A 454,852-nucleotide genomic window follows, 5' to 3' on the forward strand; every position below is an offset into this window, starting at 1 on the left:
CGCCAAGCGCCAGATAGACCCGGCGCCCTTCCCGCTCTGCCGAAACGACTGCTGCGAAACCGCTGCCTTCCGCAAAACCAAGCCCGAGACCGTCTATGCCGTTACCCAGCAGTGAGTTCTTGTTACGCTGGAAAATCCGGTTCCATTCGAAATCCGGCTTGGTGAAAAGCCCATAGCGATCGGGATAGGTATCGCGCAGATGCTGGGCGAGAAGCACCATATCCTTCGCGGTCGTCTGGTTGCCCGGATCGGGAAGACCCGTCGAATTGGCAAAGACACTGCGGTTCATGCCGAGTTCGCCGGCTCTCACCGTCATGCGCTTGGCGAAAGCGGAGTCGGACCCTGCCATGCCTTCGGCGACAATGATGCAGCCATCATTGGCGTTCTGCACGATAATTCCCGTCAGAAGATCGTTGACGCTGACGGAAGATTTCAGCGCTGCGAACATGGTCGAGGTCCGCGACGGCGCGCCACCCGTGCGCCAGGCATATTCAGAAACCGGATAAGCTGTCTCGGGCGTTACCTGCCCTTTGGCCAGCGCATCCAGCATCACCTCCACAGTCATCAGCTTGGCAAGCGAAGCGGGCGGAAAGGATTGATTTTCATTCTGGGAAAGCAGCACCGTGCCGGTTTCGGCATCGATCATATAGGCCTGTTCGGCCTTGGCGATGAAAGGTGCTGTTTGCGTTTGCGCTTGCGCCGGACCGTTACCGAAAAACGCAAATGCGAGCGCTGCCGCGACCGGGAGAAAAGAACGATGAATGGCCTTGTGCATGAAACCGCCCAGCTTTCCCTGCCGCAACCCGCCGCTCGCGACGAAAACGCAAGTCAGCCATAAACTCTTCAACCCGTCAGCGCGTCTTCGCCTGCTGACGCTTCACATGGGCAAGTATGGAATCCTCGTTGAGCGCTCCGCGATCGACGAGCACGCTGTCGAACGCACGTGAGGTTCTCGAAACCGCAGAGGATTCCTCGGAATAAGCCGCTGCATATTTGGACGACGGCGTTGGCACGCGCAGATAGTTGCCGCCAGGTGCTGCCGGCTCACGCGTAAAATTGCCTTCCGGGCGTTCCGCCAGGAACGGACCGATTTCCGGCAGGATTGCAAATTGTTCGAAAGCCGGTGCGGGGCCGTTGACCAGCGGCATGGCCTGGAGCGCTGCATTCTTTTTGGTACCAACCAGCGCCGTCTGCGTCGAAGCACCGTAATTCGGGTTTGATGTCGGGGCCGGCACGAAATTCGGCGAAGCCGAAGCCACCATGACACCAGTCGCGATCTGCCCTTCCGGCGCAACACCCGGAGAACGAGAGCCCTTCGGAACATAGGACGCCATCAGATAAGGCATGTCGTGCCCATCAAGCGGCGCTCGGCCTGCATATTGCACCCGCACATTCGCCGTTCCAGTGCCCTTCATGTCGAGAAGATCTGCGGTCTTGCTGGAAACGTCGATCAGGCGACCTTCATGGAAGGGGCCGCGATCGTTGACGCGCACCAGAACCGATGCACCGTTTTCCATATTGGTAATGCGCGCATAGCTCGGCAGGGGAAATGTCGGATGCGCAGCGGAAAGATGTTCCTTGTCATAGACCTCGCCATTTGCCGTCAGGCGGCCGTGGAAGGCGGAACCATACCAGGAGGCAAGACCGGTCTTGTTGTAACCCGGCTCTTCCTTCGGAAAATAACGTCGGCCCTTGACGGTATAGGCATTGCCGAGAAGCTCACGCCCGCCGCCCTTGGGAATGTTCTGGCCGTCGGCCACGCGCGGGCTGGCTTTGACGCCATATTCCGATTCGGAGAAATATTCCTTGCTGCGCTTCTGCTTCGGTTTGGTCTCAGAGGTGGTGGAACACGAGGCTGTCGCGGCGCAAAGCACGGAAATTGCAAGCCACTTCACGCCCGATCTGGCGTTGATGCCGAGTTTCTTGACCGTAGATTTCAAATCGTCTGCCCCACGCTGCTTGCAGGCTCGAAGAACCGCACCCTCATTTGCCTCGATGCATGCCCCTGCCATCGAAGCACCTAACAGTCGCTTAATCTTGTGCATAACGTGGCAAAAATGCGAACGACTTCTGCAAATTCGATAAAATTGTAACGAACGTGGTTAACGATTTATGTCTTTTCCGCAGCGCGGGAAGCCTGATGCGCCTGTAAACGCGCCGTCTTGAGATGTCTCCTGCTCAAGGAACAAACGAAGCCCGACCGCGTTTCCTCCTCGCAAACACACGAGCTTCCGCCGGTTTTCGGCTGAGTGAGGGAACATGATCAAGTCAATAAAAACCGCCGGCCTGGCACTCGGCATCGCGTTGGTGTCCATTGCCGCGCCTATTCACGCAAGTGCGCAGGACATGGAGCTGCGGATCGGCCCAGACGGCGTTCGCCCGGTTATACGTGATCGCGACCGCGACATGGACCGACGAGGACCTCCGCGCATGCGTGGCTGCGGCGAACGCGAAGCCCGCGCCGCCGCCCGCGAGGCAGGCCTGCGCGACCCCGAAATCGTGCGCGTCACACCTGGTCGCGTAGTCGTCCAGGGCTTCACCCGCCGAGGACCGGAGCGCATCACATTCGCGAACGAACGCGGCTGTCCAGAACTCTAATACATTAATCAACGAAACCCGCCGACAGGCGGGTTTCTTCATTTCCGTGATACAAGAAATTTCCAAGCTAAAGTACACCGCATCGCTAACGCTGCCGGTCCTGTTGATTTCAAACTGTCTGTTTGGAATTTTATGGCAGATGGGGTGGGATTCGAACCCACGGTACGCTCTCACGCACGCCGGTTTTCAAGACCGGTTCCTTAAACCACTCGGACACCCATCCATCGGTGGTGAGGCTTTATAGCGTTTTGAAAAAGGCCGTCAATCCCGATGGCGCACGCGAGCACAGCCTCTTCGCATCCGTCAGCACCTCATTGTCCTTGTGTTGTTGCAGGCGGCAGCAGAGACCCCTCGCCCGAAGGAAGTGCCGGACTTTGCTGAGGTGAGTGGAATAGCGCCAGACTCAGCACGATCGCCACAAGCACCAATAAAAGCGCCACGAAGAAGATTCCGGATTTATCCATGCGTCTGCTCATGTCCCGTTATGTTAGGCGCGAATATGTGCAATTCGAGGCAATCGAAGAATAAAACGACCTCCTGTCAAGTTGCCTGACAGATTTGTCCAGTTGATATTCCTAAATTCTTCCTACTTGAGCAAATTTTATGCGTCGGCGTACTGTTTGGGACGGAAGTGGCCTATCGCGTCAGTAATATTGTCATTTATATAGCCGCATCGCTCCCGGGCATTGCCCAACTTTCCCCGAGCGATCAACCTGCCCCGCCCGTTTGCGGGGCTTTTTTCTTTTATACTACCGAAAAACTGCGACCGGCGGATAAAGGCTGGGGGTGCGTTACCTGCTTTATGGTTTAGACACCGATGCTCGGTCCGCCATCGCCGTGCCGAAAACCGCCCCGGAAAATATCCTCGAGAAGGTTCAGCAGCGCCGGCGGTAACGTGTCGGACAGCTCTAGTATGATCTCGTTGGCGCGATTGTAGGAATAGATGGCGCAAAGTGTCAGCACCAGCAGCACGATCCACGGCCAGATTGGCTTGCGCTTAGGCGGCGCCCCATTGGGTTGTTGCGGTACAGTCATCCCGGCACCTTCCGTTCAGGCCTTGACGCGCGGTTCGCCTCCCGGCGCATAGGCGGTTTTTTGCAGGAAACGGAATATGTTGCCGCACTGACCGCAGCGGATCATGAATTCCGTTGGATCGACCGAGGCACGCTCGGTGCGGAAGCCACGCGGCATTTCATCAACGCGAAAATCGAGGTTACGGCGGTCTTTCTCATCCGATTCCGACACCTCGGCAAAACCCTGATGACCGCATTTGGAACATTCGAGTTTCCGGGAATATCTGTCGCGCGCTGCCATATGCCGTCCTTTGCTTGCACCCTATCAGGTAGCAGCGGCAAAACAGCATTTCAATGGCGATCGCCGCAGGTTAAAGCTTTGCCCGTCTGTTTTCAGCGTGGAAAACGCGTCCAGTGGCAAGAACAAGTCGGAAGCTCATGCACAACGAAGCCCCCCTGCTTTCATCCTCCCTGATACGGCGAGCAATCATCATTGCCGTCATTATTATATGCTTTGTTGCTGCCCTTAATATCGGCGTTAAGTGGTACGGCGAGCGGATCCTTCAGGCGGGCCATACAACAGCAACCGATGCGGTGGAGATCACAATCGGCAATGACCGGCTGAAACTTGCGAAAAACACGCTGCGTGTACCTTCCGACCGCCATGATGGAGAGCGTGAGCGGGCCGATCTTTACCTCACCTGGCCGGATCTCAAGGGATATGAAGACTCCAATCGCGCTGTTTTCGATGATCCGGCGCAGGCAGCAGGGCTTATTTTCATCCAGCTATCGCAAAGCACGATGTCTGAGGACATGTCCGGCCGTTTCGGGCCGATCTATGCCCGGTTGACGGAAGGAGAGCCTGTGCCGCTGAAACACGGCCTCACACTGCACCGCCTGCGTGCCGACGCAGGTTACGGCAAGGAAGTCATATTGACCGGGCAGCGAGAGGGCGAAAGCGACTATGTCGTGCGCTGCCTTCTGCCGCAAACCCAGCAGGAGTCGGCGGGCAGCGACTGCCAGAGGGACATCCACGCCGGCCAGGACCTCAGCCTGTTCTACCGATTCTCCGCAACCTTGCTGCCGCAATGGAAAGAACTCGACGCAGGCGTGAAACGCTACATCGAGCAGCGCCTCGTAAAAGACTGAAATCCGTGAAAAGGCGTGAGACAGATTGCGCCCGAAAAGTCGCATTTTATGGAGCGTGGATACCTTTCATAAACCACTTGGTAACGCCATCCCGATAAAGTTTCTTCCCGGAGCACTCGGGCGGGGCGCGTCCGAGCGGAACAGAAATATGCGATTGAAGAGTTCAGCAGTGTTGAAAAGTCTATTTGGGGCAGATTCGCGCAAAGCGGGTGCGACGTCTTTGGTAAGGTTCGTTGCGTTGACCCTTGCTGCGGCGTTCATAGCCGCGACATCCGTTGGCACCGCACAGGCGGACCCGAAATATGCGGGCATCGTCATTGATGCCAAGACCGGCAAGGTTCTCTATGGCGAAGATCCGGATGGCCTGCGCTATCCTGCCTCGCTGACGAAGATGATGACGCTTTATCTTACGTTCGAGGCGCTCAATTCCGGGCGCATTTCGCTCGATTCCAAGGTGCCGGTTTCGGCCAACGCCGCCAAGGAGCCTCCTTCCAAGCTCGGCGTGCGCGCCGGTGGCAGCATCACGGTCGAGCAGGCAATTCTTGCGCTCGTCACCCGTTCCGCCAACGACATGGCCACCGCACTCGGTGAATATATCGGCGGCTCCGAAGACCGTTTTGCCAGAATGATGACCGCCAAGGCCCGTGCGCTCGGCATGACGCGCACGACCTATCGTAACGCCAACGGCTTGCCAAACACGGCGCAGATGACGACGGCGCGTGACCAGGCCCGCCTTGGCATCGCCCTTCGCCAGCATTTCCCGCAATATTACGGCTACTTCTCCACGCGCACCTTCAATTTCGGCAAGCAGGTCATCGGCAACCACAATCGTCTCGTGGGAACCGTGCGCGGCGTAGATGGCATCAAGACCGGTTATACCCGTGCTGCCGGAAGCAATCTTGCAACATCGGCACAGCTAGACGGTCGCTCCATCGTCGCCGTCGTTCTTGGCGGCCGCTCGAGCGCTGCCCGTGACGCCACCATGCGCAAGCTTGTTGCGACCTACCTGCCGCAGGCCTCCCGCAGCGGCAACAGCAACCTGATTGCGCAGACGAGATCGGCACCTGTCGAAGAGCCAGTCGCTGTGGCTGTTGCTGCTCCACCTGTGGCAGTCGCGGCTCCGTCCGCAGCTGTCGCTGCGACAGATTCCGGCCTGCCCCATGCCGGCCCCGTACCGCAGACCCGTTACGAGGACGCGCCGGTTACTGCCTTTGCAGGCTCCTCGTCCAATGCGGCCGTAAAGGCCATGGAAGCCGCCACCTGGCAGAAGGGCAAGGATCCTATTTCTCAGGTGGCCGTCGCGCCTGACCGCAAGTTGATTACCAACTCGACCAAGGTGGACAATATCGTCACCGCGTCCACACCGGCATCTGTGCCCTCCACCCCTTCCGTTTCGGCAAAGGCTGAAGCTCCGCAGGGCGGCTGGGTGATCCAGATTGGCGCATCGCCGGATGAAAACTCGGCACGTGGCCTGTTGCAGAATGCGCAGGAAAAAGGCGGCGCCGCCCTTCGGTCCGCAAAACCCTTCACGGTGGCCTTCAGCAGAGAAGGCTCCCAGGTATACCGCGCCCGCTTCGGCGGCTTCGACGGCCAAGCCGCCGCGGTAAATGCATGCAATGCATTGAAAAAGAAAGGCGTCAGCTGCTGGGCGTCACTCCAGTAATCGACGTTCGCGCAGGCGGTGGCTTATTTGTTGAAACATCGCCTGTCTCCTCGAATTGTGTAATGTGTAGCGAGGCTTTCCAAGATGGCAGTTAACGAGAACTATTCGGACATTGCGTCTGGCAACGGGCAAGGCAGTCTGTCGGTTCTGCATCCCATTCACGAGGCGGCAATGCGCATTGCCGATCTCGGTCTTAACCGCTCCAAGGCAAAGACGCGTGATCTCGTCAGCCTGCTTCTGTCGCACGGCGCCCGCGCCTGGCGTGCCAATCAGCCGGAAGCAAATATCCACCTTCATGTCGGCCGCCGCTCCGGGCGTGCACCGGTCCATATCCGGATCCGCTGACAAACCGAACATAATCGGACGAGACAAAGAAAAACCCCGCGGAGCCTGTGCACCGCGGGGTTTTTGTTGATTGACAATGAAGAAACGAGGCGACTTACGCCTCGCTCTCCGGTGCCTCTGGCGTATCCGGCAGAGTGTCTGCCACATCTTCGCCATTACCGTTTTCCGCCTCTTCGTCGCCTTCAGGCTCGTTGATACGTTCCACGGAAACCACCTTCTCATCCTTGGCGGTGGAGAAGATCGTCACGCCCTTGGTGGCGCGGCTTGCGATACGGATGCCGTTTACCGGCACACGGATCAGCTGGCCGCCATCGGAAACCAGCATGATCTGGTCGCCTTCGTCCACCGGGAAGGCCGCAACGAGTTCGCCGATTTCCGTCGTCTTCGAGGTATCGGTGGCGCGGATGCCCTTGCCGCCACGACCCGATGTGCGGAAGTCGTAAGACGAAGAACGCTTGCCGTAGCCTTTTTCAGAGACGGTCAGCACGAATTCTTCGCGTGCCTTCAGTTCCTGATAACGCTCTTCGCTGAGTTCGCCTTCTTCCGCGACTTCCTCGCCAACCAGTGCGATATCTTCCTCATCGACCCCGGCGGCACGCCGCTCGGTGGCCGAACGCTTGAGGTAGGCCGCACGCTCCCACGGTTCAGCTTCCACATGGCCCACAATGGTCATGGAGATAATGCGGTCGCCATCCGCCATGTTGATACCGCGCACGCCAACCGAGTTGCGGCCGGCGAAGACGCGGACATCGTCGACGGGGAAGCGGATGCACTGGCCGAGTGCCGTCGTCAGCAATACGTCATCCTGGTCGGTACAGGTTTCGACGGAGAGGATTTCATCGCCCTCCTCCTCCAGCTTCATGGCGATCTTGCCGTTGCGGTTGACCTGCACGAAATCGCCGAGCTTGTTGCGGCGAACCGTACCGCGCGTCGTCGAGAACATCACATCGAGCGTTTCCCAGGTCGTTTCGTCCTCGGGCAACGGCATGATGGTGGTGATGCGCTCGCCTGGTTCCAGCGGCAGCATGTTGATGAGGGCCTTGCCCTTCGACTGCGGCGTACCGATCGGAAGGCGCCAGACCTTTTCCTTGTACACGATGCCGCGCGAGGAGAAGAACAGCACCGGCGTATGAGTATTGGCGACAAAGAGACGGTTGACGAAATCTTCGTCGCGCGTCGCCATGCCGGAACGGCCCTTGCCGCCGCGACGCTGTGCCCGGTAGGTGGTCAGCGGCACGCGCTTGATGTAGCCGAGATGTGAAACGGTGACGACCATATCTTCGCGGGAGATGAGGTCTTCATCATCCATGTCAGGACCGCCTTCGACGATCTCGGACCGGCGTGGCGTGCCGAACTCGTCGCGGATGGCAATAAGCTCATCCTTGACGATCTGCATGATGCGCAGCCGTGAAGACAGGATTTCGAGATATTCGCTGATTTCCGCACCGATCTTGTTCAGCTCGTCGCCGATTTCGTCGCGGCCAAGCGCCGTCAGGCGGGCAAGGCGCAATTCGAGAATGGCGCGTGCCTGCTCTTCGGAGAGATTGTAGGTGCCGTCTTCATTGATGCGGTGGCGCGGATCGTCGATGAGACGGATCAGGCTTTCCACATCCTGCGCCGGCCAGCGCCGCGTCATCAGCTCCTCACGGGCCGAAGCCGGATCGGGAGCATGACGAATGACGCGGATGACTTCGTCGATATTGGCAACCGAGATCGCCAGACCGACCAACACATGCGCGCGGTCGCGCGCCTTGCGCAGCAGATACTTCGTGCGGCGGCTGACGACATCCTCACGGAAGGACACGAAGGCGCGCAGCATGTCCAGCAGCGTCATCTGTTCCGGCTTGCCGCCGTTCAGCGCCACCATGTTGCAGCCGAAGGAGGTCTGCAACGGCGTGTAGCGATAGATCTGGTTCAGGATGACTTCGGCATTGGCGTCGCGCTTCAGCTCGACGACGACGCGATAACCCTGGCGGTCGGACTCGTCGCGCAGATCGGAAATACCCTCGATGCGCTTTTCCTTGACCAGTTCGGCCATCTTCTCGATCATCGTCGCCTTGTTCACCTGATAGGGAACCTCGGTGATGATGATCTGCTCGCGGTCGCCGCGCATCGGCTCGATGGTCGCACGGCCGCGCATGATGACCGATCCGCGACCCGTCTCATAAGCAGAGCGAATGCCGGAACGGCCCATGATGAGCGCGCCGGTCGGGAAGTCCGGGCCGGGAATGATCTGCATCAGTTCAAGCAGCTCAATCGCCGGATTGTCGATGAGGGCGATACAGCCGTCGATGACTTCGGAAAGATTGTGCGGCGGAATATTCGTCGCCATGCCGACGGCGATGCCGCCCGCCCCGTTGACCAGAAGGTTCGGGAATTTCGCGGGAATGACGACCGGCTCATGCAAGGTGCCGTCATAGTTGTCGCGGAAATCCACCGTTTCCTTGTCGAGATCGTCGAGAAGCGAATGCGCTGCCTTTTCGAGACGGCACTCGGTGTAACGTTCGGCCGCCGGCGGATCGCCGTCGATGGAGCCGAAGTTGCCCTGTCCGTCGATCAGCGGCAGGCGCAGAGACCAGTCCTGCGCCATGCGCGCCAGCGCATCGTAAATCGCCGCATTGCCGTGCGGATGGAATTTACCCATCACGTCACCGGTGACGCGGGCGCATTTAACGTATTTCTTGTTCCAGTCGATGCCGAGTTCGGACATGCCGTAAAGAATACGGCGATGAACCGGCTTCAGACCGTCACGGACATCGGGAAGCGCGCGGGAAACGATAACGCTCATGGCGTAATCGAGATAGGACCGCTGCATTTCCTCAATGATGGAAATCGGTTCAATGCCTGGCGGAAGTTTTCCGCCGCCGGGGGGGCTCTGGTCAGTCAAAACGGATCACATTCTCTGTTAAGAATCGGATGGATTTTTATAGCGGAAACAGCCACGTTAAGCCAATTTCCCGGCGAGTTTTGAACAGTCTTTTGCGTCATTTGCAAGACATACCCCGCTTTTCGCCATTTAGGTTGGCAAAAGCGACGCCGCTCCCTTTCAAAGCGAGTACGACTTGCGTAGGCTCCGGCCTAAAAACAGAACAGGTGGGGAAAGAATGGCCAGCAGCGAAACGCTCATCAACGCGCTTACAACACTTCTGGTCACGCTCGATCCGCCCGGTCTCGCGCCCGTATTTCTCGCACTCACGGTTGGAATGACGCGCGACCAGCGCGCCCAGGTGGCCCTGCGCGGTTCGATCATCGCCTTCGGCATTCTCGCCATCTTCGCCCTGTTCGGTCTCACCATCCTCAACCTTCTCGGCATTTCGCTGGGTGCCTTTCGCATCGCCGGTGGCCTGCTGCTGTTCTGGATTTCCTTCGAGATGATTTTCGAGAAACGCCAGGAGCGCAAGGAAAAGACCTCGGAGATCGCCATCACCAAGGACCATCTGCATAATCTGGCGGTCTTTCCGCTCGCCTTGCCGTTGATCGCCGGGCCTGGCGCCATTTCCGCGACCGTGCTCCTGGCGGGAACGATGAAGACGACGCTCGAAATGGTCGTGCTTATTCTCATCCTCGCCTTCGCCATGGCCCTCGTCTACGCCACCCTGATCGTCTCGGAACGCATGGACCGTTTTCTCGGCAATACCGGCCGCGCGATCCTGACAAGGCTGCTCGGCGTCCTTCTTGCCGCGCTTTCCGTGCAGTTCGTAGTGGACGGCATAAAATCGGCCTTCGCATTCTGACGACCATCGGTTCACAACAAAATGCCGCAACCGGCCGGATTTGCGAAAAATCCGCCCTTTGAATACGGCTCCTGCCTCGGGTAAAAGACGCGCATCTTTTTTCCGCATCAGAAAGCTCTCTCCATGCGATCCACGCTGCGCCGCCTCATCCCGGATGCCGCTCCCGTCAGTAACCGGGAAAGGCTGCGCGCTGCGGCGGGCGCCTTCGTCGGCATTTCGCTGACGGGACTTCTGGGCAGCCTTGCTTTCCGCCTAGACCCTACCCTGCCAGCCATGATCGCGCCGATGGGCGCCTCGGCGGTGCTTTTATTCGCCGTGCCATCCAGCCCCCTTGCGCAGCCCTGGTCGATCCTCTGCGGCAACATCGTGTCGGCTTTCGTGGGCGTGACGGTGGCTTTACTCGTTCCGGATATTTTTCTTGCCAGCGCGCTTGCCATAAGCCTTGCCATTGCTGCCATGATGGCGCTGCGCTGCCTGCACCCGCCAAGCGGCGCGGTGGCGCTGACGGCCGTTCTCGGCGGTCCCGCCGTGCATAGTCTCGGCTATGGATTTATTCTCTGGCCGGTCGCCGGAAACTCGCTCATCCTTCTCATCCTCGCGCTCGTTTATAACAATGCCACCGGCCGCGCCTATCCGCACGGCCTGAGGTTGGGAAAGGCCAGCCACGGCACGGCAGACCCGACGCCGATACAGAAAATCGGCTTTTCCTCAGCCGATCTGGACGAGGTGCTGAAGGAATATGACGAGGTTCTCGATATTGATCGCGATGTGCTGGAGATGATTTTGCGCAAGACAGGAATTGCGCTCTTGGCGCCGCCGCGCCCTCCACCTCGATTGCGCCAGCGTCATGTCGCGCGATGTGGTCGGCGTCGCCCCGGATGATAGCCTGCGCCACGCCCATTCACTGATGCGCAACCGCCATTTCAAGGCTCTGCCCGTGACCAACGACAGGGCCGAAATCCTTGGCATCGTCACTCAGACGGATTTTCTTGAAAAGGCTAGCTGGAGAAACGGCCGCCCTTCCATCGGTTTCCTGCAGCGCCTGCGCCTTATTCTCTCAGGCACAAGCGCACCCAACGATACCGTCAAGGATATCATGACATCGCCTGTTAGAACCGTGCAGCCGGAAACGGCGATCGAGGAAGCAATCATCCGCTTTGCGGAGGAAGGGCTGCATTACCTGCCGGTGATCGACGCCAACGGCAAGATGGTGGGTATTCTTTCGCAGTCCGATGTCATGGTTGCAATGCTGGCGGACAAAGCCGCGGCATAGGTCGTCGCGACCTTGAAGCGGGCAACCGGTTTCGACCGGCCCCCGCCCCGTCAATCACGGTCCCGATCAGAACGGGATATCGTCGTCCATGTCACTTGAGAAGCCGCCGGAAGGCTGGCTGCCGCCACGCGACGCACCGCCGCGAGCCGCCGGCTGCTGGTCGTAACCGCCGCCGTAGTTACCGCCGCCGCTGCCATAATCTCCACCGCCGATGTCGCCACCGCTGCGGCTGCCGCCGCCACCTTCGCCGCGACCGTCGAGCATCGTCAGCGTGGAGTTGAAGCCCTGCAGTACCACTTCGGTGGAGTAACGGTCGTTACCGGTCTGGTCCTGCCACTTGCGCGTCTGCAGCTGGCCTTCAATATAGAGCTTGGCGCCCTTTTTCACATATTGTTCGACAACCTTGCACAGCCCTTCGTTGAAAACGACGACCGTGTGCCATTCTGTCTTTTCCTTGCGCTCGCCGCTGTTGCGGTCCCGCCACGTCTCTGAGGTGGCGATACGCAGATTGGCGATCGGACGGCCGTCCTGCGTCCGGCGAATTTCGGGATCGGCGCCAACGTTCCCAATCAGAATTACCTTGTTTACGCTACCAGCCATCTCGTCATCCTGTCCGCCAGCCATCGTCACCGGCAATTGCATTTCAAAAAATCCCGCACACAATAACCATCGCCGCCCGCAAAGGGCACCGCAACGGGGAACAATCCACAGCGAATAATCCTGACTTTTTCAGATAGTATATTCGCACTTGCAATTTGTTCCTTTTTTGTTCTATTAAATCACGAAATTCGAGTCAAGTGAGCCGAAAAGCCATCGATCGATAGGGAATAAACCTCGACACGTCCGGTTGCGTCACTACATAAGGACGCGCCGCCATCAGGCCTGTTAATTTTGTCCGAGCTTTATCATGAGTGAACTGAAGACGATTTCCATCCGTGGTGCCCGTGAGCATAATCTCAAGGGTATCGATCTGGATCTACCGCGCAATAAGCTGATCGTCATGACCGGGCTCTCCGGCTCGGGCAAGTCGTCGCTCGCCTTCGACACAATCTATGCCGAGGGCCAGCGCCGTTATGTCGAGAGTCTCTCGGCCTATGCGCGCCAGTTCCTCGAAATGATGCAGAAGCCGGATGTAGACCGCATCGAGGGTCTTTCTCCAGCGATTTCCATCGAGCAGAAAACCACCTCGAAGAACCCGCGCTCCACGGTCGGCACGGTCACGGAAATCTACGACTATATGCGCCTGCTGTTTGCGCGTGTCGGCGTGCCATACTCGCCGGCGACGGGCCTGCCGATCGAGAGCCAGACGGTCAGCCAGATGGTCGACCGTATCCTTGCCTTCGAGGAAGGCACGCGCCTTTATATTCTCGCGCCGATCGTGCGCGGCCGCAAAGGCGAATATAAAAAGGAACTCGCCGAGCTGATGAAGAAGGGCTTCCAGCGCGTCAAGGTGGATGGCCAGTTCTACGAGATCGCTGACGTTCCCGTCCTCGACAAGAAGTACAAACACGATATCGATGTGGTGGTGGACCGCGCCGTCGTGCGCCCGGATATGGCAGCACGCCTTGCCGACAGTCTCGAGACCTGCCTCAAGCTTGCCGACGGGTTGGCAGTGGCCGAATTTGCCGACAAGCCCTTGCCGCCGGAAGAAACCTCGGCTGGCGGCTCCGCAAACAAATCGCTCAATGAGACTCACGAGCGTATGCTGTTTTCGGAAAAATTCGCCTGCCCGGTCTCCGGCTTCACCATCCCGGAAATCGAGCCCCGGCTTTTCTCCTTCAACAATCCCTTCGGCGCCTGCCCCACCTGTGACGGTCTCGGCTCGCAGCAGAAGGTGGACGAAAACCTGATCGTGCCCGAACCTGCACGCACCCTGCGGGATGGCGCGATCGCCCCCTGGGCCAAGTCGTCTTCCCCCTATTACAACCAGACGCTGGAGGCGCTGGGCAAGGCCTTCGGTTTCAAGCTGTCGAGCAAATGGACGGACCTTTCGAAAGAGGCGCAGCACGCCATTCTCAAGGGCACTGACGACAAGATCGAGTTCAACTATCAGGACGGCGCGCGCTCCTACAAGACGGTGAAGAATTTCGAAGGCATCGTTCCCAATCTGGAGCGTCGCTGGAAAGAAACCGACAGCGCCTGGGCGCGCGAGGAAATCGAGCGTTATATGTCGGCGGCCCCCTGCCCGGCCTGCGCCGGCTATCGCCTGAAGCCGGAAGCGCTCGCCGTCAAGATCAACAGAATGCACATCGGCGAAGTCACCCAGATGTCGATCCGTATGGCACGCGACTGGTTCGAGACGCTGCCGGAAAATCTGAACGCCAAACAGAACGAGATCGCGGTTCGCATTCTCAAGGAAATCCGCGAACGTCTGCGATTCCTCAACGATGTCGGGCTGGATTATCTCAGCCTGTCACGCAATTCCGGCACGCTTTCCGGCGGAGAAAGCCAGCGCATCCGGCTTGCTTCGCAGATCGGCTCCGGCCTCACCGGCGTTCTCTATGTTCTGGATGAGCCGTCCATCGGCCTGCATCAGCGTGATAATGCCCGTCTGCTTGATACGCTGAAACATCTGCGTGATATCGGCAATACAGTGATCGTGGTCGAACACGACGAGGATGCCATTCTGACGGCGGATTATGTCGTTGATATCGGCCCGGCCGCCGGCATTCACGGCGGTCAGGTCATCGCCGAAGGCACGCCGCAGGAGGTGATGGCCAATCCGAAATCGCTGACCGGCAAATATCTATCCGGCGAACTCGGCGTCGCCGTGCCGGCAGAACGCCGCAAGCCGAAAAAGGGCCGCGAAATCAAGGTTTTTGGCGCACGCGGCAACAACCTGAAGAATGTGACTGCGGCCGTTCCCCTTGGCGTTTTCACCGCCGTTACCGGCGTGTCGGGTGGTGGCAAATCCACCTTCCTGATCGAGACGCTCTATAAGTCGGCAGCACGCCGGGTGATGGGCGCGCGCGAAATTCCGGCCGAGCATGACCGCATCGATGGTTTCGAATTCATCGACAAGGTGATCGATATCGACCAGTCGCCAATCGGCCGCACACCACGATCAAACCCCGCCACCTACACCGGCGCATTCACGCCGATCCGTGACTGGTTCGCCGGTCTGCCAGAGGCGAAGGCCCGCGGTTATGCACCTGGCCGTTTCTCCTTCAACGTCAAGGGCGGCCGCTGCGAAGCCTGCCAGGGCGACGGCGTCATCAAGATCGAGATGCACTTCCTGCCGGATGTTTATGTCACCTGCGACGTCTGCCACGGCAAGCGTTATAATCGCGAGACGCTGGATGTGACCTTCAAGGGCAAGTCCATTGCTGACGTGCTGGATATGACGGTGGAAGAAGGTGTGGAATTCTTCGCCGCCGTTCCGGCCGTGCGTGACAAGCTGCAAGCGCTGTTCGATGTCGGCCTCGGTTACATCAAGGTCGGCCAGCAGGCCAATACGCTCTCCGGCGGCGAGGCGCAGCGCGTCAAGCTCGCCAAGGAACTGTCGAAACGCTCCACCGGCCGCACGCTCTACATTCTCGATGAGCCGACGACGGGTCTCCATTTCCACGACGTCAACAAGCTTCTGGAAATGCTGCAGGCGCTGGTGGATCAGGGCAATTCCGTCGTGGTAATCGAGCACAATCTCGAAGTCATCAAGACGGCCGACTGGATCATCGATATTGGCCCCGAAGGCGGCACGGGCGGCGGCGAAGTGGTGGCAACCGGCACGCCGGAAGACATCGTCAAGAACGAGCGCTCCTATACCGGTCATTTCCTGAAGGAACTTCTAGAACGCCGGCCAGCCGGAAAACGCGAGGCTGCGGAGTAATCCGCACCTTTCGCAGCAAGGGTACGTAAGGCCGATAGCCCGAGGAGGAACAGTATATGTCGACATCAGGCACGATCCGCACCGGTATCGGCGGCTGGACTTTCGAGCCGTGGGAAGGCACGTTTTATCCGGAAAAACTGCCGAAGAAACGCCAGCTGGAACATGCCAGCCGGCAATTGACGGCGATCGAGGTGAACGGCACCTATTATAGCAGCCAGAAACCCGAGACCTTCGCCAAATGGGCGGCGGACGTGCCTGAGGATTTCGTTTTCTCCCTGAAGGCAAGCCGCTTCGTCACCAACCGCAAGGTCCTGGCCGAGGCGGGTGAATCCATGACGAAGTTCCTGACGCAGGGACTGACGGAGCTAGGCCACCATCTCGGTCCGATCCTGTGGCAATTCGCGCCGACTAAAAAATTCGACGCCGAGGATTTCGGCGCGTTTCTGGCATTGCTGCCCGAAAAACAGGACGGCATCAGCCTTCGCCACGTGGTCGAAGTGCGAAACCCGACATTTCAGGTGCCGGAATTCATCGATCTTCTCGCCAAACACAAAGTCGCGGTCGTCTGCGCCGACCATCACGATTATCCGATGCTGCCTGACGTAACTGCCGATTTCGTCTATTGCCGCCTGCAAAAGGGAGAAGATGATATCGAGACCTGTTATCCGAAGGCCGAGATTGACCATTGGGCAAAACGGGTCAAGACCTATGCGGCGGGCGGTGTTCCGGATGACCTGCCGCTGATCGCTCCCGATAGAAAAGTCGAGAAGACCCCTCGCGATGTCTTCGCTTTCTTCATCACTGGCGGCAAGGTCAATGCACCAAACGGCGCACAGGTATTGCAGAAATTGGTCTGACTGGCTCAGCCAGCCATTTCTTTCGCCGGGTTGAAATCGACTGCCGCGAACGCCGCCTCGATCACCTCGGTTCCAGCGCCCGGCCGTGTGGCGTCGCTGGAAAGGATCTGCCGGAAACGGCGCGCGCCAGGCATGCCCTGAAACAGGCCGACCATGTGGCGGGTAACGTGGTTGAGACGCCCGCCGGCGGCGATGTAGTCGGTGGCGTAGGCCATCATCGCATCACGCAGCCCCATCCAGTCAGCTTGCCGGGCCTCTTCGCCATAAATGCGATGGTCGACATCAGCAAGGATGGACGTATTGTGATAGGCCGCACGGCCAAGCATCACGCCGTCCATATGCTGCAGATGGAGGCTTGCCTGATCGAGATCGGAGATACCGCCGTTGATACCGATGAAGATGTCAGGATTTTCCCGCTTCATGCGATAGACGAGATCGTAATCGAGCGGCGGCACTTCACGGTTTTCCTTCGGCGAAAGACCTTGCAACCAAGCCTTGCGCGCATGGATCCAGACCGCATCCGCGCCCGCCGCCACAACCCGCGAAAGAAAATCCGGCAGCACGGCTTCCGGCTCCTGATCGTCCACGCCAATGCGGCATTTGACCGTGACCGGCACCTTCGCAACGGCCTTCATCGCCGTCACGCATTGCGCGACAATCTCGGGCTCGCGCATCAGACATGCGCCGAAAGTGCCGGATTGCACCCGGTCCGAAGGACAGCCGACATTAAGGTTGATCTCGTCATAGCCATAATCGCTGGCGATCCGCACCGCCTCCGAGAGCTTTACCGGATCCGACCCACCGAGTTGCAGTGCAACCGGATGTTCCTGAGTATGATAGTTGAGCAACCTGTCGCGCTGGCCATGGATGATGGCGTCGGCAACGATCATTTCGGTATAAAGCAGCGCACGCTTCGACAATTGCCGGTGCAGAAATCTGCACCTCGTGTCCGTCCAATCGATCATCGGGGCCACGGCAAAGATTTTTTCGCCGTTTGCAAGCGCTTGTCTGTACATGAATTACCTCTTTGCGGCGGCTTCTACAGCAAAGGACCGCAAAAAGCCAGTTTTGCGGCTGCGGTCATTTTGAACTGGAAATCACCCAGGAATCGCGGGACAAGACTTGCAGTTCTAAAAAAGACGACAGGAAATCCCATGGCCGCCACCGTCATTCCAGTTCCAGAACCCGTTCTTCTGCCCGTAGAGGGCACAAACGAGATGTTCCCCGTGCGGCGGGTCTATTGTGTCGGCCGCAATTATGCCGATCACGCCATCGAGATGGGCCACGATCCTTCAAGGGAACCGCCGTTTTATTTCCAGAAAAATCCGGACAACCTTCTGCCTGCGGGTCAGGATTTCCCTTACCCTTCGCTGTCGTCGAACGTGCATTACGAAGTCGAATGCGTCGTGGTGTTGAAAAGCGGCGGTGCGGATATTCTGGCAAGCGATGCGCTGGGCCACGTCTGGGGTTACGCGGTTGGCATCGATATGACACGCCGCGACCTTCAGGATGGTTTGAAGAAGATGGGACGCTCGTGGGAGGGCGCAAAAGCGTTCGAATATTCCGCGCCGGTCTCCGCCATCGTTCCCGCAGACAAGATCGGCCATTCGTCGACCGGTGCGATCTGGCTCAATGTCAATGGTGAGCGCAAGCAGACAGGCGATCTGGCGCAGATGATCTGGAAAGTGCCGGAAGTGATTGCCGAGCTTTCCAAGCTGTTCACGCTTGCCGCTGGCGATGTCATCATGACCGGCACGCCCGCGGGCGTCGGCCCTATCGTGCGCGGCGATCGGATCGAGTGTGGTGTAGACGGTGTCGGCACTCTGTCCGTTACGGTCGCCTGATCGCTATCGGCGCATAATCCAAAGGGAGAGAACCGCCATGCCGCTTTATCGCCTCGCAGATCGGGTGCCGCAGCCCCCCGCCACGGATCGCTACTGGGTCGCACCCGATGCGAATGTCATTGGCTCGGTGATACTTGCCGAGGATGTCGGCATCTGGTTCGGCGCGACGCTGCGCGGCGATAATGATCCAATCAGCATCGGTCGCGGCACCAATATTCAGGACGGCGTGATGGTGCACAGCGATCTCGGTTTTGCCGCCACGATCGGCGAAATGTGCACTATCGGCCACCACGCCATCATCCACGGCTGCACCATCGGCGACAATTCGCTCGTCGGCATGGGCGCAACGATCCTCAACGGCGCAAAGATCGGCCGCAACTGCCTGGTCGGCGCCAATGCGCTGGTGACGGAGGGCAAGGAGTTTCCCGACAATTCCCTGATCGTCGGATCGCCGGCGCGTGCCGTCCGAACGCTGGATGACGAGGCCGTCGCCAGCATCCGCCGCTCGGCGGAAAATTACATCGAAAACTGGAAGCGCTTTTCGAAGGATCTGGAAGTCATCGAAGAATGACGGATGGCGGGCAAGAACGCCCGCTGTCGCCAAACGGTGTTACCCCGCGCAGGCGGCACACAGACCACGAATTTCGATAGTGGTCTTTTCCGCCTTGAACTTGCTGTCCTTGACCCAGCGCTCGAGGCGATGGTCAATCTCGTGATCGTGGAACTCATTCACCTGGCCGCAGGATTCGCAAATGGCAAAGGCGACGGTGCCATGATGATGCGAGCAGCATTCGGCTTGCGTATGGGTGCACGCAACAAAGGCGTTGAGACTTTCAAGCCGGTGCACGAGACCATATTCCACCAGCTTTTCCAACGCCCGGTAGACCTGCAGCGGCGCGCGAAAACCATCGTCGCGCAGCTTGTCGAGGATCACATAGGCGCTGAGAGGCGCATGCGCATTCGACAAGGCATTCATGACCAGCGACTGGTTTTTGGTAAGGTTCTGCGCATTCATGACTTGCCTCCTTCATCTGCGGAGCGGGAAAAACCCGGTGCCGGCAACAGGCTTATAACGAACAGGATCACGGCGGCAACCACGATGGACGGTCCTGATGGCGTGTCGTAACTCAGCGATCCGAACAGGCCGCCAACGACGGCAACCGCTCCAATCACAGACGCGACCACAGCCATCACCTCAGGCGTGGAAGAAAAACGTCTGGCTGTCGCCGCCGGTATGATGAGCAGCGATGTGATCAACATGATGCCGACCACCTTCATGGCGATGGCGATCACCAGCGCCATCAACAGCGTGAAGATGAGCTTGGCGCGTTCCGGGTTCAACCCCTCGGCCTCGGCCAACTCGGTATTGACTGTGGAGGCCAGCAGAGATCGCCACAGGAACACCATGGAAACCAGCACCACCAGCCCGCCGCCCCAGATCAGCGCGATATCGCTGCGGGTAACGGCCAGAATATCCCCGAACAGGAAGGAGACGAGATCGATGCGCACCCAGCTCATGAAGGCAACGATGACGAGGCCGATCGCCAGCGCCGAATGAGAGAGTATGCCGAGGAGCGCATCGGCGGAAAGCGCCTGCCGCCGTTGCAGAAAAATCAGCAGGATCGAAACCGCCGAGGCTACAAGAAAGACGCTGACGATGAGGTTGATCTGCAACAGCAGCGACAGCGCAACGCCAAGCAGTGCCGAATGGGCCATCGTATCGCCGAAATAGGCCATGCGCCGCCACACAACGAAGCAGCCAAGGGGACCGGCGGTGAGCGCAACACCGATGCCGGCGATCATGGCGCGAACGAAGAAATCGTCAAACATGCCGCTCTCCCTGCTGGTGGCTTGAAGTGGCATGTCCGTCATGCTCGTGGCCGCAGCCGCAGTCCCCGTGGTCATGATTATGGTCGTGATGCTGCTCATGCGCATGATGATGGCCATCATCGGGGTGGCAATGTTCGGTCACCGAACCATCCGCGTGCTGCACCCGGCCATCGGGCAGATGGGTGTGGTCGTGATGGTGGCTGTAAACAGCAAGCGCCTTGGCGGCCGACCCACCAAAAAGCCGCATATACTCCGGGCTCTGGCTCACCGCCTGCGGCGTTCCCCGGCAGCAGACATGGCCGTTCAGGCATATTACGGTATCGGTTTCCGCCATTACCACATGCAAGTCATGCGAGATTAACAGAATTCCGCAATTGTTTGAATTCCTGATATTTTTTATCAAATCATAAAGCGCGATCTCCCCGGAGAAATCAACGCCCTGCACGGGCTCGTCGAGAACCAGCAGATCGGGCTTGCGCGCAATGGCGCGGGCAAGAAGCGCCCGCTGGAACTCTCCGCCAGAAAGATGCTGCACCTCCGCGTTTGCCAGATGCGCGATACCCGTGGCGTTCAGCGCCGCGTCGATTTCGCGCGCGGGAAGCGGCCCGGTCAGCGTCATCAACCGGCGCACAGAAAGCGGCATGGTCCAGTCGACCGAAAGCTTCTGCGGCACATACCCGACCCTCAGACCGGCAATGCGCGATACCGCGCCTTCGCTCGGCTTCAAGACACCGATCGCCATTTTCGCGCTGGTTGATTTGCCCGAACCGTTCGGCCCGATCAACGTGACGATCTCACCCTTGCTGACGGAAAACTCCACGCCGCGCACGAGCCAGCGACCGTTGCGCTGCACGCCGGCATTGGAAAGTGACACCAGTATCTCTTTGCCCGCATGGGCGGAATGAAGCATGGGATTGTCCGATCGGCGATGTTGCTTACCGCTATCGCATACGTTATAGAGTTACGCAATAAATGTAATAACATAACTATACTTCTTCAAGTGGAGTGCATTTCATGAGATCGTTCGTGATCCCGCTCATGGCATCGGTAGCAATAGCGGCGGCCGCCTCCGGCGCCACCGCCGCCCCAAATGTCGTGGTCTCGATCAAGCCTGTCCATTCCCTCGTCGCGGCAATCATGCGTGGCGTGGGCGAACCGCAACTCATTGTCGACGGCGCCGCCTCACCGCATACCTATAATCTGCGGCCTTCCAATGCCCGCACGCTGGAAAAGGCCGATCTGGTCTTCTGGGTCGGGCCTGGACTGGAGGCATTTCTGCAGAAGCCGCTGGAGGCGTTGACCAGCAAGGCAACAGTGGTCGAACTGGAAGACGCCAAGGGGCTGGAAAAGCTTCCCTTCCGCGAAGGCGGCCCTTTCGAGGCGCATGACGATGGCGAAGAGGCCCATGGAGAACATGCCGGCCATTCGGACAGCGAAGACGCTCATGATCATGATCATGCGCACGATGACGGCGACCATGAACACGGCGCGTACGACACTCATCTGTGGCTCGATCCGGCCAACGCCAAGGCCATGGCCCAGACGATAGAAACCGCGCTGATTGCCGCCGATGCCGGCAATGCGGAAACCTATCAGGCCAATACGAAGAAACTGATCGACGATCTCGATGCGCTCGACAGCGAAATTGCCGAAACGGTCAAGCCTGTGAAGGACAAGCCCTTCATCGTCTTCCACGATGCCTATCAATATTTCGAGCATCGCTACGGCGTAAAAACGGCGGGATCGATCACCGTCAGCCCCGAAACCCTGCCCGGTGCCGATCGCGTCAGGGAGATGCAGGAAAAGGTTCGCCAACTTGGCGCGACCTGCGTTTTTGCCGAACCGCAATTCGAGCCGAAACTGATCTCCGTCATAACCGAAGGCACGGCGGCAAAGTCTGCGACGCTCGATCCCGAAGCGGCCACGCTTGAACCGGGTCCTGATCTCTACTTCAAGATGATGCGCGGCATCGCCGGCTCGCTGAAGGATTGCCTGTCCTGATCCGCACAGGCGTTCCTTCTATCAAGGCTTCGGCGCCATTGAGGACCAGACCGGGCGGCTGATGCTTTGCAGCGTTTCTGGCGGCGCACCGTTGATGCGTGCCAGCAGAGCCTTGGCAAGCTCCCTGCCCGCAAGTTTTATGTCCTCGTTGACTGTGTGGATTTGCGGCTGGATCCAGTTCAGGAATTCGGCGGACTGTTTCGACACGATATCGATATCCTTGCCGATCCTGACACCGGCTGCCTCAAACCCCGCCACAAGCGCAATCGTGCTGCTGCCGCTGATGGAGACAATGCCGTCAGGGCCATCGTCTGATTGCATCAGGCGCTTGCCGAAATCGCGGATCTTGTCGAGCGGCGTCTCGATGGTGATGGCATCCAACGGGAATTCGGAAACGCCGAAATCCCTGATACCGCGGGTGAACCCCTTGCGGGCGTGGTCGTGGAACGCAAACCGCGATGGCGGCACGATGATGGCGATCCTCTTTCGCCCACATTGCGCCAGCCGCTCCACGGCCTCATAGGCATAAGCCTCGTTATCGAAATCGTGATAGGCGTGCTCAATGCCCATGTCGGACCGCCCATGGGTAACGAAGGGCATTTTGCGCTCCGTCATGAAACGGACGCGCGGATCGTTCGGCTCGATTTTGGAGATAATGACCCCGTCCGCCGAACCGGTTTCGAGAATGTAGCGGATCGGCACCATGGAATCCTTGGCGTGGGTGTGAGGGGTAACGACGAGGTGATATTGCGTCGTCGCAAGAACCTCGGTGATGCCGAATACCATCTGGCTGGTGAAGCCCATCAATTCCTCGTCGACGCTCAGCACCAGCGCGATCACATTGGTCTTGCCGGTGCGAAGGCGCACACCAGCTCGGTTCGGCTGGTAACCGATCTGCTGGGCAATCAGCCGCACGCGCTCCTTGGTTTCCGCGCCGATGTCAGGCGCATCCTTCAGCGCGCGTGACACGGTGGTGATGCCAAGACCCGTCATGTAGGCGATGGTCTTCAAGGTCGGGCGCTCGCCCGTTGTCGCCTTCGCTTCGTCCCTGCCGGAATTACCAGTATCGTTCATGTCATTTCGCCACGCTTTGCAGAACAATAATCATAGATAGCTTTTTGTTTCTTGCAAAGGCAAACGTCGCCGGTCGCCGTCACACCCGATCCGGTCTTCGGGCCTTTGGCTATAACGATGTAGGTCGTGAAAAATATCGAACAGACTTATCCCGGATTACCGACCTTACGCGCTCTCGAAAATTCTGCTCGAGAGAGAAACAATGCCAATAAACTAGATTAATTAGTATCAATAATTAATTGATATTTATAAATAAAAGTCAATAGATATCAAGGCATCCGTACCCGTGGTTTTCCAATAGTACCAACGGGCATTTTTCGCGCATGAAGTTTCACTCCGAAGACATGACGGAACGATTGTTTTACGGTAACGTTGCCGGAGGGAGGAGATTGCCGAGCTGAGCGAGCTGGATAACGGCTGGCTGGCGGGCATGCATCTTCCCCAGATTCCGACACAAGCCTGCGTCATAATGGCCAGCTTATCCTATTTGAATTCGTCCATGCAGGGTCCCATCATGATTTCTTCCTCCACGCCCGAAACCGTCATCGATCTGGCCGGGCTCTGGCGCCTGACCTCGCTGGAAGGAGACCATACGACCGACCTTACCGTGCCGGGAGACGTTCACAGCGCACTCAAAAACGCGGGCATCATTCCAGACCCCTATCACGGTGCCAATGAAAATGCGGTGCAATGGGTCGCGCATCGGGACTGGATCATAGAGCGGACCTTCATCCTCGATGACGCCGATGCCAGCTGGTATCTCGATATAGATTATCTCGACACCGTCGCGATCGTCTTCGTCAACGATGTCCCGGTCTTGAGTTCGGACAATTGCTTCCGACGTTACCGTCCCGATGTGTCTCGCGCCGTGCGGCCCGGTGAAAACACCATTCGTATCCATTTCCACTCCAACATCGCAGCCGGGGCGGAACGGCAGGCGCGACAACCTTTTTACATTCCCTATCATGAGGGCAACTCGCCGATTGCCAACGGCAACATGTTGCGCAAGCCACAGTGCCATTTCGGCTGGGACTGGAATATCGCGATTGCTCCGCTCGGCCTTTACGGCAAAATCCTGCTGAAGCGCCTCGATACGGCACGGGTCGAACACGTCGTCACCTCACAACATCATGTCGACGGCGGCGTCGAGCTGCATGTGGCAATCACGCTGTTTGCCGAAGGTCAGGCGAGCCTTCCGCTCTATCTTTCCCTCAACGATGAAAGGCTGCGGCTTGATTGCGGCGTGGGTGCGGGTGAGACGGTGGTGCGCCACGTCTTCTTCGTGGAAGACCCCGCGCTCTGGTGGCCGGCGGGCAGCGGCGAACAGACGCTCTACACGTTGGCGGTGGAGTTACCGGATGAAACCGTCACCCGCAGGATCGGCTTCAGGACCATTGAACTTCTGACGGACAAGGATGAGGCCGGTAGCCGATTTGCCTTCCGCATCAACGGCCGGGAAATCTTCTGCCGTGGCGCGAACTGGATTCCATCCGATGCGCTTTATTCGCTGACCAGCCGCGAAAAAACCGAAGACCTTCTGTGTTCGGCCGTCGAGGCCAATATGAACATGATCCGCGTCTGGGGCGGCGGGTTTTACGAGGAAGACTGGTTCTACGATCTCTGTGACCGTCTCGGTCTTCTGGTCTGGCAGGATTTCATGTTCGCCTGCAACCTTTACCCCTGCAGCGAAGACTTTCTCGACAATGTCGAACACGAGGTCGACTATCAGGTAAAACGCCTGTCCTCCCATCCGTCCATCGCGCTCTGGTGCGGCGACAACGAATTGGTGGGTGCCCTCACCTGGTTCGAGGAGCCCCGCAACAACCGCGACCGTTATCTCGTGGCTTACGACCGCCTCAACCGCACTATCGAAAAGGCGCTGAAAAAAGCCGCCCCCGAAGCACTCTGGTGGCCCTCCAGCCCGGCTTCAGGCTACCTCGATTATGGTGATGCCTGGCATGCGGATGGTTCCGGCGACATGCATTACTGGTCCGTCTGGCACGAAAACAAATCGTTCGACAATTACCGCTCGGTCAAACCGCGCTTCTGCTCCGAATTCGGTTTTCAGTCCTACACTTCCATGCCTGTCATCCGCACCTATGCGGAAGAGAAAGACATGAACATCGCCTCCCCGGTGATCGAACTGCACCAGAAGAATGTCGGCGGCAATGAGCGCATCGCTGGCACCATGTTCCGCTATTTCCGCTTTCCGAAGGATTTCGAAAATTTCGTGTATCTGAGCCAAGTGCAGCAGGCGCTGGCCATCCGAACCGCGGTCGACTACTGGCGCTCGCTGAAACCCCATTGCATGGGAACGCTCTATTGGCAGCTCAACGATACTTGGCCGGTTGCCTCATGGTCGAGCCTGGATTACGGCGGCGGCTGGAAGGCGCTGCATTATGCTGCCCGCCGTTTCTTCCAACCGGTCTCGGTTTCCGCCATTCCCTCGGAAGACGGGCGCCGGTTAAGTTTCTCCATGGTCAACGACACGGCGGAAGATGTCGAGATCGACATGAATATTGTCGCCCTCACCATGGAGGGTAACCGCGTGCCGCTGAAATCTGCCAACGGCACGTGCGGTACGGACAAGGCGGCGACGCTGACCGAAATCGACATGGACAGCCTGCCTGATGGTTCCATTCTTGCCTGGAACTTCATAGCATCCAACGGCATGACAGGCGAAGGCCATCATGTGCGCGACACCTACAAGTCTCTGGAGCTACAGCCCGCTGGACTGACGTTCTCCACCGGCACATTGAAAAACGGCCAGCTCGAAATCGATGTCACCGCAGCGGGTCTTGCCCTCTTCGTCATGCTGGAGGCCGATCAGCCCGGGCGTTATTCCGACAATCTGTTCGATCTCGCAGCGGGCGAAACACGCCGGATCATCTTCACCCCGAAGGCGGGCAGCGGGCAGCCGCAGTTCCGTATCTTCGATCTTTATACCTGCCAATCCTCGCATTGAAACCACGCGGCGAAAGGCTTAACCATCCTTAGCGGAACGGCAGGCAACGTTGCGCCTGCCCTCATCTTTCAAAGGTTTGCCGGCTTCTCCGGCAACCATTCATCAGCAAGTGGAGGAAGACCCATGGTTTGGCAACCGGCCGAAAACCGATATACATCCATGAAATACAATCATTGCGGAAAGACTGGCCTGAAGCTGCCGGCGATCTCGCTCGGGCTGTGGCACAATTTCGGCAACGACACACCGCACCAGACCAAACAGGCCATTTGCCGCCGCGCCTTTGACCTCGGCATTACCCATTTCGATCTGGCCAATAATTACGGCCCACCACCCGGCAGCGCCGAAACTGCCTTCGGCGAAATCCTGAAGACGGATTTTAGAGGCTACCGCGATGAAATGATCATCTCGTCCAAGGCGGGCTACAACATGTGGCCCGGTCCCTACGGTGAGTGGGGCAGCCGCAAATATCTGATATCGTCCTGCGACCAGAGCCTGAAGCGCATGGGGCTGGACTACGTTGATATCTTCTACTCCCACCGTTTCGATCCCAACACGCCGCTTGAGGAAACCTGCGGCGCGCTGGACCAGATCGTGCGCTCGGGCAAGGCGCTCTATGTCGGCATCTCGTCCTACAACTCGAAACGCACCCGTGAGGCCGCCGCGATCCTGAAAGATCTCGGCACGCCCTGCATCATCCACCAGCCGAGCTACTCCATGATCAATCGCTGGATCGAGGAAGACGGTCTGGTCGATACGCTGGAAGATCTTGGCATTGGCTCCATCGTCTTTTCGCCGCTGGCGCAGGGCATGCTGACGACGAAATATCTGGGTGGCGTGCCTGATGGCAGCCGTGCATCGCAGAGCAAGTCACTCAACCCCGCCTTCCTCAACGAGCGCAATGTCGAAAACATCCGCGCGCTCAATCGCATTGCCGAGCGGCGTGGCCAGACGCTCGCGCAGATGGCAATCGCCTGGGTGCTGCGCGGTGGTCGCATCACGTCGGCGCTCATCGGTGCGAGCCGTGTCGAACAGGTCGAGGATTGCGTCAAGGCGCTCGACAATGCCGATTTCTCCACAGAGGAGCTTGCGGAAATCGACGGTTACGCGAAGGACGCGGATATCAACCTCTGGGCAAAATCCGCTGAACGCGTTTAATACTTGAAACAGGGTGCCCGGTTTCCACCGGGCAGCCTGATCGACGCAAAAGCTGGACTGAAATCTCCAACAGAAAGATTAACGTCCCCGTCTAACCATTAACAACCATTACATAAATGTAATTTTAAATTCAGTTTCCGTTCATTCGTTTATTCGTAAGTTCTCCTTATCGAAACACGAGAGGAAACATTCATGAAAAAGTTCGTCACCATTCTTCTGGCCGCAACTGTTCTTGCTGCTCCAATGGCCCAGGCACAAAGCCGCCACGACGATCGTCATCGCGGTGTAACCGTCGAGCGTCACACGACCACCAAAAAGGTCATCGTCAAGAAGCACCGTTGGGATCGCGGTCAGCGCCTCTCGCCAGCAGAGCGTCGTCATTTCGTCGACCGCCGCGACTATCGCCGTTACCGCCTGGCAGAGCCGCGTCGCGACCAGCGCTGGGTACGCGTCGACAACCAGTTCCTGCTCATCAACGCCGTCACCGGCCTGATCGTTGGCCTTTCTGCGGCACGCTAAGTAAATCGACGGATGAAACGAAAAAGGCCCGCTTGCGCGGGCCTTTTGTTGTTTATCGTTATAGCCGATCAGAAAATGTCGGCGCCGCTGCCCCATGGGCCATGCGACTTGTCGACACCGTCGGTGCGTTCGAAGCCATGCGCCCCGAAGAAATCGCGCTGCGCCTGAATAAGGTTCGCGCTGCCGCGGGCGCGACGATAGGCGTCGAAATAACCAAGCGCGGAAGCGAGTGCCGAAACCGGCAGACCGGAGAGAACCGCGTAGGAAACGACACGGCGCAGGGCGGCGTCGGTGTCCTTGACGATGCCGGAGAAGGCAGGCGTCACGATGAGGTTGGCCACATGCGGATCCTTGGTGAAGGCCGAGGTGATCTCATCGAGGAATTCCGAGCGGATGATGCAGCCGGCGCGCCAGATGCGGGCGATCGTCGGCATCGGCAGGTTCCAGTTGAACTCCTTCGATGCGGCCGACATGACGGCAAAGCCCTGTGCGTAAGCACCGACCTTGGCGGCCAGAAGCGCGCTTTCCAGATCGGCGATAAAGGCCTTTTTGTCAGCGGGTGCAGCTGCAACGGTCGGCAGGCCGAAGATCTTCTCGGCAGCTTCGCGCTCGTCCTTCTGCGACGACAGGATACGGGCAGCCACGGCGGCCTCAATGGCAGTTGCGGCGACGCCCATGTTCTGCGCCTCGATAACCGACCACTTGCCTGTACCCTTCTGGCCGGCCTTGTCGAGGATCAGATCGACCATCGGCTTGCTGGTGATCGGATCGGCAGCGCGCAGAACCTTCTCGGTGATTTCGATCAGGTAGGAGTTGAGACGGCCCTTGTTCCATTCACCGAATACATCGGCGATTTCAGACGCACTCATCTTCAGGCCGTCACGCAGGATGCCGTAGATTTCGGCGATCATCTGCATGTCGGCATATTCGATGCCGTTATGGATCGTCTTGACGAAATGACCGGCACCGTCGTTGCCGAGCCATGCCACGCACGGATCGTCATTATACTTGGCGGAAATGGAGGTCAGAACCTTCTCGACGCGCTTCCAGCTATCTTCGGTACCGCCGACCATGATCGACGGTCCGTGACGCGCACCTTCTTCACCGCCGGAAACGCCCATGCCGATAAAGGTCAGGCCGCTATCCTTCAGATTGTCGAAACGGCGGATCGTATCGCGGAAATTCGCATTGCCGGCGTCGATCATGATGTCGCCGTTCGAGAGATGCGGCTTCAGGATTTCCATCTGCTGGTCAACTGGATCGCCGGCCTTGATCATGATGATGATCGGGCGCGGAGGACGAATGGCGGCGACGAATTCCTCGATGGTTTCGCAAGGGATCAACTGCCCCTGCAAGTCCCCAGCCTCGGCGTAGAATTTTTTCGTCGCTTCAGGGGTTCGGTTGAATACGGCAATCTTGTTGCCCTTTTCCGCGATGTTCAACGCCAGGTTCGAGCCCATGACGCCGAGACCGATCAAACCGATTTCTGCCTGTTCCACGGATGTGCCTCCATCTTGCTTTTAGGTGGTCGTGTTGTGGCACTGTAATGAACAAACGGCAAGGCTAGGGGCGACTGAAACGATTAAATTTTGATGACGCAAATCAGCTTTGCATATTTGCGACAGGTCGGGGGAAGGTCGTAACCAATGCGCCTCCCCTAGGAAGGTCGTGGCCGGTCGTCGCCATCGTCCAGCGCTCGCCAGGCAGCGCCGTCCATATCCTCATATTGCCCTGATCGCACCGACCAGAGGAAGGCGAAAAGCCCGAGCGCTCCGAGAAACAAGGCGACGGGGATGAGATAGATCAACATGTTCATGCCGGTTGCGCCCCCTCGCCCGCAAATCCGGTCGGCACGCTCTGTTGCGCAGAAACGGCTTCAGCCGTTCCGGCAAGACGCAGCGCATTTGCAACAACGATGAGCGACGATGTCGACATGGCGATGGCCGCGATCATCGGCGTCGCATAACCGGCAATCGCAATCGGCACGGCAATGACATTGTAGCCGATGGCAAGCGCGAAGTTCTGCCGGATAAGCTGTCCGGCCCGCCGCGATGTCTCGATGGCGACAGGAACGGCATCCAGATTCTCGTGCATGAACACGAAGTCGGCGGCTTGCCGGCCGATATCGGCGGCGGTTGCCGGTGCCATGGAAACATGTGCTGCAGCCAGCGCCGGCGCATCATTGATGCCGTCGCCCACCATCAGAACCTTGCGTCCCTCGCCTGCCAGCGCCGCACAGCGCCCCGCCTTGTCTTTCGGCGACAGGTCGGCGTTCCATTTCGCAATGCCCAGACGCTGCGCCATGGCCTTCACGGCCGGCACCCGGTCCCCGGACACGATTTCCAGCACCAGTCCTCGCGCAGAAAGGCTGCGCAGTGCCTGTACGGCGCCAGGACGCGGATTGTCCTCGAAACCGAAACTCGCCAGATACCCGCCGTCAAGCGAAAGCACCACTTCCGATCGCGCGTCGCCGTTTTCCAGTTGCGATTCATCCGGGCAGGCAAAACGGCGGTTGCCAAGCCGGTAGGTTCCCGCCGGCGTGAGAGCCTCAACACCGGAGCCGGGAATTTCACGCACCGCGTCGTAGACCGGTAAAATTCCGCCATAGGCTGCATGCAGGGCTTTGGACAGCGGATGGCGTGAATGGGCGGCAAGGCCAGCCGCGATCGCCATCGTGGCGGGGTTCACATCGCCGGTTTCCACCAGTCGCGGCTTCCCGACCGTCAGGGTGCCTGTCTTGTCGAACAGAACGGTGTCGATTTCGGCCAGTCGCTCCATCGCCGAGCCTTCCTTGACCATGATGCCATGCCGAAAGAGCCGGCCTGCCGCCACCACCTGCACCACCGGAACAGCAAGGCCAAGCGCACAGGGGCAGGTGATGATGAGAACCGCAATCGCGATCAGCATCGCCTGCTTCCAGTCACCGCCCAAAACGCCCCAACCGAGAAAGGTCATGAGAGCAAGAAGATGTACGACGGGCGAATAATAGCTCGCGGCACGGTCGGCAATCCGCCGATAGCGCGCCCGCCCCCCTTCCGCCGCCTCCATCAGCCCGATCACTTCCGACAGAAACGAATCCTTTGCCGATGCGGTCACCCGCGCGGCGAGCGAACCGGTGAGATTGAGCGTGCCTGCCTGAAGCAGATCACCCGCCTCCACCCGACGCGGCGCGCTTTCGCCGTTGACAATGGACATGTCGAGATCGCTGCTTCCGCTGGTGACGATCGCATCCACCGCCACGCGGTCACCGGCAGCAATCGCAATCGTCATACCGGGTAGCACATCGCCAAGCGGGCGATATTCCCGCGTTCCGTCCTCACCGATAACGGTTGCGCCGCGTGGTGAAAGCCGGGCCAGGCCCGCAATGGCCGAGCGCGCCCTGTCACGCATGATATGGTCAAGCGTGCGGCCGATCAGCAGGAAGAACAGCAGCGACACGGTCGCGTCAAACCACGCGTGTTCGCCATGATGAATCGTCTCCCACAGCGAGATTGCGTAGGATAGCGTGATGGCGAGCGCGATCGGCACATCCATATTGGTGCGCCCGTGCTTCAGCGCATTCCAGGCCGACTGATAGAAGAACCGGCCGCCATAGATCAGCGCCGGCGCGGCAATCATCGCCGAAATCCAGTGGAACATGTCACGCGTCGCGGCATCGGCCCCGGACCAGACGGACACGGATAGAAGCATGATATTGGCGGAAGCAAAGCCGCAGAGCGCCACCGCCCTGATCAGTTGCGAGCGCAACACGTCCGAAGCATCCTGTCCGCTCGCGAAAAGATGCGTCCGGTATCCGGTTGCAAGGATTGCGCGGGCAAGTTCGGCGGGATCTGTCCTGATGCCATCGACATACTCTTTCCAGACAATCGCCACCCGTTTTGAGGACAGGTTCACGCGCGCCTGCTCCACCTGGCGGAGACGGCGCAGCGCCGTTTCGATGGTGGTGATGCAGGTGCCGCAATAAACGCCGGGCACGCTGAGATCTGTCTGGCGCAGCCCCTGCCCCAGATCGCGGCTTGCCAGCATCAGCTCCTCTGATGATGGTGGGTTGACCGGTTCTCCGAGTTGAAGCGACCCTTCCGTTCCCGGTGCACAGCAGCTCATTGACGCCCCCTGATCACCGCGATCCGCGTGCCTTCATGCACGATGATCCTGCCGTCTTTTACGGCAGTGACCTCGACGATCCATTGGCCGGGCAGCATGTCATGCGGGCCGGTGAAGACCCCGGTAGACACCGGGGTCAGCTCCATGTCGAAATTCTGGTGCTCGCCGACCGGCCGGCGAAAACGCGCCGTTACCGTATCCGTATCCACAGGGCCGGTATCTGGATGAAAAACTTCGTAGCGCACGGTCTTATCATCCACCACGAGCCTGCCCTTGATGCCGGTCGCGGCCCTTGCCTTGGCGGCCTCGGCCTTGGCGTTGAACTGCTGGCTGGCAACATAGGTATTGGGCACCACCAGCCCGCTCCAGCTGGTGACAGCGTTCCAGGCCATCACCATGTTGACTGTGATGACGATGCCGAAAAACATCACCATAACACCCAGCATATGCCAGCCGGTGAAAATGAAACCGGACGTCTGGCGATTGGTCGTTGTCATTTTTTCACTCCCGGAGCGTTGAAGACGGCGTCGTAACGGGCCGTCTCATGGCCGCCCGTATCGCTGACGATGAATTCGAAATTTTCAGCAGCCCGCGCGACGTGACTGCCCGGCAGGGTGACGAACACCTTCAGCGTTGTCGCCTCGTCAGGTTCCACCATCACCTCGAAGCTGCGAGAGGCTGCATCCGGCACGCCGTTTATCTTCATCACCGCACTTGGAATGCCCTCTATCGTCAGGCTCATTAGGCGCGGTTGCGGCACCATGTTGAGGATGCGAACGGTATAGCCGTTACGGATGGACCCGTTCGATTCGAGCACATATTGCGGATTGCGGTCGTGCAGCACATTCAGAGCCAGCCGCTCGCGCGTCACCAGAGCCAACAGCAAGCCGATGCCGACTGCACCCCATATTGCCGTGTAAAGAAGCGTGCGCGGGCGAAAGACGATGCGCCAGTCGAAATGGCGAATGCTGTTTTTGAACCCGCCGTCCTCGTTGCGCACATTCGCAGGCCGGATTGCGTGCTGGCCGTTGCCGGTCGCAAGCGCCATGTTGGACTGGTATTCGGACAGCGTCGCATAGGCGATCAGCCCGCGTGGCTTACCAATCTTGTCCATCACCCCATCGCAGGCATCGATACAGAGCGCGCAGGTGATACATTCCAGCTGCTGCCCGTCCCTGATGTCGATGCCCATGGGACAGACTGCGACACAAGCATTGCAATCGACGCAATCGCCGACGCTCTCCCCTGTGGCCGCAGCCTTTTTGGCGTGCCTCGTGCGAGGTTCACCGCGCCAGTCATTATAGGTCACGACCAGCGAGTTCTCATCCAGCATCGCCGCCTGAATGCGCGGCCAAGGACACATATAGGTACAGACCTGCTCCCGCATCAGCCCGCCGAAAACATAGGTCGTGGCGGTGAGTATCGCGACGGTCGTATAGGCGATCATCGGTGCCTGCCCCGTCATGAACTCTCTCGCCAGCGTCGGTGCATCGGCAAAATAGAAGATCCATGCGCCGCCGGTCAAAACGCCGATCACCAGCCAGATTGCATGTTTCATCACCCGCTTGCGCAGCTTGCCGAACGTGAAAGGTGCTGCATCGAGCTTCATGCGGGCATTCCTGTCGCCCTCTATCGCCCGCTCGACGACCAGAAACAGGTCCACCCAGACGGTCTGCGGACAGGTATAACCACACCACGCGCGTCCCACGGCGGAGGTGATGAGAAACAACCCCAGACCCGCCATGACCAGCAATCCCGCGACGAAAAAGAACTCCTGCGGCCAGATTTCGATGAAGAAGAAATAAAAGCGCCGGTTGGCAATATCGATCAGCACCGCCTGGTCGGGCGCATAGGGACCGCGATCCCAGCGCAGAAACGGCGTCAAATAATAAATGCCGAGCGTGACCAGCATAACTAGCCACTTGAACCGCCGGAACCGGCCCTCCGCGCGCTTCGGGAAAATTTTCTTGCGCGCTTCATAAAGGGGTTTACGCGTTTTTGCGGAATTGACGGCCTCCGCCTCCAGCCTTTCGACGGGCTGTTGCAGGCGGTCCTGTCCGACGGGATAGATGTTCATGATTGCAGTCCGTTTTTATCTCCTTGCTTTCTCCCATCTCACCGGCGAAACATCCTTGACTTACATCAAGCGCGGACAAAGTGGCGCAGCCTGCGGCCTGCATTAAACAGGGAGGATGAGATGCCAGTCATGCAGTCAAAAATCATTCATCTGTCGATGGAAAAACCATGGAGCCATGTCTTTGATTTCGCCTCCAACCCGCAAAACATGCCGCACTGGGCCGCCGGTCTAGCAGGCGGTCTTAAACCAGACGGCGAGGACTGGATCGCCGATGGCGGCCCGCTGGGTGAGGTCCGCGTCAATTTCGCGCCCTTAAACGAATTCGGCGTGATAGACCACGTCGTGACATTGCCGGATGGCATGAAGGTGTATAACGCGCTGCGGGTAACACCGAATGGCAGCGGTGCCGAAGTCAGCTTTACCCTGCTTCGCCTGCCGGACATGACTGATGAGGATTTCGAACGGGATGCGGAGATGGTCCGGGTCGATCTGGAAACACTGAAGTCGCTGCTCGAAACGGATTGAAGGATAAAACGATGACCACGAATACGAATGACCGGCGCATCGACTATGTCGAATTCAACGTCGCCGATATCGAGCGCAGCAAGGAATTTTACGGCGGCGCTTTCGGCTGGTCCTTTAAGGATTACGGCCCGCAATATTGCGAGTTTTCCGACGGCCGGCTGACCGGCGGTTTCACCACCACGGCACCCGTGTCAGCCAAGGGTGGACCGCTTGTCATTCTTTACGCCGCCGATATCGAGAATGCGCACCGGCGTGTCGAGGCAGCCGGTGGCCAGATCAGCGTCGCCATATTCGCCTTTCCCGGCGGACGCCGTTTTCATTTCACCGATCCGGATGGATACGAACTGGCCGTCTGGTCTGATCGATAAGAAAAAGGGCCGCATCGAGCGGCCCTTTCCATTTGTTGGCTGTGACGTTCACTCGCCACCGCCCAGCGAGTGCACGAAGATCGCAAGCTGCTTGACCGTGGTATCACCAAGCCGTTCACCCCAGGCGGGCATGACCCCGTGTTTTGGCGACCGTATCTGCGCAACGATCCCCTGCTCGCCACTGGCCTTCAGCCAGATCGCGTCGGCCAGGTTGGGCGCGCCGAACTCGCGGTTGCCCTTGGCGTTCTCACCGTGGCACGAGGCGCAATTGTCGGCGAAAATCTGTTTACCGGGTTCTACGAGTGCCGGGTTGGAAGGCGTTCCTGTCAGGCTGACGACATAGGCGGCGACCTCGCGGATTTCCTCGGACTTGAGGATATCGCCGAAGGCCGGCATTTCCGACAGGCGCGTATCGGGATCGTCGGCAAAACGAATGCCGTGCTTTACCGTCGTATAGATATCCTCGACGCTGCCTCCCCACATCCAGTCATCGTCGTTGAGGTTGGGGTATCCCTGCCCGCCTTCCGCACCCGAACCGTGACACTGGATGCAATTGACCTTGAAGGCGGCGGCACCGCCGGAAAGGGCAAATTGCCTTAGCGTCGGATCGGCCTCAATCTCGGCGAGCGAGGAACTGGCGATTCTGTCGGAATAGACGCTCTGCGCCTGTTTGGCGTCCGCCATATCGGCGGCGATCTCGGAACGGCTGCTCCAGCCGAGCAACCCTTGCGTTGCGCCATTGATCAGCGGCCATGCCGGATAGGCGATGGTATAGCCGATGGCCCAGAGGATCGTGAAGTAGAAGGTCCAGACCCACCAGCGCGGCATCGGATTGTTAAGCTCGCGAATACCGTCCCATTCATGGCCGGTGGTTTCGACGCCGCTGATGTCATCAATGTGTTTTTCGGACATATCCTAGTCCTCCTTAAGCGGAATGCTGGCGGCGTCGTCCGCAGCTTTTTTCGATCCGGGACGAAGGGTGAAAACGACGACGCCGGCGAAGAACAGGGTCATGGCAAGCAGGCCCCAGCTATCGGCGAAGTGGCGCATGGCCGTGTAGGTTTCCATCGTGTCGCCTCCTCACCGATATCCGGCGGCATCGTCATAGGTCGAGAAATCGACCAGCGTGCCGAGCATCTGCAGATAGGCAACCAGCGCATCCATTTCGGTAAGCTTGGCTGGATCGCCATCGAAATCGCCGACTTTCGCCTTCGGATAGCGCGCCAGAAGCTCGGTCGTATCGGCGTTCGGATCGGCCTGCGCGTGAAGATCAGCCGCTGATTTCTCGATCATCTCGTCGCTATAGGGCACGCCAACGGCGCGGTTAGCCTTCAGCTCCATCGAGATATCCGTAATCTTCAACGGCGTGGTTTTAAGGAACGCGTAGGACGGCATGATCGATTCCGGCACGACGGAGCGCGGATCGGCCAGATGCTGCACGTGCCATTCATTCGAATAGCGGTCGCCCACGCGTGCGAGGTCCGGCCCCGTGCGCTTGGAACCCCACTGGAACGGGTGGTCGTACATGGATTCCGCCGCCAGGCTGTAATGCCCGTAACGCTCCACCTCGTCGCGGAACGGCCGGATCATCTGGCTGTGGCAGACATAACATCCCTCGCGGATGTAGATGTTGCGCCCGGCCAGTTCCAGCGGCGAGTAGGGCCGCATGCCCTCCACCTTCTCGATAGTGTTTTCGAGATAGAAAAGCGGCGCGATTTCCACGATACCGCCGATTGAGACGACGAGCAGCGAGCCGACCAAAAGCAGAGTGGCGTTGCGTTCGATGACGCCGTGTTTGTCGAGTATGGACATCGGCCTCTCCTTATTCAGCGGGCTGCAGCGAAGGTGCGGCGTCATTGCGGACGCCCTCCTCGCGTTGATGACCGAGGATGGTCATCGTGACGTTGTAGGCCATGATCAGCGCGCCACTGAGGAACATCAGGCCACCCAGCGCACGCATCACGTAATAGGGGAACAGCGCTGCGACCGATTCCGCGAAGGAATAGACGAGGAAGCCCTGCGTATCGTATTCGCGCCACATCAAGGCTTGCTGGATGCCGGCCACCCACATCACGGCGGCGTAGATGACAATGCCGATCGTGGCGAGCCAGAAGTGCCAGTTGACCAGTTGCAGGCTGTAGAGACGATCCCTGCCCCACAGTTTCGGCGTCAGATAATAGATGGCACCGAAGGTGATCATGCCGTTCCAGCCGAGAGCGCCGGAATGCACGTGGCCGATGGTCCAGTCGGTATAGTGACTGAGCGAGTTGACGGCCTTGATCGACATCATCGGACCCTCGAAGGTCGCCATGCCGTAGAAGGCCACCGCCATTACCATCATACGCACGATGGGATCGGTGCGGATCTTGTCCCAGGCGCCCGAAAGCGTCATCAGGCCGTTGATCATGCCGCCCCACGAGGGCATCCACAGCATGATCGAGAACACCATACCGAGCGTCTGCGCCCAGTCCGGCAACGCCGTATAGTGCAGATGGTGCGGACCGGCCCAGATATACATGAAGATCAAAGCCCAGAAGTGGATGATCGACAGGCGGTAGGAATAGACCGGGCGGTTCACCTGCTTGGGAATGAAATAATACATCATGCCGAGGAAGCCGGCGGTAAGGAAAAAGCCGACGGCGTTATGGCCGTACCACCATTGCGTCAGCGCATCCTGCACGCCCGAGAAAGCGGAGTAGCTCTTGACGCCGAGGAACGACACCGGAATGGCGAGGTTGTTGACGATATGCAGCATGGCGATCGTCACGATGAAGCTCAGATAGAACCAGTTTGCCACATAGATATGCGGCTCCTTGCGCGTCAGGATCGTGCCGAGAAATGCGAGGAGATAGGCGACCCAGACGATCGTCAGCCAGATATCGACATACCATTCCGGCTCGGCATATTCACGGCCCTGCGTGATACCAAGCAGATAGCCAGTGGCAGCCATGACGATGAAGAGGTTGTAGCCCCAGAAGACGAACCAGCCGAGATTGCCGCCGAACAGGCGTGCGCGACAGGTTCTCTGCACCACGTAAAATGACGTGGCAATCAGCGCATTTCCCCCGAAAGCGAAGATCACCGCGGAGGTGTGCAGCGGCCGCATCCGGCCGAAATTGAAATAGGGCGCGATGTTGAGATCGGGAAAGGCAAGCTGAAGCGCCACCACGACCCCGACCAGAAACCCGACCACGCCCCAGAACACGGTAGCGACGACGCCGTATTTCACGACCTCATCGAAATATTCGGATTTCAGCCGGGCGCGCGCGGCCTGATCGACAGGCGCGAAAGAAACACGGCGCAGCAGAAGCACCGTGCTGACCAGAAGCGTAAAGAACAGCACCCACATATGGGCGGCGAAAAGACTGTCGTGAGCGAAAGCAGCCCCGAGCAGCGCGAGAAAAGCCCCAAGGGCCACGATCGCGGTTTCTAACGTGTAATTCATTGTTGGTTTCCCCCAACGTGCAAGCAGACCGACGAAAGGCTTGGCGCGCGCTTTACGAAGCGGAAACGGGCCTTTGCGTCGGTTGGAGCATTGCCACCGGCGTGGGGAAGCCACCTTGATCCAGATCAAGAAAGAGAAGCTGTCGCAGCACCGGCAAAACCGAGCCGGGATTTGGCGATAAAAAGTACATAGAAACTGAAAGAACGGACGCCGACGCGCGACACCGGCTTTATAGGGCTTGCGTCAGCCCTTCATTTTCAGCGGCAGCCCGGCTGCGACGAAATAGACTTCATCGACGATGGCCGCGACGCGCTGGTGTAACCTTCCGGCGTGATCGCGAAATTCGCGCGCCATGCGGTTTTCCGGCACGATGCCAAGGCCGACCTCGTTAGAGACGAGAATCAGTTTCGCCTTGGTGGACGCGATTGCCGCTGCCAGCGTGGCGAACGCCGTCTCGATATCGGCGTTCTCCATCATCAGATTGGTGAGCCACAATGTCAGGCAGTCGATCAGGATAACATTGTCCGGCGCATCCAGCCGCGCGAGCACGGCAGCGATATCAACGGGCGCCTCGTGTGTCGTCCACTCCTCGCCGCGTCGGGCCTGATGATGGTCGATGCGATCGCGCATCTCGTCATCCCATGCCCGGCCGGTGGCCAGATAATGCAGGCGCCCGTCGGCTTTGCCCGCAAGGTCCTCGGCAAAACGGGACTTGCCGGAGCGCGCGCCGCCTAGAATGAAAACGGAGCGGTTTTTATCTGTCATGAAGAACCTGGAAGAAAAGAATAAGACGGACCGGCATCATTGCGGTGTCGCAAGCCAGAGACAGCCGTACATGAAGGGAACGATTCGTAGAAAAAGGCGTCCCCCGGTTACTCATGCCGGACTGCCGATGATACCGGGTCGGAGACGACAAAACCTGTCCGCACGATGCGGGACATATGACAGCCTTGGCAACTCCGGATGCCGGAAACACCGGTCCTGACAAAAAGCTAGGTGCGAACGGTCATTCTGTCAATCGGCGAGCGGTGTCTACGAAAAATCAAGCGGAACCGGTACGCAAAACCTTAACCCGGAACCGGCAGACCTTTCCGTCCGCGACGGGATTGATAAAGCCACTTGGTTACCGGAACGTTAGCAGAAAACGAAATTACGAAGCTGCAACGCGGCGGGAGAATGTTCGCCCATGGAGGCCGCTGCCATTGCCTTGCCATGGCCTTCAAATCAATATGGCCGCGAAGATTCGCAAACAGCAAGGTGACCTGCCCGTGATGACCGTCATGGACTATATCTCGATCGTCGTTTTTATCGTGTTATGGGCCACCTATACCCACCTCACGACGGGAACGACGCTGTTTTCGCGAACCAGCCTCAATCAGGCGATGGCGGAGCGCCGGCGCGACTGGATTTACAATTCTCTCAAACGCGACTTGAAGATGATCGACACGCAGATCATGGCGGGTTTGCAGAATGGTACCGCTTTTTTCGCGTCTACCTCGATCTTTGCCATCGGCGGCTGCTTTGCTCTTCTGGGGGCGACAGATCGGGTCGAAACCGTGTTTCGCGACCTGCCCTTCGTGCAGTATGCCGGGCGCACGGCCTTCGAACTGAAGGTCATGGGGCTAACCTGCCTTTTCGGCTACTCGTTTTTCAAGTTCGGCTGGTCCTACCGCCTGTTCAATTATTGCACGATCCTGTTCGGTGCCATACCCATGGTCCATGATGTCAACGCGGATCGCGACGCTGCCGAGCGTGCCGCTGAAAACGTCATAAAGATGAACATCATCGCTGCTAAGAACTTCAATGATGGGCTGCGGACGATCTTCCTGTCGATCGGTTATCTCGGCTGGTTCATCAGCCCCTATGTCTTCATCGCAAGCACGGTCATCATCATAGTGGCGCTGTTGCGCCGCCAGTTCTTCTCCGAGGCACGCCGCGCCATCATGGACAGGCCCGGGCCTTGAAATAGCCTTACTTCACGGGCCAAGCCCTTGAGTAGACAACGGCTTCAGACAGCTGAAACAGCGGGAATTATGGAAACAGAAACAGCTGCAATCGACACCCGCCGCAAAGGCCGCATGGGCGGTCTCGATACACTGCGCGGCCTGGCGCTCATCGCCATGGCGTCTTACCACTTCACATGGAATCTGGAGTATTTCGGCTATCTGGAGCCGGGTACGGCAACCACCGGCCTGTGGAAGCTTTATGCGCGCGCCATTGCCAGCTCGTTCCTGTTCCTCGCCGGTTTCAGCCTGTTTCTCGCCCATGGCAAAGCCATAAACTGGCCGTCCTTCGGCAAGCGTTTTGCAATGGTGGCGGGCTCGGCGCTGCTCATCACCATCGCTACCTATGTCGCCTTTCCGGATAGCTTCATCTTTTTCGGAATCCTGCACAACATAGCCGCTGCAAGCCTTGTCGGGCTGCTGTTCCTGCGGCCCCCCCCGCTGGTGACGCTGCTTTTCGCGGCTCTTGCCTTTGCGCTGCCGCAATACGTCCAGTCGGATTTTTTCAACAGCAAATGGCTGGCATGGGTCGGTTTCTCCACCATGCCGCCGCGCTCGAACGATTATGTGCCGCTCTTGCCGTGGCTCGCGCCCTTTCTTGCCGGACTTGCGGTTTCGCAATTCGTCACACCGCGCAGCTGGCTGGACCGTTTTCGCAACCCAAGCTCCCCCCGCAATCTGATAGCAACAGCGGGCCGTCACAGCCTTGCCTTTTACCTCATTCATCAGCCGGCGCTGATTGGCCTCGTCTACGCGGTATCACTTGTGTCACCGCCTCCTCCTGTCGACCAGGTGGAGCTTTACAAATCGAGCTGTGAAAAAAGCTGCGTCCAGCAGGCTAACGGGCAGGAATTGTGCCAACGTTTCTGCGGCTGCACGCTTGAAAAGCTGCAAGCGGAAAGCCTGTTTGACATCATGATGGAAGGCAAGCTCAGTGCGGAGCAGCAGACGAAGGTCAGCGACGTGGCGCAACAGTGCACGGTTGAGGCGCAGTAAAGAACGACACACGCCCAATCTACGCTCGGCGTCATTCTCGGGCTTGACCCGAGTATCTATCCACGTCGCGTAAAATCAAAAGCATGACGGAGTGAGAGGTTTTCCTCTCCGCGGGAAATCCAGGGCCATCACGTCAAGCGCGACGGCGGGAAACCTGCATCAGGTCCCTACGCCGATTTCGGCAAGGCGCGTGAGGCAGGCCTCTTCGACATTGTCGAGTTCAGCCAGCGTCTCTTCGATGTCCTTGCGCTTTTGCCTGAGATCGGCGCGCTTCTCATCAACCTTCTTCATCAGAAGCACAAGCTGGCCTGATTCGCCCGGCGGCTCCTTGTAGACGTGAATGATCTCGCGAATTTCTGCGATCGTGAAACCGATACGGCGGCCGCGCAGGATTTCCTGAATGAGACGCCGATCCGCAGACCTGAAAAGCCTCGTACGCCCGCGTCGCTCAGGGTGAATGAGGCCCTCATCCTCGTAAAATCGCAAGGTGCGGGTGGAAACACCGAATTCGCGCGTCAGTTCGGTTATGCTATAATACTTGTCCAAGGGCCTATCCGATTCATAACCGGACAATTATTATTTGACCTTCACGTAAAAGTCAATTTTTCCTGCCGCTTTCGCCTGTTCTGGCCTATCCCGAAATACCGTACCACCAGGTCGCGATGCCCAGAAACGAAAAAAAGCCGACAATGTCCGTTACCGCCGTCACGAAGACAGCAGAGGAAACGGCGGGGTCTGCCCCGAACCTGTCGAGAACCAGCGGAATGAGAATGCCTGCCAGCGCCGCCGCCAGCATGTTGAGACACATGGCGGCAGCAATGATTCCACCGATATGGACATCCTGGAACCACACGCCTGCAACGATGCCGATGGCACAGCCGAACAACAACCCGTTCAGGATGCCAACGCCCGCTTCACGCCTGATAATGCGGGCAGCGTTGTGAATATCTAGGCTTTTGGTAGCCAGCGCCCGCACGGACACGGTCATGGTCTGCGATCCGGCATTGCCGCCCATCCCGGCAACCGTCGGCATCAAAATCGCCAGCGCAATGATCTGCTGGATCGTCGCATCGAAAAGGCTGATGACGGAGGCAGACAGAAAGGCGGTAAGGAGGTTGACCGCAAGCCATGGCACACGCGAGCGCGAGGTGCTGGTGATGCTGTCAGACAGTTCTTCGTCGCCCACACCGCCAAGGCGCAGCAGATCCTCTTCGGCTTCTTCCTGAATGACGTCGACTACGTCATCGATGGTGAGCACGCCAACCAGACGGCCGTTATTGTCCACCACGGCTGCGGATAGAAGGTCGTATTGTTCGAAAAGCTGCGCCGCTTCTTCCTGGTCCATTTCGGCCGGAATGGAGTGGTTGGTCTCGTGCATGATCGTTTCGATCTTCACCTGACGCTTGGCGCGCAGCACCTTGTCGAGATCGAGAGCGCCGACAAGCTTGAACGTGGGGTCGATGACGAAGATCTGCGTGAAGGAATCCGGTAACTCCTCCTCCTCACGCAGATAATCAATGGTCTGTCCCACGGTCCAGAACGGCGGCACGGCAACGAATTCCGTCTGCATGCGACGGCCGGCAGAGCTTTCCGGATAATCCAGCGCCCGCATCAGCCGCACCCGTTCGGTGAACGGGAGTTGCGAGAGGATGTCCTCGCGGTCCTCGTCGTCGAGATCCTCGAGAATGTAGACGGCGTCGTCCGAATCCAGTTCGCCGATACCGGCAGCGATCTGCTCATTCGACATCTGGTCGACGATATCGAGACGGATGCCTTCATCCACCTCGGTCAGCGCCGTCATGTCAAAATCGGAACCCAGCAACCGCACGAGCGCGTGGCGCTGCTCCGGCATGATCGACTCCAGCACGTCGCCGAGTTCAGACTCATGCAGCCGCGCCACATTCTTGCGCAGGAAAAGCAGATCGCGGTCGGCAATCGCCGCCCCCACCATCGCCAGAAAGTCGGATCGGACAGAGCCGTCCTCGGCGTAGATATCGGAGGGTGCCTCTGTCGGTTTCAACTCTTCGGGCGCGAGAAGATCGTCGTCACGGTCTGTCATCTGGCGTCCCCTTCTTTAAATGCCGCAGTGCACGAATTTGCAGGCAGAATGGCGTTAAAAAGTATATTGTCAACAACCGGATAGGTGAAAAACAACGGGCTTCGGAACTGCGACGAAAATGGCATGGAGCGCCCTTTCGCAAGACCATGATCGAAGAGCGCAGCACTCCATGATGATGCAGCGGCAGACACTGCACCTCAATCCGCACAACGTCCGGAAAGCCCTTGCCGTTCCGTCGGAACCGATAAGATAGAGATTGACATATGTCGTCCATAGACGATTCTGAAAGAGCTTTTTTATATATGATTGGCCGTTGCCAAACGGTAAGTATCCTTGGGCGGCCAGGAAAATTTCAGGAAAATCACGACAATGAGCAAGACAGATTTCATCGGCAAGGCTTCCGCCGCCGCAGGTGGCTGGGGCGCGCTTAAAAGCGTTGGCAAACGGCTGATGGAATCCGGCGCGCCGATTTCCGGCGCACGCACGCTGCTGAAGGCAAACCAGCCGGATGGATTCGATTGCCCGGGCTGCGCATGGGGCGATCCGGAGCATGGCTCTTCCTTCGAATTCTGCGAAAACGGCGTCAAGGCGGTCGCTTGGGAAGCGACGGAAGCCCGGGTGCCGCCGGATTTTTTCGCCACCCGCACCGTCTCCGAACTGCGCGGCTGGTCTGACTACGATCTGGAAAAGCAGGGCCGCCTCACCCACCCGATGCGTTACGACCGGGCGAGCGACAAATATCTGCCGGTCTCCTGGGACGACGCCTTTGCCGAAATCGGCGGCGTTCTCAATAGCCTCGACAGCCCGGACCGGGCGGAATTCTACACATCCGGCCGCGCCTCCAACGAGGCAGCCTTCATCTATCAATTAATGGTTCGGCTTTACGGCACGAACAATTTTCCCGACTGCTCCAACATGTGCCACGAGGCAAGCGGTGTCGGCCTGAAAGCCTCGATCGGCGTCGGCAAGGGCACAGTGCTCCTGGAAGACTTCGAGCAGGCAGACGCGATCTTCGTAATTGGCCAAAATCCCGGCACGAACCACCCGCGCATGCTGGGCGACCTGCGCCGGGCAGCGCTTCGAGGCGCGAAAATCGTCGTCCTAAATCCGATCAAGGAAAAGGGGCTGGAGCGCTTCGCCGATCCGCAGGACAAGATCGAGATGATCACCGGCGGCAACACCAAGATCGCCACCAACTATTACCAGCCCCGGCAAGGCGGCGACATGGCGGTGGTGCGCGGCATGAGCAAGGCGATCTTTGCAGCCGACGACGCCGCAAGGACTGCCGAAGAATCTGCCATCATCGATTACGACTTCATCGCCGAACATGCGGTCGAGTTCGAGGCTTATCGTGATGCCGTCGAGGCGACCAGCTGGGAAAGCATTCTCGACCAGTCCGGCCTCACCCGCGCAGAAATCGAAGAAGCCGCCCGCATCTACATGAATGCCGGCTCCGTCATCGCCACCTGGGCCATGGGCGTCACCCAGCATCGCCACTCCGTCATCATGGTTCGCGAAATCACCAACTTCATGTTGCTGCGCGGCAATATCGGCCGCCCCGGTGCCGGTCTTTGCCCGGTACGCGGCCATTCCAACGTTCAGGGTGACCGCACCGTCGGTATCGATGAAAAAGCGCCGCCGGCGCTGCTAGACGCACTGGAAAAAGAACTCGGCGTCGCCATGCCGCGCAAACCCGGCCACAACACCGTGGAGGCCGTAGCCGCCATGCTGGATGGCAAGGCGCAAACCTTCATCGCGCTCGGCGGCAACTTCATGCGGGCAACGCCCGACAGTCCGCTGATCGTCAAGGCTTTTGAAAATCAGAAACTGACGGTCAACATCGCCACCAAGCTCAACCATTCGCATCTGGTGCCGGGCGAAATCTCCTTCGTGCTGCCCTGCCTTGGCCGAACGGAAATCGACCGTAATTCTGCGGGCAAGCCGCAGATCGTCACGGTCGAGGATTCCATGAGCATGGTGCATGGTTCCGGCGGCATCAATCCGCCAGCCTCGGAAGAACTACGCTCCGAAGTCGCCATCGTTGCCGGCATTGCGCAAGCGACCCTTGGCAATGCGCAGGTCGACTGGAAAGCGCTTGCCGAGGATTACGATCTCATCCGAGACATGATCGAGCGGGTCATCCCGGGTTTCGACAATTTCAACGAACGCGTCCGCGTGCCGCGCGGTTTTCGCCTGCGCAACACGGCCTCCGAACGGGAATGGAACACACCGGCAAAAAAGGCCGTCTTTTATAGCGGCCCGCTTCCCGAACAGACCGAGCATCAGCAGGCGCTCACGGGCGACAATCTTTTCGTGCTGCAGACATTCCGCAGCCACGACCAATACAACACCACGATTTACGGCATGGACGACCGTTATCGCGGCGTTTATGGCGAACGCCAGGTCATCTTCATGAATCCTGCGGATATGGAAGCGCTGGGCGCCCACTCCCGCCAGCGCGTCGATGTCATCGGCGAATATGGCGATGGCGTGGAGCGGATCGCCCAAAATTTCCGGTTGGTCCCCTACAATATTCCGCGCGGCAGTGTCGGCGGATATTATCCCGAACTGAACGTGCTGGTGCCGCTGTCAAGCTATGGCGAAGGCAGCTTCACGCCAACGTCGAAATCGGTACTCGTCTCCTTCCGCCTGCTTGCCGATTCCGCCTCTTGAACAGGATGGCTTGATGGGTGAGGAACAATCTGCAGCGGCTTTTATGGCAGCGGTGGAGCAGATCGTGCAAGGATCGTCGCAGGCGCTTTCGGCCACGGGCGCGGCGATCCTTCTGGCCATCAATATGGATATCGCCACCGACAGCCGCAGCATCGCCAATCGGCTGGGACTTGCGCATGCCCTCGTCCTGCGCGAAATCTCCGCCCTGTCACCGCGCTTTGTGCGGGTGGCGAAACGCGACGCCCGCACCCAGCGCAGTTGGCTGGAGGTCACAGCGGAGGGACAGGCGCTCGCCGCGCTATCCTCTCAAAACTGAAACGAACGGAGCATTCCTTGGCAATCAGGCCGATCCTGTCCTACCCCCATGCCGGCCTTTCAGAGATTTGCGCGCCGGTCACTGTTTTTGACGACCACCTGCAAAATCTGGTCACGGACCTGATCGACACCATGCGCGCCGCCCCCGGCGTCGGCATCACAGCGGCTCACATCGGTGTAAAACAGCGCGTCTTCGTGCTTGAGCTGACACCGGGAACCGTGCTGACATACATCAATCCCGAAATCGTCAGTCACTCCGGGCAGACCATGCGGCATGTGGAAGGCAGCGTCTCAATGCCGGGCTTCACCGAAGAGGTGGAACGTCCGTCTGAGGTCGAGGTGAGGTTTCAGGACGTAGCGGGCGTGGAACATCGAGAGAGCGCCAAGGGATTTCACGCCATCTGCATCCAGCACGAGATCGACCAGCTGGATGGTGTGTTCTGGCTGAAGCGCCTGTCGAAGCTGAAACGCGACCGGCTTGTGAAGAAATGGGAAAAATCCCGAAAGCCGTGACGATCAGCTAGCGATCGAAACAGCAAAGTCCGCGTCGCCCTTCAAAGTGTTGCTGACGGTGCAGATATCTTCGGCCGCATGGGCAATTGCGGCGCGCGTCGCCTCGTCGAAACTCCCGGCAATCTCCATCCTGATATCGAAACGGATGATGCGATAGGGCTCCTGCGCCGATTTCTCACCGGAAACGTCAACGAGCACGCTCTCGAAGCCGTCCAGTAACCCCATTCGGCTCGCCGCAATCCGGGCGCTGAGCGCCAGGCATGCCGCAAGCGACGAATAAAGGAGGTCGATCGGATTGAAGCCCGGTTCAGAGACACCCGTCACAATTTCCAGGGCGCCGCCGGTCACTGTCGAAATCAGTGGGCGACCAAGCCGCCCGACCTTGGCGGTGGCGCCAACCGGCCTTAACTTCACCTTTCCACCATCTATCATTCTAATATTCCTAATTTAATCGCGTGCAACCAATCGCATGGAACCAAAACCTGTCTGGCGCTTTTTACTCACACAACGGTGAACGACCGTTGAACCTTTATTATACAGGGAGCTGGGACCTATGGTTACATCTACGCTCGTCAGCATTCTGATCACCTTCCTGGTGATCGTGCTCGTCTTGTGGCTCATCGCACGACTGCCCGTCGGCGGCGGCGCGAAACAGATCGCGCAAGTCATCGTCATCATCATCGGCATTATTTCGCTGCTGAAATATCTCGCCGTCTTCTGATATCCCGGTAGCGTGCGAACAGAAAAAGGCGGCGAAAGCCGCCTCTTTTTTGCGCCATTTTTCATGACACTCGATAGCTATTGGCGCGGCTCGAACTGGTAGGTTTTTTTCAGAGTGATATCGCGAACGCTGCCGAGACCAAGAAACGGCGTATTTTCAGCATCGAAAATCGCCCTGCCCTTCGCCACGATCCAGCGGATGGAACCATCTGGCAGATGCACCTTGTAACGCTGGTCGAAAAACACGCCGGTAGTAATGCTTTCGAAAATTGCCCGCGCCACCTGATCGCGCATTTCCATATCTATTCTTTCGAGAATATCCTCAATCGACACACCTCGCGATGCCACCGCTTCGGAAAAGCCATGACACTCCGCGGTGACGGTGTCCATGATCAACCTATTGTCGGAAATGCTCCACATATAATAGCCGAGCGCATTGTCTGAATCCGCCTTGTCCCCCTGCACGAAAACCTCCAGACCTTTTTTTCTGACAAACGCTAACATCAGACCTCTAATATTCCACCCCTTGTTTTGAGGGGGTATTTAACCGGCTACTACAACGTGTATCGATATCCACCGAAATTTAATGGCGCCTGATCCGGATGCCGGTTTCGAAAGCACGATAATTTCAAAAAAAGCGTCGCAAAGCCAACCGCTTGCACCTACATGACTGCAAGATGAAATGTCGAAGGATGCTCATATGCTGCGAACCGCTCTTACTTTTGGGTTGCTGTCGGCAACTGTCTTTCTAGCTGGATGCCAGACGTGGCAAAGCCCTTATCGCGGAAACGAATGGCGGATGGACCAGGTCATGGATGGCGACCCCTACCGGGTCGGTGACGGCAATCGCGCGGGGAGACGCTAAGCCGCAAACATCTCATCCGAATGGCGGCAAGATCGATAATCTGACGCCCTGAAATTTTACAGCCCGGGCTGCCGAGACGAAACAAGTCGAAGTCGCCCGAGGCGTATTTAATCGACGTAACTGCTTCTTTTTTTTTGGGAGGAGCAAAGCCAAACGATTGGCAGAAAAAGAAAAAACCCGCCGAAGCGGGTTTCTTTGGTGCGGTCGAGAAGACTCGAACTTCCACGGGTTGCCCCACAGCGACCTCAACGCTGCGCGTCTACCAATTCCGCCACGACCGCATCGTGGTAGGCGTCGACTTGCGCCGACGGGGGTGCATGTAGCAAAAGGATTTTGGGTGCACAAGAGCGTCGTGACAGTTTTTTGAAATTAAAAATCGGCCCGACCCACCCTATATGCAGGAAGCCCGGAAATGCTGGGGTTGCAGCCTTCTCATCATTTTGCGAGAAGGCTGTGGAAAGGACTTTTTCATGCTCACACGCACGGATATCGAGACAAATATGCTGCCCGTTCCCGGCTCGCCGCCTGTTCGCTGGCGAATCTCGGAAGGTCTCGTGCCTTACGAACTGGCTATAGAAGAGATGGAACGCGAAGTTGCCGCCATAGCCAATGGCGAGGCCGACGAACTCGTGTGGCTTCTGGAGCACCCGCCACTCTACACGGCAGGCACCAGTGCCGATGTTGCCGACCTGATCGAGCCGGAGCGTTTTCCGGTCTTCGCCACCGGTCGCGGTGGCGAATATACCTATCACGGGCCGGGACAGCGCGTCGTTTACGTCATGCTCGACCTGAAACGCCGGCGCCAGGATGTCCGCGCCTATGTCGCCGCGCTGGAGAATGTCATCATCCGCACGCTCGACAAGATGAATGTCCGTGGCGAACGGCGCGAAGACCGGGTTGGCGTCTGGGTCAGGCGTCCGGAAAAACCCCTGCTTCCCGATGGTAGCATGGCCGAGGACAAGATCGCCGCGCTCGGCATCCGGTTGCGCAAATGGGTGAGCTTTCACGGGCTGTCGATCAATGTCGATCCCGACCTCGCGCATTTTTCCGGCATCGTTCCCTGCGGCATCAGCGCCTATGGCGTCACCAGCCTTGTCGATCTTGGATTGCCGGTTATGATCGGCGATGTCGATGTTCTGCTGCGAGAGGCCTTTGAGGAGGTCTTTGGCCCGGCAGTGCCCGAAGCCGGCTCCGGCGGCTGAAACCCGCCGCAACTTTTTTGTCGCCTGCAAGTGCATGCAATATCGATCACCACAAGAGGAGGAACGACCATGTTCACAACGTCAGCCTATGCCTGCGATGACGGTTCTTCGCCGATGAAGCTCGCGACCATCAAGCGTCGCGATCCCGGCCCGCGCGATGTCGAAATCGAAATCGAGTTCTGTGGCGTCTGCCACTCCGATATCCATACGGCCCGCAGCGAATGGCCGGGTTCTCTCTACCCCTGCGTCCCCGGCCACGAAATCATCGGCCGCGTCGGTCGGGTGGGCGCGCAGGTCACGAAATTCAAGGCGGGTGACCGCGTCGGCGTCGGCTGTATCGTCGACAGCTGCCGTGAATGCGCAAGCTGCGCCGAAGGGCTGGAGCAATATTGCGAAAACGGCATGACCGGCACCTATAACTCGCCTGACAAGGCCATGGGCGGCGGCGCACATACGCTTGGTGGTTATTCTGCCCATGTGGTCGTCGATGATCGCTATGTGCTGCGGATCCCCGAAGGGCTCGATCCAGCAGCCGCAGCACCCCTGCTCTGCGCCGGCATAACCACCTATTCGCCGCTGCGGCACTGGAATGCAGGTCCCGGCAAGCGCATCGGCGTCGTCGGTCTCGGTGGCCTCGGCCATATGGCAGTCAAGATCGCCAATGCCATGGGCGCCACGGTCGTGATGATCACCACCTCCCCCGGCAAGGCAGAAGACGCGAAAAAGCTCGGTGCCCATGAGGTGATCGTTTCACGCGATGCCGACCAGATGAAGAAAGCGGCTTCCAGCCTCGATCTTATCATCGACGCGGTTGCCGCCGACCACGACATCAACGCCTATCTTGCGTTGCTGAAGCGGGATGGCGCACTGGTGCAGGTCGGAGCGCCTGAGAAGCCGCTATCGGTGCACGCATTCAGCCTCATCCCCGGCCGCAAGACCTTCGCCGGCTCGATGATTGGCGGCATTCCTGAAACCCAGGAAATGCTGGATTTCTGCGCCGAAAAAGGCATCGCCGCCGAAATCGAGATGATCAATATCGATCAGATCAATGAGGCTTATGAACGCATGATAAAAAGCGATGTGCGTTATCGCTTCGTCATTGATATGAAGAGCCTGCCACGCCAGAAGGCCGCCTGACCTCGTCGAGGGGGAGCGCCCTCTGGCGCTCCCGTTTCCTCGTCAGACCTTTTGGTTGAAAGCGCAGCCCTACCCATGACCAGCCAGACCGGTTTGAACGATGTCGCCAAGGGCATGATGATCATGGCGGGCTGCATGTTCGTGCTGCCCGTCATGGATGCCATCGCCAAATACATGGCGGTGAGCGGCGGAATGTCACCGGCGCAGGTCACCTTCTACCGCTTCTTTTTCCAGCTTCTGTGCACCCTGCCCCTGCTGCTGCTGGTCTCACCCAAAGCGCTGTTCAGCGCCAGACGACCGTGGATGAACTGCCTGCGCGGCGTGCTGCATGCCAGTGCCAGCCTGATGTTCTTCGCCGCCGTCAAATACATGCCACTCGCCGATGTCTTTGCCATCTATTTCGTCGAGCCATTTATGCTGACGATGATGTCGGCCCTCTTCCTCGGCGACAGGGTCGGCTGGAAACGCTGGACAGCGATTGCGGTGGGTTTCGGCGGCGCTCTGATCGTCATTCAGCCGAGTTTTGAGATCTTCGGCTGGACATCGCTCCTGCCGGTCGCCTGCGCATTTCTCTACACGCTCTACCTGTTCCTTAACCGCGCTATCGGCGATGCCGACAGTCCGCTTGTCATGCAGACCATGTCCGGCATTGCCGGCACGGTGTTCATGGCGGCAGCCCTTCTGGTCGGCGACGCCTACGGTGACAAGGATTTCGCGATCTCGCTTCCGCAATCCGGCTTCACCCTCACCCTACTCATCGTGTTAGGGTCGATATCCGGCTATATGCATCTCCTGATCGTCAGGGCCTTCAGGCTGGCGCCGCTGTCGCTTCTGGCACCATTCCAGTATTTCGAAATCATCTCGGCGACGGTTCTCGGTTATGCGCTGTTTTCGGATTTTCCGACGCCATCGAAATGGCTCGGCATCCTCATCATCGTCGCATCCGGCCTTTTCATCATCTGGCGCGAGCGTGTGCAGACGCACAAGAACCCGCCGCTCGACGGACAATGACGCCCAGAACGCTTTCAGGCGCCCGAGGGCTGCGGTCCTTCGTCGTGATGGTCCTGCGCCTCCACAAGGCTACCGAGCAGCCACAGCGAAACCTCGGCGGCCTCTCCGGCGGATTTGAAGCGGTATGAGCCGCTATATTTTGGCGTATCGAAAAACGTAACGACGAAACCGTCACCGCTTTCCAGACTTTCGACCCTTATCCGCTCGGGATCGATCATCAGGCACACATAATGGGATCCCATATTGCGCATGAAGCCGGCCTTGTTGTCGTGCAGCCGCACGAAGGCTGCGCCGCCATCCACCGTCATATGCAGGCTTCTGATCGCCTCGGTGGGAAACGCGCGGGCAAAATCCATGATCGCCTGCCCCACATCGTGGTTATTGTCCTCATCCGTTGCCCGTGTCATGCGCCAGGCATAAACAGCGAAGACCGCAAGCAGCACGAAAACGATTATCCAGACCGCCATATTCATGCGGGAAGGCTCCCTCAGCACCGAAACATCGCGATTCGCGAATCGAAACGATGCGAACCCGGCTCAAGCTCTTAAACACCGAGGCTTGCGTGAAGTGTGGCTCTTCGGCCTCGACGCGAAAATTGCTCCGATCTGTCTGCGCGATGTGCAGGTCGAGCGATCAGAAACGCTTGAGGAAAGACGCCTTTGCCAGCAGCCATTGCCGGCGAAGCTGCGACAGTTGCACTTCGCCTTCAAACACGCCCACTCCCGCCTTTCTGGCAGCAGCGATGACCGGGCCGGACAAGGCAACGGGAAGATAGGCCGCAAAGACATTCCGGGACATCTTGGCGCGTCTCGCCTTCTCGATGTGATCAAGCGCGTGCGTTGCAAAAATCTCGATGGCGATGCCGATGCGTTGTTTGTCGTCGCCTTCCAGAAACGTCTCGCGATCAAGCCCGGCAGCCGCGAGCATATCCGCGGGGATATAGACCTGCCCACGACGACGGTGCAGCGGCATCAGCATTAGAATGCCGGCCATGGCCTGCGCAACCCCCGCATGTCCCGCAGCTTCCGCGCTTGCTGGAGTGTCTTCCGGCGAAAGCACAAGGCTCGCCAGCTGGATCAGTGCCGAGGCGGTCTCCCCCGCATAGCCTTCGAGCGCGTTACGATCCACGAACAGATCGTCATAAAGATCGAAGATGCGCGCCTCGATCATATTGGCAAGAACCGGTCGCGGCAGGCGATATTGCTCGATCGCCAACAAAAGAGCGGCAGCAACGGGGTGAGACTGGCTGTCCCCATGCGCATTGCCATCAAGGAGATCGCGCCACCATTGCATACGAACTTCGCCAGGCAGCGCCTCGCGCACGGAATCGCGGATTCGGGCAATTTCGGCATTGAAGGCATAAAGCGCGGCAAGCGCTGCGCGCTTGTCGGCCGGAGACAGAAGGCACGCGAGATAGCGGTCGCGATCGGTGTCGCGCAGCGTCGCGAGGCAGACGTCTAGATTCTCTGTGGGTGCCATGTTTCCCCGCGCGAAACGTCCTGTCAGCCTTCGACGGCAATCAGCGCCGCAGCCACGGCGCGCGATTCCGAAAGCATGATATTATAGGTGCGCACGGCAGCACCCGTGCTCATCGGATCGACCGAAATGCCCGCTTGCCTGAAGGCTTCGCGCAATTCCTTCGGCAAGACCCGCATGCCATCACCCGTGCCGATCAAAAGCACCTCGATATCCTGCGCATCAGCCAGAACCTTGTCGAAATGCTCAAGCGTCAATTCTTTCGCATCAACCGGGCTCCAGCCGTGAATGCCGGAAGGCAACAACAGGAGAGAGCCGCGGTGCGACATGTCGGCGAAACGGAAACCGCCATTGCCATAGGCATCGATGGGCGCCCGGCCGGGAAAATGGGCCGGGCGTATTTCAATCCCGCCGGCCATCAGACGGCAGGCTTGCCGCCGATGGCATTGCCGGACTTCTCATCCTTCTCGTCTTCCGCATCCTTGCTGTCGGGACGCAGCTTGAAGGCGATCAGCACCGGAGCCGCGATATAGACCGAGGAGAACACGCCGATGCCGACGCCGAACAACATTGCGAAGGTGAAGGAACGAATGACCTCGCCACCGAACAGATACAGTGCCAGCAGTGCCAGAAGCACGGTCAGACCGGTAAGGATCGTGCGCGAAAGGGTCTGGTTCAGCGATACGTCGATGATCATCGAAAGTGGCATCTTCTTGTATCGCCGGAGGTTTTCACGGACACGGTCGTAGATGACCACCGTATCGTTCAGCGAATAACCGATGATCGTCAGGATCGCCGCGATACTGGTCAGGTTGAACTCTATACCCAGGAAGACGAACAGGCCGATGGTGAAGACCACGTCGTGCACCATCGAGATGACCGCACCCAGTGCAAACTGCCACTCGAAGCGAACCCAGATGTAGATCATGATCGCCGCCATGGCGAGCACAACGCCGATCGTGGAGGTCACGGTCAGGTCACCGGACACAGCCGGACCAACGACTTCCACGCGACGGAAATCATACTTGTCCTGCAACTCGCCGCGCACCAGGGTGATTGCCGACTGCTCGGCGTTTTCGCCGCCGTCCTGCGCCTGAATGCGGATGAGAACGTCCTGCGGCGTGCCGAAATTCTGTGCCTGGATTTCACCGAGGTTCAGCTGGTTCAGACGCTCGCGAATATCTGCGAGATCGGCCTCACCCTGCTTGGCGCGCACTTCGATAACCGAGCCGCCCTGGAAATCGATGCCGAGGTTCAGGCCCTTGGCCACGAAGCCGCCGACGCAGGCGAGCATGATCACACCGGTGATCATGAAAACCACACGGCGATAACGCATGAACGGAATGTCGCGACCGTCGAACATGGCGGTGCGTACACCCTTCGGCAGATGTTTCGGACGGCTGCGGCGAACCCAGTAGCCAAACATCCAGGCCGTCAGCGTATAGGCCGTGAAGACGGTGGTGATGATACCGACTGCAAGCGTCACGGCAAAGCCCTTGACCGGACCCGTGCCCATGTAGAACAGCACGCTTGCAACGATCAGCGTCGTCAGGTTGGCGTCGATAATGGTCGCAAAGGCGCGTGTGAAACCGTTATCCAGTGACTGGATCAGCGGTTTTCCGCTCTTCACCTCTTCGCGTATTCGCTCGTAGATCAGAACGTTGGAATCCACCGCCATACCGATCGTCAAGACGATACCCGCAATACCGGGCAAGGTGAGCGTAGATCCGATCACACTGAGGACGGCGATCAGCATGACCACGTTGACGATGAGGGCGATGTTCGCAAGCAGGCCGAAGAAGCCATAAAAGACGAACATGAAGATGAGGACGCCGACGGCGCCGATGGCGCTTGCCGTGAGGCCGGCGGTGATGGAGTCGTTACCAAGGCTCGGACCGACGGTGCGTTCCTCAACCACGGTCAGCGTGGCCGGAAGTGCGCCCGCACGCAACAGGACTGCAAGGTCGTTGGCGCCTTGAACCGAGAAACTGCCGGAAATCTGTCCCGAACCGCCGATGATCGGCTCACGGATGACAGGTGCAGAAATGACCTGATTGTCGAGCACGATGGCGAAAGGCTTGCCGACATTCTGCTGCGTCGCCTGCGCAAAGCGCTGCGCACCGCGGCTGTCGAAACGGAAGGTGACGACGGGTTCGTTGGTCTGCTGGTTGAAGCTTGCCTGCGCATCGACGAGGTTGTCGCCGGAAACGAGCGCGCGGCGTTCCACCAGATAGGGAACCGGCGGATCGTCCTGCGAATAAAGAACCTCTGAGGTCGCGGGCGGACGGCCATTCATCGCTTCCTGCACCGGCATGGTGGTATCGACCATGCGGAAGGACAGCTTTGCCGTCTGGTTGAGAAGCGATTTCAGGCGCTGCGGATCCTGGAGGCCCGGGACCTGTACGATGATGCGGTCGGAACCCTGACGCTGGATGAGAGGTTCGGTGGTGCCGACTTCGTCAACGCGGCGGCGCACGACTTCGATGGACTGCGACACGGCCGAGGACAGGCGATAATCCACGCCTTCATCGGTCAGGTTGAGCCGCAGCAGATTGTCGCCGCCGTCGTTCATCGTCACTTCTGTGATGGAACCGCCGACCAGCGTTCCGGCGGACACCGGCTGCGTCAGGTCGCGAAGCGCGGTTTTCGCCGCTTCATATTGAGCGGGATCGCTGATCCGAACCTGGATCTGCTGGCCGTTGCCCGTAAGCCCCGAATAGCGGATGTTGGCGTCGCGAAGCTGCGTGCGCACGTCACCCACGATCGTTTCAAGCCGTTCCTTGACGATGTCGGAACGCTCGATCTTGAGCATGATGTGCGAGCCGCCCTGAAGGTCGAGACCGAGCGTTACCTTGTTGTCCTTGTACCAGGCAGGCATGCCCTCCAGCTGTTTGTCCGAAAACAGGTTGGGAGATGCGATGAAGACGCTTGCCAGCACAAGCAACCAGATAAAGACTGTTTTCCAACGGGAAAAATGAAGCATTTCGATCTCGGTCAGGGTTGGGGTTGCGCGATGCGCAACCCGTCAAATTCGGAAGCGGACGTTCAATTATCCGGCAGGATCAGGAAGCGGCTTCCGTCTTGACCACTTCGCCCTTCACGCGCACTTCGGCAATGTAAGCACGAGCGGCACGGATTTTCACGCCTTCGGCGATTTCGACTTCGAGTTCATTGTCGTCGATGACCTTGGTCACCTTGCCAACGATGCCGCCACCAAGAACGACCTGATCGCCACGGCGAATATTGGTCAACGTTTCCTGACGCTTCTTCATCTGCGCGCGCTGCGGGCGAATGAGGAAAAAGTACCAGACCACCATAAGCGGTGCAAACAGGAAAAGCATCTCAAGGCCGGAACCGAATGCAGACGCGCCGCCCGCCGTGTCCTGGGCAAAAGCTTGACTAATGAACATATAAAACTCCTCAACGATTACAGCACGACCTCGTATGCCGCCCCAGCTTTCAAGCCGCCGGAATATAGTGGGGAACGCCGGGAATGCAACAGATGCAGAAGCCACGCCGTACCGATTCCGGACCTCTTAACCTTTATGGGCCTGAAACGCCATGCTAGGCCGGGTTGAAAACATCGTTATGAACATCGGATAAGCGGAAGAAACACCATGATTCGAGAAGAGACGGCCACCCTGCTTCTTGCCGAACTGCGCCGGCTTAACGTCGCCATGGAACGGTTGGCAGGCCCGGCACCTGCCGTGAACGACTGGAATGCGGCGGATTGCTTTGTCTGGACGCCGGTCAATTCCTTTCTGCAGCCGGTCTCGCGTCCGAACCGCATTGCGCTGAAACTCATTCGCGGCGTCGATCATGTGCGCGATATCCTGCACGAGAACACGCTGCGTTTTGCCGATGGTTTTCCCGCCAACAACGTGCTGCTCTGGGGCGCACGCGGCATGGGCAAATCCTCGCTGGTCAAGGCCGTTCACGAAGATGTGCGCGCCGCAAGCGGCGTTCCGTTGAAGCTGGTCGAGGTGCATCGCGAAGATATCCACACCCTGCCCGCCTTGCTGGATATATTGAAAGCTTCCGGCGAACGCGTCATCGTCTTCTGCGACGACCTCTCCTTCGATCACGACGACACGGCCTACAAGTCGCTGAAGGCAGCACTCGATGGCGGAATAGAGGGGCGTCCGGACAATGTGCTGTTCTATGCCACGTCCAACCGCCGTCATCTTCTGCCGCGCCACATGATGGAGAACGAGCAATCGACCGCCATCAACCCTTCGGAAGCTGTTGAGGAAAAGGTCTCGCTCTCGGACCGCTTCGGCCTGTGGCTCGGCTTCCACAAATGCGGCCAGGAAGACTATCTGACAATGATTGACAGCTATGCCGAACATTTCGATCTCGGCCTTGATCGCGAAACCCTGCATCACGAGGCGCTGGAATGGGCGACCACGCGCGGCGGCCGCTCCGGTCGCGTCGCCTGGCAATATATTCAGGATGCCGCCGGGAGCCTGAGAAAATCGATCGACAGATAACGCCACCGTGACATCTGGCGGGAGCCGGTGTCGTTGCGGCTATAGGCGTTGTCGTATTCCCGACCGCCACATCGCCCGCCAAATGATTTGCTGCACATATCCGGCGTAATGCCGGGTATCTGCGGCGGGCGGTGATCAAGAGGCAGGCGACGTTTGTCCAAACGCGCCGATTGTTCTTCTTTCCATCCCTTCGCCGATTGAGATTCCACGCGAGCCGCATACGGGTCCGCGCATGAGTTTTGACGATATCATGTCCGCGGAGGAGCGGGCCGATATTGGTGTTCAACCCAAGGAGGAGATGGATATGAGCAAAAACAGAGGCGTCGTCTATTTGCGCCCCGGCCAGGTCGAGGTCCGCGACATCGATGATCCGAAGCTGGAGGCGCCGGATGGCCGCCGTATCGAGCACGGTGTCATTCTCAAGGTTATTTCCACGAATATCTGCGGTTCGGATCAGCATATGGTGCGCGGCCGCACCTCGGCGATGCCCGGCCTCGTCCTTGGCCATGAGATCACCGGCGAAGTCATTGAAAAAGGCGTCGACGTCGAGATGCTTGATATCGGCGATATCGTCTCGGTGCCGTTCAACGTCGCCTGCGGTCGCTGCCGCTGCTGCAAGTCGCAGGATACCGGTGTGTGCCTGACGGTGAACCCCGCCCGTGCCGGCGGCGCCTACGGTTATGTTGACATGGGCGGCTGGATCGGCGGACAGGCCAGATACGTCACCATTCCCTATGCCGACTTCAACCTTCTGAAATTTCCCGACCGCGACAGGGCGATGTCCAAGATCCGCGACCTTACCATGCTCTCGGACATCCTGCCGACCGGCTTTCATGGCGCGGTCAAGGCCGGCGTCGGTGTCGGCTCCACGGTCTATGTCGCGGGCGCCGGTCCGGTCGGTCTGGCGGCTGCCGCGTCTGCCCGTATTCTCGGTGCCGCCGTCGTCATGATCGGTGATTTCAACAAGGATCGCCTCGCGCACGCCGCCAAGGTCGGCTTCGAGCCCGTCGATCTTTCCAAGGGTGACCGGCTGGGCGACATGATTGCCGAGATCGTCGGCACCAACGAGGTCGATAGCGCCATCGATGCCGTCGGTTTCGAAGCGCGTGGCCATTCGGGCGGCGAACAGCCGGCCATCGTTCTTAACCAGATGATGGAAATCACCCGTGCCGCCGGCTCGATCGGCATTCCCGGCCTTTACGTCACCGAAGACCCAGGTGCGGTCGATGCCGCAGCAAAACAGGGCAGCCTGTCGCTTCGCTTCGGTCTCGGTTGGGCCAAGGCACAATCTTTCCATACCGGCCAGACGCCGGTGCTGAAATACAATCGCCAGCTCATGCAGTCGATCCTGCACGACCGCCTGCCCATTGCCGACATCGTCAATGCCAAGATCATCGCACTCGACGACGCCGTACAGGGATATGAAAGCTTCGACCAGGGTGCCGCAACCAAGTTCGTGCTCGATCCGCACGGCGATCTGCTGAAGTCGGCCTGATATCGGCGGCTTAAGACCCCCGAGATGGGAAACGCCCGCGACAGATATTGTCGCGGGCGTTTTTGCCCGCATCCACATTATCACCATCAGGTGAAATCATGGATCAACTTCAAGCATCGCCTCCAGCTCGGAGGTGGCCAATGGTGAGAGATAGGGTCGAAACAGGCTGGACACCTGCCGAAGTCCCCAGTCCAGTTGCTGCGGCCCGAATTCGGTGACCCCTTCCTGAAGGTTGAGATAAGCCGCCCAATAGGTCGAGACGATCCAGAGATTTGTAAGCAGCGCCGCCCGCTCGGTTTCTGGAATCTCTGCAAGCCCTGCCCTCTCCATCCGGCTGACGATATCATCAACGGCAAGTCGCATTGCCGCGCTTATGCCGCGAACCGGCTCCACCAGCGCAGGCGCGGAGGAAAGAAGGCCCACAAAATCACGAAACAGAAAGCGGTAGTTCCACACCAGCGAAAACCAGAGCCGCAGAACGCCAGCATATGTCGATGCGGCAACTTCGTCCTCTTCGTCAATCTTTGCGACAACCGCCAGCGCGTCGGTCTCGAACAGGGCAAACAGCGCCAGCACCAATGCCTCCTTGGTGCGGAAATGATAATAAAGATTACCCTCGTTGATATTCACTGCCCTTGCGATCTCGGCTGTGGTTACGTGATCAGGCCCCCTCTCGTTAAATAGTTGGAGTGCGGCAGCGATTATTCTCTGTCGTGTGGGGGAAGGACGCCCCGTCGATCGTCCGGCCTCGCTTTTCTTCATTGATGTCGGACCCCGCTATTGAAACCTAAGGTGCACACCTTAAATGAATAAAATAAGGTACACACCTTAACAAATAAATTTGAGTGTTCAACGCGAATAAAGGACCTGTCCATGCCCGGAACCGACCTTCGCACCCCGCTCCCGGATACATCCGCTGCGGCACCCGTATCGAAATTCGCCACAGCACGTTTGGCCCTCTCACTCATCCGCAATCCGCTGAACGCATTGCCACCGGAGATTTTCAACGAACCGGCGGTGTTTATCCGTGTCGGCGGTACGATGCGCGTCCATCTTGCCGATCCTGCACTTATTCATGAGGCCCTCGTCAAGAACGCCCATCTGCTCGGCAAGGGTGAGGACGTGCGCCGCGCGCTTGGCCCCGCTCTCGGACAGGGCCTTCTGACCGCCGATGGCGATCACTGGAAATGGCAACGGCAATCCGTTGCCGCCGCCTTCCGGCACGAAAAACTGCTGGAACTGCTGCCTGTCATGATCGAGGCGGCGGAGCGAACCGGCAGGCGCTGGCGCGCATCTCCTTTCGGTGACATCGATATCGGCCATGAAATGATGCGGACCACCTTCGACATCATCGTTGAGACCATGATGTCCGGCGGCCACGGGATCGATATCGGGCGCGTGGAGCAAAGCATTACCGACTATCTGAAACCGACAGGCTGGACCTTCGCGCTCGCCATGCTGGGCGCACCGGAATGGCTCCCTCACCCCGGTCGGCGCAAGGCCCGGGCCGCTGTCGGTTATCTGCGCTCCAGCCTGTCGACGGTGATTGCGGACCGGCGGCAGAACCCTGTCGAGAGAAACGATCTGGTGTCCATGCTACTTCAGGCGAAGGACCCCGAGACGGGACGCATGATGAGCGACAAGGAAATCATCGACAATCTGCTCACCTTCATCACCGCCGGTCACGAAACGACCGCGCTCGGTCTGGCATGGACGTTCAATCTGCTGTCGCAACACAGCGACGTGGAGCGGAAAGTCGTCGAGGAAATCGCAGCCGTCACGGGTGGAAATCCCGTCGCCGCAGAGCACATCGCCCAACTGACCTATACCAGACAGGTATTTTCCGAGGCGATGCGGCTTTACCCACCTGCCCCGGTGGTTACCCGCACGGCGTTGCAGGATTTCAAGCTCGGCGACCATGATATTCCTGCCGGAACCGTTCTTTATGTGCCGATCTACGCTGTCCACCGGCACACGGCGCTGTGGGACGAACCGGAACGTTTCGACCCTTCCCGCTTCGAGCCGGAAAAGACCAAGGCGCGTCACCGTTACGCCTACATGCCCTTCGGTGCAGGTCCGCGTGTCTGCATCGGCAATGCATTTGCGATGATGGAGGCCGTGTCGATCCTGGCGGTGCTGTTGCAGAACGTCCATCTCGAAAACAGATCGGCAAGTCCGGCAGAGCCACTGATGAGGGTGACGTTGCGGCCGCAAAGCCGCTTGATGATGCGTATCACCGACCGCAAAAACAAATCGCCCGCGGCGTGAACCACCGCGGGCGACTATTAATCCGGGAAAACACCCGTCACCGGGCAGTGACGATCAAAGATCGACGTCGAGGATTGCCATGGAGAAGTTGTACGAGCGGTCGCCGTCCTCGTCATCGATGTAGACAACGCCAAGGAACTCTTCGCCAAGATACACTTCGGCGGAATCGTCCTTACGGGGACGCGCCTTCACAACCATCTTTTCATTGAAGGTGCGCTTGAAATAGGCGTCGAGTTTTTTGATTTCGTCGGCTTTCACCACTATTCTCCTGTGCGGTTCGGGTTGCGCCGCTTTTGGCATGGGACAAAGGCGAAAGTAAAGTGAAAGCGGCACATCGCCAATGTCTTTCACAGGCCATGTCTTTCACGCGGAGCCTTCCACACGGACGATTGAGAGAATATCGGACCCGTCAGATATCGGCTCCGATGACCTGATCCATCAGGCGCGAGGGTTCGGAACACCCTGCCTCTCCCACCACCCGCGCCGGCACACCGGCAACGGTGGTCTTGGGCGGGACCGGCTTCAGCACCACAGAACCGGCGGCGATGCGCGAGCAACTGCCGATCTCGATATTACCGAGGATTTTCGCGCCCGCTCCAATCATCACGCCATTGGCGATTTTCGGATGACGGTCCGCCCCCTCCTTGCCGGTGCCGCCAAGCGTCACGCCATGCAGGATGGAAACGTTGTCGCCGATAACCGCCGTCTCGCCGACCACAAGCCCGGTGGCATGATCGAGGAAGATACCCTTGCCGATGCGTGCTGCCGGATTGATATCCGTCTGGAAAATGCTGGACGAGCGGCTTTGCAGATAAAGCGCCAGATCCCTGCGGCCCTTTTGCAGCAGCCAATGGGCAAGGCGATGCGTCTGGATGGCCTGAAACCCCTTGAAATAAAGGAGCGGCTCCATGAAGCGCGTGCAGGCCGGATCGCGATCGTAAACCGCCTGGATATCGACGCGCAGCACGCTGCCCCATTCGGGCCAGTCATCCAGCATGTCCTGAAAGGTCTGGCGCAGAAGAACGGCCTGCATATCGGGATGATCGAGGAGTTCACAGATGCGATAAATCACGCATTCTTCCAGAGACCGGTGATTGAGGATTGTCGAATAAAGGAAAGCCGAAAGCAGCGGGTCCTGCGCCACGGCGCTTCGTGCCTCATGCAGCAGGCTGCCCCAGATCGGATCGACGATCGCCAGCTGTTCCGGCTGACGGGCCTCGGTACGTGCGACCATGAATGGTCTCCTCGTTTGCAGTAGTCGTTCTTTATACAGAAAAAGACGTGCATAAGAAATGGGATTCGAATGACGACTTTAAAGGCGGCAAGGCTTCAGTTTTTCTTCATGCAGCATGAAAAACCGTTTCTTGCCGCCACCCATCAAAGGCTGCGGTAAAATTCCAGAACCGCCGCCTTGAACACCCGGTCGCCAACGGCCAGCATGTGGTCACGGCCGGGAATGTCGATAGCGCGCGCATGCGGCATGATCGCCGCAAGTTCGGCACCCGATCCGGCGATATCGTCATTGGTTCCGACCGCGATCAGCGTCGGTGCATCGATCTTTGCGGCCTGTTCCCGACTGACGAGGACACGCGACGTCTCGATACAGGCGGCGAGTGCCAGCCGGTCGCTTTTCGTCTGGTCGGCAAAGGCGCGGAACATACGGCCGCGCTCATGCGTGACGACATCGAGCGAGGGGGCCAGCAGCGCTTCGGCGATCGGATCCCAGTCGCCCACACCTTCCACCATGCCGATGCCAAGTCCGCCGAAAACCAGTGAGCGGACACGCTCCGGATGTGCCATCGCCAGAAAGGCCGAAATGCGTGCGCCCATGGAATAGCCCATCACATGAGCCTCCGCGATGCCGAGATGATTAAGCAGCGCCACCGCATCGCCGGCCATGACGGGCGGATAATAGGCTTGCGGATCATGCGGCTTGTCGCTTGCGCCATGGCCGCGATTGTCGATGGCAATCACCCGGTAACCGGCGTCACCAAGCGTTTTCAGCCAGCCTGGATGCACCCAGTTGACGTTGGCGCTGGAGGCAAAGCCGTGAATCAACAGAACCGGATCGCCCGCCGGATCACCTTCATCGAAATAGGCAAAGCGAAGGCCGTCATGGGAAAAATCGGAAAATTGCGGCATGTTGAGATTCATCAAGGACATCCTTTTTGCCGGACCATATGGCAGGAAATCGCAATTTTGAACATGTTTTCCTGACGATTTTTATGGAGATGCAATGCGTTTGAGGCTACATATCCGCAGCAATAAGCCCATGCTCGATGACGACCTGCGGCTTAACCACGATATTGCATTTGGAGACGAACATGGCCGGGCATTCCATTCCCCACTTCCAGAACGATGGCGGACACAGCGTGATCGAGATCGGCGTAAAGGAATTCATGTGCACCGGCGCTTCGGTGCCTTTCGATCATCCCCACATCTTCATCGACATGGGCGACGACAACGAGAAGGTCTGTTCCTATTGCTCCACCCTTTACCGCTACAATCCGTCGCTGAAGGCCGAGCAGACCAATCCTCCAGGCTGCGTCTTCCATGTGAAGGCCGCCTGACCTTCCACCTTTCCTGATCGGGGCGCGACATGCCCATCAAATCCGTAGCCATCGTCGGTGCCGGCATCGCCGGTCTCACCGCAGCGCTTTCTTTTGCCCGCCAGGGCATCAGCTCTGACATCGTTGAACAGGCCGGCGAACTGACGGAAGTCGGTGCGGGCCTGCAAGTATCGCCCAATGCCGCCCGCATCCTTGCCGAACTCGGCGTGATGGCTGAGATAGAGGCGCGCTGGACCGAGCCGGTCAGTGTCGATCTGGCCGATGGCAAATCGCTTGCCACGTTGCTGTCTTTGCCCGTGGGTGCGACGGCCCGCACACGCTGGGGCGCACCTTACGGCGTGCTGCATCGCTCGACGTTGCAAAACGCGCTTCTCAATGCGGTAACGCGCAATCCGCTCTGCCGCCTGCATCTTGGCAAACGTATCGAAAACGCGACGACAGACGTCATCGCTGCAACCACGTTCCGCGATCACGACCTGATCGTCGGCGCAGACGGTGTCTGGTCCGCGGCCCGTTTCGCTGTCCCCTCCGCCCCCACTGCCACTTTCTCCGGCAATATTGCCTGGCGCTTCACGGTCGCGGCAAAAGATGTGCCGTCAGCTATCAACAAAAGCGCCGTCACCGCCTATCTCGGTTCGGGTGGCCATGTCGTCGCCTACCCGCTGAAGGAAGTCGGCGGCTTCAACATTGTGGCCATCGCACTCGGCGCCGATCCCGGCGCAACATGGCGGGCGGAATCGAGCGGCCAACAGAAAGCCATGCTGCTCGCGCAGTTTCGCGGCTGGAGCCCGGATATCGTTCGGCTGCTGGCATCGTCGGAAAATCCGACCTTCTGGCCACTTTATCAGGCCGGTCCCGGACGCTGGCACAATGGTCGCGATACGGTGCTGATCGGCGACGCTGCCCACGCGATGATGCCCTTTGCGGCACAGGGGGCGGCGATGGCCATCGAGGATGCTTTTGAACTGGCGGGCACATTGACCGGAGCATCCCTGCCCGTACCACAGGCCCTTGCCGCCTTCGAAGCCCTGCGTCTGCCGCGCATAGAAAAGGCCCGCAAGCGGGCCTCTCTCAATCGTTTCGCCTATCACGCCACAGGCCCGGTTCGGCTTGCCCGGGACTTCGTCTTTTCGACACGTCCGAGGGAAGCCTTCCTGAAGGACTTCGACTGGCTATACGGCTACCGCGCCAAAGGCTGAGGTCAAACCCCGGCTGCCGCCGCAAACCCGGCCTCGAGATCCTTCTTGAGGTCGGCGATATCTTCAAGCCCTATCTGCAGACGGATGACCGGACCTTCCGACGGGCCTTTGGCAATCGTCCTGTCGACAAGCGACACCGACACGGCAAGCGATTCGTATCCACCCCAGGAATAGCCGAGCCCGAAGAAGGTCAGCGCATTCAGGAATGCCGCCGCAGTCTGCTTGTATTTGCCCTCTTCGGCCTTCAGCACGAAGGAAAATACGCCGCTCGCGCCCTTGAAATCGCGCTTCCAGAGTTCATGCCCGGCAAAGCTCGGCAGGGCCGGATGCAGAACGCTCACGACGTCGTCGCGGCTTTCCAGCCAGGTGGCGATGTCGAGGGCGCTTTTCTGGTGGTGCGCAAGTCGAATGCCCATGGAGCGCATGCCGCGCAGTATCTGATAGGCGTCATCAGGCGTCACGCAGATGCCAAGATTGGTGTTCGCCTGATAAAGCGTCTTCCAGTGCTTTTCATTGGCGGAAACAAAGCCCATCAGGACATCGGAATGACCTGACGGATATTTGGTGGCGGCATGGATGGAAACATCGACACCGAAATCGAGCGGCTTGAAATAAAGCGGTGTCGCCCAGGTATTGTCCATCGTCACGACGCAATCGTGCCTATGGGCAATCTCGGTGATCAGCCGAACGTCCTGAATCTCGAAGGTATTGGAACCCGGCGCTTCAAGATGCACCAGCTTGGTATTCGGGCGGATCAGCGCTTCGATACCCGTCCCGATCGCCGGGTCGTAATACTCCACCTCCACACCAAGCTTCTTCAGCATCGTGTTGCAAAAGCGGCGTGTGGGAAAATAAACCGAATCGACGATCAGCGCATGATCGCCGGCGCCAAGATAGGCGAGGAACGGCACGGTGATCGCCGCAAGGCCCGATGGCACGAGAATGGTTCCGAAAGAACCCTCCAGCTCATTGACGAGATTGCATAGCGCATCGGTCGTCGGCGTGCCGTGGGTGCCATAGGTGTATTTCTGGTTTTCGGTCGAAAGCGTCTCGGCATCGGGGAAAAGCACGGTAGAACCGCGCACGATGGGCGGATTGACGAAACCGAAACAGTCGGCGGGATCGTTGCCGCCATGGGTCAGGCGCGTATTCATACCTGCGGTGGAAAGCAGGTCATTGGTCTTGGTCATTTCAGATCAGCTTTCGAAGGGATATTGACGCGAGCGACAATGCGGAGAGCCGGAGGCAAGGTCAAGTCCCGCAGAACATTCGTAGATGAGAGGATTGATCCACCCGTCAACAGCATACAAGAAGTATACAAAATTCGTGCAAGTGTATTTTTCCGCAAAAATATGCTTATATTTTCACCCTTTGCACACTTCCCGACCAAAATTTGGAAAATTCCGTTTTATAGGCACAATTATTGTCAGCATGTCTTGACCCCGCTGCCAATTACGATTGTGATAGAAAAAGCGGATCGAAAAGATCTGCTGAAGGGGGGAGCTGGGGCAAAAACAATATGCCGGTCCTCTTCCGATTGACGATAACAAACAAAGGTTGGGAAAAATGAAAAAGGCAATTCTGTCGGCCGTTATCGGCGCAGCAGTTTTGGGAGGAGCCTCGGTCGCTTCGGCTGCGACGCTTCAGGACGTGAAGTCGAAAGGTTTCGTCACCTGCGGCGTGAGCGCTGGCATTCCGGGATTTTCCAATCCCGATGACAAGGGCGAATGGTCCGGCATCGACGTGGACTATTGCCGCGGTATTGCCACTGCGGTTTTCGGCGATCCTACAAAGGCTAAATTTGTCGCTCTTTCGAGCAAGGACCGTTTTCCGGCTCTCCAGTCTGGCGAGGTCGACGTTCTGACCCGTAACACCACCTGGACGATCAGCCGCGACACATCGCTCGGCTTCAACTTCCGTACCGTCAACTATTATGACGGCCAGGGCTTCATCGCCAAGAAAGGCCTCAACGTGAAGTCCGCGCTTGAGCTTTCCGGCGCCGCCGTCTGCGTTCAGACCGGCACGACCACCGAGCTCAACCTTGCCGACTACTTCAAGACCAACAACCTGCAGTACAACCCGGTTGTTTTCGAAAAGGAATCCGATGCGACTTCGGCTTATGATTCCGGCCGTTGCGACGTTTACACCACCGACCAGTCCGGTCTGTACGCTATCCGTCTCAAGCTGAAGAACCCCGACGACAACATCGTTCTGCCTGAAGTGATCTCCAAGGAGCCGCTTGGACCGGCCGTTCGCCAGGGCGACGACCAGTGGTTCGACATCGTGACGTGGGTTCACTACGCAATGGTCAACGCCGAAGAGCTGGGCATCACGTCGAAAAACGTCGACGAGCAGAAGAACAGCGCCAACCCTGATATCAAGCGTCTGCTTGGCACTGAAGAAGGCACCAAGATCGGTACCGATCTCGGCGTGACGAACGACTGGGCCTACAACATCGTCAAGAAGGTCGGCAACTACGGCGAAGTCTTCGACCGTAACGTTGGCGCCGGCTCGCCGCTGAAGATCGAGCGTGGCCAGAACGCGCTTTGGACCAAGGGCGGCCTGCAATACGCACCGCCGGTTCGTTGATCGGCACTATCGTTGGCTAAGGACTGAAGGGAGGCTGGGCAATGCCCGGCCTCCACTTGAAATTATAGAATAAGCTCGCAAAGAGCATATAAAAGGGAAAGGTGCCTATGGCAGGCAACGCGGTCAGTTCGCAACGATCGCGCGCGCAAAGCGCGTCGTCACTCATTTACGATCCACGCATACGCGGAATTTTTTATCAGGTTCTGACAGTCGTCATCCTGACCGCCTTCGTCTGGATCATCGTGACGAATACGATCACAAATCTTCAACGGTCAAACATTTCGTCCGGCTTCGGCTTCCTCAATGGAAGAGCCGGCTTCGATATCGGCCAGTCGCTGATCGCTTACACCAGCGATGCGACCTATGGCCGGGCATTGCTCGTTGGTATTCTCAACACAATTCAGGTCGCATTTTTCGGCATCATCGCCGCGTCGATCATCGGTTTCATCGTCGGTATCGCCCGGCTGTCCAACAACTGGCTAATCTCGAAGCTGGCGCAGGCCTATGTGGAAATCTTCCGCAACATCCCGCCCCTGCTCGTCATCTTCTTCTGGTACAAGGGCGTCATCTCCGTTCTGCCGCAGGCCCGCGATTCGCTGCAGCTTCCACTTGGAACCTACCTCAACAATCGCGGCTTCTTCTTTCCAAAGCCTCTCTGGGGCGAAGGGACGTGGCTGATACCGCTCGCTTTCGTGGTCGCCATCGTCATCAGCGTCTTCATTTATCGCTGGGCGAAGGCCAGGCAGGAAAGAACCGGCGAGCAGTTCCGCACCGGCATCACCGCAACACTTCTCATCATCGGCCTTCCGGCTGCGACATTCCTCGCGCTCGGCTCACCCCTGACATTCGATTACCCGATTGCCGGGCGGTTCAACCTTGCGGGCGGTTCGGTCGTCGCACCTGAATTCATGTCGCTGTTTCTGGCGCTCTCCTTCTACACCGCTTCCTTTATCGCCGAGATCGTTCGCGGCGGCATCAAGGCCGTGGCAAAAGGGCAGACCGAGGCAGCGGAGGCATTGGGTCTTCGCGCCAGCACGACGACACGTCTGATCGTCGTTCCTCAGGCGATGCGCATCATCATCCCGCCGCTGACAAGCCAGTATCTCAACCTGACCAAGAACTCATCGCTCGCGGTCGCGGTCGGTTTCGCCGACATCGTCTCCGTTGGCGGCACGATCCTGAACCAGACGGGACAGGCGGTCGAAGTTGTCGCTATCTGGCTCGTTCTCTATCTCTCGCTGTCCATTCTCACGGCCGTGGTCATGAACTGGTTGAACGCGAAAATGGCCCTGGTGGAGAGATAATAGATGACGATCAGCAATCACGCGTTCGTGCGCCACACCATTGAAGAAGCCAAACCCGCGCCTTCAAGCGCGGTTGGCATCAGCCATTGGCTGCGCACTAAACTTTTCGCCACGCCGAAGGACACCGTCCTTACGGTTCTTGCCATCGCGTTCCTCGCCTATCTTCTGCCACCAATCTTCAAGTGGCTGTTCGTAGACGCGGTATGGACCGGTACGGATCGCATCGCCTGCCTCACCGCCTCCCAGGGCGGTGCGCTGGCCGATGGCCAGTCCGGCGCATGCTGGGCCTTCGTTTCGGCGAAGTTCGGCCAGATCATGTTCGGCCGTTACCCGATCGATGAACGCTGGCGTCCTATCCTTGTGATGGTCATGTTCACCATCCTCCTGGTGCCAATGCTCATTCCGAAAGCGCCGTTCAAGCGGCTCAATGCGCTGGCGCTTTTCATCATCCTGCCAGTCATTGCGTTTTTCCTCCTCATCGGCGGCGTCTTCGGCCTGCCGGTGGTGGAAACGCAGCTCTGGGGCGGCCTGATGGTCACCCTGATCCTGTCTTTCTTCGGAATTGCAGTGTCCCTGCCCTTCGGTATTCTTCTGGCGCTTGGCCGCCGGTCGAACCTGCCGGTAATCAAAATGCTGTGCGTGCTTTTCATCGAAGTTATCAGAGGTATTCCTCTGATCACCGTCCTGTTCTTCGCCAGCATCATGCTGCCGCTGTTCCTTCCCGACGGCTGGACCTTCGACAAGTTCCTGCGCGCTCTGGTCGGCGTGTCGCTCTTCTCGTCCGCCTATATGGCGGAGGTGATCCGTGGCGGCTTGCAGGCCATCCCGAAGGGGCAATATGAAGGGGCAGACTCGCTCGGCCTGAACTATTGGCAGAAAACCCGGCTGATCGTGCTGCCGCAGGCGCTGAAGCTCGTCATTCCGGGCATCGTCAACACGTTCATCGGTCTTTTCAAGGACACGTCGCTGGTCTCGATCATCGGCATGTTCGACCTGCTTGGCATTGTCACACTCAACCAATCGGATGCGAACTGGGCGACACCTGTCACCGCAATGACGGGCTATATTTTCGCCGGGTTCATATTCTGGATATTCTGCTTCGGCATGTCGCGTTATTCGCTGTTCATGGAACGGCACCTCGACACCGGGCATAAACGATAAGGGACGCTCAAAATGGCAGAAACCCAAACAAAAAAACTGGCCGTTTCGACAACGGACGTGGCAATCGAACTCGTCGGCATGAACAAGTGGTATGGCGACTTCCACGTCCTGCGCGACATCAACCTGAAGGTGATGAAGGGCGAGCGTATCGTCATCGCCGGCCCTTCGGGATCGGGCAAATCGACCATGATCCGCTGCATCAACCGGCTGGAAGAACATCAGTCGGGCACGATCAACGTCGACGGTATCGAACTCACCAACGATCTGAAGAAGATCGATGAGGTGCGTCGTGAAGTCGGCATGGTGTTCCAGCACTTCAACCTCTTCCCGCATCTGACGATTCTCGAGAACTGCACGCTGGCGCCAATCTGGGTTCGCAAGATGCCCAAGAAGGAAGCCGAAGAAGTGGCGATGCACTATCTGAAGCGCGTCAAGATCCCCGAACAGGCGCATAAATACCCTGGCCAGCTCTCCGGCGGTCAGCAGCAGCGCGTGGCGATCGCCCGCTCGCTGTGCATGAAGCCGAAGATCATGCTGTTCGACGAGCCGACCTCGGCGCTTGACCCGGAAATGGTCAAGGAAGTGCTTGATACCATGGTCAGCCTTGCCGAAGACGGCATGACGATGCTGTGCGTGACCCACGAAATGGGCTTTGCCCGCCAGGTCGCAAACCGCGTCATCTTCATGGACCAGGGCCAGATCGTCGAACAGAATTCGCCCGCCGAATTCTTCGACAATCCCCAGCACGAGCGCACAAGGCTGTTCCTCAGCCAGATCCTGCACTGAGACACTGCAATCAGCTAGCATCACGAAACGGGGCCATTTCGGCCCCGTTTTCATTTGACGACAGCCTCTCCACGCTCGACCTCATCCATGGGCTTGTCCTAAATATCTAAGTCAACAAAATCGAGCGGTTGCGGATCTCGGGAAAAACCCAAGGGTGACGCCGGAATGTTTGGCAAGGTTCGCCATTCATTTTGATGGCTTCTTTCGCACCAGAAGCCCCGCTGAGTGAATCACCGGCCCCTGCAAATCGTCGTCTCACATCGTTCTTCATCCGCGAGAAGCACTGAAACTGCCAAGCCGACCTCGGTTTAACCATTTGTTACGAAACGGAAATCCTTGTTTTCCAAGGGTTCTGACAGCCAATGTCATTTTTTTGTCAAATCATGCATTTTTCCGCTTGCGGACCACGGGGAGCCTGACTATAAGGGCGCCACACCACAAGCGCACGCGCCCTTCGTCTATCGGTTAGGACGTCAGATTTTCATTCTGAAAAGAGGGGTTCGACTCCCCTAGGGCGTGCCACTTGCCTTCGTGTTTCCCCCTTCGAAAATATAAAGCAGCTTCGCAGATAGCGAATTCGTCACGCCTGATCGATGCGCCGGAACCGATTCCCGGGCGATACGTTAGAGTGGTGTCCCCCCCGATGGAAGGCGAGCCGGATGAATCGCCAGCGGGCAAATCGACCGGCTTGCCTTTCCCCTTCCAGCCAAATCACATCGTCGGTTATTTCTGGCGGGCAGCAGGTGTCAGCTAAGGGTTGGAAAACCACGCCCCGAGGCCTTCCACGAGTCATGAAGGCATTGCCGGCGCGCAGTGATAGCGGCGAAATTTCAAGGCCTTGGCCAGTCCCGGCGCAGTTTTCCACAGCCGGTCCGGCCTCCATAAAAAAACTCGTCACGAAGCGGAAAAAATCAATTTTTCCGCTTGCGGAGCAACGGGAGCCTGACTATAAGGGCGCCACACCACAAGCGCACGCGCCCTTCGTCTATCGGTTAGGACGTCAGATTTTCATTCTGAAAAGAGGGGTTCGACTCCCCTAGGGCGTGCCACTTGCTTTTCCTTGAAAATCAGTATTATGCGTTCAAATCTTCACGTGATGTGTGAGATATAGGATGCATGCCGTTTCCGGCCTTCCTTCAGCTTTTCCCGTAAAATCAAGTCTCGATCTGTGCCGACTGTCAGGGCGCGAAAGCCGCGTCCAGAACACGCAGCTGCACACGCCTCTGGCCCTGCCAGAGATCGGCACCCACTGTGCCTGCCACGTGGATGGACCTGCCACGCGCATTCAGCAGCATCTGCCCCAGAGGGGCCTCTGCGGCGCGGAATGCGATGCCATCCAGCCGTGAACCATCCATGGCCTCCAGCGTGATCTTGACGTGTGAGGTGCCGACCAGACGCACATCGCGCAGCCGGTGGGCAGGCACGGCAAAAATGGGCTGAGAATGGCCGGAGCCATAAGGACCTGCCTGTTCCAGCTGATCGACAAGCTGCAGGGTCGCGCCAGACGCGCCGATTGCGCCGTCGATCTTCAGCACGCTGCTTTCCACCAGCTCGCTCACCGTCTTTGCGGCGGCTTCCTCGAAGAAGGTCCGGAGTTTGCCGAGATTGGCGCGTTCCACCGTCAGGCCCGCGGCCATGGCGTGACCGCCACCCTTGACCAACAGGCCGGCATCCACAGCGGCGCGGACCATTCTGCCCATATCGAAACCATTGATCGAGCGGCCGGAGCCTGTGCCCTTGCCAGAGGGATCGAAAGCGATGGCAAAGGCCGGGCGGCGGAAACGGTCCTTGAGGCGTGAGGCGAGCAGTCCGACGATGCCAGGATGCCAGTTTTCCCGTGCGGTAACGATGACGCCAGCGCCAGACCCGTCGCCATACTCATAAAGCGCTTCCGCTTCGGCTTCCGCCAGCATCACGGCTTCCATCGCCTGTCGCTCGCGGTTCAGCTCATCCAGCTTTTCGGCAATCACGTCCGCCTGTGACGAGTCGTCGAGTGTAAGCAGACGGCTACCCAGTGCGGCATCGCCAATACGGCCACCGGCATTGATGCGTGGCCCGATCAGGAAACCGAAATGATACGGTGTCACCGGCCCACCCAACCCCGCCTTTCTGAACAGCGCCGCCAGCCCGGCATTGTTCATATGGCGCGCGGCAATCAACCCCTTCACGACATAGGCGCGGTTCAGCCCCTTCAAGGGCACCACGTCGCATACGGTTGCGAGTGCGACTATATCCAGCAGCGCCAGCAGATCGATCGTGAACGCCTGTCTGTTGCGCCTGTCCTTCAATAGCCTGAGGGTGGCGACCAGAACCAGGAACACCACGCCTGCGGCGCAGAGATGCCCCTGCCCCGAAAGATCGTCTTCGCGGTTGGGATTGACCAGCGCCACCGCCGGCGGCAGTTCCGAACCGACCTGGTGGTGATCGATCACCACCACATCTGTTCCCGCATCCTTTGCGGCATTCAGAGATTCATGGCTGGTGGAGCCGCAATCGACCGTCAAGATCAGGGTCGCGCCATTGGCGGCAAGCTGCTGCATCGCCGCCGGGTTCGGCCCATAACCCTCGAAAATACGATCTGGAATATAGATTTCCGGCGTCAGCCCGAAATGCGCGAGAAAACGATACATCAGCGCGGAAGACGCGGCGCCATCAACGTCATAATCGCCGAAGATCGCCACCTTCTCACCGGTCTCGATGGCGCGGACCAGCCTTTCGGCAGCCTTTTCGCAATCTGTCAGCATATGCGGGTCGGGCATCAATGAGCGAATGGTCGGATCGAGGAAAGCGAGAGCCTCATCCACACCCACCCCTCGCCCGGCCAGCACCCGGGCAATCAGTTCGGGAATGGCGTGGATCTGGGACATGGCCAGCGCACGGTTCTGTGCGGCCTGATCCAGCCGCGAAACCCAACGTTGCTCTGTCGCCGACCGCTCCACGCTTAGAAATGCGCGGGCCACCGTATCGGCCGGCTCCATCATTGCCATCCTGTCAATCGTCCTGTCATGCGAATGCGTATCCGCGCCTTGTCATGACAACGGGCTAAATGGCGATGGCGCCTTTTTCAAGCAAAAACGCCCGTATGAGGTTTCACACCGAGAAAATCGAGAAAAACGGGCTGACGATCGACACCGCGCCGACCAGCAGCAACAGGGAAAACACCGCAAGTGAACACCAGTTGCGCTCATATTCGGCAATATCGAATTCCATGCCTCGAATATTGTCGTTGGCATTGTGAGGTCGCGCCCGATGATGGGCGGCCAGAACGCTTTCGCGCTTACTGTCCTTGAAAAGGATAATCGATGTCACAGCCACGCCTCCCTCGCTTGGTAACATGATTAACCATAGAGCCGAATCGCGTTGTTTTCCAGCGGTTCTGAGGCGATACCCTCAAATTTTACGGCGGTTTTATCCTGTGGCCGCCAAAACGGATATCGGGAGAAAAAAGACCGCACCTCCATGTGGTGGCGCGGCCCTCAAATTCAGAAAAATTGTAAAGCGTCTCAGGTCCGCTCAATGCGGATGACCTGCGGTTCGCTGACCAGATATTTCTCGTTCTTGATCGCCTTGACGGCCTTGCGGATCGCATCTTCCATCGTCGCGTGGGTCACGAGGATAATCGTCTGCGGCGCGCCTTCCACATGCACGCGCTGGCGCTGCACGATGGATTCCAGCGAGATGTTGTTATCCGCCATGCGGGTAGCGATGGAGGCGAAGACGCCCGCCTGGTCCTTCACCGTCAGCCGGATGAAATAGCCGCCTTCATGGCTCTTCATCTTGGCGCGACGATAATCGGTCAGCGACTTCGCCGGACGGCCGAGCACCGGAACCTGCTGGGCACCGGGACGGCTCTTGGCGATATCGGCGATGTCACCGAGCACGGCAGAGGCCGTGGCATTGCCGCCCGCCCCTGGGCCAACCATCAGAAGTTCGCCAAGAATATCGGACTCGATCGCCACCGCATTGGTAACGCCATCAACCTGCGCGATAACGGAATCGAGCGGCACCATGGTCGGATGCACCCGCTGCTCGATACCGGATTCGGTCACCTGCGCCACGCCGAGAAGCTTGATGCGATAACCGAGCTCGGCGGCCGCCTGAATGTCCTCGCTGGAGATGTTGGTGATGCCTTCGAGATAGATGTCGTCGGCCGAAATCTTGTTGCCGAAGGCAAGCGTCGTCAGAATGGCGAGCTTGTGGGCGGTGTCGTTACCCTCGATATCGAAGGCCGGATCGGCTTCGGCATAACCCAGCCGCTGCGCTTCTTTCAAACAGACCTCGAACGACAGCCCTTCCTTCTCCATCTTGGTCAGGATGTAGTTGCAGGTGCCGTTCATGATACCGTAGATGCGCGACACATTGTTGCCGGTGAGGGATTCACGCAGCGCCTTGATGACGGGAATACCGCCGGCCACAGCCGCTTCGAAATTGAGAAGCGCACCCTTGTCTTCGGCAATCGTGGCCAGCTCGACGCCGTGCTTGGCGAGCAGCGCCTTGTTGGCTGTCACCACATGGAGACCGCGCGAAAGTGCTGCGCGCACAGCTTTTTCCGCCTGGCCGGAAGCACCGCCGACCAGTTCCACCAACACGTCGATATCGGCTTCATTCGCAAGCTGCTCCGGCGTATCGAACCAGGTAATACCCTTGAGATCGATGCCGCGGTCACGCGAACGGTCGCGCGCGCTCACTGCAATAATCTCAATCGCGCGTCCGCAGGTAATCGCAAGTTCGTTGCTTCTCTGCTGGAGGATGCGCACGAGCGAAGCGCCGACAGTGCCGAGCCCCGCTATGCCGATTCTCAATGAATCTGCCATGGGTATGTTCCTGATTTGCTGGTGATGGTGACGGCCGTGGCCCGGCCGCCTTCGGTTGCCCTTATCTGTGGGCATTGAGCGAAACGACATTGTGCATCGTTTCGTCAGCACTCGACAGGAAACGCTTCAGATTGCGCGCTGCCTGACGAATTCGATGCTCGTTTTCAACGAGCGCGAGGCGGACGTAATCATCCCCCATTTCGCCGAAGCCGATGCCGGGAGCAACGGCAATGTCTGCCTTCTCGACCAGAAGCTTGGAAAACTCCAGGCTGCCGAGATGGCGGAACTTTTCCGGGATCTTCGCCCAGGCGAACATCGTCGCCGCCGGCGGTGGAACTTCGAAGCCCGCCTTGCCGAAAGTATCGACCATGACGTCGCGACGGCGGCGATACACGCTGCGTACCTCCGCGATGTCGGAGCCGTCGCCGTTCAGCGCGTGCGTCGCCGCAACCTGGATCGGCGTGAAGGCACCGTAATCGAGATAGGACTTCACGCGGGTCAGCGCCGCGATCAGCCGCTCGTTGCCAACGGCAAAGCCCATGCGCCAGCCCGGCATGGAGAAGGTCTTCGACATGGAGGTGAATTCCACCGCAACGTCGATTGCACCGGGAACTTCGAGAACCGAAGGCGGCGGATTGTTGTCGTCGAAATAGATTTCCGAATAGGCAAGGTCGGAAAGCACGATGATTTCGTGCTTCTTCGCAAATGCGATCACGTCCTTGTAGAAATCGAGCGAGGCAACATGCGCCGTCGGGTTCGACGGATAGTTGACGATCAGCGCCAGCGGCTTCGGAATGGAGTGGCGCACCGCCCGCTCCAGAGGCCCGAAGAAGCTCTCGTCCGGCTCCACATTCATGGAACGGATAACGCCGCCCGCCATCAGGAAGCCGAAAGCGTGGATCGGATAGGTGGGGTTCGGACACAGGATCACGTCACCAGGCGCGGTGATGGCCTGCGCCATATTGGCGAAACCTTCCTTGGAACCAAGGGTCGCGACGACCTGCGTATCGGGGTTCAGCTTCACGCCGAACCGGCGGGCATAATAACCAGCCTGCGCGCGGCGAAGGCCGGGAATGCCCTTGGACGAGGAATAGCGATGGGTGCGAGGGTCCTGAACGACTTCGCACAGCTTGTCGACGATCGCCTTGGGGGTCGGAAGGTCGGGATTGCCCATGCCGAGATCGATGATATCGGCCCCGGCCGCTCGCGCGCTCGCTTTCAAACGGTTGACCTGTTCGAAGACGTATTGCGGCAGACGCCGGACCTTGTGAAACTCTTCCATCACTTTCCTCATGGAAATGGACCGGTTCTGCCGGCCCATAACGAAGTTCGTTCTTGTTGTTAAACGCCGCCGACACGAACCGATCCGGCGGGCGCTATTCATTGTACCGCAAAGCACAAGAAAACCTACAGCGGTTTTCTCGGTCCACGCGGCATCGCGATCATCCGCCTTGTGGCTCCGGCGCGGCCTTTTCAGACCACAGGCAAGGCGAATTGCGCAATGTAATCAGGAAACCTGCATAACGCCAGATTCTTGGAAATTGCAAGGCAGACCATGCTCAAGAAAGGCCATTCCGGCCGTTCAGTCGCGCTCGCCCTTCACAATTGCCGCGCGGATGACGGAAAGCACCTGCTCCGGCTTGATATCGGTGCAGATGAGCTGGCTCGGATGCCCGTCCCAGTCGCCCGGCGGAAAGGCGCGGCCATCCGGCTTCTGAATGGTCTGGCCATCGGCAAGCCCGCCGCAGACGACGCGTATAGGGCCGCTGCGGGTCTCGAACAGTTCGGGCGCGACAAGGTAAACGCAGGCGCAGCTGTCATGCACCACCATACCGTCGCCGGTGCGGGTCTTGTAGAAATCGATGTAGAATTGCGACAAATCGGAAAGCAGCTGCACCGGCTTGCCGCCCGCCTCTGCCATCTCGGCCATGAAGGCGCTCGTCATCACCGTTTTCGTCGTCACGTCCAGGCCGACGACAACCACGCGCCAGGGCGCGGTAAAGACGAGATCGGCCGCTTCCGGATCGCCGTGAATATTGGCCTCAGCCGCCGGCGACACATTGCCGTTGATATCGAAGGCGCCGCCCATGACGATCACCTGCTTCACCAATGCCGCAAAATCCGGCTCTTCGCGCAGCGCCAAGGCCAGATTGGTCATGCGACCAACAGCGATCAGCGTCACCTCGCCGGGATTGGCCTTGACCGTCTCGATAATAAAGCGATGCGCGGGACGCGGATCGAGCGGCAGATCGATGGTCTCTGGAATATCGATATCGCCGAGACCGTTTTCGCCATGGATGAAAGTCGGCCAGTGGCCTTCCTTGCGGGCCGGATCGAAGGTCACGCCCGCACCTTTCGCGACCGGCGCCGTCATCTGCCATTCCCGTTTCAGGAAGAGCGCATTGCGAGTGGTGATATCGATGGGCGCGTTGCCGAAGACGGTGGTGACGCCGATCAGATCGATATCGGGGTGACGGTGCAGGAAAAGAAGCGCCATGGCATCATCTACACCGGGGTCCGTATCGAATATCACTTTATGCATAATGCCCTCATCCTGATGTCTCGTCATCGCCGCGTCTGGCGGTGCGCCACGGAAACATAACCATAAGCGGCAACACCGCAATCCCCCTGCCCGTCCTGGATCGGAGAGAAAAATATTGCGTGGCGATCTTTTCGGTGAAAGAAGAGGCCCTCTCCCTTAAGCCCGCCTGGACATGCCAAGTGCAAGACATCGCCCTCAACGTTTTCCTCGTTCTTTTCTGCGTCGCCATCTTTGCCGGATTTATCGATTCCATCGCCGGCGGCGGTGGTCTCATCACTATCCCGGCCATGCTGATAATGGGAATTCCGCCGCTCGATACGCTCGGCACCAACAAGCTGCAATCGCAGTTCGGCTCGGCGTCGGCCACCATTGCCTATGCCCGCCGCGGCCATGTCAATCTGAGGGAACAATTGCCGATGGCGATCATGGCGATGATCGGCGGCGGGCTCGGTGCTTTCACCGCCGCCTTCGTGCCGTCAGACCTCCTGCGCACCATCATGCCCTTTCTGCTGATCGCGATTGCCCTCTATTTCGCCTTCAAGCCGCAGCTCAGCGATATCGACAGCCATCGCCGCATCACGCCTTTCGTGTTCGGCCTCACCGCCGCACCGCTCGTGGGTTTCTATGATGGCGTTTTCGGCCCCGGCGCGGGTTCCTTCTACATGCTTGCCTTCGTGGGCCTTGCCGGCTTCGGCATGCTGAAGGCAACCGCCCATACCAAGCTTCTGAACCTGGGTTCGAATTTCGGCGGCTTTGTTGTTTTTGCGGCTGGAGGCGCGGTTCTCTGGAAGCTTGGCATCGCCATGGGCATCGGCCAGTTCGTCGGCGCGCAGATCGGATCGCGTTTCGCGATGAAAAACGGCGCGAAGATCATCCGCCCGCTTTTGGTTCTTTCCTGTCTGGCAATGGCGACGAAGCTTCTTGCGGATGCATCATCCGCATGGTCAATCGCCACGATCTGGGAAACCATCTTCCCGAAATGACAGGAAAAGGACACGGCTCGACGCTTGCGTTCGGACCGTGAATTTATGCCGTGGCGCGACGGCGCCTACGATCGGCGATTTCGCGGATGACCACCATTGCGCCAACCAGCTTGTAGTTGGAGGAATAGCAGGGCGACATTTCCAGCGATTTTACGATCGTATGGCCGTCATGATCTTCGGCATAGGTGTATTTCGACGTACCGCCCTTGAAGCAATTGTCGAGCCTCTCCCGCAGATCGTTCTGAAAACGGTGCACTCCGACAAGCTCGGCGATATGACATCCCAAAGGCCCTTCCGGCGTATTGCGCGGAAACGCATCGATGCCATTGGAGAATGACACTCGATAACCGGGAGAAACGACGACCACCGGCTCGTCAAGATCGTTCAGCATATCCTCATCGAGAATGAGATGGCGGTGGTGCCACTCCAGGATGTCCTCGTCCTCGTCGCCGATCACCTTTGCCTTGAGCGGCATGCCGACATAGCGGTCGACCAGCGTTCTCAAAAGATCGGAATTGCGCTGCACGCAGCCGAGATCTTCCGCCTCGTGATTGAGGAGGTCGATGGCGAAACGGAATTGCTCACGAATGTCCTCGGAACTGCCGGTCTTACGCCCGATGACCCGATCAAGCAGCAGCTCCAGTTCACGCTCCAGCACTGCGATCTTGTCGGCCTCGTTCTTACCAACCGCTGATTGCAGTTCCGTATAACGCAGCCAGAACAGCTCAATCAAATCTTTCAACCCAACTCTCCCTGAACGGGCAGACAGCCCGCTCCCAATCCGAATGGATAGACACTTATCCCCTCATTGTAGCGTCTGTGCATTAAAAAATGACGTAACGACACGCAGGACCGCCGCAGGGATTAATCTCTAAAATATCATAGCTACTGCTATTTTTTCAATTTCGATAATCCATGAACGAAAAATAAGGTTCCACTAATAAGTAAAAATACTTAAAAACGCAATTTTACGGCCGAATTCTGTAAAAAATCACTAGAAATTCGGCCGCGCTGCAAATAATCAGATCTGGTGTTTAACGTCCCAACGGTCGTGATACCACAGCCATTGTTCTGGATATTCGCGGACCCAGCTTTCCACCTTGTCATTCAAAAGCTGCGCCGTCGCCTGAATATCGACATTTCCTTTTTCATCGCGCGGAATTTCAACCCTCGGCTCTATTTCCAGCCGGTAGCGGTTATCAGGCAGACGCACGCAGCGGGCGGGATAGACATCGCAATTGAACTGCCGCACCAGCTTGGCAAGAAGCGGGTTGGTGCGCACCTCATGGCCGAAGAACTTCGTCGTCAAGCCTTTGCCGAACTTCTGGTCGACGAGCACGCCGACACCGCCGCCCCTTTCCAGCTGCCGCGCAAGCGCGAAGGAAGAGCCGGCATGCGACGGCACGAGATTGCCCATGCGTTCCTTGCGGAACTTGAACACCTTGTCGGCCACGAAAGGATTATTCGGCGGCCGGAACAGCACCGTCACATCCAGACCGAAGGCAGAACTGGCCACCGGCAACAATTCGAAATTGCCGCTATGGGCAGTAAATACGATGAAGGGCCGCGGGTTATCGCGAAGCTCGATAAAGGTCGAAATACCCTCGACCCGGATACGGCCCGGCTCGCTATTTTCCGGATCGAAATCGAACAGCCTGTCGAGAAAGACATATTCCGCCGCAAGCCGCCCCATGCTGCCCCAGCTGTCCATTGCGATGGTAAGCCGCTCCTCTTCGGATTTCTCCGGAAAGGCGCGCGCCAGATTGTAGAGCATCAGCTTGTGGCGGCCGGTTTTCGGCCCCACGAAACGCGCCAGCCTGTCGGCAGCGCGAATTCCCGCGTCAGCTGGAAATATCTTCAGCAGATTGAGAAGGCCGAAGGCAAACGTCGCAATCAGCCATTGCCGGAAATGGTCCAGCTTCAGGACGATCCGCGTAATGAACAGTTTCAAGGCGTCAATCCATCCGCAGAACGATTTTGCCGAATACCTGGCGCGTTTCCATGCGCTCTAGCGCCCGGTCGATATCCTCGAAGGTGACTTCTGTGTCGATAACAGGATGAACGATGCCGCGCGCCATCTTCTGCATGGCGTTGGCCATGTTTTCCATGCGGCAACCGAAGGAGCCGAGCAGCTTCAGCTGCTGCTGGAACAGCATCATCAGGTTGATATCGGTCGATACGCCTGACGTGGAGCCGCAGGTGACGAGACGGCCGCCACGCTTCAGCGAGAACATCGATCCCGCCCAGGTGTCTTTGCCGACATGCTCGAACACCACGTCTACACCCTTCTTTTTCGTCAGCTTGCGCACGACGCCTTCGAAACGGTCGGTCCGGTAGTTGATGACGTGATCGGCACCCAGAGCCTTCGCCCGTTCGATCTTGTCGTCGGAGCCGACCGTGGTGATGACGGTGCAGCCCATCTTCTTTGCAAGCTGGATCGCCGCCGTGCCGATGCCGGAACCGCCGGCATGCACGAGGATCGTTTCGCCCGATTCCAGCTTGGCATTGTCAAACAGCATGTGTTCGACCGTGCCGAAGGTCACAGGCGCCAGAGCCGCGCCGATGGCATCGACGCCATGCGGCGCCGGAACGAGCTGGCGGGCGGGAATATTGATCTTTTCCTGCGCAAAGCCGTCAAGATGGAAACCGTGTACACCCTGAACATGTTCACAAAGATTGTCACGGCCTTCACGGCACGGCTTGCAGATCCCGCAGGTGCGCGCGCCGTAGATCGCGACGAGCTGGCCAGGCAGCACATTCGAAACGCCCGGGCCAATGGCCTCCACCACGCCGGAAGCCTCAGCACCGATGGTCAGCGGCATCTTGCGCTTGGCAAAAGCCATGCCGCGCCAGCCCCAGACGTCGATGTGGTTCAGCGCCACGGCCTTGACGCGCAGCGTCACCTCGCCCGGACCTGGTGCATCGGGTTCAGGCAGGTCCACTTTTTCGAGCTTCCGGTCGTCCACAAGTTGAAGAGCGCGCATGTTTTTAGTCCTTCGCCCGGAGGCGTCTATCTCAAGAGTAATTCCAGCAAAACTCTGTAACGGTTTTGCGGTCGGAATGTGTAGTCACACCAGCGAGAGCGTTCCCGGGCTTCGTTCAGGCCGGAAACGCCCCTGTCTTCTGGCGGAACCGGTTAAGCCGGTTCACGCGTCATGACAAGGCTGGCATTCTGCCCGCCGAACCCAAAGGAGTTGGAAAGCACGGCATTGACTGTCGCGTCCCGCTTCACATTCGGCACCACATCGAGCGAAATGGTCGGATCAGGGTTGTTGTAGTTGATCGTCGGCGGCAGGGTGCCGGTCAGCATGGTCTGTAACGAGAACACCGCCTCCACAGCACCGGCCGCCGTCAGCGTATGGCCGATCATCGACTTGTTGGATGACAGCGGAATGTCTTTCAGGCCTTCGCCGAAGACGGCAAGCATCGAGCCATATTCCATCTTGTCGTTTTCCGGCGTCGAGGTGCCGTGGGCGTTGATGTAGCCGATATCGCTTTCAGCAACGCCCGCATCCGCAAGTGCGGCGCGGATCGTCGCGATCGCCGGGCCGCCATCTGGCGAGGAACGCGTGCGGTGGAAGCTATCCGCCTTTTCACCGGCGCCCTTGATGATGCCGAGAACCTTCGCGCCGCGCGCAATCGCCGATTCCAGCGATTCCAGCACCAGCGTTGCCGCACCTTCGGCGATCACGAAACCGTCGCGGTCCTTGCTGAACGGCTTGGATGCCTTTTCCGGCGGCTCATTCTGGGTCGACAGCGCCGAAAGAAGCGAAAAGCGGATCAGCGCTTCGGCGCTGACCGAACCGTCTGTAGCAACCGTCAGCGCGCGCTCGGTGCGGCCCTGGCGGATAGCCTCGACACCAAGCTGGATTGCGGTCGCGCCGGATGCACAGGCCGTCGAGAGCGTGACCGGCAGGCCGCGTGTACCAAAGCGGTCCGAAAGACGCTCCGAAATCGCGCCGAAAAGAGCCGCTTCCTGAAACGCCGGGTCCGGACGTTGACGGAAAGCCGTCAGGAACCGTTCATAGGCATCACCCGGCTGGGCGGCCGGCGGAGACCGGTCGGCAAGCTCGAAACGGGCGCTCCATTCCGGCTCGATCGGTGGTGCAGCCAGAAACAGCGGGCCATCGAAATCGCCCGAGATGCCGGCCTGCGCCAAAGCCTCAATGGTTGTCTCGCGTGCAAAGGCATAAGAGCGCTCGACGGAATTCGGAACCGGGATGTCGATGAAATCGACGGTGCCGCTGATCCTTGTGGAAAGCCCCTCCGTCGGGAAACGGGTGATCTTGTGGATGCCCGACTTGCCCGCAGTCAGAGCCGCCCAGTTATCGGCAAGACCCTGCCCGAGCGATGTGATGATGCCCATACCGGTGACTGCAACGATCGGGCGACCGAGATGATCCTTGAAGTTGGAAGTCATGGTCTTTTCTCCTCACACGTCACGGGACAGAACGGCAACACCTTCGCCGCGAACATGGCCGACGGTGGTGACGACCGCTTCGCTGGCCGCCTCGCCCATAGGCTTTTCCGCGGCGCCATCGAAAGTAGGAACCTTCGCGCCGCTTTCAAGCGTCAGGGCAGCAAGCGCCAGCCCAAGCGGGAACTGTGCTTCAAGTCCATGGCCGGTGATACCGCCGAAACCGCGAATGACGGCCTGCGGCAAAGCTTTTTCGAGAATATTCTTTTCACGCTGCGTCACGGCGTCGTAACCGCTCGCACCGGAAAACACGACGGTCGCAGCACTGTCCTTTGCAGGGGCAAGCAGCCGTTCCATGCGCTTTTCCATCTTGCCGTCATCACGGCTACCGCGATCGCCCTCGATGGCGTCGATACGGGCATAGATGCGTGCGCCGCGTTCACTGGCGTGCTTGCGCGATTCCAGCACCAGGAAGGCTCCCAGCGAACCGGAAATCATGCCGCCGCCGTCCTGGCCGCCACGCGACCAAAGCGGCTGCCAATCGCCCTGCGCATGCGCGCCGATCGCTTCAAACAGCAGGATCATGTCCGGGCGCTCGGCCGAGAAGGCGCCGCCCACCAGGGCGTGGCTGGATTCGCCGGAACGGATACGGTGAAACGCAGTCTCGACTGCGGAAATGCCGGCTGCTTCCTCGCCCATGAAGGTACGGGAGGACCCTGTGACCTTGTGAACGATGGAAATGTTACCGGCCATCAGATTGGAAAGCTGGGCGAGAAACAGGGTCGGACGCAATTCCGTCGTTAGCTTCTCGTTGAGCAGCACTTCGCGGTCGTTGCGCTTCAGCGCCTCATCGACAATCAGCGTATCGACATTGATGTCGCGCTCGCCACCGCCCGCAGCCACGATCATGTCCATGGTAGCGCAGGCTTCCGCGTTTTCCTTCAGCCCTGCATCATCAAGCGCGAGGCCGGCGGCAAAAACGCCGAGACGCTGCCAGTTTTCCATCTGGCGCTGGTCGCCGCGCTTGGCAATCTGCGTGGACCAGTCGATCTCCGGCATGGGATGAACCGGATAGGGTTTGAACTTTTCGGTCTCGATCACCGTTGCCGGCGCCGCAGTTCCCGAAAGAAGCGCAAGATGCGCCTGGCTGCCGACGCCGTGACAGGTCACGATGCCGACCCCGGTTATCACCACATCATTGTCAGATTTCATCGTCTGTCATCCTTTGCAGCCTGACCCATTGAAGCGGTCACGGCTATCCAACAGCGGTCGAAAACGACCACTCCATGCGTTGCGGAATAAAGCGCGCGATGCGGATTGGCAATGGTGAAGGCCCGATCCGCCAGCACAAGCCCACGATTTTCGTGAATCAAAACCGGGTCTAGGGGAAAAATGCCGTCTCCCGGCATCAGCGGAAGCGCTTATTTTTGCGCATCCGCGGCAATCGCCGCCATCAGGCCGACTTCCTCGGCCCGCTTCCTGACGATAGGCGCGAGCGGAATTTCGCTGAAAGGCATTGTCCTGAGCTTCAGCTGTGCATCGCAGACCTTCTTGCCTTCGCAAGTGATCTTCGCTTTGGTGACTGCAAAACCCGAACCGTCATGTTCCAGCACCGCCTCGATATCGAGAACCGCGCCCGGCTCCACGAAGGTGCGCATCTTGGCGCCGTCAACCGACATCAGGAAGGGCATGGCGGAAAAATCGCTGAACGCCAGAACCATCATGCCGGAAGCCTGCGCCATGGTCTCGATCAGAAGCACGCCCGGAACTAGCGGCATGCCGGGGAAATGTCCCTCGAAAACCGGGCTTTTGTCGGGAACGACAGACCGCGCCTTCAATGTGCGCGTCGCCATATCCACGGCTTCGACCTTGTCGATCATCTGAAAATATTCAAGCAGCATCCGTCCGGCCCGTTTCTGGTCGGTTACGACCCGTCCCTGAAGGTCAGGTCCAGAAAAAGAAATGCCCGCTCGAAGCGGGCATTATCGCCTCAGCCCTTGGCTGCGCGCAATTCGTCGATCTTGGCACAGAGGTTCTTCAGCACGAAATATTCTTCGGTGGTAACCTTGCCTTCGTTGACTTCCTGCGTCCACTGCTCGAGCGGAATCTTGATACCGAATTCCTTGTCGATGGCGAAAACGATATCCAGAAAGTCGAGGCTGTCGATGCCCAGATCGTCGATCGTGTGGCTTTCCGGCGTAATGGTTTCGCGGTCGATTTCGCTGGTTTCGGCGATAATGTCGGCAACCTTGTCGAATGTAGCTGTCACGCCCATAATCCTTATTGTCGTTCGTATTAAATATCCTGTCTGACGCACCACATAGGCAAGTCGCACAAAAAAGCCAATGGTTTCGTGACGTAACTTTGAAATTTGCCTTAAAACTGTTGCCTAAACAGCAACCGAATGACGGCCGCGTCCGCTGCCGAGATAGGCGTCGAAGGTTGCCGCAATATGACGGACAAAGGGTTTTCCCGCCTCCGTCACGGCAAAAACATCGCCATCCATCCGCACCACACCGTCCCTGTCACCGCCAGCGAAAAGTTGCGCCTCCATGCTGACGGAATGGCTGGCCTTGCCGAAACGCCGCTTCAAATCGCCCAGATCGAGCGAAAAATCGCACATCAGCCGCTCGATGACATAGGAGCGCAGGTGATCGTCCTCGGACAATTCTATTCCCTTTAGTACCGCGAAACCACCCTCGCCCACCATCCGCTGATATTCCCCCGTCGCCACCATGTTCTGCACGTAGCCCTGGGGCATCCGGCCGATTGCGGATGCACCAAGCCCGATCAGGGCATCGGCCGTGTCAGTGGTGTAGCCCTGAAAATTCCGCCGCAGCTCCCCCGTCTCGACCGCCCGGCTCAGAGTGTCGGCGGGCTTGGCAAAATGATCGATCCCGACTGCCCGGTAACCCGCCTTGCCGAGCATCTCCGCCGCCATAGTCATCTGGCGGTAGCGCTCGGCAATATCTGGCAATGCCTGCTCAGGGATCAGCGACTGGTGTTTTTTCATCCACGGAACATGCGCATAACCGAACAGCGCGATCCGGTCGGGGTCGAGTGAGATGATCTGGTCAACCGTCTGTTGCAATGTCTCGCAGGTCTGGAACGGCAGGCCATAGAGAATGTCGCAATTGACCGAGTGAACGCCCCTTGCCCGCACGGCATCTACCACCGATTCCGTCTGCTCGAAGGTCTGAATCCGGTTGATGGTTTTTTGCACTTTGTCATCAAAGTCCTGCACACCGAGGCTCGCGCGCGTCATGCCAATGACGGCAAGCGCGTCATAGCGACTTTCGTCAAGATCGTTCGGGTCCATTTCCACGCTGATTTCGGGCGCCAGACCAAAGGTGAAATGGCGTCTTAGACAGTCCATCAGGCCCACCATGTCTTCAGGCCTCAGCATAGTGGGAGAACCGCCGCCAAAATGCACCGCGCTGACCACTGCATCGGGGGAAACAAGCGAGCCGACGGCTTCTATCTCCCGCCTAAGTGCCTCAAGATAAACGGCAATCGGCTCGTATTTCAGCGTGTGCTTGGTGTGGCAGGCACAGAACCAGCACAGCCGGTCGCAATAGGGAATATGCAGGTAAAGCGATATCCGGTTCCGGTGGCCAAGCTCACCGAGCCAGCGGCGATAGGTGCCATTATCGATTCCCTCGTGAAAGTGCGGCGCGGTAGGATAGCTTGTGTAACGCGGCACGGCGCCCGAATATTTGCGAAGAAGTTCGGTTTTCATCCCCGGATTTGCCTTTTATCAAGAAAATGTCGATTTCCTCCCCTTCAGTAACGGCTGCGACAGTTTGCAACTTTGACTTCAATCAAATTGCACCTTAAGTTCTTGCTAAAGTAGACGCGGGGGCGACGACTACGCGGCGCAAGCCTTCGAAAAGACCGGATTTTACACCTGCGGTCGCATTCGTCCCTTAAAGCCAGCATCGGAAAAGGCTGATGGACACGCTACAGAAGACCATCCACAATTCGGAATATCCCGTCGTATGCCGCTCCTGCGAGGCGCGTCACGGTGGTCTTTGCAGCACGTTGACGCCGCAGCAGCTCTGCGACCTCAACCGTCATTCCAGCCGTAAGAAGCTGGAAGCGGGCAACGAGCTGCTTGCCCAGGGGGAGCTCGTCAGCTCCTACGGCAACATTCTCAACGGCGTGGTGAAGCTCTCGAAGATGATGTCGGATGGCCGCCAGCAGATCGTCGGCCTGCAATTTGCACCGGATTTTCTCGGCCGCCCGTTCATGGCGGAAAGCAAGATGACAGCGGAAGCCGCAACCGATGTGGAAATCTGCCTGTTCCCGCGCCGCATCGTCGACCGCATGGTTTCCGAAGTGCCGGATATGGAACGTAAGCTTCACAGCCAGTCTCTGAAGGAACTGGATGAGGCGCGCGACTGGATGCTGACACTTGGCCGAAAATCGGCACAGGAAAAGGTTGCCAGCTTCCTTTATATGATCGCCACGCATATCGATCCGGAAAAGGACGATAAATCAACGTTCGACCTGCCGTTATCGCGCGCAGACATAGCTGACTTCCTTGGTCTCACCATCGAAACAGTTAGCCGGCAAATGACTAAGCTGCGCAAGGAAGGCACGATCAGCATCGAGAACAACCGTCATATTACAGTGCCGGACCTCGATATGCTCAGCGAAGCCGCCGGAAACGACTGACCGGCGTTTTTCAACTTTCATCGTCCCTGAGGCGCTGACATTCCGATGTTGATGTACGGCGCCCGCGCCTGCGCGGGTGCGAGCGCAAAACCGGCAAGAACCAGCAAAGCAGCGATGCATCTCATGATATTTCACCCTGTCTACCGCTTTTTCAGCGGCCTGTTTGTTATGACCGCATCATAAGCGGCAAAGCGCATCCATCCGCTTAACATCTTCAGTAAGCATATGGTTCAAAGGCAGGGTAAATAAGGGGTTATGAGAGCTGCTTGGTAATAGAATGAAGCACAAGGATTGCCGTTATCCTCGGCCTTGTGCCGAGCGAATCTCGAGATCCACAGGTTGTCGATTCTCGGTAAAGGCCCCGGAACGACGAACGGAAGAACCTTACTGCGTAACAGGCGTCGCAACCGGCTTCTGGTTTTCGCCAAGCGCCCGCAATTCCGCGACTCGGCGTTTGTATTCAGCTTCCGAAATCTGGCCGTTGCGGCGTGCAGCACCGAGGCGCGACAGGTTCGATTCCATTTTGGACGCCTCGTCATCCCCCATCTGGCTGCCGGCAGCCGTAATCGGTGCTGAAAAGCTTGGATAGGTGCCGGTATCGCGTCTCTGGCTCACCACATTGTCGCTGACGGGACGCGGGCCGACGATTTGGGCTTGCGGGTGGGGCATATGGGCCGGTGCGACGATCGGTGCCGGGGTCTTGCAGGCGGCAAGTACTGTAACGAGCATGGCGCCGGAAAGCGAAAGAAGGGCGATCCTTCCAGCATTTTCCGCAAATCTTCCCCATGTACCCATGTGCTTGCCCATCGTCATGTTCCGCCTGTAAGGATATCGCCGATATCGAATTCGACTGCGGTTCGGCTCTTCGTGGCCTCCCCTTGCTGGTGGAACTTGTATTCGTTTTCATGCAGAATGTGCAAACACAAATTTGGTGGAGGACAGCGCATGGCAGGTGTTGACGGCGGGGCAGAGAAAAAGGGTGGCAAAACGCCCGGTTTCGACGCCACATCCGCCGAGGCTTACCTGATCCGCGACCCGGAAGCCTTTGCGGTCAACATCGCCCGCGCGCTGGAAAACCTCGGCAAAGCCGCGTCCGAATGGCTGGCGCCCCGCGAACGCGGTGAAATTCCGCAGACCAGCGCCGATCCGATGACCGACATCGTCAAGACGCTCTCCGATGTCGCCGAATACTGGATGGCAGAACCGAAGCGTTCACTCGAAGCGCAGACCCACCTGCTTTCCAGCTATTTCGATCTGTGGACAAAATCCGTGGCGCAGTTTTCGGAAGATGCCGATTCCCGCTCGGAAAAGGCCACGGAGACCGGCCCGGCAGAGCGAAAGAACAGGCGTTTTGCCGACGCGGACTGGCAGGCCAATCCGTTTTTCGATTTTCTCCTCAAAGCCTATCAGACCACCGTCGGTTTTGCCGACCGGATGGTTATGGAAGCCGAAGGGCTGGACGAGCACACCCGCACCAAGGCGTTGTTTTACATGCGCCAGGTGACGGAAGCCCTCTCGCCGGCCAACTTCGTCTTCACCAATCCGCAGGTCTTCCGCGAGACGGTCGCGTCCAGCGGGGCCAATCTCGTCAAGGGCATGGCACAGCTTGCCGAAGATGTCGCGGCCGGCCACGGCCATCTGAAACTGCGCCAGACCGATTACAGCAAATTCGTCATCGGCCAGAACATCGCCATCACACCAGGCAAGGTGGTTGCCAAAAGCCCGCTCTGCGAGATCATCCATTACGCGCCGACGACGAAAAAGGCCCTCAAACGGCCGCTGCTCATCGTGCCGCCATGGATCAACAAATTTTATATCCTCGATCTCAACCCACAGAAATCCTTCGTTAAATGGTGTCTCGATCAGGGTCACAGCGTGTTCATGGTCTCGTGGATCAACCCGGACGCCAGGCTGGCCGACAAGGGCTGGGAGGACTATATCCGCGAAGGTATCGATTTCGCCCTCGACACGATCGAGGAGCAAACCGACGAAAAGGACATCAATGCCATCGGCTATTGCGTCGGCGGCACGCTTTTGTCTTCGGCCCTGGCATTGCATGCGCAGGAAGGCAATGAGCGCATTCGCAGCGCCACACTTCTCGCCGCCCAGACGGATTTCATCCATGCGGGCGACCTCAAGGTCTTCATCGACGAAGGCCAGCTCGCCGCGCTCGACAGGCACATGCAGGCCGTCGGTTATCTCGATGGCTCGATCATGGCCACAGTCTTTAACATGCTGCGCGCCTCCGATCTCATCTGGCCCTATATGGTCGATAATTATCTGCGCGGCACGGAACCCCTGCCCTTCGATCTCCTCTACTGGAATTCAGATTCTACCCGGGTGACCGCTGCCTGCCATTCCTTCTATCTGCGCAATTGTTATCTCGACAACAATCTCGCCCGCGGGCTGATGCGCGTGGCGGACAAGCGGATCAACCTCGGCGACATAAAAATCCCCGTCTATGATCTAGCCACCCGCGACGACCATATCGCGCCAGCGAAATCGGTCTTCACGGGGGCGGCACTGTTCGGCGGCCCCGTGGAATTCGTGCTCGGCGCTTCCGGCCACATAGCCGGTGTGGTCAATCCGCCGCAATCCGAAAAATACCAATATTGGACAGGCGCATCACCATCCGGAGACTTCGATGCCTGGCAGGCCGCAGCCCACGGCCCACAAGGGATCATGGTGGGTGCACTGGCAAAACTGGATCGAAAGCCAGAATGGCGAGAAGGTAAAGGCAAGGGCGCCGGGAGACGGCAAGCGACCAGTGCTCGGTGATGCACCCGGAACCTACGTCCTGTCCTGACCAGCCCCCACCTCTCACCTTTCAGGCCACATGCTCTTCACGCCCCCACTCGTTCCCGCCACGCTGATCGCCCGCTACAAGCGTTTCCTCTTCGACGCCGTTCTGGAGGACGGCACGGCGATTACAGGCTCCTGCCCCAATACCGGCTCCATGCGCGGATTGACCACGCCCGGCTCGCGTATCTGGATGTCCGAGCATGACAGCCCAACCCGCAAGTACCGGCATATGCTGGAAATGGTCGAGGCCGATGGCACCGTGGTCGGCATCAATACCGGCATGCCGAACCGGCTGGCGGAAGAAGCGATTCTCAATGGCCGTATCCCGCAGCTTGCCGGCTATTCGACGATCCGGCGCGAGCAGAAATACGGCCGCAATTCCCGCATCGATTTCCTGCTTTCCGAAATTGGGCGGCCGGATGCCTATGTGGAAGTAAAGAACGTTCATTTCATGCGCGAAAAAGGTCTGGCCGAATTCCCTGATACCGCCACCAAACGCGGCGCCAAACATCTGGAGGAGCTGGGCGACGCAGCGGAGGCCGGTCACCGCGCGGTGATGCTCTATCTCATTCAGCGCAACGATTGCGACCGGATGCGCATCTGCGATGATCTGGATCCGGTCTATGCGCTGGCGTTTCAGCGGGCCATGTCGCGCGGCGTGGAGGCCTATGCGGTGAAATGCGACGTTTCCCCGGCACAAATTTCAGTCACGGGAACGGTTAAGATGGACGAATGGCGTCCGGCTGTTTTATGAACAGGGACGTAAAGAGACAGAAAGCACTATGATGGTCACCTATATCGACGCAGCCTCCGCCCCCCTCAAGAATACCGGCGTCATCCGCCTTTATACCCCTGAGGATTTCGACGGGATGCGCAAGGCGTGCCAGCTGACGGCGCGTTGCCTCGACGAACTGGCGGCAATCGTCAAGCCGGGTGTGACGACTGATGCCATCGACCGTTTCGTCTTCGAGTTCGGCGCCGACCATGGCGCTTTGCCGGCAACACTGAATTACCGCGGTTATACGAAATCCGTCTGCACCTCTATCAACCATGTGGTCTGCCACGGCATTCCGGACGCAAAGCCGCTGCGTGAAGGCGAAATCGTCAATATCGACGTGACCTATATTCTGGACGGCTGGCACGGCGATTCGAGCCGCATGTATCCGGTTGGCACGATCAAGCGCGCGGCTGAACGTCTGATGGAAGTGACCTATGAATGCCTGATGCTCGGAATCGCGGCAGTGAAACCGGGTGTGCGCACCGGCGCGATCGGCGCGGCTATTCAGGCCTATGCCGAGGCGGAACGTTGCTCGGTGGTGCGTGATTTCTGCGGCCACGGCGTTGGACGTCTGTTCCACGACACCCCCAATATCCTGCACTACGGCCGCCCGGACGAAGGCCCGGAGATTCGCGAGGGCATGATCTTCACCATCGAGCCGATGATCAACCTCGGCAAGCCGCATGTGAAGGTGCTCTCCGATGGCTGGACGGCAGTAACGCGCGACCGCTCCCTTTCCGCGCAATACGAACATGCGGTCGGCGTAACCGCGACCGGTTGCGAAATCTTCACACTGTCGCCGGGCGGCTTTGACCGTCCGGGCCTGCCGCCACTCGCATAAGGCCAGACCGCCATGGCAAAACGCCCTGCCCCGCCTTCCGCCGATCTTCCATCGACCTCCGGCTTTCAGGCGGGAAACGGCGATCTGTTCGACGGAACGGATGAGCGCGGCTTCTTTGCCGAACCGCGAAGTGCGGTGAAGAAGACCTCGGAACACCCCGCAGCCGTTGCGGAGCCGGAAGCGGAGATCGCACACTATCACGGCCATAGGGACAGGCTGCGGGCGCGTTATCGCGACGGCGGCGATACCGCCCTTGCCGATTACGAACTGCTGGAGCTTCTGCTTTTCCGGCTGATCCCGAGGCGTGATACCAAACCCATCGCCAAAGCGTTGATCGCCCGCTTTGGTACTCTTGGCGGGGTGCTTGGCGCGCCGCTGCCGCTGTTGCAGGAGGTGAAGGGCGTGGGTGAGGCCGTGGCGCTCGATCTGAAGCTCGTCGCCTCCGTTTCCCAGCGCATGCTGAAGGGCGAACTCCGCAACAAGCAGATTCTCGGCTCCTGGTCTTCGGTCATCGACTATTGCCATGCCGCCATGGCCCATGAAACCCGTGAGCAATTCCGCATCCTGTTCCTCGACAAGCGCAACGTCCTGATCGCCGACGAGGTGCAGGGTCAGGGAACCGTGGACCACACGCCGGTTTACCCGCGCGAAGTGGTGCGCCGCGCCCTCGAACTTTCCTCTACAGCTCTGATTTTAATACATAATCATCCGAGTGGAGACCCTACCCCCTCGCGTGCCGATATCGAGATGACCAAAACCATCATCGATACGGCAAAGCCGCTGGGGATAGCGGTGCACGACCACATCATCATCGGCAAAGACGGCCACGCCAGCTTCAAAGGGCTTCGGCTGATCTGAAATCCATGGGTATTAACGCGAAGGGCTTTCCCGGCTTGCAACCCATAAGAGCGACATCAATACAAAATTAACACCTATAAATTAGCATTTCCGAAAATAAGAATAAAGGCATCTGACTTTGGTGCCTGAAGAAACGGGGGTGCTTTATGCGTAATGGAGTGCATTTCCTTCGTGATCGATCCGGCTCGTCCGCTGTCGAGTTCGCCATCGTCGCGCCGATTTTCTTTCTCGTCCTGCTGACCATGATTGCCTACGGTATCTACCTGATGGCCGCCTATTCTGTGCAGCAGATCGCCGCCGACGCGGCAAGGACGGCTGTTGCCGGACTGAATACGACCGAGCGCCAGCAGTTGGCCCGTGATTTCGTCACCAAAAGTGACCTCAGCTACGCCTTCATGGACAAGACGCGTTTCACGGTCAATGTCGCCACCGATCCCGCCAATGCCAACCAGTTCACGGTCAAGGTGGAATATGACGCCCGTGATCTGCCGATCTGGAGCCTCTACAGCTACACCCTGCCCGAGCCGGTCATCCGGCGTTTTTCCACAATCCGGATCGGAGGAGCATGACATGCAAAATATCTCTTCTTTGCTTCCCCGTTTCCTGAAGGATCGCACAGGCAACATCGCCATCTCGGCCGGGCTTACCGCACCGCTTTTCATCGGCATATTGGCGCTTGGCGTCGATTATGGCTATCTGACCCTGCAGAAGCGGCAATTGCAGCAGACCGCCGATCTTGCGGCCATATCAGCGGCGGCCAATGCCGCTGATCCCGAAAAGGCGGTCCAGCAATATTTCGCCCTCAACGGCATGAATCTCGGGGTCAAGACACCGAATGGCCTCTTGACCGTGGACGGTCTTCAACCTTTCGACCCCTTGAACGAATTTGCCAAGAGCAACGGTTATGCCGAAGTCGTCAAAGGTCACTATGAGCCGGACGCGACCCTGCCTATCGGCCAGCGTTTCGTCGAAAATGCACTTCCCACCAATGCGATGAAAGTGAATATCGTCGAAAAGGGCCAGATATTCTTTGCCTCCGCCTTCACCACGCCGCCCAAGATTTCCGCGGCCGGAACGGCCTCATCCCAAAAGATCGCGGCATTTTCGGTGGGCTCGCGACTGGCGAGCCTCGATGAAGGCGTTTTGAACAGCCTGCTCGGCGGCCTGCTCGGCACCACGGTCTCGCTCAAGGTTATGGATTACCAGGCGCTTGTGGCTGCTGATGTCAACGCGCTGCATGTCGTCGAAGCGCTGGCTGTCGATCTCAACCTGACAGCCGGCACCTACAAGGATGTCCTGAAGACGGAAATCACCTACGGCAAATTCCTGGACGCGCTGACGAAGACCACCGGCCTGCAGCCGGCTGTGGCCAACATTCTGAAGACGCTGGCAAAAACCGCTAACAAGAGCAACATCAAGCTCAAGCTTGAAGAAATCCTCAATCTCGGCCCGTTCTCGGACAAGCTGATCGGTAGCGGCGAAAACCTCAAGGTCACCGCAGGCGTCTTCGATCTTCTCAACGCCGCCGCCGTGGCAGGCAATGGCGGCAACCAGCTGGCGCTCAACCTCAACGCCAATCTCCTCGGTCTCGCCTCGGTCAAGACGACGCTCGCCATCGGTGAGCCACCCGTCGAAACGCCGTCGCTTGCCGTCGGCGGCCAGGGCACCGTGGTGCGCACCGCACAAACCCGGCTGGCGGTCAGTGTCGTGGTTGACGGGCTTCAGGCGATTGCCGGTCTGAAGGTCAATATTCCGCTCTATGTGGAAGTCGCCCATGCCGAAGCGCGGCTCGCCGACATTCGCTGCACGGGCGGCGGACAGGGTACGGTCGATGTCGAAGTCGTTCCCGGCGTCGCAGAAATCGCGCTTGGCAATGTCGATACCACGGCCTTTGCCAATTTCGGCAAGGATCCGCGCGTCACCAAGACGGCGATCGTGGATTCGGCCCTGCTCGCCATCAATGGCAGCGCCCTCATCAATGCCACGAACATGACGAAGACCAAGCTGACCTTTACCCAGTCGGATATCACCCAGGCCAAGATCAAGAGTGTTTCCACGAAGGATACCGTTACCACTCTTGTCAGTTCACTGCTGAAGAACCTCAATCTGGATATCAGGCTTCTCTTCCTTAATATCGATCTGGGAGGTCTGGCGGGCATCCAGTCAGCGCTTGCCAACACGCTCGCGGCAGTCACGGCGCCCGTGGATCAGCTGCTCTACAACGTGCTGCTGGTACTCGGCGTCAAGATCGGCGAAGCCGATGTGCGCGTCACCGACGTTCGCTGCCAGCAGCCGGCACTCGTCCAGTAATCAGGCCGACAACCATAAAAAAAGCCGCCGGCAGTATCCGGCGGCTTTTTTGTTTGATCTGCCTCTGTCAGGCAGTAGCAATTGCCAGACGCTTCTCGTCCCGGCCGCTCTTCATGCGCTCGGACAGAAGGAAAGCCAGCTCCAGTGCCTGATCGGCGTTGAGACGCGGATCGCAATGGGTGTGGTAACGATCCGACAGCGAATCCGCCGTCACGGCGCGGGCGCCGCCGGTGCACTCGGTCACGTCCTTGCCGGTCATCTCGATGTGGATGCCGCCCGGATGTGTGCCTTCGGCGCGGTGGATCTGGAAGAAGCTTTCGACTTCCGACAGGATGCGCTCGAACGGACGCGTCTTGTAGTGGTTGAGCGTGATGGTGTTGCCATGCATCGGATCGCACGACCAGACGACCTTGCGGCCCTCTTTCTCCACGGCACGGATGAGCTTCGGCAGGCTGTCCGCCACCTTGTCGTGGCCGAAACGGCAGATCAGCGTCAGACGGCCGGCCTCGTTTGCCGGGTTCAGCGCGTCGATCAGCTCGATCAGATTATCAGGCGTCAGCGACGGTCCGCACTTCAGGCCAATCGGGTTCTTGATGCCGCGGAAATATTCCACATGCGCATGGTCGAGCTGACGCGTGCGGTCGCCGATCCAGATCATGTGGCCCGACGTGGCATACCAGTCACCGGAGGTCGAATCGACGCGGGTCAGCGCCTCTTCGTAACCGAGCAGCAGAGCCTCGTGGCTGGTGAAGAAATCGGTTTCGCGCAGGCTAGGATTGTTTTCTGCGCTGATGCCGATTGCCTGCATGAAGTTCATGGTCTCGGAAATCCGGTCAGCCAGCTTGCGGTAACGATCCGCCTGCGGGCTGTCCTTGATGAAGCCGAGCATCCACTGGTGAACGTTTTCAAGGTTGGCGTAGCCGCCCATTGCGAAAGCGCGCAGCAGGTTAAGCGTCGCCGCCGACTGGCGGTACGCGTCGAGCTGACGCTCGGGGTTCGGCACGCGCGAGGTCTCATTGAACTCGATGCCGTTGATGATGTCGCCGCGGTAGGACGGCAGCGTCACGCCATCGAGCACTTCCACGTTCGAAGAGCGGGGCTTGGCGAACTGACCGGCAATACGACCGACCTTTACCACCGGCAGCTGCGCACCATAGGTCAGGACGACAGCCATCTGCAGGAAAGCGCGGAAGAAGTCGCGGATATTATCCGCGCCATGCTCGAGGAAGCTTTCGGCGCAATCGCCACCCTGCAACAGAAAGGCGTTGCCGTCTGCCACATTGGCAAGCTGCTTTTTCAGGCGGCGGGCTTCACCGGCAAAAACGAGCGGCGGATAGGTCGCAAGCGTGGCTTCCGTCGCCGCAAGCGCTGCCGCGTCAGGATATTCGGGAACCTGCTGGATCGGTTTCTGCCGCCAACTGCCGGGTGTCCAATTCTGTGCCATGTCCTTACCCTTTTCTCGCCCGCGCATTTGTGCACGACCGCCTCGAAAAATTGAGCGGCTTATAGCTCCAAGCACAGGCTTTGCATAGCCGATGTCAGGGCCATCGGGCCCATTCCGCCCGTTTTGGGCGTTTAACGTGCATAAAAGTCAATTCAAACGATTTAATAAACCCGCCACCACCCGGAAAACAACGGTTTTCAAGTGGTGGCGAGCAAGGCGGAGACGTGATCAGGTCGCGCAAGCGACGGCGTTACACGCGCTCGCCGTTCACCACGCGGTAGCTTGGCGAATACATCGTCACCAGTTCCTCGGCCGCTGTCGGATGAACCGCCATGGTGCGATCGAAATCGTCCTTGGTGCATCCGGCCTTCAGCGTGATGCCGAGGAGCTGCGCCATTTCGCCCGCCTCGTGGCCGAGAATATGCGCGCCGACGACCCTACGGTCGGCGGCATTGACGATCAGCTTCATGATCGTCTTTTCCTGACGCCCGGACAGCGTTGCCTTCATCGGACGGAACTGCGCGCGATAGACTTCCAGCTCCGGGTATTTCTTGCCCGCTTCCTCTTCAGAAAGTCCAACCGTGCCGATTTCCGGCTGCGAGAACACCGCAGTGGCAATAAGCTCGTGGTCCCCCGGCTTGGTCGGGTTGTTCTTGTACTCGGTTTCGATGAAGCACATGGCCTCGTGGATCGCCACCGGCGTCAGCTGTACCCGGTCGGTGACGTCGCCCAGTGCGAAGATACTGGGAACGTTCGTGCGCGAATACTCATCGACGATGATCGCGCCGCGCGCATCCACCTTCACACCGGCATTTTCAAGGCCTAGACCATGCGTATTCGGATCGCGACCGAGCGCCAGCATCACCAGGCCGACATGCAGCGAGTTGCCCTGCTTCGTGCGTGCCACAAAGCCGCCCGCACCGTCCTTGCTCACTTCCTGAATGACGTCTTCAAGAATGATGCGAATGCCCTTGGCTTCCATCGCTTCATGAAGGCCCTTGCGCATATCGTGATCGAAGCGCGAAAGGATTTCCTTGCCGCGATAGATCAGCGTCGTTTCGACACCGAGTCCGTGGAAGATATTGGCGAATTCCACGGCGATGTAACCACCGCCAGCGATCAGGATCGATTTCGGCAGTTCTTCCAGGTCGAAAGCCTCGTTGGAGGAGATCGTCAGCTCGTGGCCGGGCAGCGCCTTGTGTTCGTTCGGCGTACCGCCAACGGCAATCACGATACGCTCGGCCGTGAAGGTCTCACCAGTCTTCGTCAGCTTCACGGTATGCGCATCGACAAGCTCTGCACGGCTGTCGAAAATATCGGCCTTGGCGTTATCCAGACCCTTGCGGTACAGCCCTTCGAGACGGGTGATTTCCCTGTCTTTCGCTTCGATCAGTTTTTTCCAGTCGAAACGACGCTCGCCAACGCTCCAGCCGAAACCTTCGGCATCCTCGAAATGCTCAGGAAATTGCGAGGCATAAACGAACAGCTTCTTCGGCACGCAACCACGGATGACGCAGGTTCCGCCGTAACGGTATTCCTCGGCAATTCCCACACGCTTGCCGAGTGAGGCGGCAACGCGGGCGCTGCGCACCCCGCCCGAGCCGCCACCGATAACGAAAAGATCGTAGTCATAAGCTGTCATAGTCAAAACCCCTGATCAAAACCACGTGCCATCGGCCTCAAGGCGGGCTGTGGCGTATTCATGGCACATATAGGTGCTGCGACGCACAAATGAAAAGCCCGACCTTGCGGCCGGGCTTTGAATATTTCTGAACGTGAGCTTTGGGACCCGACGCTTTATCTATTTCACTCAGGGCTTGTGAGCCGGTGCGCCACCGGTGTTGCCCTGATCGGCCGGAAGCGGCTTCAGATCAGCGCCGGCCACCTTCTGCAATTCGGTCATGCTGGAGGTGTTCAGATCGCGGTTGATGCCCGCGGCCCAGATGTCGGCAGCCTTCATCAGTTCGCGCGTGGCGATAGGGCCGTCCTTCAGAAGCTTCTTGCCGGCTTCGCTGCTGTAGAAGGTGGAGATGGCGTTCAGCTCTTCGACGGAGAAGGCGCGCGCGTAGGTGAGTGCTGCCTCGCGTTCCAGATCGGCGCGGCGCGGCGCAAGCTCAAGTGCCTTGGCGTCGACAGTCGCGGTGATCACGTCCTGCACATTCGGCGATGCCTGAATGAGTTCGGCCTTCAGACGTTCCGCCAGACCCGGCAGGATATCGTCGAAACGGTCAGTAACGCCAAGAGAGGCGATCGCCTGCCGTGCGGCAGCGATATGCGCTTCCGAAATTTCCTGAGCGCGTGCGGCAGTACCGAACACGATGCCGGAAATGAGGATCGAAGCAGCGGCAGCTTTGCCCAGTCCCGCTAGTTTGATCATGAAAATCTCGCTCCTGTTATACTGCCTGCATCACGCGGGCGCCTTCAGGACCCGCAATGATGGCAAGCGATGCCAAATTTATGAAAAGTCCGTGCTCGACAACACCGGGGATAGTGTTCAGCTCGCGTGCAAGCGCTTCTGCATCAGGAATACGGCCAAAAGATGCGTCGAGAATGAGGTGTCCACCATCCGTCATGAAGGCGCCGTCGCCCGACGAACGCATCGTCAGGTTGCCCGAGAGGCCGGACCGCGCCGCCAGTTTCTCGATGGCTATCTGTGTCGCCACCTGACCGAACGGATTGATTTCGATGGGAAGCGGAAAAGCGCCAAGCGTCTCCACAACCTTGCTCTGGTCGGCGATGACGATCATGCGGGCGGATGCCGCCGCCACGATCTTTTCGCGCAGAAGCGCACCGCCACCACCCTTGACGAGTCGCAGGCCGTGATCCACTTCGTCCGCGCCATCGATGGTAAGGTCCAGTTCCGGCAATTCATCGAGGGATTTCAGCGGCACACCAAGCTCCACGCAAAGGCGCGCGGTACGCTCGGATGTCGGCACGCCTTCGACCTTCAGGCCTGCAGCAACCTTTTCCGCCAGAAGCCTGACGAATTCCTCAGCTGTAGAGCCCGTGCCGATACCAAGTCGCATCCCGTCTTGCACATGGGACAATGCGGCCTCGGCGGCCTTGATCTTCATCTGGCGGGCATCCATGTGCCTGAAACTCCGGTAGCTTTGTCGTCGCCGTGCTGTTTACACGGGTCGAAAGCCAAACGAAAGCATTTTTGCAGGCAACGAACAGAACGTTGTGGTGCGGTTGCAAAGACAAAGCCGTTTGCCTAGGCTTGGCCACAATGAACGCATCGATATCATCGCCAAAAGCATTCTCTCAAGAGGCCAGTTCCCGTGACATCCCGCCCGCTCTCCCCGCTCGCCATCTTCGACCTCGATGGTACGCTCGTCGACACCGCCGCCGATCTCGTTTCCAGCCTCAACCACACCATCGCCGCAGCCGGTCTTGCCCCCGTTACCTATGACGACCTGACGCATCTCGTCGGCCAGGGCGCGCGCGTGATGATCAAGCGGGCCTTCGCGCTGCGTCAGGTAGAATTGCCGGAAGCCGAACTGGAGCCGCTGTACGAGCGTTTCATTGACCATTATCGCGAGGAAATGCCCGGCGACAGCCGCCCCTACCCCGGCATCGTCAGCGTACTGGATGCGCTTTCGTCAGCTGGCATCACGCTCGCGGTCTGCACCAACAAGACCGAAATCCTTGCGATTCCACTGCTCGAAAAACTGGATCTCACCAGATATTTCGCCGCCATCACCTGTGGCGACACCTTCCCCTTCCGCAAGCCTGATGCGCGCCATATTCTCGGCACCATCGAAAAGGCTGGCGGCGACCCGCAGCGCTCGGTCATGGTGGGTGACAGCATCAACGACATTCTCGCCGCCAAAAATGCGGCCGTCCCATCAATCGGCGTCACCTTCGGTTATTCGGATGTGCCGATGGCCGAACTCGAACCAGATGTCGTGATAGATGATTTTGCAACGCTAACGCCAGATCTAGTGGGAAGGCTGCTGACAGAACGCAACGCCGCTGCATAAATCGGAACACTCTCAGGCTCGCCATGGTCGATCGCAATTTCCTTTTCCCTCGCACCGCCGTCGGCATTGTCGCCGTCGGCGATTCTGGCGAGGCCCTGCTTTTGAGGGCAATGCTGGAAAGCCTAGGCGCATCGGTAAGGCTTTATCTCCCCGGCACGCCGGAAGACATTCTGGTCTGCCTGAAACAGCCCGATAACCCGCCGCCCTACCTCATCATCAGCGGTCATGGCGATGAAAACGGCCTAGTCGTCGGCGAGTGCGACCCGGAGATAACCCGAACAGAACTGAAAGACGGCAGCATGCACGCCGACATTCTTTCTGGTAACATCGACCTGCGGGACACAGTGGTGTTCAGCACCGCCTGCTGCACGGGTTCGCAGGGTTTCGCCAAAGTATTCATCGAAGGTCGAGCACACGCCTACATAGCCTCACACGGCTATCCCGATGGTGCGGCAACGCCGCTTTTCGTTCATCTATTCTTTTACCAACTCCTCATCCGCAAATCATCGCTGGAAGATGCGCTGTTGAGCGCAAACATGCTCGACGGCGATGGCGAACTGGCATTCACGCTTTTTACGGCATCGTCGCTACGATAGTAACTGGCAGTCGCAGAAACAAAAAAAGCGCCGTTTCCGGCGCTTTCTTTTTCTCAATGAGATTTCTATCAAATCGACGCGGCCCGCGCCTTCGTCGTTACCGCAAACGCCTTCTGGACGTAGCTGTCACGGTCGTAGACGTCGTCGAAGAACTGCACCTTGCCGGCCTTGTCCGGCCAGGCGGTAAAATAGGCCACGTAGACCGGTATCTTCACCGGCACCTGCACGGCGCGGTTCTTGCCCGCTGCAATCTGCTCGTTGACCTTGTCGACGCTGGTGCCAAGAACAGCGGCCGCCATGCGGCGCGGGTCGACCAGACGGATACAGCCGTGGCTCAGCGCCCGCATATCGCGGTTGAAGAAGCTCTTGGCAGGCGTATCATGCATGTAAATGGCATGCGCATTCGGGAACAGGATTTTCAGGTCGCCCAGCGCATTGTCGCTGCTTGGCGGCTGACGCACCGAAATGGCGTTGGTGGAGCCGAACCAGTTGACGCTGGTGGAAGAAACCGCACGGCCACCCACCTGTACCTCATAACCCAGACGGTCGAGATAGGACGGATCGCGGCGCAGCTTCGGCAGCATCTCGTTGACGATGATCGACTGCGGAACGCCCCAATAGGGGTTGAATTCGACGGTCTGGATTTCGTCCTGGAAGAAGTAGGTCTGGTTGGCCTTGGAGCCGACTACCACCTTCATGCCGAACTGTTCCTGTCCGTCATTGTGGTAATAGGCCATGAAGGCGGGCTGGTTGATCAAGACGTAGCGCTGGCCGAGATCGGCCGGCAGCCAGCGGATCTGCTCCATCGCCACCTGCACCTTGGCAATCCGGGCGTCGTTGCTTTCGCCGACCATGGCACGCACGGTCGCGCGGCCGATGACGCCGTCGGCCTTCAGGCCGTTTTCGCTCTGGAATGCCTTCACCAGATCAACGAGATCAGGCGTATAACCCGGCGTCTGCTGGTAGCCGGAAATGATCGCCGCATGTTCCGCCTTGAAGGCAGGCGAAGCGCGATGTTCGATTGCCTTGACGACGCTCGCCATGTCGCCGCTGCTGTTGCCGGGTTTCAGCACCAGATCGGCGGGAACCTTGACCGTGTTGGCCGCATCACCCTCGCTGCGCAACCGGGCCAGTTCGGCCTTCAGCGCCAGATATTCGGCGTTCGAAGGTTCACGGCTGCGCAGATAGGCTGCGATATCGGGGCTGAGGCCTGCAAGCTTCAGCACGGGCGCAAGGTTCACCGTCTTGCGCTTGAAATCGTGGTAACCGGACAGCCGGTTCGGATCGACACGGCCACGCGTCGTATCCTGCACATAGGCCAGAACCTTGGCGGAAAGCGCAAGCTCGAACTGCATCTGCGCGCGCTGATAGGCGTCGGAGGTCGATGCGGAAGCCACTTCCACCGGCGTGCCGGATGCGTTCGCGCCTGCGCTGATGCTGGCGGTTACGTCCTTTGCGGGTACTGAAATGCTGTAATCGGCCGGATCGAGGCCGCTTTCGCCAACAGTCTCCAAAAACGCCATGACGGCGTTCGCGCGGGCAGTCAGCTCGCCTTCCGAAACCCAGAGCGCCTTGCCGCCGGCACCGTAATAGGCTTCCAGAGCCTTGCCAATTTCGGGGGTGGCGCTGAACTTCACATTGGCAAGACCATCGCCGAAATTGGCGGTGTTCACAGCGCGTGCGGTATCGGCCTTGTAATCGTAATAACGTGGACCGGAAACACGCGGCAGAGGCTCGGGATCGGATGCATCGGCGCTCGGTCCGACCGTCGGCGGCGAGGTGACGATACCGGCTGGCGGCATTTCACCGCGATCGCGCGCAACCTTGCCAGGCCCGCCACGCAAAAGGTCCATCAGCGTTACCGCGCCGGCGCTGCCGGGAAGAGCGGTGGAAACGGAAAGACCGAGAGCCAGCACCAGCGCTGCCGATGTTTTTCCAGATGTGACTTGCAATTTGATCCTCGTAGCACCCAGCGCCGCCAACGAAGACGGAGCATCCAGTTTCATGCTTGTCTAGCCGATAGACGGCCCGTTGAAAAGAAAACGCCGAAGTCCAGAACGCACCCGAAATGAACCTCATATTACGGCCAAAACCGTAAAAACGTAATTTCCAGAATTGGCGAGAATGGTTAAATTTCTATTTATTTCATTCACTTTGCGGTGGTTGGCCAAGCCGTTCCAAGCCGATGAAACCCCGGTTTTCCGGGCTTTTATCGACGTAGTAAAAATGACACGCCAAGGTCTTTTTCTTAACCGGGCAGGATGAGCGCCAAAATCGCCCTGTCCCAAGGGAAATATCTGCCAGGCATGCCTCGCAACGCTTTCATTGCCAGCGCGATGATTCTATATATCGGCGCGCGCAAGGCGGGCGAAGTGCCGTTTTGGCGGAGGAAAACGAGTAAAAAGGCAAGATTGATGACAGCCACACGGACGGAAACCGATACATTTGGACCCATTGAAGTTCAGGCCGATCGCTATTGGGGCGCGCAGGCGCAGCGCTCGCTCGGCAACTTCAAGATCGGCTGGGAAAAGCAGCCCGCCTCTGTCGTTCGCGCCGCTCGGCATCGTCAAGCAGGCCGCCGCCCGTGCGAACATGGCGCTTGCAGGCCTCGACCCCAAGGTAGGCGACGCCATCATCGCAGCTGCACAGGAAGTCATCGACGGCAAGCTGACCGAGCATTTCCCGCTGGTCGTCTGGCAGACCGGCTCCGGCACGCAATCCAACATGAATGCCAATGAGGTGATTTCCAACCGCGCAATCGAGATGCTCGGCGGCGAAATGGGCACCAAGAAGCCGGTTCACCCCAACGACCACGTCAATATGAGCCAGTCCTCGAACGACACCTATCCGACGGCGATGCACATCGCCTGCGTGGAAGAAATCGTTCACCACCTGCTGCCGGCCCTCAAGCACCTGCACACGGCGCTGGAAGCCAAGGTCAAGCAGTTCGAAAAGATCATCAAGATCGGCCGCACCCACACGCAGGATGCCACGCCGCTGACGCTCGGCCAGGAGTTTTCCGGTTATGCCGCGCAGGTCGCCTCGGCGATTGCCAATATCGAACTCACCCTGCCTGCACTTTCCAAGCTTGCCCAGGGCGGCACGGCGGTCGGCACGGGCCTGAACGCCCCCGTCGGTTTCGCTGAAAAGGTTGCCGAAGAGATTTCCAAGATCACCGGCCTGCCGTTCGTGACGGCGCCGAACAAGTTCGAAGCGCTTGCCTCGCACGATTCCATGGTGTTCTCGCATGGCGCGATCAATGCCGCAGCAGCAGCCCTGTTCAAGATCGCCAACGACATCCGCTTCCTCGGCTCCGGCCCGCGCGCCGGTCTTGGCGAATTGTCGCTGCCGGAAAACGAACCCGGCTCATCGATCATGCCGGGCAAGGTCAACCCGACGCAGTCGGAAGCGCTGACGCAGGTTTGCGCCCACATCTTCGGCAACAATGCAGCGCTCTCCTTCGCAGGCTCGCAGGGGCACTTCGAACTGAACGTCTATAATCCGATGATGGCCTACAATTTCCTGCAGTCGGTCCAGCTTCTGGGCGATGCCGCCGTCTCCTTCACCGACAACTGCGTCGTCGGCATCGAAGCCCGCGAAGACAACATCAGGAAGGGCGTCGAGAACTCGCTGATGCTCGTCACGGCTCTCAACAGCAAGCTCGGCTACGACATCTGCGCCAAGATCGCCAAGACCGCGCACAAGAACGGCACGACACTGCGCGACGAGGCCGTCGGCGGCGGATACCTCACGAACGAGGAATTCGACCAGTATGTGCGCCCGGAAAACATGATCGGCCCGAAGTAAGCCGGTCGGGATTATCGCTGACATAGAGAACGGGCCTTCGGGCCCGTTTTTTGTTTGTTCGATTGACGGATGAGCGATGAGACCGTGGTGTAGGGCCAAAGCATCGGGATGTCCCGGTACTGACCACTCTTGGTGTTTTTAAATCGCCCCCGTAAGCTGTTCTTCCGCAGAGAATGCCGAAACCAGATGCGCGATTGAGGATGACATCATGATCTGCCGCCGCAGCCTGCTTCTTGGTGGTGCCTTCCTCGCCACGGCCATGAAAGTCCCAAGTCTGTTTGCGCAAGGCAATAGGCAATCGATTTCACTTTGGCCCGGCCCGCCTCCGGGTGGCGGTGGTCCGAACGGCGTCCCGGATATAAGCAAAAAAGGCGCTGTCACCAACATTGCCGTACCGAGCCTGGAGGTGTTCGCTCCCGCAAAGCCAAATGGTTCCGCAATGATCATTGCAGGTGGCGGTGGATATAAACGCATCGAGGAAGGCAAGGAGTCCTATCCCGCTGCACGCTGGCTCGCGGACAGAGGCATTTATGCTTTTGTCCTCACCTACCGTCTGCCGATTGAAGGATGGGCTGCTGGACCGCTGGCACCGATTCAGGATGCGCAGCGCGCATTTCGTCTGGTGCGTGCACGCGCTTCGGACCGGCAGATCGATCCGCACAGGATCGGCGCACTTGGTTTTTCTGCGGGCGGGCACTTGATGGGGTTGGCCGCCGCCCGCTCGGCTTTTGCGTCTTACGAAGCAGTCGATGACATCGACAGGCAATCAGCCCGGCCGGATGTTGCGGCCCTGATCTATCCGGTCATCACGCTTGCAGCGCCCTATGACCATACATCGACCCGGAGGTCACTTATCGGCAGGCACCCGACAGACGAGGCAACACGAGAGTGGTCAGTGGAAAGCCATGTGAGCAAAGATTGCCCTCCGGTCTTCCTCACGCAGGCGGATGACGACCGGATTTCCAATCCCGCCAATAGCCGTATCATGCAGCAGGCGTGCGAGAAGGCGGATGTGGATGTCGAATTTCACCCAATCATTTCTGGCGGCCACGGCTTCGGCATGGGCAAGCCCGGAACCACCACGCAAGAATGGCCTGGATGGTATGAGGCATGGCTGAGGAAGCACAACCTTCTGGCCTGATGCATTCTGTGCGCAGCCCAATAAAAAAGGGCCGCAAAAGCGGCCCTCTCCGTATCATTCAAACCATCAAACCAGCCGGCTCTGCTCCACCGCCGCTTCAACGAAGCTGGCAAACAGCGGATGCGGGTCGAGCGGGCGGCTCTTGAGTTCCGGGTGGTATTGCACACCGATGAACCAGGGATGGTCAGGATATTCCACCGTTTCCGGCAGCACACCATCAGGAGACATGCCCGAGAAGACGAGGCCGCATTCTTCCAGCCGGTCCTTATAGTCCACATTCACCTCGTAACGGTGGCGGTGGCGCTCGGAAATATCCGTGGAACCGTAGATTTCGGCGATCTTGGTGTCTTTCTTCAGCGCTGCCTTGTAAGCGCCGAGACGCATGGTGCCGCCGAGATCGCCCTTGGTGGAGCGCTTCTCCAGCTCGTTGCCCTTTACCCACTCGGTCATCAGGCCAACGACGGGCTCAGCCGTCGGACCGAATTCGGTGGAGGAGGCATTCTCGATGCCGGCCAGATGACGCGCCGCTTCCACGACTGCCATCTGCATGCCAAAGCAGATCCCGAAATAGGGCACGTTGCGCTCACGGGCGAACTGCGCCGCCATGATCTTGCCTTCCGAACCGCGCTCGCCGAAACCGCCCGGCACCAGAATGCCGTTGACCTTTTCGAGATAGGGCGTCGGATCTTCCTTTTCGAAGACTTCCGACTCGATCCACTCCAGCTTGACCTTGACGCGGTTGGCAAAACCACCGTGATGCAGCGCCTCGATCAGCGACTTGTAGGCGTCCTTGAGGCCGGTATATTTGCCGACGATCGCAATCGTTACCTCGCCTTCCGGCGTGCGGATACGGTTGCAGACCTCTTCCCACTGTTCCAGACGCGGCTTCGGCGCCGGTTCGATACCGAAAGCGGCCAGCACTTCCGAATCGAGACCTTCATTGTGGTAGGCGATCGGAACGTCATAGATGTTGGCAACATCCAGCGCCTGAATGACGGCGGAAGGACGCACGTTGCAGAACAGCGAAAGCTTGCGGCGTTCCGCTTCCGGGATTTCCCGGTCGGCGCGCACCAGCAGAATGTCGGGATGAATGCCAAGCGCCTGCAGCTCCTTCACGGAATGCTGGGTCGGCTTGGTCTTCAATTCGCCGGCTGCCGGAATGTAAGGCATCAGCGTCAGGTGAACATAGATTGCGGTGCCGCGCGGCAGATCGTTGCCGAGCTGGCGGATCGCCTCCATGAACGGCATCGCCTCGATATCACCCACGGTGCCGCCGATTTCGCAGATGACGAAGTCGTACTCGTCATTACCTTCGGTCACGAAATCCTTGATCTCGTTGGTGACATGCGGAATGACCTGAACGGTCGCGCCGAGATAGTCGCCGCGGCGTTCCTTGTCGATGATGTTCTTGTAGATGCGGCCAGTGGTGATGTTGTCGGTCTTGGTCGCCGAACGCCCCGTAAAGCGTTCATAGTGGCCAAGGTCGAGGTCCGTCTCGGCACCGTCGTCCGTCACAAACACTTCGCCGTGCTGTGTCGGGCTCATCGTGCCGGGATCGACGTTCAAATAGGGGTCAAGTTTGCGAAGCCGCACCCGATAACCACGGGATTGCAGCAATGCTCCGAGTGCCGCAGCTGCGATGCCCTTACCGAGAGAGGAGACCACGCCGCCTGTGATGAATACATATCGCGCCATGGGATTCACCGGATACCTTTTTACCTCTGATTCCGCCAGCCCAAATTTCATGCTGTTGCAAATTCGCTGTTGACGAATTGGCAATGGGATGTGGCGAAATGCGAACAAAAGAAAACCGGCAGGCTTTTGGCCTGCCGGAGCGTTAAATCATAACCGGGCTTATTGACCGGTCGGAACTGCGTTCGGATCGGCGGGCTTGGCCGGCGCCGGAGCGGCTTCACCAGCAGTGGCCGGTGCAGGCGTGGTCTGCGCAGGTGCTGCAGCGCCGCTGTTGGTCGGAACGCCATTCTCAGCCGGAGCCGGCGTTGCCGGCGTCTGTGCCGGACCGAGCGTGTCGAGAATGCCGTTGCCCTGACCCTGCGTGGCCGGAATACGGTTCAGAATATCCGTCGGGCGCGATTCGTACCGGGTCAGAAGACCAAGTCCGAGCGACGTCACGAAGAACAGCGCGGCAAGGATGCCCGTCGTGCGGGTCAGCGCATTGGCCGTTCCGCGCGCGGACATGAAGCCCGAACCGCCGCCGATGCCGAGGCCGCCGCCTTCGGAACGCTGGATCAGAACCACGCCGACAAGCGCCAGCACGATCATGAGGTGAATAACAATCAAAACGGTCTGCATGACAATCCATTCCATGCCCCGCGCGGAGCACTACAAAGAAGGTTTCGCGGCTCTTTACATGAGGCGAAGGCTTATTCCAAGCCCCTTTCCCGCCACTGTGGCAGGAAAGAGTGTCTCAAGCCGTCAGTTGCTCGTATGCCGCATAGATGGAAAGGAAGTCGGAGGCTTTCAAGCTCGCGCCGCCGATCAGTGCGCCGTCGACATTCTCGACACCCATCAGTTCCAGCGCATTGGCAGGCTTCACCGAGCCGCCGTAGAGAATCCGCATGGTCTTGCCTTCATCACCAAAGCGCTTGACCAGCTCGTCGCGCATGAAGGCGTGGGCCTCGCGCACGTCCTGCGTGGTCGGCGTCAGACCCGTGCCGATGGCCCAGACCGGCTCATAAGCGATGACGGTGTTTTCGGCGGTTGCCTCGTCCGGAAGCGATCCGGCGAGCTGGCGCTTGAGGATATCGAGCGTCTGGCCCGCCTTGCGCTCATCCGCCGTCTCGCCAATGCAGACGATGGCGATAAGATCGGCCTGATGGGCGGCAACGGCCTTGGCACGGACCAGATGATCCGTCTCGGCATGGTCGGTGCGACGCTCGGAGTGGCCGACGATGACATGGGTGCCGAAGCAATCGGCAATCATCTCGGCGGAAATGTCACCCGTATGCGCGCCGGAAACATTCTGGTGGCAATCCTGTCCGCCAATCATCAGCGGGCTGTCGTCGCAGAGCGCGGTTGCCACATAAAGAAGCGTCGATGGCGGGCAGATCAGCGCATCCACCTTTTCGGAAAGCGCGCCCTTGACGCCCTCTGCCATGGCCTTGATCTGATCGAGCGACGAACGGGTGCCGTTCATCTTCCAGTTTCCGGCTACAAGCGGTCGAACATTCGGCGTCATGCGTATCCCATTCCCTTTGTCTCGGAGAGCCGCTTGCGCGAACACCCCTTACCTCAGCCGCCAGGCGGCCCCTAATCGCGACAGAAACCCTGCCGGAAATCCCGGAATATTTCCTTAAACGCAGCTGATGACAATTGGTACAAAAAAGCAGTCATAAGCTTCAAAACGTCGGTCAATTTGCCGAAATTCGCGCCTGTCGAACCAAAACTGGACCTCATCGGCTCAAAATCCAGTTCAGAACCGCCCGCCAGTCGGTCATGCGCACCGGCGTTCCATGCGTGCCTGTCTCAAAAAGCGTAAAGCGCGCCGGCTCTCCCGCCTTCAGCAAGGTGCGGAAGATGGTCGCCTGGCTGTCGGCGGAATAGACCTTGTCGGCGCTGCCATGGGTGAACCACACCGGCTTTTTGGCTTTCGCAAAGGCGCTCTTCGGAAAATCGGGATCGACCGCGCCGCCAAGGATCGCCATGCCCTTGAGATTGCCGACCGTCGCCTTGTCGCGGCTGATGCCGTAGCAGATGAAGCTGCCCATGGAGGCGCAGGCCAACACCACCGGCTTGCCGCCGGATTTGCTAGCCGCATAGGCGATCAGCGCGGAAACGTCGGCAACGCCATTGGCATCGAAGGATCGTACGCTCGGCACATAATAGGTGCCGCCATTGGCGATAGCCAGATTTTTCAGCCGGTTGAAATTGCCACCGAACGTATAGTCGTTCATGCCAAGCCGCCGGTCGCCGCCGCGCCCGTGAATGAAGATCACGGTGAAGGCCTGCCCGGATGATGGCCCGACGCGGCCCACCTCAAGCGCCCTGCCCTCAACCGCCACGGATTCCATCGCCTGCGCTGTCTTGGGCGCCATATCCACATATTGCCGCTTCACCCGGCGTTCCGGTACCTCGTCGCGGCCGTTGATATCGCGCATCTCCTGATAATCGATCACCTCAGATGCGCCGCCATCGGCCGTGGAAAGCACTGTCTGGCTGGAAAACAGCTCGTCCTTGAACGGCCGCAGCGGCCCGTCCGCCGCCCCGGCACCGCCCGGCATCGCCGCAACAGTCAGGCAGAAAAGAGTACAAAACGTGAAATGAGCTGTGGACATGACTTGGTTAACCGTTCATTCGTGGCTGCGAGACTTGCCATTGCCAGGGCGGCAGCGCAATCCTCCTGTTGCGAAACCCTGACATAGTCGTGGCATAGGGTGCGCCGCGTTAGGCCACACGCCCTGCACGTTTGGCGCTATACTCGCCCCTATTGGCATACTGATTCGCTTGGCGAAATTCTGACGACACGCTTTTTTGAACCTTGGACATGATGGACGATAGCAACGATCTCTTCTCCGGTCTTCCGGTGGCACCAAACAGCGAAACGGAAAAGAACGAGGACACGGCAAAACCCGTGAAGGCCCCGGTGTCCGCAGCCGCGAACGTGAACGTGCAGCCGAAACCAGCAGCCGTTGCGGCCGTCACGACGCCCCCACCCCCAGCGCCCGTGTCCCCCTCCGGTGACGACTACGGTGCCTCGTCGATCCGCGTGCTCGAAGGGCTGGAACCGGTGCGCATGCGACCCGGTATGTATATTGGCGGCACCGACGAGAAGGCGCTGCACCACCTCTTTGCCGAAGTCATCGACAACTCCATGGACGAGGCCGTCGCAGGCCACGCCAATTTCATCGAGGTCCATCTCGATACCGAGGGTTTCCTGACCGTCACCGATAACGGACGCGGCATTCCCGTGGAAAACCATCCGCAGGTTCCGGGCAAGTCGACGCTCGAAGTCATCATGACCAAGCTGCATGCCGGCGGCAAGTTCGATGGCAAGGCCTATGAAACCTCCGGCGGCCTGCACGGCGTCGGCGTTTCCGTGGTCAATGCGCTGTCCGATCTTCTGGAAGTGGAAGTCGCCCGTAACCGCAAGCTTTACCGCCAGCGCTTTTCGCGCGGCGCGCCCATCGGCGGTCTCGAAGAACTGGGTGACGTGCACAACCGTCGTGGCACCCGCGTGCGTTTCCATCCGGACCCGCAGATCTTCGGCGATCACGCAAAATTCGAACCGGCCCGTATTTTCCGCATGGCCCGCTCCAAGGCTTATCTCTTCGGCGGCGTCGAGATCCGCTGGAGCTGCGATCCCGGCATGGTGCCCGCCGGTGGCGAAATCCCCGAAAAGGCCGTGTTCCATTTCCCCGGTGGTCTGAAGGACTATCTGGCCGCCACGCTCGGCAAGGAATTCACTGTCACCCGCGAGATTTTCTCCGGCCGCACCGAAAAGACCGGTGGCCACGGCGCGCTGGAATGGGCTGTGACCTGGTATGGCGGCGACACGCAGATCCATTCCTATTGCAACACCATCCCGACGCCTGAAGGCGGTACGCATGAGGCCGGTTTCCGCATCGCACTCACCAAGGGCCTGAAGAACTATGCGGAGCTGACCCAGAACAAGCGAGCCAGGGAAATCACCACCGATGACGTGATGATCTCGGCAGCGGGCATGCTCTCCGTCTTCATCCGCGAGCCGGAATTCGTCGGCCAGACCAAGGACAAGCTCGCGACCGTCGAGGCCCAGCGCATCGTCGAAAACGCGCTACGCGACCCCTTCGACCATTATCTCACCGGCAATCCGGGCGAAGCGGCGAAGCTGCTGGACTGGGTGATCGAGCGCGCCGAAGAACGCCTGCGCCGCCGCAAGGAAAAGGAAGTCAACCGCAAGACCGCGGTGCGCAAGCTGCGCCTGCCCGGTAAGCTGGCGGACTGCTCGCAGAACACGGCTGAGAATGCCGAGCTTTTCATCGTCGAGGGTGACTCGGCTGGCGGCTCGGCCAAGCAGGCGCGCAACCGCGCCAATCAGGCCATCCTGCCGCTGCGCGGCAAGATCCTCAACGTCGGCAGCGCCAGCCGTGAAAAACTCTCCGCCAACCAGCAGATCGCCGATCTCATCCAGGCGCTGGGCTGCGGCACGCGCACCAAGTACCGCGAAGAGGATCTGCGTTACGAACGCATCATCATCATGACGGATGCCGACGTCGATGGTGCTCACATCGCCTCGCTGCTCATCACCTTCTTCTATCAGGAAATGCCGGAACTCATTCGTGGCAACCACCTCTATCTCGCAGTGCCGCCGCTCTACGTCATCCGTCAGGGTGCCAAGAGCGCCTATGCCCGTGACGACGCCCACCGCGCCGAATTGATGGAAACTGTCTTCAAGGGCAAGAAGGTCGAAATCGGCCGCTTCAAAGGCCTTGGCGAAATGATGGCGGCACAGTTGAAGGAAACCACCATGGATCCCGAAAAGCGCACCCTGCTGCGCGTCGAGATCGACGATGTGGATTTCGAAGGTACCCGCGAGGCGGTCGACAATCTGATGGGCACCAAGGCGGATGCCCGCTTCCGCTTCATTCAGGAACGCGCTGCCTTCGCGGATAATCTGGATATCTGATCAACCGTCCCGGCCAGCCATGCGCCAACCGGGACGATTTGAGTCATGCCGCCGCCACATCTTCGCGAACGTCCAGAACGCGGTCGATCAAACCCCACTCCAGTGCCTCTTCCACCGTCATGAAACGGTCGCGATCCATTGCCGCTTCAAACTCGTCATAGCTGCGTTTGCAATGCTCGGCATAAAGCCGCGTCATTCGGTGCTTTGTCTGCCTGATTTCTTCAGCATGGATGAGCATATCCGACGCCTGCCCCTGAAACCCGCCGGACGGCTGGTGAATGAGGATGCTGGCGTTGGGCAATGCCGCCCGCGCGCCCGGTTCGCCCGCCATAAGCAGGAACGAGCCCATCGAACGGGCGGTCCCCATGCATAGAGTATGAACCGGCGCGCGGATGTAGCGCATGGTGTCATACATTGCGAGACCGCTGGTCACGACGCCGCCTGGAGAATTGATGTAGAGATGGATCGGCTTCTTCGGGTTTTCCGCCTCCAGAAACAGCAGTTGCGCGCAGACAAGTGCGGAAACAGCGTCGTTGACCTCACCGTTGAGAAAGATGATCCTTTCCCGCAACAGCCGGGAATAGATGTCGAAGGACCTTTCTCCCCTAGCGGATTGTTCAACTACCATAGGGACGAGTTGCATCGCTTCGCGCATCGGCGAACTCCTGTCGTTTGAAAATGTAAGGAAATGTGGTGGATCAGGCGGCGAGCTTGATGGGCGAACGGTTGTGGTTTGCGGCGGCCTTTGTCATCCGACCGGAACCGGTGATGGGCAACTCATGAATGACCCGCAGGCTGGTGCCGCCGCTCGCGTTGGGTGCAATACTGAAGGTGACGGTGTTTTCCAAAAATGGCGGAACGTCATCCCGTATCCTGTAGCAGACCTCCTTCCCCGGGGTGATCCTGATCGCCTCGGGTTCAGCCAAAGCCTCCTTCGGCAACCAGTGTTCACGGAAGGCCGGAATGCTGATCGCACGCCAGACTTTTTGCGGCGGCTCATCGAGATCATATTCCAGCTCGACAACGGGTTTGGGTGCTGCGGGCAGTTCCCTGTTCATTGATCCATATCCTTCAGCAAGAGCTTCAGTGCTTCTACGCGCTGCGGCCAGTAGGCGCGGTATTTGCCAAGCCATGTCGCAATCCGTGTCAGCCCATCCGGATCGACCTCGTAATTGACGAAACGACCCTGCCGCCGTTCGACGACCAGCCCCGCCCCCCGCAGCACAGCAAGATGCTGCGACATGGCCGGCTGGCTGATATCGAAACCCTCACGCAAGGCGGAAGCGTTCTGGGCACCATCCGCGAGCTTTTCGAAAATAGCGCGGCGTGTCGGATCGGCCAGCGCCCGGAAAATATCATTCTCTGTCATGACAACAGATAAGCATACACTTATGTGATTCACAAGTCCCGCCTCCTGCATTCGCTTCGCAAGGCAGGCTTTTCGCTCCCGCACCCTCTTCTGCCGTGAACGCTTTATGTGCTCGCGCGTTTTCACCCGGCCTGATAATCTTCAGGCCGGGAGTGATCAAAACAAGTGACTGCATTTACGGTCTTTATCGCCATGGTGCTGCTGGTCGTCGGACCAGCCCTGTTTGTTGTCATCAGCAAGCAGCGGGAAAAGGCCATTCCCAAACGCCCCTCAACTGCCCTGCCCGTTGCCGAGGATGCGACCGGGCTCGACCGCCACTGGCAGTCGATAAGGAACGGCTGGAACGAGAAAAACGCGCTCTGCCTGCTGCATTCCAATCTGGATGCCTTTGCAGTGCGCATGGCGGCGGCGCGGGCGGCCGGACGCAGCCTTGATCTGATGTATTACATGTGGAACGCCGATCTGACCGGTCGGCTGATGATGCGCGAGGTCATTGCCGCGGCAGATCGCGGCGTGCGCGTGAGGCTGCTTCTGGACGATCTCGGCGTCTCGATGTCCGACCGCATCTTCCACGCCATCGACAGCCATCCCAATATCGAGTTGCGGCTCTTCAACCCAACCAGGGCGCGGGAAAACATCCTGTATCGAAGCCTGGAACTGGTCCTCCGGTTCCGAAGCGTCAACCGGCGCATGCACAACAAGGCGTGGATTGCCGACGGACGCGCCGCGATCGTTGGCGGCCGTAATATTGGCGACGCCTATTTCGATGCCGCCGAACGGGCCAATTTCCACGATTTCGACATTCTCGGTTTCGGCAGGATCGTTGCGGATGCCACCGAAATCTTCGACGACTACTGGAACAGCGCCGTTTCCGTTCCCGTGCGCTCGCTTCTGGCGCGCAGGCCGAGCAAGCTTGCCAGGTTAAGGCGCGAGCTTGCTGCGCTGCCGAAAAGCGAGGCTGCCAAACCCTATCTCGAGCGCGTAGAAAACCAATATGGCAGCGGTCATTTCCTGATGTCGGACCGCCTGCACTGGGTCGATGAAGCCGACGTGCTTGCCGACCCGCCGGAAAAAGCAGCGGGAAAACGCCGCAACGGCCACAACTTCCTGATGGAGAGCCTGCTGCCGCTGATGCAGGAGGCAAATGACAGCCTGCACATCACCTCCCCTTATTTCATTCCCGGCAAACAGGGCTTGGACATTTTTGCAAACCTTGCCGAGCGCGGCGTCTCGGTTGCCATCCTCACCAACTCGCTGGCTGCAACAGATGTTGCCGCCGTTCACGCCGGTTACGCACGGTATCGAAAGCCGCTTCTGCTGGGCGGGGTGCGACTGCATGAACTGCGTGCACAGGCGGACCAGCCAAGCTTTACGCTTCGCGGTTCAGGACAGGCGAGCCTCCACACCAAGGCTTTCTCCCGCGACGGCAAGACCGGCTATATTGGCTCGCTCAATTTCGATCCACGCTCCGCGTCTCTTAACACGGAAATGGGCGTCGTTTTCACCTCAGCCCCGCTGGTTGCGCGCATGGACGAGATATTCAGCGAAGAGATCCGCCGCTCAATGAGCTTCGAGCTGGATATAGACAACGGCAATCGCATCGTCTGGATGACCGAAGAACACGGCCAGCCGAAGACATACAGGCGTGAACCGGACGCTGCCATCAGCCGCCGGATCGTCGCGGGCATCATGCGTTTCCTGCCACTCGAGTCTCAGCTTTGACTTATCGCGGCTTTGATAACGAAAAGTCCGGTCAGGCCGCCGGTCTCACGCCAGCCTTGGCCAGCTGTATCTGCACCAGCGTGTCGAGGTTCTGGTTGACGCGGCAATAAAATTCCTCGTCGATGAAGGGCCGCAGCATGAAATCGTTGCCACCCGCCTTCAGGAACCGCGCCGACAAAAGCCGGTTGGTGGAAGAGGAAACGCCGATGATGCGCAACTCGTGCGAACCGCGTACGGTGCGGATGCGCCGTGTCAGTTCGAAACCGTCAATATCGGGCATATTGTAGTCGGTCACCACCAGCCCGATATCGGGATTGGCCTTCAGGATTTCGAGCGCCTTCGCACCGCTATCGGCAAGGCTGACGCGGAAATTATAACGCTTGAGGCGGCTGGAAAGCAGCGCCCGCGCCGTTGGGCTGTCATCCACGATCAGCACATGGTGGCGGTGGTTGGTGAGGAACCGACAGATGGATTCCGTCAGCATGTCCACGGCAAAGATATTGTCTTTCAGAATGTAGTCGACCACATTCTTGGCGATCAGCGTCTCGCGGGTCGCCTCATGAAACGTGCTGGTGAAAACGATGGTAGGGATCGAAAGATCGATCAGATATTCCAGCGCCTCGCCATTTTCCGCCCCCGGAAGATTGATGTTGGAAATCGCAAGCGTCACGGGTTCGGCCGAGTGTTCGTAGCACGCCTGCAACTCCTCGAAGTTACGGCACACCTCCACGGAAACGCCCAGCAATTCCTTCAGCCGCATGCTCACCATCTGGGTGAACACATTGGTATCTTCCGCAAGCAAAATGCGGCAATTGGTAAATGGCACACCCGAATATTGCATGCCCGTAATGCCCAGAAAATTCATTTTGTCCCAGTCCCCCGTCGTCTTTCACGGGAAATTAGCAGGCGTATTTTTCAGAATGATTAATAACACTTTTGCCCAAAAACAGTCGGCATACATGCTTACCCAAAAGAAAACACGGCCCCCGAGGGAGGGCCGTGTTTCGAATGCTTCCAGGAAAATCCCTCAGGCGCGCAGCAGCGCGTTTTCCGTATCGAAGGGGCTTTCTTCCACCACCTCGGCATCATAAAGCGTGCCGAGAATGCGGATTTTCAGCTTCGTGCCAATCGTGGCATATTCGGGTTTCAGCATGGCAAGCGCAATCGACTTGCCGATACGCCAGCCAAAGCCGCCGCTCGTCACACGGCCAGCAAGTGCGCCATCTGCATCGAAGATAGCTTCAGAACCACGGGCATCGACATCCGTATTGCCCGAAACGGTTAGCGTCGAGAATACCGATTTCAAGCCGGCTTCCTTGTATGCCACCAGCGCGTCGCGGCCGATGAAGTTTTTCTCCGGACGCAGGAAACGGTCGAGACCGGATTCATAGGCGTTATATTCGACCGAAAGCTCGCGGCCCATGTTGCGATACGACTTTTCAAGCGACATCGACACCATCGCACGAATACCGAATGGCTTGATGCCAAATTCGGCGCCCGCTTCCATCAGCCGGTCGAAGATGTAGTTCTGCATTTCGATAGGATGGTGCAATTCCCAGCCCAGTTCACCGACGAAGTTGACGCGCAGCGCATGCGCCGTCGCCACACCCACGGAGATCTGCTTCGCCGTCAGCCACGGGAAATCCTTGTTCTCGAGGCTGGTACGGGTCAGCTTCTTCAGGAGATCGCGCGACTTCGGACCGGCAAGCACCAGCACGCCGTATTTCTGGGTGATGGGCTGCAGCACGACGGAACCGTCGGTGGGCGCAAGCCGCTGGAGCACGTCATGATCGTGCGCCTCAAGACCACCGGCGGACACCAGATAGAACCGACCCGGCGCCCATTCATAGACGGTGAACTCCACCTTCACGCCGCCATTTGGAGTCAGAAGATGCGTCAGCGCAATACGGCCGCGCTTCTTCGGCACGATATTGGCGAGAATGCTGTCCAGCCAGGCGCGCGCGCCGGGACCTGAGACTTCCATCTTGGCGAAGGCCGACATGTCAAGCACGCCGACATTCTGGGTGACGTTCTTCACCTCGTTGCCGACATGTTCGAAATAGTTCGAGCGGCGGAACGACCACTTCTCAACGATACGGCCATCATCCAGTGGCGGCGCATAGTTGTGGCTGGTGATGACATCCGCACCGACGCCGAGGTCCTCTTCGCGCAGCGCATAACCTTCCGGAGCATACCAGTTGGCACGTTCCCAGCCGTAAACGGAACCGAACACACCGCCGAGCTTCTTCAGACGGTCGTAAACCGGCGTCGTCTTCAGCGGACGGGCAGCGGAACGTTCTTCATCAGGGTAATGCATGGTGAAGACGTTGGCATAGGCTTCCTCATTCTTGGCAATGAGGTAACCTTCCGTTGCGTGAGGGCCGAAACGGCGCGGATCGACACCCATCAGATCGAGTGTAGGCTCACCATCGACGATCCATTCGGCAAGCTGCCAGCCAGCACCACCGGCAGCGGTGATGCCGAACGAGTGGCCTTCATTCAGCCAGAAATTCTTCAGGCCCGGTGCCGGACCGACGATCGGGTTGCCATCAGGCGTATAGGCGATAGCGCCGTTATAGACCTTCTTGATACCGACTTCACCGAAAGCCGGAACGCGCACCATCGCCGTTTCGATATGCGGCATAAGGCGGTCGAGTTCCTCCTGGAACAGCTCATATTCGCTATCGTCAGAGGGACCGTCGACATAACAGACCGGAGCGCCGACTTCGTAAGGGCCGAGGATCAGACCGCCGGCCTCCTCGCGCATGTACCAGGCCGAATCCGATTCACGCAGAACGCCCATTTCCGGCAGACCCTGACGGCGGCGCTCCAGAATGGCCGGATGCGGCTCGGTGACGATATATTGGTGCTCAACCGGGATGACCGGAATATTGATGCCGACCATCTCGCCGGTCTTGCGGGCAAAGGAGCCGGTGCAGGAGATGATATGTTCGGCGACGATCTCGCCCTTATCCGTCGTCACCTTCCAGTGACCGTCTTCCAGCTGCTCGATGGCGGTGACGGTGGTGTTGCGATAGATGGTGGCGCCACGGTCGCGCGCGCCCTTCGCCAGCGCCTGCGTCAGGTCGGCGGGCTGGATATAACCATCATCGGGGTGCTGGATGGCGCCCAGCAGGCCGTCCGTCTCGCAAAGCGGCCAGATTTCCTTCACCTGCTCCGGCGTCAGCATGTTGACCCGCACACCGATGGTCTCGGCAATGCCGGCATAATACATATATTCGTCCCAGCGATCCTTGGTGCGGGCGAGACGAATGTTCGAGACCTTGGAGAAACCGACATTCATGCCGGTCTCTTCCTGAAGCTCCTCGTAGAACTTCACCGAATACTTGTGGATCTGGCCGACCGAGTAGCTCATGTTGAACAGCGGCAAAAGACCGGCTGCGTGCCAGGTGGAACCGGAGGTCAGTTCCTTGCGCTCGATAAGGACGCTGTCGCTCCAGCCCTTCTTGGCAAGATGATAAAGCGTCGAAACGCCGACGACGCCGCCACCGATCACCACCGCCCGTGCATGTGTCTTCATTTACAGAACCCCTAAAAAGCGCCGGCATTGCCTGTCGTGCTGCCAAATCGATGGGATGGAATATGAAGCGCCCGGCGGCCGTTCAGCCGCCTGATTGCGACATGGCCATAGGGTGCTGCGACAGGGGAGAAAATGCCGTCGCTGGAGGCGGGTTTCAAACCACCGTCGCCTTTTGAAGACGACGGTGGCGCACATATCCTGCGCATTTGCCAGAAACGGAAAAAACATACAGAAGAGAAAAATAGCCAGTCTCATTTCGCAACCTCCTGCGAAGATGCACAAATCTTGGCGCGGTCTTTTACGTCCTTGCCAGCGGCAGTTTTTGCCGCCGCGTCCAGCCATGCGGGCGTGCTGTACCGATGGAAACGCTGTTGAAGCCTATGACGAGCGACCTCGCAAACTGGCTATCGGAAAAAAGGCCGGAACTGTTCGTGCTGCGAATGGTGTTGTCATTGCCGGCCATGTTTTCGGCCGCCGGTTGCTGGCCCTGCGGGCCTGTGGTCGCGGCAACGTCCGCACCATCCACAGTCTTCTGGACGTCGCGTTTGTTTCCCCCGGGCGTCTCATCCGCCACTATGCAAATAGTGCGCGAGGATAACTCCCCGCGCCCGTCAACGCCCGTATCGGCTGCGTCGCCGCAGCCGCGGTAGCCGCAGATTAACTGTCCTTGCCGGCCGCCTTCAACGTCGCCTTCGGCTCCACCACGGTTTTGTCACCCGCCTTGCCCGCGTCCTTTTCCGGTGCAGTTGCCGCGGCAGGCGCCGCCGCGCCCGTATGCGCCGCCACCGCCTTGTCACCCTCTTCCGAAAGCAGCGCCGCCAGCATTTGCGGATTTGCATCGCCTTCCACGTGGATGTTGAGGTTACGCTGCGGGAACGGGATGGCGATCCCCTCTTCGCGGAAGCGTTTCAGGATCGCGATCCTCAGCGCGTTTTTCACGCCAAGCCCGTTCGAAAGATCGGCGAGGTGGAAACGCAATTCGAAATCCAGCGAGAAGTCGCCGAAACGGAGGAATTCCACGTGCGGTTCGGGGTTGCGCAGTACGGGCGGCTGGGTGCGCACCAGTTCCAGCAGAATATCCATCACCTGCTGCGGATCGGATTCATAGGCAACGGAGACCGGAATTTCCGCACGCATAATACGGTTGCGGTGTGTCCAGTTGCCGACCGAGGAATTGATGAATTCCGAGTTCGGTACGATGATCGACTGGCCGCGGAAGGTTTCAATCTCGGTCGCGCGCACCGAAAGCCGTTTGACGGTGCCTTCAGTCGTGCCTGTCACCACCCAGTCACCCACCTTGAAGGGACGCTCGACCAGCAGGATGAGGCCGGAGACGAAGTTCGAGACGATGTTCTGAAGGCCGAAACCGATACCGACCGAAAGGGCAGACGCCACCAGCGCCAGGCTGGAGAGGTTAAGACCGGCGGAAGAGACGCCGAAAATGGCCGCAACCGCGATGCCGAGATAACCGATGCCGGTCTTGACAGAGTTGCGCACGCCAGCATCCACCTGCCCGCGCGCCATGACGTTGTTGTCCAGCCACTTCTGGAACCAGCGTGTGATGATGTAGCCGATGGCAAAGACAAGGACGCCGCCGAACAGGCCGATCAGCGAGATGGAGGCATTGCCGACGGTGATGCCGGTCAGCAGACGATAGGCCCAGCTTTCGATATCGCCCGGCTGGAACCCCCAGGAAAACAGGATGAGCGGCACGCCGAAGGCGAGTGCGATGACATAGATTCCGAGCCCCGCCGCAAGACCGGCCTGATCCAGCGCAACCGGGCCGAGACCGTAGCGCCGCCCGAGATAACGACCGGCCAGGGATTCGGAAAAGGCGCCCTGTCGCGAAATCGCCTTGCCGGAAAGAATGCCGATATACATCGTTGCGAGCACCGCACCGGTGGCGACGATCTGCGTGGCAAGGAACCTCGCCAGCCCCACATAACCCGTCAGGCAGGCACCGATGAGAACAAGCCCGCCGACCCTGAGCAGAATGACCAGCCAGCGCGGCAGGCGTTGATTGCCGGTCTCGTAGTCCTGCCCCTCACCGATCACCGGGCGCAGGAACGACACGGTGAGCAGGATGATACCAATGATGATGGAGGCAATGAAGCTCTTGGCAACGGTGACGATCAGCGGCGAATAGAGCGTCTCGCTGATCGTGCCGAACAGATAATCGAGACCGTTGACGAGCGCCATCAAAAGCACGGCCGAGGACAGCGTGTGCGCTCCGCGATTGGAAACCTGCAACAGGCGCCATTCCGGCTGCGTCGGCGCAAAGATAGCGTAGCTCAGCCGCGACACGAAATAGACGAAGCCCGTAACTGCCATGGCCCCGAACAGGATCGGCGCGATATCGGAACGAAGCACGTTGAAATTATCGAGGAAAAACGCCGAGGTTACCAGAAACAGGAAAAGCGACAGCGACTGCACCATGGTTGACCAGAAGGCTACGGAAAGCCGCCGCAGATAGGAAGGCTCGCCGGTAAAGGCCCGCCTTTCCATGCGGCTGCCGAAAAAGCGATAACCGCCCACCAGAAACAGCAGCGCCGCCATGATCGACAGCATCACCGCCCCGAACATCGGCAGGCGTTTGTAGTTCCAGACGAAACCCGCCCAGCTGCTGAAGGCGTTGTTGAGATTGGTCAGCTCGCTCACGAAGGCGGAAGAGGCGTCGCCCAGCGTCTGGGAAGAGACTTCGGTGCGCTTGAACAGGGTCGCGGCAAAAAGCGCCCGCCGAACCGCCGTAATGTTGTTGGAAATCTGCGCGGCGTTGGTGGCAGTGCTCTCCACCTCGCCGGCAATGGCATTTACCTCGGCACGCTCCGCCGTCAGCCGGGAGCGCTCCTCCGTCACCATGCTCGCTTCGGGTGGCTGTCCTTCCGCCGGAGCAGCGCCAAGCGCGTCGAGACGCGTCTTGATCTGGTCCAGGCGGGTCCGCAACTTGGTGTTGGCGGCGGCAGCATCGGCTGCAATGGTATCGGCGCGTCCCTTCAGGTCCACCAGTTGCACGTCATCGCTGCCGCCCGCCTCAACCTGTTTGGCGATTGCCGAAATATCGGCCTTCCATTTTTCCAGATCCGTGCGTGCCTGCTCGACGATGGAAGCCTGGATAGCGACTGGTGCGGCCGCTGGCGAATCCTGTGCCGACGCCAAGGTTGCGGACGACAGAAAGCTGCCAAGGAGGGTGAATACCGCGATCATTATTGCAGCCAGGGCGGCCTTTCGCCGCCGGCCGGATAAAGGCCCGCCAAACATCCGCCTACCGTCAATCATTCCGCCAAACATCAACCGCACATCCATGCCTTTCATATCTTCACCCAGCATCAGGCTATTTATCGCCTGCCGCGCGGAAAACCACCCGCAAAAAGCGAGGTTTTCGGGAGTTTACCTTGCTTTTCACCCGGAGAATCATCACCTTCAATAGTGCAGCAATCATGGGAGGAAATCATGGAATCTGCTGGTATTGGCTGGATCGCAGCTATCATCATCGGTGGTGTCGCCGGGTGGCTCGCCGAACAATTCATGAAAAGCAATATGGGTGTTTTCATGAACATCCTACTTGGAATCGTCGGCGCCATCGTCGCCAACGCCATTCTCTCGGTATTCGGAATCGTTTTGACCGGATGGATCGGTTATCTCATCGCCGGCTTCATCGGCGCCTGCATCCTCATCGTTATCGGAAGAGCCTTCCGGCGAGGATAGCAAAAGACAAAAATCCGTAAAATCCCGGATTTCCAGCCTTTTCCAGCGCGACTGAAATTTTTTCGTCACAAAAATCGAAGAAATTTCATTTCCGCGCTGGACAAGCCGAAACTTCCCCTTTATAGCCCCCCTCACACCGCCACACGGTGTCGGTCGGGTGATTAGCTCAGTTGGTAGAGCAGCTGACTCTTAATCAGCGGGTCGTAGGTTCGAGCCCTACATCACCCACCAAATTCTTCAAAAATGACAAGACGTTGCGGTGCTAAGTTAAAGCATCGCCTTCGGCGCCGGGCACTGAAAAAATAGTTCGCATTCGGCGCCCCTGAACATGCGGCCGCGACAGCGGACCTAGCTCCCAAGAAAACCTACAACTTCGTTTCGGGTATGATTTTTGTCCCGATAAAACGTGGCCCCAAGGGCCGCCCGGCAATACGTCTTGCGAATTCCTCGGTGAAAGGAACAGGCGCTGCCCGCTTCACCGCGTCGATGGCGGAATCGATAAAGGCTTGCCGTATTGGACTGTCTTCCTGCGGGCGCGCGGCTGTGACCACCACCTTGCCCCTTATCTGCCCATCCTTATGCAGAATGAACTGAAGCGTCACGACAAGCCCCTCCGTGTCTTCCGGCGGCACCCAGCATGCGTAATATCGCATCGAACATTTCTTTGAGGTTGCTGACCGGAGCAGGATCGTTGCAGACCCGCGACTGGCCCAAAGCCTGCGTCAGAAAACCCGCGTACAGGGTGGCCAGTGCCACGATACCCGGCAGCTTGAGGCCGCAGAAGAATAAAAACGAGCGCTTGATCAAATCCATTATCCTCTGTCGGAAAGCGATCAGCCTGGCCCATCCACCAATTAACGCCATTTTTGAAAAAATATTTTTGTCAGTAAAAACTCTTCGCTGATTCAGCAATCGATATATACAAAATAATAAAATCCACGATACACACAGAAAAATCATAAATACATCAAAATAAACCTCAAAATAAATGACAAAACAATTGAAAATAAAAAAACAGTTTCGGAATATAAAAATAATATATTGGTTTCATAAAAATAAAATTACAAATAAAGGAAAAAATTGGAAATATTTATTTATATATATTTGTAATATTTAAAATAGACTGGATATCTCGAAAAATTACCCATAACGAACCCTTCGCAATTTAACCAAAACCCGCAGTTTGCATTGCAAGCCACTGGTTTGGTTGTATGCATTGCCCAGCCAGAACGATGGCGCAAAAGGGGGATATCATGACATCAAAATGGGTAACGGCGGTGTTTTTCGCGGCTACGTTGACGGTTGCGGGTGCGGGTGCGGCGCAGGCGGACGACCTCGTCTTTTCGCTGAAGAACGGAACGAACTCCGTTCTCAATGCCTTCTACACCTCGCCGGTCGGCGTCGATGACTGGGAAGACGACGTTTTCGGAAAGAAGGCGCTTGGTCCGGGCGAAACGATGGAGATCACCATCGCCGATGGCCGCCGCGTGTGCAAATACGACATGCGTTTCGAATTCCAGGGCGATGAGCTGGAAGACCTCGAGGATACGCAGAACCTGTGCGAACTCGGCGAATATACCATCACCGAGTAAGAATCCGTCAATAACGGCCCTGCCCGATCATGGCGGGGCCTGCACCAACAAGCGGCCTTCAAAAAAAATCAGCCGCTCCGGCAACGCCGGTTTTGCAACACAGCTACTGAAACGACGAAATATCAGCGCGGCAATGCCACCCGCTCCGCAAAGCGGTCTTAATCATGCCTATGATTGGCGTGATGAGATTGATGGTCAACATATTGCTTTTCGCCCTCGGCGCAGTCGGAAGCGGCGTATGTGCGTTTCTATTGTCGGGTACGCTTGCCGATTCCGGATTTCTCGGTTCCTGTTTCGAGGGAAGTTGTGCCTATGCGGCGCTTTTCATGGTGCTGCCCGTCACATGGTTCGTGCTTTTTGCGCTTTATGTCATGGCATTGCTGGTCTGGAGACGAAAACCTTTCCGGAACGGAAGGCTCTGAAATAGGTAAGACAGCGCCGTCGCTACCGGACGTTCGTTGACAGCCATCGAGACTTGCCGTTAACGTCCCGCCTGCTGGGGGATTCGCTGCCATTGATATACGGGCCTGCCCGATATCATAGGCCTCTGAATGTGCATGTTTCCGATTTGCGCGTCGCTTAACGACGTGCATGGCGGAAAACAGGGAGACCAAACGATGCGGGCCGCAATTAATTCTCCATCGCTTTCTATCGATACCATGGACTATCAGGCCGAGTGCCAGTTCGCGCTGGAGCCCTCCATTCAAGGGCTGATCGAAAAAGCGGAAGACGCTGGCTGGAACCGTCAGCAGGCCGCGCTTGCCATCGTCGCGCTCGCCAGTGAACATCTGAGTGACCTGCTTCCAGGCCTCACCGTACCCGATCAACGCCCCCTGTCCTGACAGCCTCCCGCCCGCCGGAGCTGATCAGCACCCGGCATGATTGCCAAAGCATCCCGAAAATTGATTGAGCAGGCCGGAGTATCCCCCGTCGCGCCCGCAAGGGCGTTCGATGCTCCGTCGCAAGCGCTTGGGGAGAAAACGCTCCACGCGAAGCCCTGCCCCCTCAACGCAGCCCGTAGTGTCCCCGTCACAGACCATCTCCAGGGCATTTCAGCTGCCCTTTAACTATCGCTGCCACAGTGTTGACATAAGCGACCGATAATGAGAACATAAAGTGAACATTATGGAGGTCAGCGATGAACGCAGCAGACGCAACCATAGAAAATGCCCTGTCCGTGGTCGCCCGCTCCCGCGATATGCGCGAGCGCGCGCTCGAGAGACGACGGGAATTGCAGCGGCGAACGGAAGTAATCATCGCCCGGCCGCTCTACGTGCTGAAAAAGAATGAAGGCCCGAAGCAATTGTCGCTAAAACTCGACAGCTAGATCGCAAAAAGCAAATCCCGTGCGGATTACCTCACACACGGGATTTTCAGAATGAAACGATCATTGTCTTGTCTTATTGCATGCGTTGCATTGCGGCTTCGGGTTCGCCAGTCGTCGCAACCGTTGCCGCCGGAAGGCGATCGGTCTTTTTCAGTATGACGATGGGCTTGTCCACCGGATCCGTCGGCGGAACGATGCTTGCAGTTTTGAATTCACGGTCGACAGCAGGAACGGAAGCGTTGATCTTTTCATGACCTGCGCACTCCGCCAACGCTGCACTGGCGGAAAAACCAAGTACAGCGGCGATAATGAGAACTGATTTCATGTCATTCTCCCTTCGCTTTCGTGGCGATCTCCCAATCTAAGGGGAGACGGTCCGGATTGAAAATCACACTTTAGAGACATCTAAAGCTCTCTGTCATTGCGGCAGTCGTCATCGGTCGGCCATGGGGCAATGGGTCAGGCGTGCCGCTTTATTTTTTCCGCAAATCCAGCGGATTTTGGCAAAGCGGCCTGCGGAATATCATCGCCACATAACTTCCCTTCAGGGAAATGAGGCTAGGCTTGTAAGTCGTGGCCTGTGCCGCGTTGGCGGCCTTTATCGTTCGTCCATCTGGAGAATTATGCTGCATGGCACGCCTCCTTCCATGAGCGATAACGAAAAAACACCGGTCTTGTTCCGCAGCGGCGAAACGGCGGACAATTGAAAAGATAAGGTGCCGCCGCGTGCTTCGTCTCCACGCCGGTGAGATGGTGGCACCAATAGTCGGATGGAGGCGAAGTCTCGCCGCATAACTCCGGCCTCGCCGCCTCATCCCGCTCCCGCTGAGAAGAGCGCTCCCAAACCCAACCATGACCCAAGGCTTGAAATTTTGCCCGAAACCGCTATATGGCTTTGCGAGAGGACGACCTCGGCCATTATGGCGACAGCATGCGGGACGGCCCGGTCACATACCGGAGAATAAATTGCGTTCCCTGCCTGATCGTATCCGCCACGCTCTCAGCTTCGAAATCATCGGCCTTCTGCTGGTCGTGCCGCTGGGTGCATTCGTATTTCACATGCCCATGGAAGATATCGGCATTGTCGGTCTGGTCAGCGCCACGCTCGCCACCGCCTGGAACTATCTTTACAATCTCGGCTTCGACCATGCCATGCAGCGCCTGAAAGGCACGACGCTGAAGACGCCCGCTATCCGCGTCGCCCATGCCCTGCTGTTCGAACTGGGTCTGCTGATCGTGCTGATGCCCTTCATCGCCTGGTATCTCAGCATCAGCCTTGCCCAGGCGCTGGTGATGGATATCTCGTTTGCGCTGTTCTACGTTGTCTATGCCTTCGTCTTCAACTGGGGCTACGACCGGCTTTTCCCGCTGCCGGAATGGCAGTCGCAGGACGCCGTCTGATCGACGGCGGCACCGGCGTGTGCGTCAGCGTAGCGAAGCCGTGAAAAAGCGGATGACTTCGCTGTTCAGCCGACGATGAAACTCCGCCCGGTCAAACCCCGGAATATCGCCGCATATCTCGGCCAGGGCTTTTTCCATCTCGGCGGGGCAAGGTGTTATGAACGAAAAATGCCCTGCCCCTTTCACCGTCTGATAGTCCGGTTTTGCCGGCAGGTCGTCGCGCAGCCCTAAAATATCCTCCGGCGCCACACCGTCGCCGCCGCGCTCTGAACTCCAGAGCTGAACGGGGATTTTGATATCTCGCAGATCGGCCCGCCCTGGAAAGGCGTTGAGGGGGTCTGCAACAACCACAGCCTTCACTCGCGCATCGTAGACCCGGTCCTCAGGCGAAGCAGACCTTTCCAGCATCTGAGCACACACTGCCGCCTGCCCATCAGGGCACGGCAATCCGGTATTTGGAAAATCCGGAACGCCGCCGGCAAGTACCAGCGCCGTATAACCGCCGCGCGAAAATCCGAACACCCCGATCCTTCCGGCATCGATAAAACGGGCATCTTTCCAGTTCGCCAGCATATGGTCGAGCAGACGGACGATATCGGCCGGTCGTTCGGTCAGCGCGGAAAGATCGCCTGCCCGCTTCATGTCGATGGCGTTATCGCCGGGATGATTGATCGCCGCGACGATGAAGCCGGCATCCGCCAGCGCCGCCGCGGTATCCCGATGGCTGAAATACGTACCGCCGAAACCGTGGGAGATGATGACGAGCGGATATTGCCCATCGACAACAGGGCAATCACGCACCGCTTGCAGAGCGAAGGGGCCGATGCGGGTCTCCACCGGAGTCGCCGCGCAGGGCGACCACACCGCCGCCCTCATGGAAGGCTTGCCGCCTGCCGAGGGAATCTCGATCAACCGAAGACCGGCTGCCAGAACGGTGCCTGTTCCGCACATGGCGAAAACAAGGGAAAGGCAAAGCAACACCAGAAATCGCATGACGGACCCGCGGATCGGAAACATTGAATGCAAGGCCGTCACCAACAGGCCTCACCCGCAACATAGAGCAATCTCTTGTAGCGGAAATGACCGTCGTCAGGACTTAGAGCGACTTCAGCGTCCAGGCCACGATTTCGCGGGTGGCGGCGGCGAAAGCCTGATCCAGCGCTTTGACGAAATTGGCATTTCCGGAACCGCTGACGCGTGCGCTGGCGCGGAATACTTCCTGCGCCTTTACCGTGCCGTTGCGATCGTTCAAGAGCTTCACCGAAATCTCGATATCGGCGGTGTTTTTTGCCGTATCGATTTCGAAGATGCGAATATCGCTGACCACCTGGTAATCGATCGCCAGCCCCTGCCCCGGCCGGCCGACGCCACCGAGCTTGCCGGTATCCTCGAATGCTTGCACCAGCTTGGATTGCACCATGCGCGGCAGGCGGTCGCTCCATTGCGAATTGCCGAGATATTGCACTTCCGAGCCGGAAAGGCGCACCACGATGTTTTCGCTATCAAGCGCTTTCAGCGCCGTCGGATCGGCGATCAGCAATTGCCGGCCTTTGAGCGACGGCCCCTGCGTCACAGTCGCCGAAGAGACGGAAAGGTCGAACGTATCGTTCGATGGGGTTCCCGCACAGCCCGCCATCGCAACCGCAAGCAGCGGAGCCAGAAGCAGGGCACGGCGCTTATGGCCGTTCATCAATCGTGTCATTGGCCCATACCCCTTTTAGCGCCTTGTTCTGCCGTCATATTGTTTCACGGTTTCGCCGCCGAAAATCAACCGCTGCGGATCGCGGTCGATATTGGTGATCGCATTGTTGAGATTGTCGACCGTCTGCCGCGTGCTGCCGATAAGCGCCTGGAAATCCTTCAGGCCCGAACTGGAGAAGCGCGTTAGATTGTCTGCAATCGGCCCGATTCGGGCATTGAGATTGTCGGCTACGGCCTTGAACGAGGTCAAAGTCTCGCGCGCCTTTGCAAACAGCGAATTGGCATCGTCGGTTCCAAGCATCCCGTCCACCTTGGCAAGAATGCCATCGACACGGCTTGAGGCAAGGTTCAGCTTGCGGCCCATGTCGGTGAAATCGGAGACCGCCTGGTCGATATCGGCCCGGCGCGCGCCGACATCGTCGGCAATTCGCTTGAAGTTCGCCACGGCATCACGCGCATCGGCAGTCGCTGCGGAAACATCACCCACCACGGTGCTGACCTTTGCGGGATCGACCGACGCCAAAAGCTCATCCGCGCGCTTCACCACCGTCTGCACTTCCGTGCTCGCCGCCTCGAAGTTGCGCGCCGTGCTCTGCACCGTTTCCATGATGCCCTGAATATCGCTCGAAGCGGAAGCGACGTCCTTCGTCACCTTGTCGACATTAGACAGGATGGAATCGATCTTGCCGGCATCCACCGCCTTCACCAGATCTTCGACAGCAGTCAGCGTGCCGTCCAGGCGCACCGAGACCGATTGAACGGTGGTGGAAAGCGAACTGAGGCTGGCGATGAAACTCTTGATACCATCGGAATTTGCGGCCAGCGCATCGGAGAATTTCTCGGCGTTACGCACCGTCTGCGTCAGCGGCCCGCGGGCATCCTGCACGAAGCCCTGCAATTCGCCGATGGCGCCATCGGCGCGTTTCAGGATCTTGTCGGCGGTGGCAAGAAGGTTGGTGACGCTGGAAAGATCGGCCGTCAGCTCGGCGGGAACGCCGCTTTCGACGGATTTCTGCAGAATGCGCTCACCATCCTTGTTGCCGCCGGAGAGCTCGATATAGGCAGCGCCCGTCAGGCCCTGAATTTCAAGCACGGCGCGGGTGGACGGGAAAACCGGCGCGTCCGCCTGCACTTCGGTAAAGGCGATGGAATAGGCCGGATCGTCACGGTCGATCGCAAGACCGCGCACCGTGCCGACAGGAATGCCGTTGAAGCGTACCGGAGAGCCGACGGAAAGGCCGTTTGCCGATCCGGGAATACGCACCACGAGCTGGGCCGTCGGTCCACCCCGGCCGAATTCCGCCATCCAGTAAACGAAGCCGAATGCGGCGGCGATCACGATCAGCGTGAAAATTCCGACTATGGTGTAGTTCGCCTTGGTTTCCATGCTTCTTGTTACTCCACCGGATTTTCGTGTCTGTCGTCCGGAAGAACGACAGAGCGCGCCCGTTTGCCACGGAAATAGGACTGCACCCAGGGGTCGTCACAGGCGAACATGTCCTGCAAGGTCCCTTCCACCAGCACCTTCTTCTGCCCGAGCACCGCAATGCGGTCGCAGACGGAGAACAGGCTGTCGAGGTCGTGCGTCACCATATACACGGTCAAACCGAGCGAATCGCGCAAGCGCGCGATCAGCATATCAAATTCCGCCGCCCCGATGGGATCGAGGCCGGATGTCGGCTCATCGAGGAAGACAAGGTCGGGATCGAGCGACAGCGCGCGCGCAAGCGCGGCACGCTTGATCATGCCGCCGGAAAGCTCCGACGGGTATTTGTCGCCCGCATCGGGCTTCAGGCCCACCATCTCGATCTTGAGATAGGCAAGCTCGTCCATCAGCTTTTTCGGCAGGTCCAGATATTCCCGCATGGGCAGCTGGATGTTTTCCTTCACCGTCAGGCCGGAAAACAGCGCCCCCTGCTGGAACAGCACGCCGAGCCGCTGGTCGAGCATCATGCGGTCGTCTTCGCTGGCCTTGTCGTAATCGGTGCCGAGAATGCGGATTGCACCCGCCTGGCGTGGCAGAAGCCTCAAGATCGCACGCATCAGGACGGATTTACCCGCGCCGGATGGGCCGATGAAGCCAAGGATTTCACCGCGATAGACATCCAGATCGAGATTCTCAAGCACGTTCCTGCCGTTGAAACCGACAGTCACACCCTCGACGGAAAGAACCGTCTCACGGCCGTCCTTTGCAGTTTTTGTCTCTTGCGGCTTCTGGTCCAAAGTTTCCAACGCGCCCTCCTTAAAAATCGATGGCTGCGTAGAAGATGGCAAAAAGGCCATCCACCAGAATGACGACGAAGATCGATTTGACCACCGACGACGTGACGTGTTTGCCGAGCGATTCCGCCGAACCGCCGACCTTCATACCCTCAACCGCCGCGACGATGCCGATGATCAGCGCCATGAACGGCGCCTTGATCATGCCGGCGGCGATTGTCGATTCCTCGACCGCGCCGTGCAGACGCGACAGAAACACTTCGAAGGTGATGCCGGAATAGAGAAGCGTGACGATGGCGGCGCCGAAAAGTGCGGCGAAATTGGCAAGGATGGTCAGAAGCGGCAGTGCGATTGTCAGCGCCACGAGACGCGGAAACACCAGCACGCCAACGGGGTTGAGACCGATCACCTTCAGCGCGTCGATTTCTTCGCGCATCTTCATCGAGCCGATTTCCGCCGTGATCGCACTGCCGGAGCGACCGGCGATCATGATTGCGGTCAGAAGCACGCCGATTTCACGCAATTGCAGAATGCCGACGAGATCGACGACGAAAACTTCCGCGCCGAAATACCGCAGCTGGAAGGCGCCCTGCTGGGCGATGATGGCGCCGATCAAAAACGACATCAGCATGATGATCGGCACGGCGCGCACGCCCATATGGTCGATCTGGTTGACAATGGCCGCCGGCGAGACGCCACGGCCGCGCCCGAGCTTCATCTGCGCGCCGCGCACGGCAGAACCCAGAATATACATGCCCGCGAGGAAATCCGCACCATTCTGGACGACAGCCTGGCCGATCGGCGAGAAGAAGCGTTCGGCAAGTCCCACCTTGGCGGCAGGCTCGCCCTCCATCGCCGCTTTATCCGGCAATTGGCCGATCAGATCCTCGATTCGCTCGTTTCCGGTAAGCGTGACGGTAACGCCCTTCGCTTCCATATCTTCGCGCAATCGCCGGATGACCCAGGCGCCGGTCGTGTCGATTGCCTCCACCGAGGAAAGATCGATCTCCACCGGACCGGCAGGGCCGCTTTTCTCGATGTTTTCGAGGCTTGCAAAAATGCCGGAAAGATTGCTGTTGCGCCAGGAACCGCTCAAGGCATACCGCTGGCCGCCGCCGGAGACGGCGCCGTCTTCGGTGATTGCGGCCGGGTTCGCCTGTTGCCGTATATCCTGTTCTTGCATAATGCTCCGAGCGAGTGCAGCCGTCACGAGATTCTTAAAGGTTTCATAACGGTTTGGCCTTCGGCAAGCCACAGTGACAGCCGACAATTCGCGATAAATTTGGCGTCATGTGTCTTTTAACGCCTGTCAGGAAGTGAAAAAACATGCCCCGTTACCTTCAAGCCACAACAGAACGTTTCGCCGTTGCTGGCAGCTTCACTATTTCACGCGGCACTCGCACACATGCGGATGTCGTAACGTGCACCATCCGCGATGGTTCCTTTACCGGCAGAGGTGAATGTGTGCCCTACCCGCGTTATGGCGAAAGCATCGAAGGCGTTATCGCCGATATCGAAGCGATGGCTGAGCAGATTGCCGGCGGCCTGACACGGCATGAATTGCAGCAGGTGATGAAACTCGGCGCCGCCCGCAATGCAGTGGATTGCGCACTATGGGACCTCGAAGCCAAGACGAGTGGCAAAAGTGCTGCCAAACATAGTCTCGGACACGCGGCAAAACCGCTCGTTACCGCCTACACTATCTCGCTTGCCGATCCCGAGACCATGGCGGCGAAAACGGCGGAAAACGCTGGCCGCCCGCTGCTGAAGATCAAGACAGGAACGGCGGATGACGAGGCGCGCCTGCGGGCCGTGCGCACCGCAGCACCTGACGCGCGCATCATCATCGACGCCAATGAGGGCTGGAACGACGATAATATCGAATATTATCTGAAACTCGCAGCGGAACTGAACATCGCGCTCATCGAACAGCCGCTTCCCGCCGGCAAGGACGCCATCCTGGCCCGCATCGACCACCCGGTCCCCATCTGCGCCGATGAAAGCGTGCATTCCACCAAGGACCTCGCCGACCTGCGCGACCGTTACGATGCGATCAACATCAAGCTGGACAAGACTGGCGGTCTCACGGAAGCACTTGTCATGAAGGCAGAGGCGGAGCGGCTAGGCTTCATCATCATGGTCGGCTGCATGCTCGGCACCTCGCTCGGCATGGCCCCCGCCGTTCTGGCCGCCCAGGGAGCCGCCTTCTCCGATCTCGACGGCCCGCTGATTCTCAGGCAGGACCGACAGCCGGGCCTCGTTTACGAGGGTTCGCTGGTTTATCCGCCGCAGCCGGAGTTGTGGGGATAAGAGCCGTCGTTCGGGTTTCGTGTGAAAGCACTCCGCCGCACATCGCAATAGTCTTTGCAGTATCACGTAAACTGTATGACCAGCCTTGCCTCACACTCGACGTCATCCTCGGGCTTGTCCCGAGGATCTATCCACGTCGCGCGAAATCAATCGGTTGCAGATCCTTGGGACAAGCCCAAGGATGACGACAGAGAGCTGAACCATCCCGCGCTTAGGGATCGGCCTGCCTGTTGAACAAACCCCAATCAGGCCGCGTGCTTGCCAATCAGACCTGGAATATCCACCGGCTCCATCTCGTCCGATGTCTGCGAAGGGACATCGGATGTCTGCATCCAGGTGATCAGCTCGAAAGTGCCATCGGCATTTTCGGCAATCGCCGTGCAGCTTTCCACCCAGTCGCCGGTGTTGATGTAGCGGATGCCGTCCATGTCTTCCATCACGGCGTGGTGGATATGGCCACAGATCACACCATCCACATTGTTGCGGCGCGCCTCGTCGGCCACTACGCGCTGGAACTCGCCGATGAAGTTGACGGCGTGTTTGACCTGCAATTTCGCCCAGGCCGAGAACGACCAGTAAGGCAGGCCGATGCGGCGGCGCACCGCAGCAAGGACGATGTTGATCGCAATCGCCGCGTCATAGGCCCAGTCACCGAGATAGGCGAGCAGGCGGGCATTGCGCACCACCACATCGAACTCGTCGCCATGGATGATGAGATATTTCTTGCCGTCTGCCGCCTCGTGGATCATGCGCTCGGCCACTTCGATACCGCCGAAATGCATGCCCGGAAACTCGCGCAGAAATTCATCGTGGTTGCCGGGAATATAAACGATGCGTGTTCCCTTGCGGGCCTTGCGCAACAACTTCTGCACCACGTCGTTGCAGCCCTGCGGCCAGTACCAGCTGCGGCGCAGGCGCCAGCCGTCGATGATGTCACCGACCAGGATGATCGTATCGGCCTCGTGATGTTTCAGGAAGTCGAGCAAAAAATCCGTCTTGGCCGCCTTGGAACCGAGATGGACATCCGAAATGAAAAGCGTTCTGAACTGTCTGGTTTCAATTTGACCGGCCACGGATTTAATCCCCTTGTTCGGTTGCGTCCCTGCGGCTTTCTTCCCTCTCAGAACCAGACTCGTGTTGCAGCAACATGACAATGGCCGGTTTTTGTATGGAATATGACCGTTGGCATCACGAAAACGCGAATAAGCCATGCCCGCATTTGCATAAGGGGGCGGCAAATAACGGCTGTACCACGGGAAAGTTTGTTGTATTCAGAGGGCCGGAATTGAACCAGACATGACGGTGGAAGACATGACCTCTCACGATAAGAACAACACGCCCGCCAACACGGCAAAGGCCGACATCGAGGAACAGGCGCTCTTTTTCCACCGCTACCCGCGCCCCGGCAAGCTGGAAATCCAGGCCACCAAGCCCCTTGGCAACCAGCGCGATCTGGCGCTTGCCTACTCGCCGGGTGTCGCCGCCCCCTGCCTCGCCATCCATGAAAATCCGGAAATGGCGGCGGAATATACCGCCCGCGCCAATCTCGTTGCAGTGATTTCCAACGGTACGGCAGTGCTTGGCCTTGGCAATATCGGCCCGCTTGCGTCCAAGCCTGTTATGGAGGGCAAGGCCGTCCTCTTCAAGAAATTCGCCGGCATCGACGTTTTCGATATCGAGATCGATGCGCCCGGCATCAACGACATGGTCTCCACCATCGCAGCGCTGGAACCCACCTTCGGCGGCATCAACCTTGAAGACATCAAGGCGCCCGAATGTTTCGAGGTGGAGCGCCAGCTGCGCGAGAAGATGAACATCCCCGTCTTCCACGACGACCAGCACGGCACGGCGATCATCGTCGCCGCCGCCGTCACCAACGCGCTGGAACTGGCCGGAAAATCGCTTTCGAGCGTCAAGATTGTTGCCTCCGGCGCCGGTGCGGCGGCCCTCGCCTGCCTCAACCTGCTTGTCGCCATGGGCGCAAAGAAAGAAAACATCTGGGTCCACGATATCGAGGGCCTCGTTTATGACGGCCGCAACTCGCTGATGGACGAGTGGAAGGAAGTCTACGCGCAGAAGACCGACAAGCGGGTTCTGGCCGACTCGATCGACGGCGCGGATGTCTTCCTCGGTCTTTCGGCGGCAGGCGTGCTGAAGCCGGAACTTCTGGAGCGCATGGCGGAAAATCCGCTGATCCTGGCACTTGCCAACCCCAATCCGGAAATCATGCCGGAAGTGGCCCGTGCTGCCCGCCCGGATGCGATGATCTGCACCGGCCGTTCGGATTTCCCGAACCAGGTCAACAACGTGCTCTGCTTCCCCTATATCTTCCGCGGCGCGCTGGATTGCGGCGCAACCACGATCAACGAGGAAATGAAGATGGCCGCCGTGCAGGCCATCGCCGAGCTTGCCCGCGAGGAAGTCTCGGAAGTCGCCGCCAAGGCCTATAGCGGCGAAACGCCGATCTTCGGCCCGAACTACCTCATTCCCTCGCCTTTCGATCCGCGTCTCATCCTGCGCATCGCGCCGGCCGTTGCCCGTGCTGCCGCCGCAAGCGGCGTCGCCGCCCGGCCAATCAGCGATTTCGAAGCCTATCTCGACCAGCTCAACCGCTTCGTCTGGCGTTCCGGCTTCATCATGAAACCGGTCTTCAACGCCGCCAAGGTTGCCGAAAAGAAGCGCATCATCTTTGCTGAAGGCGAAGACGAGCGCGTGCTGCGCGCCGCACAGGTGCTTCTGGAAGAAGGGACCGGCATCCCGATCCTCATCGGCCGCCCGCAGATCATCGAAACGCGCCTGAAGCGCTTCGGCCTGCGCATCCGTCCGAATACCGATTTTGCGGTGGTCAATCCGGAAGACGATCCGCGTTACCGCGATTACGTCGATGATTATTTCGCCCTGGTCGGCCGCGCTGGCATCAACCCGGAGGCGGCCCGCACCATCGTGCGCACCAACTCCACGGTCATCGGCGCGCTGTCGGTGAAGCGTGGTGAGGCGGATGCGCTGATCTGCGGTCTGGAAGGCCGTTACGACCGGCACCTGCGCGACGTGAACCAGATCATCGGCAAGCAGGAAAGCGTTCGCTCTTTCGCAGGCCTCAGCCTGCTCATCACCCAGCAGGGCGCGCTGTTCCTCACCGACACCTTCGTCAACAACGATCCGACCTCCGAAGAAGTGGCTGAAATGGCCATTCTCGCGGCAAAGGAAATCCGCCGCTTCGGAATCACGCCGAAGATCGCGCTCGCCAGCCACTCCAATTTCGGGTCGCGCGATTCGGAAAGCGCCCGCAAGATGCGCCGCGCCCTGAAGATCGTGCAGGCAGCGGCACCCGAACTGGAAGTGGACGGCGAAATGCAGGGCGGCTCAGCACTTTCGGAAGCGCTGCGCAAGCGCGCCATGCCCAACAGCGTGCTGACCGGCGAAGCAAACCTGCTGGTCTTCCCGAACCTCGATGCCGCAAACATCACGCTCGGCGTCACCCGCACGCTGACGGAGGGCCTGCATGTCGGCCCCATCCTGCTTGGCACGGCTCTTCCCGCCCATATCCTGTCGCCCAGCGTCACCTCGCGCGGCGTTGTCAACATGGCGGCCTTTGCCGTCGTGCAGGCATCGCACCCTTCGGTGTGATGAAGGCGTATTAACGCAGTTTTGAACATGCTGTTGCCGCATTGCGGCAACAGCTTATGTTATCTTCCTGAAACACGGATTTCCCGAAGCATAACACCCTCGCCACCGGCCGGGGACATCGAACGGATCGCACCATTGACCCGGCGCCGCAGCATTATCGGCCTCCTGCTTCCCCTTGTTTTCATCGCCCCGGCCGCTGCTTTCGCGGATCAGGTCTGCGATACGCTTTATGCGCAGCTGCGCGAACCGCCGCGTGTCATCGGCAACACCGCCGAGGTACGGCGTTACGCCAATGCGCTCACCCGCCAGAACATCGAGATCCGCAGGATCAGGAACGATCTGCGCCGTTACGGCTGTTCATCCGCAAGCGTCACCGTTTATGGCAGCCCGAATGCCGAACTCTGCGCGGAGATCAGCGACGCGATGGCGGATGCGCAGAGCGAACGCGATGCCATCATCCGTGACCGCGACTATGCCATGGCGGCCCAGGGCAGCGATGATGGCGACATCAGACGCCAGCGCATTCTCGCCGCACTCGACGCCAATGGCTGCAGCGCCATTCCGGAAACGGAAGCGCGCCAGCCGACGGCACCCGATGTGACACGTTACCCCGACGCCTTCGGCGAACAGGGCAACCCGCCGGGACAGGCAGGGCTTTCGACCTACCCCAATGCCGCTGCGGAGGGCGGGCTCAGGACGCTGTGCGTGCGCACCTGCGACGGCTCGTTTTTCCCCATCGCTTCCAATGCCTCGCCGCTCGATTTCCGTGCGCAGGCCGAACAATGCCAGAAAATGTGTCCGGGTACGCAGACGGAGCTTTATTTCCACTCCATGACGGAGCAGGAAACGGCTGACATGGTCTCGGCTGAAACAGGAAAGCCCTATAAGGACCTGCCGACCGCCTTTGCTTATCGAAATGCCTCAACGAAAGCCCCAGGCTGCGCCTGCAACATGGCCGCCTATCACGAGGAGATGAAGCAGCAGGAGGCTGCGCGGCCGGAAGCTGAGAAACCCTATTCCAGCATCACGACCATTCCACCACCGCAAGGTGACACCCCCAAAAAACCCACCGAACTGCAGCAGGCCGCAAAGCCGCCGGAACAACCGGTTCCGGAACGCGACTATGACCCGAACAACAGCAGGGTCCGCGTCATCGGCCCTAAATTCCTGCCCGACCAGACAGGCCGGATCGACCTGAAGAACCCGGCGCTGAAGGGCATTCAGCCGCAGCAATAGCTCCCATCAAGCACGCGGTATGGAGTTGGCAACGCTCTATCTCACTCACAAGGCGGTCGCGTGTTCTCTTTACCGCCCGCCCCAGCGATTGCGAAACACCAGCTCCTCCAGCGGCACGCGCTGGCGCCAACCCTTCACCGCCAGTTCCGGCTCGGTATAAAGTGTATCGACGCGGCCGAGGCATAGCCAGGCGACGATCTCGATGTGGTCCGGGATTTCCAGAATGGTCCGAATGTCGCTATCGTGGAAAATGCTGACCCAGCCGACGCCGATGCCTTCGGCGCGCGCTGCAAGCCAGAGGTTCTGGATGGCGCAGACGGTGGAATAGACATCGGTGCGCGGATTGTGGGTACGGCCCAGCACCACCTTGCCGCCACGCGTCGGATCGCAGGTGACGCAGATGCTGAGCGGCGCCTTGCGGATGCCCTCAAGCTTGAGGCTGCGGTAAAGCGCCTGCTGCTCCCCCTCGAACATCGCCGTCGCCTCGCCATTGGCGCGGCTGAAGGCAACCCAGGCTGCCTGCCTGACCGCACCGTCAGTGACGAGCGTGAAATTCCACGGCTGCATGAAACCGACCGAGGGCGCGGAATGCGCCGCCTTCAGCAAGCGCTCGACCACATCTTCCGGCAATGGATCCGGAAGGAACTGGTCGCGCACATCACGGCGGGTTTCGATGGCACGGTAGATCGCCTCTCGCTCCCCCTCGGAAAACGGGTAGGCGGGCGAAAGCGCGTGATCGAATGCATTTGCGTCGAGCGAACTGGTCGCGAGTGGATCGGTCGGCATCGTCTATCCCCAACAATGCTGGCGCGCCGCCACGAAAACCGGCTCCGGTTTTCGCCTGCACGACGCGCTGCTGCAACAACCTGCCGCCGTCCACGCGGTCTGGTCTATCCTGTCAGGCCGGTCTTCTGACTCGGCTTCATCCGCCCACTTTCGCCTTCCCGAATGGATTCAGTGGCATCAAGAAAAAGGGCATCCGCCTCACAGCGCTGGGCACGTTCCGGTCTTGCACCGGATTCCCGATTCTCCCGCCCTAAAGGGCAGGCACCTGACGAAGAAGCTTATGAGCAACAAAGATTGCAAATACAAGTATCTTGCGCAGCGATGCGGCAATGTGACCGTGGCCACCTCACCGGCGTATTGCGGCCTTCAGCCGCCGCGCAGACGCGCGCCAGCTGAAGCACCCCTACCGCATCACCCAACGGGAAAATACCGCACATAAGCGAACTCATCCCCGTCCGGTGACCAGTTGGGGGAATTCATCGTTCCCTGCCCGCCGAAAAGGTCAAACAGCGTTTCGGCATTGCCGCCATCCATATCCATCAGCCGCACGCGCACGTTGAGGTCGCGCGGATGGTCGAAGACATCGGCGTCGTAGGAGACGAAGACGACCTTGTCACCGCTGGGGGACGGATGCGGGAACCAGTCGCCATAGGCGCTGTCGGTGATACGCTCGACGGCCGAGCCATCCACCCGCACGCGCCAGATCTGCATCTGGCCGGTGCGGCTGGAGTTGAAATAGATCCATTCTCCATCCGGCGAATAATCCGGCCCGTCATTGCGGCCCTCACCATGGGTAAGGCGTGTCTCAACACCGCTGTCTATGTCCATGGAATAAATATCGAAAACCTGATCGCGAATGCCGCAATAGGCGAAACCTTTCCCGTCCGGCGACCAGCCGTGCCAGTAGGACGGAAGGTTCTTAGTCATCAGACGCGGCGTTCCGCCCGTCGAAGGCAGCAGATAGATGGCACTCTTGCCGAACTCCACCTTGTCGGAAATGGCATAAAGCGAACCGTCAGGCGAAATGCCGTGGTCATTGTTGCAGATTGTCGCAAAGCCGGTATCGACCTTTTCCGGCGAAGGGTCGCCGGCAAGTGACAGGCGATAAAGCAGACCGTCGCAGTTCAGAAGCAGGTATTTCCCGTCCGGCGACCAGTTCGGAGCCTCGAACAGCTCCGGCGTCTGCCAGACCACCCGCATCTGCCGAGTGCGGATGTTGAAGATTTCGATGGAACTGCGCATGCTGCCTCCCGGGCCTGTCGATCGTCTGGCGTGGAGCGTTGAATGGCACAAACATTCCGTTTGCATCCGCCACCGCCGTGATTATGATCCTATTGCCGCAGGCACCGCCCTGCAAATTCAAATAGGAAAAAACAGCAGCGTTCCGGCACCGCCCGCTCCCCTGCCCGTTTCTCCCAGATCCGAGGTTCCGCGATGAACACCATCGCCGTTCACGGCATCCGCTTCGGTCGGATCGCCGCAATGCTTCCTGTCAAGAATATCGAGAAGGCCCATGACTTTTATGTCCGTGTGCTGGGCTTCGAAAAGACCTTCGAAAACGGCAACCCTGTCGGTTTCATGATCCTGAAACAAGGTAATGCCGAGTTGCACCTGACATTGCAGTCGACGCACAAACCGGCCCCCTTCAATGTGGCGCATATGCTGGTCAGCGACGCCGGCGCGCTGCACGCGCTTTGCAAAAGCCACGGGCTTCGCATCATCAAAAGTCTGCAGGACAAGGATTATGGCCTGCGGGCCTTCGTTTTCGAAGACCCGGATGGTAACCGCATCGATGTGGGGCAGGTTATTTAACGAGATAGGGAGACGGCGCGGCGTGTCCGCGCCGTTGGAGGAAAAGGATGCTTCTTCGCCATCGATATATGGCGAAGCCGCAGCATCCGCACTCCGTCACCCCGAACTAGATTCGGGGTCCAGCAAGCTCCCCCATGCCCTCCTTCGACTACCTGTCCCTGAAACGGTTGGTAATCGGATAACGGCGATCGCGGCCGAAGTTCTTCTTGGTGATCTTCACCCCGGGCGCGGATTGGCGGCGTTTGTATTCGGCGAGATAGAGCAGATGCTCGATCCGGTGCACCGTCGCGATATCATGGCCACGCGCGAGGATTTCCTCGACCGACATTTCCTTTTCCACCAGGCACTCCAGAATATCGTCCAGCACCGGATAGGGCGGCAGCGAATCCTGGTCTGTCTGGTTGGGTCGCAATTCGGCGGATGGCGCCTTGGAGATGATATTGGCGGGGATCACTTCGCCGGATGGCCCGAGCGCGCCCGGCGGCACATGGGAATTGCGCCAGCTGGAGATGGCGTAGACCTGCATCTTGTAGAGGTCCTTGATGGGATTGAAACCGCCATTCATGTCGCCATAAAGCGTCGCATACCCCACCGACATTTCCGACTTGTTGCCTGTTGTCACCACCATCGAGCCGAACTTGTTGGAAACGGCCATGAGAATGGTGCCGCGTGTACGGCTCTGCAGGTTTTCTTCGGTAATGCCTTCTTCCGTGCCTTCGAACATTTCCGAAAGCGCCGAAAGGAACCCATCCACCGGTTCGGCAATGGGCACGATATCGTAACGGCAGCCGAGCGCCCTGGCGCAATCGGCTGCGTCCTTCAGCGAATCCTCGGAGGTGTAACGATAGGGCAGCATGATGCAGCGCACCCGCTCTTCGCCCAGCGCATCAACAGCAAGCGCAGCGCAGATCGCCGAATCGATACCGCCGGAAAGGCCGAGAACCACGCTCTTGAAGCCGTTCTTGTTGACGTAATCGCGAAAGCCCAGCATGCAGGCGCGGTAATCCGCCTCCTCGCCTTCAGGGATTTTCGAGAAAGGACCGCTCTCACAGCGCCAGCCTTCTGCGGTGCGTTTCCAATCGGTAACGGCAAGGGTCGCCTCGAACTGGCTCATCTGGAAGGCAAGGGTCTTGTCGGCATTGAAACCGAAGCTCGCGCCGTCGAAAACCAGCTCGTCCTGCCCGCCAAGCTGATTGGCGAAGACCAGCGGCAAGCCGCTTTCGATTACCTGCTTCAGCGCCACCTGATGGCGCACATCCAGCTTGCCGCGATAATAGGGCGAACCATTCGGCACCAGCAGGATTTCCGCCCCGCTTTCGGCAAGCGTTTCGCACACACCCATATCGTTCCAGATTTCCTCGCAGATCGGAATGCCGATCCTGACACCGCGGAAATTATAGGGACCGGAGATCGAACCTTCGGCGAAAACACGTTTTTCATCGAACTCGCCGTAATTCGGCAGGTCAATCTTGTCACGCAGCGCGATGATCCTGCCGCCATCCAGAAGCGCAACCGAATTGTGCCGGCCCGTTTCACCCTGACGCGGAAAACCGATGACGACGCCCGGCCCGCCATCGGCGGTTTCCGCCGCCAGTTCTTCCACGGCCTTCAGGCACGCTTTCAGAAAAGCCGGCTTCAATACCAGGTCTTCCGGCGGATAGCCGGATATGAACAGCTCGGTCAGAAGCAGGAGATCGGCACCCTGCGTCGCCGCATCGGCCCGTGCTTCACGCGCCATGGCGAGATTGCCCGCCACGTCGCCAACAGTCGGATTGAACTGCCCGACGGCAATTCGAAGATGGTTTTTGATGTCGTGTCTGTCGCTCATGGCTTTTCAATACCGCGCCCGTGCCCGCTCCGCAACGCGGCAATTGCATGCCGCACCACCTTGATAGGATGAAGCCGCAACCGGCATTCACGCTAAGGTTATCACCGCACCGGCCACACTCCGCAAAGTTCATGTCGCGTTCATCGCGCTTATGTGACAGTTACATGACAGTTTTGCGACGCCCCGATTCACCTCCCCGAATTGCGCGGTGTCGCCTCGTAATACCGGAGTATGAGTTTGAGAAATTCGGCGCCAAAAACAACGGCTTCCGAAAAGGCTGATTTTGTCTTTTCGCCTGCATGGACGCGGAGCCTTTCCAAGCTTTCGGGTAAGGCCTACACGCTTGCCAATCTGACATTTTCGTCGGTCGTGCTTGTCGTCGCGCTGGAATGGATCGCCCGCGGTTCGCTAGTTGATGTCGGCACCTTCCTCACCTCATCCGCCCGCCCCGGCATGACGACCATCGCCGCCGTGCTGCTGCTGCTCGTAGCGCTGGATTCCATCCTCGGCCGCCGTTACCTGTCGCTCATCGCCGTTGCGCCGCTTTGCGCGCTGACAGGGCTTATTTCCGCGCAGAAACAGACCTATCTCTCCGATCCGCTTTATCCCTCCGACCTGCTGTTCGGCCGGCAGATCCTCGAGCTTCTGCCCACCATGCTGAAAGCCCAGCCGGTGACGGCCGTGCTGGTCGGCCTTGGCCTTTGCGCCACGGTTGCGGCCCTTTCCACCCTGTGGCTGCTGGCGCGGCGTTATTCGCCGGGCTTGAGCTGGCGCGAACGCGCCGCAGGTCTTGTGCTGGCGCTGCCGCTTCTGGCCGGCCTCGCCTCGCTCATGGACTATTCGCATTATTCGTGGGTGCGCGATCGTCTCAACATCATCCCCATGATGTGGGATCAACAGGAGAATTACCGCCATAACGGTTTCCTGATGGCCTTTGCCTTCAATATTCCCATGGCCAACGTCTCGGCGCCGCAGGGTTACGGCGAAAACAGCATCGCAGACCTGACCTCGGAACCCGCCGCCTTTGCCGCCAACACGGGCGATTACCCTGATGTCATCATGTTGATGAGCGAATCGCTGTGGGATCCGACACGGCTTGAAAACGTGAAGCTCTCTGCCGATCCGATGCCCAACATCCGCGCCAAGCAATCCGGCAACGTGTTCTCGCCGGAATTCGGCGGCATGACGGCGAATGTGGAATTCGAGGCGCTGACCGGCTTTTCCAACGCCTTCCTGCCCTATGGCAGCATTCCTTATCAGCAATATATCCGCCGCCCGGTGCCCTCGCTTGCCAGCTTCTTCCGTGGCGAAGGATATTCGGCCATCGCCATGCATCCGTTTCAGGAATGGTTCTGGAACCGCAAGGAAGTCTACAGGAATTTCGGCTTCGAGGAGTTCCGCTCGGAAGAGACATTGCCGCCCATGGAAAAGCGCGGCAACTTCGCCTCCGACGACGCGCTGATGGACCAGATCATGGTGGCCGCGGACGATGCGCGCAACCCGCTCTTCCTCTTCGCCGTCACCCTGCAGGGACACGGACCTTACGAGGCGGGCCGTTATGCCGGCGACACCATCGGCGTAGAGGGCGATCTTTCCGCTTCCGCATCGCAGGCGCTTGGTACCTATGCGCAGGGCGTGGCGGAGGCCGACGACGCCCTTCTGAAGCTGATGCGCTGGGCAAAAAAGCGCGAGCGCGAAACCATCATCGTGCTCTTCGGCGATCACCTGCCGCCGCTTGGCCAGACATTCGTGGAAAGCGGCTACATGCCGGGCATGGTGGCCAGCCGCCGCGCGCCGCTGGAAGTCATGAAAAAGGAACACGAGACGCCGCTCGTCGTCTGGTCCTCGAAGACGGGGGTGCGCAAGAATATCGGCACCATCAGCCCGGCGCTGTTGCCCTATCACGTACTGAAAACAGCCGGTTTCTCAGACCCCTTCTATACGGGGACTTTGGGTGAAGTGCAGGATGCGTTTTCCGTCGTCGACCGGCATATGCTGGTGGCAACGGATGGCAAGGCGCTGCCCGACTGGTCGATTTCACCCAATTCCATTCCGGACGTGGTGCGCAATTATCGCCTGCTGCAATTCGACATGATGTTCGGCGAGCAATATGGCCGAGAGCGCTTCTTCCCCGGCTTCAACTGGGTAAATGACGCTACACCCTCCGTCTGATGGGGCTGGATGTCTAAACGGCATGGCAGCGGAAATCGTTTGAATTCCATTGCCATGCGGGTTTATCTCGACAGGGCCGTAACGAACCATCAGCACCACGAGAAGCACCGTGTCAGACATCTCCGACTATATCGTTTCGCACTTCAAGCGCTCCTCCCGGGAAATCGGCGAGGTCGAGCGTCGTATTCTGGAGCTGTCGCACCAGAAAAAGCTGGTCTCGACCGACACCAATGCGGAATTTTCCGCCGGGGCAAACCTGGGCGACAGGCTGGCCGACAGCATTGCAAGGGTTGGCGGCTCCTGGGGATTTATCCTCAGCTTCTGCTTTTTCCTGGTGTTCTGGGCAATCATCAACACCATCGTGCTGACGACGCGGGCCTTCGACCCCTACCCCTTCATCTTCCTCAATCTTCTGCTCTCCATGCTCGCGGCCATTCAGGCGCCGATCATCATGATGTCGCAGAACCGGCAGGCCGCTCGTGACCGTTTCGAGGCCGCCAAGGATTATGAGGTGAACCTGAAAGCCGAGCTTGAGGTGCTGTCTCTGCACGAAAAGATCGACGTGAAGGTACTGGCCGAACTGGCAGCACTCAGGCAGGACCTCGCTGCCCTTCACCGCCATGTGACCCGGAAAGAAGACTGACGAAAAAGAACCGGCGCGCGAAAATCCATCCCCGCTTTTCCCCGCCCCGCCTTACCCTGTTATCTTGAATGCAGTCCTGCCGGGTAGACGCCAGACGTGGCGTAAACCGAAGGACGGTCCTGGTGGTGGGAACGGTGGCACGTTCATGGTGACAGGACCATTTCGCAAAAGGCCGTGCACTGCCTCTTGCGAAATACGGCTTTCTGGAATGCCCGGTTGCGCAAGCATCCGTACAATCCAACCCCAATCAGCGCGTGACCGGGCACAACCCGTCTGAAACTACGAAAACCCGACGGCGAAGGCCGTGCCGGGCGCAAAGGCGCATCTTTGCGTCGCAAAACGACAAGCGGGCAAAACGGTTACGAATCCGTCAGATTATTGCGCTACAGATTGACGCAGGCGTTTGTTGCATTGCACTCTTGTGTGCAAGGCTGACAAGGGAATCACTTCCCCTGGTCAAAATGGCATCACGACCATTTCGCGGCAGCGCCATCCCGGATGCGACATCCGGTCATTGCAATACATTCTGTTCCGGGGTTTTCATGTACCAGTTCGATCTGATTGTTATCGGCAGCGGTCCGGCGGGAAGACGCGCCGCCATCCAGGCCGCCAAGCTCGAAAAGAGGGTTCTGGTCATCGAGAAGGGCAGCCGCGTCGGCGGCGTTTCGGTGCACACAGGTACCATCCCTTCCAAAACATTGCGCGAAACCGCGCTCAATCTCACCGGCTGGCGCGAACGCGGTTTTTATGGCCGCTCCTACCGCGTCAAGCAGGAAATCGACGCGGACGATCTGCGCCGCCGCCTGCTGATCACGCTCGACCACGAGGTCGAGGTGCTGGAACACCAGTTCGCCCGCAACCGCGTGCAGCACATTCGCGGCACGGCAAGCTTCGTCGATGCCAACACGGTGAAGGTGGTGAAGAACGACGGTGAAGTCATGAACGTCACCGGCGCTTCCATTCTGCTCGCCATCGGCACGCGGCCCTACCGGCCACCGCATATTCCCTTCGACGGCGCGGCAGTGCTCGATTCGGACGAGATACTCGAGATCAAGGAACTGCCGCGCTCCATGGTCGTTGTTGGCGCGGGCGTCATCGGCATCGAATATGCCACGATCTTCAGTGCGCTCGACACGCAGGTAACGGTGGTGGAACCGCGCGAAACCATGCTGGAATTCATCGACAAGGAAATCGTCGAGGACTTCACCTATCAGTTGCGCGACCGTAACATGAAGCTGATCTTCGGCCAGAAAGCGGAAAAGGTGGAGCGCGACGACAGCGGCAAATGCCTCGTTTCGCTCAGCAACGGCCGCGTCCTTAAAGCCGAGACGGTGTTGTTCGCCGCCGGACGCGTCGGCGCAACCGATACGCTCAACCTTTCCGCCTGTGGGCTGGAAGCCGACAGCCGCGGCCGCCTGAAGGTCAATCCCGAGACCTTCCAGACAACAGTGCCGAACATTTACGCCGCCGGCGATATCATCGGTTTCCCGAGCCTCGCCTCCACCTCGATGGAACAGGGCCGTATCGCCGCCCGCCACGCGGTCGGTGCACCGGCCGGTGAACCGCCGCAGTTCTTCCCTTACGGCATCTATGCCGTTCCAGAAATCTCCACCTGCGGCCTGACGGAAGAAGAAGTCACTGAACGCCACATTCCCTATGAATGCGGCATCGCCCATTTCCGCGAAACCTCACGCGGCCATATCATGGGTCTCGACAGCGGGTTGCTGAAGATGATCTTCTCGCTGAAAACCCGCCGTCTGCTCGGCGTCCACATCGTCGGCGAAGGTGCCACCGAACTGGTGCATATCGGCCAGGCGGTGCTGAACCTGAAGGGTACGGTGGAATATTTTGTCGAGAACACCTTCAACTACCCCACGCTTGCCGAGGCCTACAAGATTGCCGGTCTCGACGCGTGGAACCGCATGGGTGAGCTGAAGAAGGATTGAGGTTGGCTGTTGCGGGGTGGAGATCGTTTGCAATGTGCGCAAACCTCTCCTCCGTCATGCTCGGGCCTGTCCCGAGCCTCTGCAACGTCGCGACTTTATGCGACGTGATTAGACCATGGGACTAGCCCAAGGATGACGCCGAATGCGACGCAAGAACGTCTATCACCTTCTGCTCATCCATACGATAACCGGTGACGCCCCTCACCACCGAATACTATACCGCGCACTCACACCCGGCCGAAAATGATCCGCATATCCCTGATCGAGCGTTCCGCGCACTGTCAGGTGATCGCCGATCTTCTGCTCCACGGCGACGCCGCTGCTGAACTCGTTGAAGCTGTTGCGGCTTGCCCCCGTCAGCACGAAGGCCGTGCCGGTTTCCGAGCGGGAAAGGCGCAGCGACTGCGATACGTCCAGCCCGTTCCATTGCTGCGCCGTGCCGTCATAACGCACCGTGAAATTGCGGTTGGCCTCGATATCCAGTTCCGGCGTAACGATGCGTTTCTGTCGCGACGTCATGGAAACGCTGCTCGACCCCGTCAACGCGTTGAAGAGGACACCGACATCACGGGCAAGCGACACGCCGGGCAACTGTTCCGCCAGCAGCGTGACATTGCCCCACAACCTTACTGGCGTATCCACCACCTGCCCCGTCCTGGAGGCATTCATGCCCATTTCCAGCCCCGCCCGGATCGGCGTCTCGACCGGCAGCTTCGCACCGATACGCGCCGTATAGGAACGATCGGAATTCTTGACCGGCTTCCAGATCAACTCCGGCTCATCGGCACGGGCGTTGGTGCCAATCGCGGCGAACAGAGAAAACAACAGGGCGAAGCCCGTTCGTGGCGACATATCTTGTCCCCTGGCAAATTAAGGGCGCACCGGGTGAACCCGGCAGGCACGGTAAAAGCTTAAGGCCAAAGGTTTTGGCAGCGATGACAGCCGCGCGTTGGCGGCCATGTTTCCTTGACGGCTGCACCGGCAGCCAAGGCAAATCATGCTGCGCAGGGTGCCAGATGAACGGGAGATGAACAAGAGCAGATGCAGCAAAAAATCATGCTGCACTGCATTGTGATCAAAACGAAGGTAACGGGAAGCGCAGCGTGTTAATTTCCTGCCTTCGGAACAACGCAACGAGCCAGAATATCATCCACCACCACCCCCAAAGACCTCGATGAATCAATGGCAGATGCACCGACTGGAAGGTCTTCTTTCGTTGCGTGGAGTTGCAGGACAAACTGTCTTTCGGCCAGATTGCCACCGAACTCATCCTCGGGCCTGGCAGCCAGCCGTCTTAGTAAGGTCGCTGCATCGATATCCAGAATGAAGACCTCATCGAACAGATCTATAAAGCGTCGAAAATTTCTCGATCCGCCACAGAAGAAGGTGACGGCGTGCTCTTGATCAGCCACAAGCTGCCGAACTTTTTCGACATTCCAGATATGATGTCGGTGACGGAAGGCGATTTTTATGTCGTCGTCCTGAAACAGCGCGACATCCATGGGTTCGCCCGTTTCGGGGTCGCCTTTGTAAGCCAGTTCACGGTCGCCGTGAATCACATGAAGGCCGCGTTGCTGAAGTTCCGTTGCAACCGAGGTTTTACCAGCCCCGGAGACATCCTCAATCAAATAATTTCTTCTGCCCATCGCCGCGACTGCCCAACGCCCTGTCATGCCTTCTGAAGATAATAGTCGAGAAAGACTTGAAGATGTCGGAGTGTCGAATTCTCCGGTTCATGTAATGCGAAATTGCGGTCGCTTGACGACTCAACGTTTTCCCACTGATAGTGACAAAAAGGCGAAGCCTGCGCCTAACCTCCCAGACCTTCCCCAGCATGGTCTTGAACGGAGGCAAAGGGACTGTCGTTGTCTCAGGCTACTGTCTTGGTCCGATCGTTTCGGGCGGGTTGCTGGGGAATCGCGTCCGGGACGTGAAAGGCCTGATCATGACGCAAAATAATAATTTCAAACGCCGCGTAAGAGCTCGTGCAGCGAAAACCGGCGAGTCCTATACGGCGGCGCTCAAGCATATCCGCCGAACTCCCGACATGCCAGTTAGCCCTTCTTTACGAATGGCTGTCGCGCAAACGTCGCTGGTCGACGACCCTCGTATGGTTTCGGCACTGAAAGCAGCCGGGCAAGAAATACGTCGCCTCATGTGCGATGCCCATAAGGCCGGCGCCCGTCTCATCCATTTCCCGGAAGGGGCAACGTGCTGGCCCAATAAACGCATCATGTCCGAAACTGGGCCGAGAGAAATCGGGCCTTCCGACTGGACGCGCTTTGAATGGGAAACTCTGCGCAGAGAACTGGAAGCGAGCAGAAAACTGGCGCGAAGGCTGAAGCTTTGGACGATTCTTGGGTCCGTCCATCAGCTTACTCCGCCACATCGACCGTATAACAGCCTGTACGTCATCTCCGATCGCGGGAAGCTTATAACTCGCTACGATGAGCGCCTGCTGTCGAACACCAAAATCTCGTTCATGTACTCGCCGGGAACTGTACCGGTGACGTTTGAAATCGATGGCTTCCGTTTTGGTTGCGCGCTCGGCATGGAGGCGCACTACCCAGAAATATTCATGGAATACGAGAAGCTGAACGTCGATTGCGTGCTGTTTTCCACCGCAGGTGATGGCCCGTCCAATGCCCCGGCATTTGCAGCCGAAATATTGGGGCATGCGGTGAGCAACACCTATTGGGCCAGCTATTCCACCCTGGCGGCTCAGAGTACAGCCGCTCCCTCGGGAATCGCCGCACCGGATGGCCGTTGGGTGGCGCAATGCCCGATGAACGGTTTACCGGCTATCGCAATAGCAGACATTGCTATCGATCGTGAAAATCCCGCACGACCATGGCGGCGAAAAGCCCGCAGCGATCTATATGCGCCTCATCAGGTGAATAATGATCCCAGAAGCGATAGGCGGGAGCAGTTTTAACAGGCGAGATCGGTCAGCGGCGCGGTTTGGGCCCGCTGACCACCGCGCAAGGCGGATGGACCGCATCGCCCAGATGAAACAAAAAAGGCCGTAGCTTTCGCCACGGCCCTTCCATTCATTCAGCTTTCGCCAGCCAAGATTATTCGGCGTCGGCCTCAGTGGCCTTCTTCTTGGCCGGAGCCTTCTTCTTCGGAGCGGCTTCTTCGCCTTCAGCGGCGTCGTCAGCCTTGGCAGCAGCCTTTTTCTTGGCAGGCGCCTTCTTCTTGGTTTCCGTTGTTTCTTCGCCGTCGTCAGCCAGAAGCTCTTCCTTGGAAACGGTCTTGTCCGTTACCGAGATTTCCGTGAGCAGCTTGTCGATGACCTTTTCTTCGAAGATCGGAGCGCGCAGCGAAGCGGAAGCGCCGGGGGTGTTGCGGAAGAAATCGAGGATTTCCTTCTGCTGGCCGGGGAACTGCTGCAGCTGCTGGAACAGCGCGCGCTGCATTTCTTCTTCGGTCACTTCGACGCCGGCCTTTTCGCCGATTTCGGAGAGAACGAGACCGAGACGAACGCGGCGTTCAGCGAGCTTGCGATATTCTTCGCGGGCTTCTTCTTCCGTGGTGTCTTCGTCAGCGAAGGTCTTGCCGGACTGGGCAAGATCGGTGTTGATCTGGCGCCAGATGTTGTCGAATTCGGCATCGACGAGGCCAGCAGGCGTGTCGAACTTGTACATTTCGTCGAGCTGGTCGAGAATCTGACGCTTGACCTTCTGGCGGGTTACGTTGCCGTACTGGCTTTCGATCTGGCCGCGAACGATTTCCTTCAGCTTTTCAGCCGATTCGAGACCGAGCTTTTCCGCCAGTTCGTCGTTGATTTCAACAGCAGCGGCAGCAGCAACTTCCTTGACGGTGATGTCGAAGTTGGCTTCCTTGCCTGCGAGGTTCGCAGCCGGGTAGTCAGCCGGGAAAGTCACGGTGATGGTCTTTTCGTCGCCGGCCTTGACGCCAACGAGCTGGTCTTCGAAGCCGGGGATGAAGCGGCCAGAACCGAGAACCAGTTCAGCGTCTTCAGCAGCGCCGCCATCGAAGGCTTCGCCATCAACCTTGCCGAGATAGTTCATGGTGACGCGGTCGCCTTCGGCGGCCTTGCCCTTCTTGGCTTCAAAGGTACGGGCGCTCTCAGCGATCTTGAGGATCTGCTCGTTGATTTCGTCTTCGGAGACTTCAACAACTTCGCGGGTAACCTTGATGCCGTCATTGGCCTTCAGTTCGATGGCCGGAATGATTTCGTAGGCAACGGTGAATTCGAAATCGGTTTCAGCCGAAAGGATCTTTTCGGCTTCCTGCTCGTCTTCGGTCATGGAGATGGCCGGCTGCGTTGCAGACTTCTCACCGCGGCTGGAAAGGATTTCGGAAGGCTTTTCACGAACCAGCTCGTTGACGAGGTCGGCCATGATGGACTTGCCATACATCTTCTTCAGATGGCCCATCGGCACCTTGCCGGGACGGAAACCGTTGATGCGAACCTTGTCCTTGGCGTCAACCAGGCGCTCGTCCAGACGGGCCTTCATGTCGGCAACCGGGATAACGACCTTGAGTTCGCGCTTCAGGCCTTCAGCCAGCGTTTCGATAACCTGCATTTTCTCAAACCTTCACATCATGGCGGCGGTGCTCAGACAGCCGTTGGTTTACTTTCGAGCACTGCGCCGGAAACGTCGTTCCCCGGCCGTGGCTTCCATTATTTCTTCACACAAGCGCCTGCCGGACAAAATTGAGCTCGCGCCGGAGACAAGGGCGCGAAGGGGATGATGAACCCCAAAGCTCCCTGCATCACTAAGGATGCACTCTGGCACAAGCGTGGCACAGCCATGCTTTACTTGTGGTGCGGGTAGAGAGACTCGAACTCCCACGCCGAAGCGTTGGTACCTAAAACCAATGCGTCTACCAATTCCGCCATACCCGCACGTTGGGCGGCGGTATGTCACAATGTTCTGGAAGGGTCAAGCACGCCTTATCGCCGCGTCCCGTTTCGCCCGGACTTTTCTTGGGTCCCCGCCCCAGCCGCAAAAGCCGGCCGGTACGTTCTTGTCGTTTCGTGCCCGCACGAAAGGGAACGGCGCGCACGCAGACGATGACACGAGGGGCCGCAAAGCTGCGCACGCCGTCTCACTCTTTCCCGTCCGGCTTCACATGTTCCGACAGGAAAAACGCGCAACATTTATGCGGCTACAGGACATTATATATAGGACACGCCGCCCGTCATTTTACGAGAATGCGCGCCTCCAGCCGAATCCCTTATACGGACGACCTTTACATCCCCATCCTTGCCTCTGCCCTGCCCGACCCCTCGTATTCAGCCGAACCGCACGGCTTGGCAGCGACAGATGCCGCCAAGTTCACTAAAAGCACACAAATTGGTCACAAATTATGCAGTAGCCGCCGCAATTGGGGTCATTTACCGGCTTGCTTTGCGTTACATGCATAGGTGGCATCTTGCTTTGTCTGTTTTTGTTTTTATTAAACCGATTATATTCATGGTCATACAGAGATCGAGTTCAGCCCCGAGCCTAATCCTCCCAAGACGGGCCGGAAATGCTGGACAGCACGAAGAGGAAGATGACAATGAACATTACACGCTCGCTCACCAACTGGCGCAAGTATCGTCAGACCGTAACCGAACTCGGCCGCATGACCGACCGCGAACTGAGTGACCTCGGCATTGGCCGTCAGGACATCCGTCGCGTCGCACGCACCGCCGTCGGCATCTAATACGCTCCGCCGCTTGAAGCGGCGGATGCGAGACGACCCTCCCAAAAGGCCAGAGGCTCCCGCCTCCGGCCTTTTTTTCGTTCTGGCACCTTCTCGGAATCGAGCCGCGCCGCCCCACCGGCATGTGCGCGTGACAAACAGATGAAAAATGCATCGATTAGGCGGCTGCATCCGGCATGTCTGGAGAGCCCGAACGCCCTTCAAGCACCGCTGAGGGGAGCAAAAAGCCGGTCTAACACCGCCAATGGCCGCAAACCCCTTCAAAACCGCCCGAAAGACAGGCATTTCCGCTCATATTTTGCTCATGCGGTAGTCAAAGCCGCAAATTTAGCCGACATAGTGCACAAATGCATGGCAGTCGCCTAAATTCTGCACTGCACAACATGGCTCAATGTCTATATATAAAACCTCAACAGCCGAGAGCACAGAAACACTGAGCCGGCCGACGAAATCAAAGAAAGATTGAGGAAACGATCATGAACCCTATCCGCATCGCAAAGAACTGGATCTCCTACCGTCGCACGATCAACGAACTTGGCAGCCTGTCCAACCAGGCCCTGAGCGACATCGGCCTGACACGTTACGACATCCGTAACGTAGCTTCCCGTTCGTTCCGCTAAGGCGTAAAAGATCGTCCCGCTGCCCGACCTCCAGGGCGCGACGATTGAGCGACAGGTAAAAGAAAGCGGCGCCTCTGGCGCCGTTTTTGATTCTGGCGGTATTCGCCGGAGATTTTTGGCTTATAAGCATAGAGACCACATTCCCTCCGCCCCAATCGTCCCACCCGCAAAAACATTTGGCTGTCGCAGCCATGCATGGTAGTGCATCGCCCTGAAAAACGCGTCCTTCGGGACCCGCGCGGAACAATCACTCGAAAGACAGCCGCCGGAGGGGAGCTTTTGCCCCCACGCGGCCTATGGGCGCCAGCATGCAAGACAAGACCTATTCTCCCATTCACGTCGTGGGCGGCGGACTGGCCGGTTCGGAAGCCGCCTGGCAGATCGCTGAAAGCGGCGTTCCAGTCATCCTGCACGAAATGCGCGGCGTGCGCGGCACGGAAGCGCACAAGGGCGATACGCTGGCGGAACTGGTCTGTTCCAACTCCTTCCGCTCCGACGATGCGACCGCCAATGCAGTGGGCGTCATCCATGCGGAAATGCGGCTTGCCGGCTCGTTGATCATGGCCTGCGCCGACAGGCATCAGGTACCTGCCGGCGGCGCGCTTGCCGTCGATCGCGACGGATTTTCTCAGGCCGTCACGGACCGGCTCAAAAGTCACCCACTGGTGACGATCCTGCGCGAAGAGGTTTCCGGCCTGCCGCCGAAGGAATGGGGCAGCAGCATCATCGCCACCGGCCCGCTCACCTCGCCGGATCTGGCGGCGGCGGTTCAGGCCGAGACGGGTGAGGATGCCCTGGCATTCTTTGACGCCATTGCCCCCATCGTGCACCGCGACAGCATCAACATGGATATCTGCTGGTACCAGTCGCGTTACGACAAGGTTGGCCCCGGCGGCACGGGCAAGGACTACATCAACTGCCCGATGAACGAGGAGCAGTACAACGCCTTCATCGACGCGCTGATCGCCGGCGACACGGTGGGTTTCAAGGAATGGGAAGGCACACCCTATTTCGACGGCTGCCTGCCAATCGAGATCATGGCTGAACGCGGCCGCCAGACGCTGCGCCACGGGCCTATGAAACCGATGGGCCTGACCAACGCCCACAACCCCACCGTCAAGGCCTATGCCGTGGTCCAGCTTCGCCAGGACAATGCGCTCGGCACGCTTTACAACATGGTGGGTTTCCAGACCAAACTGAAATACGGCGCGCAGGCGGATGTATTTCGCATGATCCCGGGTCTCGAAAATGCGGAATTCGCCCGTTTGGGCGGCCTGCACCGCAATACCTATATCGATTCCCCCGTCCTGCTCGATCCATCGCTGAAGCTGAAATCCCGGCCTGACATGCGTTTTGCAGGCCAGATCACCGGCTGCGAAGGGTATGTGGAAAGCGCCTCCGTCGGACTTCTGGCCGGCCGTTTCGCTGCCGCCGAACGGAAAGGCGAGACCCCGAGCCTGCCGCCCGCAACGACAGCCCTCGGCTCACTTCTCAACCACATCACCGGCGGGCATCTTTCCTCGAATGATGAGCCGGGCAAACGTTCCTTCCAGCCGATGAACATCAATTTCGGCCTCTTCCCAGAACTGGAGCCAGGCTCCATCGTCAAGCCGGAAGGCGTGAAACGTTTTCGCGGCAAGGACAAGACAATCATGAAACGCCAGCTCGTTGCAGCGCGGGCGTTGAGGGATTGTGCGACGTGGTTGAACGGGGGCGAGGTCACCCTAGAAACCGTCACCGATCATTATCGCTGAAAGGCCACGGCATTGGCTAGGGTGAAGACCCTGACCAATGCCGTCAGCGAACATTCCAGAAAAGCCAGTCCGACTTTCCCTTCTGATATTTGTAGTGTCGGGAGAAATACGGGTTTACCGCCGTCACGTATTCGAACTCGATATCCGTATTGCCCAGCAAAGAAATGAGCGGGCGGTATTTGTAACGCCCCGAAATTACGATTACCGCTTCTTCGGTCTTGAAGTTTCCTTGCGTCAATATCTTGTCCCACTTCACGTTTTCGGCGTTGCCAAAAAAATTGTATGGGGCGAACTCGGTCACGGCGACCCCACCCACAAGCTTGGCGCTTCTGAGCGTCAGATCAAGCTTTTCAGATTCGAGCGGGCGCCCGGCAGCCATGACAAAGGATTTGACGCCCGTCCTGACGCGCTCCTCAAATTCCGGGAATCGGGCCGACCAACGGGCCGTATTGTCCACAACTGTTACGAAACGGTCATAGCTCATCCAGCCCCGCCCGATTTCGATCACCATCGCCAGTACTAGAATGAGCAAAGGCATCAATAGCGCTAATTCCACCGCGGCAACGCCAGAGCGCGAACTTATCAGCGAGATGGATAGATATTTCAATCTCTTACCAATCATTCCGTCACCCGAACTGCGGTGATCGCCAGAGAGAGATTTTGCAATTGCGGCTTGCTCCCGGAACTGGGAACGAGCAGATGGGTGGTGGGAAGAATGAATTTCCAGTCATACCCTAGCGCCAGAAGATATTGCCCGGCGCCCTTGCTTGGCGCCTCGAATTTGTTCTCGACCGGAAATGTCACCGGTGTAGTAGCAAGGTTGGCATCAGCAATGGCAATGAGCGATATTTTCAGATCATCTTCAGTTGTCGCGAGCAGGAAATTCGAGGCAATAACCTTCCTGAACTCCGCCGCGGTGACGGACGTTCGGCCAGCCGCCGCCTTGCGCAGATATTCAGTCCCGGCAGTGGCCGCCGTCGACATATTGAGGCTGAAGAAAAGCACGAGACTAACTTCGATGATACCGAAGATCAGCAGGAGATAGACCGGCAAAAGCAAACCGAACTCTACGGCGGTAGCCGCACGGATATCCGTGGCAAGCGACCGGATGAGACTGGGGAAGTCACGATGCGATATCTTAAAACGAGTCAAGATAAGTGACCTCGAATGCCGTTATGATGCCACCCAGACTGTCGCTCGTTCCAGCGGCGGCGATCGACAGCTTGTACAGCGAATAAGTATCGACAGTGACCTCGTAGCTTCGGCGCTCCCATCGAATTTCATTCGCCTTCTGGCTCATCCGGATAATTTTTTTCTCTACACCCATTTGGGGCCGCAACACCTGCAGCGAAATATCGATGTCGTTCGAGCCTTCGTAACTTTGGTTTCGCCCGTTGTACCAGACCGAGATTTCGTATTTGCCGGGATGCATTTCCACATATTTGAAGATCGAGCTGTTGGCGTCGCGTCTTTTTTGCCCTTCCCAGTGACTGTCAAGTTCGACAGCGTAGCGGGTTGGCGGTATTCGCTCATTTTGGCCGTTGCGCATCGAGGGCGTGTTGTTCTTCTCTTCTGTAGTACACTGCTGCTCCTGCTCGGAATTCAAGGCGTCCTTGCCATCCGTTTGCGCCTTGCTGCCGTTTTTCGAATCGTTGTTTTCTTTGGGAAGAGTAGCCTGTGACTTTGGGGTGCATGTCATCCCGGCGCTTGTCTCTTTCTCCTTTTCCTGATCCCCGTAGCCCTGCCAGCCATAGTTCTTCCGGCAATCCGCATTGCTCCAATCCTGAAGTTCGATGCCCGGCCCCGTACCGCCATCCCATCCCAGTTCGGCATAGGTATAAACACCCCAGCAACCGTTGGGTGTTTTGGCGGTTCTGCCGTTTTTCAGCATACGTTCCGTGCCGTTCAGCGTCTTTTCGAAGGTGTTGTTGACGACGACCTCACCGTCATGTGGATAAGGCGGTATACCGCCACAACGATACGACAGCTGATAGTCCAGTTTTTCCGCCCCGAACATGCCACTGAACACGGTTTTGTAGCTGAACTTTGCGTCTATATCCGTCGTCAGCCAGTCGATTTTAACATCGCGACTGACCACATTCTGTTTGGTGGAACGGATCAGTGCGTCGAACGTGTCGAGCACGTTTTTACGGCGCACCTCATCCAGGGGTACGTTCGTGCGCGTCGGTTTTGTCGAACGCTCACAGGCCTGTGCAACCACCCGCTTCGACTGGCTATAATAGGCCAACGCCCGGCCGCCTTCGAAAAGAAACCCGAAAAAAAGCAGGAAAACCGGCAACAGCAACGCCGTCATAATGGCGAAACTGGCCCTTCGGTCGTGCAAAAACGCCCCGAAAATCTCCGCCAGACCGTCCAGTTTTGTCTTAAAATTCAACATTTGAAAATGCCGCTTCATGAAATTGGCTATCACCCGCCTTAAAATAAATCGCCCAGTTTCCCTCCACGCATCCGGACAGACACAACGCCACAGCCGGAGGGAATATTGGGGCAGCAGCAAACAAACTCAGCAAAGGCTGATGCACCGCGATCATGGCGGCACGCGGCAAATGAGCCGAACCACTTGCAAGCAAGAGATGCAAAAACTAATAACAGCCGCCGAAATACAGCGCCGACTGCGGGTTATGCTCCATTCGAAATTCTATAGTGTGGTATAAACACCAAATTTGTAAATTAATAGTCACCTTTATTCCGAAAAATATATGTAAAAACATACACTTAAATCACGTATTCATAATTTAGAATAGCTGAAGTAAACCATATAAAGACAACGCGAAACATTGCCCTGATGGCAGTTCCGCGACGATGCGAAAATTCCTCACAGGTGTGAGGGGCATTGCCGTCTTTTGAATACGGCAAGACGGATTTGTACCTTGCCCCTGCCGCCAAGCTCGGGCAAAACAGCCCTATCCAATCACGAGACCATGCCAGGAGATAGAATATGGACGTTCGCGCCGCAGTTGCCATTCAGGCAGGAAAACCGCTTGAGGTCATGACCGTTCAACTCGAAGGTCCCCGCGCTGGCGAAGTGCTGGTCGAGGTCAAGGCGACAGGTATCTGCCACACCGATGATTTCACCCTCTCCGGTGCCGATCCCGAAGGTCTGTTTCCGGCCATCCTCGGCCATGAGGGTGCAGGCATCGTCGTTGATGTCGGTCCCGGCGTCACCTCGGTCAAGAAGGGCGATCATGTCATCCCGCTCTACACGCCGGAATGCCGCGAGTGCTATTCCTGCACATCGCGCAAGACCAATCTCTGCACCTCCATCCGCGCCACCCAGGGCCAGGGTGTGATGCCTGACGGCACCTCGCGCTTCTCGATCGGCAAGGACAAGATCCACCACTACATGGGCTGCTCGACTTTCTCGAACTTCACCGTCCTGCCTGAGATCGCTCTTGCCAAGATCAATCCTGACGCTCCCTTCGACAAGGTCTGCTATATCGGCTGTGGCGTGACGACAGGTATCGGCGCCGTCATCAACACCGCCAAGGTGGAGATCGGCTCGACGGCAATCGTCTTCGGTCTCGGCGGCATTGGCCTCAACGTTCTGCAAGGCCTGCGTCTTGCTGGCGCTGACATGATCATCGGTGTCGATATCAACAATGACCGCAAGGCCTGGGGCGAGAAGTTCGGCATGACCCACTTCGTCAACCCGAAGGAAGTGGGCGACGACATCGTGCCCTATCTCGTCAACATGACGAAGCGTAATGGCGACCTGATCGGCGGTGCGGATTATACGTTCGACTGCACGGGCAATACCAAGGTCATGCGCCAGGCGCTGGAATCTTCGCATCGTGGCTGGGGCAAGTCTGTCATCATCGGCGTTGCCGGTGCGGGCCAGGAAATCTCCACGCGTCCGTTCCAGCTGGTCACCGGCCGCAACTGGATGGGCACGGCCTTCGGCGGCGCGCGCGGCCGCACAGACGTGCCGAAGATCGTCGACTGGTACATGGAAGGCAAGATCCAGATCGATCCGATGATCACCCACACGATGCCGCTCGAAGACATCAACAAGGGTTTTGACCTGATGCACAAGGGCGAGAGCATCCGCGGCGTCGTGGTCTATTGATCGGCTGACAAAAAATGGCAGGCGCGCACCGCGCGTCTGCCATATGAATTGACCGACCTTTCCGCTTACAGCCGTGCCGATTAACGGGACGGTAAATCTATCGTCGTATGCCGATATTGCGCGGTGGAGTTGAAAAATCCCTCCCTGCCCGAAACGACGCCAGATAGCGGGAGCGACCTCTGAAAACCGTACCGATCGACAACGGAAACCGCGTCGCTGCCGTTGCACTTCTGGCGAAAGGTTTTCCGGAAAAGAGCGAGGCTTTCTGGGCGCTCGGCGTGTCCCTTATAAGCGACCATCATCAGCGGCAGGATCTCGGCCCCATCGGGCAATTGCTGATGAAGGGCGACGATGCCGTTGGCGTTCTTCTGACGATCCGAAGCCGCCTGGCCGAGACCGGCAGGACAGTCGTCAACCTGTCCAGCTGGTATGTCGAACCTTCCAGCCGCTGGTTTGCACCGCGTATGCTGCAAATGGCGACATCCTCTGAAGAAGACATCTTCACCGATCTCACCCCGTCTCCAGAAGCCTGCAAGCTGAACGAGAGACTGGGGTTCACAACGATAACGAATTGCACGCTTTTTTATCCCCTGCCTTTAAAGGCATTCGGCCCGGCCAGGGCGCGGCTGCGCCCGCTTGCCGAAGTGCCGCAGGGCACGCTGTCTGCCGCCACGCGCGACATGCTGGAAGATCATGCGCGTTTCGGCTGCATCGTGGCAGTCATGGAGGCGGATGGAAGCCATTATCCGCTGGTGTTTTTAAAAACCATAACCAAAAGGCTGCCCTCCGCCCGCCTCATCTATTGCGAGGACAGGCAAGTCGCCCAGATGCACATTTCGGCAATTGCCCGCCATCTTCTTGGCAAAGGCCGGCTTGCATTGACCATGGCAGCTTCCGATGAGAAGCGAGACGCCGGCGGATTTGCCATACTCAAATCCTCGCCAATACAAGTAAAGGGAGCATGGAACCCACGGTTTATTAACGAAACATATTCAGAATTGGTGTTATTGCCACCCTGGGTATTGGGACGCTCTTAAAAGACGCGCGCTTAAACCTTGCCTGAAAAGAAGAAAATGCGCTTCGGCCGAGACTAGTCCCGACTGCGCGAACGAGCGGAGAATAAGCATGCTTTCAGCGAAACCCAGGGAAGTCGATGTCTCCGAGACCATCTATTCCTACCTCTCGCAGCGTTTCCCGGCTCATGCCCCGTTTTCCGCAGATACGCAATTGCTCGAAGGCGGCGTGATCGATTCGCTCGGTTTTCTCGAACTGATGATCTTTCTCGGCGAAGGTTTCGGCATCGTTCTCAATGATGAACATTTCACCCCGGAAAATCTCAGCACGCCGGCCGATCTGATTGCCTTCGTCACGCAGGAACGGCGCAGATGACAACCCACATCCTGCTGCACCACCTGCTCACCGCGCGGGCGGAAAGCGGCGATGAGGCGCTTGTCTACAAAGAAAAATCACTGAGCTATCGCGAATTTTCCGAAGCGGCCGCACGTTGTGCGGCGGCATTGCAGGAGGCCGGAACGGAGCGCGGCGACCGTGTCGTCATCTTCCTGCCGCGCGGCATCGAGGAATGCTGGTCGATCTTCGGCGTGAGCATGGCTTCCTGCGTCTTCGTGCCGGTCAACGCGCTTTTGAAGGCGCAGCAAATCCGCCATATCGTCGCGGATTGCGGCGCAAAAATCGTTATCAGCAGTGCTACGATGATGGATGAGCTGAACGCGGCTGTGGAAGACCTGCCCGAGGTCACTGTACTGCTGGCGGAACAAATCGACCGCCGCCCGCCCGTGCCTGCCAAAGTCTCCCCATCAATTGGCGAGGACCTTGCAGCAATCCTCTACACATCCGGCTCCACCGGCTCGCCCAAGGGCGTGATGCTGTCGCACCGTAATCTTCTGGCCGGAGCGCGCATCGTGCGCACCTATCTGGAGATCACCGGAAAAGACCGCCTTCTCTCCATTTTGCCCTTCAATTTCGATTACGGCCTGAACCAGTTGCTGACGGCGGTTGAACAGGGTGCGACCACTGTTATCTCCACCTTCAGGCTCGGCGACGACATTGTCAGGGACTTGCGCGACCATGCCATTACCGGGCTTGCCGGCGTACCAACCGTTTGGGCTATCCTGACGAGGGCCGCGCCGTTGCTGGCGAAAACGCCGTTGCCGCAGTTGCGTTACATCACCAACTCCGGCGGACGCGTGCCGCAGGAAACCGTGAGGGCGCTGCGCGAAAAGCTGCCGGACACCAAAATCTATCTGATGTATGGCCTAACCGAAGCCTTCCGATCCACCTTCCTGCCGCCTGATGAAATCGACCGCCGCCCGACTTCCATCGGCAAGGCAATCCCGGAATGTGAAATCTTCATCGTCACCGCCGAGGGACAGAGGGCAAAACCGGGTGAGCCCGGCATTCTCGTCCATCGTGGCCCGACCGTGTCGCTGGGTTACTGGAACCGGCCGGAAGATACCGCCAAGGTGCTGCGCCCTCACCCTTTCATTCCGGCTGCACGCGGCGGCGAGACCGTGTGTTATTCCGGCGATCTGGCGGTTGAAGACGAGGACGGCTTTTTCAGTTTCGTTGCCCGCAACGATGCGATGATCAAATCCTCAGGCTATCGCATCAGCCCGACCGAGGTGGAGGAAAGCCTGATGTCGACTGGCCTTTTCCAGCAGGTCGCCGTCATCGGCCTGCCGGACCCCTTTGCAGGCGAGAAAGTGCATGCCGTGGCAACCGCCGCCAACGAAAATATCGATGTTTCGGCAGCTCTCAAAAAAGCCGCCGAAATGCTTGCCCCCTTCATGATTCCGCGCGCCATCGAACTGGTCGACCAGCTTCCGGTCACGGCCAATGGCAAGGTGGATTACCGCGCGCTGGTGCGCGAACGGACGGATAATGGCGCCCACGGATAAACCCCAAAGCCACGGCCCTGCCCTTGCCGCCGCGCAATTCGCAGTCGACGAAAACGATCTTGTCATCGGTGGCCGTGCCGTGCGCGATATCGTCGCTGAGACCGGAACGCCGTGCTTCCTCTATGACGCGAGCGCCATGCGCCGCGCCTATCGCGATCTCGCAACCGCGCTCAGTGGTTTTGCCGATATCTTTTATTCGGTGAAAGCCAATCCCGTGCCCGCCATCATCTCGCTTTTCCGAGAAGAAGGCACTGGCGCGGAAATCGCCTCCGTCGGTGAATATCGCGCCGCCATCAAGGCGGGCATACCGCCGGAAAAGATCATCTTCGCCGGCCCCGGCAAGCGTCAGGCCGAATTGCTTGAGGTGATCGAGGGCGGTATCGGCGAAATCCATATCGAGAGCGCCGAGGAAATTGCCCGTATCGAAGCCATCGGCAAACCGGTCAAGGCTTCGATCCGCATCAATCCGGTGCCGGATGCGCAGGCAGGCGCCATGCGCATGGGTGGCAAGGCCACCGCCTTCGGTTTCGACGAGGAAGAACTCGAAAACGTCCTGCCGCTGTTCAGGGACATCAGGCATATCAATCTCGTCGGTGTCCATATTTACGGCGGCACGCAAATCCTCGATGCCGACATGCTTGTCTCCCAATGGAGACACTCCATTTTGCTTGCCGCACGCATGGCCGAAATGCTCGGCAGGCCACTTGAAACCATCGATCTCGGCGGCGGCCTCGGCATCCCCTATTTCGCCGGGGAAACGCCGCTCGATCTTGCAGCGGTCAGTGCCGCCATTCCCGATCTCAAGGCCTTGATGCATGCGCATCCGCTGATTGCGAATGCTCACATCATCGTCGAACCCGGCCGCTTCCTCGCCGGTCCCGGCGGCATCTATGTGGCGGAAGTCAATTCGGTAAAGACCTCGCGCGGCACCACCTTCGTGGTAACGGATGGTGGCATGCATCACCATCTGGCAGCCTCCGGCAATCTCGGCCAGATCGTCAAGCGCAACTACCCCATCGTCGCACCGGCCATGATGCAGGCAGACAATGAGGAAACGGCAACCATCGTCGGCCCGCTCTGCACACCACTCGACACGCTGGCCCGCAATGCGGCCCTGCCGAAGCTGAAGGCTGGTGATCTCCTGGCAATCCTGCAATCGGGCGCCTATGGCGTCACCGCCAGCCCTTCGGGCTTCCTAAGCCATCCGGTGGCGAAGGAAGTGCTGGTGGAGAATGGTGCGTTTAAGGTGATAGGGCGCTGAGGACGTTTGGCAGCGAAAACCGTAGCCGGTTTTCTTACGGACGCATATCCGCCTGCTGACATTGGAGCTTCCTCCAACCTCCCTCATTCCTGTGCTTGTCACAGGAAAGGAGATCACCCCCGTAACAGCCTGTCCCCAACCGCAAACTTGGATTTCAGCAGACACTCATCATATTCCGCCTCGGCATCCGAATCGAAAACGATGCCGCCGCCGACATTGAAGATCGTGCGGCCGCCATCGAACAGGGTCAGCGTGCGGATCGCCACCGAAAAGCGCATTTCACCAGCTGGAGACATGAAGCCGATCGCGCCGCAATAGGCGTCGCGCGGCGTCTGTTCCAGTTCGCGCAGGATCTTCATCGCCCACATTTTCGGCGCGCCGGTCACCGAACCGCAGGGAAAAAGCGCCGCGAAAATATCCTCCACCGTCACATCAGGCAAAAGCTTCGCGCGCACATGGCTGACCATCTGGTGCACGGTGGGATAGGTCTCGATATCGAACAGTCGCGGCACATGGAGGCTGCCGACTTCGGTGATGCGGGAAATATCGTTGCGCAGGAGATCGACGATCATGCGGTTTTCGGCAAGCGTCTTTTCATCCTCAAGCATCGCCGCGATGATCGCCCGGTCCTCTTGCGCATTCGCACCGCGCGGCGTCGTTCCCTTCATCGGATGGGTTTCGATGAAACCTTCCCCGTCAACTGAGAAAAACAGTTCCGGTGAGCGCGACAGGATCACCGGTCCACCGAGATCGACCAGCGCGCCATATTTAACCGGCTGGCGCTCAACCAATGACCAGAAAGCCGTGAGCGGATCGCCGCTCCAGCGAGCATGAACGGGCATCGTCAGATTACCCTGATAACAGTCGCCGCGACGCAGATGCCCGTGCAGCCGCTCGAAGCGCTGGCAATAGTCTTCAAGGCTCCATGCGGGCGCGGGATCGGCCAGGAACGCATCGGCATCCGGCAGACTTTCGGGCCGCGCAAATCGCCCCTCATCCGGTTGTGGGCCGGAAAAGACGCCGAAGCGAAGGAACGGCACGTTGCGAGGCTCGGCAGCAAAGTCCGCAAGTTTCGGCTCGAACAGGAAACCCGCCTCGTAGGACATATAGCCGGCAAGGTATTTCCCGGCGCGGCGCAGCTGCTCCATGCGTTTCAGCGCCGCGAAAAACGCCTCTGGCTCATCCGCGACGATGATCTCCTCCGGCTCGGTGAAGGCTGTCACCGTGCCGGTCGTGTCATCCCGGAAAAGAACGTAAGGCGCATGTGCCAAGGAAAGCGTCCGAACAGGAGAAAGGGTCGGGAAAAATCAGATCGGGTCTATGTCGCCCCGCGCCCACATCTCTATGGTTTCCGCATAAAAATCGGCGAAACGGCCTTCCTCGATCGACTTGCGGATACCCTGCATCAGCTCCTGATAATAGGCAAGATTGTGCCAGGAGAGCAGCATACCGCCCAGCGCCTCGTTGGAGCGCGTAAGATGATGCAGATAGGCGCGGGAGTAATCACGCGAGGCCGGGCAGTTTGACTGCTCATCGAGCGGCCGCATATCCTCCGCATGGCGGGCATTGCGGATATTGACCCTGCCGCGACGGGTGAAGGCAAGCCCGTGACGACCGGAACGGGTCGGCATCACGCAGTCGAACATGTCGATGCCGCGCGCCACCGATTTCAGAATATCGTCAGGCGTACCGACGCCCATCAGGTAACGCGGCTTTTCGGTGGGCAGCACCGGCAGCGTGATGTCGAGCATGCCCAACATCACATCCTGCGGCTCACCGACGGCAAGGCCGCCGACAGCGTAACCCTTGAGATCAAGCTGCTTCAGCCCTTCGGCGGAGCGAATGCGCAGATCCGGCTGGTCGCCGCCCTGCACAATGCCGAACATGGCCTTGCCGGGCTGTTCACCGAAGGCGACGCGGCAACGCTCCGCCCAGCGCAGCGACATTTCCATGGCGCGCTCGATTTCCTTGCGCTCGGCCGGCAGCGCGATGCATTCATCGAGCTGCATCTGGATGTCCGAATCAAGCATGCCCTGAATTTCGATAGAGCGTTCCGGCGACATATGGTGCAGCGAACCGTCCACATGGCTCTTGAAGGTCACACCCTTCTCGTCCAGCTTGCGCAGGCCGGAAAGCGACATGACTTGAAAACCGCCGCTGTCGGTGAGGATCGGATGCGGCCAGCGGATAAGCTCATGCAACCCGCCAAGCCTTGCCACGCGCTCCGGGCCGGGCCGCAGCATCAGGTGATAGGTATTGCCGAGAATGATATCGGCCCCGAGCTCGCGCACCTGGTCGAGATACATGGCCTTTACAGTACCGACAGTGCCAACAGGCATGAAGGCAGGTGTGCGGATGACGCCGCGCGGCATGGCGACTTCGCCAAGGCGGGCGCCGCCGCTCGTGGCTTTCAGGGTAAAGGTGAATTTGTCGTGCATCAGTTCTTCCGGAACAACAGGCTGGAATCGCCATAGGAATAAAAACGGTATCCGGTTTCGATGGCATGCGCATAAGCGGCACGCATCGTCTCGAGACCGCAAAAAGCCGAAACGAGCATGAACAGCGTCGATTTCGGCAGGTGGAAATTGGTCATCAGAATATCGACCGCGCGGAAACGGTATCCGGGCGTGATGAAGATGCCCGTCGCGCCCGACCATGGCTGAATGACGCCATTCTCATCAGTGGCGCTTTCGATAAGCCGCAGCGAAGTGGTGCCGACAGAAACGATCCGCCCGCCGCGCGCCTTGACGGCATTGAGCTTTGCCGCAGTCTCCTGCGAAACATGGCCGATCTCGAAATGCATCTTGTGATCGTCGGTATCGTCGGCCTTAACTGGAAGGAAGGTCCCTGCCCCAACGTGAAGTGTCACGAAATGTCGCTCGATGCCGGCTTCGTCCAGCGCCGCAAACAGATCGGGCGTGAAATGCAGGCCGGCAGTGGGTGCGGCAACGGCGCCCTTCTCGCGGGCATAAATTGTCTGGTAATCGGTCTGGTCCTGCGCATCTTCCGGGCGCTTCGCGGCAATATAGGGCGGCAAAGGAATATGGCCGACGGAGGCGATCGCCTCGTCCAGAACAGGTCCGGAAACGTCGAACAGCAGCGTGATCTCGCCCTCCTCACCCTTTTCCTCGACGGTGGCCTCCAGATGGGCAAGGCCGCAGGCATTGTCGCGCTCATAACCGAAACGGATGCGGTCACCCTGCTTGATGCGCTTGCCCGGCCGCGCGAAAGCCTTCCAGCGCGACTGGTCGGCGCGCATGTGCAGCGTGGCTGAAACTGCCGTTTCAGGCGCACCTTCGCGCAGCCGCACGCCTTCAAGCTGGGCTGGAATGACGCGGGTGTCGTTGAATACCAACGCGTCGCCGGGCTTCAGGAAGGAAGTCAGGTCGGATACGATGCGGTCTTCCATGTGGTTCGCATTCGGATCGACCACGAGAAGACGCGCACTATCGCGCGGGTTCGCCGGGCGAAGGGCGATATTCTCCTCGGGGAGATCGAAATCGAACAGGTCTACGCGCATTGCAAGGGCTCTCGAAATATCAAAACCCGCCCTGCATGGCATGGGGCGGGTGGTGGGTGACGACAAGGCTTCCGACTACACTCGACCTCATCCTCGGCTTGTCCCGAGGATGAGGTCTGAGAGGTTGGCGCCATCATCAATGTGAAACGCCCCGCAGTTTCCTGCGGAGCGGGTAAACACTTTATACGCTATTATCAGGCCGCCGAAGCAAGCTTCATCGAAACGATCGAATCGGGGTCCTTCACAGGCTCGCCGCGCTTGACTTTGTCGATGGCTTCCATGCCTTCGATGACCTGGCCCCATACGGTGTACTGCTTGTTCAGCCAAGGCGAATCGGTGAAGCAGATGAAGAACTGCGAGTTGGCGGAGTTCGGGCTCTGCGAACGGGCCATCGAGCAGGTGCCGCGTACGTGGGAAATAGCCGAGAATTCAGCCTTGAGGTCAGGCTTCTCGGAGCCGCCCATGCCGGCGCGGGCCGGGTTGAAGCTCTCCGAACCCTTCTTGCCGAACTTCACATCGCCCGTCTGGGCCATGAAGTCTTCGATGACGCGGTGGAACACGACGCCGTCGTAAGCGCCTTCCGATACCAGTTCCTTGATACGGGCAACGTGGCCCGGAGCAACTTCCGGAAGCAGCTGGATCACGACCTTGCCGGTCGTCGTTTCCATGATGATGGTGTTTTCCGGATCCTTGATCTCGGCCATGATTATTCTCCTCTGTTCGGGCTCTATTGCCCTACCTTACTTCTTGCCGACGGTGACCTTGATCATCCGGTCGGGGTTGGAAACTTCGCCGTTGCCGCCGGCGCCGCGCTTGATCTTGTCTACGGCTTCCATGCCGGACACGACCTTGCCGACCACGGTGTACTGGCCGTTCAGGAACGGACCGTCGGCAAACATGATGAAGAACTGCGAATTGGCGGAATTCGGATCGCTGGAACGGGCCATGCCGACAACGCCGCGCGTGAATGGTGTCTTGGAGAACTCAGCCGGAATGTCGGTCAGGTCAGAGCCGCCGGTGCCGGCACGCTGGGCGTTGAAGCCCTTCTCCATGTTGCCGTACTGCACATCGCCGGTCTGCGCCATGAAACCGTCAATGACGCGGTGGAAGGCCACGTTGTCATAGGCGCCCTTTTTCGCCAGCGCTTCAATCTGCGCCACGTGCTTGGGCGCGACTTCCGGCATCAGTTCGATGACGACGGGGCCGTCCTTCAGCTGGACGGTCAGGAATTCGGCAGCCGAAGCGAAGGTGCTGGCGGCAAGCGCGCCCGCAAACAGGGCGCCGGCAAAGGCAAATCGAACGAGTTTCATTGGATTGGCTCCGGAATGTGAGGCTGAAGTCAGCGCTTCAGCTTGGCGTTGAGGGCTTCAAGCACGGCTTTGGGAACGAAGGCATCCACATTGCCGCCCATGGCGGCGATCTGCCGGACCAATGTGGCTGTAATGGGTCGCGACGACGTACCCGCCGGTAGGAACACGGTCTGTATATCAGGTGCCATCTGGCGGTTCATGCCGGCCATCTGCATTTCATAATCGAGATCGGTGCCGTCACGCAGGCCGCGCAGAAGAAGGCGCGCGCCATGTTGACGGGCTGCATCGACGACCAGATTGTCGAAGGAAACGACCTCAACGCGCGCCGCCTCACCAGGCAGGTTTTCAGAAAGCGCCCGGCTTATCAGCGTCGCCCGCTCCTCGAAGCTGAACAGCGGTGCTTTTCCGGGATGGATGCCGACGGCGACGATGACTTTGGACGCCACGTTCAGCGCCTGGATAAGCACATCCAGATGTCCGTTGGTCATCGGATCGAAGGATCCTGGATAAAAGGCAATCGTCATATCGCTCTCAAGTGGTGGGCGTTATGTGCCGCCTTTTGTCATGGAGATGGGCGCGGCGCAAGACTTTTACAACCCGGACGCCCTCCCGGTGCGGTCTGAACAACGGATGAATGCGCCGTTCAGTGCGGTTTCAGGGCTCATTTATATAAATACACGGCATCGGGAAACCGAAATGCCCCTAACCTCGTTAAGCCCCCGGAGAAATGAAAATGCTGGCCTTTATGATCGTCTTTTCGGTCATCGCATCATTCGCAGCCGAGTATCTTTTCCTCGAATGAGGCCAGGCGCCGGTTTCCTGAACGCCAGATGAACAAGCCATTCAAGGAAGTTTCACAGGCGCGATGCTAATCGATTTTTAAGGTTGACGCGGAACATGATTGGACGTGGCGCGTTAATATCAAACCAAAGGAACAGACAGATGTTTGTAAGAGAAAAACAGTCTACTTCGGCGAAAATCAGCGTCATCAGCACCGCCTGGACAGTACTGGTCATCGCAATGGTAGCAACAACGTTTAGCCTTTATGATCAGAAGCCTGCCGCCCAGGGACCGGACTATCCACAGATGACCGCCCGCTACCAGTCCATGACCTATTACTGATGAGGAACTAGGATTTCCTCGCTACCAACGGAGATGATATCATGTTCACATTCCTGACTCTGCTTCTTGCCCTGATCAGCATCATGTTCGTGACATCAATGATCTCCGCCGTCGCCGAGATGCGACGTGAAGACGAGGAATTCAAGGCCTCGGTAAGACGCAACCGCGCGTTCTGACCGCAACCATCAGACTTAGCCGTCTTTCAGAATATGATTCTCCGCAACCGCCTGGACGCTCCGGGCGGTTTTATTTTGCCGCCTTAAGGGCCAGTATGGCGAAGATGAAGGCGTAAAAACCTAGCCCCAATCACATAAGCGTTTTCAAAACCCCGTTTTTCCAAGGCAAATTCCCTTCAATTTCCCATTGGATTGATTTAAGGAACGCCGATACGTTGCGGGCCGGACGGCTGGCGACCGCAATGACGTTCCTGTGAGGTTTGCATAACGATGCTCGATTCCCTGAGAAATGCTTCTCGAACCATGGCAGCCAAGCTGCTGCTTCTCCTGCTTGTTGTTTCGTTTGGCGTCTGGGGCGTCTCCGCATCACTCGTCACCTCCAATTCGCATGCGGTCATGACCGTCGGCGACCAGACGGTCAGCCCGCAGGAATTCCGCCTCGCCTATCAGCGTCAGGTTTCCGATCTCAGCCGCCAGTTCGGCGCGAGACTGACGACCGAACAGGCCAAGGCCTTCGGCATCGACCGTCAGGTGTTCAGCCAGCTTGCGGCGGGTGCCTCGCTTGACGAACTGGCGTCGAAGATGAATCTCGGCCTTTCGGAAGACCGGCTCGCCAATCTCATCGCCGAAGACCCGGCCTTCAAATCGGTTAATGGTCAGTTCGATCGCACCCTTTTCACCGAACGGCTGCGCAACTCCGGCCTGCGCGAAGACGACTATATCAAGGAACGCAGCAAGGTCGCGGTCAGAAGCCAGATCGTTGAAGCCGTTTCCGATGGTTTCAAGGCACCGCAGGTACTGGTGGACGCACTCAAGCAATACCGCAACGAACAGCGCTCGGTCGATTACGTCATCCTGTCCAACGCCGTCATTGCGCCGGTCAAGGCGCCGGGCGACGACGTGCTTGCACCCTGGTTTGAAACCAACAAGGCGAAATATCGCGCGCCCGAGTTCCGCAAGTTCACCTATGTGAAGCTGGAACCATCGGACATTGCCGATCAGGCTTCGGTGACGGATGCGCAGATCGCCGACTATTACAACAGCCACAAGGACAGCTTCCGCACCGCCGGTCGCCGCACCGTCGAGCAGCTGACCTTCCCGGAAAAGGAAATGGCAGAAGCCGCCGCGGAGCAGATCCGCCTCGGCAACACCACCTATGATCAAGTGGTGAAGGATCAGGGCAAGACCGCCTCCGACGTGACGCTTGGCGAATTCACCAAGGACACGATCCCCGACCAGTCGATTGCCGATGCTGCTTTCGCCGTCCAGAAGGATGGCGGCGTGTCTCCGGTCGTGGCAGGGTCCTTCGGCCCGGTCATCCTGCGCATCACCGGCATCAAGCCGGAAACCACCCGCACGCTGGAAGAAGCGAAAGAGGACATCCGCAAGGACCTCGCCACCGCTGCTGCAGCCGAAGAAGTCACCAATGTGCATGACCGTTACGAAGACCTGCGTGCCGGCGGCTCCTCGCTTGCCGATGCGGCAAAGCAGCTGAACCTCAAGCCCGTCACCATCGACGCCATCGATGCCGCCGGTCTTGATGAAAAGGGCGACGCCATTCAGGACCTGCCCTCGCCGCAGCTTGCCCAGGAAGTCTTCAAGACCGAACCCGGCACCGAAGCCCTGCCGATCAATCTCGGCCGCGAAGGCTACATCTGGTTCGACGTCGATCAGATCATCCCCGCCCGCGACCGCACGCTTGCCGAAGTGCGCGACGATGTCGTGGCCGACTGGACGGCAGAGCAGCAGCGCACGGCGCTTGCCACCAAGGCTGACGAGCTGAAGGCACGCGTTGAAAAGGGCGAGACACTGGCAGCGGTGGCTGGCGAACTCGGCCTTGCCGTCGAGCAGAAATCCGGCCTGCGCCGCACCAGCGAGGACGCGATTTTCGGTCGCCAGACGATTACGGCGGTATTCTCCGGCGCTGAAGGCATGACAGGCACCGCGGCAGACGCCGATGGTTCCAGCCGCATCCTCTTCAAGGTCACGGCAGTCGACACAAACGCGCCTGCCGATGCGCTTGCCAATGACGATCAGCAGTTCGCAGCCATTGCCCGCGCGGCAGGCGACGACATGCTCGACCAGATGGTCAACCGCCTGCAGAACGACTACGGTGTGACCATCAATCAGGCCCTCGCCGATCAGGCGATGGTCGGCTTCTAACCGGGGGGCGGAAACGATGGCCGAACTGAAACCGCTGATCGCAAAGGTCGCAAACGGGGAAAGCCTGAACCGTGAGGAATCGCGGGCCGCTTTCGACATTCTGATGTCGGGCGAAGCAACCCCGTCGCAGATCGGCGGTTTCCTGATGGCACTGCGCGTGCGCGGCGAGACGGTGGACGAGATTGTCGGCGCCGTCTCCTCCATGCGCGCGCGCATGCTGCCGGTTTCGGCCCCCGAAAACGCGATCGACATCGTCGGAACCGGCGGTGACGGCATCGGCACCTACAATATCTCGACGCTCGCCTCGATCATCGTTGCCGGCACGGGCCTTCCCGTTGCCAAGCACGGTAACCGGGCGCTAAGCTCCAAATCCGGCACGGCGGATGCGCTGTCCGCACTCGGCGTGAAGCTGGATATCGGCCCTGACCTTATCGCCCGCTGCATCAGTGAGGCAGGACTCGGCTTCATGTTCGCGCAGCTGCACCATTCCGCCATGCGCCATGTCGGTCCAAGCCGCGTCGAACTTGGCACGCGCACCATCTTCAACCTGCTCGGCCCGCTTTCCAACCCGGCGGGCGCGAAGCGCCAATTGCTCGGCGTCTTTTCGCCGCGCTGGCTGGTGCCGCTTGCCGAAGTGCTGCGCGATCTCGGCTCGGAAAGCATCTGGGTCGTACATGGCGACGGCATGGATGAAGTCACGACGACAGGCGTCACCCATGTGGCGGCGCTTGAAAACGGCAAGATCCGCACCTTCGACCTGACGCCGAAGGATTTCGGTGTTGAACCCGCTTCCATGGCAGACCTCAAGGGTGGCGACGGCATTGCCAATGCAGCGGCACTTCGCGAGGTTCTGTCCGGCAAGCGCAACGCCTATCGCGACGTATCGCTGTGCAACGCCGCGGCAGCCCTCGTCATTGCCGGCAAGGCCGAAACGCTTGGCGAGGCGATGACGACCGTGAGCCAAGCGCTCGACAGCGGCGCGGCGGCAGCAGCGCTCGACCGCCTGGTCGCCGTCTCCAATGAAACAGTCTCCGGGCAGGCCGACCACTAAAAGGAATGAGAGCGAAACCATGAGCGACATTCTGAAAAATATCGAGATCTACAAGCGCGAGGAAATTGCCGCCGCCAAGGCCAGGGTTTCACTTGCCGATCTCAAGGCGATGGCCGCAGGCCAGACTGCGCCGCGCGGTTTTTACAAAGCGCTGCGGACAAAGCAGGCTGAGGGCAAATTCGGTCTGATTGCCGAAATCAAGAAGGCCAGCCCCTCCAAGGGGCTGATCCGCCCGGATTTCGATCCGCCGGCACTGGCCGCCGCCTATGAGGCTGGTGGCGCCGCCTGTCTTTCCGTGCTGACGGACACGCCGAGCTTTCAGGGTGCGCCGGAATTTCTGACGGCTGCCCGCAATGCCTGCACGCTGCCTGCGCTGCGCAAGGATTTCATGTTCGATACCTATCAGGTGCATGAGGCCCGCGCCTGGGGCGCGGACTGCATCCTGCTCATCATGGCGTCTCTTTCCGACGATGAGGCGAAACGCCTTGAAGACGAGGCTTTTTCACTCGGCATGGACGTACTGGTCGAGGTGCATGATGCGGAAGAAACCGAACGGGCGCTGAAGCTCGCCTCGCCGCTTCTCGGCATCAATAACCGCAATCTGCGCACTTTCGAGGTCAGCCTCGAAACCAGCGAGAAACTGGCTGGCCTCGTGCCCGCCGATAAGCTGCTTGTCGGCGAAAGCGGCATCTTCACCTATGAGGATTGCCAGCGCCTCGAAAAGAGCGGCATCAGCACCTTCCTCGTCGGCGAAAGCCTGATGCGCAAGGACGATGTGACGGCAGCTACCAAAACCCTGCTAACCGGCCAATCCGGCGTTCTGGCGGCGGAATGATGCGCCGATGAGCGAGGCGACAAAGCTCACCCATATCGATGCGAGCGGCGAGGCCCATATGGTCGATGTCGGCGACAAAGCCGAGACCGTCCGTGTCGCCGTTGCCGAAGGCTTCGTGAAGATGAAGCCAGAAACGCTGGCGCTCATCCGCGATGGTAATGCCAAGAAGGGTGACGTCATCGGCACAGCCCGGCTCGCGGGCATCATGGCAGCCAAGCAGACGGCAAACCTCATTCCGCTCTGCCACCCGCTGATGCTGACCAAGGTTGCGGTGGACATTACCGAAGACGCTGCCCTGCCCGGCCTGCGGGTGGAGGCCATGGTGAAGCTCTCCGGCAAGACCGGCGTGGAGATGGAGGCGCTGACCGCCGTGTCCATCGCCTGCCTGACCATTTACGACATGGCCAAAGCCGCCGACAAGGCGATGGAGATCGTCAATATCCGCCTTCTCGAAAAGAGCGGCGGCAAGTCGGGCGATTTCCGGCGACAGGAGACCTGAATGAAGCCACTGCTGCCCGTGGATGAGGCCGTATCGCGCCTTCTGGAGGCGGCGGTTCCTGTGGTTGACAGCGAAACACTTCCGCTCGCCGAATGCGATGGCCGCGTCCTTGCGGCTGACCTTGCGGCGCGTCTGACCCAGCCGCCTTTCGATGCCTCGGCCATGGACGGCTATGCGCTGCGCAGTGCCGATGCGCCACAAATCGGGTCAGTCCTCACCGTCATAGGCCAGGCTGCCGCAGGCCACGCTTTCGCGGGCACGGTGGGTAAAGGCGAGGCCGTGCGTATCTTTACCGGCGCACCGGTGCCAGCGGGTGCGGATGCCATTCTCATTCAGGAAGATGCCGAGCTTTTCGGCGAGGGCAAAATCCGCACCGCTTTCGACATCACCGCCGGGCGCCACATTCGCCCGCGCGGACAGGATTTTGCCGAGGGCGACACCGTTTTGAAGTCCGGGCGCGAACTCGGCTTCACCGATCTCACCGTTGCGGCGGCGATGAATCACGCAACGCTTGCCGTCTATCGCAAGCCACTGGTCGCCATCCTTGCCACCGGCGACGAATTGCTACCGCCCGGAAGCACGCCCCTTCCCGCCCAGATCATCGCCTCGAACACCTTCGGTGTCGCCGCACTTGCGCGGGCAGCCGGTGCCGAGGTTCTCGATCTCGGCATTATACCCGACAACGACACGCTGATCCGCGCCGCCATCGGCAAGGCTGTCGCGGCAAAGGCCGATGTGCTCGTGACGCTCGGCGGCGCCTCTGTCGGCGACCATGATCTCGTTCAGGCGGCGCTTAAGGCCGAAGGCATGCAGCTCGATTTCTGGCGCATTGCCATGCGTCCTGGAAAACCGCTGATGGTGGGTGCCATCGATGCCATGCAGGTTTTGGGCCTGCCAGGAAATCCAGTCGCGAGCCTCGTCTGCGGCCTGCTGTTCCTCGAGCCATTGCTCCACAGAATCGCCCGTCGCATTCCGCCGCAACGCGTCACCACGGCCCGAACCGCCACACCGCTGAAGGCGAACGATCACCGGCAGGATTATCTTCGCGCCCGTTTCAGCGCCGATGACAACGGCGCTCTGGTGGCGCAAGCCTATGCCAAACAGGATTCATCCATGATGAACATACTGGCACATTCAGACGGCCTGATCGTGCGCCCGCCAAATGCGCCGGCAGTTGATGCCGGTGCGGAATGCTCGGTGATACGGCTTAGAGCCTGACGGGACATATTCCGGCGGCGCACAAAACAACGCATTGTTTCAAAATCTTGCGCAATTTCCACCGCAAGTAGTCACAGAAATGAGACGGGCTGCAGCCACTCCTGTTGAGACGACGTAATAAAAACTGTAACGTTGCTGTATCCGGACATGCGCGAAGAAGTTCGTTGCTTATAAGCGGCATCTTGCCAGATGAAAAACTCCGTGCCTCAACCATCTCCCGATTATCACCCTGCGTTGTTGTGCCGAAATAAATCACCCTAAAATCACTATCGGGATTGACAGAATAAATACGAAGCTGGCACCAAGACAAGCAGTAGAAATCAAAAAACTCCGGAACTTCCTCGAAATGAGAATTACTTATAATTATCAGCTAAATAAGATAAAAATTGCCGAAGATCAAATTTCAGGGAACAAAAATTAGTTTCCCATAAATTAAGCTTTTCAAAACGGCCTACATAATAATAATCATAGTCGATAAGCAGACTCACTGGAGTTTCTTGATGAACACGGCATCCACGCCCAAATCCACGGGGCCCGACATCGCCGGGCAGATTGCCTACGCCATGCGGAGCATGGGTGTGTCGCCGATCCCGCGCAACTACAGCCTTTTTTACGAAGCCTATATCGGCTCGAACCCGGCGCTGACGAGGGATCTGGCGGCACTGGGAAACCGGGTGACGCAGGAGGATCTGGACGAACTGTCCACGCGGTACGGGGAAGGCAATCCCATCGCCTCGATCGACGACGCGCACGAGAAGCTGCGGCGTGAACTGGAGGCGCTTCTCGGAACGCTGAGGCGCGAACAGTCCTCCATCGAGAACTACAACAGAATTCTCGGCGAGACCCGTCAGCGCATTGACGACAAGACCGTATCGAGCACCAATATCCTGAAAAATGCGGTTGCGCTGCTGGCCGAGGCCACCGGCTCGAAAATCATCGATGGCGAAAAGGCGTTCAACGACGTCAACCGCCATGCCGAGGAAATGCAACAGGTGCGTCTGGAGCTGGATGAATATAAGCGCATCGCCAATACCGATTCGCTGACGCGCCTTTCCAACCGTCGCGCTTTCGATGACAGGCTGGCCTCCGTCTACAACAGCTCCATCGGCCTGCAATATACGACGCTCATCCTGCTCGACATCGACTATTTCAAGCGGATCAACGATACGTTCGGCCACCCGGTCGGCGACAAGATACTGGCCACCGTCGCCTCCGTCATCCGCGCCAATGTCCGCAAGGACGGCTTCGTCGCCAGAAGCGGCGGCGAGGAATTCGCCATCATTCTTGATGGCAACACGCCGGAAGAAGTCATGGTGATCTGTGAGCGCATCCGCCTGTCGCTGGAAAGCACACCGTTCCGCAATTCACGATCGGGCGCCGACTACGGTACGGTGACGATCTCGATCGGCTTCGCCTCCGCCTCGCAGGCAAACAATCCGGGCGAACTTTACGGACATGCCGATATGGCACTTTACCACGCCAAGGAAACCGGCAGGAACCGTTCCGTCATTTACGAGGACGGCATGCAGAAGAACTATATCGGCAAGAACTGGCTGATTTATCGGACGTGAGAAGGATAGCGCCGGTTAGGGAGCATATTAAATGCAGTGCTCCCTCCGCCCCCACGCGCTGTTACGTGCGCACTGTTGCTGCGGCAAAACACATGTCACCACATGGTCTTCGCCGCCCGAACCACCCATTCGCGGTCATAAGTCTCCTGATCGAACTCCGCCTTGGCGGCTTTGAGCAGGCTGCCGGGTGTGGGCAGTGACGCGGGTTCCACGAAGTTGTCGGGGTTCCACAGTTCCGAACGCATCAAGGCCCTCGCGCACTGGAAATAGACCTCGTCGATTTCGACCACAATGACGGTGCGCGGGTGTTTTCCGTCCATTTCGAAGCTTTGCAGCAGATCGGGTGCGACCGAAACGACAGCGCGGCCGTTGATGCGCATCGTTGTATTCGAGCCCGGGATCAGGAACATCAGCGCCACGCGTGGATCGCGGACGATGTTCAAAAGCGAATCGACGCGGTTGTTGCCGCGCCAGTCGGGCAAAAGCACCGTCCTGTCGTCGGCCACCCTTACCACACCGCCCTTGTCGCCGCGCGGCGAACAGTCCATGCCTTCCGGCCCGACAGTCGCCAGCGCCAGAAATGGCGAAGCCTCGATCATCTGCCGGTATTCGGCGGTCAGCGTGGCTGTCACCTTCGCGATAGATGCCTCGCTTGTGCCATCGTAAATGGCCTTCAATTCCTCAACCGTGCGAATGACCGTCATTGTCCGCTCCAACTCCTGCAATCAATCTGCCCCCCCATAAATCAGGGCGCGTTATTCCTCTGCCGCTTCCGCTTTTTCCCGCTCCGCCCGTTCGCGCGCGGTGCGTGCAGCAACGAGGTCCGCCGGCTGGGCATTGCCGCGGATCAGCGACCGGCCCGCATAAATGCCGCCGACGACTTCCATCGCGAAACGTTCCTCGTCGCGGTCGCGGAATTCCTCCACCAAGCGGGCAGCATCTTCCCGCTCCTCGCCCATGGCGCCAAGCACTTCCTCGCTGAAATTCATCGCCGATTCCAGCGTCTCGCGGATCTGGTAATCCACGCCGGCCTTCACAAGATCGATTGCGTGGCCACGGTCATAGGCACGGGCAAGAACGGGAACCAGCGGAAACTCGTGCTTGACGATCTCCGCGATCCGCACAGCGGCTTCCTTGTCATCGACGCAGATCAGCACCGCACGCGCGGTGCTTGCCCCGGCGGCATGCAGGATTTCCGCGCGTGAGCCGTCGCCATAATAGACCTTGAAACCGAATTCCGCAGCATCGCGCACAAAGTCGGCATCCTTGTCGATCAGCGACAGCGTGTAGCCACGCGCGAGAAGCGGCTGGCTGACAATCTGGCCGAAACGCCCGAAACCGATCAGCAGAATGCTGCCCTCGACATTTTCCGGCACATCGAGATCATCGGTCTTGGGAACGGCCGCCGGCACCAGCCGGTCGTGCAGAATGACCATCAGCGGCGTCAGCACCATCGAGATGATGATGGTCGCCGTCAGGATGGCGTTGGCTTCGCGGTCGAGGATGCCGGCGCTGACAGCGGCGGAATAGAGCACGAAGGCGAATTCGCCACCCTGCGCCATCAACACAGCCCGCTCCAGGCTTTCGCGCCTGGTGGTGCCGAGCGCCCGCGCCACGCCGTAGATCAGGAATGCCTTGAGCAGCATGTAACCTGCGACGCTGACGACCACGAGCTGCCAGTTCGATGCAATGACGGCAAGATCGATCGCCATGCCGACGCCAAGAAAGAACAGGCCGAGCAGAATGCCGCGAAACGGCTCGATATCCGCTTCCAGCTGATGGCGGAACGACGATTCGGACAGGAGCACACCAGCCAGAAACGCGCCCATCGCCATGGAAAGACCACTGACCTGCATCAACAGCGCCGAACCGAGCACCACGAGCAGAGCGGCGGCCGTCATTACCTCGCGCGCACCGGACGCCGCCAGCAGGCGGAAGAACGGGTTGAGAAGATAACGCCCGGCCAGAATGAGCGCGCCGACGGCGGCGAGCGCGATGCCGACGGAAATCCAGCGCTCCGACTGTGTGACGTGCTCGCCACCAGCACCGAGGAAGGCAACGAGCGCCAGAAGCGGCACGATGGCGAGATCCTCAAACAGCAGGATGGCGATGATGCGCTGGCCCTTTAGGCTGGACATGCTGTTGCGTTCCTGCAGCATCTGCATGACGATTGCCGTGGAAGTCAGCACGAAGCCGGTACCGGCGACAAATGACATGATGAGCGGAAAGCCGAGACTGACGCCAACCATCGTCAGACCCGCCATACAGACCAGCACCTGCAGCGCGCCAAGCCCGAAAATATCCTGCCGCATGGACCACAGCCGTGACGGCTGCATTTCAAGGCCGATGATGAACAGGAACATCACCACGCCGAGTTCGGCGATATGAAGGATCGCCTGCGAATCGGAGAAGAAACCGAAGCCATATGGCCCGATCACCAGACCGGCGGCCAGATAACCCAGCACCGAACCGAGGCCGATGCGCTTGAAAATCGGCGCGGCCACCACGCCCGCCGCCAAAAGCACGACCACCTGGGCCAGATCATTCCCGTTCGCTTCGACCGCCACACATCACCCCGTTTAAATTGATAGAACGAGGGTGTTCCCTCCCTCACTTCCTAGCGCATCAGTATGAAAATCGAAAATGATTTTACAGATGGACGATGCGCAGATTCAACGGGTTATTTGTCCATAAGGCATGCGGGCTTGAGATGCCGCTGCCCTTCTCCCCTCATTCCCGTGCTTGTCACAGGAATGAGGGGTGGGGAGTGTCCGCAGGCCTTGCGCCCGCCTACCGGGATAGCGGTTCCCTGCTCAAGCCCTTTTCGGCGAGCTGTCGCTCATAATCGGCAAACGATGCGTCGCCGGTCTCTCCCAGTTCCTTCAGATATCTCCAGGTGAAGATGCCGCTGTCATGGCCGTCGTCGAAGACGATGCGCACGGCATAATTGCCCGTCGCCATCATGGAGCGGATCGTCACGTTGCGCTTGCCGGGAACAGTGACCTTCTGGCCCGGCCCGTGGCCCTGCACTTCCGCGGAGGGTGAAAGCACGCGCAGCATCTCGGCACCGAGCCGATAGACGCTTCCATCATCGAAGGAAACGGTCAGTTGCCGCCGGTCTTTCGACACAAGCAGTTCAGTCGGCCAGGCATCACTCATTTTTCACTTCCGCAAGCTCGTCTTATGCGTCAGAATTACGGACTTGCCTCGCGATAGGCAAGTCACTACATCACCTGTAAAGCACATGCCCGGCAATCTTGTGCCCGGCGCATCGCGCAGTGAGGACGGAGACGTGAACAGTTTCCCCGGATCGCTCGAAAGAGCGCAGTCCCTGACGGAAAACAATGCACCGATGGTGGACCCTTTCGGCCGGTCCATAACCTATCTGCGCGTTTCCGTGACAGACCGCTGCGATTTCCGCTGTACCTACTGCATGTCCGAACACATGACCTTCCTGCCGAAGAAGGACCTTCTGACGCTGGAGGAACTCGACCGGCTCTGTTCCGTCTTCATTCAACGGGGCGTGCGCAAGCTGAGGCTGACCGGCGGCGAGCCGCTGGTGCGCAAGAACATCATGATGCTGGTGAGGAACCTCGGCCGCCATATTGGCACCGGCGCGCTGGATGAGCTGACGCTGACCACCAACGGTTCGCAGCTTGCGAAATTCGCCGCTGAACTCGCCGATTGCGGCGTGCGGCGCATCAACGTCTCGCTCGATACGCTGGACCCGCAGAAATTCCGCGAGATCACCCGCTGGGGCGATATCGACCGTGTGATGGAAGGGCTGGATGCCGCGCAGGCCGCCGGCATCAAGATCAAGCTCAATGCCGTCGCGCTGAAGGACTTCAACGAGACTGAAATTCCCGAGCTGATGCGTTTCGCCCATGGTCGCGGTATGGACCTGACTGTTATCGAGACCATGCCGATGGGCGAGATCGAGGAAGATCGCACCGATCGCTACCTACCGCTTTCCAGGCTGCGCGCCGATCTGGAACAAAGCTTCACGCTTGTTGACAACGACTACCAGACCGGCGGCCCTGCCCGCTACGTGACGGTGAAGGAAACCGGCGGCAGGCTCGGTTTCATCACACCCATGACCCATAATTTCTGCGAAAGCTGCAACCGCGTCCGCCTCACCTGCACCGGCACGCTCTATATGTGTCTCGGGCAGGACGATGCCGCCGACCTTCGCACGGCGCTGCGCGCTTCCGACAGCGACGCCTATCTCTCGGGCGCCATAGACGAGGCCATTTTGCGCAAGCCGAAAGGGCATGATTTCATCATTGACCGCACCCACAAGCGCCCCGCTGTCGCCCGCCATATGAGTGTGACCGGCGGCTGAACCTGTTTCTCGTCCACCCACCCATTTAAGCGGTTGAAATGCCGGCTTGGCCGTGTCAGGTCTCTTGGCATGGAGGAATGCGCGGTCCCGCCCGGCGGGCGACCCCTGAGAGGAATTTGGGGTTAGGCTGTGCATGGTCTGGGACAGTATGAAATGGCATTGACGGACAATACGCGCGGCGCCCTTCTGATGGCGCTCGCCATGGCAAGCTTTACGGCCAACGACGCCCTGACGAAATCCGTCACCCCCTACATCAATACCGGCCAGATCATGTTCGTGCGCGGCATCATGACGGTGGTGCTGATCTATATTGCCGCCCGGCACTTCGGCGCGCTCCGGCCGCTGAAAACCCTGATGCGCCCCATCATCATCCTGCGCTGTCTCTGCGAAGTGACAGCCGCCGTTCTCTATCTGACGGCGCTCGGACTCATAGAATTTTCCAACGCCTCGGCCATATTGCAGTCCCTGCCGCTGATCGTCACGCTGGGTGCCGCACTGTTCCTGCGCGAGCCCGTCGGCTGGCGGCGCTGGGCGGCGATCATCGTCGGCTTCATTGGCGTGCTCGTCATCATCCGGCCCGGCCCGGAAGGCTTCACCTCAGGCGCGCTGCTGGTCGTCGCCTCGCTTGCGGTCACCGCCGCGCGTGATCTTCTGACCCGCAAGATGTATGCGGATGTCCCCTCGCTTGCCGTCACCTTCGTTACCGCCTCCGTCAACATGGCGGTGGGTGGCCTGCTGATCCAGCCCTTCGGCGGCTGGCAGCCCATGAACTTCATGATCCTGTCGCATCTGGCCGGTTCTGCCGTTCTGGTGCTGGTCGGTTACCAGGCAATCATTCTGGCAATGCGAACCGGCGAAATCTCCTTCGTCGCGCCGTTCCGTTACACCAGCCTGCTCTGGGGTTTCATGATCGGCGTGTTCTTCTTCAACGAAAAGATCGACAGCTTCACGATCGTCGGCGCCATGATCGTCATCGGCTCGGGCCTCTACACCTTCTACCGTGAAAGCCTGCGCAAGCGCTCGCAGATGGCCAAGCGCTCTGCCGCCACGCCCACTGCCGCGACCACCGTGCGGCCAGCTTCCGTAACGAAAGCTGCCTTTAAGGAAAAAGCGGGAGAATGACATGAAAAACGCCCGCTTTCTGGATCGCACCACCCCGCCCCACATCATCACGCTCGTCGTTATCGCCGGCGTCGCGGCGCTTTGCATGAACCTGTTCCTGCCCTCGCTTGCAGCGATGGCGCTCCATTTCGAGACCGATTACGCCGTGATGCAATTTGCCGTGTCCGGCTATCTCGCCGCCACCGCCTGCCTGCAACTCCTCATCGGCCCGCTATCCGATCTTTTCGGACGCCGGCCCGTCATGCTTGCCAGCATCGCGATGATGATCGTCGCCACGCTCGTCTGCATGCTGGCGCCAGATATCACCGTCTTCATGTTCGGGCGTGTGGCGCAGGCGGCCGTCGTTTCCGGCTTCGTGCTGGCGCGCGCCATCGTGCGCGACATGGTGCCGATGGAACAAGCCGCTTCGATGATCGGCTATGTGACCATGGGCATGTCAGTGGTGCCGATGGTCGGCCCCACGGTTGGCGGTCTGCTCAACGATATCTCCGGCTGGCAGTCCAGCTTTGCGCTTCTTGCCCTGCTCGGGGTCGGCATTCTGGTGCTCGCCTGGTTTGATCTCGGCGAAACCAATCACAACAGATCGGCAAGCTTCTCGCAGCAGTTCCACGCCTGGCCGGAACTTCTGCGCTCGCCACTCTTCTGGGGATATGCGCTGACCTCGACCTTCTCGTCGGGCATGTTCTTTTCGTTTCTCGGCGGCGCCCCCTTCGTCGGCAGCGTGCTTTATGGCCTTGCCCCGGCCATGCTCGGCCTGCAATTCTTCTTCATGGCCAGCGGCTACATGCTGGGCAACTTCGTCTCCGGCCGTTATGCGAGCCAGATCGGCATCACCCGCATGATGCTGTCGGGCAATGTCGTCGCCATCGCCGGCATTGTCGCAGCCATAGCGCTGATCTCTACCGGGGCGGAAAGCCCCTATGCGTTTTTCGTGCCGCTTGCGCTCATTGGTGTCGGAAACGGTGTGACCCTGCCAAGTGCCAATGCAGGCATGGTCAGCGTCCAACCACATCTGGCAGGCTCCGCCTCCGGTCTTGGCGGCGCCATGACCATCGGCGGCGGTGCGGCACTTTCCGTGCTTGCCTCGTCTGTTCTGTCCAAAGAGGACGGAACCTGGCCGCTTCTTCTCGTGATGCTGGCGACCGGCCTTGTCGCCCTCCTCACCACCTATATTGTAAGGCTGCAGGAAAAGCGGCAATGACGGCGCGATTTGAAATACCCGGTCTTGTGCTTGCCGGCGGCCTGTCGCGACGGATGGGCACCAACAAGGCGACCGTGATGCTGGGCGACGAACCGCTGCTTTCCCATGTCGTGCGCCGCATCGCGCCACAGGTGTCAGATGTCACCATCAATGCCGCGAATGGCTGGGCCGAAAGCTTTGGCCTGCCGTTGCTGCCTGACACCGTGAACGGCCATGCCGGGCCGCTCGCTGGCGTTCTCGCCGGCATGCGGCATTTCCAGAACCATCACGCCCGGAAAAGCCACTTCCTGACAGTGCCCGCCGACAGCCCGTTCTTTCCCGAAGATCTCGTCGACCGCCTCTGCGAACACATGGCCGAAGACGCAATCGTCATCGCCGCCTCCAGCGGCCAGTTGCACCCGGTTTTCGCACTATGGCCCGTGGCGCTCTCGGACGATCTGGAGGAATGGCTGAAGAACGATGCAAACCGGCGCATCCGCGCCTATCTTGCACGACACGTCACGATCGGTATCGCCTTCCCGCCGCTTGAAACGGCCAAGGGCAGCCTCGATCCGTTCTTCAACATCAACACGCCGGATGAACTGGCGCTCGCTCGAAGCTATCTGGAGAGCATGGAACCATGATGAGCCAAAAGGTCTTCGGTATTGCCGGCTGGAAAAACTCGGGCAAGACCGGCCTTGCGGTCCGCATCGTCACCGAGCTGACGGCGCGCGGCTATCGGATCTCGACCATCAAGCATGCCCATCATGATTTCGATATCGACAAGGTCGGCGCCGATAGCTGGCGTCACCGTCAGGCGGGCGCGCACGAGGTCACCATCGTCTCCGGCACCCGCTTTGCCATCATGCATGAATTGCGCGGCGAAGCCGAACCGTCCTTCGAGGAAATCCTCGCCCGCCTCGCCCCTTGCGATCTCGTACTGATCGAGGGTTACAAATACGAGCCGGTGCCGAAGATCGAGGCGCGACGGCTGGAAGCTGCCAAGACCGAACCGCTTGCCGGAAGCGATCCGCACATCATCGCAATTGCCGCCGATCACGCGGTGACCGACACCACTCTTCCCGTCTTCGACCTCGACGATACCGCCACGATTGCGGACTTCATCGAGAAGACGGTTGGGTTGGTGAGGGCGTAACTGCCGTTTCGGCAAACTCTTCTCCTCCGTCATCCTCGGGCTTGACCCGAGGGCCCGCAAACCGACCGCACCATGGATCCTCAGGTCAAGCCCGAGGATGACGTCGAATGTGTGAGGACGTTTGGCCTACCCCCAAAAATGAAAAAGCCGGGCGTTCGGCCCGGCTTCATCATTCCTTGAGACGCAATACCTATTCAAGGAAACCGGAGGGGTTCACCGGCGTCGCATCCTTGCGAACTTCGAAGTGAACCTGAGGACGTTTGGCGCTGCCAGTCATGCCTGACGTGGCAATGGTCTGGCCGCGCTGAACCTTCTGGCCGCGCTGCACGTCGAGATTGGCGGCGTTGCCGTAAACGGTGACCTTACCGTCGTCATGACGGACGAGAACCGTATTGCCGAGCTGCTTAAGGCCATTGCCCGCATAGATGACCACACCGTTTTCGGCGGCCTTGATCGGCGTGCCTTCCGGAACGGAGATGTTGATGCCATCGTTGCGGCTGCCTTCGACGTTGTCGCCGAAATTGTTGATGACGGCGCCACGAACCGGCCAGCGATATTTGCCGATGCCCGTGGATTCCGGAGCGAGCGAGGCCATATCGGACTTCTTCTCGATATCGCCGACGCTTGCCGTTGCGGCAGGAGCGGGCGGTACGGTCGCAGCTGCGGCAGGAGCCTTGTAGGGTTCCGGCTTGGCGGATGCGGTTTCCACTGCCTTGGCCGCTTCCTTTGCGGGTACGGAGGCTGTCTTAATGGCGTCGGTCGAAGCACCCGGCATGGCGAGTGTCTGGCCGACACGGATGCTTTCGGTGGAAATGCCGTTCGCGGCCTTGAGGGCTGCAACCGAAACGCCGTTTTCACGGGCGATCTTTGCCAGGCTGTCGCCCGGCTGAACCTTGTAACCACCGGCTGGCGGCATAGGCTTGCCACCGGGAGGTGTGAGCTTGCCGTTTTCAGCCGAAACCTTGTCGCGGGCAACACTCTGCGAGGGAAGCACGGCTACCTTCTGGTCTGGACCACGCAGCGGGTTCGGCTCGTCGCCGTTGCGGTTGAGCGCAATGTCACCAGCCGCAGCCTTGGCGGCATTGCGGACCTGACCGAATTTCGGAATAAGGATCGACTGGCCAGCCTGCGCGGACGCCGCGGTTTTCAGACCGTTGACCCGCAGCAGTTCCTTTTCGGGAACGCCGTAGCGGTTGGAGATAGTCGCGATGCTTTCACCCGGACGCAGCGTTACCGAAGAGGCGCCATCCGTATGCCAGCCGTTCTTGTCGGAACGGACGGTTGCGGTGGTGAGATTGTCGGCGACGGGAGCGGCAGCCTGCTGTGCAGGTGCTGCGAGAGACGGAGCGGCTGGTCGTTGTGCGGACGGGAAAGGCTGGGCCATGGCTTCGTTGCGGGTCGACGGGTCGCGGCTTGCCACCGCCGGCGGAGCCGACAGCTCGGAGCGCTGCACCGGAGAGGCCGAAGCCGAACGGGCCGTCGAAGGCTGAACGCCACCGCCGTAACCGCCGGAAGACGGATAGGAGTTGGCCGCCATGTTCTGATTGGCGTAGCCGCCCTGGGGTGCCGCAGAGGCATAACCACCGTTCATGTCGCCTTGCGGGACCGGGGCCTGCCCATAAGCACCGCCGCCCTGGCGGGCTGGAATTGACGCTGTCGTCATCCGATCCGGTCCACTGGAAAAGAGGCCGCTGAACCGCGTTGCATCCGAGCTACAGCCCGTTGCGACGCTTGCCAGCAATGCCGCTGCGAACATTTTTGCGACTGATTTTCCGATTTTAGACGAATGTCTCATACGCATAACTCGATCTACACTGACGCCAACCCGCCGCATCGAGGTCGATCCGGCACAAATTTCACTTCTTGCAAGGCCCATTTCCCGATCCCGGGAAAACCATGCGTCGATGTTTATGATTAAAGCGCGTTAGTGTTACCACGCCGTTAAAACGTTAAGCCGCTCGGCGCTTTTTTGACACTTCGATAACCATGACGAAAACGGCATGCGTCATGTCTGAACAATATTATTATGGAAAATCAGTTGGTTGCGATGATTTAGAACATTCTAAGACGAAAATTAATCGCCTTCGATATTTTCATTTTGTCACAAATGCCGGGCAATATGGCTGCCAAGCGGCAGATAGGGCGTCTCGAACAGCTCTTCCTTCTCGAAGCGGCTGCCGGTCTTGGAGAAGCGCGTCATCACGCAGCGCCCGTCTTCCAGAATGATCGGCGCGATCATCATGCCGCCGGAGACGATCTGCTCGGCGAAAAAGCGGGGCATGGTGGTAAAGGCGGCGGTGGCGACGATTCGGTCGAAGGTGCCCTCGCCGACCAGACCGTTGCTGCCATCCGCCTGGCGGATGACGACATTGCGGATGGAAAGATCGTCCAGACAGTTCTGCGCCTGCTGCACCAGTGTCTTGTATCGCTCCAGCGAAAAGACCCGCTCCACCCGGCGCGCGATGATCGCCGTCATGAAACCGCTGCCGGTACCGATTTCCAGCACGCGCTGGCCCGGCTTCAATTGCAGGCGGGCCAGGATTTTCACCGCCATGTCAGCGCCTTCCATGAAGGCGCCGCAGTCGATCGGGATTGTACGGCTGGAATAGGCATCAGCGGCGAATTGCGGTGGCACGAATCTGGAGCGCGGCGTCTGTTCGACCGCCGTCAAAAGGTCGAGATCGGAAATCCCCTCGCCCCGCAAGCGGAGAACGAGAGCGGCAAAACCTTCCTTTTCAACCATTGCGGATTTCAATCGGCGACTCCGAATCCAAGTGCTTGCGCAACCCGATCCTTGACCGTGTAATCCGTAAGGTCAAGCTTTAGCGGCGTGACCGAAATCTTGCCGTGCTTCAAAGCGTGGATATCCGTGCCCTCGAGGAAGGTGCCGAGGCGTTCGCCAAAGCGCAGCCAGTAGTAAGGAAGACCACGGCCATCCTGGCGTTCTTCTACCGTCAGGCCGAAATCGAGCTTGCCCTGCCCGGTAACGGAGACACCCTGCACATCATCAGGTGCGCAATTGGGGAAATTGAGATTGAGGAAGGTGCCATCAGGCAATTCCACATTCATCAGCTTGCGCAGCAGATCCGGCGCATGGGTCTCAGTCACCTCCCACGGCACGACGCGGCCTTCGGAATGGCTGAAAGCCTGGCTGAGTGCGAAGGAGCGTACCCCTTGCAGCGTACCTTCAATGGCACCGGCAATCGTGCCGGAATAGGTGACATCGTCAGCCATATTGGCGCCGGCATTGACACCTGAGAGTACGAGATCGGGCTTTTCCGGCAGAACTTCACGGATGCCCATGATGACGCAATCGGTCGGCGTACCGCGCAGCGCGAAATGCTTGTCGGAAACCTTGCGCAGCCGCAGCGGCTCGGAGAGAGTAAGGGAGTGAGCAAGACCGCTCTGGTCGGTCTCGGGCGCCACGATCCAGACGTCATCGGACAGCGTGCGGGCGATACGTTCCAGCACCGCCAGCCCTTCGGCATGGATACCGTCGTCATTGGTCAGCAAAATCCGCATGTTTCTCTCTCCGCTTTTCATATCTTCCGGGACGGAGCATCCTCCCCACCGGCAGTGAGGTGTGCAGTTCTCTCAACGTCATCCTCGGGCATGTCCCGAGGATCTAATCACGTCTAAATCAATCGACAGGTTGCAGATCCTCGGGACAGGCCCGACGATGACGTCGGCGTAATTGGAAGATTCTCCTTCCAATAGCACGACACTGCTCTCCCTCAGGCCGCCTTCTCGATCCGTGTCAGACCGCCCATATAGGGCAGCAGCACGTCTGGAATTGTGACGGAACCGTCGTCGTTGAGATAATTTTCGAGAACCGCGATCAGGCAGCGGCCGACGGCGGTGCCGGAGCCGTTCAGCGTGTGCACGAACTTCGTCGCCTTGTCGTCCTTGCCGCGATAACGCGCATTCATGCGCCGCGCCTGGAAATCGCCGCAGACGGAGCAGGACGAAATTTCGCGGTAGGTGTTCTGGCCCGGCAACCAAACTTCCAGATCGTAGGTCTTGCGCGCGCTGAAACCCATATCGCCGGTGCACAGCGTCATGGTGCGGAAATGCAGGCCAAGACGCTTCAGCACTTCTTCGGCGCAGGCCGTCATGCGCTCATGCTCGGCAACAGCACTTTCCGCGTCGGTGATGGAGACGAGTTCGCATTTCCAGAACTGGTGCTGGCGCAGCATGCCGCGTGTGTCGCGGCCGGCAGAGCCCGCTTCCGAACGGAAGGACGGCGTAAGTGCCGTGAAGCGTAGCGGCAGCTTTTCCTGCTCGAGAATTTCGCCGGAGACAAGGTTGGTCAGCGTCACTTCCGCCGTCGGGATCAACCAGCGGCCATCAGTGGTCTTGAACAAATCCTCGGAAAACTTCGGCAATTGGCCGGTGCCGAACATCGCCTCATCACGCACCATCAGCGGCGAAGAGACTTCCGTGTAGCCATGTTCCGAGGTGTGCAGGTCGATCATGAACTGGCCGAGCGCCCGTTCCAGACGCGCCAGCTGGCTGGTCAGCACGGTGAAGCGCGAGCCGGAAAGCTTGGCAGCCCGCTCGAAATCCATGTAGCCGAGCGCTTCGCCAATCTCGAAGTGCTCCTTTGCTTCATGGTTCCAGCCGGGCTTCTGGCCGACCACGCGGGTCACCACATTGTCGTGTTCGTCCTTGCCGTCAGGAACATCGTCGAAAGGCATGTTGGGCAGGCGCGACAGGGCGTCGTTAAGCTCGGCGGTGACCTGGCGGTCCTCCTCCTCGGCGCGCGGCATGTTTTCCTTGATGTCGGCGACTTCCGCTTTCAGCTTTTCCGCCAGCTCCATGTTCTTCTGCGCCATGGCGGCGCCGATGTCCTTGGAAGCGGCATTGCGACGCGACTGCATGTCCTGCAGGGACTGGATGACGGAACGGCGCTTTTCGTCGAGAGCGATCAGGCTGCTTGCGGCAGGCTCTGCGCCGCGCCGTGCAAGTGCTGCATCAAAGGCTTCGGGGTTTTCGCGTATCCATTTAATGTCGTGCATCGTCGTTCCAGACTATTGTTGGTCGCTCGCGTTTTATCAGCAAAACGCCGGGCGAAAGGCCCGGCGCGAGGAGATTTGATGAGCAGGAAGACCGTGGCGAAGCGTCAGGTCTCTTCCAGCTCCGTGCTTTTGGATTCCGCAGCACGTTTCCTCTCCACGAGTCGAGCCATGTAGATGGAAATCTCGTAGAGAATGATCGCAGGTAGCGCAAGACCGATCTGGGACATGGGGTCTGGCGGCGTCAGCACGGCCGCAACCACGAAGGCCATGACAATGGCGAACTTGCGCTTTTCCCGCAGCCAGTCGCTGGTCAGAATCCCGACCCGCGCCAGAAGCGTGGTGACGACAGGCAGCTGGAATACCAGGCCGAAGGACAAAACCAGCGTCATGATGAGGCTGAGATATTCCGACACCTTCGGCATCAGGGAAATCGCCACCTCGCCATCTACTGGCAATTGCTGCATGGCGAGGAAGAACCACATGACCATGGGCGTGAAGAAGAAATAGACGAGCGCCGCGCCGATAAGGAAAAGGATCGGCGATGCGATCAGGAACGGCAGGAAGGCCGCGCGCTCGTTCTTGTAGAGGCCCGGCGCCACGAATTTATAGAGCTGCGAGGCAATCACCGGAAAGGAGATCACCATGGCACCGAACATGGCAACCTTGATCTGCGTGAAGAAGAATTCCTGCGGCGCCGTATAGATCAGCGATGATTTCGCCACATCCAGCCCCGCCCAGATGACCGCCCACTTATAGGGAATGACCAGCAGGTTGAAGAGATGCTTGGCAACGGCGAAACAGGCGATGAAGGCGACGAAGAACGCGCCGAGCGACCAGATCAGCCGCGTGCGCAACTCCATGAGATGTTCGATAAGCGGCTGCGGCTTGTCCTCGATGTCCCCGCTCATGCTTCATCCTTTTTGGGCTTTGCAGCCTTGGTTCTTGCCGGTTTGGCCGGCTTGGCATCCGCAACGGCAACCGCCTTCTCCGCTGCCGCTTTCCTGACAGCAACCTTTTTGGCGACAGCCTTCACGGTCGGCTTCAAGACAGCAGCTTCTTCAACAGGCGCTGCGGCAGGCTTGCTGCGGGTGGTGCGCTTCGGCTTGGCGGCAACCGCTTCGGCTTCAACGGTCGCAACAGATTTCGCACGCGCACGCTTCGGCTTTTCCTCCGCAGCAGCAACCGCAGTAACCGGCGAAGATGCAGAAGGCGTGGGAACGACCGCAGGCGCCACATCCGGAAGCTTCATCTCGGGCTCCGGCACACTGACAAGCGGAGCCACCGGCTCACTTGTTGCAGGTGCTGCTGTCGACGACATCGCATCGGGAGCGGCTGTCGCCTTCTGGAGATCGGACTTGATTTCGTTGCCGAGCTGGCGAAGCGGGTTCATAGCATCGCGCAGGGAATTGGTCGGGTTGAGATTGCGCACATCGGAGATTGTCTGCCGCACATCGTCCATGTCTGCCTCTTTCAAGGCCTCGTCGAACTGCGTGCGGAAATCCCCCGCCATCTTGCGAAGGCCGGCCATCGTCTTACCGAAGGCGCGGATCATGGGCGGCAAGTCCTTGGGACCGACGACCACGATCAAAACGACCGCGATCACCAGAAGCTCGCTCCAACCGATATCAAACATCAAAACGCTCCCGAGACCCTAGCGCCAGTCTCAAAACAAGCAGGTTCAAGCCGCTTACTTGATCTCGTCAGCCTTGTGGTCAACAGTCTTCGCGTTGACATCGGCCGGCGGCGGAGTCTGATCTTCGTCAGCCATGCCCTTCTTGAAGCTCTTGATGCCCTTGGCGACATCGCCCATCAGTTCCGGGATCTTTCCGCGTCCGAAGAGAACGAGAACGATCACCAGCACGATCAGCCAATGCCACACACTAAAAGAACCCATAACTGAAACTCCTGAATTTCGCTTTCAGACGATGTAAGACGTTTGAAAGGCTTTTTCAAACAACAAATCGTTGCTTCAACAGGCTGTGGGCATAAAGTTTTCGTGCCTTGTCATCCGCATGAAGACGATATCAATCGTCGCCATCGCCGCCACCAGGTGCAAGCAGGCCCAACTCTTCCAGATCGAGCTGCGTGATCGGGTCTTCGTCTTCGCGCAATTCGTCGCTCATCATCGGCAAAGGCACGCCGAAATTGGAAGGAATACGGCCCGAAAGCAGGCCCGCACCCTTCAGTTCCTCAAGGCCCGGCAAGTCCCGCAATTCCTCAAGGCCGAAATGGTCGAGAAACTCCACCGTGGTGCCGATCGTCACCGGCCTGCCCGGCGTGCGCCTGCGGCCCCTGAAACGCACCCAACCCGCTTCCATCAGCACATCGAGGGTACCGCGTGAGGTTTGCACGCCACGGATTTCCTCGATTTCGGCGCGTGTCACCGGCTGATGATACGCTACAATCGCCAGAACCTCCAGCGCCGCACGCGAAAGCTTCTTAGGTTCCTTTTCCTCAGAATGGACGACGAAGGAGAGATCGCCGGCCGTGCGGAACGCCCATTGCCCCCCAACCTGCACCAGATTGACGCCCCGCTCGCCATAAGCCGCCTTCAGCCCGTGGAGTATGGCAACGACATCCATGCCGCGCGGCAGGCGCTCGGCAATGAAGGCAACTGAAACCGGTTCGGCCGAGGCAAAGACCAGCGCCTCGGCAATGCGCTCGGCTTCCTTCAGCTGACGCTCGGAAAATACCGCGGGCTCGGCCCCAACCACATCCGCCGCCCCATCTGCCACGATGGCGGCTTCGCCGGTCTCGTCGTCATGCGTCATTATCAGTCCTTTCCGCATTCGGCGCGCGGTCATCTCGCTCGCTCCTGCGCACATAGATGGGCTGGAACGCGCCCTCCTGCCGGATTTGCAGCGATCCCTCGCGCACGAGCTCCAGCGAGGCGGCGAAAGCGCTGGCGATTGCCGTCACGCGCATCGCGGGGTCAGGCACATATTGCAGCAGATATTGGTCGAGCACCGTCCACTCGCCGACATCCCCGAGCAGACTGTTCAGGAGTTCCCGGGCTTCCACAAGCGACCAGACCTGCCGCTTTTCAATCGTGACCTGGGTGATGGCCTGCCTTTGCCGCAGATTGGCATACGCACTCAGGAGATCGTATAGGTTCGCCTCGTAAGCCGAGCGGTTGATATGCGGAATATGCTCCGGCGCGCCACGGGCGAAGATATCGCGGCCAAGCTGGGCGCGGTTGACGAGGCGTTCAGCCGCCTCCCGCATCGCCTCCAGACGTTTCAGCCGGAAGGCCAGCGTCGCGGCCATTTCTTCGCCGGAGGGGCCGTCATCCTTCGCCTGCTGCGGAATGAGAAGCTTGGACTTGAGGAAGGCAAGCCAGGCCGCCATCACCAGATAGTCGGCCGCAAGCTCGATGCGCACGCGGCGGGCTGTTTCCACGAATTGCAGATATTGCTCGGCAAGCGCCAGCACCGAAATGCGCGACAGATCGACCTTCTGCGTGCGGGCAAGGTGTAGCAACAGATCGAGCGGGCCTTCGAAACCCGCGACATCGATCACCAGCCCGGCCTCGCCCGTCAGCCGCTCCGGCGTCACATCCTGCCAGAGCTTGTCCATAGGCGTTGAAGTGCGAGACTTGTCTGCTGCCATTGTTCCATCCGCCGGGCGTCCGGCCTGTCGTCCCGAGTACCGGGCCGCCGCCCGATTGTCAGGAAACGGCCCACATGGCGTTGAATTCGGCTCTCAGTTCAGCTTCGTCGGAGGCATCAGCGGCGGGAAAACCCGCTTCCACGGCCCGCACCCGCTCCAGCGAACGGCCGGAAAGAACGGGAACCTCCTTAACGACCTCAAGCATTTCACCCATCACGCCGTTGCAATGCAAGACTATATCGCAGCCACCCGCAACAATATTCGCGGCACGCTGGCCAAGCGTGCCCTTCAGCGCATTCATGGAACTGTCGTCGGACATCAACAGACCGTCAAAGCCGATTCGCCCACGAATGATTTCCTCGATCACCTTTGGCGAGGTCGTTGCCGGACGCTCCCGATCGACGGCGTTGAACACCAGATGCGCGCTCATCGCCATCAATTCACGGTTCAGCGCGCGGAATGGCACAAAATCATGGGCGTCCAGCTCGTCCAGCGGCACATCGACAACAGGCAATTCATGGTGCGAATCCACCATGCCGCGACCGTGGCCCGGCATGTGTTTCATGACAGGCAACATACCGCCCGCCTTGAGACCGTCAGCCGCCGCCTGCCCCATCTCCGCCACCATGGTCGGGCTGTAGCCATAGGCCCGGTTGCCAATGACGTTGCTGGCGCCTTCCACCGGCACGTCGAGCACCGGCAGGCAATCGATATTGATGCCGAATTTCATGAGATCGAAGGCATGCAGACGCGACATCAACCACGCCGCGCGCAGGCCTTCCTCCCGGTCACGCTCGTATATCTCGCCAAGAATGCGGGCATTCGGATAGGCTTGCAAAAGCGGCGGCTTGATGCGCTGAACGCGCCCGCCTTCCTGATCGATCAGAACCGGGGCATCCGGCCGCGCGACGGCATCGCGCATTGAGGCGACGAGATCGGTAATCTGTTGCGCATCACCGATATTGCGCCCGAACAGGATGAAACCCCAGGGCCGCTCATTGCGGTAAAGGGCAATCTCGTCAGCGGAAAGCGTAAGCCCGCCGCATCCGAGGATCATAGCTTTGCAATCGGTCATGATGTCACGCTCACAGAATGGGGAAATGGCCTTATACCGCAAGGCGTCGGGGATAAGTCGACAACCCCTCCGCCGTCATGCTCGGGCCTTTCCCGAGCATCTGCAACCTAACGGTTGGCGAAACGTTGGCAGATCCTCGGCACGGGGCCGAGGATGACGTCGAATGTGAGGAAAGCCTTTCCCCACTGCGAGGGCTGCCTTAGACGGCAGCCCCAATCTTCACTCAACCGGATCAGCCGCGATCAGCGCGCCACCAGGCAGCTGCCGCCAGCTGCGCGGAACTTTTCGCACAGCGCCACGGCTTCGTTCTTGTCGCCTGCCGGGATGCGGACGCGGTAGAACGTGCCCTTGCCGGCGATCTCAGCGGCCTTGATGTCGACGCCCCGACCAGAAATGACCGAACCGAACTTGGCCGACATGTTCTGGTAGGACTTCTGGGCCTCCGCTTGGCTCGGCAGGGACGCGATCTGGATGTAATAACCACCCGAAGACGGCGCGCTCGTTGCTGCGGGCATGGCGGCGGCTGTCTGCTGCTGTGCAGCCTGCGGCTGGGCCGGAGCAGTTGCAGCAGGACGGACGTTGCCCTGATTGGTCACCGTTGCCACCACATTGGAAGGCTGTGCAGACGGACGCGCCGAAGGAACGGGCGCAGCCGACTGCGAGGCCGGTGTGGAGGAAGCGGCTGGCGTATTGGCCTGCGGGTGTTCAGGCGCAACCGGAACACGCGAAGCGGCGATGACGGCGGGAGCGCCCTCACCCGGCTTGGCTGCCTGCGGTGCAGCAAGCTCCGCGACCTTGTCGGCTTTCGGTGGCTGGGCAGCAGGCGCATCGACTTCCTGGGCAACCAGCGTACCATCAGGCTTGACGATCATGGTGCGGACCTTGCGCGGCGAAACGCCCGTCGCACCGGCACCTTCGTTCTGGCTGGCCTTTTCTTCCGGCGAAAGCAGCCGCGGATCTTCAGTCTCGCCAACCGGCGTGCCGGTGGCTTCCATGTCCGCGTCGTTTTCACCTTCCAGCGGCAGCTGTTCGGGTATCAGCGTACGCTGGACCACATCGACTGGCTTTTCGTTGCTGGAGATCAGCGCCGGTTGCTTCGGATCGGCAGCGCTACCACCGGCCACGCGGTCGTAAACCGCCTTGTCCTGATTGGGCACGACGCGGCCACCCGGATTTTCCGGCACCACCTTCATCGGGTCGTTATCGGCGGAAATGATGACCGGCGCGCCATTGGAGCCCGCACCGGACGAACCGCCCGACATCAGCGCGTAAACACCACCACCGACAAGCACCAGACCGATTGCTGCGGCAACCGGCATGATCCAGCGGCGACCGCCGCGTTCTTCTTCTTCGCGATAGGCCGGCTGATGGTCGACATAGGTATTCTCGGCATCGCGCGGCGCATTGCCACGCGAGGCAGCAGCCTCCTGCATGGAGCGGCGGAAATCTTCTTCCAGCGCCCGCTCAAATTCGTCGACCTCCTCCGGACCCTGTGCCTGAGGACGCGCCTGCGGGGCAGCAGCCCGGTTTTCCGCATGTTTGTGACGGTCGAGACCACCGGCAACCGCCGGGGCAAACAGCGTTGCGAGCTCGGTGTCGATATCGAGGTCTTCTTCGTGACGACGGGCGACAGGCTTGGGTTCGAAAACGCCGACCGGCAATTCCGGCACGTCCATCTCGGTAATATTTTCCGGATGTTCTTCCGTCTCACCGATCTGCGAGGGATCGAAAGGCAGGCTTTCCAGCGTTTGTGGCGCAACCGGCTGCGGTGCGGCTGCAACCGGACGCGGCTGAACCGGAGGGGCGGCTACCGGAATTGCAGCAACCGGGGCCGGGCGCGGCTGAGGTGCTGGCTGTTCCCGCACCGGCTGCGGCGCGGCGGCAACCGCTACCGGAGCGACCGGCTGCTGGCGAACGGGCTGCGGCACAGGCGCAGGTGCGACTTCCGCTGCAGCGATTTCGGACAGGTCGAGGTCAAGATCGAGATCATCAAGCGCAAGCTCGAAATCATCGTCGTTGAAACCTGCGAAATCCCCAAAGTCCGGCTCCTGAACGGGCGGCGCTGCTACGACCGGGGCTGCTTTTACAGGGGCTGCGGCAACCGGCGCCGTGGCAACCAAAGGCGGCTCCACTCTTGCAGCCGGAACGATAGGCGCAGCCTGTGCGATGGGGGCATCCTGAACGACAGGCTCTTCGCCGCGTCCGGGAATGGAATATTTCGCAACGCCGTAGATCAGCTCGTCCATCGGCGAAAGATTTGTTTCAACCGGCTTTTCTGCAACCGAAGGCGCAAAGGTCGGTGCGGTTTCTTCCGCCTGAACGAAGACGGGCTCAGGCGCCGGAACTGGTTCGGCCTGTGGCTCGATCCGGGCTGCAGGCAGCGCTCCGGCCCTCGGCTCGATCCGCTTGGGATCACCTGCCGCAACATCGCGGCGCGCGCCGAAATTGGCAAGCGGCAGACGCAGGCTGGAAAATTCCAGCGAAGAACGGCCACCATGCGAAGGCGGACGCACGGAAATCGGTGCAGGCGCTTCGGCGACGGCGATCTCTACCTCATCGGCAAGATCGAAAGCCTGCGGCTCAGGCGCATGGCTCTGATCGGAATGCGCAATATTGCTCGAAACATCGGCCGGAAGCTCAGGCATAGCGTGCCAGGTGCTTTGAGCCGGCTCGACAGCCTGCGGCTCTTCCCATGCAGCCTGCTGGTAAACCACCGGCTCGGCAGGGCGCGATTGGCGCGAATGCACATCGAACACCTCGGCAACCGCACCGGCATCATCACGGAAATCCGCGCGGATGTCCTGCGTCGACGTCTCGACGTAATTGTGAATGTAGGCCTGATCGGCCTCGGGAAGTGGCTCCTGGCTCACTTCGGATGCGGGGCTTGCCTCGAACACGGGTTCGTCCGCTGGCGCAAGCTCAGGCTCACGCCGGGCGAAAACCGATTCGACGCGCTGCATGAAGTCGCTGGGGTGGATGCCCGCACGCACATCGTTTGCCGGGTCAAGAACGACCGGATCGGCATGCGGCGCATCGTAAACCTCGAACTCTCGAAGCAACTCGTCTTCGAGATTGAATTCGGGTTCGCGGCGGGTTGCCGCAGAGCCGGCGCGTGGCGCAGCTTCGGAACCCGCATGCGAAGGACGCTCATCGAAACCGACGATACGCGCCAGTTCTGCCAGAGGATCGTTGTCAGCGAACCCTTCAGACCGGGCGTCCCGGTTATACGCGACATTTTTTTCGACCATTACGTGTTCCACCATCTACGCATTGCAGCTCTTGCCAGCGTATTGTGAGCAAATAATGGTGATATGTTATCGCATCTCGTCAGGCGCGTCCGCTCCTAAAAGCGTAAGACCAGACTTCAAAACATTCGCGACAGCATTCACCAGCCCGAGTCTGGCAATGCTCAATTCTCGGTTTTTATCGTTAATAAAACGTAATTCCTGATGGTCTTTACCTTTGTTCCAGTGTCCATGGAAGGAACTGGCGAGATCGTAGAGGTAAAAAGCAAGCCTGTGCGGCTCGTGCGCAAGGGCTGCGGATTCGATCAGGCGCGGGTACTCAGCAAGCTTTGCAACCAGCTGCAACTCGTTGATATCGCTAATCAAAGCAACGGAAGACGACATGTCGTCCTGCGAGAGCGAAAGACCCGGAAACGCTTCCTGCGCCTGACGGAAGATGGACATGCAACGGGCGTGCGCATATTGCACGTAAAAGACCGGATTATCCTTCGATTGTTCGGTCACTTTCGCAAAAATCGAAGTCCAGCGGCTCGGAATTCTTCCGATAGAGCATCATGAATCGCACGGGATCGCGACCTACTTCGTCCACCACATCGCGCAGCGTGACGAAATCGCCTGAGCGTTTCGACATCTTCACCGGCTCGCCATCGCGATACAGCTTCACGAGCTGGCACAGAAGAACCGTCAGCTTCGACTTGCCTTCCGAGACGGCGCGCGCAACCGCTTCAAGCCGCTTCACATAGCCGCCGTGGTCGGCGCCGAGCACATAGATCATCTCGGAAAAACCGCGATCGAACTTGTTCTTGAAATAGGCGACGTCGGCGGCAAAATAGGTGTAGGAACCGTCCGACTTCATCAGCGCGCGGTCCATGTCGTCACCCACCTCGGTGGACCGGAACAGCGTCTGCTCGCGGTCTTCCCAGTCTTCCGGCAACTCGCCCTTCGGCGGCGGCAAGGTGCCCTTGTAGACGTGGCCCTTGAAGGTGAGATCGTTGATGGCCGAGAGAATGGGTCCGCCATTGCCCTCATGCAGCGTGCGCTCCGAGAAGAACACGTCGTGCTTGACGTTCAGCGTCTCCAGATCCTCACGGATCATCACCATCATTGCGGCGATCGCCTTGTCCTTGACGATAGGCAGCCACTTTTCCTCGGGCATGGCGCGCAGCTTGATGCCATATTCATCCGCCAGCGCCTGGCCGACTGGAACGAGATAGTCACCGGGGTAGAAGCCCGACGGAATGGCGCCGATATCTTCGCCAAGCGCCTCGCGGTAACGCAGGAAGACCGAACGCGCGAGCACGTCGATCTGCGAGCCGGCGTCGTTGATGTAATATTCCTTGGTCACGCCATAACCGGCGAAGGCGAGCAGGTTCGCCAGCGTGTCACCCACGACAGCACCACGGCAATGGCCGACATGCATAGGACCGGTGGGGTTGGCGGAGACATATTCGACGTTGATCTTCTGGCCCGCGCCGATCTTCGAGCGGCCGAAATCGATGCCCTGCCCGATCATGTCGGCAAGAAGACGCTGCCAGTAACCGACAGAGACCTTGAGATTGATGAAGCCGGGACCGGCGACGTTGACGCTATCGACATCGCCATCGGCCTGAAGTGCTGGCACGATGAGTTCGGCCAGCGCCCGCGGATTGGTGCCGAGCGGCTTCGCCAAAACCATAGCGGCATTGGTTGCGACATCGCCATGGCTGAGATCGCGCGGGGATTCGACCGTAATTCGACTGAAATCGACCTTTTCGCGGTTCTCTTTCACGAGATCGAGAGTCTCGAGCGCGTTTTTGATCCTGGTATCGAAATCGGCAAAAATGTTCATCGTTCCAACCTGCGCGAAGGGCTTCTGTTCATGTCCGGCCATCATAACCGGGTTGGCTTCGCGATCGCCCGCTGCCCTATCGCAAATCGGGGGTGTGGTCAAACAGCCGCTGGTGGGCGCGCAGTGCATAACTGTCGGTCATACCGGCCAGATAATCCCCCACATGGCGGGCTTTTGCGGCCTTGCTCATACCGGAAATGCTGTCCACCCAGTAGTGACTCTGCATCTCTGCCGGCACTTCCATATAACGGTGGAAAAGGTCGGTAACGATCCGCGTAGCGCCGGCGCGGATGCGCATGATTTCCGGATGCCGGTAGATATGGGCAAACAGCAGTTTCTTGATCTGCCTGTCGGTTTCAGCCATTTCCGGCGAGAAAGTCGCGACGGTAAAATCAGCGGCGCGGATATCGGCCGCACTCTTCGGTTTCAGCCGGGAAAGATTCTGCTGCGCGACCCCGATTACATCCTCGACCATATGGGTGATCTGGCGGCGCATGATTTCATTGGCGAAGCGTTCCTTGTCGAGCACGGGATATTTCGCACGTACCTCAGCCATCAGCTTGCTGAGGAAAGGCACCTCTTCCAGCATCTCGAAGCTCAGATAACCGGCACGCAGGCCGTCATCGATATCATGGGTATTATAGGCGATGTCGTCGGCAATAGCCGCCATCTGTGCCTCAAGGCTGGCATAGCTGCCGATTTCCAGATCCTGCAGCTCGCAATATTCGAGGATGGGCAGCGGAACCGGGCCCTTCACGCCCTCGCCCTCGGCATTGACCAGCGGGCCATTGTGCTTCACCAGCCCCTCCAGCGTCTCCCATGTCAGGTTGATGCCGTCATATTCGGCGTAGCGGCGCTCTAGCTTGGTGACGATGCGCAGCGACTGCGCGTTGTGATCGAAGCCGCCATAGGGCAACAACACCGCATCCAGCGCATCCTCTCCGGTATGGCCGAACGGCGTGTGGCCGAAATCATGCACCAGAGCCACGCCCTCGGCCAGATCCTCGTCCAGCTTCAGAGCACGTGCGAGTGCGCGGGCAATCTGCGCAACCTCAATCGTGTGGGTGAGCCGGGTGCGGTAATGGTCGCCGTCAGGGCTGATGAAAACCTGCGTCTTGTGTTTAAGCCGGCGAAAGGCCGTGGTGTGGACGATGCGGTCCCGGTCGCGCTGGAACTCCGAGCGCGTCAGGCTCCCCTCCTCGGCAAAAAGACGCCCGCGCGTGGTCCATGGATCAGAGGCGAAAACCGCCCTCTCGCCACTTCCGAAACCCAATGCGCGCTGGTCTATAATCATTCATCCACCTGTACTGTTCTCTGGCCGGGACTTCATTTGACCCGAAGTCCATGGCCTTTGACCATTGACCTTTTCATCCACCCTTCATACCTATCGCAAAGGTCAGCGCAAAGCATCATCGCGGCAAAGGCCGTTGCGGACATCGCTATAGACCGTTTATTTGACTGGTTTATAATGGTGGCGACAAATCTATTGCTCTCCGGTTCTTGACCCCGGCACGAGGAACGACATGGAAAACAGCGACATTACACTTTCGGAAGCCGCAGCGAAGCGAATCGCCCAGATCGTCGCAGCGGATGCGGGCAAGCAGGCTCTGCGCGTTTCGGTGGAAGGCGGCGGCTGCTCGGGCTTCTCCTACAAGTTCGATCTGGCGGAAGACCCCGCCGATGACGACATCGTGATTGCGCGCGGAGACGCCAAGGTGCTGATCGACAGCCTGTCGGTTGTCTATATGGCCGGCTCTGAAATCGACTTCGTCGACAATCTGCTCGGCCAGTCCTTCCAGATCAAGAACCCGAACGCGGTCGCAAGTTGCGGCTGCGGCACCAGCTTTTCTATTTGATGGTGATATCAAGCGCCAAGCTTGAGATCATTCACGCCTTTCTCTCCGCCCTCGTTCCTGCGCTCGTCACAGGAATGAGGGTTTGGGGAGCTGCGGTGCATCCATAGCTGTTGATCTACCCTGCCCCGGCTTCTATCCACCACATCCTCACCAGCCGTTTCCAAAAACGGTGGCAATCGCTTTTGCATCGGGTAAAAGTAACCTCACAAAAGGGAAACTCCGATGAAGATTGCCACCTGGAACATCAACGGCGTCAAGGCGCGTATCGAAAACCTCTGCCAGTGGTTGAAGGATTCATCGCCCGACATCGTTTGCCTTCAGGAAATCAAGTCGGTTGACGAAGGCTTTCCCCGCCTTGAGCTGGAAGCGCTCGGCTATCACGTCGAGACCCATGGCCAGAAGGGCTTCAACGGCGTCGCCCTTCTGTCGAAGATGAAGCCCGACGAGATCAATCGCGGCCTGCCGGGCGACGATGCCGATGAACAGGCGCGCTTCATCGAGGGCGTGTTCTCCGTTGATGGCGGTGCGATCCGGGTCTGCTCGCTCTACCTGCCGAACGGCAATCCGCCTGACGATCCGGTCAAATATCCCTACAAGCTCGCATGGATGGAGCGGCTACGCCGCTTTGCCGAAGATCGCCTTGCGCTTGAGGAGCCGCTTATTCTGGCGGGTGACTACAACGTCATCCCCGAACCCTTCGATTGCCACGATCCGCGGGTCTGGGCTGGCGATGCGCTGTTCCTGCCCAAGACGCGCTCGGCATTCCGCAGGCTGGAAAATCGCGGCTTTACCGATGCCGCACGCGCTACGACGGATGAACCCGGACTTTATTCCTTCTGGGATTATCAGGCTGGCGCATGGCCGAAGAATAACGGCATCCGCATCGACCACCTCATGCTGTCGGCGGAAGCGGCCGACAGGCTGGAATCGGTGAGCATCGAAAAACATGTGCGGGCCTGGGAAAAACCGTCCGACCACGTACCGGTCTGCGGTTATTTCAATTTTACGCCGATCAATTGAACGGCGCTCGCCGGGCGAGTTAGAGAATTTCCGGTAAAAGTACGCCGAAACAAAGAGTTAGAGCACGTCAAACGATTCCGTTTAAACAGGACGTGCTCTAAGTCGCCTCAGCCACAATAGACATAATTGTCAGTTCGGATCGTCGATCTGCATGTTCTGCGCCAGCGCGATGGCCGCGCGGCGATCGTTTTCACCCGCGAGCGAAAAAGCCTGTTCCTGAAGGGTCTGGATCCAGGTGCAATCCACCGCCGTGCACTTGTCGAGCGCGGCCGTCATGAAGGCGAGTCCCTGCGTCGTCTGGCCTTCCTGGAAAAGCAGATTACCGAAAATCGACATGGCGCCGGCATGGCCGTGCTTGCGTGCCTGATTGAGCCACTTCTTGGCCTGCTGCACATCCGCCCGGCCGCCCTCACCCGCAAGGATCATTTCCGCCAGACGGAACTGGGCCTCAGCCACGCCAAAGGTGGAAGCCACCTGAAAATAGAGCTGGCGGGCCTGCGACAGGTCCATCTTTACCGGAGTGCCGGGAATGCCGTGGCGGTAATAATCGGCAAGAGAAAGCAGCGCGTTGACGAAGAAGCCGGTATCCTCGGAGCCCGGCTCGACGCCCTGGCTGGCAATTTCGCTGTAGATCTTGAAAGCTTCGAAGTCGTTCTTGGCAACGCCATCGCCGAAGGCATACATATTGGCAAGCGCCCAGCGCGAGCCGGTATGGCCCTTTTCGGCCGCATAGCGATAGGCCTCGACGGCTTCGTCCTTGTTACCGTTCTTGTAGGCCTTGAAGCCGAACTTGAACAGGTCGAAGGGCCCGGATTCCTTGGTAACGCCTGCATTGATGTCAAAAGCCAGCACCGGCATTGCGAGCGACGCAAGCAAAAGGCTCATGATGAGCGGCTTTAGAACATGTGCTTCACATTTCAGCATTTAGGCGAACTTCTCTCACTCTTCCCGGCATATAGCCAATACTTGCGGAATACTGCAAAGCTGAACCCCGCCGGGTCGCGATTTTTCGAACACACTGCGTCTTTCCGGCAGCACTTTCCAGCGCACTGCCGGTGGTCATATGCGGTAATTGCTCCAAATTTTCAGTGAGACAGATATAGGCATAATTTCCGGCAATATAACGGCGTTTGACCGCCTGCCGGTCAGCGCCAAACAAGAAACCCGGATCAAATTCCCGTATTACTTGCTTAAACCCTGAATCCAAACCCGTTTTCACTCTTCGCAACTCCGCAGGCCCACATCAAACGCCTGCATGTTCTTCCATCCCCGCGTCCATAAACAGAAGCCAAGCACCTTGTTTGTGGCGGGGGAAATGGACAGATATGCCCACATTCCAACGCGGCACCACGCTTGCAGAAAAGTGTTGCCAAATCGTCACAAAACTTTCGGGCTAGAAATTTTTATCGAGCAGGAATCATAGTCGGGAATGAAAAAAGGTCCGGTTGGTAAACCGGACCTTTCTTTTCGTTCAGGTGTGGCGAATGGTGTCAGAATTTGACCTTGACGCCCGTAGAGATCGCAGCCACGAGATCGTTGCCGAAGTCGTAGCCCGCCTCGTTGCCGCAGGTGAAGCCCGCACCGCAAGGTCCACCGTTGATGGATGAGCTACCGGAGGTCAGGAGGCCGAGAGCACCGGCAACCTTGAACTCGATATTCTTGTTCGGCGAGTAGACGATCTGCGTGCCCAGCGTCCAGGTGTCGGTCTGGGTGCCGATAACAGTCGATGTACCGCGATCCCAGGTCAGGCTCACAGCACCGCTCCACTGCTCGTTGAACTTGTGACCAACGCCGCCGGAAATCGTCCAGCCATCACGATAAAACAGGTCTAGAGTGTTCAGCGTGTCAGCGCCGCTCGGAACGCAGGGGGACGTCCCTACCGCGCAGAAAGGAATGACCTGAATCTGGCTCCAGTCAGTCCACTTCACTGAACCGAAAGCCAGCCAGTCCGGAGCTATGCCGGATTGCACCTTGAGTTCGATGCTGTCTGGCATCGAAACGGAGCCATAGATCGGCACCAGCTTGCCGCCGTATTTCGCCAGCGTCGGAGAGATGGACGGCGGCGTCTGCGGAACTCCTCTGACGTCGGCGAAACCGGTCAGGTCATGATCGACGGCGCTGTTATAAACAAGGCTCGCCCGGAAGGCGACCTCGGGGATTTCGTAGGCAACGCCGGCGCGCCAACCCCAACCGTCCCCTTCCATCTCAAGTTTGCCGACGCCGCTGAAGCTGGACCAGGCCGGATTGAGGCCAAGAACAGCTGGGCCAAGAACCTGACGGTATTTATAACCGCTGATCTCCTGGTAAAAGCCGCCGCCAATAATCGAGAAGTCGCCCTTGCCAAGATCAAACTTCACACGGCAGGTGGTGGCGTAATTGTGCGACTTTACCTTGGTTTCGATATTGTAGCTCGATCCCTGCCAGATGCCCGGATTGAGGTGCGCGCCCCAAGGCTGCGAATAATCGAACATGCAGTCGCCGAAATCGCCTATTGCCGCCTTGGCGCCGATGCGGGTCGACCAGAAGTTTTCAGAGTCATCTGCGCTCCTTGACCAAGTCGCAGGCAGCGGACCGCTCTTCAGCGGATTGTCACGCGCATTCTCAACCTTGCGCTGTGGCGCAACGAATGTAGCGGAACTGTCGAGAACATAGTCGGACGGGTCGAACAGCAGGTCGATATTGTAGCCACCGCGCTCGAGGCCGCCCGCCAGTGAAGGCGTGACCGCCGCGATGCTGGCTACGAAACATACTGCGCCGCGAAAAAATGCAGTTTTTGCCATCTCTCTCCCCAATCAAGGCAATGTGATCATTGAGAGAGTGAAATGCTTTGCGGCAAATGACAATCTGCCGTGGCGCGGCGCGGTTGCCACCGGATGGCCATTTTTTTACGTAAGTTTTTGATGTTTGGCATCTTACATAATCATTTTAGGCTATTATTCTAATCCAATTGGAAAAAACGACACAAAACGAAACAAACTCCCAATCCGCACCGGAAATGTCGCCAAATAACCACAGTTGGACGTTTCCGAAGAAAATCGCTTATCAGGCCGTTTTTATTGATCTTTTTCGTCTTCCCGCGCGGTTTTGTGCGCCTCGCGGCAGAAATAATCGCGCTGTCACGCAGTGCATGATTCGCCATTGCAACGCAGCAATGAATTGAGCCGGCCCTGACAGAACGCAAAACGCCCCGTTTTCACGGGGCGTTTTGATTTTACACGCAACAGGAACCTTATCCTGCTTCGCTGACCCGCTGCAGGGCGGTTCGAAGACTTGTCAGCTGAACTTCCAGCTCCGCCTTGCGGTCGCGCTCGGCGGCCACAACCTCCGGATCGGCATTGGCCACGAATTTTTCGTTCGACAGCTTCTTGTCTATGCGTTCCATTTCCGCATCCACCTTGCCGATCGCCTTTTCGAGACGGGCCTTTTCGGCCGCGAGATCGACGAGGTTGCCGAGCGGCAGGCAGACGGTGGCCTCACCGATGATGATCTGCGCGGAACCTTTTGGCGCCACATCGGCACCACGGATTTCATCGGCACGCGCCAGGCGCCGGATGGCGGCTGCATGGCGGTCCAGCCGCGCTTCTGTCGAGGTATTGGCACCCACCACCACCAGCGATGCGGTGGCGCCCGGCGGCACGTTCATCTCGGCACGCGTCGAGCGGATGCCCGAAACCAGATCGATCAGCCAGTTGATTTCCGCAGCCGCCGCATCGTCGCGGAATTCCGGAGTCGGCCAGTCGGTAAGGCAGAGAAGATCAGCCCGCTCCTCGCCCTCGCCCGCCGTATGCGCCCACAGCTCTTCCGTCATGAAAGGCATGAAGGGATGCAGGAGCTTGTAGATCTCATCCAGAACATAGGCCGCGCAGGCCTGCGATTCCGCCTTTGCCGCCTCATCCTCGCCACCGAACACGGGCTTGAGCAGTTCCAGGTACCAGTCGCAGAACTGGTTCCAGACGAAACGGTAGAGGATGCCGGATGCATCGTTGAACCGGAAGTTCTCAAGAGCCGCCGTCACATCGCGCGCGGTGTTGGCAAGCTCGGTCAGGATCCACCGGTTGATCGTCAGCGATGCGGTTTCGGCCAGGAAATGCGGATCGCGCTTTACGCCGTTCATTTCGGCAAAACGCGTGGCGTTCCAGAGCTTCGTGCCGAAGTTGCGATAACCGGCGATACGTGCCGGATCGAGTTTCACATCACGACCCTGCGCCGCCATGATGGCGAGCGTGAAGCGCAGCGCATCCGCACCGTATTCGTCGATCAGTTCCAGGGGATCGATGACGTTGCCCTTGGACTTGGACATCTTCTGGCCGTTCTTGTCGCGAACCAGCGCGTGGATGTAGACGGTGCTGAACGGCTCGACCGGATTGCCGGCATCGTCCTTCATGAAATGCAGACCCATCTGCATCATGCGGACGACCCAGAACGGGATGATGTCGAAACCGGTGACAAGCACGTTGGTCGGATAATAGCGCGCCAGTTCCGGCGTCTTTTCCGGCCAGCCGAGCGTCGAGAACGGCCACAGCGCCGATGAGAACCAAGTATCGAGAACGTCTTCGTCACGGGTCAGGATCTCACCCGGCTTGAAGTTTTCAAGCTTCTCCTCGACCCAGGCCTTCCACGGACCTTCATGGGCAATATAATGCTGGATAGCGGCCTGAAGCGCCTCTTCCTCGGTCTTTTCAACGAAGACCTGCCCGTCAGGGCCGTACCATGCCGGAATCTGGTGTCCCCACCACAATTGCCGCGAGATACACCAGGGCTGGATGTTCTCCATCCACTGAAAATAGGTGTTTTCCCAGTTCTTAGGCACGAAATTGGTGCGGCCTTCGCGAACCGAGGCAATGGCCGGCTGAGCCAGCGTCTTGTTGTCCACCCACCACTGGTCGGTGAGGCGCGGCTCGATCGGCACGCCGCCACGGTCGCCATGCGGCACGACGTGCTTGTGCGGCTCGATCTTGTCGAGCAGGCCGGCTTCCTCGAAGATTTCGACGATGACCTTGCGGGCGAAGAAACGATCCTGTCCTTCCAGGCGGTCCCATGCGCCGTGCAGCGCCGCCGGATGATTGAGGCCCTCGAGGAAATCCTCGTTTTCCTTGATGGAGATCGTCCCATCGATATTCATGACGTTGATGGCGCGCAGACCGCAACGCTTGCCGACCTCGAAATCGTTGAAGTCGTGCGCAGGCGTGATCTTCACGGCGCCAGTTCCGGCCGTCGGATCGGCATAGTCATCGGCAACGATCGGGATCTTGCGGCCAACGATCGGCAGGATGACATGCTTGCCAATGATGCCCTTGTAACGCTCGTCTTCCGGGTTCACCGCAACACCGGTATCGCCGAGCATGGTCTCTGGCCGCGTGGTAGCAACAACGATGTAATCGCGCGTTTCGAACTCGGTGGGCTTGCCCTCCTCGTCAAATGCGATCGGGTGCTGATAGCTCACACCCTTTTCCAGCGGATAACGGAAGTGCCAAAGGTTGCCCTTCACTTCCAGCTGTTCGACTTCCATGTCGGAAATCGCGGTCTGCAGCTTCGGGTCCCAGTTGACGAGGCGCTTGTCCTTGTAGATCAGGTTCTGCTTGTAAAGGGTGACGAACACCTCGAGAACGGCCTCGGACAGACCCTCATCCATGGTGAAGCGCTCACGCGACCAGTCGCACGACGCACCGAGGCGCTTCAGCTGGTTGAAGATCAAACCGCCGGATTCGGCTTTCCATTCCCAGACCTTGTCCACGAAGGCCTCACGGCCCATTTCGCGGCGGCCCGGAAGCTGCTGTTCCATCAGCTTGCGCTCGACGACCATCTGCGTGGCGATGCCCGCATGGTCCATGCCCGGCTGCCACAACACGTCCTTGCCGCGCATGCGCTCGAAGCGGACCAATATGTCCTGAAGCGTGTTGTTGAGCGCATGGCCCATATGCAGGGAGCCGGTGACATTCGGCGGCGGGATGACGATTGTGAAGGTTTCCGCGCCCGGTTTGGCGTTGGCGCCGGCACGAAAAGCGTTCGCCTCGTCCCAGGCTTTGGCGATTTTCGGTTCGACGGATGCGGAATCGTAGGTCTTTTCGAGCATTTCCTGACCTGAATTTTAGAGTTCTTGTGTGGATTTTTTTAAATAAGGATGGATGGTCGAGAGTCAACAGAAACCGACCCGTCAGCGACTATGACCCCATAGCGCCTTCATCTTCAACAAAAAAGCCGCCCCGGTGCCGGAGCGGCCTCTGTTTCATTATCTTGCGCATGTTACAAGATGCGGACGAACAGAGCCTAGCGGCGCGAGCCGCGCGCCACACGTTCGATTTCCTCACGCACGAGACGCTCCACCAGGGTCGGCAGATTGTCTTCCAGCCAGTCCTGCAGCATCGGACGCAGCATTTCGGCGGCCATATCCTCGATCGAGCGTCGTTCGACGCCATCGAAAATTTCCGCAAGTTCGCTGAAGGAACGGGCGATCTGCGCACCGGCAGCCTCGGAAATGAGGTTGAGCGACAAACCGCCCTCTTCCTTGGGTTCGGCCAGATCGAATGACGGCATCTGGACAGCAGGTTCCTGCACCGAAATCTCGAAATGATCCTGGGCTACAGGCGTGTCGATGGCACCTCGCAGCGTCAGCTGGTCGAAGCGGTTCTCGAAAGCTGCGCTCTCGACAGCGGCAGCAGCAGCACGATCCTCGGCGGCAAAAGCTGCCGGCTGTTCACTGGTGCTCGCGGCAGCGGCCGCCAGCAGCGGCCGCACATCCGTCGGGCGCTGCGGCGCAGGGCGTTCAACCTGTTGCGCAGCCGAAGGCTGCGGTACGCTGGAGGAATGAGCGGCCGGGGCCGCCTGCGCGGGCTCACGCTGCGCCTGGGCAGCAAATGCCTGCGGCCCCATGGCAGCGTTGCGGTCGGCGGCAGCGCGAACGCGCGCGGCGACATCGGCAAGCGACATGCTTTTCTCGGCCGAGATTTCCTGCTGTTCTGGTGTCTGCTTTTCGGAGGCCGCGGAAAAATCCTGCACCGGCCTTGCGCCAAATGCCTGGTTTGCGGCGGGGGGAACGCGCGCCGGCGGGCTGATGGCCTCCGTCACGAAGGACGCTTCGCCTGCGCCATCGTCTTCGTCGTCATAGACAGGCGGCAACTGCCCGGAAAACGCACCGGTAGGCCCGGTCTCGTTGCTTTCGATGATCCGGCGTATGGACGCCAAAATCTCTTCCATGGACGGTTCACGCGCTACGCTTGGCTGAGCCATATCAATCCCCGGTTTCCACTCTCTAGACCGCCTTGCGTCCATACGGACGCCCAAAGGACGCTCCAAAATTTTAAATCTGCACACCGTTCCTGTCGAAAATCGCTTCCGGTTTTCGGGCCGATGGCCTGAAAAGGGGTAGAAATACGCACACCCCGAATCACCCTTAGTCTAGGGCAGCATAGTCAGGAACTAAATCACTGATTCGACAAGTTTCGCCGTGATGCACAGCTTTGTGAGAATGGTTTTTTTGGGCAATTGGGTGGGCGAAGCGGGTCTGCCGGTGCGGCACCCGCAAAAATAAACGCCGGGGCGGAAAGTCCGCCCCGGCGTCCAAAACAATGATCGCTTTTAAAGATCAGAAAACGAATTCGGCCGCCTTGGCAAAACCGGGCAAAGGCTTGATCGACGCGTTGAAAGAGGTTGCAGCCGAGGTGCTGTTGCCATCGCGACGGTAAACGGTTGCCTTGGCAGCGTTACCGTATCCGACAACGACGACCAGACGTCCGCCATCGCGCAGCTGGTCGGTCAGTGCCGCCGGCACTTCCTCGACAGAGCCGTTGATGAAGATCAGGTCATAGGGTGCTTCGCCCGCATAACCCTTTTCGAGATCGCCGGTGACAACAGCAACATTGTCATATCCGAGCGAGGCCAGCGTCTCAGTCGCCTCTGCCGCCAGCGTTTCGTCGCATTCGAGCGAAACCACCGAACCGGCGAGCTGGGACAGGATGGCCGCGGTATAACCGGCGCCGCCACCGACTTCCAGCACCACGTCTTCCTTGGTCACCGCCGCAAGCTGCAAAAGCTTCGCCAGCGGCGAGGCCTTCATGACGTAACGGGCCGGGCGACCATCCCGGGCGGGACAGATCTGCAGATCCTCGTCCACATAGGCAATCTGCCGCACACCCGCCGGCACGAAAGCTTCGCGCGGCACGCTCAAAAACGCCTTCAGCACAGAATGCGACGTCACGTCGGTCGTGCGCAACTGGCTGTCGACCATATTGGCGCGTGCGGTTTCGAAATCCATCATATCGTTATCGCCTCAATTTCGCGGATGCCGGTCGGGAAGCCTCGGCCCCAAAAAGCTCAAAACGGCGCGGGTCTCCCCTCGCCTTTAAACAATCTCATAATTGCCCAAGCCTGCGCTTTCAAGCGCGGTGAGCCCTAAGTGCTGGAAAAAGCGAAATGGCCGGGATTTTTTAGAACGGCAAGGGCAGCCGATGACCGCAATGTTAGCCAAAGGTTCAAAAAAACAGGTTTTATTCGGTGAAATTTTTGGAGGCCTCGCCCGGAATTGAACCGGGGTACAAGGATTTGCAGTCCTCTGCGTCACCACTCCGCCACGAGGCCTCACACGCTCATGAATTCGAGCGATGGCGGGCATTTAGAACGAATCCATTATGCGCGCAAGAGGGTTCGTTCCGAATGTGCTGTTTTTTCCGATCCGATGGACAAAGGGCAATAGTCCACGTCCTAAGCCCTTCGGATTCCGTCATTTTTTGTATCTCACTCATATTCCAGAAGAAACAATGCCCGCAACCGGCGCTTTTGCGCGGGTGCGGGCAGTCGCTGCATCTTCAATGCGGATCGATCAGATGCGACCCAGCAGAACAAGAACGAGGACGATGACCAGAACCAGTCCGAGGCCACCCGAGGGACCATAACCGTAATTGTGGTAACCCCAGCTTGGCAAAGCACCGATCAGGAAAAGAATGATGAGGATAACGAGAATGGTGCCGATCATGTTTAGCCCTCCATGAATAATAGGTATGCGCTGTATTTAATGATCAAACACGCAAAAAGTTCCGTTTACTTCATCCGCTTATGGCGTGGGCCGAGAATGCATCTCCAGCCGATTCAACGGGTTAAACGGCATTTGCGGACAACGCGGCGGGTCGTGCGCGCATGGCGGCAGCAATTAGCTACGCACCACGCCCAGGCCCCGGGGTGATCGACCAAGGTAGCGATTTATTCGAGGTAATTTCTCGGTCTATGTATATCGCATGCCGTTCGTCATACTAAATCAAGTCACCCGTTCCCTGAAACTGGCGGGGGACTGGGAGACCTGGTATCACTGGCAGTGCGCCAGGTCTCACCTGTTTCCTTCTTCTCCGGCGATCTTCCCGCCGCACGCAAACCGTTCCCCAAACAGGCACACGGACATTTTACCTGCGGCGCTGCACGCCACGCTTGCCTTGCCTCTTTCTCTCCGGTTAGACCCCGGATCGGGAGGGAGAAATGAGAATCATATGTCCGGTTTTGCGAACCTCATCCCGCTTTTCATCTTCGGCCTGCTCGTCTACGCTTTCTTCCGCTGGGTCGCGCGCGACACTCAAAATCCGAGACGCAAGTAGCAGGTGCGAATAGCTCTGCCCTTTATCACTCGCGGGGAACCGTTGCGCCTCCATATCGTTTTCGCAGACGCACTTCGGAGGACAGGATGAAAACGCTCGTATCATTGGCCGCAATCGCGCTTACGCTTGCGGGCTGCACGACCACAGGCCCGGCCGCTTATGTCGAACCGATCCCCGGCAGCATCACCTATAAGGGCCAGCCGCGCACCAAGCTGACGAAATCGCCGATCGGCAGTACCTTCAGCCACGAGTTCCGCATCGACGGCAGCACGAGGGCGGTGGAAACCTATCGCATTGCGCCCGATCGCTCGCTCGAACTCATAGACCGCCGCATCATTCGCGATTGGCTGTTCGGACGCGACGACTGACCGCACCGCAAGCCAACCGAAACCAATTGCGCATTCTGCCCGCTTGGTTTAGAGCCGGGCACGATAACCAACACGGATGAGCGATGAACACGCGCTGGCAAAAACCCGTCCTGATCGCGTTCGAAACGCCGGGCGACTATACGAGCATCGAGACCACGCAGGCGGCGTCCTGGGCCATGATCGAGGATTGGCCGATAGAGGATGGCGATGCGTTGGACGCGGCGTTGCTGGTCTGCGCCGCCGTCGATGCCGGCAGGAAAAAGCCGGAGGATGCGCGCAAGGCCTTCATCGCTGCCGCAATCGAGGCTGGTCTCGACATCAAGGCCTGACGGCATCAAGACCCATGGTCGAGAATTAAAATGGCGTCCTGAGGCGAAACAAGTCAGGACAACAGGTTTAAAGGGTTAAATCAGATGGAAGCTTCTGGAAACATGAAAAAAGCCCTGTTCATATTTCTCCTCTCCTGCCTCGCCATCGGCCTTCTCGGCCACCTCGTGGTCGCCTTCGTCGTTACCGGCTGAAGCACCGATGTCCACTCCGTATTGTGGCGGAGCGGCAGGGCATTAAAATTTCCTAAATTTCATTCTGCTGTTATGGAACCGCGATAAATCTTTTCCGTTCTCTCTTCGATCAACAAGGAGGATTGAAATGCGTGACGGATTGAATGGTTTTCTCGAAATTTCCATGCTCGGCGTCGTGATTGCAAGCTGCCTTTTCATGGTCAACCTGCCGATCTGACCCGCCTTAAAAATCATTCCCTGCGGTACCGGCGACGTTAGATGCCGGGGTAAGAAAATGCGGCCTTTCGGGCCGCATTTCTTTTTCCAGCAATGCAGGCTCAAGCGGAAAGCTTGGCGGCCAGCTGTGGCGACATGTGCGCCCTGATAGCGTGCTGCTTCCAGTTCGATAGCAGAAGGCTGACGCGAGCCGTCGCCATCGGTGATGGTGGAGGCGCCATAAGGCGAGCCGCCCTTGATTTCATCGACGCCCATCTGGCCCTGGAAAGCATAGGGCAGACCGACAACGGCCATGCCGTGGTGCAGGAAGGTGGGGAGGAAACCAAGGATGGTCGATTCCTGACCGCCGTGCTGCGTGGCCGACGACGTGAAGGCCGAGCCGACCTTGCCGACAAGCTTGCCGCCAAACCACAGACCGCCGGTCTGGTCCCAGAAATTGCGCATCTGTGAGGCAACCGTGCCGAAGCGGGTGCCGGCGCCGACGATGATGGCATCGTATTCTGCCAGTTCGTCAACAGTCGCGATGGGAGCAGCCTGATCGAGCTTGAAGTGCGAGGATTTGGCGACTTCCTCAGGAACCAGTTCCGGAACGCGCTTGACGACAACTTCCGCGCCGGCAGACTTCACGCCTTCGGCAACGGCATATGCCATCGTCTCGATATGGCCGTAAGATGAATAATAAAGCACAAGAACTTTTGTCATTTTCTTTGTATCCTTAGGGTTAATCGTCTCAGGCGTACCAGCCAGAAGCCTTTTTAAGAACGCGATGATCATTAGTGGTGACCAGTTACAAGCATGTGATGCAAAGGTAGCCCAGAGGCCGGTCCCACACCAGCGGTGCATCCGCATACGCACTGTTCGCAATCAGTGAACGAAACGCCGGAACGTCAACCTTTCACAGATAGACATTTTTTCAAAACCGCTTTGCATTCACCGGGCGGCGGACTAACGTCGGACAAAACAGCTGACGAGTACCCCCATGTCCAATCCCTCACCCACCCCATCCGTCGTGACCGCCGCCATGCTCGCCATCGGCGACGAATTGCTGTCGGGACGCACCAAGGACAAGAATATCGGGCACCTCGCGGATGTGCTCACCATGTCCGGAATAGACCTGAAGGAAGTGCGCATCGTCGCCGACGAGGAGCACGCAATCGTCGAGGCGCTGAATGCGCTGCGCGCCCGCTATGATTATGTCTTCACCTCCGGCGGCATCGGCCCGACCCATGACGACATCACCGCTGATGCGGTATCCGTGGCTTTCGGCCTGCCCTGCGAGCACGATGCCGAGGCTTTGCGGATATTGGGTGACATGTACCGTGTGCGCGAGATGGAATTCACCGAAGCGCGCAAGCGCATGGCCCGCATGCCAAGGGGGGCAAGCCACATCGCCAATCCCGTCTCGGTCGCCCCCGGCTTCGTCATCGGCAACGTCCACGTCATGGCCGGCGTTCCGCAGGTGTTTCAGGCCATGCTGGACAATGTCATGCCAACGCTGCGCACCGGCGCGAAAGTTATGTCGCAGTCGGTGCGCTCTCCCTATGGCGAAGGTGACATCGGCACGCCGCTGACCGCAATCCAGAAAGCGCACCCGGAAACCAGCATCGGCTCCTACCCGAAATATGACGGACAACGCTTTTCGACGGAGATCGTCGTGCGCGCCCGTGATGCCACCGTCCTGAAAGCGGCGGCGGATGCAGTGGCGACGATGATCGAAACCATTGGTCAGGAAAAAACACTGTCGGCCAGCAAGGGCGATGCAACCGCCTGAGACGAAGCGGATTGACCAAAATCAAGGTGGCACCCGGCAAAGGCAGCCACTCTCCCAAAAACGACGCGTCACCGAGGAGCTAAAAAATGGGTTACAAAACGATACTGGCAGTGATCGACAATGTGGAGAACACGCAAAAGCTCGGCGATTTCGTGGTAAGTCTTGCCAACCAGTTTTCCTCGCATGTGATTGGCCTGCACATGGAAACGCTGGCCGCCGTTCCGCTCGTCGCGCCGATGGAAATTCCCGACCCCGCTACCGTTCAGGTGCTTCAGGACGTGGCGCACAAGGAAACCACGGATGTTGGAAACCTCTTCGAACACACGCTGTCTGCCAATGGCATCTCGCATGAGTGGCGAAGCTTTGTAACCTCGGTGGGTTACGCCTCGTCATCGGCAATCGATAGCGCGCGCTGCGCCGATCTCATCGTCGCCCGCCAGAGCAACTCCTCCGCACTCTCCGACAGCCGCTCGGATATAGACGGCTTTCTCCATGAAAGCGGCCGCCCTGTTCTTCTCGTTCCGCATGTGCTGACGGTTGCCAAACCGGTCAAGCGTGTACTGATCGCCTGGAACGGCTCCCGCGAGGCAACACGCGCCACCTTCGATGCCCTGCCCTTCCTGATTGCAGCCGAGAGCGTCGAGATCTTCTCCGTCGATCAGGCCGAGAGCGAAACGCAATCGTCTGGACTTGCCGGAACCGAACTGGCCGCAACACTCGCCCGCCACGGCGTCAACGTCACGGTAACCTCGCAGGAAAAAATCGCCGGCATCTCGCCGCAGGCGGCCATCGAAAACCGGCTGTCAGACCACAGCATCGACCTTCTGGTCATGGGCGCCTACGGCCATTCCCGCTGGGTGGGAACTGCTGTTCGGCGGCGTGACGCGCACGCTGCTCGATTCCATGACGGCGATGACGCTTTTGTCGCGTTAAACACCGGTAGCCGTGGATGAAGCCGCAAGAGCCTGCGCGCAATGCTTGCCTTTTTGCAGGTCTTGCGGCTATTAGCCAAAGCCATCGACAATTTTGACCAGATGGTAGACGACATGTCCCTTCCCGATAAAGCCTTTCCCGTAACCTGGGATCAGTTTCACCGCGACGCCCGCGCGCTTGCGTGGCGTCTTGCCGGCCTTGGCCGGGAGTTCCGGGCGATCGTCTGTATCACCCGCGGCGGTCTCGTGCCGGCAGCGATCATTTCCCGCGAGCTGAACATCCGCCTGATCGATACGGTCTGCATCGCCACCCGCCACGATTACGTCAACCAGGGCGACACGGTTCTCCTGAAGGGCGTGGCGCCGGAACTGATGTCCGACGGCGGCGAAGGCGTGCTCGTCGTTGACGATCTGACCGACACCGGCAAGACCGCACTGGAAGTGCGCGAAATGTTGCCGAAGGCGCATTTTGCCTGCGTTTACGCCAAGCCGAAGGGCGTGCCGACCATTGACACCTTTGTCACCGAGGTCAGCCAGGACACCTGGATTTATTTTCCCTGGGACATGGGCTTCACCTATCAGGAACCGATCGCCAAGGGATCGCGCGGCTGATCGCCTGTCGCAACCCAAAACCATGCCTGAAAAGCCGTCCCTTCGGGGCGGTTTTTTTGTGTGGAAATGCTTTTTTGTTAACGGCAAAAAAACACGGAAAAACCGCAGTGTCGCCTTTATGCCGCACCCCGGAAATGCGGGGTTTTCGCTTTCCGCTGCGGAAACCAGCCTCGCGCAAGCTTCAAAGTCTCACGCCAAGTCACTGATTTTTTTGAACGCTTTTGCTATCCCCGTTTTCCACAGGCACTGCACACAATATCTTGTGGTTAAAAAACGGTTTCAATCTATGGCTTGACGAATCTATGACGCAGGAGGAAAGTGACAGTTATGTTGCGGCGGCAACGGACCGGAAAGTAACGAGGCCGGTTCCTTTCAATCTCAGTTCGCAAGTCCAGAAGGGGCGTCCCGACCATCAGGGGGCGGTTCGCCGGTGGATTTTGCGTGCCTTGCGGATACCGCCAAAAACATGACGCGGGGACTGGCGGTAGGAAGCTGTTGATACTATATTTAGTACTCACATGACTCTTGCAGCCGAATAAGCCACGAGATACAGGGATCACATCCAAGGATGAACATCCCTTACAGATCGGCAACAACCGGCTGCGCGCATAGTTCGCACGGCTGGAACGAATTTTTGCGCCCTTTGCCGGGCGCCCAATGGACGAGGACACGAAACCATGCGCATCGAACGCCGCTTCACGAAGCCCGGCCAATCGTCTTATGCGGAAATCGAATTCCGCAAGGCCGTCAGTGAAATCAAGAACCCGGACGGTTCCATCGTGTTCCGTCTGGCGGATATCGACGTTCCCGCGCAGTTCAGCCAGGTCGCGACCGACGTTCTGGCGCAGAAATATTTCCGCAAGGCCGGCGTGCCGAAGGTGCTTAAGAAGGTTGAGGAAAACGATGTTCCTTCCTTCCTGTGGCGTTCGGTTGCCGATGAGAAGGCCATGAAGGACCTCCCCGAGGGTGAGCGTTATGGCTCCGAAACCGATGCGCGTCAGGTTTTCGACCGCCTGGCCGGCACCTGGACCTACTGGGGCTGGAAGGGCAAATATTTCTCCACCGAGGAAGACGCACTCGCCTTCCGCGACGAGCTTGCCTATATGCTGGCGACCCAGCGTGTAGCCCCCAACAGCCCGCAGTGGTTCAACACCGGCCTGCACTGGGCCTATGGCATCGACGGCCCGGGCCAGGGCCACTTCTACGTCGACCCCTTCACCGGCAAGCTGACCAAGTCCAAGTCCTCTTACGAACATCCGCAGCCGCATGCCTGCTTCATCCAGTCTGTCGAAGACGATCTGGTCAACGAAGGCGGCATCATGGACCTGTGGGTGCGTGAAGCGCGCCTGTTCAAATACGGTTCCGGCACCGGCTCCAACTTCTCCTACCTGCGCGGCGAAGGCGAAAAGCTTTCCGGCGGCGGCAAGTCCTCCGGCCTGATGAGCTTCCTCAAGATCGGCGACCGGGCAGCCGGCGCAATCAAGTCTGGCGGCACCACGCGCCGTGCGGCCAAGATGGTCGTCGTTGATGCCGACCATCCCGATATTGAAGCCTATATCGACTGGAAGGTGAACGAGGAGCAGAAGGTTGCCGCTCTCGTCACCGGTTCCAAGATCGTTGCCAAGCACCTCAAGGCAATCATGAAGGCCTGCGTCAATTGCGAGGCAGATAACGGCGATTGCTTCGACCCGGCCAAGAACCCTGCCCTGAAGCGCGAAATCCGCGCTGCCAAGAAGGACATGGTGCCGGAAAACTACGTCAAGCGCGTCATCCAGTTCGCGCAGCAGGGTTACAAGGACATCCAGTTCAAAACCTACGACACGGATTGGGATTCCGAAGCCTACCTCACGGTTTCAGGCCAGAATTCCAACAACTCCGTATCGCTGAAGGATGACTTCCTGCGCGCTGTTGAAAACGACGGTGACTGGAACCTGACCGCCCGCAAGGACGGCAAGGTCATGAAGACGCTGAAGGCCCGCGACCTCTGGGAAAAGATCTCCCACGCCGCCTGGGCATCGGCCGACCCCGGCCTGCACTTCAACACCACCATGAACGACTGGCACACCTCGCCGGCCGAAGGCCCGATCCGCGCTTCCAACCCGTGCTCGGAATATATGTTCCTCGACGACACGGCCTGCAACCTTGCTTCGCTGAACCTGCTTCAGTTCAAGGATCAGGCAACGAAGCGCATCGACATCGCCGATTACGAACATGCGGTTCGCCTGTGGACCGTCGTTCTCGAAGTCTCGGTCATGATGGCGCAGTTCCCCTCGCGCCAGATTGCCGAACGCTCCTACGAATACCGCACGCTCGGCCTCGGCTACGCCAATATCGGCGGCCTGCTGATGTCCTCGGGCATTCCCTATGACAGCGACGAAGGCCGCGCTATCGCCGGTGCGCTGACCGCCATCATGACCGGCGTTTCCTATGCCACCTCGGCTGAAATGGCTGGCGAGCTTGGCCCCTTCCCGGGCTTTGCGCCGAACCGCGACAACATGCTACGCGTCATCCGCAACCACCGCCGCGCCGCCCATGGCCTTTCCTACGGTTATGAAGGCCTGTCGGTGAACCCGGTTGCCCTCATCCATTCCGATTGCACGGATCAGGACCTTGTCGCCCACGCCACGGCCGCCTGGGACAAGGCGCTGGAGCTTGGCGAAAAGCACGGCTACCGCAACGCCCAGACCACCGTTATCGCGCCGACAGGTACGATCGGCCTCGTGATGGATTGCGACACGACCGGCATCGAGCCGGACTTCGCGTTGGTGAAATTCAAGAAGCTTGCCGGCGGCGGCTACTTCAAGATCATCAACCGCGCCGTTCCGGAATCCCTGCGTTCGCTCGGTTATTCGGAAAGCCAGATCGCCGAAATCGAAGCCTATGCCGTTGGCCACGGCAATCTCAACCAGGCACCTGCCATCAATCCCTCGTCGCTGAAGGCCAAGGGCTTCACCGATGAGAAGATCGAAGCCGTCAACGGCGCGCTGAAAAGCGCCTTCGACATCAAGTTCGTCTTCAACCAGTGGACGCTGGGCGCCGATTTCCTCAAGGGCACGCTCAAGGTTTCCGATGAGCAGTTGTCCGACATGAGCTTCAACCTGCTGGAGCACCTCGGCTTCAGCAAAAAGGACATCGAAGCGGCCAATGTGCACGTCTGCGGTGCGATGACACTGGAAGGCGCACCGTTCCTCAAGAACGAGCACTTGGCCGTATTCGATTGCGCCAACCCCTGCGGCAAGATCGGCAAGCGTTATCTATCGGTCGAATCGCATATCCGCATGATGGCGGCAGCACAGCCGTTCATTTCGGGTGCGATCTCCAAGACGATCAACATGCCGAATGATGCAACCGTGGAAGATTGCGGCGCGGCCTACATGCTGTCCTGGAAGCTGGCGCTCAAGGCCAACGCCCTTTACCGCGATGGCTCCAAGCTTTCCCAGCCGCTCAACGCTTCGCTGGTGGAAGATGAGGACGACGAAGACTTCGTTGAAGAACTGATCCAGCAGCCGCTCGCCCAGCAGGCCGTGACGATCACCGAAAAGATCGTCGAGCGCGTCATCGAGCGGGTATCGCGCGAGCGTGAAAAGCTGCCGAACCGCCGTCAGGGTTACACCCAGAAGGCAACGGTCGGCGGTCACAAGGTCTATCTGCGCACCGGCGAATTCGGTGACGGCCGCATCGGCGAAATCTTCATCGACATGCACAAGGAAGGCGCTGCCTTCCGTGCGATGATGAACAACTTCGCCATCGCCATTTCGCTTGGCCTGCAATATGGCGTGCCGCTGGAAGAATATGTGGAGGCCTTCACCTTCACCAAGTTCGAGCCGGCCGGCATGGTGCAGGGCAACGACGCGATCAAGAACGCCACGTCGATCCTCGACTACGTGTTCCGCGAACTCGCCGTATCCTATCTCGGCCGCCACGACCTCGCTCATGTCGATACGTCGGATTTCTCAAATACCGCACTCGGCAAGGGTATCCAGGAAGGCAAGACCAATCTGCTCTCCACCGGCTGGACGCGCGGTTACAAGCCGACGCTGGTTTCCAACAACGAAGGCGAACGTGCTGCTTCCGAACCCAAGGGCTCGGCAACGGCAGCGCCCGCCCGCGCCTCGGCCAACGTCACTTCCTTTGCAGGCTCAGCAGCCCGCAAGCTGGAACCGACAGTCGCGATCTCCACCTCGGAAATCGTCTCCTTCAAGCGCGATTATGAAGAACGCGCCAAGGAACTGGCGGAAGAGATTGCCGAAGAGGTAATCGACGACGTGGTTCAGGAAGCCAAGCAGACCGCCACCGCCCTCTTCTCCGACAAGGCCGCCGCCGACGCGGCATCGGCCAAGGCGGAAGCCAAGAAGAAGGAAAACGAACGCCGCATGCGCTCGATCGCGCAAGGCTATACCGGCAACATGTGCTCGGAATGCCAGAACTTCACGATGGTGCGGAATGGCACTTGCGAGAAGTGCGATACTTGCGGTGCGACGAGCGGTTGCTCGTAAGATATCTCTTCTGTTAGTTTGATACGAAGAACCAACTAAGGACTGGCCAACGAAATATTGGCCAGTCCGAAACCTAAAATCGGTCAGCCAGCAGTTTAACGTCTTTCGATCACTGATAAGTGCTCGTAAAATTGGACTTAAAATGACGAAAACTGCACAGGCCCGTGAAGCATATAATTTGTATCAGCAGAAAAATCTCGCGAGACTCATTTTTCATGCAATAAAGCTATTTTTATATACTGCTGTGCCGGCCACCGTAATTGCGTATTTAACAGATCATATTAGCGGTTTGTTTTACATATTAGCCCCGTTCTTCATTTATTTATCATTCCCTTTCTGGTTTGGACTTTACGTATCTAGTGCGTTGCTGGCGCAGATGGCCGGAGAAAGCCTCGGGAAAAAGACCTTGCTTGGCGACAATCCTACGTTTCCCGACGTCACGTTTCATCTCACAGGCTTTAGAGTTAAGGATGAAAGCAATGAAAGTTGAGTTCAGAGCCAATAATCGGGTAAAATCGACCGAGCCAGATAGGCCCGTTTTCACGCCATGACCGACGAATAAGCGGAAGCCAATGCGCTCGCCGATCCCGACAATCGGCCGCTTTCCGCCGAACAGTTCGCTGCTGCCAAGAAAATGCCGCGCATCAAGATCATTCGCCGGGCACTGAAGTTGACGCAGGAAGAGTTTTTTTGCCCGCTATCACATTCCGCTCGAAACTTTGCGCGATTGGGAACAGAGCCGCAGCGAGCCGAATCAACCGGCCCGCGCCTATCTGAATGTCATGGCCGTCGATCCCGAAGGTACGCCGGCTGCGCTCCGTAGAGGCGCGGCCTGACGCGCCTTACCCCACAAAATCAAACAGCAGCTTCACATTCAGCGCCGCAATTACCACTGCGATGAGCCATGCAAACGCCGAGAGCCATCGCGGGGCGCACAGTTCACCCATCTTGGCGCGGTCGGCGGTGAACATGACCAGCGGGAAGACGGCGAAGGAAAGTTGTAGGCTCAGTACCACCTGCGTCAGTATCAGCAGTTGAGACGTGCCGCTTTCGCCGAAGGCGATGGTGACGCCGGCGGCGGGGATGATGGCGATGCCTCGGGTGATGAGGCGGCGCAGCCACGGGGCAAGCCGCATCTTGAGGAAACCTTCCATCACGATCTGGCCCGCAAGCGTTGCCGTAACAGTGGAGTTGATGCCACAGCACAAAAGCGCCACCCCGAACAGCGTCGGCGCAATCGCAAGGCCGAGCAGCGGCGCGAGCAGACTATGCGCTTCACCCAGTTCGGCAACGTTCGTCTGACCCGTTTTGTTGAAGGTCGCCGCTGCGAGGATGAGGATCGCGGCATTGATGACGAGAGCAAACGTCAGGGCGATGGTTGAATCGAGTGTCGCGAATTTGAGCGCCTCGCGTTTTTCGGCCAGCGTCTCGCCGATGGCGCGCGTCTGCACGATCCCTGAATGCAGATAGAGATTATGCGGCATAACCGTCGCGCCCAGAATGCCAAGCGCCAGATAGAGCATCTCGGGGTTGGTGACGATCTCCGTCGTCGGCGCAAAACCACGAATCACCTGGCTCCAGTCGGGATCGGCCAGCGCCAGCTGAATGGCGAAACACACCGCGATGACGCCGAGAAGCGTGATGACAAGCGCTTCCACCCAGCGGAAGCCAAGCCTTTGCAGATAAAGGATCAGGAACACGTCAAGCGCCGTGATGAGGACGCCAAGTTCGAGCGGAATGCCGAAAATCAGGTTGAGGCCGATAGCCGTCCCGATGACCTCGGCGATATCAGTCGCGATGATTGCGATTTCGGCCAGCAGCCAGAGGACCATCGCCACCGGTTTCGGATAGGCATCGCGACAGGCCTGCGCCAGATCGCGCCCGGAAGCAATCGCCAGACGGGCACAGAGCGCCTGTAGAACGACGGCCATGATGTTCGATATCAACGCCACCGTCAGCAGCGTGTAGCCAAACTTGGAACCGCCGGCGAGCGACGTTGCCCAGTTGCCGGGGTCCATGTAACCGACCGCGACGAGATATCCGGGTCCGAAGAACGCCATCGCCCGGCGAAACGTACCGGCATTCGGGCTTATCTTGATCGAGCTGTGAACGTCGGACAGCGAGAGATCGTCGCCATTCCGCCGCCATCCAAAGACAGGCTTGTCCATCTTGCGAACTTTCAAATGGAAATTGAATTAATGCAATTGCAAATCATTCGCATAAAAGGGTGTGAACTGGCAAGCGGAGTTTCGAAGCTGTGTGCCGGCGCGAGAGGTCGCAGTAACATTCGGCCTGAACGCAACCATCGGCGCAGCGCGTCATGGATTTAGTGAAATGAGCCCCCTCCTCCGTCATTCCAGCCTTAAGCCGGAAGCCAGCAAGCCAAAGTCTCTGGGCTGAAAAGACTCTTCTACGCAGCGTAGTAGCCAGTAAACAACGGGGACCCATGGCCAGTCCTACCGCAAAACCTCACGGCGTTGTCATCGCCTCTGCCCCGCCATTGCGGAACAGCCGCGTGCATGCCCGCGTTTGTCTGTCACGAAGCAAAGATAGTCCGGGGAAGTTCATGCGAGACGGCAATAAATTCAGCGTGGCGAACCAGCCTAACCGGTGGCCGAAATATATCATGGCACAGCGAAGGCCGCGCGACTGGCTGATGACCATCAGCGGCGTGGTGCTGCTGGTCATTGTCGCCGCCGCTGTCGCCATGGGTTATCTCGTCACCAGCCATCCCGGCAAGCCCGAGCCGAATACCGGCATCATCGAGGAAAACGCAGCGGAGAACGCCTGATATGCGGCGCAAGATGCGCCGCTTAACTCAGACCCTGAAGATGCCCGCTGAACTGCGCCTCATGCAGGCGGCTGTAATGGCCCTTGGCGGCCAGAAGCTCGGCATGGGCGCCGGTTTCGGCAATACCCGTCTGGTCTACTACCACGATGCGTGACGCATCGCGGATCGTTGCCAGCCGGTGGGCGATGACGAGCGTTGTGCGGCCCTTGGCAAGCTCCGTCAGCGATTGCTGGATGGCCCGCTCGGTTTCGGTATCCAGCGCTGAGGTCGCCTCGTCGAGAATAAGGATAGGCGGGTTCTTGAGGAACATGCGGGCAATGGCAAGACGCTGTTTCTGACCACCGGAAAGTTTCACGCCACGCTCACCGATGACGGTGTCGAGCCCCATCGGCATCGCTTCGATGACGCCATCGAGCCGGGCACGCCGCGCCGCATCCATGATTTCGACATCGGAAGCGCCGAGCCGGCCATATTCGATATTCTCGCGGATCGTGCCGCCAAACAGGAACACATCCTGCTGCACGATTCCTATCTGGTTGCGCAGCGAGGCAAGCTTCATCTTGCGGATATCGATGCCGTCAATGGTGATCGAACCGCTGGTGACATCATAAAAGCGCGGCAGCAGCGAGCAAAGCGTCGTTTTGCCCGCCCCCGAAGGCCCGACGAAGGCCACCGTCTCGCCCGCATTGATCTTCAGGTCGATATTGTCGAGAACCTGCTTGCCCTCGGCATAACCGAAACCAACATGGCGATATTCAATGGCGCCGGAAAGCGCCGGTGCCTCGATCGCATCCGGTGCGTCGATGATATCCGGCGCCGTGTCCAGAAGCTCGGTAAAGCGGCGGAAACCGGCAATGCCCTTCGGATAGGTCTCGATGACCGAGTTGATCTTTTCCACCGGGCGGAAAAACACGCCGACCAGAAGCAGGAAGCCAACGAAGCCGCCTTCCGTCAGGCCGCCATGCAGCACGAACCAGGCGCCGCAGATCATCACGATCATCTGCGTCAGCCGCATGCTCATGTAGCTGAGCGAAGTGCTGGCCGCCATGATCTTGTAGGCATCCAGCTTCGTGCGGCGGTATTTCTGGTTGTCCTTCTCAAACAGCGCGCGCTCGTGGTCCTCATTGGCAAAGGCCTGCACCACCCGCATGCCACCGACATTTTCCTCGATACGGGCGTTGAAATCGCCTACCCGACCATAGAGCGCGCGAAAGTTCTGCGTCATTCGGCCACCGTAACGGCTCGTCACCCAGGCGGTGACAGGCACGACGGCGGCGGTGACGAGCGCCAGCGGCACATTGACCGACAGCATCAGCAGGAAAGCGCCGATGAAGGTCATGATGGCGATGAACAGATCCTCGGGGCCGTGATGGGCCACCTCACCGATCTCTTCCAGATCCTTCGTCAGCCGGCCAACCAGATGACCGGTCTTCTGGTTGTCGAAATAGCGGAAGGAGAGCTTCTGCAGGTGGTCGAAAGCAAGCCGCCGCATGTCGGTCTCGATATTGATGCCGAGCATATGTCCCCAATAGGTGACGGTCGCCATCAACCCAGTATTCAGCACATAGATGACGAGCAACCCGACGGAGGCGGCGAGGATGATGCCCCATTCGCCACCCGGCAGCAGCACGTCCACGAAGGCTTTCACCGCCATCGGAAAACCGAGCTCAAGCACGCCCGACAGAACCGCGCAGGAAAAATCGAGAATGAACAGACCGCGATAGGGACGGTAATAGGCGAAGAAACGGCGCAGCATGGCGTGACCTGAAGAGCGGGCGCGGCAAGCGGAGGCCGCAATAAAAACGGAGTTCAATTGTCATATTTCAATGCGCGCGCCAAGACCGATGTTCTATTTTTACCAAAATCGTTCAATAGGCTGAGCGATAAACACACAACGGTAATGTGATACGGCTATATTGCACTTATATGTATTGGTGTGACAGAGTGAATGCACCCTTCGGGGAGAATGCGAGAAAGAGCCTGCCGTGAGTAATATTGACAGCCGTAAGCCCAGTGGCGAACCGAGATGGCTTGGTCCTGCAAGCCCGACGCGGATCGCCCTGATCCCGCCAATATCGGCTGCGCGCTGGCTGCTGGTTCTCGTCGCCCTTGCGGGCATCTACTTCTTCCACGGCTTTCTCGTTCCGGTTCTGGCCGCCCTTGTCATCGGCTTCGCCAGCTGGCCGGTCTACACGCGGCTTCTGCGGCAGGTGGGCGGCAACACCACGCTCGGCGCCTCCATCGCCATCATCCTCATCCTCACCTTCCTCGTGGTGCCGATTTTCATCGCCGCTTCCTATACGGCCAGCGAAATCCGCGAATGGTTCGGCTGGGCGGTGCATGTCAACAAGGTGGGCGCACCCGTGCCAGACTGGATCGCGGCGCTGCCCGGCGTAGGCTCCTGGCTCGGCGAGCAATGGGTGAAATATATCGGCACACCGGGTGCGATCGGCGAAGTGATCCAGCTCGTCAGCGGTGCCAATATCGGCAATATCTACCGGGCGATCCTCGCCGCGGGCAACGGCGCGTTCCACCTCGTGCTGACCCTGCTGTTCATGTTGATCGCGCTGTTCTTTGTCTATCGCAACGGTGCCGGCTTCTCCCATCAGGTCGATCTTGTGGGAGAACGCATCCTGCCGACGCGGTGGGAGCGCATTTCCCGCGTCGTGCCAGCCACCATCAGCTCCACCGTCACCGGCATGACATTGATCGCCATCGGCGAAGGCATAATCCTCGGCATTGCCTACTGGATTGCCGGCGTTCCCTCGCCCGTCACACTCGGCGTGCTCACCGGTGTCATGGCGCTCATCCCGGGCGGCGCGCCGCTTTCTTTCACTCTCGTATCGATCTATCTGGTCGCCAGCGGCTCTCCCGCTTATGGCCTGGGGCTATTCATCTGGGGTTCGGTCGAGCTTTTCATCGTCGACAAGACCATCCGTCCGAAACTCGTCGGCGGCCCGATCAAGCTGCCTTTTCTGCCGACCTTTTTCGGCCTCGTCGGCGGCGTCAAGACCATGGGCTTCCTCGGCCTCTTCATCGGCCCGGTGCTGATGGCGCTGCTGGTGGCAATCTGGCGGGAATGGGTGCGTGAAGTAGAAATCTCCGCTGGCACCGTCGACGTTCCGCCGACCCCTACAGCTGAAAATGACCCGCTCGACGACATCGTTGCGCGTGAAGAGGATAGCAACGAAGCGACGGCGTTCCGAAAAGCGGCGTCTTAAACCTCGTCTTCGTCATGCTCGGGCCCGTCCCTGGCATCTGCAACCCGACGATGTTACCAGACGTCGGCAGATCCCCGGCACGAGGCCGAGGATGACATCGCCAAGGGCGGCATCGAGTGTTCTGCAAAGCGCGCCGATAGCGCCCGCCTCGCCTTTAAAGCGTCTTCTCCATGAACAGGCTGAGCGGGTCCGGCTTATAGGGCGCAAACGCCTCAATCTCGACAAACCCCGCCTTGCGGTAAAGACCGATCGCCTCCGGCTGGCTGATGCCGGTTTCAAGCCGGATGGCCGTAAGCCCAAGCTCGGCGCCGCGCGCAATGAGCGTATCCATGATCAGCTTGCCGATCCGCAATCCCCTCGCCTCCGGATCGACGAACATGCGCTTGACCTCCGCCGTACCGTCACCCGCCTCCACCAGCGCGCCGCAGCCAACGACACGGCCATCATGCCGCGCCACGAAAAAGGAGACATTGTCCTTTTCCAGCTGGCCGATATCGACCAGATGATTGCTTTCGGCGGGATAAAGCGACGCCATATAGACGTTAGACAGATCGATAAGGCGCAGAACCGCTTCCTGCCGGGGTGTTTCAAGCTTGATTTCGGGGGCCAATGCGATGCCTGCTTTCTCTCAAAAAAATGCGTATTTCGTCGTAATGTCACTGCAATCGAGATAGATGAGTTTTTAGAGCATAATTCCCGACAGAGGCAACACACACCATGAAAACAGCCCTCGTTCTCATGACCTTCCTAGGCTGTGACGACACCGCCACCGATTGCCATTACCTCGCCACCTCGCAGCAGCGCTGGACGAGCATCGAACTATGCGACGCCGTGTCGGAGAAAGAGCTGGAACGTTTCGCAAATGCGTCCTACCCGGTCGTGGTGGCCGTGTGTCAGACACCGGGCGAGCAGACGCCCCAGACTGCGGGCAACGCGCCCGCAACGCAGCCTCCCGCCGCCACGGCCCCGGCCGGAACAGAGGAGCCACCGGCACAGGTCACGCAAAAGGAAGAAGAGAGCCTGACAAAACAGGCGATCAGCCGCGTCAGCCGCATCCTGCCCTCCACCGAAGGCGTGAAGCACCTGCTTGGAACGCCGGTCAGAATGGTGGAAAACAGCTATTCGTGGATTGCCAAGCGGTTCGAGAAGTAAGCCTCAGGCCGCCTCGACCGTCAGCGCTTCCGCATAGTGCCGCGCTTTCTGCCGTTCCTCGGCAATGGTCAGTTTACGCACGGCGTGCAAGAGTTCGAAAAGCGTTTCGGAACCATCGACGTTGCGGAAATGCGCAAGCAGTTCGGCCGATACAGAGGCTGCGGCCTGCGACAGATGCGATCGGGCGGCGCGGCGCCACATCAGCGTCGCCTCAATGAAGACATCAACGACATCGCCCAAAAGACCGACGGACTGGAACAGCGCCTTCAGCGCGTGCGGCCGTCCGGTCGCCAGAATGGCGCGCACCTTGCGGTCGTCGAGACCTGAGAGATTGACCATCGCCGCCGTGAAAAACTCCAGCCTGCCCGAACAGACGGCATGGATGAGAAGCGCCGGTGTCAGTTCCAGCCTTTGCCGCAGATGCTCCACCAGCGCCGGCAACTCCGGCGACGAAACATTGGCGGCGATGAGGATGGTGGCGGAATCTTCCGCTTCGCGGAAAATACTGTCGGCGCGGTTGCGCGCGATCAGGGCATGAACCAGCGCCGAACCTGCCAGGGCCTCGCTGACGCGCGCCATCAGAAGATGGCGGGTATCGGCGGGCAGCACCTCTCGGCACAGCAGCAGGTCGCGAATGTCGGCGTTGCAGCCATGCCGCTCGGCAATGCGGCGCAGCGAAAACGGTGTGATGAAGGCGTCGTCGTTCTCTAGAAGGATCATCGTTTCCGGCAGATCACCGACTTCGGCAAGTGCTGCGCAGACACCGCGCGGCAGGCCCCGCCTTGCCGCAATGAAGGCGCGTGTCAGGCTCTCGCCGCGCCCGGCAAGATCGACCAGATCGGCCTCGCCAAGAACCGGCGAGCGGGCAATCACGGTGCAGGCAATCTCCGGCTGGTCTTCGGCAAGCGAAACGAGAATGGCGCGCGGCGCATCGGGATCATCCGCCAGCGCCTCGGCAAGTGCCAGCCGCACGCGCGGAGAAGGGTCGTCGAGAAGATAGGTCATCGCCATATAGGCGGCGTCACGGTTCTCCCGCGCCATGTCTGAATGCAGATAGGCACGGCCAAGCGCATTGGCGGCCTTCGCCCGCTCGGTCGATCCAGCCTTTTCAGACCAGCGAAGAAATGCCTGTACGATCACCTGAGCCTCGAAACACATTCGCAACAATGGACGACGGCATCATTGCCGCCGCCATGTATAAAACTCTAGGCGCAAATAGTTTACGTTTGGTTCACCATAAAATTTAACAGTTGCCGGCGAAGAAGTTCTACGGCGCAGTAGACGGACGCTTCAACTGAAACACGTCGCTGCCGCCGTCGCAGTAGTCCATGTAACCCATACGGGCCACCGGACGTGCCAGTCCCATATCGATGCGACCATCACGAATGATCGTATCGTCGATGTGAATAGCCATGACCTGCCCTATCACCATCCACGAGTCCGCCGGCGTGCCGTCGATGTCCTTCAGCTGGATGATCTCGGTCACGCGGCATTCCAGAACGGCCAGCGCCTCCCCCACGAAGGGCGCATCCACCACCCGCCCGTCAACGGCAGTCAGACCGGCAAGCCGGAACTCGTCGACATCATAGTTCACCGGCGCAGAAGACGCGTTCATCCGGTCGACGAGGTGGCGGCTGACGAGGTTGGCGGTGAAGACACCGGTCTCCTCGACATTGCGAAGGCTGTCCTTGCGCCCGCTGGAGGAAAACATCACCAGCTTCGGCCGGTCCGAAATCGCGTTGAAAAACGAATAGGGCGACAGGTTGAAAGAGCCGTCCCGGCCTTTAGAACCAATCCAGCCGATCGGCCGGGGCGCGACGATAGCCTTGAACGGATCATGCGGCAGGCCGTGCTGGTTGGTGTCGGTGGTATAGAACATCAGACGTCCCCAACCCAGGTTACCACATCCGCAAGCTCCGGCCGTGGCCGCTCCACAAGCGGGAATGTCGTTGAGCCGATATGAATATATCCGGCGACCTTCTCGTCTGCGGCAATCCCCAGTTCCGACAGGAAGGCCGGGTCGAAGGCAAGCCATTCCGTCAGCCAGTTCGCCGCATAACCATTGGCGTTGGCGGCGAAGATGAGATTGAGGCACACCGCACCGGCGGACATGATCTGTTCCCATTCCGGAATCTTGAAATGCGGCTTGGCGGTGCTGATGACGGCGATGACAACGGGAGCGCGCGTGAAGCGGGTGCGCTCCGCGTCCTGCTGCTGCAGGTCCAGTTCCGGGTTCTTCTCAAGCGCGATCCGGAGAGCCTCCTCGCCCAGACGCACGCGGTCTTCGCCGCGATAAACGATGAAGCGCCACGGTGCCAGTTTGCCATGGTCAGGCACGCGCACGGCAAGGCGCAGGATTTCCTCGATTTCCGCTTTCGATGGACCCGGCTCGGCAAGTTGCAGGGCGGGGGTGGAGCGGCGAACCTTGAGATAGTCGAGGAGCTTGATGTCACTTGTCATGATCAAAATTCTTCCATTGTGCTGTCATCGCGAAATTATGGGCCTTGAAATAGCCACGGCATTGGTTTTGAAGTGATGCGGGAAAATCAAGAAGTCAATCGGTATCGAAAATGTCGGCAATCAAAATCGCGGCACGTCTGGCCATTGCGTTCGCCGCGATCGGCGTTTTATCACAGGCAGCCTTTTCGCAAGAACGCTTTCAAAGACTTCAAGCAGCTTGGCGGCACGCCTAAAATGCCGAAACTCAATGCGTTCACCGCTCCTACCGCCCCGAATGCCCCCGCAAGCACGGCCCGTGATATCGACATGGAAGCGAAACTGACGAGTGAAGGCGAAGCGGTGAAGGAAGGCCTTTCCTGGCGCGTCTTCAGCCCCATTCCGGGCGCTGACGGCAAATTGCCGATGCTGGCAAGCTCCGAGGGTGGTTCGGCGCAGTTCCATCTGGTACCCGGCGAATATTTCGTCAACGTTGCCTTCGGGCGCGCGGGTGTTACCAAGAAACTCAATGTTCCGAGCTCCGGTAATGTCCAGAAACAGGTGCTGATTCTCGATGCTGGCGGTTTCGTTCTGAATGCGATCGCGGGTTCCGACAAACAGATCTCCGCTAACCAGCTCAAATTTTCCGTCTATTCCTCCGACGCCCGACCGGATGGCGAGCGCGGCCTTGTCATGGCCGACATCAAGCCCAATACCGTCGTTCGCCTCAATGCCGGCACCTATCATGTCGTTTCCGAATACGGCAACGTCAATGCGGTGGTGCGCGCCGATATTCAGGTGGAGGCAGGCAAGCTGACCGAAGCGACCCTGCAGCATCAGGCGGCACAGATCACGCTCAAGCTCGTCTCCGAACAGGGCGGCGAAGCCATTGCCGATACGGCCTGGTCGGTGCTGAACGGCGGCGGCGACGTTGTGAACGAAAGCGTCAGCGCGTTTTCGACCATGGTTCTGGCGGAAGGCGAATATACCGCCATGGCCCGCAACAAGGACAAGGTCTACCAGCGCAACTTCAAGGTCACGTCCGGCCGGGACGCCGATGTGGAAGTGCTGATGAAGGATCAGGCGCCGGAAGACATGACCGGCGATTTCGAATAGGCCTCACTACCCTCAGCCAGTAACGAAAACGGCCCCCGAAGGGGCCGTTATTTTTTTACGCAACCTGCTTCTTCGCCGCAAGCTTGCGCTTCACATCCGGCGGCGTCGCCTCTTCCACGAGGCTTGTAATCGCGTCTTCGAGCGACATCGGCGTCTGGTTCTGCGAACCGAGACGGCGGATGTTGACAGTGCGCTCTTCCGCTTCCTTGCGTCCGCAGACGATGATGACCGGCACCTTGGTCACCGAGTGCTCGCGGACCTTGTAGTTGATCTTCTCGTTGCGGAAGTCGGTTTCGACAGCCATGCCCGCCTCGCGCAGTGCTTCGGCAACCTCGCGGCCATAATCGTCCGCATCCGAGGTGATCGTCGCGACCACGACCTGAAGCGGCGCGAACCACAATGGCATGTGACCGGCAAAGTTCTCGATCAGGATACCAAGGAAGCGCTCCATCGAGCCGCAGATGGCGCGATGGATCATCACCGGCTGCGTCTTTTCGGAGTTCTGGTCGATATAGAAGGCGCCGAAACGTTCCGGCAGGTTGAAGTCCACCTGCGTCGTGCCGCACTGCCATTCACGACCGATGGCATCCTTCAGCGTATATTCGAACTTTGGCCCGTAGAAAGCGCCCTCGCCCGGCAGAATGCCGGTCTTGATGCGGCCGCCGGACTGTTCCTCGATGGTCTTCAGAACCTCCATCATGACGCTTTCGGCACGGTCCCAGAGATCGTCGGAACCGACGCGCTTTTCCGGACGGGTCGAAAGCTTGACGACGATCTCGCTGAAACCGAAATCCTCATAGACCGAGAGGATCAGGTCGTTGATGCGCAGGCATTCAGCAGCCATCTGCTCTTCCGTGCAGAAGACATGCGCATCGTCCTGCGTGAAGCCGCGAACGCGCATCAGGCCATGCAGTGCACCTGAAGCTTCGTAGCGATGGACGTTGCCAAATTCAGCAAGGCGAACGGGCATTTCGCGGTAAGACTTCAAGCCATGCTTGAAGATCTGCACGTGGCCGGGGCAGTTCATCGGCTTCAAGGCAAAGACGCGCTGGTCCGCATCCTCGTCATCGGGATGGGTAAAGGCATGGGCGGATTTCACCGCGAACATGTTTTCCTGATACCAGCCCCAGTGACCGGAGGTTTCCCACAACGACTTGTCCAGCACCTGCGGCGCGTTGACTTCCTGATAGGTATTGGCAAGCCGACGGCGCATATAGGCCGTCAGCGTCTGGAACATGCGCCAGCCCTTGCCGTGCCAGAAGACCACGCCCGGACCTTCTTCCTGGAAATGGAACAGGTCCATTTCCCGGCCAAGACGGCGGTGGTCACGCTTTTCGGCTTCGGCCAGAACGTGCAGGTAATTGTCCAGCTCTTCCTGGGTCGCCCAGGCGGTGCCGTAGATGCGCGACAGCATCGCATTGTTGCTGTCACCACGCCAATAGGCGCCGGCTACCTTCATCAGCTTGAAGGCCGTACCGACCTGACCCGTGGACGCCATATGCGGGCCGCGGCAAAGATCGAACCAGTCGCCCTGATAATAGATCTTCAGGTCCTGACCTTCGGGAATGGCATCGACCAGCTCGACCTTGTAGTTTTCGCCCTTTGCGGCAAACACTTCCTTGGCCTTCTCGCGCGACCAGACTTCGCGGGTAAACGGCTTGTTGCGCTGAATGATCTCCTTCATCCGCTTTTCGATCTTCGGCAGATCTTCCGGCGTAAAAGGTTCGTTCTTGGCAAAGTCGTAATAGAAGCCGTTCTCGATGACAGGGCCGATCGTCACCTGCGTGCCGGGCCACAACTCCTGCACGGCCTCGGCCATGACGTGGGCGGCATCGTGGCGGATGAGTTCCAGCGCGCGGCTGTCCTCACGCGTGACGATTTCTATCTTGCCATCGGTGATTGCCTCGGACAAATCGCGCACGGTGCCATCAAGCGCAATGGCGACAGCCTTCTTCGCAAGCGATTTGGAGATGGATTCGGCGACCTCGCGGCCGGTCGTGCCGGCGGGATAGCTGCGTACGGAACCATCGGGAAATGTAAGGGAAACGGTTTGTGACATCGTCGAATGCTCCTGATCCAGTCCCGCCAACGAATGCGGGTGGTGTTGGAATAAAAAGAACGCCCTCTTTCGCAGATGGGCAGGCAGGCTGATAAAGAATTTTCCCGTTCCAGTCAAAGGTGAACGGCGGCTCAGCGAAGCATTTCGGCAATTCCATTGACGGTATTGGCGTTGCGGGTCGTGCCGATGCCGAGCTTCTTCGTGGTCAGCGCAGAGAGAAGCCGGCTTTCGCTTGGCTTGCCGCAAAAGTCGATCCACAGCTGACCGCCGACAATGGCGATCTTTTCCTTCTGGCGGTACTTCTCCAAGAGTCCAAGATAATCCCCGGCAAGCGGCTTGCGCATCACCCTTACGCAGACATCCGGTGGATTGCCATCCGGAAAGGGGTTTTTGGCAGTCAGGGCAAGCCAATCAGGCGCTGAGCGAACGAGAATATCGACGTGTTTGCCGAACCGTTTTTCAAAGGCGCGCTCCAATGCCTCCTCGATTTCGCAGACAGGCGCCTCCGGTGCACGGAAAACCAGATTTCCGGTCGCGACCAGCGTCCTGCATTCCTCAAAGCCCAGATCCTGCGCCATTTCACGCAGATCGGCCATGATGAGCCGCTTGCCCGCCCCGAGCACGATGCTGTGCAGAAGAGCGACATAGGTCATCGATGCAGCATCCAGTATCGCCAGGGCGTCCACCAGTGCTTGTCAGCGCCAAGCGTTTCCGGCACCGGGTCCAGCCCGCTGGTGCCGCCCGGACCGCAACGCGCGACGCGAAACAGCGTCATCCACCCGCCCGGCCAAAGTCCGTGGCGGGCAATCGCCTCATAGCCATATTCGGAACAGGTGGGAATGTGGCGGCAGGAATTGCCGACGAAACCCGACAAAGTCAGCTGATAGAGCCGAATGAAGCCAACGCCGAAAAGACGGCCTGGGGTCTTCGCAAACACTCCCCCCCAGTTGCGGGATCGCCCGACCTTATCCCCCGTCTTCTGATGTCCGCAGTCCGGTTCACCGCACATCGCCTAACCCGCAACGTTCAGAACCGGCCGGGCTTCGATCTGGTCGAGAGCATCGACCACCGCTTCGAAGGTCAGCATGGTCGAGGCGTGGCGTGCCTTGAAATCCCGGACGGGTGAAAGCAGCCGCATATCCTCGAAACGGCCTGTTGGCCCCTCGCCGCCCTGCTTCAGCATGGCGAGCATGTCTTCCCGCGCCTGCCGGATCTCACCGCTGGAAGCGCCGACGACATGATGCGCCATGATCGAGGCGGATGCCTGGCCGAGCGCGCACGCGCGAACCTCATGTGAAAAAGCCGTGACGATGCCGCCTTCCACCTTCAGATAGACCTTGAGTTTGGAGCCGCACAGCCGCGAGTGTTTTTCAGCGCTGGCATCGGCATCATCCAGCACGCCGGTCAGCGGAATATTTCCGGCAAATTCCAGAATTCGGTTGTTGTAGATATCGTCCATCATCAGGTATCCGGCGTTCAAGAATGCCCAAAAACGGGACAGGATATTTTTTTCAAACACAGCGTTTGTCGCAGTGGAGCTTTCCTGCCCTTCATTCCCATTATATGCTAACGAGCTTTCTGGACATCAAGCCGATATGAAATTAACGGCTCCGATACCGAAATATCAGCATCGGCCTTGCCAAAATGCTGTAAAACAACCAGATAGCAGCAACGGTGGACGAAGTCCCCGCTACGAAAAACAAAGTTCAGGTGCGGCCTTGACCCGCATCGGGAGAGACGGAATGGATGCGATCGTGAAGAATTTCCCCGGCGCTGGCGCAAAACCCGATGTGGCAGAGGCTCGCCCAAGCCAGACGGAAGCGGAAGAAGCAGTGCGCGTTCTTCTGCGCTGGGCAGGAGAAAATCCCGCCCGCGAAGGACTCCTGGACACGCCGAAGCGCGTTGCCAAGGCCTATCGCGAACTTTTCGCCGGTTACGAGCTGAACGTCCAGGACGTTCTCGGCACGACCTTCGAGGAAGTTGGCGGTTATGACGATGTGGTGCTGGTGCGCGACATCCCCTTCTTCTCCCATTGCGAACACCACATGGTTCCGATCGTCGGCAAAGCGCATGTCGCCTATCTTCCGGCCGGGCGCGTGCTCGGCCTGTCGAAGATCGCCCGCGTCGTTGAAATCTTTGGCCGCCGCCTGCAGACGCAGGAAAACATGACCGCGCAGATCGCAAGATCCATCGAGGAAACTCTGAAGCCGCGCGGCGTGGCCGTCATGATCGACGCCGAACATATGTGCATGTCCATGCGCGGCGTAAACAAGCAGGGGTCCACGACCCTCACCACCAGCTTCACCGGCACCTTCAAGAACGACCCGGCAGAGCAGGTGCGCTTCATGACCATGGTGCGGAACCGCTAACGGTTCCGCTTTTTCCCCGGGGTAGCAATGTCCATTTCGTTTCCGTCCGCGCCTGCGGACAAGGAAGTGCTTGAAAATTCAGGTCTCTTCTCACCGAAATTCGATGCCCACGGCCTTGTCACCGCCGTGGTCACCGATGCGCGTGATGGTGAATTGCTGATGGTCGCCCATATGAATGCGCAAGCCCTGTCGCTGACGCTGGAAACGGGCATCGCCCACTATTACAGCCGCTCGCGCGACAAGATCTGGAAAAAGGGCGAAACCTCCGGCAACCTGCAAACCGTGAAGGAATTCCGCACCGATTGCGATCAGGACGCCGTATGGCTGAAGGTCTCCGTCGCAGGTCATGACGCAACCTGCCATACCGGCCGCCGCTCCTGCTTCTACCGCACGGTCGAGTTGGCCGATGGCAATGCCGTCACCAGAATCACCGACGATACCCGCCATTTCGACCCGGCGACTACCTATTCTGGCACGTGAACGGCCACCTTCCATCCGCCGCACCAATTTGCTACCAATAATTCAGGATTCGGGGAGGAACAGACCGGGTCCTGGGAGCAGGCAGGGAGTGTACGGTCATGTTGGGCTGGGGAAGCAATCGTCACAATGCTCTTGCGGCTGGCAGCACCGAAACAATCGTCAACGAGGTCGTTGATACGCGCCGGATTGCGCTTGCGCTCGGCGGCGGTGCTGCGCGCGGCTGGGCCCATATCGGCGTCCTGAGGGCACTAGACGAAGCCGGTGTAAAAATCGGCATGATTGCCGGAACCTCGATAGGCGCGCTGGTCGGCGGTTGTTATCTCGCCGGAAAGCTCGATGAGCTGGAGGAATTTGCCCGTTCGCTGACAATGCGGCGTATTGCCGGCCTGCTCGATCTGACGATCGGCGGCGGCGGTCTCTTCGGCGGCATGCGGCTGACTAAGCGCATGCAGGAGCATCTCGAAGGCTTGCGCGTCGAAAACCTCGAGCACCCTTTCATCGCCGTCGCCACGGAATTGCGCACCGGCCACGAGGTCTGGATTCACCAGGGCGACCTCGTCACCGCACTGCGCTCATCCTATGCGTTGCCGGGCATTTTCGAGCCCGTGCAATGCAACGGCCGCACCCTGATCGACGGCGCTCTCGTCAACCCCGTGCCGGTTTCGGTCTGCAGGGCCTATGAGCAGGCGCTCGTCGTCGCCGTCAATCTCAATTACGATCTGTTCGGCCGCTCTGCCGTGGTCAAACATTCCTCTTCGCCCCCGAATGGCGCAGCACCTTCCCTGGAAGGTCCGCCGCGCCCCGGCCTGCCTGGCGTCATGGTGCAGGCCTTCAATATCATTCAGGACCGGATTTCGCGCTCGCGCCTGGCGGGCGACCCGCCCGACCTCATGCTGCATCCCCGTATCAACGATATCGGCCTCTCGGAATTCCATCGCGCCAGCGAAGCCATCGACAGGGGATACGAGGAAACACGCGCCCGCGTTCCCGAGCTGGAGCGCATGCAGCAGGCGTTCCGACGCTAACTTACACTACAAATATTCGTGCTGAGCATTCCAGCTTGCGGTAGCCGCAGCCTCCTAGGCCGTCATTCCTGCGCGTGTCACAGGAATGACGGAGTCGTTTCGAAATGACTATTGCGGACGCGCCGGAAACGAAACCTCATCCGGCGATATAGGCCTTGATATGTTCGGCTTCCGCCTCGATCTCGCCGATCCGCGCCTTTACCACGTCACCGATGGAGATGATGCCGGCAAGACGACCGTCGTCCTCAACCGGAATATGGCGGAACCGCCCTCCGGTCATGATTTCCATCAATTCGTCGGTGGTGGAATTGTGATGACAGCGGATGACGTTCTTCGTCATGGCCACCGAAACGGATTGCAGAAGGGAGGCAGCGCCCTCGCCTGCCACGACCTTCACCAGATCGCGTTCCGTGAAAATACCGAGAACGACGCCGTCGGCATCGGTCACGACGAGTGCACCGATCTTGTGCGCATTCAGCGTTGCTGCCGCCTCGCCGATGCTTACGCTCGGACCCACAGTCACGACATTCCGGCCCTTGCGGTCGAGAAGATCTTTTACGAATGTTGCCATGCCTTCCTCCTCCTGTCAGCAATCTGCAACGCGGCGAAGTCTCTCCGCGGTTGCAAATCATGGAACATGGTGCGCTGAGGCCTATGCGAATGCAATCCCGGATGGGACCTGCACAAGCAAATTTGCGCCACGGCCGACAAGGAGCGTGATCGCGCTATACCGGGTGTTCCACACTTCCACTGGAAAGGTTCCCGCGGATCGGGCGATCGAACAGGCCGAAGAACAGGAAGCCGAGCAGAAAGCCGAAGACATGCGCATCCCAGGCGACTTCACCGCCGACATCGCCAAGCAGCGGCACGCCGACCGCGATCAGGACATTGCCGAAAAGCCACATCAGCGTGAAGATCAGCACGGTCCTGTTCGAAAGCGCCGCGACAATGCTCTGCCTCGGCATCAGATGGCCGAAAGAGGCGCTGTAGCCGCCGCGTGACGGGAAAGCGAAACGGCATGCGGCTCCCATCAGCGCCGAAACGACACCTGATGCTCCGATCAGAACCGTCACATCGCCCCAGTTCAGCGCCGCGTGGCCAAAAGCTGAAACGGCGGCGGATATGCACCATAACAGTACGAAGCGAAGCGTTCCGATCCGGCGCAGAACCGGCGCGCCAAAGGCCATCAACCACAATCCGTTAAAAAGAATATGCTCGATGCCGCCATGCAGAAAAGAATATGTCACCGGCGTCCAGAGCCATTCCAGCCCCTGCTGGGATAATGGCACCGCGTAACGCAGCGGAATGAAGCCGAAGGTGAAGATGAACCAGCCGTTGCCATCCTCCGAAAGAAGATAGGCCGGAACCACGAAGGCCAAGAGCAGCGCCGCCAATATGCCGACCAGAAGCGGCGGCAGGTTGAAGACGGGATTATGTGCGTCCTCTTTCAGTTCCTGACTTTCCGAAACCGGCGGCTGTTCGCCGTCGCCGTTGGACATGATTCCATCCCTGTTTTTGTGGAAATTTGCGTCCCCCGAGCAATATAGGAAGCCCGGGCGAAAAAAAAGCCGTCCTGCCTTTCGAGCCACGACGCAAAAACAGCAATCGGTTCGAGCGCCTGTACCCAGGGGCAGTCCGGCCTGCACGCCCGCCGTAAAGTTACGGGCGAAAGCATCAATTGTGCTGACTGGGAGCATGTCCCCGACATGGCCGCAGCGATGCCACGACCTTGGTCGTCGCGCAATCTCAACCATTTGTTAACCTTAACAAAATCGGTTGGCATGAAATTCGCTACACCACAAGTAACAGACGTTCGGATGGACATGATGTCCCAAAAACGAACATGGAGAACGATGCTATGAAGAGCATGGCCGGACTGGAGATATATGCCTATTGGGACACGCTGCGCGGCAATAAACCTGCGCCCCGCCGAGAAGACTTCGATCCCGCAAAGCTGAAACATCATCTCGGCGACCTCTTCATCCTCGTGGACAAGGGAGAAAGGACGCCATTCTTCCGCCTTGCAGGCACGCACCTGTGCGACCTGTTCGGCAGGGAATTGCGCGACAGCCCGTTCTCGGATCTGTGGCCGGCGGCAAGTGCCACCTTCCCCTGCCGCGTCGCACGCGGCATCCTGCAACATCAATTGCCCGTGGTGTTCGATATCGAAGCGGAGGACGACCATGGCGCAGCGCCGCTTGCTTTCGAAATGCTGCTGTTGCCGCTAAGTTCGGATAATGACACAGCCCCGAGATTGCTCGGAGCGCTGCTGCCGGAGCGGCCCCGTCACGAATTCGCAGCACCGATCAGTTGCCTCGTCATGAAAAGCAGCCGCCTGCTACGCATGGATATCGCGCCGACAACGTATTCTACGAATGCGCGAACCGCTGTCATGCCGCATGCGGTAACCCGCTGACTGCCGCATCCCACCCCGCATGGTGAAGGTGGATCGCGTATGATCGCGCCGGAATTTCGTAAGAAATACGTCAAAGCTGTAACGATTTTGACGATTGCAAAAATTGTAAGGGTTAAACAATACAGTCTGTTAACCCGGGCGGCGTAGAGATTTGTCATCATCACTGGTTACAATTGCGCTGCCATGTTCTCATCACGTTCGGTCAACATTGCCCAAACCCTGCGTCCGGTTGAAGAGGTTCACTTCGACGATCCCGTCCGTGTGTCCTTCACTGGTCGCCTCATGTTACCCGATCACCAGGAATATGATTGCACCGCAACCGAGATGACCGCGGAAAGAGCGCTGTTCGCCTGCTCGGGCATTGCGCGCAACGGTGATCGCGTCATCTCCTATCTCCAGCATATCGGCCGCATCGAAGGAACGGTTACGGCGCTTACCGCGTCGGGCTTCGTCATTGCCATCAATGCGCCCGAACGCAAGCGGGAAAAGCTGGCCGCCCAGCTCGCATGGATCGCCAAGCGCCAGCTGCTCGGCCTGCCGGAAGACCGCCGCCACGACCGCCTGACACCACGCAACACCCGGGCACATCTGATGCTGGAAGACGGCGTGCTTCTCGCCTGCCGGCTGATCGACCTTTCCTTGTCGGGCGCAGCCATCGAGATCGAAAACAGGCCTCCACTCGGCACCAGGGTCCAGCTTGGCAAGAACATGAGCGGCAAGATCGTACGCCACTTCATGGAAGGCGTTGCGGTCGAATTCGACCGGGTCCAGTCGCCCGACGCCCTGATCGAATTTCTCTAGATCATCTTTCAGTAATACCGTGGAGCGGTATGTCCGTGCGGCAAGTGCGGCATTTGCCAGATCTTGTCACGGCTATCGCTTTCCGGCGCTCCGGCCGTGGGCCGGAATACAGCCAGCCCAGATCTCTTGGCCGAAAAAGCTTTTCCCGCCACGCAGGCGCACATCGATCCGATTCCGGCTCAAGGCCGGAATGATGGGAGCAGACTGCTCTCGTCTACAAAAATGCCGCTCGTGCATTTGCGCTGACAGTCTAAAATACTGCTTTCCAGCACTTTGGATTCCGTTGAAGCTGACTTCCGTGCTATCCGGTCAGAGTGCCCGGCGCGCTCCATTTCGCGTTAGTTCCTGCGCAAAACCGCACTGGAAAATCCCGTTCCAGGCATTTTTTCCAAGAAAAAAACAGTTTTCTTGAAGTTTTTTTCGCTGCCTTTTTGCCCTGTCCCGACTTGAAACACCAATCCCAAAACGGGAAATCCGCGTCTTCGATACGCTCCGCGGCCTGACTACCCAGCATCGCAAAAATATCTCTGTGCCAAAAATCGCTTTCAATACAGCAGCCTAAATGGCTACCAAAAACCTAAGGTCGAGATGCGTAAAATTGTAATAAAATTTGCTTCAAACACGCGTAAAAACTAACTCGAATACAGTTCAAAACAAGCGCTAATTTGCTGAAATATAAGCTCAAATTGACACGCGCATCTTTCCGCGGGGTCAAAATATACATGCGAGTGTCTCCTCAACACGGGGAGACAAGCAATGAACAAAAACAACCGTTTCGGTTTCTTTCTGATCGCATTCATCGTCAGCGCCATCGCCCATCAGGCCAGCGCTTCGCCATCCGCCGCCATGCGCGTGATCGGCAAGGCCAACCCGCCGATTGGCCACTACGAGTTCTGCCAGACCTATCAGAGCGAATGCCAGCCGACATCGCTGGATAACGGCCCGATGAAACTGACCGAAGAGCGCTGGAAGACGATGCTCGACGTCAACTATACCGCCAACACCACGATCACGCCGATGACCGACATGGAAATCTACGGCGTCGAAGAGCGCTGGGCCTACCCGACCACGGTCGGCGATTGCGAAGATTTCGTGCTTCTGAAGCGCAAAATGCTGATGAACAAGGGCTTCTCCGCCAACAACCTGCTGATCACGGTTGTTCTGCAGCCGAATGGCGAAGGCCATGCAGTTCTGACCGTTCGCACCGATCGCGGTGATTTCGTCCTCGACAACATGCGCAACAAGGTCATGAACTGGTCGGAGACCGAATATACCTACCTGAAGCGTCAGGACACCGCCAATCCCGGACGCTGGGTGAAAATACAGGATGGCCGCGCCACCACTGCGGTTGGCGGCATCAACTGAAGCCACCCAAACCCACGCAAATACCGTCTCCCCAAATGAAAAAGCCGGCTCCGCGAAGGAAGCCGGCTTTTTCATTTCAATCACATCCATTGACGATCAGAGCAGGCCTAGCTCGGCCAGTTCCCTCTTGAGGTCGGAGGGCATCTCCTCGCCGCCGAAATCACCGCCGCCGAGATCGCGTGGGGCCTCGTTGTCCTTGAGATAGCGCCAGCCCTGAAACGGCCGCTTCGGCGCAGGCGACGTCTCGATCACCTCGGGGCCGAGAATGAGATCGCAGCGGGTAATGCCGTCGTCGCCCTTGAAGGAACGTATGTCGAGAAGTTTCTGCCGCGCCTGCACCTGGCCCTTGATGACCCAATAGAGCGAACCGCCTTCCAGCAATTCTTCAAGCCGTTTCGGGATCATCCGCGTGGTGTGGACGCTGTGCGGCTCAAGGCCAGCGGCGATCGCGGTCAGCGAGCGATGCGCGACCCAGTCTCTCAAGTCCTGGAGTGAATCCGCGCCGACGCAAAGTTTTATAAGATGTAAAGGCATATGCTTATCAATGCCTTTTTGCGTCGGGCGTCAAGCATGTGGACCATGCCTGACGCCCTGCCCGCTCAGCATTCCACAACGTTGACGGCAAGACCGCCGGTGGAAGTTTCCTTGTACTTGTCGCTCATGTCGTTGCCGGTCTGGCGCATGGTTTCGATACAGGCATCGAGCGGCACGAAATGCTGGCCGTCACCCTTCAACGCCAGGGAAGCCGCCGTTACCGCCTTCACCGCACCCAGCGCATTGCGCTCGATGCAGGGCACCTGCACCAGACCGGCGATCGGGTCGCAGGTCATGCCGAGGTGATGCTCGAGCGCGATTTCGGCGGCATTCTCCACCTGTTCTGGCGAACCGCCCATGACGGCGGCAAGGCCTGCGGCCGCCATGGCGGCAGCGGACCCAACCTCGCCCTGACAGCCGACCTCGGCACCTGAAATAGATGCATTATGCTTGATGATGCCGCCGATTGCGGCCGCCGTCAGCAGGAAATCGCGAACATCGTCAACGGTCGCATCCTCGTGGAAATGCCGGAAATACCGGACCGTGGCCGGAACGACGCCCGCAGCGCCGTTGGTCGGCGCTGTCACCACGCGCCCGCCCGCAGCATTTTCCTCGTTCACGGCCATGGCATAGACGCTCAGCCAGTCATTCGCCATGACAGGATTGAGCCGGTTGCTGCGCCATTCCTCATTCAGCTTCTCGTAGATGGAGCGGGCACGGCGGCGCACCTTCAGGCCACCCGGCATGATACCATCCACCTTCAGCCCGCGCTCGATGCAGCCGTTCATCGCCTCCCAGATCTGGTCGAGGCGCTCGTTCAGCTCGTCGCGGGAGATTACCGTTTCTTCGTTTGCGCGCTTCATCTGGGCGATGGTGCGGCCGGAGCGGCCCGCCATCTCAAGCATTTCCCGCGCCGTGGCGAACGGATAAGGCACGCGCGGACCATTATCGATGGTCTTGCCGCGCTGCTTGATCGCTTCCAGTTCCGTATCGGTCACGACGAAACCGCCGCCGACGGAATAATAGATGCGCTTGAGAAGCAGCCTGCCCTGATTGTCGAAGGCGGAAAAGGTCATGCCGTTGGCGTGGCCGGGCAGCGGGTTCTTCTTGTCGAAGACCAGATCCTCGGCTGGGTTGAACTCATAGGAGGGGTGGCCGGGTGGCGACACGGTACCGGCCTTTTCAACCTTTTCGATGATCGGGTCCATGGCGTCGGGGTCGACGAGATCCGGCCGCTCGCCCGTCAGGCCGAGGATGACCGCACGGCCGGTGCCGTGGCCAATGCCGGTAAAAGCAAGCGAACCGTGCAGGCTGACCTTCAGGCGCGACACGGAAGCACCCGCCGGACGCGGCCATTCATCACCGAGGATAAGCGCAAGAAAGCGGTTCGCCGCCGTCATCGGCCCCATCGTATGCGAGCTGGAAGGACCGATACCGATCTTGAAGACGTCGAAGACCGAAAGAAACATGAGGCTTACCTTGAATAAGAATGGATTCCACCGCCATCATATCCAAAGCCGCGACGGATCGCCACAAAAGAGCGGCACCGGCTTTTGCAGCTGCGACATACAGGCCGCAGAAACGAAAACAGCACGGTTTCCAGAGGAAACCGCGCCGTTTCAAAACCCGTCATTCATGAGAAGTGCTTATGGGCTGCCAAAAATGTACGTCAATGCGAGAAATGCGGCAAAGCCTGCAAGCGCGCGCAAGGTGACGGCCCAACAGGATTTCTGAGCGGTTTCTTCCATGATTACTCCAGCTATTCACTCTCCGGGCGATCTTCAAGACCGGGCCCGTTGGGGGAAGCATTTATTAAAATCCGGCGCAGAACGCAAATGCAAAAAGCGGCTAAATGAAGGCGTTTTTGACGGGCTGCCATTCGTCAGTTGCATAGGTGTGTGAAAAAACAAGGCTTTAGATCGGGGCTTTCGGGTTACCCCTTTTTGCCGTTCGCCTCAATTTGAACCAAAGTGTAACTGGTTTATGAAGGTTTCGCACAAACACCTGTTGAAGCCAGCGGCAATCGGCATTCCAGAGTTGAATTTCAGTGTCCGGACTGTTGTGCCTTGAAACCCTTTCGGCTGTGCCTTATCGACAGAAAACGGCAACGGGATTCGTCATTACATGCAGCAGGCATCATCTTTTCCGGACCGCGAGACGGTCGCATCGAAACTTGCCTCGCTTGCAAGCGAGGACAAGGCGTGGGTGCTGCTTTTGATGGAAAACGTGTTGCAGGATGAAAACCTGCTGGCCGGCCTCAATCTCTATCTCGATCAACAGGCCAACGCTCGCTTCCTCAACAGTCTGAAACTTGAGACATCAGGCGAATGGCTGGGCTGTAACGCCCCTGCCCGCCTGCAGATACGCATCACGGAAGCGGCCAAGGCCAGCCAGCATCCTGCCTATCTGGCCTTCCGCAAGGGACTGACGGCATCGGCAGGCCTCGAAAAGGCCTACCCCAAGGCGCCGATCTGACTTAGTCAGGCACCCTGTCGACGACAGCGATAATCGGCCCCATGGCAAACAGGGAATCGCGCCTTTTCATCGCGGGAATGTCGACACTGGAAATCGTCCCGTCGAGATACAGCGCGTTTGGCGCATCCAGCACATCCCTGAACAACGTCGCGAAGTCGTAAAAACGCACGGTGTTTTCCGAAATCGCGAAATGCACCATGCCGTCGCGCGACACGCCGACGCCGTTGCGGCGTTTCAGGCTGTCGCTATCGGGCAGAAATCGCGGATGCAGCTTTCCATCGATCACCAGCATCGGGCCGGACTGGGTGGCAAAATCCGGCTTCAAGCCGGCAGACACATAGGCCTGCGTTTCCAGAACGCCCGCCATTGCACCCTTCAGATAAAACACGCCATTCGGCAGAAGATGGAAATTGCCCCACCCGCCGCCGGTAATAATCGGCGAACGTTCGACGCCGTTTTCGACAAAAAGGCCAACGGGAGAATAGTCGGAATGATACATGCCGCCATTCATGGCGAAAACGCTGAACATGTGCTGCCGCCAAAGGGCGGAGGAGAGATCGGAGAAGGAGCGATATCCCTCACCCGAGACATGATCGCGGTCGTAAATCCGGATCATGCTTTTCGCCGGATCGAAACTGCAGACGATGTAACGTCCGCCCGCATGCTCCATGGTTTTGCAGAAATCCGCCTGTCCGCCCGCCTCAGCCGAAAACGGCAAAAGCAATGGCAGCAGCAAGCCAATCAGTCTTTTCGTCACCAGTCTTTTCATCAACGCCCGCTCATGCCCTCTCGCCCCATCTTAATACGGCGCGATTCTTACTTCATGAACTGTGACGGTGAAATCAGGTCAAAGAAAAGGCGTCCCCTTCATTCAGGGAGACGCCAGACCTTGGAGGGGAGAGACTTAGCGACGCGCGGCGCGGTCTACGCTACGACCTGCGTCCTGCGTGGCGTCCACTGCATTTGCCGTATCCCGGCCAACGCCGCGAATGGTATTACCGCAGGAACTCAAGGTCACGACGGTCAACAAAGCCACGAAAACTGTCGAAAGAATACGTGTGATCATTTGAAATAACTCCCCTATGACTTGCCGTCCAAAGGCAAGCGCCGATGTGATATGCGTCACAATAACGTGAGCATTGGAAATCGGTTCCACCGGCGTTTGAAAAAATCCCGTCGGTGAAAATTAACATGGTTGTGAACTTCGCGAGGGAAACTCGGGCGCAGGGATCATGATCGGGAAAATCGTGTGGGTGACATGACTGAGATAAACAATCGGCTACTGGTGATGACGGCGGGGGGGCTGAACCCCAATGTCATGATCAATGCGCTGGCCGCCCGGTTTCCGGATATCCATGTCATCGTGGAGCAGGCGGAAAGCAAATCGGCCATTCTGAAAAGACGGGCACGGCGGCTCGGCTGGATGACAGCCGCAGGCCAGATGGCGACGATGATCGCCTCCCGGCTCGGCAAACGCTTCACTGTTCGGCGCACCAATGAGATCATTGCCGAACATGGCCTCTCTGCCGATCTCGGCCAGGCAGTTCCTGTTACACATGTTGCCTCCCTGAACGACGAAGAGTGCCACAAGGCCATCAACACCTTGCAACCGGCGGCGATCTTCACCATTTCCTGCCGCCTTCTGACACCGGCAACCCTTCAAGCTCTGCGCTGCCCGGTCATCAATTTCCACGCCGGCATCAATCCCGCCTATCGCGGCCAGATGGGCGGTTATTGGGCGCTGGTGGAAAAGGACCGGGGTAATTTCGGTGCGACCGTGCATCTGGTCGACAAGGGCGTGGATACCGGCGCAACCCTTTACGAAAAGCGGCTGAAGCCCTCGCCTTCCGATACCATTGCCACCTACCCCCTGCTTCTGACCGCCGCCTCGGTCGATATTGCGGTCAGCGCTATCGAGGACGCCCTTTCCGGCAGCCTTGCGCCGCAACCGCCCTTGCCTGGCAAATCGGTGCTGCGGTTTCCGCCGACGATCTGGACATGGCTGTGGAACGGCCTCACCAAACGTGTCTGGTGAGAACAACCAGCCATTGCCGCCAGCCAAACGCATGAAATCAAGCTTCGTCGCAGATGCAGGGCTGTCTTGCCGCAACAGGCAAAGACGTGGGCAAAAAAGCGGTGCATGATAAGGAAAAGGACCAAATTCAAATTGCACGATATCTCGACCTCTCCCGCCATTGCCGCCTCCATTGAAGCCTCACCCGCACAGGTGCTCGGCCCGGCAAGTCTTGCCGGTATCTTTCCACAGGGCGTGCGTGTTTATCTGACAGACACCGGACAGGCCTCGCAGGACAGGCTGGTCGACGCTGCAAAACACCTCCGCGATCTCGGCTACACACCAGTGCCGCATCTCGCGGCACGGCGCATATCGTCTCGCGTGCAATTCGAGGAGCAGGTGAAGCGGCTGGCAGGCGAAGCGGGTGTGTCGGATGTGCTGGTAGTCGGCGGTGGCGTCGCGACGCCGGCTGGACCCTTCACATCCAGCATGGATATGCTGTCGACCGGCATCTTCGATCGCTGCGGGATCAATCAGATTGCAATCGCCGGCCATCCCGAAGGCAGCCCCGATTTCAGCGATGAGACGGCGACGGCCGCCTTGAAGTTGAAGTATGATTTTGCCGAAAGAAGCGATGCGGCAATGCGCATCGTCACCCAGTTCGGCTTCGACCCCGCGCGCTTCATCGCCTGGGCGGAAGGACTTGCCGCCTCCGGCATCGACTTGCCGGTGCATATCGGCGTCTCCGGTCCGGCCAGGATCACGACGCTGCTGAAATATGCAGCTCTCTGCGGCGTCGGCAATTCCATCGCCTATCTGAAAAAGAACGCGCTCTCCCTGACGACGCTGGCCAAGGGCCATTCACCGGAAAGCGTGGTCGGCCCTATCGAACGGCACTGGCAGGCAAATCCCGCAGGGCCGATCCGGCAAATACACGTTTTCCCATTTGGTGGGCTACAGAATTCGGCAGACTGGCTGGCGGGTCGTGGAAGCTGGCAAACCGGCGATGCGGACTTTTCCACAAAACGGGGCACGGTAGCGATCTAGGCCCACCTTTGCCTATGGCGCGACGGACGCTCGCCGTCGCGCATTCCCGTTATAAAGATCTACCTCAGGCCGCCTTGGCGACCTCGACAAAGGCGTTGCGGATGCTTTCCGCGACCGCAAGGATGGGGCGCGAGGGTCTTTCGCCCGTGATCAGGCGAATATCGAAATAACCAAGTTCCGGCAGGCCTTCCTTGTCGCTCAGAATGACCATGTCGTTCTGCACATAGGAGCGCGGCAGGGGCGCGATGGCGAGATCGGCGGCAATTGCTGCGCGCTGCGCCATGGTATGGCCGCTGAGATAGGCCACGCGGAAATTGCGACCCCGCTTTTCAAGCGAGTTGATCGCTTCCGAACGCCAGATGCAGCCCTCTTCCCAGATCGATATAGGCAGCGGATCGCGCAGATAGGCCGTACCGCATTTTGCCCCGGCCCAGACGAGGCGTTCGCGCATCAGCACCTCGCCCGTATCCCGCAGCGGATGCGACGCACAGTTGACCAGTGCCAGATCCAGCCGCCGTTCATCCATGCGCTTGTAGAGATTGGAACTGGAATCGATCGTGACATCGATCATGATGCCGGGGAAAACCTCGGCAAAACGCTTGAGGATACCCGGGAGCAAACCGCGCTCGCCGATATCTTCCGGCGCACCGAGCCTGACGACGCCAGACAGTTCAGGCATGACGAAACGCGACACGGCCTCGTTAGACAGCGCGATCATGCGGCGCGCATAGGTAAGAAGCGTTTCGCCATGCGCCGTCAAAGTCACCGAGCGGGCATCGCGCAGGAACAACGTCGTCTTCAGCTGTTCCTCCAGCTTCTTTATCTGCATGGAAACGGCGGACGGCGTTCTGAACACCACCTCTGCAGCGGTGGAGAAGTTCCCGGTCTCGGCAATCGCGACGAAGGTTCTCAGAATGTCGTTATCCAGCAGCGGCAGCGGTTGGCGGAAAGTTACGGTCATGGCACGAACCTTCAAATATTTTGATTTATAGATGGATATCATTTCGTTTGATTGAATGTCAACACAGGCGCACCATCCGGGACATCGAATGACAGGGCAACTAACGCCTTGTCGGAATGAAGCGCTGGCCCATCACGGAAAGACAGGAATTCCGGCAGGCGGCTAGCGCGAGTCATTCCTAAAACTGATGAATGACATAAAATTCATTCTCTTGTTTGATGAGATATGTAAGCGCATACCGAAGTCGTAAACAGGATCGTGGTTCACGAAAGGATCAAGACATGGCCATGATACATTATCACCCCGCAGCGAGCCGTTCGTCGCAACGCCCCTCGACCGGTAGCTGGCTCCAGCGCCTGTCCGGACAGATTTCCGCTCTCCATACGTCATGGAAGCGCGCAAGAATGCTCCGCGCGCTGGAAGGTTTGCCGCCTGAAACATTGAAGGACATTGGATGGCCGACAACCGACAGCAACCGCATCAGGGTCGTCCGCAAATGATGCGCAACCCCATGGCTCGCAACCGTCTCAGGACTTGCGAGCCATCCCCGTCAATCCCGAGACGCGCCGGCATAGGCGTAAAATGACCTGCCTGTTTTACATGCGACACGACGCCCTTTAAAAAGGCTTGTCGCAAATTTTGCATATTTCAAAAGCTATTTTTTGACAGCCCGGATTTCACGGCGTATTTTTCGTTAAAGATGTCGGAAACAGGACATCCAGAAGACCGATTCCAAGGGAGGAATTGCGTATTCGCAACGGAGCACGGGCAAATGAGCAGGAACTCCCAGAAGAAACGCTCAATCGTCTTTTTTCTCATTCCGCAATTTACCATGCTGCCGTTCGCCGCAGCGGTTGAAACGCTTCGCATCGCCAATCGCATGCTGGGCTATCAGGCTTACGAATGGCGCCTCGCCTCGCTCGACGGCCAGAAGGTCATGTCATCAAGCGGCATCTGTCTTGAGGTGGACACCTGTCTTGCCGATGAGCGCCGATATGTCAGCGGCGAAAACCGCGTTGAAATGGCAATCATCTGTTCGGGCATCGATGTCGACCAGCACATCAACAAATCCGTCAATGCCTGGCTGCGTGAAGCCTATAATCGCGGCATCGCCATCGGCAGCCTCTGTACCGCCGCGCATATCCTCGCGCAGGCCGGTCTCTTGAACGGCAAACGCTGTGCGATCCACTGGGAGAACCTGCCTGGTTTTTCCGAAGCCTTCCCGCAGGTGGAAGTCTATGCCGATCTCTTCGAGGTGGACAGCAACATCTATACCTGCGCCGGCGGCACCGCATCGCTCGATATGATGCTGAGCCTGATCGGTCAGGATTTCGGCGAAAATCTTGTCAACCGCGTCTGCGAGCAGCAATTGACGGACCGGGTGCGCAGCCCCAACGACCGCCAGCGCCTGCCGCTGCGTGCGCGCCTCGGCGTTCAGAATAGCAAGGTCCTGTCGATCATCGAATTGATGGAAGGCAATCTGTCCGAGCCGCTGTCGCTGCTCGACATCGCCGATGCGGCCGATCTGTCGCGCCGACAGGTGGAGCGTCTCTTCCGGCAGGAAATGGGCCGCTCACCCGCCCGCTACTATCTTGAAATCCGCCTGGACCGCGCCCGCCACCTGCTGGTGCAATCGGCCATGCCGGTGGTCGAGGTTGCCGTTGCCTGCGGTTTCGTCTCCGCTTCGCATTTCTCCAAGTGTTATCGCGAAATCTACAATCGCACGCCGCAACAGGAACGGGCGGAACGCAAGCTGCTGATCAGCGCTTCGCGGATGGCAACCGCGAGCCAGGGCAAAGCCGCGCACTGACGCGGCTTTAAACCTCTAGGGCGAAAAAGCCCTCGCCTCAGTGATGAAAACCTCCCCCCGTCATGCCGGACTAGATCCGGCATCCAGCCACGACGCGTCTGCGCAGCGAAAGGTATCTCCTGCGATCAAGTCCGGGGTGACGGAGTGGACAACAACTCAAGGTCACGCAAAAGGCCGCACCGCGTAGGCGAGATCCTCTGCCGTCATACCTGCACCCGCCCTGCTGCCCGCCTCGCCATGCAGCCAGACACCGGCAGCGGCGGCCTCAAAGGCAGGCGTTCCCTGCGCAAGCAATGCGCCGATGATGCCAGCCAGCACATCGCCTGACCCCGCCGTCGCAAGGCTCGACGGCGCATTGGTATTGACCAGCGCGCGGCCGTCCGGCGCGGCGATGACCGTATCCGCACCCTTGTAGACCAGCACTGCGCCGCTGCGCGCCGATGCGGTCTGCGCCTTCTCGATCTTGCTCAGTGACGTGTCAGCGGTGAGATCGGGAAAGAGCCGAGCAAACTCGCCCTCATGCGGCGTCAATACGAATTTCCCCGCGCCTGAAATCATCCGGTCGAACAGGGTTTCCGGGCAGTCCTTGAAAGCGGTGATCGCATCGGCATCAAGCACCACCACCTTGTCCCCGAGCAGGGACACGAATTGCCGCGCCTTTTCGAGATCGCCGAAACCGGGACCGAGGACGAAAGCGCCGTGGCGTTTGTCGTCCAGCCAGTGGCGCAGATCGTCCGCATCATCCAGACCGGAGCTCATCACCGCCGTCAAAGTAACCGAAAGCACGTCGAGCGCCTGCTTTGGTGCGGCGATGGTGACGATGCCCGCCCCCGCCTTCAGCGCCGCAATTGCCGTCATGCGGCTTGCTCCCGTCGCATGTGGCGGTCCGGAAAAGACGGTCAGATGCCCACGGCGGAATTTATGCGTTTCCATTTCGGAGCGGGGCAAGGCGTCGCGCCAGACAAGTGGATCGTTTTCCGCAACCGATCCCGCATGAGCGGCGAGAATACGGGAGGGGATACCGATATCGAACACCTCAAGCGTCCCGCACAGTTCCCGCCCCGGCATCAACAGATGGCCGGGTTTTCGCGCCATGAAGGTTACGGTCCGCTCCGCCTTGAACGATGCGCCCAGAGGCACGCCCCTCCTGCCGCAAAGACCAGACGGCAGATCGACGGCGAGAACCGGCACGGCTGCATGCGTCACCGCATCGATCACGCGCCGAAGCTCCGACGGAATCTCGCGGGGACAATCCGGCACCGAACACCGCGTCAATCACCACGTCACCAGCCATGGGCACATAGTCGCCAAGCGGCAGGGCTGTGGCGCCGCTGCCCTCGAAAGCCGTGCGGGCATCGCCTTTCATGGCCGTAACGTGGCCAAGATGATGAACCGCAACTGTCGCCCCGCTTTGCACAAGCGAGCGTGCCGCAACGTAACCATCACCGCCATTATTGCCGCCTCCGCAGAGCACGACGAAACGCAGCGCGTCCGGATAGTAGCGAAGGGCCGAAGCAGCGACCGCCTGCCCTGCCCGCTCCATAAGATCGTATAGGGGAATGCCGGATTGACCTGAGGCCGCATCGATGCGGGCCATCACAGCAGGGTCGATAAGAGAGAGATTCAATAGGGATTTCATGGAGCGATCATCCCTTCAAAACGCCGGAAAGGCAATCGATACAAAAATAAGCAAATGGCTGCGGCGAAATAATAATCAAATGCATAAAATATAAACAAATCAACAAAACGCCGTCAGTGCATTCCAAAATATTCAACATAACTAAAATAAGGAAAACCGACAGAATTGATGACGGATTTTTCGGGTTTTGGCGAGAAATTGGCTGGAAAACCACAAAAAGCGAATGCATTTTGTGCCAGAAAGCCGGGCAAGCGAAGTTTTTTCTTCAAGCCCGCTTCCGATCTGGCACAATACGTGCATTCTTGTGGCAGAGCGGGAATAACCTGCTTTAACGGGAGAAGCGGAGAGATATTTTCTCATGAAAAAGATCGAAGCGATCATTAAGCCTTTCAAGCTCGATGAAGTGAAGGAAGCCCTTCAGGAAGTCGGACTTCAGGGAATCACGGTCACGGAAGCAAAAGGCTTTGGTCGTCAGAAGGGCCACACGGAACTCTACCGCGGAGCAGAGTACGTTGTGGACTTTTTGCCGAAAGTGAAAGTCGAAGTCGTACTGGCGGACGAAAATGCGGAAGCCGTCATTGAGGCTATCCGCAATGCGGCACAGACCGGACGTATCGGCGACGGAAAGATTTTCGTTTCCAACGTCGAGGAAGTCATCCGAATCCGTACCGGTGAAACAGGCGTGGACGCCATATAATCGGAACCAGGTCCTGAGCCGGGGAGGCTCAGGTTTTTCACCTCGTCACCACCACACTCAAGGAAAACGTTTAAATGACGACCGCAAACGATATCTTGAAGCAGATCAAGGATAACGACATCAAGTTCGTGGACCTGCGCTTTACCGACCCCAAGGGCAAGCTGCAGCATGTCACCATGGATGTTGTCTGCGTAGACGAAGACATGTTCGCCGATGGCGTCATGTTCGACGGCTCCTCGATCGCCGGCTGGAAGGCCATCAACGAATCCGACATGGTGCTTATGCCCGATCCGGCAACTGCCCATACCGATCCGTTCTTCGCCCAGTCGACCCTCGTCATCCTTTGCGACATTCTCGACCCGGTTTCCGGCGAAGCCTATAACCGCGACCCGCGCGGCACCGCCAAGAAGGCCGAAGCCTACCTCAAGGCCTCCGGTATCGGCGACACCATCTTCGTTGGCCCCGAGCCGGAATTCTTCGTCTTTGACGACGTGAAATACAAGGCAGACCCTTACAACACCGGCTTCAAGCTGGATTCATCGGAACTGCCGTCCAACGACGACACGGATTACGAAACCGGCAACCTTGGCCACCGTCCACGCGTCAAGGGCGGTTACTTCCCGGTTCCGCCGATCGACAGCCTGCAGGACATGCGTTCCGAAATGCTGACGGTTCTCGCTGAAATGGGCGTCGTCGTCGAAAAGCACCACCACGAAGTCGCCTCCGCGCAGCACGAGCTGGGCGTGAAGTTCGACACCATGGTATCCAGCGCCGACAAGATGCAGATCTACAAGTACGTCGTGCACCAGGTCGCCAATGCCTATGGCAAGACGGCAACCTTCATGCCGAAGCCGATCTTCGGCGACAACGGCTCGGGCATGCACGTGCACCAGTCGATCTGGAAGGGCGGCAAGCCGACCTTTGCTGGCGACGAATATGCCGGCCTGTCTGAAAACTGCCTGTACTACATCGGCGGCATCATCAAGCATGCCAAGGCAATCAACGCCTTTACCAACCCCACCACCAACTCCTACAAGCGTCTGGTGCCGGGTTATGAAGCTCCGGTTCTGCTGGCCTATTCCGCCCGTAACCGCTCCGCATCGTGCCGCATTCCCTTCGGCTCCAACCCGAAGGCAAAGCGCGTCGAAGTCCGCTTCCCGGACCCGACCCAGAACCCCTATCTCGGTTTTGCGGCCATGCTGATGGCCGGCCTCGACGGCATCAAGAACAAGATCCATCCCGGCAAGCCAATGGACAAGGACCTTTACGACCTTCCTGCGAAGGAACTGAAAAAGATCCCGACCGTCTGCGGCTCGCTGCGCGAAGCGCTGGAAAGCCTCGACAAGGATCGCAAGTTCCTCACCGCCGGCGGCGTGTTCGACGACGACCAGATCGACTCGTTCATCGAGCTGAAAATGCAGGAAGTCATGCGCTTCGAAATGACCCCGCATCCGGTCGAATTCGACATGTACTACTCTGCCTGACCGGCATTTGGGACGCCTTTAGAGGCGTCCCTTCCCGCTCGGCGGTTTTCCCCTGGAAAGCCGCCGTTTTCTTTTGATGCCCAGCCATGTCGCGAACAATGTCGATCAAGCCAGCCTCTCAGCAAACGCGCCTCACGGACTGGCTCATCTTTCTGGCGGTACCGTTCTTTTTCTCCAGCAACATCATTTTCGGCCGCGGCGTCATCGGCGAGGTCTCGCCCTTCATTGCCGCCTTCATTCGCTGGATCGGATCGAGCCTCATCATCGCTCCGTTCATGATCGCCGACTGGCGGAACTGCATCGCCTTTGTGCGCCAGAAAACGCTGCTCTGGCTCGTTCTTGGCATTCTCGGCATGGGCGTCTGCGGTGGCGTGGTCTATTGGGGCCTCACAATGACGACGGCTGCCAACGGTACGTTGATCTACACGACTTCGTCGCTATTCATCATCCTGTTCCAGCGCATCTTTCAGGGCCGCCCGATCCGCAGGCTCGAAGTGGCGGGCATGATCATCGCTTTTGCGGGCGTGGCGGCAATCGTGCTCAAGGGCGATCTGTCCGCGCTCTGGCAGATGAAATTCAACATTGGCGATTTTGCCATTCTGACGGCAGCGATTGCGTTTGCGGTCTATTCGCTGCTATTGCGCGATCCCGCGGCGCGGCAGATGGCCTCGTTCAGCCTTTTTGGCCTCATCGCCTTCTCCGGCGCGCTGGTCCTGCTCCCGCCGGCAGCGGTGGAACTGGCGCATGGTGGCTTGCTGCCGGCCACGGCCATCGCCTGGGCCAAGATCGGCGGCATCATCCTGTTCGCCTCACTGCTTGCCTTTTATTGCTTCACCCATACGGTCCGCGTTTTCGGCCCCGCCACGGCAGGCATCACGCTTTACATGATGCCACCCGTCTCGATTGTCATGGCCACGCTTTTCCTTGGTGAAACGTTTGAAACATATCACGCCATCGGGATCGTACTGGTTACCGGCGGCGTCGTCATCGCCACCGCACCGATCGGCCGCAGGGTCGCTTAAGAGCATCACGGGAAAAAGGGCCGAATACCGCTAGCCCTTGATATTTCCCATTCCGCACCCAACTATTAGTGGGAAAGGAAGTTCATACCATGAAACAAAGAGACGCAAAATTTACGCTTGGCGAGATCGTCCGCCACAAGGTGTTTCCGTTCCGCGGTGTGGTGATTGACGTGGATCCGGAATATGCCAATACGGAAGAGTGGTGGAACGCCATCCCTGCCGATATTCGCCCGGAGCGCGACCAGCCCTTCTACCATCTTCTGGCGGAAAACGATGAGACAGAATATGTCGCTTACGTTTCCGAACAGAACCTCGTCCACGATGAAAACGAGGCGCCGCTCCGCAACCGCAATATCGAGCGGATGTTCGACAAGGCGCCCAACGGCGAGTGGCGGCCGAAGATGTCGCTCGCGCATTAGCGCAGGCCCGATTTGACAACAGTCATAAGGGCGCTGTGCGCTTTGACTGAAAATACGTCGGATCAAAACCGCGCATAAAAAAACCGGCCTGAAAACAGGCCGGTTTTTTCGTGTTCTCGTAAAGAGATCAGGGCTTCGGCGCGCCCTTCGCGGCGTCCTGAGCAGCTTCCAGCTTCTTGCGAGCCTCTTCGGCCTTTTTCTGCATGCCTTCCTGAAGGCTGCGCTGGCTTTCTGCGAGCTGCGACTGGGTGATAGCCGCGCCGTCATAAGCGCCGGTAAAGCCGGTAAGCGCGATCTTGATGGGGTTCGGCGCGCGGCGGAAGTTGATCGAGGTGAAGACGATCTCGTTGCCCTTCTTCAGCGACGCAATCATGGCGTCCGTCAGCGGAACTTCGGCCGTGCACTTGTCGGGTAGGCAAACAGCGTAATCGAGCTTCTGACCCTTGCCACCGTCGATCTGCATCATCACACCCGGGGGAATGAGGCGCGCGGTCGGAACGGAAACCTGGAGCAGCTTGCGGTTGACCTTGCCCTCGACAGTGATGAGGCCGACGGCAGTGATCATCTGGCCGTTCTGGGCAAGAACCACGTTCTGCACGACGCAGACATCGTTGTCTTCCTGCTTCGAGCAGGTCTTGAACCAGCCGAGCGGCGGAGCGCCAGCGCCCTGATTGGCGGGAGCATCCTGTGCCTGCGAGATGGCCGGAGCGGAAACCGCGCCCAGGGAAAGAACGAGAGCGGACAGAGCTGTCCGGGTGAATGTGTTTGCCTTTTGCATCATAAGAGTTCCGTCTCCTGAATGTCTGCCAGAACAGAACCGCGGGTCCTGCTCGCCGATGGCGGTATCCTTCTGCCCGTTCAACTGTCGTTTAAATGAGGCAAATGCGTGACCCGTCTCTTCCGGCCACCCTGTTACATGCCGTTCGCGGCGATATCCAGCACTTCTTTAACTTTTTCTTGAGGCAACCCAAGATTTCCCGCCCTCGCATGGGTCCAGCCATGGGCTTGTGCTACATATTCGCCAGAATCATAACAAAAAACCAATCATGACGATAACCGACCACGACGACAAAACGGACCGACAGTTGAGACAGGATAGTGACATGCGCAAGCTTGCGGCCCTCATCCCCGCATTGTTTCTTTGGGGAACGGCCCTGCTTTCTCCGGAAATTGCCTTGGCGCAGCCGCTTCACGCCATTTCCATGCACGGCACGCCGGCACTTCCCGCCGACTTCCGGCACTTCCCTTATGTCAATCCGGACGTGAAAAAAGGTGGTCGCATATCCTACGGTGTCGTCGGCACCTTCGACAGCCTCAACCCCTTTGTTCTCAAGGGAATGCGCACCACGGCGCGCGGCGTCTGGGACCCTGAATTCGGCAATCTCCTCTACGAGCCGCTGATGCAACGCTCGAGCGACGAGCCTTTCAGCCTTTACGGCCTGCTTGCGGAAACCGTGGAGTGGGACGAGGAACGCACCTTCACGCAGTTCAACATCAATCCCAAGGCCAAGTGGTCGGATGGCGAGCCGGTGACGCCTGACGATGTTATCTTCACATTCAATCTCCTGAAGGAAAAAGGCCGTCCGCCGTTCAACAGCCGCCTAGACGGCGTGGCGAAGCTGGAAAAGATCGGCGAACACGGCGTCCGCTTCACCTTTAACGACAAGGCGAACCGCGAAACGCCGCTCATTCTCGCCTCTTCCACCCCGATTTTGCCGAAACACGCGATCGATCCGGAAAAATTCGAGCAGGCGGGCCTCGGCGCTGTCGTCGGCTCGGGTCCATACCGAATCAAGACATTGCGACCGGGTGAACGAATCATCTGGGAGCGAAACCCGGACTATTGGGGCAAGGATACCCCGAGCAAGGTCGGCTTCGAGAATTACGACGAGATCAGCATCACCTATTTCCTTCAGGTCACCACCATGTTCGAGGCCTTCAAGAAAGGCGATATCGACATCTATCCCGAAGGCGACGCCATCAACGGCACCTCCGATACGTCCCATTGGGGCCAGGCCTACAACTTCCCCGCCGTTCATCGCGGCGATATTGTCAAGGATGTGTTCCAGCCGCGCCTGCCATCGGGCATGTTCGGCCTTGTCTTCAATACCCGCCGCGCGGTCTTTGCAGACGAAAAGGTGCGTGAGGGCCTGTCCTATGCGCTCGATTTCGAGTGGATGAACAAGAACATTCTCGGCGGCGCATTCAAGCGTACGCAAAGCTACTGGCAGAACTCAGCGCTCGGCGCCTATGGCAATGCCGCAGATGAGCGCGAACTTGCGCTGCTTGGCGATGCGGCCAAGAGCATGCCGCCGGAACTTCTGGCGGGAACCTACGCCATGCCCACCACCGACGGGACCGGCGCGGACCGCAAGGTCCTGAAGCTCGCCGTCGATAAGCTGAAAGAGGCCGGATACAGCATCAAGAACGGCAGGATGTCCGACGCCAATGGCCGCCAGCTCGCATTCGAAATCATGACGCAGAACCCGGCGCAGGAACGCATAGCGCTTGCCTATCAGCGTTCGCTGAACCTGATCGGCGTCGCCATGGGCATCCGCTCCGTTGACGATGGCCAATATCAGGCACGCTCCAACAGCTTCGATTACGACATGATCATCCGGTCCCTGCCCTCATCGCTCTCGCCCGGCGCCGAGCAGCTCAACCGCTGGAGTTCATTGTCGCGGGATGCGCAGGGCAGCTTCAACTATGCGGGTGCGGCCAGCCCCGACATCGACCGCATGATCGAGGCCCTGTTGCAGGCCCGATCCACGGAGGATTTTCAGGCGGCAGTGCGTGGTTATGATCGTCTTCTCGTCGCCGGCCACTATGTCATTCCGCTCTACTACATCGGCGCGCAATGGATAGCGCGCTGGAAATATATCGACCGCCCGGATATGACCCCGATATCAGGCAATCAGAAACAGACCTGGTGGGATGCGCGGGCACAATAACCCGCCCCTGCCCGGTCCAAGACAACGGAAGATAAAGCCATGGAACGCATCGTTATCGACGTCGTATCGGATATGGTCTGCCCCTGGTGCTATCTGGGCAAGGCAAGGCTCGATCTTGCCATTGCCGAGGTGCAGGACGAAATCAGCGTCGACGTGAACTGGCGACCTTACCGGCTCAACCCGGATTACCCGCCTGAAGGCGTTGACCAGAAGGCCGCGCTTGAGGAAAAGCTCGGCAAGGAGCGTCTCGAGCAGGCCCATGCCTCGCTGGTGGAACTCGGAAAACAGGTCGGCATCCACTACGATTTCGATGCAATCAAGATTGGCCCGAACACGCTCGACGCACATCGCCTGTCGCTCTGGGCCCATGCTGAAGGCCGTGACGTTCAGGAGAGGATCGTCACCGCTTTGTTCAAGGCGAATTTCGAGGAAGGCCGCAATATCGGCGATCACGCCGTGCTGACCGATATCGCCGAAAAGGCGGGCATGGACGCCAAGGTGGTAACACGACTTCTGGCGTCGGATGCGGACAAGGACACGGTGATTGCCGAAATTGACGCGGCGCAGCAAATGGGTGTTTCCGGCGTACCGTTCTTTATCGTTGACCAGAAATACGCCATCAGCGGTGCACAAACGCCTGATGTATTGATTGCTGCACTGCGGGATATTGCAAAAATCAAGGCGGACGAGCATAAGTCGATGAACTGACGGTCGAACACCGGCAGCTTGCCGTAATCGATAAACTGTTGGTGTTTTCCCGTGTCCGACCAGACCCTGAAAGGCATTCTGCTTGCCTTTGCCGCCTTCGCTGCCTACGCTTGGAGCGACGCGAGCGTTAAACTCATAGAAGGCCAGATTTCGCCGATCGAATCGGCCTTCTTCGGCGCCCTGTTCGGCCTCATCGCCCTGCCCTTCATCCGCAAGCGCAATGATCGCTGGGTGGATGTGGTGAAGACGACCAACCGGCCTTTATGGATCATCCGATTTTTTGCCGCCGGTACGGGTGCCGTCGGCAGCGTCACCGCTTTCACCCATCTTTCCATGGCCGAAGCCTTTGCGCTGATCTTCCTGCTTCCCTCGTTCGTCACCATCATGTCGGTGGTGTTTTTGAAGGAACAGGTGGGCATTCGCCGCTGGTCTGCGGTCATCATCGGTTTCCTCGGGGTGCTGGTCATCCTGCGGCCGGGTTTCCGTGAACTCGGCATCGGCCATATCGGCGCCATCATCGGCGGCTTCAGCGGCGCGCTCAGCATCGTCATCTTCCGCGCCATGGGTCCGTCGGAAAAGAACGTCTCGCTGTATGGGGCCGGCGTCCTGGGCTGTCTTACCATCAGCGGCATCGCCATGGTGCCGACCTTCATCATGCCGGGCGGCGAACAATGGTTGCTACTGGCGGGATACGGCCTACTCGGCGCGCTTGGCAACGTGCTTGTCATGTATGCTGCCCAATATGCGCCCGCCGCCATGATCGGCCCAACGCAATACAGCCAGATGCTCTGGGCCATCCTGTTCGGTTACCTGATCTTCGGCGACCGCATTGATGGCTGGATGTTGATGGGCATCGCCCTGATCGTGGGCTCCGGCTTGCTGACGCTGATCCGCGAGAAGCAGCGAAAAGTGCCGCTTCCCGCCTCCATCGCCGCGACCGACCAGAATGTGGCTGTCGGGATCACGCCGGAAGACGAGCGCTAAAGTCGAAAATGCATGAGAACCAGCGACGCATGTTTGCGTCGCTGGCATGGCATTCGATCAATCACAAACCCAGACCCGATACATGTCGCCCCAGGCGTTCTGTCGCCAGGCCACGTGGCAGCGAGGATAAACCGGCTGGTAAACAACAGGCGGTCCATAAGCTGGCGCGGCGTAGACGGGTGGACCGTAGGCCGGTGCATAATAAGCGGGGCCATAAGCGTAACCGGGATGCCTTGCCCCGGCGATGAGCGCTCCGCCAATGATCGTTCCTGCGATCCCGGCGGCAAGGCCGCGGCCGAAATTATTGCGCGCTTCCGCCTGACTGGTGGTGGCAATTGTGGTGCCCGCAATTGTCAAAGCAACCAGACCAGCGGTGGCAAACCTGTTGATGTTGGTCCACATCGTCCTGCTCCTTCAAGACCCGGCGGCTTTACGATCCGCCGCACCGGGTATGAAGGAAAGATTACGCCCGCGAAGACTACCGATACATGTCCGTTTCGTTACATCGCGGTAATTTTCGCTGAAGGCAGTGAGTGGAGTTTTCGAGGGATTGGCTAATGGAAATGAGCCGACGATGGGTGGCTTACCCCCTCTGCCCTGCCGGGCATTTCCCACACAGGTGGGGAGATCGATATGCGGCAAGGTTTTGCCTATATCAACGTTAGAGAATGAAGTGGTGACAGCGCGTCTTGCCGATCTCCCTCCTTGTGGGGGAGATGCCCGGCAGGGCAGAGGGGGTAAGCCACACCCACCGCCCCCCCCAAAGGCTTAAATCTACGACCGAGCCAGCTCCGCCAATTGCGTCATGACCATCGCCGCACCCGCCAGCCTCTTTTCCGGCGTCGGCAGATCGCGGTTCAGGAACAGGCTGTGGTCCGGGCGGATTTTCGCCATCGAGCCCTGCTTGCCAATGTAACCGACAAGCGCTGCCGGATTGGGGAATTCCTTGTTGCGGAACTGCACGACAACGCCTTTCGGCCCGGCATCCACCTTCTCCACATTGGCCGTGCGGCAGAGCGACTTGATGTAGACAATCTTGAGGAGATGCTGCACTTCCTTCGGCAGCGGGCCGAAACGGTCGATCATTTCTGCGCCGAAACCGTCGATCTCGCCTATATCCGCAAGCTCGCCGAGACGGCGGTAGAGACCCATGCGCAGATGCAGATCCGGCACGTAGTCTTCCGGGATCATCACCGAGGTGCCGACCGAGATTTGCGGCGACCAGCCGCTGTCGCGCACCTCTTCGTCACCCTTCACTTCGGCCACGGCCTCTTCCAGCATCTGCTGGTAAAGCTCGAAACCGACTTCCTTGATGTGGCCGGACTGTTCTTCGCCAAGCAGATTGCCCGCGCCGCGAATATCGAGATCGTGGCTGGCAAGCTGGAAACCGGCGCCGAGTGTGTCGAGCGATTGCAGCACTTTCAGCCGCCGCTCCGCCATCGTCGTCAACACCTTGTTGACCGGCAGGGTGAACAGCGCGAAGGCGCGGACCTTGGAACGACCGACACGGCCACGCAGCTGGTAAAGCTGGGCGAGACCGAACATGTCGGCACGATGCACGATCAGCGTATTGGCGGTCGGCACGTCGAGGCCGGATTCGACGATGGTGGTCGAAAGCAGCACATCGTATTTGCCGTCATAGAAGGCGTTCATGATGTCTTCGAGTTCACCCGCCGCCATCTGGCCATGCGCCACCGCCACTTTCAGTTCCGGCACATCCGACTGCAGGAATGCATGGATATCGGCGAGATCGGCAAGGCGGGGGCAGACATAGAAGCTCTGGCCACCGCGATAATGCTCGCGCATCAGCGTTTCACGGATTACCAGCGGATCGAAGGGCGAAATGAAGGTGCGAACCGCCATGCGGTCCACTGGCGGCGTGGTGATGAGCGACAGCTCGCGCACGCCGGTCATGGCCAGCTGCAAGGTGCGCGGAATGGGTGTTGCCGACAGCGTCAGCACATGCACGTCGCTTTTCAGCTCCTTCAGCCGCTCCTTGTGCTTCACACCGAAATGCTGCTCCTCATCGATGATCAGCAGGCCGAGATTGGCGAAGCTTATGCCCGCACCGAGCAGCGCATGGGTGCCGACGACAATGTCGGTCTTTCCATCAGCCACTTCCTTCTTGGTGAGCGCAAGCTCCTTCGAACCCACAAGGCGCGAGGCCTGCTGCACCCGGATCGGCAGACCGCGAAACCGTTCGGAAAAGGTACGGAAATGCTGTCGCGCCAGAAGCGTGGTCGGCACCACCACCGCCACCTGAACGCCATTCATGGCGGCAAGGAAAGCGGCGCGCAAGGCCACTTCGGTCTTGCCGAAACCGACATCGCCGCAGATCAGGCGATCCATCGGCCGCCCGGCACCGAGATCGTCGCGAACAGCGTCGATGGCGTTCAGCTGGTCCTCGGTCTCGTCATAGGGGAAACGGGCGGCAAACTCGTCGTAAAGCCCGTCCGGTGCGATAAGCGCCGGCGCGTGGCGCACCAGACGCGCGGCTGCAATGCGGATAAGCTCGTCGGCCATATCGAGCAGGCGCTTCTTGAGCTTGGCCTTGCGCATCTGCCATGCGCCGCCACCGAGCTTGTCGAGCGTGGCTTCCGCGGCATCAGAACCATAACGCGAGAGAAGATCGATGTTTTCGACCGGTAGGAACAGCTTGGCGTCGTCGGCATAATGCAGTTCCAGGCAGGCGCGCGGCGCGCCCGCTGCCTCGATGGTCTGGAGACCGACGAAGCGACCGATGCCGTGTTCGGCGTGAACCACGAGCGAGCCTTCGTCCAGCCCCGCCACTTCCGCGATGAAATCCGCGCCGCGCTTGCGGCGCTTGGAACGGCGCACCATGCGGTCGCCAAGAATATCCTGCTCGCCGATGACTGCGAGCGTTCCGGTCTCAAACCCGGCTTCGAGGCTCAGCACTGCCGAAGCCGCCTCACCCTTGCCGAGTTTCTCCACCTCTTTCAGCGATGTCACCGGCTTGATCTTTTCAAGCCCGTGTTCGTTCAAGACCTGCAACAGCCGGTCGAGCGAACCTTCCGACCAGCCGGTGATCAAAACCTTCCAGCCCTTGGCCCGGCGCTCGGCAATGTGCTTTACCGCCAGATCGAAAACATTGACCCGCTCTTCGCTGTCGCCTTCCGTCGGTGGACGTGCCCAGCGCGGACCAACATGGGCATCAAGCGTCGCAACCGGGCGGCCTTCGCTATCGTGTTCGTTGAAGGGCGTCAGCCGCACCGCATTGACGCTCGCAAGCGCCGCCTCGAAGCTCTTGCCGTCGAGATAGATTTGCCCAGGCGATACCGGCTTGTATGGCGCGCCCTGCGTCGAGCCCTTGGTCTCGCCGGAAGCCCGCCGCGCCTCGTAATAATCGAGGACCAGCTTGGAGCGTTCCTTCGCCGCCTCGCGCGCCGTATGGTCGGTGACGATACGGAAACCGCTGAGATAATCGAAGGCGGTTTCCAGCTCCTCGTAAAACAGCGGCAGCCAGTGCTCCATACCGGCATAACGGCGACCTTCGGAGACAGCCTGATAAAGCGCATCGTCGCGCGTCGCCGCACCGAATAGCGACAGGTAATTCTTTCGGAACCGGCCGATCGTATCCGGCGTCAGCGTCACTTCGCTCATCGGATTGAGATCAAGCGAGCGCGCCTGTGCGATGGTGCGCTGGCTGGCCGGATCGAAGGTGCGGATGCTTTCCAGCGTATCGCCGAAGAAATCGAGCCGCACCGGCTCTTCGGTGCCCGGCACGAAGACATCGAGAATGCCGCCGCGCACGGCGAATTCACCCACTTCACGCACCGTCGCCACCCGGTCGAAACCGTTGCGCTCCAGCCGCGCGGCGATGTCCTCCATGCGGATCTGGTTGCCGGGCTTGGCCGAAAAGCCCAGGCTCTCGATAACGTCGCGCGGCGCCATCTTCTGCAGCATGGCGTTGACGGTGACGAGAACGATGGCCGGATGCGGTTTCTTGGCGTGATTGATGAGGCCGGCAAGTGCCGCGAGCCGGCGCGCCGAGGTGTCCGCACTCGGTGACACGCGGTCATAAGGCAGACAATCCCAGGCCGGCAGCGTCAACACCGGAATATCCGGCGCGACAAAACCAAGAATCTGTTCGAGATCGGCGACCCGCTGGCCGTCCGACATCACGTAAGCCACCGATGTTCCCGCCCGCGCCATATCGGCGAGCAGTAGGGCTTCCATGCCGGAGGGCACGTTTCCGATGGTCAGCGGCGTATCGGCCGACGCCACCAGCTTTGCATCGAATCCGGCTATCATGTTTCAGGCCTTCAGGGTTTCGGCTGTGACGAGATCGAAATCGGGACGGTAAGAGGCGATCTTCTCGAACAACGGGGTCTGGAATTTTTCCGGCACCGGCAGGGCACCTGTCACCATCTTGACGAGGTCGTTATCCTCTTCCGCCATGATGATTTCCAGCTCGTCGAGCTGATCGTCGGAAAGCCCGGCAATATTGTCTTCCGCAAATTGCCCGAGCACCAGATCCATCTCGCGAATGCCCCGGTGCCAGCAGCGGTAAAGTATCCGCCTGCGCCTCGGATCGAGGTCGGCGCTCGTGCGCACCAGTCCAGTCATCGCATTCACCTTTCGGTTGGCTATTCAACAGGATGTTGATTGCGCCCTCCTATAGAACAGGAGGCGAACGCTTGGAACCGGTTTTTATCGAAATAATGCCACGGCGGCTAAAATCTGCCGGTGATAAACAGCCTTTGTCGGGCGCCACGTCTTGCATAACGCGTCCCCTTCCCCGATTTTGCTGAGCATGCGTCCCGCCATTCTCGATCCGCTATTTGCTTCCGTCTCCACCCTTGCCGGTGTGGGGCCGAAGCTTGCCGACCTTCTGGCCAAACTGCTGAGCCGGGAAAATGCCGACGACACCCGCGTGATCGATCTTCTGTTCCACGCACCATCAAACGTCATCGACCGGCGCAACCGCCCCGGCATCGCGCTTGCCGCTCCCGGCGCCATTGTCACCATCCAGGGACGTGTCGACCGGCATCAGCCAGCTCCACCAGGCAATCGTTCCGCGCCCTACCGTGTTTTCCTGCATGACGAGACCGGGGAACTGGCGCTGACCTTCTTCCGCGCCAAGGGAGACTGGCTTTCCAAGGCCTTGCCCGTCGATGAAGAGGTTCTCGTCAGCGGCAAGGTGGACTGGTTCAACGGCCGCGCCTCCATGGTGCATCCGGATTTCATGGTGAAGCTCTCCGAGGCCGAGAACCTGCCGCTGGTCGAAGCCGTTTATCCGATGACAGCCGGGCTGTCTCCGAAGGTGCTGCGGCGGGCAATTGAAGGCGGACTTTCGAAACTGCCGGTCTTTCCCGAATGGATCGACGAAACGCTGAAGGCCCGGCAGGGGTTCGGCGACGTGGCATCGAGCTTCCGTGAGTTGCACGATCCGCGCGACAGCGCCGATATCGATCCTCAGGCCCCGGCACGCAGACGGCTCGCCTACGACGAATTCCTGGCCGGGCAGCTGTCACTGGCGCTGGTGCGGCAAAGACTGCGCAAGGTCGCGGGCCAGCCGATCCGCGCCAAGGGGGACATTGCTGCAAAAATCCTGTCGCAACTGCCCTTCTCCCTGACGCCGAGCCAGAATGCCTCGGTGAAAGATATCCTGACCGATATGGCCAGCGAGGACCGTATGTTGCGGCTGTTGCAGGGCGATGTCGGCGCGGGCAAGACGCTGGTGGCGCTGATGGCTATGGCAACCGCCGTCGAGGCCGGAGGACAGGCGGTGTTGATGGCCCCGACCGAAATTCTTGCCCGGCAGCATTTCGCCACCATCTCCAAACTCGCCAATGCCGCGGGCATTACGGTTGAGGTGCTGACCGGCCGCACCAAGGGCAAGGAGCGTCGCGAGATCGAAGAACGCGTGGCCTCCGGTGAGGCACAGATCGTCATCGGCACCCACGCGCTGTTCCAGGACAGCGTGAGTTACAAGAACCTCGTGCTGGCCGTGGTGGATGAGCAGCACCGTTTCGGCGTACACCAGCGCCTGCGTCTCACCGCCAAGGGCATCACGCCGCATATGCTTGTTATGACCGCCACGCCCATTCCGCGCACGCTTGTGCTGGCCGCCTTCGGCGACATGGATGTGTCGAAACTCACCGAAAAACCGGCTGGCCGAAAACCCATCCAGACCGTGACAATCCCCACAGAGCGCATCGGCGATATCGTCGAGCGGCTGCGCGCCGCGCTGAAGGAGGGCAAGAAGGCCTACTGGATCTGCCCGCTGGTGGAGGAGACGGAAGAGTCCGACCTGATGTCGGCGGAAGAACGACATGCGGTTCTCTCGCAGATGCTCGGTGCCAATATCGGTCTCATCCACGGGCGCATGAGCGGCCCGGAGAAGGACGCCGCCATGCTGGCTTTCAAGAACGGCGAAACCCGGCTGCTGGTGGCAACGACAGTGGTGGAAGTGGGTGTCGACGTTCCGGACGCCACGATCATGGTCATCGAACATGCCGAACGTTTCGGCCTGGCCCAGCTTCACCAGCTGCGTGGCCGGGTTGGACGCGGTGACGAGGCCTCCACCTGCATCCTGCTCTACAAGGGGCCGCTCAGCGAAAACGGCCGCGCCCGACTTTCCATCCTGCGCGACAGCGAGGACGGCTTCCTGATTGCGGAAGAGGATTTGAAGCTGCGCGGCGAAGGCGAACTCCTCGGCACCCGCCAGTCCGGCACGCCGGGCTTCCGCATCGCCAGCCTCGAAGCCCATGCCGATCTCCTGGAAATCGCCCGCAAGGACGCCGCCTATGTCATCGAGCGCGACCCCGAACTGACCGGCCCGCGCGGCGAAAGCCTGCGCACCCTGCTCTATCTGCACCGCCGCGACGAAGCTATCCGCTTCCTGCACGCCGGCTGAAAGTGAACCGCCATGAACATGATCGACCCACGCCGCCCACCGCCCGCCTTCAGAAAGGGCTACGCGCTCTGCTCACCGCAAAACATCCTGCAACCCGACACCTTCGCCAAAAGCCCGAAGAAAGCGATCGGCAAGGCCTTCAAAAAGCCCGGCCGCAAGAAGGCATGGACCGAGGCACTGGAACAGGGCTGGAGCGTGCGGCTGGTCTACATGCGGCTTTTCGTCCCCGTGTTCCATGCGACCACGACGGGAACAGAGGTGGATGATCTCGATGACGAGGATTGATTTGGTCCATTCAATAGACTAATCTAAAGCGAGATTTAACGCTTAAGGTTAGCCATGCAGATATCCGTAACTGATGCAAAAGGCCAACTGACAGAATTGGTACGACGCGCCGAGGCCGGGGACGAAATCATTCTCACCCGGCATGGTCATGCAGCAGTGCGGCTGGTTCCAGTGGTTGTTGTGGCGGATAAAAAATCCCGCAGGGCCGTGCTTGATAAAGTGCGCGCGGCCGTCGCGACCAAGAGCGACGATGGCCCGGATGCCGCGCATAGTCAGGATTTCCTTTACGACGAGCACGGCCTTCCAAAATGATGGTCATCGATACATCTGCTCTGCTTGCAATCCTGCTTGATGAACCCACAGCAGATGCATGTGCCATGGCTCTCGATACGGATGAACCATTGCTGATATCCGCCGGTACGCTTGCCGAAGCTGTGATCGTAGCGCAAAGACGTGGCCGCAGCCGGGAACTCGAGATGCTGATCGAAGGGCTGAGCGTCGAAATCAAACCCGTTACTGCTAAATCAATCCGTGGCATTTCGGAAGCCTATCGCATCTGGGGAAAGGGTATCCACCCCGCCGGGCTGAATTTCGGAGACTGTTTTGCCTATGAGCTGGCAAAAGCTGAAGGCTGCCCTTTGCTTTATGTCGGCAACGACTTTTCGCAAACAGATATCAGCGGCCTCCTGTAACGCTCAAACCGGCGCAATCATTTTCGGCGGCGTGAAATCCGGAGCCACCAGGCCACCTGAAATCAGCAGTTTCGCCGCGTCTTCCGGTGTCATGTCCAGCATCACGATCTTGTCCTTCGGCACGAACAGCAGGAAACCCGCCGTCGGCACCGGAGTCGGTGGCAGGAAGACGGCAACCATCTCTTGGCCCATCTCGTTGAAGCGATGGGCAAGCTCTCCCTTGACCTCCGAGGATACGAATACCATCGCCCAGGTGCCGGGTGACGGAAACTCTATCAGGCCGACCTTCTTGAAAGAGTTCGAATGCTCTTTCAGAACGGATTCGAACAGCTGCTTGATGCTCTTGTAGATCGGCCGCACCAGAGGCATGCGGTTGAGCACGGATTCGCCGACGCCGACGATCCATTTGCCAATGAGGTTGTTGCCGAGAAAGCCGATGAGCGTGATGCCGATGACGGCGATCAGCAGGCCGAAGCCGGGGATCGCCACATCGAAATACTGCTCGGGATCGTAACGGGCGGGAATATAGGGCTTAACCCAGCTATCCGCCCATTGCAGGAAGCTCCATACCAGCCACATGGTGATGGTGACAGGCGCAAGAATGAGGACGCCCGTGAGGAAGCTGTTGCGCAGACGGGCTGCGAATGAAATTTTGACTGGAATATCGGTCATTTACCGTTCGGAATTAAGCGTTGTCGCTATCGAAACCCGGATGAAAACCGACAATGCCGGATGGAGTTCCGCCATGCAAGCGAAGAACTGTGAAATATTCGTCAGGAATCGCCTTGCCGCTCAGGCCCTCAACATGGCGAAAACCGAAGCGGCCGTAATAGTCCGGATCGCCAGCGACAACTGCGCCAGAAGCACTCAGACGGTCCAGCGCGGCAAGCCCTTCCCGAACCAGCCCCGAGCCGACACCCTGCCTTTGCCGGTCCGGCGCCACCGATAAGGGCGCAAGACAGAACCAGCCGGTCTCGCCGCCCGACAGTGTTACCGGTGAAAAACCGATATGGCCGATGATGCCTTCGCTGTCCTCGGCAACCAGAGAAACAGTCAGCGCACCGGCCTTGCGAAGCCGTTCGACGATCACATGTTCCGTCTTGTCGCTGTAGTCGACGTTACGGAAGGCATCTTCCGTAACGCGAGCAATCGCTTCTTCATCACCTTGCCGCTCCGGCCGGATGATCATTCCACCGTCACCGATTTCGCCAGATTGCGTGGCTGGTCCACATCCGTGCCCATGAAGACGGCGGTGTGATAGGCCAGCAGCTGGATCGGCAGCGAGAAGACCATCGGCGCGATCAGCTCGTCGACATTGGGCAGCGTGATCGTCGCCATGGTGTCGAGCTTGGACGCAGCGGCGCCCTTCTCGTCGGTGATGAAGATGATGCGGCCACCGCGCGCGGCCACTTCCTGCATGTTCGAAACGGTCTTTTCAAAGAAGCGGTCATGCGGCGCGATGACGATGACAGGCATGTTCTCGTCGATCAGTGCGATTGGCCCATGCTTCAGCTCGCCGGCTGCATATCCTTCGGCGTGGATATAGGAAATTTCCTTGAGCTTCAGTGCGCCTTCCAGCGCCAGCGGGAAGCTGGTGCCGCGGCCGAGATAAAGTACATCCTTGAAGCGCGACAGATCGCGCGACAGCGCCTCGATCTGCGGCTGGATGAGGTTCAGCACCTTGCTCATGATGCGCGGCATCTCGATAAGCTGCTGCACAAGCTCCTTTTCCTCGCCCGGCTTAAGCGTACCGCGCGCCTTGCCCGCGGCAACCGCGAGCGAAGCGAGCACGGCAAGCTGGCAGGTGAAGGCCTTGGTGGAGGCCACGCCGATTTCCGGGCCGGCGAGGATCGGAAAGATCGCATCCGATTCGCGCGCCATGGTCGATTCACGTGTATTGACCACTGCGCCGATCTTCAGTCCCTCTTGCTGGCAGTAACGCAAGGCCGCCAGCGTATCGGCGGTTTCGCCCGATTGCGAAATGAACAGCGCGGCCTGCGTGGGAACGAGCGGGATCTCGCGGTAACGGAATTCCGATGCGACATCGATTTCCACCGGCAGGCGCGCGTAACGTTCGAACCAGTATTTGCCGATCAGGCCGGAAAGATAGGCCGTGCCGCAGGCGGAAATGGCAAGGCCGGAAAGCCTGGCGAAATCGATCGCCTTATCGGCATCCTTCACGGTTTTGGAGGCGAAATCCACATAGTGGCTGAGCGCATGGGAAATGACTTCCGGCTGCTCATAGATTTCCTTTTCCATGAAATGGCGGTGGTTGCCCTTGTCGACCACGAAAGCCGTCGCCTGCGAAATCTGGCGCTCGCGTTTCACCGGCTTGCCGGAGAAATCGATGATTTCCGCACCGTCACGGGTCACGATGGCGCAGTCGCCATCCACCAGATAGGTGATCTCATTGGTGAAAGGCGAAAGCGCGATCGCGTCGGACCCCAGGAACATCTCGCCCCTGCCGTAACCGACGGCAAGCGGCGGGCCGGAGCGCGCCGAAAGCAGCGTATGGGGATCGTCCTGAAACATCACCACCAGCGCATAGGCACCGGTCACATGGTTCAGCATCTTCAGCATCGCCTCGCGATGGCCAAGCCCTTCGCGGGTGTATTTTGCCAGAAGCTGCGCCACCACTTCGGTGTCGGTCTGGGTGGTGAAGGTTGCACCCTCGGCGCTCAGTTCCTCGCGCAATTCGGAGAAGTTTTCGATGATGCCGTTATGAACGACGGCAACGCCTTCGACGAAATGCGGGTGGGCGTTGGTTTCGTTCGGCACGCCATGCGTCGCCCAGCGCGTATGCGCGATGCCGACGACACCTGGCAGCGGCTTTTCAGAGACCAGCTTTTCCAGATTGAACAGCTTGCCTTCCGCCCGGCGACGGTCCATCGCGCCATTGTCGATGGTGGCGACACCCGCCGAATCGTAACCGCGATATTCGAGGCGCTTCAGCGCATCGACAAGCCGTTCAGCAACGGGCTGCGTTCCGACAATTCCGACAATTCCGCACATATATTTCTCCAGACGGCGATCTCTTCACCGAAACTTCCAGAGTATTTCCGCCTTTCCCTGAAATGCGAAAATACACCACCTTTTTGTTCTGATGCATTTCCGGACGTAAAACCGCTGCGCACCTTTACTGGAAATGCTTTAACCGTTTCTCTGAAATCGGCAATTATCCCGCCGGTCACTTTCAGTATCGCTCGGTAACGTCATCTAAGAGGATTTTTTCTTCGCTTCCTTCAGCGCTTTCGCCCGCTCGCGCAACGCGACCGCCCTGCCCGGTTTCACCTCCTGGCGCGCGCGCCCGAAAGCCAGCGCATCGGCAGGCACGTCATCGGTAATCACGCTGCCGGAGGCGATATACGCCCGCTCTCCAATGGAGACGGGAGCAACCAGCGACGAATTCGAGCCGATGAAGCTGTTGGCTCCGATCCGCGTTTCGGACTTGTTGTAACCGTCATAATTGCAGGTGATGGCACCCGCGCCGATATTGCTGCCTGCACCCACGAAAGCATCGCCGATATAGGTCAAATGGTTGACCTTTGCGCCCTCGCCGATCTCGGCCTTCTTGACCTCACAGAAATTGCCGACCTTGGCGTTGGCGTGCAGGTTTGCACCCGGACGCAACCGCGCAAAGGGACCGACAACCGCACCCTCGGCCAGATAGGCCCCTTCCAGATGCGAAAATGCATGAATGATCGCACCCGGCTCTATCGTCACGCCGGGACCGAAAACGACGTTGGGCTCGATCAGGACATCCTGACCGATCTTCGTATCGAAGGAAAGAAATACTGTCTCAGGCGCGATCATCGAAACGCCGTCGACCATCAATTCGTGACGGCGGCGCTCCTGCCAGAGCCTCTCGATGAAGGCGAGTTCAGCGCGGTTGTTGCAGCCGGTCAATTCCTTTTCCGGCGCATCGATGGCAATGGCGCGGCGGCCAAGAGAACGGGCGATCTCGACGATGTCAGTCAGATAATATTCGCCCTTCACATTGCTGTTGCCAATCCGATCCAGCAGATCCAGCGCATTGCGGCCGTTGATGGCCATTAATCCGCTGTTGCACCAGGTGACCTTGCGCTCCTCGTCGGTGGCGTCCTTTTCCTCGCGGATCGCGACCAGCTCGCCATTCTCGACCAGAAGCCGCCCGTAACCCGTGGGACGGTCAGTATGGAACCCGATAACGGCGACATCGGCACCGTCGGCAATCGCCTCGCGCGCCCTGTCGAGCGTGGCTGAGGTGATGAGCGGCACATCGCCATAAGCGACGATGACATCGTCAAAACCGCGTTCGATCGCCTCGCGTGCGGCAAGAACCGCATGACCGGTGCCCTTGCGTTCCTTTTGCAGGAAAGCCTCGACCTGCAGGCCCTTGAGACTTGCCGCAGCAGCGACATTGTCGGCATCGCGCCCGACCACCAGCGCCACCGCGCCGACGCCCGCTCCAGCAACAGCCTCCACCACATGCCCGATCATCGGGCGTCCAGCGACCGGATGAAGCACCTTGGACTTCGAAGACTTCATGCGCGTGCTGTCGCCCGCTGCGAGAATAACGGCTAGAGAGCTGCGCTCCATAAGACCTCCAACACCTCGTCACCGGCCACAGGCGGCCCGGACAGGGGCAATGTTTGACTTTACGCCGGCCGGCACTGCGGACGGGCGTATGGGTGATTTCTTTCCGGCACTGCTATAACGGCGCCCCACTTAAGAAACCATGCAAATCTCCACCAAATTTCCACGCCGATTTTCATCAAACGTGATCAGCGGCAGGCTGGCATGATCTATGGGCGGGAGTTACGGGCCGTGAATTCGAGTATCTGCTGACGGCCGTTTTCAATCAGCCTTTCCATCTCGCGCCGGGCTGCCCCCTCATCACGCAGGCGAAACGCTTCGACGAGTCGCAGGTGAGAGGCAGACACGTCGGAAATCTCGTTGGGATCGGCTTCCGGGTTGCTCATCCGGAAAATGCCCGCCAGCGCCGCCTTTATCAGCGAACCGACGGTGCGCATGAACGGGTTGCCGGACATTTCGGTGATGAGAACGTGGAAATTCATATCCGCAAGCGCGCGCTTTTCCTTGGAATAAGCCGTGTTGCCCATCTCGTTGGCGTAAGCGACAAGCCTTGCGATATCGGCGTCTTTTGCCCTGGCGGCAGCAAGACCCGCGCCATAGGGTTCGAACGCCTGGCGGATATCGTAGAGATGCAGCAGGAATTCCTCGCTGACACCAGCCTCGAAGTGCCAGAGCAGCACCTCGCTGTCGAACATGTTCCAGCTTTCGCGCTCCGTCACACGGGTACCGATGCGCGCCTTGGGGGAGATCATGCCCTTGGCGGTGAGCGTCTTCATCGCCTCGCGAAGCACCGTTCGAGAGACTTTCAGCCGCTCCATCAGCTCGGCATCGCCCGGCAGGATGTCACCCGTCTTGAAAACTCCGGACACGATATCGAGACCGAGCTTGTGAACGACCTGAGCATGATTTGTCCGCAACTTTCGAAAACCGATCGCCGCATCGAGCATTCCGCGCTGCAAATTCCATGTCCTTCCGTTCGGTTGAAGATGTAAAAATCGCGCCTGACTTGTGTAATCCAGGAAAGCAGCCCGATTTTCAACGCAGAATACAGTGAAAAACATCAACGCGCGTGAAAAGCAAAGCCAAACTTCGTTCGAACAATAAAACACATCAAAATAACAAAGACCGCGCATGAATTGCATGCGCGGTCCCGTTAGCAGCTAGTACCTGCGTGTCACATTATTGCGGCAACTTGTCGTCCACGCCGGCAACGTAGAAGTTGAGGCCGAGCAGAACGCCGTCTTCAGCCTTCTCACCCGCCTTCAGCCATTCCGAACCGTCCTGCTTCTTCACCGGACCGGTAAAGGGGTGCAACTCGCCCGACTTGATCTTGGCTTCGGTTTCCTCAGCCATCTTCTTCACGTCATCAGGCATGTTGGTGTAAGGCGCCATGGTCAGGATGCCGTCCTTCAGGCCGTCCCAGATGGATTCGGACTTCCACGTGCCGTCAAGCAGGGCCTGCGTGCGCTTGATGTAATAGGCGCCCCAGGTGTCCTTGATCGCGGTCAGCTGTGTCTCCGGACCGGCCTTGATCATATCGGAAGCCTGACCGAAGGCCTTGATGCCGCGCTCGGCTGCAACCTGCATCGGAGCCGTCGTGTCGGTGTGCTGCGTCAGGATATCGACGCCCTGATCGATAAGCGCCTTGGCGGCATCGGCTTCCTTGCCGGGGTCAAACCAGGTGTTGGCCCAGACGACCTTGACCTTGAACTCAGGATTGACGGACTGCGCGCCAAGAACGAAAGCGTCGATGCCCATCACCACTTCCGGGATCGGGAAGGAAGCGATGTAGCCGGCAACACCCTTCTTCGACATCTTTGCGGCGATCTGGCCCTGAATGTAGCGGCCTTCATAGAAACGCGAATTGTAGGTCGCGACGTTTTCGGCGGTCTTGAAACCGGTGGCGTGCTCGAACTTCACCTTGGGGAACTTCTGGGCAACCTTAACGGTCGCATCCATGAAGCCGAAGGAAGTGGTGAAGACCAGCTCACAGCCGGAACGTGCCATGCGCTCGATGGCGCGTTCGGCATCCGGGCCTTCCGGAACGCTTTCGAGGAACGGCGTTTCGATCTTGTCGCCGAAATGCTTCTGCAGCTCTTCGCGACCGATTTCGTGCGCCTGCGTCCAGCCGCCATCAGTGCGGCTGCCGACATAGATGAAGCAGACCTTCTTTGCGTCGGCGGCCTCAGCCGAAGAAACGACGCCTCCAAGAGCCGCTATGGAAGCAGCAAGTGCGATGACCAGTTTTTTCATTTTTACCCCTGTTTGGTTTGGAGACTGGAAGTTTTTCTCACCGGTCCGGCACGAAGGATTTGCCCAGTGATGCCGGCGTGTTGATCAAGGTCGTGCGGCGATTATGCGAGATGATGACCAGCACGACAATAGTTGCGATATAGGGCAGCGCCGAAAGCAGTTGCGACGGCACGCCAATGCCGAATGCCTGGGCGTGCAACTGCCCGATGGTGACAGCGCCGAACAGATAACCGCCTGCCAGCACCCGCCATGGACGCCAGGACGCGAAGACGACGAGCGCCAGTGCAATCCAGCCACGACCGGCCGACATGTTTTCCACCCATTGCGGCGTATAGACCAGCGAAAGCTGCGCGCCAGCAAGCCCCGCGCACGCACCGCCGAACATGACAGCCAGATAGCGTGTGCGAATGACGTTGATGCCAAGCGCATGGGCAGAACCGTGATTGTCGCCGATGGCGCGGATCTTGAGACCCGTGCGGCTCTTGAACAAAAACCAGCTTATGCCGGCAACGAGCGCGATGGACATGTAGAAGATCAGGTCTTGCCGGAACAGCAAGGGGCCGATGAAGGGTATCTCCGACAGCACCGGAAAGACGATGGGCTGCAGCTTGACGCCCGGCAGGCCAACGAAGCTTTCGCCCAGCATGCCGGAAACGCCAAGACCGAGAATGGTCAGCGCAAGTCCCGTCGCCACCTGGTTGGTAACGAGCGTCAGCGTCAGGAAACCGAAGAGCAGCGAGAAAACCGCGCCCGACGCGATACCGGCCAGAATGCCGAGATAGGGCGAACCGGTCATATGCGCGGCAGCGAAAGCGCAGACCGCACCCATGATCATCATGCCCTCGACGCCGAGATTGAGGACGCCGGAGCGTTCCGCCACCAGCTCGCCCGAGGCGGCAAGGACGAGCGGTGTGGCGGCAGTGATGACCGTGAGAAGGATGGCCTGAAGCATATCCATCATGCCGCTCCTTGGCTGTTATGCGCCTTGCCGGTGAAGACGACCCTGATGCGGTAGAAGATCAACGTATCGCAGGAGAGTACGAAGAACAGCATCAGCCCCTGAAACACGCGCGTCACCTTGTCCGACACACCGATGGAAAGCTGCGCCGCCTCACCACCAAGATAGGTCAGTGCAAGCACCAGCCCGGAGAGGATGATACCGAGCGGATTGAGGCGGCCGAGAAAGGCGACGATGATCGCGGTGAAGCCGTAACCCGGAGAAATGCTGGGCTGAAGATGGCCGATGGAGCCGGAGGCTTCCGAAATGCCCGCAAGCCCGGCAAGCGCGCCGGAAAGCAGCATCGAAAACCAGACCATGCGGCTCGATGAGAAACCGGCAAAACGCCCTGCCCGCGCCGATTGGCCAAGAACCGTGACCTCGAAGCCTTTCAGCATGTAACGCATCATGAACCACAGCGCGATGGCCGCCACGATGGCAAACACGAAACCCCAATGCGCCCGGCCCGATGCCAGCATTTCCGGCAGCACTGCGCTCTCGTTGAAGGGCTTCGTCTGCGGGAAGTTATAGCCGCCCGGATCGCGCCAGATGCCGCGCGTCAGCCAGTCGAGAAAAAGCTGCGCGACATAGACCAGCATCAGGCTGACGAGGATTTCGTTGGTGTTGAACTTCGTCTTCAACAGCGCCGGAATACCGGCATAGAGTGCGCCGCCGATGGCGCCCATAACCAGCATCAACGGCAGGATGAGTGGCGAATGCCAGTCCGGATAAAGCACCGGCAGGATGGAACCGGTGATCGCGCCGATGGTGAATTGTCCTTCCGCGCCGATGTTCCAGTTGTTGGAGCGATAACAGATAGACAGGCCAACCGCGATCAGGATCAGCGGTGCGGCCTTGATCGCCAGCTCATGCAGCGACCAGACCTCCAGCAGTGGCTCGATGAAAAAGGCGTAAAGCGCATCAAGCGGATTTTTACCGAGTATGGCGAACATGATGGCGCCGACGAGCAGCGTCAGCACCAGTGCCAGAAGCGGCGAGAGAAGGGTAAATAGCTTCGAGATCCCTGCCCGTTTTTCAAGCTCAATGCGCATGCTGGGCGGCTCCTGACTGTGTGTGGACGCCGCCCATCAGCAGGCCGATCTTTTCAAGCGTCATGTCTTCCACCGGATAGGCCTGCGAAAGCTGCCCATCGGAAATGACCGCGATATTGGTGGCGACCTCGAAGATTTCATCTAGGTCCTGGCTGATGACGATGACGGCAGAGCCGGCTTTGGCGAGATCGACCAGCGCCTGCCGGATACGGCTCGCCGCCCCCGCATCCACACCCCATGTCGGCTGGTTGACAACAAGTACGGCCGGTTGACGATCGAGTTCGCGCCCGACGATGAATTTTTGCAGATTGCCGCCCGACAGAGATCCCGCCAGCGGATCTGCCCCGCTTTTGCGCACATCCATGGTTTCCGATATGCGCCGCGCCGCCGCCTTGATAGCTGAACCCCTGACGATGCGCAGAAAACCGCCCGTCAGAAAGGCCTTACGGTCGGAGCGCGCCCGCGCCAGCAGAAGATTGTCGGAAAGGCTCATGCCGGGAACGGCGGCATGGCCGTGGCGCTCCTCGGGTACGAAACCGGCGCCCATCAGCCGTCGGCCATTGATGCCGATGCGACCGACCGGCTTGCCGCGGAGATGGATCGCATCATTATTATAGACGGGATATTCGCCCGAAAGCGCATCGAACAACTCGCCCTGCCCGTTTCCGGCAACCCCGGCAATCGCCAGCACTTCGCCGGCGCGCACAGTCATGGAAACCGCTTTCAACGCCACCGCAAAGGGCGTGCGTGGCGCAACGGAAAGCCCCATGACCTCGATCTGCGGTTGACCGAGGGCATCGCCCGTCGGTCGCGAAACGCTTGCGACATCGCCACCCACCATCATGCGCGCCAGAGATGCCGGTGTTTCCTTGCGCGGATCGCAGGCGCCCGTAACCTTGCCATGGCGCAGAACGGTGGCGCGGTCGCAGATACGCTGCACCTCTTCCAGCCGGTGGCTGATATAAAGCACCGAACGGCCTTCGGCCTTCAGCTTCGCCAACGTCTCGAACAGCTTGTCCGCCTCCTGCGGTGTCAAAACCGAGGTCGGCTCGTCGAGAATGATAAGGCGCGGGTTCTGCAACAGGGCGCGCACGATCTCGATACGCTGGCGCTCGCCAACCGAAAGATCGGCGACATGCGCATTGGGATCGAGCGGCAGGCCATAGGCGCGCGAAAGCTGTTCCGCTTCCTTGGCGATTTCCTTCAATGAAATTTTCGGGTCCAGCGACAGGGCGATGTTTTCAGCAACCGTCAACGCCTCAAACAGGGAGAAATGCTGGAAGACCATGCCGATGCCGAGCCTGCGGGCCTCGCTTGGCGAACCTATGGAAACCGGCTGACCCTGCCAGACGATATCACCCTCGCTCGGCGAGAGCACGCCGAACAGCATCTTGACGAGCGTGGACTTGCCCGCGCCGTTTTCACCCAGAAGCGCGTGGATTTCGCCCGGCGCTATATCGAGGTCGATGCCGTTGCATGCGGCGAAATTGCCGAACAGCTTGGTCAGCTTGCGAACCGACAGGAGAGGCACGGCCTCCGGCGCCATAGTTCCAGTCACGAATTCCCTCTCTACACCGGCTACCCATGCTTTCTTCGAAGCATTTCAGCAACCGTGGTCATTGTTCCCAATCAGGCTACAACACGTATGCAATGCTGCGCGATCATGATTTATTGATAACTGTTTTGCTGCTGCGCACAACTGAAAAAGACGTTGCTTAAATGCAATTTGCACAAGCAATAAACGGCTTTACGCTTTTCTTATTTCGCGCCGAGCGCGGGGAAAAACTGCAATATTCCGCCGATGCAGTAGAGATAAAGCCCGCTCGCTACAAAGCCGATCACCGCCCAGGACGGCGTTTCGAAATGCATCAGCAACGCATAACCGCCAAGCGCGCACCAGACGAACACGATTGCCAGATTAAGCGGCCGCAATCGCTTCACGCGCACCGGATGCAGGAAATTGATCGGCAGGAATGTCAGGAACACCGAGACCGTAACGACCGTCATGGCTGTTGTGGCGCTGGCATCCATGACGAACAGCGTGAACACCACCATGTTCCACACCACCGGAAAGCCGGAGAAGAAATATTCGTCCGTCTTCATGCCCATGTCGGCATAATAGATGGCGCTCGACACCACGATCATGCCAGCCGCAACGAAGGACAGCGGCTCGCCGATCATGCCGCTCTGGTAAAGCGCAAAGGCGGGCAAGAGCACATAGGTGACATAGTCGATGATATTGTCGAGCGTATCGCCGGACCAGTTGGGCAGAACTTCCTTCACCCGAACCTTGCGGGCGATGGGTCCGTCAATGCCATCCACCAGCAGCGCAAGCCCCAGCCACCAGAACATGTCGACAAAGCGGTGTTCGGAAGCGGCGACGACGCCAAGAAAAGCCAGGAATGACCCGGATGCCGTCAAAATATGAACGGAAAAGGCGCGGATTTCCGCGTAGGGAACACGCTTGTAGTTGAAAATTTTCATGGTCAGCGTCTGCGCCCCGCTTTTCATCCGCCCTGTTCATTCCGGTATGCGGCCATTCACCACGCTTTGCAACCGGCTGATCTGGCTTATCCTAGGACTAATATAGCGGTACAACCAACGAATGTTTACGCCGGGATGTTCCGGGGTCAAAGTGGATTTACCCACGCAAAGCCTTTATGATGCCTTGGAAATAACAACGGATCAGGACCATGAGACACTTCGATATCGCCATCACTGGTGCGGGACTTGCGGGCCAGATTGCGGCCATAGCGCTTGCGCGGGCGGGCCGCCACGTGGCGCTTGTTGCGCCCTCCAGCGAAAAGAAGGACCGGCGCACGACGGCGCTGATGGACCAGTCGATCCGCTTCATGGACCGGCTTGGCCTCTGGTCGCGCATAGCCCCTGCCGCAGCCCGTCTTTCCACCATGCAGATCATTGACGGCACCGACCGCCTGCTGCGCGCGCCCACCGTGCAGTTCCGTTCCTCTGAAATCGGGCTGGATGCATTCGGCTGGAATATTCCCAATGAGGCGCTGCTTGGCGTGCTTAGCGAAGCGGTCGAACAGGAACACAATATTACCCGCTTCGAAACCACCGCCGAGACGATTGATATCGGCAACGACCGTGTATCGGTAACACTTGGCGATGGTGAAGCGCTCTCCGCAGATTTTCTGATCGGCGCGGATGGCAGGAAGTCGATGGTGCGGGATGCAGCCGCAATTGGCGCCAAATCCTGGTCCTATCCGCAGACGGCCATCGTTTTGAACTTCAGCCATAGCCGGCCGCACGGCAATGTCTCGACAGAATTCCATACGCCCACGGGACCTTTCACGCAGGTTCCCCTGCCCGGCGACCGCTCCAGCCTCGTCTGGGTTGTCACTCCAGCGCAAGCGGAAGAGTTGACGGCACTGCCGCTTGAAGCGCTCAGCCTCAAGGTGGAGGAGCGCATGCAATCCATGCTCGGCGCCGTTACGGTGGAAGACAGCGTGCAGGCATGGCCACTGTCTTCCATGACCGCGCATCGCTTCGGCAAGGGCCGCGTCGCCCTGATCGGCGAGGCTGCACATGGTTTCCCGCCCATCGGCGCACAGGGTCTGAACCTCAGCCTGCGCGACATCATCGCCCTCACCGAACTGCTCGGCGCCGTCTCCGACCGCCCGATTGCGGCGGATGCCGGCAGCAGCTTCGACCGCAAGCGGCGGGCGGATGTCTACACCCGCACCCTCAGCGTCGATCTCCTCAACCGGTCGCTGCTTTCCGATCTACTGCCGGTGCAGATGGCGCGTGCGGCTGGTCTGCATGTGCTATCCGGCATCGGCACGCTCAGAAGCATGGTCATGCGCGAAGGCATCGAGCCGGGGCGCGGGCTGAAGGCCCTGCCCTCGCTGCTGTTCGGCAGCTTCAAAAAGGCTGGATGAAATAAACCACGCCCGTCAGCGTGAAGACGGAAAGCACCGTCGAGATCAGGATCGTCGCCGACGCCCTCTCCTGCCAGACGTGATATTGCTGACCGATGACGAAGACATTTGTCGCGGTCGGCAAGCCCGCAAGCAGCACGGCGGAATAGATCCATACCGGTTCGAACCGCCCGAGCGACGAGAGCACAAGATAAGCGGCAAGCGGATGCAGGATAAGCTTTGCCGGGACGATATAGCTGATTTCGACCGGCACCCGCTTCATTGGCCGCAGCGCCAGCGTGACACCCATGGCAAACAGAGCGCATGGTGCTGCCGATTGCGCCAGATAATCTACCAGCCGCTGCACCGCCTCCGGCGGCTGCCATGACAGCGAAGCGGCCAGAAAACCGGCGATTACCGACACGATGAACGGGTGAGTAATGACCTTGCGCGCCACATCCAGCGCAAGCCTTGCTGCAGAGCGCTTGTCACCGCCCGCAACCGCCATCATCGCCGGTGCGACGATGAAATGGGCGGCGTTTTCGAGACAGACGATCAGCGCGACGGGCACTGCCGCTTTTTCACCGAGCGCCAAAAGCGCAAGCCCCGGACCCATATAGCCAATATTGCCGTAGCTTGCCGCGAAACTCTGGATCGTCGTTTCGGCGAGATTGTTCTTTCTCACGAACCGGCCGATCAGGAACACAGCCAAGAAAATGCCGTAGGTGCAGGCAAGACTGGCGGCAACGAAATCCATGCGCGTCAGTTCTTCCACCGGCGTTTTCGACACCAGCTTGAAAAACAGCGCCGGAAGCGCCGCATAGATGATGAAGGTGTTCAGCCAGCCCATCGCCTCGACCGGCTGTTTCGTTATGCGCGCCGCGCCGTAGCCGATGAAGATCAGGCCGAAAAACGGCAAAAGCAATCCGACGATATCGGCCACAGTCTTTCCCCCGCGTATAAAATACGCGGGGAGGCTTAGCCGATTTTCATCAGGATCGGAAAGGTCTCCTGGAACCAGATCGCCACATTGGTGATGAAACCGGTCATGAAAGCGAGGCCGGTGAGCACCAGCAACACACCCATCAGCTTTTCCACAAGACCGAGATGGCGGCGGAAACGGACGAGGAAACGCATGAAGGAACCGGAAAAGGCTGCAGCAATCCAGAATGGCACCGCAAGGCCAAGCGAATAGACCGCAAGCAGCATTGCGCCATCTCCAACCGTGTCACGCGAGGCGGCAACGCCGAGGATCGCGCCGAGGACAGGACCGATGCAGGGCGTCCAGCCGAAGGCAAAGGCGAGGCCCATGACATAGGCGCCGGAAAGCGTGGCCGGTTTGCCCGCCCCATGAAACCGCGCCTCACGCGAAAACAGGCCAATGCGGAAAACACCGAGAAAGTTAAGGCCCATCAGGATGATGATGAAGCCGCCAATCTTGGCGAGAATATCGAGGTTCTGGCGCAACAGCGTGCCGATCGTCGAAGCACCGGCACCCAGCGCCACGAAGACCGTGGCAAAACCGAGCGTGAAGAAGAAAGCCGAAAACAGCACGGCCCTGCGGATTTCGGGCCGCGGCGCGGTATTCTCCGTCCTGAACTGCTCCACCGAAACACCGGCCATATAGCAGAGGTAAGGCGGCACCAGCGGCAGGACGCAGGGCGACAGAAATGACAGGGCACCGGCCAGAAGCGCGCTGAACAGGGAAATATCGGCAATCGACAAGAAAGAACTCCGCATTGACGCATGTCTCCCAAAAGCGGGAATCGGTTTTGGGATAACGTCACGCGCAAAAAGATCAGCAAGGCACGTCGCGATTCCCGAGATTCGCCGCGTTTCACGCTCTCATTTTGGCGCATGCCATTGCCGCAAAACGATTTCACCCGTTTGCCAGACATGTCTGACGCCGCTTTTATCCCCAGCCGCCCCCTCTCTCCAATCACCTTTTCGGGGGTGCGACAAAAAAAACCGGATTGATTGTAGAAAGCGCTTTTTTTGGGTTGACCGAACGGATCGCTCTACCTATGTTCCGCGCACTTCCGAAGGGCATCCCAGCCCCGACACGGGAGAGCGTAGCTCAGCCGGTAGAGCAACTGACTTTTAATCAGTAGGTCCAGGGTTCGAATCCCTGCGCTCTCACCACCTTCATCAAAGATATCAGTAAGTTAAGACGCATAATGCCCATCGATATGTTCGCTGGCGGTAACGATATGCGCTTGCGCCGCGTGACATGAAGTTGCGTTACGACAGACCTCGTCCCTGAAACTGCCTCCCAGAAGAACGCAAATCGCCGCCCTCCCTGACACGCCGTCCCCTGGCTCGCGAACCGGCCGATAAGGCCGCTCAATGCAAAGCATGGTACGATGGCGTGTGCTAATACCTGATCCGTGTAGGGGCGGCCTTCGGTCCGGAGTCGGTTGTCGGATTGGCGCGAGCCAAGGGAGAAAGAACAATGGCAACCCATATCGAAGACGACAGTGACATGCTCATACCTCAGGACCTGGCGGAGGGAGCGAGCCGTTATCTGGGGAAACCGCTTGAGCTGCTGCCGGACAGGGAAAAAGCAATATTTCGTCGTCTTGCAGCAAGGCGCACCATCTCGGCGGACGCGAATGCGGTTTTCGACGAGAGACTGACGCCCGGCCAGCGGCTTGCGGATGCGGTTGCCAAATTCGGTGGTTCCTGGACCTTTATCCTTATATTTGCGGCTTTGCTTGCGATATGGCTGAGCGCAAACATCATCGCGGCTTCGAACGCCTTCGATCCCTACCCGTTCATTTTCCTCAACCTCATCTTATCCATGCTCGCAGCGGTTCAGGCGCCGGTGATCATGATGAGCCAGAACCGACATGCGGCCAAGGATCGGATCGACGCCGCACATGACTACGAGGTCAATCTGAAGGCAGAGATCGAAATCATGGCGCTGCACGATAAGTTCGATCGGATGCGCTCTATCGAGCTGAAAGCCCTCGTCGATAAACAGCAGCAGCAGATCGACCTTTTGACAAAACTCGTGCTGAAACAAACAGGCTAGAAAATTTACGTCAGAATACGGAAAATCGCGCCCGCGCGCCGATTGTGCAACGGAACGCGCTTTGTGTGCCGGTCGTACATTAGCAGCTGCAGCATTTCATGGATGGTTTCCAGACAAGCTATGTGCTTGCGCATCCCTCATATAGAGCGCAGAATAAATCAATGGCAGCATTTGAAGCGGGCGCTGTTATGTAAAGGTGCATCTGCCTTGGCCCCAACCAAAGGAGGACGAAATGTCTTCCACCAATCGAAAACGAAATGTCGATCCAGATCGTGCGCCACTGCTCGTCAAGGCGATCGACAGGCTTGAAAAGGGTGCTGCAACGTTATGCGGTTCGTCGAAATTCGACGCGTGCAGGCCAGTTCTGATCGCCGCCATTCGACGTGGTTCCGGCAGGCGTAAACCAATCCCGGCTGCGTCGGCTCCTCACCATAAGAACCGGGACATATTTCAGTCTACCCAAAAATCCGGAAGCCCGGCTGTCGAGAGATGGGAAAAGGAAGGCGGCGCGATCAGATGATCGTTGTCACCTGCCCAGAACGGAGTGATCATCATGGCGTCAAGTGTCCATCTAGAAGAAATGACATCGGCGGAATGCATCGCATTCCTTTCCCGGATGAGCTTCGGGCATCTTGCCTGTATCGATCATGACAGGCCCTATGTGGTGCCGATCCATTTCGTGTTTCACGAGGGTGGAGTCTACAGCTTCTCGATGATGGGAGCCAAGATAGAGAATATGCGCCTGAACCCTCATGTTTGCCTTCAGGTCGATGAGGTCAAAAACACCAGCACATGGACAAGCGTAATTCTCCATGGCCTCTATCAGGAGCTTGAAGATAACGAGCAATGGCAAAGCGAGCGGATCTACGCCTGGTCTCTGATCCAGAAACACCCGAACTGGTGGGAGCCGGGAGGCTCAACGATCCATCCGCACGAAAATGGAACAGACTCCACCAAGCCGATTTTCTTCAGCATCCAAAAAGAAAGCCTCACGGGCCGCAAAGCGGTCCAGAGGGAAGATTTCGTGCGTTAAGCGGCCTCCCTCTATAGATAGGCGTACACATACCGCGCAATATTGTCATAAAAACTGGAGAGATAGGCTGGCACCCGGTTCAACCGGGCAAATTTGCTGCCGCGATATTCCGCGCGCGTGCCGACCAGCGTGTCCGGATCGCCGAAAGGCAGAAAATCCTTTTCGGTGACGTAGACATGCGTGCCGTAACCCCAGCCGCATTCCAGCGCACGGTCGAAAGGCAGCGTCATCACCCTTGCCGCTTTCAGAAACTCCTCCGCTCCACCGCGTGAGATAATATAGCAGGCCGACGATCCCTGTGGCCCATATATGCAGCGCCCCAGCTTGTCTCCGAGAGCGCTGGTCTTCCTGGCTCTGAAACCTCTGTGGCGGTGATTGGTCAGCTTTACGATGGAATTCTCAGGCATGATCGCGACCATTGCCTTGACCCGATCGGAGAAGTCAGGCGTGAAGGTAACATCATCCTCAACGATCACGGCAACCGGCGCATCCGTGGCGAGGAAAATCTCCAGTGCCTTGATATGGCTGGCATAACAGCCATACTCCCCAGGCAAGGCATGACGGCCGTTGCGAAGCTCAAAGCCGCGCCTGTTAAAATCCGTCCATTCGGCAGCGGGAATGGTCTTACCGTCAACACCTTCCACCGGGCGCAAATCCAGCCCAAGACCTGATGCTCCGTTCAGCATCTTTTCAAGACGGGCGCGCGCTCTGGCGATGGAGATGATGTAAACGGGAAAAGCGGATATCGGCAGCATTCGGAAAGCACCATGCGCATAGAGTCGGGAAACCGTCTCCTACAGCATGTGGCGCACCCTGTCTGCATGCCGTGATTTCCACGCCGGCGAAATTTCGGGCGAGCAACGCGCAAGCTTTGACGGTTCGAGAATGCGGCGCGAGATTATTTACGCGGGGCGGTGCGGCGGCAGCGCCAGTTCCAGTCTCTGGCTTCGCCCGTATCCATGTGAACCGATTCGGTGTGGCAATAGGTGCCTACACCACCACGCTGCGGCATCGAGCGCAGATAGGACGCAAGCTCCCATTTGGAAACGCCCTTGATCTGAATGTCGGCTGCATCGCAGGTGTAGTGCTTGGAACCCTGCCTTATGCCCTTTGGCGGGCGATAACCCGAGGTGACGATGGCCGGGCTGTTGTAGTGGCGCTCGACATCCTTGATCATGCGCACCAGTTCCGGCTTGAAACAACCGACTTCAACATGATCGGTCTGCAGGAAAAGCCCGTTCGGAGAAACTCGAGTGAGGCCGGAGAGCGAGGCAAGCTTCATCAGGCCGGCCGGCTGGTCATCCTCGTCTTCGAGATGCGCATCGTCGAATTCGTCAGACATCATCGAACGGCCGGAAAGCGCTATACCCATCGTCCTGTCCGACCCGCCGGAAAGCGCGGCAACCTGCGTATTCTCCGCCGTACCGTTTTCGATCATTTTCGGAAGGCGCTTCTTGGCCGCACCGGCGAAGAAAGCTGCCAGCGGCACGACTGTGCCCTCACTTTCCTGCCCCTCGCCTGCCCGTTTCCCGGCTCCAGAAGACTGCGCTGAAGCAGCTGCGAGCTGTTCCGACGCATTTTGCGGCGCTGGTACGGGAACAGCCTGACGGTTTTCGCTGTGCTGTTCTGCCGGTACCGGCACGGCAGTCGGCACTTGTCCCGTTGCGGATACCGGTTGCGGCTGTGTCGCCTGCACTGGTGCCGAATAGACGCTGCTGACGGCGGGCGCGATCCCCCGGGAAGGTGCGCCCGCGGCGGCTGTAGCTCCCGCCGCAACGGCAGGTCTGCTTGAATATATGCTTGATGTACCCGCGGAAATCGCCGTCGGCTGCGTCGTCAGGCCGCCAATATCGGCGGCGGCACCGTAACCCTGTGCGGGGCCACCGGGCGCCTGCGGCTGGGCCGCAACGGCCCCGCCAGTTGCGGAGGCCACGGCGGGATCCACATAATGCCCCTGCTGCTGTTTGGCGGCCGGATTATGAACCGCCGATGCCGCCTGCGCCTTCTGCTCGGCGGAAATCGCCGGCTTTTTGCTGTTGGCAGCCATGTCGTCATCCGTCACCGCTGAAACGCATCCGGCAAGCCCGAGCAACGAAACCGCGACAACAAGACGCTGACAGGCAACGCGTCCTTTCGCGCTATCGACAGCTTTCATGGGTGGCCTCCGTATCTTGCATTTACAACAGCAGCACGGGAACGGAATCGTCTGCTTTTTCAAAACAGGACATGCCGTTTCGATTCGCGGACTATGCCTCAACCCATCCGGACAAGGCAAGAGTGACCGAAATCGTCGCTTCTGGTCGGGAAAACCCCTACCAGGAACCCGTATTCTGCATAGATATCCACGGTTCGGCTGGCGCGAGGCTTTCGCCCTTCTGCAAGATTTCGAAAGAAATACCGTCGGGCGAACGAACGAAGGCCATGTGACCGTCACGCGGCGGCCGGTTGATCACGACGCCATTTTGCTGAAGGTGGGCACAGAAGTCGTAAATATTGTCGACCTCATAGGCTAGGTGCCCGAAATTGCGGCCGCCGGTGTAATCTTCGGTGTCCCAATTGTAGGTGAGTTCAAGGGAAGGCGCCTTTTTTTCCCGCGCCGCAGAGACATCGTCGCGCGCTGCAAGAAAAACCAGAGTGAAACGGCCTTTTTCGTTTTCGATCCGGCGTATTTCCTCGAGACCCATCAGGTCGCAATAGAATTTCATTGATTCGCCAAGGTCTTTGACGCGAACCATCGTGTGCAGATACCGCATTTTCTTCCTCTCCAATACACTTTTCCGGGCCATAAACGCATGATCGCAAGCCCCGGACAAGGACGGCGACATAAAAGCAGCTACGCAAATCAAAAACTAGGGCTTGCGTGGAACCGTTACCAAGATGTTAATCTGGTACACAGGAATCAGTTGACCGGTGTGTGGCGCGTAATCGAGGGGTTGGCAGGATATGGCTGATAGGATGTCATCGAAAACGATAGTCGATGTCGAGGACCTTTCGGCCGATGCCGTGGACCTGACCGAAATCACCGGCGCGGTGAAATGGTTCGACGTTGCCAAGGGTTTCGGCTTTATCGTGCCTGACAACGGCATGCAGGACGTGCTGCTGCATGTCTCCTGCCTGCGCCGCGATGGGTATCAGACCATTCTCGAGGGTACGCGCATCGTTGCCCTCATCCAGCGGCGTGACCGCGGCTTTCAGGCCTTCCGCATCCTGTCGATGGATCAGTCCACCGCCGTTCATCCGTCGCAGCTGCCGCCGGTTCGCACCCATGTGCAGGTCACGCCGTCAAGCGGGCTTGAGCGTGCAATCGTCAAGTGGTTCAACCGCATCAAGGGCTTCGGCTTCTTGACGCGCGGCGAAGGCACCGAAGATATTTTCGTGCATATGGAGACGCTGCGCCGCTTCGGCCTCACGGAACTGCGTCCGGGCCAGGTGGTGCTGGTGCGCTTTGGCGATGGCGACAAGGGTTTGATGGCGGCGGAAATCCACCCCGACAACCCGGCCCCGATCGGGATGTCGCACTGATGGCCGCTGTGTTTCGCAACTTGATGAAGAGCGCCGTTCTGGCGCTTCTTTTTTTCACGCTCTCAAGCGCAGCGCAGGCTCAACAGCAGCAGACGTTTCAATCCGAACCGCTGACGATAGAGACCGCCTCCGGAGAAACCCACGAATTTGTTGCGGAGCTGGCGCTGGACAACGCCCAGCGCGAACAGGGCCTTATGTTTCGCAAGTCCATGCCGCTTGGAAGCGGTATGCTGTTCGATTTCGGCAAGGAGCGGGACGTGGCCATGTGGATGAGGAATACTCTCATTCCGCTCGACATGCTGTTTATCGCCCGGGACGGGCGCATAACCCATATCCACGAAAACGCCGTCCCACATTCAGAAGCGATCATCAGCTCCCGTGGGTCGGTCAAATTCGTGCTTGAACTGAATGGCGGCACTGCCAAACGCTACGGCATCAAACCGGGCGATGTGGTGCGCAGTGCGCAAATCGGCAACCGGAAATGACATTGCCGCGTTACTGCGTTTGAAAAGGCCGGACGACGTTTCGCCCGGCCGGCAAGATCTCAGTAGACCGGCTCGATATGGCTCAAAATCCGGCAATTGGAAATGGATGCGGCAAGATTGATGGCAATGTCGATTGCCTCGACCGAATCCGCCGTCCCTTCAAGATAGATCACGTCATTTTCGACGGTTGCGGAAATCCGCGACTTCTCGAGACCGTTTTCGAAAGCCAGTGCAGAGGTGATGGCCTCGCATACACCCGCCATGCGGTCTCCAAAGAAGCTTTCCTGAATGCCTGACAAATTGAACATGTGCGTTCTCCTTCTTGGCTATTACAACGCCCGAATCACGGTTTTGTTCATCTCCGGTTCATCAATTCGTTCATCTTCCATTCATCTTGGCAAATTGGAACCCCCTGCCCGATCACATTTTAGGTGATCGGGAACCATTTCGTGAGGTGAGCATTTCGCGCATGGGAGTGAAATCTGCCGTCAAGGCGCATGAAACAGGGAGGAGAATGACATGCTGATTAACAAAACGGAGCCGTGTCACCACGCCTCGTGGATGAAGCCGGTGGCAATCCACCTGCCGCTATCCGCAGCGGTGGAAATCTACAGCCCTCTGGTGGCGCTGGACATGCTGATGTACCGCTGGCCGGATGAACACGGACCGGAATATGAGGACGCACGCAGGAACTGTCTCGATGCTATCGCCGGAAAATGCGACATCGAAAAAGCGCGGGAATCGTTTCTGGTCGCAAGCAGCCACGCGCATATTCTGAACATCCACTAGCTCGTCACGCGGAAGGCTTTGTGAATATTATAGACTAAATATCAGTCACTTACGGTGATGACAACCGGATGGGCGACAAGTCGATCTGCGTTCATCAACATGCCTCCATAGGTCAAAACAACGGGCAATCCACCTGCGTGGATCGCCCGTTTGATTGAAGCCTGAACTTCGTCCTGTTCAAATGGCCGGGTGCACAGGGATCGGGAGGTTGCTGTGAGATACACCGTCTTAGTTTTCCCCATGCACCGGCAGTCAATACTCGGATAGATTTCGGTCTTACAATCGGTGTTTCGACGCGACTATTCCTGATAGCGCGACACGCCCGCTTCGTCGCTATCGCATTCAACCAGGCAAACAACCGTCTCCCCTAGCGAACAGGTTGCCTGGAAAAACCGTTCACGCTTTCTCGGTAACAAACGCGGCATCGACCCGTGCGCCAAGGGCGCATGAACGACCGAAGTCGGATCTTGCCTGCGGAACATGACATGTAACTGTCATGCAAACGTTATAATCCGCAATGACGAATTCCATGGAATCGGTTGGCGGGTAAACCGCTGAAAGCTTGGGAGTGGAACTGGCCAGCATGGAAACTGTTTTTGCCCTTTGCGCAATTCTGCTCCTCGCCTTCAATCTTCTCGGCGTCGTTCTGGCAGGCTGGCGGCTTAAAAGACGCGATACGGACAACGCACTTGTCCGGCAGAAACCGCCGGTATCGCTGGTGGTGCCGCTGCGCGGCATCGAAACTTTCACGCCGCTGACGCTGTCGCGCGCCTTCCAGCTCAACTGGCCGGACTATGAGCTTCTGTTCTGCGTCGCCGACGAGTTCGATCCCGTGATCGAGGAAGTGCGCAAGGCAAGCGCAGCCTTCCCCGCAGTTTCAGCGCAATTGCTCATCGGCGATGATCGCATCAGCGCCAATCCCAAACTGAACAATTGCGTCAAGGGCTGGCGTGCTGCCCGACACGAATGGGTCATTCTGGCCGATTCCAATGTTTTGATGCCGCAATCCTATATCGAAACCATGATGTCGGCCTGGCGGCCGGATAGCGGACTGGTCTGCTCGCCACCGCTCGGCTCCCGGCCGGATGGCTTTTGGGCGCATGTGGAATGCGCCTTCCTCAACGGCTCGCAAGGCCGCTGGCAATATGCGGCGGAAGCCATCGGCATGGGCTTCGCGCAGGGCAAATCGATGTTGTGGAACAAGCCGTTCCTGGAAGAGCGCGGCGGCATCCGCGCGCTCGCCGCCGAAATCGCCGAAGATGCCGCTTCCACGAAGCTGGTCAGAAATGCCGGTCGCAAGGTACATCTGGTGTCGGCCCCGTTCGAGCAGCCGCTCGGACATCGCCATGCCGGTGAGATCTGGTCGCGGCAGACCCGCTGGGCGCGGCTGCGGCGCGTCACCTTCCCGCAATATTTCGCCCCGGAAATCCTCACCGGCGCGCTTCCCCCGCTCCTCTTCGCGCTCGCTGCCGCCGTTGCCGCGGATGTGAACCTTGCCGTCACCGCGATTGCCATACTCGCCGTCATGTACGGCCCGGAACTGACGCTCGCAGCTCTCAACCGGTGGCCGGTATCTCTCTATACCCTTCCGGCAATGGTCGCGCGGGATGTCATCATGCCATTCGTCTGGGTACGCAGCTGGATCGGCAGCGCGGTTGCATGGCGCGGCAATGTCATGACGATCGGCACGGCCGAAAGCACATTGGCCGGACCTTCAGCGGACTGAACGGAAGCTATTATTTGAAGGGGTTACACCGACAAGCGAATGTTTCGCTTTAAATGGTCGGAGTGGAGAGATTCGAACTCCCGACCCTCTGGTCCCAAACCAGATGCGCTACCAGACTGCGCTACACTCCGCCGAGGCGATGGCTGGGGAATACACGGTTCACCCGCAGTCCGCAACAGGGAAATTCATCTTTGTTGAGCCCATTGCCTCGATTATTGAAAACTCATGCAACGCGATGGGACCGTGAAGAGGCCGCAAGGGATAATCGTCTTGACTCTCACATGGAGTCGGTCCATTTCAAATTCAGCGTTCCTGACACGATTTGGTTATTCTATTCAGGTACGTGAATAGTAATCCGGGGCGCATGCCCCACCGCCCAACCGGAGCAGTTTCGACATGTCTGCGAAGATTTACCGCCCTGCAAAGACCGCCATGCAATCCGGCAAGGCGAAAACCAATGTCTGGGTTCTGGAATTCGACGCTGAGGTCCCGCGCAAGATCGATCCGATCATGGGATACACCTCGACATCCGACATGAAGCAGCAGGTCAAGCTGACATTCGAGACGCAGGAACAGGCCGAAGCCTATGCGCAGCGCAAGGGCATCGAATACCGCGTCATCCAGCCAAAGGAAGCAACCCGCAAGGTTGTATCCTACACGGATAATTTCCGCTTCAACCGCACCCAGCCCTGGACGCATTGAAGAAGACGCACTGAACGATTTTCAGCCGGAGCAATAATAGTCCGGCACGACGGCCCCTTAGCTCAGCTGGATAGAGCGTCGACCTTCTAAGTCGAATGTCGCAGGTTCGAATCCTGCAGGGGTCGCCATCTCCATCTAAACTGCCGCTTTCGGGATCCAGATCGCGGAAATGTCGTCGCCATACGGCACTGCCTCACTCTCCAAAGCACAAATCCCGACCCAGGCGCACACGACGGCATCCATCTTGTCCTCAAAAGCCTTCATCTCCCATCCCTTTGCGTTCGTCGCGGGAATGATGAGTGCATCGGCAACCCCACCTATCCGTCGATCCAGATGTGCGATGATGAAAGACCAGACCTCGAGGAGTCTGGCGCGACGGTCTGCGGACGTATCCGACCGCCAGTAGCTGCCGACTTTTCCCTGCTTATACGGAAGCCGTTTCGCGGCGTTGGTCAGTTCAACAAGCGCAGGGTGCGGGTAGACTTCGAGCAGACCGGGACTGCTGATTTCCCTGGTTAATAACGGATATCCCGCAAGTTCAAACCCCATTTTAAGATCATCACTGACCTTGCCGGGCCTGATTGCATTTGGGGTATGGGTGCCGCATTGCCGGGAACCATAGGCGGAAGACACCAGATTGTCAGAAGCACGGCGGGCAGTAATCGGTTGATGCGAGAGCGGCATATCAATCGTAACGAGATCCATCTTGCATCCTGCAAGGGCTTCTGCGGCCGCCAGAAGCGCCAATGCTTCGGCAACTGATCCCCTGGGGCGATCAGCGAGAACCCGGATATCGCTTCCACAGGCGAGGAAGCCAACGTAGGAAGATGCGGCGGCACGCAGCGTCCAGCCTGTTCCATCGTTGATGACCAAGGCGACCCCGCTTGGCTGGGTAACAGTCCATGCGGCGTCTATACCCAATACGGCTTTCAGAGCGTCACCCCTGCCCGAACAGCGTAAAATACCCCCAGGCGGCGGCAAAAAAAGCGATGATGGCGGCGATCGTCAGGGCTTTTTTCGATTTTGGCCCAAGCGGCTGGCGCGGCTTTTTCGGGGGCGCCGGTTTGCGGAACTTCACCACATTGTCGTTCATTATATCATCGTCCTGCATGTCGCTGCTGAAACCGGCGCCACATCAATGGCATCGGCCTTTTCGGATTTACCTCTAGCAGACCAGAGCTATCATAAATATTACCAAGTTTTCACTTCCCCCTTTGGGCAAGCTATGTCACTTCCCACAATCAGAGGAATACAAACAGCGACAGACGGACCGGAAACAGGGGTTGGAAACAATCCTCTGTGGTATTTTGAATTTTGCGGGTGACGAAAATGAATGACGCCAACACCAATGGCCGCGACACGGAAAACAGCCAGCCCGATCTGCGGGACATTCTGGGTACCAGCAGGTCAGGTAGAAAGAAGAAGTCGCGCCGCTATCTCTATGCCGCAGCAGCCGTGGTGCTGATCGGCGGGGGCCTTGGCTATTATTACCAGTCGCGTGCCGCGGGCGTCGCCTATACCTACACCACGGAAGCGGCGAGACAGGGCGACCTTTCCGTCATCGTAACCTCCACCGGCTCAGTCCAGCCGACCGATCAGGTCGACATATCGAGCGAATTGTCCGGCACCATTCGCAAGGTCAACGTTACCTATAACAGCCCGGTCAAATCAGGCGATATTCTGGCGGAACTGGACACCAACAAGCTGGAGGCCGACGTGCAGAGCGCCCGCGCCAAGCTTGCCTCCGCCAAGGCCAATGTGCTGAAGGCGCGCGCCGATCTCGGCTCGGCAAAAACATCGATGGAGCGTCTGCGGTCCCTCGTCCAGAGCCGGGTCTCCAGCCAGCAGGATCTGGATGCCGCGCAGTTCAACCACGATGCCGCCGGCGCCACGCTACAGGTCAACGAGGCGACCGTGCTTTCGGCGGAAGCGGATTTGCGGCTGGCCGAGGTCAATCTCGGCAAGGCGAAGATCGTCTCGCCCATCGATGGTGTCATCCTCACCCGCAGTGTCGATCCCGGCGCCACCGTTGCCTCCTCGCTCAACGCTCCCGTGCTGTTCACCATTGCTGGCGATCTGCGCCATATGGAATTGCAGGTGTCGGTGGATGAGGCGGATGTCGGCAAGGTTGAAACCGGGCAGAAGGCCACCTTCAACGTCGATGCTTATCCCGACCGTAGCTTCCCGGCTGAAATAGAGACCGTGCGTTTCGCCTCCGAGACCGTGTCTAACGTAGTGACCTACAAGGGCATATTGACGGTGGACAATGAGGAATTGCTGCTGCGCCCCGGCATGACGGCAACCGCCAATATCGTCGTCGAGGAGATCAAGAATACGCTGCTGGTGCCGAATTCCGCGCTCCGATATACGCCGCCGCGCGAATCCGCCTCCCGTGGCGGTGGCTTGATGAGCCTGTTCCGCCCTCCCCGCATGGGCCGGTCGCAGAACCGCGATGCCGGTCCGGCCGCGACAGGCAAAAGAACGGTGTGGGTGCTGCGTAACAACACGCCCGTCTCGGTTTCGATCGAAACCGGCTCCACCGATGGCCAGCATACCGTGGTAAAATCGGGCGAGTTGAAGGCCGACGACCTGGTGATTACCGACGCCTCAGCCCGCAACGCCGGCTGACGGAGGAAAACCGCATGCAACAGCCGCCGCTCATAGAATTCCGCGATGTCGTCAAGCAATATGGCCGGGGCGAAGCGACGATCCGCGCGCTTGACGGCGTCAGCCTGTCGATCCACGAGAAGGAATTCGTCGCCATCATGGGGCCATCCGGCTCCGGCAAATCCACCTCGATGAACATCATCGGCTGCCTGGATGTGCCGACATCGGGCGAATATCTGTTTCAGGGCGTGCCGACCAGCGGTTTCGACAATGAACATCTGACGCTGCTGCGCCGCCACATGCTGGGTTTCGTGTTTCAGGGCTTCAACCTCCTGTCGCGGACCTCGGCGGTGGAAAATGTCGAGCTGCCGCTCGTGTACCGGGGCATGAAAGCCTCGGAACGGCGCGCGCGCGCCATGGAGGCGCTTGCACAGGTGGGTTTGAATGGCCGCGAGCACCACACGACGCAGGAGCTTTCCGGCGGTCAGCAGCAGCGTGTGGCCATTGCACGGGCCATTGTCACCCGCCCCGCTCTGCTTCTCGCCGACGAACCCACAGGCAACCTCGACACCAAAACCAGCGCCGAGATCATGGAGCTGATCACCACGCTCAACCGCGACAAGGGCATTACGGTCGTCATGGTCACGCATGAAGAGGATATCGCTGCCCATGCGGGACGCCTCCTGCGTTTCGTGGACGGCCATCTCGCCTCCGACAGCACAGCGGAAAACAAGGAGACTTCCGATGTTCTTTGAAACGTCGCGTCTTGCGCTGCGCGCCATCAGCCGCAACCTGCTCCGCTCCTTCCTCACCGTGCTCGGCGTCGTCATCGGTGTTGCCGCCGTGATCGCCATGGTAACCATCGGCAACGGCACAACCGAACAGGTGAAATCGGAATTGTCGCGGCTGGGCACCAACATGCTGTTCGTGCGCCCCGGCCAGTTCGGGCCCGGCCGCGCCAGCACGGAAGCCAAACGTTTCGATGATCGCGATGTCGAGGCGATCCGCAACCAGATCAGCGGCTTGCGCGCCGTTGCTCCGCAAAACCGCAGCTCCGCCGCAACGGTCATTTTCGGCGGCAAGAACCACCAGACAAGCGTCATCGGCACCACCAATGATTATCTTGTAGCACAGGACTGGACGCTTGCGCTGGGCCGTGACTTCCAGCCGGCCGAAGATCGCGGAGGGCAGATAGGCTGCATCATCGGCGAAACGGTGCGGCAGGAACTCTTTGGCGCTGAAAACCCGGTCGGACAGACGATCCGCGTCAGCAACATTTCCTGCCCCGTCATCGGCGTTCTCGCCCGAAAAGGCCAATCCGGCCTCGGCGACGATCAGGATGACACCATCATCATGCCGCTCAAAATCCACCAGCGGCGCATCGGCGGCACCACCACCATTTCCTCCATCATGGTCTCCGCGCAGGACGGCGTTTCCACCGCCAAGGTGCAAAGCGACCTGCAGAACCTGCTGCGGGAACGGCGGCGCATCAACATTGGCCGCGAGGATGATTTCACCGTCAACGACATGACGCAGATCGCCTCGGCCATGACCGGCACGACAACGCTGCTCACCGGGCTTCTGGGTGCGGTTGCAGCCGTCAGCCTGCTGGTCGGCGGCATCGGCATCATGAACATCATGCTGGTTTCGGTAACCGAGCGCACCCGCGAGATCGGCATTCGCCTCGCCATCGGCGCACTGGAAAAACAGGTACTGACGCAGTTTCTGGTGGAAGCCGTCATGCTCTCTGCCCTGGGCGGCACGGTCGGCATCTTGACGGGCCTTGGCCTTGCCTATGGCGTCGTCAGCTTCCTCAACGTGCCCTTCGTCACCAGCCCGTCGATCATCTTCCTCGCCTTCGCCTTCTCGGCTGCCATCGGCGTGATTTTCGGCTATTTCCCGGCGCGGCGGGCAGCGAGTTTGAGCCCGATCGAGGCGCTGCGGCACGAGTGAAACGAGCCGTCGAGGCTGCAACGGCCTCAACGGAAAAGGTTCATGATTTACGGAGAGTTTCGATGTTCAAATCGGTATCGGATAGCGCCGCTGCTGCAGACGGCGGTTCGCTTGCGCTCTTCGTGGAACGAATTGACGGGCAAACGGAACTGTTTGTGATCAATCGCTCCCTCGCGTCACGCGGAACGCCCGACTACAACAAAGTCAGCTCCAGCCTTCGACCACTTGCCGAGGAGGATTGCGGGAAGATTGCAGCAGCTCTCGAGCCGCTTTTGACAACGACGCCATCGATTCATCCGCTGGCGGATTTTATCGATACGCTGAAACAGCAATCATCCCGCTGATCGGAAAAATGGCGCAGCCAATCAAACGCTGGCTTCAGCCTCGCGCTGCTTCGCCAGCGCCGCCAGATCGGCAGGCTTCAGTTCCACCGACTCACCGCAGCCGCAAGCTGACGTCTGGTTCGGGTTGTTGAAGGTGAAGCCGGAGCGCATCTTGGTCACTTCAAAATCCATCTGGGTGCCGAGCAGATAGAGCACGGCGGAGGGCTGAACCCACACCTTGGCTCCATCGAATTCGACCAGATCGTCCTTCGCATCCGCTTCCGTCACGAGGTCGATGGTATATTCCATGCCCGCGCAGCCGCCCTTCTTGATGCCGACGCGCACACCCTTGGCGTCAGGGCCGGAATTCTCGACGATTGCTTTAACGCGCGAGGCAGCAGCCCCGGTCATGGTCATGATCGCAAAGCCCATGGGCTTAATTCTCCTTCGACAATCGAGTTCAAGGCTCGATGTTTATGGATTTCAATTTAATAGTGCTTGAAGGCGCCATCAAGGGATGACGCCTGTCAAAATCACGTCAGTCTCAATACCAGCCGACGGCGACCTGAGCCTCTTCCGACATGCGGTCCGGCGTCCACGGCGGATCGAAGGTCATCGACACTTCGACACCGGAAACACCTTCGACCGCGCCGACGGCATTTTCCACCCAGCCCGGCATTTCGCCGGCAACCGGGCAGCCCGGTGCTGTCAGCGTCATGACGATCTTGACCATCCGGTCGTCCTCGATATCGATCTTGTAAACGAGACCGAGTTCGAAAATATCGGCCGGAATTTCCGGATCGTACACGGTTTTCAGCGCCGCGATCACGTCGTCGCTAAGACGCGCCAGTTCGTCGGGCGCAATGGAAGACGGCTTTGCAGCGTCTTCGGTCACATCATGGGTCTTTGCAGTGGCTTCGGCAGTCATGGTCCTGAACCTCAATCCTGATATCAGGCGAAAAATTTGCGCGCATAATCAAGCGCCTCGACAAGACGATCTACTTCGGCGCGGGTATTGTAAAGGCCGAACGATGCTCGGCATGTGGAGGTGACGCCGAACCGTTTCAAGAGCGGCATGGCACAATGGGTGCCGGCACGCACGGCAACGCCGCGCCGGTCTATCACCATCGACACGTCATGGGCATGGATGCCCTCGAGTTCGAAGGAGAAGATACCGCCCTTATCAGGCGCATTGCCGATGATTCGCAGTGAGTTGACCTCGCGCAGCCGCTCGGCAGCATAGGCCGCAAGATCAGCCTCGTGGGCTGCAATCGCGGCACGGCCGAGATTGTCCATATAATCAAGCGCATAGCCAAGACCGATAGCCTGCACGATGGGCGGCGTTCCCGCTTCGAAACGATGCGGCGGCTCGTTATAGGTCACATTGTCTTCGGACACGTCGAGGATCATCTCGCCGCCGCCCTGGAACGGCCGCATCTCGCTCAGGCGGTCAGCCTTGCCGTAGAGCACGCCGATGCCCGAGGGACCGTAAAGCTTGTGGCCGGTCATGACGTACCAGTCGCAATCGATATCGCGCACGTCGACCGGCATGTGAACCGCACCCTGAGAGCCATCGACAAGCACCGGAATGCCGCGCTCATGGGCGATGCGGCAGATTTCCTTGACCGGCACGATGGTGCCCAGCGCATTCGACATATGGGTGATGGCAACGAGCTTGGTGCGCTCCGTCAGGCTTTTTTCGAAAGCCTCGATATGGAACGCGCCGTCATCATCGACAGGCACCCAGACAAGCTTGGCGCCCTGCCGCTCGCGAATGAAATGCCACGGCACGATGTTGGAGTGATGTTCCATGATCGAGATGACGATCTCGTCGCCCTCGCCGATCTTTGGCATGCCGTAACCGTAAGCAACCGTATTGATCGCCTCGGTGGAGGATTTGGTGAAGACGATCTCGTCCACCGAACCGGCATTCAGGAAACGGCGCACCTTTTCGCGCGCCGCCTCATAGGCGTCAGTTGCGGCATTGGAGAGGAAATGCAGGCCACGATGCACATTCGCGTATTCATTGGAATAAGCATGCGAAACGGCGTCGATCACCACCTGCGGTTTTTGAGCGGACGCGCCGTTGTCGAGATAGACCAGCGGCTTGCCATAGACCTCGCGCGACAGGATCGGGAAATCCTTCCGCACGGCTTCAACGTCATAAGGGGCCGCCAATGCGGCGCGTTCGCTCTCAGGCATGATGTTCCAGCCAGCCGGAGATGATAGTCTCCAGCGCCTCTACCAGATTTTCTTCTTCCAGTTCCTCGGCGATCTCAGCGACGAAGGCATTGACGAGCATCGCCCGCGCCTTTGCCCGCGGCACGCCGCGCGCCATCAGATAATAGAGATGGTTGTCGTCAATATCGGCAACCGTCGCACCGTGACCGCACTGAACGTCGTCGGCGAAGATTTCAAGCTCCGGCTTTGCCGAGAACTCGCCATCGTCAGACATCAGCAGCGTATTGCACGCCATCTTCGCATCGGTCTTCTGGGCATCGGGGGCAACCCGGATCATGCCCTGGAAAATGCCCTTTGCACGGTCGAAGACCACGTTGCGGAACACTTCTGTCGAGGTCGTGTTCGGCACGTTGTGGCCAAGAACCATCGTCACGTCGGTATGGGTTTCGCCGCCCAACAGGTTGACGCCGCGAACGGTGAGGTCAGTACCCTCACCGTCCACGTCGATGCGCAGTTCCTGCCGCACCAGCTTGCCGCCGGCATTGATGACGAACAGACGAATCTTGGCGTCCGCACCGATTTTCATGCGCAGCTGGCCAAGATGAATATCGGCCGCGCCCTGTTGCTGCAGGATGATCCAGGTCACTTCCGCACCGTCTTCGACAACGATGTCGGTGACGGAGGAAACCAGGGCGGCATCCGAAGTCACCGAAAGGTGACGCTCGATGACGGTCGCCTTCGAACCCTTGCCGAAGCGCACCGGGAAGCGGCTGTGAACCTGACCTGCGCCATGGATCGCCTGCAATTCGATCGGCTTTTCGATCTCGGCATCAGCGGGAATGTCGAGCATCAGACCGTCGCGCACGAAGCTGCCGTTGATACGGCCGATCACGTCGTCCTTGCTGGCTTCCGCAAGGCCTGTGGCGGCCGAGCCGTCAAGCAGGCTCTCGGCAAAGCTGGAAACGCTGATGTCTTCGATCTTGCCGACATTGGCCGTGCCATGCAGCACGTAGGCGACGGACGAGCCGGCGACAACAGACGCCTGCTTTTCGATAACAGGTGCGGGCTGGTCCTCGGGAATGGCACGCAACAGGCTCTTGAGATCGGTATAGTGCCACGCCTCGATGCGGCGGGTCGGAAGACCGCCGGTCTTCAGATCGTCGAACAGCACGTCACGGGCGGCGACAACCGCACCATTGCCCGGCAATTCGCTGAACTTGGCGGTATAGGCGTCGATCAGCGCGGTTTCCGCTGGCGTCAGCCGATTGGTCGTTTGAATGTTCATGGACATCACCTCCTGGCCTCTGGCTTAGGCCGCTTCACCGATGATGTCGGCGTAACCATTGTTTTCCAGCTCCAGCGCCAGGGCCTTGTCGCCCGAACGGATGATCTTGCCCTTGTAAAGAACGTGAACGCTATCAGGCACGATGTAATCGAGCAGGCGCTGGTAGTGGGTGATGACGACAGTGGCGCGATCCGGCGACTTCAGCGCGTTGACGCCATCAGCCACGATCTTCAGCGCGTCGATGTCGAGGCCGCTATCGGTTTCGTCGAGAACGCAGAGCTTCGGCTCCAGCAGCGCCATCTGCAGGATTTCGGCGCGCTTCTTCTCACCGCCGGAGAAACCAACGTTAAGCGGACGCTTCAGCATGTCCATGTCGATCTTCAGATCGCCGGCAGCTTCCTTGACGCGACGGATAAAGTCCGGCGTCGTCAGCTCGGCCTCGCCGCGCGCCTTGCGCTGCTCGTTCATAGCAACCTTGAGGAACTGCATGGTGGCAACACCGGGAATTTCGACCGGATACTGGAAGGCCAGGAAAATACCCTTGGCAGCGCGCTCGGCGGCATCCAGTTCCAGAATGCTTTCGCCGTTATAGAGGATGTCACCGGAGGTGACCTCATAGTCTTCGCGGCCAGACAGGATGTAGGACAGCGTCGACTTGCCGGAACCGTTCGGGCCCATGATGGCCGCAACTTCACCGGCAGCAACCTTCAGGTTGAGGCCCTTGATGATCTCGGTTTCGGTATCGGCGATCTTTGCGTGCAGGTCGATGATTTCAAGCATGGTTTTATCCTAAGAATAGTGTGAGCGAAGGTGCGCGAAACCGCGCACTCAAAGTGCGTATTCGTATGACGATCAGCCGACCGAACCTTCCAGCGAAATGCCGATCAGCTTCTGCGCTTCAACCGCAAACTCCATCGGCAGCTGCTGGATAACATCCTTCACAAAGCCATTGACGATCAGTGCGATCGCCGACTCCTCGGGGATGCCGCGCTGCAGGCAATAGAACAGCTGGTCTTCGGAAATCTTCGACGTGGTCGCCTCATGCTCGAAATGAGCAGACGAGTTCTTCGCCTCGATATAGGGCACGGTATGCGCGCCGCACTTGTCACCGATCAGAAGCGAGTCGCACTGCGTGAAGTTGCGCGTGTTGGTCGCCTTGCGGTGAGCCGAGACCTGCCCGCGATAGACGTTTTCCGAGAAACCGGCGGCAATGCCCTTGGCGATGATGCGGCTCGACGTGTTCTTGCCGAGATGGATCATCTTGGTGCCACTGTCGATCTGCTGATGGCCGTTGGAAACCGCAATCGAATAGAATTCGCCACGGCTGTCGTCGCCGCGCAAAATGCAGGACGGGTATTTCCAAGTGATGGCCGAGCCGGTTTCAACCTGCGTCCACGAAATCTTCGAACGGTTGCCACGGCAATCGCCGCGCTTGGTCACGAAGTTGTAGATGCCGCCCTTGCCGTCCTTGTCGCCCGGATACCAGTTCTGGACGGTGGAATATTTGATTTCGGCATCGTCGAGTGCCACCAGTTCCACCACGGCGGCGTGAAGCTGGTTCTCGTCGCGCTGAGGTGCCGTGCAGCCTTCCAGATAGGAGACGTAGGCGCCTTCTTCGGCGATGATCAGCGTGCGCTCGAACTGGCCGGTGTTCTTTTCGTTGATGCGGAAATAGGTGGAAAGCTCCATCGGGCACCGAACGCCTTTCGGCACGAACACGAAGGAACCATCGGTAAAGACGGCCGAGTTCAGCGTTGCGTAGAAATTGTCCGTCTGCGGCACGACCGAACCGAGATATTTCTTCACCAGATCAGGATATTCGCGCACGGCTTCGGAGATCGACATGAAGATCACGCCGGCCTTTGCCAGTTCCGCCTTGAAGGTGGTGACAACGGAGACGCTGTCGAACACGGCATCCACGGCCACACGACGGTTTTCCACGCCGGCCAGGATTTCCTGTTCCTTCAGCGGGATACCCAGCTTCTCGTAAACCTTCAGCAGCTCCGGATCGACTTCATCCAGCGACTTCGGGCCGGGCGTGCTTTTCGGTGCGGCATAATAATAGAGATCGTTGAAGTCGATCTTGGGGTAGCTGACGCGCGCCCATGTCGGCTCTTCCATCGTCAGCCAGCGCTTGTAAGCCTCAAGACGCCATTCTAGCATCCATTCCGGCTCCTGCTTCTTGGCCGAGATGAAGCGGATCACCTCTTCCGAAAGGCCCTTCGGGGCCTTGTCGACTTCAATTTCGGTTTCGAAGCCGTATTTATACTGGTCCACATCGATCTGGCGAACCTGATCGATCGTTTCCTGAACCGCTGCCATGTCGTTCTCCAATCTCGCCGGAGCCAAGGTCCGGTGGCTTGTCAACGTATCAAGGCGGATAGCCGCCTTCATCCATCTTCGGGCAAATAATCCGGGCCCGTATAAACGGGGCGGAGCTTATACCCATGTAAGTGCGGGATGGCGCTTTTCACACATCCCGGCAAGCGGAAAATTGCTATTCCGCAATTCTTTGCCGCATTTTAAGCGGCCTGACCGGTCAGCCTGCGCCGCCCGGCAATTTTCGTAAAGGCTGCGAGCGCGTGCTCGATATCCGCCTCATCAGTCGCATGACCAAGGGAAATCCTGAGTGCGCCAAGCTTGGGATCGCGTCCCATCGCCGTCAGCACATGGCTTTCACCCACCTTGCCGGACGAGCAGGCCGAACCGGCCGAGAGCGCAATGCCTTCGATATCGAATGCAATCTGGCCCGTTTCCGCCTTCAAACCGGGCAAGGTGAAAAACGTGGTATTGCCGACACGGCCGACATCCTCACCGTAGATGATCACGTCAGGCGCAACTGCCCGCATGCCGTCTTCCAGCCTTGCGCGCAGCGCTGCAAGACGCGTCGCTTCGGTCTCGAGGTTTTGCGCAGCAATAGCGGCGGCGGCACCGAAACCGATGACCGACAGGGTATTTTCAGTACCGGAACGATGTCCCTTTTCCTGGCCGCCACCATGGATCAGCGGCTTCGGCATCATCACCTCGCCGCGGGACACCAGCGCCCCAGCACCCTTCGGGCCACCAAGCTTGTGGGACGAGATCACAAGGAAATCGGCATCCAATGCATTGATATCGAGCGGGATGCGGCCGGCAGCCTGCACGGCATCGACGACCATCAATCCCCCAGCTGCATGTGAAAGCCGCGCCGCTTCAGCCACCGGCTGAAGAATGCCGGTCTCATTATTGACCAGCATGCAGGCGACCATCGGCAGACCAGTGGACTTGTCGTGCGATGACAGCAGCGCCTCAAGGGCCGCAAGATCGATCACACCCGCTGACGTAACGGGAATTTCCGTAACGTCAGCCTTGTCGAACCGGCCCCCTTCGCGAAAAGCCGGGTGTTCGATCGCCGAAACGTAAAGACGACCATAGCGTACGGGAGCGCGCCCCATCTTGAATTCAGGCGAAAGCACCAGATTGGCCGCTTCGGTCGCACCGCTCGTAAAGGTCACATGTGACGCCTGGGCGCCGCAGACCACAGCTACGTCACGACGCGCGGCCTCGACGGCCGCACGGGCTGCGCGCCCTTCCCGGTGTACGGAGGACGGATTACCCGTGATATCGAGAGCGCGGACAAGAGCATCCCGCACCCCAGGCAAAAGCTGCGCCGTGGCGTTCCAGTCCATATATGTGCGCGTCAAAACCGTCATCGCGGAAAAGCTTCGCTCAATCTTCCATGCGCCAAAACGCATTTTTCTTGAAATTACAGTTGCGCTTGCCTTATGACACGGTCCGAGTGCTTAAGCACACGCAAAGTTTCGAATTATTCTAAACTGCGTTCTAGAAAAGATGACACAGTTCGTCAAGTCTTCTCGTCGGAAGAATGCGGTTGGAGAATGAAAAAACACGACCGGAGTACCAATGCCCGAAGTCATTTTTAACGGCCCTGCGGGTCGCCTCGAAGGCCGTTATCAACCCTCCAAGGAAAAGAGCGCGCCGATAGCGATCATCCTTCATCCGCACCCGCAGTTCGGCGGCACGATGAACAACCAGATCGTTTATCAGCTCTTCTATCTTTTCCAGAAGCGCGGTTTCACGACGCTCCGGTTCAACTTCCGCTCCATCGGCCGCAGCCAGGGCGAGTTTGACCATGGCGCCGGCGAGCTTTCCGATGCCGCATCCGCTCTCGACTGGGTGCAGAGCCTGCATCCCGATTCGAAAAGCTGCTGGGTCGCCGGTTATTCCTTCGGCGCCTGGATCGGCATGCAGCTTCTGATGCGTCGCCCTGAAATCGAAGGTTTCATGTCGATTGCGCCGCAGCCCAACACCTACGACTTCTCTTTCCTCGCCCCCTGCCCGTCTTCCGGCCTCATCATCAATGGCGACGCCGACAAGGTCGCGCCTGAGAAGGACGTCAACGGTCTGGTCGAAAAGCTGAAGACCCAGAAGGGCATCCTCATCACCCACCGCACCCTTCCCGGCGCCAACCACTTCTTCAACGGCAAGGTTGATGAGCTGATGAGCGAATGCGAGGACTACCTCGACCGCCGCCTGAATGGCGAACTGGTTCCGGAACCGGCAGCGAAGCGCATTCGGTGACAAGCCGCCCGGTGTCGCGACAGGTTTTGATCTGGCTGCAATGATCGACAACGGGCTTGGCTGCACCCCTCTGCCCTGCCGGGCATCTCCCCCACAGGTGGGGAGATCGAATCGTGGTGACCTCCCGACGCTCTTTAACGTAGCGACTCAGGCGGAGATCAGGCGTCTGGCCAATCTCCTCCTTGTGGGGGAGATGACCGCCAGGCCAGAGGGGGGGGCAAGCCCGCCGTCGTCTATTACGCCCTGACCAAAACCCCACCCGTAACCGGCTCATTCACACCGGTCGTCCCCGGATAGGTTAGCGGCAGCCCCTTCAGCGATCGCACCGCCAGATAGGCCCAGGCCTCAGCCTCCATCGCCCCGCCGTCGAACCCCGCCTCTTCCGCCGCGATTACCCGCGCACCCTGCTTGGCAGCAAGGCTCGCAAACTCTTCCATGATAACAGGATTGAGCCGCCCGCCGCCGCAGATCACATAGGTCTTAGCCGCTTCCGGCAAATAGCTCGCCGATTTGAGGATCGCGGCACCCGTCAGATGCGACAGCGTGCGTGCGCCGTCCGCCAGCGAAACCTCGCCCTTTTGCGGCGGCACGAAATCGCTGCGGTCAAGCGAGCGGCGGATATTGGCCGAGAAGAACGGGCTTTCCATGTAGCGCGTCACTAGCGAGGCAACGACGCTGCCGCCCGCCGCCGTCCTGCCGCCCTTGTCGAAGGCTTTGCCCGTATGCGCCTCGATCCACTGGTCGATCAGCATATTGCCGGGACCGCTGTCGAAAGCCGCAAGCCGCCCTCCCTCGCCGATATAGGTGAGATTGGATATGCCGCCGATATTGACGAAGACGGCGGGCGTTTCGAAGCCATCAGGCAGATTGGCGGAGAGCGCCATGTGGTACGCAGGAATGAGCGGTGCGCCCTGCCCGCCATGCACCATGTCGTTGGCACGCATGTCGTAAACCACATCGATACCGGTTTCCTCGGCCAGAAGTGCGCCGTCGCCGATCTGCACGGTCAACGCCTCATCCGGTCGATGCAGCACCGTCTGGCCATGAAAACCGATCACGTCTATATCGCTGGCTTCAAGCCGGTGGCGGTGGAGGAAGGATTTGACCGCCGCCGCATGGGCAAGCGTCAGCTTGCGTTCCGCATCCGCGAGGTCACCCGGACGCTCGCGCCGTTCGCGAATGGCTTTGGCCGTAACCAGCGCCTTCTGCCACGTGGCGCGCAGGCCCGGATCATAGGGGAAATAACCGCTCGGCCCATGCCGGACCACGTTTTCGCCATCCGTGCGCAACAGGGCGATATCGATGCCGTCCATCGATGTCCCGCTCATCAGCCCGATTGCAGTTTTGACCTCGCCCACGCGCTGCTCCCTTTCAATATCGAATCATGCGGAGATGAATCGCCGTTATTCATGGCCGAAACGGGTGCACTTTTCAAAAAACAATGGTAAAGCCCCCCGCGTTCATTGACAGACAATGACGGCAAAGGTCCAACCAGAAAGAAAAAGGTTATGTCCAGGTTCAAGTCCGATTTCCTCCGCACGCTCGATGAGCGCGGCTTCATTCACCAGATCTCCGACGAGTCGGGTCTCGACGAACTGTTCGCCAAGGAAACCGTGACCGCCTATATCGGCTATGACCCGACGGCCTCCAGCCTGCATGTCGGCCACCTCACCCAGATCATGATGCTGCACTGGATGCAGAAGACCGGTCACCAGCCGATTTCGCTGATGGGCGGCGGCACCGGCATGGTTGGCGATCCCTCCTTCAAGGAGGAGGCCCGCAAGCTGATGACGATCGACATGATCGAGGACAACATCACCTCGCTCAAGCACGTCTTCGCCAACTACCTCGATTACGATCGCGCGGAAAATCCGGCGCTGATGATCAACAATGCCGACTGGCTGCGTGGGCTCAACTACCTCGAATTCCTGCGCGACGTCGGCCGCCACTTTTCGGTCAACCGCATGCTTTCCTTCGACAGCGTGAAGACGCGCCTCGACCGCGAGCAGTCGCTGTCCTTCCTCGAATTCAATTACATGATCCTCCAGGCCTACGATTTCGTGGAGCTGAACCAGCGTACCGGCTGCCGCCTGCAGATGGGCGGCTCTGACCAGTGGGGCAACATCATCAACGGCATCGATCTCGGTCACCGCATGGGGACACCGCAGCTCTATGCGCTGACCTCCCCGCTTTTGACCACCTCTTCGGGTGCGAAGATGGGCAAGTCCGCGTCCGGTGCCGTCTGGCTCAACAAGGACCTGCTGCCGGTCTATGATTTCTGGCAATACTGGCGCAATACGGAAGACGCGGACGTGGTTCGCTTCGCAAAGCTCTTCACCACGCTGCCGATGGATGAGATCGCACGCATCGCCGCCCTTGGCGGATCTGAGATCAACGAGGCGAAGAAAATCCTTGCAACGGAAGTGACGGCCATTCTGCATGGCCGTGCCGCTGCCGAAGAAGCTGCCGAAACGGCGCGCAAGACTTTCGAGGAAGGCGCGCTTGCTGAAAACCTGCCCTCCATCGAGGTTCCGGCATCCGAACTCGATGCCGGCGTCGGCGTCCTGTCGCTCATCGTCCGCGCTGGCCTTGCCGGCTCGAATGGCGAAGCCCGCCGTCACGTTCAGGGCGGCGCGGTAAAGATCAACGACAAGGGCGTATCCGACGATCGCCAGATGATCGGTTCCGCCGAGATCACCGGCGATGGCATCATCAAGCTTTCGGTTGGCAAGAAGAAGCACGTTCTCGTTCGCCCGGCGTAACACCCGCGCAAATCATCAGATGAAGGGCCGCGGAAGCGGCCCTTTTTATTGAAACTCGAAAATCTGCCTGAAGACGCCCGGCGCTATCAGCGACAGCGGGTTGATTGTCAGCTTCGGCTGGTCCGTCTGGCCGGAAAGCTTGAAGGTGATGCCGAGCAACCCGCGGTCGCGGCCGTTGCCGAGGAAAATGCCGATAAAGGGCAGCTCGCCGAACAGCCGGTTCAGGCCATAGGCGGGCATGAAGGTGCCGGTCATGTCCATACGGCCGTTCTGGTCTTTCAGCAGGCCCTGGAAGGTCGCCCCGATCTGTTCGCCGCGCACCACGCCGTTTTCCACCGCAACCGAGCCGTTGACGTAAACGAGCCGGGCAAAACCGCGCTGGAATTTCTCCGAGCTGACATCGATATTGCGGCGGACCGCCGTGTTAAGGCTCCGGCCGTCATCGCCCGTCGGCGTGGCGACGATATCCTGAAGCTTCGCTTCGTTGACGACGGCGAAATTGCGCAGATCGAGCGAGCCGCTCCAGTCGCTGCCGTTGACGGTCGAGAGTGCGAGATTGAGAAGACCACCGCGAATGCGGGTGTAGATATTGGTGAAACGGGCAAGAGAACCGGCGTCGCTGCTGGTAAGCGTCACGGTTCCCGTCGCGCCGCGATTGGTCGTCTGCGCCACAACCGCCTGGCCCCTGCCGGTGACGCCGCGAAAATCAACCGAACGGACCTTGCCGTCACGCACACTGACATCGGCACTGACATTGGAAAGGATCTCGTCATTGAAGCCGTAGACCTTGTCGAGTTGCGCCTTGATGGCAAGGGACGGCTGCGAACGCGATGTGCCGTCACCTGCCCCTGAGGAACTGCGAAGCTTTGAGAGGAAAGGCCGGAGATCGGCAGATTTTCCCGAAGCGTTGATGGTGTATCCGTTTTTGGAGGCAGTGACGGCGACGGCGTAATTGTCGGAAGGTGACAATTGCACGCGGCTGAGATCGGCCGAAATCAGCCCGTTCTTGGTGAAGGTGACATCTCCGGCAGCGCCGAAGCCGTCCCCGGTTAGGGAGAAATCACTGATCGTCGTGCGGCCATCGCTGCTTTCCAGGGTAAAGGTCGCTTTTGCCGGAATACCGACGCCCTTGCTCCATCCAAGCCCCGGCAGAATGATAGACGCCTTCGCCAGATCGAGCTGTATCTCCTGACTTTTCGTATCCGCGCCATCGATTTCCACAACGGTCGTGCCGCCAAGAACCGTGGAAAGCTCCGGTGCAAGCTTGGCGACCTGCGTCTCGTTCAGGGTTGCTTTCAGCGACAGCGTTGGAGCAACGTCGCTATTCTTGCGCACCGGCTCCGTCATCTCGATAGACATCGGCACATCGTCCACCCGGCCCTTGCCTTCAAGCTTGAGCTGCCGGTCGTTGATGGACATGAAACCGTCAAGCGCGGTCACCTTGCGGCCGGCAAACGGTTTTGTCAGCGACAGGTTCTTCAGATCGAGATCGGCCGTCCACACCGGCGGCGGTGGATTTTGGCTGGAAAGCATGCCGACGGTCAGCTTTGCATTCGCCGTCACGTCGCCGGTGAAGTCATCCGGCTTGAACTGCGTATCCTTGAGCGCATTGATAGGCTTCAGCGTCGCAAGCTCCGCCACGGCATCGGCCGAGCCCGAAACGTTCAACTCGAGATTTCCAAGCAGGGGCTTTGCATAGACGTCGGACATGGAGAACCGGCTGTCCTCCAGCGCAAGCGACCGATTGGAGGCGAAATAGGATGTCGCGTTCTTGAGATCGACATTCATCCGGCTGCCGACGAGATTGAAATGCGCATCAACGTCGCGCAGCGGCGGAATGTCGCCGGTGGTATTGAGACGCGTGCCGTCGATATCGAAGCGGATCTGCATTTCGCTCTCGCCCAGCACCAGCGGGCAACCGGGACCGCACATCCGTCCCTGAGGAATGAAGATCGCAATCGAGCCGTTCGTGACCGTGCCGCCATAAAGATTGGAGACCACCCACTCGCGCGGCTTGTGCGCCATCCAGAACGGCCAGAGCTGCTTGACCGCCGTGGCCTCCATCTTGGGAATCTGCCCGGCAAAACTGATTTCAGGCGAGCCCTGGCCGAAGCGGATTTTCAGCGAGCCTGCCATGTCTCCAAGAGGGCCGGTAACGTATAGCGAGGGAACCTCGAGCTGCCTGGTCGCGACATTGAATTGCCCATCCGCCTTCAAGCTGAAAGGAACGGGGTCTTCGCCAGAGGCTTCGGCCGAGGCAACCGCATTGTCGATCCGCAGCGAAAGACCGAAGCCCACTTGGGTATCCGTGATTTCCCCAGTGACCGGAATAGCCGTTCGCCCAAGGTCGATCCGCGAATTCCCAATGACAAGACTGTTTTTCTGAAAATCGTAGCGCGCGTTGACGGTGCCGGCAGTGAAGGGCTGAGCCTCGCCGCCGATAAGAAGCATTCCATTGCCCATGCCGAGCGAGATTTCCAGCCGCGGCTCATGTCCAGGCATGGAACGCCGGGCGAGGATGCTGACACCGGTCTTGACGTTCAGCCCCTCATGAAGATTGCCTTCAGGATCGAATTTTTCCAGAAAAGGACCGATGTCGAAACCGTCGATGCGCGCGTCGAAACCGTCTATCACACCGCCTGATCCCGATGTCTTTAGCGACAGGCTGGCGATTTCGCCGTTAAACAGCGTTTCACCCTCAAGCGAATATCCGCCCTGCTGGTCAGGGGTCAACGAAAGCTCGCGCACTTCAACGACGCGTGGCTTGCCGGCTTCGCTCGGTGGCAAGTGGATCGAGACGCTGGAAATATCGATTTCCTCGGTTCCGCTGCTTAAAAACGCCTGCGCCAATTTGTCCAGCTGGGAAAACGCCGCCTGCAACTGCTGCGGCACCGCGTCCAGCCGGATGCTGGCGAGGTCGAAACCGTTACCCTTCGGCAAAAGGGCCGTATCGAGTTCCATCCCGTCGGCCTCGAGACTTTGCACGGAGACGCGTCCGGTCAAAAGCGCGAGCGGATCGAGCGCCATGCCGATGGCCCTTGCCCGGCTAAGATGCTGGCCGGATTCCTTCTCGACGATATCCACATCCTCCGCCACCAGCGCAAGCCGCAGCCCGGTCGAGAACCTGATGGCCGAAGAACCGATTCGCGCGCTGTAGTGGGGTCCGAGCGCCCGTTCGAGCGCCTGCTGCGCCTGGCTGGAAAGGGCATTGTCGATCGATCCGGTTTCGACGGAGACAATGATGCCGCCGATGGACAGGAAGGCCAGTACGAAAAGAGCAGCGAAAATCTTGATGAGAGCACGCGCCATGGAGCGCGGCGCCGGGCAATGCACGATGAGAGGATCTTCGGCCTGCGCCGAAGGAAGATCATGCAGCGCAACGATATCGCGCTTGCTGAACTTGACCTTTTCACCCCTTACTTCAGCCATACGCCCGTGTTTGCCCCTGAATAGCTTTTGTTTCGCCTCAACACTGGACGACGCCCGGTTTCGCTATATATCGAATGTGGCGACTTTCACTCAACATCCCGGCGAAAGAAAGATGATTATGACAGAACTGACGATTGGCAGCCCTGCCCCCGATTTTACTTTGCCCCGCAACGGTGAAGGAACGGTGACATTGTCCGGCCTGCGAGGCAAGGCGGTCGTTCTCTATTTCTACCCGAAGGACGACACATCCGGCTGCACCGCCGAAGCGATAGATTTCAGTGCCCTTGGCGCGGAATTCGAGGCCGCCAATACTGTCGTCATCGGCATTTCCCCTGATAGCGTCAAAAGCCACGACAAGTTTGCTGCAAAGCACAAGCTTTCGGTGATGCTGGCCGCCGACGAGGAACGGAAGGCGCTCGAGGCCTACGGCGTGTGGAAGGAAAAAAGCATGTATGGCAAAAAATACATGGGTGTCGAACGCACCACCGTCCTCGTAGCACCTGACGGTACGATCGCGGAAATCTGGAACAAGGTGAAGGTTCCGGGCCACGCACAGGCCGTTCTCGACGCCGTACGGAAGCTCTGAGAGACGCCCCTGTCGTGACGCCCACCTTCAGGATCATCTCGCTGCGCGGCGGCGCCACCGAGGCGATTGCCTGCGCCGATCTCGACAGAAAAACCGCACTGGCGCAGGAAACGGCGACACGATGGTTCGAGCGCCGCCTGTCGCTGCGCTCCCCCCTAGATCCACCCCTGCCCGAACGTCCGGGCAGGCCGGATAAACCGGAACTCGTTCCGCCGACCGCCGTGGAGCGCCGCTCCCTCCACAGCGTCAAGGGTCGCATAGCGCTGCTGCACGCCATCGCCCACATCGAGCTGAACGCCGTTGACCTCGCGCTCGACATCGTCGCCCGTTATGCCAGCGAGCCGGTGCCGCATTCCTTTTTCAACGGCTGGATGCAGGTTGCCTTCGAGGAGGCGAAACATTTCCGGCTGGTGCGGGAAAGGCTGCGAAACCTCGGCGCGGATTACGGCGATCTGCCCGCCCATGACGGGCTCTGGCAGGCGGCGCATTCAACCCGCAACGACCTCACCGCGCGGCTCGCAGTCGTGCCGCTCATCCTCGAGGCGCGCGGACTGGACGTGACGCCCTCCCTGCAGGCGAAGATGCGCGAAACCGGAGACCTTGAAAGCGCCGCCGTTCTCGATGTCATCTACAATGACGAAAAGGGCCATGTCGCCATCGGCGCCAAATGGTTTCGCTTCCTGTGCGCCCGTGAAAAGAAGGATCCGGCCGCAACTTTCAGGCAACTGGTGCGTGCCAATTTCCGCGGACCGTTGAAACCGCCCTTCAACGACCTCGCCCGCGCCGAAGCCGGTTTGACGCCATCCTTTTACCGCTCCCTCACCGCTGTCAGCAACAGCGGCTGACGCCCGCGGCCCGGCGCATGGTGCAAAACTTCGTTAACCTTAACGAAGTATGATTTCCTGTGAGAAATCGGCCAGTCCGGAGAGAGATTTTGACTGATACAGCGGAAAACCGGGTATTCGGCAAAAAGCGGCAGCAGCACGTTCTGGTGCTGGCAAGCGGTGACAAGGTCCGGCACATGACGATCCGGCCTTGGATGACGGCGCTTGCCGGCTGCACGATCGGCCTTTTCTCGCTCGGTTATCTGGGCGCCACCGGCTATCTCATCCTGCGTGACGACCTGATCGGCGCGACCATGGCGCGCCAGACCCGCATGCAGCACGATTACGAAGACCGTATCGCCGCGCTGAGGGCGCAGGTGGACCGCGTTACCTCAAGACAATTGCTCGACCAGCAGGTGGTTGAAAAGAAAGTGGAAAAGCTGCTCCAACAGCAGGCGGCACTCACGTCAAGACACGGACGGATGAGCGAATTGCTGGAGCGCGCGGAAAATTCCGGCATCGCCGCCTCCACGGCCACGGCCCCCATTCAAACCGCGCCCTCCTCGCTCTCGAACGCGATGGCACCGGAAAAACGCGCCGATCTGACAGGTGGCCTCTCCGCCATAGAAAATCTGATGGCGCCCCGCCCGTCGCAGCCGGAAAAGCCAGCCGGAACCGACAAGCGGGCGTCCTATGTGCCCGAAAACGGCGAAACGCCTTCCGACCGCGCCGACCGCGTGTTTTCCAAGGTCACGCTGTCGTTGAAGGATATCGAACGCCAGCAGATATCACGGATCGCCAGACTGACCAGCGACGCCGAGGACAAGGCAAGCGCGATGCAGGATATCATCCGGCAGGCGGGTCTGAAAATCGACGAAAGTGACACGGACGGTGTCGGCGGCCCCTATGCGGATCCGCAGGGGAATGAAACCGATCCCTTCAATATGTCTCTGACCAATCTAGACAATGCGCTCAACCGGCTGGATATCGTGAAGGAAACCGCAACCGCCCTGCCCTTTGGCAATCCGGCTCCCGGCAGGGCGATCACCAGCCGATTCGGAAACCGGCTCGACCCTTTCCTTGGACGGCCTGCCTTACATACCGGCATCGATTTTCGCGCCGAAACAGGCGCCGACGTCAAGGCGACGGGCGCTGGAAAGGTGACGGTTGCGGAAAACTCCGGCGGCTACGGCAATATGGTCGAGATCGATCACGGCCAGGGCGTATCGACGCGATTCGGCCATCTCTCCACCATTCTGGTCAAAGCCGGCGACAAGGTGGAGGCCGGCGACATCGTTGGCCGTGCTGGCAGCACCGGCCGCTCCACCGGTCCGCACGTACATTACGAGGTCCGCCGCAACGACACGCCTGTTGATCCGATGCGGTTTCTGGTCGCCGGGGCCGAGCTTAAAACCTATCTCAAATAGCAGTCCGATTTTAACGCTTTTTTCGCCCTTTTTGCGATAAATCGCCCGAAACCGCGTCCAAGGCTCAAAAGCCTCGCCATCGTCTCGCCGTTTCGCGCGCATTTCCGGTTGTTTCCTTGACTTTCTGGCAATTTGGGCATATCCCCGCGCCAAGTCTTTGCAAGTGTCGCAGCGGCACGCAGGTATTCTTACCGAACCAGAACGGAAAAAGTTCTTCCTTTGACAACATTCTCTGATCTTGGCCTGAGCCAAAAAGTTCTTTCCGCTATTGCAGATGCCGGCTACACGACGCCGACACCCATTCAGGCTGGCGCAATTCCGCCCGCTCTCGAAAAGCGTGATATCTGCGGTATCGCACAGACCGGCACGGGGAAAACCGCATCCTTCGTTCTGCCGATGCTCACACTGCTGGAAAAAGGCCGCGCACGCGCAAGAATGCCGCGCACGCTGATCCTCGAGCCGACCCGCGAACTGGCGGCACAGGTAGCCGAAAACTTCGAGAAATACGGCAAGAATCACAAGCTGAACGTCGCCCTTCTGATTGGTGGCGTTTCTTTTGAAGATCAGGACCGCAAGCTTGAGCGTGGCGCCGATGTTCTCATCTGCACGCCCGGCCGCCTTCTCGACCATTGCGAGCGCGGCAAGCTCCTGATGACCGGCGTTGAAATCCTCGTGATCGATGAAGCCGATCGCATGCTGGATATGGGCTTCATTCCCGATATCGAACGCATCGCCAAGATGATTCCCTTTACCCGGCAAACCCTGTTCTTCTCGGCCACCATGCCGCCGGAAATCCAGAAGCTTGCCGACCGGTTCCTGCAGAACCCGACCCGTATCGAGGTTGCCAAGCCCTCCTCCACGGCAAAGACCGTTACCCAGCGCATCGTCGCTTCGCACAACAAGGACTATGAGAAACGCGCTGTCCTGCGCGATCTCGTCCGTGCCGAAGAAGCCGAACTCAAGAACGCGATCATTTTCTGCAATCGCAAAAAGGACGTTGCCGACCTCTTCCGTTCGCTGGATCGTCACGGCTTTTCCGTTGGCGCGCTGCATGGCGACATGGACCAGCGTTCGCGCACGACCATGCTGCAGAACTTCCGGGACGGTCAGCTGACGCTGCTGGTCGCTTCCGACGTTGCAGCCCGCGGTCTTGATATTCCCGATGTCAGCCACGTCTTCAACTTCGACGTTCCCATTCATGCCGAAGACTATGTCCACCGCATTGGCCGTACCGGTCGTGCTGGCCGTTCGGGCAAGGCCTTCACCCTCGTCACCAAGAGCGATGCGAAATATCTCGACGCGATCGAAAAGCTGATCACCGAGAAGGTCGAATGGCTGAACGGTGACCTGTCCTCCCTCCCCGCGCCCATGGAAAGCTTTGAAAGCAATACCGGCCGCCGGGGCACCAAGGAACGTGGCGGCAGAGGCCGCGACAGAAACCGTCGCGATGCACCTGCATCGCCGGTCGAAAACATCAATCAGGGTGCACAATCCACCACTGTGGATACGGACATCGCGGCTCACGGAGAAGACAAGGTGAAGGCAGAACGCAGACCGGAAAAGACCCCGCGCAATTCCGAGCGCAACAGCCGCAACCTGAACCCGCTGCACGCCAATGACGACAACCGTGACCGTCGCCGCCATTACCGTGACCATGACGATGGCCCGACGCCTGTTGGTTTCGGCGATGACATTCCCGCTTTCATGCTGATCGTGGCCAACGCCAAGGGCTGAGCCCCGACGGCCTGACGCAGGAAACAATACGCATGACGCCGACGATCAAGCCAGGACAAGATTTTCCAGGCGTCGGCGTTGGGCTTGCCATATTGCGTGATGGCCGCCTGCTTTTATGCCGGCGCTTGAAAGCGCCGGAAGCCGGATACTGGAATATTCCGGGCGGCAAAGTCGATCACCTTGAATCATCCCTCGCCGCAGCACGGCGAGAAGCTGAAGAAGAGACCGGGCTGACAATCGGCAAGGTCGAATTTCTCTGTCATAGCGAATATATCAATGTCGCAGACCGGCACCATTGGGTCTCGCTGATCTTCGTCACCCGCGACGCGCAGGGTGAGCCGGTACTGACAGAACCGGACAAGCTTTCCGATATCGGCTGGTTCGACCCCGATAACCTTCCCGAACCCATCTCTGCCTTTGCAAAAGACGCGCTGGCTGCTCTGACGAAATAAAGCCGCATAGCGGACGGAAGCAGCATCAGCGCTGACCGGCGTGGGCTTTTCGCGGCTTTCAACGGCGCCTTGAGCTACACTAAAAACAGGCCTCGCCTGCGACAGACGCGACGCTCCTGCGCGATTTGCTTTCGGAAAACCCAATGCTGGAAGAATATCTTTTCGCGAAGCTTTTCGAATGCAATTTAAAATTGCTTAAATTAGCATCACATAAAAAACCGCCTCGGTTGCCCGAAGCGGTTTATACGTAATAAAAATAATAGAATATAGAATGTAATATAGTTTGGCAGTGCTTAAGTTCGGAACACTTCCGAGGCTTTTTACAGCCAATTTCAGTCGTCCCCTGAAACACCTATATCTAATCTAACCATTTACTTTTCGTCAAGCAGATCTTCTCGCAAATGCGAAAAAAACATGGCAAAGCACAAATAACGCGCAGAGAAATATGTATATTCTCTTTTTAAATCAATAAATTAGATAAGTGGAAATAAAATGTGCATTTTATTGGGGTGCACTATAAAAGGCAAAATCGCAAACCCGCCCTTATAAAACTGTGCTTATACGCACTGCATGTTACAGTTTTATAAAGTAAAAATGCTCTAAACCATGACGAGCAGTACTTCCGCTTTTATGAAATTACAGAGTGAATTGCCGACCTTAAAAAGATGAATCTCGGCAAAAAACAATCGCGCGCGATCACATTGAATATATACAACCATAACGCGTTATTGCAGACTGTTGTTTCAAATTGGATGAGTTGCGATCAAAACGGCCGTGCAGTGAACGATGATGTGCGATTATGATGGGTATCAGCGATTTTTCCTTTGGAAAACCAGTTGTTGCCGATAAACATCAAACCGGGACAACAGGATTTCGCGCACGTCATGCTTTCACTTCGCCTGCTAACGATCATCGCCGGTTTTGCCTTTGCGGGCTCAGCATGCGCGGCGTCGATCGGCATCGTTGCCCCACAGAACGGCCCATACGAACTGCTGGGGCAACAGGTCAGGCAGGGCGCGAAGGCCGCGGCCGCCAAGCTCGGGCTAGATGTCGTCGAAATCCATGAAAGCTGCGAAGACGGCAGCGGCGGCGCGATTGCCGATGGTCTCGTGGCCGCCAAGGTCAGCGCGGCAATCGGTTTTTTGTGCACGGAAACGCTTCAGGGCGTTCTGCCGCCTCTGAAGTCAGCCGCCATTCCAGCAATCACGCTTTCCAGCCGTGCCCCGATCCTGATGGAAGACGCTCTGAAATACAGCTGGCCGCTTTTCCGCCTAGCGCCATCGGACAAAGCCGAATCGGACCGGGCCGCAGAAATCATCCTGCGCGACTGGAAGGGACATTCCATTGGACTCGTGGATGATGGCACGATCTTCAGTCGCGATCTGGTAGATCGCATCCGTTCGGCGCTGGAGGAGAACGGGCTGAAACCGACACTCACCGATACGCTGCGCCCGGCACAGGAGCAACAGGTGGCGCTTGTACGCCGGCTGGGGCGCACCGGCATCACCCATGTCTTCATCGGCGCGGAACGCAACGACGTGGCGATTGTCGCCAGAGACGCCGGCTCCGAAAACATTCCGCTCACCATCATGAGCGGCGACGCCATGAATGCGGCAAACAACCCCGTGCCACTTGCGGCAAATGTGCTAGCGGTCACGCGCCCGGCCTATGACACATTGCCTTCGGCACAGGCCGTCGCCGGCGAATTGCGTGCCGCCAATATCGAGCCGGAAGGTTACGTCCTGCCCTCCTATGCGGCTGCGGAACTGACTGCGGCGCTTGCCGAAGCAGCCCAATCCCAAGGGAAACCCGCACCGGAGATACTGGCGAACGGTACCGTCTTCAAAACCGTGCTAGGCGATATCGCTTTCAACCCTTCGCATGAGCTTGCAGACAATCCCTATCGCCTGCAGCGCTGGAACGGCCAGCGTTTCGAACAGGCGGACAAGGCCGAAAGACAATAGGTGAAGCCGGTATCGCTGGAAATTCAGTAAGCTGCGGCTGAAAACCGGCGGCAACCGCGCGACAAGCCGTTTCAAACCCTGATACTTGATGCTAAAGGCAGCTTACGCAACGCGTCGAGAGGAGTTTGCCCCATGTCCCTGCCCATCCGGATTGCACCGTCCATTCTGGCGTCCAATTTCGCCAAGCTGGGACAGGAAGTCGCCGATGTGACGGAAGCGGGAGCAGACTGGATCCACCTCGATGTCATGGATGGCCATTTCGTGCCAAACATCTCGTTCGGTCCTGACGTCATCAAGGCGCTCCGCCCGCACAGCAATGCCTTTTTCGACTGCCACCTGATGATTGCCCCCGTCGATCCCTACCTCGAAGCCTTTGCCAAGGCCGGCTGCGACGGCATTACCGTCCATGCGGAGGCAGGCCCGCATCTCCATCGCTCACTCCAGACCATCCGCACGCTCGGCAGGAAGGCCGGCGTGACGCTCAACCCCGCCACGCCGCTTTCGGTCATCGAAAACGTGCTTGACGATGTCGATCTCGTACTGATCATGAGCGTCAATCCCGGTTTCGGTGGACAGAAATTCATTCCGGCCATGCTCGACAAGATCCGTGCGGCAAAGGCCATGATCGGCGACCGGCCGATCGAACTTGAAGTGGACGGCGGCGTGACGGCGGAGACTGCCGGCGCCATCGTCGCAGCCGGTGCCAACGCACTCGTGGCCGGTTCGGCCGTCTTCAAGGGCGATGGTGTCGCAGACTATCGCAAGACGGTTTCGTTGTTGCGCTCGGTGTCGGAAGCCGCCCGGTCCTGACCCGCCGCAGCAGCCGGATACACCGGAGACGGGACGGCAGGGCGTTTGGGTGGGGGCTTTGATGAACAGCGACAGGCGGAATTTCCACGACGTCATCCCGGCAGCGCTGTTTTCGCTCCTCGCTCCGCTTGTCTGGGCCGCCATCTCGGCAGCCACCGCTACCCTCGGCCTCTATCTCCGCAACCGGCTGGAAACCGACCATGCCGCCGATATCGCCGTGCTGTTCTTCTTCGGCGGTCTCCTGGGCTGGCCGCTGGCCATGGTTGCCTTGCGCTTCCTGCCCGCATCCACCAGCCTGCCGCTGCGCTTTGCGGCAAGCTGCCTTGCCATCGCTTTTTTCACGATCGCCGTCGCGGCGGCATTTTTCGCGCTCCAGTACCGCATCTTTTATGCGCAATGGCACGCGCCGGCATTTTCCCGCATCTGGTTTTTCCAGCAATTTTTCACCTCGCTTGGCGCGATCTACCAGTTCTGCATTCTCGGCCTCGGCCTCTATTTTCCGTTTGCCGCCATTCCGCTTGCGCTGGCAGGAGCCATCCTTTGCCGCCGTGCGCACAGAACGCCACGCATCCGTTCGGACGTACAACGGACGCTCTAGCATTTTGAATGTACGCATCGAGCCGATGCGCAGGCTTGATAGATTGAGATTCGCGGAACACTTTGCTAAACGGGCAGCAAAATTCCTCCACAAAGAAAGTCATTGCCATGATCCCTCGTTACTCCCGGCCGGAAATGGTCGCCATCTGGTCGCCGGAAACAAAATTCCGCATCTGGTTCGAGATCGAGGCGCATGCCTGTGACGCGCTGGCCGAGCTCGGCGTCATTCCGAAATCGGCCGCACAGACAATCTGGGAAAAAGGCGGCAGCGCGACTTTCGACGTCGCCCGCATCGACGAGATCGAGGCCGTCACCAAACACGACGTCATCGCCTTCCTGACGCACCTTGCGGAATTCGTCGGTCCCGACAGCCGCTTCATCCATCAGGGCATGACCTCGTCCGACGTGCTTGACACAACCCTCAACATCCAGCTCGTCCGCGCCGCCGATCTGCTGCTGGCCGATATGGACCGCGTGCTGGCTGCGCTCAAGACCCGCGCTTTCGAACACAAGAACACGGTACGCATCGGCCGCAGCCACGGCATCCACGCCGAGCCGACCACGATGGGCCTGACCTTCGCCCGCTTCTACGCCGAGATGCATCGCAACCGCGAGCGTCTCGTCAATGCGCGCGCGGAAATCGCCACGGGCGCGATCTCCGGTGCTGTCGGCACCTTCGCCAATATCGATCCGCGCGTCGAGGAACATGTCTGCGCAAAGCTCGGCCTCGTGCCCGAGCCGGTCTCCACGCAGGTCATCCCGCGTGACCGCCACGCCATGTTCTTCGCCATCCTCGGCGTCATCGCCTCGTCGATCGAAAACGTCGCCATCGAAATCCGCCACATGCAGCGCACCGAGGTTCTGGAAGCGGAAGAGTTCTTCTCTCCCGGCCAGAAGGGTTCGTCGGCGATGCCGCACAAGCGTAACCCGGTTCTCACCGAAAACCTCACGGGCCTTGCCCGCCTGGTGCGCATGTCGGTCGTTCCAGCGCTTGAAAACGTGGCGCTCTGGCATGAGCGTGACATCAGCCACTCTTCCGTGGAGCGCGCCATCGGCCCCGACACCACAGTCACCCTCGATTTTGCGCTGAACCGCCTTGCCGGCGTCATCGAAAAGCTGGTGATCTATCCCGACAACATGCTGAAGAACATGAACAAGTTCCGCGGCCTCGTGCACTCGCAGCGCGTTCTTCTGGCGCTGACGCAGGCCGGCGTTTCCCGCGAGGACGCCTACCGTCTGGTGCAGCGCAACGCCATGAGGGTCTGGGAACAGGGTGCGGATTTCCTTGAGGAACTGCTGGGCGACGAGGAAGTGCGCGCCGCCCTTCCCGAAAGCGTCATCCGCGAAAAATTCGACCTCGGTTACCACACCAAGCATGTCGACACGATCTTCGCCCGCGTCTTCGGCAACGCCTGAGGCGAGGCTCCCGAAGTTAATGCCGTCGCGACCTTGATCGCGACGGCATGAAACCACAGATATGGGCCCATGAAAGTTTCAGAAGCAGATATTCTCATCGTACCGGGTTACACCAATTCCGGTCCTGACCACTGGCAGACCCGCTGGGAGCGCAAGCTTTCGACAGCGCGCCGCGTCGAGCAGGCTGAATGGTCAAAACCGGTGAAGGAAGACTGGATCGCGCGGCTGGTGGAAGAGGTTAACGCCTCGACCAAGCCCGTTGTCATCGTCGCTCATTCGCTGGGTGTGCCGACCGTCATCCACGCACTTCCGGAAATCGGCAAGAAGGTTGCAGGCGCGCTTCTGGTGGCGCCGCCGGATGTCGCCAATCCCGATATCAGGCCGAAACATCTGATGACCTTCGGTCCCTATCCGCGCGATCCATTGCCGTTTCCGGCAATCACAATTGCCAGCCGCAACGATCCCTTCGGATCCTACGAACATGCCGACGATATTGCCGCCGCCTGGGGTGCGATGTTGGTGGATGCAGGCATGTCCGGCCATATCAACGCCGAGTCTGGCCATGGCCCCTGGCCCGAGGGTGGCATGGTATTTGCCCAGTTCCTGAGCCGCCTCAAGGTGAACGAGCCCTGACCATCGTGGCCAGCCGCTGAAGCCGGTCGATTTTCGGCCGGGCAACATTCTTCCGCCCGACACAAGAATTGAAGGGAAGATATGCGAGCCGCATTGTAGAATGCACTCTTTTCCTTTATGGGACCGCTCAAAGACAGAAACGCAACGCCACCAGAATCGGCGTGAACCAAGAGACCTGCCATTATGAACCGTCGCCGCCGTATTTACGAAGGCAAGGCCAAGATCCTCTACGAAGGTCCGGAGCCAGGCACGCTTATCCAGTTCTTCAAGGACGATGCGACTGCCTTCAACAAGAAAAAACACGAAGTCATCGACGGCAAAGGTGTGTTGAACAACCGGATTTGTGAATATGTCTTCACGCATCTGAACAAGATCGGCATTCCCACACACTTCATTCGCCGCCTCAACATGCGCGAGCAGTTGATCAAGGAAGTCGAGATGATCCCGCTCGAGATCGTCGTGCGCAATGTCGCCGCCGGCTCGCTGTCGAAGCGACTCGGCATCGATGAAGGCGTGGTTCTGCCGCGCTCCATCATCGAGTTCTACTACAAGTCCGACGAGCTGGAAGACCCGATGGTCTCCGAAGAGCACATCACGGCCTTCGGCTGGGCCAACCCGGCCGAGCTTGACGACATCATGGCACTGGCGATCCGTGTCAACGACTTCCTGTCCGGCCTGTTCTTGGGCGTCGGCATCCAGCTGGTCGACTTCAAGATCGAATGCGGCCGCCTGTTTGAAGGCGACATGATGCGCATCATCCTCGCCGACGAGATTTCGCCCGATAGCTGCCGCCTGTGGGACATCGAGACCCAGAAAAAAATGGACAAGGACCTGTTCCGCCGCGACATGGGCGGCCTCGTGGAAGCCTATTCCGAAGTGGCACGCCGTCTCGGCATCATCAATGAAAACGAACCGATCCGCGGCACCGGCCCTGTCCTGGTAAAGTAATTTCGGCCTCGTGAAATAATATCGGCCTAGCAAGGTAAAATCAGGAGAAGATCAGGTGATCAAGGCACGGGTGACTGTTACGCTGAAGAACGGCGTTCTCGATCCGCAGGGCAAGGCAATCGAAGGCGCGCTCGGCAGCCTCGGTTTCGGTGGCGTCGGCCATGTCCGTCAGGGCAAGGTCTTCGACCTGGAACTGGAAGGTGCAGACAAGGCCAAGGCCGAGACCGACCTGAAGGCGATGTGCGAAAAGCTCCTGGCCAATACGGTTATCGAAAACTACTCTATCGCCATTCTCTAAAGCCGCAGGAGCCGCCGACCATGAAATCCGCTGTCGTCCAACTTCCCGGCCTCAACCGCGATCGCGACATGATCGCGGCACTCACGAAAATCTCCGGCAAGGCGCCCGTCACCATCTGGCAGACGGAGACGACTATCCCGGATGTCGACCTGATCGTCATTCCGGGCGGCTTTTCCTATGGCGACTATCTGCGTTGCGGCGCAATTGCTGCGCGCATGCCGGTCATGCAGGCCATTCGCGAAAAGGCTGAGCAGGGCGTCAAGGTTCTCGGCGTCTGCAACGGCTTCCAGATTTTGGTCGAAGCGGGCATGCTGCCGGGCGCGCTGATGCGCAACGCCTCACTGAAATTCGTCTGCCGCGAAGTGAAACTCGAAGTCGTCAACAACGACACCGAATTCACCCGCGCCTATGACAAGGGCCAGGTTCTGCGCTGCCCCGTCGCCCACCACGATGGCAACTATTTCCTCGATACGGATGAGCTTAAGTCCGTCGAAGACAACGGTCAGGTCGTTTTCCGTTATGCAGATGGCACCAATCCGAACGGTTCGCTGAACGACATTGCCGGCGTCATCAACGCCAAGGGCAACGTTCTCGGCATGATGCCGCACCCGGAAAACCTGATCGAAGCTGCCCATGGCGGCAATGACGGCCGTGGCCTCTTCGCCTCGGCGCTTGGCGTTATCGCAGCCTGACAAGCGGGCGGGCCATGCGCCTGCCCTCTTCCCGATGATGCTCTTTATGGCTCCAGTTTTTGGCCCTTACCTTGGATGACGCGATGAACCGCCTGCTCCGTTCCCACGCCCCGAAGGCCGCTGGATTGCTTCTCGCCGCAGCAGCGCTTGCTGCGTGCCAGCCCAAGCCGCAACCGGCATCATCCTCTGCATCCCGTGCGGCATTACCGACGATGGAGCGAATCGCGCTTGGCGCCAATGCCTGCTGGTTCAAATCGGGCGATCCGGCCTTCAAGGCCTATCGCCTGGCGCCCGAACTCAACTCCTTCTCGGGCCGTCCGCGCATTCTGCTCGTACCGCGCAACAGCCCGGAATCGCGCCCGATGCTGGTTATTCAGGCAGAAGGCAACCCGGCAAAGCTCGACGCTTTCGGCCCCGTTATGAACGAAGCCATCTCCGGCCGCATCGCAACCGACGTCAAACGCTGGGCGAATGGCGGCAAGGGCTGCTGATCGGGCAAAACTGCGCTAAAAGCCGGCCAAATACAAAAAGACCCGCCGACGCCGGTTGGTACTGGCGTGGCGGGCCTGCCGAATGGCTGTTCAGGCACCGGGGAAAGATGGCGCCGCTCTCCGGCAGAAAATCAAAGCGGCCGCGACGGCCATGAAAACAGCTGCGATCTCGCGGCCTCTTTCAAGGCCTCGTCCCGCGTAACGCCGATATCGTCCAGAAGATCGTCGGACAATTCCCGCAAGGCAAGCCGTCCCTGACGTTTGCCATGCCAGTTGGACAATCCCGCAATCAGGCGGCCAATAAGCGTGTGAGCGATCCGGGCCGGAAAGGGCGACGGTGCGACCATGTCGCCGGTATCGCGGAACACGCGTTCCCGTTCGTAGCCGTCAGGATAAAGCGTATCCGCTGTCGAAAGGTATTGATCCATCTTGCGCATATTGCACCTATTGTCTCCGTGCGTTTGATCTCATTGACTGCATCCGATAAATACAATTGACTTGCGGATAGATACAATGCATAAATTGTCACCATGACAAATTGGCTTCCCGATATCACCGAGGGCAACGGCCCCATCTACCTTCGCCTCGCGGACAAGATCGAAGGCGCAATTTCGGATGGCATCTTGCAGGCCGGGTCGAAATTGCCGCCGCAACGCAATCTCGCTTTCGATCTGGGCGTTACAATCGGTACAATCAGCCGGGCATATGCCCTCATCCACGAACGCGGCCTCGTCAGCGGCGAAGTCGGCCGTGGCACCTATGTCAACGAGCGTAAGGCTGCCGCCCCATTATCACGCGTGGAACCGACGGCATCGGCATTCGGCGGCACGCGCTACGCGGTGGACACCAGCGCCGAATTCCGCCTGAACACCACGGCTGCTCCCGATGTCGGGCAGAGCGCGCTGGTCAGCAAACACGTCGAGGCCGTGACGAGAGAGCATCCGTTCGAAATTTCCAACTACACCCGCTCCTTTCCCGACAACTGGTGCATGGCGGGCGTTCGCTGGCTTTCCCAGAACGGCTGGTCGCCGAAACCGGAAAACATCGTTTCGACGCTTGGCGCCCATGCTGCGGTGATGAGTGTGGTAACGGCAATGACCGCGCCGGGCGACCGTATCGTTTTCGAACCCCTCACCTATTCCCATATCAGCCGCAGCGCCGCCCTTGCCGGACGGCGGGTAACACTGGTGGAAGTGGATGAGAAAGGCATTCTCCCCGATGATTTCGAGCGCGTTTGCGCCCAACAGCATCCAAAGATGATCTTCCTGATGTCGGCGGGCCAGAACCCGACCTGCGCCACCCTGCCCGAGGAGCGGCGGCGGGCGATCGCCGATATCGCCCGCAGATACGGCGTATGGATCGTGGAGGACAATCTCTATGGCGCCATGACGCGGGATGCGATCCCACTCATTGCGGAATTCGCGCCCGATCTTACCTTCGTTGTCGGCGGCCTGTCGAAATCCGTTTCCGCCGGCGTCAGGGGTGGCTGGGTCGCCTGCCCGGCGCAATTCGCCTCGAGAATTCGAATTTCGCATTCGATGATAACCGGCGGACTGCCGTTCATGCTGGCCGAACTGAATGCACGCCTCGTCAACAGCGGCGACGCAGACGACATACGCAAGGACTGTATCGCCGAGATCAACCAGCGCGAGGCCCTCGCCAAACGCATCTTTGCAGGGCTGGAATTCAACTCCCTGCCGGACATCGCCTTTCTGTGGCTGAGGCTGCCTGAACCGTGGCTGTCTGGAACCTTCCGCAGCGCCGCCATGAAGGAAGGTGTGCTGATAGACGACGAGGACGAGTTCAAGGCCGGGCGCACGGAGAAGGTTTACCACCGTGTCCGCATCAGCCTTTCCGGGCCTTCAAACCAGGAAGAACTGAAGCATGCCCTGGGTATCCTGCGGCATTTGCTCGACAATGGTTCAGCCGGTTACGAAAGCGAGGCGTGAGCGGGAACGAGTCTTTCCTGCAACACGCCCCCTAATTCAGTAACTCATTATTTACCACGCCGACGAATCTGCCATCCTTTCCCTACTTCGGAGCGGGGAATGATTCGATGGCAGCATTCAGTTCCATATCCGCCAGGGCATTTGTTGCTCTCGCGATGGTTTTCGCAGCATGTGTGTTGAGTGACATGACGCCGGCCGCCGCCGCAGACGGCACGGTGTTCGATGAATTGCGTTTCGGGGTCACAACCTCGCTCGCCGATCGCAATGGTGGCGGCGAAGATGGTGTCTTCCCGGCCTTCACTGCCTATTTCGATCCTTTCGCGAGCGCCTCGGCCGTCACCTTTGGCGAAAAGCTTGCCCGACCGCGTCTGCATCTGGGTGCGGAAATCGGCACCGAGGGCGAAGCAAATACCATTTACGGCGGTATCAACTGGACCTTCGACCTCACTCCGAAGATTTTCGTCGACCTCGGCTTTGGCGGGCTGTGGCATGACGGCAGGCTGAGAAATGGTCCGGGCGAAACTGGCGCGGAATTCGGTTGCCGCGTGCTTTTTCATGAATATGCCGCCATCGGATATCGCTTCAACAGCAACTGGAATATTTCGACCCAGATCGAACATGCCTCCCATGCCAATCTGTGCGACGGCCCCAATGACGGGCTGACGCGTGTCGGACTTATGGTCGGCTACAAGTTCTGAATAACCCAACAAAGCAGCGTTTTGCTGGCAAAACTGCGCATTTTCCTGTCGCACGGAGAGGCCTCTTGCGCTAAAGAACCGGAAACTTTCCTCGGCTCGAACCGCGTGAGACCTATGTCGATTCCAAACTCCATCAAGATCACCCCGGAACTCGTTGCATCCCACGGGCTAAAGCCCGACGAATACCAGCGTATCCTCGACCTGATCGGACGGGAGCCGAGCTTTACCGAGCTTGGCATTTTCTCGGCCATGTGGAACGAGCACTGCTCCTACAAGTCCTCCAAGAAATGGCTGAAGACCCTGCCCACCACGGGCCCGCGTGTCATTCAAGGCCCCGGCGAAAATGCCGGCGTGGTGGATATCGATGATGGCGACTGCGTCGTCTTCAAGATGGAAAGCCACAACCATCCGTCCTACATCGAGCCCTATCAGGGTGCGGCAACCGGCGTCGGCGGCATCCTGCGCGATGTCTTCACCATGGGCGCACGCCCGATCGCAGCCATGAATGCGCTACGTTTCGGCGCACCCGACCATCCGAAGACCCGCCACCTCGTGGCTGGCGTCGTCGCCGGTGTCGGCGGTTACGGCAACTCCTTCGGCGTGCCGACCGTCGGCGGCGAAGTGGAATTCGATCCCCGCTATAACGGCAACATCCTCGTCAACGCCTTTGCCGCCGGACTTGCCAAGTCCGATGCGATCTTCCTTTCGGAAGCCAAGGGCGTCGGCCTGCCGGTGGTGTATCTCGGTGCGAAGACCGGCCGCGACGGCGTCGGCGGCGCGACCATGGCCTCTGCCGAATTTGATGAGTCGATCGAAGAAAAGCGCCCAACCGTTCAGGTCGGCGACCCCTTCACCGAAAAGTGCCTGCTGGAAGCCTGCCTCGAGCTGATGAAAACAGGTGCGGTCATCGCCATTCAGGACATGGGTGCCGCCGGCCTTACCTGCTCGGCCGTCGAAATGGGCGCCAAGGGCGATCTCGGTATCGAACTTGATCTCAACGCCGTACCGGTGCGCGAAGAGCGCATGACGGCCTACGAAATGATGCTGTCGGAAAGCCAGGAGCGTATGCTCATGGTTCTCGAGCCCTCCAAGGAAGAAGTCGCCAAGGCGATCTTCGTCAAATGGGGCCTGGACTTCGCCATCGTCGGCAAGACCACCGACGACCTGCGTTTCCGCGTGCTGCACAATGGCGAGGAAGTCGCCAACCTTCCGATCAAGGATCTCGGTGATCAGGCTCCGGAATACGACCGCCCGTGGACGCCCGCCAAGGTTCAGGCTCCGCTTGCGGAGAACGACGTTCCTGATGCAGACATTGCCGACGCATTGGTGTCACTGGTCGGTTCGGCCAACAACTCCTCGCGCCGCTGGGTCTACGAGCAGTATGACACGCTGATCCAGGGCAATTCCCTGCAGCTGCCGGGTGGCGATGCCGGCGTTGTCCGCGTTGAAGGCCATGACAAGAAGGCGCTCGCCTTCTCCTCCGACGTGACACCGCGTTATGTCGAGGCAGACGCCTTTGAAGGCGGCAAGCAGGCCGTGGCCGAATGCTGGCGCAACATCACCGCAACCGGCGCTTTGCCGCTCGCGGCCACCGACAACCTCAATTTCGGCAATCCGGAAAAGCCCGAGATCATGAGCCAGCTCGTCCATGCCATCAAGGGCATCGGCGAAGCCTGCCGCGTACTGGAATTCCCGATCGTTTCCGGCAACGTCTCGCTCTACAACGAGACCAACGGTCAGGCGATCCTGCCCACCCCCACCATCGGCGGCGTTGGCCTGCTGAAGGACTGGGGCCGTATGGCGCGCATCCGCTTTGCCGCCGCGGACGAAGTCGTGCTGCTGGCGGGCGCGCCTGCCGGTCTTGGCACCCATATTGCCCAGTCCGTCTACATGCGCGACGTGCATGGCCGCATCGATGGCCCGGCACCGCATGTCGATCTGGAAGCTGAAAAGAGAAATGGCGATTTCGTCCGCGCCCTTATCGCAGACGGTCTTGCCACAGCGGTTCACGACTGCTCCTCGGGCGGCCTGGCTCTCGCGGTTGCCGAAATGGCAATTTCCTCCGGCATCGGCGCGACGATCGACGCGGTCGAGGGCCATAATCCCGTCCTCACCTTCTATGGCGAAGATCAGGGCCGTTATGTGCTGACCGTCAAGAAGAGCGATCTGGATGAAGTGCGCGCGGCAGCGAAGGCAGCGGGCGTTTCCTGCCCGGCGATCGGCGTCACCGGCGGCTCAAGCGTAAAGCTGGGCACGGCACGCGCTATCGAGATTAAAGAATTGCACTTGGCCTATGAATCGTGGTTCCCTCAATTCATGGATGGCGAAACTCTAATCGCCGCAGAATGAATTAAGGAGATACACCATGCCCATGAAACCCGGCGACATTGAAGACATGATTAAGGCGGGAATTCCCGGGGCAAAGGTCACGATCCGCGATCTGGCCGGTGATGGCGATCATTACGCGGCGGAAGTCGTCGCGGATGCTTTCAAGGGCAAGACCCGCGTGCAGCAGCACCAGATGGTCTATGACGCGCTGAAGGGCAATATGGGCGGTGTTCTGCACGCCCTTGCCCTGCAGACCTCGGCTCCAGAATGACTGCGCCCGGAAAAGCGTCTCCGGCAGGACGGTTTCACTGTCCTTGCCGCGGTAACGCTTGAAGCCATGGATTGAAAAAGGCCCGCGTGAGACTGTCACGCGGGCCTTTTCTTTTCCGGCAAATGGTGCGTGCCGCTTACAAAACAGGTGGCTGCTGCGATTCCAGATCGGCAAAGGAGGCAGCCGGCAACGGCCCTGCCGTCAGCAAGGTAAAATCGTAACCGGACTTGCGGTCCGGCCCCAGAACATATTGCCGGTGCATGCGCAGGAAGTTGCGCTTGTTCTTTTTGTAGCGTTCGGGTGAAAGCGAGTGCTTGAAACGGATCGGTACGATCTTCGGCTGCGGCGCATCCTTGTGCCCGGTCAGCGCCACGGTGTTGCAGCGGTAGAGGTGGATCGGATCCGTCAGGCACTGGATATCGAACCATGTCACTTCAGGGTGACGCGCAATCACGCCGACGCTCTGGCGAAGCCTGTCCGCACTCGACAGCAGCGCGCATTGCAGCGCAGCGCCACCGAGCGTCGCAAAGGACAGCTTCCGGCCATCCAGCGCATCTGGCCGCAGTTCCAGCACACGACCTATCACGGCGAGCGCCAGGCTGGCGCCCATGCTATGCGACACGACCAGAACCTCCTCAGACGGCTGCTCCAGCGCTTTGAGAACGAGGGCTGCCTTCTCTTCAATCCAGTTGCGGGCAATCGGCTCATCGCGCCCGACGGCCAGCGCAAAGCGCCAATCGGCATAAAGATGCAACGTATGAAACCGCTCGGCGAAAGGCAGAAACGCCTTCACGAAGAACAAGGCCGCAGCGGGAAGACTGATCGCAAGCAACCAGAGCGGCAAACCGAACAGCCATGGCGAGAGCGCGATCCCCGCCGCAAGCGCACCCCCCACCAGCATCAGCAGAAACGGGAAAATGAAGAACAGGCCGAAACGCCAGGCATGACGGAGGTAACGCCCTGCACCACCTTCCGCGACGATACCGGCCGCAGCCGCAAAGCCTAGTGCGATCTGCCGCCAGAGTGGCGCATCCCGCAGGCGCGATATCACAGCATTGTGGTCGTAGACGAAGATGGTGGAACGCGTCCGCCAGTCGCCGGCCGAGGCCTCCACCGAGAATGTTTCGCCAGCCGGCGAGTTCTCCAGCGCACCCACGGCATAATTGACATCCCACGTCTTGCCAGCAAGCGCTGCCGCCCGCTGATAGCGCAGATGATGCGCAGCCGCATCGAGCGGATCGAAGCCCGGGAAATAAAGAACAAGTCGTGACTTGACGGTCGGCATGCATAAACCCTCGGGCTGGAGACACCCGAAAGGATCGCTTGATACAGTGGGCGATGCACGTATAGTAAAAAACGCGACGGAAATATGATTTATTTGTTGCGAGGGAATTTTGTCTGGGATCGTCGATCAATTGCTAAACGGCGTCGTCAAAGGCGCTCTGTCCGAAGTCCTCGCCAAGACAGGCCTTCGCAAAACCCGCCGCATCCGCCGCCGGACCAAAAGTAACACGTCCCTCGCAGGCGGCATCGTCGGCTCCGTGCTGGAAGCGGCAATCAAAGCAGCCGTCAAACCCAAGCCGGCCAAAAAACAGGTGAGCAAAAGACGCACCGCCGCCGCCCGCAGCAGACAGCGGCTTCGATGATGCATCACCTCAGCGTGCTTCCAACCTGGTAGCCAAGGTTTCGGCCCTCACTTTGCGACTACACAGCAGCGTATTTTTTACGCTTCCCGGGTGGAAATCGCGCCGCGACATGTTATTTAGGGACAAAGTCAAAGCAGCGGCCTTGAACCGCATGTGAAAGGAATAGGCCTATGAGCGGCATTCACGATATGATCGACAGCGAAGTGAAGAGCAACGACATCGTTCTTTTCATGAAGGGCACCCCGCAATTTCCGCAATGCGGTTTTTCCGGCCAGGTCGTACAGATCCTCGATTATCTCGGCGTCGACTACAAGGGCGTCAACGTGCTCGCCGATGCCGACATCCGTCAGGGCATCAAGGATTATTCCAACTGGCCGACCATCCCGCAGCTCTACGTCAAGGGCGAATTCGTCGGCGGCTGTGACATCGTAAGAGAGATGTTCCAGTCCGGTGAACTTCAAAATCACTTCCAAGAACAGGGTATCAGCGTCCGCGGCGCGGCCTGATTTCGGCCGGTTCATCCGGCCCACCCTGATTGTCAGAAAACTTATGCCAGGCGTTGCTTCATGCAACGCCTTTGCCGTTCTTTTTGGGGCAATCCTGTGACAGAACTTTCACAATCCACCACTTCGCGCGCCGTTTCGATGGGGCGCACGGAATTCATCGCGCTTGCCGCGATGCTGATGGCGCTGAATGCGCTTGCCATCGACATCATGCTTCCCGGCCTTCAGGAAATCGGCGCGTCACTTGGCGTCGTGAATGAAAACCACCGTCAATACGTCATTTCCAGCTATCTTCTAGGCTTCGGCATTGCCCAGCTTCTATACGGACCGATCTCGGACCGTTTCGGGCGCCGCAAGCCGATGCTCGTCGGGCTGGCAATCTACATCGTCTCGGCCATTGCCGTCGTCTTCGTACCGTCATTCACTGGCCTGCTGGTTCTGCGCTTCATTCAGGGCATCGGCTCTGCGGCGACGCGCGTCATCACCATTTCGATCGTGCGCGACATCTATGGCGGCCGTCAGATGGCGGAAGTCATGTCGCTGATCATGATGGTCTTCATGGTCGTTCCGGTCATCGCACCCGGCACTGGCCAGATCGTGCTGTTTTTCGGTGACTGGCACCTTATCTTCGCCTTCATGGCCGGAATTGCCGCCGTCGTGACCGCCTGGATGTATTTCCGCCTGCCGGAAACCCTCCATGCCGATGACGTCAGGCCTTTCACGGTTCGTTCGATCCTCGGTGGCTTCAAGATCGTGCTCACCAACCGTATCGCGCTCTGTTACACGCTCTCCAGCACATTTATCTTCGGTGCGCTGTTCGGCTTCATCAATTCCGCCGAACAGGTCTATAAGGGCATCTACGGGCTGGGCGCATGGTTTGCGGCCGCTTTTGCGGGCGTCGCCCTGTTCATGGCCTTCTCGTCCTTCATCAATGCAAGGCTTGTCGGCAGGTTTGGCATGCGCAAGCTGTCGCACGGTTCGCTGCTCGGCTTCATCGCCATCACCTTCGTGTGGCTGGTGGTACAGATGGTCGGGCCGGAACCGATGCCCTTTGCGATCTTCATCGTGTTCTTCGCGCTTGCCATGTTCCAGTTCGGCTGGATCGGCTCGAACTTCAACTCGCTCGCCATGGAGCCGCTCGGCCATGTCGCCGGCACGGCCTCGTCCGTCATTGGCTTCATGGGAACCGTCGGCGGTTCGCTGATCGGTGCCGTTATCGGTCAGGCTTTCGATGGCACGGCGCTGCCAATGGTAGCCGGCTTCTTCGCCGTCTCCATTATCGGCCTCGTCTTCGTGCTGATCGGAGAAAAGGGCGTGCTGTTTCAGGCCCACAACAAGCCGACGCACTAAGGGCAGACAGACAAATAAAAAGGGCGCGGAACTCGGTTCCGCGCCCTTTTTGTTGATAAAAGCTGAACTTCACTAAACCGTGAAAATCTTCTCGCGCAGCAATTCCCATGTCTCCTGATCAGGAGCAAGCAGCAGGCCACCTTCAAGGTGGCGCGGCAGGTAAGGCGAGCCGTCGAAACGGGCGGCGTAGGCACCTGCTTCCTGCGAAAGCAGGGTGCCAGCGAGATGATCCCAGGGCATAAGCTTGTTGTACATCAGGAAATGCATATGGCCGCCGCAGAACACGCGGTATTCATGCGCAGCACAACGGTAGCTGGTGAAGAGCCGCACATCCGCGAGGTTCATGAGAATCTTGCGGCGGGTCTCCACGTCAAAATAACCGGTGTTGGCGATGCCGACCATCTGCGACAGTGCCGGTGCGGGCACGACGGACATCTGCGTCTGCGAGCCATCGGCGGCACAAAGCCATGCGCCGGAACCCTTTTCGGCAATCGCCCAGTCATTGCCCATCGGATCGAAAATGAGACCGGCAACGGTCTCGCCCTTGGAGATGACGCTCATCATCACGCCAAACAGCGGCAGGCCCGACGCGAAGTTGTAGGTGCCGTCGATCGGATCGACCACCACGGCAAGATCCGCATCCGCAAGCTTGCCAAGCAGCGAGGCATCCGCCGCAACGGCCTCTTCACCGATGAACAGCGCCTGCGGCATGATTTCCTGCACGCGGGCGCGGATCAGCCGCTCAGCAGCCTCGTCAGCCTCGGTTACGAGGTCTATCGCCTCGCTCTTTATCCTGACGTCGCCCTCACCCAGATTACGGAACCTCGGCAGGATTTCCACTGCGGCCGCCTCCTGAAGCGCATTGGCGAGAGAGGCGATGTCGAGTTCGATAGCCATGGGCGATATCCTTCTATTTAAGCATCAATATTATAAGGCCACGATTTCCCGGCGCAGCATCTTCCAGCTTTCCTTGTCGGGTGCCGACAGGATGCCGCCTGTCGTCTGTCCTGGCCGGTAGGGCGTATTGTCGAAACGGGCCGTGTAGCCGCCCGCTTCCTGATGAATGAGAACGCCGGCGAGATGATCCCAGGGCATCAGCTTTTCGTGGCCGATGAAGTGCAGCTTGCCAGTCGAGGCAAGCCAATATTCATGAGCCGAGCAATTGATTGAAAGCGCCATCTTGATCTTGGCCATATTGGCGGCGATCACCGGGCGGCGATCTTCATGGCTGTGACCCCAGGAAAATATGCCGACCATTTCGGACAATGGCAGGGGATCGGCAACCTTGAGCCTTGCCTGCGAGCCGTCCTTGCGGTGGAGATAAGCGCCCTCGCCTTTGAGAGCAAGGATGGTATCACCCATGACAGGATCGTGGATGATGCCTGCGACCGTCTCACCCTTGACGGTGACGGCGAGCAGCGTGCCGAAAGCTGGAAAACCGGAAGCATAGTTGAAAGTGCCGTCGATTGGATCGATCACGAAGGCAAATGGTGCATCGGCAAGGGCAGGAATAACGGATTGATCCGCGTCATAGGCCTCTTCGCCGACAATATGGGCCTTCGGAAACCGTTGCAGAAGAGCGGCGGTTATCGCCTTTTCCGTCAGAATATCCGCCTCGGTGACGAGATCGACCGCAGAGGTCTTTTCGGAAATCGCGCCTGCGTCGAGATTGCGGAAGCGGGGCATGATTTCCTGGCGGCCGGCAGCGGCAACGGTGGAAATCAGAAAGTCGATATCTTTATCGGAAAGGGTCATCGCTAAGTGCACTTCTTCATAAGGGAGGGCTGGCCTCCGTACGCTCTTCAGGTGACGCGCCGGTGACAGAGAGCGCCGAGAAATCAAAAAGCTTCGGGTCTAGCAGATGCGATGGATTGACATGGGCAAGCGCCCGCAGCATCACGTCCTTGCGGCCCGGCATACGCCTTTCGATGTCAGCCAGCATCTCCTTCATGGCATTGCGCTGAAGCCCGTCCTGCGAGCCGCAGAGGTCACAGGGAATGATCGGGAATTCCATCGCCGCCGCGAATTTCGCCATATCCTCTTCGGCGCAATAGGCAAGCGGGCGCAGCACCATCAGGTCGCCCTCGTCGTTCATCAGCTTTGCCGGCATGCCAGCCAGACGGCCGCCATGGAAGAAGTTCATGAAGAAGGTCTCGAGAATATCCTCCCGGTGATGGCCGAGCACGAGCGCGTCGCAGCCCTCTTCCCGCGCAATACGGTAGAGATTGCCGCGCCGCAGCCGCGAACAGAGCGAACAATAGGTGCCACCCGCCGGCACCTTTTCCTTCACAACGGAATAAGTGTCGCGATATTCGATGCGATGTGCGACGCCGATCTTCGCCAGATATTCCGGCAGGACGTGCTTGGGGAAATTCGGCTGGCCCTGATCCAGATTGCAGGCAATGAGTTCCACGGGCAAAAGGCCGCGCCACTTCAGATCAAGCAGCAGCGCCAGAAGACCGTAGCTGTCCTTGCCGCCGGAAAGGCCTACCAGCCAGCGCTTCTGGCCGTTCAGCATGCCAAAATCCCCGAAGGCCTGACGTACATTGCGCAACAGCCGCTTGCGCAGCTTGTTGAAGGAGACAGAACGGGGTGCCGCGTCGAACAGCGGATGCGAAGCGCCATTTTCTCCGGCCAGGTCCTGATCGGCCTCGACCTCATCTGCGATGCTGGTGACAATGTTCATGATTAGCCCGCTCTGGCATTCAGCCATTTTCAATGCAGGAAATGCCCGCATCCGCCCGCAATATCAAGCCCCGAATACCGACCAGCCGGTTTTCGTCGCCAGCATTTCCAGTGCATGCGACCCAAGCGCCGAATTGCCGACCTTGTTCAGACCCGGCGACCAGACCGCAATCGACGCCTTGCCCGGCGCCACTGCCATGATGCCGCCGCCCACGCCGCTCTTGCCCGGCAGGCCGACATGATAGGCGAAATCGCCCGATCCGTCATAATGGCCGCAGGTCAACATCAGCGCATTGATGCGCCGCGCGCGTCGGTCTGACACAACCGTATGACCACTCAGCGGATTGCGGCCGCGATTGGCAAGGAAAAGACCGGCCCGTGAAAGCTGCGCGCAGGTCATGGACAGCGCGCACTGATGAAAATAGACGCCCAGCGTATATTCAACAGGGTGATGCAGATTGCCGAAGGACCGCATGAAATTGGCAAGCGCGAAATTGCGGAAACCCGTCGCCTGCTCGGATTTCGCCACGGTGTCATCAATGCTGATCGTGTCATCATCAGCGAGATAACGGACGAAACGCAGAAGCTCGCCAATCGCCTCGCGCGGCTGGTGGCCGGAAAGAACGATATCCGTCACCACGATGGCACCGGCATTGACGAAGGGATTGCGCGGAATGCCGTGCTCGTGCTCCAGCTGGACGATGGAGTTGAAGGACGACCCCGACGGCTCACGCCCCACCCGGTTCCACACCGTCTCGCCCGCTTTGCCGAGCGCCAGCGTCAGCATGAAGACCTTGGAGATGCTCTGGATCGAAAACGGCGTGAGCGCATTGCCGGCCGTATAAGTGGTTCCGTCGACAGTGGTGATGGCGATACCGAACTGGTTCGGATCGACCTTGGCGAGTTCCGGAATGTAATCCGCAACCTTGCCCTCGCCCAGGCGCGGCACCATGCTGTCGTAAATGGAATCGACGATCGCCTGAATGTCCTGCATGCAAAGCCTTCCCCAGCAAACAAAAAAGCCGCCCCGAGGGGCGGCTTTCTCAATACTGAAACGCGCCGATTAACGCGAGTAGAATTCGACGACCAGATGCGGTTCCATGACGACCGGGTACGGAACGTCAGACAGAGCCGGGATGCGAGCATAGGTCGCAACCATCTTGTTGTGATCGACTTCGATGTAATCAGGAACGTCGCGTTCTGCGAGCTGAACAGCTTCGAGAACGGTCACCAGCTGCTTGGACTTCTGGCGAACTTCGATAACGTCGCCCGGCTTGCAACGGTAAGAACCGATGTTGACGCGAACGCCGTTAACCGTGACGTGGCCATGGTTGATGAACTGACGCGATGCGAAAACGGTCGGAACGAACTTGGCGCGGTAGACGATGGCGTCCAGACGCGACTCGAGCAGGCCGATCAGGTTCTCGGAGGTATCGCCCTTGCGACGGTTTGCTTCGTCGTAGGTGGCGCGGAACTGCTTTTCGCGCAGTTCGCCGTAGTAGCCCTTGAGCTTCTGCTTGGCGCGCAGCTGCGTGCCGAAGTCGCTCATCTTGCCCTTGCGGCGCTGACCGTGCTGGCCCGGGCCGTATTCGCGGCGGTTTACCGGGGACTTCGGACGGCCCCAGATGTTTTCGCCCATACGGCGGTCAATTTTATACTTAGCCGATTCGCGCTTGCTCATCGTATTTCCTTCTCAATAGGTTATGCCGGTTTGTTGCCAAACCGGTTTGAGGAAACACGCCCTCCTCTGAAGCCCGTTTCAGGACCTCTGACAGGTTTCTCACATGCGAATGGAGAGACCACGGGACATGTCGGTGATGTTGACCGCCGAACGTCAGCTTATAAACTGCAAGGCAGTCAACGAAACACACCGGACATGACTGCCCGGCGTTGGGGCGGCTTCTAAACACGTTTTACAAATTTGTCAAACAAAGCCCGCCGCTTTTTTCTCGAACCACCCCTTGAAAAGCTGGAAGGCCCACCCACTTCTAAGCCGTAATCAGGACTCGGGGCCCCTCTGGCGTGTTACCGGACAACACGCGATGTCGAGTCTCTTGAAGGTTGGGGCCCACGTTTATTCCTGATACGCGTCCCCATCCGCAAAGCCAACCTCGTCCGGCTAAAGGTTGACTGATGGAGTTCCTCCTCAACGATTTTCTCGGTACCCCCACATGGATGTGGGCGGTCTTCATTTCTCTCGTCCTTGGCCTCTTGGCGCTCGATCTCGGCGTGCTGCACAAGAATTCCAGGGAAATCGGCATCCGTGAAAGCTTGCTGATGTCCGGCTTTTATATCGCCATCGGCTTGGCCTTCGGCGGATGGATCTGGTACCAGTCCGGTGAACAGTCAGCGATGGAATATGTCACCGGCTTCGTGGTCGAAAAAAGCCTCGCCATGGACAATATCTTCATCATCGCGATGATCTTCTCCTATTTCGCCATTCCCCGCCAATATCAGCACCGCGTGCTGCTATGGGGCATCCTCGGCGTGATCGTTCTGCGCGGCATCATGATTGCCGGCGGCGCCGCCATTGTCGAAAACTTCCACTGGGTGCTTTATCTCTTTGCGGCCTTCCTCGTCTTCACGGGCCTCAAAATGCTGTTTTCATCCGACCATGACGAGAACGACATCGGCAATAACCGCATCCTGAAATTCCTGCGTAGCCGCCTTCCGGTAACGGAGAAGCTGCATGGCGAGAAATTCTTCGTCAAGGAGACCGATGCTGCCACAGGCAAGCTGAAGACCTTTGTGACGCCGCTGTTTCTGGCGCTCATCATGGTCGAAATCGCCGACCTCATCTTCGCGGTCGATTCGATCCCGGCGATCTTCGCTATCACCACCGATCCGTTTATCGTCTATACCTCTAACATCTTCGCGATCCTCGGCCTGCGCGCCCTCTATTTCGCACTTGCCGCCCTGATCCACCGCTTCGCCTATCTGAAATACGCGCTGGCCGCAGTTCTGGTCTTCGTCGGCTCGAAGATTTTCGTCGCGGATATGCTGGGCATCGCCAAGATCCCGCCCGCCGTCTCGCTCGGCGTCACCGTCGCCATCCTCGCAACCGGCATCATCGGTTCGCTGATTGCAACGCGCAAGGAAACAAAGGCTATCGAGTAACACCTGAAAATGTTGGCGGCAGGAAACCCTGCCCCAACTTACTCCGCCGCCAGCCTCGCATTATCCTCAGCCGCATCCGCATCGCCGGGTGCGGTCTTCGCGTCGAGATCGGGGAACGCCACGATGCGCTTGCCGGAGAAATCGGCGTGTACCACCACAAGCTCCTTCTCCTCGAAATAACCGAGAAGACGGCGCGCACGGCGGGCGGAATGGGTACCGTAAGCGCGGGCAATACGGGCGTCGGATGGGCAAGGCTCCTCATTGAGCGCCGCCTTGACCAACAGCAGGAAAACCCCCTGCAGATCGTCGGAGACCGACATCGACAATTCCAGCGCCTTCTCCCAGCCTTCGCTGGCCGCCATTGCCGCATCCACGCCGGAGCGGGCAATCGCCACCTGCCGGCGGAAATCCGCCAGCGTCATCGGCGTGCCGGGAATACGGCGCATGCGGGCGCGCACCAGAAAATCCTGGTACAGCACGGCGTCCGTGCGATAGGCCGATTGCGGATCGTCGAGAATTTCGACCAGCACCGCCGCGATCTTCTCTTCGCGCTCCTCCGGCGTCAGCTCCGGCTGACCTGCACGCGGCGGCTGCTCCGGTGAAGGACCGGCGGCGGCGGGGGTGGAGCGGGAGAGTTCAGCGAGAATATCGGTTGTCGGGCGCGGCGCTGGCGGCGTGCGGCGCGTGGCGGGTCGCGTGAACTCTTCCGGGTCCGGCGTGAAGATCAGATCCTCCACATCCTGCGGTGCATCCGGCAGCGGCATGAGCTTCGGCGAGGAAGACCGCGCCGAGGTTTCCACCGCACCGATGACGATGGGCAACGGGCGGCGCGACAGCGCCGGTCCAAGCGCCACGAAATTGCCGCGCTGCAGATCCCGGAACATTTCCGCCTGCCGCCGGTCCATGCCGAGCAGATCGGCAGCGCGCGCCATATCGATATCGAGAAAGGTGCGGCCCATCAGAAAGTTCGAGGCTTCCGCCGCTACGTTCTTGGCAAGCTTGGCAAGGCGCTGCGTGGCGATGACGCCCGCAAGCCCGCGTTTACGCCCACGGCACATCAGATTGGTCATGGCGCCCAGCGACGCCTTGCGCGCATCCTCGGTCACCTCGCCGCCGACGGAGGGCGCAAACATCTGCGCCTCGTCCACAACGACAAGCACGGGATACCAGAATTCGCGATCCGCATCGAACAGGCCGTTGAGGAAAGCGGCAGCGGCCCGCATCTGCTGCTCGATATCAAGACCTTCAAGCGTTAGCACGCAGGAAACGCGGTGCTGGCGGATGCGGTTGGCAATGCCCGCAAGCTCGGCTTCCGTGCGCTCTCCATCCACCACCACATGGCCGAACTTGTCGGACAGCGTGACGAAATCACCCTCGGGATCGATAATGACCTGCTGCACCCATTGCGCCGATTGCTCCAGGAGCCGGCGCAGAAGGTGTGACTTGCCGGACCCGGAATTGCCCTGCACCAGCAAACGCGTTGCAAGCAATTCCTCAATATCGAGCTTGGCCTGCTGCCCGCCCGATAGGGTTCCCATGTCGATGCCGACCTGCAATGTTCCGTTCCTCGTGCTGCATGTCATCCGACCGATTCCCGTAACGGCGGCCGAACATGCTCTTTACCAAAAAATCACCGATTGCGTCTGCCCCGTGCCGATAATGCACAGGCAATTGCGCCACATCTATGCGGCCCCGGACGAGACGCGCGAAAATGATAGCCGCCTGCCAAACACATTCAGCATCAGCCCGATGATGACCAATGCGGCACCGACCACTTCGAAGACGGTAATATGCTCCGCAAAAGCGAGATAGGCGCTGACGAAACCGACAATCGGCACCAGCAGCGAAAACGGCGCCACCGTTCCGGCCGGGTAACGCAGAAGCAGGTAACTCCAGATACCCGCGCCGACGATGGTCGCACCATAGGCCATGTAGATCACCACGAGAGCCATCGTAGGCGTCGCATTGTGCAGCCCTTCCGCAATCGCATCAGGTCCCTCCACCACCAGCGAAAGCAGGACCAACGGCAGAACGGGAACAAGGCTCGTCCATGCGACAAAGGAGACCGCATTCACCTGGCCGATGCGGCGATTGACGATGTTGCCGCAGGCCCAGGCAATGGCCGAGCCGACGCCCATCAGCAGCGGTATCAACGCTGCAGCCGTCATGCGCTCCACGCCGATGACCGCCAGCCCGCCAAAGGCAACGATTGCGCCGACGATCTGTGACGGCAACGGCCGCTCGCCGAGAAACACCACGGCCAGCGCCAGCGTGAAGAAGGCCTGCGACTGCATGACGAGCGAAGCAAGCCCTGCCGGCAGGCCGAGCTTGATGGCCGGGTAAAGCAGGCCGAATTGCACGAAACCCATCGCCATGCCGTAAACGATCATATGCCGCCACGGCACATTGGGTTTGGGAAGGAAGAACACCAACGGCACGGCTGCAAACAGATAGCGCACCCCCGTCAGAAACAGAGGCGGCATGTCGGCGACGCCGATCTTGATGGCAACGAAGTTGAAGCCCCACAAAAACACGGTGATCAGGGCAAGAAGAATATGCGGCAACGCCATTTTGTTATGTCCGAATTTCAGGCGATCGACGGGCGTTTTACGCCGAAACCGCCCTCTTCCAGCCAAATGTAATGAGACCGGCGCCGATCAGGAGACCGCCGCCCGTGCGGTTGACGATGCGCTGAACCTTGGGTTTGCGGATCGTATTGCGGGCGGCACTTGCCAGAAGTCCATAAAGGGCCGCATTGCAGCTGGCAAGCACAAGGAATGTCGCTTCGAAAATCAGCACCTGCGGCCAGAAAGGCAGAGTCGGCACCAGAAACTGCGGCAGGAAGGCGACGAAGAAGACAATACTCTTGGGGTTCAGCGCCGTGACGACATAGGCATGCAGGAAGATTTTGAGCGGCCGCTCACGGCCGGTCACGCCTGCGGCTTCACCACCTTCACCGCCAACCGGCGAACGCCACAGCTTGATGCCGAGATAGATGAGGTAAGCCGCACCGATCCATTTCAGACCGGTAAAAAGGGCCGCCGATGTGGCAAGCAGCGCGCCGAGCCCCAGCATGGAGGCCGTCATCGCAGTGAAATCACCAAGCGCCACACCCGTCACCGTCGCGGTGCTCGCCTTGCGGCCATGCCCCAGAGCATAAGAAATCACCAGCAGGATCGTCGGCCCCGGAATGGCAAGCATGATGGCGGATGCGGCCACGAAGGCCAGCCAGTTCTCCAGTGGCATGATGCAATCTCCCCCGTTCGGTCTTTGGAGCAAGCCACCAAAAGCGCCCGGTATCAAGCCAAATTTTCGGAGGCTGTGCCGCTTTGTCATCCAGCGGACGAAGGGGCTGCTGCTGCCGCTTCATCGCCTGTGCAAGATCGTAATTTGACGGCATGGCAAGCCATGCCGCGCCGCGCTGCCCCCTGTCCGCTCCAGCCGCAGGACAAGATCAGGGGTAACGCCCGCCCGGACGTTCCCGAGAATAGTGCAACGCGCTATATGCCAGGCCTTTCCGCAGCTTCCGTTACGGAAAACTGAAGTTCGGCAATGAACTCCTCGCGGACGCGCCGTGGGTGGATGCCGGGTCAAGTCCGGCATGACGGAGGCGCGCATTTCGAACATCATTAGAAGTGTGAAACGGACAACGGAGCCTCCCCGGCATTTTCTCGCCGGAGAGACTGTCGCCATCAAAACCGCGGCGCCCAGTAAGGAGGGGCCCACTCCCGCCGCATTTTGCGGTCGGACGGCTCCAGGCCGATATCGTCCAGAAGACGCTCCGGCAGATCGGAAAGATCGGTCGGCGGCGGGCGCGGCACCATTGCCGCGACGAGAACCGCTTTCAGGGTTTTCCAGACGCCGAATGTGACGAACAGGCGGTCGACCGCATCCGGCAGCGCATATGCTACCAATGGTTGATTTCTCTGCATGGGGAATCCGTCCCGGCGCGGCGAAGCAGCCAGGTCCTTTATCGATGATAAAACGACATGCAGGAACGGCGGGCGCAACACGCAGTAGCGCGGACGCACAATTCAGCTGTCAAACGAAGTGAAGATGCCAAACGGCAGGGAAATCAGGCAGGAAGCCTTATCGGAGGTCGATGCCTCGGGACATGTAACCGCCGACGACCATGCCGGAAAAGCCAGACATGCCGGTAAGGCGCATATTCATATAGTCAGTCATTCCACGCCTCCTTTTTATAGCGGTTACAGACAAGGTGCATCTTACACGAGATGCCGGACGCGACAAGAGGTCGCAATCTCGAATTGCAAAAGTCAGGCAGAATAGATGCAAAAATGCAACAAGCCGTTCAGCTCAGCGAGACGCTGAGGCCAAAACCCTGCATCAGCCGCCGTGTGGCGAAATCCGGCTTGCCGGAAGTGAAGACGGCGAAATCGAAACCATCTGGATGCTCCGCATCCTGCGGCAGCGGCACCAGGTGGCGCGCGCGACGGGCAATCGCTTCCGCCGGATCGAGCCAGTCCACCGGCCATGGCGCCAGCCGGCGAAACACATTGGCCATGAAGGGATAATGAGTGCAGGCGAGAACAACGATATCGGTGCGCTTGCCGTCGCTATCGATGAAGCAGGGCTCGATTTCCGCCAGCACGGCTTCATCGGAGATCGGTTCGCCCCTGATCCAGCTTTCGGCCATACGCGCCAGATTTTCCGATCCCACGAGGCGAACATGGCATTGCGTGGCGAATGACTGGATGAGATCGCGCGTATAGGCGCGCTTGACGGTGCCGGGTGTTGCCAGCACGGAAACGAGACCGGAACGGGTGCGTTCGGCCGCAGGCTTGATAGCTGGAACGGTGCCGACGAAAGTCATATCAGGAAAGCGCGCCCGAAGATCGGCGCCTGCTAGTGTGAAGGCGGTGTTGCAGGCAATGATGCAGACTTCAGGGCTATAGTCTTCAAGCAGCTTTTCGAAGAGCGAAAGAATGCGCGCTTTCAGCGCCTCCTCTTCCCAGCCACCATAGGGGAAACCGGCGTCGTCGGCCACATAGATGAAACCGCGCTCGGGCATCAGCACGCGCGCCTCGCGCAGTACCGTCAGCCCGCCAATGCCGGAATCGAACACCAGCACCGGTTTGAGAACATCGGCCAGAGCCTCAGTCGTCTTCAGCATTCTCCCCAGCCCTCTCCGACAATGGTCCCTCCGCCGTTCCGGCCCGGCCTGCCTGCTTAGGCCACTGCCGGGGAAAACGATCGAGTGACCTGATCACGCCACGGAAAACACTGATTTCCTGCTCGGAAAAGCCGCGTCTCGACAGCACCGCACGCAGATTGTCCACCATTTTCGGCTTTTTTTCGGGCGGATGAAAATATCCGCGCGCATCGAGCGCCTCCTCGATGTGTTCGAACAGGCCGAAGACCTGTTCCTTGGTCGAGGGCCGCTGCTCGATAGGCTGGAAAAGCGTCTCGTCCAGATCGTCCATGCCGGATTTCATCCACTCATAGGACATCAAAAGAACGGCCTGCGCGATGTTGAGCGAGGCGAAGGCGGGGTTGACCGGAAATGTCACGATCTCATCGGCCAGCGCCACTTCTTCATTGGTAAGGCCCCAGCGCTCACGCCCGAACAGGATGCCGGTTCTTTCACCCGCCTTGAACTTCGCGCGCAGCGTGCCGGCTGCGGTGACGGGGGCACGAACCGGTTTGAAACCGTAACGCTCCCGCGCGGTCGTGGCATAGACGAAATTGAGATCCTTGATCGCCTCTTCCAGCGTCTCGAACACCTTCGTCCCGTCGATGACATGATCGGCCTTGGAAGCGGCGGCGCGCGCCTTCTCGTTCGGCCAGCCGTCACGCGGCTTGACGAGGCGAAGTTCGGCAAGACCGAAATTGGCCATTGCCCGTGCCACCATGCCGATATTTTCGCCGAGCTGCGGTTCGACCAGAATGATCGCCGGGCCTTCCGCCACAAGTTCAAGCTCGCTGTTTGTGCCTGCCATCGTCGTTTTCCAGTTTCTGAAGCGCCGCATCGATTTTTCAGGCCGATGCGTTTTATGGTTTTCGCGCATTTCCAGACTGAAAACCGGTCGCCGCTTTTCCTGAAAATGCTCTAAAGCGCGCTTCACTGGCACAGATCGGCGCCAAAATCAAAGCCGGGGCAGGCAGAACGCCCTGTTATTCGCCCTTGATGATCGCCGCCATCTCTGCGCGCAGCGAATCCCTGCCCTCGTCTCCAACCCGGTGAATGTCGCTGATGACAGGCTGGCCGTTTTCCTCGATGACATCGAAATGCACCTCGTCGACGGTTGCCTTCATCTCTGCCTCATCCATGCAGGCCCAGAGCTTGAACTTCGCCGTCACGTCAGTCACGCCGTCCTTCACCTCACCGGGCGTTACCGAAACATCCACCAGCGGACAGCCATCCTGTGAGTTGGTCACCACATCGTAGCCGAAGGGATCGCCGGTCTCGCCACTTTCCGCCTCGTAAGCCGGCTTCTTGGAAGCTTCGCGGTATTGGGCAACGAAGTCCTTGCTGAACAGGCTGGTCAGCATGTCCTCGTCAAAGATGTATTTCCAGTTTTCCGCATCGCCGGACCAGTTCTTGACGGTAATGTCCATCACCTTCTGGACGGGATCGGCAGGGCCGGCCGCAAGGGCGCTGTGGGAAAAAAGGACGGCGGCAGTCAGAAGCAGAATATTCCGCATGATGTGATCCCGGAGGTAGGCCCGACGCGCGGGCGAAGCGATTCGCCTGACTGTATTCCGGCAATATGGTTTGGCAATGCGCAAAGCGTTATTGCACCGCGCCAAAAAAGCGCCCCCCATGGCTTTGCCTCAGGCGCGCGCGATGCTATAGCCGCACCGGATATTTTTCCGAATACCGGCGTCACCAGGCGCCACAGCTTCGAAGGTGAGGAATTCATGGCAAAGATCAAGGTAGCCAATCCAGTCGTCGATCTCGACGGCGACGAAATGACCCGTATCATCTGGCAGCTCATCAAGGACAAGCTGATCCTGCCATACCTCGATCTCGACATCGAATATTATGACCTCTCGGTCGAAAACCGCGATGCTACCAACGACCAGGTAACAGTCGATGCGGCGCACGCCATCAAGAAGCACGGCGTCGGCATCAAGTGCGCGACGATCACGCCGGACGAGCAGCGCGTCGAGGAATTCGGCCTGAAGCAGATGTGGAAGAGCCCGAACGGCACGATCCGCAACATTCTGGGCGGCGTCATCTTCCGCGAGCCGATCATCTGCAAGAACGTTCCCCGCCTCGTTCCCGGCTGGACGAAGCCGATCGTCGTCGGCCGCCACGCCTTCGGCGACCAGTACAAGGCAACCGATTTCAAGTTCCCCGGCAAAGGCAAGCTGACGATCAAGTTCGTCGGTGAAGACGGTCAGGTTATTGAAAAAGACGTCTTCGACGCGCCGAGCGCTGGCGTTGCGCTGGCAATGTACAACCTTGACGAATCCATCCGCGAATTCGCCCGCGCATCCATGATGTACGGCCTGATGCGCAAGTGGCCGGTTTACCTGTCCACCAAGAACACCATCCTGAAGGCCTATGACGGCCGCTTCAAGGACATCTTCGAAGAAGTCTACCAGACCGAGTTCAAGGCGAAGTTCGATGAAATCGGCATCATCTATGAGCACCGCCTGATCGACGACATGGTTGCCTCCGCTCTGAAGTGGTCCGGCGGTTACGTCTGGGCCTGCAAGAACTACGATGGCGACGTGCAGTCTGATACGGTTGCCCAGGGCTTCGGTTCGCTCGGCCTGATGACCTCCGTTCTCCTGTCGCCGGACGGCCGCACGGTTGAAGCTGAAGCGGCACATGGCACGGTCACGCGCCACTACCGCCAGCACCAGAAGGGTCAGGAAACTTCGACCAACTCGATCGCTTCGATCTTCGCCTGGACCCGTGGCCTCGCCCACCGCGCCAAGCTGGACGACAATGCAGAACTCGCAAAGTTCGCAGCAACGCTCGAAACCGTCTGCGTCGACACCGTCGAAAGCGGCTTCATGACCAAGGACCTCGCGCTCCTCATCGGTCCGGACCAGCCCTGGCTCTCCACCACCGCCTTCCTCGACAAGATCGATGAAAACCTCAAGACGGCGATGGCGGCTTAAAAGAACGGGGCACTGCCCGTTTGAAATATCGACAAAAGGAAACCCGGCCGCAAAGCCGGGTTTCTTTTTTTGTTCACAGTATCTTGCTTAGATGTTGCACTAGGCGCAGACTTCGATTCCACAGCGTGCCGCAGTCAGAAAAATAAAAATATATAGCTGAAACAGCATAAAACGACACATAACTTGTCCGGCACAGTCAAAAATTCATGTGGTTACCAGCGCGATCCTTCGGGAAAACAGATAATGCTGTGGACTATAAAAACGCACCGTGTCAGCGCGAACTGCGCGCGGGTTTTCAATGATGCTTTTGCAATTTTGCTTGGGGAGGCAAAGCAATGAGTGAATTGATCTTCTACACCAATCCCATGTCGCGCGGACGCATTGCGCGATGGATGCTCGAGGAAGTGGGCGTTCCCTACAAGACAGAGATACTGGGCTTCTCGACGTCGATGAAATCGCCGGCCTATCGGCTGATCAACCCGATGGCCAAGGTGCCCGCCATCAAACACGGCGACACCATTGTCACCGAAGCGGCAGCGATCTGCGCCTATCTGGCGGATGCCTTTCCGGGCGCCAACCTTGCGCCGACGCCCAAAGCGCGCGGACTTTATTACCGCTGGATGTTTTTTGCTGCCGGTCCGTTGGAAATGACAACCAGCATGAAGGCGATGGGGTTCGAGGTGCCGCAGGAAAAGCTGCGTATGGCTGGCTGCGGCAGCTATGCGGATGCGATCAACACGCTCGAACGTGCCGTCAGCGAAAACCGCTTCATCGCCGGCGATCACTTCACTGCGGCGGATGTCTATGTAGGTGCCCATGTCGGCTGGGGCCTGCAGTTCGGCACAATCGAAAAACGTCCGGCCTTCACGGACTATATGGCGCATCTGACCGACCGCCCCGCCTTCAAGCGGGCCACCCAGCTTGACGAAGCGGCAGCGAAGGATATGCAGGCGGCGGGTTGAGGAAACTGACAGGCATTTCGCCTGAAAGCGGAGCACCAGCGCTCGCAAGGGTCACAAAACGGATTTTGGAAGCGGGCTTATTCGTTGGACTGGGCGAGTGGTTCGCCGATCTCGATTGCATGCCCGTCCGGATCATAAAAACGGAACACTCTCTGTCCCCATGCCTGCCGCTCAACGGGATGGATCAACTCCACATGCGGCGCAATATTCCGAAATGCCGCATCGACATCCTCATGTTCGAAATAGAGCAGCAGATTCCGTCTGCCGTAAGGTTTGTCGGTGTCCGGCGATGTCCGCCAGACGGTCTGTTCGAGCGAACGCCCCTCATGGATTGCAAAGCCGCTTTCAAAGAGGACGAAATTTCCGAAATCGTCCAAAACCTTCAGGCCGAGCCTTTCACGATAAAACTCCCTGGAGCGGTTGATATCGCACACGAAAGGGATGGGATTTACAAAGCGCATCACGTTCCTTTCGGAGTTCAACATCCAGAATCAAAAAGGCGGGGTAGAACCCCGCCTTTTTTCAATTCATCCAGATCAGGCCGCCAGGGCCGCTGCCACCGCGTTGATGGCGTCCTGTGCCTTGGCGCCATCGGGGCCGCCGGCCTGCGCCATATCCGGGCGTCCACCGCCGCCCTTGCCGCCGAGGGCCGCAGAGGCCGTGCGGACGATATCGACGGCGCTGAAACGGCCAGTCAGATCCTCGGTCACGGCAGCAACAGCACTTGCCTTGCCGTCTTCGGACACGGCGATCAGCAGCACGACGCCGGAGCCGATATTGGCCTTGGCTTCATCTGCAAGACCCTTGAGGTCCTTGGCATCGATGCCGGACAGGGATTTTGCGAGGAAATTGACGCCCGCAACCTGCTGTACGTCGTTTGCGCCGGCATCCGACGAGCCGCCGCCCATTGCGAGTTTCTTGCGGGCATCCGCAAGCTCGCGCTCCAGCTTCTTGCGCTCGTCGAGAAGTCCCTCGACACGCGACAGTACATCGCCCGGCTGAACCTTCAGCGACGAGGCCAGTGCCTTTACGCGCTCATCCTGCTCGGAGAGATAAGCAAGCGCGCCCTGACCCGTTACGGCCTCAAGACGGCGCACGCCCGCACCGACGGCACTTTCGCCGAGAATGCGGATAAGGCCGATCTGGCCGGTTGCGGCAACATGGGTGCCGCCGCAAAGCTCGACCGAGTACGGACGGTTGGCTTTCGCACCGTGAACACCGGTGCCCATGGACACAACGCGGACTTCATCGCCGTATTTTTCGCCAAACAGTGCCATAGCACCCTCGGCGATGGCGTCGTCAACGCTCATCAGACGCGTCACGACAGGCGAGTTCTGCAAGACGATCTCGTTTGCCATTTCTTCGACGACCTTCAGCTCCTCGGCCGACATCGGCTTCGGATGCGAAACGTCAAAGCGCAGACGCTCGGGTGCGACCAGCGAACCCTTCTGAGCAACGTGCGTACCAAGCACCTCGCGCAGCGCCTCATGCAGCAGGTGGGTGGCGGAGTGGTTGGCGCGCAGACGCGAGCGGCGGTCGTGATCGACCGTCAGCTGCACGGCGTCATCGAGCTTCAATCCACCTTTGGACACCGTGCCGGAATGCACGAAGAGGCCCTCGCCCTTCTTCTGTGTTTCTGAAACGGTAAAGGTGCCGTTATCGCCAGAGATTACGCCGGTATCGCCCATCTGACCGCCGGACTCGCCATAAAATGGCGTCTGGTTGACGACGATCTGAACCGTCTCGCCCTCGGCAGCACTATCCACCGACTTGCCGTCCTTGACGATCGCCTGAATGACGCCTTCGGCGGTTTCAGTGTCGTAACCAAGGAATTCGGTCGCGCCGAGCTTTTCCTTCAGTTCGAACCACACAGTTTCGGTCGCCTTATCGCCGGAACCAGCCCAGTGCGAGCGTGCTTCCGCCTTCTGGCGCTGCATGGCATCGGTGAAGCCGGAAATATCGACGCCGATCTCACGGGCGCGCAGCGCATCCTGCGTCAGATCGAGCGGGAAGCCATAGGTATCGTAAAGCTTGAAAGCGGTTTCGCCGTCCAGCATATCGCCCTTGTGCAGGGTCGAGGTCGCGTCGGACAGGAGCGACAGGCCGCGTTCCAGCGTCTTGCGGAAACGGGTTTCCTCAAGCTTCAGCGTCTCGGAGATCAGCGCCTCGGCGCGAACCAGTTCCGGATAGGCGCGGCCCATCTGCTGTATCAGCGCCGGCAGCAGCTTGTAGATCAGCGGTTCGCGCGAACCGAGAAGCTCGGCATGGCGCATGGCACGGCGCATGATACGGCGCAGAACGTAACCACGGCCCTCATTCGACGGCAGGACGCCATCGGCGATCAGGAAAGCGGAGGAGCGCAGATGGTCGGCGATGACGCGGTGGCTGGCGCGCTTCTCGCCCTCTGCCGGAACGCCGGTCGCTTCGACGGAGGCCGAAATCAGCGCCCGGAACAGATCGGTATCGTAATTGTCATGTTTGCCCTGCAACAACGCCGAAATGCGCTCGAGACCCATGCCGGTGTCGATAGACGGGCGCGGCAGATCGATGCGCTCTTCCTTCGTCAGCTGCTCATATTGCATGAAGACGAGGTTCCAGATTTCGATGAAACGGTCGCCATCCTCTTCCGGTGAACCGGGCGGTCCGCCCCAGATATGATCGCCGTGGTCATAGAAGATTTCCGAGCAGGGACCGCACGGACCGGTATCGCCCATGGCCCAGAAATTATCGCTGGTCGGAATACGGATGATGCGATCGTCAGAGAAACCGGCGATCTTCTTCCAGAGATTAAAAGCCTCGTCGTCGGTGTGATAGACCGTGACCAGCAGACGGTTGCGATCGATGCCGAATTCCTTGGTGATCAGGTTCCAGGCATGGGTAATCGCCTCTTCCTTGAAATAGTCGCCAAAGGAGAAATTGCCGAGCATTTCGAAGAACGTATGGTGACGCGCCGTATAACCGACATTGTCGAGGTCGTTATGCTTGCCACCGGCGCGCACACATTTCTGCGCGGAAGCGGCCGTGGAATAAGGACGGCTTTCGAGACCGGTGAAGACGTTCTTGAACTGCACCATGCCGGCATTGGTGAACATCAGCGTCGGATCGTTGCGCGGCACCAGCGGACTGGAGGGCACAATCTCGTGTCCGTTCTTCTTGAAGTAGTCGAGAAAGGTCGACCGAATTTCATTCACACCGCTCATGCCCACACACCGCTCACAGCTGGAGTCCATCACCGCCATCCCGAATGATGGCTATCTTGCAAAATCAAAGGCTTTTATCGTCCGCATCCTGCCCTGTCCAGCCATGGAGGCGCACCAAGGCGTCTAGGCAAAGAAAAAGGGCCACGCGAGGAAAATCGCACGACCCTTTTGATCCATACCGGCTCATCCCGGCAAAGCCACCGGACGCGAACGCCCGGACCTTCGAATGCATCAGCCCTCGTCGGGACCGTCGTCGCTTTCGCCAGCTTCCGGGCCGCCATTCTGCAGGAACCGATCGGCGATCAGACCGGCGTTCTGGCGCAGCGCCAGTTCGATCTCGCTTGCCATTTCCGGATTGTCGCGCAGGAAGGTCTTGGCATTTTCACGCCCCTGCCCCAAACGCTGGCTGTTATAGGAGAACCATGCACCGGATTTCTCGACGATACCGGCTTTCACGCCGAGATCGACAAGCTCGCCGGTCTTGGAAACGCCTTCGCCATACATGATGTCGAATTCCACCTGCTTGAAAGGCGGTGCCATCTTGTTCTTGACGACCTTGACGCGGGTCTGGTTGCCGACAACCTCTTCACGCTCCTTGACGGCGCCGATACGGCGAATGTCGAGACGCACCGAGGCGTAGAATTTAAGCGCATTACCGCCCGTCGTCGTTTCCGGCGAACCGAACATGACGCCGATCTTCATGCGGATCTGGTTGATGAAGATCACCATGCACTTCGACTTGGAGATCGAGGCGGTCAGCTTGCGCAGCGCCTGGCTCATCAGACGTGCCTGAAGGCCCGGCAGGCTGTCGCCCATCTCACCTTCGATTTCGGCACGCGGCGTCAGCGCCGCAACCGAGTCCACCACCAGAATGTCGACGGCACCGGAGCGCACCAGCGTGTCGGTGATTTCAAGCGCCTGCTCGCCCGTATCCGGCTGCGAGATCAGAAGGTTCTGCAAATCCACACCGAGCTTGCGGGCATAGACCGGATCGAGCGCGTGCTCGGCATCCACGAAGGCGCAGATGCCGCCCTTTTTCTGGGCTTCCGCGATCGTCTGCAACGCAAGCGTTGTCTTACCGGAGCTTTCCGGGCCGTAAATCTCAACGATACGCCCCTTCGGCAAACCGCCGATACCGAGCGCTATATCCAGGCTGAGAGAACCCGTCGAAATGGTCTCTACTTCAACCACGTTTTCATTGGAACCGAGCTTCATGATCGATCCCTTGCCGAACGACCGTTCGATCTGGGAGAGCGCCGCTTCCAGTGCCTTGCTTTTATCCACCGATTTATCCTCTACGAGACGCAAAGAATTTTGTGCCATCCGATCCACCTTTAGGTTATTGAAGCCGCACAGGCAATGAAGCAGTATGGAAATAGGATGTACTCTATTTGTTCTCATATCGCAAGGCGCAGCCAGCATATTGAAAACAAATAGCGATAAGTGGTTTGTTCTGCTTTCGTTTTTCCGTGTCCGGCCTATCGCTGCGGACCGGATGTGAAGGGGAACAAACAGAAGATTGGGACGAATCGTCCACCTTTTCCATTCGCGAAAGAGGGAAACACAAGCGTGAAGAAAATACTCGTTCTGGGCGGCGCGCATATAGACAGGCGCGGCATGATCGAGACTGAAACGGCGCCCGGTGCCAGCAATCCTGGCTCATGGATGGAAGAGGCTGGCGGCGGCGGTTTCAATGCGGCGCGCAATCTTTCCCGGCTCGGGTTTGCCGTCCGTATCATTGCACCGCGCGGCGGCGACGTGACCGGCGAAGCGGTGGCGGAGGCAGCAAGGCAGGCGGGCGTGGAAGATACGCCCTTCGTTTTCCTCGATCGCCGCACGCCAAGCTACACCGCCATTCTGGAGCGCGACGGCAATCTTGTCATCGCACTCGCGGATATGGACCTTTACAAGCTGTTTTCGCCGCGCCGCCTCAAAGTTCGAGCGGTGCGTGAAGCGATTACCGCGAGCGACCTTCTGCTTTGCGATGCCAATCTGCCGGAGGATACGTTGAAGGCGCTCGGTCTCATTGCCCGCGCCTGCCAAAAGCCGCTTGCGGCCATCGCCATTTCGCCCGCCAAGGCGGTGAAGCTGAAGGACATGCTCGCCAATATCGACATTCTCTTCATGAACGAGGCAGAGGCGCGCGCGCTAACCGGACAGACGGCAGACAATGTTCGCGACTGGCCGGGCATTCTCCGCAGGGCAGGCCTTGCCGGCGGCGTCATCACCCGTGGCGCAAGCGAAGTGGTAGCCTTCAACGCGACGCAAACCGCAAGCCTCCACCCACCAATCATCCGCGAGGTGAAAGACGTAACCGGGGCCGGAGACGCCATGGCGTCAGGTTATCTCGCCGCGATTACGGAGGGCAAAGCCATCACTGAGGCCCTGCGATTGGGTGCCGCGGCGGCCGCCATCACCGTGCAATCGCCTTTCGCCACCGCCCAAGACCTGTCAAAAGACAGTGTCGAGACCATGTTGGGGCTTGTCCCCAAGGCCGAAATGCTGGCATGAACCCGTTTTTTTATAGTCTGGAACAAACAGAATGACCCGCCCCATCTCCCCGCTCCTGCCCATCGTCTATTCGCAAGAGGTTGCCGCTGCCAAACAGCGCGGCGCGCCGATCGTCGCGCTGGAATCGACCATCATCACCCACGGCATGCCCTATCCCGGCAATATCGAGATGGCCGAAGGCGTCGAACAGATCATCCGCGATCAGGGAGCCGTTCCGGCAACCATCGCCGTCATTCACGGCACGCTGCATATCGGCCTCGAGAAGGAGCAGCTCGAAGCGCTTGCCCAGACCACCGACGCCATGAAGGTCTCGCGCGCAGATATTGCCTTTGCGATTGCCGAGCGCCGCACCGGTGCCACGACAGTGGCAGCCACCATGATTGCCGCTGCCCGCGCCGGCATCCGCGTTTTCGCCACCGGCGGCATCGGCGGTGTACACAAGGGCGCAGAGGAGACCTTCGATATTTCCGCCGATCTGACCGAGCTTGCCAAAACCGGCGTGATCGTCGTCTGCGCCGGCGCCAAGGCCATTCTTGACATCCCTAAGACGCTGGAAGTTCTCGAAACCAACGGCGTGCCTGTCGTGACTTTCGGTTCGGAAGAGTTCCCGGCTTTCTGGTCGCGTTCTTCGGGCCTTCCCAGCCCGCTGTCGCTCAACAGCCCTGCAGCCATCGCCAATTTCCAGACGACTCGCGAACAGCTCGGCATCGATGGCGGTATGCTGATTGCCAATCCCGTGCCGGAAGAGGACGAAATTCCGCGCGAGGAGATGGAAATCTACATCAATCGCGCCATTTCCCACGCCGAGCGCGAGGACATCACCGGCAAGGCCGTCACGCCCTTCCTGCTCGGCGATATCTTCCGCCTGACCGACGGCCGCAGCCTCGCGACCAATATCGCGCTGGTACGCAACAATGCCCAGCTCGCAGCAGAGATTGCTGTGGCGCTTAACTAAGCGTTAGAGGCTGGATTATCCTCAAATTTGAGGATGATGGCAGGGTGAGAAGCATCCCAGTCATGCCGGACTTGATCACGCTGGACCCCGGATCTGGTCCGGCGTTACGGATAATGTGTCGGCCTGGGAACTTTGCTACCAATAAAAAAGCCCGGAAAGCTTTGCGCTTTCCGGGCTTTCATTTTTCAGTTCCTGAACCTTATCAGTTCTGGGCGACCGGTCTTACCAGCGGTGTCACGCGGCGGATGGTGACGCGGCGGTTCTGCTGTTCCGGGCCGAGTGTCTGAACCTTCAGGTAACGCTCGCCGTAGCCTTGCGTCGCCAGGTTTTCCGGCGGAATGCCGTAAACATCGGTCAGGACATTGGCGACGGAAGCGGCACGCTCGTCAGAAAGAACGAGGTTGCTTTCATCCGAACCAACGGCATCGGTGTGGCCTTCGATCAGGAAGGTTTCCGCCGGGTTCTTTGCCAGCGCCTTGTTGATCGCATCCGCTACCTTCCGCAGCGAACGGGCCTGCGCCATCGGAATGTCAGCGCTTCCAGTGGCAAATGTGATCGTATCGAGGTCGATACGGCGCACCTTGTCGCGGATACGGGCCGAATAACGCACTTCATCCAGCGAGTAGACACGCTCCACCGGCTCGACCGGCGGCTGCTCCAGGAAGCGGTAGTAATCGCGGTCCGGATCGCTCGACGTGTCGATGATGTAGTCACGAACCGGAATGCGCAGACGCATCGGCGGCAGGTCGAGGCCGGGATCGCGATAGACATATTCACGGTCCGGTTCGTCCATCAGTTCCGGTGCATAGAACAGCACATATTCCCGGCCACGGTCGTCGATGCGCGAACGCTGGATGACGTCGCCATAGCGGTTGCGGATCGTCACCACCTGCGTGCCGTCGCGACGCTCGACGGTCTCGCGGACACGTCCGCCGGGTAGGCGCTCGTAATAGGGCTCGCCGCCATCGCGGATGAAGCGCTGATTGTCGTCGCCGCGCACAACCACTCGGTCACCGAATTGCAGGATGATCGGCGCATCGCGATCCTGATCGCGCCGGCCACCTTCGCGCGGCTGCCATTCCCGCGCACCTTCCGGCCGGTCATATTGCGGACGGCGGTCGACACGCTCACCCTGCTGAGAGGTAATCGCCTCCATCTTCACGGGCGGCGGAGCCTTGCCTCCGGCAGCACCGGCGCGCTGCGCTTCGGCGTCGGAAGTCGGCACCTTCACGTCACCGGCCTGCTCACGCTCGCGGCGGCGTTGCTCGCGTGCCTGGTTGTTACCGGAGCGCTCCACTTCCTTGTCGCTGTCGAGAACGGCGGCACCCTTGTCGACGGGCAGAATGACGGTGTCGGCAGTCTTGGACGGGTCCTTGGCGATAGCCTTGGCCTTGTCCAGTTCCTGCTTCGTCGTCGGAGGCGCTTCCGTCTGCGGAATGGCGACCTGATTGGGAACGGCTTCGCCGGCAGGCGCCTGTCCTGTCGTGGCGCCGCTTGGCGGCGGAGGTGTCGGAGTACCCGGCAGCGGCGCTGCAGGCTCCGTCTTGCCCTGGCCTTCTACCGGCTGCTTTTCAGAAGGCTGCTGGCCGGGCGCAGGATTGGGCTGAGCTTCCGGAGCCGGTGGCCGTGCCGGTGTCGGCGCTTCCGTTGGAACAGGAGCCTCCTTTACAGCTGGCTCAGGAGCCGCTGGCTTTTTCTCCGGAACGGCCTTTTCGGCGGGTTCCGATTTCGGTTCCGGTGCTGGAGCGGGCGCCTTTTCCTCTACCGGCTTTTTCTCGGCGGCGGGCTCGCGCTGTTTCGCCGGCTGCTCGGTATTTTCAGGGCGTGCGGCTGGCTGTTCGGCCGCCGGCTCCGGCTTGCGCGGACGTGCGGGGCGTTGCTCGCCCTCACCTGCCGGCTGCTCGGCTCTAGCCGGTTTGCGCGGCCGTTCCTGCGGCTGCTGCTCCGCGGGTGCAGGTGCGGCTTCGGGCTCAGGCTGCGGGCGCTGCTTGCGGGCGGGTGGCTGTTCAGCTGGCGCCGGTTCCGGTTGGGCTTCGCGCTGCTGCGGCTGCCGTTTCGGTTCCGGCTGAGGCTCGCGTTGCGGCTCGGGCTGAGCTTCACGCTTGGGTTCAGGACGCGGTTCGGCCGGTGCGGCTTCAGCCTTCGGCTGTTCGCGCTGCGGTTCCGGAGCCTGCTCCTGCTTTTTCGGCTCTGGCTCTGGCTTCGGCTGCGCCTCTTCTGCTTGCTGGCGTTGCTTGCGCAGCAGCTCTTCCGGGTTCTGCTCCTCCGCCTGCGGCTGCGCCTGCGCCAATATCACCGGGGCCTGTGCCTGGGGCATTTGCGTTTGCGTCCGTGCGGCGCCGGCATAACCGGCGGCGGCCGGCTCCACCGCGATCGCCAGCGACATGAGGGGGAAAACCACCCCCGTCAGCAATGTGTTCTTCTTCAGCATCGGTGCTTCCTCATCTGCCAATCGTTGTACGCCGCTTATGCCGCGACATTGTGAATCCGGCCGCGCGTGCAGGCGCTGGTCAACGCCTTGCATACGCTTCGGTTCCCATGATGACCAAAGCGTTCTGTACCGGAAATGAACAGATCAAGGCCATTTCGTGAAAGCTCCGCGACGAAAAAGAGGGCGCTAATATTGCAGTTGCATTTTTTGACCAACCGGACGAATAATTGCCGCGCGCTGAAGGCCACGAATGGCAACCCGTTCTGTTGCGCCTGCGCTCACGACGTCCGCACTGAAAACAACAACAGACTGCGGATGAACGACCAAAAGAGAGGATCGAAATGCCTATTTCCACCCGTCTGCTCGCAGCCGTATCGATTGCCGCCATCTCCCTGTTTTCCGGCGCGGCCCTCGCGCAGGACAAGATCGTCATCGGCACGGAAGGCGCCTACCCGCCCTTCAACAATCTGGAAGCCGACGGTACGTTGACCGGCTTCGACATCGACATCGCCAAGGCGCTGTGCGTCGAAATGAAGGCTGAATGCACCTTCGTCACCAATGACTGGGACGGCATCATCCCCGCCCTGCAGGCAAAGAAATTCGACGCCATCATCGCGTCCATGTCGATCACGCCGGAGCGTCTCCAGAAGGTCGATTTCTCCAAGAAATATTACAACACCCCGCCGGCAATCGCCGTACCGAAGGACTCGCCGATCAAGTCCGTCGACGACCTGAAGGGCAAGTCGCTCGGCGCGCAGGGTTCCACCACCCACTCCAACTATGCCGAAAAGCACTTCCCGGGTTCCGACCTGAAAATGTACCCGACCGCCGACGAATATAAGCTCGACATCGCCAACGGCCGCATCGACGCCGTCATCGACGATATCGTCGTCCTGTCGGAGTGGCTGAAGTCGGATGCAGGCAAGTGCTGCAAGATCCTGACGCCGCTTCCGGTGGATGTCGAGATCAACGGCAATGGTGCAGGCGTAGCCGTTCGCAAGGGCGATACGGCGCTCGCCGACAAGTTCACGGCTGCCATCGCCGGCATCCGCGCCAACGGCAAGTACCAGGAAATCAACAAGAAATACTTTGATTTCGACGTTTACGGCCAGTAAGCGGCGCGTCGCCTGTTGAAATCTGGTGGCGGAAGGCTTGCCCTTCCGCCATTTTTGTTTGAAAACGTAACCATAACAATCACGGCGGCTTAAGACCGCGGGGGAAAACTGGCATGAGCGGAGCATTTTCCGCCATAGGTGCGTTCTGGACCTATGTCTCGACACTTCTCGACCCTTTCTGTGGGCCGGTCGGTCTCTTCACGCTTTTCGGAAACGGCACCCTCGTCACGTGTGGCGATGCCGGCTGGGGCGACGAAATCGCCTTCGGCGTCAAGGTCACGATCTCGCTGGCGCTCGCCACCCTGCCCGTCGGGCTTGTGATCGGTTTCCTCATTGCGCTCGCCGCGCAATCGGAGGAAAAATCGCTGCGGCTGGCGGCCGGTGTCTATACCACCATCTTCCGTGGCCTGCCGGAACTCCTGACGCTGTTCATCGTCTATTACGGCATACAGATGCTGCTGCAATCGGCCGCCGGTTATGTCGGGATAACAGGCCCGGTAGAGATCAACGCCTTCGTGGCGGGCATGGTTGCGCTGTCAGTGGTGTTTTCGTCCTATTCCTCGGAAGTGTTGCTATCTGCCTTCAAGGCCATCCCAAAGGGCCAATATGAGGCGGGCCATGCACTCGGCCTCTCGCGCGGCCACACCATGGTGCTTGTCATCATTCCGCAGCTGGTCAGGATCGCCCTGCCCGGCATGACCAACCTTTGGGTCATCCTGCTCAAGGATACCTCTTACGTCTCGATCATCGGCCTTGCCGATATCGTGCGCCAGACCGGCATCGCTGCCCGCGTCAGCAAGGAAGCCTTCTTCTTCTACGGCATCGCCTGTCTGCTCTACCTCATCCTCGCTCTGCTCTCCTCCATCGGCATCGGCTTCATCGATCGCTGGTCGCGCAAGTCGGAGGCAAGCCGATGAGCCATGTTCAGGAACTCATTCCGCCGCGCCCCGCGCCGGTTGCCACAGACAAGCCCCTCAACATATCGCGCGTCGTCGGCATCGCCGTCATAACGCTCTGGCTGCTGCTGGCCGCCGGGCTGATCTTTGCGATGATCGAAGGCTGGGACTGGGCGAAATTCGAACGTTACGGGCCGCGTTATATCGATGGCCTCATCACCACCATTACGCTAGTTGGCAGTTCGATCATCCTCGGCGCACTTCTCTCGGTGCCGATCGCCTTCGCCCGCATGTCGGAAAATCGCGTCATCAGCGCGCTGGCCTATGCCTATGTCTACGTTTTTCGCAGCACCCCGCTGCTGGCGCAGCTTTTCCTGATCTATTACGGCCTCGGCAGTTTCCGTCAGGGGCTGGAAACCGTTGGCCTGTGGTGGTTCTTCCGCGAGGCCTGGTATTGCGGCCTCTTGTCGCTCACCCTCAACACCGCCGCCTATCAGGCCGAAATTCTGAGGGGCGCGATCCGAAGCGTGCCACGCGGCCAGATTGAAGGTGCCGCCTCGCTCGGCCTGTCGAAATTCATCACCTTCCGCAAGGTCATTCTGCCGCAGGCCCTCATCGTGGCTCTGCGCCCCTACGGCAATGAGATCATCCTGATGATCAAAGGTTCGGCAGTGGTCTCCATCGTCACGGTCTTCGACCTGATGGGACAGACGCGCTACGCCTTCTCCCGCACATTCGATTATCAGGCCTATCTCTGGGCGGCGATCTTCTACCTGACGATCGTCGAGACGCTCCGGCATGTCTGGGCATGGCTCGAAGCCCGCCTGACGCGCCATCTCAAGCGCTAGGGACACGGTTGGCAGCACTCAACAGAGAAGACTGCCAACATTTTGAAAAATATAACTATTTTGTGACAACCCAGACCTTTGGCAAGGTTGGGTTAACCCTGTCGTGTTCCCATATCAGATACAGCGACAACGCTGTGATCGGCAATCATGAGAACGGGAACAGCCGACATGAACAAGGAAATGGAAATGATGCTGAGGGGCTACGGCCTCACCACCGCCCAGATTTTTTATCGCATGCCGGACCATCCGCTGGTTCTCCAGACCTATGTCTGGCAGGACTATGATCTCGCCCCGGATTTCCCCGAAATGCACGGTTTCCTCAAATTCTGGCAGGAAAAGCTAGACGGTCCGTTGCACTCGGTCCGCTATGTGCACCGGCAGGTGATCTCGGCGCAGGAATGGCGCGCACTGAAAGGAGAGTTCATTCTCCACTGAGGCCCATCGCCACATAAGCATTGCGCCCGTCCGTCTTGCGGCTTACAGCAGACTTCAACTGAAGATGCTGACGGATACCGCACGATGACGAAGAACCAGAAAATTGACGAAGAGGCGCTTGCCGAAGCCTATAACCGCGCGCTCGCGCTTGAAAAGGCCGGCGATGTTGACGCGGCGGTGAAGGCCTATGAAGAGGTTCTGGCCATCGATCCGGACGATCACGGCGGCGCAGCCGTTCGCATCGCCGCCATGGGCCGCGGCGAACCGCCTTCCAAAGCGCCCGACGCCTATGTCGAAACCCTGTTCGACCAGCACGCCGAAGCCTTCGAGGATATTCTTGTCGAACAGCTCGGTTATGCAGTGCCGATGATGGTGCGCCAGCGCCTGCAAACGCTTGAACTCGGCCCCTTCAAGCGCCTGCTCGATCTCGGCTGCGGCACCGGCCTCACCGGCGAAGCGCTGCGCGACATGGCTGATGACATCACCGGCATCGACATTTCCGAAAACATGGTCGAGATCGCCCACGAGAAGGACCTCTACGAGACGCTTTATGTCGCCGAAGCCGAGGACTTTCTCGAAGACAATGACGACGAGCCCTTCGACATCATCACCGCAACCGATGTGCTGCCCTATCTCGGCGCGCTGGAACCGCTGTTTTTCGGCGCCGCTGAAAACCTCGTCCCTGGTGGCCTGCTGATCTTCTCGTCGGAAACGCTGCCCGAGGCAACCATGGCCGGACGCCCCTATATGGTCGGCCCGCACCAGCGTTTCGCCCACGCTGAAACCTATGTTCGGGAAAGACTGGCAGCGACCGGTTTCGACATAGTCGAAGTCACCGACATTAACGTGCGCATGCAGGACGGCAACCCCACACCCGGCCATCTGGTGATTGCCAGGCTCAAGGGCTGAGGCAGAGGCAAGCGCTCCTGACATGGAGCGCTTGCCTGAATCAATCTCTCAGCAACTACAGCCAGACGATTGAAGAGACTCAGCTTTCGCCCGGCTCAACTCGCTTTCGGACGCCAGACGATATCGGTAACCTTGAGTTTCTTCGGCACGATTTTCAGATCGTAGAACTCGTCGGCCAGCGCCTGCTGATAGCTGATGGCCTCATCCGAAACCAGCGAGACACGCCCCAGATCCGCTCCCGGACGCGTCAGCGACACCTTGGTGACATCCTGCGGGACGCCGGTTATCGCCGCCAGCAATTTTGCAGTCTCATCGATATTGGCCTAAGCCTTTGCGCCGACGCTTGCGAGTTCCCTGAGGAGCAGCGGCACGAGGTCGGGATTGCTTTCCACGAAGTCGCCATTGGCGAGGAAATAGCTCCAGGGATCGACAATACCTTCGGCAGTCGTGAGAACCCGTGTCGTCGGCTCCTTTTCCGCCACGGCAAAATAAGGATCCCAGATCGACCAGGCATCGATGCTGCCGCTGCGGAAAGCGGCCGCCGCATCCGGCGGGGCAAGGTCGATGGATGTTATGTCGTTCAGCGTCAGACCGGCCGTTCGCAATGCTTTGACAGTAACGTTATGGGCGCTGGAGCCGCGCTTGAAAGCCACCTTCTTGCCCTTGAGGTCGGCCAGCGTCTTCAGCGGCGAATCCTTCTGCACAAGGATTGCCGATCCACCGGCGGCGCCCTTGTAAGTTCCCACATAGCGCAGATTGCCACCGGCAGCCTGCGCGAAAAGTGGCGGCACATCGCCCGTCGGTCCGATATCCAGCGCACCTGCGCCCAGCGCTTCAAGAAGCGGCGGCCCGGAGGAGAACTCCGACCATTTGACCTCAATGCCGCGATCCTTCAACAGCGCTTCAAGCGCGCCCTGGCTCTTTGCCAACGCGATCACGCCATTCTTCTGCCAGCCGATCCGTAACGTGGTGGTCGCGGCTCCAGCCCGCCGGATATGCGGCAGGAACGCCGCCCCCGTTGCACCCGCAATCAGTCCCAATGTTCCGCGTCGTGTGAGCATGTGGATATCCTTCGCTGTTGCCATCATCAGATATACAAAGCGTAGATATTCGAGTGATTTTATCAAAATCCCACTTTGCGCGGCACCAGTGCAAAGAGAATTGAATGTGCTAATTTGCCGTCGCAGGCGGAATAAGATTGCCTGGCCGCCTCGGTACGCCAGGAGTGTGCATTCCCCGGACAACCGCCAGATGGCCGACTTGAGTGCTTGCGGAAAAGCAAACTGCCCAACGAAAAATGCCCTCCCCGGCAGCCGGAAAGGGCATTGTTCAAAAAGCCTGATCAGCCGGGATCACTCCTCGCCGGATTTGGGATTATCCAGCAGCATGTAATCGAGCGGCAGTTCCGTCGTATATTTGATCTGTTCCATCGCAAAGGCAGACGACACGTCACGAATTTCGATCTTGGCGATCATCCGCTTGTAAAAGGCATCGTAGGCCGCGATGTCAGGCACTACAACGCGCAGCAGATAATCGACATCGCCGCTCATGCGGTAAAACTCGACGACTTCGGGGAACTCGGACACCACCTCGGAAAACCGCTTCAGCCATTCGATGGAATGGGAGGCAGTGCGGATGGAGACGAAAACGGTGACCTTGGTGTTGACCTTGACCGGATCCAGCAGCGCCACGCGCCGGCGGATGACACCGTCCTCTTCCATCTTCTGGATACGCCGCCAACAGGGCGTCGTGGAAAGGCCGACCTTTTTCGCCAGATCAGCGACAGCCAGCGTGGAATCCTCTTGCAGAATGCGCAAAATCTTACGGTCTAGGCGATCCAATGCGTCTACCCTCCTGAATTAATTTCCTTTCAATACACTAATTTTTAGAGAAAAACAGAAAATTGTTTCACTAAAGTCGCATTTCCACATGTTCTCGCAGAACAGGAAGCAGCTCCTCGGTAAACCACGGATTCTTCTTCAGCCAGCCGGTGTTGCGCCAGCTTGGATGCGGCAGCGGCAAAATGGCCGGTCCCGAATTTGAATGAAAATAGCTGCGCCAGTCGTACACGGTCTCGGTCATGGTTTTCCGCCGTCTTTCGCCGAGATGAAAGGCCTGGGCATATTGACCGATGGCAAGGACCAGCTCCACCTGCGGCATCGCCGCCAGCACCTTCTCCCGCCACTGCGGCGCACATTCGCGTCGAGGCGGCAGGTCACTGCCCTTGTCGTCATAGCCGGGGAAACAGAACCCCATGGGCACAATAGCGAAGCGGTCCGGATCGTAGAATGTCTCACGATCAACATTCAGCCACTGGCGCAGCCTGTCGCCGGAGGCATCGTTGAAAGGCACACCCGTTTCATGCACGCGAAGCCCGGGCGCCTGCCCTGCAATCATGATACGCGCCTTGGTCGACATCACCACGACCGGTCGGGGTTCGTGCGGCAGGCGTCCGTAGGTTGGGGTGTCGCGACAGATGCGACAGAGGGCAATCGCGCCCCGAAGCCCGTCCAACCCGTCGTCATTCATCGGCAGGGCTCGATCCGCCTCAGCCATGATTCCATCCCAGAAGATGACGGATGATGGTGAGGAAACCCGCTGCGGGCGTTTGCAAATCCGCTGCGCGATGTTCGCGCCGCCACTCCGCCGGTTTTTCGAATTCTCCGGCCCATATGCCGCGAGCTTCTTTGCGCGCCAGCGCCTGTTCGCCGGAGAACTGGAAATAACCTGAAGCGATGGCAAAACCCGACGCCACCATTTCCGAGGACACATCCCGGTCTCCCGCCGAGCAATAGACCAGCAGCCGTCCGTAACGGTCCCTGGAACTGCCGGAACAGGAAAAGGTCGTGCCTTCGATCATCTGTTGCAGAACGCGGCGCGCCTCCGCGCCGCATGGCCAGGTTTCGCTGCCGCGTCGGCACGTCTGCGAAAGCTCCGGCGCATCGATGCCGAGCAGCCGGAACCGGTCCTCGCCCTTTGAAAGCGTATCGCCATCGATCACGAAGAAACGGCCGGTATGGGTCTCGCTATTGATCTGATCGAGCTTGGCGGCAATCAGAATGCCGAGAAAAACGGTGGCAAGGAAAAGCCCGCCGTCGCGAAACGTCGAGAAAAAGCCGCGCCTGCCTCCATTTCGTCTCATGTCACAACAAACCCTTGTCAGAAATGGCAAACAAATCCTTTCACGGCAGCATCTTCTTAAGATTTTGTGCGTAGCCTGCAAAGGGTTCATGTCACCTGCGTTGTAACAATGAGTAAAAGCGTCAGCACGTCCACCGATAAGATCATCGTCGACCGTTCACGAAAGCACCGTAACAAGGCTGTTTTCGACACGGTGAAGACGACGCGTGAACGCTTGCAGCAAGGCGCTGGCGGCAGCGAAGCCTATGAACGTGAAATGCTGACGATGCACATCGCAGAAGCCCTTCAGGGCGCGATGATCATGCCGCTTTTCATCGTATTAGCCTCTATCATCGGTTTGTATATCACGGGTGACATAGGGCTGATCATCTGGTCGCTCATTGCGCTGAGTTTCCATGCCATGTCTCTGGTGCTGGCCAAAAGAGCCGCCAAACAGGGGATCACGGCCGAAAATCTGCCGAAGTGGCGCAATCTCTTCCTTGCCATGCAGATCCTCATCGGTTGCGCCTGGGCAATGTTCGCCTTGGCCGAACCGGTGCGCAACAACCCGACACTCGTTCTTTTCTTCAAGGGCGCGACGCTGATGATCGCGCTTTCGCTTACCGCCATGGGCAATTTCATGCTGCGGCGGGCCACCTTCATGACCTTCCTGCCGGTGCTGGCGGCGCTGTGCGTCACCTCCGCCGTCTCCCGCGATCCCTTCGATGTTGGCCTCGCCCTGATGTTCGGCATGGCGATTCTTTTCTGTCATCGCATCACCAGCAGGCTTTACCAGACCAGCATCAAGCTGCTGTCGTCGCAGACTGAAAAAGATGATCTGATCGCCGAACTCGAAGTCGCCAACTCAATGTCGGATGAGGCGCGGCGGCGTGCGGAAGAGGCCAATCTGGCTAAATCGCGCTTTCTCGCCTCCATGTCGCACGAGCTGCGAACCCCACTCAACGCCATTCTCGGCTTCTCCGAAGTCATGTCCGCAGAGGTGCTCGGTCCGCTCAACAATCCGCTCTACAAGGAATATTCGGGCGACATCCACCGTTCCGGCCAGCATCTGCTCGACCTCATCAACGAAATCCTCGACCTGTCGCGTATCGAGGCCGGCCGCTACGACCTCAATGAAGAAGCGGTCTCGATGCTTGAGATCGCCGAAGATTGCATCGGCATGATCCAGCTTCGCGCCCGCGCCAAGACCATCAGGATTTCGCAGCAGTTTGAAAGCAGCCTGCCGCAGGTCTGGGCGGATGAAAAATCGATCCGCCAGGTCATCCTCAACCTGCTCTCCAATGCCGTGAAATTCACCCCGCAGGGCGGTGAAATCCTCGTGAAGGCAGGCTGGACGGCGGGTGGCGGGCAATATGTGTCGATCAAGGACAACGGCCCCGGCATCCCAGAGGAAGAGATCCCCGTGGTGCTGTCGGCCTTCGGTCAGGGATCGATCGCGATCAAGAGCGCCGAACAGGGAACCGGGCTCGGCCTGCCCATCGTTCAGGCCATCCTTGCCAAGCATGACGGCCAGTTCATCCTGAAATCGAAATTGCGTGAAGGCACCGAAGGCATCGCCATCCTGCCGGCAAAACGCGTGCTGCAAAGCCTTCCAGCCGTGGAGGAAACCCACGCCATCCAGCCACGCCGCCGGTCCTTCGCCTAAGCGTCAAATCTGCCGTTCAGAAGAACAGCGTCGTCACCAGCGAATAAAGCACGAAAAATCCGTTTGCCGTCAAAAGGCAGAAGACGGCGAAGGAACCGAGATCCTTGGCGTGCCGCCCGACGGAAGAAATTTCCGGCGAGATGCGATCCACCAACTCCTCAATCGCGGTATTGAGCGCCTCGACCGCGAACAAAAGCAGCATCAGCACCGTAAAGACGAGAAGATGCGCAAACGGCGCGCGGGCGACCAAAAGCAGGGCAAGGCCGACGCCGAAGGCGAGAACCTCGTGCCGGAACGCCGCTTCCTGCCACAGCCGTCCAAGCCCCTGCAAGGAATAGCGGGCAGCAGCAAAAAGATGCCGCCATCCCTTTTCCTTGCGAAAGACAGGTTCCGGTTGCTTCTTCTGCGGCGTTGCGTCCATCTTCGGCCTCAATGCTCAGTGTGGGAATGAGTACCAGTATCGACACCGGCAGCTTCGAAAGTCGCCATGCCGGAATGGCAGGCGGCGGCAGCCTTGACGATGCCGGCGGCCAAAGCCGCACCCGTGCCCTCGCCAAGCCGCATGCCCAGCGCCAGCAGCGGCGTCTTGCCAAGTTTCTCGACGGCAGCCAGATGGCCCGGTTCACCGGAGACATGGCCGATCAGGCAATGGTCGAGCGCCGAAGGATTGGCAGCCTTCAACAGCGCGGCAGCGGCAGTCGCCACATAACCGTCGATCAGCACAGGAATGCGCTGCACGCGGGCGGCAAGGATGGCGCCGGCAATCGCCGCAATCTCACGGCCACCGAGACGGCGCATGATTTCGAGCGGATCGGACAGATGGTCCTTGTGGAACTCCACGGCAGCCTTCACCGCCGCGATCTTGCGGGCCATGACCTCGCCTTCAGAGCCGGTACCGGGACCGGTCCACTCTTCCGCCGTGCCGCCATAGAGCGCCAGATTGATCGCCGCTGCGATGGTGGTGTTGCCGATGCCCATTTCGCCAACGCAGAGAAGGTCGGTACCGCCAGCAATCGCCTCCATGCCGAAGGCCATGGTGGCGGCGCAATCGCGCTCGGAAAGGGCAGGCTCGCAGGTGATGTCGCCGGTCGGGTAGTCAAGTGCCAGATCGAAAATCTTCAGACCGAGATCGTTGGTGACGCAAATCTGGTTGATCGCCGCACCGCCTGCCGCAAAATTCTCCACCATCTGCTGCGTCACGGATGTCGGATAGGGCGTGATGCCGTGCCGGGTGACGCCATGATTGCCGGCGAAAATCGCCACCAGCGGACGGGTGACGGCGGGCGAGCGACCCGACCATGCGGCAAGCCACATGGCGATTTCTTCCAGGCGACCGAGCGAACCGGCCGGTTTCGTCAGTTGCGCATTGCGCTCCTTGGCCGCGACCAGCGCATGCGTATCCGGGCCGGGAAGCTCGCGCAGCAGCGCGCGGAAATCGTCGAAGGGCAATCCGCTCATGCTCATGGTATCTGTCTTTCTCGTCGTCGGGTTGGCGGAAACTTGTGTTTTCCGGCAAATCGGTCTTTGTTGCGCCTCTCATAATCGCGGACGCGCCGCGGAACAACCGGAAATGCAAGTACAGCAGCGGAGAGAGCATGAAGGCCGGGGATTTTATAACAGATGTCATGCATTCCGTTGCCTTTCTCAGCCGCCTGCCGGTCCCATCGCGCTTCTTCGGTGAAGGTGACGGTCCATCGATGCGCCGGACAGCACGCGCTTTTCCCGCAGCAGGCCTCCTGATCGCCCTGCCCCGCTGCTGTCCTCGTGGTGGCATTAGCGAAGTTCGACGCCTCACCGCAGCTCACCGGCTGGCTTGCCATCGCCGTCACCGCGCTCATAACCGGTGCGTTGCACGAAGACGGCTTGGCGGATATGGCCGATGGCTTCGGCAGCGGCAAGGACAAGCCGAAAACGCTTGAGATCATGAAGGACAGTCGCATCGGCAGCTATGGCACGATCGCCATGGTCCTGTCCTTTGCACTGCGCGCCACGGCACTCGCATCGCTTATAGAAACCCTGCCTGCCAAGACCGCCGCCGCCTGCCTGATTGCCGCGCTGGTGGTGAGCCGCGCCCTGATGGTATGGCACTGGCAGTCACTGCCCGCCGCCAAAACCTCCGGCATCGCCGCCGGCGCCGGCCAACCCGGGGAAAGCGAGCGCAACATCGCGCTCGCAACAGGGTTGCTGCTGCTCGTGCTTTTCACGCTGCATGCCCTGCCCTTTGTGTCTATCGTAGTCGTTCTGGCGGCTGCCTGCCTCGCGACGATGCTGTTCGGCAGGCTCTGTGTCAGCAAGATCGGCGGCCACACCGGCGACACAATCGGCGCCAGCCAGCAGATCACGGAGATCGTTACTCTCATCGCTCTTGCCCTTGCGACGTGACAGACTGATATAGATCCCCATGGAAACACCCTGCATTCATATCTGCTCCCTCGACGCCACAAACACCCTCTGTATCGGTTGCGGACGCACGCTGGACGAGATCGGCGGCTGGGCAACCTATAGCGACGAAAAGCGCCGCATGATCATGCAGGCGCTTCCCGAAAGACTGGCAAAAACGGGCAAGGACACCTCCAGGGAGACGCACACCGCATGAACAGGCTGACTTTCGTTCTCCTCTTGCTGGCCGTGGGTCTCGGCCTGCTTCTCGTCAATCACGACAGCGGCCGCACCTTCGGCATCGACAACGAGAAATTCGGGCAGATCGTCTATCTCCTGCCGATTGCGGGATTGCTATCCGTCGGCATTCTGGCGCGAAGCCGCGGCAGCTTCGCAAGCGTTGTCCGGCAACTCGCCATCTGGCTCGTGATTATCCTCGGCCTCGTATCCGTCTATCTCTATCGCTACGACCTGCAATCCTTCGCCGACCGGCTGCTGGGTGGCCTGATGCCCGGCCGCGCGGTGGTGGTGACGACCGCTGGCGGCGAACAGGAGATCATACTGCACAAATCGATGAGCGGCCATTTCGAGGCGAATGTCAGCATTGAAGGCAAAACCATCCACATGCTGGTCGATACCGGCGCGAGCTCCGTGGTGCTGGCCAATGCCGATGCCGCCGCCATCGGCATCGACACCACGAAACTGCGCTACACCGTGCCGGTGATGACCGCGAACGGCCGCACGGCGGCAGCGCCCGTCACCCTGTCCGAGATCGGCATCGGCCCGATCGCGCGGAGCAACATCCCCGCCCTCGTCGCGCAGGATGGCCAACTGGGCCAGAGCCTGCTCGGCATGAGCTTCCTGTCGACGCTTGGTTCGATGCAGATGCAGACCGATGAGTTGAGATTGCGAGACAGGTAAAACCTGCCGGGCAGACAGTTCCTGCTCGCGATCAAAAATAACGTCTCGCTATCCGAATACGAAAACGCCCGGTGCAAACCGGGCGTATCACATTCACGGCAAACCTCTTTCCGGTCAGTTGCGCAGCCGGTAACCGGTCTTGAACATCCAGCCGACGACGCCGAGGCAGAGTGCGAGGAACAGCGTGATCATCGCCAGGCTGATGACGGGATTGACGTCGGCGATCTCGTAGAAGCTCCAGCGGAAACCGCTGATGAGGTAGAGCACCGGGTTGAAATGACTGACCGTCTGCCAGAAGGGCGGCAGCATGTCGATGGAGTAGAAGCTGCCGCCAAGGAATGTCAGAGGCGGCACCACCAGCATCGGGATGAGGTTCAGCTGCTCGAAATTCGTGGCCCAGATGCCGATGATGAAGCCGAACAGGCTGAAGCTCACCGCCGTCAGCACAAAGAACAGGATCATCATGAACGGATGGGCGATGGTGATATCCACGAAGAAGGAGGCCGTTATCAGGATGATCGTACCGATCATCAGCCCCTTGGTCGCCGCCGCCCCGACATAACCGGCAACAATTTCCGTCATCGCCACTGGCGCAGACAATATCTCGTAGACCGTGCCGGTGAATTTCGGAAAATAGATGCCGAAAGAGCCGTTGCTGATGCATTGCGTCAAAAGCGTCAGCATGATCAGGCCGGGCGTTATGAACGCGCCATAGGAAACCCCGCCAACCTCCTGAATCCTTGACCCGATCGCCGTTCCGAAAACGATGAAATAGAGAGAGGTGGAAATGACCGGCGACACGACACTCTGCAACAGGGTGCGGCGGGTGCGCGCCATTTCGAACAGGTAGATGGACTTGACAGCTTCGAAATTCATTTCTGGTCTCCTACCAGCGAGACGAAAATATCCTCAAGAGAGCTTTGACGTGTCGAAATATCCTTGAAATGGATGTTGGCACCGGAAAGCGCGGTCAGCAGATCGGCAATGCGCCCCTGCTCGCCGTTATCCTCGATCTCGTAGGTGATGGTGTTGCGGTCATCCGAGAGCGAAAGGCCGAAAGATGAGAGACTGTCCGGCAACGCCTCCACCGGCTGCGAAAGTTCAAGGAAAAGCTGCTTGCGGCCGAGCTTCTTCATCAGCGCGGTCTTTTCTTCCACCAGCAACAATTGGCCGCCATTGATGACACCCACCCGATCGGCGATCTCTTCCGCCTCCTCGATGTAATGCGTGGTCAAAATGATTGTGACGCCCTTGGAGCGCAGCTCGGAAACGACATTCCACATGTCGCGGCGCAAGGTAACATCCACACCCGCCGTCGGCTCGTCGAGGAAGAGGACCTTCGGTTCGTGCGCAAGCGCCTTGGCGATCAGCACGCGTCGCTTCATGCCGCCGGAAAGCTCCCGCAACATATTGTCCTTCTTGTCCCAGAGCGACAGCGATTTCAGGACGCGCTCGATCAGTTCCGGGTTCTTCTTCTGCCCATGCAGACCACGCGAGAAGCTGACGGTGTTCCACACGGTCTCGAACTGGTCTGTCGTCAGTTCCTGTGGCACAAGGCCGATCAGGGCACGCGTCTGGCGAAAATCCTTCACCACATCATATCCGCCAACGAGAACCGAGCCTTCACCCGGATTGACAAGCCCGCAGATGATAGAGATCAGCGTCGTCTTGCCGGCTCCGTTGGGCCCGAGAAGAGCAAGGATTTCCCCCTCTCTGATATCGAGGCTGACACCTTTGAGCGCCTGAAAGCCATTTGAGTAGGATTTGGTCAGATTCCGTATCGAAACAATGGCATTCATCGCGAATCTTTCGAAAAAACGAGTAAGATGCACGCCATATAGGCCGTACAACCCGCAATTGCCAGCCCAACGGCCTGAACACTGCATTCGGCGGGGAGGGAAAATCAGCTGTAGACGCTGTAGAAAAACTGGGCCGCGACGAAGACCAGAAACACCCCGAAGGCCCGCTCCAGCTGCTTCTTGCTGAGTGCATGCGCCAGCCGCGCGCCATAGGGCGCGACGACAAGCGTGATGGGGATCAGCAGCGCGACGGCGATCCAGTTGATGAAGCCGGTGGAAAAAGGCGGCAGACCTGCATCACCCCAGCCGGCCCAGATATAGCCGAGGAGACCCGGCAGCGAAATAAGCACTCCGACACCGGAGGATGTGGCAACCGCCTGATGGATGGTGCGTCCGTAAAGCGTCATGAAAGTATTGTTCATCACCCCGCCGCCCACACCCATCAGGCCAGACAGAAGGCCGATGCCGGTGCCGACCAGAAAGCGGACCGGGTTTTTCGGCAGGTCTGAACCGAGATGCCAGCTCGCCCGGTTGAAGATCATCCGGAAAGCGAGCGCAAGCGCAATGAAAGCGAAGATCAGCCGCAGGGCGACGCTCGAGGCATGCGCAGCCACCACAGATGCGAGGATGGTGCCGAGCGGCACGGCGACGATCCAGCCCTTCAGGAGATCGATATCAACGGCACCTTTCTGTTGATGCGTCAGGAAGGAACGAATGGAGGTCGGCACGATGATGGCGAGCGAAGTCCCAAGCGACAGATGCATGCGCACCGCCTCCGGCACATCCAGAAGCCCGAACACATGGTAGAACACCGGCACCAGCACAGCACCGCCGCCAATGCCGAACAGCCCCGCCAGAAGTCCAGCGACCACGCCCGCGGCCGCAAGCGCCGAAGCAAAGATCAGTATCTCTGAAACAGGGGGCATGAAAGCAGGCTCCAGCGGGCCGTTGTCACAAACATGTGACGCTCATAGCGTATCAGAAAAGGGCGGCAAGCCATGTTGGCCACAGGTCAGTACGGCGCGATGTTTTTTGCCGGATATCCGCACCGGATGGACCGTTTTATGGGATTTCTTCCCATTGCATGCCCTTGCAAAGACGCCGATATCCCCCGATTTAGGCAGTCTTCTTCAACCGGCCTTAGGGCCGGTCTTTTTTTAGGCGGCTAGCACCAAACCCAACAGGCCCAAATCGTAATGTGGTCACATCCCCACTCCGTCATTCCGGGTAGCTCCGGGACGGACGGGAAGTTACGGGTCGATATGACGCACCACAACTAATGCCTCACGCCTATCGTCATGCACCACCGTGTCGTCTAGCCGCCCCTAGTCGCAATGCCTGTAACCGGACTTGCGGGTGCGCAGGTCGAAGTGGAAATGGTTCCAGTGGTTGGGATCGCTGCCCGGCCCGAGAACCGTTGAGAAATATTTGCAGCTATCGGACCTCACTGCCTTCAGCAGCGCCTTTTCCCGGAAGGCGAAGAAGTTCTTGCTGCGAACGTCAATCTCCTTCCCGTTGTTCAGCGTTATGGTGCCGATATCGATGGCGTTGCCGCGCGCATGTTCGGACCATGGATTGCTGGAGCGCGAATTCATCTTGCGGCAGGAATAACCGCCCATGGGCGTGATGCGCCCGACGCCTGAGAGGTAACGGAAGCGGGAGGACGGCACGAGTTCGAACTTTACCCATTTGGCGAAGGCAAGCGTGACCTGGCAATTGAGCTTCACTGCCGGGCGGATGGCAACGCCGCTGGCAAGCCCGCTGAGTTCGATCGGATAGTCGATACCGCAGGTCGGTCCATCTGCAATGCGCGCAACGTCGCGGAAGGCGACGCCGAGACGGCGCAGCTCGGAGCGACAGGCCACTTCCGAGGATGGCATGATGCCGGGCGGCATGGCCGAGCGGTTGCTTTGCAGTCCGTCGCGGGACATCGGATCATTAGGCATCAGCATGGCGACCTCCTCCACCGGCTGGCGGCGGGAAGAAGACCCCGGCGGCGGTGGCGGTATCAACCGCGACTGACCCGCACTTTGTTGCCGGCGAGCCGGAGAAACGGCAACCGGATTGTCGGTGCCGATGCCGTCCACCACCGGCTGGGCGGAAGCGCCTTCCGCAATATCGGCGTCCTGCTCTTCCGCAAGTCCGCGAACCGGCTCCACGCCCAGCATGGAATCCATGTTCACCCCGCCCTCGCCTTCGGCGATCTGATTTGCGGCGCCCTGCTGGTTAGGCATGGCTGGGGAGGCCATGCTTTGGCCGTTCGCGGCCATCCGCGCCTGATGCTGGCCATCCAGCGTGGAATAGCCCTGGCCGCCCTGTGGCGATTGCAGCAGGGGATCCTGCGAGGCATAAGGCTCCGGCATCGGCTGCGACACGGCTGCGGGATAATTGGTGGCCTGCCCGGTCCGCTCGGCCTGATAGACCGCACCCGGCGGCGCGCTGTAGCCTTGCTGTCGCGACGACCGGATGGCGCCGACACGCGTCGTGCCGTCAACCTCGGCCGGCGGCACAAGGCCCTCCGCCGAACACGACACCATGACCGTGGAAATCATCAACAACGTCACAAGACGACGCGGAAGGGAAACATACGCCATACGAGAACCTGTACCTTCAGCGGCCGCTACCCGCGGCAATACAGGTAAATTTTAAAGAAACGGGGTAAACGAATCCTTATTGGTTGGGAGAAATAACGAACCGGGCTGTTCCGTGAAGCGGGAAATGCGGAAGCCTCGACCTAAATCATACCAAAGGTGTGAGCAAAGCTCTGCAAACCAACGCCTCTCACGCTGCAGACACACCACGGGTCCGGCACGACGGAGGAGAGCTTGTCGCACTTCCTCGAAACTGAAAGGGCGCAGCCAAAGCCGCGCCCTGTAAACTATCTCAAGCGGATAAAAATCAAGCCGCCCGCGAAACCTCGCGCCCTGCCCCATGCCCGAGTTCGAAACGGGACAGCAGCGCGCGGAGCTGCCGGCTTTCTTCGGCCAGCGTCTGGCTGGCCGCCGTCGTCTCTTCCACCATGGCGGCGTTCTGTTGGGTCATCTGGTCCATGTGGTTGACGGAGGTGTTGATCTCCTGCAGGCCGGTGGCCTGTTCGCGTGCCGCCGTGGCGATGGAATTGACGTGGCCGTCGACCCGGTTGACCAGCGTCACGATCTCATCCAGCGCATCGCCCGTGGAGCGAACGAGTGCGACACCGCCGCCGACCTCTTCCGCGGAACGATTGATAAGGGTCTTGATCTCCTTGGCGGCATTGGCAGAGCGTTGCGCGAGTTCGCGAACCTCCTGCGCCACAACGGCAAAACCGCGTCCCGCTTCGCCTGCCCTTGCGGCCTCGACACCGGCATTCAGCGCCAGAAGGTTGGTCTGGAACGCGATTTCGTCGATGACGGAAATGATCTGTCCGATGCGCCGCGAAGATTCCTCAATACGGCCCATCGCATCGACGGCATTGCGCACGATCTCGCCCGAGCGGCCTGCGCTCGTTTTTGTATCCTGCACCATTTGTCGGGCCTCGTTCGCCCGTTCGGAAGCGGTGCGTACCGTCGCGGTGATTTCGTCAAGAGCCGCCGCCGTCTCCTCCAGCGCCGCTGCCTGCTGCTCTGTCCGGCGCGAAAGATTGCCGGTCGCACCGCTGATGTCAGATGCGCTATCGTTGACGACATGGCCGGTTCTGGCGATCGCCTCGATCGCCCCATGCAGCGCGCCGACGGCGCGGTTGAAATCCATGCGCAGCTTTTCATATTCGCCGCCGATATCGGCAAGCTCGACGGTCAGATCGCCATTGGCGAGTGCTTCCAGCGAACTGCCGAGCTCGTTCATGGCATGAGCCTGACGCTCGGATGCGGAGCGCAACGCCATCTCGTTGCCATGCCGCGCCTCCTCCAGCGCCCGCTGCTGCCCCGCCTCGCGGGCCTGCAAGGCGCTGCGCTCGTTGACGCTGTCACGCAGCACCAGCAACGTCTTGGCAATGGCGCCGATTTCGTTGCGACGGTCGGCGAATTCAATTTCAGCCTCGCCGTCACCATCAGCGATCCGCTTCATACTCTGCCGGATGCGATCAATAGGCCGTGTCACGCTGCGCACGACGGCTGCAGCCACGCCGATCACCAGAAGGCCGGACAGAACACACACTGCGATGTTGAAATAGGCATTGCTCCAGAAAACCGCCTCAAGATCGTCGACATAAACGCCAGTGCCGACAATCCATCCCCAGGGCGCGAAACCGGCGACATGGGAAAATTTCTCGACTGGGTCCGGCGCGCCGGGCTTGGGCCAATAATAATCGACAAAGCCCTGGCCGCCCGCCTTCACCGTATTGACGAATTCGACGAACAGCGCCTTACCGTTCGGATCCTTGTTGGCAGTGAGATCGCTGCCGTTCATCTCGGGCTTGATCGGATGCATCACCATCTTGGGATGCATGTCGTTGATCCAAAAATAGCCGCTGCCGTTGCCATAGCGCATCGCCGCAATCGTGGTCTTGGCTTGTTGCTGCGCAGCCTCACGCGTCAGGGTGCCACCCTGCTCCAGCCGGTAATATTGCTCAAGAATGGCGACAGCCGTTTCGTTCATGGATGCGAGCCCCGCTTTACGCTCGCGTTCCATCTCATGAAAGGTCTCGAACAGGCTGAATGTAAGTGCCGCAGTCAATATTGCCAGAAACAATGCAACGAGCGCATAAAGGCGCATAGATATCGTGACGTTTTTCATATTCCCCCCAACGCCGCTGACGGCACTTCGACCAGCGTATGTTAGAGTTAAAAAATTTATTATAACTGAATACGCTTATTATACGTTAGTATTATTCCACACCTCCTCCTCCCAACCCGCCAATACTCTTCACGGCCCTTAAAAGCCGGCGCAGCGACCCGAAATTCTACAGGGTGCTGCCGTTCTAAAGAGCTCGTTAACCCTGACGTCCTATCCTCTTTTGCCAAAATACAGGTACAGGGAGACGCGCAATGTCACGGCCGAATTTCCGCTTTACACACTATGACCTGAAGGAATTGCGGGCTGGGACGACCATTGAGGTGTCCCTGTCGGCCGTCAACAATGTACGGCTGATGACAGGCGCAAATTTCCAGCGTTTCACCGAATTGCTCGATTTCAAATATCTCGGCGGCGTCGCGAAAAAATCGCCGATCCGCATCAGCATTCCCGAGACCTTGCACTGGCATCTGGTGATCGATGCCGAAGGGCATAGCGGTCTGGCGGAATCCTCGGTCAAGATGCTGCCTGCGCCGTCGCAGGTCATGCAACACCGGAAGGCATCCTGATTTCCCTTTCGAAACAGTTGGATGGCGCGGTTTTACGACTCACTTTGGCAAGCGCCTGATTCTTTTTGTGAAGAAAGCTTTTTAACGCGAACCGCGCTCGCGGCGCAGCTTCGCCCACCAGTCGAGACGCTTGCGGATGTCCCGCTCGAACCCCCTGTCGGGCGGATCGTAAAACGTCTTGCGACCCATTTTTTCCGGAAAATAGTCCTGTCCCGAAAAGGCATCCGGCTCGTCATGGTCGTAACGGTAACCGTCACCGTAACCCTCGCCCTTCATCAGCTTTGTGGGCGCGTTCAGAATATGTTTTGGCGGCACCAGCGAGCCGTTTTCCTTGGCCGCCCGCATCGCCGATTTGAAGGCTGTATAAACGGCATTCGATTTCGGCGCGGTAGCGAGATAGACGCAGGCCTGCGCCAGCGCCAGTTCGCCTTCCGGTGACCCCAGATAATCATAGGCGTCCTTGGCGGCATTGCAGACGGCAAGCGCCTGCGGATCGGCAAGGCCGATATCCTCCACCGCCATGCGCACCAGCCGCCTCCCGATAAAAAGCGGGTCTTCGCCGGCATCGAACATGCGGCAGAGATAATAAAGCGCCGCATCCGGGTCCGAACCGCGCACCGATTTATGCAGCGCGGAAATCAGATTGTAGTGGCCGTCCTGTCCCTTGTCGTAAACCGGCGCGCGCCGCTGCACGATGCGCGTCAGCCCTTCGGTATCGAAAGTCTCTTCCTTGCGCGCCGCGCGCCAGACCTCTTCGGCAAGCGTCAGCACGGCGCGGCCATCGCCATCGGCCATCCGGATCAGGCTGACACGCGCCTCCTCGGTCAGCGGCAGAGGCTTGCCCTCCGCCTCTTCGGCGCGCTTCAAAAGCTCGCCCAGGCTCTCCTCGTCGTGCGAACCGAACGTGAGGACACGCGCCCGCGACAAAAGAGCGGCATTCAGTTCAAAGGACGGGTTTTCGGTGGTTGCACCCACAAGAATGATGGTGCCGTCTTCCATGACCGGCAGGAAGCTGTCCTGCTGGGCACGGTTGAAACGATGGATCTCATCAACAAAAAGCAGCGTCTGCCGGCCGTTCATCCGGCGTGTGCGTGCTGCCTCGAAAACCTTCTTGAGATCGGCAACACCGGAAAAGATCGCCGAAATCTGTTCGAAAGCCAGCCCGGCCTCGCCCGAAAGCAGACGCGCGACCGTCGTCTTGCCGGTGCCGGGCGGTCCCCAGAAGATCATCGATCCGAGTGAGCCGCTATCGATCATACGGCGCAGCACGCCCTCTTCACCCGTCAGATGCGGCTGCCCGGTCACCTCCGCCAGCGTCTTCGGACGCAGGCGGTCGGCAAGAGGCCGCCGGTTGGCGACCTCGACAGGCACCTGTGGGGCAAAGAGGTCATCGCTCATCGCAGGAACTGCCGGATACGTTGACCGTCACGCAGGATTTCCACCCGCCAGAAGCCGGGATTGTCATCCAGCGCCTTTTCGACCGCAGCCGTGGAGCCGATATCCGAGCCGTTCAGCGATAGGATGACGTCCTTCGGCTGGAAACCGACCCGATAGGCCGGCGAACCGCGCTTCACATCGGTGACGACGACGCCGGTCACCTGCGAAGGCATGCGCAGTTCATCCGCAAGCTTCGGCGAAAGATTGGCGACAGTCGCGCCCGCCAAGGGATTGCGTCCCTCCAGCAGCCGTTCGTCACGCGGCGCGGTTTCCGGCGCCGTGTCGAGCGCAATGGTCACCTTCTTCTCTTTACCCTTCTCCACCAGCGTCAATTCGGCGGACTTGCCGATGCCAGCAGTCGTGAGGCGATAACCGAGTGCATCGGGATGCTCCACCTCCAAACCGTTGACCGCCGTTACGACCTGCCCCGGCTCGATGCCGGCCTTTTCCGCCGGGCCGCCCTTGACGACGCTGACGACGAGCGCACCGCGCGCGCGGTGCAGGCCAAGCGCCTCGGCGACATCGGAGGTGACAGGATCGAAGGTTGCGCCGATATAGGGCCTCTGGAAGTTCGCGTCGCCACGCTCGGCGGCGGCAACGAAAACGCGGACCAGATTGGCGGGAATGGCAAAACCGATGCCGTTCGACCCGCCGCCCTTGGAGAAGATGGCAGTATTGATGCCGATCAACTCACCCGCCATGTTCATCAGCGCACCGCCGGAATTGCCGGGGTTGATGGAGGCGTCGGTCTGGATGAAGAAGCCAAAATCGCCCTGCGTCACCTGGTTGCGCGCCAGCCCCGAGACGATGCCGCTTGTTACCGTCTGGCCGACACCGAAGGGGTTGCCGATGGCAAGCACGAGATCGCCGACTTCAATGGCATCCGAATTGCCAAGCGAAAGCACCGGAAACTGTTCCTTCGCGTCGATCTGCAGAATGGCAAGATCGACCCGGTCGTCCTTCAGCAGCACCTTGGAGGAGAATTCACGCCCATCCGCCAGCGCCACCTTGATGTCGTCGGCGCCATCGATGACGTGATTATTGGTCACCACGAGGCCGCCGGCCGTCACGATCACACCCGATCCGAGCGAGGACTGTTTCTCCGTGCGGTTCGGCATCTGCTGGCCGAAGAACTGTTCGAAGAACGGGTCGCCGGCAAAGGGCGACGAGCGCCGCTGCACGATGCGTTCGGCATAGACATTCACCACAGCGCCTGCGGTACGCTTGACCAGCGGCGCGAAGGAAAGCTGCATTTCCGTGTGGCTTGCGGGCACGGTCTTGTTGTCCTGCGCCTGCGCTCCGACCGGAACGAGAAGCAGCGCCGCAAGAAAGCCGGTGGACAGATACTTCAGCACGCTCTGCATGTGATTCCTCATCCTCATCAGTATGATGGAGTTATAACGTGAAAGCCTATAAAGCAAAGCGCGGCAAGATGATGGCCGATCTTTTTCATGCGATGACCGGCTTGTGCTGGTGGAACCAACAGCACCCCATTTCGGTTTCACCTACACGAGCCTGTCCTCAAAATGAGACGACCCATGCACATGAAACAGACAATCCTTGCCTCCGGCATCCTCCTCGCCTGCGCTTCACTGGGTTCGCCCGCCAACGCCGCCAGCTTCGATTGCACGAAGCCGCATCTGGCCGCGGATGAAAAGGCGATCTGCGACAACCGCGCCCTCAACGACCAGGACGTGAAGATGGTCACCACCTTCGACATCCTGACACAACTGATGGCGATGGGCGCACGCGACACCTTGCGCGAAGAACAGAGCCAATGGTTGAAAAAGCGCCAGGAATGCAACGCGGATGTCGCCTGCATCACGAGTGCCTATGAGGAGCGCATGAAGCGGCTCGGGGAAGCTTTCCAGAGCATAAACAGACCGCTCTGATTTTCACGCAACGCGAATGATATTCTCCATCAACCCATGCAATTGGTCGCGATAACCGGTTCTCGCCGAAGGCGCATCCTCACGGGACGTCATAACCACCGAAAGCCGTTTGGCGGGGACGATATAGAGCATCTGCCCGCCGTAGCCCCAGGCATAATAAACCGTCTCTCCCGCCATCTCCTTGATGAACCAGCAATAGCCGTAACCATCGCCGTTGAAGACGGAATTGGTGCGTTGTTGCCAGGATTGATCGATCCAGCTCTGCGAAATCAAACGCTCGCCGCCTGGCGTTACCCCGCCCAGCCGGTAAAGCTCGCCGAAAGCCAGCAGCGACCGCGCCGTCATCGCCATCTGGTTGCCGCCGAGATAGATGCCCTGCGGATCGCGCTCCCAGCCGCCGATTGAGAAGCCCTCCAGCGGCCGGAACCAGTCGCGCGCCAGCGACAGCGTCGAACGGCCGGATGCCTTGGTCAAAATCGCCGAAAGCAGATGCGTGGAACCGGTGGAGTAAAGCATGCCACCGCCCGGCTCTCCGGCAAAACCCGACCCCAGCGCCATTCGCACCCAGTTGCGGCTGGCGACCCAGCGGCCGTAGTTCGGGCCGGACATTCGTTCCAGACCGGATTGCATGGAAAGCAGGTTGCCGATGGTCACCCTTTCCAGACGCGCATCGGGGTTCGGCGGAAAATCGCTGCGCAGGATCGTGGCAATCGGCTGATCCGCCCCGGCCAATATCTTGCGGTCGATCGCCATGCCGACCAGCGCGGAAATCACAGATTTCGAGGCCGACTTGATGTTGGTGGAACCCATAAGGCTGGCGCCGTGATAGGCACGGCTGGCCACCTCCTGGCCGTCAATACTGACGATGGCGGCTTTAAGGCTCGAAAGCCCATCCGCCTCGTTGAGCAATGGACTGAAGCGGGCGCCATTGCCTGCCGTTTGCCCGTGGGCAAGGCGGGCGAAAGGCAGGGATGCGATAAGGCCGAGTGCGGTTCGTCTTTTCATGGTGCTGAAGTTAGGCATCGCAGCGCGTTGGAAAAGGGCAAGTGACGGAACATCACTCCAATGTGACTGCCAGCACGGCGGGTGGACGGCCGGATGGTTAGAATTTACGGTGGAGAGACAGCGTGTTGCGCGAGCTTGGAGAATCAAGCTCTGAGGCAATTGAATCTGTTTCTTAACGACGCGCGTAATCTGGGTCAGAACAAGAAAAAGCCGCTCAGAAGAGCGGCTCAGGCTGCCTGCAATGTAGGACCCTGCCCGCCAGATTACTCCGGCAAAATCCGAACAGCACCCTTGTCGGCACTGGACGCAAAAGCCGCATAGGCCTTCAGCGCTGTCGTGACGTTGCGCTTGCGGAACTCCGCAGGCTTCCAGCCGAGCTGATCCTGCTCGGCGCGGCGGGCTGCCAGTTCCGCATCCGTAACTTTGAGGTTGATCGTGCGGTTGGGAATATCGATCTCGATCAAGTCGCCCTGACGCACGAGGCCGATAGCACCGCCCTGCGCCGCTTCCGGCGAGGCATGGCCGATGGACAGGCCGGATGTGCCGCCCGAAAAACGTCCGTCGGTGATCAGCGCGCAGGCTTTGCCGAGGCCCTTGGACTTGAGATAGCTGGTCGGATAGAGCATTTCCTGCATTCCGGGGCCGCCCTTCGGTCCTTCGTAACGAATGACGACGACATCACCTGCCTTGACCTCGTTGGAAAGAATGCCCTTCACCGCCGCGTCCTGGCTTTCGTAAACAACAGCCGGACCGCTGAATTTAAGGATGGATTCGTCGACACCCGCCGTCTTCACGATGCAGCCATCAAGAGCGATGTTGCCATAAAGCACGGCCAGACCGCCATCCTTGGAGAAAGGCTTTTCAACCGAGCGGATAACGCCGTTCTCACCGTCCGTATCCAGATCGTCCCAGCGCGACGACTGGCTGAAAGCCACCTGCGTCGGCACGCCGCCGGGGGCAGCCTTGAAGAACTGCCGCACGGTTTCGCTGTTGGTGCGGGTGATGTCCCAACGGTCGATGGCGTCGCCCAGCGTCGCCTCGTGCACCGTGTAGGTATCGCGATTGAGGAGACCGCCGCGATCCAGCTCGCCGAGAATGCGCATGATGCCGCCGGCGCGGTGAACGTCTTCCATGTGCACGTCCTGCTTGGCAGGCGCGACCTTGGAAAGGCAGGGAACCTTGCGGGAAAGACGGTCGATGTCTTCCATGCCGAAATCGACACCGCCCTCATGCGCTGCCGCCAGAATATGCAGCACCGTGTTGGTGGAACCGCCCATGGCGATATCCAGCGACATGGCGTTTTCAAACGCAGCCTTGTTGGCAATGGTGCGCGGCAGAACGGTCTCGTCGTCCTGCTCGTAATAACGGCGCGCCAGATCGACGATCAGGTGACCGGCCTCGACGAACAGGCGTTTGCGGTCCGAATGGGTGGCAAGCGTCGAGCCATTGCCGGGCAATGAAAGGCCGAGCGCCTCGGTCAGACAGTTCATGGAATTGGCAGTGAACATACCGGAACAGGAACCGCAGGTCGGGCAAGCGGAACGCTCGATGATCTTGACGTCCTCATCGGAAATCTTGTCATCGGCAGCTGCGACCATGGCGTCAACCAGATCGAGCGCGACCGTCTTGCCATGCAGAACGACCTTGCCCGCTTCCATCGGACCACCGGAAACGAAGACGGCGGGGATGTTGAGGCGCATCGCCGCATTCAGCATGCCGGGGGTGATCTTGTCGCAGTTGGAGATGCAAACCATCGCGTCGGCGCAATGGGCATTGACCATGTATTCGACCGAGTCAGCGATGATTTCGCGCGACGGCAGCGAATAAAGCATGCCGTCATGTCCCATGGCGATGCCGTCATCGACAGCGATGGTGTTGAATTCCTTGGCAACGCCACCGGCGGCTTCGATTTCACGCGCAACGAGCTGGCCGAGATCCTTCAGATGCACATGGCCCGGCACAAATTGCGTGAAGGAATTGACCACCGCGATGATGGGCTTGCCGAAATCGCTGTCCTTCATGCCGGTGGCGCGCCATAGGCCGCGCGCGCCCGCCATGTTGCGGCCGTGGGTTGTCGTTCTGGAGCGATAGACTGGCATGGTGTTTTCCTCGATCTCTTGGGCAGAAGAGCGCATTCCCGCACCGCGGTCAAAATGCCCTCGCCCTATTTTGCGGTTTTTCTAGCGCAAACCGTAAGCCCTGTCACTGTCACCTTCGGGCAAAACAGTACGGTTCGGTACGGTACGCCCGGTTTGAATGTTGCAATTCGCGCGGCCTGTCATCACAAATGCGCGATTTTCGCCGCCCGGCCGCTGTTTTTGCGCAGAGTGCTGAAACATATCTGTGCAGCGGCCGTATAGCCTATCATAATCGATTTATCGCCGATGCACCCGGCTTTTGTGGAGGTTGAAATGCCCGCCTATCGTCCGCCCCTCATCCCGGCACGAGAAATCACGCCGAAGAATATCTACCTCTCGAGACGTGGCTTCCTGGGCACGGCGGCGGGGCTTGCGGCAATCGGGCTTTCCGGCCGCGAGGCTGTCGCTGCTCCGCTTGCTGCCAAAGCAGGCGCTTACAAGCTGGATGAGAAGCTCACCCCGCTCGATGCCGTCACCAGCTACAATAATTTCTATGAGTTCGGAGTGGGCAAATCCGACCCGAAGGAAAATTCTGGCAAGTTCAAGCCCACCCCCTGGACGGTAAAGGTGGATGGCCTTGTCTCCAAACCGCAGGAATTCGGCATCGAAGAGCTGATGAAATATCAGCTAGAGGAGCGCACCTATCGCATGCGCTGCGTCGAGGGCTGGTCGATGGTCATTCCGTGGATCGGTTTCCCTCTCGCCGCACTTCTCGACAAGGTGGAGCCACTCGGCAGCGCGAAATACGTGTCCTTCGAAACCGTGGTGCGGCCGGAGGAAATGCCGGGCCAGAGCGGCCTGTTCCAGCCTCTGTCCTGGCCCTATGTCGAGGGTCTGCGCCTAGATGAGGCCCGCCATCCTCTGACCATTCTTGCCGTCGGACTATACGGCGAAACCCTGCCGAACCAGAATGGCGCGCCCATTCGCCTCGTCGTTCCCTGGAAATACGGCTTCAAGGGCATCAAATCTATCGTCCGTATTTCGCTTGTCGAGAAACAGCCGGAAACGACGTGGAAAAACTCCAACGCCCGCGAATACGGTTTCTATTCCAACGTCAATCCGCATGTGGACCATCCGCGCTGGAGCCAGGCGACGGAACAGCGAATCGGCGAAGGCGGCTTTTTCGGCACCCAGAACCGCCCTACCCTGATGTTCAACGGCTATGACGAGGTGGCAAGCCTCTATACCGGCCTCGATCTAAAGGCGAATTACTGATCATGGCCCTCGCCTTTTCGCTTCCCTCACTGCCGAAGCGTTACCAGCCGGCAGCCATCTGGTCGCTTTATGTCATCGGCCTCTGTCCCGGCCTCTGGTATTTTTACCTCGCCGCAACCGGCGGCCTCGGCTTCAACCCAGTCAAGGATTTCGAGCACCTGCTCGGCATCTGGGCCCTGCGCTTTCTGTGCCTAGGCCTGCTGGTGACGCCGCTGCGCGATCTCTTCAACATCAACCTCATCGCCTATCGCCGGGCGCTGGGACTGATCGCCTTCTATTACGTGCTGGCACATTTCAGCGTCTATCTGGTTCTGGATCGCGACCTGGTCTTCAGCTCCATCGCCGCTGATATTCTCAAGCGGCCCTATATCATGTTCGGCATGGCGGGGCTCGTCATGCTGCTGCCGCTCGCGATCACCTCCAACCGCTGGTCGATCCGCAAGCTCGGCAGCCGCTGGAACACGCTGCACAAGCTCGTCTATCTCGTTCTCATCGTCGGCGTACTGCATTTCGTGCTGGCGCGAAAATCGATCACGCTCGAGCCGGTGTTTTATATCAGTACGATGGTGGTGTTGCTCGGGTATCGGCTGGTGCGGCCCTTGATCATGGCGGCGAAGAGGGCAAGGCGCGCAAGCCCCGTCCGGACGTAAAGGACGCCACCGCGATCCCGCCGATATAACAGACGATATTCCACACCGAGAAAACGCGGCCGAGCAGCAAAGCTCCGGCCGCCGTTGCGCGAAACGCGTCCAGCGCCGGGAAATGAACGAGCCGGATCAATTCCACGACGATGACGGCGATGACGGCGATGTAAACCTCGTAACCGTACCAGCGGGACGGAAGGATGGCCGCCAGCAGCAGATAGACCATCGCCCCCCAGAGCACGGATCCGCCATATTTTACCGCCACGAACGGCAATCCCACCTCGTAGCCAAACGCCCGCAAGCAAAGACCGCCAATGATCACCATCATGGCCGCCGCCAAAAGCCGGATGCGGGCAAAATAAGGCGGGGAAAGGCGTGACGGACCCATGCGAGTTCCTTCCGGTTTTCGTATGAAAATTTAACGGATACAAATCGAGGCGCGAACATGAGCACAGCAACAGGCCCAGCCGCAACCCGCCTCTCGGTTTTGGACAATCTTTTGTGCGATACCTATCCTTGGGGCGAACTCAAGGGAATCAGGCGCTTTGTCATCGAATTTCTCTATTTCGGCATCAAGGAAGCCCGTGCCTGCCTGTTTGCGGGATTGTTCTTCATTTCCATCTTCGTGGTGCCGCAAGGTGGGGTATTTGGCATTCCGCGTTATGACGTGCTGCTGATCGTCGCGCTCGGCATCCAGTTCTTCATGATCTGGAGCAGGCTGGAAACGCTTGACGAGGCCAAGGCCATCCTGCTGTTCCATATCGTCGGCTTCGCGCTTGAGGTGTTCAAGACGTCAAGCGCTATCCAATCCTGGTCCTACCCCGACTTCGCCTATAGCAAGGTCCTCGGCGTGCCGCTCTTTTCCGGCTTAATGTACGCCGCCGTCGGCAGCTACATCATCCAGGCGTGGCGCCTGCTGGATGTGCGCATTCGCAATTATCCCACCTATTGGATGGCAACGCTGATCGGCATCGCCATCTACGCCAACTTCTTCACCCACCACTTTATCGGTGACTACCGCTGGTACATCGCCGCCTGCGCCATCGGCCTCTATTCCCGCGCAACAGTGGTCTACCGTCCCTATGATCGTGATCGAAAGATGCCGCTGCTTCTCTCCTTCGTCCTGATAGGGTTTTTCGTCTGGCTGGCGGAAAACATCTCCACATTCTTCGGTATCTGGAAATATCCCGATCAGATCGGCGCCTGGTCCGTGGTGCATATCGGCAAGTGGAGTTCGTGGTCGCTGCTGGTCATCATGACGTTTACGATTGTCGCGCAACTCAAGCACATCAAGGCCCGTATACACGTTCCGGAGTGAAGCGAGCGCTTTCCAAGCATCGTTAAAAACGACGATTGCAGGACATCGAGCCGATAGAGAGCAATAACATAGATATCATTAAGTAAATCCTGCCAAAAATCTATCGAGCGATATACAAGACAAGCGAAAATTACGAAGTTGGCGTATTTATTGTTCACGACGCCAGCCGCCCTAATGGCTTCTATATTGATACAGCTTACCCTCGGAACGCCGATATTGTGAAAAAGACCATTACACCCGCACCCGTATTCCTGAAATTTACAGGCTATATGATCCAAGACTTCGAAATGTTCGAAAGCTTGGATGGCGTCTTACTTCTAGGTTTGTATCACTTAACTAAAAAGGAGCGAAATGCGCTCAATACATTCCTTGTATCCCTGTTGCGCTCTGATGTTTCAGATAGCTTGATTGGAGATCTTTGGAACAAATCCAATGCTGAATTTGGTGCCGAAGGTAAGGGAATTAGATGGCTTCTCAACCGGACCGTCGAGTTGATCAAAGGTGACGACGGCACTGCCGGTTACTATCTGCGTCGTTCATGACTATTCTTTTGGAAAATAAAAAAGCCGGGTGATTTCTCACCCGGCTTTTTAATTCACGACGCATGAATGGCGTCAGACCTTACGCAGCTTCGGCAGCAGCAGCTTCCGCAGCAACGCGAGCCTTGTCGGCTGCGCCCTTGGCGTCAACGTCACGCTCGACGAATTCAACAACGGCCAGAGCCGCGTTGTCGCCCTGGCGGAAGCCAGCCTTCATGATACGCAGGTAGCCGCCGTTGCGGGTTGCGTAACGCGAAGCGATTGCGTCGAACAGCTTGCGAACAGCGTCCTGATCCTTGATCTGCGAGATCGCCTGACGACGAGCGTGCAGGTCGCCGCGCTTGCCAAGCGTCACGAGACGCTCGACGATCGGACGGATTTCCTTCGCCTTAGGAAGGGTGGTGACGATCTGCTCATGGGTGATGAGCGAAGCAGCCATGTTGGCAAACATTGCCTTGCGGTGGCTGGCGGTTCTATTGAGCTTGCGGCCTGAATTACCGTGGCGCATTGCTATTCTCCTTCTACGCAGGTGCCTTCTCTAAGGCCTGCCGTTTCCTGGCACATGCAGATGACTTATCTGCTGTTTGACGGGGAAAGGCAGTCTTTAAGGTCTGCCTTCTTGATTGTTAGTATTGGTCTTCGTAACGCTTTGCGAGATCTTCGATGTTCTCAGGCGGCCATGCCGGTACTTCCATACCGAGGTGCAGACCCATGGAAGCGAGAACTTCCTTGATTTCGTTCAGCGACTTGCGACCAAAGTTCGGCGTGCGAAGCATTTCGGCTTCGGTCTTCTGGATCAGGTCGCCGATATAGACGATGTTGTCGTTCTTCAGGCAGTTTGCCGAACGAACGGACAGTTCCAGCTCGTCGACCTTCTTGAGAAGCGCCGGGTTGAACGCGAGTTCGGTAACCGATTCTTCTTCTGCTTCCTTCTGCGGCTCGTCGAAGTTGACGAAGACGCCGAGCTGGTCCTGAAGAATGCGAGCGGCGAAGGCAACGGCGTCTTCGCCGGAAACCGAACCGTTGGTCTCGATCGTCATGATCAGCTTGTCATAGTCGAGAACCTGACCTTCACGGGTGTTTTCCACCTTGTAGGACACTTTCTTGACCGGAGAATACAGGCTGTCCACCGGAATGAGGCCAATCGGGGCATCTTCCGCGCGGTTGCGCTCAGCCGGTACGTAACCCTTGCCGTTGTTGACGGTGAATTCCATGCGGATTTCAGCGCCTTCGTCCAGCGTGCAGATCACGTGGTCGGGGTTCAGGATCTCGATGTCGCCAACCGTCTGGATGTCACCAGCGGTTACCGAACCCGGACCCTGCTTGCGCACGACCATGCGCTTGGAATCGTCACCATCCATCTTGATGGCGATTTCCTTGATGTTGAGCACGATATCCGTCACATCTTCCCGAACGCCGGGGATGGAGGAGAATTCGTGCAAGACACCGTCGATCTGCACGGCCGTAACAGCGGCACCACGCAGAGAAGACAACAGAACGCGACGCAGCGCGTTGCCGAGAGTAAGACCGAAACCACGCTCCAGCGGCTCGGCAACGAGCGTTGCCTTGGTGCGGCTGGACGAGGTGAACTCGACCTTGTTCGGCTTGATAAGTTCCTGCCAGTTCTTCTGAATCATCTTTAAACCTTCCGTTCGCCGCCACCATCCAATCGTGACGGACCGAGCATGAAAACACTGAGAGGAACCTAATTCCGCGGTTCATCAGTGGGTTCTTGAGCGCAAGTCCGTCGATCGAAATCGACGCGCACACGCCAGATACACGAAAATTCCGCCAGACCGAAGGAAAGGCGGAATTTCCGAACCACGGTCGCGTCAGACGCGGCGCTTCTTGCGCGGACGGCAACCGTTGTGCGGGATCGGCGTCACGTCGCGAATGGAAGTGATCATGAAACCGGCAGCCTGCAGAGCGCGAAGTGCCGATTCACGGCCGGAACCCGGACCGCAAACTTCAACTTCAAGCGACTTCATGCCGTGTTCCTGAGCCTTCTTCGCGCAATCTTCAGCAGCGATCTGGGCAGCAAACGGGGTCGACTTGCGCGAACCCTTGAAGCCCTTGGCACCAGCGGACGACCAGGCAATAGCATTGCCCTGTGCGTCGGTGATGGTGATCATCGTGTTGTTGAAGGTCGAGTTGACATGCGCGACGCCCGACGTGATATTTTTACGTTCGCGACGGCGAACGCGTGCGGCTTCCTTGGCCATTTTATACCTTTCATTGATCTCTTCACCGCCGTAACACCAGCGGCTACACCGGCGCTCGACCCGTTTCCGAGCTTCACGCCAAACTCAGAAAGGCTGGCGCAGACCGCACCAGCCTCTCCTTTCCGGAGAACCGGAAAATTACTTCTTCTTACCAGCGATAGCCTTCGCCGGACCCTTACGGGTGCGGGCGTTGGTGTGCGTGCGCTGACCGCGGACCGGAAGGCCACGACGGTGACGCAGGCCGCGGTAGCAGCCGAGGTCCATCAGACGCTTGATGTTCATCGAGGTCTCGCGACGAAGATCGCCTTCGACCTGATAGTCGCGGTCGATGGCTTCGCGGATCTGAAGAACTTCAGCATCCGTAAGCTGATGAACGCGCTTGTCAGCCGGAAGACCGACCTTGTCCATGATTTCCTGCGCGAATTTCGGACCAATCCCGTGAATATACGTCAGCGCAATAACAACGCGCTTTGCAGTCGGGATGTTGACGCCAGCGATACGTGCCACGTCTTTTCTCCTTGGTTCCAGTTGCCATCCGGCAAGTGGTGATTCCATTCGAGCGGCCGACACGACCGCCAGTTCAAAATTGATGTCCGTGACAAGTCAAAACGACCGAACCCGGATTTCCCTCCCTTAAGGGAAATCCGCGCCAGTCGCTTGGGATGTCGCGAGTTGGCGCGGTGTTTAACGGAATCAGCGCTAAAAAGCAACCGGCTCCGCCAAGATTCTTTTGCGATCCAAAGGATACGCCGTATCAGGAGCACAGGATTTGCCGGGAAAACCGCCTGCGGTTTTCACCATCCCGCTCCAACCATCAGGCCGAGGCCTTTTCCAGAACCCGTTCGATGGCCGCAGTGACGGCATCGACATCAGCCATGCCATCCAGTGTCACAAGTTCGCCCTGCTCGCTGTAATATTGCGACAGCGGCGCAGTCTTCTCGCGATACTCCGTCAACCGCTTGCGGAAGGCTTCCGGATTGTCGTCTGAACGAACCGTGCCACCGGCAGCGATGGTCTCTGCAACGCGATTTTCGATTCGGCGAATCAGCGCCTCCTCGTCCACCTTCAGTTCGATGACGGCATCGAGGGCGACATTCTTCTTGTGCATGTTCTCGGCAAGCGCCTTGGCCTGCGGAACGGTGCGCGGATAGCCATCGAGAATGAAACCCTTGGCACAGTCCGGAGCTTCGATGCGTTCGGAAACGATCTGATTGACGATATCGTCGGAAACCAGCCCGCCGGCGTCCATGACGGCCTTGGCGCGCTTGCCTATTTCCGTGCCCGCGCTAACCGCAGCGCGAAGCATGTCACCGGTGGAAAGCTGCGGGATCCCGTACTTGTCAGTCAGGCGTTTGGCCTGGGTTCCCTTGCCCGCACCCGGCGGACCTAAAAATATCAGTCTCATCGTCCCCTCTTTCCTCCACGCAACTTCGACTTCTTGATCAGTCCTTCATACTGCTGCGCGATCAGGTGTCCCTGAATTTGCGCAACCGTGTCCAGAGTTACACTGACAACGATCAAAAGCGAAGTACCACCAAGGGCTAATGGAATGCCCGTACGTGCGATAAGTGTCTCAGGAAGGATACACACGAAGACAAGATAAACAGCGCCGACAACCGTGATACGGGTCAGAACGTAATCGATGTACTCCGCGGTGCGCTCGCCCGGACGAATGCCCGGAATGAAGCCGCCGTGCTTCTTGAGGTTATCGGCCGTGTCCTTCGGATTGAAGACGATAGCCGTGTAGAAAAATGCAAAGAACGCGATGAGCAGGCCGTAGAGCGCCATGAACAGCGGCTGTCCATGCTGCAGCGACGCGATGATCGAGGTTGCCCAGCCCGGCAGATTGGTGTTTCCGGCAAAGCCGGCAGCCGTCGCAGGCAGAAGCAGCAGCGAGGATGCGAAGATCGCGGGAATAACGCCAGCCGTGTTGAGCTTCAGCGGCAGATGCGAGGTATCGCCCTGGAACATCCGGTTGCCGACCTGGCGTTTCGGATATTGTATCAGCAGACGGCGCTGGGCGCGCTCCACGAAAACGATCAGCGCGATGACGCCGATTGCCACGATAACGACCATGAGGATGAGCGTCGTCGACAGCGCACCGGTGCGGCCGAGTTCCAGCGTGCCGGCAAGCGCCTTGGGCAGACCTGCGGCAATACCGGCAAAGATGATGAGCGAAATACCGTTGCCGATGCCGCGCGAGGTAATCTGTTCGCCAAGCCACATCAGGAACATCGTGCCGCCGAGCAGCGTGATGACGGTGGAAATACGGAAGAACAGGCCAGGATCGACCACGAGGCCGTTGCCGCTCTCAAGGCCAACAGCGATGCCGTAGGCCTGCAGGGTGCCAAGCAGTACCGTGCCGTAGCGCGTGTACTGGTTGATGATCTTGCGTCCGGCTTCGCCTTCCTTCTTCAACGCTTCGAGCGAAGGCACGACCGAGGTCATGAGCTGCACGATGATCGAAGCGGAGATGTAAGGCATGATGCCGAGGGCGAAGATCGCCATACGCTCGACTGCGCCACCCGCAAACATGTTGAAAAGACCGAGAATACCGTTGGCCTGGCCACGGAAGGCCTGCGCATAGGCTTCTGGGTTCAGACCCGGAAGCGGAATGTGGGTACCAAGACGGTAGACGAGAAGTGCGGCAAGAGTAAACCAGAGACGCTTTTTCAGATCCTCCGCCTTAGCGAAGGTCGAAAAATTCAGGTTCGAAGCCAGTTGTTCCGCTGCTGAAGCCATAAATTTCTCCGAATGACCCTTGCCGGCCAGCGAAACCGGCCAATGCGGAAAGGTCTAAAAATACCGGTTCAAAAACGGGCTTCGGACGAACACGGCGTTGCGCCGCCATCATGCCTCACCCTGTTTTTTTATGTCCTATCCCCTCCCTCAAGGAAGTTCAAGAACTGTGAGGCTCTCCCTGCGGCACTTTATGCCGCATGTGGCGCGCATAACAGCTGCACCGCGAAGAGTTTGCCATGATGCCACAATAAATCGATTTAAATCGAGAGCACCATAAGCCAGGGAGCGCAAACGCCCGGAGCGACTATGCCCCGGGCGTCTGAAGTCTATATATTACTCGGAGGCTTCAGCTGCAACTGCGAGAAGCTTGATAGAGCTGCCAGCCTTCTCAATCTTTTCGAGTGCAGGCTTGGAAGCGCCGGCAACTTCAAAAGCAACCTTGCTCGTCAGTTCGCCGTCAGCGAGAATGCGAACGCCGTCCTTGGTGCGACGGATAACGCCAGCAGCCTTGAGAGCAGCAGCATCGATCGTTGCGGAAGCGTCGAGCTTCTTGGCGTCGATGGCGGTCTGAATGCGACCAAGCGATACAACAGCAAATTCGGAAGCGAAAATGTTGTTGAAACCGCGCTTAGGAAGACGACGGTAGATTGGCATCTGACCGCCTTCAAAACCGTTGATGGCGACGCCCGAACGAGCCTTCTGACCCTTCACACCGCGACCACCGGTTTTGCCCTTGCCGGAACCGATACCACGACCTACGCGGATACGGTCCTTGGTGGAGCCTTCGTTGTCTCTGATTTCATTGAGTTTCATGATAGGTTACTCCGTCTCACTTCTCGTCAACGACGCGAACGAGATGCTGGACCGCACGGATCATGCCGCGAACCGCAGGAGTATCTTCCAGGGTGCGCTGACGGTGCATCTTGTTGAGACCCAGACCGACCAGCGTCTGACGCTGGATTGCCGGGCGGCGGATAGGGCTGCCGATCTGTTCGACCGTAACAGTCTTTTTGGCTTCAGTAGTCTTCTTGGCCATGATCCAGCTCCTTATTCTTCAGAAGCGTTGCCGGAAGCGGCACGACGAGACTGAAGGGTCGCATACTTGAGACCACGCTGTGCAGCGATGTCCTTAGGATGAACCTGATGCTTCAGAGCGTCGAACGTTGCGCGAACCATGTTGTACGGGTTCGAAGAACCGGTCGACTTGGCCACAACGTCATGAACGCCCAGCGTTTCGAAAACAGCGCGCATCGGACCACCGGCGATGATACCGGTACCGGCCTTGGCCGAACGCAGCAGAACCTTGCCTGCGCCGTGACGGCCATTAACGTCGTGATGCAGCGTGCGGCCATCGCGCAGCGGAACGAAGATCAGATCGCGCTTTGCGCTCTCGGTTGCCTTACGGATGGCTTCCGGAACTTCGCGAGCCTTGCCGTGACCGAAGCCAACGCGGCCCTTCTGGTCGCCGACGACGACGAGAGCGGCGAAGCCAAAGCGACGGCCACCCTTAACAACCTTTGCAACGCGGTTGATCGCGACCAGCTTGTCGACGAATTCGCTATCGCGTTCTTCACGGTTCTGGCGGTCGTCGCGAGAACCTCTTTTTTCCTGTGCCATTGTCCTTGTCCTTTTTCTTTTACGGGTGGAACGGCAAACGAAAAGACCACCGGCCTCGATGAAGAGACCCGCATGGTCCGGTGAAATTCCGCCCGGATCGTTGTCAGGGCGGAAACTGCAGCGCCGCGTGTCGAAACCGACACGCAAAGGACGCTGCAGGATCTTGAGTGGTGCGTGACCCTTTCTCTCGATTGCGAACAATCGAAAGGGTCAAGCACTCAGAAGTTCAGACCGCCTTCGCGGGCAGCTTCTGCCACAGCCTTGATACGGCCGTGATAGATGAATGCGCCACGGTCGAATACAACATCCTTGACGCCAGCCTTGACGCCACGCTCTGCAACCAGCTTGCCTACGACAGCTGCTGCTGCAACGTCGGCGCCGGTCTTGAGCGAGCCGCGCAGATCCGCTTCGAGCGTGGAGGCAGACGCAAGCGTCTTGCCAGCAACGTCATCGATGATCTGAGCGTAGATGTTCTTCGACGAGCGATGAACCGACAGGCGCGGGCGGCCATTGGCAACCGCCTTGATCTGGCGGCGCACACGGCTCGCGCGACGTGCAAGTGCTTCTTTCCTGCTAGCCATTTCGCGTGATCCTTACTTCTTCTTGCCTTCTTTGCGGACGATACGCTCTTCAGCGTACTTCACGCCCTTGCCCTTGTAGGGCTCGGGACCACGGTATTCGCGGATTTCCGCGGCAACCTGGCCAACCTGCTGCTTGTTGATGCCGGAAACGATGATTTCCGTCGGCTTCGGAACGGCAATGGTGATGCCGACCGGAGGCTCGTAAACTACATCGTGGCTGAAACCGAGAGCCAGCTGCAGGTTCTTGCCCTGCAGGGCGGCACGGTAACCGACGCCGTTGATTTCGAGCTTGCGTTCGTAGCCGTCCTTAACACCCTTGAAGATGTTCTCGATCATCGTGCGGGACATGCCCCACTTCGAACGAGCTTCCTTGGTGTTGTTGGCCGGCGTTACGGAAACGCCATTATCTTCGAGTTTCAGCTGGATGTCGTCATTAGCGACGAAAAACAGTTCACCCTTCGGGCCCTTAGCAGTGACCTTCTGGCCGTCGACATTGGCCGTAACACCTGCTGGAACCTGAACGGGCTTTTTACCGATACGAGACATTGTTCAATCCTGTCTGTTCGTTATGGAGATCCGTGCTCGGGTCTTAGAAGACCGAGCAAAGAACCTCGCCACCAACGTTCTGTTCGCGAGCTTGGTGATCGGCCATCACGCCCTTCGGGGTCGAAAGGATGGTGATGCCGAGGCCGTTCGCGACCTGCGGAATGGACTTAACCGAGACATAAACTCGGCGGCCCGGCTTGGAAACGCGGCCGATCTCACGGATCACGGACGCGCCTTCGTAGTACTTCAGTTCGATCGTGAATTCGGCCTTGCCGTTTTCGAAATCGACCTTGGAATAACCGCGAATGTAGCCTTCAGCCTGCAGCACGTCGAGAACGCGTGCGCGGAGGCTGGAAGCAGGCGTGCTTACCGAAGACTTACGGCGAGCAGCACCATTGCGGATGCGGGTGAGCATATCACCCAAAGGATCAGTCATGGTCATGTGCCCGTCTCCTTACCAGCTCGACTTGACAATGCCCGGCACCTTGCCGGAATTGCCCAGCTCACGAAGCGCGATACGCGACATCTTGAGTTTGCGATAGAACGCGCGCGGACGGCCCGTTACTTCGCAGCGGTTGCGGATACGCGTCTTCGAGCCGTCACGCGGCAGCGAAGCGAGCTTCAGAGTGGCCTTGAACCGGTCTTCGATCGGAAGGGACTGGTTCATCACGATCGCCTTCAGTGCAGCCCGCTTGGTGGCCTGCTGGGCGACCGACTTGCGGCGGCGCTTGTTCTTTTCAACTGCGCTTGTTTTCGCCATATCGGAGTTCCTTTTCTACGCTCGTCGTTACGGTTAGTGACGGAACGGGAAGTTGAACTCTGTAAGCAGAGCCCGTGCTTCGTCGTCCGACGTCGCCGTCGTGCAAACGATGATGTCCATGCCCCACATCTGATCAACCTTATCGTAGTTGATCTCAGGGAACACAATGTGTTCCTTGATGCCCATGGCGAAGTTGCCACGGCCGTCAAAGCTCTTCGGGTTCAGACCCCGGAAGTCGCGAACGCGCGGCAGCGCGATGTTGACCAGGCGATCAAGGAATTCATACATGCGGGCGCCACGAAGGGTAACCTTCGCACCGATCGGCATGCCTTCGCGAACCTTGAAACCAGCGATCGAGTTGCGAGCGCGGGTAACAACCGGCTTCTGACCGGCAATCGCAGCCAGGTCACCGGCAGCAATGGTTGGCTTCTTGGAGTCGGCAGTTGCCTCGCCAACACCCATGTTGATCACGATCTTTTCAAGCTTCGGGATCATCATCACGTTGGCGTAGGAGAACTTCTCCTGCATGGCGCCACGGATACGGGAAACGTACTCCGTCTTGAGACGCGGCTCGTACTTATCAGCCATCGATCACTTCTCCCGAACGCTTGGCCACGCGGACCTTCTTGCCGTCTACAACAGTAAAGCCAACGCGGGTCGGCTTGCCATCCTTATCGACGATGGCAATGTTGGAGATGTGCAAGGACGCTTCCTTGTTGATGATGCCAGCTTCCTGAGCCTGGGTCTGGCGCTGGTGACGCTTCACCATGTTAACGCCACGCACAACGGCCCGATCTTCCTTCGGCAAAACCTGGATTACTTCGCCGGTACGGCCCTTGTCCTTACCGGTCAATACGACAACGTTGTCGCCTTTACGAATTTTCTGCATCGCATACGCTCCTTACAGTACTTCCGGAGCCAGCGAGATGATCTTCATGTGGTTCTTGGCGCGAAGTTCGCGCGGAACCGGTCCGAAGATACGGGTGCCGATGGGCTCTTTCTTGTTGTCGATAAGAACGGCTGCGTTGTTATCGAAACGGATGACGCTGCCGTCAGCGCGACGGATGTCCTTGGCGGTGCGAACGACAACCGCCTTCATCACATCGCCCTTCTTGACGCGGCCGCGCGGAATAGCTTCCTTGATGGAAACGACAATAATGTCGCCAACAGAAGCATATTTGCGCTTCGAGCCGCCCAGCACCTTGATGCACATGACACGACGTGCGCCGGAATTATCCGCCACGTCGAGGTTTGTTTGCATCTGAATCATGTCAGGTCGCCTTCTTGTTGTTACCGGAACGGTTGGGCAAACTCTCCCGAGTGAGCCCCCTGCCCCAGCTTATGAATGTCTCTTTTTTTGCGCGGAAATGTCGTGACAGGGTGGTTTCCCGAAGGACCTTCCGTGCGCATCAAAGCAAAAGACGCTCGATTCACGAGCGTCCTTGCGGTGCTTCATACAGTATTTCGCGCCAAGTACAAGAGACCTGGCGCGATTCTGATGAAATTAAGCCTGGGCGGAAACGACCGTCCAGCGCTTGTCCTTGGAGATCGGTGCGCATTCCTCGATGGAAACGACATCGCCGACCTTATACTGATTGTTTTCGTCGTGTGCCTTGTACTTCTTCGAACGGCGAACGGTCTTCTGGAGCAGAGGGTGAGCGAATCGGCGCTCAACCCGGACTACAACAGTCTTCTCGTTCTTGTCGGACACTACAGACGCCCTGCAGAATGCGTTTCGGCATATTATTTTTCCTTAGGCCTTGGCTTCTGCCGCCTTCTGGCGGGCAATGGTTTTAACGCGGGCGATGTCCTTGCGGACTTCGTTGATGCGCGAGGACTTCTCCAGCTGGCCAGTCGCCTTCTGGAAGCGCAGGTTGAACTGCTCCTTCTTCAGATCGGCGAGCTTGTCCTTGAGCTGGTCGGCGCTGAGGCCGCGAACTTCATCGGCTTTCATGTGCCTTGCTCCTTACTCTGCGATGCGCTGTACGAAGCGCGTCTTGACCGAGAGCTTGGCAGCGCCGAGGCGAAGCGCCTCGCGGGCGATCTCCTCGGACACACCGTCGATCTCGAACATCATACGACCGGGCTTGACCTTGCATGCCCAGTATTCGACCGAACCCTTGCCCTTACCCATACGAACTTCGGTCGGCTTTGCCGTTACCGGAACGTCAGGGAATACGCGGATCCACACACGACCTGCGCGCTTCATGTAACGCGTGATCGCGCGGCGGGCCGCTTCGATCTCGCGTGCGTTCACGCGGTTCGGTTCCTGCGACTTCAAGCCGAATTCACCGAATGCCAGGTCAAAGCCGCCCTTGGCGACGCCCTTGATGCGTCCCTTGAACTGCTTGCGGTACTTAGTACGCTTTGGCTGCAACATTTTCTTACTTCTCCGAGCTTATCTTTCGCCAGCGTCAATCAAGCGTTTTCGCGACGACGATCGGGACGATCGCCACGCTCACGGCTTGCAGGGCCCTGAGCATCGCCTTCGAGACCACGACGCTCAGAAGCCATCGGATCGTGCTCAAGGATTTCGCCCTTGAAGATCCAGACCTTGATGCCGCAGATGCCGAACGCGGTTTCCGCTTCAGCTGTGCCGTAGTCGATGTCCGCACGCAGCGTGTGCAGCGGAACGCGTCCTTCGCGGTACCATTCGGTACGAGCGATTTCGGCGCCACCGAGACGGCCACCGCAGGTGATCTTGATGCCTTCGGCGCCAAGACGCATTGCGGACTGAACCGAACGCTTCATCGCACGGCGGAAAGCCACGCGGCGCTCGAGCTGCTGGGCGATCGACTGAGCGACGAGAGTCGCGTCGATTTCCGGCTTGCGCACTTCAACGATGTTGAGGTGCGTTTCGGAGTTGGTCATCTCGGAAAGCTTCTTGCGAAGCTTCTCGATGTCCGCGCCCTTCTTGCCGATGATGAGACCCGGACGAGCCGAATGGATCGTAACGCGGCACTTCTTGTGCGGACGCTCGATGACCACCTTGGCGATACCGGCCTGCTTGAGTTCCTTGATCAGGTAAGCCCGGATCTTAAGGTCTTCATGCAGCAGCTTGCCGTATTCAGCGGTGTCAGCGTACCAGCGGCTATCCCAGGTACGGTTGATGCCGAGGCGGAAGCCGATCGGATTGATTTTCTGACCCATTATGCGGCCTCCCCTTTTTCCTCAACTTCACGAACAACGATCGTGAGGTGAGAGAACGGCTTTTCAATGCGGGATGCACGACCACGGCCACGAGCGTGGAAACGCTTCATGGTGATGGACTTGCCAACATAGGCCTCGGCGACGACGAGAGCGTCGACGTCGAGGTCATGGTTGTTTTCCGCATTGGCAATCGCAGATTCGAGCGTCTTCTTGACGGTCCCTGCGATGCGCTTGCGGGAGAATTCGAGCTCGGCGAGAGCGCGATCAACCTTCTTGCCACGGATAAGAGCGGCAACCAGGTTCAGTTTCTGGGGGCTGACGCGGAGCGTACGGGCAATGGCCTGAGCCTCATTGTCCTTCAGCCGGCGTTCGGTCTTAGCCTTCGCCATGATTACTTCCTCTTTGCCTTCTTGTCCGCGCCGTGACCGTAATAGGTACGGGTCGGAGAGAATTCACCGAACTTGTGTCCGACCATGTCTTCATTGACAGAGACGGGCACATGCTTGCTGCCGTTGTAGACGCCAAACGTCAATCCGACGAACTGCGGCAGGATCGTGGAGCGACGGCTCCAGATCTTGATTACTTCATTGCGTCCGCTTTCGCGCACCTTCTCAGCCTTAGTGAGAAGATAGCCGTCAACAAACGGACCTTTCCAAACTGAACGAGCCACTTGAGACTTCTCCTCTTACTTCTTGCGCTGATGGCGCGAACGCATGATGAACTTGTCGGTCGACTTGTTCGAACGGGTGCGCTTGCCCTTCGTGGGTTTACCCCACGGAGTAACCGGGTGACGACCACCCGACGTGCGACCTTCACCACCACCGTGCGGGTGGTCGACCGGGTTCATGACGACGCCGCGAACGTGCGGACGCTTGCCACGCCAACGCGAACGACCGGCCTTGCCGTCGTTGGTGTTGCCGTGATCGGAGTTCGAAACTGCGCCGATCGATGCGAGGCAGGAGCCGTGCACCAGACGCTGTTCGCCCGAGTTGAGACGCAGGATAGCCATACCGGCATCGCGGCCGACGAGCTGGACGTACGTACCGGCGGAGCGGGCAATCTGACCGCCTTTACCTGGCTTCATCTCGACGTTGTGGATGATCGAACCGACCGGAATGTACTGAAGCGGCATGGTGTTGCCGGGCTTCACGTCCACTGCCTTGTCGGAGGCGATCACCTTGTCACCGGCAGCGAGACGCTGTGGCGCGAGAATGTAAGCCTGTTCGCCGTCGGTATACGTAACCAGCGCGATGAACGCGGTGCGGTTGGGGTCGTATTCCAAACGTTCAACGGTGCCTTCAACGTCGAACTTGCGACGCTTGAAGTCCACCAGACGGTAGGTCCGCTTGTGACCACCACCCTGGAACCGGACGGTGATCCGGCCCTGGTTGTTGCGGCCACCCTTGGAGCTGAGGCCCTGGGTGAGAGCCTTTACCGGCTTGCCCTTGTAGAGCGAAGCGCGGTCCACGATAACCAGCTGACGCTGGCTTGGCGTGGTCGGATTGAAACTTTTCAATGCCATATTCTTGTTCCCTTTTGGGTCTTTGCCCGCTTGGGCCTAACCTTTAGAGTCCGGTGGACACGTCGATGGATTGACCTTCGGCGAGCGTAACGACGGCTTTCTTGACGTCTTTCAGCTTACCGGCGAACCCACGGAAACGACGGGTCTTACCCTTGCGGATAAGCGTGTTCACAGCCGTGACTTTGACGCCGAAGAGAGCTTCCACGGCAGCCTTGATTTCAGGCTTGGAAGCGCTTTTGGCGACGTTGAATACGACCTGGTTCTGTTCGGATACCAGCGTCGACTTTTCCGTGATCGAAGGAGATACGATCACATCGTAGTGGCGAAGATCCGTCATTTGAACCGCTCCTCCAGAGCCTCTACAGCAGCCTTGGAAAGCACGAGCTTACCACGACGCAGGATGTCGTAAACATTGATGCCCTGAACCGGCAGAACGTCCACATTCGGGATGTTCTGAGCTGCGAGCTTGAAGTTGCCATCAAGTTCTGCGCCACCGATAACGAGAGCGTTGGTCAGGCCAAGCGAAGCGAAGCTGCCCAGCAGAGCCTTGGTCTTTGCTTCGGACGCGACGAGCTGATCGACGATGATCAGATCTTCAGCCTTCAGCTTTGCAGACAGGGCGTGACGCAGAGCAAGCGCGCGAACCTTCTTGGGAAGGTCGTGTGCGTGGCTGCGAACGACCGGGCCGTGGGCCTTGCCGCCGCCGCGGAACTGCGGTGCGCGAGCCGAATGGTGACGAGCGCGGCCCGTACCCTTCTGCTTGTACATCTTCGCACCAGTACGGGAAACTTCCGCACGGGTCTTGGTCTTGTGCGTTCCCTGCTGCTTCTTTGCAAGCTGCCAGCGAACCATACGGGCCAGGATATCCTGACGGGGATCGAGGCCGAAAATCTCGTCCGACAGAGAAACCTTGCCGGCGTCTTTTCCCTCGAGGGTCTTGACGTTCAATTCCATGATAAGGCTCCCTTACTTCGCGGCCGACTTGACGGCGTCGCGGACGATGATCCAGGCGCCCTTGGAACCGGGAACTGCACCCTTAACGAGGATCAGGCCACGGTCTTCATCGGTCGAAACGACTTCGAGGTTCTGGGTCGTAACGCGCGTCTGGCCCATATGACCAGCCATGCGCTTGCCCTTCCACACGCGGCCCGGATCCTGGTTGTTACCAGTCGAACCGTGCGCACGGTGCGATACGGAGTTACCGTGCGAAGCGCGACCACCACCGAAGTTGTGACGCTTCATAGCACCGGCAAAACCCTTACCGATCGTGGTTCCCGTTACGTCGACCAGCTGGCCGGCCTGAAAATGAGTTGCGGTCAGTGTTGCACCGATATCGATCAGGTTCTCGGGGGAAACCCGGAACTCGACGAGCTTTGCTTTCGGTTCGACATTGGCAGCGGCAAAATGACCGCGAAGCGCCTTCGTCGTGTTTTTGACCTTGGACTGGCCGGCACCGAGCTGAACTGCGGTGTAGCCATTCTTGTCTTCCGTGCGCTGGGAAACGACTTGTACGTTATCCATCCGCAATACTGTTACTGGAATATGTTCACCAGCGTCGTTGTAGACGCGGGTCATACCCACTTTCTGTGCAATCACACCTGAACGCATTGGTTCATCCTCTTGCGAGCCTTGAAGGGAAAACCCTTTTTGGCCTTTGTTAAGGAGTGCCCTTCGACATCTCACGATGTTTCCGGTCTCCGGATTGGAAGCCGTTGGATTTCTCCACGTACCTTCCTTGTTATATGGCCCTCACTTGGATGAGGTCAGGCCAGTCTTAGAGCTTGATTTCCACGTCAACGCCGGCAGCCAGGTCGAGCTTCATCAGAGCATCGACGGTCTGCGGGGTGGGGTCAACGATATCGAGAAGACGCTTGTGCGTCCGCATTTCGAACTGTTCACGGCTCTTCTTATCAACGTGAGGAGAGCGGTTGACGGTAAACTTTTCGATGCGGGTGGGGAGCGGAACCGGGCCGCGAACGCTGGCGCCGGTGCGCTTTGCGGTCGACACGATTTCACGGGTAGAGGCATCGAGGATCCGGTGATCGAACGCCTTGAGGCGGATACGGATATTCTGGCCGTTCATTCGTCTTGTCCTTGTTCTTTGTTATTCGTTTCCGCACGCGGAAACACATGAACTTCTATTGATCGTGGCGCCGCAGATTTTCAAAAATCGAGAGGGATGCGCGTCGCACCCCAATCATTTCAGTAGTCTGTATTGCTAAAACACCGCGCTCCGCAATTGCTTGCGAATCCAGCGGGTGAGTGTGAATGCGCGTTTACGCGCTTTCACCGAATTTTTCAAGCACTAAAAATGCAACGCCGCCAGGCTTTTTTACTAAAAGCCCGGCGGCGGTGTGGGTAACACCGCCGCCGGTCTGAATTTCAACGTCGTGAAATTACTCGACGATAGAAGCGACGATGCCGGCGCCGACGGTACGGCCGCCTTCGCGGATAGCGAAGCGCAGCTTTTCTTCCATCGCGATCGGAACGATCAGCTCGACTTCAACAGTGACGTTATCGCCAGGCATAACCATTTCCGTGCCTTCTGGAAGCGAAACGATACCGGTAACGTCAGTCGTACGGAAGTAGAACTGCGGACGGTAGTTCGTGAAGAACGGCGTATGACGGCCGCCTTCTTCCTTCGTCAGGATGTAGGCTTCTGCCATGAACTTCTTGTGCGGCTTGACCGAACCCGGCTTGCACAGGATCTGGCCACGCTCAACGCCGTCACGGGTAACGCCGCGAACGAGAGCACCGATGTTGTCGCCAGCCTGGCCCTGGTCGAGCAGCTTGCGGAACATTTCAACGCCGGTAACCGTCGTCTTCGACGTCGGACGAATGCCGACGATTTCGACTTCTTCACCAACCTTGACGATACCGCGCTCAACGCGACCCGTCACAACCGTACCACGGCCAGAGATCGAGAACACGTCTTCGATCGGCATCAGGAACGGCTGGTCGATCGGACGCTCAGGCGTCGGGATGTAGGCGTCAACAGCAGCCATCAGCTCGCGGATTGCGTCTTCACCGATCTTCTTGTCGGAATCTTCAAGAGCAGCAAGTGCCGAACCCTTGACGATCGGGATATCGTCGCCCGGGAAGTCGTAGGACGACAGAAGTTCGCGAACTTCCAGTTCGACGAGCTCGAGAAGCTCGGCGTCGTCAACCTGGTCAACCTTGTTGAGGAACACGACGATCGCCGGAACGCCAACCTGGCGAGCAAGCAGGATGTGCTCGCGCGTCTGCGGCATCGGGCCGTCAGCTGCAGAGCAAACCAGGATCGCGCCGTCCATCTGGGCAGCACCGGTGATCATGTTCTTCACGTAGTCGGCGTGGCCGGGGCAGTCGACGTGTGCGTAGTGACGGTTCGGCGTTTCGTATTCGACGTGCGCCGTCGAGATCGTGATGCCGCGAGCCTTTTCTTCAGGAGCAGCGTCGATCTGGTCGTACGCCTTGAACTCGCCGAAATACTTCGTGATCGCAGCAGTCAACGACGTCTTGCCGTGGTCGACGTGACCGATCGTGCCAATGTTGACGTGCGGCTTATTGCGCTCAAACTTGCTCTTTGCCATTAGTGGCTCTCCATTCTTGTCCCTTGAGGGGAATAATCTTCAAATCTCTGATGGGGCGTACCCCGATCACTTCTGACCGGAGTACTTTGCCTGGATTTCCTGCGCCACGTTCGACGGAACCGGCGAATAGTGATCGAACGTCATCGAGTACTGCGCGCGGCCCTGCGACATGGAGCGCAGGTTGTCGACGTACTTGAACATGTTCGCGAGCGGAACGTGTGCGCTGATCACGATGGTGATGCCACGCGATTCCTGACCCTGGATCTGACCGCGACGCGAGTTCAGATCGCCAATCACGTCACCGACGTAATCTTCAGGGGTGACGACTTCGACCTTCATCATCGGCTCGAGAAGCTGTGCACCAGCCTTCTTTGCTGCTTCACGGAAGCAGGCACGCGATGCGATTTCGAACGCCAGAACCGAGGAGTCGACATCGTGGTATGCGCCGTCGATCAGGGTCGCCTTGACGCCCAGCATCGGGAAGCCAGCAAGCGGACCGGAAGACAGAACGCTTTCGATACCCTTCTGAACGCCCGGGATGTATTCCTTCGGAACAGCACCGCCGACGATCTTGGATTCGAACTTGAATTCTTCGCCTTCAGGGTTCGGTTCGAAGATGATCTTCACGCGAGCAAACTGACCGGTACCACCGGACTGCTTCTTGTGCGTGTAGTCTTCTTCGTGCTGACGCGTGATGGTTTCGCGGTAGGCAACCTGCGGAGCACCAACGGTTGCTTCAACCTTGAACTCGCGACGCATACGGTCAACGAGGATGTCGAGGTGAAGTTCGCCCATGCCTGCGATGATCGTCTGACCGGATTCTTCATCCGTCTTGACGCGGAACGAAGGATCTTCAGCAGCCAGGCGGTTGAGCGCGAGGCCCATCTTTTCCTGGTCGCCCTTGGTCTTCGGCTCGATGGCGATCTGGATGACCGGCTCGGGGAATTCCATGCGCTCGAGGATAACCGGCTTCAGCGGATCGCAGAGCGTATCGCCAGTGGTGGTTTCCTTGAGGCCAGCCAGAGCAACGATGTCGCCGGCAAAGGCTTCTTCGATGTCTTCACGGCTGTTGGAATGCATCTGCAGCATACGGCCGACGCGCTCACGCTTGTCCTTGACCGTGTTGATGACCGACGTGCCCTTTTCGAGCTTGCCGGAGTAGATGCGGGCGAAGGTCAGAGAACCGACGAAGGGGTCGTTCATGATCTTGAACGCGAGCATGGAAAGCGGCTCGCTGTCATCGGCATGACGCTCGATTTCGGCTTCGGTCTTGAAGTCGATGCCCTTGATCGCAGGAATGTCCAGCGGCGAAGGCAGGTAGTCGACGACGGCGTCGAGAAGCGGCTGAACGCCCTTGTTTTTGAACGCGGTACCGCAGAACATCGGGTGGAACTTCACGTCGATGGTGCCGCGGCGAACGAGCGAACGGATCTTCTCGTTGTCGGGCATGATGCCGTTCAGGTAGTCTTCCATCGCTTCTTCGTCGATCTCGACAACGGTCTCGATCAGCTTTTCGCGATATTCTTCAGCCTTGGCCTTCATGTCTTCAGGAATTTCGACGACGTCCCACTGAGCGCCGAGCGATTCGTCGCGCCAGATGAGTGCGTTCATCTCGATCAGGTCGATAACGCCCTTGAACTCGGTCTCAGCGCCGATCGGAAGCTGCATGACAACGGCGGTAGCGCCGAGACGGGTCTTGATCATTTCTACCGAGCGGTAGAAGTCAGCACCGGTCTTGTCCATCTTGTTGCAGAAGATCATACGCGGAACGTTGTACTTCTCAGCCTGACGCCAGACGGTTTCCGTCTGCGGCTCTACACCGGCGTTGGCGTCGAGAAGAGCGATGGCACCGTCGAGAACGCGCAGCGAACGCTCGACTTCAATGGTGAAGTCAACGTGGCCGGGGGTGTCGATGATGTTGAAACGGCGCATCTTGCCGTCGCGACCCTTCCAGAAGGTCGTGGTCGCAGCGGACGTGATGGTGATACCACGTTCCTGCTCCTGTTCCATCCAGTCCATCGTGGCAGCGCCATCATGAACTTCGCCGATCTTGTGCGACTTACCGGTGTAATAAAGAATACGCTCGGTGGTCGTCGTCTTACCGGCGTCGATATGCGCCATGATACCGAAATTGCGGTAGTCTTCGATTTTATATTCGCGAGCCATAATGGACTGCCTTTCGATATGCGACCGTTTAAGATTACCAGCGGTAATGCGAGAATGCGCGGTTTGCGTCGGCCATCTTGTGCGTGTCTTCACGCTTCTTGACGGCGGAACCGCGGTTGTTCGCAGCGTCCATGAGTTCGCCGGAGAGGCGATCGACCATGGTCGTTTCGTTACGCTTGCGAGCAGCAGTGATCAGCCAGCGGATGGCGAGAGCCTGACGGCGCTCCGGACGAACGTCGACCGGGACCTGATACGTAGCACCGCCAACGCGACGCGAACGCACTTCAACGTGCGGAGCAACGTTGTCGAGGGCGGAGTGGAACACGCCGAGCGGCTCCTGCTTCGTCTTGCCCTGAACGACGTCGAACGCGCCGTAAACGATGCTTTCCGCGACGGACTTCTTGCCGTGAAGCATGATGGCATTCATGAACTTGGTGACGACCAGATCGCCGAACTTCGGGTCCGGGTTGATCTCACGCTTTTCTGCACTATGGCGACGGGACATATTCTTTGTCTCTCAATGTTATTGACGCTAAACCACGCGGAGAACCTCGCGCAGCGCCTGATTGTTGTTGCCGAAAATTACTTCGGACGCTTCGCACCGTACTTCGAACGGCGCTGCTTGCGGTTCTTGACGCCCTGGGTATCGAGAACACCGCGGATGATGTGGTAACGCACACCCGGCAAGTCCTTCACGCGGCCGCCGCGGATCATGACCACGGAGTGTTCCTGAAGGTTGTGACCTTCGCCGGGAATGTAGCCAATGACTTCGAAGCCGTTGGTGAGACGGATCTTGGCAACCTTACGCAGAGCCGAGTTCGGCTTCTTCGGGGTCGTCGTGTAAACGCGGGTGCAAACACCACGCTTCTGCGGGTTTTCCTGAAGTGCAGGAACCTTGTTGCGCTTTACCTGTGCCTGGCGGGGCTTACGGATCAGCTGGTTTACGGTAGGCATATAACCATCCCTTGCAAAAACTACTTTAGCCACCCTCACGGGTGGCGGCTATGCCGTTTCCGGCGACGAAGCACGCATATATCCTCATGCGCAAAACGTGGCCCGATCCGTTTTCACGGATGGACCACCAAGAGCAGAGGACGCCGGATGAGGCGTCTTGCGTGCAACATTCGTGTCTTCTACGTGCAATGAAGCTTCATTTGAGATGATGTCCGGGAAAAACGTTTCCGAACGGCCAGCACAGATAGAGGCTCCGATGGCGGGCGTACTACTGTTTTAGCCAGCTTTCGTCAAGGGCGAATCCGCATTTTGCGCTGGCACCCGAGGCCACAAAGCCTGCGCACAGGCCCTTTGCCCTCTCCTTCTAACATAAGTCACAGCCGGCAACAGCGATTTTGACCTCCGGCCTTTGGCTTTTCACAAAATCCGTCTATTGATTCCCTCAAGCGGGCCGGAGCTGGCACCGCCGCGCGCAAGACCGATTCCGTCCGGCCCGCATACTCCACAACGACATATCAAGGAACCGCGTCATGACCAACCTCCCCGACAACGACAACGGACGCGACGAGCCGATGGTCTTCATCGTCATCGGCAAGGCCTACGAACACGACAATTCCGAAGGCATCGACATCCACGTCATTCTGCGGGCGCCGGACGACGACACCGCCGTACGCGAAACGCTGAACGCGCTTTCGGAGGAAGGTTTCATCGAAGCCGACCTCGACCAGATCGGCATGCTGACTGAAGTTCCGGACGAAGAGCCGCACGCTTCCGCCTATCAGGGCGCCCTGGAGGGCGAAGTCGCCATCATCCGTTTCGCCTGAGGGACCGCCCTCACCGCGACAAATGCGCCGCCACCGATAAAACGGCACCCGCCCACACCAGGGCGGTTGTCTTCCAGGACTTGATGCCAAGGCCGAAATCTTGCGTGCAGCCACCTTTTCCTGCAAAAGACCTTGGTAAATTTCAATATATTAAGTCACTGATAGATTATATACTTTAAATATAATAGTATTATTTGTATTTCCGTTGAAATATACGAAGATATAAGATTAAATTGATCCCGACGCATGATTTCGGTGGCGGGTTGGATAATATATCTTCGGCAGACATTATAGATGACATTTACGAGGCAGCACTGTTTCCCGATCGCTGGGCGAACGTGATAGCCGCAATCGGCCAACGGCTCGATTTCTGGGGCGGCGCGCTCACCTGGGGCAAAGGCGAGGATGAAGCATGGCTCTATCCGCCCAATTTCCAGGAGCTTATGCAAGCCTTCATGAAGGGCGGCTGGAACCACCGCAACGATCGCCTCACACGCGCTGTCCGCGAGGGCCAATTTTCCTTCGTGCATGATTTCGATATATTTACCCCTGACGAATGGGCGGGGCTGCCAATCGTGCGCGATTTCCTGATGCCGCGTGGACTGGGATATGGGGTGGCAACGCAGGTTGCGCCGCCGGATCATCCCGAAATGACTCTCCTATTCGAACGCAAGCTCGACAGAGGAATCATTGGTCCGGAAACCATGGCGGCACTTGGCCGGCTGAGGCCGCATATCGCCCGCAGCCTCACCCTCGCAACAGGGCTGCAACGCCAGAAAGCAGATGCCATCACGCTCGGCCTCAACGCCATCGGTGCGCCGGCGGCGGTGCTCCAGGCAAGCGGACGCGTTCTTTCCACAAACAACCTGTTCGAGGCGACCAAAAAGTGTATTTCCACCCGCGCCCGCGACAGGATCTTGATCTTGGACGAGAGAATAAACCGGCTGCTCTACAAGGCGCTCGCCGGCGGCAGTGTCAGTTCCCTACCCCTGCCGACAAGCGAAGACAGGGTGTGCATCCTTCACGTCATACCGCTGCGAAAGGACGCGCTGGATTTATCCCCTAACGGCAGCGCGATCGTGCTGATATCGCAACCATCGGACACCGTTGCCGACGTCACGCCGCTTCTGAAGGGGTTATACGATCTCACCAAAGGCGAGGCCCGTGTCGCGCTGGAAATCCTGAAGGGCCTTTCACTTCCCTCCGTGGCAAAGCAACTTCAAATCTCGCACGAAACGGTTCGCAGCAACGCCAAGTCTATCTATGCAAAGACCGGCAGTACGGGCCAGACCGATCTCGTTCGGCGGCTTTCCGTTTTGACGCGCTACACCATCGGTGAGCAGGAAAAACCCCGAGACGGGACTGGCCATGTGAGGGACCAGATCTGACCTTCTAACCCGACCAAAACGAAAAACGCCCGGATTGCTCCGGGCGTTTTTTTACTGAACTTTGGCGGGGCTTCGTAAAGCCCCTGCCTGGACCTGACCTTATTCGGCCGGAGCCGGATCCGTCATGTCCTGCAGCATCTGTGTCGCAGAGCCTGCACCCGTACCCTTGCGGCGTTCCTCGAGAATGAGGTCGTCGCGCGAGGTGGCGATGCGGCGGATCTGCGTCATGGTGCCGCCGGTACCGGCCGGGATGAGGCGGCCGACGATGACGTTTTCCTTGAGGCCCTGCAGCGTATCCGTCTTGCCGGCGATCGCAGCTTCCGTGAGAACCTTGGTGGTTTCCTGGAACGATGCGGCCGAGATGAAGGACGGCGTCTGCAGCGATGCCTTGGTGATACCGAGAAGAACCGGATCGCCATAAGCGGGCTTCTTGCCTTCTTCGATCAGGCGGTCGTTGTTGTCGTCAAGCTCGATACGATCGACATTGTCGCCAACGATGTAGTGGCTGTCGCCCGCATCGGTGATCTCGACCTTCTGCAGCATCTGGCGAACGATCACCTCGATGTGCTTGTCGTTGATCACAACGCCCTGCAGTCGGTAGACTTCCTGGATTTCGTTCACGAGGTAGGAAGCCAAAGCCTCTACGCCCTTGATTGCCAGAATGTCGTGCGGTGCCGGATTGCCGTCGAGAATGTATTCGCCCTTCTCGATGTAGTCGCCTTCCTGAAGATGGAAGGGCTTGCCCTTCGGGATCAGGTATTCGACCGGCTCGACGCCGTCTTCCGCAGGCTCGATCATCACGCGACGCTTGTTCTTGTAGTCGCGACCGAGGCGGATCGTACCATCGATCTCAGCGATGACAGCATGATCCTTCGGACGACGTGCTTCGAACAGTTCGGCAACGCGCGGCAGACCACCGGTGATGTCCTTGGTCTTGGCGCTTTCCAGCGGCGAACGTGCAAGCACGTCACCCTGGAAGACCTTCGAACCAGGCTCAACCGACAGGATCGCGTCCACGGAGAGGTGGAAGCGAGCTTCGCCACCGCGGCTAAGCTTTGCGACAGCGCCGGAAGCATCCTTGATGATGATCGCGGGCTTGAGGTCCGAACCGCGCGGCGTCGAACGCCAGTCAATGACCTGACGCTTGGTGATGCCGGTGGATTCGTCGGTGGCTTCCAGAACGGAAAGACCGTCGACGAGGTCCTCGAAGTGAACGGTACCTTCCACTTCCGTCATCATCGGACGGGTGTAGGGGTCCCACTCTGCAAGACGCTGGCCGCGTTTTACCTTGTCGCCGTCATCAACGAAGATCTTCGAACCATAAGCGACGCGCTGCGACGAACGTTCCACGCCGCGCTCATCGAGAATGGTGACCGACATGTTACGGCCCATTGCGATGAGAACGCCATCGGAGTTCCGCAGGATGTTGCGGTTCTTGATCTGGATCGTGCCTTCATACGAAGCTTCCAGGAACGACTGGTCAACCACGTTTGCCGTACCGCCAAGGTGGAAGGTACGCATGGTGAGCTGCGTGCCCGGTTCACCGATCGACTGTGCGGCGATGACGCCAACGGCTTCGCCCATGTTGACCGGAGTACCGCGAGCAAGGTCACGACCGTAGCAGACGCCGCAAACGCCGACCTGCACTTCGCAGGTCAGTGCCGAGCGGATACGGACGGACTGGATGCCAGCCTTCTCGATGATCGCAACGTCGGCTTCGTCGATCAACGTTCTGGCCTTGACGATGTTTTCGCCAGTTACCGGATTGTCGATGTCATCAAGAGCCGTACGGCCGAGGATACGTGCGCCGAGCGAGGCAACGACCTGACCGGCATCAACGATGGCGGTCATGGTGAGGCCCTTGTCGGTGCCGCAATCCACGGAGTTCACGATGCAATCCTGTGCCACGTCGACGAGACGGCGGGTAAGGTAACCCGAGTTCGCCGTCTTCAAGGCGGTGTCTGCAAGACCCTTACGGGCACCGTGGGTCGAGTTGAAGTACTCGTTAACGGTCAGGCCTTCCTTGAAGTTCGAGATGATCGGCGTCTCGATGATTTCACCCGAGGGCTTGGCCATCAGGCCGCGCATGCCGCCCAGCTGACGCATCTGGTTCGGTGAACCGCGGGCGCCCGAATGGCTCATCATGTAGATGGAGTTCATCGGCTTCTGGCGGCCCGTTTCCGGGTCGAATTCCACAGCCTTGATGCGCGCCATCATTTCTTCGGCGACCTTTTCGGTTGCCTTACCCCAGGCGTCGACAACCTTGTTGTACTTTTCGCCCTGAGTGATGAGACCGTCGTTATACTGCTGTTCGTATTCCTTCACCAAGGCTTCGGTGTCACCGACGATCTTAACCTTGCTGTCCGGAATGACCATGTCGTCCTTGCCGAACGAAATACCGGCGCGGCAAGCGTGAGCAAAGCCGAGCTGCATGATCCGGTCGCAGAAGATGACCGTGTCTTTCTGGCCGCAATGACGGTAGACCGTGTCGATCATCTTGGAGATGTTCTTCTTGGTCATTTCCTGGTTGCAGACGTCGAACGGCACGTTGACGTTCTTCGGCAGAAGTTCGCCAATCAGCATACGGCCAGGAGTCGTTTCATGGATCTTGGAAACCGGCTTGCCATCAGCATCCACGGTCTTGAAGCGACCACGGATCTTGGCATGCAGTGTCACGACCTTGTTTTCAAGCGCGTGATGCAATTCGCCGATGTCCGAGAAGGCCATGCCTTCGCCGGGCTCGTTCTGGTTCATGATCGACAGGTAATACAGGCCGAGAACCATGTCCTGCGAAGGAACGATGATCGGATGGCCGTTTGCCGGATGCAGGATGTTGTTGGTCGACATCATCAGCACGCGGGCTTCAAGCTGGGCTTCAAGCGACAGCGGCACGTGAACGGCCATCTGGTCGCCGTCGAAGTCGGCGTTGAAAGCCGTGCAGACGAGCGGATGCAGCTGAATGGCCTTGCCTTCAACCAGCATGGGTTCGAAGGCCTGGATACCCAGACGGTGCAGCGTCGGTGCGCGGTTCAGAAGGACCGGATGCTCGCGGATGACCTCGTCGAGGATATCCCAAACTTCAGGCTTTTCCTTTTCAACCAGCTTCTTGGCCTGCTTGACGGTCGAGGAGTAACCCTTGGCATCGAGGCGGGCATAGATGAACGGCTTGAACAGCTCGAGCGCCATCTTCTTCGGCAGGCCGCACTGGTGCAGCTTCAGCTCCGGACCGGTCACGATGACCGAACGGCCTGAATAGTCGACGCGCTTGCCGAGAAGGTTCTGGCGGAAGCGGCCCTGCTTGCCCTTGAGCATGTCGGAAAGCGACTTCAGCGGACGCTTGTTCGCACCCGTGATGACGCGACCGCGACGGCCGTTATCGAACAGCGCATCGACGGATTCCTGCAACATACGCTTTTCGTTGCGGATGATGATACCAGGCGCGCGAAGCTCGATCAGGCGCTTCAGACGGTTGTTACGGTTGATGACGCGGCGATAGAGATCGTTGAGGTCGGACGTCGCGAAACGGCCACCATCCAGCGGAACCAGCGGACGAAGGTCCGGCGGAATAACCGGAACGACCTTCATGATCATCCATTCCGGACGATTGCCGGATTCCATGAAGTTCTCAACGATCTTGAGACGCTTCATGAACTTCTTTTGCTTGAGATCCGAGGTGGTCTCGGCAAGCTCGGCACGCAGGTCGCCGGCGATCTTTTCGAGGTTCATCGAAGCCAGCATCTCGTAGATGGCTTCAGCGCCGATCATGGCGGTGAACTGGTCTTCGCCGAACTCGTCAACGGCGATCATGTACTCTTCCTCGGACAGAAGCTGGTTCTGCTTCATCGAGGTGAGGCCGGGTTCGGTGACGATGTAGTTCTCGAAATAGAGAACGCGTTCGACATCCTTCAGCGTCATGTCGAGCAAGGTCGAGATACGCGAGGGAAGCGACTTCAGGAACCAGATATGGGCCACGGGCGCTGCGAGCTCGATATGGCCCATGCGCTCACGGCGAACGCGCGACAGCGTAACTTCAACGCCGCACTTTTCGCAGATGATGCCCTTGTACTTCATGCGCTTGTACTTGCCGCACAGGCATTCGTAGTCCTTGATAGGTCCGAAAATGCGCGCGCAGAAGAGACCATCGCGTTCCGGCTTGAACGTACGATAGTTGATGGTTTCCGGCTTCTTGATCTCGCCGTAGGACCACGACAGGATTTTTTCCGGCGAAGCGATCGAAATCCGGATGGAATCGAAATGCTGCGCAGGCACCTGAGGATTGAAAAGATTCATGACCTCTTGGTTCATGCCTTGTCTCCTTGAGAGGCTAGCTGCTGCCCCTGTTTGCATCTGGACCGGCTTCTTCCCGGGTCACCGTCCAGAGCTTTAAATACGGATTAACCGCACAATGCGGCGAAAGTGTCCCGCGGCAACCATTGGTCGCCGGGGAACCGGCAGGCGCCAACACGGCGCCCGCCTCTCTCATCTTTATTCCGCTGCGTCGGGCAGCTGATCCTCGGGCTGGGTCTCGACCTTCGAGTTCTCCAGTTCGACCGAAAGACCGAGCGACCGCATTTCCTTGACGAGAACGTTGAAGCTCTCGGGGATACCGGCCTCGAAGGTATCGTCGCCACGGACGATCGCCTCGTAGACCTTGGTGCGGCCCGCCACGTCGTCCGACTTGACGGTGAGCATTTCCTGCAGCGTGTAAGCCGCGCCGTATGCTTCCAGAGCCCAGACTTCCATTTCCCCGAAGCGCTGTCCGCCGAACTGCGCCTTGCCGCCCAGCGGCTGCTGGGTAACGAGCGAGTAAGGACCGATCGAGCGAGCGTGGATCTTGTCGTCAACAAGGTGGTTCAGCTTGATCATGTACATGTAGCCGACGGTGACCTTGCGATCGAACGGCTCGCCGGTACGACCGTCATAAAGAACGGACTGACCGGATTCATGCAGACCTGCCTTCTTCAGCATCGCGGCAACGTCGGGTTCATGCGCACCGTCGAAGACAGGGGTCGCGATGGAAACACCGCGCTTGGCTTCTTCGGCAAGCTTGACCAGCGATTCGTCGTCGAAGCGCTTTACCTCGTCATGCGATTCACTCGCATAGATTTCGGTAAGCTCCGTGCGAAGCTCGCTGATGTCCATCGTCTTGCGATACTCTTCGAGCATCTCGCCGATCTTCTTGCCCATACCTGCGCATGCCCATGCGAGGTGGGTTTCGAGGATCTGGCCGACGTTCATGCGCGAAGGCACGCCGAGCGGGTTCAAGCAGATGTCGACATGCGTGCCGTCTTCGAGGAACGGCATGTCCTCGACAGGAACGATACGCGAGACGACGCCCTTGTTACCGTGACGGCCGGCCATCTTGTCGCCCGGCTGGATCTTGCGCTTCACAGCGACGAAGACCTTGACCATCTTCATGACGCCAGGAGGCATTTCATCGCCGCGCTGGACCTTCTCGACCTTGTCCATGAAGCGCTGTTCAAGGCGCGACTTGGATTCGTCGTACTGGCCGCGAAGTGCTTCCAGTTCGGACTGGGCCTTCTCGTCTTCGACTGCAAACATCCACCACTGCGAGCGGGGATATTCGGAGACGACGGCGTTGGAAAGCTCGACCCCCTTCTTGAAGCCCTTCGGACCGGCGATGGAAACGTGACCACGCAGCATGTCGATCAGGCGGCCGTAGACGTTACGGTCGAGAATTGCCTGTTCGTCGTCGCGGTCCTTTGCGAGACGTTCGATCTCTTCGCGCTCGATTGCCATCGCGCGCTCATCCTTCTCCACACCGTGACGGTTGAAGACGCGGACTTCCACAACGGTACCAAACGTGCCCGGAGGCATGCGCATGGAGGTGTCGCGAACGTCGGAAGCCTTTTCACCGAAGATGGCGCGCAGAAGCTTTTCTTCCGGCGTCATCGGGCTTTCGCCCTTCGGCGTGATCTTGCCGACGAGGATATCGCCCGGCTGAACTTCCGCACCGATGTAAACGATACCGGCTTCGTCGAGGTTCTTCAGCGCTTCTTCCGAAACGTTCGGAATGTCGCGCGTGATTTCTTCCGGACCAAGCTTCGTGTCACGCGCCATCACTTCGAATTCTTCGATGTGGATGGAGGTGAACACGTCGTCGGAAACGATACGTTCCGACATCAGGATCGAGTCTTCGTAGTTGTAGCCGTTCCAGGGCATGAACGCGACGAGCGCGTTACGGCCGAGCGCCAGATCGCCGAGGTCGGTCGACGGACCATCAGCGATGATGTCACCCTTGGAGATGATGTCACCGACAGCGACCAGCGGACGCTGGTTGACGCAGGTGTTCTGGTTCGAACGCTGGAACTTCTGCAGACGGTAGATATCGACGCCCGACTTGCCGGCATCGAGTTCTTCCGTAGCGCGGATAACGATACGGGTCGCATCCACCTGGTCGACGACACCGCCGCGGCGAGCCGCGATGGCAGCGCCGGAGTCACGGGCGACGATCGGTTCCATGCCTGTGCCGACGAACGGCGCTTCCGCCCGCAGAAGCGGAACGGCCTGACGCTGCATGTTCGAGCCCATGAGAGCGCGGTTGGCGTCGTCGTTTTCCAGGAACGGAATGAGAGCCGCTGCGACCGAAACGAGCTGCTTCGGCGAAACGTCCATCAGGTTAATGTTGTCGCGCGGTGCGAGCATAACTTCGCCCGAGTGACGGCAAACAACGAACTCTTCAGTGAAGGCGCCTTCGCCATCGAGCTCGGCATTGGCCTGTGCGACGTAGTACTTGGCCTCTTCCATGGCGGAGAGGTAGATAACGTCGGTCGTCACCTTGCCGTCGATGATCTTGCGGTACGGGCTTTCGATGAAGCCGTACTTGTTGACGCGGGCAAAGGTGGCAAGCGAGTTGATCAGACCGATGTTCGGGCCTTCCGGCGTTTCGATCGGGCAAATACGGCCGTAGTGGGTCGGATGAACGTCGCGGACTTCGAAGCCGGCGCGCTCACGGGTCAGACCACCCGGTCCAAGAGCCGAAAGACGGCGCTTGTGGGTGATTTCCGAAAGCGGGTTCACCTGGTCCATGAACTGCGACAGCTGCGAGGAACCGAAGAATTCGCGAACGGCGGCAGCTGCCGGCTTCGCATTGATCAGGTCCTGCGGCATAACGGTGTCGATTTCGATCGAGGACATACGTTCCTTGATCGCACGTTCCATGCGCAGAAGGCCGAGGCGGTACTGGTTTTCCATCAGCTCGCCGACCGAACGCACACGGCGGTTGCCGAGGTTGTCGATGTCGTCGATTTCGCCCTTGCCGTCGCGCAGTTCGACCAGCATCTTGACGACAGCGAGGATGTCTTCCTTGCGCAGCGTGCGCACGGTGTCTTCCGCGTCGAGGTCGAGACGCATGTTCATCTTCACGCGGCCAACAGCCGAGAGATCATAACGTTCTGCATCGAAGAACAGCGAGTTGAACATCGCTTCTGCCGAATCCATGGTCGGCGGCTCACCCGGACGCATGACGCGGTAGATGTCGAACAGCGCTTCCTGGCGGTTCTGGTTCTTGTCCGCATGCAGCGTGTTGCGGATATAGGCGCCAACATTGACGTGGTCGATGTTGAGGACCGGAATCTCGTCAAAGCCGGACTGAAGAATGAGGCCAAGCGTCTTTTCGTCGATTTCGTCGCCGGCTTCGAGATAGATCTCACCCGTCGAGTAGTTGACGATGTCTTCGGCAAGGAAGTTGCCGTAGAGATCTTCGTCAGTCGCCTTAAGTGCCTTCAGGCCCTTGTCGACGAGCTGGCGGATAAGACGCGGAGTCAGCTTCTTGCCACCTTCGACAACGACTTCGCCGGTGTCGGCGTCGATCATGTCGGTGATGACCTTGGCATTCTTCAGCGTTTCAGGCTGGAACGGAATGCGCCAGCCATCGCCGGAGCGCTCGTAGGAAGCCTTGCTGTAGAACGTCGACAGGATTTCTTCACCATCCATGCCAAGCGCCATCAGGAGCGAGGTCACGGGCAGCTTGCGGCGACGGTCGATACGCGCATAGACGATGTCCTTGGCGTCGAACTCGATGTCGAGCCAGGAACCGCGATACGGGATGACGCGGGCAGCGAACAGAAGCTTGCCGGAAGAATGGCTCTTGCCCTTGTCGTGGTCAAAGAATACGCCCGGCGAACGGTGCATCTGCGAAACGATGACGCGCTCTGTACCGTTGACGATGAACGTGCCGTTATTGGTCATGAGCGGCATGTCGCCCATGTATACGGACTGTTCCTTGATGTCCTTGATGGACTTCGCGCCTGTATCCTCGTCGATATCGAACACGATGAGGCGCAGCGTCACTTTCAGCGGCGCTGCGTAGGTCAGATCGCGCTGACGGCATTCCTCGACGTCAAACTTCGGCGCTTCGAATTCGTAAGATACGAATTCGAGCATGGATGCGCCGGAAAAATCGGTGATCGGGAATACGGATTTGAATACGGCATTCAATCCCTCGTCGGGACGGCCACCCTTGGGCTCGTCAACCATGAGAAACTGGTCATACGAAGCCTTCTGAACCTCGATGAGGTTCGGCATTTCCGCTACTTCTGGAATTTTGCCGAAAAACTTGCGTACGCGCCTGCGACCGTTAAACGAAAGGGTCTGAGCCATCGTCGCTCCTTTAAAATTGCATCCGGGCCTGCAACGGACGGGAACCGATGGCCAGTCGATCCCGTCAAGCAATGGGTGTCATCAATCTCGTTCCACATCCCGGATCAATCAGGCCGGATTGCCTAGATGAGCCGGTTCGGAACCATTCTCTTGAAGAACCCATTACCCAAAAGCCATTTTCACGCGGCTTTTGGGTAATAAGTTTTAAAACGATGACGACGGAAAGGGGCATGAAGCCCCTTCCCGCCAGCAATCGCAAGATTACTTAACGTCGACCTTGGCGCCAGCGTCTTCAAGCTTCTTCTTGAGGTCAGCAGCTTCAGCCTTGGAAACAGCTTCCTTGACAGCCTTCGGAGCGCCTTCAACGAGGTCCTTAGCTTCCTTCAGGCCGAGACCCGTGATAGCGCGGACTTCCTTGATGACGTTGATCTTGTTGGCGCCAGCGTCAACCAGGATCACGTCGAATTCGGTCTTTTCTTCTTCAACGACAGCAGCAGCGCCAGCACCGCCAGCAGCAGCAACAGCTACCGGAGCAGCGGCGGAAACGCCCCACTTTTCTTCGAGAAGCTTCGACAGTTCTGCAGCTTCCAGAACGGTCAGGGTGGAGAGGTCTTCAACGATCTTTGCGAGATCAGCCATTTTGATAGTTCCTTTTGTTCAGTTCGAACCAGTTTGAATAATTACAGCGAAAAACCGCCTTAAGCGGCTTCGTCCTTCTTGGCGTAAGCCGAGAACACCCGTGCAAGCTGGCTTGCAGGTGCTGCGACAACCGTGGCGACGCGAGTTGCCGGGGCGTTGAGTAGGCCCAGCAGCTTTGCGCGCAGCTCGTCCAGCGAAGGCAGGGTCGCAAGCGACTTGACTGCTTCGGCGTTGAGCGTGGTTGCGCCCATGGAACCGCCGAGAACAACGACTTTATCGTTGGTCTTTGCGAAATCCATGACGACTTTCGGAGCAATCATAGGGTCGACGCTGTATGCAATCAGCGTCTGGCCCTTGAAGAGATCTGTCATCCCTTCCGACTCCGTGCCCTGAAGAGCGATCTTGGCCAGGCGGTTCTTCGCGACCTTGACGGTGCCTCCGGCAGCGCGCATTTTCGAACGGAAGTCGTTCATTTGCGCAACGGTGACACCAGCATAGTGGGCCACGACAACCGAACCGGAAGCCTTGAAGACTTCGTTCAGCTCCGTGACGAATTCGCGTTTTTCCGCTCTTTCCACTGTCTGTCTCCAGTAGACGGGGCCACATAAGTGTGAACCCGTCGGGTTTGCCTTTGCCCCAAGGGACCTTTTTACAAAGATCCCGAGCGACGCTCGAGGATCCTGTCCCCCGCTCTGTCGCCGCAAACGGCTTCAGGCACAGGCACACCAGGTTCGAACCGGACAGTCAGGCATCTGCGATGCCTCAAATCCAGCCTCACCCGTCTCATGCAGGTTGAATGATTAAGGCCAAACCCCGAAGGACATGGCCACCCGCAATCTCGGACAGGAGTTCCGGGTTTCCCCGGAAATCTCCGGCTCCCTGAGAGCCGGAAATTCTTTTAATCACGCTCCCCGACAGGGAAGCACGAGAATTGATTAAGCCGTAACCGACGAAGGTTCGATCTTGACGCCCGGACCCATGGTCGAGGAGATGGCAACGCGCTTGACGTAGTTGCCCTTGGCACCCGTCGGCTTTGCCTTGATGACCGCATCGGCGAAAGCCTTGATGTTTTCTTCAAGAGCCTTGGCGTCGAACGAAGCCTTGCCAATACCAGCGTGTACGATACCGGCCTTTTCGACGCGGAACTCAACAGCGCCGCCCTTGGACGCCTTGACGGCGCCGGCAACATCCATCGTCACCGTACCGACCTTCGGGTTCGGCATCATGCCACGCGGGCCGAGTACCTTGCCGAGACGGCCGACGAGCGGCATCATGTCCGGGGTCGCGATGCAACGATCGAAGTCGATCTTGCCGCCCTGAACGATTTCAACCAGCTCTTCTGCGCCAACAACGTCAGCACCAGCAGCCGTGGCTTCATCAGCCTTGGCGCCACGTGCAAAAACGGCGACGCGAACGTCACGGCCCGTGCCGTTCGGCAGGTTGACAACGCCGCGAACCATCTGGTCCGCATGGCGCGGGTCAACGCCGAGGTTCATCGAAACTTCAACGGTTTCGTCGAACTTGGCGACTGCACGTTCCTTGACCATCGAAATGGCGTCGGTGAGAACGTAGAGCTTGTTAGGATCCACACCTTCGCGGATCTTCTGAATACGCTTTGCTACCTTGGCCATGATCAACCTACTACTTCCAGGCCCATGGCGCGGGCAGAGCCCTCAACCATTGCCATTGCGCCTTCGATATCGGCAGCATTCAGATCCTTCATCTTGGCTTCAGCGATCGTCTTGACCTGAGCCTTGGTGATGGAGCCAACCTTGGCGCCCTTACCAGGCGTCTTGGAGCCGGAGGTGATCTTCGCTTCCTTCTTCAGCCAATAGGTCATCGGCGGCTGCTTCATGACGAAGGTGAAGGACTTGTCCTGGTAATAGGTGATGACGACCGGAATCGGCATACCCTTTTCCATTTCCTGCGTGGCGGCATTGAACGCCTTGCAGAATTCCATGATGTTGATGCCGCGCTGACCAAGTGCAGGACCGATCGGCGGGGACGGATTGGCCGACCCTGCCTTCACCTGCAGCTTGAGCTGGCCCATAACTTTCTTAGCCATATCTCTCTGCCTTTCAATTCAAACCGGTTTCCCGGCTTCTCTCTAGCCGGATCGCTCCGGCGGCTGCGGTTGCGTGGTGCGGCGCCCTGCCCCGGCTATGGGAGCCCGTTTGCCTTCCACGCGATTGGGGTTTCACCCCTCCAGTCAGACCTTCTCGACCTGACTGTATTCCAGCTCGACCGGCGTAGCGCGGCCGAAAATCGAAACTTCCACCTTCAGGCGCGAACGCTCTTCGTCGACATCCTGAACAACGCCGTTGAACGACGCGAACGGACCATCGGAAACGCGAACCTGCTCGCCGACCTCGAACGAAACCGAAGACTTCGGACGCTCGACGCCTTCCTGAACCTGACCGAGGATACGATCGGCTTCATAATCCGGAATCGGAACAGGCTTATTGTCCGAACCGAGGAAACCGGTCACCTTCGGCGTGTTCTTGATGAGGTGATAGGCCTCATCCGTCAGGTTGGCGCGCACAAGCACGTAACCTGGAAAGAACTTGCGCTCGCTGTCGACCTTGCGGCCACGACGCACCTCGACAACCTTTTCGGTCGGAACGAGGATTTTCTCAAAAAGATGATCAAGACCCTTCTGACGAGCCTTCTCTTCGATCGACTCAGCGACCTTCTTTTCGAAATTCGAATATGCGTGAACGATATACCAGCGCGCTGCCATTTTTATTCTCCGTTCAATCCGTTACCGGCCGACGTTCAGCACGAGGCTAAGCACCCAGCCGATGAGCTGGTCAGCAGCAAAAAAGAACAGAGCCGCAAAAATGACCATCACAAGCACCATAGCCGTCGAAATCATGGTCTCGCGGCGCGACGGCCAAGTGATTTTAGACGCTTCGGCGCGAACCTGCTGCAGAAACGTAAACGGATTGGTTTTGGATGCCATTGACTGCCCACGCAATTACGGCGCGTAAAGCCGAACTAATCAGCCCCACGCACCGCGTGTCTGTTTTGACCTTACATAAACACCGATTCCAGTTTTAACAAGAGGAAATCGACATTCGGCGAAATTCGCCGGAAAACCGGCACCCATCTGCCATGCAGCGAAGACCGCGCTTGCGGATGGAAAGTGGCAGGGGCAGTAAGGCTCGAACTTACGACCTGCGGTTTTGGAGACCGCCGCTCTACCAACTGAGCTATACCCCTTTAACACCTTAGCCGACCACGAAAATCACTTGGCCGCTTCGGTATGCGTTCCCTTTAAGGCGCACGGAAAAGAATGGCAAGCGCTTTTTATTCGCTTTCGGAAGAAACTGTTGACGCCCTCCCCGCCACGTTTTTTCCTCGGCCGCTTAACCGGTTACCCCCAAGCCCGTCACCTCAACGAACCCCTTTGCGGCATCCAAATGCGCTGGTTTGATACCTTTCGAAACCGACCTTTAATCCGTTACGGCTCAAGCGCACTGCGATCGGACCTGATCAACTGACGCTCCCGATACTTGCGCTTGAAGTGTGCGACGTTGCGCGTCACCGAACGCCGCCATTTATGGATTGTCGCCAGCGAAAAGAATCTGTCGAGTTCTTGCGCCACACCGCGCCAACCACGGCGTTTCTTAAGGCCATAATTGCTGCGGCCAAATCCCGAATGGCTGACGCCGGTTTCGGCCAACCACGCCATGATCGCGCCCTGATCCTTATAAAAGACACTAATCTCCGCCTCTGTCCGGAAACCGGCATAACCTTGCGGTAGTTTTTTATAGCAGGACAACCGCTTGACGGTCGGATTGAAGGTGAAGCTATGCCAGACACGATGCGCGGTCGGCGGTATTCGCCAATACCCTATATCTTCAACTGCCTGCGCCTTACGCCGAATGTCACGGGGCATGTCGTCATCGGTTCTGAGTTGAACGAGCGCCACCTGCGGGTCCCGCTTCAGTATTTCGATGCCCCTGCCCACAACCTTAGAAACAGGAAATGCCCAGTCGTCTTCGAGATGCAGGATGTAAGGGGTTTGCACTTCCGAATATGCCCGGTCGATAGAGCGGTGCTGCCCAATGTTGACGCCGTTCAAAATGATGCGGATCGGTTGCTCTGGATACCGCGCCGGAATCGCCCACACCGATTCGTCGTCAGAGTCCTCGATAATGATAAATTCCCGTAGCGGGTAATCATTAGTAGAGAAGAAGCTATCGAGAGTTCCGATGAGAAGATCAGGACGGCGGCAGCTGGTGAGCACAACAGTTAAATCGGACATGAAGTCGTCTCGGAAGAAAACTGGCCGATGAAAACAAGCCAGCCAAGCCTAGGTTGATATCGCCTCGTCTACGCCAGACGCATTACAGGCGAATAATGATCGCCAGACCTCGGGGAAATTATTCAAAAGAAGAATACATTATAACCCCTCAAATATAGCGCGTGCGCTATGAGCATAAATCGAAATACAACATCCGATTACATCCCCACATTAGAAAAATATACGAATCTTTCAACTATATAAATTTACAAAAGTCGATTTTTACATAAAAAAAACGGCGGTGCCGAAGACACCGCCGTTTTAGAACTAGATTTTTAAATCCGGCGAAACCGCCGTCTGTCGAAGATTACTCGACGATAGAAGCGACGATGCCGGCGCCGACGGTACGGCCGCCTTCGCGGATAGCGAAGCGCAGCTTTTCTTCCATCGCGATCGGAACGATCAGCTCGACTTCAACAGTGACGTTGTCGCCAGGCATAACCATTTCCGTGCCTTCTGGAAGCGAAACGATACCGGTAACGTCAGTCGTACGGAAGTAGAACTGCGGACGGTAGTTCGTGAAGAACGGCGTATGACGGCCGCCTTCTTCCTTCGTCAGGATGTAGGCTTCTGCCATGAACTTCTTGTGCGGCTTGACCGAACCCGGCTTGCACAGGATCTGACCACGCTCAACGCCGTCACGGGTAACGCCGCGAACGAGAGCACCGATGTTGTCGCCAGCCTGGCCCTGGTCGAGCAGCTTGCGGAACATTTCAACGCCGGTAACCGTCGTCTTCGACGTCGGACGAATGCCGACGATTTCGACTTCTTCACCAACCTTGACGATACCGCGCTCAACGCGACCCGTCACAACCGTACCACGGCCAGAGATCGAGAACACGTCTTCGATCGGCATCAGGAACGGCTGGTCGATCGGACGCTCAGGCGTCGGGATGTAGGCGTCAACAGCAGCCATCAGCTCGCGGATTGCGTCTTCACCGATCTTCTTGTCGGAATCTTCAAGAGCAGCAAGTGCCGAACCCTTGACGATCGGGATATCGTCGCCCGGGAAGTCGTAGGACGACAGAAGTTCGCGAACTTCCAGTTCGACGAGCTCGAGAAGCTCGGCGTCGTCAACCTGGTCAACCTTGTTGAGGAACACGACGATCGCCGGAACGCCAACCTGGCGAGCAAGCAGGATGTGCTCGCGCGTCTGCGGCATCGGGCCGTCAGCTGCAGAGCAAACCAGGATCGCGCCGTCCATCTGGGCAGCACCGGTGATCATGTTCTTCACGTAGTCGGCGTGGCCGGGGCAGTCGACGTGTGCGTAGTGACGGTTCGGCGTTTCGTATTCGACGTGCGCCGTCGAGATCGTGATGCCGCGAGCCTTTTCTTCAGGAGCAGCGTCGATCTGGTCGTACGCCTTGAACTCGCCGAAATACTTCGTGATCGCAGCAGTCAACGACGTCTTGCCGTGGTCGACGTGACCGATCGTGCCAATGTTGACGTGCGGCTTATTGCGCTCAAACTTGCTCTTTGCCATGTGAATTGCTTCCTGTGAACGTGAAGTAGTTTTCCCGGCGAACCGGTTTGGTGTCGCCGTTTAAGGCTTTGTAAGCGAATGCGCAAGACTTAATTGTCAAAGCACGGTCGCGCACGCCTAAGGCGCGCCTCAAGGTGCATATATGGTGCGTTCCGCGCGATATTCAAAGCTGGCTCAGCCTTCCCACGCGACGGCAAGACGGGACGCACGGACGGGACCCTGCCTGCACCCCTCTTCGCACAATCGGATCGTTAAATAAGCTTTTTCTTTATCACAACTTCTTTACCTGGACCCTCATCATGGCTTAAGGAAATTTCATCTCCGGGGGGAGACGGGCGAGCGGGACGATGCGCCCAGGCGCAAAACCTCTATGCCACATATTGATCAGCCGCGCTCTCCGGCGCGAAATTACATCCGTTTCAGGACCGCTCAATGGAAATCTTCACAGCCGCCGGCTTCACGGCATTCATGCAAGTCATTGCGATCGATCTCGTTCTCGCAGGCGACAATGCCATCGTCATCGGCCTTGCCGCTGCCGGTCTTCCCGCCCACCTTCGCCGCAAGGCGATCCTGGTCGGCATCATCGCCGCCACCGTATTGCGCATCGGCTTTGCCGCCGTCACCGTGCAGCTTCTCTCCATTGTCGGGCTTCAACTCTTCGGCGGGCTTCTGCTTGCCTGGGTTTGCTGGAAGATGTGGTCCGAACTGCGCGAAGCCGCAGGCTCCATCGAAGACGAGGTGACGGACGAAGAGGCTGACCTGACCAAAGGTCACAAGACCTTCTTTCAGGCCGCAACCCAGATCGTCATCGCCGATGTGTCCATGTCGCTGGACAACGTGCTTGCCGTCGCCGGTGCCGCGCAGGACCATGTCACGGTGCTGATCATCGGTCTCGTCGTCTCGATCGCCCTCATGGGACTTGCCGCCAATTTCGTCGCCAAGTTGCTGCACCGCTACCGCTGGATTTCGTATCTTGGCCTGATGGTCATCATCTATGTGGCGCTCAACATGCTGTATCACGGCGTGATCGAAGTCCTGCCCTACATCAAGCCTTATTTCGGCTGAGACTGGCAGTAAATATTCGTCCCGAAAGGCCTGGAAACGAGAGTTTCCGGGCCTTTTCTTTTCATACCCAAACAAATGCACCCTTGCCTGCGCAGCATTGCAAGCGCACGCGCAGGTGAAATCGGCGCACATGGGAATCGGTCTCCGCGTCCGCTGCAACATTCGGATAAGACAGGGAAATCGTGATTTTTTGCCTATGGATTTTGGCAATTGAGGTCAGCCACGGGCAAGCCTAGTGAGCTAGTTAATAAGTCATAAAAATAAAAAGAAAGGTAAAGCTGCCAATGGCTTATGACTGGACCGGCGGTCGCACCCGCCGCCTTCGCAGGATGAAGCTGGGCGCTGTTGCAAGCTCACTAATCCTGCTGGCGCTCTTAACAGCGCTCGTTCTAGGCTGAACGCGCTGCGTGCAATTCAACGCTGACCGGCGGCATGGCAAGGTTTCCCAAAACCGCCCTGCCGCCGCTCCTTCGGGGGCAACGTCCATTCTTTGTTGGCAAGATTTGCCGAATATCAGCCGCGAAGGGATGTCGTGGTTATGCCGCCAAACATATGCATTGAAGCGGGTTCATTTCGGCTCTGAAGCTGCGGCAAGACCTATCGAAACAGCCAATAAATGACGCCAAGCACCAACGTCCACATCAGTAGTGATATGGCGAGTACGGCGAGGTAGTTTCGAAATCGTCTGGTCATCCGCCCACATTGCCGGCCAGCCGCCACGGGACAGCCGTAACCGTTTGATTGCTGGATGCGGATCAAGCCGCAAGATCAACTCTTTCTATCAAGATGCTGAATCGCAAACCATTCGCAGATTTTACCCGCCCGAAACCGGGGTTGCCTGACCATGTGAATATCAACCCGCCGGTAAGCGTGAAAACGCTGGGCCACGCTTGCCGCAGGATTTGCAGGGCACAGGAAAAACCGCACGTCGTTCTGGACGTGGCTCAGACACGCTCCGGTCAACCGAATCGACAAATTAAGTCCTTCGGTATGATGTCTGATGACGCGTCATTGCTGGGGCAACGGCGATCAGCCGCCGCCCCAAAAAAGCGCGTCAGCTCTTCAAAGCCGTATTGCACAGGCTCCAGTAACCGCCACCCTTCTGAATCCACTTGAGATCGCCGAGCGTGCCGTCATCCTTGTTCTTACGATAAGAATCGACGCAGGTCTTCAGGCGGGCCTTGCCAGGAGTCTCGCTTGAATATTTCTTATCGACAGCACTCGGAAATACGACGCTCTTCGGAGCCTTTATCGTCGCCTTTTCGGGTTCTTTGTCGGTGGTAGCCGCAACTTGCTTGTCGTCGGCAGCGCTTTCGGCAGCAGCATCGCTACCGCAGAACTTGGCGCGATAGTCGTTCCACTTGACGTCCTTCGCGGACCCGTCGGCTTTCGCCGCCTGGTATTTCACGCTGCACTCTTTCATGGTGAGCGCCGCTGCGGGGGAGACAAACGCCGCCGATGCGAGCAGCGCTAAGGATGAGAGAATTACAACCCTGTTGATCATCGAAGACTCCCGTGTGCATGATTGCCGGCAGACTATCCGACCGGACTTTCCGCTTGTCAACGAGCAGTGCAACAAGCACTGAAAGTCGAATTGGCGGGGAGCAAAATGTGCTCATCGGGCGTGGCGTTTTCGCGGTGAGGACGGCATCACACAGTGACCATGGATATCCACAATCAGCCCGCCGCCGGGGGCATCTCCGCCTTGCCACGCGAACGACGGCAAGCACCGCACAACGAATCACGTGTTCGTGTGACGTCAACCCTGCATCGGAACGAAATTCCTTAATTTTCGTTAGCATCTCGAACGAATAACGAGGATTTATCGATGTTGAGGATGCCGAAGACTATCTCCGCGCTCGCTCTTGGCGTCGCAATATCTACCGCTTTTACCGTGCCCGCCAGTGCGCTGAGCCTCATACAGCCGGCCTACGAACAGCAGGAGCAGGCGCAGAATTCCGACGGTCGCGGCTATCCCGCATCCGCCTTTGCCGCGGGCAAGGGTGAAGAGGCGTCATCCAACGGTTACGCCCTCTCACAATCGGAAATAAACCACGTAAAATGGTGTGCAGCGCGTTACGCATCATACCATCCGACCGACAACAGCTATATGGCAGCTGCCGGCATCCGGACGCAATGTCGTTCTCCGGATTGATACAGCCGTGCCCCAGCGCACCGCGTCCCAGCCAATAAGATAAAATTTACTTTAAATTCTATTGACCTGAACCTTTATCCGGGTTGGCCGTTTGAAGCGCGTGCCAGCGAGGAAACGCGATGATGTGGAATCTTGAAAAACTTGAGCAAGAGCGACTTGATCTGATCGAGGTCATTACTGCCCTGCGCCACACTGAACGCCTGTCGACAGCGGATCGCACCTCGATCTTTGAGAAAATTACGGCGCATATGGTGAGGTTAAGCGAGCTCGACGCAGAGAAAATGCGGATTCAGTCGGCCTTGGAAGCGAGCTGAAAATAGCCAACGCTGATTGGAGGCTGCACATCGGCGCGAGGCAAAGATTATCGATCTTGTTGAGAAGTTTTGGAGCGGGTAGCGGGAATCGAACCCGCGTATTCAGCTTGGAAGGCTGCTGCTCTACCATTGAGCTATACCCGCGGTGGTGATTTTGATCCTGCGCAGAATGGTGGAGGGAGTTGGATTTGAACCAACGTAGGCGTAGCCAACGGATTTACAGTCCGTCCCCTTTAACCACTCGGGCATCCCTCCAGCTATCTGCTAGGATCGAGCAACCAAGCTCTTCAGATTTCTCTCCGGCGAAGCGCCGTTGCGTCGTCTGTGGCGCGTATATGACGGCCTCGTTCGCTTCTGTCAACACGCCGTTTCACGAATTTTCGGGAAAAAATTCAAACCTCTTTGCAGGCCTGTGGATTATCGCGGGGGCTGGTGTGCGTCGCGTCCCGGAGATATAAGGCGCCATGAGCAAAGACGATCCAAACGACAAATCCACCCGCGACACGCACTACGCCACCCTGCGCCGTGCCGTGCGCGATGCCAAACGCGAGAGGGGCGAAATTCCGACCCCGCAGCAGCCGAAGCGCCGGAATCGTGGCGCGGAAGACTGGAAGCCGCCGCAGCTTGTGCCGGATCAGGTCCATCTTTACGGCCTGCATACCGTGCGTGCGGCGCTTTCCAATCCCGAACGGCAACTCATCAAGCTGTCGGTTACCCTGAATGCCTTTGCGCGTCTGGATATCGGCGAAGCGGATGCGCAGCCCTTCCCGGTAGAGATTGTCTCACCGCAGGATATCGACAAGGTGCTCGGCCCCGAGGCGATCCATCAAGGCGTGATGCTGGAAACAAGGCCGCTTCCGGTCAAGAAACTCGATGCGCTGAAGAAAAGCCCGCTGATCCTCGTGCTCGATCAGGTTACCGACCCGCACAATGTCGGCGCCATCATGCGCTCGGCGGTCGCCTTCAACGCCGGCGCCGTCATCACCACCATTCGCCATAGCCCGACGGAGTCAGGCGTGCTTGCGAAGTCTGCGTCCGGCGCACTGGAACTCATTCCCTATATCCAGATCACCAACCTCGCCGATACATTGGGCGAGCTGCACAAGCTTGGCTTCTTCTCGGTCGGTCTGGATTCGGAAGGCCCCGCCCCCATCGAGCAAACCTTCACCGGCGCAAAGATCGCCTTGGTGCTGGGAGCCGAAGGCAAGGGGCTGCGCCAGAAGACCCGCGAAACCGTTTCGGCGCTTGCCCGTCTCGATATGCCGGGCGAGATCAAATCGCTCAACGTATCGAATGCGGCAGCCATCGCCCTTTATGCAACGCAGCAATTTCTGGGCAAAGCGTCGTCCTGACGCCCTCCCTTCCTTGCGAAATCACAAAGCGCAACGCATGCTGCGCCTTTGACATTCGCAAGGAGCAAATCTCGACATGACCGACCTGCCCATCAAACCGACCGGCGAGCTGACGCTGCGGACGCTCGCAATGCCGGCCGACGCCAATCCGGCCGGTGATATTTTCGGCGGCTGGGTCATGTCCCAGATGGACTTGGCCAGCGGCATCCGCGCCGCGGAGCGGTCTCGCTGTCGCGTGGTCACTGCGGCGGTCAAGGAAATGGCTTTCGAGTTGCCGGTGAAGATCGGCGACACGCTGTCCATCTACACCGATATCGCCCGGCTCGGCCGCACCTCCATCACGCTGACGGTCGAGGCCTGGGCGCAGCGCTCCCGTTACGACAAGCTGGAAAAAGTCACTGCCGGAACCTTCATCATGGTGGCGATGGACGAAAACGGGCAGCCGACGCCCATCCCTCCGACGGAGTAGGGTGCGATGGAGGCCGCCGTCAACGCCGCGGAAGCCTATGCGCATATCCGCGCCGTCATGGGCATGGTGGTCGGCCTCAGCCTCGCCCGCTTGCTGACCGGCCTTGCCGGTTTCGTGCAGCATCCCAAGAAGGAGCGCATCTATCCCCTGCATATCGGCTGGGTGGCGTTCCTGTTTCTGATGCTCGTGCATTTCTGGTGGTGGGAACACCGGCTTTCCGCCACCAGCCATGTCCTCGGCTTCGGCGCGTTCCTGTTCCTGATCCTGTTCTGCTCGCTGTTCTATTTCCTGTGCGTGTTGCTGTTCCCCTCAGACATGAAGGAATACAAGGGATACGAGGACTATTTCTTTTCCCGTAAAAGCTGGTTCTTCGCGTTTCTCGCCGCACTTTTCGTCACAGATATCGGCGATACGCTGCTGAAGGGACAGGACTACCTCTCCTCGCTGGGCGCTGAATATCTCATCCGCACAGCTATTTACGTTGTTCTGTTCACACTGGCGGCTTTCATCGGCAACCGACGCTTTCACAGGTTTCTCGTCATTTTCGCCCTGATTTATCAGGTAGTCTGGATATTCCGGACCTACGACCTGCTGGCCTGAACATTCCCATCCCGACGCCGGGTGATAATTGAAAACAGGCCTCGTCTTTCGCCATCGTGTCGCGGTGACACGGCCCGATAAATATGGCATTTCGCTGCAATGGGATTCATTCGCAGGATAATGCAGGACAGAAGTTCGGCTGGCGCCATCGCCACGCTGGCGGTCCTGCTTTTTCTCCTGCAAGGGCTCGTGAATGGCCTGACCAGCGGCAATATGGCCTCAGCCGCGCTGGCGACCGGTGAGATCATCTGTTCCAGCCACATGCCCGAAGGCGGTTCGGGCAAACCGAACCCGGCCTCCAACCCTGCGGGCAAGCTCGCCGACAATTGCTGCGGCACGCTCTGCCGTCTGGCCTCCGTTACCATCGCCGCTCTTCCCGTTACTCCCGTGGAGCGTGCGGACGGGATCGTCCGGGTCGTCGAAGTCGACTTTCTCGACCGCGACACGGTATTGCCGCCGCCGCCACCCAATCTGGAATCGCGCCCACGCGCACCGCCTCCCTCTCTGCAAATGTGAAGAGCGATCCGGCCCTGCCGGAAAATCAACTTTTCTGCGGAGACATCCATGTCCGTTACGACCTCTTTCGAGGGCGAGCGCGCGCCTGCGCAATCCTCGTCCGTCAACCTGTACCCGCGCCGTATGGCGCTGGCACTTCTACGCTGGCCTTTTTGTACTGCCCTTTCTGATATCGCTGGCCGTCACCGGTGCGCTCTATCTGTTCCGGGACGAATTCGACAATTTCATTCATTCGGACCTGAAGCGCATCGAAGTGGCGCAGAACGTGCCGAAAGCACTCCCCTCCGATATTCTCGCCGCAGCCGTTGCGGCCGTTCCCGGCACTGCTGTGAAATACACCACGCCAGGCGATCCGGGTGCCTCGACGGAAATTACCGTCAGTACGGCCGAAGGGAAACGCGCCGTCTACGTCAACACCTATACCGGGCAGGTTGCCGGTTCACTGCCAGATCGCGGCACCATCATGTGGACGATCCGCTACATCCACAGCCTGAAATATTTCGGCACCTATACCCGCTATCTGATCGAGATCGCCGCCGGCTGGTCCATCCTGCTCGTCGCCACCGGCATCTATCTGTGGTGGCCTCGGAAGCAGAGCGGCGGTGTCTTGACCGTGCGCGGCACGCCGAAAAAACGCGTCTTCTGGCGCGATACCCATGCCGTCACCGGCATTTTCGTTGGCTTTTTCATCGTATTTCTCGCAGTCACCGGAATGCCCTGGTCGGGCGTGTGGGGCGCCAAGGTCAACGAATGGGCAAATGGCAGCAATTTCGGATATCCGGCAGGCGTGCGGACCGATGTTCCAATGTCCGGCGAGCATCTCGATCACATGGCCAAGACCAGCTGGTCGCTGGAGCAGGCGAAAGTACCGGAATCCACCGCATCCGCCACCGGGCAACCAATCGGCATAGATGCAGCCATCGCGCGTTTCGACGGGCTCGGTCTTGCCACTGGTTATACCGTCGTGCTGCCGACCAAACCGACAGGCGTCTATAGCGGCTCCGTCTATCCCGACGACCTTTCAAAGCAGCGCGTCGTCCATCTCGATCAATATAGCGGCAAACCGCTGATCGACATGAGCTATTCCGACTACGGTCCACTTGGAAAGGTGCTGGAATGGGGGATCAACGTGCATATGGGCCAGCAATTCGGCCTCGCCAACCAGATCGTGTTGCTGGCAGCCTGTGTCGGCATCGTCCTGCTTGCCGTTTCCGCCGGCATCATGTGGTGGAAACGACGCCCCAGAGGTTCGCTCGGCGTGCCACCATTGCCGCAGGATAAACGCGTCTTGCGCGGCCTGCTGGCGCTGCTGGCCATCGGCGGCATCCTGTTCCCGCTGGTTGGCGCAAGCCTGCTGGTGATGCTTGTTCTCGATCTGATCGTGCAGTCCCGCGAAAAGCAACGCGCTGCCTGACAAAAAACACGGCCGGGAGATATCCCCCGGCCGTGTCCTTCTGAATTCCGGGCGGTTGGCAGAAGCTCGGCCTTAGAGCACGTCCTGTTGAAACAGAATTGCTTGACGTGCTCTAACTGTTTGTTTCTACGAATTTTCCAGACGTAAAACCGCTACGCACTCTTACTGGAAATGCTCTAGAACATCGTATTCTTGTTTGCAGCCTTTTCCGGAACCGGCTGGATCACGTCCCAATGTTCGGTGATCTTGCCGTCGGTGACCCTGAAAATATCGACGATGGCGGCTCCGCGAGCACCTTCTTTATCCGTGGAATGGATGTGCAGATAAACCAGATCTCCATCCGTGGCGCTACGCACGATCCGGGATTTCGCCTGCGGGTTTTCCTTGAAGAAGCCGGTGAAATAGTCGACGAATGGCTTCTTGCCATCAGGCACCATCGGATTGTGCTGTTTGTAGCTGTCGACGATAACGGCAGCGCCCTTCGCCACCTCGTGCTTGTTGAAGACGGTGTCGTAAAAATCGATCACCAGCTTGCGGTTGGCTTCTTCCTGAACCAGATCGCGCTTGGCGGTTTCCGCCAGAACGGGCGCGGCCATCAGCGCAGGCGCGAGGGCAAGAGCAGCGATGGCAAGACGACGTGTCATGAAATTCATGGATGAGACCTCTCAGTAACCGACGGTGAAACGCTGGCGAGAATGCTGCGGCTTTTCGATTTCATCGACAAGAGCGATGGCGTAATCCTCGAAAGAAATGCGGCTGCCAGCTTCGTTGCTCAAAAGGCTGTCCTTGCCGATACGGAATTTGCCCGTTCTTTCCCCCGGCACGAATTCGGCCGATGGCGACAGGAAAGTCCAGTCGAGCTGCTTTTCCCCTTTCAGACGGTCCAGAAACTCCGCTCCCTTGGTCGCCTCGGCCTTGTAGGCGGCCGGGAAGTCCGGCAGGTCAACCACGCGCTGGCCCGGCGCAATTTCGAGGCTGCCGGCGCCACCCACGACGAGATAACGGGAAACGCCCGAGGCACGGACGGCCTCGATCAGCGTCACCGGATCGCTCGCAGTGAAGTGCACGGCGCTGATCACGGCATCGTGACCCTTAAGCAGTTCCGAAAGCCCTGCCTGATCGAAGACATCGCCCTTTTTTGCCACTACGTTCGGCAGGCTGGCGATCTTTTCAGGGTTGCGGGCGATCGCCGTCACCTGGTGCCCCCGGTCGGAAAGTTCCTTCAGAATACGGGATCCGGCATTGCCGGAGGCTCCGATGAGCGCGATTTTAGCCATGGCTTTTTCCTTTATAGGCATCGTTGTAGGTCTAGATAATAGACCGTTAGGAGAAGCTATGGTATCGCAGCCCCGGCTGCAAGAAGTCAGCCGACGCTGATCAGGTCACACGGCGATGACCTGAAAGGGCACGAAAATGGAAAGAGCAGGGAAAATGCCGGATACGCAAACCAAGGAAATCTTCGCCTTCGACCAGCCCTGCCCCATCCGCGACGTGCTGGATCGCATCGGTGATCAATGGAGCCTGCTGGTTCTGGAAGCGCTTCAGGGCGGGGTTCTGCGTTTCAACGAACTGAACCGCAAGATCGACGATATTTCCAAGCAGATGTTGTCACGCACGCTGAAACGGCTTGAGGAAGACGGTTTCATTCGCCGCACGCTCTATGCGCAGGTGCCGCCGCGCGTGGAATACGAACTGACCAATCTCGGCCGTTCGTTTCTGGTGCCGATGCAATTGCTGGTGCAGTGGGCGGACGAGAACCACGTCCGCATTTGTACGGCGCGGTTGGACTATGCCAATGGTGGAACGGGATCGTAACACCGTTCCTCGTGCCGTGGCGAAACCTGTCCGCCACGGCAATAGAAAGGCCCTGTGGCGATCAGGAGCGGAAGATGAAGGAAGCGCCGAAAGCGATGAGCGCAAAACCGATCACGTGGTTGATCGTGATGCTTTCCTTCAGCCAGAAGACCGAGAACAGCGCAAAGACCGCAAGCGTGATAACTTCCTGAATGGTCTTGAGCTGCGCGGTCGAATAGACCTCCGATCCCATGCGGTTCGCGGGGACTGCGAGCATGTATTCGAAGAAAGCGATGCCCCAGCTTGCGACAATCGCAAGGAAGAGTGCGCTGCCCTTGTGCTTGAGATGCCCATACCAGGCGAAAGTCATGAAAACATTGGAGACGATGAGCATCAGGACAGGCCAGATGTGGGCAGGGCTGATCGAGAACGGCATGATTGTTCCTGAATGAAGAAGGGAGGGATGTCACGAAAGGCAGTTTGAAAACGCAACCGTCATTTTTGTCTTTGCTTTAACTTACCGCCGTATGAAACGGAACCGGTTTCTATCAAAGCGTATTCGGCCGCTATGCAACGTATCCGGCCAAATTTTGTTCCCCGCGCTTCGTTTCCTTTTTGTACTCATTTTTTCTTGGCCTCCCCTTCCCTTTGCGCGTGACTCCCTCCATATTTCGCGCATGGCCAGATCACCCAAAAATTCCAAACCCTCGAATTCCGGCTTCGAGGAAGCTCCGCAATCGTCGTTCGAAGGCGCGCCGCTCAGCGGCAGCGTTGCCGATTGGGTAAAGCAGCTCGAGGCGGAAGCCGAAGCCGGCTCGGTGGAAACCCAGCGCGAAGTCGCCTCGAAAGCTGGCAAGCACCGCAAGAAGATCGAGATCGAAGCGCGCAAGGAAGCGGAAAAAGCGGCCAACAAAACGGCTAAAAACACCACGGCTTCCAAGACAGCGCGCGGCGTTTCCATCGGCGCGTCGAGCGATCCGAAAACCCGCGCCGCCGCCGGTCTCAATCCCGTGGCTGGCATGGACGTTTCCCTGGAGGAGGCGGCCAATCTCGCACCGGGTGCCGTCACCGCCACCGTCGAGGCGCTATCGGCGCTTATCGAGAGCGGCAATCCGCTGTTCAAGGACGGCAAGATGTGGACGCCGCACCGGCCGGCCCGTCCGCCGAAATCCGAAGGCGGCGTTACGATCCGCATGGACTCGGAGTATCAACCGGCAGGCGACCAGCCGACGGCGATTGCCGATCTCGTGGAAGGCATCAATTCCGGCGAGCGCAGCCAAGTCCTGCTCGGCGTCACCGGCTCCGGCAAAACCTTCACCATGGCCAAGGTGATCGAGGCAACCCAGCGCCCGGCCGTCATCCTTGCGCCCAACAAGACGCTGGCCGCGCAGCTCTATTCCGAGTTCAAGAACTTCTTCCCCGACAATGCGGTAGAGTACTTCGTCTCTTATTACGATTATTATCAGCCGGAAGCCTATGTGCCGCGCTCCGACACCTTCATCGAGAAGGAATCCTCGATCAACGAACAGATCGACCGGATGCGCCACTCCGCCACCCGCTCGCTGCTGGAACGCGACGACTGCATCATCGTCGCTTCGGTTTCCTGCATCTATGGTATCGGCTCGGTGGAAACCTATACCGCCATGACCTTCCAGATGCAGGTGGGCGACCGGCTGGACCAGCGCCAGCTTCTGGCCGACCTTGTGGCCCAGCAATACAAGCGCCGCGACATGGATTTCCAGCGCGGCTCCTTCCGCGTGCGCGGCGATACCATCGAAATCTTCCCTGCCCACCTTGAGGATGCCGCCTGGCGCATCTCGATGTTCGGCGACGAAATCGATTCCATTACCGAATTCGACCCGCTGACCGGCCAGAAAACCGGCGATCTGCAATCCGTCAAGATCTACGCCAATTCGCACTATGTCACCCCGCGCCCGACGCTGAACGGCGCGATCAAGTCGATCAAGGAAGAGCTGAGGGTTCGCCTCGCCGAGCTGGAAAAGGCGGGACGTCTGCTGGAAGCCCAGCGGCTGGAACAGCGCACGCGTTACGACATCGAAATGCTGGAGGCGACCGGCTCCTGCGCCGGTATCGAAAACTATTCGCGTTATCTAACCGGCCGCAATCCCGGTGAGCCGCCGCCGACGCTGTTTGAATATATCCCTGATAATGCGCTGCTTTTTATTGACGAAAGCCACGTCTCGGTTAGCCAGATCGGTGGCATGTATCGCGGCGACTTCAGGCGCAAGGCGACGCTGGCCGAATATGGCTTCCGCCTTCCCTCCTGCATGGATAACCGCCCGTTGCGCTTTGAGGAATGGGATGCGATGCGGCCGCTGACGGTCGCAGTTTCGGCCACCCCCGGCTCGTGGGAAATGGAACAGGCCGGCGGCGTCTTCGCCGAACAGGTCATCCGCCCGACAGGACTCATCGATCCGCCGGTCGAGGTGCGCTCAGCCCGCAGCCAGGTGGACGATGTTCTCGGCGAAATTCGCGAGACCGCCGCTAAGGGTTACCGCACACTCTGCACCGTGCTGACCAAGCGCATGGCTGAAGACCTGACCGAATATCTGCACGAACAGGGCGTTCGCGTGCGTTACATGCACTCGGATATCGACACGCTGGAACGCATCGAGATCATCCGCGACCTGCGCCTTGGTGCCTTCGACGTGCTTGTCGGTATCAACCTTCTGCGCGAAGGCCTCGATATTCCAGAATGCGGTTTCGTCGCGATCCTCGATGCCGACAAGGAAGGCTTCCTGCGTTCGGAAACTTCGCTGATCCAGACCATCGGCCGCGCCGCCCGTAACGTCGACGGCAAGGTGATCCTCTATGCCGACAATATCACCGGCTCGATGAAGCGGGCGATGGAGGAAACCTCCCGCCGCCGCGAAAAGCAGATGGCCTATAACGCCGAACACGGCATCACGCCGGAATCGGTCAAGGCGAAGATCTCCGATATTCTTGATTCAGTTTATGAGCGTGATCACGTAAGGGCCGATATTTCAGGCGTTTCCGGCAAAGGCTTCGCCGATGGCGGCCATCTGGTCGGCAACAATCTGCAGTCCCATCTCAACGCGCTGGAAAAATCCATGCGCGATGCCGCAGCCGATCTGGACTTCGAAAAAGCCGCCCGCCTGCGCGACGAAATCAAGCGCCTCAAGGCCACCGAACTCGCCGTCATGGACGACCCGATGGCGAAGGAAGAGGCGAAATCGCTTGAGGGTGGCGGCAGAAGCAAGAAAAAAGAAACGAGCGCCCGCAACGGGTCGATCTCCCCTCCTGCGGGAGACATATCGGGCGGGACAGAGGACGGTGCCGCTTCCGCAAACGAAAGTGGAAAATCTCTCTTCGCCAAACCTTCGCTGGACGAAATGGGGCCCAGCTCGGACACGGGCAAGCCGCTGTTCCGCAGGAACACGCTGGACGAGATGACCGTTGGCCGCACCGAGAAGCCGGTGCGTGGCGAAGTTCCCGGCAAACCCGAGACGGAAACCGGCAAACGTTTCTCACCGCTCATGGAAGGCCAGCCTGAGCGAACCAAGGACGATCCCCGCCCCCTCGTGCGCGGCAAGATCGGAGCGGGTTCCTATGAGGATGCCGGCGAACAGAAGCGCAAAAGCCGGACGAAGGGGAAGACGGGGCGTCCCGGTCGCTGAAGCGCAACGGCGCAATCTGGATAGACACCGCATGCATCGAAAAAATCTGGCGGCCTTATGCCTCGTCTTTTTCTCAAGCCCAGTCCTTGCCGGGCAGATTGAGGACGCCACCTTCCACAGCGCCGCCCTGAACGCACCGCTGCCCGTCAACATCTACCGACCGGATGGCACGCCGCCGGAAAACGGCTGGCCGGTGCTTTATCTCCTGCACGGCCATGATGGTGACCAGAACAGCTGGCGAGACCTCGGCAATATCGAAAAGACGCTGGACACGCTGATTGCGGCTGGCGCCATCCGCCCGCTGGTTATCGTCATGCCAGGCGTTAAAAACAGTTGGTACGTGGATTCGGCCGCTGTCGGTGGTCCCGGCGATTACGAGACGGCCCTGACGGGCGATCTGCGCCATCAGGTGGAAAAAACGCTGCCGGTGCGAAAAGATCGCGAAGGGCGTGCCATCGCCGGGCTGTCCATGGGCGGTTTCGGCGCATTGCATCTGGCTTATGGCCACGAAGACCTCTATGGCGCAGTCGCCAGTCTGTCCGGCGCGATCTGGCAGAACGTGCCCGCCTCCGATCTCGACAAAACGCCCGCGGAACTCAAGCTCATTCAGGACAGCGCCTTCTTCCACCGCGTCGACCGCACTACCGTCACCAGCGGCATCGTGCTGCCCTCCACCGGCGATCACTTCTCCGGCGCCTTCGGCACGCCCTTCGATGCGAGTCTCTTCAATGAGAAGAACGTCTTCACCCTTGTTGCACAGCACGTCGCCGAAAGCCAAGACTTGCCCGCCACCTATCTGACAGTTGGCGACGACGACGGCTTCTTCCTCTGGCGCGGCGCCATCGCCCTGCACGAAACGCTTCAGGCCGACAATCGCAAATCCCAATTGCGGATCACCGATGGCGATCACGTCTGGTCAGTGTGGAAAGTGTCAATTATCGACGCGCTGAAGTTCATCGATGGGGAATGGGACAAGGCAACGGACGTTGGGAAAGATTGACTGCCTACTCGATTACCCAGCCTTATTCCCCGTGCGTTTCTTTCCAGCCTTCCCCGCGACATTTAACGCCACCGCCGCGCGGATCAGCGCCAGCAGTGCCTCCACGTCGATCTCATCTCGCTCGTGAAAGTCGATGGCGCGTCGCGTATTGCCCTCAAGGCTCGAATTGAACAGGCCGGCCGGGTCTTCAAGCGATGCGCCCTTCGCAAACGTCATCTTCACGGCTGTCTTGTAGGTTTCGCCCGTGCAGATGATACCGGCATGTTCCCAGACGGGCACGCCGCGCCATTTCACCTCCTCCGTCACATCCGGATCGGCCTTCCTTATCAGCGCCCGGATGCGCGCAAGCGTCTCGCCACGCCAGTCGCCAAGCTCCGCGATCTTTCGATCGATGAGAACCGACGATGCAATCTCCTCCGCATCCTTGCTGTCAGTGTTTTTTGCCATAACGTCCTCCCGATTTTGCGTGCCAGTACTCCCGCTATCAGCATAAACCAAATTTTCATCTCGTCCCACGCGGAACCAAATCCGGCCTTCACCGTTTCTTCCCCGAACGAAACGTTCAGCATACAAAGGGAAGAAACATCATGAAAATCAACGTCATCGCTCTCGCTGCCGCAGCAGCCCTCTCCTCTTCCGTGGCTTTTGCCCAGACGGCTGCGACTGCGCCTGCTGTTGGCGCCGATGCGACTTTGTCCGGTCCCGGCATCACCATGGGCACCAAGGCTAACGGCCCGCTGAAGTTCGTCAATGTCCAGAAAACCGACCTCACCGCCTCCCAGCTCGACGGTCTGGATATCTATAACGCCCAGAACGAAAACATCGGCGAAATCGAGGATGTCGTCATCGGCGATGGCAAATCGGTGATCGGCCTTGTTGCCAGCGTCGGCGGTTTCCTCGGCATCGACAAGAGCTATGTGGTGCTCGACCCTGCCTCTGTTGCAGTCCACAACGACAACGGCACCTGGAAGGCCTACGTCGATACCACCAAGGAAGCGCTGCAGAACGCACCGAAGCTCGACTACGACAAGCTGGACGACTGATTCCCCTGCAGTCGCAAGCTTGACCCCCGCGATCCGTCGCGGGGGTTTTTCGTGTGTGGAATTTCGGCGCAGTATCCGACAATCCCTCTCTCACGACGCTTGCCTAGCAGCCCGGCTCTCGCCTATCTTCGGCGCGCAAGACACCAAGGATCGATGCGTGCCCACCAAAACTCTCTATTCCCTCACCATCAGCGCTGTGACGATATTGCTGAGCACCCTTCCGCTGTCAGCACAGTCAGCCGGCTGGAAACCAGCCGAGCAGATAAAAACCTATGCGATCAGCGGTGATACGGGCGGAGCGCTTTACCAGTCCATAGGCGAGCGCGGCCCGACTGCCGGTGTGCAGGCCATCGCCCACACCACCTTCAAGCTGACATGGCGGCGCGATTATCGTCCGCAACCGGACGGTGCCTGCGTACTGGCCACCGCCAAGCCCAATCTCACAATCATCTATACCTGGCCGAAAGCGCCGGCCATATTGCCGCCCGCGGTCGCCGCCAGCTGGAAAACCTTCATTTCCGGTGTGGAAACCCATGAGCGCGTTCACGGCGAGCACATTCTCGACATGGTGCAGAAGATCGAGGCATTCAGCACCGGTCTGAGAGCGGAAAACGATCCGAAATGCCAGAAAGTGCGCGCTGTCCTGCAACAGCGGCTTGGTGAGCTATCCAACGAGCAACGCCAGCGCGGACGCGATTTCGACCGGGACGAGCTTTCGCCCGGTGGCCGCGTGCATCAGCTCATCCTGGCGCTCGTCAACGGTCCCTGAGAACTCCAGGGGGAAACGGCTATTCCGCCGCCTCGCCTTTCAGCAGCGGTTCGGAGAGCGATATGCTTTCCAGCTCGTAGGAATAGCCTTCCAGCATCGTATAGGCCTGCTCGATCGCCTCTATCTGCGCTTCCGCATTGCGGATGGCTTCGGCGATGGACTGGCTGCGCGCACGCAACATGGAACTCAAAACATCGGTCTCCGGCTTTCTGCCCAGCCGGTCCATATGTTTGCGCACCCGCGTGCGGTGACGCTCAAGTTCAAGAATGTGAAAGCGGCTTTTCAGGATATCATCGGTCAGCTTGCGGCGCATGGCGGCCACTGGGTCGAAGCTGCCGGGCTCGCGCTCGTCCAGAATGAATTCGTTGACCAGAGTTTCCAGCATCAGCAGGCCTTTGAGGTCCTTGGCATCGGCAAGCTGCGGATCGTAACCGGTATCGTCGAACACCTTGCGGCGCACCGGATCCTTCAAAAGCTCGTAAGCGGTTTGCAGGCGTGCGAATTGGTCGGTATCACCCCCGCTGTCGGGATGGGCGGCTTTCGCCACCTTCCGGTAAGCGGACTTGATCGCCGCCTCGTCGGCATCACGCTCCACGCCAAGCAAAACATAGGGATCGATCACTAAAACACCTTCAAACGCAAACTGTTACCGCATGCCATACGCCACCCCCGTGCGGCTCGCGCACAGATCATAAGCGAATTCCGCCCGCGCGGCACCCCCGCGCCGGCGCAAAAGCCCTTGATCCTCAAATTTGTCGGACCCATCGCGACTATAATCACGGGCGGGACAAAATTGTGGAAAGTCATGGCAAAACACGCCGGGCCAAGCTGCCTACCCATGCGGAAAACCGTGCAACCCGCAGGTTTTACGGTGCTTATGGTGGAACGGCTCCAACGGGTGTAAGCTTGGCTTTTGGATCTGAAGGGAGGGACGATCCGATGCCGCAAACCATTACCCAGACAGTGACGGATTATGTGCACGCCATGGCCTATGCGGATGAGGGCCTGATGCGTGATGTTTTCGATCCGCGCGCCAGCATCGTCGGGACGTTCCAGGGTGAAACGGAATGGCTTTCACTGGAGGACTTCGCCGAGCAGATACGGAAAAGCGAACGCGGCCTGCCCGATCACGACCCCGTCTTCGAAATCCTCGGCATCGACAAGGAAGGCGACAGCGCGTCCGTGAAGCTGACGACGAGTTTCGACGGCATGGATTTTAGCGAATACTTGTCCTTGCTGGAGCGCGACGGCAACTGGGCAATCGTGCACAAGCTATATCACATCAAGCCATAGGCGTTGTGCGAATGCAGGAATAATAGCGGGGAAATGGCCAAGCCATTGAAAATACTGGTGCCCCCGACAAGGTTCGAACTCGTGACCCCCTGATTACAAATCAGGTGCTCTACCAACTGAGCTACAAGGGCAATCCAGTGCCTTGCCAACTATCAGATTCTCACTTCGTGTAAAGCAAAAATTGATTGCGCGCCGTTGGGAGACCTATTTTCCACACCGTACCTGTGGGTTTCAATCACCAGGTCGCGGCAAAAGGCCTGCAAAATAAGCGAAGTATTTACGCGATGTAGCTAAAATGGCGATAATTCATAACCATCCCACCGGGAATAACGCATCGCATGCGCGCAAGCATACAGAAAATCCAACTAACCGGTACGATCGTCATAGCGGTAAGTTCCATCTTGTTGGCAACCCTTGCCGCCCTGCCGAGCGTTTCCAGTTACTTACGCTACCGGACCAATGCGCAGCAACTCAGCCGCTTCGAAACGGCCCTCCAGTCCGCATGGCTGGTATCGGCCGAGCGTGGTCCTGCCAATAATTTGATGGGCGCGTCTTCCCCCGATGCAAAACTGGTCCAGGAGCTTGCCGCAGCGCGCAAGGCGACGGACGACAAGCTGGTGGAACTCGAAAACTCTTTTGCCGCGGAAATCCGGGCGCAGCCAGAATTGGCAAAATCGCTGGTCGATACACGCCGAAAACTGGCGCAATCCCGAGAAGCGGTCGATCAGGTTGCTGCACTTCCGGAAACCGCGCGCAGCTACACGGCAATGTCCAACGCAATTTTTGCGATGTTCAAGGCGGCGGACAGCGTCAACATGCTGCGTGGCAAGACCGCCCGCGCGATCATCAAGGTAACGCCCAATGTAGCGATCGACATCGCCATGACCGGCACGGCCGGAGTGATGCGGGACCGGATCGGTCGCCTCGGTTCCTACGTGGTCATGAGCCTGCGGGCGAACAGGCAGGACAAGCTGAGCCTCCGCGCAAAATTCGACACGGAAATACAGAGCCTCACACTACTGAAATCGTCGCTGACGAACTACACCGCCGCTTACCTGTCCACACCACGCGTCGATGCAGCGTTTCGCGATATTGAAATCTTCTATTTCGGCCAGGCACTTCCCTATGCGCAGAATACGATTGCGATGGTGGTGCCGTCCGCGCAGCCAAGCGTTCGCGAATTCTCCGAAAACTACATCAAGGGCATGCGTTCCTCGAGCACGTTGCGCGACCTTATTCTCGCCGAAACACGGGCAAGGATAGAAAGGAACAAGGAACAGGCGTTGATCTATGGTGGAACGTCTCTCCTCCTCGCTCTCATCGCGGTTCTGGTATTGCTGCGGCTTGCATCGGTTTACAGAACGGCACTGTTCCGCCCCATGCAATCCGTCCAGACGCAGATCGCCGCAATCGCCGCTGGCAATCTTTCAGGAGCCCTGTATCAGGACAAGGCGGCTCCGGAAGTGAAGAAAATGTTCGAGGAACTGGATTTCCTGCGCGAGCAGCTTCGCCAGAAGGAAGAAATGGAAAAGCAGCAGTCTGCGCTGGCCGAACAATTACGCACGCTTTCAGAAACAGATGCCTTGACCGGTGTGTCCAATCGCCGTGCGCTGGAAAAGACCGTTCGTGCCATATTGAGCGGCGAGGAGCAGTTGCAGGCGCTTGGCGTGATGATTGTCGACATCGACCACTTCAAATCCATCAACGACCGTTATGGCCATGCCATGGGCGACCTCGCGCTACAGAAGACAGCGACTCTTTTAAGAGGCGCCCTCCGTAAAAACGATATTCTGGCGCGCTATGGCGGCGAGGAATTCGTGGTCGTGTTGCAGGATGTCAGCCACGCGACGGCGACCGCCACCGCCGACCGCCTGCGCCGGCTGATTGAAGCCCAGGTCATTGATGAACAAAGCGGGCTGTCACTGACGGCAAGTTTCGGCGTGGTCTGGCAGGAGGCACGTGCGATCAACAGCTGGGACGAGCTGATCGCAATTGCCGACGACCGGCTTTATGAGGCCAAGCGTGCGGGCCGCAACCGGGTGTGGGCGACCTATTTCCCCAAGGTCGCCAACGGCTAGGCAGCCCGGAGCGGCAGGTCAGATCAGATCGAGCGTCATAACGACAGGGCAATGGTCGGAAGCCTTGGGGCGGTCCCAGCCGGTGCGCGGATAACGATCCACCTCCTGCCCCGGCGGAAAGACCGTCCTGTAAGGCTGGCCAGCGCGGATGATTTCGGGAACCCTTGTCGCATTGATCTGCGCAAGATGCGGGGAAAGCCAGATATAATCGAGCTGGCAGAGATGCTGTTCCTGTGGCCCGCGCGAATGATAGAGCGTCCAGCGATCCATGACGTCACGGCGCGACATCGGATTGGTCACAAAATCATCCGCCGTGAAGATATCGAGCGCGCTCCGCTCCTCTTCCAACGGCGTAAAGCTGTAGCCGCTGCGCCGGTCGCCGGAAATCGAAATGCGTTCCTGATAATCATTCATGTCGCCGCAGATGGCAAAATTCTTGTTGCGGGTATTGTTTGCGCCCCAGCGGTTTTCGATGATGCGGCGAACGGCCATGGCTTCCGCCTCGCGAATCGGCATGGTGGCGAGCCGGGCATCTATGGCGTCACGGGCATTGGTCATGGATTTGAAATGCGTGACGTAAAGCGTCAGCGGTTTGCCGCCGATCCTCAGATCGATTTCCAGACAATCGCGTTTGAAAATCTTGTCGTCTATCTGGTTGGTCGCGGCAAGTGCGGGATTGAAGAGATCGAGATTGCGGTAGGTTAGCGCGGCGTGGCTCTTGATGTCGATGACCTCGATCTTGTCGCCGTCTCGGGTCTGCTCGCGCATGACGACGGCGACATCGATGCCGCGGCTGTCATTGCCCTCGACCAGATATTTCTGCAGATAGCCGTTGCCGACCATGCGGTAGAGATAGCCATATTCGAAAGCCTGCAGGGCAGCCATGTTGTCGACTTCCTGCAGGCAGAGAATATCGGCATCCGCATCCGCAATGGCCAGCGCCGAAAGTTGCCGCGTATCGTCTGTGGAAGAGACTGCCCGCGCACTTTCCAGCGCCTGATAGGTCGCCTCGTCCCTGATATCGAAAAGCTGGATCGCCCTGTCGCGCCGCGTCTGGTTGCGAAAACCGGTAAAGTCGAAACGAGTGAGAAGATTTTCGATATTGAAGGTGGCGAGCCGAAGCGACATGTTTCATTCCTGTTGCTGGAATGGAAGCTTAGCCGCTCCCGTTCGGTCTCGCCAGTGGCCAGTCGCGTCGATCAGATTCCCTATTCACGATGTCGGATTTTATGTGCCGGGATATTCCCCACCCTCATTCCTGTGCCCGTCACAGGGATGAGGGTGCAAGCAAATGCTAAAGACGCCACGCCGCACGAATCGCAACCGGCAGCTGGTCACCGACCGCAACCGATTCTCGAGAATAAGCCCGAAGCGCCTGCCCGTCCGGCAGGTCGAGACGCAAGGCATAACGCTCGCCCTCGTAGAGAACCGAGGTCACGGTGCAGGTGATTCCATCCGCATCCCGCACCACGTCCTGCGGCCGCACGAGAATATCCGCCCGTGGTAATTGCCCACCGTTATCCATCGCTGTGCGGAGCGCGTCCCAGTCAATATCCCGCGAAGAACCTTCCGGCACCCGCACGGAGAGAATGGCGCCCTGCCCCACCAGCGAGCCGACGAGACGCCCCTCCGGGCGTGCATAAAGCTCGTCGGGCGGCGCGACCTGAAGCAGCTTGCCCTGAGACATGACGGCGACATCGGTTGCCAGCGCCATGGCTTCCGCCTGATCGTGGGTGACATAGATCATCGTCGCGCCGGAGCGGATGTGGAACTCGCGAAAGGTCTCCTCCATCTCCTGCCGCAAATGCCGGTCGAGATTGGCGAGCGGCTCGTCGAGCAGCACCACATCGGGTTCGGTGACGAGGCAGCGAGCCAGCGCCACACGCTGCCGCTGGCCACCGGAAAGCTCGGCGGGACGGCGGTCCGCAAAGCCATCAAGGCGTACGGCTGCCAGCGCTTGGGCCACCTTCTCGCGATATTTCTCGCCGGAAATGCCGCGAACTTTCAGGGGATAGCCGGCATTGTCGGCAACCGACATGTGCGGCCAGAGCGCATAGGACTGGAACACCATCGCCATGTTGCGCCGCTCCGGCGGCACCATGCTGCCTGCATCGGCCAGCACCCGCTCGCCGAGCAGGATGGAGCCATCAGTCGGTTGCTCGAAACCGGCGATCATGCGCAGCACCGTCGTCTTGCCGCAGCCGGAAGGCCCGAGCAACGCGAGGAAACCTCCCTCACGCACCGTGAGCGAGACGTCGTCGACGGCGGGTTTCGACCCGGCTCCAAAGCTTTTCGTCAGACGATTGAGGATCAGTTTCGCCAAGGGACGACTCCTTTCGGCAGATAGCGCCCCAGAATTTCGAGCAGCAGCATGAGGAAAATCACCATGATGACGACAAGCACCGAAAGTGCGGAGGCAAGATCGAAGCTGCCGCTGTCATCGAGGTTATAGATGAGCACACCGAGCGTCTGCGTGCCGGCGGACCAAAGGAGCGCCGAAACCGTCAGCTCATTGCAGGCGATCAGGAAAACGAGGATGACGGAAGCGCCAGCCGCAGGCCCGACCAGCGGCAGGATGATGTCCTTCAACCGCCGCCAGAAACCGGCGCCCGAAAGCCTTGCCGCCTCTTCCAGCGACGGATCGAATTGCAGGAAGGCGCTGACCATCGGTTTGAGGCTGACGGCGAAAAAGGAGGAAAAATAGGCGAGCAGAATGATCCAGATCGTGCCGTAAAGCGTGATGCCGAGCAGCGGAATGGGGGCCGCGAACAACAGGACGAAGGATACGGAAATCACCACACCTGGCAGCGCATAGGGAATATCCACCAGCGCCGACAGCAGGAACATGAAGCGGCTTTTGCCGCGCACCAGGAAATAGGCGGTCAACACCGTCACCGCAAGCAGGCAAAGGGATGTGACCGTCGCCAGAAACAGCGAGTTGCGGAAGGCTGTGCGGGTTACGCTCTGCCGGTAGAGTAGCTCCTCATAGGCGTGCATCGTAGCGGTCTTGAGACTGAGCGGCACGCCATAGGCGGGGGCAAGCGAGCTTGCCACCAGCGCAGCAAGTGGTGCAACCAGCATGAAGAACAGCACGAGCCAAAGGACAAGCTCAGCAACTACACGCCAGCGCGACAGCTTGAAAGTCGCGGCCTTGCCGGAAAGACCGATGATGCGATAGTCCCTGCCCTTCATTGCCCGCTCTTGCAGCGCAAGACCGGCAACGGAGATGATGGCGATCATGGTCGAGAGAATGGCGATATCGCCGAAGGTGCTCGCACCAAAACTGGCGAAGCGGCTGTAGATCAGCGTCGGCAGGGTGAAGATCGAGGCCGGAATACCGAGGATAGCCGGAATACCGAAATTGCCGACATTGGACACAAACGAGATCGCCGCCCCGGCGATCAATCCCGGCGTCGAAAGCGGCAGGATGATATCGAACAGCACGCGGCGAGGCGAAGCACCGGAAAGCTTGGCCGCCTCGATGCCATCTTGCGGCAAGGCCAGCAAACCAGCGCGCAGCGACAGATAGACAAGCGGCGCATGCTGCACGCCGAGCAAAAGCGCGATACCGGCAATGGAATAGAGCGGCTGCGGCGAGCCCATGGGCGGCGCAAGGCCGATGGCCTTCAAAAGCGTGCTCGACGGGCCGGTCATGCCGATCCACGACAGCGCCGTCACCTGCGGCGGGATCATCATAGGCAGCATGAAGAGGAAGCTTAAGATCGACTTGCCGCGTATGTCGCAAAGCGTCAGCGCCAGCGCGAAGCCCCCGCCGATCATGAGTGAAATCAGCATGCCGAAAAACGAGGTGGACAGCGTGTTCAGCGCCGCATCCCAAAGGGCGGGATCAGCCAGCAATCGCCATATGTCACCGTTGAGTGACGAAAGAATGCCGGTATAGGCGAGCCGCCCGAGCGGCAGGGCGCTGAGCGCAAAAACGACGCTCACCACAAAAGGAAACAGCCAGCGCGGCTGGCTGTTTCCATAGGCACTTGATCGGGACATGCCGCTATATCAGCCCTTGGAGCCGAAAATATCGGAGAAGGTCTTCAGATCCTGCTCGGAATTCTTCAGCGCGTCCGCGGCGTTGAGCGGCAGGACTTTGAGCTTGTCGCGGGCGGGGAAACCTTCCGGCATGCCAGCGTCAGCGCGCGCGGGGATGTAGCCGAGCTTGACGAAGCCCTGCTGGCCTTTTTCCGAAAGCACGTAGTCGACGAACTTCTTAGCGGCTTCCTCATGCTTGGTACCCTTGAGGATCGCGACCGGTTCGGTCACGGCCGAAACGCCCTCTTCCGGAAAGACGAACTCCACCGGGGCGCCCTTGGCCTTTTCGCGGATCGGCATGTAGTCGACGACAACGCCGTAAGCCTTCTCACCTGATGCAACCGACTTCAGCACCGCGCCGTTACCGCCGCCGGAAATGGCTTCATTGGCCTTCAGCTGCTTATAATAGTCCCAGCCGAGGCCGTTGGCAGCGGCCAGCGTCTGCGCGTGGATCAGCGCTGCACCAGAGGTCAGCGGGCTCGGCATGGTCACGAGACCCTTGGCTTCCGCCTTGGCAAGATCCTTCCAGCTCGTCGGCTTCATCGCAGCGGCAGTGTTATACATGATGCCGGTGGTGATGAGCTTGGTGGAATAATAATAGCCGTCCGCATCGTAGAGCGAGGCGTCGATGTTCTTCGCTTCCGGGGACTTGTGGGCCATAAGCTGGCCAGCCTGCTTCATGCGCTCGAGTGTGACGGTGTCGGCGATCAAGAGCACGTCGGCAACCGGATTGCCGGCGCTGATCTCAGCCATCAGCTTGGCCATGATCTTCGGCGTTCCATCACGCACCCATTCGACTTCGATACCGGGATTGGCGGCCTTGAAACCATCAACGGTCGCCTGCGCGTCCTCGTTCGGCTGGCTGGTATAAAGCACCAGATCGGCAGCATTGGCAGCGGTGGCGATGAAGCCGAGCGATACGATGGCGGTAAAAGCGGAAAGCAGCGTTTTCATAGGTCGAGTCCCTGTTGTTTCGTGGGACCGCTAAAACATGATTGCATAACATGTATGTGACAGGCAGGATTTTAGGGGTGTGATCTCGGTAGCCAAGGTGGAGACCGGGGCCTACCCCCCTCTGCCCTGCCGGGCATCTCCCCCACGAGGAGGGAGATCGGCAAGACGCTCTTTCGTCACTTAATTTTCGAACGTTGAGATGGGCGAAACCTCACCACGGGTCGATCTCCCCACCTGTGGGGGAGATGTCCGGCAGGACAGAGGGGGGGTAAGCCGCCTCCCCGTCGCTGCCGAAAACCTGGCAACCCTCAAATCGCCGGAACCACTTCGGTCGTCTCCGCCTGCGCCGTCGCGATCAACCGGCCAAGCCGCTTCATGCCTTCCTCGATCATCGCCTCATTGGCGCAGGAGAAGCTGATGCGCAGCGTGTTCGTACCCGAGCCATCCGCAAAGAAGGCGCGACCCGGAACGAAGGCGACCTTTTCCGTTGCGATGGATTTTGCCAGCAATGCGGCGCCATCCATGCCTTCCGGCAGGGTGACCCAGATGAACATGCCGCCTTCCGGCTTGGTCCAGCGCGTGCCCTTCGGCATGTATCTGTCGAGCGCAGCCAGCATCGCATCGCGGCGGGCGCTGTAGGCAGCCTTGATCTTGGCGACCTGCTTGTCGAAGCCGCGCGAAGCGACACGTTCGATGGCGATCTGGTTGATCGTCGAGGAATGCAGGTCTGCGGCCTGCTTCATCAGCACCAGCTTGCGGATAACTGGCGCAGACGCGACGATGTAACCGACGCGAAGGCCGGGTGCGAGCGTCTTGGAAAAGCTGCCGCAATAGATGGTGCGGGTGTTCTCGATGCCGCCCGAGCGGGCAATGTCCAGCGCCATGATCGGCGGAACCGCTTCACCATCATAACGCAGCGACTGATAGGCGGCGTCTTCGATGACGGCGATATCCAGCTCGTCAGCCAGCGCCAGAACCTTTTCGCGGCCGGCAAGATCAACGGTTTCCCCGGTCGGATTGGAGAAATCGGCAGAGAGATAAGCGAACTTCACGGCGCCGCCGAGCTTGGCCGCAGTTTCGCGGTAAGCTTCCGGCGTGCGGTTGCCGCCGGGATTGAGCTGGTCGTAATTCGGCTCATAGGCGTTGAAGGCGGAAAGTGCGCCGAGATAGGTCGGCCAAGTTACCAGCGCGGTATCCTTCGGCGACAGGAACAGCTTGCCGAGGTAGTCGAGACCCTGCTGCGAACCGGAAACGATGAAGACGTTGTCGGCAGTGCATTCGATGCCGATCTCGGCCATTTCGCCCGCCAGCCATTCGCGCAGCGGCTTGTAACCTTCGCTCACCGAATATTGCAGCGCCGAGTTAACCTGCGAACCCGAAAAAATTTCCGCATAAGCCTGCTGGAACTCCTCTGCGGGGAAAAGAGCCGGGTCCGGAATACCGCCGGCAAAGGAGATGATATCGGGCTGCTCGAGCAGCTTCAGCAGCTCGCGGATTTCAGACGCTTTCATGCGCGACGAGCGCGTGGCGAAAATTTGTTCCCAATCAAGCATGGGTACGTTTCCTCTTGTGTCGTTTTTATGCGTGCATCTTTACAGAAATGTCGATACGTCAGCAATACTGACTTATCAGTTTTTCGAATTATTTCTGCCTCCCTGCACGTTACCCGCATTTGGGCCCGCCTTTGGCGGACAAAGCCAAATACACCCTTGCGCAAAGCTTCACAATCTTCCGTTTGCGATTGACGCGGCAAGGTTTTCCGGCTGGATTGCGGCCACGCGCCGCGACACGGCGAAAGCATCATGGGAGTTTGACGACATGCTGAAAAATATCGACCTGGCGCTGAATGCCGATGTCCTTCACGCGCTACGCGCCATGGGTCACGGCGATACGCTGGTGATTTCCGACACCAACTTCCCTTCCGATTCGGTGGCTCGCCAGACAACGGTCGGCAAGGTGCTGCGCATGGACAACATTTCCGCCGCCCGCGCCATGCAGGCGATTCTCTCGGTGCTGCCACTCGACACGCCGCTGCAGCCTTCGGTCGGACGCATGGAAGTGATGGGCGCACCGGACCAGCTGGAACCCGTACAGGTCGAAGTGCAGAAGGAAATAGACGCGGCGGAGGGAAAATCCACCCCCATGTATGGTATCGAACGCTTCGCCTTCTATGAACAGGCTAAAAAAGCATATTGCGTCATCACAACAGGTGAGACCCGTTTTTACGGCTGCTTCCTGCTGACGAAGGGCGTCATCCCTCCGGGCAAGTAAGATCGAACGGCAAAATGGGTCGTGTGCTAAACCCGTCATGACAATTTCAAGTTGTTGTGGCAAAAACTTCCACTAGGTTTTGTAAAACCAACCGGAGGTGTGAGGTATCATGACCCAATATGTCCTGGCGTTCTGGAATGTCGAAAACCTGTTTGCGCCGGAGGGTTATCCAGCGCGCGAACCTTGGATTGCCGAGCGGCTGAAGAACGATCTCAAAGGCTGGACCGAAGATCTGTTCAAGACCAAGCTCAGGCAACTCGGTTTGATCATAAGACAGATCGGCGGCGCCGGGCCGGATCTGCTCGGCGTGTGCGAAGTCGAGAACCGTTTCGTTCTGGAGACGCTTGCGGAACATCTGAACGACCTCATGCCTGAGCGCGCCTACCGTGTGGTGCATGCAGATTCCAGCAAGGACCAGCGCGGCATCGATACGGCCTTCATCTATGACAGCAAGAAGCTACTGATCAACGAAACCGAGATTTTCAGCCATTTCGTGATGCGCCGCACCGGTACCCGCGACATTACCCAATGCACCTTCATCACCAAGGGCGGACGCCAGCTTATCGCCCTTTCCAATCACTGGCCGTCGCGCTCCGGCGGCGCGGTGGAAAGCGCCGGTTTTCGCATGACCGCCGGTGAGACGCTTGGCTACTGGCACCAGCGGATCAGGGAAGAAAAAGGAAACGACATCGCCGTCGTCGCCTTCGGCGATTTCAACGACGACCCTTCCGATGCATCGCTGCGCTATCACGCCAATTCCACCCGCGAGCGCGACGATGTCGAAAGCTCGCAATCGGCAATGTTCTACAATCTCACCTGGAACTACCTGCGCCAGCAGGTAGTGGATTCAGTCGGTACGGCAAGAACGATCTATGGCACGCTCTATTTCAACGGCGACGCCAATATCTTCGACCAGATCCTCGTCTCAAGATCGCTTCTGACCGGGAGCAGCGGCTTCGCGGTGCGCGAGGAAACCGCGAAAATTGAAGCCATTGCCGCCATGGTCAGCCACAGCAAGAATGAGGGGCCGATCCGCTTCGGCCTGTCGAAAGGCGATGCAGTCAAAAACGTCAATCTCGGTGGTTTCTCCGATCACTTTCCCGTATCGGTCATTATCGAGGAAGCCGACGCCATCGTGTGATCCTAGCCAGGCGCAATGCAGAAAGGCCGGAGCTCTCGCCCCGGCCTTCCAATATTCTGTCAGCAATGAAGCTTAGTTGACAGCCTTGTCGACCAGCTTGTTCTTGCCGATCCAGGGCATCATGCCGCGCAGCTTTGCGCCGACTTCTTCGATCTGGTGGGCGTCGTTGTTGCGACGGATGCCCTTGAAGCGTGCGCCGCCAGCCTTCCATTCCTGCATCCACTCGGTCGTGAACTTGCCGGTCTGGATGTCGTGAAGAACGCGCTTCATTTCAGCCTTGGTGTCAGCGGTGATGATGCGAGGACCGGTGACGTATTCGCCCCACTCGGCCGTGTTGGAGATCGAGTAGTTCATGTTGGCGATGCCGCCTTCATAGATCAGGTCAACGATCAGCTTCACTTCGTGCAGGCATTCGAAATAGGCCATTTCCGGTGCGTAACCGGCTTCGACCAGGGTTTCGAAACCGGCGCGGATGAGTTCTACGAGACCGCCGCACAGAACGACCTGTTCGCCGAAGAGGTCGGTTTCGCACTCTTCCTTGAAGTTGGTTTCGATGATGCCCGAACGGCCGCCGCCAACGCCGCAGGCGTAGGAGAGAGCGAGTTCAAGTGCGTTGCCGGAAGCGTTCTGGTGAACGGCAACGAGGCAGGGCACGCCGCCGCCCTTCTGGTATTCGCCGCGAACCGTGTGGCCGGGGCCCTTCGGTGCGATCATGACGACGTCGAGCGAAGCCTTCGGCTCGATGAGGCCGAAGTGAACGTTGAGGCCGTGTGCGAAAGCAATCGCCGCACCGTCACGGATGTTGCCGGCAATGTCGGCCTTGTAGATGTCGGCCTGCAATTCGTCAGGCGTCGCCATCATCAAAAGGTCGCCCCACTTGGCGGCTTCGGCAACGGTCATGACCTTGAAGCCGTCGGCTTCCGCCTTCTTGACGGTCGGCGAACCGGCCTTCAGAGCAATGACGACGTTCTTGGCGCCGGAATCCTTGAGGTTCAGCGCATGGGCGCGGCCCTGGGAACCGTAGCCGACGATGACGACATTCTTGGACTTGATGAGATTGAGATCCGCATCACGATCATAATAAACGCGCATTTTATGGTCCTTCCCTAATGCTTGTCTCTGTGTGAACCGGAACCTCAGGCGACCTTGCCGCCCAGTTCCGAATGTACCTTTTCCGTGCCGTAGAGTGTTAGAAAGGCGACC

Annotated in this window: 434 protein-coding genes, 14 tRNA genes, 13 pseudogenes and 1 riboswitch (2 of these 462 only partly in view); of the genes and pseudogenes, 200 read left to right on the top strand and 261 right to left on the bottom strand. The window is 58.8% G+C overall.

What is annotated here, in order from left to right; genetic code table 11:
• A protein-coding gene (locus tag QE432_RS20175; protein ID WP_003515250.1) for a D-alanyl-D-alanine carboxypeptidase family protein crosses the window boundary here: on the bottom strand, positions 1-775 show its 5' portion. Its footprint begins 398 nt before the window's first position; 775 of the gene's 1,173 nt are visible here — the first part of the coding sequence; it begins with the start codon at positions 773-775; its stop codon lies beyond the left edge, outside the window.
• A gap of 76 nt (positions 776-851) precedes the next feature.
• Positions 852-1,940 (bottom strand): septal ring lytic transglycosylase RlpA family protein, encoded by a 1,089-nt coding sequence (locus QE432_RS20180; RefSeq protein WP_025593441.1) that lies wholly within the window; start codon positions 1,938-1,940, stop codon positions 852-854.
• A 319-nt stretch (positions 1,941-2,259) separates the two neighbouring features.
• Between QE432_RS20180 and QE432_RS20185 the strand changes: the two genes are divergently transcribed.
• Positions 2,260-2,598, top strand: a complete 339-nt coding sequence (locus tag QE432_RS20185) for a hypothetical protein (protein ID WP_003515252.1) — start codon at positions 2,260-2,262, stop codon at positions 2,596-2,598.
• Between the two features lie 133 nt (positions 2,599-2,731).
• Here QE432_RS20185 and QE432_RS20190 read toward each other — a convergent pair.
• The 4 genes from QE432_RS20190 to QE432_RS20205 all read right to left on the bottom strand — a co-directional run bounded on the left by QE432_RS20190 (position 2,732) and on the right by QE432_RS20205 (position 3,912).
• A tRNA-Ser gene (locus QE432_RS20190) sits at positions 2,732-2,821 on the bottom strand.
• An 88-nt stretch (positions 2,822-2,909) separates the two neighbouring features.
• Entirely contained in the window at positions 2,910-3,062 is a 153-nt protein-coding gene (locus QE432_RS20195) for a hypothetical protein (protein WP_034502322.1), read from the bottom strand.
• A 343-nt stretch (positions 3,063-3,405) separates the two neighbouring features.
• Positions 3,406-3,633, bottom strand: coding sequence for a hypothetical protein (locus tag QE432_RS20200; RefSeq protein ID WP_113555807.1), 228 nt, complete (start codon positions 3,631-3,633; stop codon positions 3,406-3,408).
• Positions 3,634-3,648: 15 nt separating this feature from the next.
• Positions 3,649-3,912, bottom strand: a complete 264-nt coding sequence (locus tag QE432_RS20205) for a hypothetical protein (protein WP_003515255.1) — start codon at positions 3,910-3,912, stop codon at positions 3,649-3,651.
• A gap of 137 nt (positions 3,913-4,049) precedes the next feature.
• Here QE432_RS20205 and QE432_RS20210 point away from each other — a divergent pair, with 137 nt between their 5' ends.
• The 3 genes from QE432_RS20210 (at position 4,050) to QE432_RS20220 (ending at position 6,768) form a co-directional block, all read left to right on the top strand.
• Positions 4,050-4,760: a hypothetical protein gene (locus tag QE432_RS20210; protein ID WP_111804842.1), complete on the top strand. Its 711-nt coding sequence runs from the start codon at positions 4,050-4,052 to the stop codon at positions 4,758-4,760.
• 148 nt (positions 4,761-4,908) lie between these two features.
• On the top strand, positions 4,909-6,423 hold the full coding sequence (locus tag QE432_RS20215; RefSeq protein WP_112497364.1) for a D-alanyl-D-alanine carboxypeptidase family protein: 1,515 nt from the start codon (positions 4,909-4,911) through the stop codon (positions 6,421-6,423).
• Between the two features lie 84 nt (positions 6,424-6,507).
• On the top strand, positions 6,508-6,768 hold the full coding sequence (locus tag QE432_RS20220) for a hypothetical protein (protein ID WP_003515258.1): 261 nt from the start codon (positions 6,508-6,510) through the stop codon (positions 6,766-6,768).
• Positions 6,769-6,862: 94 nt separating this feature from the next.
• Here the strand turns inward: QE432_RS20220 and gyrA are convergent, their stop codons facing one another.
• Positions 6,863-9,655 (bottom strand): DNA gyrase subunit A, encoded by a 2,793-nt coding sequence (gene gyrA / locus QE432_RS20225; protein ID WP_025593447.1) that lies wholly within the window; start codon positions 9,653-9,655, stop codon positions 6,863-6,865.
• Between the two features lie 217 nt (positions 9,656-9,872).
• On the opposite strand from gyrA, the gene QE432_RS20230 reads away from it, so the two are divergent.
• Complete coding sequence (locus QE432_RS20230) at positions 9,873-10,502, top strand: MarC family protein (protein ID WP_003515260.1); 630 nt, start codon at positions 9,873-9,875, stop codon at positions 10,500-10,502.
• A 123-nt stretch (positions 10,503-10,625) separates the two neighbouring features.
• A pseudogene (locus QE432_RS20235) lies at positions 10,626-11,775 on the top strand (HPP family protein).
• Between the two features lie 66 nt (positions 11,776-11,841).
• On the opposite strand, the gene QE432_RS20240 reads toward QE432_RS20235, so the two are convergent.
• The gene (locus QE432_RS20240; RefSeq protein ID WP_003515262.1) at positions 11,842-12,417 is read right to left on the bottom strand and encodes a single-stranded DNA-binding protein; all 576 of its coding nucleotides are present in this window, start codon (positions 12,415-12,417) and stop codon (positions 11,842-11,844) included.
• A 265-nt stretch (positions 12,418-12,682) separates the two neighbouring features.
• On the opposite strand from QE432_RS20240, the gene uvrA reads away from it, so the two are divergent.
• Positions 12,683-15,604: an excinuclease ABC subunit UvrA gene (gene uvrA, locus QE432_RS20245; RefSeq protein ID WP_111804845.1), complete on the top strand. Its 2,922-nt coding sequence runs from the start codon at positions 12,683-12,685 to the stop codon at positions 15,602-15,604.
• A gap of 56 nt (positions 15,605-15,660) precedes the next feature.
• The gene (locus QE432_RS20250; protein ID WP_013636107.1) at positions 15,661-16,461 is read left to right on the top strand and encodes a DUF72 domain-containing protein; all 801 of its coding nucleotides are present in this window, start codon (positions 15,661-15,663) and stop codon (positions 16,459-16,461) included.
• A 5-nt stretch (positions 16,462-16,466) separates the two neighbouring features.
• Here the strand turns inward: QE432_RS20250 and dusA are convergent, their stop codons facing one another.
• Complete coding sequence (gene dusA, locus QE432_RS20255; protein ID WP_306625446.1) at positions 16,467-17,477, bottom strand: tRNA dihydrouridine(20/20a) synthase DusA; 1,011 nt, start codon at positions 17,475-17,477, stop codon at positions 16,467-16,469.
• Positions 17,478-17,615: 138 nt separating this feature from the next.
• Between dusA and QE432_RS20260 the strand changes: the two genes are divergently transcribed.
• Together QE432_RS20260 and QE432_RS20265 are read left to right on the top strand one after the other, a co-directional pair.
• Positions 17,616-18,305 (top strand): fumarylacetoacetate hydrolase family protein, encoded by a 690-nt coding sequence (locus QE432_RS20260; RefSeq protein ID WP_306625448.1) that lies wholly within the window; start codon positions 17,616-17,618, stop codon positions 18,303-18,305.
• A gap of 37 nt (positions 18,306-18,342) precedes the next feature.
• A complete protein-coding gene (locus tag QE432_RS20265; RefSeq protein ID WP_306625450.1) occupies positions 18,343-18,876 on the top strand; it encodes a gamma carbonic anhydrase family protein in 534 nt (177 codons plus the stop codon).
• A 39-nt stretch (positions 18,877-18,915) separates the two neighbouring features.
• Here the strand turns inward: QE432_RS20265 and zur are convergent, their stop codons facing one another.
• Genes zur through znuC form a run of 3 tightly spaced genes read right to left on the bottom strand, consistent with a single transcriptional unit; the run spans position 18,916 to position 21,045 of the window.
• Positions 18,916-19,320: a zinc uptake transcriptional repressor Zur gene (gene zur / locus QE432_RS20270; RefSeq protein ID WP_025593459.1), complete on the bottom strand. Its 405-nt coding sequence runs from the start codon at positions 19,318-19,320 to the stop codon at positions 18,916-18,918.
• Positions 19,317-20,135, bottom strand: coding sequence for a zinc ABC transporter permease subunit ZnuB (znuB, locus tag QE432_RS20275; RefSeq protein WP_025593461.1), 819 nt, complete (start codon positions 20,133-20,135; stop codon positions 19,317-19,319). Before znuB ends, zur begins: the two co-directional genes overlap by 4 nt.
• The gene (gene znuC, locus QE432_RS20280; protein WP_025593463.1) at positions 20,128-21,045 is read right to left on the bottom strand and encodes a zinc ABC transporter ATP-binding protein ZnuC; all 918 of its coding nucleotides are present in this window, start codon (positions 21,043-21,045) and stop codon (positions 20,128-20,130) included. The genes znuB and znuC overlap by 8 nt, the downstream gene beginning before the upstream one ends.
• Positions 21,046-21,149: 104 nt before the next feature.
• Between znuC and znuA the strand changes: the two genes are divergently transcribed.
• Positions 21,150-22,136 carry a zinc ABC transporter substrate-binding protein ZnuA gene (znuA, locus tag QE432_RS20285; RefSeq protein WP_080798503.1) on the top strand — a complete coding sequence of 329 codons (987 nt, stop codon included), beginning with the start codon at positions 21,150-21,152 and terminating at the stop codon, positions 22,134-22,136.
• Positions 22,137-22,157: 21 nt separating this feature from the next.
• Here the strand turns inward: znuA and QE432_RS20290 are convergent, their stop codons facing one another.
• Positions 22,158-23,210, bottom strand: coding sequence for a LacI family transcriptional regulator (locus tag QE432_RS20290; RefSeq protein WP_111783051.1), 1,053 nt, complete (start codon positions 23,208-23,210; stop codon positions 22,158-22,160).
• A gap of 499 nt (positions 23,211-23,709) precedes the next feature.
• On the opposite strand from QE432_RS20290, the gene QE432_RS20295 reads away from it, so the two are divergent.
• From QE432_RS20295 to QE432_RS20305, 3 genes are all read left to right on the top strand, one after another.
• Entirely contained in the window at positions 23,710-26,175 is a 2,466-nt protein-coding gene (locus QE432_RS20295) for a beta-mannosidase (protein ID WP_306625453.1), read from the top strand.
• Positions 26,176-26,298: 123 nt separating this feature from the next.
• Positions 26,299-27,330 (top strand): L-glyceraldehyde 3-phosphate reductase, encoded by a 1,032-nt coding sequence (mgrA, locus tag QE432_RS20300; protein WP_013636166.1) that lies wholly within the window; start codon positions 26,299-26,301, stop codon positions 27,328-27,330.
• Between the two features lie 192 nt (positions 27,331-27,522).
• The gene (locus tag QE432_RS20305; RefSeq protein ID WP_003515287.1) at positions 27,523-27,849 is read left to right on the top strand and encodes an RcnB family protein; all 327 of its coding nucleotides are present in this window, start codon (positions 27,523-27,525) and stop codon (positions 27,847-27,849) included.
• A gap of 68 nt (positions 27,850-27,917) precedes the next feature.
• Here QE432_RS20305 and gndA read toward each other — a convergent pair whose 3' ends face one another.
• The 5 genes from gndA to ccoG all read right to left on the bottom strand — a co-directional run bounded on the left by gndA (position 27,918) and on the right by ccoG (position 34,030).
• Positions 27,918-29,348, bottom strand: coding sequence for an NADP-dependent phosphogluconate dehydrogenase (gndA, locus tag QE432_RS20310; protein ID WP_113555799.1), 1,431 nt, complete (start codon positions 29,346-29,348; stop codon positions 27,918-27,920).
• 158 nt (positions 29,349-29,506) lie between these two features.
• Positions 29,507-29,665, bottom strand: coding sequence for a cbb3-type cytochrome oxidase assembly protein CcoS (ccoS, locus tag QE432_RS20315; RefSeq protein ID WP_003515291.1), 159 nt, complete (start codon positions 29,663-29,665; stop codon positions 29,507-29,509).
• Entirely contained in the window at positions 29,662-31,953 is a 2,292-nt protein-coding gene (locus QE432_RS20320; RefSeq protein ID WP_111804850.1) for a cation-translocating P-type ATPase, read from the bottom strand. The genes ccoS and QE432_RS20320 overlap by 4 nt, the downstream gene beginning before the upstream one ends.
• Complete coding sequence (locus QE432_RS20325) at positions 31,950-32,450, bottom strand: FixH family protein (RefSeq protein ID WP_111790243.1); 501 nt, start codon at positions 32,448-32,450, stop codon at positions 31,950-31,952. Before QE432_RS20325 ends, QE432_RS20320 begins: the two co-directional genes overlap by 4 nt.
• On the bottom strand, positions 32,447-34,030 hold the full coding sequence (gene ccoG, locus QE432_RS20330) for a cytochrome c oxidase accessory protein CcoG (protein ID WP_306625456.1): 1,584 nt from the start codon (positions 34,028-34,030) through the stop codon (positions 32,447-32,449). Before ccoG ends, QE432_RS20325 begins: the two co-directional genes overlap by 4 nt.
• A 120-nt stretch (positions 34,031-34,150) precedes the next feature.
• Between ccoG and QE432_RS20335 the strand changes: the two genes are divergently transcribed.
• Positions 34,151-34,555 carry an SRPBCC family protein gene (locus QE432_RS20335; RefSeq protein ID WP_306625458.1) on the top strand — a complete coding sequence of 135 codons (405 nt, stop codon included), beginning with the start codon at positions 34,151-34,153 and terminating at the stop codon, positions 34,553-34,555.
• A gap of 11 nt (positions 34,556-34,566) precedes the next feature.
• Complete coding sequence (locus tag QE432_RS20340; protein WP_003515303.1) at positions 34,567-34,923, top strand: VOC family protein; 357 nt, start codon at positions 34,567-34,569, stop codon at positions 34,921-34,923.
• A gap of 48 nt (positions 34,924-34,971) precedes the next feature.
• Here the strand turns inward: QE432_RS20340 and ccoP are convergent, their stop codons facing one another.
• The 5 genes from ccoP to cobU form a co-directional block, all read right to left on the bottom strand.
• Entirely contained in the window at positions 34,972-35,835 is an 864-nt protein-coding gene (gene ccoP / locus QE432_RS20345; protein ID WP_003515305.1) for a cytochrome-c oxidase, cbb3-type subunit III, read from the bottom strand.
• Positions 35,836-35,838: 3 nt separating this feature from the next.
• On the bottom strand, positions 35,839-35,991 hold the full coding sequence (locus QE432_RS20350) for a CcoQ/FixQ family Cbb3-type cytochrome c oxidase assembly chaperone (RefSeq protein WP_003502810.1): 153 nt from the start codon (positions 35,989-35,991) through the stop codon (positions 35,839-35,841).
• A gap of 12 nt (positions 35,992-36,003) precedes the next feature.
• Positions 36,004-36,735: a cytochrome-c oxidase, cbb3-type subunit II gene (gene ccoO, locus QE432_RS20355; RefSeq protein WP_003515307.1), complete on the bottom strand. Its 732-nt coding sequence runs from the start codon at positions 36,733-36,735 to the stop codon at positions 36,004-36,006.
• 10 nt (positions 36,736-36,745) lie between these two features.
• Entirely contained in the window at positions 36,746-38,368 is a 1,623-nt protein-coding gene (gene ccoN, locus QE432_RS20360; protein ID WP_025593482.1) for a cytochrome-c oxidase, cbb3-type subunit I, read from the bottom strand.
• 243 nt (positions 38,369-38,611) lie between these two features.
• Entirely contained in the window at positions 38,612-39,133 is a 522-nt protein-coding gene (cobU, locus tag QE432_RS20365; RefSeq protein ID WP_025593484.1) for a bifunctional adenosylcobinamide kinase/adenosylcobinamide-phosphate guanylyltransferase, read from the bottom strand.
• A gap of 506 nt (positions 39,134-39,639) precedes the next feature.
• On the opposite strand from cobU, the gene QE432_RS20370 reads away from it, so the two are divergent.
• Entirely contained in the window at positions 39,640-40,332 is a 693-nt protein-coding gene (locus QE432_RS20370; protein WP_013636176.1) for a DUF599 domain-containing protein, read from the top strand.
• A gap of 69 nt (positions 40,333-40,401) precedes the next feature.
• On the top strand, positions 40,402-41,367 hold the full coding sequence (locus QE432_RS20375; protein WP_306625463.1) for a heparan-alpha-glucosaminide N-acetyltransferase: 966 nt from the start codon (positions 40,402-40,404) through the stop codon (positions 41,365-41,367).
• A gap of 159 nt (positions 41,368-41,526) precedes the next feature.
• On the opposite strand, the gene QE432_RS20380 is transcribed toward QE432_RS20375, so the two are convergent.
• Positions 41,527-41,913, bottom strand: a complete 387-nt coding sequence (locus QE432_RS20380) for a MerR family transcriptional regulator (RefSeq protein ID WP_003515319.1) — start codon at positions 41,911-41,913, stop codon at positions 41,527-41,529.
• 85 nt (positions 41,914-41,998) lie between these two features.
• On the bottom strand, positions 41,999-43,426 hold the full coding sequence (mgtE, locus tag QE432_RS20385) for a magnesium transporter (RefSeq protein ID WP_013636179.1): 1,428 nt from the start codon (positions 43,424-43,426) through the stop codon (positions 41,999-42,001).
• A gap of 369 nt (positions 43,427-43,795) precedes the next feature.
• Between mgtE and QE432_RS20390 the strand changes: the two genes are divergently transcribed.
• The 3 genes from QE432_RS20390 to QE432_RS20400 are packed head-to-tail and all read left to right on the top strand — an operon-like array spanning position 43,796 to position 46,927.
• Positions 43,796-46,099 (top strand): FdhF/YdeP family oxidoreductase, encoded by a 2,304-nt coding sequence (locus QE432_RS20390; RefSeq protein ID WP_115063138.1) that lies wholly within the window; start codon positions 43,796-43,798, stop codon positions 46,097-46,099.
• Positions 46,100-46,112: 13 nt separating this feature from the next.
• Positions 46,113-46,415, top strand: coding sequence for a hypothetical protein (locus QE432_RS20395; RefSeq protein WP_111804852.1), 303 nt, complete (start codon positions 46,113-46,115; stop codon positions 46,413-46,415).
• 17 nt (positions 46,416-46,432) lie between these two features.
• Positions 46,433-46,927, top strand: coding sequence for a peptide deformylase (locus QE432_RS20400; protein ID WP_111804853.1), 495 nt, complete (start codon positions 46,433-46,435; stop codon positions 46,925-46,927).
• A gap of 3 nt (positions 46,928-46,930) precedes the next feature.
• Here the strand turns inward: QE432_RS20400 and QE432_RS20405 are convergent, their stop codons facing one another.
• Positions 46,931-47,359 (bottom strand): OsmC family protein, encoded by a 429-nt coding sequence (locus tag QE432_RS20405; protein WP_306625468.1) that lies wholly within the window; start codon positions 47,357-47,359, stop codon positions 46,931-46,933.
• Between the two features lie 121 nt (positions 47,360-47,480).
• Between QE432_RS20405 and QE432_RS20410 the strand changes: the two genes are divergently transcribed.
• The gene (locus tag QE432_RS20410; RefSeq protein ID WP_003502827.1) at positions 47,481-47,648 is read left to right on the top strand and encodes a Thivi_2564 family membrane protein; all 168 of its coding nucleotides are present in this window, start codon (positions 47,481-47,483) and stop codon (positions 47,646-47,648) included.
• A gap of 77 nt (positions 47,649-47,725) precedes the next feature.
• Here the strand turns inward: QE432_RS20410 and QE432_RS20415 are convergent, their stop codons facing one another.
• Complete coding sequence (locus QE432_RS20415; RefSeq protein ID WP_306625472.1) at positions 47,726-48,151, bottom strand: PAS domain-containing protein; 426 nt, start codon at positions 48,149-48,151, stop codon at positions 47,726-47,728.
• Positions 48,152-48,708: 557 nt separating this feature from the next.
• Positions 48,709-48,793 (bottom strand) — tRNA-Leu (locus QE432_RS20420).
• A gap of 189 nt (positions 48,794-48,982) precedes the next feature.
• Here QE432_RS20420 and lipB point away from each other — a divergent pair.
• From lipB to QE432_RS20435, 3 genes are all read left to right on the top strand, one after another.
• Positions 48,983-49,714: a lipoyl(octanoyl) transferase LipB gene (lipB, locus tag QE432_RS20425; protein WP_003515336.1), complete on the top strand. Its 732-nt coding sequence runs from the start codon at positions 48,983-48,985 to the stop codon at positions 49,712-49,714.
• A gap of 69 nt (positions 49,715-49,783) precedes the next feature.
• The gene (locus QE432_RS20430) at positions 49,784-50,851 is read left to right on the top strand and encodes an NAD(P)-dependent alcohol dehydrogenase (protein WP_003515339.1); all 1,068 of its coding nucleotides are present in this window, start codon (positions 49,784-49,786) and stop codon (positions 50,849-50,851) included.
• 75 nt (positions 50,852-50,926) lie between these two features.
• Positions 50,927-51,862: a DMT family transporter gene (locus tag QE432_RS20435; protein ID WP_306625474.1), complete on the top strand. Its 936-nt coding sequence runs from the start codon at positions 50,927-50,929 to the stop codon at positions 51,860-51,862.
• 14 nt (positions 51,863-51,876) lie between these two features.
• On the opposite strand, the gene QE432_RS20440 is transcribed toward QE432_RS20435, so the two are convergent.
• The 5 genes from QE432_RS20440 to yajC all read right to left on the bottom strand — a co-directional run bounded on the left by QE432_RS20440 (position 51,877) and on the right by yajC (position 56,748).
• On the bottom strand, positions 51,877-52,335 hold the full coding sequence (locus QE432_RS20440) for a hypothetical protein (RefSeq protein ID WP_003515343.1): 459 nt from the start codon (positions 52,333-52,335) through the stop codon (positions 51,877-51,879).
• Positions 52,336-52,495: 160 nt separating this feature from the next.
• Positions 52,496-53,341, bottom strand: a complete 846-nt coding sequence (locus QE432_RS20445; RefSeq protein WP_025593499.1) for a phytoene/squalene synthase family protein — start codon at positions 53,339-53,341, stop codon at positions 52,496-52,498.
• Between the two features lie 23 nt (positions 53,342-53,364).
• Positions 53,365-53,757, bottom strand: coding sequence for an Mth938-like domain-containing protein (locus QE432_RS20450; RefSeq protein WP_111790252.1), 393 nt, complete (start codon positions 53,755-53,757; stop codon positions 53,365-53,367).
• Positions 53,757-56,321: a protein translocase subunit SecDF gene (gene secDF / locus QE432_RS20455; protein ID WP_003515348.1), complete on the bottom strand. Its 2,565-nt coding sequence runs from the start codon at positions 56,319-56,321 to the stop codon at positions 53,757-53,759. Before secDF ends, QE432_RS20450 begins: the two co-directional genes overlap by 1 nt.
• Before the next feature lie 79 nt (positions 56,322-56,400).
• On the bottom strand, positions 56,401-56,748 hold the full coding sequence (gene yajC / locus QE432_RS20460) for a preprotein translocase subunit YajC (RefSeq protein WP_003515350.1): 348 nt from the start codon (positions 56,746-56,748) through the stop codon (positions 56,401-56,403).
• A 207-nt stretch (positions 56,749-56,955) separates the two neighbouring features.
• On the opposite strand from yajC, the gene QE432_RS20465 reads away from it, so the two are divergent.
• Positions 56,956-57,828: an ATP-binding protein gene (locus QE432_RS20465; protein ID WP_306625476.1), complete on the top strand. Its 873-nt coding sequence runs from the start codon at positions 56,956-56,958 to the stop codon at positions 57,826-57,828.
• Positions 57,829-58,132: 304 nt separating this feature from the next.
• Positions 58,133-59,323, top strand: a complete 1,191-nt coding sequence (gene fdhA / locus QE432_RS20470) for a formaldehyde dehydrogenase, glutathione-independent (protein ID WP_025593503.1) — start codon at positions 58,133-58,135, stop codon at positions 59,321-59,323.
• Between the two features lie 96 nt (positions 59,324-59,419).
• Here the strand turns inward: fdhA and QE432_RS20475 are convergent, their stop codons facing one another.
• Entirely contained in the window at positions 59,420-60,085 is a 666-nt protein-coding gene (locus tag QE432_RS20475; RefSeq protein ID WP_111796392.1) for a TetR/AcrR family transcriptional regulator, read from the bottom strand.
• A 111-nt stretch (positions 60,086-60,196) separates the two neighbouring features.
• Here QE432_RS20475 and QE432_RS20480 point away from each other — a divergent pair, with 111 nt between their 5' ends.
• Positions 60,197-61,591 carry a cytochrome P450 gene (locus tag QE432_RS20480; RefSeq protein WP_111796391.1) on the top strand — a complete coding sequence of 465 codons (1,395 nt, stop codon included), beginning with the start codon at positions 60,197-60,199 and terminating at the stop codon, positions 61,589-61,591.
• Positions 61,592-61,645: 54 nt separating this feature from the next.
• Here the strand turns inward: QE432_RS20480 and QE432_RS20485 are convergent, their stop codons facing one another.
• From QE432_RS20485 to QE432_RS20495, 3 genes are all read right to left on the bottom strand, one after another.
• Positions 61,646-61,849 carry a DUF3126 family protein gene (locus QE432_RS20485; RefSeq protein ID WP_003515356.1) on the bottom strand — a complete coding sequence of 68 codons (204 nt, stop codon included), beginning with the start codon at positions 61,847-61,849 and terminating at the stop codon, positions 61,646-61,648.
• A 151-nt stretch (positions 61,850-62,000) separates the two neighbouring features.
• The gene (gene cysE / locus QE432_RS20490; RefSeq protein WP_003515358.1) at positions 62,001-62,825 is read right to left on the bottom strand and encodes a serine O-acetyltransferase; all 825 of its coding nucleotides are present in this window, start codon (positions 62,823-62,825) and stop codon (positions 62,001-62,003) included.
• Between the two features lie 143 nt (positions 62,826-62,968).
• Complete coding sequence (locus QE432_RS20495; RefSeq protein ID WP_306625478.1) at positions 62,969-63,745, bottom strand: alpha/beta fold hydrolase; 777 nt, start codon at positions 63,743-63,745, stop codon at positions 62,969-62,971.
• Positions 63,746-63,915: 170 nt separating this feature from the next.
• Between QE432_RS20495 and QE432_RS20500 the strand changes: the two genes are divergently transcribed.
• Together QE432_RS20500 and QE432_RS20505 are read left to right on the top strand one after the other, a co-directional pair.
• Positions 63,916-64,161, top strand: coding sequence for a zinc-finger domain-containing protein (locus tag QE432_RS20500; protein WP_003495891.1), 246 nt, complete (start codon positions 63,916-63,918; stop codon positions 64,159-64,161).
• A 29-nt stretch (positions 64,162-64,190) separates the two neighbouring features.
• Positions 64,191-65,360 carry an FAD-dependent monooxygenase gene (locus tag QE432_RS20505; protein ID WP_306625481.1) on the top strand — a complete coding sequence of 390 codons (1,170 nt, stop codon included), beginning with the start codon at positions 64,191-64,193 and terminating at the stop codon, positions 65,358-65,360.
• Between the two features lie 2 nt (positions 65,361-65,362).
• Here the strand turns inward: QE432_RS20505 and QE432_RS20510 are convergent, their stop codons facing one another.
• The gene (locus tag QE432_RS20510) at positions 65,363-66,550 is read right to left on the bottom strand and encodes a cystathionine beta-lyase (protein ID WP_111783033.1); all 1,188 of its coding nucleotides are present in this window, start codon (positions 66,548-66,550) and stop codon (positions 65,363-65,365) included.
• A 376-nt stretch (positions 66,551-66,926) separates the two neighbouring features.
• On the opposite strand from QE432_RS20510, the gene QE432_RS20515 reads away from it, so the two are divergent.
• From QE432_RS20515 to QE432_RS20540, 6 genes are all read left to right on the top strand, one after another.
• Positions 66,927-67,949, top strand: a complete 1,023-nt coding sequence (locus QE432_RS20515; RefSeq protein ID WP_003515366.1) for an amino acid ABC transporter substrate-binding protein — start codon at positions 66,927-66,929, stop codon at positions 67,947-67,949.
• Positions 67,950-68,056: 107 nt separating this feature from the next.
• Entirely contained in the window at positions 68,057-69,253 is a 1,197-nt protein-coding gene (locus tag QE432_RS20520) for an amino acid ABC transporter permease (protein WP_003515368.1), read from the top strand.
• Between the two features lie 3 nt (positions 69,254-69,256).
• On the top strand, positions 69,257-70,414 hold the full coding sequence (locus QE432_RS20525; protein ID WP_013636194.1) for an amino acid ABC transporter permease: 1,158 nt from the start codon (positions 69,257-69,259) through the stop codon (positions 70,412-70,414).
• Between the two features lie 12 nt (positions 70,415-70,426).
• The gene (locus QE432_RS20530) at positions 70,427-71,200 is read left to right on the top strand and encodes an amino acid ABC transporter ATP-binding protein (RefSeq protein WP_003515372.1); all 774 of its coding nucleotides are present in this window, start codon (positions 70,427-70,429) and stop codon (positions 71,198-71,200) included.
• A gap of 447 nt (positions 71,201-71,647) precedes the next feature.
• Positions 71,648-71,722 (top strand) — tRNA-Glu (locus QE432_RS20535).
• 452 nt (positions 71,723-72,174) lie between these two features.
• A tRNA-Glu gene (locus tag QE432_RS20540) sits at positions 72,175-72,249 on the top strand.
• Positions 72,250-72,378: 129 nt separating this feature from the next.
• Here the strand turns inward: QE432_RS20540 and recJ are convergent.
• The 5 genes from recJ to QE432_RS20565 all read right to left on the bottom strand — a co-directional run bounded on the left by recJ (position 72,379) and on the right by QE432_RS20565 (position 78,556).
• Entirely contained in the window at positions 72,379-74,187 is a 1,809-nt protein-coding gene (recJ, locus tag QE432_RS20545) for a single-stranded-DNA-specific exonuclease RecJ (protein WP_373465174.1), read from the bottom strand.
• 103 nt (positions 74,188-74,290) lie between these two features.
• Positions 74,291-74,515, bottom strand: a complete 225-nt coding sequence (locus tag QE432_RS20550) for a hypothetical protein (protein ID WP_025593517.1) — start codon at positions 74,513-74,515, stop codon at positions 74,291-74,293.
• A gap of 188 nt (positions 74,516-74,703) precedes the next feature.
• Positions 74,704-76,014: a homoserine dehydrogenase gene (locus tag QE432_RS20555; RefSeq protein WP_003515377.1), complete on the bottom strand. Its 1,311-nt coding sequence runs from the start codon at positions 76,012-76,014 to the stop codon at positions 74,704-74,706.
• Between the two features lie 61 nt (positions 76,015-76,075).
• Positions 76,076-77,296, bottom strand: coding sequence for an LL-diaminopimelate aminotransferase (locus QE432_RS20560; protein ID WP_003515379.1), 1,221 nt, complete (start codon positions 77,294-77,296; stop codon positions 76,076-76,078).
• Positions 77,297-77,596: 300 nt separating this feature from the next.
• A complete protein-coding gene (locus tag QE432_RS20565) occupies positions 77,597-78,556 on the bottom strand; it encodes a nucleoside hydrolase (RefSeq protein WP_065687344.1) in 960 nt (319 codons plus the stop codon).
• Positions 78,557-78,735: 179 nt separating this feature from the next.
• Between QE432_RS20565 and QE432_RS20570 the strand changes: the two genes are divergently transcribed.
• Positions 78,736-79,539 (top strand): TSUP family transporter, encoded by an 804-nt coding sequence (locus QE432_RS20570; RefSeq protein WP_026330928.1) that lies wholly within the window; start codon positions 78,736-78,738, stop codon positions 79,537-79,539.
• A gap of 43 nt (positions 79,540-79,582) precedes the next feature.
• Here the strand turns inward: QE432_RS20570 and QE432_RS20575 are convergent, their stop codons facing one another.
• The 8 genes from QE432_RS20575 to hemN form a co-directional block, all read right to left on the bottom strand.
• Positions 79,583-80,281, bottom strand: coding sequence for a hypothetical protein (locus QE432_RS20575; protein WP_013636202.1), 699 nt, complete (start codon positions 80,279-80,281; stop codon positions 79,583-79,585).
• A gap of 279 nt (positions 80,282-80,560) precedes the next feature.
• Complete coding sequence (locus tag QE432_RS20580; protein ID WP_019566226.1) at positions 80,561-81,490, bottom strand: lipid A biosynthesis lauroyl acyltransferase; 930 nt, start codon at positions 81,488-81,490, stop codon at positions 80,561-80,563.
• Between the two features lie 4 nt (positions 81,491-81,494).
• Positions 81,495-82,523, bottom strand: a complete 1,029-nt coding sequence (locus tag QE432_RS20585; protein WP_003515388.1) for a zinc-binding dehydrogenase — start codon at positions 82,521-82,523, stop codon at positions 81,495-81,497.
• 152 nt (positions 82,524-82,675) lie between these two features.
• Complete coding sequence (locus QE432_RS20590; protein ID WP_003515389.1) at positions 82,676-83,959, bottom strand: beta-ketoacyl-ACP synthase; 1,284 nt, start codon at positions 83,957-83,959, stop codon at positions 82,676-82,678.
• Positions 83,960-83,971: 12 nt separating this feature from the next.
• Positions 83,972-85,168: a beta-ketoacyl-ACP synthase gene (locus QE432_RS20595; RefSeq protein ID WP_038491088.1), complete on the bottom strand. Its 1,197-nt coding sequence runs from the start codon at positions 85,166-85,168 to the stop codon at positions 83,972-83,974.
• 209 nt (positions 85,169-85,377) lie between these two features.
• Positions 85,378-85,857 carry a 3-hydroxyacyl-ACP dehydratase FabZ family protein gene (locus tag QE432_RS20600; RefSeq protein ID WP_019566224.1) on the bottom strand — a complete coding sequence of 160 codons (480 nt, stop codon included), beginning with the start codon at positions 85,855-85,857 and terminating at the stop codon, positions 85,378-85,380.
• A gap of 89 nt (positions 85,858-85,946) precedes the next feature.
• Complete coding sequence (locus QE432_RS20605; RefSeq protein ID WP_019566223.1) at positions 85,947-86,231, bottom strand: acyl carrier protein; 285 nt, start codon at positions 86,229-86,231, stop codon at positions 85,947-85,949.
• 114 nt (positions 86,232-86,345) lie between these two features.
• Positions 86,346-87,695, bottom strand: coding sequence for an oxygen-independent coproporphyrinogen III oxidase (gene hemN / locus QE432_RS20610; RefSeq protein ID WP_306625486.1), 1,350 nt, complete (start codon positions 87,693-87,695; stop codon positions 86,346-86,348).
• A 212-nt stretch (positions 87,696-87,907) separates the two neighbouring features.
• Here hemN and fnrN point away from each other — a divergent pair, with 212 nt between their 5' ends.
• The gene (gene fnrN / locus QE432_RS20615; RefSeq protein WP_003515395.1) at positions 87,908-88,633 is read left to right on the top strand and encodes a transcriptional regulator FnrN; all 726 of its coding nucleotides are present in this window, start codon (positions 87,908-87,910) and stop codon (positions 88,631-88,633) included.
• A 384-nt stretch (positions 88,634-89,017) separates the two neighbouring features.
• Here the strand turns inward: fnrN and QE432_RS20620 are convergent, their stop codons facing one another.
• Entirely contained in the window at positions 89,018-89,440 is a 423-nt protein-coding gene (locus tag QE432_RS20620; RefSeq protein ID WP_003515396.1) for a hypothetical protein, read from the bottom strand.
• 138 nt (positions 89,441-89,578) lie between these two features.
• Here QE432_RS20620 and QE432_RS20625 point away from each other — a divergent pair.
• The 6 genes and pseudogenes from QE432_RS20625 (at position 89,579) to QE432_RS20650 (ending at position 96,222) form a co-directional block, all read left to right on the top strand.
• Positions 89,579-91,439: pseudogene (locus QE432_RS20625) on the top strand (PHA/PHB synthase family protein).
• A 30-nt stretch (positions 91,440-91,469) separates the two neighbouring features.
• Complete coding sequence (gene sfsA / locus QE432_RS20630) at positions 91,470-92,189, top strand: DNA/RNA nuclease SfsA (RefSeq protein ID WP_112155014.1); 720 nt, start codon at positions 91,470-91,472, stop codon at positions 92,187-92,189.
• A gap of 31 nt (positions 92,190-92,220) precedes the next feature.
• The gene (gene map, locus QE432_RS20635; RefSeq protein WP_026330927.1) at positions 92,221-93,054 is read left to right on the top strand and encodes a type I methionyl aminopeptidase; all 834 of its coding nucleotides are present in this window, start codon (positions 92,221-92,223) and stop codon (positions 93,052-93,054) included.
• Between the two features lie 12 nt (positions 93,055-93,066).
• A complete protein-coding gene (gene radC / locus QE432_RS20640; RefSeq protein ID WP_003515400.1) occupies positions 93,067-93,912 on the top strand; it encodes a RadC family protein in 846 nt (281 codons plus the stop codon).
• A 146-nt stretch (positions 93,913-94,058) separates the two neighbouring features.
• Entirely contained in the window at positions 94,059-94,481 is a 423-nt protein-coding gene (locus tag QE432_RS20645) for a TadE/TadG family type IV pilus assembly protein (RefSeq protein WP_003515401.1), read from the top strand.
• Between the two features lies 1 nt (position 94,482).
• Positions 94,483-96,222 (top strand): TadG family pilus assembly protein, encoded by a 1,740-nt coding sequence (locus tag QE432_RS20650; RefSeq protein WP_306625488.1) that lies wholly within the window; start codon positions 94,483-94,485, stop codon positions 96,220-96,222.
• 67 nt (positions 96,223-96,289) lie between these two features.
• On the opposite strand, the gene QE432_RS20655 is transcribed toward QE432_RS20650, so the two are convergent.
• From QE432_RS20655 to rpiA, 4 genes are all read right to left on the bottom strand, one after another.
• On the bottom strand, positions 96,290-97,666 hold the full coding sequence (locus tag QE432_RS20655) for a class II 3-deoxy-7-phosphoheptulonate synthase (protein ID WP_003515403.1): 1,377 nt from the start codon (positions 97,664-97,666) through the stop codon (positions 96,290-96,292).
• A 250-nt stretch (positions 97,667-97,916) separates the two neighbouring features.
• Positions 97,917-99,308, bottom strand: a complete 1,392-nt coding sequence (gene gor / locus QE432_RS20660) for a glutathione-disulfide reductase (protein ID WP_306625490.1) — start codon at positions 99,306-99,308, stop codon at positions 97,917-97,919.
• A gap of 168 nt (positions 99,309-99,476) precedes the next feature.
• Positions 99,477-100,043 (bottom strand): DUF2059 domain-containing protein, encoded by a 567-nt coding sequence (locus QE432_RS20665; protein WP_003515410.1) that lies wholly within the window; start codon positions 100,041-100,043, stop codon positions 99,477-99,479.
• A 16-nt stretch (positions 100,044-100,059) separates the two neighbouring features.
• Positions 100,060-100,755, bottom strand: a complete 696-nt coding sequence (rpiA, locus tag QE432_RS20670) for a ribose-5-phosphate isomerase RpiA (protein WP_115063108.1) — start codon at positions 100,753-100,755, stop codon at positions 100,060-100,062.
• Between the two features lie 192 nt (positions 100,756-100,947).
• On the opposite strand from rpiA, the gene QE432_RS20675 reads away from it, so the two are divergent.
• Both QE432_RS20675 and QE432_RS20680 read left to right on the top strand, forming a co-directional pair.
• On the top strand, positions 100,948-101,649 hold the full coding sequence (locus tag QE432_RS20675; RefSeq protein ID WP_111799635.1) for an HAD family hydrolase: 702 nt from the start codon (positions 100,948-100,950) through the stop codon (positions 101,647-101,649).
• Positions 101,650-101,672: 23 nt separating this feature from the next.
• Positions 101,673-102,245: a hypothetical protein gene (locus tag QE432_RS20680; protein ID WP_306625493.1), complete on the top strand. Its 573-nt coding sequence runs from the start codon at positions 101,673-101,675 to the stop codon at positions 102,243-102,245.
• A gap of 68 nt (positions 102,246-102,313) precedes the next feature.
• Here the strand turns inward: QE432_RS20680 and QE432_RS20685 are convergent, their stop codons facing one another.
• Positions 102,314-104,161: a L,D-transpeptidase family protein gene (locus tag QE432_RS20685; RefSeq protein ID WP_065702479.1), complete on the bottom strand. Its 1,848-nt coding sequence runs from the start codon at positions 104,159-104,161 to the stop codon at positions 102,314-102,316.
• A gap of 498 nt (positions 104,162-104,659) precedes the next feature.
• Here QE432_RS20685 and fumC point away from each other — a divergent pair.
• Positions 104,660-106,052, top strand: a pseudogene (gene fumC / locus QE432_RS20690) (class II fumarate hydratase).
• Between the two features lie 208 nt (positions 106,053-106,260).
• Positions 106,261-107,193 carry an alpha/beta hydrolase gene (locus QE432_RS20695; RefSeq protein ID WP_112178749.1) on the top strand — a complete coding sequence of 311 codons (933 nt, stop codon included), beginning with the start codon at positions 106,261-106,263 and terminating at the stop codon, positions 107,191-107,193.
• Positions 107,194-107,259: 66 nt separating this feature from the next.
• Here QE432_RS20695 and QE432_RS20700 read toward each other — a convergent pair whose 3' ends face one another.
• The 4 genes from QE432_RS20700 to QE432_RS20715 form a co-directional block, all read right to left on the bottom strand.
• A complete protein-coding gene (locus tag QE432_RS20700) occupies positions 107,260-108,897 on the bottom strand; it encodes a CTP synthase (protein WP_035198927.1) in 1,638 nt (545 codons plus the stop codon).
• A gap of 150 nt (positions 108,898-109,047) precedes the next feature.
• Positions 109,048-109,506, bottom strand: coding sequence for a preprotein translocase subunit SecG (gene secG / locus QE432_RS20705; RefSeq protein WP_065687408.1), 459 nt, complete (start codon positions 109,504-109,506; stop codon positions 109,048-109,050).
• 115 nt (positions 109,507-109,621) lie between these two features.
• On the bottom strand, positions 109,622-110,392 hold the full coding sequence (tpiA, locus tag QE432_RS20710) for a triose-phosphate isomerase (RefSeq protein WP_003515430.1): 771 nt from the start codon (positions 110,390-110,392) through the stop codon (positions 109,622-109,624).
• A gap of 214 nt (positions 110,393-110,606) precedes the next feature.
• On the bottom strand, positions 110,607-111,488 hold the full coding sequence (locus QE432_RS20715) for a dienelactone hydrolase family protein (RefSeq protein WP_149910069.1): 882 nt from the start codon (positions 111,486-111,488) through the stop codon (positions 110,607-110,609).
• Positions 111,489-111,697: 209 nt separating this feature from the next.
• On the opposite strand from QE432_RS20715, the gene parE reads away from it, so the two are divergent.
• Entirely contained in the window at positions 111,698-113,818 is a 2,121-nt protein-coding gene (gene parE, locus QE432_RS20720) for a DNA topoisomerase IV subunit B (protein WP_013636223.1), read from the top strand.
• Positions 113,819-113,861: 43 nt separating this feature from the next.
• On the opposite strand, the gene QE432_RS20725 is transcribed toward parE, so the two are convergent.
• Genes QE432_RS20725 through QE432_RS20735 form a run of 3 tightly spaced genes read right to left on the bottom strand, consistent with a single transcriptional unit; the run spans position 113,862 to position 115,187 of the window.
• Positions 113,862-114,473 carry an ATP-dependent Clp protease proteolytic subunit gene (locus QE432_RS20725; RefSeq protein ID WP_013636224.1) on the bottom strand — a complete coding sequence of 204 codons (612 nt, stop codon included), beginning with the start codon at positions 114,471-114,473 and terminating at the stop codon, positions 113,862-113,864.
• 43 nt (positions 114,474-114,516) lie between these two features.
• On the bottom strand, positions 114,517-114,876 hold the full coding sequence (locus QE432_RS20730; RefSeq protein WP_306625496.1) for an SRPBCC family protein: 360 nt from the start codon (positions 114,874-114,876) through the stop codon (positions 114,517-114,519).
• Positions 114,873-115,187 carry an ArsR/SmtB family transcription factor gene (locus QE432_RS20735; RefSeq protein ID WP_003515444.1) on the bottom strand — a complete coding sequence of 105 codons (315 nt, stop codon included), beginning with the start codon at positions 115,185-115,187 and terminating at the stop codon, positions 114,873-114,875. Before QE432_RS20735 ends, QE432_RS20730 begins: the two co-directional genes overlap by 4 nt.
• 165 nt (positions 115,188-115,352) lie before the next feature.
• Here QE432_RS20735 and QE432_RS20740 point away from each other — a divergent pair, with 165 nt between their 5' ends.
• The gene (locus QE432_RS20740) at positions 115,353-116,909 is read left to right on the top strand and encodes a phospholipase D family protein (protein ID WP_112497517.1); all 1,557 of its coding nucleotides are present in this window, start codon (positions 115,353-115,355) and stop codon (positions 116,907-116,909) included.
• A gap of 31 nt (positions 116,910-116,940) precedes the next feature.
• Here the strand turns inward: QE432_RS20740 and QE432_RS20745 are convergent, their stop codons facing one another.
• On the bottom strand, positions 116,941-117,774 hold the full coding sequence (locus QE432_RS20745) for a response regulator (protein WP_003515447.1): 834 nt from the start codon (positions 117,772-117,774) through the stop codon (positions 116,941-116,943).
• A 162-nt stretch (positions 117,775-117,936) separates the two neighbouring features.
• Entirely contained in the window at positions 117,937-120,450 is a 2,514-nt protein-coding gene (locus QE432_RS20750; protein ID WP_121556606.1) for a GcvT family protein, read from the bottom strand.
• 132 nt (positions 120,451-120,582) lie between these two features.
• On the opposite strand from QE432_RS20750, the gene QE432_RS20755 reads away from it, so the two are divergent.
• A complete protein-coding gene (locus tag QE432_RS20755) occupies positions 120,583-120,825 on the top strand; it encodes a hypothetical protein (RefSeq protein WP_162686641.1) in 243 nt (80 codons plus the stop codon).
• A gap of 282 nt (positions 120,826-121,107) precedes the next feature.
• On the opposite strand, the gene QE432_RS20760 is transcribed toward QE432_RS20755, so the two are convergent.
• Positions 121,108-123,777 carry a mechanosensitive ion channel family protein gene (locus tag QE432_RS20760; protein WP_306625498.1) on the bottom strand — a complete coding sequence of 890 codons (2,670 nt, stop codon included), beginning with the start codon at positions 123,775-123,777 and terminating at the stop codon, positions 121,108-121,110.
• A 123-nt stretch (positions 123,778-123,900) separates the two neighbouring features.
• Here QE432_RS20760 and QE432_RS20765 point away from each other — a divergent pair, with 123 nt between their 5' ends.
• Positions 123,901-124,155 carry a GlsB/YeaQ/YmgE family stress response membrane protein gene (locus QE432_RS20765; RefSeq protein WP_003515453.1) on the top strand — a complete coding sequence of 85 codons (255 nt, stop codon included), beginning with the start codon at positions 123,901-123,903 and terminating at the stop codon, positions 124,153-124,155.
• Between the two features lie 155 nt (positions 124,156-124,310).
• Positions 124,311-124,386, top strand: a tRNA-Lys gene (locus tag QE432_RS20770).
• Between the two features lie 134 nt (positions 124,387-124,520).
• On the opposite strand, the gene QE432_RS20775 is transcribed toward QE432_RS20770, so the two are convergent.
• Both QE432_RS20775 and QE432_RS20780 read right to left on the bottom strand, forming a co-directional pair.
• Positions 124,521-124,757 carry a hypothetical protein gene (locus tag QE432_RS20775; RefSeq protein WP_306625500.1) on the bottom strand — a complete coding sequence of 79 codons (237 nt, stop codon included), beginning with the start codon at positions 124,755-124,757 and terminating at the stop codon, positions 124,521-124,523.
• The gene (locus QE432_RS20780) at positions 124,732-124,962 is read right to left on the bottom strand and encodes a hypothetical protein (protein ID WP_306625502.1); all 231 of its coding nucleotides are present in this window, start codon (positions 124,960-124,962) and stop codon (positions 124,732-124,734) included. The genes QE432_RS20775 and QE432_RS20780 overlap by 26 nt, the downstream gene beginning before the upstream one ends.
• Before the next feature lie 446 nt (positions 124,963-125,408).
• On the opposite strand from QE432_RS20780, the gene QE432_RS20785 reads away from it, so the two are divergent.
• The 4 genes from QE432_RS20785 to QE432_RS20800 all read left to right on the top strand — a co-directional run bounded on the left by QE432_RS20785 (position 125,409) and on the right by QE432_RS20800 (position 127,074).
• Positions 125,409-125,747 carry a hypothetical protein gene (locus QE432_RS20785; RefSeq protein WP_111796442.1) on the top strand — a complete coding sequence of 113 codons (339 nt, stop codon included), beginning with the start codon at positions 125,409-125,411 and terminating at the stop codon, positions 125,745-125,747.
• Positions 125,748-125,917: 170 nt separating this feature from the next.
• Positions 125,918-126,169, top strand: coding sequence for a hypothetical protein (locus tag QE432_RS20790; RefSeq protein WP_111796373.1), 252 nt, complete (start codon positions 125,918-125,920; stop codon positions 126,167-126,169).
• A 195-nt stretch (positions 126,170-126,364) separates the two neighbouring features.
• On the top strand, positions 126,365-126,589 hold the full coding sequence (locus QE432_RS20795; RefSeq protein ID WP_003515467.1) for a hypothetical protein: 225 nt from the start codon (positions 126,365-126,367) through the stop codon (positions 126,587-126,589).
• 296 nt (positions 126,590-126,885) lie between these two features.
• Positions 126,886-127,074, top strand: coding sequence for a hypothetical protein (locus tag QE432_RS20800; protein WP_003515469.1), 189 nt, complete (start codon positions 126,886-126,888; stop codon positions 127,072-127,074).
• Positions 127,075-127,147: 73 nt separating this feature from the next.
• Here the strand turns inward: QE432_RS20800 and QE432_RS20805 are convergent, their stop codons facing one another.
• Positions 127,148-127,399 carry a hypothetical protein gene (locus tag QE432_RS20805; protein WP_003515471.1) on the bottom strand — a complete coding sequence of 84 codons (252 nt, stop codon included), beginning with the start codon at positions 127,397-127,399 and terminating at the stop codon, positions 127,148-127,150.
• A 641-nt stretch (positions 127,400-128,040) separates the two neighbouring features.
• Here QE432_RS20805 and QE432_RS20810 point away from each other — a divergent pair.
• Entirely contained in the window at positions 128,041-128,475 is a 435-nt protein-coding gene (locus QE432_RS20810; protein WP_013636234.1) for a PACE efflux transporter, read from the top strand.
• 24 nt (positions 128,476-128,499) lie between these two features.
• On the opposite strand, the gene QE432_RS20815 is transcribed toward QE432_RS20810, so the two are convergent.
• The 5 genes from QE432_RS20815 to QE432_RS20835 all read right to left on the bottom strand — a co-directional run bounded on the left by QE432_RS20815 (position 128,500) and on the right by QE432_RS20835 (position 133,579).
• Positions 128,500-129,468, bottom strand: coding sequence for an alpha/beta hydrolase family protein (locus QE432_RS20815; RefSeq protein WP_111796441.1), 969 nt, complete (start codon positions 129,466-129,468; stop codon positions 128,500-128,502).
• A 103-nt stretch (positions 129,469-129,571) separates the two neighbouring features.
• Positions 129,572-130,177: an ABC-type transport auxiliary lipoprotein family protein gene (locus tag QE432_RS20820; protein ID WP_111796372.1), complete on the bottom strand. Its 606-nt coding sequence runs from the start codon at positions 130,175-130,177 to the stop codon at positions 129,572-129,574.
• Positions 130,178-130,192: 15 nt separating this feature from the next.
• Positions 130,193-131,563 (bottom strand): MCE family protein, encoded by a 1,371-nt coding sequence (locus QE432_RS20825; RefSeq protein ID WP_003515479.1) that lies wholly within the window; start codon positions 131,561-131,563, stop codon positions 130,193-130,195.
• A gap of 8 nt (positions 131,564-131,571) precedes the next feature.
• On the bottom strand, positions 131,572-132,408 hold the full coding sequence (locus QE432_RS20830; RefSeq protein WP_003515481.1) for an ABC transporter ATP-binding protein: 837 nt from the start codon (positions 132,406-132,408) through the stop codon (positions 131,572-131,574).
• A gap of 10 nt (positions 132,409-132,418) precedes the next feature.
• Positions 132,419-133,579, bottom strand: coding sequence for an ABC transporter permease (locus QE432_RS20835; protein WP_038491139.1), 1,161 nt, complete (start codon positions 133,577-133,579; stop codon positions 132,419-132,421).
• Between the two features lie 143 nt (positions 133,580-133,722).
• Between QE432_RS20835 and dgcA the strand changes: the two genes are divergently transcribed.
• Positions 133,723-134,706: an N-acetyl-D-Glu racemase DgcA gene (dgcA, locus tag QE432_RS20840; RefSeq protein WP_306625505.1), complete on the top strand. Its 984-nt coding sequence runs from the start codon at positions 133,723-133,725 to the stop codon at positions 134,704-134,706.
• A gap of 245 nt (positions 134,707-134,951) precedes the next feature.
• Here the strand turns inward: dgcA and QE432_RS20845 are convergent, their stop codons facing one another.
• Positions 134,952-135,788 (bottom strand): UDP-2,3-diacylglucosamine diphosphatase, encoded by an 837-nt coding sequence (locus QE432_RS20845; protein WP_025593573.1) that lies wholly within the window; start codon positions 135,786-135,788, stop codon positions 134,952-134,954.
• 229 nt (positions 135,789-136,017) lie between these two features.
• On the opposite strand from QE432_RS20845, the gene QE432_RS20850 reads away from it, so the two are divergent.
• Both QE432_RS20850 and QE432_RS20855 read left to right on the top strand, forming a co-directional pair.
• Complete coding sequence (locus tag QE432_RS20850; protein ID WP_003515491.1) at positions 136,018-138,333, top strand: NADP-dependent malic enzyme; 2,316 nt, start codon at positions 136,018-136,020, stop codon at positions 138,331-138,333.
• A gap of 135 nt (positions 138,334-138,468) precedes the next feature.
• A complete protein-coding gene (locus QE432_RS20855) occupies positions 138,469-139,569 on the top strand; it encodes a DUF2865 domain-containing protein (protein ID WP_162632916.1) in 1,101 nt (366 codons plus the stop codon).
• Positions 139,570-139,638: 69 nt separating this feature from the next.
• Here the strand turns inward: QE432_RS20855 and bluB are convergent, their stop codons facing one another.
• The gene (bluB, locus tag QE432_RS20860) at positions 139,639-140,355 is read right to left on the bottom strand and encodes a 5,6-dimethylbenzimidazole synthase (protein ID WP_013636240.1); all 717 of its coding nucleotides are present in this window, start codon (positions 140,353-140,355) and stop codon (positions 139,639-139,641) included.
• A 98-nt stretch (positions 140,356-140,453) separates the two neighbouring features.
• Positions 140,454-140,639: riboswitch (cobalamin riboswitch) on the bottom strand.
• A 127-nt stretch (positions 140,640-140,766) separates the two neighbouring features.
• Entirely contained in the window at positions 140,767-141,597 is an 831-nt protein-coding gene (locus QE432_RS20865) for a TolB family protein (RefSeq protein WP_065702470.1), read from the bottom strand.
• Between the two features lie 192 nt (positions 141,598-141,789).
• Between QE432_RS20865 and QE432_RS20870 the strand changes: the two genes are divergently transcribed.
• Positions 141,790-142,167: a VOC family protein gene (locus QE432_RS20870; protein ID WP_111782479.1), complete on the top strand. Its 378-nt coding sequence runs from the start codon at positions 141,790-141,792 to the stop codon at positions 142,165-142,167.
• Between the two features lie 148 nt (positions 142,168-142,315).
• Here QE432_RS20870 and QE432_RS20875 read toward each other — a convergent pair whose 3' ends face one another.
• Positions 142,316-143,995, bottom strand: coding sequence for an NAD+ synthase (locus tag QE432_RS20875; protein WP_003515500.1), 1,680 nt, complete (start codon positions 143,993-143,995; stop codon positions 142,316-142,318).
• 231 nt (positions 143,996-144,226) lie between these two features.
• Here QE432_RS20875 and QE432_RS20880 point away from each other — a divergent pair, with 231 nt between their 5' ends.
• From QE432_RS20880 to sthA, 3 genes are all read left to right on the top strand, one after another.
• A complete protein-coding gene (locus QE432_RS20880; RefSeq protein ID WP_306625509.1) occupies positions 144,227-146,167 on the top strand; it encodes an LTA synthase family protein in 1,941 nt (646 codons plus the stop codon).
• A 109-nt stretch (positions 146,168-146,276) separates the two neighbouring features.
• Complete coding sequence (locus QE432_RS20885) at positions 146,277-146,810, top strand: DUF1003 domain-containing protein (protein ID WP_003515504.1); 534 nt, start codon at positions 146,277-146,279, stop codon at positions 146,808-146,810.
• A 542-nt stretch (positions 146,811-147,352) separates the two neighbouring features.
• A complete protein-coding gene (sthA, locus tag QE432_RS20890) occupies positions 147,353-148,756 on the top strand; it encodes a Si-specific NAD(P)(+) transhydrogenase (protein ID WP_003515506.1) in 1,404 nt (467 codons plus the stop codon).
• Positions 148,757-148,957: 201 nt separating this feature from the next.
• Here sthA and QE432_RS20895 read toward each other — a convergent pair whose 3' ends face one another.
• Both QE432_RS20895 and QE432_RS20900 read right to left on the bottom strand, forming a co-directional pair.
• Positions 148,958-149,608, bottom strand: coding sequence for a hypothetical protein (locus QE432_RS20895; protein ID WP_013636246.1), 651 nt, complete (start codon positions 149,606-149,608; stop codon positions 148,958-148,960).
• 254 nt (positions 149,609-149,862) lie between these two features.
• Positions 149,863-150,402 (bottom strand): nucleoside kinase, encoded by a 540-nt coding sequence (locus QE432_RS20900; protein ID WP_065658599.1) that lies wholly within the window; start codon positions 150,400-150,402, stop codon positions 149,863-149,865.
• 299 nt (positions 150,403-150,701) lie between these two features.
• On the opposite strand from QE432_RS20900, the gene QE432_RS20905 reads away from it, so the two are divergent.
• Positions 150,702-151,691, top strand: a complete 990-nt coding sequence (locus QE432_RS20905) for a carbon-nitrogen hydrolase family protein (RefSeq protein ID WP_306627107.1) — start codon at positions 150,702-150,704, stop codon at positions 151,689-151,691.
• Between the two features lie 139 nt (positions 151,692-151,830).
• Here QE432_RS20905 and tig read toward each other — a convergent pair whose 3' ends face one another.
• Together tig and QE432_RS20915 are read right to left on the bottom strand one after the other, a co-directional pair.
• Positions 151,831-153,309 (bottom strand): trigger factor, encoded by a 1,479-nt coding sequence (gene tig, locus QE432_RS20910; protein WP_306625511.1) that lies wholly within the window; start codon positions 153,307-153,309, stop codon positions 151,831-151,833.
• A gap of 240 nt (positions 153,310-153,549) precedes the next feature.
• Positions 153,550-153,632 (bottom strand) — tRNA-Leu (locus tag QE432_RS20915).
• A 659-nt stretch (positions 153,633-154,291) separates the two neighbouring features.
• Here QE432_RS20915 and QE432_RS20920 point away from each other — a divergent pair.
• The 3 genes from QE432_RS20920 (at position 154,292) to trmFO (ending at position 156,812) form a co-directional block, all read left to right on the top strand.
• Positions 154,292-154,438, top strand: a complete 147-nt coding sequence (locus QE432_RS20920; protein ID WP_013636249.1) for a DUF1127 domain-containing protein — start codon at positions 154,292-154,294, stop codon at positions 154,436-154,438.
• Between the two features lie 476 nt (positions 154,439-154,914).
• Positions 154,915-155,058, top strand: a complete 144-nt coding sequence (locus QE432_RS20925; protein ID WP_003515516.1) for a DUF1127 domain-containing protein — start codon at positions 154,915-154,917, stop codon at positions 155,056-155,058.
• Positions 155,059-155,354: 296 nt separating this feature from the next.
• Entirely contained in the window at positions 155,355-156,812 is a 1,458-nt protein-coding gene (trmFO, locus tag QE432_RS20930; RefSeq protein ID WP_162803605.1) for a methylenetetrahydrofolate--tRNA-(uracil(54)-C(5))-methyltransferase (FADH(2)-oxidizing) TrmFO, read from the top strand.
• 43 nt (positions 156,813-156,855) lie between these two features.
• Here the strand turns inward: trmFO and QE432_RS20935 are convergent, their stop codons facing one another.
• Genes QE432_RS20935 through QE432_RS20945 form a run of 3 tightly spaced genes read right to left on the bottom strand, consistent with a single transcriptional unit; the run spans position 156,856 to position 159,228 of the window.
• A complete protein-coding gene (locus tag QE432_RS20935) occupies positions 156,856-157,434 on the bottom strand; it encodes a TadE/TadG family type IV pilus assembly protein (protein WP_013636251.1) in 579 nt (192 codons plus the stop codon).
• Entirely contained in the window at positions 157,431-157,964 is a 534-nt protein-coding gene (locus QE432_RS20940; protein ID WP_025593593.1) for a TadE/TadG family type IV pilus assembly protein, read from the bottom strand. The genes QE432_RS20935 and QE432_RS20940 overlap by 4 nt, the downstream gene beginning before the upstream one ends.
• Positions 157,951-159,228: a pilus assembly protein gene (locus QE432_RS20945; protein ID WP_306625514.1), complete on the bottom strand. Its 1,278-nt coding sequence runs from the start codon at positions 159,226-159,228 to the stop codon at positions 157,951-157,953. Before QE432_RS20945 ends, QE432_RS20940 begins: the two co-directional genes overlap by 14 nt.
• A 543-nt stretch (positions 159,229-159,771) precedes the next feature.
• Between QE432_RS20945 and QE432_RS20950 the strand changes: the two genes are divergently transcribed.
• The 5 genes from QE432_RS20950 (at position 159,772) to QE432_RS20970 (ending at position 165,078) form a co-directional block, all read left to right on the top strand.
• Positions 159,772-160,899: an S-(hydroxymethyl)glutathione dehydrogenase/class III alcohol dehydrogenase gene (locus QE432_RS20950; RefSeq protein WP_013636254.1), complete on the top strand. Its 1,128-nt coding sequence runs from the start codon at positions 159,772-159,774 to the stop codon at positions 160,897-160,899.
• A 278-nt stretch (positions 160,900-161,177) separates the two neighbouring features.
• The gene (locus tag QE432_RS20955) at positions 161,178-161,936 is read left to right on the top strand and encodes a hypothetical protein (protein ID WP_306625516.1); all 759 of its coding nucleotides are present in this window, start codon (positions 161,178-161,180) and stop codon (positions 161,934-161,936) included.
• Positions 161,937-162,024: 88 nt separating this feature from the next.
• Positions 162,025-162,288 carry an acyl carrier protein gene (locus QE432_RS20960; protein WP_003515534.1) on the top strand — a complete coding sequence of 88 codons (264 nt, stop codon included), beginning with the start codon at positions 162,025-162,027 and terminating at the stop codon, positions 162,286-162,288.
• Positions 162,285-163,817, top strand: a complete 1,533-nt coding sequence (locus tag QE432_RS20965; protein ID WP_306625518.1) for an AMP-binding protein — start codon at positions 162,285-162,287, stop codon at positions 163,815-163,817. The genes QE432_RS20960 and QE432_RS20965 overlap by 4 nt, the downstream gene beginning before the upstream one ends.
• Positions 163,801-165,078 carry a type III PLP-dependent enzyme gene (locus QE432_RS20970; protein ID WP_306625519.1) on the top strand — a complete coding sequence of 426 codons (1,278 nt, stop codon included), beginning with the start codon at positions 163,801-163,803 and terminating at the stop codon, positions 165,076-165,078. The genes QE432_RS20965 and QE432_RS20970 overlap by 17 nt, the downstream gene beginning before the upstream one ends.
• A gap of 113 nt (positions 165,079-165,191) precedes the next feature.
• Here the strand turns inward: QE432_RS20970 and QE432_RS20975 are convergent, their stop codons facing one another.
• From QE432_RS20975 to coaD, 6 genes are all read right to left on the bottom strand, one after another.
• Positions 165,192-166,349: an aminodeoxychorismate synthase component I gene (locus QE432_RS20975; protein WP_306625521.1), complete on the bottom strand. Its 1,158-nt coding sequence runs from the start codon at positions 166,347-166,349 to the stop codon at positions 165,192-165,194.
• A gap of 36 nt (positions 166,350-166,385) precedes the next feature.
• A complete protein-coding gene (tgt, locus tag QE432_RS20980) occupies positions 166,386-167,516 on the bottom strand; it encodes a tRNA guanosine(34) transglycosylase Tgt (protein ID WP_003515541.1) in 1,131 nt (376 codons plus the stop codon).
• Positions 167,516-168,598, bottom strand: a complete 1,083-nt coding sequence (gene queA / locus QE432_RS20985) for a tRNA preQ1(34) S-adenosylmethionine ribosyltransferase-isomerase QueA (protein WP_065660882.1) — start codon at positions 168,596-168,598, stop codon at positions 167,516-167,518. The genes tgt and queA overlap by 1 nt, the downstream gene beginning before the upstream one ends.
• Positions 168,599-168,792: 194 nt before the next feature.
• Entirely contained in the window at positions 168,793-169,302 is a 510-nt protein-coding gene (locus tag QE432_RS20990; RefSeq protein WP_003515547.1) for a peptidylprolyl isomerase, read from the bottom strand.
• A 36-nt stretch (positions 169,303-169,338) separates the two neighbouring features.
• On the bottom strand, positions 169,339-169,908 hold the full coding sequence (locus QE432_RS20995) for a peptidylprolyl isomerase (RefSeq protein ID WP_065660881.1): 570 nt from the start codon (positions 169,906-169,908) through the stop codon (positions 169,339-169,341).
• A gap of 29 nt (positions 169,909-169,937) precedes the next feature.
• A complete protein-coding gene (coaD, locus tag QE432_RS21000) occupies positions 169,938-170,432 on the bottom strand; it encodes a pantetheine-phosphate adenylyltransferase (protein ID WP_306625524.1) in 495 nt (164 codons plus the stop codon).
• Positions 170,433-170,850: 418 nt separating this feature from the next.
• On the opposite strand from coaD, the gene QE432_RS21005 reads away from it, so the two are divergent.
• The 8 genes from QE432_RS21005 to QE432_RS21040 all read left to right on the top strand — a co-directional run bounded on the left by QE432_RS21005 (position 170,851) and on the right by QE432_RS21040 (position 178,543).
• Positions 170,851-171,030 (top strand): hypothetical protein, encoded by a 180-nt coding sequence (locus tag QE432_RS21005; RefSeq protein WP_003515553.1) that lies wholly within the window; start codon positions 170,851-170,853, stop codon positions 171,028-171,030.
• 41 nt (positions 171,031-171,071) lie between these two features.
• Complete coding sequence (locus QE432_RS21010) at positions 171,072-171,206, top strand: hypothetical protein (RefSeq protein ID WP_003515556.1); 135 nt, start codon at positions 171,072-171,074, stop codon at positions 171,204-171,206.
• Positions 171,207-171,476: 270 nt separating this feature from the next.
• Positions 171,477-173,369 carry a peptidylprolyl isomerase gene (locus QE432_RS21015; protein WP_013636263.1) on the top strand — a complete coding sequence of 631 codons (1,893 nt, stop codon included), beginning with the start codon at positions 171,477-171,479 and terminating at the stop codon, positions 173,367-173,369.
• 16 nt (positions 173,370-173,385) lie between these two features.
• Positions 173,386-174,420, top strand: coding sequence for an anthranilate phosphoribosyltransferase (gene trpD / locus QE432_RS21020; protein WP_013636264.1), 1,035 nt, complete (start codon positions 173,386-173,388; stop codon positions 174,418-174,420).
• Between the two features lie 19 nt (positions 174,421-174,439).
• Positions 174,440-175,255: an indole-3-glycerol phosphate synthase TrpC gene (gene trpC, locus QE432_RS21025; RefSeq protein ID WP_111796362.1), complete on the top strand. Its 816-nt coding sequence runs from the start codon at positions 174,440-174,442 to the stop codon at positions 175,253-175,255.
• 7 nt (positions 175,256-175,262) lie between these two features.
• Complete coding sequence (gene moaC, locus QE432_RS21030; protein WP_003515564.1) at positions 175,263-175,754, top strand: cyclic pyranopterin monophosphate synthase MoaC; 492 nt, start codon at positions 175,263-175,265, stop codon at positions 175,752-175,754.
• Positions 175,755-176,972 (top strand): molybdopterin molybdotransferase MoeA, encoded by a 1,218-nt coding sequence (locus QE432_RS21035; protein WP_306625526.1) that lies wholly within the window; start codon positions 175,755-175,757, stop codon positions 176,970-176,972. It abuts the gene before it with no gap.
• Positions 176,973-177,472: 500 nt separating this feature from the next.
• Positions 177,473-178,543, top strand: a complete 1,071-nt coding sequence (locus QE432_RS21040) for a GGDEF domain-containing protein (RefSeq protein WP_306625528.1) — start codon at positions 177,473-177,475, stop codon at positions 178,541-178,543.
• Positions 178,544-178,638: 95 nt separating this feature from the next.
• On the opposite strand, the gene QE432_RS21045 is transcribed toward QE432_RS21040, so the two are convergent.
• The 3 genes from QE432_RS21045 to QE432_RS21055 all read right to left on the bottom strand — a co-directional run bounded on the left by QE432_RS21045 (position 178,639) and on the right by QE432_RS21055 (position 181,702).
• Positions 178,639-179,247, bottom strand: coding sequence for a pyridoxamine 5'-phosphate oxidase family protein (locus QE432_RS21045; RefSeq protein WP_306625530.1), 609 nt, complete (start codon positions 179,245-179,247; stop codon positions 178,639-178,641).
• Positions 179,248-179,298: 51 nt separating this feature from the next.
• Positions 179,299-181,110, bottom strand: coding sequence for a monovalent cation:proton antiporter-2 (CPA2) family protein (locus QE432_RS21050; RefSeq protein WP_111796359.1), 1,812 nt, complete (start codon positions 181,108-181,110; stop codon positions 179,299-179,301).
• 223 nt (positions 181,111-181,333) lie between these two features.
• Positions 181,334-181,702: a gamma-butyrobetaine hydroxylase-like domain-containing protein gene (locus tag QE432_RS21055; protein ID WP_003515573.1), complete on the bottom strand. Its 369-nt coding sequence runs from the start codon at positions 181,700-181,702 to the stop codon at positions 181,334-181,336.
• An 85-nt stretch (positions 181,703-181,787) separates the two neighbouring features.
• On the opposite strand from QE432_RS21055, the gene moaA reads away from it, so the two are divergent.
• The 5 genes from moaA to mobB all read left to right on the top strand — a co-directional run bounded on the left by moaA (position 181,788) and on the right by mobB (position 186,343).
• Positions 181,788-182,885, top strand: a complete 1,098-nt coding sequence (moaA, locus tag QE432_RS21060) for a GTP 3',8-cyclase MoaA (RefSeq protein ID WP_162633747.1) — start codon at positions 181,788-181,790, stop codon at positions 182,883-182,885.
• 153 nt (positions 182,886-183,038) lie between these two features.
• Positions 183,039-184,007 carry a DMT family transporter gene (locus QE432_RS21065; protein WP_306625532.1) on the top strand — a complete coding sequence of 323 codons (969 nt, stop codon included), beginning with the start codon at positions 183,039-183,041 and terminating at the stop codon, positions 184,005-184,007.
• A gap of 1 nt (position 184,008) precedes the next feature.
• A complete protein-coding gene (locus tag QE432_RS21070) occupies positions 184,009-185,208 on the top strand; it encodes a multidrug effflux MFS transporter (protein WP_025593627.1) in 1,200 nt (399 codons plus the stop codon).
• Entirely contained in the window at positions 185,205-185,831 is a 627-nt protein-coding gene (mobA, locus tag QE432_RS21075) for a molybdenum cofactor guanylyltransferase MobA (protein ID WP_306625534.1), read from the top strand. Before QE432_RS21070 ends, mobA begins: the two co-directional genes overlap by 4 nt.
• On the top strand, positions 185,828-186,343 hold the full coding sequence (mobB, locus tag QE432_RS21080) for a molybdopterin-guanine dinucleotide biosynthesis protein B (RefSeq protein ID WP_113291776.1): 516 nt from the start codon (positions 185,828-185,830) through the stop codon (positions 186,341-186,343). Before mobA ends, mobB begins: the two co-directional genes overlap by 4 nt.
• A gap of 190 nt (positions 186,344-186,533) precedes the next feature.
• Here mobB and QE432_RS21085 read toward each other — a convergent pair whose 3' ends face one another.
• The 13 genes and pseudogenes from QE432_RS21085 to QE432_RS21145 form a co-directional block, all read right to left on the bottom strand.
• A complete protein-coding gene (locus tag QE432_RS21085) occupies positions 186,534-188,099 on the bottom strand; it encodes a LysM peptidoglycan-binding domain-containing M23 family metallopeptidase (RefSeq protein ID WP_306625536.1) in 1,566 nt (521 codons plus the stop codon).
• Positions 188,100-188,444: 345 nt separating this feature from the next.
• Positions 188,445-189,086, bottom strand: coding sequence for a protein-L-isoaspartate(D-aspartate) O-methyltransferase (locus QE432_RS21090; RefSeq protein ID WP_029658770.1), 642 nt, complete (start codon positions 189,084-189,086; stop codon positions 188,445-188,447).
• Between the two features lie 8 nt (positions 189,087-189,094).
• On the bottom strand, positions 189,095-189,865 hold the full coding sequence (gene surE / locus QE432_RS21095) for a 5'/3'-nucleotidase SurE (protein ID WP_013636276.1): 771 nt from the start codon (positions 189,863-189,865) through the stop codon (positions 189,095-189,097).
• Positions 189,866-190,077: 212 nt separating this feature from the next.
• Entirely contained in the window at positions 190,078-191,361 is a 1,284-nt protein-coding gene (gene serS, locus QE432_RS21100; protein ID WP_065687302.1) for a serine--tRNA ligase, read from the bottom strand.
• A gap of 104 nt (positions 191,362-191,465) precedes the next feature.
• Positions 191,466-192,269, bottom strand: a complete 804-nt coding sequence (gene tatC, locus QE432_RS21105) for a twin-arginine translocase subunit TatC (RefSeq protein WP_003515595.1) — start codon at positions 192,267-192,269, stop codon at positions 191,466-191,468.
• On the bottom strand, positions 192,266-192,994 hold the full coding sequence (tatB, locus tag QE432_RS21110) for a Sec-independent protein translocase protein TatB (RefSeq protein ID WP_065702450.1): 729 nt from the start codon (positions 192,992-192,994) through the stop codon (positions 192,266-192,268). The genes tatC and tatB overlap by 4 nt, the downstream gene beginning before the upstream one ends.
• 54 nt (positions 192,995-193,048) lie before the next feature.
• A complete protein-coding gene (locus tag QE432_RS21115) occupies positions 193,049-193,255 on the bottom strand; it encodes a twin-arginine translocase TatA/TatE family subunit (protein WP_003515599.1) in 207 nt (68 codons plus the stop codon).
• 130 nt (positions 193,256-193,385) lie between these two features.
• Entirely contained in the window at positions 193,386-194,132 is a 747-nt protein-coding gene (scpB, locus tag QE432_RS21120; RefSeq protein ID WP_019566157.1) for an SMC-Scp complex subunit ScpB, read from the bottom strand.
• Positions 194,122-194,970: a segregation and condensation protein A gene (locus QE432_RS21125; RefSeq protein ID WP_111790282.1), complete on the bottom strand. Its 849-nt coding sequence runs from the start codon at positions 194,968-194,970 to the stop codon at positions 194,122-194,124. The genes scpB and QE432_RS21125 overlap by 11 nt, the downstream gene beginning before the upstream one ends.
• 58 nt (positions 194,971-195,028) lie before the next feature.
• Positions 195,029-196,045 carry a beta-N-acetylhexosaminidase gene (nagZ, locus tag QE432_RS21130; protein WP_026330914.1) on the bottom strand — a complete coding sequence of 339 codons (1,017 nt, stop codon included), beginning with the start codon at positions 196,043-196,045 and terminating at the stop codon, positions 195,029-195,031.
• A 242-nt stretch (positions 196,046-196,287) separates the two neighbouring features.
• Positions 196,288-199,293 (bottom strand): SPOR domain-containing protein, encoded by a 3,006-nt coding sequence (locus QE432_RS21135; RefSeq protein ID WP_306625539.1) that lies wholly within the window; start codon positions 199,291-199,293, stop codon positions 196,288-196,290.
• A gap of 66 nt (positions 199,294-199,359) precedes the next feature.
• Positions 199,360-201,118, bottom strand: a pseudogene (gene argS, locus QE432_RS21140) (arginine--tRNA ligase).
• Between the two features lie 76 nt (positions 201,119-201,194).
• Positions 201,195-202,412 (bottom strand): deoxyguanosinetriphosphate triphosphohydrolase, encoded by a 1,218-nt coding sequence (locus QE432_RS21145; protein WP_306625541.1) that lies wholly within the window; start codon positions 202,410-202,412, stop codon positions 201,195-201,197.
• Between the two features lie 229 nt (positions 202,413-202,641).
• Between QE432_RS21145 and erpA the strand changes: the two genes are divergently transcribed.
• Together erpA and xth are read left to right on the top strand one after the other, a co-directional pair.
• Positions 202,642-202,974 carry an iron-sulfur cluster insertion protein ErpA gene (gene erpA / locus QE432_RS21150; RefSeq protein WP_003515615.1) on the top strand — a complete coding sequence of 111 codons (333 nt, stop codon included), beginning with the start codon at positions 202,642-202,644 and terminating at the stop codon, positions 202,972-202,974.
• A gap of 222 nt (positions 202,975-203,196) precedes the next feature.
• Complete coding sequence (xth, locus tag QE432_RS21155; RefSeq protein ID WP_306625544.1) at positions 203,197-203,994, top strand: exodeoxyribonuclease III; 798 nt, start codon at positions 203,197-203,199, stop codon at positions 203,992-203,994.
• A gap of 129 nt (positions 203,995-204,123) precedes the next feature.
• On the opposite strand, the gene exoR is transcribed toward xth, so the two are convergent.
• From exoR to QE432_RS21195, 8 genes are all read right to left on the bottom strand, one after another.
• Positions 204,124-204,918, bottom strand: a complete 795-nt coding sequence (gene exoR / locus QE432_RS21160; RefSeq protein WP_003515620.1) for an exopolysaccharide production regulator ExoR — start codon at positions 204,916-204,918, stop codon at positions 204,124-204,126.
• Entirely contained in the window at positions 204,905-205,213 is a 309-nt protein-coding gene (locus QE432_RS21165) for a hypothetical protein (protein ID WP_233283652.1), read from the bottom strand. Before QE432_RS21165 ends, exoR begins: the two co-directional genes overlap by 14 nt.
• A 271-nt stretch (positions 205,214-205,484) precedes the next feature.
• Positions 205,485-206,774 (bottom strand): outer membrane protein transport protein, encoded by a 1,290-nt coding sequence (locus QE432_RS21170; protein WP_003515621.1) that lies wholly within the window; start codon positions 206,772-206,774, stop codon positions 205,485-205,487.
• A gap of 449 nt (positions 206,775-207,223) precedes the next feature.
• A complete protein-coding gene (locus tag QE432_RS21175; protein WP_306625546.1) occupies positions 207,224-210,067 on the bottom strand; it encodes a valine--tRNA ligase in 2,844 nt (947 codons plus the stop codon).
• A gap of 194 nt (positions 210,068-210,261) precedes the next feature.
• Positions 210,262-211,221: a cell division protein PopZ gene (gene popZ, locus QE432_RS21180; protein ID WP_306625548.1), complete on the bottom strand. Its 960-nt coding sequence runs from the start codon at positions 211,219-211,221 to the stop codon at positions 210,262-210,264.
• 355 nt (positions 211,222-211,576) lie between these two features.
• A complete protein-coding gene (locus QE432_RS21185) occupies positions 211,577-212,248 on the bottom strand; it encodes a protein-L-isoaspartate O-methyltransferase family protein (RefSeq protein WP_003515626.1) in 672 nt (223 codons plus the stop codon).
• Positions 212,249-212,494: 246 nt separating this feature from the next.
• Positions 212,495-212,568: transfer RNA gene (locus QE432_RS21190), tRNA-Cys, on the bottom strand.
• Between the two features lie 241 nt (positions 212,569-212,809).
• Complete coding sequence (locus QE432_RS21195; RefSeq protein WP_003515628.1) at positions 212,810-212,962, bottom strand: DUF3309 family protein; 153 nt, start codon at positions 212,960-212,962, stop codon at positions 212,810-212,812.
• A 696-nt stretch (positions 212,963-213,658) separates the two neighbouring features.
• Here QE432_RS21195 and QE432_RS21200 point away from each other — a divergent pair.
• Both QE432_RS21200 and QE432_RS21205 read left to right on the top strand, forming a co-directional pair.
• A complete protein-coding gene (locus tag QE432_RS21200) occupies positions 213,659-213,940 on the top strand; it encodes a hypothetical protein (protein ID WP_113555765.1) in 282 nt (93 codons plus the stop codon).
• A gap of 83 nt (positions 213,941-214,023) precedes the next feature.
• A complete protein-coding gene (locus QE432_RS21205; protein WP_003515635.1) occupies positions 214,024-214,269 on the top strand; it encodes a DUF982 domain-containing protein in 246 nt (81 codons plus the stop codon).
• A gap of 509 nt (positions 214,270-214,778) precedes the next feature.
• On the opposite strand, the pseudogene wrbA reads toward QE432_RS21205, so the two are convergent.
• Positions 214,779-215,379 (bottom strand): annotated as a pseudogene (gene wrbA / locus QE432_RS21210) (NAD(P)H:quinone oxidoreductase type IV).
• A 277-nt stretch (positions 215,380-215,656) separates the two neighbouring features.
• Between wrbA and QE432_RS21215 the strand changes: the two are divergent.
• The 6 genes and pseudogenes from QE432_RS21215 (at position 215,657) to QE432_RS26670 (ending at position 223,324) form a co-directional block, all read left to right on the top strand.
• Positions 215,657-216,448, top strand: a complete 792-nt coding sequence (locus QE432_RS21215; RefSeq protein ID WP_013636292.1) for a competence/damage-inducible protein A — start codon at positions 215,657-215,659, stop codon at positions 216,446-216,448.
• Between the two features lie 86 nt (positions 216,449-216,534).
• Positions 216,535-217,381, top strand: a pseudogene (locus QE432_RS21220) (universal stress protein).
• 113 nt (positions 217,382-217,494) lie between these two features.
• Complete coding sequence (gpt, locus tag QE432_RS21225; protein WP_003515641.1) at positions 217,495-217,992, top strand: xanthine phosphoribosyltransferase; 498 nt, start codon at positions 217,495-217,497, stop codon at positions 217,990-217,992.
• Positions 217,993-218,669: 677 nt separating this feature from the next.
• Positions 218,670-222,488 (top strand): vitamin B12-dependent ribonucleotide reductase, encoded by a 3,819-nt coding sequence (locus QE432_RS21230; protein WP_013636294.1) that lies wholly within the window; start codon positions 218,670-218,672, stop codon positions 222,486-222,488.
• A gap of 142 nt (positions 222,489-222,630) precedes the next feature.
• Positions 222,631-222,978, top strand: a complete 348-nt coding sequence (locus QE432_RS21235) for a hypothetical protein (protein ID WP_065659318.1) — start codon at positions 222,631-222,633, stop codon at positions 222,976-222,978.
• A 57-nt stretch (positions 222,979-223,035) separates the two neighbouring features.
• Positions 223,036-223,324, top strand: a pseudogene (locus QE432_RS26670) (helix-turn-helix domain-containing protein).
• A gap of 6 nt (positions 223,325-223,330) precedes the next feature.
• On the opposite strand, the gene QE432_RS21240 reads toward QE432_RS26670, so the two are convergent.
• Positions 223,331-224,656: an Nramp family divalent metal transporter gene (locus QE432_RS21240; RefSeq protein ID WP_013636297.1), complete on the bottom strand. Its 1,326-nt coding sequence runs from the start codon at positions 224,654-224,656 to the stop codon at positions 223,331-223,333.
• Between the two features lie 398 nt (positions 224,657-225,054).
• On the opposite strand from QE432_RS21240, the gene QE432_RS21245 reads away from it, so the two are divergent.
• Positions 225,055-225,279, top strand: a complete 225-nt coding sequence (locus QE432_RS21245) for a hypothetical protein (RefSeq protein ID WP_111804497.1) — start codon at positions 225,055-225,057, stop codon at positions 225,277-225,279.
• Between the two features lie 22 nt (positions 225,280-225,301).
• Here QE432_RS21245 and QE432_RS21250 read toward each other — a convergent pair whose 3' ends face one another.
• On the bottom strand, positions 225,302-227,035 hold the full coding sequence (locus QE432_RS21250; protein WP_035252137.1) for an ABC transporter ATP-binding protein: 1,734 nt from the start codon (positions 227,033-227,035) through the stop codon (positions 225,302-225,304).
• Between the two features lie 229 nt (positions 227,036-227,264).
• Here QE432_RS21250 and QE432_RS21255 point away from each other — a divergent pair, with 229 nt between their 5' ends.
• A complete protein-coding gene (locus tag QE432_RS21255) occupies positions 227,265-228,500 on the top strand; it encodes an AI-2E family transporter (RefSeq protein ID WP_306625552.1) in 1,236 nt (411 codons plus the stop codon).
• 154 nt (positions 228,501-228,654) lie between these two features.
• On the opposite strand, the gene QE432_RS21260 is transcribed toward QE432_RS21255, so the two are convergent.
• Positions 228,655-229,110 (bottom strand): GNAT family N-acetyltransferase, encoded by a 456-nt coding sequence (locus QE432_RS21260; protein WP_025593662.1) that lies wholly within the window; start codon positions 229,108-229,110, stop codon positions 228,655-228,657.
• Between the two features lie 107 nt (positions 229,111-229,217).
• On the opposite strand from QE432_RS21260, the gene QE432_RS21265 reads away from it, so the two are divergent.
• Positions 229,218-229,652, top strand: a complete 435-nt coding sequence (locus QE432_RS21265) for a hypothetical protein (protein WP_003515657.1) — start codon at positions 229,218-229,220, stop codon at positions 229,650-229,652.
• A 3-nt stretch (positions 229,653-229,655) separates the two neighbouring features.
• Here QE432_RS21265 and QE432_RS21270 read toward each other — a convergent pair whose 3' ends face one another.
• From QE432_RS21270 to QE432_RS21280, 3 genes are all read right to left on the bottom strand, one after another.
• Positions 229,656-230,810 (bottom strand): DUF2336 domain-containing protein, encoded by a 1,155-nt coding sequence (locus QE432_RS21270; protein ID WP_111799542.1) that lies wholly within the window; start codon positions 230,808-230,810, stop codon positions 229,656-229,658.
• 109 nt (positions 230,811-230,919) lie between these two features.
• A complete protein-coding gene (locus tag QE432_RS21275) occupies positions 230,920-231,531 on the bottom strand; it encodes a flavin reductase family protein (protein ID WP_065660862.1) in 612 nt (203 codons plus the stop codon).
• Complete coding sequence (locus QE432_RS21280; protein WP_025593669.1) at positions 231,531-232,112, bottom strand: nitroreductase family protein; 582 nt, start codon at positions 232,110-232,112, stop codon at positions 231,531-231,533. The genes QE432_RS21275 and QE432_RS21280 overlap by 1 nt, the downstream gene beginning before the upstream one ends.
• A gap of 110 nt (positions 232,113-232,222) precedes the next feature.
• Between QE432_RS21280 and QE432_RS21285 the strand changes: the two are divergent.
• Positions 232,223-233,204, top strand: a pseudogene (locus tag QE432_RS21285) (hypothetical protein).
• 55 nt (positions 233,205-233,259) lie between these two features.
• Here QE432_RS21285 and thrS read toward each other — a convergent pair.
• The 4 genes from thrS to QE432_RS21305 form a co-directional block, all read right to left on the bottom strand.
• On the bottom strand, positions 233,260-235,263 hold the full coding sequence (thrS, locus tag QE432_RS21290) for a threonine--tRNA ligase (RefSeq protein WP_003515666.1): 2,004 nt from the start codon (positions 235,261-235,263) through the stop codon (positions 233,260-233,262).
• Between the two features lie 131 nt (positions 235,264-235,394).
• Complete coding sequence (locus QE432_RS21295) at positions 235,395-235,916, bottom strand: DUF1697 domain-containing protein (RefSeq protein WP_306625554.1); 522 nt, start codon at positions 235,914-235,916, stop codon at positions 235,395-235,397.
• Positions 235,913-236,272 (bottom strand): membrane protein insertion efficiency factor YidD, encoded by a 360-nt coding sequence (yidD, locus tag QE432_RS21300; RefSeq protein WP_111799539.1) that lies wholly within the window; start codon positions 236,270-236,272, stop codon positions 235,913-235,915. Before yidD ends, QE432_RS21295 begins: the two co-directional genes overlap by 4 nt.
• Before the next feature lie 3 nt (positions 236,273-236,275).
• Complete coding sequence (locus QE432_RS21305) at positions 236,276-236,722, bottom strand: iron-sulfur cluster assembly scaffold protein (protein ID WP_306627110.1); 447 nt, start codon at positions 236,720-236,722, stop codon at positions 236,276-236,278.
• A gap of 283 nt (positions 236,723-237,005) precedes the next feature.
• On the opposite strand from QE432_RS21305, the gene folE reads away from it, so the two are divergent.
• The 3 genes from folE to QE432_RS21320 all read left to right on the top strand — a co-directional run bounded on the left by folE (position 237,006) and on the right by QE432_RS21320 (position 239,137).
• Positions 237,006-237,632: a GTP cyclohydrolase I FolE gene (gene folE, locus QE432_RS21310; RefSeq protein ID WP_003515674.1), complete on the top strand. Its 627-nt coding sequence runs from the start codon at positions 237,006-237,008 to the stop codon at positions 237,630-237,632.
• A gap of 27 nt (positions 237,633-237,659) precedes the next feature.
• Entirely contained in the window at positions 237,660-238,112 is a 453-nt protein-coding gene (gene hisI / locus QE432_RS21315; protein WP_013636306.1) for a phosphoribosyl-AMP cyclohydrolase, read from the top strand.
• A 98-nt stretch (positions 238,113-238,210) separates the two neighbouring features.
• Positions 238,211-239,137: a patatin-like phospholipase family protein gene (locus QE432_RS21320; RefSeq protein WP_111782456.1), complete on the top strand. Its 927-nt coding sequence runs from the start codon at positions 238,211-238,213 to the stop codon at positions 239,135-239,137.
• A 136-nt stretch (positions 239,138-239,273) separates the two neighbouring features.
• Here the strand turns inward: QE432_RS21320 and QE432_RS21325 are convergent, their stop codons facing one another.
• Together QE432_RS21325 and QE432_RS21330 are read right to left on the bottom strand one after the other, a co-directional pair.
• Positions 239,274-239,708: a CBS domain-containing protein gene (locus QE432_RS21325; RefSeq protein WP_003515681.1), complete on the bottom strand. Its 435-nt coding sequence runs from the start codon at positions 239,706-239,708 to the stop codon at positions 239,274-239,276.
• A 154-nt stretch (positions 239,709-239,862) separates the two neighbouring features.
• Complete coding sequence (locus QE432_RS21330) at positions 239,863-240,636, bottom strand: rhomboid family intramembrane serine protease (protein WP_174065385.1); 774 nt, start codon at positions 240,634-240,636, stop codon at positions 239,863-239,865.
• Between the two features lie 359 nt (positions 240,637-240,995).
• Between QE432_RS21330 and QE432_RS21335 the strand changes: the two genes are divergently transcribed.
• The 3 genes from QE432_RS21335 to QE432_RS21345 all read left to right on the top strand — a co-directional run bounded on the left by QE432_RS21335 (position 240,996) and on the right by QE432_RS21345 (position 243,719).
• Complete coding sequence (locus QE432_RS21335) at positions 240,996-241,553, top strand: PAS domain-containing protein (protein ID WP_025593679.1); 558 nt, start codon at positions 240,996-240,998, stop codon at positions 241,551-241,553.
• A gap of 183 nt (positions 241,554-241,736) precedes the next feature.
• Positions 241,737-242,354 (top strand): PilZ domain-containing protein, encoded by a 618-nt coding sequence (locus QE432_RS21340; RefSeq protein ID WP_065659306.1) that lies wholly within the window; start codon positions 241,737-241,739, stop codon positions 242,352-242,354.
• 756 nt (positions 242,355-243,110) lie between these two features.
• On the top strand, positions 243,111-243,719 hold the full coding sequence (locus QE432_RS21345) for a transglutaminase-like cysteine peptidase (protein ID WP_019566128.1): 609 nt from the start codon (positions 243,111-243,113) through the stop codon (positions 243,717-243,719).
• Positions 243,720-243,815: 96 nt separating this feature from the next.
• On the opposite strand, the gene QE432_RS21350 is transcribed toward QE432_RS21345, so the two are convergent.
• Positions 243,816-244,253, bottom strand: coding sequence for a DUF1489 family protein (locus QE432_RS21350; protein ID WP_003515697.1), 438 nt, complete (start codon positions 244,251-244,253; stop codon positions 243,816-243,818).
• A 65-nt stretch (positions 244,254-244,318) separates the two neighbouring features.
• Positions 244,319-245,722: an L-serine ammonia-lyase gene (locus QE432_RS21355; protein ID WP_013636313.1), complete on the bottom strand. Its 1,404-nt coding sequence runs from the start codon at positions 245,720-245,722 to the stop codon at positions 244,319-244,321.
• Here QE432_RS21355 and QE432_RS21360 point away from each other — a divergent pair.
• Both QE432_RS21360 and QE432_RS21365 read left to right on the top strand, forming a co-directional pair.
• On the top strand, positions 245,721-245,987 hold the full coding sequence (locus tag QE432_RS21360; RefSeq protein ID WP_019566127.1) for a hypothetical protein: 267 nt from the start codon (positions 245,721-245,723) through the stop codon (positions 245,985-245,987). The two genes, QE432_RS21355 and QE432_RS21360, sit on opposite strands and share 2 nt — an antisense overlap.
• Before the next feature lie 390 nt (positions 245,988-246,377).
• Positions 246,378-246,728 (top strand): hypothetical protein, encoded by a 351-nt coding sequence (locus QE432_RS21365; protein ID WP_003515702.1) that lies wholly within the window; start codon positions 246,378-246,380, stop codon positions 246,726-246,728.
• A 1-nt stretch (position 246,729) separates the two neighbouring features.
• On the opposite strand, the gene QE432_RS21370 is transcribed toward QE432_RS21365, so the two are convergent.
• Together QE432_RS21370 and QE432_RS21375 are read right to left on the bottom strand one after the other, a co-directional pair.
• Complete coding sequence (locus QE432_RS21370) at positions 246,730-247,497, bottom strand: phosphodiester glycosidase family protein (RefSeq protein WP_306625559.1); 768 nt, start codon at positions 247,495-247,497, stop codon at positions 246,730-246,732.
• 135 nt (positions 247,498-247,632) lie between these two features.
• Complete coding sequence (locus QE432_RS21375; protein ID WP_003515706.1) at positions 247,633-247,794, bottom strand: entericidin A/B family lipoprotein; 162 nt, start codon at positions 247,792-247,794, stop codon at positions 247,633-247,635.
• A gap of 192 nt (positions 247,795-247,986) precedes the next feature.
• Here QE432_RS21375 and QE432_RS21380 point away from each other — a divergent pair, with 192 nt between their 5' ends.
• Positions 247,987-248,763, top strand: a complete 777-nt coding sequence (locus QE432_RS21380) for a formyl transferase (protein WP_065687284.1) — start codon at positions 247,987-247,989, stop codon at positions 248,761-248,763.
• A 105-nt stretch (positions 248,764-248,868) separates the two neighbouring features.
• Positions 248,869-249,789, top strand: coding sequence for a methylenetetrahydrofolate reductase (locus QE432_RS21385; RefSeq protein WP_306625562.1), 921 nt, complete (start codon positions 248,869-248,871; stop codon positions 249,787-249,789).
• Between the two features lie 64 nt (positions 249,790-249,853).
• Here QE432_RS21385 and QE432_RS21390 read toward each other — a convergent pair whose 3' ends face one another.
• Positions 249,854-250,792, bottom strand: coding sequence for a LysR family transcriptional regulator (locus tag QE432_RS21390; protein ID WP_003515711.1), 939 nt, complete (start codon positions 250,790-250,792; stop codon positions 249,854-249,856).
• A 239-nt stretch (positions 250,793-251,031) separates the two neighbouring features.
• Between QE432_RS21390 and QE432_RS21395 the strand changes: the two genes are divergently transcribed.
• Complete coding sequence (locus tag QE432_RS21395; protein WP_025593690.1) at positions 251,032-251,250, top strand: hypothetical protein; 219 nt, start codon at positions 251,032-251,034, stop codon at positions 251,248-251,250.
• 272 nt (positions 251,251-251,522) lie between these two features.
• A complete protein-coding gene (locus QE432_RS21400) occupies positions 251,523-252,560 on the top strand; it encodes a GlxA family transcriptional regulator (protein WP_003515714.1) in 1,038 nt (345 codons plus the stop codon).
• 162 nt (positions 252,561-252,722) lie between these two features.
• Here QE432_RS21400 and QE432_RS21405 read toward each other — a convergent pair.
• Positions 252,723-254,199: pseudogene (locus QE432_RS21405) on the bottom strand (NAD(P)H-hydrate dehydratase).
• 113 nt (positions 254,200-254,312) lie between these two features.
• Positions 254,313-254,468 carry a hypothetical protein gene (locus QE432_RS21410; protein WP_003515718.1) on the bottom strand — a complete coding sequence of 52 codons (156 nt, stop codon included), beginning with the start codon at positions 254,466-254,468 and terminating at the stop codon, positions 254,313-254,315.
• Positions 254,469-254,557: 89 nt separating this feature from the next.
• On the opposite strand from QE432_RS21410, the gene QE432_RS21415 reads away from it, so the two are divergent.
• The 4 genes from QE432_RS21415 to hspQ all read left to right on the top strand — a co-directional run bounded on the left by QE432_RS21415 (position 254,558) and on the right by hspQ (position 257,821).
• Complete coding sequence (locus QE432_RS21415; protein ID WP_003515720.1) at positions 254,558-254,896, top strand: P-II family nitrogen regulator; 339 nt, start codon at positions 254,558-254,560, stop codon at positions 254,894-254,896.
• A gap of 74 nt (positions 254,897-254,970) precedes the next feature.
• Positions 254,971-256,380 carry a type I glutamate--ammonia ligase gene (glnA, locus tag QE432_RS21420; RefSeq protein ID WP_003515722.1) on the top strand — a complete coding sequence of 470 codons (1,410 nt, stop codon included), beginning with the start codon at positions 254,971-254,973 and terminating at the stop codon, positions 256,378-256,380.
• A 98-nt stretch (positions 256,381-256,478) separates the two neighbouring features.
• Positions 256,479-257,402: a DMT family transporter gene (locus QE432_RS21425; RefSeq protein ID WP_306627112.1), complete on the top strand. Its 924-nt coding sequence runs from the start codon at positions 256,479-256,481 to the stop codon at positions 257,400-257,402.
• Between the two features lie 89 nt (positions 257,403-257,491).
• Positions 257,492-257,821: a heat shock protein HspQ gene (hspQ, locus tag QE432_RS21430; RefSeq protein WP_003515726.1), complete on the top strand. Its 330-nt coding sequence runs from the start codon at positions 257,492-257,494 to the stop codon at positions 257,819-257,821.
• Between the two features lie 127 nt (positions 257,822-257,948).
• Here the strand turns inward: hspQ and QE432_RS21435 are convergent, their stop codons facing one another.
• Complete coding sequence (locus tag QE432_RS21435) at positions 257,949-258,602, bottom strand: invasion associated locus B family protein (RefSeq protein WP_013636323.1); 654 nt, start codon at positions 258,600-258,602, stop codon at positions 257,949-257,951.
• A gap of 322 nt (positions 258,603-258,924) precedes the next feature.
• Here QE432_RS21435 and QE432_RS21440 point away from each other — a divergent pair, with 322 nt between their 5' ends.
• Genes QE432_RS21440 through QE432_RS21450 form a run of 3 tightly spaced genes read left to right on the top strand, consistent with a single transcriptional unit; the run spans position 258,925 to position 262,464 of the window.
• Entirely contained in the window at positions 258,925-260,772 is a 1,848-nt protein-coding gene (locus tag QE432_RS21440) for an extracellular solute-binding protein (protein ID WP_306625572.1), read from the top strand.
• 39 nt (positions 260,773-260,811) lie between these two features.
• Positions 260,812-261,480, top strand: coding sequence for a DsbA family oxidoreductase (locus tag QE432_RS21445; protein ID WP_003515731.1), 669 nt, complete (start codon positions 260,812-260,814; stop codon positions 261,478-261,480).
• A 51-nt stretch (positions 261,481-261,531) separates the two neighbouring features.
• Positions 261,532-262,464 (top strand): DMT family transporter, encoded by a 933-nt coding sequence (locus QE432_RS21450; RefSeq protein ID WP_003515734.1) that lies wholly within the window; start codon positions 261,532-261,534, stop codon positions 262,462-262,464.
• A gap of 57 nt (positions 262,465-262,521) precedes the next feature.
• Here QE432_RS21450 and QE432_RS21455 read toward each other — a convergent pair whose 3' ends face one another.
• The 3 genes from QE432_RS21455 to QE432_RS21465 all read right to left on the bottom strand — a co-directional run bounded on the left by QE432_RS21455 (position 262,522) and on the right by QE432_RS21465 (position 267,051).
• A complete protein-coding gene (locus tag QE432_RS21455; RefSeq protein WP_306625574.1) occupies positions 262,522-262,866 on the bottom strand; it encodes a hypothetical protein in 345 nt (114 codons plus the stop codon).
• Positions 262,867-263,238: 372 nt separating this feature from the next.
• Positions 263,239-266,736 (bottom strand): transcription-repair coupling factor, encoded by a 3,498-nt coding sequence (mfd, locus tag QE432_RS21460; protein ID WP_065702434.1) that lies wholly within the window; start codon positions 266,734-266,736, stop codon positions 263,239-263,241.
• A gap of 3 nt (positions 266,737-266,739) precedes the next feature.
• Positions 266,740-267,051, bottom strand: coding sequence for an FAD assembly factor SdhE (locus tag QE432_RS21465; RefSeq protein WP_003515739.1), 312 nt, complete (start codon positions 267,049-267,051; stop codon positions 266,740-266,742).
• Positions 267,052-267,238: 187 nt separating this feature from the next.
• Here QE432_RS21465 and recG point away from each other — a divergent pair, with 187 nt between their 5' ends.
• The 4 genes from recG to QE432_RS21485 are packed head-to-tail and all read left to right on the top strand — an operon-like array spanning position 267,239 to position 270,321.
• A complete protein-coding gene (gene recG / locus QE432_RS21470) occupies positions 267,239-269,344 on the top strand; it encodes an ATP-dependent DNA helicase RecG (protein ID WP_306625577.1) in 2,106 nt (701 codons plus the stop codon).
• Positions 269,345-269,356: 12 nt separating this feature from the next.
• On the top strand, positions 269,357-269,629 hold the full coding sequence (locus QE432_RS21475) for a hypothetical protein (protein WP_019566116.1): 273 nt from the start codon (positions 269,357-269,359) through the stop codon (positions 269,627-269,629).
• A 54-nt stretch (positions 269,630-269,683) separates the two neighbouring features.
• Positions 269,684-269,941, top strand: coding sequence for a type II toxin-antitoxin system Phd/YefM family antitoxin (locus tag QE432_RS21480; RefSeq protein ID WP_003515745.1), 258 nt, complete (start codon positions 269,684-269,686; stop codon positions 269,939-269,941).
• Entirely contained in the window at positions 269,938-270,321 is a 384-nt protein-coding gene (locus QE432_RS21485) for a type II toxin-antitoxin system VapC family toxin (RefSeq protein ID WP_035198363.1), read from the top strand. Before QE432_RS21480 ends, QE432_RS21485 begins: the two co-directional genes overlap by 4 nt.
• Positions 270,322-270,324: 3 nt before the next feature.
• Here QE432_RS21485 and QE432_RS21490 read toward each other — a convergent pair whose 3' ends face one another.
• The 10 genes from QE432_RS21490 to pcsA form a co-directional block, all read right to left on the bottom strand.
• Complete coding sequence (locus QE432_RS21490; RefSeq protein WP_003515749.1) at positions 270,325-270,993, bottom strand: DUF502 domain-containing protein; 669 nt, start codon at positions 270,991-270,993, stop codon at positions 270,325-270,327.
• Between the two features lie 13 nt (positions 270,994-271,006).
• Positions 271,007-271,510, bottom strand: a complete 504-nt coding sequence (locus tag QE432_RS21495; protein WP_111804480.1) for a GNAT family N-acetyltransferase — start codon at positions 271,508-271,510, stop codon at positions 271,007-271,009.
• Positions 271,507-273,333, bottom strand: coding sequence for a glutamine--fructose-6-phosphate transaminase (isomerizing) (gene glmS, locus QE432_RS21500; RefSeq protein ID WP_080798336.1), 1,827 nt, complete (start codon positions 273,331-273,333; stop codon positions 271,507-271,509). The genes QE432_RS21495 and glmS overlap by 4 nt, the downstream gene beginning before the upstream one ends.
• A gap of 204 nt (positions 273,334-273,537) precedes the next feature.
• Complete coding sequence (gene glmU, locus QE432_RS21505) at positions 273,538-274,899, bottom strand: bifunctional UDP-N-acetylglucosamine diphosphorylase/glucosamine-1-phosphate N-acetyltransferase GlmU (protein ID WP_003515755.1); 1,362 nt, start codon at positions 274,897-274,899, stop codon at positions 273,538-273,540.
• 206 nt (positions 274,900-275,105) lie between these two features.
• Positions 275,106-275,843, bottom strand: coding sequence for a FadR/GntR family transcriptional regulator (locus QE432_RS21510; protein ID WP_003515757.1), 738 nt, complete (start codon positions 275,841-275,843; stop codon positions 275,106-275,108).
• A gap of 232 nt (positions 275,844-276,075) precedes the next feature.
• The gene (locus QE432_RS21515; protein WP_003515759.1) at positions 276,076-277,149 is read right to left on the bottom strand and encodes a BMP family ABC transporter substrate-binding protein; all 1,074 of its coding nucleotides are present in this window, start codon (positions 277,147-277,149) and stop codon (positions 276,076-276,078) included.
• A 37-nt stretch (positions 277,150-277,186) separates the two neighbouring features.
• Positions 277,187-278,107: an ABC transporter permease gene (locus QE432_RS21520; protein WP_019566110.1), complete on the bottom strand. Its 921-nt coding sequence runs from the start codon at positions 278,105-278,107 to the stop codon at positions 277,187-277,189.
• Positions 278,107-279,198 (bottom strand): ABC transporter permease, encoded by a 1,092-nt coding sequence (locus QE432_RS21525; protein WP_013636336.1) that lies wholly within the window; start codon positions 279,196-279,198, stop codon positions 278,107-278,109. Before QE432_RS21525 ends, QE432_RS21520 begins: the two co-directional genes overlap by 1 nt.
• Positions 279,188-280,744 carry an ABC transporter ATP-binding protein gene (locus QE432_RS21530; RefSeq protein WP_162632921.1) on the bottom strand — a complete coding sequence of 519 codons (1,557 nt, stop codon included), beginning with the start codon at positions 280,742-280,744 and terminating at the stop codon, positions 279,188-279,190. Before QE432_RS21530 ends, QE432_RS21525 begins: the two co-directional genes overlap by 11 nt.
• Positions 280,745-280,956: 212 nt before the next feature.
• Positions 280,957-281,682, bottom strand: coding sequence for a phosphatidylcholine synthase (gene pcsA / locus QE432_RS21535; protein ID WP_111790347.1), 726 nt, complete (start codon positions 281,680-281,682; stop codon positions 280,957-280,959).
• Positions 281,683-281,891: 209 nt separating this feature from the next.
• On the opposite strand from pcsA, the gene QE432_RS21540 reads away from it, so the two are divergent.
• Positions 281,892-283,100: a UbiH/UbiF family hydroxylase gene (locus QE432_RS21540; RefSeq protein WP_121556663.1), complete on the top strand. Its 1,209-nt coding sequence runs from the start codon at positions 281,892-281,894 to the stop codon at positions 283,098-283,100.
• Here QE432_RS21540 and QE432_RS21545 read toward each other — a convergent pair.
• Positions 283,084-284,022 (bottom strand): AEC family transporter, encoded by a 939-nt coding sequence (locus QE432_RS21545; RefSeq protein WP_003515770.1) that lies wholly within the window; start codon positions 284,020-284,022, stop codon positions 283,084-283,086. The two genes, QE432_RS21540 and QE432_RS21545, sit on opposite strands and share 17 nt — an antisense overlap.
• 35 nt (positions 284,023-284,057) lie before the next feature.
• Positions 284,058-284,804, bottom strand: a complete 747-nt coding sequence (locus QE432_RS21550; protein WP_038492850.1) for a cytochrome c biogenesis CcdA family protein — start codon at positions 284,802-284,804, stop codon at positions 284,058-284,060.
• 341 nt (positions 284,805-285,145) lie between these two features.
• Between QE432_RS21550 and QE432_RS21555 the strand changes: the two genes are divergently transcribed.
• The 3 genes from QE432_RS21555 to QE432_RS21565 all read left to right on the top strand — a co-directional run bounded on the left by QE432_RS21555 (position 285,146) and on the right by QE432_RS21565 (position 287,146).
• Positions 285,146-285,221, top strand: a tRNA-Lys gene (locus tag QE432_RS21555).
• 310 nt (positions 285,222-285,531) lie between these two features.
• Complete coding sequence (locus QE432_RS21560; protein ID WP_003515941.1) at positions 285,532-286,113, top strand: DUF1003 domain-containing protein; 582 nt, start codon at positions 285,532-285,534, stop codon at positions 286,111-286,113.
• 553 nt (positions 286,114-286,666) lie between these two features.
• Complete coding sequence (locus tag QE432_RS21565) at positions 286,667-287,146, top strand: pyridoxamine 5'-phosphate oxidase family protein (protein WP_236735593.1); 480 nt, start codon at positions 286,667-286,669, stop codon at positions 287,144-287,146.
• Between the two features lie 11 nt (positions 287,147-287,157).
• Here QE432_RS21565 and QE432_RS21570 read toward each other — a convergent pair whose 3' ends face one another.
• The 3 genes from QE432_RS21570 to QE432_RS21580 form a co-directional block, all read right to left on the bottom strand.
• Complete coding sequence (locus QE432_RS21570) at positions 287,158-287,901, bottom strand: glycosyltransferase family 25 protein (RefSeq protein WP_306625581.1); 744 nt, start codon at positions 287,899-287,901, stop codon at positions 287,158-287,160.
• A gap of 143 nt (positions 287,902-288,044) precedes the next feature.
• Entirely contained in the window at positions 288,045-289,301 is a 1,257-nt protein-coding gene (locus QE432_RS21575; protein ID WP_306625583.1) for a YcbK family protein, read from the bottom strand.
• A gap of 157 nt (positions 289,302-289,458) precedes the next feature.
• Positions 289,459-289,899, bottom strand: coding sequence for a VOC family protein (locus QE432_RS21580; RefSeq protein ID WP_065659292.1), 441 nt, complete (start codon positions 289,897-289,899; stop codon positions 289,459-289,461).
• A 190-nt stretch (positions 289,900-290,089) separates the two neighbouring features.
• Here QE432_RS21580 and QE432_RS21585 point away from each other — a divergent pair, with 190 nt between their 5' ends.
• Together QE432_RS21585 and QE432_RS21590 are read left to right on the top strand one after the other, a co-directional pair.
• Positions 290,090-290,668, top strand: coding sequence for a cold-shock protein (locus QE432_RS21585; RefSeq protein ID WP_306625585.1), 579 nt, complete (start codon positions 290,090-290,092; stop codon positions 290,666-290,668).
• Positions 290,668-291,153, top strand: a complete 486-nt coding sequence (locus QE432_RS21590) for a DUF192 domain-containing protein (RefSeq protein ID WP_019567113.1) — start codon at positions 290,668-290,670, stop codon at positions 291,151-291,153. The genes QE432_RS21585 and QE432_RS21590 overlap by 1 nt, the downstream gene beginning before the upstream one ends.
• A 59-nt stretch (positions 291,154-291,212) precedes the next feature.
• Here the strand turns inward: QE432_RS21590 and QE432_RS21595 are convergent, their stop codons facing one another.
• Positions 291,213-291,461, bottom strand: coding sequence for a BON domain-containing protein (locus QE432_RS21595; RefSeq protein WP_003515953.1), 249 nt, complete (start codon positions 291,459-291,461; stop codon positions 291,213-291,215).
• A gap of 211 nt (positions 291,462-291,672) precedes the next feature.
• Here QE432_RS21595 and QE432_RS21600 point away from each other — a divergent pair, with 211 nt between their 5' ends.
• The gene (locus tag QE432_RS21600) at positions 291,673-291,942 is read left to right on the top strand and encodes a DUF982 domain-containing protein (RefSeq protein WP_003515956.1); all 270 of its coding nucleotides are present in this window, start codon (positions 291,673-291,675) and stop codon (positions 291,940-291,942) included.
• 583 nt (positions 291,943-292,525) lie between these two features.
• Positions 292,526-293,668, top strand: a complete 1,143-nt coding sequence (locus QE432_RS21605) for a ceramide glucosyltransferase (RefSeq protein ID WP_306625586.1) — start codon at positions 292,526-292,528, stop codon at positions 293,666-293,668.
• Between the two features lie 54 nt (positions 293,669-293,722).
• Here the strand turns inward: QE432_RS21605 and QE432_RS21610 are convergent.
• Positions 293,723-293,799 (bottom strand) — tRNA-Pro (locus tag QE432_RS21610).
• Between the two features lie 265 nt (positions 293,800-294,064).
• Here QE432_RS21610 and QE432_RS21615 point away from each other — a divergent pair.
• Entirely contained in the window at positions 294,065-294,370 is a 306-nt protein-coding gene (locus tag QE432_RS21615; protein ID WP_003495468.1) for an ETC complex I subunit, read from the top strand.
• 51 nt (positions 294,371-294,421) lie between these two features.
• Positions 294,422-294,498: transfer RNA gene (locus QE432_RS21620), tRNA-Arg, on the top strand.
• A 7-nt stretch (positions 294,499-294,505) separates the two neighbouring features.
• Here the strand turns inward: QE432_RS21620 and QE432_RS21625 are convergent.
• Entirely contained in the window at positions 294,506-295,243 is a 738-nt protein-coding gene (locus QE432_RS21625) for a DUF429 domain-containing protein (protein WP_306625588.1), read from the bottom strand.
• Positions 295,244-295,307: 64 nt separating this feature from the next.
• Entirely contained in the window at positions 295,308-295,463 is a 156-nt protein-coding gene (locus QE432_RS21630) for a hypothetical protein (protein ID WP_003515963.1), read from the bottom strand.
• A gap of 236 nt (positions 295,464-295,699) precedes the next feature.
• Between QE432_RS21630 and QE432_RS21635 the strand changes: the two genes are divergently transcribed.
• From QE432_RS21635 to QE432_RS21650, 4 genes are all read left to right on the top strand, one after another.
• Complete coding sequence (locus tag QE432_RS21635) at positions 295,700-296,998, top strand: efflux RND transporter periplasmic adaptor subunit (RefSeq protein WP_306625590.1); 1,299 nt, start codon at positions 295,700-295,702, stop codon at positions 296,996-296,998.
• A gap of 14 nt (positions 296,999-297,012) precedes the next feature.
• The gene (locus QE432_RS21640) at positions 297,013-297,732 is read left to right on the top strand and encodes an ABC transporter ATP-binding protein (RefSeq protein WP_112292239.1); all 720 of its coding nucleotides are present in this window, start codon (positions 297,013-297,015) and stop codon (positions 297,730-297,732) included.
• Entirely contained in the window at positions 297,722-298,930 is a 1,209-nt protein-coding gene (locus QE432_RS21645) for an ABC transporter permease (RefSeq protein ID WP_003515968.1), read from the top strand. The genes QE432_RS21640 and QE432_RS21645 overlap by 11 nt, the downstream gene beginning before the upstream one ends.
• Before the next feature lie 62 nt (positions 298,931-298,992).
• Positions 298,993-299,274 carry a hypothetical protein gene (locus QE432_RS21650; RefSeq protein ID WP_003515970.1) on the top strand — a complete coding sequence of 94 codons (282 nt, stop codon included), beginning with the start codon at positions 298,993-298,995 and terminating at the stop codon, positions 299,272-299,274.
• A gap of 21 nt (positions 299,275-299,295) precedes the next feature.
• Here the strand turns inward: QE432_RS21650 and sufA are convergent, their stop codons facing one another.
• The 7 genes from sufA to QE432_RS21685 all read right to left on the bottom strand — a co-directional run bounded on the left by sufA (position 299,296) and on the right by QE432_RS21685 (position 306,411).
• On the bottom strand, positions 299,296-299,685 hold the full coding sequence (gene sufA, locus QE432_RS21655) for a Fe-S cluster assembly scaffold SufA (RefSeq protein ID WP_003515971.1): 390 nt from the start codon (positions 299,683-299,685) through the stop codon (positions 299,296-299,298).
• Between the two features lie 112 nt (positions 299,686-299,797).
• Complete coding sequence (locus QE432_RS21660; protein ID WP_003515972.1) at positions 299,798-300,181, bottom strand: SUF system Fe-S cluster assembly protein; 384 nt, start codon at positions 300,179-300,181, stop codon at positions 299,798-299,800.
• 23 nt (positions 300,182-300,204) lie between these two features.
• Positions 300,205-301,455 (bottom strand): cysteine desulfurase, encoded by a 1,251-nt coding sequence (locus QE432_RS21665; protein WP_003515973.1) that lies wholly within the window; start codon positions 301,453-301,455, stop codon positions 300,205-300,207.
• Positions 301,448-302,719 (bottom strand): Fe-S cluster assembly protein SufD, encoded by a 1,272-nt coding sequence (gene sufD / locus QE432_RS21670; RefSeq protein WP_013636375.1) that lies wholly within the window; start codon positions 302,717-302,719, stop codon positions 301,448-301,450. The genes QE432_RS21665 and sufD overlap by 8 nt, the downstream gene beginning before the upstream one ends.
• Before the next feature lie 24 nt (positions 302,720-302,743).
• A complete protein-coding gene (sufC, locus tag QE432_RS21675; protein WP_003507958.1) occupies positions 302,744-303,499 on the bottom strand; it encodes a Fe-S cluster assembly ATPase SufC in 756 nt (251 codons plus the stop codon).
• Between the two features lie 72 nt (positions 303,500-303,571).
• Entirely contained in the window at positions 303,572-305,041 is a 1,470-nt protein-coding gene (gene sufB, locus QE432_RS21680) for a Fe-S cluster assembly protein SufB (protein ID WP_003507956.1), read from the bottom strand.
• Positions 305,042-305,241: 200 nt separating this feature from the next.
• Entirely contained in the window at positions 305,242-306,411 is a 1,170-nt protein-coding gene (locus tag QE432_RS21685; protein WP_306625597.1) for a cysteine desulfurase family protein, read from the bottom strand.
• 211 nt (positions 306,412-306,622) lie between these two features.
• Between QE432_RS21685 and QE432_RS21690 the strand changes: the two genes are divergently transcribed.
• Entirely contained in the window at positions 306,623-307,300 is a 678-nt protein-coding gene (locus QE432_RS21690) for an alpha/beta hydrolase (protein WP_003507952.1), read from the top strand.
• Positions 307,301-307,536: 236 nt separating this feature from the next.
• Here QE432_RS21690 and QE432_RS21695 read toward each other — a convergent pair whose 3' ends face one another.
• Positions 307,537-308,658: an anhydro-N-acetylmuramic acid kinase gene (locus QE432_RS21695; RefSeq protein ID WP_019567102.1), complete on the bottom strand. Its 1,122-nt coding sequence runs from the start codon at positions 308,656-308,658 to the stop codon at positions 307,537-307,539.
• A gap of 150 nt (positions 308,659-308,808) precedes the next feature.
• On the opposite strand from QE432_RS21695, the gene tyrS reads away from it, so the two are divergent.
• Positions 308,809-310,062 carry a tyrosine--tRNA ligase gene (tyrS, locus tag QE432_RS21700; RefSeq protein WP_003515978.1) on the top strand — a complete coding sequence of 418 codons (1,254 nt, stop codon included), beginning with the start codon at positions 308,809-308,811 and terminating at the stop codon, positions 310,060-310,062.
• Positions 310,063-310,107: 45 nt separating this feature from the next.
• On the opposite strand, the gene QE432_RS21705 is transcribed toward tyrS, so the two are convergent.
• Complete coding sequence (locus QE432_RS21705) at positions 310,108-313,491, bottom strand: YhdP family protein (RefSeq protein ID WP_306625599.1); 3,384 nt, start codon at positions 313,489-313,491, stop codon at positions 310,108-310,110.
• Between the two features lie 118 nt (positions 313,492-313,609).
• Here QE432_RS21705 and QE432_RS21710 point away from each other — a divergent pair, with 118 nt between their 5' ends.
• From QE432_RS21710 to QE432_RS21775, 14 genes are all read left to right on the top strand, one after another.
• Positions 313,610-314,077: a peroxiredoxin gene (locus QE432_RS21710; RefSeq protein WP_141193918.1), complete on the top strand. Its 468-nt coding sequence runs from the start codon at positions 313,610-313,612 to the stop codon at positions 314,075-314,077.
• Between the two features lie 14 nt (positions 314,078-314,091).
• Positions 314,092-314,922: a ferritin-like domain-containing protein gene (locus QE432_RS21715; protein WP_065660807.1), complete on the top strand. Its 831-nt coding sequence runs from the start codon at positions 314,092-314,094 to the stop codon at positions 314,920-314,922.
• Between the two features lie 89 nt (positions 314,923-315,011).
• Positions 315,012-316,328, top strand: coding sequence for a M23 family metallopeptidase (locus tag QE432_RS21720; protein ID WP_306625601.1), 1,317 nt, complete (start codon positions 315,012-315,014; stop codon positions 316,326-316,328).
• A gap of 219 nt (positions 316,329-316,547) precedes the next feature.
• Complete coding sequence (locus QE432_RS21725; RefSeq protein WP_019567097.1) at positions 316,548-318,062, top strand: DEAD/DEAH box helicase; 1,515 nt, start codon at positions 316,548-316,550, stop codon at positions 318,060-318,062.
• A 32-nt stretch (positions 318,063-318,094) separates the two neighbouring features.
• A complete protein-coding gene (locus tag QE432_RS21730; RefSeq protein ID WP_111799518.1) occupies positions 318,095-318,514 on the top strand; it encodes an NUDIX domain-containing protein in 420 nt (139 codons plus the stop codon).
• Positions 318,515-319,398: 884 nt separating this feature from the next.
• Positions 319,399-320,478: a branched-chain amino acid ABC transporter substrate-binding protein gene (locus QE432_RS21735; protein WP_050923875.1), complete on the top strand. Its 1,080-nt coding sequence runs from the start codon at positions 319,399-319,401 to the stop codon at positions 320,476-320,478.
• A gap of 132 nt (positions 320,479-320,610) precedes the next feature.
• Positions 320,611-321,288 carry a ribulose-phosphate 3-epimerase gene (gene rpe, locus QE432_RS21740; RefSeq protein WP_003515995.1) on the top strand — a complete coding sequence of 226 codons (678 nt, stop codon included), beginning with the start codon at positions 320,611-320,613 and terminating at the stop codon, positions 321,286-321,288.
• Positions 321,289-321,349: 61 nt separating this feature from the next.
• On the top strand, positions 321,350-321,886 hold the full coding sequence (locus QE432_RS21745; protein ID WP_306625604.1) for a hypothetical protein: 537 nt from the start codon (positions 321,350-321,352) through the stop codon (positions 321,884-321,886).
• A 107-nt stretch (positions 321,887-321,993) separates the two neighbouring features.
• On the top strand, positions 321,994-323,301 hold the full coding sequence (gene purB / locus QE432_RS21750; RefSeq protein WP_025593893.1) for an adenylosuccinate lyase: 1,308 nt from the start codon (positions 321,994-321,996) through the stop codon (positions 323,299-323,301).
• A gap of 69 nt (positions 323,302-323,370) precedes the next feature.
• Positions 323,371-323,934 (top strand): alpha/beta hydrolase, encoded by a 564-nt coding sequence (locus QE432_RS21755; RefSeq protein ID WP_003516000.1) that lies wholly within the window; start codon positions 323,371-323,373, stop codon positions 323,932-323,934.
• Positions 323,935-324,117: 183 nt separating this feature from the next.
• Positions 324,118-324,882: a phosphoribosylaminoimidazolesuccinocarboxamide synthase gene (gene purC, locus QE432_RS21760; RefSeq protein WP_003516002.1), complete on the top strand. Its 765-nt coding sequence runs from the start codon at positions 324,118-324,120 to the stop codon at positions 324,880-324,882.
• A 55-nt stretch (positions 324,883-324,937) separates the two neighbouring features.
• Entirely contained in the window at positions 324,938-325,180 is a 243-nt protein-coding gene (purS, locus tag QE432_RS21765) for a phosphoribosylformylglycinamidine synthase subunit PurS (RefSeq protein WP_003495372.1), read from the top strand.
• A gap of 20 nt (positions 325,181-325,200) precedes the next feature.
• Positions 325,201-325,872, top strand: a complete 672-nt coding sequence (gene purQ / locus QE432_RS21770; protein ID WP_003516005.1) for a phosphoribosylformylglycinamidine synthase subunit PurQ — start codon at positions 325,201-325,203, stop codon at positions 325,870-325,872.
• A gap of 83 nt (positions 325,873-325,955) precedes the next feature.
• Positions 325,956-326,363: a hypothetical protein gene (locus QE432_RS21775; protein WP_003516006.1), complete on the top strand. Its 408-nt coding sequence runs from the start codon at positions 325,956-325,958 to the stop codon at positions 326,361-326,363.
• Between the two features lie 131 nt (positions 326,364-326,494).
• On the opposite strand, the gene QE432_RS21780 is transcribed toward QE432_RS21775, so the two are convergent.
• On the bottom strand, positions 326,495-326,800 hold the full coding sequence (locus QE432_RS21780; protein WP_003516008.1) for a DUF1127 domain-containing protein: 306 nt from the start codon (positions 326,798-326,800) through the stop codon (positions 326,495-326,497).
• Between the two features lie 93 nt (positions 326,801-326,893).
• Here QE432_RS21780 and QE432_RS21785 point away from each other — a divergent pair, with 93 nt between their 5' ends.
• The 4 genes from QE432_RS21785 (at position 326,894) to QE432_RS21800 (ending at position 331,609) form a co-directional block, all read left to right on the top strand.
• Positions 326,894-328,312 carry an aminotransferase-like domain-containing protein gene (locus QE432_RS21785; protein WP_306625609.1) on the top strand — a complete coding sequence of 473 codons (1,419 nt, stop codon included), beginning with the start codon at positions 326,894-326,896 and terminating at the stop codon, positions 328,310-328,312.
• Between the two features lie 107 nt (positions 328,313-328,419).
• Positions 328,420-329,010: an acyloxyacyl hydrolase gene (locus QE432_RS21790; protein WP_306625611.1), complete on the top strand. Its 591-nt coding sequence runs from the start codon at positions 328,420-328,422 to the stop codon at positions 329,008-329,010.
• Between the two features lie 114 nt (positions 329,011-329,124).
• Positions 329,125-331,359: a phosphoribosylformylglycinamidine synthase subunit PurL gene (gene purL, locus QE432_RS21795; RefSeq protein WP_003516011.1), complete on the top strand. Its 2,235-nt coding sequence runs from the start codon at positions 329,125-329,127 to the stop codon at positions 331,357-331,359.
• Between the two features lie 16 nt (positions 331,360-331,375).
• Positions 331,376-331,609 (top strand): BolA family protein, encoded by a 234-nt coding sequence (locus tag QE432_RS21800; protein WP_003516012.1) that lies wholly within the window; start codon positions 331,376-331,378, stop codon positions 331,607-331,609.
• 136 nt (positions 331,610-331,745) lie between these two features.
• Here the strand turns inward: QE432_RS21800 and QE432_RS21805 are convergent, their stop codons facing one another.
• Entirely contained in the window at positions 331,746-332,894 is a 1,149-nt protein-coding gene (locus QE432_RS21805; RefSeq protein WP_111804469.1) for a hypothetical protein, read from the bottom strand.
• Positions 332,895-333,003: 109 nt separating this feature from the next.
• On the opposite strand from QE432_RS21805, the gene QE432_RS21810 reads away from it, so the two are divergent.
• The 3 genes from QE432_RS21810 (at position 333,004) to QE432_RS21820 (ending at position 335,108) form a co-directional block, all read left to right on the top strand.
• On the top strand, positions 333,004-333,255 hold the full coding sequence (locus tag QE432_RS21810) for a hypothetical protein (RefSeq protein WP_013636391.1): 252 nt from the start codon (positions 333,004-333,006) through the stop codon (positions 333,253-333,255).
• Positions 333,256-333,425: 170 nt separating this feature from the next.
• Entirely contained in the window at positions 333,426-333,761 is a 336-nt protein-coding gene (gene grxD, locus QE432_RS21815) for a Grx4 family monothiol glutaredoxin (RefSeq protein ID WP_003516034.1), read from the top strand.
• Between the two features lie 138 nt (positions 333,762-333,899).
• Complete coding sequence (locus QE432_RS21820) at positions 333,900-335,108, top strand: multidrug effflux MFS transporter (RefSeq protein WP_026331057.1); 1,209 nt, start codon at positions 333,900-333,902, stop codon at positions 335,106-335,108.
• Between the two features lie 72 nt (positions 335,109-335,180).
• Here the strand turns inward: QE432_RS21820 and QE432_RS21825 are convergent, their stop codons facing one another.
• The 5 genes from QE432_RS21825 to rpsD form a co-directional block, all read right to left on the bottom strand.
• Positions 335,181-336,005, bottom strand: a complete 825-nt coding sequence (locus QE432_RS21825; RefSeq protein WP_003516036.1) for an inositol monophosphatase family protein — start codon at positions 336,003-336,005, stop codon at positions 335,181-335,183.
• Between the two features lie 30 nt (positions 336,006-336,035).
• On the bottom strand, positions 336,036-336,863 hold the full coding sequence (locus QE432_RS21830) for an inositol monophosphatase family protein (protein ID WP_003516037.1): 828 nt from the start codon (positions 336,861-336,863) through the stop codon (positions 336,036-336,038).
• 16 nt (positions 336,864-336,879) lie between these two features.
• Positions 336,880-337,794 carry a tRNA 2-thiocytidine(32) synthetase TtcA gene (gene ttcA, locus QE432_RS21835; protein WP_003516038.1) on the bottom strand — a complete coding sequence of 305 codons (915 nt, stop codon included), beginning with the start codon at positions 337,792-337,794 and terminating at the stop codon, positions 336,880-336,882.
• Positions 337,795-337,857: 63 nt separating this feature from the next.
• The gene (locus QE432_RS21840) at positions 337,858-338,787 is read right to left on the bottom strand and encodes a glutaminase (RefSeq protein ID WP_003495341.1); all 930 of its coding nucleotides are present in this window, start codon (positions 338,785-338,787) and stop codon (positions 337,858-337,860) included.
• A gap of 69 nt (positions 338,788-338,856) precedes the next feature.
• The gene (gene rpsD, locus QE432_RS21845; RefSeq protein ID WP_003516040.1) at positions 338,857-339,474 is read right to left on the bottom strand and encodes a 30S ribosomal protein S4; all 618 of its coding nucleotides are present in this window, start codon (positions 339,472-339,474) and stop codon (positions 338,857-338,859) included.
• 452 nt (positions 339,475-339,926) lie between these two features.
• On the opposite strand from rpsD, the gene QE432_RS21850 reads away from it, so the two are divergent.
• The gene (locus QE432_RS21850; RefSeq protein WP_306625620.1) at positions 339,927-340,910 is read left to right on the top strand and encodes a TerC family protein; all 984 of its coding nucleotides are present in this window, start codon (positions 339,927-339,929) and stop codon (positions 340,908-340,910) included.
• A gap of 38 nt (positions 340,911-340,948) precedes the next feature.
• On the opposite strand, the gene QE432_RS21855 is transcribed toward QE432_RS21850, so the two are convergent.
• From QE432_RS21855 to QE432_RS21885, 7 genes are all read right to left on the bottom strand, one after another.
• Entirely contained in the window at positions 340,949-342,466 is a 1,518-nt protein-coding gene (locus QE432_RS21855) for an ATP-binding protein (protein WP_162731149.1), read from the bottom strand.
• 126 nt (positions 342,467-342,592) lie between these two features.
• Positions 342,593-343,480, bottom strand: a complete 888-nt coding sequence (locus QE432_RS21860; RefSeq protein WP_013636398.1) for an O-acetylserine/cysteine exporter — start codon at positions 343,478-343,480, stop codon at positions 342,593-342,595.
• A 37-nt stretch (positions 343,481-343,517) separates the two neighbouring features.
• On the bottom strand, positions 343,518-344,156 hold the full coding sequence (locus QE432_RS21865) for a LysE family translocator (protein ID WP_097172152.1): 639 nt from the start codon (positions 344,154-344,156) through the stop codon (positions 343,518-343,520).
• 446 nt (positions 344,157-344,602) lie between these two features.
• Complete coding sequence (locus QE432_RS21870; RefSeq protein WP_306625622.1) at positions 344,603-344,842, bottom strand: hypothetical protein; 240 nt, start codon at positions 344,840-344,842, stop codon at positions 344,603-344,605.
• A 380-nt stretch (positions 344,843-345,222) separates the two neighbouring features.
• Positions 345,223-346,044: a glutamate racemase gene (gene murI, locus QE432_RS21875; protein WP_013636403.1), complete on the bottom strand. Its 822-nt coding sequence runs from the start codon at positions 346,042-346,044 to the stop codon at positions 345,223-345,225.
• Positions 346,028-346,870 (bottom strand): RNA methyltransferase, encoded by an 843-nt coding sequence (locus tag QE432_RS21880; RefSeq protein WP_003516049.1) that lies wholly within the window; start codon positions 346,868-346,870, stop codon positions 346,028-346,030. Before QE432_RS21880 ends, murI begins: the two co-directional genes overlap by 17 nt.
• Positions 346,871-347,045: 175 nt before the next feature.
• Complete coding sequence (locus tag QE432_RS21885; RefSeq protein ID WP_003516050.1) at positions 347,046-347,576, bottom strand: hypothetical protein; 531 nt, start codon at positions 347,574-347,576, stop codon at positions 347,046-347,048.
• A 216-nt stretch (positions 347,577-347,792) separates the two neighbouring features.
• On the opposite strand from QE432_RS21885, the gene QE432_RS21890 reads away from it, so the two are divergent.
• Positions 347,793-349,007 carry an NADP-dependent isocitrate dehydrogenase gene (locus tag QE432_RS21890; protein ID WP_003516051.1) on the top strand — a complete coding sequence of 405 codons (1,215 nt, stop codon included), beginning with the start codon at positions 347,793-347,795 and terminating at the stop codon, positions 349,005-349,007.
• Between the two features lie 335 nt (positions 349,008-349,342).
• The gene (locus tag QE432_RS21895) at positions 349,343-349,969 is read left to right on the top strand and encodes a glutathione S-transferase family protein (RefSeq protein ID WP_003516054.1); all 627 of its coding nucleotides are present in this window, start codon (positions 349,343-349,345) and stop codon (positions 349,967-349,969) included.
• A 77-nt stretch (positions 349,970-350,046) separates the two neighbouring features.
• Here QE432_RS21895 and QE432_RS21900 read toward each other — a convergent pair whose 3' ends face one another.
• The 3 genes from QE432_RS21900 to recA all read right to left on the bottom strand — a co-directional run bounded on the left by QE432_RS21900 (position 350,047) and on the right by recA (position 354,492).
• Positions 350,047-350,430, bottom strand: coding sequence for a VOC family protein (locus QE432_RS21900; RefSeq protein WP_306625625.1), 384 nt, complete (start codon positions 350,428-350,430; stop codon positions 350,047-350,049).
• Positions 350,431-350,505: 75 nt separating this feature from the next.
• Complete coding sequence (gene alaS, locus QE432_RS21905) at positions 350,506-353,169, bottom strand: alanine--tRNA ligase (protein ID WP_003516058.1); 2,664 nt, start codon at positions 353,167-353,169, stop codon at positions 350,506-350,508.
• A gap of 231 nt (positions 353,170-353,400) precedes the next feature.
• Entirely contained in the window at positions 353,401-354,492 is a 1,092-nt protein-coding gene (gene recA, locus QE432_RS21910; protein WP_003516062.1) for a recombinase RecA, read from the bottom strand.
• A gap of 246 nt (positions 354,493-354,738) precedes the next feature.
• Between recA and QE432_RS21915 the strand changes: the two genes are divergently transcribed.
• Together QE432_RS21915 and QE432_RS21920 are read left to right on the top strand one after the other, a co-directional pair.
• On the top strand, positions 354,739-355,680 hold the full coding sequence (locus tag QE432_RS21915) for a carbohydrate kinase family protein (RefSeq protein WP_111796292.1): 942 nt from the start codon (positions 354,739-354,741) through the stop codon (positions 355,678-355,680).
• Between the two features lie 31 nt (positions 355,681-355,711).
• Entirely contained in the window at positions 355,712-356,635 is a 924-nt protein-coding gene (locus QE432_RS21920) for a pseudouridine-5'-phosphate glycosidase (protein WP_003516064.1), read from the top strand.
• 202 nt (positions 356,636-356,837) lie between these two features.
• Here QE432_RS21920 and QE432_RS21925 read toward each other — a convergent pair whose 3' ends face one another.
• Positions 356,838-359,066 (bottom strand): OmpA family protein, encoded by a 2,229-nt coding sequence (locus tag QE432_RS21925; protein ID WP_003516065.1) that lies wholly within the window; start codon positions 359,064-359,066, stop codon positions 356,838-356,840.
• Positions 359,067-359,407: 341 nt separating this feature from the next.
• On the opposite strand from QE432_RS21925, the gene QE432_RS21930 reads away from it, so the two are divergent.
• The 5 genes from QE432_RS21930 to QE432_RS21950 all read left to right on the top strand — a co-directional run bounded on the left by QE432_RS21930 (position 359,408) and on the right by QE432_RS21950 (position 363,269).
• Complete coding sequence (locus QE432_RS21930; protein WP_003516066.1) at positions 359,408-360,181, top strand: ABC transporter substrate-binding protein; 774 nt, start codon at positions 359,408-359,410, stop codon at positions 360,179-360,181.
• A gap of 113 nt (positions 360,182-360,294) precedes the next feature.
• Entirely contained in the window at positions 360,295-361,098 is an 804-nt protein-coding gene (locus QE432_RS21935) for an ABC transporter permease (RefSeq protein WP_003516067.1), read from the top strand.
• Positions 361,095-361,925, top strand: coding sequence for an ABC transporter permease (locus QE432_RS21940; RefSeq protein WP_003516068.1), 831 nt, complete (start codon positions 361,095-361,097; stop codon positions 361,923-361,925). Before QE432_RS21935 ends, QE432_RS21940 begins: the two co-directional genes overlap by 4 nt.
• A 168-nt stretch (positions 361,926-362,093) precedes the next feature.
• The gene (locus QE432_RS21945; protein WP_003516070.1) at positions 362,094-362,360 is read left to right on the top strand and encodes an usg protein; all 267 of its coding nucleotides are present in this window, start codon (positions 362,094-362,096) and stop codon (positions 362,358-362,360) included.
• An 84-nt stretch (positions 362,361-362,444) separates the two neighbouring features.
• The gene (locus QE432_RS21950) at positions 362,445-363,269 is read left to right on the top strand and encodes a class I SAM-dependent DNA methyltransferase (protein WP_013636415.1); all 825 of its coding nucleotides are present in this window, start codon (positions 362,445-362,447) and stop codon (positions 363,267-363,269) included.
• Positions 363,270-363,364: 95 nt separating this feature from the next.
• Here the strand turns inward: QE432_RS21950 and QE432_RS21955 are convergent.
• The 4 genes and pseudogenes from QE432_RS21955 to QE432_RS21970 all read right to left on the bottom strand — a co-directional run bounded on the left by QE432_RS21955 (position 363,365) and on the right by QE432_RS21970 (position 366,411).
• Positions 363,365-364,330, bottom strand: a pseudogene (locus QE432_RS21955) (aliphatic sulfonate ABC transporter substrate-binding protein).
• A 291-nt stretch (positions 364,331-364,621) separates the two neighbouring features.
• Positions 364,622-365,110: an Lrp/AsnC family transcriptional regulator gene (locus QE432_RS21960; protein ID WP_003507846.1), complete on the bottom strand. Its 489-nt coding sequence runs from the start codon at positions 365,108-365,110 to the stop codon at positions 364,622-364,624.
• Between the two features lie 70 nt (positions 365,111-365,180).
• Positions 365,181-365,825, bottom strand: coding sequence for a uracil-DNA glycosylase family protein (locus tag QE432_RS21965; RefSeq protein WP_162701178.1), 645 nt, complete (start codon positions 365,823-365,825; stop codon positions 365,181-365,183).
• Complete coding sequence (locus tag QE432_RS21970) at positions 365,818-366,411, bottom strand: thermonuclease family protein (protein WP_003516079.1); 594 nt, start codon at positions 366,409-366,411, stop codon at positions 365,818-365,820. Before QE432_RS21970 ends, QE432_RS21965 begins: the two co-directional genes overlap by 8 nt.
• Positions 366,412-366,519: 108 nt before the next feature.
• Here QE432_RS21970 and pdhS2 point away from each other — a divergent pair, with 108 nt between their 5' ends.
• Positions 366,520-368,055 (top strand): two-component system sensor histidine kinase PdhS2, encoded by a 1,536-nt coding sequence (gene pdhS2 / locus QE432_RS21975; protein ID WP_306625634.1) that lies wholly within the window; start codon positions 366,520-366,522, stop codon positions 368,053-368,055.
• A 16-nt stretch (positions 368,056-368,071) separates the two neighbouring features.
• Here the strand turns inward: pdhS2 and QE432_RS21980 are convergent, their stop codons facing one another.
• Positions 368,072-368,476, bottom strand: coding sequence for a diacylglycerol kinase (locus QE432_RS21980; protein ID WP_306625636.1), 405 nt, complete (start codon positions 368,474-368,476; stop codon positions 368,072-368,074).
• A gap of 8 nt (positions 368,477-368,484) precedes the next feature.
• Positions 368,485-369,519, bottom strand: a complete 1,035-nt coding sequence (gene cobT, locus QE432_RS21985; protein WP_003516086.1) for a nicotinate-nucleotide--dimethylbenzimidazole phosphoribosyltransferase — start codon at positions 369,517-369,519, stop codon at positions 368,485-368,487.
• A gap of 131 nt (positions 369,520-369,650) precedes the next feature.
• On the opposite strand from cobT, the pseudogene QE432_RS21990 reads away from it, so the two are divergent.
• The 3 genes and pseudogenes from QE432_RS21990 (at position 369,651) to QE432_RS22000 (ending at position 371,355) form a co-directional block, all read left to right on the top strand.
• Positions 369,651-370,437, top strand: a pseudogene (locus QE432_RS21990) (adenosylcobinamide-GDP ribazoletransferase).
• Positions 370,438-370,456: 19 nt separating this feature from the next.
• Positions 370,457-370,651, top strand: coding sequence for a DUF1289 domain-containing protein (locus tag QE432_RS21995; RefSeq protein ID WP_003516090.1), 195 nt, complete (start codon positions 370,457-370,459; stop codon positions 370,649-370,651).
• Positions 370,648-371,355: a TIGR02281 family clan AA aspartic protease gene (locus QE432_RS22000; protein ID WP_306625639.1), complete on the top strand. Its 708-nt coding sequence runs from the start codon at positions 370,648-370,650 to the stop codon at positions 371,353-371,355. The genes QE432_RS21995 and QE432_RS22000 overlap by 4 nt, the downstream gene beginning before the upstream one ends.
• A 114-nt stretch (positions 371,356-371,469) precedes the next feature.
• Here the strand turns inward: QE432_RS22000 and QE432_RS22005 are convergent, their stop codons facing one another.
• From QE432_RS22005 to QE432_RS22025, 5 genes are all read right to left on the bottom strand, one after another.
• The gene (locus tag QE432_RS22005) at positions 371,470-372,231 is read right to left on the bottom strand and encodes an ABC transporter permease (protein WP_003516094.1); all 762 of its coding nucleotides are present in this window, start codon (positions 372,229-372,231) and stop codon (positions 371,470-371,472) included.
• Positions 372,228-373,154: an ABC transporter ATP-binding protein gene (locus tag QE432_RS22010; protein ID WP_019567066.1), complete on the bottom strand. Its 927-nt coding sequence runs from the start codon at positions 373,152-373,154 to the stop codon at positions 372,228-372,230. The genes QE432_RS22005 and QE432_RS22010 overlap by 4 nt, the downstream gene beginning before the upstream one ends.
• Before the next feature lie 104 nt (positions 373,155-373,258).
• Positions 373,259-374,080: a sulfite exporter TauE/SafE family protein gene (locus tag QE432_RS22015; RefSeq protein ID WP_112154597.1), complete on the bottom strand. Its 822-nt coding sequence runs from the start codon at positions 374,078-374,080 to the stop codon at positions 373,259-373,261.
• A gap of 399 nt (positions 374,081-374,479) precedes the next feature.
• A complete protein-coding gene (locus QE432_RS22020; RefSeq protein WP_306625641.1) occupies positions 374,480-375,748 on the bottom strand; it encodes an extensin-like domain-containing protein in 1,269 nt (422 codons plus the stop codon).
• Positions 375,749-376,052: 304 nt separating this feature from the next.
• Positions 376,053-377,867 (bottom strand): methyl-accepting chemotaxis protein, encoded by a 1,815-nt coding sequence (locus QE432_RS22025; RefSeq protein ID WP_013636425.1) that lies wholly within the window; start codon positions 377,865-377,867, stop codon positions 376,053-376,055.
• A gap of 251 nt (positions 377,868-378,118) precedes the next feature.
• On the opposite strand from QE432_RS22025, the gene QE432_RS22030 reads away from it, so the two are divergent.
• Positions 378,119-378,433, top strand: coding sequence for a DUF1883 domain-containing protein (locus QE432_RS22030; RefSeq protein ID WP_003516101.1), 315 nt, complete (start codon positions 378,119-378,121; stop codon positions 378,431-378,433).
• An 81-nt stretch (positions 378,434-378,514) separates the two neighbouring features.
• On the opposite strand, the gene QE432_RS22035 is transcribed toward QE432_RS22030, so the two are convergent.
• Both QE432_RS22035 and QE432_RS22040 read right to left on the bottom strand, forming a co-directional pair.
• Positions 378,515-379,831: a replication-associated recombination protein A gene (locus QE432_RS22035; protein ID WP_306625643.1), complete on the bottom strand. Its 1,317-nt coding sequence runs from the start codon at positions 379,829-379,831 to the stop codon at positions 378,515-378,517.
• The gene (locus QE432_RS22040; RefSeq protein WP_003516104.1) at positions 379,828-381,234 is read right to left on the bottom strand and encodes a DegQ family serine endoprotease; all 1,407 of its coding nucleotides are present in this window, start codon (positions 381,232-381,234) and stop codon (positions 379,828-379,830) included. Before QE432_RS22040 ends, QE432_RS22035 begins: the two co-directional genes overlap by 4 nt.
• Positions 381,235-381,408: 174 nt before the next feature.
• Between QE432_RS22040 and QE432_RS22045 the strand changes: the two genes are divergently transcribed.
• The gene (locus QE432_RS22045; RefSeq protein WP_306625645.1) at positions 381,409-381,762 is read left to right on the top strand and encodes a lysozyme inhibitor LprI family protein; all 354 of its coding nucleotides are present in this window, start codon (positions 381,409-381,411) and stop codon (positions 381,760-381,762) included.
• A 3-nt stretch (positions 381,763-381,765) separates the two neighbouring features.
• On the opposite strand, the gene QE432_RS22050 is transcribed toward QE432_RS22045, so the two are convergent.
• Positions 381,766-382,767, bottom strand: coding sequence for a serine hydrolase domain-containing protein (locus QE432_RS22050; protein ID WP_041694472.1), 1,002 nt, complete (start codon positions 382,765-382,767; stop codon positions 381,766-381,768).
• Positions 382,768-383,030: 263 nt separating this feature from the next.
• Positions 383,031-384,866, bottom strand: a complete 1,836-nt coding sequence (gene ilvD, locus QE432_RS22055) for a dihydroxy-acid dehydratase (RefSeq protein ID WP_013636431.1) — start codon at positions 384,864-384,866, stop codon at positions 383,031-383,033.
• 312 nt (positions 384,867-385,178) lie between these two features.
• On the opposite strand from ilvD, the gene msrP reads away from it, so the two are divergent.
• Complete coding sequence (gene msrP / locus QE432_RS22060; RefSeq protein WP_173992807.1) at positions 385,179-386,120, top strand: protein-methionine-sulfoxide reductase catalytic subunit MsrP; 942 nt, start codon at positions 385,179-385,181, stop codon at positions 386,118-386,120.
• A gap of 2 nt (positions 386,121-386,122) precedes the next feature.
• On the top strand, positions 386,123-386,770 hold the full coding sequence (gene msrQ / locus QE432_RS22065; protein ID WP_306625647.1) for a protein-methionine-sulfoxide reductase heme-binding subunit MsrQ: 648 nt from the start codon (positions 386,123-386,125) through the stop codon (positions 386,768-386,770).
• On the opposite strand, the gene QE432_RS22070 is transcribed toward msrQ, so the two are convergent.
• On the bottom strand, positions 386,724-387,152 hold the full coding sequence (locus QE432_RS22070) for a ribosomal maturation YjgA family protein (RefSeq protein WP_306625649.1): 429 nt from the start codon (positions 387,150-387,152) through the stop codon (positions 386,724-386,726). The genes msrQ and QE432_RS22070 overlap by 47 nt on opposite strands.
• 57 nt (positions 387,153-387,209) lie before the next feature.
• On the opposite strand from QE432_RS22070, the gene QE432_RS22075 reads away from it, so the two are divergent.
• A complete protein-coding gene (locus QE432_RS22075; protein WP_306625651.1) occupies positions 387,210-388,082 on the top strand; it encodes a DUF817 domain-containing protein in 873 nt (290 codons plus the stop codon).
• Between the two features lie 218 nt (positions 388,083-388,300).
• Positions 388,301-388,624: a hypothetical protein gene (locus QE432_RS22080; protein ID WP_306625653.1), complete on the top strand. Its 324-nt coding sequence runs from the start codon at positions 388,301-388,303 to the stop codon at positions 388,622-388,624.
• A 79-nt stretch (positions 388,625-388,703) separates the two neighbouring features.
• On the opposite strand, the gene rplQ is transcribed toward QE432_RS22080, so the two are convergent.
• The 31 genes and pseudogenes from rplQ to rpsL form a co-directional block, all read right to left on the bottom strand.
• On the bottom strand, positions 388,704-389,129 hold the full coding sequence (gene rplQ, locus QE432_RS22085; protein ID WP_003495230.1) for a 50S ribosomal protein L17: 426 nt from the start codon (positions 389,127-389,129) through the stop codon (positions 388,704-388,706).
• Between the two features lie 118 nt (positions 389,130-389,247).
• Positions 389,248-390,258: a DNA-directed RNA polymerase subunit alpha gene (locus QE432_RS22090; protein ID WP_003516121.1), complete on the bottom strand. Its 1,011-nt coding sequence runs from the start codon at positions 390,256-390,258 to the stop codon at positions 389,248-389,250.
• Positions 390,259-390,453: 195 nt separating this feature from the next.
• On the bottom strand, positions 390,454-390,843 hold the full coding sequence (gene rpsK, locus QE432_RS22095; RefSeq protein ID WP_003495225.1) for a 30S ribosomal protein S11: 390 nt from the start codon (positions 390,841-390,843) through the stop codon (positions 390,454-390,456).
• A 138-nt stretch (positions 390,844-390,981) separates the two neighbouring features.
• Positions 390,982-391,350 carry a 30S ribosomal protein S13 gene (gene rpsM / locus QE432_RS22100; protein ID WP_003516122.1) on the bottom strand — a complete coding sequence of 123 codons (369 nt, stop codon included), beginning with the start codon at positions 391,348-391,350 and terminating at the stop codon, positions 390,982-390,984.
• A 307-nt stretch (positions 391,351-391,657) separates the two neighbouring features.
• Positions 391,658-392,248 carry an adenylate kinase gene (locus QE432_RS22105; RefSeq protein WP_003516123.1) on the bottom strand — a complete coding sequence of 197 codons (591 nt, stop codon included), beginning with the start codon at positions 392,246-392,248 and terminating at the stop codon, positions 391,658-391,660.
• Complete coding sequence (gene secY / locus QE432_RS22110; RefSeq protein ID WP_003516124.1) at positions 392,245-393,585, bottom strand: preprotein translocase subunit SecY; 1,341 nt, start codon at positions 393,583-393,585, stop codon at positions 392,245-392,247. The genes QE432_RS22105 and secY overlap by 4 nt, the downstream gene beginning before the upstream one ends.
• Before the next feature lie 333 nt (positions 393,586-393,918).
• Positions 393,919-394,398: a 50S ribosomal protein L15 gene (rplO, locus tag QE432_RS22115; RefSeq protein WP_003516125.1), complete on the bottom strand. Its 480-nt coding sequence runs from the start codon at positions 394,396-394,398 to the stop codon at positions 393,919-393,921.
• Positions 394,399-394,414: 16 nt separating this feature from the next.
• Complete coding sequence (rpmD, locus tag QE432_RS22120) at positions 394,415-394,621, bottom strand: 50S ribosomal protein L30 (RefSeq protein WP_003495212.1); 207 nt, start codon at positions 394,619-394,621, stop codon at positions 394,415-394,417.
• 11 nt (positions 394,622-394,632) lie between these two features.
• Positions 394,633-395,202 carry a 30S ribosomal protein S5 gene (rpsE, locus tag QE432_RS22125; RefSeq protein ID WP_003516126.1) on the bottom strand — a complete coding sequence of 190 codons (570 nt, stop codon included), beginning with the start codon at positions 395,200-395,202 and terminating at the stop codon, positions 394,633-394,635.
• A 218-nt stretch (positions 395,203-395,420) separates the two neighbouring features.
• On the bottom strand, positions 395,421-395,783 hold the full coding sequence (rplR, locus tag QE432_RS22130) for a 50S ribosomal protein L18 (RefSeq protein WP_003516127.1): 363 nt from the start codon (positions 395,781-395,783) through the stop codon (positions 395,421-395,423).
• Between the two features lie 12 nt (positions 395,784-395,795).
• Positions 395,796-396,329, bottom strand: coding sequence for a 50S ribosomal protein L6 (rplF, locus tag QE432_RS22135; RefSeq protein ID WP_003516129.1), 534 nt, complete (start codon positions 396,327-396,329; stop codon positions 395,796-395,798).
• A 43-nt stretch (positions 396,330-396,372) separates the two neighbouring features.
• A complete protein-coding gene (gene rpsH, locus QE432_RS22140; protein WP_003516131.1) occupies positions 396,373-396,771 on the bottom strand; it encodes a 30S ribosomal protein S8 in 399 nt (132 codons plus the stop codon).
• Positions 396,772-396,783: 12 nt separating this feature from the next.
• Positions 396,784-397,089 carry a 30S ribosomal protein S14 gene (gene rpsN, locus QE432_RS22145; protein WP_003495202.1) on the bottom strand — a complete coding sequence of 102 codons (306 nt, stop codon included), beginning with the start codon at positions 397,087-397,089 and terminating at the stop codon, positions 396,784-396,786.
• Positions 397,090-397,122: 33 nt separating this feature from the next.
• Complete coding sequence (rplE, locus tag QE432_RS22150; RefSeq protein WP_003495201.1) at positions 397,123-397,677, bottom strand: 50S ribosomal protein L5; 555 nt, start codon at positions 397,675-397,677, stop codon at positions 397,123-397,125.
• On the bottom strand, positions 397,670-397,978 hold the full coding sequence (gene rplX / locus QE432_RS22155; protein ID WP_003516133.1) for a 50S ribosomal protein L24: 309 nt from the start codon (positions 397,976-397,978) through the stop codon (positions 397,670-397,672). The genes rplE and rplX overlap by 8 nt, the downstream gene beginning before the upstream one ends.
• Positions 397,979-397,990: 12 nt before the next feature.
• Positions 397,991-398,359: a 50S ribosomal protein L14 gene (rplN, locus tag QE432_RS22160; RefSeq protein ID WP_003495199.1), complete on the bottom strand. Its 369-nt coding sequence runs from the start codon at positions 398,357-398,359 to the stop codon at positions 397,991-397,993.
• Between the two features lie 234 nt (positions 398,360-398,593).
• Positions 398,594-398,831, bottom strand: a pseudogene (gene rpsQ, locus QE432_RS22165) (30S ribosomal protein S17).
• An 11-nt stretch (positions 398,832-398,842) separates the two neighbouring features.
• Complete coding sequence (rpmC, locus tag QE432_RS22170; RefSeq protein WP_003495193.1) at positions 398,843-399,043, bottom strand: 50S ribosomal protein L29; 201 nt, start codon at positions 399,041-399,043, stop codon at positions 398,843-398,845.
• A gap of 12 nt (positions 399,044-399,055) precedes the next feature.
• Positions 399,056-399,469, bottom strand: coding sequence for a 50S ribosomal protein L16 (gene rplP, locus QE432_RS22175; protein ID WP_003516136.1), 414 nt, complete (start codon positions 399,467-399,469; stop codon positions 399,056-399,058).
• A gap of 38 nt (positions 399,470-399,507) precedes the next feature.
• Positions 399,508-400,239, bottom strand: coding sequence for a 30S ribosomal protein S3 (rpsC, locus tag QE432_RS22180; RefSeq protein WP_003516138.1), 732 nt, complete (start codon positions 400,237-400,239; stop codon positions 399,508-399,510).
• Entirely contained in the window at positions 400,239-400,628 is a 390-nt protein-coding gene (gene rplV, locus QE432_RS22185; RefSeq protein ID WP_003495184.1) for a 50S ribosomal protein L22, read from the bottom strand. Before rplV ends, rpsC begins: the two co-directional genes overlap by 1 nt.
• Positions 400,629-400,630: 2 nt before the next feature.
• Complete coding sequence (gene rpsS, locus QE432_RS22190; protein WP_003507772.1) at positions 400,631-400,909, bottom strand: 30S ribosomal protein S19; 279 nt, start codon at positions 400,907-400,909, stop codon at positions 400,631-400,633.
• Between the two features lie 15 nt (positions 400,910-400,924).
• Complete coding sequence (gene rplB, locus QE432_RS22195; protein WP_003516146.1) at positions 400,925-401,761, bottom strand: 50S ribosomal protein L2; 837 nt, start codon at positions 401,759-401,761, stop codon at positions 400,925-400,927.
• Between the two features lie 43 nt (positions 401,762-401,804).
• A complete protein-coding gene (locus QE432_RS22200) occupies positions 401,805-402,098 on the bottom strand; it encodes a 50S ribosomal protein L23 (RefSeq protein ID WP_003495178.1) in 294 nt (97 codons plus the stop codon).
• The gene (gene rplD / locus QE432_RS22205; RefSeq protein ID WP_003516147.1) at positions 402,095-402,715 is read right to left on the bottom strand and encodes a 50S ribosomal protein L4; all 621 of its coding nucleotides are present in this window, start codon (positions 402,713-402,715) and stop codon (positions 402,095-402,097) included. Before rplD ends, QE432_RS22200 begins: the two co-directional genes overlap by 4 nt.
• A gap of 12 nt (positions 402,716-402,727) precedes the next feature.
• Positions 402,728-403,369: a 50S ribosomal protein L3 gene (gene rplC / locus QE432_RS22210; protein WP_003516149.1), complete on the bottom strand. Its 642-nt coding sequence runs from the start codon at positions 403,367-403,369 to the stop codon at positions 402,728-402,730.
• 166 nt (positions 403,370-403,535) lie between these two features.
• Positions 403,536-403,844, bottom strand: a complete 309-nt coding sequence (rpsJ, locus tag QE432_RS22215) for a 30S ribosomal protein S10 (protein ID WP_003507767.1) — start codon at positions 403,842-403,844, stop codon at positions 403,536-403,538.
• A gap of 313 nt (positions 403,845-404,157) precedes the next feature.
• On the bottom strand, positions 404,158-405,333 hold the full coding sequence (gene tuf / locus QE432_RS22220) for an elongation factor Tu (RefSeq protein WP_013636434.1): 1,176 nt from the start codon (positions 405,331-405,333) through the stop codon (positions 404,158-404,160).
• Positions 405,334-405,399: 66 nt separating this feature from the next.
• Positions 405,400-407,499 (bottom strand): elongation factor G, encoded by a 2,100-nt coding sequence (fusA, locus tag QE432_RS22225; protein ID WP_003519335.1) that lies wholly within the window; start codon positions 407,497-407,499, stop codon positions 405,400-405,402.
• 34 nt (positions 407,500-407,533) lie between these two features.
• A complete protein-coding gene (gene rpsG / locus QE432_RS22230) occupies positions 407,534-408,004 on the bottom strand; it encodes a 30S ribosomal protein S7 (RefSeq protein WP_003507761.1) in 471 nt (156 codons plus the stop codon).
• Between the two features lie 77 nt (positions 408,005-408,081).
• Positions 408,082-408,453 carry a 30S ribosomal protein S12 gene (gene rpsL / locus QE432_RS22235; RefSeq protein ID WP_003507760.1) on the bottom strand — a complete coding sequence of 124 codons (372 nt, stop codon included), beginning with the start codon at positions 408,451-408,453 and terminating at the stop codon, positions 408,082-408,084.
• 530 nt (positions 408,454-408,983) lie between these two features.
• On the opposite strand from rpsL, the gene QE432_RS22240 reads away from it, so the two are divergent.
• Both QE432_RS22240 and QE432_RS22245 read left to right on the top strand, forming a co-directional pair.
• Complete coding sequence (locus tag QE432_RS22240) at positions 408,984-409,277, top strand: hypothetical protein (RefSeq protein WP_003519341.1); 294 nt, start codon at positions 408,984-408,986, stop codon at positions 409,275-409,277.
• A gap of 263 nt (positions 409,278-409,540) precedes the next feature.
• The gene (locus QE432_RS22245; RefSeq protein WP_111804927.1) at positions 409,541-410,665 is read left to right on the top strand and encodes a helix-turn-helix transcriptional regulator; all 1,125 of its coding nucleotides are present in this window, start codon (positions 409,541-409,543) and stop codon (positions 410,663-410,665) included.
• A 99-nt stretch (positions 410,666-410,764) separates the two neighbouring features.
• Here the strand turns inward: QE432_RS22245 and rpoC are convergent, their stop codons facing one another.
• From rpoC to tuf (QE432_RS22305), 12 genes are all read right to left on the bottom strand, one after another.
• Positions 410,765-414,970, bottom strand: a complete 4,206-nt coding sequence (rpoC, locus tag QE432_RS22250; RefSeq protein ID WP_003519344.1) for a DNA-directed RNA polymerase subunit beta' — start codon at positions 414,968-414,970, stop codon at positions 410,765-410,767.
• 180 nt (positions 414,971-415,150) lie between these two features.
• Positions 415,151-419,287 (bottom strand): DNA-directed RNA polymerase subunit beta, encoded by a 4,137-nt coding sequence (rpoB, locus tag QE432_RS22255; RefSeq protein WP_013636439.1) that lies wholly within the window; start codon positions 419,285-419,287, stop codon positions 415,151-415,153.
• A 64-nt stretch (positions 419,288-419,351) separates the two neighbouring features.
• Positions 419,352-419,519: a hypothetical protein gene (locus tag QE432_RS22260; RefSeq protein ID WP_153793990.1), complete on the bottom strand. Its 168-nt coding sequence runs from the start codon at positions 419,517-419,519 to the stop codon at positions 419,352-419,354.
• A gap of 29 nt (positions 419,520-419,548) precedes the next feature.
• Positions 419,549-419,926 (bottom strand): 50S ribosomal protein L7/L12, encoded by a 378-nt coding sequence (gene rplL / locus QE432_RS22265; protein WP_003519347.1) that lies wholly within the window; start codon positions 419,924-419,926, stop codon positions 419,549-419,551.
• A gap of 59 nt (positions 419,927-419,985) precedes the next feature.
• Positions 419,986-420,504, bottom strand: a complete 519-nt coding sequence (gene rplJ, locus QE432_RS22270) for a 50S ribosomal protein L10 (protein ID WP_003519348.1) — start codon at positions 420,502-420,504, stop codon at positions 419,986-419,988.
• 357 nt (positions 420,505-420,861) lie between these two features.
• On the bottom strand, positions 420,862-421,557 hold the full coding sequence (gene rplA, locus QE432_RS22275; protein ID WP_003519350.1) for a 50S ribosomal protein L1: 696 nt from the start codon (positions 421,555-421,557) through the stop codon (positions 420,862-420,864).
• A gap of 2 nt (positions 421,558-421,559) precedes the next feature.
• Positions 421,560-421,991, bottom strand: a complete 432-nt coding sequence (gene rplK / locus QE432_RS22280) for a 50S ribosomal protein L11 (RefSeq protein WP_003519352.1) — start codon at positions 421,989-421,991, stop codon at positions 421,560-421,562.
• A 144-nt stretch (positions 421,992-422,135) separates the two neighbouring features.
• Positions 422,136-422,666, bottom strand: a complete 531-nt coding sequence (gene nusG, locus QE432_RS22285; RefSeq protein ID WP_003519353.1) for a transcription termination/antitermination protein NusG — start codon at positions 422,664-422,666, stop codon at positions 422,136-422,138.
• Positions 422,667-422,687: 21 nt separating this feature from the next.
• A complete protein-coding gene (gene secE / locus QE432_RS22290) occupies positions 422,688-422,888 on the bottom strand; it encodes a preprotein translocase subunit SecE (protein WP_003507689.1) in 201 nt (66 codons plus the stop codon).
• Positions 422,889-423,072: 184 nt separating this feature from the next.
• A tRNA-Trp gene (locus QE432_RS22295) sits at positions 423,073-423,148 on the bottom strand.
• Between the two features lie 241 nt (positions 423,149-423,389).
• On the bottom strand, positions 423,390-424,196 hold the full coding sequence (locus QE432_RS22300; protein ID WP_111796852.1) for a glycosyltransferase family 2 protein: 807 nt from the start codon (positions 424,194-424,196) through the stop codon (positions 423,390-423,392).
• 346 nt (positions 424,197-424,542) lie between these two features.
• Positions 424,543-425,718, bottom strand: coding sequence for an elongation factor Tu (tuf, locus tag QE432_RS22305; RefSeq protein ID WP_013636434.1), 1,176 nt, complete (start codon positions 425,716-425,718; stop codon positions 424,543-424,545).
• Positions 425,719-426,150: 432 nt separating this feature from the next.
• Between tuf (QE432_RS22305) and QE432_RS22310 the strand changes: the two genes are divergently transcribed.
• Positions 426,151-426,783 (top strand): TerC family protein, encoded by a 633-nt coding sequence (locus tag QE432_RS22310; RefSeq protein WP_003513029.1) that lies wholly within the window; start codon positions 426,151-426,153, stop codon positions 426,781-426,783.
• A gap of 1,054 nt (positions 426,784-427,837) precedes the next feature.
• On the opposite strand, the gene QE432_RS22315 is transcribed toward QE432_RS22310, so the two are convergent.
• A complete protein-coding gene (locus QE432_RS22315; RefSeq protein ID WP_003513030.1) occupies positions 427,838-428,287 on the bottom strand; it encodes a hypothetical protein in 450 nt (149 codons plus the stop codon).
• Between the two features lie 324 nt (positions 428,288-428,611).
• Here QE432_RS22315 and QE432_RS22320 point away from each other — a divergent pair, with 324 nt between their 5' ends.
• The gene (locus QE432_RS22320) at positions 428,612-428,938 is read left to right on the top strand and encodes a BA14K family protein (protein WP_029658786.1); all 327 of its coding nucleotides are present in this window, start codon (positions 428,612-428,614) and stop codon (positions 428,936-428,938) included.
• A 119-nt stretch (positions 428,939-429,057) separates the two neighbouring features.
• Positions 429,058-429,252: a hypothetical protein gene (locus QE432_RS22325; RefSeq protein WP_013636443.1), complete on the top strand. Its 195-nt coding sequence runs from the start codon at positions 429,058-429,060 to the stop codon at positions 429,250-429,252.
• A gap of 70 nt (positions 429,253-429,322) precedes the next feature.
• Here the strand turns inward: QE432_RS22325 and QE432_RS22330 are convergent.
• A tRNA-Gly gene (locus QE432_RS22330) sits at positions 429,323-429,396 on the bottom strand.
• A 26-nt stretch (positions 429,397-429,422) separates the two neighbouring features.
• Positions 429,423-429,507 (bottom strand) — tRNA-Tyr (locus tag QE432_RS22335).
• A gap of 209 nt (positions 429,508-429,716) precedes the next feature.
• Here QE432_RS22335 and rlmB point away from each other — a divergent pair.
• The 5 genes and pseudogenes from rlmB to QE432_RS22360 all read left to right on the top strand — a co-directional run bounded on the left by rlmB (position 429,717) and on the right by QE432_RS22360 (position 433,603).
• Positions 429,717-430,604: a 23S rRNA (guanosine(2251)-2'-O)-methyltransferase RlmB gene (rlmB, locus tag QE432_RS22340; protein ID WP_306625772.1), complete on the top strand. Its 888-nt coding sequence runs from the start codon at positions 429,717-429,719 to the stop codon at positions 430,602-430,604.
• Between the two features lie 76 nt (positions 430,605-430,680).
• Entirely contained in the window at positions 430,681-431,073 is a 393-nt protein-coding gene (locus QE432_RS22345) for an acyl-CoA thioesterase (RefSeq protein ID WP_003513034.1), read from the top strand.
• A 6-nt stretch (positions 431,074-431,079) separates the two neighbouring features.
• Positions 431,080-431,673, top strand: coding sequence for a hypothetical protein (locus QE432_RS22350; protein WP_003513035.1), 594 nt, complete (start codon positions 431,080-431,082; stop codon positions 431,671-431,673).
• 99 nt (positions 431,674-431,772) lie between these two features.
• Positions 431,773-432,189, top strand: a complete 417-nt coding sequence (locus QE432_RS22355) for a DUF2946 family protein (RefSeq protein ID WP_065660777.1) — start codon at positions 431,773-431,775, stop codon at positions 432,187-432,189.
• A gap of 48 nt (positions 432,190-432,237) precedes the next feature.
• Positions 432,238-433,603: pseudogene (locus QE432_RS22360) on the top strand (PepSY-associated TM helix domain-containing protein).
• A gap of 176 nt (positions 433,604-433,779) precedes the next feature.
• Here the strand turns inward: QE432_RS22360 and QE432_RS22365 are convergent.
• Together QE432_RS22365 and QE432_RS22370 are read right to left on the bottom strand one after the other, a co-directional pair.
• Positions 433,780-434,256 carry a nuclear transport factor 2 family protein gene (locus QE432_RS22365; RefSeq protein ID WP_003513038.1) on the bottom strand — a complete coding sequence of 159 codons (477 nt, stop codon included), beginning with the start codon at positions 434,254-434,256 and terminating at the stop codon, positions 433,780-433,782.
• A gap of 12 nt (positions 434,257-434,268) precedes the next feature.
• Entirely contained in the window at positions 434,269-434,880 is a 612-nt protein-coding gene (locus tag QE432_RS22370) for an NAD(P)-dependent oxidoreductase (protein ID WP_013636447.1), read from the bottom strand.
• Positions 434,881-435,034: 154 nt separating this feature from the next.
• Between QE432_RS22370 and QE432_RS22375 the strand changes: the two genes are divergently transcribed.
• Complete coding sequence (locus QE432_RS22375) at positions 435,035-435,418, top strand: winged helix-turn-helix transcriptional regulator (protein ID WP_003513040.1); 384 nt, start codon at positions 435,035-435,037, stop codon at positions 435,416-435,418.
• Between the two features lie 61 nt (positions 435,419-435,479).
• Here QE432_RS22375 and QE432_RS22380 read toward each other — a convergent pair whose 3' ends face one another.
• Positions 435,480-435,833: a DMT family protein gene (locus QE432_RS22380; RefSeq protein ID WP_003513041.1), complete on the bottom strand. Its 354-nt coding sequence runs from the start codon at positions 435,831-435,833 to the stop codon at positions 435,480-435,482.
• 241 nt (positions 435,834-436,074) lie between these two features.
• On the opposite strand from QE432_RS22380, the gene uvrB reads away from it, so the two are divergent.
• Entirely contained in the window at positions 436,075-439,056 is a 2,982-nt protein-coding gene (gene uvrB / locus QE432_RS22385; protein WP_306625775.1) for an excinuclease ABC subunit UvrB, read from the top strand.
• A 31-nt stretch (positions 439,057-439,087) separates the two neighbouring features.
• The gene (locus tag QE432_RS22390; RefSeq protein ID WP_080798254.1) at positions 439,088-440,056 is read left to right on the top strand and encodes an alpha/beta hydrolase; all 969 of its coding nucleotides are present in this window, start codon (positions 439,088-439,090) and stop codon (positions 440,054-440,056) included.
• A 12-nt stretch (positions 440,057-440,068) separates the two neighbouring features.
• Here the strand turns inward: QE432_RS22390 and QE432_RS22395 are convergent, their stop codons facing one another.
• Positions 440,069-440,503 (bottom strand): DUF1801 domain-containing protein, encoded by a 435-nt coding sequence (locus QE432_RS22395; RefSeq protein WP_306625777.1) that lies wholly within the window; start codon positions 440,501-440,503, stop codon positions 440,069-440,071.
• A gap of 140 nt (positions 440,504-440,643) precedes the next feature.
• Between QE432_RS22395 and QE432_RS22400 the strand changes: the two genes are divergently transcribed.
• Positions 440,644-441,099, top strand: coding sequence for a PRC-barrel domain-containing protein (locus QE432_RS22400; protein WP_003513045.1), 456 nt, complete (start codon positions 440,644-440,646; stop codon positions 441,097-441,099).
• A gap of 157 nt (positions 441,100-441,256) precedes the next feature.
• Positions 441,257-441,868 carry a DUF922 domain-containing Zn-dependent protease gene (locus QE432_RS22405; RefSeq protein WP_306625779.1) on the top strand — a complete coding sequence of 204 codons (612 nt, stop codon included), beginning with the start codon at positions 441,257-441,259 and terminating at the stop codon, positions 441,866-441,868.
• Positions 441,869-441,887: 19 nt separating this feature from the next.
• Here QE432_RS22405 and QE432_RS22410 read toward each other — a convergent pair whose 3' ends face one another.
• Positions 441,888-442,490 (bottom strand): J domain-containing protein, encoded by a 603-nt coding sequence (locus QE432_RS22410; protein WP_003513049.1) that lies wholly within the window; start codon positions 442,488-442,490, stop codon positions 441,888-441,890.
• Between the two features lie 317 nt (positions 442,491-442,807).
• On the opposite strand from QE432_RS22410, the gene QE432_RS22415 reads away from it, so the two are divergent.
• On the top strand, positions 442,808-443,161 hold the full coding sequence (locus tag QE432_RS22415; RefSeq protein WP_003513050.1) for a nuclear transport factor 2 family protein: 354 nt from the start codon (positions 442,808-442,810) through the stop codon (positions 443,159-443,161).
• A 55-nt stretch (positions 443,162-443,216) separates the two neighbouring features.
• On the opposite strand, the gene QE432_RS22420 is transcribed toward QE432_RS22415, so the two are convergent.
• Positions 443,217-443,292, bottom strand: a tRNA-Thr gene (locus tag QE432_RS22420).
• 207 nt (positions 443,293-443,499) lie between these two features.
• On the opposite strand from QE432_RS22420, the gene QE432_RS22425 reads away from it, so the two are divergent.
• Positions 443,500-445,239 carry a GGDEF domain-containing protein gene (locus QE432_RS22425; protein WP_306625782.1) on the top strand — a complete coding sequence of 580 codons (1,740 nt, stop codon included), beginning with the start codon at positions 443,500-443,502 and terminating at the stop codon, positions 445,237-445,239.
• A gap of 18 nt (positions 445,240-445,257) precedes the next feature.
• Here QE432_RS22425 and QE432_RS22430 read toward each other — a convergent pair whose 3' ends face one another.
• The 5 genes from QE432_RS22430 to QE432_RS22450 form a co-directional block, all read right to left on the bottom strand.
• Entirely contained in the window at positions 445,258-446,367 is a 1,110-nt protein-coding gene (locus QE432_RS22430; protein WP_111783527.1) for an endonuclease/exonuclease/phosphatase family protein, read from the bottom strand.
• Between the two features lie 166 nt (positions 446,368-446,533).
• On the bottom strand, positions 446,534-447,562 hold the full coding sequence (locus QE432_RS22435; protein WP_306625785.1) for an ABC transporter ATP-binding protein: 1,029 nt from the start codon (positions 447,560-447,562) through the stop codon (positions 446,534-446,536).
• A complete protein-coding gene (locus QE432_RS22440; RefSeq protein WP_065659225.1) occupies positions 447,550-449,244 on the bottom strand; it encodes an ABC transporter permease in 1,695 nt (564 codons plus the stop codon). The genes QE432_RS22435 and QE432_RS22440 overlap by 13 nt, the downstream gene beginning before the upstream one ends.
• A 9-nt stretch (positions 449,245-449,253) precedes the next feature.
• Positions 449,254-450,237 (bottom strand): ABC transporter substrate-binding protein, encoded by a 984-nt coding sequence (locus QE432_RS22445; protein ID WP_013636459.1) that lies wholly within the window; start codon positions 450,235-450,237, stop codon positions 449,254-449,256.
• 308 nt (positions 450,238-450,545) lie between these two features.
• Positions 450,546-451,790: an aminotransferase-like domain-containing protein gene (locus QE432_RS22450; RefSeq protein ID WP_025593984.1), complete on the bottom strand. Its 1,245-nt coding sequence runs from the start codon at positions 451,788-451,790 to the stop codon at positions 450,546-450,548.
• Positions 451,791-452,055: 265 nt separating this feature from the next.
• On the opposite strand from QE432_RS22450, the gene QE432_RS22455 reads away from it, so the two are divergent.
• Positions 452,056-452,508, top strand: coding sequence for an RbsD/FucU family protein (locus QE432_RS22455; protein WP_306627115.1), 453 nt, complete (start codon positions 452,056-452,058; stop codon positions 452,506-452,508).
• Between the two features lie 109 nt (positions 452,509-452,617).
• On the top strand, positions 452,618-453,649 hold the full coding sequence (locus tag QE432_RS22460; RefSeq protein ID WP_019565331.1) for an endonuclease/exonuclease/phosphatase family protein: 1,032 nt from the start codon (positions 452,618-452,620) through the stop codon (positions 453,647-453,649).
• A 72-nt stretch (positions 453,650-453,721) separates the two neighbouring features.
• Here the strand turns inward: QE432_RS22460 and ilvC are convergent, their stop codons facing one another.
• Both ilvC and QE432_RS22470 read right to left on the bottom strand, forming a co-directional pair.
• The gene (gene ilvC, locus QE432_RS22465) at positions 453,722-454,741 is read right to left on the bottom strand and encodes a ketol-acid reductoisomerase (protein ID WP_003507583.1); all 1,020 of its coding nucleotides are present in this window, start codon (positions 454,739-454,741) and stop codon (positions 453,722-453,724) included.
• Positions 454,742-454,785: 44 nt separating this feature from the next.
• A protein-coding gene (locus QE432_RS22470) for a TetR/AcrR family transcriptional regulator (protein WP_003513063.1) crosses the window boundary here: on the bottom strand, positions 454,786-454,852 show its final stretch. 587 nt of this gene lie beyond the right edge of the window; 67 of the gene's 654 nt are visible here — the last part of the coding sequence; its start codon lies off the right edge, out of view; its stop codon occupies positions 454,786-454,788.

Source organism: Agrobacterium sp. SORGH_AS_0745 (genome assembly GCF_030818995.1).
GTDB classification, from domain to species: Bacteria; Pseudomonadota; Alphaproteobacteria; order Rhizobiales; family Rhizobiaceae; genus Agrobacterium; species Agrobacterium tumefaciens.

Excerpts from the sequence above, each read along its gene's own strand:
- QE432_RS21275 (WP_065660862.1), bottom strand. The coding sequence starts at position 231,531 with ATGTTCTATACCACCGACACCAACCAGCACGGCCTGCCGCATGATCCG.
- rpsN (WP_003495202.1), bottom strand. The coding sequence starts at position 397,089 with ATGGCGAAAACAAGCGCAGTTGAAAAGAACAAGCGCCGCCGCAAGTCG.
- QE432_RS21850 (WP_306625620.1), top strand. The coding sequence starts at position 339,927 with ATGGAGTTCCTCCTCAACGATTTTCTCGGTACCCCCACATGGATGTGG.
- QE432_RS20755 (WP_162686641.1), top strand. The coding sequence starts at position 120,583 with ATGCCGTCGCTGGAGGCGGGTTTCAAACCACCGTCGCCTTTTGAAGAC.
- QE432_RS21380 (WP_065687284.1), top strand. The coding sequence starts at position 247,987 with ATGACTGAGATAAACAATCGGCTACTGGTGATGACGGCGGGGGGGCTG.
- QE432_RS20320 (WP_111804850.1), bottom strand. The coding sequence starts at position 31,953 with ATGAGCTGCTGTGCACCGGGAACGGAAGGGTCGCTTCAACTCGGAGAA.
- rpoB (WP_013636439.1), bottom strand. The coding sequence starts at position 419,287 with ATGGCTCAGACCCTTTCGTTTAACGGTCGCAGGCGCGTACGCAAGTTT.
- QE432_RS20350 (WP_003502810.1), bottom strand. The coding sequence starts at position 35,991 with ATGGAAACCTACACGGCCATGCGCCACTTCGCCGATAGCTGGGGCCTG.
- QE432_RS22045 (WP_306625645.1), top strand. The coding sequence starts at position 381,409 with ATGCACATGAAACAGACAATCCTTGCCTCCGGCATCCTCCTCGCCTGC.
- QE432_RS20445 (WP_025593499.1), bottom strand. The coding sequence starts at position 53,341 with ATGGCACCCACAGAGAATCTAGACGTCTGCCTCGCGACGCTGCGCGAC.
- rplD (WP_003516147.1), bottom strand. The coding sequence starts at position 402,715 with ATGGAATTGAACGTCAAGACCCTCGAGGGAAAAGACGCCGGCAAGGTT.
- alaS (WP_003516058.1), bottom strand. The coding sequence starts at position 353,169 with ATGAGCGGTGTGAATGAAATTCGGTCGACCTTTCTCGACTACTTCAAG.
- QE432_RS20210 (WP_111804842.1), top strand. The coding sequence starts at position 4,050 with ATGCACAACGAAGCCCCCCTGCTTTCATCCTCCCTGATACGGCGAGCA.
- QE432_RS20220 (WP_003515258.1), top strand. The coding sequence starts at position 6,508 with ATGGCAGTTAACGAGAACTATTCGGACATTGCGTCTGGCAACGGGCAA.
- QE432_RS20290 (WP_111783051.1), bottom strand. The coding sequence starts at position 23,210 with ATGAACGATACTGGTAATTCCGGCAGGGACGAAGCGAAGGCGACAACG.
- QE432_RS22050 (WP_041694472.1), bottom strand. The coding sequence starts at position 382,767 with ATGAAAAGACGAACCGCACTCGGCCTTATCGCATCCCTGCCTTTCGCC.
- QE432_RS20735 (WP_003515444.1), bottom strand. The coding sequence starts at position 115,187 with ATGACAGAGAATGATATTTTCCGGGCGCTGGCCGATCCGACACGCCGC.
- QE432_RS20900 (WP_065658599.1), bottom strand. The coding sequence starts at position 150,402 with ATGGGCAGAAGAAATTATTTGATTGAGGATGTCTCCGGGGCTGGTAAA.
- QE432_RS21860 (WP_013636398.1), bottom strand. The coding sequence starts at position 343,480 with ATGGCGTTGCCGCATATTCTTCTTGCCCTGATCACCGTGTTTTTGTGG.
- rplQ (WP_003495230.1), bottom strand. The coding sequence starts at position 389,129 with ATGCGCCACGGTAATTCAGGCCGCAAGCTCAATAGAACCGCCAGCCAC.
- QE432_RS20265 (WP_306625450.1), top strand. The coding sequence starts at position 18,343 with ATGCCGCTTTATCGCCTCGCAGATCGGGTGCCGCAGCCCCCCGCCACG.
- rpsD (WP_003516040.1), bottom strand. The coding sequence starts at position 339,474 with ATGAGCAAGCGCGAATCGGCTAAGTATAAAATTGACCGCCGTATGGGC.
- QE432_RS22400 (WP_003513045.1), top strand. The coding sequence starts at position 440,644 with ATGAAAATCAACGTCATCGCTCTCGCTGCCGCAGCAGCCCTCTCCTCT.
- QE432_RS21125 (WP_111790282.1), bottom strand. The coding sequence starts at position 194,970 with ATGGCAGCAGACAAGTCTCGCACTTCAACGCCTATGGACAAGCTCTGG.
- QE432_RS20450 (WP_111790252.1), bottom strand. The coding sequence starts at position 53,757 with ATGGCCGGCGGGATTGAAATACGCCCGGCCCATTTTCCCGGCCGGGCG.
- QE432_RS20590 (WP_003515389.1), bottom strand. The coding sequence starts at position 83,959 with ATGACTTCCAACTTCAAGGATCATCTCGGTCGCCCGATCGTTGCAGTC.
- QE432_RS21940 (WP_003516068.1), top strand. The coding sequence starts at position 361,095 with ATGAGCCATGTTCAGGAACTCATTCCGCCGCGCCCCGCGCCGGTTGCC.
- QE432_RS22030 (WP_003516101.1), top strand. The coding sequence starts at position 378,119 with ATGTCACGGCCGAATTTCCGCTTTACACACTATGACCTGAAGGAATTG.
- QE432_RS21485 (WP_035198363.1), top strand. The coding sequence starts at position 269,938 with ATGATGGTCATCGATACATCTGCTCTGCTTGCAATCCTGCTTGATGAA.
- QE432_RS20730 (WP_306625496.1), bottom strand. The coding sequence starts at position 114,876 with ATGAACAGGGAACTGCCCGCAGCACCCAAACCCGTTGTCGAGCTGGAA.
- zur (WP_025593459.1), bottom strand. The coding sequence starts at position 19,320 with ATGAATGCGCAGAACCTTACCAAAAACCAGTCGCTGGTCATGAATGCC.
- rlmB (WP_306625772.1), top strand. The coding sequence starts at position 429,717 with ATGAGCAAAGACGATCCAAACGACAAATCCACCCGCGACACGCACTAC.
- QE432_RS20240 (WP_003515262.1), bottom strand. The coding sequence starts at position 12,417 with ATGCAATTGCCGGTGACGATGGCTGGCGGACAGGATGACGAGATGGCT.
- QE432_RS21735 (WP_050923875.1), top strand. The coding sequence starts at position 319,399 with ATGCTTTCACTTCGCCTGCTAACGATCATCGCCGGTTTTGCCTTTGCG.
- rpsC (WP_003516138.1), bottom strand. The coding sequence starts at position 400,239 with ATGGGTCAGAAAATCAATCCGATCGGCTTCCGCCTCGGCATCAACCGT.
- gpt (WP_003515641.1), top strand. The coding sequence starts at position 217,495 with ATGTCCCTTCCCGATAAAGCCTTTCCCGTAACCTGGGATCAGTTTCAC.
- QE432_RS21900 (WP_306625625.1), bottom strand. The coding sequence starts at position 350,430 with ATGCGCTTTGTAAATCCCATCCCTTTCGTGTGCGATATCAACCGCTCC.
- sfsA (WP_112155014.1), top strand. The coding sequence starts at position 91,470 with ATGCTCTTCACGCCCCCACTCGTTCCCGCCACGCTGATCGCCCGCTAC.
- QE432_RS21690 (WP_003507952.1), top strand. The coding sequence starts at position 306,623 with ATGCCCGAAGTCATTTTTAACGGCCCTGCGGGTCGCCTCGAAGGCCGT.
- QE432_RS21195 (WP_003515628.1), bottom strand. The coding sequence starts at position 212,962 with ATGATCGGCACCATTCTCGTTATCCTCATCATTCTTTTCCTGATCGGT.
- mgrA (WP_013636166.1), top strand. The coding sequence starts at position 26,299 with ATGGTTTGGCAACCGGCCGAAAACCGATATACATCCATGAAATACAAT.
- QE432_RS21340 (WP_065659306.1), top strand. The coding sequence starts at position 241,737 with ATGTTCTCATCACGTTCGGTCAACATTGCCCAAACCCTGCGTCCGGTT.
- QE432_RS20895 (WP_013636246.1), bottom strand. The coding sequence starts at position 149,608 with ATGTCGCCACGAACGGGCTTCGCCCTGTTGTTTTCTCTGTTCGCCGCG.
- yajC (WP_003515350.1), bottom strand. The coding sequence starts at position 56,748 with ATGTTCATTAGTCAAGCTTTTGCCCAGGACACGGCGGGCGGCGCGTCT.
- QE432_RS21925 (WP_003516065.1), bottom strand. The coding sequence starts at position 359,066 with ATGCTGAAGAAGAACACATTGCTGACGGGGGTGGTTTTCCCCCTCATG.
- QE432_RS20605 (WP_019566223.1), bottom strand. The coding sequence starts at position 86,231 with ATGGGCGTGACAGCTACATTCGACAAGGTTGCCGACATTATCGCCGAA.
- QE432_RS22355 (WP_065660777.1), top strand. The coding sequence starts at position 431,773 with ATGGGATTCATTCGCAGGATAATGCAGGACAGAAGTTCGGCTGGCGCC.
- QE432_RS20990 (WP_003515547.1), bottom strand. The coding sequence starts at position 169,302 with ATGGCCGAGATCAAGGATCCGGAAAACACCATCATCATGGAAACGACG.
- QE432_RS22365 (WP_003513038.1), bottom strand. The coding sequence starts at position 434,256 with ATGAATTTCATGACACGTCGTCTTGCCATCGCTGCTCTTGCCCTCGCG.
- rplE (WP_003495201.1), bottom strand. The coding sequence starts at position 397,677 with ATGGCTGATAAGTACGAGCCGCGTCTCAAGACGGAGTACGTTTCCCGT.
- QE432_RS21115 (WP_003515599.1), bottom strand. The coding sequence starts at position 193,255 with ATGGGTTCTTTTAGTGTGTGGCATTGGCTGATCGTGCTGGTGATCGTT.
- coaD (WP_306625524.1), bottom strand. The coding sequence starts at position 170,432 with ATGACGATTGCCTTTTATCCAGGATCCTTCGATCCGATGACCAACGGA.
- mobA (WP_306625534.1), top strand. The coding sequence starts at position 185,205 with ATGACGGCGCGATTTGAAATACCCGGTCTTGTGCTTGCCGGCGGCCTG.
- QE432_RS22425 (WP_306625782.1), top strand. The coding sequence starts at position 443,500 with ATGCGCGCAAGCATACAGAAAATCCAACTAACCGGTACGATCGTCATA.
- rpsG (WP_003507761.1), bottom strand. The coding sequence starts at position 408,004 with ATGTCCCGTCGCCATAGTGCAGAAAAGCGTGAGATCAACCCGGACCCG.
- map (WP_026330927.1), top strand. The coding sequence starts at position 92,221 with ATGGTCACCTATATCGACGCAGCCTCCGCCCCCCTCAAGAATACCGGC.
- QE432_RS21335 (WP_025593679.1), top strand. The coding sequence starts at position 240,996 with ATGAAGAGCATGGCCGGACTGGAGATATATGCCTATTGGGACACGCTG.
- QE432_RS21480 (WP_003515745.1), top strand. The coding sequence starts at position 269,684 with ATGCAGATATCCGTAACTGATGCAAAAGGCCAACTGACAGAATTGGTA.
- sufD (WP_013636375.1), bottom strand. The coding sequence starts at position 302,719 with ATGAACATTCAAACGACCAATCGGCTGACGCCAGCGGAAACCGCGCTG.
- QE432_RS21305 (WP_306627110.1), bottom strand. The coding sequence starts at position 236,722 with ATGGACGATATCTACAACAACCGAATTCTGGAATTTGCCGGAAATATT.
- QE432_RS20465 (WP_306625476.1), top strand. The coding sequence starts at position 56,956 with ATGATTCGAGAAGAGACGGCCACCCTGCTTCTTGCCGAACTGCGCCGG.
- fusA (WP_003519335.1), bottom strand. The coding sequence starts at position 407,499 with ATGGCTCGCGAATATAAAATCGAAGACTACCGCAATTTCGGTATCATG.
- QE432_RS21890 (WP_003516051.1), top strand. The coding sequence starts at position 347,793 with ATGGCAAAGATCAAGGTAGCCAATCCAGTCGTCGATCTCGACGGCGAC.
- QE432_RS22325 (WP_013636443.1), top strand. The coding sequence starts at position 429,058 with ATGATGTGGAATCTTGAAAAACTTGAGCAAGAGCGACTTGATCTGATC.
- QE432_RS21370 (WP_306625559.1), bottom strand. The coding sequence starts at position 247,497 with ATGAAAAGACTGGTGACGAAAAGACTGATTGGCTTGCTGCTGCCATTG.
- QE432_RS22300 (WP_111796852.1), bottom strand. The coding sequence starts at position 424,196 with ATGTCCGATTTAACTGTTGTGCTCACCAGCTGCCGCCGTCCTGATCTT.
- QE432_RS22025 (WP_013636425.1), bottom strand. The coding sequence starts at position 377,867 with ATGAAAAACGTCACGATATCTATGCGCCTTTATGCGCTCGTTGCATTG.
- QE432_RS21175 (WP_306625546.1), bottom strand. The coding sequence starts at position 210,067 with ATGCTCGAAAAGACCTACGATTCCGCATCCGTCGAACCGAAAATCGCC.
- QE432_RS20970 (WP_306625519.1), top strand. The coding sequence starts at position 163,801 with ATGGCGCCCACGGATAAACCCCAAAGCCACGGCCCTGCCCTTGCCGCC.
- QE432_RS21785 (WP_306625609.1), top strand. The coding sequence starts at position 326,894 with ATGACAAATTGGCTTCCCGATATCACCGAGGGCAACGGCCCCATCTAC.
- QE432_RS21415 (WP_003515720.1), top strand. The coding sequence starts at position 254,558 with ATGAAAAAGATCGAAGCGATCATTAAGCCTTTCAAGCTCGATGAAGTG.
- QE432_RS20820 (WP_111796372.1), bottom strand. The coding sequence starts at position 130,177 with ATGACACGATTGATGAACGGCCATAAGCGCCGTGCCCTGCTTCTGGCT.
- QE432_RS21375 (WP_003515706.1), bottom strand. The coding sequence starts at position 247,794 with ATGATCACACGTATTCTTTCGACAGTTTTCGTGGCTTTGTTGACCGTC.
- bluB (WP_013636240.1), bottom strand. The coding sequence starts at position 140,355 with ATGCCGACCGATCCACTCGCGACCAGTTCGCTCGACGCAAATGCATTC.
- QE432_RS22345 (WP_003513034.1), top strand. The coding sequence starts at position 430,681 with ATGACCGACCTGCCCATCAAACCGACCGGCGAGCTGACGCTGCGGACG.
- gor (WP_306625490.1), bottom strand. The coding sequence starts at position 99,308 with ATGACAGCTTATGACTACGATCTTTTCGTTATCGGTGGCGGCTCGGGC.
- purQ (WP_003516005.1), top strand. The coding sequence starts at position 325,201 with ATGAAATCCGCTGTCGTCCAACTTCCCGGCCTCAACCGCGATCGCGAC.
- QE432_RS21950 (WP_013636415.1), top strand. The coding sequence starts at position 362,445 with ATGACGAAGAACCAGAAAATTGACGAAGAGGCGCTTGCCGAAGCCTAT.
- pdhS2 (WP_306625634.1), top strand. The coding sequence starts at position 366,520 with ATGAGTAAAAGCGTCAGCACGTCCACCGATAAGATCATCGTCGACCGT.
- QE432_RS20950 (WP_013636254.1), top strand. The coding sequence starts at position 159,772 with ATGGACGTTCGCGCCGCAGTTGCCATTCAGGCAGGAAAACCGCTTGAG.
- QE432_RS22310 (WP_003513029.1), top strand. The coding sequence starts at position 426,151 with ATGGAAATCTTCACAGCCGCCGGCTTCACGGCATTCATGCAAGTCATT.
- QE432_RS21790 (WP_306625611.1), top strand. The coding sequence starts at position 328,420 with ATGGCAGCATTCAGTTCCATATCCGCCAGGGCATTTGTTGCTCTCGCG.
- QE432_RS21705 (WP_306625599.1), bottom strand. The coding sequence starts at position 313,491 with ATGGCTGAAGTAAGGGGTGAAAAGGTCAAGTTCAGCAAGCGCGATATC.
- QE432_RS21595 (WP_003515953.1), bottom strand. The coding sequence starts at position 291,461 with ATGTTCAATTTGTCAGGCATTCAGGAAAGCTTCTTTGGAGACCGCATG.
- msrP (WP_173992807.1), top strand. The coding sequence starts at position 385,179 with ATGCCCGCCTATCGTCCGCCCCTCATCCCGGCACGAGAAATCACGCCG.
- mobB (WP_113291776.1), top strand. The coding sequence starts at position 185,828 with ATGATGAGCCAAAAGGTCTTCGGTATTGCCGGCTGGAAAAACTCGGGC.
- QE432_RS21045 (WP_306625530.1), bottom strand. The coding sequence starts at position 179,247 with ATGACGGTCATTCGCACGGTTGAGGAATTGAAGGCCATTTACGATGGC.
- QE432_RS21205 (WP_003515635.1), top strand. The coding sequence starts at position 214,024 with ATGAACACGCGCTGGCAAAAACCCGTCCTGATCGCGTTCGAAACGCCG.
- moaA (WP_162633747.1), top strand. The coding sequence starts at position 181,788 with ATGCCCGGCAATCTTGTGCCCGGCGCATCGCGCAGTGAGGACGGAGAC.
- QE432_RS22390 (WP_080798254.1), top strand. The coding sequence starts at position 439,088 with ATGCATCGAAAAAATCTGGCGGCCTTATGCCTCGTCTTTTTCTCAAGC.
- QE432_RS21600 (WP_003515956.1), top strand. The coding sequence starts at position 291,673 with ATGCTGATTAACAAAACGGAGCCGTGTCACCACGCCTCGTGGATGAAG.
- trmFO (WP_162803605.1), top strand. The coding sequence starts at position 155,355 with ATGGGCGCCAGCATGCAAGACAAGACCTATTCTCCCATTCACGTCGTG.
- recA (WP_003516062.1), bottom strand. The coding sequence starts at position 354,492 with ATGGCACAAAATTCTTTGCGTCTCGTAGAGGATAAATCGGTGGATAAA.
- QE432_RS21510 (WP_003515757.1), bottom strand. The coding sequence starts at position 275,843 with ATGCTCGATGCGGCGATCGGTTTTCGAAAGTTGCGGACAAATCATGCT.
- QE432_RS21570 (WP_306625581.1), bottom strand. The coding sequence starts at position 287,901 with ATGCTGCCGATATCCGCTTTTCCCGTTTACATCATCTCCATCGCCAGA.
- QE432_RS21240 (WP_013636297.1), bottom strand. The coding sequence starts at position 224,656 with ATGGACAAGCCTGTCTTTGGATGGCGGCGGAATGGCGACGATCTCTCG.
- rplC (WP_003516149.1), bottom strand. The coding sequence starts at position 403,369 with ATGCGTTCAGGTGTGATTGCACAGAAAGTGGGTATGACCCGCGTCTAC.
- QE432_RS22440 (WP_065659225.1), bottom strand. The coding sequence starts at position 449,244 with ATGTCCCGATCAAGTGCCTATGGAAACAGCCAGCCGCGCTGGCTGTTT.
- QE432_RS20805 (WP_003515471.1), bottom strand. The coding sequence starts at position 127,399 with ATGAAATCAGTTCTCATTATCGCCGCTGTACTTGGTTTTTCCGCCAGT.
- QE432_RS20375 (WP_306625463.1), top strand. The coding sequence starts at position 40,402 with ATGGAAACAGAAACAGCTGCAATCGACACCCGCCGCAAAGGCCGCATG.
- QE432_RS21280 (WP_025593669.1), bottom strand. The coding sequence starts at position 232,112 with ATGACAAGTGACATCAAGCTCCTCGACTATCTCAAGGTTCGCCGCTCC.
- scpB (WP_019566157.1), bottom strand. The coding sequence starts at position 194,132 with ATGACGCATGACGACGAGACCGGCGAAGCCGCCATCGTGGCAGATGGG.
- exoR (WP_003515620.1), bottom strand. The coding sequence starts at position 204,918 with ATGCTGAAATGTGAAGCACATGTTCTAAAGCCGCTCATCATGAGCCTT.
- ttcA (WP_003516038.1), bottom strand. The coding sequence starts at position 337,794 with ATGAACATTGTCACCAGCATCGCAGATGAGGTCGAGGCCGATCAGGAC.
- QE432_RS21525 (WP_013636336.1), bottom strand. The coding sequence starts at position 279,198 with ATGCGCATTGAGCTTGAAAAACGGGCAGGGATCTCGAAGCTATTTACC.
- QE432_RS21215 (WP_013636292.1), top strand. The coding sequence starts at position 215,657 with ATGTCCAATCCCTCACCCACCCCATCCGTCGTGACCGCCGCCATGCTC.
- QE432_RS21995 (WP_003516090.1), top strand. The coding sequence starts at position 370,457 with ATGGAAACACCCTGCATTCATATCTGCTCCCTCGACGCCACAAACACC.
- tgt (WP_003515541.1), bottom strand. The coding sequence starts at position 167,516 with ATGCACGACAAATTCACCTTTACCCTGAAAGCCACGAGCGGCGGCGCC.
- QE432_RS20525 (WP_013636194.1), top strand. The coding sequence starts at position 69,257 with ATGACGATCAGCAATCACGCGTTCGTGCGCCACACCATTGAAGAAGCC.
- QE432_RS22015 (WP_112154597.1), bottom strand. The coding sequence starts at position 374,080 with ATGCCCCCTGTTTCAGAGATACTGATCTTTGCTTCGGCGCTTGCGGCC.
- folE (WP_003515674.1), top strand. The coding sequence starts at position 237,006 with ATGGATGCGATCGTGAAGAATTTCCCCGGCGCTGGCGCAAAACCCGAT.
- QE432_RS21455 (WP_306625574.1), bottom strand. The coding sequence starts at position 262,866 with ATGTGGACCAACATCAACAGGTTTGCCACCGCTGGTCTGGTTGCTTTG.
- QE432_RS20510 (WP_111783033.1), bottom strand. The coding sequence starts at position 66,550 with ATGACCAAGACCAATGACCTGCTTTCCACCGCAGGTATGAATACGCGC.
- ccoP (WP_003515305.1), bottom strand. The coding sequence starts at position 35,835 with ATGTCCGAAAAACACATTGATGACATCAGCGGCGTCGAAACCACCGGC.
- QE432_RS21320 (WP_111782456.1), top strand. The coding sequence starts at position 238,211 with ATGTTGGGCTGGGGAAGCAATCGTCACAATGCTCTTGCGGCTGGCAGC.
- ilvC (WP_003507583.1), bottom strand. The coding sequence starts at position 454,741 with ATGCGCGTTTATTATGATCGTGATGCGGATCTCAATCTCATCAAGTCC.
- QE432_RS20475 (WP_111796392.1), bottom strand. The coding sequence starts at position 60,085 with ATGAAGAAAAGCGAGGCCGGACGATCGACGGGGCGTCCTTCCCCCACA.
- QE432_RS22010 (WP_019567066.1), bottom strand. The coding sequence starts at position 373,154 with ATGAATGCCATTGTTTCGATACGGAATCTGACCAAATCCTACTCAAAT.
- QE432_RS20530 (WP_003515372.1), top strand. The coding sequence starts at position 70,427 with ATGGCAGAAACCCAAACAAAAAAACTGGCCGTTTCGACAACGGACGTG.
- glnA (WP_003515722.1), top strand. The coding sequence starts at position 254,971 with ATGACGACCGCAAACGATATCTTGAAGCAGATCAAGGATAACGACATC.
- QE432_RS20370 (WP_013636176.1), top strand. The coding sequence starts at position 39,640 with ATGACCGTCATGGACTATATCTCGATCGTCGTTTTTATCGTGTTATGG.
- cobU (WP_025593484.1), bottom strand. The coding sequence starts at position 39,133 with ATGACAGATAAAAACCGCTCCGTTTTCATTCTAGGCGGCGCGCGCTCC.
- QE432_RS20250 (WP_013636107.1), top strand. The coding sequence starts at position 15,661 with ATGTCGACATCAGGCACGATCCGCACCGGTATCGGCGGCTGGACTTTC.
- QE432_RS20215 (WP_112497364.1), top strand. The coding sequence starts at position 4,909 with ATGCGATTGAAGAGTTCAGCAGTGTTGAAAAGTCTATTTGGGGCAGAT.
- QE432_RS21330 (WP_174065385.1), bottom strand. The coding sequence starts at position 240,636 with ATGTCCAACGGCGACGGCGAACAGCCGCCGGTTTCGGAAAGTCAGGAA.
- QE432_RS21345 (WP_019566128.1), top strand. The coding sequence starts at position 243,111 with ATGAACAAAAACAACCGTTTCGGTTTCTTTCTGATCGCATTCATCGTC.
- ccoO (WP_003515307.1), bottom strand. The coding sequence starts at position 36,735 with ATGTCCATACTCGACAAACACGGCGTCATCGAACGCAACGCCACTCTG.
- QE432_RS20480 (WP_111796391.1), top strand. The coding sequence starts at position 60,197 with ATGCCCGGAACCGACCTTCGCACCCCGCTCCCGGATACATCCGCTGCG.
- QE432_RS21980 (WP_306625636.1), bottom strand. The coding sequence starts at position 368,476 with ATGGACGCAACGCCGCAGAAGAAGCAACCGGAACCTGTCTTTCGCAAG.
- QE432_RS20655 (WP_003515403.1), bottom strand. The coding sequence starts at position 97,666 with ATGGCACAGAATTGGACACCCGGCAGTTGGCGGCAGAAACCGATCCAG.
- QE432_RS21755 (WP_003516000.1), top strand. The coding sequence starts at position 323,371 with ATGAAAGTTTCAGAAGCAGATATTCTCATCGTACCGGGTTACACCAAT.
- QE432_RS20230 (WP_003515260.1), top strand. The coding sequence starts at position 9,873 with ATGGCCAGCAGCGAAACGCTCATCAACGCGCTTACAACACTTCTGGTC.
- QE432_RS20520 (WP_003515368.1), top strand. The coding sequence starts at position 68,057 with ATGGCAGGCAACGCGGTCAGTTCGCAACGATCGCGCGCGCAAAGCGCG.
- QE432_RS21665 (WP_003515973.1), bottom strand. The coding sequence starts at position 301,455 with ATGCCTGAGAGCGAACGCGCCGCATTGGCGGCCCCTTATGACGTTGAA.
- dusA (WP_306625446.1), bottom strand. The coding sequence starts at position 17,477 with ATGTACAGACAAGCGCTTGCAAACGGCGAAAAAATCTTTGCCGTGGCC.
- QE432_RS22070 (WP_306625649.1), bottom strand. The coding sequence starts at position 387,152 with ATGGGTCCGTCACGCCTTTCCCCGCCTTATTTTGCCCGCATCCGGCTT.
- secDF (WP_003515348.1), bottom strand. The coding sequence starts at position 56,321 with ATGCTTCATTTTTCCCGTTGGAAAACAGTCTTTATCTGGTTGCTTGTG.
- QE432_RS21565 (WP_236735593.1), top strand. The coding sequence starts at position 286,667 with ATGGCGTCAAGTGTCCATCTAGAAGAAATGACATCGGCGGAATGCATC.
- QE432_RS21920 (WP_003516064.1), top strand. The coding sequence starts at position 355,712 with ATGACCCGCCCCATCTCCCCGCTCCTGCCCATCGTCTATTCGCAAGAG.
- QE432_RS22240 (WP_003519341.1), top strand. The coding sequence starts at position 408,984 with ATGACCAACCTCCCCGACAACGACAACGGACGCGACGAGCCGATGGTC.
- QE432_RS20335 (WP_306625458.1), top strand. The coding sequence starts at position 34,151 with ATGCCAGTCATGCAGTCAAAAATCATTCATCTGTCGATGGAAAAACCA.
- QE432_RS22395 (WP_306625777.1), bottom strand. The coding sequence starts at position 440,503 with ATGGCAAAAAACACTGACAGCAAGGATGCGGAGGAGATTGCATCGTCG.
- nagZ (WP_026330914.1), bottom strand. The coding sequence starts at position 196,045 with ATGACCGATTGCAAAGCTATGATCCTCGGATGCGGCGGGCTTACGCTT.
- ccoN (WP_025593482.1), bottom strand. The coding sequence starts at position 38,368 with ATGAATTACACGTTAGAAACCGCGATCGTGGCCCTTGGGGCTTTTCTC.
- QE432_RS20205 (WP_003515255.1), bottom strand. The coding sequence starts at position 3,912 with ATGGCAGCGCGCGACAGATATTCCCGGAAACTCGAATGTTCCAAATGC.
- QE432_RS21495 (WP_111804480.1), bottom strand. The coding sequence starts at position 271,510 with ATGATCATCCGGCCGGAGCGGCAAGGTGATGAAGAAGCGATTGCTCGC.
- QE432_RS20790 (WP_111796373.1), top strand. The coding sequence starts at position 125,918 with ATGATTGGCGTGATGAGATTGATGGTCAACATATTGCTTTTCGCCCTC.
- QE432_RS20620 (WP_003515396.1), bottom strand. The coding sequence starts at position 89,440 with ATGGGCAAGCACATGGGTACATGGGGAAGATTTGCGGAAAATGCTGGA.
- QE432_RS21775 (WP_003516006.1), top strand. The coding sequence starts at position 325,956 with ATGAACCGCCTGCTCCGTTCCCACGCCCCGAAGGCCGCTGGATTGCTT.
- QE432_RS20795 (WP_003515467.1), top strand. The coding sequence starts at position 126,365 with ATGCGGGCCGCAATTAATTCTCCATCGCTTTCTATCGATACCATGGAC.
- QE432_RS22315 (WP_003513030.1), bottom strand. The coding sequence starts at position 428,287 with ATGATCAACAGGGTTGTAATTCTCTCATCCTTAGCGCTGCTCGCATCG.
- QE432_RS21780 (WP_003516008.1), bottom strand. The coding sequence starts at position 326,800 with ATGCGCAAGATGGATCAATACCTTTCGACAGCGGATACGCTTTATCCT.
- QE432_RS21070 (WP_025593627.1), top strand. The coding sequence starts at position 184,009 with ATGAAAAACGCCCGCTTTCTGGATCGCACCACCCCGCCCCACATCATC.
- QE432_RS20695 (WP_112178749.1), top strand. The coding sequence starts at position 106,261 with ATGATCTGCCGCCGCAGCCTGCTTCTTGGTGGTGCCTTCCTCGCCACG.
- QE432_RS21820 (WP_026331057.1), top strand. The coding sequence starts at position 333,900 with ATGGGGCGCACGGAATTCATCGCGCTTGCCGCGATGCTGATGGCGCTG.
- QE432_RS20600 (WP_019566224.1), bottom strand. The coding sequence starts at position 85,857 with ATGCTGCTTGAATATTTTCAGATGATCGACAAGGTCGAAGCCGTGGAT.
- sufA (WP_003515971.1), bottom strand. The coding sequence starts at position 299,685 with ATGGGCTTTGCGATCATGACCATGACCGGGGCTGCTGCCTCGCGCGTT.
- tpiA (WP_003515430.1), bottom strand. The coding sequence starts at position 110,392 with ATGACGCCGAATGTTCGACCGCTTGTAGCCGGAAACTGGAAGATGAAC.
- rpsK (WP_003495225.1), bottom strand. The coding sequence starts at position 390,843 with ATGGCCAAGGAAGCCGCACGCGTTCGCCGTCGCGAACGTAAAAATATC.
- QE432_RS22000 (WP_306625639.1), top strand. The coding sequence starts at position 370,648 with ATGAACAGGCTGACTTTCGTTCTCCTCTTGCTGGCCGTGGGTCTCGGC.
- tatC (WP_003515595.1), bottom strand. The coding sequence starts at position 192,269 with ATGAGCGGGGACATCGAGGACAAGCCGCAGCCGCTTATCGAACATCTC.
- QE432_RS21010 (WP_003515556.1), top strand. The coding sequence starts at position 171,072 with ATGTTCACATTCCTGACTCTGCTTCTTGCCCTGATCAGCATCATGTTC.
- QE432_RS20850 (WP_003515491.1), top strand. The coding sequence starts at position 136,018 with ATGACCTCTCACGATAAGAACAACACGCCCGCCAACACGGCAAAGGCC.
- lipB (WP_003515336.1), top strand. The coding sequence starts at position 48,983 with ATGCTCACACGCACGGATATCGAGACAAATATGCTGCCCGTTCCCGGC.
- cysE (WP_003515358.1), bottom strand. The coding sequence starts at position 62,825 with ATGGTCGCACGTACCGAGGCCCGTCAGCCGGAACAGCTGGCGATCGTC.
- QE432_RS20405 (WP_306625468.1), bottom strand. The coding sequence starts at position 47,359 with ATGATAGATGGTGGAAAGGTGAAGTTAAGGCCGGTTGGCGCCACCGCC.
- rplV (WP_003495184.1), bottom strand. The coding sequence starts at position 400,628 with ATGGCGAAGGCTAAGACCGAACGCCGGCTGAAGGACAATGAGGCTCAG.
- QE432_RS21895 (WP_003516054.1), top strand. The coding sequence starts at position 349,343 with ATGAGTGAATTGATCTTCTACACCAATCCCATGTCGCGCGGACGCATT.
- QE432_RS21635 (WP_306625590.1), top strand. The coding sequence starts at position 295,700 with ATGAATGACGCCAACACCAATGGCCGCGACACGGAAAACAGCCAGCCC.
- QE432_RS21865 (WP_097172152.1), bottom strand. The coding sequence starts at position 344,156 with ATGCCACTGGAGAACTGGCTGGCCTTCGTGGCCGCATCCGCCATCATG.
- glmU (WP_003515755.1), bottom strand. The coding sequence starts at position 274,899 with ATGGAGCGCAGCTCTCTAGCCGTTATTCTCGCAGCGGGCGACAGCACG.
- QE432_RS20500 (WP_003495891.1), top strand. The coding sequence starts at position 63,916 with ATGGCCGGGCATTCCATTCCCCACTTCCAGAACGATGGCGGACACAGC.
- QE432_RS22460 (WP_019565331.1), top strand. The coding sequence starts at position 452,618 with ATGACCCAATATGTCCTGGCGTTCTGGAATGTCGAAAACCTGTTTGCG.
- msrQ (WP_306625647.1), top strand. The coding sequence starts at position 386,123 with ATGGCCCTCGCCTTTTCGCTTCCCTCACTGCCGAAGCGTTACCAGCCG.
- QE432_RS20650 (WP_306625488.1), top strand. The coding sequence starts at position 94,483 with ATGCAAAATATCTCTTCTTTGCTTCCCCGTTTCCTGAAGGATCGCACA.
- QE432_RS21465 (WP_003515739.1), bottom strand. The coding sequence starts at position 267,051 with ATGACTGGACTGGTGCGCACGAGCGCCGACCTCGATCCGAGGCGCAGG.
- ccoG (WP_306625456.1), bottom strand. The coding sequence starts at position 34,030 with ATGAACATCTATCCCGTCGGACAGGACCGCCTGCAACAGCCCGTCGAA.
- xth (WP_306625544.1), top strand. The coding sequence starts at position 203,197 with ATGAAGATTGCCACCTGGAACATCAACGGCGTCAAGGCGCGTATCGAA.
- QE432_RS22380 (WP_003513041.1), bottom strand. The coding sequence starts at position 435,833 with ATGCCGTTCTCGATCAGCCCTGCCCACATCTGGCCTGTCCTGATGCTC.
- rplX (WP_003516133.1), bottom strand. The coding sequence starts at position 397,978 with ATGCAGAAAATTCGTAAAGGCGACAACGTTGTCGTATTGACCGGTAAG.
- QE432_RS21630 (WP_003515963.1), bottom strand. The coding sequence starts at position 295,463 with ATGAACGACAATGTGGTGAAGTTCCGCAAACCGGCGCCCCCGAAAAAG.
- rpsL (WP_003507760.1), bottom strand. The coding sequence starts at position 408,453 with ATGCCTACCGTAAACCAGCTGATCCGTAAGCCCCGCCAGGCACAGGTA.
- QE432_RS21270 (WP_111799542.1), bottom strand. The coding sequence starts at position 230,810 with ATGTGTTTCGAGGCTCAGGTGATCGTACAGGCATTTCTTCGCTGGTCT.
- QE432_RS20185 (WP_003515252.1), top strand. The coding sequence starts at position 2,260 with ATGATCAAGTCAATAAAAACCGCCGGCCTGGCACTCGGCATCGCGTTG.
- QE432_RS20750 (WP_121556606.1), bottom strand. The coding sequence starts at position 120,450 with ATGAAGACACATGCACGGGCGGTGGTGATCGGTGGCGGCGTCGTCGGC.
- QE432_RS21090 (WP_029658770.1), bottom strand. The coding sequence starts at position 189,086 with ATGGTTGAAAAGGAAGGTTTTGCCGCTCTCGTTCTCCGCTTGCGGGGC.
- tig (WP_306625511.1), bottom strand. The coding sequence starts at position 153,309 with ATGCAGGTTATCGAAACGCTGGCTGAAGGCCTGAAGCGCGAACTCAAG.
- QE432_RS21540 (WP_121556663.1), top strand. The coding sequence starts at position 281,892 with ATGAGACACTTCGATATCGCCATCACTGGTGCGGGACTTGCGGGCCAG.
- QE432_RS21170 (WP_003515621.1), bottom strand. The coding sequence starts at position 206,774 with ATGGCAAAAACTGCATTTTTTCGCGGCGCAGTATGTTTCGTAGCCAGC.
- pcsA (WP_111790347.1), bottom strand. The coding sequence starts at position 281,682 with ATGAAAATTTTCAACTACAAGCGTGTTCCCTACGCGGAAATCCGCGCC.
- QE432_RS21435 (WP_013636323.1), bottom strand. The coding sequence starts at position 258,602 with ATGATGCAAAAGGCAAACACATTCACCCGGACAGCTCTGTCCGCTCTC.
- QE432_RS21580 (WP_065659292.1), bottom strand. The coding sequence starts at position 289,899 with ATGCGGTATCTGCACACGATGGTTCGCGTCAAAGACCTTGGCGAATCA.
- QE432_RS20585 (WP_003515388.1), bottom strand. The coding sequence starts at position 82,523 with ATGCGCGCTCTTCAACTTGTGGACGACCGGAAGCTCGAAAAAGTGGAC.
- murI (WP_013636403.1), bottom strand. The coding sequence starts at position 346,044 with ATGCTGAAGACGACTGAGGCTCTGGCCGATGTTCTCAAACCGGTGCTG.
- QE432_RS21055 (WP_003515573.1), bottom strand. The coding sequence starts at position 181,702 with ATGAGTGATGCCTGGCCGACTGAACTGCTTGTGTCGAAAGACCGGCGG.
- radC (WP_003515400.1), top strand. The coding sequence starts at position 93,067 with ATGGCAAAACGCCCTGCCCCGCCTTCCGCCGATCTTCCATCGACCTCC.
- QE432_RS20920 (WP_013636249.1), top strand. The coding sequence starts at position 154,292 with ATGAACATTACACGCTCGCTCACCAACTGGCGCAAGTATCGTCAGACC.
- QE432_RS21830 (WP_003516037.1), bottom strand. The coding sequence starts at position 336,863 with ATGACCCTTTCCGATAAAGATATCGACTTTCTGATTTCCACCGTTGCC.
- moaC (WP_003515564.1), top strand. The coding sequence starts at position 175,263 with ATGAGCGAGGCGACAAAGCTCACCCATATCGATGCGAGCGGCGAGGCC.
- QE432_RS20440 (WP_003515343.1), bottom strand. The coding sequence starts at position 52,335 with ATGAATATGGCGGTCTGGATAATCGTTTTCGTGCTGCTTGCGGTCTTC.
- rplN (WP_003495199.1), bottom strand. The coding sequence starts at position 398,359 with ATGATTCAGATGCAAACAAACCTCGACGTGGCGGATAATTCCGGCGCA.
- QE432_RS21145 (WP_306625541.1), bottom strand. The coding sequence starts at position 202,412 with ATGATTATAGACCAGCGCGCATTGGGTTTCGGAAGTGGCGAGAGGGCG.
- rplF (WP_003516129.1), bottom strand. The coding sequence starts at position 396,329 with ATGTCTCGTATCGGTAAAAAGCCCGTTCAGGTTCCAGCAGGTGTTACG.
- QE432_RS21515 (WP_003515759.1), bottom strand. The coding sequence starts at position 277,149 with ATGAAAAAACTGGTCATCGCACTTGCTGCTTCCATAGCGGCTCTTGGA.
- rpmC (WP_003495193.1), bottom strand. The coding sequence starts at position 399,043 with ATGAAAGCCGATGAAGTTCGCGGCCTCAGCGCCGACCAGCTCAAGGAC.
- QE432_RS21005 (WP_003515553.1), top strand. The coding sequence starts at position 170,851 with ATGTTTGTAAGAGAAAAACAGTCTACTTCGGCGAAAATCAGCGTCATC.
- tuf (WP_013636434.1), bottom strand. The coding sequence starts at position 405,333 with ATGGCAAAGAGCAAGTTTGAGCGCAATAAGCCGCACGTCAACATTGGC.
- rpsE (WP_003516126.1), bottom strand. The coding sequence starts at position 395,202 with ATGGCACAGGAAAAAAGAGGTTCTCGCGACGACCGCCAGAACCGTGAA.
- QE432_RS20815 (WP_111796441.1), bottom strand. The coding sequence starts at position 129,468 with ATGCGATTTCTGGTGTTGCTTTGCCTTTCCCTTGTTTTCGCCATGTGC.
- znuA (WP_080798503.1), top strand. The coding sequence starts at position 21,150 with ATGAGATCGTTCGTGATCCCGCTCATGGCATCGGTAGCAATAGCGGCG.
- QE432_RS22105 (WP_003516123.1), bottom strand. The coding sequence starts at position 392,248 with ATGAGACTGATATTTTTAGGTCCGCCGGGTGCGGGCAAGGGAACCCAG.
- QE432_RS21585 (WP_306625585.1), top strand. The coding sequence starts at position 290,090 with ATGGCTGATAGGATGTCATCGAAAACGATAGTCGATGTCGAGGACCTT.
- QE432_RS20200 (WP_113555807.1), bottom strand. The coding sequence starts at position 3,633 with ATGACTGTACCGCAACAACCCAATGGGGCGCCGCCTAAGCGCAAGCCA.
- rplO (WP_003516125.1), bottom strand. The coding sequence starts at position 394,398 with ATGAAACTCAATGAAATCAGAGACAACGAAGGCTCCACCAAGGACCGT.
- QE432_RS21605 (WP_306625586.1), top strand. The coding sequence starts at position 292,526 with ATGGAAACTGTTTTTGCCCTTTGCGCAATTCTGCTCCTCGCCTTCAAT.
- QE432_RS20565 (WP_065687344.1), bottom strand. The coding sequence starts at position 78,556 with ATGCATAAAGTGATATTCGATACGGACCCCGGTGTAGATGATGCCATG.
- QE432_RS20430 (WP_003515339.1), top strand. The coding sequence starts at position 49,784 with ATGTTCACAACGTCAGCCTATGCCTGCGATGACGGTTCTTCGCCGATG.
- tatB (WP_065702450.1), bottom strand. The coding sequence starts at position 192,994 with ATGTTTGATATCGGTTGGAGCGAGCTTCTGGTGATCGCGGTCGTTTTG.
- QE432_RS21085 (WP_306625536.1), bottom strand. The coding sequence starts at position 188,099 with ATGTTCGCAGCGGCATTGCTGGCAAGCGTCGCAACGGGCTGTAGCTCG.
- QE432_RS22035 (WP_306625643.1), bottom strand. The coding sequence starts at position 379,831 with ATGAGCGATGACCTCTTTGCCCCACAGGTGCCTGTCGAGGTCGCCAAC.
- fdhA (WP_025593503.1), top strand. The coding sequence starts at position 58,133 with ATGAGCAAAAACAGAGGCGTCGTCTATTTGCGCCCCGGCCAGGTCGAG.
- QE432_RS20965 (WP_306625518.1), top strand. The coding sequence starts at position 162,285 with ATGACAACCCACATCCTGCTGCACCACCTGCTCACCGCGCGGGCGGAA.
- rplL (WP_003519347.1), bottom strand. The coding sequence starts at position 419,926 with ATGGCTGATCTCGCAAAGATCGTTGAAGACCTCTCCACCCTGACCGTT.
- QE432_RS22430 (WP_111783527.1), bottom strand. The coding sequence starts at position 446,367 with ATGTCGCTTCGGCTCGCCACCTTCAATATCGAAAATCTTCTCACTCGT.
- QE432_RS21475 (WP_019566116.1), top strand. The coding sequence starts at position 269,357 with ATGAACATGATCGACCCACGCCGCCCACCGCCCGCCTTCAGAAAGGGC.
- QE432_RS20305 (WP_003515287.1), top strand. The coding sequence starts at position 27,523 with ATGAAAAAGTTCGTCACCATTCTTCTGGCCGCAACTGTTCTTGCTGCT.
- QE432_RS22415 (WP_003513050.1), top strand. The coding sequence starts at position 442,808 with ATGCCGCAAACCATTACCCAGACAGTGACGGATTATGTGCACGCCATG.
- QE432_RS21885 (WP_003516050.1), bottom strand. The coding sequence starts at position 347,576 with ATGCGGAATATTCTGCTTCTGACTGCCGCCGTCCTTTTTTCCCACAGC.
- QE432_RS21135 (WP_306625539.1), bottom strand. The coding sequence starts at position 199,293 with ATGGTCGAAAAAAATGTCGCGTATAACCGGGACGCCCGGTCTGAAGGG.
- QE432_RS20515 (WP_003515366.1), top strand. The coding sequence starts at position 66,927 with ATGAAAAAGGCAATTCTGTCGGCCGTTATCGGCGCAGCAGTTTTGGGA.
- trpD (WP_013636264.1), top strand. The coding sequence starts at position 173,386 with ATGGCCGAACTGAAACCGCTGATCGCAAAGGTCGCAAACGGGGAAAGC.
- QE432_RS20435 (WP_306625474.1), top strand. The coding sequence starts at position 50,927 with ATGACCAGCCAGACCGGTTTGAACGATGTCGCCAAGGGCATGATGATC.
- QE432_RS21250 (WP_035252137.1), bottom strand. The coding sequence starts at position 227,035 with ATGCTGCGCCGTTTCTTCGCCTATTACCGTCCCTATCGCGGTCTGTTC.
- QE432_RS22260 (WP_153793990.1), bottom strand. The coding sequence starts at position 419,519 with ATGCCCCTTTCCGTCGTCATCGTTTTAAAACTTATTACCCAAAAGCCG.
- QE432_RS21530 (WP_162632921.1), bottom strand. The coding sequence starts at position 280,744 with ATGGCGCCGGAGGCCGTGCCTCTCCTGTCGGTTCGCAAGCTGACCAAG.
- QE432_RS20390 (WP_115063138.1), top strand. The coding sequence starts at position 43,796 with ATGAGCAAGACAGATTTCATCGGCAAGGCTTCCGCCGCCGCAGGTGGC.
- uvrB (WP_306625775.1), top strand. The coding sequence starts at position 436,075 with ATGGCCAGATCACCCAAAAATTCCAAACCCTCGAATTCCGGCTTCGAG.
- dgcA (WP_306625505.1), top strand. The coding sequence starts at position 133,723 with ATGCCCCGTTACCTTCAAGCCACAACAGAACGTTTCGCCGTTGCTGGC.
- QE432_RS21325 (WP_003515681.1), bottom strand. The coding sequence starts at position 239,708 with ATGGCAACATTCGTAAAAGATCTTCTCGACCGCAAGGGCCGGAATGTC.
- QE432_RS20760 (WP_306625498.1), bottom strand. The coding sequence starts at position 123,777 with ATGCTGGGTGAAGATATGAAAGGCATGGATGTGCGGTTGATGTTTGGC.
- QE432_RS21650 (WP_003515970.1), top strand. The coding sequence starts at position 298,993 with ATGTTCAAATCGGTATCGGATAGCGCCGCTGCTGCAGACGGCGGTTCG.
- QE432_RS20505 (WP_306625481.1), top strand. The coding sequence starts at position 64,191 with ATGCCCATCAAATCCGTAGCCATCGTCGGTGCCGGCATCGCCGGTCTC.
- hisI (WP_013636306.1), top strand. The coding sequence starts at position 237,660 with ATGTCCATTTCGTTTCCGTCCGCGCCTGCGGACAAGGAAGTGCTTGAA.
- QE432_RS21015 (WP_013636263.1), top strand. The coding sequence starts at position 171,477 with ATGCTCGATTCCCTGAGAAATGCTTCTCGAACCATGGCAGCCAAGCTG.
- QE432_RS21295 (WP_306625554.1), bottom strand. The coding sequence starts at position 235,916 with ATGACCTATGTCGCTCTTCTGCACAGCATCGTGCTCGGGGCGGGCAAG.
- QE432_RS21945 (WP_003516070.1), top strand. The coding sequence starts at position 362,094 with ATGAACAAGGAAATGGAAATGATGCTGAGGGGCTACGGCCTCACCACC.
- QE432_RS20560 (WP_003515379.1), bottom strand. The coding sequence starts at position 77,296 with ATGGAAGAGTTTCACAAGGTCCGGCGTCTGCCGCAATACGTCTTCGAA.
- glmS (WP_080798336.1), bottom strand. The coding sequence starts at position 273,333 with ATGTGCGGAATTGTCGGAATTGTCGGAACGCAGCCCGTTGCTGAACGG.
- nusG (WP_003519353.1), bottom strand. The coding sequence starts at position 422,666 with ATGGCAGCGCGCTGGTATATCGTTCACGCATATTCGAATTTCGAAAAG.
- QE432_RS21440 (WP_306625572.1), top strand. The coding sequence starts at position 258,925 with ATGCGCAAGCTTGCGGCCCTCATCCCCGCATTGTTTCTTTGGGGAACG.
- QE432_RS20785 (WP_111796442.1), top strand. The coding sequence starts at position 125,409 with ATGACATCAAAATGGGTAACGGCGGTGTTTTTCGCGGCTACGTTGACG.
- hemN (WP_306625486.1), bottom strand. The coding sequence starts at position 87,695 with ATGAAAACCGAACTTCTTCGCAAATATTCGGGCGCCGTGCCGCGTTAC.
- rpsJ (WP_003507767.1), bottom strand. The coding sequence starts at position 403,844 with ATGAACGGCCAGAATATCCGTATCCGCCTCAAGGCGTTCGATCACCGG.
- QE432_RS22040 (WP_003516104.1), bottom strand. The coding sequence starts at position 381,234 with ATGCAGAGCGTGCTGAAGTATCTGTCCACCGGCTTTCTTGCGGCGCTG.
- QE432_RS20555 (WP_003515377.1), bottom strand. The coding sequence starts at position 76,014 with ATGGCAGATTCATTGAGAATCGGCATAGCGGGGCTCGGCACTGTCGGC.
- QE432_RS21965 (WP_162701178.1), bottom strand. The coding sequence starts at position 365,825 with ATGGCTGAGGCGGATCGAGCCCTGCCGATGAATGACGACGGGTTGGAC.
- QE432_RS20945 (WP_306625514.1), bottom strand. The coding sequence starts at position 159,228 with ATGAAGCGGCATTTTCAAATGTTGAATTTTAAGACAAAACTGGACGGT.
- QE432_RS20495 (WP_306625478.1), bottom strand. The coding sequence starts at position 63,745 with ATGAATCTCAACATGCCGCAATTTTCCGATTTTTCCCATGACGGCCTT.
- yidD (WP_111799539.1), bottom strand. The coding sequence starts at position 236,272 with ATGTGCGGTGAACCGGACTGCGGACATCAGAAGACGGGGGATAAGGTC.
- QE432_RS21365 (WP_003515702.1), top strand. The coding sequence starts at position 246,378 with ATGCAGCAGGCATCATCTTTTCCGGACCGCGAGACGGTCGCATCGAAA.
- QE432_RS21490 (WP_003515749.1), bottom strand. The coding sequence starts at position 270,993 with ATGACCGATATTCCAGTCAAAATTTCATTCGCAGCCCGTCTGCGCAAC.
- QE432_RS20765 (WP_003515453.1), top strand. The coding sequence starts at position 123,901 with ATGGAATCTGCTGGTATTGGCTGGATCGCAGCTATCATCATCGGTGGT.
- mgtE (WP_013636179.1), bottom strand. The coding sequence starts at position 43,426 with ATGACAGACCGTGACGACGATCTTCTCGCGCCCGAAGAGTTGAAACCG.
- QE432_RS22375 (WP_003513040.1), top strand. The coding sequence starts at position 435,035 with ATGCCGGATACGCAAACCAAGGAAATCTTCGCCTTCGACCAGCCCTGC.
- QE432_RS20800 (WP_003515469.1), top strand. The coding sequence starts at position 126,886 with ATGAACGCAGCAGACGCAACCATAGAAAATGCCCTGTCCGTGGTCGCC.
- rpe (WP_003515995.1), top strand. The coding sequence starts at position 320,611 with ATGTCCCTGCCCATCCGGATTGCACCGTCCATTCTGGCGTCCAATTTC.
- QE432_RS21265 (WP_003515657.1), top strand. The coding sequence starts at position 229,218 with ATGAAAACAGCCCTCGTTCTCATGACCTTCCTAGGCTGTGACGACACC.
- QE432_RS20865 (WP_065702470.1), bottom strand. The coding sequence starts at position 141,597 with ATGCGCAGTTCCATCGAAATCTTCAACATCCGCACTCGGCAGATGCGG.
- QE432_RS22350 (WP_003513035.1), top strand. The coding sequence starts at position 431,080 with ATGGAGGCCGCCGTCAACGCCGCGGAAGCCTATGCGCATATCCGCGCC.
- QE432_RS21040 (WP_306625528.1), top strand. The coding sequence starts at position 177,473 with ATGAACACGGCATCCACGCCCAAATCCACGGGGCCCGACATCGCCGGG.
- secG (WP_065687408.1), bottom strand. The coding sequence starts at position 109,506 with ATGCAGACCGTTTTGATTGTTATTCACCTCATGATCGTGCTGGCGCTT.
- recG (WP_306625577.1), top strand. The coding sequence starts at position 267,239 with ATGCGTCCCGCCATTCTCGATCCGCTATTTGCTTCCGTCTCCACCCTT.
- QE432_RS21615 (WP_003495468.1), top strand. The coding sequence starts at position 294,065 with ATGTCTGCGAAGATTTACCGCCCTGCAAAGACCGCCATGCAATCCGGC.
- QE432_RS21640 (WP_112292239.1), top strand. The coding sequence starts at position 297,013 with ATGCAACAGCCGCCGCTCATAGAATTCCGCGATGTCGTCAAGCAATAT.
- QE432_RS20745 (WP_003515447.1), bottom strand. The coding sequence starts at position 117,774 with ATGAATTTTCTGGGCATTACGGGCATGCAATATTCGGGTGTGCCATTT.
- QE432_RS20325 (WP_111790243.1), bottom strand. The coding sequence starts at position 32,450 with ATGACAACGACCAATCGCCAGACGTCCGGTTTCATTTTCACCGGCTGG.
- QE432_RS20595 (WP_038491088.1), bottom strand. The coding sequence starts at position 85,168 with ATGAAATCTGACAATGATGTGGTGATAACCGGGGTCGGCATCGTGACC.
- secY (WP_003516124.1), bottom strand. The coding sequence starts at position 393,585 with ATGGCTTCAGCAGCGGAACAACTGGCTTCGAACCTGAATTTTTCGACC.
- queA (WP_065660882.1), bottom strand. The coding sequence starts at position 168,598 with ATGCGCGTAGACCTGTTCGATTTCGATCTCCCCGAGGAGAATATCGCC.
- recJ (WP_373465174.1), bottom strand. The coding sequence starts at position 74,187 with ATGGCAATGATGGAGCCGGCCGATACGGTGGCCCGCGCATTTCTAAGC.
- QE432_RS21395 (WP_025593690.1), top strand. The coding sequence starts at position 251,032 with ATGGCCATGATACATTATCACCCCGCAGCGAGCCGTTCGTCGCAACGC.
- QE432_RS20925 (WP_003515516.1), top strand. The coding sequence starts at position 154,915 with ATGAACCCTATCCGCATCGCAAAGAACTGGATCTCCTACCGTCGCACG.
- QE432_RS21645 (WP_003515968.1), top strand. The coding sequence starts at position 297,722 with ATGTTCTTTGAAACGTCGCGTCTTGCGCTGCGCGCCATCAGCCGCAAC.
- znuB (WP_025593461.1), bottom strand. The coding sequence starts at position 20,135 with ATGTTTGACGATTTCTTCGTTCGCGCCATGATCGCCGGCATCGGTGTT.
- hspQ (WP_003515726.1), top strand. The coding sequence starts at position 257,492 with ATGAAACAAAGAGACGCAAAATTTACGCTTGGCGAGATCGTCCGCCAC.
- QE432_RS21870 (WP_306625622.1), bottom strand. The coding sequence starts at position 344,842 with ATGCAGAGAAATCAACCATTGGTAGCATATGCGCTGCCGGATGCGGTC.
- rpoC (WP_003519344.1), bottom strand. The coding sequence starts at position 414,970 with ATGAACCAAGAGGTCATGAATCTTTTCAATCCTCAGGTGCCTGCGCAG.
- rpsH (WP_003516131.1), bottom strand. The coding sequence starts at position 396,771 with ATGACCATGACTGATCCTTTGGGTGATATGCTCACCCGCATCCGCAAT.
- QE432_RS21935 (WP_003516067.1), top strand. The coding sequence starts at position 360,295 with ATGAGCGGAGCATTTTCCGCCATAGGTGCGTTCTGGACCTATGTCTCG.
- QE432_RS20680 (WP_306625493.1), top strand. The coding sequence starts at position 101,673 with ATGGTCGATCGCAATTTCCTTTTCCCTCGCACCGCCGTCGGCATTGTC.
- QE432_RS20415 (WP_306625472.1), bottom strand. The coding sequence starts at position 48,151 with ATGTTAGCGTTTGTCAGAAAAAAAGGTCTGGAGGTTTTCGTGCAGGGG.
- grxD (WP_003516034.1), top strand. The coding sequence starts at position 333,426 with ATGAGCGGCATTCACGATATGATCGACAGCGAAGTGAAGAGCAACGAC.
- QE432_RS21245 (WP_111804497.1), top strand. The coding sequence starts at position 225,055 with ATGCGAGACGGCAATAAATTCAGCGTGGCGAACCAGCCTAACCGGTGG.
- fnrN (WP_003515395.1), top strand. The coding sequence starts at position 87,908 with ATGGACACGCTACAGAAGACCATCCACAATTCGGAATATCCCGTCGTA.
- tuf (WP_013636434.1), bottom strand. The coding sequence starts at position 425,718 with ATGGCAAAGAGCAAGTTTGAGCGCAATAAGCCGCACGTCAACATTGGC.
- purB (WP_025593893.1), top strand. The coding sequence starts at position 321,994 with ATGATCCCTCGTTACTCCCGGCCGGAAATGGTCGCCATCTGGTCGCCG.
- rplA (WP_003519350.1), bottom strand. The coding sequence starts at position 421,557 with ATGGCCAAGGTAGCAAAGCGTATTCAGAAGATCCGCGAAGGTGTGGAT.
- QE432_RS20835 (WP_038491139.1), bottom strand. The coding sequence starts at position 133,579 with ATGCAAGAACAGGATATACGGCAACAGGCGAACCCGGCCGCAATCACC.
- QE432_RS21590 (WP_019567113.1), top strand. The coding sequence starts at position 290,668 with ATGGCCGCTGTGTTTCGCAACTTGATGAAGAGCGCCGTTCTGGCGCTT.
- QE432_RS22455 (WP_306627115.1), top strand. The coding sequence starts at position 452,056 with ATGCTGAAAAATATCGACCTGGCGCTGAATGCCGATGTCCTTCACGCG.
- rplP (WP_003516136.1), bottom strand. The coding sequence starts at position 399,469 with ATGTTGCAGCCAAAGCGTACTAAGTACCGCAAGCAGTTCAAGGGACGC.
- sufB (WP_003507956.1), bottom strand. The coding sequence starts at position 305,041 with ATGGCAGCGGTTCAGGAAACGATCGATCAGGTTCGCCAGATCGATGTG.
- mfd (WP_065702434.1), bottom strand. The coding sequence starts at position 266,736 with ATGATAGCCGGATTCGATGCAAAGCTGGTGGCGTCGGCCGATACGCCG.
- serS (WP_065687302.1), bottom strand. The coding sequence starts at position 191,361 with ATGCACGACATTAAATGGATACGCGAAAACCCCGAAGCCTTTGATGCA.
- QE432_RS21385 (WP_306625562.1), top strand. The coding sequence starts at position 248,869 with ATGATAAGGAAAAGGACCAAATTCAAATTGCACGATATCTCGACCTCT.
- sthA (WP_003515506.1), top strand. The coding sequence starts at position 147,353 with ATGTACCAGTTCGATCTGATTGTTATCGGCAGCGGTCCGGCGGGAAGA.
- QE432_RS21660 (WP_003515972.1), bottom strand. The coding sequence starts at position 300,181 with ATGACTGCCGAAGCCACTGCAAAGACCCATGATGTGACCGAAGACGCT.
- QE432_RS21575 (WP_306625583.1), bottom strand. The coding sequence starts at position 289,301 with ATGAAAGCTGTCGATAGCGCGAAAGGACGCGTTGCCTGTCAGCGTCTT.
- rpmD (WP_003495212.1), bottom strand. The coding sequence starts at position 394,621 with ATGGCCAAGAAGACTACTGAAGCCAAAAAGACTGTTACGGTCGAACAG.
- QE432_RS20715 (WP_149910069.1), bottom strand. The coding sequence starts at position 111,488 with ATGTCCACAGCTCATTTCACGTTTTGTACTCTTTTCTGCCTGACTGTT.
- QE432_RS21970 (WP_003516079.1), bottom strand. The coding sequence starts at position 366,411 with ATGAGACGAAATGGAGGCAGGCGCGGCTTTTTCTCGACGTTTCGCGAC.
- QE432_RS21520 (WP_019566110.1), bottom strand. The coding sequence starts at position 278,107 with ATGGATATGCTTCAGGCCATCCTTCTCACGGTCATCACTGCCGCCACA.
- rplK (WP_003519352.1), bottom strand. The coding sequence starts at position 421,991 with ATGGCTAAGAAAGTTATGGGCCAGCTCAAGCTGCAGGTGAAGGCAGGG.
- QE432_RS20340 (WP_003515303.1), top strand. The coding sequence starts at position 34,567 with ATGACCACGAATACGAATGACCGGCGCATCGACTATGTCGAATTCAAC.
- QE432_RS21350 (WP_003515697.1), bottom strand. The coding sequence starts at position 244,253 with ATGCCTTTACATCTTATAAAACTTTGCGTCGGCGCGGATTCACTCCAG.
- QE432_RS22005 (WP_003516094.1), bottom strand. The coding sequence starts at position 372,231 with ATGAATTTCGAAGCTGTCAAGTCCATCTACCTGTTCGAAATGGCGCGC.
- QE432_RS21745 (WP_306625604.1), top strand. The coding sequence starts at position 321,350 with ATGAACAGCGACAGGCGGAATTTCCACGACGTCATCCCGGCAGCGCTG.
- QE432_RS22075 (WP_306625651.1), top strand. The coding sequence starts at position 387,210 with ATGAGCACAGCAACAGGCCCAGCCGCAACCCGCCTCTCGGTTTTGGAC.
- parE (WP_013636223.1), top strand. The coding sequence starts at position 111,698 with ATGATGGACGATAGCAACGATCTCTTCTCCGGTCTTCCGGTGGCACCA.
- QE432_RS20665 (WP_003515410.1), bottom strand. The coding sequence starts at position 100,043 with ATGATCAAACTAGCGGGACTGGGCAAAGCTGCCGCTGCTTCGATCCTC.
- rplR (WP_003516127.1), bottom strand. The coding sequence starts at position 395,783 with ATGGCTAGCAGGAAAGAAGCACTTGCACGTCGCGCGAGCCGTGTGCGC.
- QE432_RS20905 (WP_306627107.1), top strand. The coding sequence starts at position 150,702 with ATGACGCAAAATAATAATTTCAAACGCCGCGTAAGAGCTCGTGCAGCG.
- QE432_RS21200 (WP_113555765.1), top strand. The coding sequence starts at position 213,659 with ATGAAAACGCTCGTATCATTGGCCGCAATCGCGCTTACGCTTGCGGGC.
- QE432_RS21800 (WP_003516012.1), top strand. The coding sequence starts at position 331,376 with ATGCCCATGAAACCCGGCGACATTGAAGACATGATTAAGGCGGGAATT.
- QE432_RS21230 (WP_013636294.1), top strand. The coding sequence starts at position 218,670 with ATGCGCATCGAACGCCGCTTCACGAAGCCCGGCCAATCGTCTTATGCG.
- QE432_RS21730 (WP_111799518.1), top strand. The coding sequence starts at position 318,095 with ATGACGCCGACGATCAAGCCAGGACAAGATTTTCCAGGCGTCGGCGTT.
- QE432_RS20395 (WP_111804852.1), top strand. The coding sequence starts at position 46,113 with ATGGGTGAGGAACAATCTGCAGCGGCTTTTATGGCAGCGGTGGAGCAG.
- erpA (WP_003515615.1), top strand. The coding sequence starts at position 202,642 with ATGGAAAACAGCGACATTACACTTTCGGAAGCCGCAGCGAAGCGAATC.
- znuC (WP_025593463.1), bottom strand. The coding sequence starts at position 21,045 with ATGCTTCATTCCGCCCATGCGGGCAAAGAGATACTGGTGTCACTTTCC.
- rplB (WP_003516146.1), bottom strand. The coding sequence starts at position 401,761 with ATGGCATTGAAAAGTTTCAATCCGACCACGCCAAGCCAGCGTCAGCTG.
- rpiA (WP_115063108.1), bottom strand. The coding sequence starts at position 100,755 with ATGGATGCCCGCCAGATGAAGATCAAGGCCGCCGAGGCCGCATTGTCC.
- QE432_RS21390 (WP_003515711.1), bottom strand. The coding sequence starts at position 250,792 with ATGATATCCATCTATAAATCAAAATATTTGAAGGTTCGTGCCATGACC.
- QE432_RS21685 (WP_306625597.1), bottom strand. The coding sequence starts at position 306,411 with ATGACGGTTTTGACGCGCACATATATGGACTGGAACGCCACGGCGCAG.
- QE432_RS21880 (WP_003516049.1), bottom strand. The coding sequence starts at position 346,870 with ATGGCAGGCACAAACAGCGAGCTTGAACTTGTGGCGGAAGGCCCGGCG.
- QE432_RS20195 (WP_034502322.1), bottom strand. The coding sequence starts at position 3,062 with ATGGATAAATCCGGAATCTTCTTCGTGGCGCTTTTATTGGTGCTTGTG.
- thrS (WP_003515666.1), bottom strand. The coding sequence starts at position 235,263 with ATGTCACAAACCGTTTCCCTTACATTTCCCGATGGTTCCGTACGCAGC.
- QE432_RS21930 (WP_003516066.1), top strand. The coding sequence starts at position 359,408 with ATGCCTATTTCCACCCGTCTGCTCGCAGCCGTATCGATTGCCGCCATC.
- QE432_RS20995 (WP_065660881.1), bottom strand. The coding sequence starts at position 169,908 with ATGAAACTCGTTCGATTTGCCTTTGCCGGCGCCCTGTTTGCGGGCGCG.
- QE432_RS20725 (WP_013636224.1), bottom strand. The coding sequence starts at position 114,473 with ATGCGCGAAGCGATGCAACTCGTCCCTATGGTAGTTGAACAATCCGCT.
- tyrS (WP_003515978.1), top strand. The coding sequence starts at position 308,809 with ATGTCCAGGTTCAAGTCCGATTTCCTCCGCACGCTCGATGAGCGCGGC.
- QE432_RS22445 (WP_013636459.1), bottom strand. The coding sequence starts at position 450,237 with ATGAAAACGCTGCTTTCCGCTTTTACCGCCATCGTATCGCTCGGCTTC.
- QE432_RS20880 (WP_306625509.1), top strand. The coding sequence starts at position 144,227 with ATGAGTTTGAGAAATTCGGCGCCAAAAACAACGGCTTCCGAAAAGGCT.
- QE432_RS20410 (WP_003502827.1), top strand. The coding sequence starts at position 47,481 with ATGGTTACATCTACGCTCGTCAGCATTCTGATCACCTTCCTGGTGATC.
- purL (WP_003516011.1), top strand. The coding sequence starts at position 329,125 with ATGTCGATTCCAAACTCCATCAAGATCACCCCGGAACTCGTTGCATCC.
- surE (WP_013636276.1), bottom strand. The coding sequence starts at position 189,865 with ATGCGGATTTTGCTGACCAATGACGACGGTATCCATGCCGAAGGGCTG.
- QE432_RS21355 (WP_013636313.1), bottom strand. The coding sequence starts at position 245,722 with ATGTTTCTTTCGGTCTTCGACGTCTTCAAGATCGGTATCGGTCCTTCC.
- QE432_RS21185 (WP_003515626.1), bottom strand. The coding sequence starts at position 212,248 with ATGATGGATTTCGAAACCGCACGCGCCAATATGGTCGACAGCCAGTTG.
- QE432_RS21840 (WP_003495341.1), bottom strand. The coding sequence starts at position 338,787 with ATGCAGGACATTCAGGCGATCGTCGATTCCATTTACGACAGCATGGTG.
- ccoS (WP_003515291.1), bottom strand. The coding sequence starts at position 29,665 with ATGAACATGTTGATCTATCTCATCCCCGTCGCCTTGTTTCTCGGAGCG.
- QE432_RS21445 (WP_003515731.1), top strand. The coding sequence starts at position 260,812 with ATGGAACGCATCGTTATCGACGTCGTATCGGATATGGTCTGCCCCTGG.
- QE432_RS21560 (WP_003515941.1), top strand. The coding sequence starts at position 285,532 with ATGGCAACCCATATCGAAGACGACAGTGACATGCTCATACCTCAGGAC.
- QE432_RS22320 (WP_029658786.1), top strand. The coding sequence starts at position 428,612 with ATGTTGAGGATGCCGAAGACTATCTCCGCGCTCGCTCTTGGCGTCGCA.
- purC (WP_003516002.1), top strand. The coding sequence starts at position 324,118 with ATGAACCGTCGCCGCCGTATTTACGAAGGCAAGGCCAAGATCCTCTAC.
- ilvD (WP_013636431.1), bottom strand. The coding sequence starts at position 384,866 with ATGCCAGTCTATCGCTCCAGAACGACAACCCACGGCCGCAACATGGCG.
- QE432_RS21805 (WP_111804469.1), bottom strand. The coding sequence starts at position 332,894 with ATGCCGACCGTCAAGTCACGACTTGTTCTTTATTTCCCGGGCTTCGAT.
- QE432_RS21065 (WP_306625532.1), top strand. The coding sequence starts at position 183,039 with ATGGCATTGACGGACAATACGCGCGGCGCCCTTCTGATGGCGCTCGCC.
- QE432_RS21035 (WP_306625526.1), top strand. The coding sequence starts at position 175,755 with ATGAAGCCACTGCTGCCCGTGGATGAGGCCGTATCGCGCCTTCTGGAG.
- QE432_RS22090 (WP_003516121.1), bottom strand. The coding sequence starts at position 390,258 with ATGATTCAGAAGAACTGGCAGGAACTTATCAAGCCGAACAAGGTCGAG.
- QE432_RS21235 (WP_065659318.1), top strand. The coding sequence starts at position 222,631 with ATGACGAAAACTGCACAGGCCCGTGAAGCATATAATTTGTATCAGCAG.
- QE432_RS20260 (WP_306625448.1), top strand. The coding sequence starts at position 17,616 with ATGGCCGCCACCGTCATTCCAGTTCCAGAACCCGTTCTTCTGCCCGTA.
- uvrA (WP_111804845.1), top strand. The coding sequence starts at position 12,683 with ATGAGTGAACTGAAGACGATTTCCATCCGTGGTGCCCGTGAGCATAAT.
- QE432_RS21425 (WP_306627112.1), top strand. The coding sequence starts at position 256,479 with ATGTCGATCAAGCCAGCCTCTCAGCAAACGCGCCTCACGGACTGGCTC.
- QE432_RS20960 (WP_003515534.1), top strand. The coding sequence starts at position 162,025 with ATGCTTTCAGCGAAACCCAGGGAAGTCGATGTCTCCGAGACCATCTAT.
- sufC (WP_003507958.1), bottom strand. The coding sequence starts at position 303,499 with ATGCTTGAAATCATCGACCTGCACGCAAAGATCGCCGATACCGAAACC.
- QE432_RS21400 (WP_003515714.1), top strand. The coding sequence starts at position 251,523 with ATGAGCAGGAACTCCCAGAAGAAACGCTCAATCGTCTTTTTTCTCATT.
- QE432_RS20935 (WP_013636251.1), bottom strand. The coding sequence starts at position 157,434 with ATGATTGGTAAGAGATTGAAATATCTATCCATCTCGCTGATAAGTTCG.
- popZ (WP_306625548.1), bottom strand. The coding sequence starts at position 211,221 with ATGGCTCAGCCAAGCGTAGCGCGTGAACCGTCCATGGAAGAGATTTTG.
- QE432_RS20825 (WP_003515479.1), bottom strand. The coding sequence starts at position 131,563 with ATGGAAACCAAGGCGAACTACACCATAGTCGGAATTTTCACGCTGATC.
- QE432_RS21360 (WP_019566127.1), top strand. The coding sequence starts at position 245,721 with ATGAGGCTTACCTTGAATAAGAATGGATTCCACCGCCATCATATCCAA.
- QE432_RS20295 (WP_306625453.1), top strand. The coding sequence starts at position 23,710 with ATGCAGGGTCCCATCATGATTTCTTCCTCCACGCCCGAAACCGTCATC.
- trpC (WP_111796362.1), top strand. The coding sequence starts at position 174,440 with ATGAGCGACATTCTGAAAAATATCGAGATCTACAAGCGCGAGGAAATT.
- QE432_RS22200 (WP_003495178.1), bottom strand. The coding sequence starts at position 402,098 with ATGACGGATCTTCGCCACTACGATGTGATCGTATCTCCTTCGATCACG.
- QE432_RS21825 (WP_003516036.1), bottom strand. The coding sequence starts at position 336,005 with ATGGCTATCGAACTCGACATCGCCTCTCTCGCCAATGCGCTTCAGGAG.
- cobT (WP_003516086.1), bottom strand. The coding sequence starts at position 369,519 with ATGAGCATGAGCGGATTGCCCTTCGACGATTTCCGCGCGCTGCTGCGC.
- QE432_RS20645 (WP_003515401.1), top strand. The coding sequence starts at position 94,059 with ATGCGTAATGGAGTGCATTTCCTTCGTGATCGATCCGGCTCGTCCGCT.
- QE432_RS21710 (WP_141193918.1), top strand. The coding sequence starts at position 313,610 with ATGACAGAACTGACGATTGGCAGCCCTGCCCCCGATTTTACTTTGCCC.
- QE432_RS20870 (WP_111782479.1), top strand. The coding sequence starts at position 141,790 with ATGAACACCATCGCCGTTCACGGCATCCGCTTCGGTCGGATCGCCGCA.
- QE432_RS22450 (WP_025593984.1), bottom strand. The coding sequence starts at position 451,790 with ATGCTTGATTGGGAACAAATTTTCGCCACGCGCTCGTCGCGCATGAAA.
- QE432_RS22020 (WP_306625641.1), bottom strand. The coding sequence starts at position 375,748 with ATGGCGTATGTTTCCCTTCCGCGTCGTCTTGTGACGTTGTTGATGATT.
- secE (WP_003507689.1), bottom strand. The coding sequence starts at position 422,888 with ATGGCATCCAAAACCAATCCGTTTACGTTTCTGCAGCAGGTTCGCGCC.
- QE432_RS20875 (WP_003515500.1), bottom strand. The coding sequence starts at position 143,995 with ATGAGCGACAGACACGACATCAAAAACCATCTTCGAATTGCCGTCGGG.
- QE432_RS22370 (WP_013636447.1), bottom strand. The coding sequence starts at position 434,880 with ATGGCTAAAATCGCGCTCATCGGAGCCTCCGGCAATGCCGGATCCCGT.